Consider the following 461373-nt stretch of genomic DNA (forward strand, 5'->3'; position numbering starts at 1 on the left):
TCAAGATGAGATTTCCCACCGCAAGGGTAAGACCCCAGAAAGACTATCTGGTTGATAGGTCGAAGGTGTAAGTGCAGCAATGTATTTAGCTTATCGATACTAATAGGTCGAGGACTTGACCAATATTTATTTGATGTTCATTAATTAAAATATATATGCAGTTTTTAGAGTGTTAATTTAACTCATAATAGAATAAGTGTGCTGGTGTGGCTCAACGGTAGAGCAGCTGACTTGTAATCAGCAGGTTGTAGGTTCGATTCCTATCACCAGCTCCAGTAAAGACTATGTTTTTAACATAGTCTTTTTTATTATATAATATATTTATTATTTTATATAGTTTATAGAAATAGACAGGAAATTGATAAATTTAAGTAAAAAATAGCTATTAAGTAAGAAATAGCTATACAGATTAAAATAATTATTTTAATCTGTATGTGAATACCTTAACGCAAAAATTTGATTATTTGTGTAAGAATTGTTAAAAAGACATGTATATTTAATTTGAAACTAACTTGCCATGGATTACCATTCTAGCATCATCAAATTCATAAGTGCATGTAGAAAGTGTAACTATCTTATCTTTACTACTTACTTTCATATTTGATTTATGTAATGATTTGGAAGTAATAGCATCTATGTATTTTTGATAGTCTGATTCGCTATTAAAGCTTGTTTTTAGATAATCATAATCAGATTCTACAATATAGGCAGAAAATACTTCATATAATAATTCTTTTCCATCCATAGTGATTTTTATTTGATTGTTTTCTTTAAAGAAATCATCATCTTTAAACTTATTTAGATTATTAAACATTGTTTTGTTTTTCATATTATGTCCATATACTATAACATTTTGGTCATCCAGAGATTTATTTCTATAATCCATGAATAATGTACCTGAGATAGATTTTTTACCATAAAAGTCTTTGTCAAGATAATAAGAATTATCTTTAGATTGTACAACTGGATAATTTATATTTGTATTATCAACAGAAAGCCAAAACTTAAAATCTTTGTTTATTTTTAATAAGTCTTCTTTTTTATTTTCTTTTTTCTGAAGTTGAGCAGATACTTTAGTATCATGGCTGTACTTGCTAAGCTTTAAGCATATATTAAATCCACTATAGATTATTACTAATATTAATATAATATTAATTATTACTCTATATAATTTTTTCAAAATTTCACCTCAAATCATAAATAATAGTTTATATACCTATATTACACTATTTTTGAAGAAATTTAAATTTTTAGTATAATATTACTTTGACATACTTAAGTATTTATGATAATATAGCTAAGTAAAATGAATATTAAGTAAGCCAGATAATCGCATGTAATTTTACATGAGGAAAGTCGGAGCTCCATAGAGCAGGGTGCTAGGTAACACCTAGTGGGAGCAATCCTAAGGATAGTGCAACAGAAATAAACCGCCACTTAAGTGGTAAGGATGGAAAGGCGAGGTAAGAGCTCACCAGCAGCTAGGCGACTAGTTGGCTATGTAAACCCCACCTGGAGCAAGACCAAGATAGGAATAAAGAGTGCTGCTCGTACTCTCCGGTAGGTAGGTCGCTTGAGCTTATTGGTGACAATAAGCCTAGAAAGATGATTATCTAATACAGAACTCCGCTTATAGACTTGCTTAATTTTTTCGATAGGTGAAACATCAGTTTAAACTGATGTTTTTTTATTTGCAAATTTGTCTAATTTACTTTCAAAATTTTGTGGAATATTGTAATATAAGTTAGTACAGATATTAAAAATGGTATAATATAAGATGGATATAAAAAGAAAAAGTAAAATGATGTAAATAATATGATATGATATAAGATGTAGTAAATTTAGTAACTAATTATTAAAATATCATAATCAAATTAGTAATTTTACATAATGTAAATATCACAATAAAATAATTGATTTAAGGAGTGAAGGTTTTGAGTGAAAATAATATAATAAGAAATACTGTTTTAAATGTCACAGCAAGTTTTTTAAAACAAGAGTCTAAGATAAATGAAAAATTAGAAGGTGTTTTAGAAAAGAAATTTGAAAAAGTAGAATTCAATGAAGCAAAATATGCTGAGCTTTTAAAATTTAATATATTGTTTTATAAAACATTAGCAAGAAATACAGAACCGCTTATCGGGAAATGGATAGTAGATAAATACATACCTGAAATAGATGAATTAGAGAAAGAATTAGAATTAACTACAGCTAAATGTAGAAAGTATGTAAATAAGGCAATGAAGGATGGTTTAGACTGTCTAAAAGCCAACGATTTAAGTAGTTTTTTAGCTTATGATAAAATGGACCTATTAGAGAGACGAAGACGTTTAGAAAAGGATTATAAGGTTCTAAATCTATATAAAGACCTTCTTAATATAACACTTAGAAAGATAAGTTTAGAAAAGAAAGATTGTGCAAGTTTATTTCTTAAGAATCAAGCTGATGCTAAAAGAGAACTAAAAAGAGAAATAATATTCTGTGTAAATAAGATATTAGCTAGTAGCAAAGAGGTAGTACCTAAAAATATAGAAGAGAATTCTGAACAAAGCAGTGAAGATATAAAAGCAACAGAAATTGAAGATTTACAATTAGGTAAAGATAATTCAGAAAATGATGTTTTATTAAATTCAGTTAAAAAGTCAGAATTAGGAAAAGAACCGCAGATAAATGATGTAGAAGCAAAGTTTATGGATAAACTAAATAGTTTAAATGATGAAAGTATATCTCAAACTGTATATAATGAATATAAAAAATTATGTGGGTTAGAAGAACTTCCTTATGTTGAAGGCTATGGCTTTGGTGGAGAAGTTATTAAAGACTTTGTTTGTGCAACAGTTGCATTAGAATTTTTGAAGAGAAGAAATAGAGACCTTATAGAAGGTGCGATGAGATTAACTATAATTGGAGAATTTGGTGCTGAAAATTTTAAGGAATTCATAGATTATGTAATTAAAAATAAAACAGAAATTAGTGAAAATGTTTGGGAAGAAGCACACATTGTTCTAAAAGATAAATCTTCTGAATTAGAAAATCACGATATTGTATCAAAGAGAACTAGAAAAAATAAAGACATTGATATTGAAGAATATATTTATATGATAAAAAATGCAGATAAAGATGTTTGTTTTAGAAGTAGCATTTCTATAGAGGAAGATACTAAAGAAGAAGTAATTAATAAGAATGAAAATGTAGAGAATGCTATAGAAAATAAAGAAGATATTGAAAAAGATCATGATATAAATAAAGAAGAAATAATTGAACCAGAAAATAAGAAGAGTAGAAAAAAAGATAAATTATTTGGATTTATGAAAAAGGAAAGCAAAAAAGAGGATGTGCTAGAAGAAACTGAAAAGGAAGAGATTGGATTAGATAATACTTCTGATACAGTTCCAGGTGAAGCTGATGAATCTATTAAGGAAAATATAGAAAACTTAGAAGAAATAAACCAAAGTTTAGAAGAAGAACGCAACATAAAAATAGAAAAACCAATAAATAATGATGAGTTAGATAAAAAACTATCAGAAAGTAATGAGCCTAAATCTGAAAAAGAAAGTAAGGGATTAGGTGATGAAATGCCAAAAGAAGCAGAAGAAAAAAAGGTAGAAAGTGAAAAATCAGTAGTAATACCTATTAACAAGAAAGAAAAAAATAGCAAAAAGTCTAAACATTCTTCTAAGTCTAATTCTAAGGAAAAGAAAACAGAAATAAAAAATTATGAATCAAATGAAGAAGATTCTATAGATGATGAAGAGGTTGGTTCTAAAAAAAGCAGATTAAAAGAAACTATTATAGCTATAGTTATAGTGGCAATTGTTGGTGTAGGATACTTTATAACAGTAGGCAATAACAAGAAAAATGATAAAGACACGACACCTCCAAAAGCACCAACTCAGCAACAAGCCAACAATAAACAAACAGAAGAAGAAAAGAAAGCAAAAGCTGAAAAAGAAAAGAAAGAAGCAGAAGAAAAGGCAAAAGCAGAGGAAAAAGAAAAAGCTGAAAAGAAAGCAAAAGAGATGGAAGCATATAAAGACGGTAAAGGTGTATATTATACTGTCTATGCAGGTTCACTTAAAGTTGAAGCAACAGCAAAAGAAACAGCAAAAGAATATGAAGCTAAAGGTATTTCTTCAACAATAGTTCAAGAGAATGGATATTATAAAGTGAAGATAGGTGATTATTCTGAGTATGGAGAAGCACAAGAAAAATGTAATGAATTAGCTAAGAAATCTATTGATACATATATAGCGATGTATGATAAGTACTATGATTACAAATTAGAAGATTTGAAAGAATCAGCTCCTTCATTAAGTGCTGAAGAACTTAGACAAAAATATGAAGATTTAAGAAGTGAGTTAAAAAATAAATCTGGATATCGTGAATATGTTAAACATTTAGATAAACTTTATGAAGAAATAGTTGAAGGTGCTTAGGATATTTATTAAATAAGGACGAATTATGTCTCAAAATAAAAAGTATTAAAAGATATTATTTATTTTGAGACATTTTATTCACCTTTAGAAAATAATTATAATTTTGTTTAGGCGGTGAAGGTATGTTGAAATTAGGAGAAAAAATTATATATGAGCTTTCAGATGGATTTGAGCTTAGTGGTATCAGTAGATATTCAAAAGAATCTAAGAAACTTCATATAACAAATTTAGGTAATATTATAATCAGCAAAGCAGATGAAGTTAATGATGAATCAGGGGTAAAATATATATATAGTTTTTCAGATAATAAAAAAAAGTTAGAAGCAGTTTTAGAAGGTTCTCAAATAATCATTTATGGAGATAACTTGCCTTTTTATATAAAAAGTGAGAATTCAAGTAAGAATGTTACAGCAAGTTTAACTATGAAAATAACTTTAGATGAATATGATTTAATCTGTAAGAACCAAAGAGAATTTATATTTTATTTAAAAGACAACATGACTATCTTGAGTTTAGATGATAATAAATTTTATATGGGTGGAATTAATAAAGATAATGAAAAGTTTATATTTATCAGTGGAAAAAATAGATTTGAAATAAACTTTGATGATATAGAAAGATATATTTTAGAAGATAAGAGAGTTTCTCTAAAGGGTTATTTTCATATGGAAAGAGAAGGTCTTATAGTAAGGTCTATTTCTATATTTAATAATAATGTAGAAAATATAGTTCCAGCCGATTTAAGTGAGAGAGTTAAAGATAATAAGAAAATAGGAAATCTTCCTAAAGATTGTGAGATAGTATTCTGTAAAATATCAGGAAATATAGATGGATTTGATTATAAAAATACTAATATGCTTTTAGTAAAATATCAGGATCAACTTATTTTTATAAATAAGAAGTCTAAAAAAACTATTGTTAAGTCAACAAAAGATAATTGTTCAAAGTTAATTTTAGGAGAAGACATTATATTATATGATAATAAAAATGTATTTAACTTGCACATAAATGATAAAAATAAAGAAGCTATGCAAATAGAGGATTTAAAAGATATAGAAAATGAAATAGTAGGATATACATTAAAACATGCCCCATTTTTTATCCAAGAAGATTTTAATAGTTTAACAATAATGAAGTCTTTCCAAAAAGAAATTATATCTATAAAAAATAGTGATGTTAAAGATATTGTAATTAATAGAGATATTGAAAGTAAAAATTCTGATTTTGTAGAAACAGAAATAAAATTTAATAATCAAAAAATAATTTTAAATTTAAGTAGAAGTATGGTTCAAAAACTTATGCAAGATGTCTTTATATATGCAAAAAAACCACTACTTAAAGACGTTTCTGTTGAGATTTTATATAAAAATTGGTCTAAAGCTATGAATGATATGATAATATTTAATTTCTTTGGAAATATTTATTACATGAAATCTGAATTTGATAAAGTATTAGAAAGAGAACTGAATGATGAAATAAGAATAGAAGTCATAAATGCACTTTATAATCAGATACAAGAACAGAGAAATAATTTAGACTTGATATCAGCTTATACTCCAAGAATATTAGAAAATCAAGATATAGAGTTATTTGAAAAGTATAATGCAAAACTTGATGTACAAGTATTTAGACAGATTAAAAATTTATTCTTTGATTTATCATACAATATAAGTAGTTATTTAGATGGAGTTGAAAAAAGTTTAGATAATATTATATTTGTAATATCAGGTGAAGATAAGAAGCGATACAATTATAGGATGTTAAAGGAAAGTGAAAGTGCAAACTTGGATGTATTTTTAAAACAAGCTATATCAAGATTAAATCATTTAGTAGAAAATATGTATCCTTACTATGTGGATGAAACTAGTAGAGAGATGTTTAAGTTATTTGAAGTTTTATGGAAAAATTATAAAAATATTAATGATGATAGTATAAAAGAAGTATTATTCGAGAGAATAACAAATACATATGTATTTAGACAATTGACATTAAATAATAATACAAATGAAAGAAGAAAAGACATAATTGAAAAAATATATAATTCTGTTGATTATGGAGCCAATAAGCTAGATGAAAATATGTTTTTCACAGGAGGAATGAAGTATGTCAAGTAAATACAATGTATGGAATTTTAATTATGAGTTTTTAGGTCTGAATTCAAGTGATGAAAAAAATAATGAAGTTTATTATGAGATTGATTTAGATGAAGTCTTGAATGAAAACTATATAAGTGAAGATATAGATGGAGATTTAGATACTGATGGAAATAGCATCTTAGGAGAATTAATATCAGAAATGGATATAGATGAAGATGTAAGTGTTGACATGACATATCAAGAATTAGAAGTGGATTTAGAAGATTTAGATTCATATTTGGATGATGATATAGATAGTGATATAAAGGGTATTTTGGATGAAATTTAGTACCTATGTGAGTTTTAGGTAGAATATAGACAATATAATATATTAACTTATAAAAACTAAAGGTAGATGAAATTTCATCTACCTTTATGTTCTTGTAATGTTAAGAATTGGGATAATATAGAGTTTGAAGAAAAAGTATAAATATGGTATATTAATTTGGTACAAGAGAAAATTTACGAAGAAGGGTGAAAAAATGCAGATGACAGTAAAAAAAGCGATAATACCAGCAGCAGGGCTAGGAACTAGATTTTTACCAGCAACAAAATCACAGCCCAAAGAAATGCTTCCTATAGTAGATAAACCAACTTTACAGTATATAATAGAAGAAGCTATAGACTCAGGAATTGAAGAAATTCTTATAATAACAGGTAGAAATAAAAAATCTATAGAAGACCATTTCGATAAATCAGTTGAATTAGAGTTAGAATTAGAACAAAAAGGTAAGACAGAAATGCTAGAAATGGTAAGAGATATATCAAATATGGTAAATATTCACTATATAAGACAAAAGGAGCCAAAAGGTCTTGGACATGCAATTTACTGTGCAAAAAGTTTTATAGGAGATGAACCTTTTGCTGTATTATTAGGTGATGATATAGTAGACTCAGATGTGCCTTGTCTAAAGCAATTAATAGATACTTATAATGAATATAAAACAACTGTACTAGGTGTTCAAAAGATAGCTAAAGAAGATACAAACAAATATGGAATATTGGATATAAAACATATAGAAGATAGGGTTTATAAAGTTAAAGATATGGTTGAAAAGCCTGCAATTGAAGAAGCACCATCAGACATAGCCATACTTGGAAGATATATAATAACTCCTGCAATATTTGATATATTAGAGAAACAAACACCTGGAAAGGGTGGAGAAATACAGTTAACAGATGCACTTCAAACTCTTGGAAAACAAGAAGCTATCTATGCTTATAATTTTGAAGGAAGAAGGTATGATGTGGGAGATAAGATTGGTTTTTTAGAGGCGACAATAGATTTTGCTCTAAAAAGAGAAAATCTAAAAGATGATTTAATGGCTTATATGAGAAAAAAAGTAAGCGAAAAATAAATTTAGAAAAGAGGTAATTACTATGGCGGTTTTAGTAGCTGGAGGAGCAGGATATATAGGAAGCCATACAGCAATAGAACTTTTAGAATCAGGTTATGAAGTTGTTATAGTTGACAATTTAAGTAATAGTAACTCAATAGTAGTTGATAGAATTAGAGAATTATCTGGAAAACAAGTAAAATTTTATAATATTGATATAACTAATAAAAATGAAATGCACACTGTATTTAAAGAAAATAATATTGAATCTATTATACATTTTGCAGCTTTAAAAGCAGTTGGAGAATCAGTAGAAAAGCCAATTGAATATTATAGCAATAATCTAATAAGTACATTAAATTTATTTGAATTAATGAGAGAATATGGTGTTAAGAAATTTGTATTTAGTTCATCAGCTACTGTATATGGAGATCCACATACTTGTCCGATATTAGAAGATTTCCCGCTTTCTGTAACTAATCCATATGGAAGAACTAAGCTTATGATAGAGCAGATGTTAGTGGATATATCAAAAGCAGATGAGTCATTAGATATAGCACTTTTAAGATATTTTAATCCAGTAGGTGCTCATAAGAGTGGAAGAATTGGTGAAGAACCAAATGGAATTCCAAGTAACTTAATGCCTTATATAACAAAAATAGCAGTGGGTAAATTAAAAGAACTAAGTGTATATGGAAATGATTACCCAACTCATGATGGGACTGGAGTTAGAGATTATATACATGTATTAGATTTAGCTGCTGGTCATGTAAAGGCATTACAAAAATTAGAAGAAAATCCAGGACTTGTTGTTTACAATTTAGGAACTGGTAAAGGATATAGTGTTCTTGATTTAGTTAAAGCATTTTCTAAAGCCAGTGGAAAAGAGATACCATACAAAATTGTTGGAAGAAGAGCTGGAGATGTAGCAATGTGTTATGCAGATTCATCAAAAGCAGAGAAAGAACTTGGATGGAAAGCTAAATATAAACTTGAAGAAATGTGCCAAGATTCTTGGAGATGGCAAAGTATGAATCCAAATGGATACGAAGCATAAAATGTATATTAAAGGGGTAAATGTAACAAATTTGTAAATACAAGATATTGGTAATTTTATGTTATAATTAGAGGCGTGTAGTTATGTTTCTAAAAGAGGGGGAAGTTGTAGTGAAAAAAAGTCTAAAAAAGTATTTAGTACTAGCAATGACTTTAGTTTTAGTATTTGCATGTGGTGTACCAGAATCAAGTGCAGCCAGTAAACATGTAATTATAGTAAACTCAAGAAAAAACACTCTGGGATATTTTGTAAATAGCAAGCTTGTAAAAGAATTTAAAGTTGCAACAGGGAAAAAAGGTTCAGAGACACCAACAGGGAAAACAAAGGTAGTTAACAAGATAAAAAATAGACCATATTATAAAGGAAATATACCTGGAGGAAGCCCAAAAAATCCATTAGGAGATAGATGGATGGGATTAGCACTAAAAGGAACTTATGGAGATACATATGGGATACATGGAAATAATAATGAAAGTTCTATAGGAAAACACATTTCTGGTGGATGTATAAGAATGCACAATAAAGAGGTTAGATGGTTATTTGACCAAGTTCCAGTAGGTTCAGATGTAATTATAGATTATAGTAATGACAGTTATACTAAAATAGCAGCAAAATATAAGATAAATTTAAACCAAACAGGATGGAAAACAGAAAATGGTAAGAAGTATTATGTAAAATCTGATGGAACATACCAAAAAAATAGTTGGTTAAAAGTAAATGGAAAAATGTATTATTTTGATGCTTCAGGAGTAATGCAAACAGGATGGAAGACAATTAATAACAAAAAATATTACTTAGGAACTGATGGAGTAAGAGTATCTGGATGGAAGGTAATTGATGGAAAAACTTATTACTTTAATTCAGATGGAGTAATGCAAACAGGATGGCAAGAAAAAGATGGCAAGAAATACTATCTAGGAAATGATGGCTTATCAGTAGTAGGATGGCAAGAAATAGATGGTAATAAGTATTACTTTGATAAAACAGGAGTAATGCAAACAGGATGGCAGCAATTAGAAGGTAAATCTTACTATTTAGACAAAGAAGGTAAAATGCTAACAGGAACTCAAAAAATAGATGGAAAAGATTATACTTTCAATAAAGATGGAACAATAAACCCTACATGGAACACAGTTGTAGGAGCAAATAGATTTGATACAGCTAAAAAAATAAGTGAAGTTGGAAATTGGGGTGCTGACAGTTCAGATACTGTTGTATTAGTAAATGGAAATGCAATAGCAGATGGAATAACAGCAACGCCTTTGGCAAGTAGTTACAATGCAACAATATTACTTACTAATACAGATAAATTACCAAATGAAACTGTTGCAGAAATGAATTCATTAGCACCTAAAACAGTAATTTTAATAGGTGGAGAAAATGCAATAAGTTCTAAATTAGAGCAAGAAATAAAGAGTACTTTTAATGCAGAGACAAAGAGAATATCAGGTCAAGATAGATATCAAACTGCTGTAAGAATAGCTAATGAACTTGGAAACAGAGAAGAAATAAAGACAGCTTATATGGTTTCTGGAAATGGAGAGGCAGATGCTCTATCTGTAGCTTCTAAAGCTGGAGAAGAAAAACAACCTATAATACTAGTTAAGAAAGATGGGATTACAGAAGAATCTTATATTTGGCTAACAGAAAGAAAATTAGAAAATGCATATTTTATAGGTGGACCAAATGCAATTAATGATTCAACAATAGCTAAGACGAATGAAATAACTACTGAAGATGTTTCAGGAAATAGAATATATGGAAATGACAGATTAGATACTAATGCTAAAGTTATAGAAAAATTCTATGGTGATACTGATTTACAATCTGTGTTAGTTAGCAAATCAGATGCTTTAGTAGATGCTTTATCAGCTGGACCATTAGCTGCAAAATTACACTCACCAATAGTTTTAATGGATAATTCAGGATTATCAGCAGAACAAAATAGAGTATTTGCAAATAAAAAAGTTGAAACTCCTTATCAAATTGGAGGAGGAGTATCTTATATAGGTATGGATAAATTAATAGATATTCTTAGAAAATAATAAAACTATATAAATAATGTATAAAATGAAATTGAGATGTAAAATTCAACAGCCTAAAGCTTTGATTGTTTATATCTCAATTTTTTTATTACAAAATTAAGTTTAAGTTATCTAAAAATCTTGGAATATTTTCAAAACTCATATAAAATAAATATAGGTGATATCATCATATGTTAAGAGGGTGAGTGAAATTATAAAGAAGAAGTATATAATGTTTATTGATGAAAGTGGGAGAGCTGATATAAATCATGAGGACCCATTTACATTAACAGGAGTAATTTTTGAATATAAATATGCAGTGAGTCAAGGTGATTATGTCTGTTGTTTAAGGAAAGAGATGGATGCCTTTAAAGATTATTGCTTTGGAACTAGTAATATAGGAATACACTTGACTGATATATCCAGAAAGTCAAGAGCATTTGAAAGGTTTGATGATTCACAAATTAAGTTATTTTATGATGAATTACCTTTATTTCTATCTAAACTAGAGTGCACCATAATATCAGTAACAGTAGATAAGGCTAGATTAAAAAAATACTATGCACCTTCAAAGGAACCTTATGTTGTAGCTTTTATACATGTGCTTCAAAATTTCTATTCATTTGTAAATAATGAAAATGTAGAGTCTGCAAGAATCGTTATTGAATCAAGAGATGATGTTTCAAATTTAAAAGTACAAAAGGCATTTTTTGATGTTTTTAATAATGGAACAATATATTTAGATATAGATGAAGAGTTAAGAGACAAGGTAAAAGGTTTTATAATTGCCAAAAAGGAAGATGTAGATTACAAAGAAGGTTTAGAAATAGCTGATATTCTATGTAATCCTCTTAGTAGAGCTAGAAGAGGATTAATAGAAGCAAATCCAAAATGTGTGCAATATGGAGAAAAAAATAAAATATTTAAATCTGTAAGAAGTAAAATATACACTCCAACTAGTTTAAATGACATAAGAAATTGGGGTTTTAAAGAAGTTCCAATTGTAGAGCCTGTCGGACCATGGCTTGAAAAAATGAGATAGATAGATTGACAAATTTTTAGAAAATTGATATAATATAAATAACCTAGTTATTCAGGAATTGAAATACAGTTGCTGTTATATAACGCTTATTACTGAGACTCGGATGCCGACTGTCAGTTAAGAATCTATACTTTTAGAAGTATAGATTTTTTTATTTTGGAAGAAACCCTAAAAAAGAGACTATTTAAAAATAACCTCTTTTATTAATACTTATAATTGAGCATTTTTAATGACAAAGTTTTTGAAATTTTTAATTGCAGGAGGCAAATATCTATCCTTTATAACTGCTAAGTAAAAATTTCTTTCCCAACTTGGGTAAACAATTTGAATTACTTTTACTTTTGTAAACTTAAGCATAGGCATATTTGGTACTACAGCTATACCGAAATTTTTTGCAACTAATCCAGCAACTACCTGGTCTTCTTCTACCTCATGAACTATGTTAGGTTGTTGATTTATTTTTTTAAACATGTCATCAATTATATATCTAAGTCCACTTCTTTGATTAAATACTATTTGAGGATAAGGTATTGTCTCTTTTAAATCTATAGTATCTTTTGTAGCCAGTGGGTGGCTATATGGTACAATTAATACTAAATCTTGTTTGGATACAGGTATAAATTCAATTCCCTTCTCTTTTTCAAGTTTTGAGCAAAAAGCAATATCGTATTTTCTTTCCTTAAGACCTTGGATAATATCAGTAGTTACACCTGTATGAAATTTAAAGTCAATTGATTTATCAGGATTAGATTTTAAGAATCTATGAACCATATCAGGTATAAAGTCTGTACCAAGTGTTCTAAGGAAAGCTAAGTCAATTTGACCTTCACCAGTACCCGTTATCTTTAGTGACTTTACACTTGAGTCTAAGATTTCTAATGATTTTTCCACGTCTCTTAAAAATATTTTACCATATTTAGTTAAAACTATATTTCTACCTTCCTTTTCAAATAGAGACACTCCAAGTTCACTTTCTAACAAAGAAATAGCATGACTCAAACTTGGTTGTGTTATAGATAAATTTTCTGCTGCTTTTGTATAGTGCTCTAAATGTGCCAATGTAACAAAATAGCGTAAGTGATATAAGTTCAATTTTTGTTCATCCTTTCATGAGTATCGTATTTTTTATTTGTATGTATTTAAAGAAGTTGACCTTAAAGAAGTTTTTCACATTTTTATTATATATGATTACAGCGTAATAATAAAAGCTTTTAAAGAAATTTATCGTTTTTTGTCTTAAATTTTAGATAGATAGAGTTAAGGTATATATTAATAAATTATATTATCAATAAAATCTATAAACAAAATCTATGAATTGATAGGAAATTATCAATTTGTTATTAATAAAGTCTCATGATACAATGAATTTATAAAATCTAGATAAAGATAAATCAAAAAAATATTTTTATTTTTAAAGTAAAATAATGCTACTAGTAGAATAAATAAAAAAATAAAATCAAAAAAAAGATTAATTATAAAGAAATTAAAGGGGGCATATTTAAATTATGAATAATCAAAAAAATATTAACATTCCAATTACTATTAGTTCTTATACATTAGGCACAGAAGTTTCATTCCGTGATAGAGTGCGTATTGCAAAAGAAGCTGGATTTGATGGCATTGGATTACGTGCTGAAAATTATGTGGATGCAAAAAACGCTGGAGTTACAGACGAAGAAATGCTTTCAATTCTTGATGAATATAATATGAAAGTTACAGAAGTAGAATATATAACTCAATGGGGGACTAAAGAGGATAGAACAGAAGCTCAACAAGAAAAAGAACAAAATGTTTATCATATGGCTCGTTTATTTAATGTTAAACATATAAACTGTGGTCTATTAGAAATGGTACCAGAAGAACAAATTATAACTGCATTAGGAGAATTATGTGATAGAGCAGGAGAACTTATTATAGGACTTGAGTTTATGCCATACAGCGGTGTGCCAGATTTAGCTACTGCTTGGCGTGTTGTAAAAGGATGTAACCGTGAAAATGCAATGCTTATATTAGATACATGGCACTGGGCTAGAGCAAAACAAACAGTAGATGACCTTGCACCTGTTCCAGCAGAAAAGATAGTATCAATTCAAGTTTGTGATGTTTTAGAGACACCTTATGAAAAACTTAGAGATGAATCACTACATGACCGTGTAGCTCCAGGTGAAGGATATGGAAATACAGAAGAATTTGTAAAAATAATCAAAGAACATAATATATCACCAGAAGTTATAGGTGTTGAAGTAATATCTGATTCTTTAGTAGCTAAAGGATTATCAACTACAGCTGAGACTGTATTTAAGGCAACTAAAAAAGTATTAGATAAAGCATGGCCAGAAGTATCTCCAAAATAAAAATAGACTTATTCGATATTAAAGTATATAAAGCATAAAAATATAAGAAAAAAATATAAAACTTGAAAGGAAGGAAAACCTTATGAAGATTAGTTCTATGTTTACACCTATAAAAATTGGTTCAATGACAGTTCCAAACCGTTTTGTAGTTCCTCCTATGGGAAATAATTTCGCAAACACAGATGGTACTTTAAGTGAAACTTCTAAGGCTTATTATCTTGAACGTGCCTTAGGTGGTTTTGGATTAATAACTATAGAATCTAGTGTTGTGGATAAGAAAGCTAAAGGAGGACCTCGTAAACCTTGTTTGTATGATGATAGCACAATAGATAGTTTTAAAAATGTAATAGATGCCTGTCATAATGCAGGTTCAAAAGTATCTATACAATTACAACATGCTGGTTCTGAGGGAAATGAAAAAATTGCAGGGTATCCTTTAAAAGCTGCTTCTGCAATACCTGCGTCAAATGGACGTAATACACCATTAGCAATAACAACTGAAGAAATATATGAACTTATAGAATCTTATGGAGATGCTGCGTTACGTGCAAAAAAAGCTGGTGTAGATGCTGTTGAAGTTCACTGTGCTCATGGATATTTAGTTAGTAGCTTTATATCACCAAGGACAAATAAACGTGTAGATGAATTTGGTGGATGTTTTGAAAATAGAATGAGATTACCTCGCCTTATAATTGAAAATATACGTAAAAAGGTAGGTAATTCTATAGCAATACTATGTCGTATAAATAGTACAGATGATATTTTAGGTGGAATTGATGTACATGATAGTTCAGTAATCGCAGCTTATTTAGAAGATTGTGGAGTAGATGGACTTCATGTTTCACGTAGTATACATATACATGATGAATATATGTGGGCTCCTACAGTTCTTCATGCTGGATTTAGTGCAGATTTAGTTACAGAAATAAAGAAATCTGTTAGTATACCAGTAATAACTGTTGGTCGCTATACAGAGCCACAATTTGCTGAATTAATGGTTCGTCAAGGTAGATGTGATTTAGTAGCATTTGGTAGACAAAGTTTAGCTGACCCAAGTATGCCTAACAAAGCTAAAAATGGGAAGTTAGATGAAATGATACCATGTATTGCGTGTCTACAAGGTTGTGTGCCAAATATGTTCCAAGGTAAGCCTATAGCTTGTCTTGCAAATCCGATATTAGGTCATGAATCTGAACTTAAACCAGCTGAAACTACAAAAGAAGTTCTTGTTGTTGGTGGTGGTGTTGGAGGTATGCTTGCAGCATGGGTATGTGCTGAGAGAGGGCATAAGGTAACTCTAGTTGAAAAATCTGAAATGCTTGGTGGTCAAATGCGTTTAGCTGCATATCCTCCAGGTAAAGGAGATATTACTAATTTAGTTCGTAGTTATATTTCAAAGTGCAATCAATATGGTGTAAAAATATACACTAATACAGAAGTTACAGTAGAGTTTATAAAAGAAAAATCACCTGATGCAGTTATTGTAGCTACTGGTGCAACTCCACTTGTACTTCCTATACCAGGAATTAATGAATCAGGATTAATACATGCAGTGGATCTTCTTGATGGAAAAGAATCTTGTGGAAAGAAAGTTCTTGTTGTTGGTGGTGGAATGGTTGGTTGTGAAGTGGCAGCCTTCCTTGGTGAACAAGAACATGATGTTACTGTTATTGAATTAAGAGAACAAGTTGGTGCAGATGTAATTTCTGAACATCGTAAATTCCTTATGGATGATTTTGAAAGTTACAATATACATACTGTTACTGGTGCTAAAGTTGCTAAATTCTATAACGATGGAGTTGACTATTCACTTGCAGATGGAACAGAAGATAATTTAAAAGGCTTCGATTCAGTAGTACTTGCTATGGGTTCTCGTAATTATGACCCATTAAGCGAAGAAGTAAAGAAATTTGTGAATGAAACTTATGTTATTGGGGATGCAGTAAAGGCTCGTAGAGCATTGGATGCAACAAAAGAAGCTTTTGAAGTAGCATTAAATATATAGTTGAAATTAAATAGATGTTTCTTTGCAAATAATTAAATAGATTATTTGCAAAGAAATTGATGATATTGGGAGGATATAAAATTATGGAAATTTCAGGAAGAACAGGGTTATTCGCATTAATAGGTACACCAGTGGGGCATTCTAAATCACCACTAATGTATAATTATAGTTTTGAAAAATTAGATTTAGATTATAGATACTTAGCTTTTGATATTACTGTGGACAAGGTAAAAGATGCACTTTCAGCTATAAAAACGTTCAACATAAAAGGAGCAAATGTAACAATGCCATGTAAAACTGCTGTTACAGAATATATGGATGAACTTTCTCCAGCTGCTCGTATAATTGGAGCATGTAATACAATTGTAAATGAAAATGGAAAGTTAATTGGACATATAACAGATGGTGTTGGTTATGTTCGTAATTTAAAAGAAAATGGAGTTGAAGTAAAGGGTAAAAAACTTACGATTATGGGTGCTGGTGGTGCGGCAACTGCTATACAAGTACAATGTGCATTAGATGGAGCAAGAGAAATATCTATTTTCAATGCTAAGGATGATTTTTATAAAAGAGCGGAACAAACAATTGAAAATATAAAGAAAGAAGTACCAGAATGTATTGTTAATTTATATGATTTAGCAGATACAGAAAAACTTTATGAAGAAGTATCATCAAGTGATATTTTGACAAATGCAACGCTTATTGGGATGAAACCTCATGATAATGAAACTAATATAAAAGATGTTAGTGTATTAAGAAAAGAGTTAGTTGTAACAGATGTTGTTTATAATCCAAATAAAACAAAAATGATTGAGGATGCTGAAGCTAATGGTTGTAAAGCTATTGGTGGATTAGGAATGTTATTATATCAAGGAGCTGAGGCTTTTAATCTATACACTGGATTGGAAATGCCTGTAGAAGAAATTAAAGAATTATACTTTAAATAGACGAAAAAATAATACTTTAATAATATAGAATATATATGTATCTCAATGTTTTGATATTACTTTACAAAATATTTTGATATTACTTTATAAGTTGTCATAGTGGGTTTTGTATCGGTGGTATAGTTAAATGTAAAAGTTTAGCTATTCTTTAAACCCATTATGGGAATACGTTTATTGTATATAAAAATGTTAAGAAATTAACAAGAATGGGAGAATAACTATGAATAATAAAAAATACTATCCTACTGCCATAGCGTTGTATTTTTCATATTTTTTACTTGGTATTGGAATTTCAATTTTAGGACAATATAAACCAGAATTTGCATCTATGTGGGGAGCTAAGACACTATCAGATGGAACTCTTGATGTGAGTATTGTTTTAGCAGTTATTGCTGCATTAGGGTTAGGTAGACTTATATCATATCCATTTGCAGGCCCTATTTCAGATAAATATGGAAGAAAGGTAAGTGGACTTATAGGTAATTTTCTACATGCAATTTTCTTTATTGGAATTGTATTTTCACCAAATTTTTACATAGCGTATATATTTGCAGTAATTGGAGGTGCAGCAAACTCATTTTTAGATACTTGTGTAACACCTTCTTGTATGGAGATATTTGCTAGTCTAGGAACAATAGCAAATATGTTTACTAAATTCACAATAGCTTTAGCGCAATTTTTACTTCCTTTTATAATTGGATTTGTTGCAGCAAATTCAATATCATTTAAAGTTATTTTTATAGTAACAGCTGTTCTTATTATTGTAGATGCAATTTTAATAGCTATATTGCCATTTCCTCCAGCTAACAATGTTATTGATAATAATGGAAAGACTGTTAAGTCAGAGAAAATGAAGTTTACACCAACAAGTATAGCTCTTGTTTGTATTGGATTTACATGTACATCTACATTTGTACTATGGCTAAATTGTAATCAAGAATTAGGTAAATTATATGGTATGGCTGACCCTACAAAAATTCAATCTTTTTATTCAATGGGAGTAATCTGTGCAGTATTAATAACTTCTGTGCTTATAAAAAAATATGTTAAGCCAATAAGAATACTTGTTATCTATCCTGTAATAGCTTCAATTATGTTATTAATTGTGTATTTTGTTCAGTCTCCAACTATTTGTATGGTAGGAGGATTTGTAATAGGTTATTCAGCAGCAGGTGGTGTGCTTCAATTGACTACATCGACAGCAAATGAAATGTTTCCAACTAATAAAGGAAAAATAACATCTATAGTTATGATTGCATCTAGTATAGCTAACTATGTTATTTTAAATATAGCTGGATTTATTACAAAATCTGGTGGAGTAAATGGGCCAAAATATGTTGTACTATTCAATGTAGCTATAACATTTGTTGGAATTTTACTTGCATTGTTTGTAAACATGAGATATGAAAAAGAAAAAGTACATGATTGTAATATGTAACATTAGTATAATATAATTGTAAGTATTTTTAATTTTAACATGTCTGAAAGAAGAGGTGTGACAATGGAAAATATAGAAAAAATAAGAGAAAAAATAGACTTATATGATGATGAGCTGATTGATTTACTTGAGAAAAGAATGGAATGTATAAAAGGTATTATTGATATTAAAAAGGAAAAAGGTCTTCCCATTTTACAGCCAGACTATGAAAATAAAAAAGAAGTAGCATTAATTGAGAAGCTAAAAGGTCATAAGTTTGAAGATGAAATTATAGATATTTTCAGATATGTAGTAAAAAATAGTAAGAAAATACAGGCTAAAAATTTATTCTCTTACAATATAATGCTTGTTGGATTTATGGGGGTCGGAAAAAGCACTGTATCATCATACTTGAGTCATTTATTAGAAATGGAGCAAGTAGAAACAGATGCATATATAGTTGAGCATCAAGGGATGAGTATTTCTGAAATATTTGAAAAACGAGGAGAAGAATATTTTAGAAATCTTGAAAGCCAAGCATTAATAAATTTACAACAAAGAGAAGGACTAGTTGTTTCCTGTGGGGGAGGAATCGTACTTAGAGATAAAAATGTAGAATATATGAAAAAAAGTGGAAGAGTTGTTTTATTAACAGCAAGTCCAGAAACTATTCTTCAACGTGTTAAACATAGTGATGAAAGACCAATACTTAATAATAATATGAATGTTGAATTTATATCTGATTTGATGAAAAGACGAGAAGAGAAATATATGGCATCAGCAGATATTATTGTAAATACAGATAATAAAACAATAAAAGAAATTTGTGAAGAGCTGGTCGTAAAGTTAACGGAACTTGATAAATAAATTCTAATTTAACAAAACCATTGTTAAGCGATGAAACTTTAATATTTGTACAATTAGTATTACTGGAAATTTTAATTTCTAGTAATATTTTTTTATGTGTAAAAATGTAAATTCATTAAAATAAGTAGTATAATCAATATAAATTATAATAATGTAAAGGAGGATAATTTAGTGGGTAGTATTTTTAAGCAACTACAAAAGATTAAGGATTATGATGGATATAAAGAATCATTTGAAATGAATTATTTATGTATATACGAAAAGATACCTTTAAGAGAACAAGTAGAACTTGCAAATAATTTGGTAGAGAATATTTTAAATATTTATAGAAGTGAATCTAATAAAATTGACCTGTTAGAAGAGTATAGTCATAAGTCTCTAATTTGTTATTTTGAAATTTTTATGAAAAAGATAAACACTCTAATAAAAGAGCGAATAATTGATGAAAAGTGGTTATATCAGCTAACAGAGGATTTAATATATACAAGTGAAAAAGATGAGTATGTAAAACTTGGGCTTGTTTTAAGTGAAAATTATTTAGATGTAGATAATATAAGAGAAATAGTGGATACATTTTCTAAATCTGGAGAATACATATTTTACTTAAGTAATACTATTAGAAAACTTGAGTTTTACAATACATATTTGTTTAATCTATCTAGAATATCTACAGGCTCAATAAAAGTATTTGCCATTGTCAATATGGAAAATCTAGATTCTGAAATAACCTCTTATTTAATTGAAGAAGGATATAAAGATAAAAAATATGAAGGATTACTAATGAACTATATTATTTCTACAGTAGATTTAAGCGAATATCTTGAAAGACGAGATTTAGATAAAGATAAGGTAAACAACTTAGCATATCTTATATGCAATTATTTGTTAAGTGTAGAATTTAAATATATAGGGAATAAAGTGGAATTAGTGAATCAATTTCTTCCAATTGTAGCAAGCTATGGGACTAACTTTGATAGTCTGTATTCTATTTTTTTAATAGCAGTAGGTGTTTTAGAGGATGACAAAGTAAGTTGTGATAAAGTTGAATTTAAGAAAGAAATGAATAATGTTTTACTTAGTGAAAAGTGGAAAAGTATATTCTTTAAAGCATTAAATGAAGCTGATGGAAAGACAGAAGATATGATAAAAATGTCAGAAATCTATGATGTACGTTTATCTTTTGATGATTTATTACCATATTTAAATAAAGATATTCGAGATTTTGAGGTATATTGGCATATATCTAAAAAGGGAAGTGCAAGCTGTAAGTTGAAGTTATTAGATTTTTTTGAAAAAACATTTAAAACAGAAGAGTTAATTGGAAAAATGGAAGATATAGAAAAAAATAAATTAACACAAGAATATTATGATGATATGTTATTTTTCATTGTCCTTAAAGGTAGTAAATCACTGTACCCTAAAGGAAAAAATTTATCTTTAAAAGGACTTTTTGGAAACATAAATGAAGTACGTAAGGAATCTATAAATATTTTGAAGAGGTATAGAGAGAGACTTTCTCTTAAAGAAATGCAAATAGTTAAAGAAGCTTATGAAAAAGAAAAAAATATCAAATTAAAAGATGAGTTAAGACGATTGTTATATGAAAGTAATAATTTAAAAAAAGAATTTGTAAATACTAAAAAGCTGAAGGTAAATGAGCATGGTAAAGACATTTATTTGATTTCAGTAGCTGTTGCTGGCTCAAGGTTTAGAAATAGAGAATATTTAGAAAATGAATTGGAGAAGAGTAAGATATACTATCTAAAAAGAGAGAAAGATAATTTATATGATGAAAATGCTATTAAAATAGTTGGAGAAACTGGGTATGTAATAGGTTATGTTCCAAGAAAAGATAATTATATTTTGAGTAATTTATTAGATGGAGGAAAACTTTTGTATTGTAGAGTAACTGAATACAATTTAGATGAAGATTATATTTACATAAACGTATATTTAAGTTATAAAGACGTGATTGAAACTGTTGAAAATTCACTTAAAATGGTATTAGATAGAAGTAAGGTAAAAGTTATAAACTAAATAATATTATGAATTATATGAAATTTAAACTGTAATCAATCTTCACTTGATGATGGGTTATATAAAATTTTGAAAGTACAATGGATAGAATCTATGTCACAATGTACAATCTTAGATGAGGGCGAATTTAGTGGTTATGTAGGCTTTGACGAGTGTAATGGAAATAGATTTTGGACAAAAGAGGAAATAGAATCCTTGACATTTATACCAGAAATATATAAAAGCAGTTATGTATAATTTGAATTAATGGACTTATGTGATAAACAAGAATACATATGAGCTTTTATTTATAAATCAAAACATATTGAGTATAGCTCCAAACACAGAGATAAATCAATTGTGTTATAAGGTATTTTAGAATAGAGATAAACCATGTGAAGTTTGTCCAATGAATGAACAAAAAAGTGCGTGCCTAATGTGTTGTAATGATATAACTAAGTATAAAAAAATGAATCTAAATCTGCACCTAACTGTTAGTTATATATTTATAATATAATAGCTATTTTTATTTTAATAAAATATAGCATAAAAAAACCAATTGTTTTGTAAGTAAACTATACAAGCTTACTTGAATCTGTATCTCTACAAAACAATTGGTTTTATGCTATTTTATAATTTTAAATTTAGAAGGAATTTTAACTTCTGATTTTTCTTTTATTTTAGAAGCTTGTTTTTTAACTTTTTCCAATAACTCAGATTCGTTTACAACTAATACCTTTCTTTCTTTCATAAGCCACTTTCCATCACAAATTGTAGAATCTATATTTTCGCTAGTCATAGAATACACGATGTTTCCAATTGGATTATGCATTGGTAAGCAATGAATTGTATCTGGATTAAGAATAATCATATCTGCTTTTTTGCCAACTTCAAGACTGCCAATTTCTTTTTCAAGTAAAGCACATTTTGCTCCATTTATAGTAGCCATTTCTAATATTTGTTCAGCTGGAATAACTGTTGGATTTAAAGTTCTTCCTTTATGTATTAATGAAGTTAAATACATATCTCTCATTAAATCCATTCTATTATTTGAAGGAGCCCCATCAGTACCAATTGAGACTGGAATTCCTTTTTCTAGCATTTCAGGAATTGATGCAAAACCTAGTACTACTTTCATAGCTGCACCAGGGTTATGAGAAACTTTTACATCATGTAATCTGAATAAATCAATTTCTTTATGCGTAAGCCAAACTGTATGAGCAGCTAAAAGGTTTGGACCCAAAACACCTAACTTATCAAGATATTCAACTGTTCCAACTCCAGTATTTTGTTTTACAAATGAAATTTCATCAGCTATTTCAGCTACATGCATATGTATACCTGTGTTGTATTTGTCAGCTAATTGTTTAGTTCTAACAAGTAAATCCTCAGTTGTATTAAAAATAGTTCTTAAAGCAAACCATATTTTAATTCTTTCATTAGATGTATTATTAAACTTATGGTATAAATCTAATTGAGTGTTGATTTCTTCATCAGTAGTTTTTTGCCATGCTTCAGGAAGACCATCTCCTGTATCCATAACTGATTTAGCTAGACATGCTCTAATTCCAGTTTTATCAACAGCTTCAACCATAGCATCGACATATTGACCACCAGACTCTAAAAATGTAGTGACACCAGATTTTATTAGTTCTACACAACATGCAGTAGATGAGATTAAAGAATCTTCGTAATTAAAGCTACTTTCATATGGCCAGATTCTTTCTCTAAGCCATGTTAAAAGAACAACATCATCAGAAAGACCACGACCTAATTGTTGAGATAAGTGAACGTGTGTATTGACTAATCCTGGCATTAATATTTTTCCATTAGCATCGTATATTTCAGCATCTTTATCTACAATATTATTATCAAATTTCCCAACTTTTTTTATAATATTGTCTTCAATAAGTATACTTCCATTCTCATATACTTCTCTATCTGTATTCATAGTGATTAGATATGCATTTTTTATAAGTAATTGTGACATAAATATCATCCCTTTTCTATGTATTTTTCTATCTATATATTATGATAATAAATTTTATATATAAAGCTAATAGCAAAATCAATTTAGATATAAAATTGATTTTGCTATTTTTAAATTAAAAATAAATAAGCTTTTAATATATCAAAATTAAAATACTAACTTAGTACTAAGTTTACAACTGCAAGTATCCCTATAACCCAAAGTGTTATACTAATCTTATCAGTTTCTTTAGCTACAACATGCATTATTATATATGAAATAAATCCAAAACACAAACCAATACTTATACTATAAGTTAGAGGCATCAATAAAACTGTAACAAAAGCAGGGACTGCTATTTTACTATCAGCAAAATCGATTTGTTTTATACTTTCAAACATAAATACACCAACCATGACAAGTGCAGGTGCTGCAGCATAAGTAGGAACTATACCAAGTAATGGTGTAAATATAAGTGTAGCTAAGAATAATGCCGCTGTTACTACAGAAGCAAGTCCAGTTCTTGCACCTGCTGCTATACCAGAAGCAGATTCTCCAAATGTTGTAACTGTACTAGTTCCTAAAAACGAACCTATTAAAGTAGAAGAAACATCTGCATATAACATTTTTCCAAGGTCCTTTATTTCTCCATTTTCATCTTCAAGACCCATCTGTTTGCAACAAGTGATAAGAAATGCTAACGAATCAAACATGTCTATAAACATGAAAGAGAATATAGGTCCAATTAATGAGAATTTTAACGCTCCTATAATATCTAATTTAAAAGCAATTGGTGCTATACTTGGTGGTGTTGAGATTATTGCTGTTGGTAATTCTACAAATCCACATATAATAGATATTACTGTTGCGACTACTATACTTATTAATATTCCACCTTTAATTTTTTTGTATTCTAATATTGCCATTAAGATAAGTGCAAAAAGAGCTATTAAAACTGTTGGTGTAAAATCTGCAAGTGAAACTATTGTATCTGGGTTTGCAATTATAACCCCCATGTTTTTTAAACCAACAAAAGCAAGGAAAAGACCTATACCTGCTGAAGATGCTACTGCTAATTCTCGAGGAATTGCATCAGCAATTGTCTTTCGTAAACCTGTTACTGCGAGTGTGAAGAATACACATCCAGATAAGAATACAACTCCAAGACCTGTTTGCCATGGAATTCCTGCTCCTATAACCAATGAATATGTGAAGAATGCATTTAGACCCATACCAGGTGCTAGTGCAAATGGTGCATTTCCTAAAATTGCAAATATCAGTGTACCAATGGCTGTAGCTAATATAGTAACTGTTATAAGTGCTGCTTTATCCATGCCAGCTTCAGATAATATTGCTGGATTTACGAAAACTATGTATGCCATTGTTAAGAATGTAGTAACCCCACCTATTACTTCTGTCTTAAGGTTAGAGCCACGTTCGCTGAATTTAAACATCTTGTCTAAAAAGCTTAATGATGAATTATTTCCATCTGGTTGTACATTATTAGTGTTTGGTACCATTTTTACCTCCAAAAAACTTTAAAATATAAACAAAAAAATATATATTCATATAGATAGAATAGAATATATATTAAAGTTAACATTCTATTCATAGAAAACTCATTTAAGGTGAGTTTGTAGAGACTATTAGACCATATTACTAATATTATATGAACATTTTCTATTTGTTTTTCTGTTGTATTATATCGTAATATTGTATTATTTACAATAAATTTAAAGAAATTATTCGTTTTTTTTGTCGATTTTATAAAAAACCGAGGTCATTTTTTATAAAGAATAATTATTTCTAAAGATAAATGTTACAGAAGTATAATAAATGTTATACTTCTGTAACACTTATGCTATTAATGGAAATTCATTATAAATAAGTTTGTGATATAATTATAAATGTACTGAATACAAGAATATTTCGTAAAAACTTTTTAATATATTGAAAGTACATATAATAGCTTAATATAATAATAAAAACGAGTTTAAAAATAATATAATTTATAGTGGAGGAGAAAATGACTAAGATTATTAAAGTACAAAAGCCTAAATTTACAGGGGAATTAGAAAATGTTGAAAATATTGAAGTTATATTAGATGATATATTCAATGATGAAAAAATATTTAATAAAACTATAGAAAATGAGGTTATAAGTGATTTAGATATTACAGGAGCAAGTTTTGAATCTTGTATATTTAGAAATGTATCCTTTGAAAATTGTAATTTAAAAAAGATTGACTTACTTGATGTAGTATTTGAAAACTGTAATTTATCCAATACATCTTTCTATGGAGGAAGTATATACAGAGTTGAATTTAAAGACAGCAAATTAATAGGAGTTAGATTGGATGATTGTATACTTAAAAACGTATTGTTTAAGGATGTTTTAGGTAGATATTCTAACTTCTCGTTTTCTAAGTTCAAGATAGTTTCTATTTTAGATTCAAATTTTGAAAGTTCTGTGTTTCAGGAAGTAAAAAGTGAAAATTTAGTATTCGAGTATACAAATTTAAAAAAATCGAATTTTAATGGAACTAAACTTTCTGGAGTAGATTTTACCACTAATAATATTGAAGGTATTGAAGTAGGAATAAATGATATTAGGGGAGCTTGTTTTGATGTGTCGCAAGCAATTGATTTAACAAAACTGATGGGAATTATCATAAAATGAAAATTATATGCAAATATTAAATTGGGAAAACGTTAACAATATGAGAATTTTTACCAGATTGACATTTTTATGAAAATAAAGTAAGATTATCTTAATATTCAAAATATTTTCAAAGGGGGTAGTTTGGTGTGAGTAAGCAGATGAGAGATATTTTTATAGTTGGTTTTGCTTTGTTCTCTATGTTCTTTGGCGCAGGAAATCTTATGTTCCCTCCATTTTTAGGAATGGAATCCGGTAAAGACTGGTTAATTCCTCTTGTTGGCTTTGTTGTTGCAGATGCTGGTATAGCAATGCTTGTTATCATAGCAACAGCAAGATGTAAAGGAAGCATGGATGATGTACTTAGAAGAGCAGGTAAAGGATTAGCAAGAGTAATGAGTGTAGCTGCTCTAGCATGTTTAGCACTTCTTGTTATACCAAGAACTTGTGCAACAACATATGAAATGGGTATTATACCTATATTTGGAGACCATGGAACAGTAGCTAAAGCAGTATTTTCAGTAATATTCTTTGGTTTGACTTTAGCATTTACGATTAGGTCTTCTAAAGTTATAGACATAATAGGTAAATATTTAACTCCAGCGTTATTATTAGTATTATTTGTTCTAATTGTAAAAGGGATAATATCTCCAACAGGACCTATGAGTCCAGAACATATGATAGATAAAAATCTATTTGGTGAAGGTATATCACAAGGTTATCAAACAATGGATGCTCTAGGTGCAGCGTCTATGGCTACTATAATGTTAATGTCTATAGTGGCTAAAGGATATACATCAGATAAAGACCAAATAGGTATGACTATTAAAGCTGGTTTTGTAGCCTGTGTATTCCTTGCATTAGTATATGGTGGTCTTACTTATCTAGGAGCAACAGCTTCAACTTTATATGATACTAGCATACCTCAAGCATCTTTATTGGTTGAGATAACTAGTATACTATTATATGGTCAAGTAGGAAAGATAATTTTAGGTGTAATTGTAGCACTTGCCTGTTTAACTACTTCTACAGGTCTAACAGCATCAATTTCAACTTATTTTGAAGGAATAAGTAAAGCAACTTATAAACAACTAGTTATCGGTATATGTGTGGCTAGTATGCTTATATCTAATTTAGGTGTTGATGCTATAATAGCTATATCAGTTCCAATTCTACAAACTATATATCCTGTTTTATTGGCAATAGTTATCATGGAATTAGCTGGTAAGCATATAAAAAATGATAATGCATTTAAGGGTGCAGCATATGTTACATTACTAGTTAGTGTATTATCAGCTGTAAATGGAATGACAGGAGCTGTTCCATTTATACAAAGTTTACCACTTGCAGGTTTGGGCTTTAACTGGGTAATACCAGCTATATTGGGTGGAATAGTTGGTAACTTCATAAAAAGCAAAAAACAAATAGCATAATAATTTATAGTTAATTTAATTTTATAATATATAATTTTTTTAGTACTATGGGTAGATTTAATCAAAATCTAATCTACCTATAGTACTTTTTAGATTGGATTATAATAGTTAGCATATAATTTTTTTATAATATAATTTTTCTTTGAAGTATGATAAAATTAGTAATAGTGATAAGAAAGTACAAATTTAGGAGGTTTTAACTAATGCTTAAAAAAATAACAGCACTTATGCTATCTATATGTTTAATTATTGGGCTTACAGGTTGTAGTTTAGTTACAGGCAAAAATGATAAAGAGAAAATCATTGATGATTTCAAAGTTGCAGTAGTAACTCAACCATTATCTGAAAATAAAGTACAATACAGTATAGTAGAAGATTTAGCAAAAGAGTATAAGGAAGCTAATGAAACTGATAAAGAAAAAGATGGTGAAGCTAGAGTTGAGCGAACTATAAAACATGTTGTGTTGCCAGAAAACTTTACTTCTAATATAGATAAGTCTATAAATGAAATAGTAAAATTGACTGATGATAAAGAAATTCAGGCGATTGTAGTATCAACGGACCAAGCAGGTCTTTTACCAGCATTACAAAAGGTAAAAGAAAAGCGTCCAGAAATAATAACTATCTCAGCTCCTATGGGAGAGGACAAAAACCAATTGAGTCAATATGTAGATGTAAATCTAGGGGTTGACACAGAGGAAAGAGGAAAGTTATTAGTTGAACGTTCAAAGGAACTGGGAGCAAAAGCTTTTATTCATTATGCATCTAAGGATGATTTGAAAGATGCCAATATAGCCAAAAGACTGGAAAAAATTAAAGAGACTTGTAGAAGTTTAGGAATGCAATTTGTACAAGTTGATACACCAAATGTAAATACAGAAGAAGATAAGGGCAAAATAAAGCAATTTTTAAATGAAGATATAGACAAACAGGTTAAGAAGTATGGAAAAGATATAAATGTATTTGGTGTAAATGAGTATATGGATGAAGTTATATTAACTAAAGCTTTAGAGTTAAAATATATAGTTGCAGAGCAAAGTAATCCATCACCAACAGATACATATCCTAGCGTTATGGGATTTAAAATAGCTAAAAAAGATGCTCAAAATTATGACAAGATAAATGATATGATAAGTGAAAAGGCTAAAGCTGCTGGCATGTCAAATAGACTTGGTGGATATCCTATGCCAATGGACGCTTTTATACCATCATTAGCGACTTATCTTGCGACTGAAATGGTACTTCAAGATTTAACACAGGAAGATGTATGTGACCCAGACTATTTAGAGGCGTTTGCAGAATTAAAATTTGGGATTGGTTCAGAGTTTATACCTTTAACAGATACACTTTATAATTATCAATCAGTAATATTAAATCAATTAATATATTAATATTAAAAGCTATGAAACTAATAATAAAAATTATTACTTCATAGCTTTTTTGCTGAAGGTATCTTTTATTATTTTATAATAAGTTATAGTAAAATAAAATTTATGATTATAAATATAAATTTTGAGGTAGTAAATTTGAATTAATATAAAACTAAAATATATTATTTTCTATAATTTTTATACCTTTTTCGGTGATAGAGCTACCTTTTCTTCCTTTACCAGGAGTTAAATATTCATTAGATGTCAAATATTCTAGCATACTTCTTACTTCATATTCTGTGACATTATGCTCCATAAATTTCATGAGTTTTGTTCTTCCCATTGGCTTTATATATAACGATTTTAGGATAGAAACACATATATTTTTATCATATTGATTTAAATCATGAAATATAGAGGTATTTCCTAACATATGATGATTATTTAATTTTGAAGATATATTTTGTGGCAAGTCATTTATCGTAAGTTGATTAGAACCCATATAAGCCATATATTCAATACAATTTCTCAATTCTCTGATATTGCCCATCCAAGTATAAGAATTTAAAGCTTTTAATAGATTTTTATCGAGTTTAATATTTTTATATGGAAGTTCTTTTAAAAACGATTCTAAAAGAAATGGTATATCTTCTAATCTATTTCTAAGAGGAGGCAAATCTAATGTGAACATACTTATCCTGTAAAACAAATCCATTCTAAATTTATTTTCTAAAATTAATTTTTCTAGGTTTTTGTTTGTAGCAGCTAGTATTCTTACATCAATTGGAATAATATTTGTACCACCAATTTTTCTAATTTCCTTTTCTTGTAAAACTCTTAAGAGTTTTACTTGTAAATCATGTGGCATATCTCCTATCTCATCTAAAAATATGGTTCCAGTATGAGCTAATTCAAATAATCCTTTCTTTCCACCCTTTTTTGCTCCAGTAAAAGAACCATCTTCATATCCAAACAGTTCACTTTCAAGCAACTCACTTGGAAGTGAAGCACAATTTATTGCTACAAAAGGTTTATTTTTTCTAGGAGAATGGTTGTGTATTGATTGAGTAAAAGCTTCTTTACCAGTACCTGTTTCACCAGTTATTAGAATAGGGTTATCTGTAAGAGCCATTTTTTTTGCTTTTTTGATACAGTCTTTTATAACAGTGCTATTTCCAATTATATTATTGAACTTATACTTGGCTATATAACCTCTTTTAACAGAGTCACTTCTTATTTTTTGTTCTAGTATTTCTATCTTGCTTACATCTTTTAATGTAATTAAGCAACCTTCTATATTTTTATAAAGATAAAATGGTTTTTTTGATAGTATAAATTTTTTGTCTATTTCATCTATGTATATAATCATATTATCTATGTTTAGATTTTGAGTGATTTTATCCAAAAAACTCTTTGGTAAATATTCCATTAAAGAAGGTGATTTTATGAGCTTTTCATCTAATTCCAACATGCTTAGTAAAGATTTATTTACAAATGTAACCTTGTTGAATGTATTGAAAAATATTAACCCATCTCCAATTTCGTCAATAGTCATATAGAGTATAGTTTTTAATTTAGATATATTATCTAATGATGTATTTAAAAAATCATGACTAAGTATTTCCTTAGATAGCTTGTATAGTTTTTCTATAAACTTCTCGTTTTTTAGCTTTAATACTACTAGTAACGACATATATGTATCTAATGAAATTTTTCTCCAACCTAAGTCAACGATATTTTTTATGTATTTTGGTATAAATCTAGTCTGACCTGGTGTTATAGCTGTATCTAAATCATATATTTCTTCACAGTTTGGGTATGTTGGTACAAAATCGATATGATTTATTCCTATTTTATATAAATAAGTAGCCATTTCAAACGCTGAAGTTTTATTGGTAGTCATAAGTAATGATTTTGTACCTGGAGGTAGTTTCATCATTTTCTCATATCCAAGCTTTGAAAGTGCCTTTGTTCCATGGATAATTTCAATATCTTCCTTGAAATGCTTTATTAAAAAATTACTAGTTAAAGGTGATAGAGAAAGAACTACATCACCCTCTAAATTCTCTCTTATACCATCAAGTATGTTTTGAGTTTCTATACTTATTTCATCTCCAAAAAAGCTTATTAACTCTTCTTTGTAGTGGTCAGCATTTAATTTATCATATGTTATAAGGATTAATTTTTTTCTGTCCATTTTATTTCTCCTAACTAAGGTAATATTTAGTTTGCTTTTTTAAGAGCAGAACAAGTTATATTATACAACAAATAACATGATAAATTTATATATTTAGCTAAATAATAGGATTTTATAGGTTTTTATCCTATAAAATCCTATTTATAAAATTAGTTTGAAAAATTATATAGAAAAATATTTATAATATAAAGATTTTTCTACTGCATGACAATAAAAGATGTATAAATATAAGTTTAAAAAGTTAGCAATTGCAAGCAATTTATATGATGTAAAAAATTAACAATAAAAAAACAAATGAAAAAATATTATTATTAAAGTATTGGCATGGGTTTTGCTTAATGAAAAGGTGTACTAATAAAATTTATTTAAGCAGGAGGGAGAATTTATATGAGCAAGTTAGAATCAACAACAGAAAAAATAGAAGTTAAATGGTATGGGTATGTAGCATTAATATTAGGAGCATTATTCTTTTCAGGAATATTTAAAGATGCACCTGGAGCATTAAAAGTACTAGATTTTAATAATGTATTAGGAAACTTTGGTTCACTGGGGACAGTTAATGATGGTGTAGGTATATTAGCTGCAAACTTCAGAGGGGATGGAGGGACTGGTCCTCGTGATGGATGGCTATATGCATTAACTTTAATACCATCAGTTATGTTTGCACTTGGAATAGTCAGAGTTATAGACCACTTAGATGGTATGAAAGCAGCGCAAAAACTTCTTAGTCCACTATTAAAACCATTACTAGGATTACCTGGATTTGCAGGATTAACTTTAATAGCTAGTTTACAATCTACAGACGCTGCTGCATCTATGACTAAGGAACTTAAAGATGATGGGTATATAGATGAAAAGCAAAAAGCTGTTTTCTGTGCATTTCAGTTTTCTGGAGCATCTGCAATCACAAATTTCTTTGCTTCAGGAGCAGCATTGTTTCCATTTATAGGCGATGTTCCAATATTTATACCACTTGCCTTAATCTTAATTATGAAATTTGTTGGAGCAAACTTACTTAGATTATACTTAAATAAATTCGAAAAGGAGGAAGCTTAATATGAGTGATATAGCAAAAAAAGAGGTGAAAGTTAAAAAAGGAAATGTGATAGATGCATTTATTGGTGGAGCTAGAAACGGGTTTCAAATAAGCACAAATTCAATGGCTCCAAATGTTATATTTGGTTTTGCTATAATTTCTATATTCAATTTAACTGGTCTTTTGGATATAATAGGAACAATTTTCACACCTGTAATGAGCATATTTGGACTTCCAGGTGTTGCAGCAACTGCAATAATGACAATATTTATATCAATGGGAGGAGCTTCTGGGGTAATAGCTGGCTTGTTTACAGCAGGTCAAATAAATCAAGCACATGTTGCAATACTTTTACCAATGTTATTACTTTCAGGAGCTCAGATACAGTTTATGGGTAGGTTGTTAGGAACAGCCGAATTAAAAACTAAATACTATCCACATATGTTTATAATAGCAACTTTAAATGGATGTATTGCAATGATTATAATGAATTATTTTGTAGTATAGACAACATATGGAAAAGAGTAATATAAGGTAAAAATTAAAATTTATGGAGGTATTATATTATGGAAAATAATAAAAGTTATATTGACTATGTACATAAGGTGTATGATTATTTACATACAATTCCAGAAAAAGGATTTGAAGAATACAAGACATCTACATTTATTTTAGAAGAACTTAAAAAAATGGGATTTGAAAATATAGATGAAGGTGTTGCAGGAACTGGCATTATAGTAACAATAGACTCAAAAAAAGAAGGGCCCGTATTTGCGATAAGAGCAGATATAGATGCATTAGAATTTATAATAGATGGAGAAAAGAAAATGATACATGCTTGTGGTCATGATGGTCACACTTCCATGCTTCTAACAGCTGCAAGTTTAATAAAAGAGAGGGACTTAGTAAAAAAAGGAAAACTTAAAATAATTTTTCAACCAGGTGAAGAAAAACTTTATGGAGCATTACTGTTGGTAGAGTATGGAGAGAAGAAGAATTAAAAAAAGTCGTAGAAATATGCAAAAAATATGACTTGTGGATAATAGCAGATGAAATACACTCTGACTTAATTCGAAAAGGATTTAAACATATTCCTTTACAATCATTATGCCCAGAATATAAAGAGAAAATAGTCACATGTATAGCTCCAAGTAAGACATTCAATTTAGCTGGAATGCAATTATCCAATATAATAGTGAATAATAAAGAGTTAAAGAAGAAGTATCAAGATGAAGTTACAGCTGTTGGAGTTGGTACTTCACCAAATCCTTTTGCTATTGTAGCTACTATTGCAGCATATAATGAAAGTGAAGACTGGCTTGATGAATTAAATGAATATCTAGATAATAATATAAAATTTATTGATGAATACTTAAAAGAATACTTACCAAAAGTTAAACTTGTTTATCCAGAAGGGACATATCTAGCTTGGCTAGACTTTACTGCTTATGGATTAAATGAAGTAGAACTTGAAGATTTAATGTTTAAAAAAGCCAATGTATTATTTGATGAAGGTTATATATTTGGAAAAGAAGGTATTGGGTTTGAAAGAATAAATGTAGCATGCCCACAATCTCTATTAAAAGAATGTATGGATAGATTAAAAACTACATTTGAAAACTTATAAAACATGGGGAAAAATGTATAAAGTATATAAAAAATAAAAAATAATAAACTTGACAAAATTTAACTAATCACTTATCATACTATTATGAATAAATAGAAAACACAAAAGTTAACTTTTATTAAAGTAAAAATAAAACTTTAAAGACGTTGAAAGGAAGAGTAGGTATAGAATGTAATTAAAGCGAGTTGGTGATGGTGTGAGACCAATATGAAGTCTATAGTGAAGAACATCCTGGAGTTGCTAACTGAAATTTTAAAAGAGTAGGCTTAGTCGGAACCAAACCGTTATCATATTGGGATGTATCGAGTAATATCTGTACATTATGAGCTGGGTTTGAATCTATTTCAAACTAATCAGGGTGGTACCGCGGAAAAGCAACCTTTCGTCCCTTTTTATAGGGATGAGAGGTTTTTTTAATGGAAAAATATATAGAATATAGGGAGTGAATAGTATGAGTACAATAATACCAAAAGATTATAAAAGCAGTCTAAATGTAATTGATACACAAGTAGCCATAAAAAAATTAAAAGATTTCTTTGAAATGAGATTGAGTAATGAGTTAAATTTAATAAGAGTTTCTTCACCACTATTTGTATTGCCTGAAACAGGTGCAAATGATAATTTAAATGGAGAAAAAGCAGTAAGCTTTGATATACCATTTATGGATAAAAATGCAGAAATTGTTCAATCACTTGCAAAATGGAAGAGATTAGCTCTTAAAAAATATGGTTTTGCAGTTGGAAGTGGTTTATATACAGATATGAATGCAATAAGAAAAAATGAAGAATTGGACAATATACATTCTTTATATGTAGACCAATGGGACTGGGAATTAGTTATAGAAAAAAGTAGCAGAAATGAAAAAACTTTAGAAGACGTTGTAAAAAGATTATATGGAGTATTTAAAGATACTGAAATATTTGTGTGTAGTATGTATGAAGGTATAAAAGAAATTTTACCAGAAGAAATAACATTTATAACATCACAGGAATTAGAAGATATGTATCCAGAGTTATCGCCAAAAGATAGAGAAGATAAAATTGTAAAAGATAAAAAAGCTGTATTTATAACACAAATAGGAAAGACATTAGTATCAGGAGAAAAACATGATGGAAGAAGCCCTGATTATGATGATTGGGAATTAAATGGAGATATACTATTTTATAACCCTGTTCTAGATTCTGCATTAGAATTATCATCAATGGGAATTAGAGTTGATGAAGAATCACTAGATAGACAGTTAAAGCTTGCTGGATGTGAAGATAGAAAAGAATTTGATTATCATAAAATGCTTTTAAATGGTGAGCTTCCATATACAATTGGTGGAGGAATTGGTCAATCAAGAATCTGTATGTATTTCTTGCAAAAGGCACATATAGGGGAAGTACAAGTTGGAGTATGGCCACAAGATATGATTGAAAATTTTAGAAACTCAGGAATTGAATTGTTATAATTAAAAATAAATTAATATTATTGTGAAAATTATAAATAATTTAAAATACTTAAGTTATTATATAACTGTCCATATGTAATCAATACAATTTAAGTATAAACTAATTAATAAAATTTATATCTAAAATATTCATCAAATTAATTATATCGGTTATAATGTAGAGTAACCTATGATTATAAGAGGTGATAAATATGGAACTTTTAAAAAGATTTATTGATATAATTTTAGATACTTTAAAAAAAATTTTAGTAAGATTTAAAAATGCTAAGTTTGGATTACTTTTTATATTTGATTTACTTAAACTACCAGATTTTATGACAGATAAAAGAATAAATATAATTGATAAGGTCAAAGTAGTTTCTGTATTAGTTTTTACTGTATCCTACTTTGTATCTGGTATTGATATAATACCTGAAATGCTCGCTGGAGCATTTGGATTTATAGATGATGCTATAGTATTAATTTGGAGTATAGGTATTGTGAATGAAGAAATTAATAAGTACAGAATTATTGCAAAACAGGATAAACATTCAAATATAATTGAAAATGTAGAATTTTCTATAAAAGATGAAGAAGAATAACATTTTATAAGTGTTATGCTTAGATATTATACAATATTAAGTGCTGCTAGATAGTAGTAAAATACTGCTTTTTACTACTGTCTAGTAATAAATATTTGACTGACATCTAACTGACAAATAAAAAAATATATGATTAACTGACATCTTACTGACATAGAACTGACGATTATTTAAATAAGATTTTACTTAAATTATCAGAAGCTTCTTTGTCCATTTCTTCTAAAACATGAGAGTATTTATTCATAGTTATTTTTATATCTGTATGCCCCAATCTTTCTGATATAGTTTTTATATTAGTTCCCGATAATAGCATCAAAGTTGCATTTGTATGTCTAAGTTCATGCAATTTTATATATCTGAGATTATTAGAAAGTAACAATCTTTTAAAAGGCTTAAAAAACATTTGTTGAGTCCAAATTTTGTATTTTGAGTTTAGACATACTAGGTCTAATTCATTTTTCAATATTCCTTGCAATTTTAATTTGTTTTGTTTTAGCTTTTCTTCTTTTAATAAATTTATTAATTCATCAGGTGCTGATAATGCTCTTCTTGATTTAGCTGTTTTAGGCGATTTAAAAGTTACTTTACCATCAACATGTACCATTGTTTGTTTTACATGTATAATGCCTTTATTAAGTTCAACATCACACCATCTAACTCCTACAGCTTCTCCAAAGCGTAGACCAAGTCCTAGCATAAAATAGATAGGTATAGCTAGATTAGTATCAAGACACTTTTCTAACAGTATCTGAGCCTCCTCTTTGGTATAAAAATTAGTTGTAGATGCATTTTCTTTATTTGGAGTTATTACAAACTTAGAAACATCTTCTTGTATTTCTCTAAGTCGATAAGCTTCATGCAATAAAGCATTTAAAAAACTAATCGAATTTTTTGCGGAATTCAAAGAATATTTTTTATATATTTTATTGACATATGTTTGTAAAAGGTTTGGACTAATATCAATTAATTTTATATCTTCAAAAAAAGGTTGGATGTGATTTCTAATTATACTTTTTCTGTTTCTTAAAGTATATGGAGAAAAGTCATCCTTTTTTTCCTCTATGTATCTATAGCATCTGTCTACAAGCGTTACAGTGTTTGGAGCAACAAACTTATTATTGTTTATAGTAGATTTTATTTCAATTAAATGTTTTTCAGCATCCTTTTTCTTTTCATAACTTCCATAACTTTTTTGTTTCTTTTTCCCAGTTTCTTCTTCCACATACTCCACATATACATGAAATTTTTCTCCTCTTTTTCTTATAAAAGCTGATTTGATATTCATATGTACACTCCCTTTATAAGTTTTGAATAAAATTTATATAAAAGAGCAGTTAGACTGCTCTAATTATATCTAATGAATATTAAGATGATTTTTTAAAGCTTCTTGAAGTATCTGAGAAAAATTAACCTTATTTTTTTCAGCTTCTCTATTAAGCCATTGTGGGATAGTAAGAGTTTTTTTAACAGAGTAATTTTCTATAGCTTTTCTGTGAATAGGCATATATATCTCTATTAAAGTTGGTATTTGATTTTTCTCTAAAATTAAGTTATCTATAGTAGTTGCACTTGGAATTATGTCATTGTCTTCTTCCATGCCATACAGATGTAGCCCTAGAGCTTCTTTTGCCATTTTTAAGGCTTCTTCTGTTGTATCTGCACATGTAAGGCAACCTGGCAAATCAGGAAATTCTACAGAGATACCATCGCTATCATAGCTTAGTATAGCAGGATATAAATATATATCTTTTTTCATTTTATCAACTCCTTACAGTTATATTATAAAACGTGCTTATATACGTGTAAATAAGAAGAATAAACTAAAATAGAAATTTAAATGTAATATATAGGTAAAATATGTAAGAATTATATGTTATAATATTTTTAGCAAGGAAAATAAAATTGAAAAGCTAAGGGTGATTTTCTCATATAAACGCCAAATTCCAATATAGGAAGGAGGTGAATTTATGTGTTAATTAACTTTTTATTGAGTATAGTTGCTGGTATTGTATCAGCTTACATTTATGACAAAATAAAAAATCACCCAAACGCCAATAAGGGTGATTTAAAGAAATAACTTTTAAATTCTAATCAATTAGAGAAATTCACCTTTTACAAAGTAAATTTTATCTCCTTGCTATTATTATATCACAAATTGGTACAGATATTCAAAAATAATATTTTATTAAATTATAATTGTTTGAATATATTTAAGCTAATTTATTATTTAATTCTTGTATTTTTAACGTTTGTCTATATTCTTGTGCTTCTGCTAATTTCGTATATTCTACAGTCTTATCGAAATTTTTCTCAACTTCTGACCTTATTTCATCAAGAGTAACTTCGAAGAATTCTTTTCTATTATTTACCTTATTAACTCTTTTATTATCAAAAGCTTTATGTAAAGCTGACTCTAATTTAGGCGCATCTTCACTAAATATAGTCGCATGTATATCGTATTTGAAAGGAACTGATGCACTACTTAATTCATTTATTCTCTCAGTTGGGTCTAATCTTCTAGTTACTCCTATTTTATATATATTTTCTCCAAAACTACCAATATTGGAGATTATGTATACATGTCCTGCTCTTGTATTTTGTTCTCTATTTAATACATCATCTAAATTTTTTGATAGTAAAGCTAGTTTTTCTTCTATAGAATTGATTTTTTGTTCCCATTCTAATTTGTCGTTTTCATCTTCTGGTATAGTTGATTTTAGTCTAAGTAATTCATTCTTAAATTGTAATTCTTCTTTTTTTAGTTTTCTTTTTTGATTTTCTATTTCTTTTTGAACAAGAGCTTCTTCTTTCATTTGTTCTCTCAAAGCTCTTTGTTCTTCTTTTTCTTCTTCTTTCATTTGAAGGTATTCATAATATAAATAAAGCTCATCTATTTTCAAATTAAGATAGTTTTCTTTTATAGAAACTTTATTTGAAGTATTTAATTTATTTGTATCAGTAAATGCTTTTCGTATTCTTTTTTCTACAGCATCAATATTTTTAAAACTAACTTTTGACATAGCAATGTCACACTCACTATTGAAGAGCTTAAGAGCTGTTTTAATATTTTGATTAGTCATAGTTCTACCTTTTTGAACGCTTCCATCAACAGTCCAAGAATCAGAATATTTTACACCTGTTTTATTTCTTATTAATAGTTTTTGCATTTCTCTTATTTCTTTTAATTTTTCCATATACTCGTCAGAATTCTCAAAATCATATTTTGGATTATATAATCCGAATGATTGAAGTAGAACTTCATCTTCAGTCTGTATTAATTCCTCTGATAGCCTTTTTAGCGCTTCTTTTTTATTTTTTAAAGTTTCATTTATATCTCTAAGTTCTTCCCTCTCATCTTTTAATTCTTCTAAATGAGAGTTTAAAGTATTAATATTATCCTTAAGTATATTTTTATCCTTTATAAGATTATCAAGTCTTTCTTTTTCTATTTTTAATTCTTCAATAAGTTTAAATTTATCTTGGTTTTCTGAATCAAATTTATCGATTTCAGTTTTCTTTTTATCTAATAGATTGGATAATTCTTTTAAAGTTTTTTCATTTGATTCACATAAATCTTTAAAGTATTTTTCTTTCATTTTAATTTCATCATTTAATGAAATATATTTATTATTGATTTTTTCGACATCAGATAATAACATACTAATACTATCTTTATGTTTTTTCATTATCTTATTTCTTTTGAATAAGAATATTATTGCAACTATAAATGATATAGAGTATGTTGAAAATGTAGAAAGAATTAGTAGGGATATAGTCCATAAAGAGTAGTACCAAGGTATCCTGAAATTAAGATTTTTGATTTTTTCATCGTTGATGAGTAAATCACTTTTTAACTGTTCATTTTCATTGTTCATATTAAAACTCCTTTTTATTTTTTTGTTCTACTTTATGATAATAACAATTTAAGTATATAAAATTTTATGCATAATTTCCATATATTTGCAAAAAAACGTAAGAATAAAACAAAATGGTAATTATTTAAAAGAATTCAATTGGATTATAAGGATATGTTAACCGAAATTAAAAAATAATAGAGCATTCTTACACGTATGTTATCAGTATTTTGAGCATAAAGAAAAGCCATTTAAAATGAGTTTTAATCATTTTAAGTGGCTCTTTTTGCTATTTTAGATATTCTTTTGAACATTCAATCCAAGCATCAATACCATCAATTAAGTGAATTAATTCGCCATAAATATGTTCTGAACCAAATTCATTTTTCATGTACATTATCCATTTTTTTCTACCTTGCAATTTAACTTTACCAATGAAGTTGCCTGAAGCATCAAATGCGTTGAATACTCCATCTGACATTCTATCAAAGACAAAATTATTTTTTAATTCATTTTCATACATTTTAATTTTAAGTATATTAAAAAAGTAGATTTCATTTTCATTAATTTTGAAGTTGTAATTTTTATTATTAATTTCGAATGGTATTGATTTGTTATTTTTAACAATGTCTATATAATGTAAATTTTTATTACTACTACTATCAGTCTCACTATATATTATAGTAGAGTGATTGTATATTACATCATTTATACTATTTATGGCATTATTAATTTCTATATTATCAATTTTTTCTCCTACTAAACGCTTTACTAGTATAGAAGTTTTGGCATTATTTCCTAACATATCACAAAGTATATAGGATGATTTAATTATATTATCTAAGAGTATGTCTTTTAAGTTTATGTCTAATTCTTTTATGGTTTTGTAAGACCTAATTTGTGCAGGTGTAATTTTATGACTTTCCCAGTTTACATTAATTCCTCTTGGGATATTTTTAGAGGATTCATATTTACAAATTAAGTTATATGCGTCCTCATATTTATCAGTATAAATTAATTCTAAACACTGGTCTTCTAGGTCAATGTTTTTAGTAGCAGATTTATGTACATTTTTCAACAGCTCTTTTCCTTTATCTGTTAAAGCATAATATTTGTTGGAGCTACTAAAAAAAATAGATAAATCTTCACATGAGATTTCTTTTTCTATCCTTTCTATTAATTCAGCCTTTTTACCAGTTGATTTAATATTATTAGATTTTAATATTTCTTTCAATTCAGAAACTGTTAATTTAGTAAGGTCTTCAATGTAATTTGAAATCTTAAGATAATCCATATTGAAAAACTTAGAAATTAAATATGAATAGTTAATATTATATTCATATGTCCAATAAGCTGCTATATAAGGCTCACATATATTTTCTCCAATTATGTATTTTAAGAAAGATTTTTCTATTGATGTAAGTGGTTTAGTATCTGTTTCTAATATATTGCTTTGTGGGTTAAACTCACTAACACTATTAGTATGTATATCATATAAAGCATCCGATTTTTCTCTTGCTTGTTTTTCTAGTTCATATAAATCTGTTGTATCATTATAACCCACATTCAATACTTTATTAATTTCATTTGTTACTTCTACATTATGAGATGAAATAGAATTACATTCTTGTGAAGGTGTCATAGTGTTATTATAGGTTTGTTTTGATTTATTTGATTTTTCATTGCAATCAATATTATTTTTGTTTTTATTTTTTCTAAATAGATTTAAAATGCTCATAAAAAATTACTCCTTTCTGGATTTAATTAATTTCTAATATATTTTATCTTATGATAGTAATTTAAGTATATAAAATTTTCCATACAAAGAATATATATATTGGGAAAAATATAGAATTAAATATTTTTAAAAGAATACTATATTTACAAGTTATAAAAAGTAAAATAAGCATCGTGTTAATTATTATAAAAAATATTATAAAAATAGGTTTTCATAAAAAAATATAATAAAAAACTCGATTAATAATATATTCAATTGGAAAAAACTTACAACTGACTACAAAATTCGATTTTTTCATTACAATTCCGAGTTTTTTATTGCATTAACAAATCAAAAGTATTATTATGTAAGTAAGATAATTATCAAAGACAATTCTGAATAATCTAAAAATATTTCTAGAAATAAAAGGATATAATTACATAAGCTTTATTAAAAATTGTTGGGAGTTTTTAACTAAAAATAAGAACGTAAGTTCTTGCAAGAGGGGGATGGTATATGTGCAGTATTCAAAAAGATTAATATTAGAACTAGAGAATTTATTTAAAAACTTTAAAGAAGTTGAGGAAGAGGAATTTGAGAAGTATAAAAAGATGTTGAAAGAAGAGAAAGAAAAAAGAGAGGTATAGTTCCTCTCTTTCAAATATGTTATATTTATCAGCTTTAATTGCCATTATGTTTAATATTTTTTTCTGTTACAAATACTTTTGCGATTTTTAACATTTTATCTCTAGTCTCTTCATCTAAGCTAAGAACTATTTTTATTAGCTCTTTTATATCATCTGGACTATTTAAATTATCTATAAATTCATAGCTTTCATCAATATTTAGTTTTTCTGTATCTGATAAACCAAGAATATAATCAGTAGATACATCAAAGATTTTAGCAAAGATTATTAGCTCCTCATCTCTTATTGCTCTTTCCCCAGATTCTATTCTATTCATAACACTTGTATTTATATTTGCTTTTTCAGACAATTCTTTTTGTGACATATTCATATTTTCTCTAAGATATTTAATTCTTTGACTTACATTCATCTATAATCACCTCGAAAATTTTCTATTATGGAAATATAATAGCATATTTTTCTATAATAGAAATAAAAAATTTCTAAAATAAATATAAAAAAGTCTTGAATTTCTATTTTAGAAATGATATTATTGAAATATAGAAATTGCTAAAATAGAAATTGGGGTGAATGTATGAAGAAAATAAACCATGATTTTATAAAAAAAAGAAGAAATACATTAAATTTATCTTTACAAAATGTTGCAAAAGAATTAGGTTTTAAAAACGCATCAACTTATTTTAAATACGAGACAGGTCAATATTCAATTAGAGCTGATATGTTGCCTAAATTATCTAAGATACTTGATTGTGATATAGAAAATTTTTTTACAAATTAAATTTCTAAAATAGAAATTTAATGAAGGGAGTAGATAAATATGAATAACTTACAAGTAATAGAAAGAAACAACGAAAGAGTTCTAACTACACAGCAACTAGCAGATGTATATGAAACAGATGCAAGAAATATAAGTAACAATTTCAATAATAATAAAGAGAGATTTATTGAAGGTAAACATTATTTCTTATTGCAAGGTGATGACTTAAAAAATTTTAAAGGTATTCATACAGAATATGAAAACCTAAAGTTTACTTCTAAAATGTATCTTTGGACTGAAAGAGGGGCAAATAGACATTGCAAGATTCTTGACACAGACAAAGCTTGGGAGCAGTTTGATAATTTAGAAGAAACATATTTTAAGGTTAAGCAACACAAACCATCTTGTATAGAAGATGTATTAATAGAAAGTTTAAAAGAAATGAAAGATTTAAGATTACAAGTTAATCAAGCAAATAATATAGCATTAGAAGCAAAAACAGAAGTTAAAACAATAAAAGAAGTTGTTTCATTAAATGCTACAGACTGGAGAAAGGATACACAACAACTAATTGCAAGAATAGCAAAACAGCAAGGTGGTTTTGAACATATAAACATGCTTAGAAGAGAAAGTTACGAGTTACTAAACAATAGGTTTGGAGTTGACTTAAATCGAAGATTAATCAATAAAAGAAGAAAGATGGCAGAAGAAGGGGTATCTGAATCTAAAAGAGATAAGGTGAATAATTTAGATGTAATACAAGACGATAAAAAGCTTATAGAGGGTTATGTGACCATTGTAAAAGACATGGCTTTAAAATACGGAATATCAAGTGATTTAAGTAAGAATTAGTTTAAATTGAACTAGCACTTTGAAAATTAAATATAGAATAAAAATATCTCCCTTAAAAGTTTTTTAAAGAGAGATAAACACTTTATTTTGTAACTATTTGAATACATGATGGATGAATGCAATAGTTTTTATCTTTGTAATCTACAGAAACATAATTACTAGAGTACATCTCATCAAGGTTCCCATTAATATATTCTACTGCATTACAACCATTTATAGTGCCAATATCAGTTATATCAATCCAGTTATTAAATATCTTAACATAAACAAATTTCATGATAACACCAGCTTCCATTAGAATTTAAGTTAATTATAACATGGTGTATTGAGATAATGTGTTAAGAAATAGATACAGGATATTCAAAAAGGAGTGAACTATATGAGAGAAAAGATAGAAGAAATAGAGAAAAGAATAACCATGCTTGAAAACCAATTACAAGCACAGTTATTTAGCCAGTTAATAGCTCAATCAAATAGTGATTTTATAGATTGCATGTACCAATGTATGGTTTTGTATTTACATGAGATGAATAAAAAAGAAAAAAGAAAAATTAGTGAAATTACTAAAGAAAGAATTAGGAAATAAGGATAATATTTACAACTTAAAACCTATTCTTCTAGCAGGTTTTAAAGGGTCAGTTTTCCTTACTGAAGTTATCATAAAGTTTATTTGTGATGTGTGTTGAAGAATTTCAGAATAAACTCCATTTACTATACCATAGTAGTGAATTAGGCAAGGATTATGATAACCTATTTCTTCAACAATCATTAATACATCTTTTCCGAAATTAGTCAGTTTTAGAGCAATTTCATGTTCATCATCAAGTTCTTTTTCAAATTCTTCTATGGATTTAAGAATAATTTCATATTGAAATTCAGCATAGAAAAAATGCTCTGTATTAGAAGTATCAGAGACTGACTTTCTTATAGCTTCTTGCAATTCTTTAGATATTTTGTTTGGAAATTGCATAATACACCATCCTCTTAAAAATTTTAGAATATATTCCATATTTATATTATACCATGTAGAACTGAGGTGATTAAGTGTTAATAGGTGACAATATAAGTCAAATACTAAGAAAAAGAAATATAAAACCTTATAAATTAGCAAAAGAATTGGGGATAGATGTAAGTGGATTCTATAAGATTTTAAGAAATGAAAAGAAAAATCCAACCATAAACACTTTAATAAAAATAGCTGACTATTTAGACATTACATTAGATGAATTAGTTGGAAGATAGGAGTGATAAAAATGAAAAATAAAGAAAAAGCATTATTACTTAGAGCAGTTCTAATTTTAATTTTCTACTTTTTAGGAATTGAATTTAGCAAAGTTTTCTTTAAATAATAAATCTACATATACAGAAAGGGTGAGATAAAAATGAGCACAGCATTACAATTCATAGACACAAAAGATTTAGTGCAAGAATTAATGCAAAGAGATGATACAACAGACATCATAAAGATGTTTTTAGATAGAGAAGGAATTAAAAGAATGGATTTAGTTACAGTAAAGGAGTTCCGTGAGTACCTAAAAGTGTCTGATTCAACTGCAAGAAACATGATAAGAGAAGCAATGGCACAAAAACATTATACTGTAATTCCTTTGGGTAGTTCATATAGGATAGATTTGATTTCTTTTGAAGAATATGTAATGAAAAATGCAATGAAAGATAGAAATGTAATGAAAAAGAGAAAGGGGGTGATTTAAATGACTCTAAGATGGTTTCTAAGATTCTGTAAAAAACATAAAAAAGTACCTACACCAAAATTTTATATAGAGTGTATAAGTTATATGGAAGAATGCAAGCAAAGAGGTCTTGAACTTTAAGGGGGATTGAACATGGAAGTAACTAAAAGATTTTTAGAATATAAGATACAGGCTCTAAATGAGAGTATAGAATATAAAAAGTCAATTGGATATAAGTGTAGAGCAGATGAAAAAGAATTAGGAGCATATGAGGATATTTTGCTTATGCTAAATTCAGAAATTGAATCAATAGGAGGAGTGGAAAATGAAAAGTAGACAAGAATTAATCAAAGATATAGAAAAATACAGAAAAGCACAATACTTAATATATTTAGATATAGTACAAAGAGCATGGGCAAATAGAAGTCTTACAACAGATGAGCAAGACAGAATTAAGCATGAAGCATATGCAGAGTACAAAAGGATAGAAAGAGATACAGAAGAAGCAGAAGAACTGCTAATGAGAGAAGAATTTGAAACAGATAGACCATTAAGTGTTCAAATAATGTAGAAAAGAGCCACTGCAATGGCTCAATTCAAAGGTAAATCAAAAAAATTATAGCTATATTATAGCACAAGGGGGAAGAAATGAAAACTAGAAATGAGATAATTAAGGATTTAGAAAATAGATTATTTATATTAAAGTTTACTAGATTTGAAGGAATAGAAGCAGAGCAAGCTTTAGGAAGTATTGCAGGACTAGAATATTGTATAAAAAGGCATAAAGAAAATTGGACAATAGAGCAGTTTAAAAAAGATTTAGAAAAGCAAAAATCAGATGGTTTATATGGGGACTATATAGATGGATGGGAAGGTGTTTTAAAAAGAAATATAAAGGATATGGAGCGTGGTGGAATTGGAATCTAATAATATTTACATTAAATTGATGGATGTAAGAGTTAAGTTCAGTAAGTTAAATCTAAAGAAAAGTGGAGAGAATAAGTTCGTTAACTTCAAGTATTTTGAGTTAGCAGACTTCTTGCCACAAGCGACAGAGCTATTAGAAAAAGCCAAATTATGCCCTATAGTAGTTTTTACAAATGACTATGCAACATTAACACTAATTAATGGAGAAAACCCAACAGAACAGATTGTATTCACTTCTCCAATGAGAAATTTACAGTTGAAGGGTTCTAATGAGTTGCAAGCACTAGGAGGTATAGAAACCTATCAAACTAGATATTTGTATATTCAGTTACTCAACATAACTGAGAATGATAGTTTTGATGCAGTAAGTGGAAAAGAAACAGCTAAGAATAATTTAAATAATAATGTTCAACAAGATAAAAATACAAGTGAAAGAATAATAACTGATAAACAAATAACTAGATTGTATGCAATAGCTAATAGCGTTGGAGTTAATAAAGCATTATTAAAAGAACAGATTTTTAAACAATTAGGAAAAGACATAAAAGATTTAAATAAAAGTGAATATGATGCTGTTTGTACAGCTTATGAGAAACAAGCCTTTAAAGGTGCATAAATAGGAGGTGATAAGATGGCAAAGTATAGAATTTTACAAGCTAACTTTTGGGATGATGCTTTTGTACTAGATTTAACTCCTGAAGAAAAATATTTTTATAATTATTTGCTTACTAATGGTAGAGCAAGTCAATGTGGGTGTTATGAACTGCCTTACAAAATCATGGAAATGCAAACAGGATACAACAGAGAAACTGTAGAGAAGTTAATAAAAAGATTTATAGAGTATGGAAAAATAAAATATGATTCTGAAACTAAAGAAATATTAATCATAAACTGGAGTAAACATAATTTTTCTAAAAGTCCAAAAGTGCGTACTTGTATCTTAAAAGAGGTTGAAGCCATTAAAAATAAAGAGTTTAGGGAGTATATGTATAGAGTATGTATAGACTATGGATACCCTATCGATACAGTATCTATAGACTATGGGGAAAAAGAAAAACAAAAAGAAAAACAAAAAGAAAAAGAAAAACAACAACAAAAAGAAAAAGAAGAAAAATATTTGGTGGTTGTGGATAACATAAAAAGATATTTTGATTTAGAATCTAAAGACATTGAAAAAATTGTTGATGTATTCATACATACAAAGAGAGATATAAATTATCTAATAGAGAAGCTAGAGCTAGTTAAAAATACAGATAATGTAAAAAGTATCACAGGTTATCTTATAACAGCTTTAGAGAGGGATTTTGAGCTTATACCAAGTAAGCATAATAAGAATAAGTTTCATAACTTTAATCAGACTTTTGACAAATACACAGATAAAGAATTATGTGAGATGTCTAAGAGAGGTCAACTTGAAAAAAGTAAATTTGGATAAGTTAAATAATCTAGGGAGTAGTTATACAATATTACTTCCTAGAAGTTAAAAATATTGGAGGGATTAGAAATGATAAAATATTGTAAAGAAAAGTGGATAAAAAATAAAACAAGATTACGTGAAGCATTATTATCATCTGATTTAATTAATAATGATAGTTATTGTAGTTATGAAGATTTGGTTAAATTATCAGTAAAATATATTTTGAATGATAATATAGATGAGGATGATGAGTGGGATAGCGACAATATAAGTGAAATAAATGATGGACATTATCAAGGTACTTTATTATATTTAATACCTAAAAAAACATATCAACCTGATGAACGTGAATATCTTATGACATATGTTGGTTATGGAAGTTGTAGTGGATGTGATGTATTAGAATGTATTTTAGATAAATCAGAAGATAAAATAAAAGATTATATGCTTTTATGTAAAGATATAATATCTAATATTATAAAACCATACAATTTCGGATGGAGAGAAGATGATAAATATAATATTGTAAATAATTAGAATTAAATTTAAAGATGAAACTTGCAGGTCGAAAAAAGTTCAGATGCTGGAAGGGCTTTAAGACTTTTAATAGATAAAATGTATGAGTTAGATTCAAATAAGGGTGGAGGTATTAAAAATGATAATAATTAGAAGTCAAGATAGATTAGATTTAATGAGAGTTAATAGAATTGAAGTGAATAGAGAACAAGTATATGCAGTATTTGAAGATGGCGTTAAAAAAATAGGCGAATATGAAAGTAATGAAAGAGCCATGAAAATACTAGACAGAATTCAAAAGTTTGTTGCGGATGGAACTGAGTACGATTATATAACACTTAACAAAATAAGATACAACGCAAATAGAATATTTCAAATGCCAGTTGAATAAGGGGGAGAGGTTATGGCTAAGATTTGGGTGGATGCAGGAGAATATTTGAGTAAAGTAATAGATTTGGAAGACCTATTTGAGCTTAATCTAAGAAAAATAAGACAAGCAAATGAAAGTAAGAAAATAAAATTGAAAATTGATGAATCGAAATTCAAAAAAATAAGAAAAAAACCAACTAACGATACCAAAAGTAAACCTATAAAAGTTTTTAATATTGAAACTGGAGAAGTTAGGATATTCAAAAGTGCAAAGGATGCAAGTAAATACTTAAAGATTAGTGGAGATTATGCTAGTTGTTTAGCTAGAGAAAATAGAGTAACTAGAGAAGGTTGGAAAGCTGAATATATTCAAGAGGTGACAAATGGTGCTAGCAAATGTGGAGCAGGTAATTAAATTGGCTGAAAAGATAATAAAAAAGAGAAAGTGCTCAATCAATAAAGCGATTGATACAGCTATAAAAATATTAAGTAGATATGAGTATGAGGAGATGTTAGAAAAATGAATATCTTAGGTGGATTAATGTTATTAGGGATAGGCATTGTAGTAGGCAGGGTTTATGAGTATAGATTGAATCTAAAAGAGTGTGAAAATTATGATAATAAAAGAGGTGTATAAGAATGGATGATAGATTAGATATTTGTAAAAAAATGTTTCCTATCATTACTAAAAATACTAGATTACTTTGTCATTATTGTGATGGTAGAAATATTTGCAGTTATGATGAAGAAAAAGCTCGTAAATTATTGAGAGATAAAGAGGAGGTTAAGAATGACTAATTTTGAAATGATAAAAAGTTTGGATGAGGATGGAATGGCTGATTTTCTTGGGAGTACTGATTGTGTTTGTGAGTATTGTGCTTATGAAATTGAGACTTGTATCTATAGTTGTTTTGTTGAATGCAAAGAGTGGCTTGATATGGAGGTAGAAGAATAATGTGTGAAGAAGAATATGAACAATTAAAGTGCGAAAGAGAGGATATAATAAAAAAACTTGAGGAGTATAAACAATTAAAGCGTACAGAAGAAAATATAACGAAAAAAATTGAGAAATATGAAGAATTGAAACATAAAAAAGAGCATGCATATAAGCAAAGTCAATTTCTTTATGCAGGAACACATGGAGATGGAGTAATAAAAATAGTTTTTTCTAATTTTACAGAAGGATATACAAATTTTAGCATACATAGCATACATGAAGAAGCGACAGAAGAAGAGTTCGAATTAGCAAGAAGAGCATTGCATGAAGTTCTTTGCAAACTTACAAGTAAATACATGGAAGATATGCAAAATATCTAATTAAAACAGTTTAGAGAGTTGCAAAATTTATCTTAATATAAATTATTGTTTAAGTGTTTTGTAACTCTTAAAAGTGAAAATAGAGAGGGGAATAATATAATGGATTTAAATAAAATTATGAATGATGCACTAGCGGAATTAGAAGAAAGTGGATTTGTAGAGGAAACAGTTAAAAATCAATTAGAAGAAACAATAAAAAGAGTTGTGAATGAGGTTTTTGGAAATTGGGGTGATTTTAGTAAAAAGATTGAAAAACATCTAAGTGAAAATATAAATATAAATTTAGATAAATTAGATATACAAAAATATAATGTGCTTGTAGCAACTGCTATAAAAGAAAAGGTAGATACTACAATGAAAGAGCAAGGTATTGAACATTTAAAAAGAAATTTGGATAACATGCTTGTAGGTATTGAAAAAGAATACAAAATGAGTGAATTGTTAGAAGAATTGAAAGAAGATAAATACAATCTTGATGAATACTCAGGTGATGAAGATTGTATAACATTTATTCTTGAATCAAGTTCTAATTCAGAATGGGCAAGATGGATAGACTTTGATGAGTGTCCTAATATAAGCAGAAATAATTGTGAATATTCTATACTGTTAAGAAACAATGGAACGATTGCATCATTTAGATACCAAAACAGGGAAATATCATCAAAGGATATAATGAACGGATTTGGAAATTTTGGAGATTTGCTATTTAAGATATATGCACATAATTCAAAAATTATCTTAGATTGTGGGAATGATGTAGATGATTATGACTTAACAAATGGCGAGGATTATTAAGGTAAGGTGGGATAAATGTCAAAATATATATTGAGATGGCAAATGGGATTGTTGTTAGAAAACATTAAAATACATTACACATATGGTAGCAAAGAAATGTTAAGACAAAAAGCAGAAGTATTAGCTAAAGATGACAAGATATTATTCATAACAATAGATAAGATAGATGAAGTTATAAAAGATACTAGAAGTCAGAAAATGGCTGAATATTTTGAGAATGAAGGGGTGGAGTTGTGATAATATGTGCAATGGTTAAAACTAATAAAAAAGGTTCGTATACTCATGGTGAAATTAAAGTAGATGATGATGTTTTAAAAGGTATGAGTGATGAAGAAAAGACAGAATATATGAAAAAAATAGCTCAAGAATACATTTGTGAAAATCTCATAGATTGGTACTGGTTTGGAATTGGAGAAAATAATTAAAGGGGTGAAATTATGATAATACACAAATTTATAATACATGTTTTGGATAAGAATAGCGATACACCAATATTAAATGATTTTGAAGGTAGAGTTAGTCAAGATATTGAAGTTTTCTTTCAAAAGAAAATCAACAAAGTATTAAGAGATAATGACATCAGAAAAGCAGTATTTAATGACTATAGTAACAATCTAATTAAGAAATGTTGTGAACAGATAATATATGATGAAAACTTATTTTTAAGTAATTCTAAAGAAATAGCAGCTTATTTATTTGAGATTATGAAAGTGAATGCTACATTAGAATCTTGTGATTTAGCAATATGCTTATATACTGAAAAAGATGGAAAGAGAATTGCTATATTAAAACTTGATTATAACAAGTCGTATACTCATTCTATTGAGTTTGAAGATGATAAATTTAATATACAGATGTCTAAAAATGAAGTTAATATACAAGAGACTAAGACAGTCAAAATTGCTACTTTGATTGGTTTGAGTGGAATGAATGACGAATACCATTTAAGAGTCTTAGACAAGGATGCAGAGAAGGAAGAAACTAATTCTAAGTTTGTTACAGAGTTTTTAAATGCTACTAAAATTAAAGATGATAAGTATAAGACTAAAGTGTTTAAAGGCTTGGTAGATGCTTTTATAGCGAATTTATATAGTGATATGAAGCAGGGCGAAGATGTAAGAAGTATCTTGCTTTACATGCTAAGAGAAAAGCAAAAACTTGATATAAATGAGTTTGCTGACAAGGCAATAAAGGATGATTTAAAAGATAGGTTTAAGGACCATGTAGAAGAAAAGGGAATTGAAAATTTTAATATCGATAAAAAATGGGTTGAGAAAAATCTAAAAAATAGACATATAAAAACAGATACAGGGATTGAGATAAAAGGCAAAATGGATGATTTTGAGGATTTTATGAAATATGGCATTAGACATAATGGGAATGGAACTGTAGATATAATTATTAAAAATGTAAGTTTTTATAATGAAAAGTAGGTGAATAACTTTGAAATACATTGCTAGTTTTAGTGGAGGAAAAGATTCAGCTGCAATGCTACTTCTAATATTAGAAAACAAATTACCTCTTGATGAAATTGTATTTATAGATACAGGGCTAGAGTTTAAAGAAATTTATGACATAATAGATGATTTTGAGAAAAGAATAAAGTTTAAAATAACAAGAATTAAAGCAGAAAAAAACTTTGAAGAATACTTTTATACTGTTAATAAGCGAGGTAAGCGTAAAGGTCAAATATGGGGTTTCCCTTATCTTTTAGGGGCATGGTGTAATAGTAGACTAAAACTTGCTCCTGCTAATAAATATTTCAATTCGGTTGGAGAACATAAAAGGTATATCGGAATTGCGTATGACGAACCTAACCGATATAAAAGACTAGAAAAAAACTGTATAGCACCACTTTATAATGAGAAAATGACTGAAAAAGATTGCTTGAAATACCTGAAAGAAAAAGGGTTCTATTATGAGATTCATCACAGATTCAAACGAACAGGTTGTTACTTATGCCCTAAACAAAGTTTGGAGAGTCTTAGAACTTTAAGAAAATATTACCCTGATTTGTGGGGGGGTATGCTTAAGTTGGATAAAGATAGCCCAACAACTTTCAGAGCTGATGGAACAACAGTACATGACCTAGAAAGGCGATTTAGTAATGAAGATATAGAAAATGAAAGACAAATAAGTTTCTTTAATAAAGGAGTGATTTAGAAATGGATTTACCAGATAATGTTATCGAAATTGATATATTAAGAATTAATAGAAATAATGATAAGAAATGTAAGTGTAAGAATAGAGAATTTATAGTAGATACAGTCAATAAATCTGTTCATTGTTCAGAATGTGGATTTAGAGTAGAACCATATGATGCACTATATGAACTAGCAATGAACTTTGAAAGAGTGAATGGACAAGTAAACACATTATTAAAACAGAGAAAAGAAATAGCCAGTTATAAACCACACTTGATAGTATTTAAAAGACTTGAAAGTAGTTACAGGGGTAAAAAAATGTTACCAGTATGTCCGATTTGTGGAGAAGCATTTTATTTTGAAAATTTAACTTCATGGATTAATAAAGATTTCTATGAAAGAAGAAAAAATAAATAAAATAAATAGTCAAGGTAAGTTTGTGAATGAAGCTAAAAGTTTATAGACTTACTTTGACTTATAAAAGGAGTAATAATTATGAAAGAGTATGTTGTAGAAATACCAATAACAGGTAACTTAGGGATTCATATAAGTGCTGAAAATAAAGAAGAGGCTAGAAAGTTAGCTATTGATAAGTGTTCAATAGATTATATTAAAGAATGGTATACAGTTGATGAAGAAATACAAGTAAGAGAACTAAAATATAAACTTTGAGGGTGATTGTATGATACACGAATTGCAGATAGCTTCTAGTACTTTTAAAGATGTAATTAAGAATAAAAAACAAATTGAAGTAGAGTATACAGCAGATTTTAAAGCAGGAGATACAGTTAGATTACAAGCATTTAAAGATAAAAAATTTACAGGAATTGAAGTAAACAAAGAGGTTGAGTATTTTATTAAATTGGGAAATGGGTATGTGCAATTAGGAATAAAATAGAGGAGGAATTTATATGCAAAATAAAAAAGATGTGTGGCTATATAGTAAAGATAGAGGATATTTTGATAGTGATGAATACGAAAGCAAAGAAGCAGCAATTAAGGGTGCTGTAAAAGATGGGATTACTAAAATAGTTTATGTTGGCAAAAGAGAAGAAGCTTATATTCCTTGCGTAGATGCAGAAAACATACTAGATTATGTTCAAGATAGAATTGATGATGAGTTTGGAGAATTTGGAGAGAGCTGGTCAAGTTATATAAAAGATGAAGACGAAAAAACACTTGATGATAGATTAAATGAAGTATTTGAAAATTGGATAAATGAATTTGGATATAAGCCATATTGGTACATGGTTGTAGATGTAGAAGAAATAGAACTAAATGAGGTCGCAAATGAAGATTAATTTTACAATAGATGGAGAACCAATCGGAAAAGAAAGACCAAGAATGAATACTTATACTAAAAGGACCTATACACCTAATAAAACTAAACATTATGAGGAACTAATAAAATGGCTATATCAATCTAAAGTCAAACATTACTTTGAAGGTTATATAAAAATGACTTTAAGATGCTATTATTCTATAGCTAAAAGTAGTAGTAAAAAGGTTAAAGAGCAGAAAAGAAATAATGTGTTAAGACCTAGTAAAAAACCCGATATTGATAATGTTGTTAAGATTGTGGCTGATGCACTTAATGATATAGCTTATAAGGATGATACACAGATAGTTGAGGTAGTAGCTAGTAAGTATTATAGTGATAAGCCAAGGATTGAAGTTGTATTGGAAGATGTTATTTAACCAATGGAAAAATTCGTTTGTTAGATTAGGTCCTTAGTTTTTCATAAAAATGTGAAAAAGCTAAATAAAGAATATATCAAATGATAAAGGAGAGATAGACTATGAATGAAAACATAAATAAAGAAATAATAGTACTTGGAACTTTAGAAGTTGAGGGAATGAAATTTCATGATATTGAGGGTGGGTTTGGAAAAGGCAAGAAAGCAATGTTAGTAAAGGATATAGCTGAGATACATAATAGAGAACTTAAACATGTAAATGAACTAATTAATAGTAATATAAAGAGATTTAAAACAAATGTAGATATTATAGATTTAAAAGTGAGTCGTTCTGAACGACTAGGTGATTTAAAGGCTAATCCTTCAAAAGGATTAGGTTATGAAGATGTTGGATATAGTAAACAATCTTTTAATCAGTCAAGAAATATTTATTTGTTATCTGAAAGAGGTTATTCAAAACTACTTAAAATACTGGAAGACGATAAGGCTTGGGAGCAATATGAAAAAATAGTTGATGGATATTTCTCCATGAGAAAAGAATTAAATAATCCTCTTTTAAGTGCATCAAAGGAGTTGCAGGCTATATTTATGCTAGATAAGAAACAAGAAGTCTTAGAAACTAAAATAGAGAGTGTTAATGAGAAATTAGAGAACTTTATGGATGATGCTCCACTATTTAATGTTGAATGTGAGAGTATTGTTAAAGAAGTTAAGAGAATAGCAACAAAATCACTTGGAGGACATGGTAGTAGGGCTTATAAAAATAAATCTCTAAGAGGCAAAGTTTATAGTGATATATATCATCAAATTAAACGAGAATTTGGAGTAGAAAGTTACAAGGCTATAAAGCGTTGCCAGTTGGATAAGGTACTGGAAATAGTAGATAATTATAAGTTACCTACAGTTCTTGAAGAAGAAATAAGATTATTAAATAGTCAATTATCAATAGTAAGTTAAAGCAGGAGTAGACTTTTCCTCTTTAAAGGGGGAAATTTCAAATAGTTAATTAAAAAGAAAAAAGGAGTGCTTTCACACTCCACTTGTCAAAAATATAAAGCTTTTATCCAAGATTATTATAACATAAACAGGAGTGTGAAAGTATGGATAATAATATCAATAAAAAAGAACTATTTAAAAAAGTAGAAGGTAGATTACATCATTATAAATTTTTAAATGCAGAGATTAAAAATCTTGAATTGGATATAGAAAGTAGAGAAAATGAAATATTTGGGTGCAAAGCTATTGGTTATGGTGAGAAGGTAAGTCCGACATATGCTTTTAATTCAAATGTGGAAGATGAAGTTATTAAAAAAGAAAGAGATATTGCTAGATTAAAGAAATTAAAAAAAGATAAAGAAATAGAAAAGAAGAAGATAGAAAATGCACTTACATGTTTAGATATAAGAGAAGAACATTTTTTTAAACTGTTTTATGATAGCAGAATGAAAAATAGCATGGTTTATATATCTTTAGAAATGAACTCAGATAGGAAAACGTGTAGATGTGTAAGGGAAAGGTTAGTATATAAAGTTATGGATATGCTTTATCCAAGAATTAAGGAAAATGAGCTACCATTATTTAAAAATTAGAAAATTCCCCAGTTTCTCCCCAAAAGTTCCCACTTTATTCCCTACTTTCTCCCCATTTTGATTAAAAAAGCATGAGATAATAATATTGTGGGAATAAGGTTAAAAATAATATTTAGAGTTTTGTAAGAGAGTAAAAGTTAGTTTTATAGAGTTATTCAATATATATTACCTTGTTATTTTATATAGTTGATATAAATTACTTATATGGAATTAATACTTGATGAAAAAGTTGTAAAATACAAAAATAAGTGATACAATTGTATAAAATAAATAATAAAAAGGAATGATATATTTATATGGAAGAGAGAACTTTGATAGAACAATTAATACAAAAAGATGAAAGAATAAAAATATATAAAATTCTGCACATAGGAAAATCTGCGTTTCAAAGATTTATAGATGAATCAAGAGAATTTGCAAATTCAAAGTCTTTTGTGCCAATTAAGACTAGAGTTTTAAATTGTTTAATTAAAAGACAATTTGAATCAGATGTTTTAGCTGCAAATTTTCCGTTTGGTGTAGAATTTAAAAACATAAATAGAGGTAAAGAAACTGCATTATTTTTAAAAAAAGACAAAGTTAGAATGAATATGAGAAAAACAGATAGGAAAAGAATATTATGTAATGAGACAAAAATTTCAAAGTACATGTTAGCAGAATCAAGTGTAAATTCAAAATATGAAAAACAAATTAAGTTTCTGCTGGAAGATGAAAAGAATATACATATAGGCGAGGATAAACATACTTTTATAATACTAGGATATGGAATTAAAGATAATGAAGTGGTTCATTTAGATTTTATGATACCAGATGAAAATATGAAGTATGATACTAGTTATTACAATGGATTAGAAGAGTACAAAGAAGTGATAAATACTAGCGTTAATGACGAGAATATTGAAAAGTCTATTGTTGAACTTAAGGAGGAAATGAAAAAAATTGTTTTTTTAGATTAGAAAGGCGAGATATTAAAAATGAAAGTTATAAATTTTGATCCAATAAAAGAAAGAAAAATAGTTCCAAGTAAATTAAAACAAGCTAGAATTTCAAGGAATTTATCTTTAGCTCAACTTTCAAAATTAATTGGAGTGTCAAGTCAAACAATATCATTATATGAGAAAGGGAAAATTCAACCTAGTTCATCAGTTTTAATTAAAATTATAGATGAACTTGATTTTCCGATTAATTTCTTTTGCGAAAATGAAGAAATGGATCTAAGTGATGGAACAGTATACTTTAGAAGTAATAAAAATATACCTAAAAAATTAAAAGATGCATGTAAAGTAAGGATTGCATGGATAAATAGCGCATACAAGTTAATTAATTCATATTTTAATTTACCTAAAATTGATATACCTGATTTTGGAGATATATCATTTGATAGTATTGATGATCTTAAAATAGAGGATATAACAATTGAATTAAGAAAACATTGGAGATTAGGAGAAACTCCAATAGAAAATTTAATTGATTTGTTACAACAAAAAGGAATTGTCATAACTAAGTTAGAAATTGGAAATAAAAAAATAGATGCTTTTTCTAAATGGGAAGGTGAAATACCGTATGTTTTTTTAGGAAGTGATAAGGATTCTGCGGTTAGATCAAGATTTGATTTAGCTCATGAACTTGGACATTTGATTCTTCATAAAAATATAGATGAAGAAGATTTAGAAGAAAACATAAATTTGATTGAACATCAAGCTAATTGGTTTGCTGCATCTTTTTTATTACCATTAAGATCTTTGGATAAAGAAGTTTTATCATCTTCAATTGATAACTTTGTATTATTGAAGAAAAGATGGAAAGTTTCTATTTCGGCTATGATAAGAAGATGTAGAGATTGTAATATTCTAACTGAAAATCAAAGTAAGTATTTAAGTTCACAAATGATAAAAAATAGATATTATAAAAGAGAGCCACTAGATGATGTTATCGTGAGTGAAAAGCCATACTTATTTAAACAAGCCTTTGAAATTTTAGTTGAAAACGACATTTTTACAAAAGAATCTTTGTTAGAAGAAATAAAACTAAACAAACAAGAAGCAATATCTTTATATGGTCTAGATAAAGATTTCTTTAATAAAAAAACTGATTTTTTAAAACTAATAAAGTCTTAAAATTAAATATACCAAAATAATTACTAAGAACCCTAGAATAGGGTTCTTTTTTTGAAAAAGCGCAAAATCAATTTTGTTTTTATGATTATGAACAGACTAGGCAGGGCATGAGGATGCTGTTAGTTCAATTCTAACTATGTTCAATCTTTAGTTTTTCTATTTCAATTAATCTATGGATACACTAAAAATAGTATATGAATTGAGATTAAAATCTCATACAGTTTTGTATCTTAATTCAGAGGTCTAAAAATCGGGTGGGGCTTGGTAACCTCACTCACCATGCAGGTGCTGGTGTTTAATCTAGGTTCAATTCCTAGAACTTGCGACATAATAATATACATCCCCCACTAAAAAAGGCTTAGATTAACTTCTAGGTCTTTTTTAATACAAAAATTTAATGAATTTCAGATGTCGGTAACTCCGACATCTGAAAAGACTTAGATTAATTTCTAGGTTTTTTTATACAATTTTAATCCCTCATATTGAGGGGGCGAAAATAAGGGTGTTCAATTTGAGCACCCTTTATTAATAACTAATTTAGGAGGTAGTAGTATGTTGAAAATTTTACAAGAGAAAAATGTAAGGATGATATGGTCAAAAGATGGTAGTGAAGTTTGGTTTCACGCTGGAGATGTAGGAGAGGAATTAGGAGTAATTCAAATTAACTCTACTCTAAGAAACATAAATAGTAAATATAAAAAGAAGATTACTAATGAATTTTTAAAAGTGCATGATATGCACTATTCAAACTTTAAAGAGTTATATAGAACTGGTGAAATATTTATAAAACCTCATGCAGTGTACAACATAGCTTTTAGGAGTAATAAGCCAGAAGCAAAGTTATTTACAGAATGGGCTACAGAGGTTATAGACCAAATTAGAATACGTGGTTATTATATTGCTACAGAAAAAGACCAAGAATGGCTGGAGATAAGAACAGAAGGTAAAAAGATTAGAAAAGATTTTACAGATGAAATACAAGAGTTTGTTTATTATGCTACTGGTCAAGGAAGTAATAAACCTCAGATGTATTATAAACATTTTACTGAACTTGTAAGAAAAAAATTAGGTATACCAAAGGGTGTAAAAAGAGATGAGTTAAATCAAAGTGAACTGTTTGATATACAAGCACTTGAAAGAATTATATCTATGAAGTTACCTAAGTTAATAGATAAAGATATGAATTATAAAGAAGTATATAAAAAGATTAAGGAATTAATAGAAATGATTTAAATGACTATCTTGAGGGATGGTCTTTTTTAATTCCCAAAACGACAAACAAATGAGGTGGTGATGTGCAAGATGTCAAAGAAAATGTAAAACAAGATTACCTAAAAGGTATGAAACAAAAGGAAATATCAGCAAAGTATGACATTAGTTTAAACACCTTAAAGTCATGGATTAAGAGATACAATTGGGCTAGTGAGAAAAATAAGAGTGCACCTAAAAATAAAAGGGGTGCACCCATAGGTAATAAAAATGCCACTGGCCCACCTGGAAATAAAAACGCTGAAAAGTTTGGTTTCTTCTCAAAATACTTACCTGAAGAAACTCAAGACCTAATTAACGAGATAAAGAATAAAGATAAATTTGATATTCTTTGGGAACAGATAACAATTCAATATGCAGCAATAATAAGAGCACAAAAGATAATGTATGTTAAAGATAAAGAGGAAATGATTAAGGAAGTCAAAAAGTCTAAAGTTAAAACTAGTGATAGAAAAACAGAGAAGACATCTACTAATTCACAGGAAGAAGAGTATGAATGGGAATTTCAATTTGCATGGGATAGGCAAGCATCTTTTCTTAATGCACAGAGTAGGGCTATGAGTGAGTTAAGGAGTTTAATTAAGCAGTATGATGAAATGATTCATAAGGATTGGAATTTGGCTACAGAAGAGCAGAAAATTAGAGTTGAGAAGTTGAAATGTGAGGTTGATAACCTGAATAAAGATGATACAGATAAAGAGATAACTGTAAAAGTTATGAAAGCGAGTGGAGAAAATGGAAAGTAAATTTATATCAAATGACCACTTTTATGATTTTATATTCAATTGGGATTACAAATTTTATTTTCTTGTTGGAGGATATGGAAGTTCAAAGAGTTATCATGTAGCAACTAAATTAATTATTAAGCTTCTTGAAGAAAAAAGAAAAGCTTTAGTGGTAAGAGAAGTATATGACACAATGAGAGATAGTTGTTTTTCTCTATTAGAAGAAGTTGCAGAAAGTATGGGTTTAGGAGATATATTATCATTTAAAACAAGCCCTATGAGAGTTATATTTCCAAATGGGAGTAAGATAATTTTTAAAGGCATGGATAATCCAGCCAAATTAAAATCAATAAATGGTGTATCTATAATATGGTTGGAAGAATGTTCAGAAGTCAAATACACTGGTTTTAAAGAACTCTTAGGACGTTTGAGACATCCTAGTTTATCTAATCATATAATTTGTTCAACTAATCCAATTGGCGAAGATAACTGGACCTATAAACATTTCTTTAGAGATGAAGAAAAAGACAGGTTTGTATTAGATGATACTGTGTTATATAAAAATAGAATAGTAATAAAAAATAATACATATTATCATCATTCAGTTGCAGATGATAATTTTTTTCTGCCAAAAAGCTATATAGAGCAACTTGATGAAATGAAAGAATATGACTACGATTTATACAGAATAGCAAGAAAAGGAAGATTTGGTATAAATGGAACTAAGGTATTACCACAGTTTGAAGTTATGGAGCATCAAGAAGTTATAAATAAAATATCTAACATACCACAAAGGTATTATAAAGTTGGATTCGATTTTGGATTTGAAAAATCATACAATGCACTTTTAAGATTAGCTATAGACCATGAAAACAAATATTTGTATATTTATTGGGAGTACTATAAGAATCAAACTACAGATGATGTGACTGTTAAAGATATTAAAGAGTTTAAAGATACTCAAGAACTAATAAAAGCTGATGCTGCTGAACCTAAAACTATAAAATATTTTAGACAACAAGGTTTTAATATATTTGGTGCTAAGAAATATGCTGGAAGTAGACTACAAAATACTAAGAAGGTTAAGAGACTTAAAAAGATTTATTGTTCAAGTGAGTGTAAACATACAATAAAAGAGTTAAAGAACCTAACATACGCTACAGATAAAAATGGAAACTTAATATATGATGAATTTAATATAGACCCTCATACATTTAGTGCTATATGGTATGCACTTGATGGCTATGAAGTGTCAGATATTAAGGAGTTAAAATATAATAATGATATTTACAATAAAGGTTTAGGATTGAAGAAAAATAATATACCAAATCAGTATAACAAGAAGGGAGGGGCTGTATTTTAGTGAGTATAAAAAATATCTTGCTTAATTTGGATGAAAAAGAATTAAAAGATAGAAAACACGCAGAAAGAGATTTCTTGTTTTATTTAGGTGAATGTAGAAATAAAACAATGGGATTATTAGATGATGATTTTCTAGGTCAAAGTTGGATTACTTTTGATAATTTAGACTATACACCTTCTCAGATTATAGATAATAAGGTAAAACCACTTATAAATAAACAAGCTCGTTTTATGTTTGGAAAAGAACCAACTATAATACTTAAAGCATATGAAAAAGAACATAAAGAAGCATGTGAGGAATTAAGGCAATATATTGATTCAATATTAAATGCCAGCAAGTTTTGGAGCAACACACTAAAAGCTTTTAAGATAGCAACTATAACAAAAAGAGTTTTGTTAAGGTTAGAAGCTGAACCAAATCAACCTATAAGGCTATTTTATCATTCTATAGATGATTTTAAATATCAAGTTGATAGTAATGACATTACAAAATTAAAATCTGTTATATTTGTTAGATTTGATGCTTTAACTATAAAAGAAGTAACAGTGAACCAAATATGGTATAGATATACTTATTACATGAAAGAAAGTAGTGTTAATAACCAAGAAAGTTGTTTTTTAAGAGTAGAAAAATTTAAAGGTGATAATTTATCTAAGCCTATTGAAGTAAAAGAAAGTGATACCAAGCTTTCTAAAATACCATGTTGGATAATTGTTAATGAACAAAGTATTACAAATATCACAGGCATTAGTGATATTGAGGATTTAAAGCCATTACAAGATACTTATAATAAAAGATTATCAGATTTTAATGACTCTTTAAAATTTCTAATGTTTGGGCAAACTGTTGTAGTAGATGCGACAGAAGAAACAGTTAATGCTTGTAAGATTGCTCCAAATGCTTTAATGGCATTAAAAACACTTGAAGAAGGTTCAGAAAAAGGAAAACAGGCACAAGCATATAGAGTTGAGAGTAGTTTTTCAAATGCAGACCCAGTCGACTCCTTTTTTAAAAGACTTGAGGATAGTATGTACGAAAAACTTGCAATTCCTAGACCAGAGCAATTACAGAATATACCTAGTGCCAAAGCTTTGAAATATTTATATACGGAACTTATTGCAAGGTGTTCGGAAAAGTGGAATGATTGGGAACCTGCAATAAGAAGTATGTTAAGACTAATCGTTGAAGCATGTAGTAAATTTAATTGCTATGATGATTGGAATCATGATTGGGATGATTTAATGTTTTCTATTGTATTAAATAAAAATTATCCTATTCCAGAAGATGAAGAAGATTCGAAGAGATTAGCACTTGAAGAAGTGAACAATAATGTTAGAAGCCATAGAAATTATATAAAAGAATTTGGTGGTGATGAAGATTATGAGGAAGCATTTAATGAAGTATTGGAAGATAATGAAAAGATACAATCAGTAGAGCAAGACCAGTTCAGAAAAGATGCAGAAATAGAAATTGATGATATTGATGAAGAATTAAATAGTAAATCTAATAATAGTGATGAGTAATGAGGTGTTGTTATGAAGGACAATACTTATACAAAGAAAGTTCTTGAAGCTAGAAAAAAACTTTTATTATTAGATAAAAAAGTACAATTAGAGATATTAAATGTATATAAAGATGCCAGTAAAATCATTTTAAATGACATTGCTAAGAATAAAGAATTAAATCTAAGTACCAAATACCTAAAAAAGCTAAATAAATCAATCGAGAAGTACATTAACGAGTTAAATCAAAGATTAGTACCTATTACAGAAAAAAGTGTGATAGAAGCTTCTAATATAGCTAAAGAATTACAAATGTATTACTATCAATCAATAGTTCCAAATACAGCTATGAACCTTGCATGTGATGCTATGTGTATAAAGACAACTACTGGCGTGGTTGAAAAACTAGTTACAGGTAACTTTTATAAAGATAAAAGGTTATTAGATAGTAGAATTTGGGGCTATAGTAATAAAAATAGAAAAGACATTGATAGATTAATAAAAGTTAATGTTGCTAGAGGTGCTAATGCAAAGACCTTAGCAAAGAGTTTAGATAATTATGTTAATCCAGTTAGAAAAACAGAGGCTAAAACATTAGAAGTTGGAATGAATAAAAGTATATCTTATCAAGTTCAAAGACTTGCTAGAACCTCTATAACACATGCTTTTGTAGAAACGAGTGTTCAAAATGCAATAAATAATCCATTTTGCATTGGTCTACAATGGAACCTAAGCTCTCAACATTATATTAGACAAGTAAAGTGGAGGGGAGAGGATGAATGTGACGAGTATGCAGAGCAAAATAGATATGGATTAGGTGAGGGAGTTTTCCCACCCGAAAAGTATCCTATTCCACACCCTAATTGTTTATGTTATCCTACTCAAGTAGTAGTGCCAATAAATGAAGCTTCTAAAATGATGAACGATTGGGTAACTGGTGGAGACAATGATATTCTTGATAGTTGGTTTGATGGAATAACACATCAAAATAATAGTGCTCCAATCATTAAGAAACAAAGAAATAAAAAGAATTGATACAAAAATAAAGTAAGCACTTATTAATTAAATGTTAATGAGTGCTTTTATTATGTTTAATTATAAGGAGGGCATAAAGTATGGAATTAGAAGAAGAAAGAATAAAATCAGTAGTAAGAGAATCTAAAGAAATAAATTGTTTACAAGGAAAATTAAATAATGAAAAGAAAGAAAAAAATGTTTTAAGGAAAGAGTTAGAGTTATATAAATTGAAATCTCTTTGTAATCCAGTAGTAGATTTTTTAAGAGAAAATTATAATTCTCATTATACATTAATAATAAGTGAAAATATAATAAAACTTGTTTCAGATGAAATATCAATACCTAATATGTTTGATTTAAATCTTGTAACAAATGAAGTAGTAAAAAATTTACAAAAATCATTAAAGGAGGGAATTGAATGTTAGAGTATTTTAAAAAGTTACTTGGAGATGAAGAAGGACAAAAAGTTTATGAAAAATTATCTAAAGATAAAGAAAATAAGCTTCTTTTAGATAATATTAAAAACTCTAAGTATGTTGAAAAGACAGAGTTAGAAAATGCTAATAAAGAGATTAAAGAGTATAAAAAGCAAATAGGGGATAGAGATAAGCAATTAAATGACTTGCAAGGCAAAGTTAAAGACAACAAAGAGCTATCAGATGAAATTGAAAGTCTTAAAAATGCAAATAAAGAAATTAAAGAAAATGCAGAAAAAGAAATTGAGGTTTTAAAATTCAATACAGCTCTTGAAAGAGCTATTGAAAGTTATAATCCTAAAAATACAAAAGCTTTATCAGCATTAATAAATAAGGAAAATATCAACTTTGTAGATGGCAAAATCATTGGATTAGATGAACAAATAAAAGCTTATCAACAAAGTGATTCTTATTTATTTAATAATGAAAAAAATAAAGGAGATGATGAAAATGTAGGAACTGGAGGACTAGAAGGAGGAACAACATCATTACTTGATAATGACAGCGAAATAAGTAGTATAGGTGAGTTGCTAGCTAACTCTAAAGTAAAAAGCGAAAATATAGAAGCTCAAAAGAAATTTTTTGGAGAAGAATAGGAGGAAAATATATGAGTATAGAAAAATCTGAGATTTACATGGGGGAAAATAAAACCATATTAAAATTTGCAGGAAATTTATTTCAAAATGTAAATATTAAAGTGAAAAAAACTGATGTAGCTGTAGTAGATGGAAAAAGAATTTTAAAAGCAGGTACATTAATATCAAAAGATGGAAAATTAGTAGATGGTACAACTGTTACAAATGATAAAGCTTTTGGTCTAGTATATAGAAATATAGATTTTACTCATTCAAATGGTAATGAAAGTATTCCAGTACTAATATTTGGATTTGTTGATGAAAAGACCTTACCATCAGTTATACCAGAAGAAGCAAAACAAGCAATTAAAATGATTATGTTTTTATAAAATAAATATTAGGAGGAATTAAAATGGATTGGAAAGACTTTATAGACTCTAAGGAGATAGCTAAATATATAAAAAAGTTGCCACTAGAAATGTTAATAGGCGAATCTTTGTTTCCAAGAAAAAAGCAAATAGGTATGGACCTAAAATATATTAAGGGAGCGAAGAAAAAACCAGTAGTGTTAAAACAAAGTACCTTTGATGTTGCTGTAAAAATAAGAGCATTAAAAGCTCAAATAGAAGTTAAATCAAAGAGAATGCCATTTTTTAAAGAGAGTGTTCTTGTAAATGAAGAAGATAGACAACAGTTACTTTTAGCTTCTAAAGCTCAAAACAAAGAGCTATTATTAATGATAATTTCACAAATATATGATAATTATTTAGCCCTTGTAGATGGCGGCGATATGCAAATGGAAAGAATGAGAATGCAAGCTCTAGCTGATGGAGTAATAAATATAGTATCAGAAGATGGAGATTTAGTATTTGACTTTGAAGTTCCAAGTAATCATAAAGAAGTGTTAACTGGAAGTGCAACATGGGATAATCCAGATGCAGATATTATAGGAGATATTCAAAGATGGATGAGAATAATGAGAGATGAAGGGAAGCCGTTACCTAAGCGAATGGTAATGACAAGTAAAACCTTTGGGTATTTTGCTAAAAACAAAGCTATTAAATTGGATATAGACAAAGATGGTAGAGTTATCTTAACTGATGAAATGATTAAAAATTATCTTAAAAATAAAGTTGGTTTATCTGTTGCCATAGTAAGTGGAACATATAAATTAGAAGATGAAAGTGAGGAATCTTATTTCCCTGATAACAAAATAACTTTTATTCCAGACGGAGATTTAGGAAAAACTTATTATGGCACAACACCAGAAGAAGCTGACAAAGTATATGGTTCTAAATTAGATTGTTCTGTTGTTAGAACTGGTATTGCTATAACAACAATGAGATTAATTGACCCAGTAACAGTTCAAACTAAGGTATCACAATTAGGTATGCCAAGCTTTGAACGTGCTGATGAATGTTTCTTTGCTACAGTAGCATAATTAAGGGGTGATAATTATGGCTAAAAAGAAAGATAATTTGCAAGTAAAAGCTTTGGTTTACTTAAAATATGATAATGACTGTTATAAAATAGATGATGTGTTTGAGATTAGAAAAATTGACCAAGAACTCATGGAAGAAAAGGGCTATATAGAAGTAATAGGAGAAGCTGAGGAAAAGAATAATAATGAGATTCTCAACAAAGATGGTGAGTAGACATGGCTATTAACAATTTAGATAAATTAAAACTCAATTTACAAGAAGAAGAGTATCCATACTTTACAGATGAACAATTACAGTTACTTCTTGAATCTAATGATAATAATATCCTAAAAGCTTCATGGAGAGGTTGTTTACTCAAAGGTTCTACAGATGATTGTATTAAAATAGGTCCTATAGAAACTAAAAGTAGTAATAGTTCATACTGGTTGTCATTAGCAGATATATATAAAACTGATTATTTAGAAGAAAAATCAAAGAATGAAACAACTAACACAGGATATAAAACATCTATGACAAGAGTTGATGGACAATGAGAAAATTAAGAGCTGATAAGATAATAAAGACTATCAATAGAGGGATAGCTTTAAATCCTCAAACAATAACTATAGAACAAGAAATTAAAAAAATAGTGGATGGAGCTATTGAGATTACAGATGAAGTAAAAGAACTAACAGTAGTTATATATCCCGAGAAAACTAATGATACAGTAATAAATAGTGAAACTATTGGTACAGCATATAGAAATAAGAACTTTGGTATGGTTGCAGATAAAGAAGCTGATTTAAGATTGAATACTGAAAATGATATAACATTTAAATGTATTGAAGGTACTATGAAATTAAATTATGTAAATCCTATTGTAGTTGAAGAAAAGATTTGTGGATATGTATGTGGTCTTGAAAAGTTAGATTAGAGGTGGTTTAGTATGAGTGTGTTTACTAAGGCTATAAATGAAATTGATAGGAAAAAGGCTACAATGCCACTTTTGTGTATGAATATAGCTTTTATGCTAGAAGGAGAAGCCAAAAATAGTGCAAAATGGACTGACAGGACAGGAAATGCAAGACAAGGTATAACAGGAACTAGTCTAGGTGGAGGAAATCAATACATTGTCCGTCTAGGTCATGGTGTTGACTATGGAAATGTTTTAGAGGAAGGTTCAGCACCTCATGTTATAAAACCAAGAAGTGCAAAAGCTTTATTTTGGAATGGAGCTTCACATCCTGTAAAACAAGTACAACATCCTGGCACTAAAGGGACACATTCTTTAGAGTCTACAGTTAGCAAGAATATATCTAAAATAGGTAAATTAGTAGAAGGACATTGGAGTAAATAATATGAGAGCAGGAATAAGAAAAGCCTTAATTGATAACATACCAAGATTAAAAGATTGCTATGAACCAACTGTAGCAAACAAAAAGACTATAAAACCATATGCTGTAATTGTTCAAGGCGAAGATTCTGACAGCGAGGGCGAGGTTATAGGTTTTAGAAGAAACATAAATATTTGGTTATATGAGAAAAGAACCACATTTAATAAACTAGATGAACTTACAAAAGAAGTTATAGAAACTTTAGATTTTAAAACTATAACAGATGATACTACTAACGAGGTATTTACATGTATTTATGAGGGTGCAATTGGTCAAGATGTTATAGACGAAGAATGGGAAGCTATAATAAGGTGTCTGAGGTTTAGCATAATAGCTTTAGATGATAAAGAAGATATAACTAATGATAGATGGGTTGAAGCTCTATCTAAGTACACAAAAGATTTATTAGAAATCGAGAGTTACAAGGACAATTGGAAGAAAAATTTTATAGCACCATGTTGTTTGTGGCGAACTACAAATGTTGAAAACAAAAGGATTAACTATCATCTGATTGAGATTACTAAAACTATGAAATGTCACGTGGTAAGTAAAAATAAAGATGAAATAGTTAAGCTTCTTGAAGAATTAGAGACTAAGCTAATAATAGATAAGAGAGTAAGACTTAGAGAAGATAAAAACATGTATTTAACTATTGTTAGCGTAGTTGAGGATAGAGAATCAGACATGTTTACTACAGGACAATTAACAGTCATATTTAAAATGATAGGTAAGATAAAAAGAGAAGGACCTATTATGAATGAAATTTATAATAGTGGAAATTTAAGATAGGAGGTGCAAGGATTGGCTGAAACAAATAATAAAAAGATTAATGTAAGTAAGCAGGAAGAAAAATATTCAAAAGAAGATTTCTTAAAAAATAGTGAAGCACTTGGCTACAAGAAAGAAGTAGTTGCAGGTGCTTTATTTAATTGTAAGAAAGAAGAACTTACAAAAGTAGAGTTTGAGAAATTAATAAAAGATTTCTTAGAAAGAGAGGTGAAGTAAAAATGGCAACAGGAACATGGAATGAAAAAGAAAAAAAAGAAATACCTGGCTTTTATAATCGCTTTAAAACACAAGCAGAAAAGTCTACAAACACAGGTTTAAAGGGTAGATTAGCAATGCCAGTTAAAGCTAATTGGGGAGATGTAGGTAAGGTAATAACAATAAAAAATGATTTGAGACAACTTAAAACTTTACTTGGTGATGATATTAACTATTCAGCTTACAAGTTAGGAAAACTAGCTTTACTAGGGAATGTAAAAGAACTGTTACTATATAGGCTCGTAGATGGAAAACAAAAAAATGGTACATTAATACTTAAAGATACTACAGAGAATAGTGCAAAAGATGTAATTAAGCTAGAAACTAAGTATCCAACAGCTAGAAACTTTAATGTAACAATAAAATCTAATTTAGTTGATGCAGATAAAAAGGATTTTATTTTCTTTGAAGGAACTAAGCAATTATTTAGTTCAAGTGTCAAAGGTACTATAGATGAAATAGTGCTAGAAATAAACTCTAATTTAGATAATGAGTATGTAATTGCAACTAAAGTAGCTGATAGTGATACAACATTAGCAAACTTAGTGAATGTAGCACTTGAGGGTGGAAATGATGGTTGCACATCTATAACAAATGAGTCTTATTTAAAAGCATTGGAAGAATTTGAAAGATATAGCTTTGATGGCTTTACACTTGATGGTGTAGCTGAGGAAGCTTTGCAGGAAACTACAAAAGCTTGGGTAGCTAAAAATAAGGAGCTAGGAAAAGATATATTATTATTTCTAGGGGGAAAAACAGAGGATAATATAAAACAAATTAATGATAAATCAAAAAGTTTTAATGATGAAAATATAATTAACACTGGAAGCTCAGCTTATTATGAAAATGTAAAATATACACCTAGCGAAGTAGCTGTTTATATAGGAGCATTAGCAGTAAGCAAAGGCATAACAGGTAGTATATGTAATGCTAAGACTATATTTGAAGAAGTAGAACCAAGACTAAGCCAATCAGAAGTTAAAGAGTGTTTAAAGAGTGGTACTTTAGTTTTAGATTTTGATGATGGAGACGTAATAGTTGTTGATGATGTAAATACATTTAAAAAGTATGTAGATGATAAGAATGAAGCTATGGGATATATCTCTAATATTATGTTTATTAACACTATAAATAAAGATACTTCATTGAAAAGAAAAGAGTTTGTAGGTAAGATATTCAACGATTCAACAGGGCAGACAACTGTTATATGTGCATTAAAGAAATATTTTGAAGAATTAATGTCACAAGGTATTATATCAGAATTCAATGTTGATATAGATACAGAACTTCAAGCAACTGCCAAAGCAGATGAATTTTACTGGAAATGGGATGCGATTAAGGTTGATGTGATGAAAAAAATATATGGTACTGGTTATTTAGGATAAAGGAGGTTATAGATTATGTACAATGATGATTATATAGAAGAAGCCAGTTTTCTGAATGGTTCTGATGTAGTTATACTTATTGATGGTGTAGAAGAACTATACATGGAAGAAATAAAAGCTGATTTTGAGCAAGATGAGCAAAGTATCAAACTGTTAGGTTGTCAAAATGAAATATCAAGAGTTGGGACTACTAAGGGTTCATTCTCCTTAAATGGATATAAGACAGATTCAAGATTTGCAAAATTAGGATTTAGGTCTTTTGAAATAATATATAAATTATCTAATCCTGAGACATTAGGATATGAAAGTATTAGATTAAAGAACTGTAGATTGAAAAAATTACCTCTTATAAATTCTAAAGCTGGTGAGATTGTAAAAATAGAAGTAGAGGGAAGTTTTAGAGGATATGATTTGTTAAATGAACTTTAAAACAAAATAGTGTTGTACTTTAAAGCTATAAACAATTAACTTTGTTTGTAGCTTTTTAAAATTAAAAATATTGGAGGAATAGTATGTCAGAGATGTATAAAAGAGAGTTAGAAAATGAGGAAATAGAAAAAGAAGATTATGATTTAGATGAAGAAATAGAAGAAACGAATGAAGATAGGTTGAAGATGAAAGAGGATGAAATAATAGCAAAACTATTGGAGGATTCACCAGTACCCGAAAGAACTGTGTTTTTAGAAAGATTAGGAATACCAATCACATTGAAAGCATTAACAGAAAAAGAGATTAGTAAAATAAGAAAAGATTGCACTAAAATTGTAAAAGTCCAAGGGCGAAGAGAAGAAAAATTAAATGATGATGAGTTTAATCTAGCATTGATAGAAAAAGGGACTGTGAAACCTAACTTTTCTAATCAAAAATTACTTGATGCTATGAAAGTAACAAATGCTAGAGAATTTATAAAAAGAAAATTCCTAGCAGGAGAATTGAGTAAAATAAGTGACCAAATATTAGAATTATCCGGTTTTTATGATGAAATAAGTGACGATGATATAAAAAACTAATAAAAATGGGGGGACGACTGACTGTTTTAAATAACATCTTTGTTAAGCATCATGTTCCCCCAGATATTTATGTCAAGAAAAATTTAATGTCTCAACGCTTAATGAAAGTATTTACTCAAAATGAAATAGAGCAAGAAAATAAAGCTATGAAAAAATAAATATTTTTAGAAAGGTAGGTGAGGGAAATAGCTAAAAAGGAAATGTACCATATTGACGTTGTCATAAGTGCAAAAGGTGATGGAGAAACAAAATCCAAACTAAGTGCAATGGAAAAATACATGAAGCAAACTGAAAAAAGGATGCAAACACTTAATAGAATAAAGGTTAATCCTGCTATAAAAGCTACAGATAAAGCTTCAAGTGTTGTAAATAAAGTTAATAATAACATGAATAAAGCAAAAAAAACTGTTACAGCAAGGATAAAAGCTACAGATAATGCAAGTAATGTTGCTAATAGGGCTAGCAACAATGTTAATAAGGCTAGAAAGACAGTAACAGCAAGGATAAAAGCTACAGATAACGCGAGTTCTACTGTTAACAAAGTTAATAATAAGATAAAAGAAGTTGCTAAGCCTGTACCTCCTATAATAATCAGAGGTCAAGACGAATCTAGTTCTATAATAGATAAAGTGAAAGCTAAGATGCAGAACTTAAAAGCTGATACTATTATAAAAATAAAGTCTCAAGCTGATGAAGCTATAAATACTATTTCTCGAACTAAAAATAAATTACAGGAATTTGTGAGTAAGAGATATGAAGCAGCAGTCAAAATTCGAGATGAAGCTAGTTCAGCACTTGGAGGAATTACAGGAAAGATAAACTCTTTTGTGAGTGGAGCTATTAGTAAATTTGCTCAATTGGCTACTGCGGCAGGTGCTTTGATAGGTGGAATTGGTGTAGGTTCTGCTGTAAAAGGATTTGCAGACTTTGAGCAATCAATGAAAAATGCTCAGGCTGTTTCGAGTGCAACTTCATCTGAAATGGAAGAAATGACTGCAATGGCAAGGGAAATGGGTCGTACAACTAGCTTTACAGCTAAAGATTCAGCTGATGCAATGTATTATATGGGAATGGCTGGATGGAAAAGTAAAGAAATGATTGCTGGTTTACCAGGTATCTTGAATTTGGCAGCAACAGGTCAGACAGATTTAGCACTAACAGCAGATATTGTGACTGATGGTTTAACTGCTTTAGGGCTAACTGCAAAAGATACAGGAATGTTTGTTGATGTTATGGCAGCAACAGTTACAAACTCAAATACAGATATTGAGAGAATGGGTGAAACATTTAAATATATGGGTTCTGTTGGAGGAGCTTTAGGTGTCTCAATGAAGGATTTATCTCTTGCAACAGGTCTAATGGCTAGTGCAAGTGTCAAGGGAAGTATGGCAGGTACTGCTCTAAGGGGCGGATTAGTTAGATTAATAAAACCACCAGCCGAAGCCAAAAAAGCAATGAATAAATATGGAATAGAAATAAAGAAAACAAAAGATGGAAATTTAGATTTAGCTAGAACAATCGTTGGTCTTAGAGAAAAATTAGGTGGACTTGAAGGAGTACAAAAAGGAGCTGCTATACAATCTATCTTTGGAAGAACAGCAATGGCAGGTTGGGCAGCTGTTGTAAATGCTAGTGAAAGTGACTTTAATAAACTAACAACAGCTATAAATGAAAGTGAAGGAGAAGCTAAGAGGATAGCAGACATGAAACTTGATACATTGTCAGGTCAATTTACTATTTTAAAAAGTGCTATAGATGATGTAAGAATAAGCGTAGGGCAAAGACTAGGACCTATGACAAGAGGATTTGTAGAAAAACTTATAAAAGATATGCCGAAGATAGGTGATTCTATAGTTGGAGTGACAGAAAAATTTGTTAATAATTTTGATAAGATAAAGGCAGGATTCCAAGTTTTGTTACCTGGAATCGGAGCATTAATTGGTGCAATTACATTATTAAAAGTAGCATTTGCTTTTGGTAGTGCAATAAAGTCGCTAAGAATACTTAAGGCAGCTATAGGAGCTACAAGCATAAGTGCAATGTTATTACCAATTGCTATAGGAGCTATAGTTGTGTCTTTTGCAGGAATGTCTGTTGCTATCTCTAATAATAAAGTGGCAATAATGTCTTTGCAAGAGAGGTTTGGTGTCTTTGGTGATTTTGTAACAGGACTCATGGAAAGAGTTGGAGGAACAATAAAACTTATAGGAGGAAATCTTCTTATAATTATAGGTGCTATAGGTCAAGCTATAGGAATATTACTATCAAATAAAAGTTGGGGAGAGAAAGCTTCTTCATTAAAAAATCTCTTTGGCAAAACTATGTCAGAGATAAAAACAAATACAAAGGAAGCTTTGAGTGATATAGCAGGAGAAACTTCAAATGCAACAGCTATGTTGAAGACTGCTAGCCAAAAACAATTACAAGGAGTGACAAAAGCTTTTTCAACAGCTTTTGAACAATCTAAAAATATAACTGAGAGAAAGTCAGGAGAAATTGCAAAAGCATTAAGTAGTAGCTTAAATGGTATGGGTGAAGGTTCTCTTACTATGATGAGAGGTTTGGACGATAACATGGCTATAATTTTGTCGGGTGTAAGTGCTAATATGAGACCTGATGAAAAAGTTGACAAAATTACTAAAAACTTAGATGATGCCTTTAAGGCAGGAAAATTGAATGCAGAAGACTACAGAAATAGCATACAAGAAACAATGAATTTTATAAATAAATATGGAGCTGGTTCTTCTAACCGTATTAAACAAGGTATGAGCGACGCTTTCAATGCATTTAAAGAAGGAACTAATGTAGGTGGGTTGAAAGACGGAGTTACTGGAATGCTAAATTCGCTGAAATCAACAGGACCACAGGCTCTAGAAACATTGAAAAGTCTAGGTGGTAAAGCATCAGAGATTTTTAAGGGAGTGGATTTTAATTCTTCTATAGACACGCAAAAAACTAAAGTATTACAGAATCTAAATAGTCTAGGATTGGAAGGAACACAAGCTATAGACACATTAAGAACTATTTTCTCGCAAGCCTCTACTGTACTAGATACTACAAATCTAAAACAAGGTTTAAGCGACACATTTAATTCATTCAAAATTGGATTTAATCAAGAGGGAATAAATGGAGCAATAAGTAACATGCTTGGAACTGTAAACCAAATAGGACCACAAATGCAAGAAGCCCTAGTGAAAATGGATGGAAATATGGGGCAAGTATTTGCTAATGTAGACTTTAGCACTCCAATAGAAACACAAGCTAGTAAGGTTCTAGAAAATTTGAATAATCTAGGAATAGAAGGACCAAAGGCTCTAGAAACTGTAAGGAGTATCTTTACTCAAGCATCTTCACAAATACAAGGTTCAGCTTCTCAAACAGCACAGCAAGCAAACCAACAGGTTGTAGATGCTCTAACGCAAGGAAATCCAACTGTACAACAGGCAGGACAACAACTCGGAACAGATATAACAAATGGTGTTGTTAGTGGAGTTCAAGCAGGAGTGCCAGTAGTACAACAAAAAGGTAATGAATTAGGAGTAGCAACTCAACAAGGTGTTACAGATGCTTTAAATAATGCTACACCTCAAGTTAACAGTTCTAATCTTACAACTGGCATAGATACAGCATTTAACCAAGCTACTGCAACAGTCCAACAAGGAGCTACAAATATGTATAATGGGGCTAAGCAAAGCTTTAGCCAATTAGCTCAAGTTGGAAGAGAAGCAGGTTCGAGTTTATATAATGGTGCTACAACTTCTTTTAATATGTTAGCAACAAATGTTAGAGTAGCGTGTAGTAGTATGTACAATGGTGCTAGAATATCTTTTACAAGTTTAAGTAGTTCAGCTATAAGTGCTATTTCTGCTATGTGTAGTTCTGTAGTAAGTCAAGTTAGTGCTATGTCGAGTCAAGTTATTAGCTATTGGAATAGTGTAAGAGCAACAGTTTCAGCACCAATCTCTGCATCTTTTAATGTTAAGACTACTCAAACAACTGTCAAAAGAACAGTAAATGAAGGAGGCGGAATACTAAGTAATATATTTGGTCGATTTGCTGATGGTGGAGTCGCAACAAGAACTTCTATATGCGGAGAAGATGGAGCTGAAATGGTAATTCCTCTTTCTAACAATAGAAGAAATCGAGCGATAGGCTTGTATGAACAAACAGGTAAAATGTTAGGATTAGGCTCAACTCCATCACAAAAAATTGGAGGAAGTTATTCTAATATTGTAAATAATGTTAGACAATTTCCTTTTACAAATGATTTGGATACAGATAATAAAGAATATAGAGAAGCTCAACCACAGAATTTAATTTCAAATAATGGGAATACAATAAATTTAGGTGGAATATCTATCAATATTCAAGAGAGTAATAACAAGGAAGATATGATACAAGAAATATTATCTCAAGTAGAAAGTGAAATAAGAGAAGCGTTACAAGACATTGGATAATGTCGAATTGTTGTTAAAAAAAATCCTCCTTATAAATGATATAATATTGTTAAAATATGCAAATTTATGAGGGGGAAATTTTATGTGGCAGAAATTTAAAAAACTAAATATTGTTATGAGAATTATTATAGCTCTTATGGCTATATGTTTTTTTCCGATTACACTTGTGGTTTTTTCAATCGAATTTTTAGTGAAAGCTGTTGGAAATAAAAATAAGGGTAAAATTGTCTTGGGATGTTTTTTAGCTTTATTAACAATGAGTTGTGCTAGGTCAATTTATCTTACAAGAGGTTTAGATGATAAGGATTCTACACCAGTTAAACAAGTTTCATATACAGACAATAATAAGTCTAAAAATAAAATGAATGAAGAAAACGAAGAGAAAGCACAAGAGGAGGTCAAGAAAAAAGAAGAAGAAGATAAAAATAGCCAAGAAAATAATGCAGAAGATAATAATAATAAAAATGATGTAGGGACTAATATAAAAAACGAAATAAAGTCTATGGAAAAAGGTAGCGTATTGGATGTTCAATACACACAATTAGACGAAAACAATAAAATTGCAGTTATAAAAATGCAACTATTGGATAACTTTAGTCCTAAGGATATGTTAAAAAGTGGTTTTCTATCTGCAAAAAATATAATAAAAGCTACAGATGAAAAATATTCAAGTAGTATCACGCAATATCAGTTTTGGTTTGTAGCGAATTTAATTGATAGCTCGGGTAATAAAGACCAACAAAAAGTTTTGTCATTTGAGTATAGTAGAAGTACGCTACAGGGCATAAATTGGATTGCTACAACAACTGATGAATTTATGAACATGGCAGAAAATGTATGGTTACATCCAGCATTTAATAACTAATAATATAGACATTTTTAAGGAGTGCATATATGAAAAAACAAGAGGTATTATATATATTAGATGATAATATAAAAACTAGCTATATAAAAAAGTGTATAAAAGAAACTTTAGTTGAACCAACTCTTTTTAGCATTGATATAGAATGGTTGACATGCAAGACATATAACGAGGAATTGCATCAAGATTACTTAGTTATGCTCAATGAGAAAATATATAAATTGAAGAAGTTTGCTGATTTTGTAGAAGGCCTAGGAGAAGTAAGTATAAATAATCTATCTAGTGTATACGATTTGGGAGTGTATGATGACTATATAATTAGGTGCATAAGTGGTTGGGAATGGGAAACAAACAGTAAAGACGAAGAAATAGACAACATTTTCGTGCAACAACTTATTGATGAAGCTTTAGAAAAAGAATATGAATAAGAGAAAAGCATTTACTTATTAAGAGTAAGTGCTTTTTTATTGTAAAAAAGAGGTGATAACTTGGTAATAGACATATACCTAAAAAATGAAAAAGAAAAAATAGATTTTCATTTTCCAGTAAATCCACAAGATTCTTTATCTATAAAAAAAGAAAAAAGATTTGAAACTGTAGATATAGTAAATCTAGGTGAATTTGACATTAAAAAAGAAGGAGAGAAGATAAGAGAAATATCATTCAAGACATTCTTACCTAACTTATATGATGCTTCTTATTGCAGATATGGCGAGTTAAAAAATCCTACTGAAATAGTTGCAATGCTTGAAAAATGGGTAGACCAAGCCGAACCTCTAAGACTTATAATGACTGGTTTTGGTTACAATGGATTAGTTACAATATCTAGTTTTAGCAATACTCAAACAGCAGGAAGAGAAGAAGACAGAGACATTGAGATAACATTTAGAACTTACAGAGAACTAAAAATAGAGACATTAAAAAAAGAAACTAAAAGTAATACTAAAACAGATTTAAAAGATAATAGACCTAATACTCAATCATCAGCAAAAATATATACAGTTACATCTAAAGACACTTTATGGAGTATTGCAAAGAAATTTCTAGGTAAAGGTTCAAGGTGGCAAGAAATTTATAATATACCTGAAAATAAAAAAGTTATTGGTAAAAATCCAAATATTATTAAAAAAGGACAAAAGTTGGTGATACCTTCTAAATGAAAATAATACTAAATAATAAATATGACATTGCAAATTTTAATGAAGGAATAACTCTTTCAGAAGCTATAGATGGAGTTGCATATAAAATGGATGTATCCTTAATAGAAACTAAAACTTTGCAAGATATAGGGATTAAAAAAGGTGATAAAATAGTTCTAATTGACATTGCGTATGAGAGTAAAAAAGAAGAAACAATCTTCGATGGAGTCATATGGGAAACTAGAAGAAGTGAAAAAAGTAAGAAACTGACATTGTCTTGCAGAGAAAGAACAGTCTATATGGAAGAATCAGAAGAACAATATAGTTTTAAAGAAAATACAGCAACACAGAGAATCGAATATTACTGCAAACAATGGAATATACCTTACTACAATCTAGCTAATACAGGGAAGAAACTTGCTAAAGTAATACATAAGACTAATATACTAGATATGATTAAAAAAGATTTAAAGGAAACAGCTAGTAAGGGTGGAGATTTATTTAGAGTAAGAATGGATAATAAATTGAAATTATTTAAGCTTGGGACCAATGCAAATGTATATAAATTAGATAGTATATTAGAAGATGCAAACTTTATAAGTAGTTTTAATGATGCAGTAACTTCCGTAAAAGTGCTAGGTAAGAGTAAAGATGAAAATACAAAAGCACCTATCATTGGCACATATAAGAAGGACTCAGATAAGTATGGAACACTACAAAAGATTAAACAAGATGAAAAGATAACTAATGCAAAAGAAGCTAAGAAAGTAGCAGAAGCAATGTTTAATTCGGGCGAAGAAACAATAAGTGTAGATTGTGCAGTAGACATAAACAGAATAAGAGCAGGTGACAAGGTATCTCTAAAAGGAAGAGAATACTATGTTATAGATGTCACTCATACATTAGACTCTACACCAAAAATGAAGCTCAATATAGGAACTTTAGATTATATAAGGAGGAAATTTTATAACAATGACTGATGCTAGATTCAATGGAGTTGCTAGAATATTAAAAGAAAAAATGAATAAAAGTGTTAATGATGGAGTCTTTGGAATGGGTTGTTCACTTGCAGAAATAACAACAAATGGTCTTAAGGTGAATGGTTATAAAGATGAAATACAGGACTATTTAGTGTTAGAGAATTTAACATTAAAAGAAGATTATTTTACTCTTTCAGATGAAATGTTAGGTGCAGAATATAGACATAAACATAAAATAGAAACTCCAGAAGAATTAAAGCCACTAGATATAGGTGATAATGTATTAGTAGCTATTATGGGGGCTGAATTTGTAGTAATTGGGAGGGTTGTAAATGCCAAACCTATTTCCACAAAATGAAACTTTTGAAACTGTAGAATTAAAAAATAATAATGAAAATGAACTGGACCTAAAGGGTTCTTTTTTATTTGATTTTATAAAAGGTGAATTTGTCAAAAATGCAGATGGAACATTAAAAAGATGTAACAAGGTAGAGGCATATAAACAATGGTGTCAAAAAGCTATATTAACACCCAGATACAAACGGTCAGCTTATTCTAGTGTATATGGAAGTGAAATAAAAGATTTAATTGCTAGTAACTTATCCCAAAGTGCTAAAGAGCTTGAAATATCTAGGTTAATAAAAGAAACTATTTTAGTTCATCCATATACAAAAGAAGTGAGTAATTTTATATTCAATTGGCTTGAAAATAGTAGGCTTGTTAATTATGAATTTGATGTACTAACAATAGATGATGAAAATATAGTAATTGATGGCAATATAAAAAGGTAGGTGATTATATGGAAAGAGAACTACCTATACCAGTATTTTTAACAGAAGATGAGGAAGCAATACACGAAAGGATGTTAAGTAACTTTCAAGATGTTTCTATTTTGGAAGGCGATTTTGTTTATGATGCAACAAGACCTACAGCAGAAGAAGTTGCACAGTTAAAACAACTAGGGCTACAAAATAATTTAAAGATTGCATTTCCTCAAACTAGCTATGGAACTTATTTAGAGTGGCTTGGTGAATGTAAGGGAGTATTTAAAAATCAACCAACTAAATCGGTTGGCATTGTTACATTTACAGGTGTACAAGGAACTATCATTGCAAAAGGGACTGTAGTAACCACTATTGCAACTGATGAAAAACAAAGCATAGAGTTTGAGCTTCTTGAAACTAAAAGTATAGGAGAAAATGAAACAGTAGATATTAAAGCAGAATGTAGAGAAACTGGAACTATAGGAAATGTATCTCAAAATACTGTAACTGTTCTATTAGATTCGATTAATGGAATTAAATCTGTTAATAATAAAGAAGATTTCAAAGGTGGGACAGATATAGAAGACGAAGAACATTTTAGAGAAAGAGTTCTTGTAGCAGAGCAAGAAGACAAACTTAGTGGAGCTAATTCAGATTATATAAGATGGGCTAAAGAAGTAGATGGAGTTGGATATGCTTATGTAGTTCCCGAATGGAATGGAGCAGGGACAGTAAAAGTATTAATACTAGATAAAAATAGGAAAGCAGCAACACAAGAATTAATAGATAAGGTCCAAGAATATATATATCCATTAAATATATCAGAAGAAGAAAATAGAGACGGGAAAGCTCCTATTGGGGCTTTAGTAACAGTTGTAACACCCGAAATACTACTTATTAATGTAAAAGCTAGTTTTATATTTAGTAACAGTTTTAGTGAAGAAACAGTATTAAACAATCTAAAAACTAAGATAGACAAATATTTAGATAAGATTGATTTAGGTGGAACAGTCTCATACAATGCTATACAGGCTATAGTAGGTTCTATGATGTTGACAGACGAAGGCATACAGGACTTTTCTAATCTTACTATAAATGATGTAAAAGAAAATATAAAATTGCAGGACCAAGTGGTCGGAGTAGGGGAAATAGTTAACGAGGTGGTTGGATGATAGCTTCTAAAAAAGGTAGAGAAATGCTTCTTACATTGTCACCAATATATGAACAATCTATCATAATGCAAAGCTTATATGAAGCTATAGGAAGTGAATTTGATAATTTAGAGTTATTAAATAAAGAAATAGAATTACAATTATTTCCTCAGACTGCAACGTGGGGTTTAAGTTTTTGGGAAAATAGAGTAGGTTTATCTACTAACTTAGATGAACATATAGAAACTAGGAGAAGAAAAGTCATTGCTAAACTTCAAAGCAAATATATTATGACACCTAAAAGAATGTCTATGATACTTCAATCTTATACAGGTGCAAATATAAAAATAAATGAAAACATATCTCCATATACTTTTGGTGTTGAATTAACCAGTACTCAAGGTTTTCCTAGAGATTTAGAAGATTTATATAAGAGAGTAAATGTTATAAAACCTTCTCATCTATCTGTAAGTTATAAGTTAGTATCTTTATTAAAAAGTAAAACTTATTTTGCACAAACAACAATTATGAGTGAAGAAATAACAGTATATCCTTATTCAAGTAAAGAAGTAAAAGCTAATGTTAAAGCTAAGTTTGCATTAGCTCATAACATGAGTTCAGAAATATTAACAGTGTATCCAAAAGGAGGTGGTATAAATGGCTGATGAACAATTTTACACTATACTTACGAATATAGGTAAAGCTAAAATTGCTAATGCAGGAATGCTAGGTAAATCAGTAGTACTAGAGAAGATTCAAGCAGGTGATGGAGGAGGAAGCTATTACAATCCAACAGAAGACCAAACAGCATTAAAAAATAAAGTTTGGGAAGGTAATATAAATGCTTTTGACAAGGATGAAAATAATCCTAATTGGATTATTGCAACAGCATGTGTGCCTGGTTCAATAGGTGGATTTACAGTTAGAGAAATGGCTCTCATAGATAATGAAGGAGATATGATTGCAATTTGTAAAAGTCCTGAAACATACAAGCCAAAAGTTGGCAATGGAGCTATGAAAGATTTGTATTTGAAATTTATCATAGAGGTATCTAATGTAGAGAAAGTAACCTTAGTTGTTGACCCAACTGCGATATTTTTAACTAAAAAAGATGAAGAAAAGATATTAATAAATATCAATAAGTTAGATACTAAAATTGATACAACTAAAACAGAGTTAACGAGCAACATAGAAACTACTAAGACAGAGATTAACACTAAGATAGGTGATACAACACAACTTACTACAACAGATAAAACAAATATAGTTAGTGCATTAAATGAGGTAAAAACTAGTGTAGATAGTATAGAAACAACAGCAGAGAAAACAAGTTATAACAATGCAACAAGCAATCTTACTGCTACAAATGTTCAAAATGCGATTGATGAGGTTGTTGCAAAGATAGAAAGATTTAATGAGGTTAATATATCTATACAAAATGATATGTTACCTATTTAAGAAAGGAGAGTGATAAGGTGCAGACAGTATGGAATTTTAATTATACAGGTTCACCACAAAGTGTAATATTAAAACCTGGCAAATATAAAATGGAGTGTTATGGTGCTTCTGGCGGTATTAATAATTCTTCTTGGGATACTAATGCTAGAGGCGGATATTCTAAAGGCGAACTTACATTAAATAAACTAACTACATTGTATGTTTATGTTGGGGAAACTGGTTTTGCTTCTTCATCTACTAGTAATAACACTAAAAAAGGTTTTAATGGTGGAGGTAAAGGTTATTTAAATCAACAGGTTATGGGTACTTATTATTCTATGTACGGTGGTGGTGCCACTGATATAAGAACTGTTGGAGATGCTTGGGATAATTCTCAAAGCTTGCTTTCTCGTATAATTGTTGCTGGTGGAGGTGGTGGTGCATATTATCCTTATACTGGTGGTGCAGGAGGTGGATTAGAAGGAGGTAATGGATATAGCGCAAATTCTACACATCGCCCTGGTGGTACACAATACCAAGGTGGTATCGGTCGTGTAAGTACAGAAAATGGAAGTTTTGGAAAAGGTTGTTCCGTTATAACAGGAGATGGAAGCGGAGGTGGAGGTGGCTGGTTTGGTGGCTCTGCTATAATAGGAGTTGGTGGAGCAGGAGGTGGAAGTGGTTATGTGTTAACTAAAGATAGCTATAAACCATCTGGATATACGCCTACATCTAAATATTATCTTAGTGATGTTATTATGATTGTTGGTGGTAATACTACTAAAGCAGATGGTTATGCCAAGATAACATTATTACAGGCATTACCATTTTTAACTATATCCTCTTATAACTCCACACAAGCAACATTTAAAGCAGACCATACAGACCCTACATTATTAACTAAAATAGAGTGGTTTATTGATGATGCATTAAAAGAAACAATAACAACAGATTTAACATCAGAGAAAACAATTAACTATACATTAGAAGATAATGCACTGCACACACTTAAAATAGTTGTTACAGATAGTGCCAATGCTACAGCAGAAAAGGTATTGAGTATAAGTAAAGGAATTGCACCTCTTCCAAGTGGTTCTACAACTGAGGAGGTTACAAGCAAATGGATAGAAATTAAAGATACATTTAAAAGTGGTAAAACAAGTATTATAAATACTTTAGCATTAAAGAATATAGAAGCAAGTTTAAATAATACACTTGTGGAGTTATCAGAGAAAATAAAAACTTCTTTTGACAGTTCAGACGCTAGTGAGCAGGATTTAATAAATCAACTAACACAAGCAAATAACACTATAACTCAGTTAAATACTCAAATAAGTGGATTAAATTCTAAATATAAATTTGCCTATAGTACTGATATTACTAAAAGTTGGATGATTGATTGTGGGTTTAAACCAGATTTTGTCATTTATGAATGTTGGACTACACGAGGTCGACTTTTTGTTATATTAACTCCCTCAATATATGCTTGTTTTAACACTTCTAATAGTCGTTGGAGTATTATCTCCTCTGATTATGAAAACTCTTATGCTTATTCAAAAAATGATATTAATAGTTATTATGGTACTAAAATTAGGGACACTGGATTTAATTCTGCGGCTATGCCTGGAGATTCTTTAAATGATAAATATTATTTTTATTATGCTATTAAATGTTTGTAGGAGGTTTAATATATGAAAAATATAGGAAGAATAGTTTTTTATGATAATGATACAGGGGATATATTAATGTTTTATGGAGAAAAAACAGTAAGTAATAGTATAGATATCAATATTCCTAAAATAGATTCTATTGAGTTGCCATATGGAAGTATAGATTATACTAGAAATAGGCTAATAGGTATAAATGTAGAAACAAAAGAACCAATTTTGGAAGAAATAAAAGTAGAGTTAACAGAAGAAGAAAAGAGAATACAAGAGTTAGAAAATCAATTACTAATTGCAGAAAATGAAAAAGTAGGAGGAATTTTATAATGAATGTAAATAGTGTTGTAGTAAGAATACTAGCAGAGAGAATATTAAACAAAGGATTGAACCCTTTAAAAAATCGAGAGTTTGAGTTAGATGATGTAACTAACACAGAGTACAGAAAGGCTGTAGAAGATTATATAATTAAAGAAAGTGGAGTAGTAGAAGGAACAGAACTTACAAAATAGATAATGTTCTTTTTTTTATTCCCCAAAATATATAAATTAATTTACATTTTGCCTACACTTCATCTACACTTTGCAGACGTTTATGGTTTTAAAATTAGGTACAATAAAACCATAAATTAAGAAAGAGGTGTATTAAATGGCAACAGTTTATGAATTTAATTATACGGGAAGTGAACAAAGTATTACATTAAAGCCTGGTAAATATAAATTAGAATGTTGGGGTGCATGTGGTGGTCGTGGTGGTAATCCTCCATCTGACGCTATATTCGGTCATGGTGGTTATTCATGTGGTGAATTGATATTAAAAAAAGGTACTAAGTTTTATGTTTATGTTGGTCAAGTTGGCTTAGGTAGTAATTCCACTGTTAACTCTTTTAATGGTGGTGGTCGTGGTAATTCTATTGGTGGAGGTGGAGCTACTGATATAAGACTTGTTGGAGGTGATTGGGATAATCCACAAGGGCTATTATCACGTATAATTGTAGCAGGAGGAGGTGGAGGCGTTTATTTTGGTGCTTCTTCTACTGCTATCAAAGCTGGTGTTGGTGGTGGCTTTGAAGGAGTTACTGGTAAAGGTGTTAATAATACTCATACCCCAGGTGGTACTCAATTTCAAGGTGGAATAAGTTCTATTGAAGATGGAAATGGTGTTTTTGGTATTGGTGGTACACCTGCTGGTACTAAATATATTGCTTACTGTGGTGGTGGTGGCGGTTGGTATGGTGGTGGTTGTAGCTATAGTGTTACATGTGGTGGCGGAGGAGGAAGTAGTTATGCTTTAACCAAAGATAGTTACAAACCAAAAGGGTATATACCAACTTATGAATATTTTTTAGAAAATGTTGAAAGTGTTGCAGGAGCAAATACTGATGGCACTCATGGTTATGCACAAATAACATTACTTCAAGCATTACCACTTTTAACAGTATCATCTTATAACTATACACAAGCAACATTCAAAGCAGAGCACACAGACCCTGCACTACTAACTAAGATAGAAATATTTATAGATGATATATTAAAAGAAACAATCACAACCGATTTAACAACAGAAAAAACAATAAACTATGAACTTACAGACAATGCACTACACACACTTAAAATAGTTGTTACAGACAGTGCTAATGCTACAGTAGAAAAAGTATTAAGTATAAGCAAGAATATAATGCCATTAGGTGATGATGCCAGTCTACAAGACATAGCAACAAAAGTTAGCGAAATGAAAGATGGTTTAATCAATGGAAAAACTTCTATTATAAATGTATTAGGGTTGAAAAATATTGAATCAAGTTTAAATAATACATTAGTAGAGTTATCTGAGAAGATTAAATCGTCTTTTGATAGTGGAGACGCTAGCTTACAGGACTTAACAAATAAGTTAACACAAGCCAATAACACTATAACACAATTACAAGGTAAAATTGGCAAGTTTAAAAGTGGTACTACTACTGTTGAGACGTCTTCTGGTAATTTAGCATATGTTAGTTATTATGATAATGATACTAGTTCAATTAAAGTTACTGGGATTAGATTAACTAATATTGGATTTAAACCAAATGTTGTTTTTATTAAGGGGGCAGGAGGGGGTTATTATGACTTTTATACTATTGCTTTTGATTCTAATTTAACTAGTAAACCTAACTTTTGCTATTGTGCTTCTCTTGACCGCAGAAATAGTTCTTATGATAAGCATTATTATGTCAAGATTAATCAAAGTAGTGAAACTAATGATAATGCTGTAGGTATGTATAATGACAGAGTATTCTTACCATTTTTGTTTACTGGAAGTAATCCTGGAGCTACTTTTGATTGGTTTGCTATTAAATATATATAGATAATCTAAAATACAATAAAATAAATATGTAGAATTAATAAATTTATCATACAAGATACAAGAAGTTTTAATAACATATAAGGCTTAGATAACCTCTAAGTCTTATTTTAATACAAATAAGGAGGTTTTCATGAATGAAGAACTTTTCAACGCAGATTTAAAAAGACATGAAACAAGAATAAATAAACATGGAGAAGAAATAGACGAATTAAAGATAGCGAATATAGAATCTAAAGCAGAATTAAAAGCATTGTGCGAGAATCTAAACTCACTTACAAGCATGTTAAAGTGGTTAATTGGGACAATGATTACAACTCTAGTAGGGTTCTTTATATTTGCAATACAGAGAGGAATATTTTAAATTAGGAGGAAAATAAATGGATAATTTAATAAGTTTCATACCAGAGCAGTTACTAATTTTAGTTGCTGCTCTTTATGTTATAGGAGCAGGATGTAAGAAATATAAACAATTAGATAACAAGTATATTCCAGTAGTGTTATTAGCACTTGGGATAGGTTTCTCAATATGGATGTTAGGACTAAATCCTAGTGCAGTCTTACAAGGAGTAATTTGTTGGGGTATATCAATAGGTATAAATCAAACTTACAAACAGTTAAAGGATGGTGAGAAATAATGAAAATAGGTATAAATTGTGGACATACAAAAACAGGACCAGGAAGTGGAGCTATAGGTAAAATAAATGAGTCAACAGAAACTAGAAATGTAGGATATAAAGTAATAGATAAATTAAAAAAATTAGGTAATAATGTAGTCGATTGTACTATAGATAAAGCATCTACCCAATCAGAATGTTTGTCTAAAATAACAGCACAAGCAAATAGACAGGATTTGGATTGGTTCATATCAATACACTTTAACGCAGGTGGTGGTAAAGGGTGCGAAGTGTATACTTATAAAGGTAAACAGTATCAAGATGCTATAGATGTTTGTAAAAAAATTTCTGATTTAGGATTTACAAATAGAGGAGTAAAAGATGGAAGTGGGTTATATGTAGTAAATAAAACTAAAGCTAAAAGTATGTTAATAGAAGTATGCTTCGTAGATAGTGAAGATGCGAATAAATATTTGGAATTAGGAGCTGATAAGTTAGCTACCGCAATAGTAGAAGCTATAACTAAACATATAAGTTCAGCAGAAGAAAATAATTACAATAGATATAAACATACAATAGTGTACAGTGGTGATGATAAAGTATCAGCAGACCTTTTAGGATTATATTACAAGAGATTAAAAGAAAGTTATTTAGTTACAGATATAAAAGACTATAAGCCACACCAAACGCAAAATCTGTATGTAATTGGTGGAGTAACCTGTAATAAGATGAAAGAAATGAGTAAGACCACAGGAGAAAAGTTTACTCAGATATATGCTGATGATGTGTGGTCAACAATGGATAAGGCTAGAGAATTTGTAAAAGAAAAATTATAAGTTTTAAAGTTTTATTTAAACAAGTATATAGATAAGAAAAATTTATATCAAAGTTTTTCTTATCTATTTTTTCTTATAAATATATTTATTAAATTTATAAAAACATATATTTCTAGAAAAAATATGTTTTTTGACTATTTATGCGTTTTTGATGACTAGTTAGACAGCAAGTGTTGAATATTTTGAATATTTAATTTATTATTTTAATAAATAATTATATATAAGTACACATATAATTATTTATTAAAATAAAATTAAGAGGTGATTTTATGAATTTAGATTTTCACTATTATGGTACATATCTTGCAGCTAAAATAGCTGGTTATAATGATTCTGATGCAAATACAATAGCTTATGCTGCTCAATATGTGGATGAATCAACTAAGAGTATGATTCTTGAAGATGTAAATTTTACACTACCTACAGTACAGACAACTTTAGAATTTGAAAAATATTATGCAGATTTTACTTCATGGGGCTATAAATGGAATCTTGATAGTTTGAATGAAATAAGAAAAGTATGGATACCATTTCATTTTTTACCTGGAAATTTGAACAACCAATATGAATATAATGGAGTTAAAGAAAGTACAGGACTTACAACAAACTGGAAATTTAAAGATGGAGATGAGAGAAGATTTAGATTAATGTGTTTACCAAATAGTGAAACTGTTTCTTCTATTATAAATGACCTTATCTATTTTCATAGTACCGAAGAATATAAATTACAATTTATTGGAATGAGAATGCATGTACTTGCAGATACATGGGCACACATGTATTTTATTGGAAGACCTGAATGGTATATTAATGATGTTAAAGAATTTATAGCAGAAGAAAGTAAATACATAGAAGAAACTAAATGGACTAAAGCAGAAGAATATCGTAATGGTAGCTGGCATGCTATTAATGTTTCTGGTACTCCTGAGGTTGGTGGATATGAAGGAATTGCATATCTTGGACATGGAAGAATGGGTCATATACCAGACTATGGATATCTTAATTACAGATATGTTCCAAATTGGAGTTGTACTGATGATAAAGTGAAGATACAAAAAAATAATCAAGATAATTTCTTTAAAGCATTTTGTCAAATGGTATATGCACTAAAGTGTATTAAGAATGGTACTGATTTTAGCCTAAATCAATATGAGAGTTTAACAGAAAATCAGAAAATAGAAGTTACAAAAGTAATAACAACTAGAAAAGATGACCAGTCAGATGCATGGAAAAAAGCAATAAAAGCTTTAGGATATAGTTCTTTAGATAACTTTGATAAAAACAAATGGAAAAATGAATTTGAAAAATCTTCTAATAAGAAAAAAACTAACTATTATTATTTTAATATAGTAGCCAAGAAACATGTGGATTATGTAAGTAATTTCTTAGAAGAAAAGGTGTTAAAGTTAGAAGAAATGTGTAGTGAATATTGTGAATTCAAGACTTTTGATGACAACCAATTTGCTAAAAATAGAAATAAATTAACAAAGATTATACTTAGAGGAGCTTTTATAGTTGATGCTATACAGTTTGTGTATGATGGAAAATATAAAACTCAACTACATGGAGAACCTTTTGGAGGTAGCATAGTATCTATGGATTTAGATGCAGATGATTACATAATTAAAATAAGTGGTTCTATAGGATGGTTTACTGGTTTACCTATACCAGCTAGAACAATAGGTAAAATAACTTTTTTAACTAAAAAAGGAAAAACTATAACAGCAGGAGAAGAAAGAGCATTTAAGAAATATGGAAACTTTACTCTAGAACCAGAATCTGGTAAACAAATATTTGCCCTTCAGGGTTCATACTCAGTATATAAATTTAGTTCAGAGTATAGCAAAAGATATTTAGATTGTCTAGGGATTGCTTGTATGAAATAATTACATGAAAGAATGTTTAAAAGCCAAATTAGAAATTTTTATTTAATCGATAGATTAAAAGGTAGCAACTAGCGTTAGTTGCTACCTTTTAAAGCGTAGGTATATAAGAAACTAAGTATAGCCATTTTCCAAATATCAATGATAGTATAAAGCCCGAAAGAAATATACCTAATATATACCATAAAAAAGTATTTAGATTCTTTTTCATAAATAACCACCAACTTATATTATATTTAATCTTCTTAATTAAAGTATATCAATAATAAGTATAAAGAGTATATAAAATATTACAAATATTAACAGGATACATAAAACTAGAAATATCATTTTTTATAACATAAAAACAAGAGAACTATATTTTTATTATTACAATTCTCTTGCTTTAAGTTGTTAATCCTTTATATATTCAAAAATTTCTTCTATGCTTACATTAAATACATTAGCAATATCAAATGCTAGTTTCAATGAAGGATTATATTTTCCGTTTTCTAGGTTGCCAATAGTTTCTCTTCTTACACCTACCAATGATGCAAGTTCTTCTTGATTCATATTGTACCTTGCTCTATATTCTTTAGTCTTTGAACGAATTATCATTATTCTAATCCTTTTCCTTCTTTATGTTGTAGATATGCGAAAATTCCTATAAAACTAATCATTGCTATAGAAAAGCTAATTCCTAGTCCATTTTCTATATTAGAAGTTTTATCTGAAATAATAGATATAACCATAGATGCTGATAATGATGTAAGTGTTAAGAAAAATGCTGGTGTTGCTGCTTTTCTTAAATTTTCTTTAAATAATTCATCTGGCATTATATTAAAGTATCTAAAGAAAACAAAAAACGCACAGAAGCTAATTGTATGTATTTCACCATTATATAATATACCAATTAGCCCTAGAAAACCTAAGAAACCTAAAAATCCAAGCTTATTTAGTTCTTTAAAATTTTTCATTAATAATTCCTCCCATACTATGTAATGTGATGTATTTTTAACTTCTTGTTAAGAATATATAACATTTTATGGTTGTCATGCAATATAAAAAATAAATTTAATATAAAAAAATATTTTATAAATATTACTTATCTATATTATTAATAAAATAAGTAGTTTTTTATTATTTAAAAAGAAATACATAAAACTATAGTAGAAGTTGTAACAATAAAACGAACAAAAATTATCATACTAAAACATAAGACATGTTATAATTGTGTTAGATATATACATTAACATACACCAAAGCACTCCTATAAAAAGAGTGCTTATTTTTTTTGAAATACATTAAGGTATAAAACTGTCAAGAACATTACTCAATACACCTTAAAATTGATTTAAATAGTTCTTTTTAACAACCTAAATTATGTGATATAATAAAAAAATAGAAGTGTACTACGAATACACTTCTATAGTTGCAATTAAGCATTCTCATGGACGGGAGTGCTTTTTTTATTTTTCCAAATAATTTTGTTTTTTTCATCTGTAATTATTAAATCAATCTCATTTTCTTCTAATATTTCTTTTGCAGTACAAATAAGATTATCTAAATCAAAACTTCTTGTAACTTCTAGTTGCTTATTATTTATAATTCTCTTTAGTATGGAAATTTTAAAAGCACACATATTATAATCCTTTCTTTTAGCAACAGTTTATTTTAAATTGTAGATAAAACTAAAAAGGGTTATTCTAGAAAACAAATTCCATTTAATTATACCTACTTATCAATATCATCACTTGATGTAGGCAAGATTCTACCACATTTTCTCCGTACTTTAGTATAAAATCATTTAACTGTGTATCTATAAAATCACAATAATCATATGAATCACCTATATAAGCTGTTAATATGTGTGTACACATATCCATTTTTCCCATATACATTGTTCACCTCCCTAAAAACAAAAAGAATATATCTTTTTGGCAACTGGCTGACATAACTTATAATTAATTTTATAAGTTTTAGTCCCTATAGCTTTACGTCACTAAATTTCTCTAGTTTTGCTGATTTAGTTTTATTCTACAATTACAATGATACATTAGAATTAATTATTATTCAACGTACCTGTCAGAAAATTAAAAATTTTAATAGTTATCTTAATAATATGAAAATTATTTCGCCTTAAAGAATAAAACAAATGGGTTGAATATATGGTAAATTTTACCTGTAGTTTTTGTATAAAAAAGCTCCTATTATTAATTTAAGCTAGATTGAATTTGAGGAAGTGACATAAAAATGGAGCAACAAGAGGTAATAGACAAACTATGTAGAGGGGAATTGATATTGATGGAATATATGTGGAGGAAAAAGTCTATTCTATCTAAAAAAGAAATAATATTAGCAATGCAGGAGAGGTATAAATGGAGGAAAAGCACTACAGAAATTTTACTTAAAAGATTAGTAAAGATGAAAGTATTAAATAAGAAAAGGACAGGTTTTAAATCAAATTATAAGGTACTAGTAACTAAAAAAGAATATTTAAGTGCTAGAAAAGAAGAAAGAAATACAATTAGAGATAATAACTTTTTTATAAGAATATTTACAACGATACATAAAATAAATAATGTTATAGAAGAAAAATTAAAAAGATTTATAAAAAATATGCAAAATATAGTAAAAAGATAATTTTATGTTTATATAGAAAGAAGGAAAATATTATGTTGAATAAAAAATTACCAGATGCAGAATTGAAACTCATGAAATTTATTTGGAATTCTGGTTATAAAACTGTAATATCGAAAGATGTTGCAGATGAGATAGAAAAAATGTATGGCTGGAAACATACAACTACAATTACACTTTTAACTAGACTAACTAAAAAAGGTTTTTTAATATCTCAGCGAATTGGAAAACATGTACACTATACAGTATTAGTTAAAGAAAAAGAATATCTAAAATTGGAAGGTAAAAGAATTTTTGGAGGTTTACATAATAATCCTATCTCAGAACTAATTTCAAAGCTACATGATAAAGAGGAAATAACAGAAGAAAAAATACTAGAAATAGGAGAATGGATAAAAACTTGGCAGGATGAAGATTAATAGATACAAAAAGGTAGCATCTATATAAATAGTTGCTACCTTTTTTATTGCTGTGGATAGTTGTGTTGATAAGTTGTGGAAAACTTATATAAAAATTGTGGATAAAATATTTTACTGACATCTAACTGACAAAAGTTAAAAAAATAAATAGTCTGAACATTAAAAAATATTGAAAAATAGCCATATATAAAAAAATAAAATAAATAAAAGTAACACTTTATAAGTGTTATTCTTTTTATTATTAACAAAAAATGGTTAAAATGTTGACGGAGAGATAAAACTCTATTATCATAAGAAGTGGGGGGATTCAATGATTGACAAAGTATTCAATGTACAAGAATACTTAATCTAAAAAAATTTATGGAGGGAAAAATTATGAGTAAGAAAAAGATAGGTTTAGTGCCTAAACTAATCATCGGTATCATAGTCGGTATTTTAATCGGAAGTTATGCACCAGAAATAATAGTTCAAATATTAGTAACAGTTAGTACTTTATTCTCAGCATTCTTAAAGTTTGTCATACCATTTATAATTATAGGATTTGTAACAGCAGGGATAGCTGATTTAGCAACAGGAGCAGGAAAGTTATTAGGAATAACTACAGGAATAGCATATGGTTCTACTTTAATTGCAGGAGTATTGTCATTTGCAGTATCTATGTTAATATTTCCAAATTTTATTGATGCAAGTGTAGCAAGTCAAATTGGAGACCCAGAAGCAGGAATGTTAGCACCAATATTTACAATTCCACTAGAGCCTATGGTAGATGTAACAGCAGCAATAGTGTTTGCATTTGTAATGGGACTTGGAATATCAGCTTTAAGAAATCATGGAAAAGGAGAAGTTCTATTTAATTTCTTCCAAGAATTCCAAGAAATAGTAACGAAAACGTTGTCAACAGTAATTATACCCTTATTACCATTATATATAGCAGGAACTTTTGCAAATATAACTATAGCAGGACAAGTATGGACAATATTAGGAGTATTCTGGAAAGTTTATTTAGTTGTAATACCATTACACTTTGTATACATGGCATGTCAATTCACAGCAGCAGGAGCATTCTCAGGAAAGAATCCAATCAAAATGTTAAAAAATCAAATACCTGGATATTTAACAGCTATAGGTACTCAATCTTCAGCAGCAACTATACCAGTTAACGTTGGTTGTGCAGAAAACAATGGTGTAAGTAAACAAATAAGAGAATTCGTTGTACCTCTTTGTGCAACAATACATCTATCAGGTAGTATGATATCTATAACTGGATTTACAACAGCAGTTTTAATGATGAATGGTATGCCTCATGGAATCAATGTATTATTCCCTTACATTGCAATGTTGGGGATAGCAATGGTTGCAGCACCAGGAGCACCAGGAGGAGCTATAATGAGTGCACTTCCTTTCTTACCAATGGTTGGAATACCATCAGATGGTGGTCTTGCGAGCTTAATGATAGCTTTATACTTAACTCAAGATAGTTTTGGTACAGCATGTAATGTATCAGGAGATAATGCAATAGCAGTAGTTGTCGATAAAATAAATGATGGAATGAGTAAAAAAGGAAATAAAGAAAAGCAAAGTGCTTAATTTCTTAATAAATAAAAATGAGTTATCTCAAAAAGAGATAGCTCATTTTTTTATAATTATAAGTCTTTCGTAATTATATATTTTTGTATTCTTTATGCTAATCTGTATCTAGTATTTTTCTATTTAAAAACTGTTTTAAGAGATGATATTAATAATTTATTTTCATCAGGCTTTAATATACATACTCTAAAAAAGTATTCATCTAAACCTTCAAATGAATAACAATCTCTTATTATTATCTTTTGAGGAATTAGTTTCTCACGAAGAGCTTTAGCAGTAAATTCCTTTGTTTTAATTTTACATAATATAAAATTACCTTGAGTATCATATACATCTAGGCTGTCTATGCTTTTAAGCTCCCCAAGTAAGTAATTTCTTTCAGTATTCATTAAGGAAATAGTACTAGAGATAAAGTTTGAATCTCTAAACATTATTTCTCCCATCTTAGAGGCTATTATGTTGATATTCCATAAATCTAAGTTGTTATTTATTTTATTCTTAACAGCATTATCAGATATAAGTCCATATCCAAGTCTTATGCCTGGTGTTGAAAAAAATTTTGATGTTCCTCTTATAACAAATAAATTAGAATAATCATCGACTAATTGAGTAGAAGAGTATATATTTGTATCAGTAAACTCTACATAAGTTTCATCAATCATTAAAAATTTATTTGTGTTTTTTAATATTTCTTTTATTTCTATTTTGTTAAATGCAAATCCAGTTGGATTGTTAGGATTGCAGATTACAACTAAATCATAGTCTTTAGAATTAATAGTCTTTATAAGATTTTCTAATTTTATATGAAAATTATCTTCTTCATTAGCAAAATATTTATCTATAGAACAATTAATTTTAGATAGTTCTTTTTCATACTCTGAATAAGCAGGAGAAAGTAAAAGAGCTTGTTTAGGGTTAATTGTATGTATAAAAGATGAAATTAATTCTGTAGCTCCACTACCAAGTACTATATTATCTATAGAACACTTACAGTAGTTAGATATAGAAGTTTTTAAGTCTATGTAATCAGGGTCAGGATACATAGATACTATATCTATATTGTTTACAATGTATTGTTTGGCTAAAACTGATGTACCAAAAGGGTTTATATTAGAACTAAAATCCATAAATTCTTCTTTTGAAAAGCCATACTTACTAGATAAACTATATAAATTAGCTCCATGATTTGTGCTCATAAAAGTACCTCCAAAAATAAAATTATATAATTAATAAAAATAACTGATTAATATATTTACATATAGATTATAATACAAAGGAATATTTATTCCAAATTTTTAAGAGAAAAAGCAAAAAAGTATGGATAAGCTGTTAATTTAGGTTTAAAAATGATGAAAAAGATTTTAATTGATATTTCAGTATGCTATAATATATAGGTTAATAGATGGAAAGCGGGAGGATTCAAGATGTACAAAGTTACAGGAAAAATGTTGACAGAAGAACAGATAAAAGTAAAAGTTTATGAATTAGGTAAAAAAATAGAAGAAGATTTTAAAGGTGAAGATTTACTAGTAGTAGGTATACTTAAAGGAGCTAGTGTATTTGTTTCAGATTTAATAAGATGTATAGATTTAGATGTAAATATAGATTTTATGAGTGTTACAAGTTATGGAAATTCAACAGAATCTTCTGGTACAGTTAAAATATTAAAAGATTTAGATGTAGATATTGAAGGAAAGAATGTGTTAATTGTAGAGGATATAATAGATTCTGGTTTAACATTAAGTAATCTAGTTGCAGCTTTAAAAACTAGAAATCCAAAATCTCTAAAATTATGCACTCTACTTGATAAGCCTCAAAGAAGAAAAGCTAATATACCTGTAGACTATGTTGGATTTGTTATAGAAGATAAATTCATTGTTGGTTATGGAATAGATTATGCTGAAAAATACAGAAATTTACCTTATATAGGTATAGTTGAGGATGTAGAATAGACTTAAATGTGAATTAAAAGCACTAATCTCTGTAGGAGTTAGTGCTTTTTAATTAAGTATATAAAATTTTAGTAAAGGAGACATCAGTATGGATATTCAATTGAGTATATTATTATTTTTCCAGAGTTTAAGAAATCCAATTTTAAATTTTATATTTCTTGTATTTACAGTAAGTACAGAAGCACCATTATTGATATTAATTACAGCAGTTATATATTGGTGTATAAATAAAAAATGTGGACAAAAAATGTTGTTCGCGATAGTTGGAAATTTTATTGTGAACCTAGGTATTAAAGAATTTGTAAAAGCTCCTAGACCAATAGGTATAAAAGGTCTTGAATCACTGAGAGTTTCTACCGCTGGAGGATACTCTTTTCCAAGTGCACATACTCAAACTGCAACTACATTTTGGGTTAGTATTATGACTATATTTAAAAGAAACTATATACGTTTGTTGGGTGCAGTGATGGTTTTAGGAGTAGGATTATCTCGACTATATTTGGCTGTTCATTGGCCTATAGATGTAATTGCTGGTTGGATACTTGGCATATTTTTTACCATTGTATTTGTAAAAGTATTTGACTATATCGATGATAATAAAAAATATATTTTTCTTGTAGCATTACTCATCCCATTTATATTAATAGCAATATTTCTAAAAAGCCCTGAATATTTTGAAAAATTTGGTATTCTAGTAGGATTTATATTTGGGTATATAGTTGAAGATAAGTTTGTTAAATTTACTACAGAAAATAATAATAAAAAGATTAATTTTAGTAATAAAAATAAAAAGAGCAAAAACATAGTATTTTCGAGAATATGCAGGTTTTTGATTGGAATAGTCACAATAGGAATTTTATATGTTGCTATTAAAGTGTTGATTTCAATATTAATAACGGCTTTAAATATAAGTGACTCTAGTATGAGTATAATTTTCATGAATTTTATTAAGTATACATTGGTTGTTTTTTATGGAATAGCAGGAGCTCCTGCATTATTTAAAATTTTGAAATTAAATTAATTTAATTTGTACTATTGTATAGAGACTAATTTAATTTTAAGAAAATTTAAGGGTAGAAAAGAGTGATTATTTGAAGAAAATAGTAGTAATAGGCGGTGGACCAGCAGGGATGATAGCAGCCTCAACTGCATCTGAAAGAGGGTTTGATGTAACTTTAATTGAAAAAAATCATAAGTTAGGCAAGAAGCTTGCAATAACAGGAAAAGGTAGATGCAATATAACTAATGATTGTGATATAGAAGAATTAATAGAAAATGTTCCTACAAATGGTAAATTCTTATATAGTGCTTTTTACACTTTTACAAATGATGATGTAATAAGTATGTTTAATAATCTTGGAGTAAAAACTAAAACAGAAAGAGGAAAAAGAGTTTTTCCAGAAAGCGATAAAGCGTTTGATGTTGTAAAAGCTCTTGAAAAACAAGTAAGAAGCAAAAAAGTAAATATATTATTAAACTCTAAGGTAGAAAAAATAATATCTAAAAATAATAAAATTGAAAAAGTAGTTCTAAACAATAAAAAAGAAATCAAGTGTGATTCTGTCATAATAGCAACGGGTGGATTAAGTTATCCACTTACTGGTTCTACTGGTGATGGATATAAATTTGCTATTTCGCAGGGTCATACTATTGTAGATACAAAACCATCTTTGATTGGTATGGAAGTTCAAGAAGGTTTTGTAAAAGATTTAGAAAAATTATCATTAAGAAATGTTGAGATAAGTGTGTTTAATAGTAAAAAAAAGAAAGTGTATAATGATTTTGGAGAACTTGAATTTACTAAATTTGGTTTAGATGGACCTATAATAAAGTCTGCAAGCTGTAGGATGAAAGATACAACTAAAGAAAATTATACTATACTGTTGGATTTAAAACCTGCATTAGATGAAGAAAAATTAGATAAAAGAGTTCAAAAAGATTTTCAAAAATATACAAATAAAAAATTTGAAAAAGCATTGGATGACTTGCTTCCTAAAAAACTTATACCTATAATAATAAATTTAAGTGAGATTTCTCCAGATACAGTTGTTCATCAAGTTTCTAGAGAACAAAGAAAAAATTTAGTTCATTTACTAAAAAATTTGAAATTTACAGTAAAAAGATATAGACCTATTGACGAAGCCATAATAACTTCTGGTGGAGTAAAAGTGAATGAGATAAACTCAAGTACAATGGAATCAAAATTGATAGAAGGTTTATTTTTTGCTGGTGAAGTAATAGATATAGATGCGTACACAGGAGGATTTAATTTGCAAATAGCTTTTTCGACTGGATATTTGGCAGGTTTTAATTGCTAAAAATTACCTGAATTAAAAATGTTTAAAATCACATAATATTATCAGCAACACAAAATAAATTAAACAGAAGGAAGGTAATCAACATGGCAAGTAACAATAACAACAACAAAACAGTAGTACCAGGAGCAAAAGAAGCTTTAAACCAAATGAAATTAGAAATAGCTAATGAACTTGGTATGAGTAATTATCAACAAGTTGATAAAGGAAACCTTACTGCAAGAGAAAATGGTTATGTAGGTGGATACATGACTAAAAAATTAGTTGAAATGGCTGAACAACAAATGGCTGGAAAAAACAACAGATAGTTAATAAATAATTATTTATAACTATTAGGCTATTGTTATAGCTAGAGCTATCTCAAATATAGAAAGTAATTTCTAAATTGAGATAGCTTTTTTTTATTAAGTTTTATATGTCGATATTTTTATGTAATAAATTTTAGAAATCTGGATAAAATAGTACAAATGAATATATTACATAAGGAGTGATGTAAAATGAGTAGTGTAAACTTTGAAGATTTAAAAAATAAATTTATTAATAGTGATTTAGATGAAAAAATAAGAATATATACGACAACAGAAGGATTATCAGTAGAACAGTTTAAAGAACTATTAAAATATTATCCAATACAACACTTATCTAAATTAGAAAAAGCTCTTGGATAATATCATATAGAAATAAAAATTAAAAAGGCAATTTGTTTAATATAAAAAAATAGATTTTATATTAAATAAATTGCCTTTTTATAATAAATTTATTTTATTATGCTTTTGATATATAATTATATATTCTTTCATTTCCAAGTTCAATAGACCCAGTATTGATAAGTGTAATAATACCTTCTATATCCTTAGGAGTCAGGTACTTGTATGGAATTGATAGATTATAACCAGTATCATGTAATAAATTTTTCAATTGAATTATTTGAGTAATATTAAAACTTTTTATAGACTTAGTAGATTTTTTTCTTGAATTAGACAAATTTTCATTTTGTATTTTTATTAAAGTTTCAATATAGTCTATATAAGATAACTTAAATTCATATTCACTTATTATTTTTTCATCAAGTATACTATTTATAAAATCTTGAGATAATATATTATCTGCAAATTTATCTGCTGTTAATTTTCCAGATATAATACCTTTTTGGTATTTTCTAAGAATTTTTTTTGTATAGCAGTATATTTTATTTCTTGTTTCTAAATCGAGTTGTTCTATTTGCACAAAAACACTTCCTTTTAATTGTAAGAATATTTATTTTGAAAAATTTATACTTATTCTATAAAGTTTTAATAATTTATTTACAATAAATACTAAATTATAAAATATTTGTTATTTTTTATTATTACCAAGTATAAAAAATATTATAATTGTAAAACTTACAAATATATGTAAAATATTTAGGAGTGATGAAAATGTTAGATGGGATAATAAAACTTTTTTATTCTGAAATTGTAAAAACAAAGATTAATAACTTAGATTCAAGTGGATATTCATTAAGGGATGAATGTAAAGAAATCAGAAATATAACTTTAAAGATAGACAGTGTGTTTTTTAAACTTTTAAAGTTAGTTTTTGGTTCAATACTGCTTATTGTAGCATTTAATCTAAATTGGATATTAGGTATAGGAGTATTTTTAGTTGGAGTGGTATACATTCTTTATAAGAGAAATATGGAAGAACAAGTGAAGGAACATATAAACAATGTAAAAAATAATATCGACATCTCTAAGATAACTTTTATGGATGAAAAGGGAAGAACAGGTCTAAATGCATTGATTACATTACTTCTTATAGGAATATTGACAGGATTTAACTGGATATTAGTTCTTAGTTTTGTCGTTGTTTTTGTTTTTACTATAAAGAATGTATGTTAAAATACTAATAAATAGTTTAATATATAGGGGGAGAAATTGAGTATGACTAATGGCAATTATAAAATGAAGAATTTAGTGGAAATATCTGCTATGGTGACTGAATCTACAGATTTTTTTAATATAAAAGATAAAATAATAGAAAAAATGTTAGAGGTTGTTCACCCTACAAAGGCATGTGTAAATCTATTTTATAAAAATGATTCTAAATATGCCTATTTAGTATGTTCACAAACTTTAGAATATGTACCTCAAATTTTTCCAATCAATAGTCTTAAAGGTGCAAAAATTGATTTTGACACATATCCAGAATATATCCATGAAGCTGTAAATGAGAAAAAGATAATATATGTAAAAAATGTATTTGAAGATTCTAGAGCAGAAGGGGAACGAGATTTAGCAAAATCTGAAGGTTACATTGGTAGAATAGTTTTTCCTTTTATCATAAATAATGAAGTAGTTGGATTTATGACTTGCTTTTTGACAGAAGAAGATTTTCTAACAGAACAAGATATAGACTTTATATCTTCTGTTGCATCTCTCTTAAGTTTATCAATAGAAATAACTAATAAAAATAATAATGTACAAATTTTGGTTGATAAATTAAGAGGTTCAATAAGTGCTATAAATGAAGCTACTAAAAAATTATATCTCAATAAAAGTATAGATGGATTTTTAGAAAACTTAAGTAAACAGGCGTGTAATATCACTAATAGTAAAGAAGCTTTGATAATTATAACAGGTCATGATAATAAAGATAAGATATTTAGCTGTTATAATACAGAGCATAAGAAGAAAACAAATTTATATCCTATGTTAGACAAGTTTGTAAATAAAGAATCCTTAGGAGGATATTTAAATAATTTAAAACCATGTTCACAAAAAGGGATAAACTTGGAAAGTTATATATATTACAAACTCCAAGATAAAAATGAGACTATAGGATGCATTGTTTGTGCAAACAGCAAAAACTACACTAGTGATGATTTAAATATTCTTAGTATATTATCTAAACAGGTTTTGGTTGGTATGCAGTTATATGAGCACAATGAAAAAGAAGTAAAGCACAAGGTTCTTGAGAATGAGTTAAATGTATTAAATAAACAGCAACAACTTATTATGGACAAAGGTAAAATGGATTGTAATGATGAAAAAGAACTTTATTTTTATCATAAACCAGCAAGAGTAGTAGGTGGAGATTTTTACTATGCTACAAAGGTAGATTCTGAACACATAGTTTATATTGTTGCTGATGTAATGGGTCATGGAATGGTTTCGAATTATGTTGTTGCAATGATAAAAGGTGCTTTTAAAGTGTTATGTAATCAGTATAAGACACCACAAGAAATAATGACAAATTTAAATAGTATGTTATATGATGAATTTGACAAGATGGGAGTATTTACAACTTGTTTGATTGGACTTATAGATATTAAAGAAAATATGATTACAGTATCTAATGCAGGACACTATAGCCCTGTAGTTGTAAAAAAAGATGGAACAATAGAAACTAACTTAAATTGTAAAAAGGGAATACCTATTGGGGTAATGGAAGATGCAACATATGAAAACAATACTCTTTCAATGGAAGATTATGCAATGGTATGTATGTATACTGATGGAATTTTAGAAATAAAAAATAAATCAAAAGAAGAATATGGTATAGATAGATTAGAAAACTTTTTAAAAGAAAATTTTAGATTAAATCACCAGTTGATAGTAGAAAATTTAAAATTAGATTTAAGAAACTTTTCATCAAAAGATAATTATGATGATGATATTTTAATCGTTATGTTAAAGGATAGGTAGATTGATTATGGATTTAAATAATAAAATAGAACTTGAAAGTCCAGAAATTATAATAATAAATGGAAGTCCGAGAAATAATAGAAACTGTAGTTTTATAGCAAATGAAATAAAACTTAAATTAGAAGAGAGTGGACTTAGTAGTAAAATATTCAATATATATGATATGTATATTGAATATTGTACAGCATGTGGGTTTTGTAATAAGACAGGGTATTGCAAATTTAATGATGATATGAAACCTCTATATAAAATGTTTGATAAATCAAAAGGAACTATAGTAATAAGTCCTGTACATTTTGATTCAATATCAGCTAAAGTAAAAACTGTTGTTGATAGAACTCAAGCTATCTATGCGAGTAAGTATATATTAAATAAGCCTTCAATTGATAGGAATAAAAAGCGTATAGGTATGTACATTGCAGTAGGAGGTAGTAAACCTTATGATTCACAATTTAAAGGTGGGCAAATAGTTATGGACTTTTTCTTTAAGAGTATAAATACTAAACTTTTACACAATATATATTTAAACAATACAGATAATATACCCTACAGAGATAATCAAGAGTTTAAAGACACTCTGTCGAAGAGTCTAAAAGTTTATATTGATTCAATATAATTTGATTTTGTAAGTAATATTATGTATAATTGTATTGCAATAATTTAAAAATAATTAAAGGAGGGAATTTCAATGAAATTACCAATAGCATTATCTAATAAACATGTTCATTTGAGTCAAGCTGATATAGACGTATTATTTGGAGCAGGTCATGAATTAACTAAATTTAAACCATTATCTCAACCAGGACAATTTGCCTGTGAAGAAAAAGTTGATTTAGTCGGTCCAAAGGGGACTCTAAAAGGAGTTAGAGTTTTAGGACCAGCTAGACCTCAAACTCAAGTTGAGATTTCTTTAGCAGATGGATTCCCATTAGGAGTAAAAGCTCCAATAAAAGAATCTGGTGATATAGCTGGAACTCCTGGTGTTAAATTAGTAGGACCAGCTGGAGAAGTTGAAATGAAAGAAGGAGTTATAGTTGCTTCTAGACATATACATATGAGCAATGAAGATGCTGCTAAATTTGGTGTAACTGATAAACAAATAGTAAAAGTTAAAACATCTGGACCAAGAGCATTAGTATTTGAAAATGTATTAGTAAGAGCTAGTGATAGCTTTAATTTAGAAATGCATGTTGACATGGAAGAAGGAAATGCAGCAGGTGTTAAAAATGGAGATTTAGTAGAATTAATAGTTGATTAGTTTTATGTATGAAATTTATGCTAGTGAATATTTTATTTACTAGCATATTTTTTAATGTAATAAATTTCTATATTATAAATTTAATCTATCAGATTAATTTATAATATAAAGGGGTATTATGAAAATTATAATAAAAACTTACAAAAATATGATATAATATGGTAAAATTAGATATATAAAATTTATATATGATAAAGAAGGCTCTTTTACTCCTAATACCAATATATGCAAATAGATAAAAAAGTTTGAAAAATCTAACTTAATTTATTATATATTGTATACAAAATTATGAAAAAAACTTAACATATTTAATTTAAAAAAAAATCTACTTAAATATGTAATTAATTTACAATTTTCAAAGGAATTTTATCAAATCTGTAGTATTATATTAGAAGATAGAGTATTTGCGCGACTATGTGTGTTTATATTTTTGTTGTGTAAATTATATGTAAATATAAAAAAATAGACTTGTTATAAACAAGTACAATTGTAGCTATCAAGGAGGATACATATTATGGCTAAGTTTATGAAAACACTTGATGGGAATACAGCTGCAGCTCACGTTGCCTATGCATTTACAGATGTAGCAGCTATATACCCAATCACACCATCTTCAACTATGGCTGAAGTAGTTGATGAATGGGCGTCACAAGGAAGAAAAAATATATTTGGACAAAAAGTTAATGTTGTTGAAATGCAATCAGAAGCAGGAGCAGCAGGAGCATTCCACGGTTCTTTACAAGGTGGAGCTTTAACTTCTACTTTTACAGCATCTCAAGGTTTATTATTAATGATACCTAACATGTATAAAGTTGCAGGGGAGTTATTACCAGGAGTATTCCATGTAAGTGCTCGTGCTTTAGCATCTCAAGCTTTATCAATATTTGGGGATCATCAAGACGTTATGGCTGCTAGACAAACTGGATGTGTATTATTAGCTTCTGGTTCAGTTCAAGAAGTAGCTGATATAGCACCTGTTGCACATTTAGCTGCAATAGAAGGTAAATTACCATTTATACATTTCTTTGATGGATTCAGAACTTCACATGAAATCCAAAAAGTGGAATTATTAGAAAATGAAGATTATGCAAGTTTATTAAACTTTGAAGCAGTTCAAGCATTTAGAGATAATGCTTTATCTCCAAATCACCCAGTTACTCGTGGTACTGCTCAAAACCCAGATATATATTTCCAAACTAGAGAAGCTTCTAACAAATACTATCAAAATATAGTAGGTATAGTTGAAAAATACATGGAAAAAATGAGTGATTTAACAGGTAGAAAACATAGTTTATTTGATTACTATGGAGCAGAAGATGCTAAATCTATATTAATTGCTATGGGTTCTGTAACAGAAACAATAGAAGAAACTATAGATTACTTAAATGCTAAGGGAGAAAAATATGGTTTAGTTAAAGTTCATTTATATAGACCATTCTCAATGAAACATTTCTTAGATGCTGTGCCATCTACTGTTGAAAGAATATGTGTACTTGATAGAACTAAAGAGCCAGGTTCAACTGGTGAACCATTATACTTAGATGTACGTGATGTATTCTATGGAAAAGAAAATGCTCCTATGATAATAGGTGGAAGATACGGATTAGGTTCAAAAGACACTACTCCTTCAGATATAAAAACTGTTTTTGATAACTTAGTTTCAGAACAACCTAAGAATGGATTTACAGTAGGTATAGTTGATGATGTAACTAATACTTCTTTAGCTCCATCTGAATCAATTAAAATAGCTTCTAAAGGAACTATAAGATGTAAGTTCTGGGGATTAGGTTCTGACGGTACTGTTGGAGCTAACAAACAAGCTATAAAAATAATCGGTGACCACACTGAAAAATATGCTCAAGCTTACTTTGATTATGACTCTAAAAAATCTGGTGGTATAACTATGTCTCACTTAAGATTTGGTGATACTCCAATAAGAGCTACTTATTTAATAGATGAGGCTGACTATATTGCCTGTCATAAACAATCATATGTTTATCAATATGATTTATTAAAAGGTCTTAAAAAAGGTGGTACATTTGTACTTAACACTATATGGGACCAAGCAGGAATTGAAGAAAACTTACCAGCTCATATGAAACAATATATAGCTAAAAATGATATAAAATTCTATACAGTTAATGCTGTTAAACTAGGACAAGAAATAGGTCTTGGAAATAGAATAAACATGATAATGCAATCTGCATTCTTTAAATTAGCTGAAATAATACCAGAAGAAGATGCTGTTAAATACTTAAAAGATTCTATAGTTAAAGCTTATGGTAAAAAAGGTGAAAAGATAGTTAACATGAACTATGCTGCTGTTGATGCAGGAATAAATGCTTTAGTTAAAGTTGAAGTTCCAGCTTCTTGGGCAAATGCTGTTGATGCAGATAAAGAAGAAGTTAAAGAACCAGAATTTATAAGAAATATATTAAGACCAATGACTGCACAAGAAGGTAATAACTTACCAGTAAGTACATTCAATGGTATAGAAGATGGAACATTCCCTTGTGGTACTTCAGCTTATGAAAAACGTGGTATAGCTGTTGATGTTCCTGAGTGGGTAATGGATAACTGTATCCAATGTAACCAATGTTCTTTTATATGCCCTCATGCATGTATAAGACCAGTTTTAGTTACAGAAGAAGAATTAGCTAATGCTCCAAAAGGATTTGAAGCTAAAAAAGCATTAGGTAAAGGATTAGAAGGATTAAAATATAGAATCCAAGTTAGTCCACTAGATTGTACAGGATGTGGAAACTGTGCTGACATATGTCCAGCTAAAGAAAAAGCTTTAGTTATGAAACCAATAGATACTCAACTTGATACAGAGTTAGATAACTGGGCATTTGCAGTAAATCCTGAAGAGGTAGCTCCAAAAGTTGATGTTATGCCTGCAAACACTGTTAAAGGAAGTCAATTTAGACAACCATTAATGGAATTCTCAGGAGCATGTGCTGGATGTGGAGAAACTGCATACATCAAGTTAGTTACACAATTATATGGAGATAGAATGATGATATCTAATGCTACTGGATGTTCTTCTATATGGGGAGCTTCTGCACCTTCAACTCCTTATACTTGTAACCATGAAGGCAAAGGTCCATCTTGGGCAAACTCTTTATTTGAAGACAATGCTGAATACGGATTTGGTATGTACACAGCTGTTAAACAAATAAGAGGAAAAATAGTAGATGCTATGACAGAATTAGTTTCTATGGATATCTGTGAAGATGCTAAAGCAGTATTTACAGAATGGTTAGATTCTAGAAATGATGGAGAAGCATCTAAAGTAGCAAGTGCTAAAGTTGTTGAATTATTAGAAAAACCAGCTTGTGATTGCACAGATGAAAAAGCTAAAGAATTAGTAAAAGCTATAAGAGATAGAAAAGATTATCTAGTTAAGAGATCTCAATGGATACTAGGTGGAGACGGTTGGGCATATGACATCGGTTACGGTGGATTAGACCATGTTCTTGCATCTGGCGAAAATGTAAATGTACTTGTATTTGATACAGAAGTATATTCAAATACAGGAGGTCAAGCTTCTAAAGCTACTCCAGCTGCTGCTATGGCTAAATTTGCTGCAGCAGGTAAACAATCTAGAAAGAAAGACCTAGGTATGATGGCTATGACTTACGGAAACGTATATGTAGCTCAAGTTGCTATGGGTGCTGATAAAAACCAATTTATCAAAGCTGTTCTAGAAGCTGAAAAACATGATGGACCATCTTTAATAATAGCTTACGCTCCATGTATAAACCATGGATTAAAAGAAGGTATGGGAAGAACTGTAGCTAACGAAGCACAAGCTGTTGCTTGCGGATACTGGCATTTATACAGATTCAATCCAGAAGTAAAAGCTGAAGGTAAAAACCCATTCACTTTAGATTCTAAGGAACCAACTGCAAGCTTCAGAGATTTCATACTTGCACAAGTAAGATACTCTGCTATAGCTAAACAATTCCCAGAAGAAGCTGATGGATTATTTGCAAAAGCTGAAGCTGATGCTAAAGAAAGATACGAAGGATATAAAAAATTAGCTGAATAATAATTAAAATATTATAATGCTTATTTAAGATATGATTTGATAATAATTAGGGATACTATTAAAAAATAGTATCCCTTTTTTATTTATATCAAACTGTGAGAATTAAGATTTTGTTTCGGTATATTGTCTATGTTTTTTAGGAGTATTTTAGGAAGAAACATACCTGTTTTGTTGCGATAAATAATATAATTGTTTCCAAATTCATTTATCATGTCTTTTTCTTCTTTTTTTGTTAATCTATAATATACAATTACTAGTATAGGCCACATAATTTTTCAAAACTGATGTTATTATTTCAAAGTTATATAACATCAACAGTTGAATCTTCAATTGATGAATATCTTCATCAACAATTTAATGCTTCAATCCATGAAAAATCTCTTGCAGAAATACTTACTTCACTTTCTACTATTGTTGCAGAACTATTTCAACAAGGAGTGGAAGAAGGCATATTTAAATGTGAATATACTTTAGAAGTATCAGAGATAATTTTATCTATTTTTACTTTTTTACTTGACCCAGGTATTTTTTATTGGAATAAAGAGGAGAAAAAACGCAAATTAGAAGCATTAAGTTTGATTTTAGAAAGAAGTCTAATGGCACCAAAAGGAAGGTTTAATTTTTTTATAAGGGATTTTTAAATTATTTAATTATTAAATAATATTTATAATATAGGAATTTATATTTTATATTCAAATATAAGTATTCAGTTTTGTGATTTAGCTTTAAATCTATCATTTTAAAAGAATCTATATTTAGTATAAAAAATATATTAAAGATAAAACACTATATAATAGTATAGATACAAAAGAGTATCCCATTTATGATTTTTAAAAATCATCTTGAGATACTCTTTTTGTATATATAGAAAAAGAGTATTTTATCCTACAAAGATTTGTGTCCAGTAAATTGAACCACCACTTTTTTGTGCTACTCCAACACCTATTTTACTGTAATTTGGATTTAATATATTTTTTCTATGACCTTCAGAATTCATCCAAGCATTTACAACTTCTTTTGGTGTTTTTTGTCCCATTGCTATATTTTCACCAGCTGTTTTATAGCTTATCCCAAACTTTTTCAACATGTCAAATGGAGAACCATAAGTTGGAGAATTATGTGCAAAGTAGTTGTTGTCAATCATGTCTTGAGATTTTTTTGTAGCGACATTTGATACATCAGCATCAAGAGTAAGTGGATTTAATCCAGCTTTAGATCTCTCTACATTTACTAAATCAACAACTTCTTTTTGGTAAGCTGAAAAATTTCCAGTTGTAGAGCCTGAATTGTTATTATCTTCAGGTTTATTAGATTCTGAGTTATTATTATCTTCAGGCTTATTAGTAGAGTCTGAATTGTTGTTGTCCTCAGGTTTATTAGATTCTGAGTTATTATTGTCTTCAGGCTTATTAGTAGAGTCTGAATTGTTGTTGTCCTCAGGTTTATTGTCCTCTGGTTTATTACTATCTTCAGGCTTATTAGTAGAACCTGAATTGTCATTATCTTCAGGCTTATTAGAGTCTGAGTTATTATTATCCTCAGGTTTATTAGTAGAACCTGAATTATTGTTGCCATTAGGCTTGTTAGTAATATTACAATTCTTGTCATTGTGATTCTTATCTTTACAAGAATTATCTTTGTCAGGTTTAAGTTCTGGTTTTACAGAACAATTTGGTTTTGCTGAAAACTTAAATTTAGCATTAGTATATACTAAATTTTTATTACTTATATTCATATTATTTTCAAGTGACGAAGCACTTGCAGTAACAGCACTGGAAGCTGTTGCTAAGGTTAACACTCCTAAAGCTAGTATAGTTTTTAATTTTGTTGGTATATTTTTTCTCATTATAAACACCTCTCAATCTAAAAATTCTAAAAATGTTACTAAATTGTAACCTTTAGTGTAGGGGGTACCCGTGCATTTATACTAACATAGAATCAAGTGTTTTTTTACTGTAAAGATATGTAAATAAAATATAACTGGAATAAATAGGTATATTTTATGATGTTTGATAATTTTCATCATTAATCTGCATAGTATGGCATAACTGCTTTAGAAGAAATAGTGTTTTTATAATAATTCTATGATGTAAAATTCTGGTTGTGGTAAATTTTTTTTATAGTTAGTGATATTTATTTAATATATACTTTGAAAATCAGTAAAAAAAGTATCTTTAATTAGATTCTTGAAAATAGAAAAGCCATCTATAATAAATAGATGACTTTTTATATAATAAATTGTAGTTTGATTTAGTTTAATACATTAGTAATCCTAATGTAATTACAATGATTTCTGCTATTAATGAACCAACTGCAACCACAATAAAAGTTTCTTTAAAACCAGTTTTATGTGTTAATTTAGATAAACTCAAGAATGTAAGAAACACACCACTTTGAGGTACTATTGTTAATATATTTGAAGCAATTGTAGCAACACGATGGATTAACTCTGGGTTCATACCAGTACTTAGATAATAATCTGCAAAGTTCGGCATTACTATTCCCAAAGCCCCAGAAGAGGAGCCTGTTATTGCGGACATTGTTGAAGTTAAAACAGTAAGACTTATAAGTGGACTACCTGGTATTGACATGATAAGTTTACTGAATATATCAAAGCCTGGTGCAGCCATTATTACAGCTCCAAATGCAACAGCAGAAGATGTTGCAAAAATAGGTCCTATAGAACCACTAGCACCAATACTCAATGTTTGTATTTTTGATGATAAAAATTTACGGAATAGAAAAGCAGATAAAACAATTGCAACTATTAAAGCTATGTAAATTACATTTTTTTTCATAAACTCTGAACCAAAAGTACTTCCAGATATTGCTATGACTACAAGTGACAATAGAGGAAAAATACTTGCAAAAAATCCTGGTAACTCTCTATCTAAAGATTCTTCTTCTACATCTGAAGTGTAAGTTGCATAAGTTTCTCCTTTCCTAAGACTCTTGTTTAAAGTATATTTCATGTATACCAGACCAAATACAGCACAACCTATACTTCCTGCAATACTTGGTATAGCTGCTGCAGTAAGAGATGTGTTTAAGTACTGAATAGGAATAACATTTTGAATAGCTGGTGTACCAGGAATCATAGTCATAGTAATTGTTGCAATTCCAAGCCAAAGAGGTATCTGAATAAGATTCCAAGAAATATCAAGTTTTTTAAATAGAGTTCTTGCAAGTGGAATAACTGCAAACATAACTACAAATAAACTTATTCCACCATATGTTAATATAAAACTTACTATAAATATAGCAACTAAAACTCTATAAGGGTGATTAGAACCAAATTTATTTAGAATAAAATCAGCTATAGATACAGTAGCTCCACTTTCCTCCATAAACTTGGCAAGTATAGAACCTAACAAGAATATTGCAAAGTAACTCATTATATAGTTTCCAAGTGCTCCCATATAATTATTTTTGTCAGCACCCAGCATTGATGTCACGACATCCATTTTATTTAAGAGAACAACTATCAAAGTTGCTATTGGAGCAGCTATAGTTATATGAATTTCTTTAACTGAAAAATATATAATAGCTATAATACCAATAATTATACCAATTGGTGCGATAATACTCATAAATATCCCTCCTTAGTAGAAGGACCTGAAGAATAAATTCCTCAAGTCCTAAATATGTAATAACTACTGTGCAGTATATCCTCCATCTAGTAGGCAAGCTTGTCCTGTAATTCCTTTAGCCTTATCACTAGCTAAGAACATCGCATAATCAGCAATTTCTTGAACATCTAGTAGACGTTTTTGAGGTACAAGTGGATATAGAACTTCTTCTAATACATTTTCTAGTGGTACATTACGAGTTTTTGATAGGTCATTAAATTGACCTCTAACAAGTGGAGTATCTACATATCCAGGGCATATAGCATTAACTGTTATACCTGAGTCAGCAGCTTCAAGTGCAGCAACTTTTGTTAGACCTATAAGTCCATGTTTAGCTGAATTGTAAGCAGCTTTACCAGCAAATCCAATTACACCATTGATTGAAGCCATGTTTATTATACGACCAAATCCTTGTTTTTTCATTATAGGGAATACTTTTTTAGTAGCTATAAAAGGTGCTGTTAACATTATTTTTATCATAAATTCAAATTTATCAGTTGGGAAATCTTCTATCATAGCAACATGTTGAAGACCAGCATTATTTATTAGTATGTCTAATCTTCCATATTTTTCTATAGTTTTATCTATTGCATGGTTAATTTCTTCTTCTTTAGTTACATCACACTTTACATTTGCACAATCATAACCTTCTTTTTGTAATTCTGATGTAACTTTATCTAGTGCTTCTTGATTTATATCAGAGAATACTACCTTAGAACCATTCTTCAAGAATGATTCAGCTATTTGTTTACCTATTCCACTTGCAGCTCCTGTTACGAATACAACTTTGTCTTTAACCATTTTTATTTCCTCCAATTTAATTTTATTTTTATATTAATTTTTTGTATTAATATTTTACATCTTTTAAATTTATTTTCTGATGTAATTTTGATTAATTTTAAATAATCGATGCCTCTTTATTTAATGAATCTGACAATATTAAAGGTGCTTCAGTAGCAGAAAGAACTTCGTCTAATGTGAAGATAGGATTTATTTCTATAAGAAGGAGTCCATCTGTAGTTACTTCTATAACTCCCATCTCAGTTACAATTAAATCTACAGCATTGGTTGCAGTAAGTGGGAGAGTACAGTTATTTAATATTTTTGCTGAACCTTTTGAAGTGTGTTCCATTGCTACAATGACTTTTTTTGCTCCAGTTACTAAATCCATAGCTCCACCCATCCCAGGAACCATTTTACCTGGAATCATATAATTTGCTATGTTACCATATTTGTCAACTTGGAGTGCTCCAAGAACAGTTATATCTACATGACCTCCTCTAATTATTCCAAAAGAAGTGGCACTATCGAAAAAACAACCTCCAGGAAGGATAGTAACTGGCTGACCACCAGCATTTACAATAGTTTCATCACTTGAATTTCCACTTTCAGCTGGTCCTAGACCTAGAAATCCATTTTCAGATTGTAAAATAACGTTTACCTCATCTGGAATATAATTGGCTACTTTGGTTGGTAAGCCTATACCAAGGTTTACAACAGCTCCATCCTTTAATTCCTTAGAGACTCTGTTTGCAATATATTCTTGTATTTCTAATTTATCCATTATAAATTACCTCCTTCAACGATGTAATTCACAAAAATACCTGGTGTAGTAACTTCATTTGGGTCGATATCACCTATTTCAACAATTTCGCCTGCCTCGACTATTGTAATATTAGCAGCTGAAGCCATTAAATTATTAAAGTTATTCATAGAACCTTTGTAAACTAAGTTACCTGCTTTATCTACCTTTGAAGCAAATAAAAGAGCAACATCAGCATGAATTGGTTTTTCAAGAAGATATTCTTTACTATCGACAACAATCTTTTGCTTTCCTTCTTCTATAAGAGTACCAATGCCAGTTGGTGTTAGTATTCCACCTAAGCCATAACCAGCTGCACGAATTTGTTCAGCAAGAGTTCCTTGAGGAACTAATTCGACACATGTTTCATTATCATTCATCTGTCTTCCTGTTTCTTTGTTTAATCCTATGTGAGAGGCAATTATCTTTTTGAACTGCTTATTAACAACCATCTTTCCAACACCCTTGTCAATAAAACCAGTATCATTACAAACTAATGTTAAATCTTTTATACCTTTATCACATAAATAATCAATTAAATTTTCTGGGGAACCATTGGCCATGAATCCACCAACCATTACTGTATCTCCATCTTTGATGTGAGATAGAGCCTCATCAATGCTAACTATTTTATTCATATTTCCTCCTATCGTGAAACTATCATCGCTATTCCTTGACCACCACCAATACAAAGTGTTGCAAGGCCAGTTTCTACTTTACGTTTTTGCATTTCATAAATAAGGGTTACAAGTACTCTAGCTCCACTTGCTCCTATTGGATGTCCTAGTGCTATTGCACCACCATTTACATTTAGTTTAGACGAATCTATTTGAAGTTCATTTTTAACTGCAAGTGCTTGTGCTGCAAATGCTTCATTCGCCTCTATCAAGTCTATATCGTTAATATTAAGACCCACTTTTTCTAGTGCTTTTTTAGTTGCAGGAATTGGACCAGTTCCCATTATTTCAGGTTCTACACCAGATGATGCATATGATTTTATTGTAGCAAGCGGCTTAAGCCCAAGTTCATCTGCTTTTTGTTGACTCATTAGTATCATCATTGCTGCACCATCATTAATTCCTGATGCATTTCCAGCTGTTACAGTACCATCTTTTTTAAAGGCAGGTTTAAGCTTGGATAGTATTTCAGATGTCATGCTTAATTTAGGATATTCGTCTGTATCAATAGTTTTAATTTCTCTATGATTTATCGCAGCTTCTACTGGAACAATTTCGTCTTTAAAACGATTGTTTTTTATAGCTTCTTCAGCTTTATTTTGGCTTTCTAGTGCTATTTTATCTTGCATTTCCCTTGTAATTCCAAATTTATCAGCAACATTTTCGGCAGTAATTCCCATATGATATTGATTGAAAGCATCTATAAGACCATCTGTTAGCATACTATCTACCATAGTAACATTGCCCATTTTACTACCAAAACGAGCAGTAGGAATAATGTAAGGTGATTGACTCATATTTTCAGTACCACCTGCAATTACTACATCATTTTCACCAGCTATAATTGATTGAGCTGCTAGTTGAATGCTTTTAAGTCCTGAGCCACATAATTTATTTACTGTGTAACTTGGTACAGAACTTGGTATACCTGAGTTTATGGCAATTTGCCTAGCAACATTTTGTCCAAGACCTGCTTGTAGAACATTTCCAATTATCACTTCATCTATCTCAGATAAATCAAGTTTTATACGTGATATAGCTTCCTTAACAGCTACAACTCCAAGTTGAACAGCAGAAGTATTTTTAAATACGCCACCAAAGTTTCCTATAGGTGTTCTTACTGATGATACAATTACTACATCTTTCATATTTAATAGTTCCTCCTTGAATGATTATTTGAAATTTTCTGAATAAAAAACTTTGAAGAACACTATAATAAATTACTTATAATACAAACTTGTTTTTAAGTAGTTTAATTATTTTTATTCCTAATGCCTTAGGTTTTCCTCTTTCTAACTATAGATTACGGCTAAAAATGTGTTTTGTCTAAGTCTAATTTTTTATACAACATATAAGGAAAATTTATAGGATAAAAATTTAGAATATATATATAGGAATATTTTGTTAAAATATTAATGAAATTATTTCGCTTTTCTTATAAAATGTTCTTATAAGAAAAAATATTAATATCAACTATACTTGTAAGAAAGGTGGTTTGAAATGGATATAAAACAGTTAAAATATTTTGTTGAAATAGTGAAATCTGGTTTTAATTTATCAATTGCATCAAAAACTCTTCACATATCTCAGCCAGCCTTAAGTCAAATTATAAAAACCTTTGAAGAAAATGAAAATGTGTATTTATTTGAGAGATATAAAGGCAGGTTAAATGGCTTAACTCCAGCAGGAGAAAGATTTTATGTAAATGCAGAAAATATTATAAATGAATATAAAAATATGATGGAGGATTTGCGAGAAGATTCTGTTCAGTTTAAAGGGAAAGTTAGAATAGGAATACCACCACTTATACTTGGAATAGCTTTTTCTGATGTAGTTGCACAATTAGTTGCAAACAATCCAGACATAGAATTTGATATAGTAGAGAAGGGGGCATACGATTTAAGTAGAATGCTTATTTTGCAGGAATTAGATTATGCAGTTCTTTTACATCCACATAAAATTGATAGGGGTGTAGTAACAGAACATGTACTTCAAGAAGACGAACTTACAGCATTTTTAAATATAAATCATCATCTCGCAAAGAAAAATAAAATAGATTGGAATGATTTAAATGAAGAACTGCTTGCAATATTTAATCCTACATTTATGATACATCATAAATTAATGCAAAAATTTACTGATGAAAAAGTTAAACTTAAGAGGTATATTATGTCTGGTTCTTGGGATTTCTTGTTGTTGTCAACTACAAATTCTGACTTTATAACTATTTTACCATCACCAGTACACGATTTTTTTGAAAATAGTCAAATTATAGAAAAACCATTTAATGACCCTATCACATGGAAGGTTGTGTTATGTAGACCTAAAAAAGAGCGCTATAGTCATGTAGATGAACATGTATTTAAATTTATTATAGATTTCTTTAGTAAAAAGAATCTATGATTTGTTATTTTAATAACAAATCATAGATAAAATAATTAAGTTCAATTACAATAAACTATTAGTTTTTCAACTACATATTAATTAAGGGAAAATAAATTTTATATAATATATAAATAATTTAGAAGGTTATTAAAGTTACTTAATATATAACTTCATTAAATTCTATAATATATAAAATTTTTATTTTGAAATATATAAAAAGCAGTGAGTGTATTTATACACTCACTGTAAAATATTTTGTATTTTTATTTTAAAGTATTGATATTATCAAGTGTTATTAGAGAACTTTTTACTTATTATAGTTAAACTCATAACTGTTAAGAAGATAAGTAAGCCAGGAAATACAGCTAAATATAACTTATCAAAAATATGTCTTTGAGCATCTTGAAACATGTTACCCCATGATGCAAGAGGTAACTGTATACCAAGTCCTAAAAAACTAAGTGCAGATTCAGTTAAGATAGCATTTGCAATATTTAATGAACCAGCAACTGTGATAGTTTCTTTATAGAAGCCTTAGGAGCTAGATAAGTATTTAATACAATTAAAACTAAAAAACTTGGAATACTCATAAGCATGTCCACTAATCTCATCAATAACTGGTCTAGTTTCCCACCAATATAGCCACTAATAACACCTATAGTAGTACCAAATACTATAGAAATAAGCATTGATAAGATACCAACACTAAGTGAAATTCGTCCTCCATAAAGTGTTCTAGCAAAGTAATCTCTTCCTAGTTCATCTGTACCAAAAATATGTTTTAACCTAGGTTCTTGAAGTTTAGTAGTAGTATCATAGAGAGATATTCCATCTCCAACAAACCCACCATCTGGATGTAAGTTCCATACAAGATGTCCTTATTGTAAGGAAATATGTAAAATATAAGTACCAGCTTTAAAGGAAATCTCAAAAAATCATATGGTTGCATGTCACTTAGTATAGAGGTTTTCAAAACTAAATTTGGCGTATATAATAAGAATAATAGATTAAAGTAAATATTTTATAATTACATGTAAAGTGTAATACTATCAATATTAAGATAGTTAATATATAAGTCTAATCTATAAATTATATATTGAAAAGAGAGGTAGCTATGTCAATTTTAGTAACTTTATTAGGTTTGTTGGTCTGTACAATAATTTCAACTATACTTAGTAAAAAATGGAGCAATATTCCTCTTGCAATTTATCAAATTGTATTAGGTGTTTTATTGTCTATTTTACCATTTAAATTTTCCTTTTCGTTTAGTCCAGATATATTCGTAATATGTGTCATAGCTCCACTATTATTTAGTGAAGGTCAAAATGTATCAAGAAGAGAATTATTAGAACTTAGAAGACCAATTTTACTTCTTGCATTTGGACTGGTTTTAACAACAGTATTTGCAGGTGGGATTTTTATACATTTTCTTATTCCTGAAATGCCACTATCAGTTTCATTCGCTTTGGCAGCAGTAATATCTCCAACTGATTTAGTAGCAGTAAAATCAATTACACAAGGTTTAGATTTTCCTAAAAATATGATGAATATACTTGAAGGAGAATCGCTATTAAATGATGCTGCAGGAGTAGTGGCATTTAAAGTTGCAGTACTTGCTACCGTTACAGGCTTTTTTTCAATAAAAGAAGCAAGTATTCAATTTTTGATTACTGCATTTGGAGGAATAATAGTAGGAAGTATTTTAGGATATATAATTATAAAAATAAGACTTAATTTGCACAAGTGGAATTTAGAAGAAATACAAATGGTAATAGTCATACAGATAATGACTCCACTTTTTGTGTATTTTGTGTCAGAAGAGCTAGGGGTATCTGGAATTTTAGCAGTTGTAATGGCAGGTATAGCCCATGGAATCGAAAAAGAACATTTACAAAATACAACAACTAAATTGAGAATAATATCAGATAATACATGGTATGTTTTGGAGTATGTACTGAATGGGTTTGTCTTTACATTACTTGGTTTTTTGTTGCCAGGTATATATCAAGGAATTATCACTAACAACGAAGATATAGCATTAAATTTAACTTTTATTGCTATTTTAATTGTAGTTATATTATTTATTATAAGATTTATATGGGTGTATTTATGGCACAGTTCTTTTATAAAAATCAAGAAAAATCCTTTAAATAATTTCTTTACAGGTTTTTTAGGATTTAAGAATGAAGAATTTGAAAAAGATGATACTTCTAGATGGAAATATTCATTAATAGTTGCTACTTGTGGTGTTCATGGTACATTTACACTTGCAACTGCTCTATCTATACCATTTTACCTAGACAATAAAGATATGTTTCCAATGAGAGATATTGTTTTGTTTATATCATCAGAAGTCATACTTATAAGTTTATTACTCGCAACAGTTTTATTGCCAGTACTATTAAAAAAGAATGTACAAAAGTCAGAAGACTTATTGTCTGATAGAGAGGCATATAAATTAATTTTAAAAGAAGCTATTTTAAAACTTAGCAATGAAAAAGCGCAAGAGGTACAGCCAGTAATACATGATTTAAATGAGCAGCTAGTAGATTTAGAAAAGGGTATATTAAATATTCCAGATAACAAAATTATAAATATGATGATTGCAGAGGCAGATAATCAAGGCTTAATAGCTGTTCATAAATTATTGAATGATGGAAAAATTTCTGGTAGAGCATTTGAGTTATATAGATTTTATATTACAAAATCGAGAAAATCTGTCCAAAAATCAATATTTAAGATTGTAAAATTAAAAATAAGTATGTGGATTATAGATAGAAAGGTAAAAACAGAAGTAAAAGAAAAGATTACAAAAATAATATCTGAAAATAAGGAACTAATTAAAGAGTTTCACCATGCATATGCACTTTCTACAAAGACAGCTATATCATTTATAAATAAAAATATTAATGAAGATAATAGGCATGAATCATTAATAGTAATTAGATTTTATAATCGTTATCTAAATTGGCTAACTAGAAAAATTCATAATGATGAGAAATTTGAAGCAAAAGTAGTATACTATAGATTAATGGCAATACAAAGTGAAAGAGATAGTATTCAACAACTAGTTGAAAACAAACAAATATCAAGAGACGTAGCTAAAGAACTATTGGAAAATATTCTCTATGATGAAATGATGATGATAGAATGAAAAAAATAAACTGTATAGGATTTAAATTTTATTGGTACTAAAAAATAGGAAACAGTTTTCAATAATTGCTTGACATAGATATCCATTTATAATAGAATAAAGCTATAAATTGAATACAATATTTATGAGCGTTAACAAATTGGATTGTTACTGGGAAGCAGGCAATACCTAAGTTAGGATATACAGGTGAATTGTATCTTAATTTAGGTGTTTTTTTATGAATAAGGGAAATTGTATTTTGGGAGAGATATTGATTATGATTATTCAACAAATTTACAATAATAATGTTGTGTTAGTTTTAGATGAAAACCAAAAAAAAGAATTAATACTAACAGGATGTGGAATAGGATTTCAAAAAAAGAAAGGTCAAGAAGTAGATAAAAGTAAAATTGAAAGAACCTTTGTAACACAAGATGAAAGTTTTATAGATAAAATTGGAAAATTAGCAAGCCAGGTTGATGAGAAGTTTTTTGAAGTGAGTACAGAGGTAATTGCTCATGCAGAAGGCATTTTAAATACTGAACTTTATGAGTACATATATGTAGCACTTACTGACCATATTGCATTTGCAATTAAAAGATATCATGAAAATATAAATATAAAAAATGATTTACTACATGAAATAAAAAGAATTCACAAAAAAGAATACGAGATTGGAAAATGGGCTGTAGATTATATAAATAAAGAATTTAATGTAGAGTTTCCTTTAGATGAGGCAGGATTTATAGCTATGCACATAGTAAATTCAAATTATAAAGGCAGTTCAAAGGAATCCCTGTTAATTACTAAAATTGTAAAAGACATACTAAATATTATAAGATATTATTATAGAGTTGAGTTTAAAGAAGATGATATAAATTATGATAGACTTCTTACACACTTAAAATTTTTTGCAAATAGATTAGTAAAAAGAGAGGAACTCAATGATACTAATAATGATATTGTAGATATAATCAAGATAAAGTATGAAAAAGACTATAATTGTGCATATAAAATAAAGACACATGTAGAGAAAAACTATGAGTACTATGTAAGTCAAGATGAATTATTATATTTAACACTACATATTAAAAGAGTCATATCTGTGTTGAATTCATGATAAACATACTAAATAAATATAAATTCAATATCGGTGTTTAAGATATTATGTAAAATTTAATAGCAATATAATAATTTTAAAACATTAAGATTGTTACTGATAATGCAGGCAAGACTTAGGTTTATAAGAAAATTATAACAGTTTATTTTTAATTCTAAAATTAGGTTGATATAGGTTTATTTATATTAACATGAGGTTTATTTTTAGGATTAAAGTTACTAGTGTAATTTTTTATAAACTTAAGTCTTTTTTATTTAAAAAATATAAAATAATAAGGAGAGAGAAGTAAATGAAAAAAATATTTGGTGTTTTACAAAAAGTAGGAAAATCTTTAATGTTACCAGTTGCATTACTTCCAGCAGCAGGTATATTGCTTGGTGTAAGTAATGCTTTAGCAGGAGATGCGTTACTTGCTCATTTTCCAGCACTAGCAAATCCTACATTCCAACTCATAATAAGTATAATGGAAAGTTCAGGGCAAATCATATTCAATAACTTGCCACTTATATTTGCAGTTGGTGTAGCCGTGGGTCTAACCGAAGGCGAAGGTGTAGCAGCATTGGCAGCTATAGTAGGTTTTTTAATCCTTAATACGTCTATGGGTGTTATGGCAGGTGTCACGGAAGATATGATAGATAACTCTATGTATGCAAGTATTGTTGGAATACCAACAATTCAAACAGGTGTATTTGGTGGTATTATAATAGGCATAGTGGCTGCTTATCTTTATAAAAAATTTTATAAAATTGAACTACCTCAATATTTAGGTTTTTTTGCAGGTAAAAGATTTGTGCCTATTGTTACATCATTAACAGCAATAGTAATAGGAATTATATTATCATTTATTTGGCCACCAATACAAGAAGGATTACTTAGTTTTTCAAAAAATGTTATAGAAGCAAATCAAACATTAGCAGCATTTATGGAAGGGTCTTTAGAAAGGTTATTAATACCATTTGGTTTACATCATGTTTTCCATAATCCATTCTGGTATCAATTTGGAGAATATGTAAACAAAGCAGGTGAACTTGTAATGGGTGACCAAAAGATATTCTTTGCTCAACTTAAAGATGGAGTAAATTTCACAGCAGGTACTTTTATGACAGGTGCGTTTCCGTTTATGATGTTTGGTCTTCCAGCAGCAGCACTTGCTATGGTACATGAAGCAAAGCCAGAAAAGAGAAAATTTGTAGCAGGAATAATGGCATCAGCAGCACTTACATCTTTTTTAACAGGAATAACTGAACCAATAGAGTTTGCATTTTTATTTGTTGCACCAGCATTATTTGTAGTACATTGTTTATTTTCAGGTTTATCATATGCAGTAATGCAACTATTAGGAGTTAAAATCGGATTCACATTTTCAGGCGGATTAATAGATTTCTTACTATTTGGTGTACTTCCTAATAGAACTCCATGGTATCTAGCTATTTTAGTAGGTATTGGATTTGCAGTATTATATTATAGTGTGTTTAGATTTATGATAAGAAAGTTTAACCTAAAGACGCCAGGAAGAGAAGATGAATCAGAGTCTAATGTGGAGATTAGTGAGATTTCAAAAGATGAGTTAGCATCAGAAATACTAATAGCTTTAGGAAATAAAGAGAATTTAAAAAGTTTAGATGCTTGTATAACAAGACTTAGATTAGTTGTAAATGATATAGATAAAGTGGATAAAGAAAAGTTGAAATCACTTGGAGCAGCAGGTGTAATGGTTATTGGAAACAATGTCCAAGCTATATTTGGTCCAAAATCAGATGCAATAAAATCTAATATAAAAGATATAATAGAGGGAAAAGTAAAGATTGAAAATACTGATATTAAAAATATAGATAAAAAGAAAATGGAAAAAAATAATAACACAGAAAACACTAATATAGGTAATACTTTGGTGGAAGAAGAAATTTATTCATTGACAAATGGAGAAATCTTAGGTATAGAAGAAGTTCCAGACTCTGTATTTTCAAGTAAATTAATGGGCGATGGTTTTGCAATTAAATCTGATGATGGATTAATTTATTCACCAGTAGATGGAACTATTGGAGTTGTATTTCCAACTAAACATGCAATAATAATCAAATCTAAAAAAACTGGAGTAGAAATACTTATACATTTAGGTATAGAGACTGTAAACTTAGAAGGAAATGGGTTTGATGTATTTGTAAATGTAGGAGATGAAGTTAAATCGGGTGATAAACTGGTTAATATGGACTTAGAATATATTGAAAAAAATGGTTTATCAACAATAAGCCCAGTAGTATTTACTAATTTAGAACAAAATCAAAAACTAAACATTAAAAAGGGAAAAGTCACAGCAAAAGAAAGTAATCGTGTAAGTATATTAAAAGAGAGTATTGAAAAAATAGGATAGACACATCAGTATATATACTTAAAACTTGTATGAGTTTTAGTAATTATATAAGCATAATTTTAATTTATATATTTTAGTTTAATTAATAAAAATATATGATTTATATTTCAAACAATTAGAGGTACTAGTATATCTATTTTACTAATACCTCTAATTTTTCTTGAAATAAAATCTATAATAATTATTTATTCATCTAACAAATTACTATCTAAAGGGCTTTTATTGTTTAGATAGTTTTTAGGAGATACACCATAATACTTTTTAAATGCCCTTACAAAGCTAGAATAATCATTAAATCCACATTTACTACAAACTTCACTCATAAGATGTCCATTGGTTATTAATGATTTAGCTAAAATCAGTCTTTTTTGAATTATATAATTGTGTATGGATGTTCCAGTATGAGATTTAAATCTTCTCATGAGATAATATTTGCTTATAAAAAATTCAGATGCAATGCAGTCTATAGAAAGTTTATTCTCTATATTTAAGTTTATATAGTTTAATATTTTTTTTATAGTTTCATCGTAAAATACATCTTCTACAGATTCTATGTTCTCGTTTTTTAAGAAAATTCTATTTAAAAATATCATAAGCTGTATGAACAAGGTATTTCTCAGTATTTCATTTCCAAATTCATTACTAGATTCAGAAATATTTATTTGCTCAATAAAAAGTTTGAGTGATTCAATGTCATGTATCTTTAAACGCAATAGATTACATTTATTTTCTGTGGCTGTCTTAAAACATTTTTCTAAATCACTAGTATTATCACTGTTTTTTTTCATAAATTCTGGGCTAATCCATATTGCAATTCTTTCATAAAATACATTTGAATCTATAACTGGTTTGTGAATTTCATTACTACTAATAAAAAGTATGTCCCAAGGTTTTAGTTTATATGGAATTCCTTCAACAAAATAAGTTACATTTCCATCTATAAATATAATTATCTTATTAAAATCGTGATTATGGTATTCAAATTCTATGTCTTTTTTATCTCGGATACTAAATATTTTAAAATTATCATTTAAGTATCCAATTTTATTGTCTGTAATTTTCATAAAAGACCTCTCTTAGATTATATTATAGAGAATTATAGAGCATTTTTTACAATATTTCAAGCATTTTTAACCATTCACATAGTAAAAAATTCTTAATATAATATTACATGAAGTGTAATTTTAGCAAAAAGAGTTTAAAGGGAGGAAAGCATTTATGAAATTAAATGATATTATACAGGGGTTGGATATAATCAGTGTCAAAGGTGAATTAAATATAGATATTAATAGTGTACAATATGATTCAAGAAAGGTTACAGAAGGTACATTATTTGTATGTATAAAAGGATTTGTGTCAGATGGTCATAAATATGTAAAAGATGCTATAAACAAAGGAGCAAAAGCTTTTATTGTTGAAGAAGATGTAGACATAAAAGGGTATACGTTTATAAAAGTAAAAAATACAAGAGAAGATATGGCAAAGATAGCTGACAATTTTTATAATCATCCATCACAAAAATTTAATGTTATAGGAGTTACAGGTACTAACGGAAAAACTAGTATAACTACTATACTAAATGAAATATTAACTTTGAATAAAAATAAAGTTGGTCTTATTGGTACTATAAAAATATTTGATGGTGAAAAAGACATTATTTCTAATTCAACAACTCCAGAAAGTATAGATTTACAATATCATTTTAATAATATGTTAAATAATGGATGTGATTACTGTGCTATGGAAGTTTCATCACACTCATTAGCACTAAATAGAGTTGATGAAACAGACTTTAAACTAGGAATATTCACAAACTTAACACCAGACCATTTAGATTTTCACAAAGATTTAGAAGACTATAGAAAAGCTAAAGAAAAATTGTTTTTTAAGACTACTATGGCAAACATAATAAATATAGATGATGATGGTGGTAAAAAGATATACGAAAATATAAAAGATATAGATGTTCCTTGTTACACATATGGAGTTGAAACTAATGCTGATTTTATGGCTAGAGATATAAAATCAGATTCAGATGGTGTATCTTATAGATTAATAACTCCTTCTTATGAAGAAGTTATATTTATACCAGTTCCAGGAATGTTTACAGTATATAATACTTTAGCTGTTATAGCTGCTTGTTATGTACTTGGCATACCTAAACCAGTATATAAAGAAGGTCTTAGACTTTCTAATGGAGTATCAGGAAGATTTGAAACTGTACCAAACGATAAAGGTATAAGTGTAATTGTTGATTATGCTCATACTCCTGACGCACTTGAGAATGTATTAAAGACAACACAACAATTTGCAGAAGGAAAAATAATTTCTGTATTTGGATGTGGTGGAGATAGAGATACTGAAAAGAGACCTTTAATGGGTGCTATTGGACAAAAATATTCTGATATATGTATTGTAACTTCTGATAATCCAAGAACTGAAGAACCAGAAGCAATAATAAAGGATATACTTGAAGGAATAGATAAGGAAAAGAAAAATTATCATGTTGTTGCTGATAGAAAGCAAGCTATAGAAGAAGCTATAAGTATGGCAAAGAAAGATGATGTTGTAATTATAACAGGTAAAGGGCATGAAAATTACCAAATAATAGGTAAGGTTAAGCATCATTTTGATGATAAAGAGATTGCCAATGAATGTTTAAGTAAAATGTAAGGTGAAAATTTAATAAAATATATATTTTAAGAATATAATATCAAAATTATTTTGATATTATATTCTTTTTATGTAGTGTACATTAATACAAATTATGTTAGTAACCTTTAATATAGATAATATAATTTATTAAAATTGTATTATCTATATTAATTAATTTTTTATTGTAATAAAGTTGATAATTTTGTATAATTACAGTAAATATGGAAAAATAAGTATTGTCGCAAAATTGTTAGAATAATTGATATAAAATAATAATTGTATACATATAGATTCCAGAAAGGCAGGAAGCGTGATGTTGGGTGATGCAAAAAATAATAGGCAGGGTTTGTCCATAATTGCTATCATAAGTATCTTAGTAGTTACAATTTCCTGTTTGATTTATGGTTCAAAGTTGAATAATACACTAGGTGAGGAAACGAATCAATATCTTTCAGAAATAGCAAATCAAAGTGTCAATGTGTTAAAAAAACAAATTAATGGCGATATAAAATTGTTACAATCAATTTCAATATGTATTGAAGGAGAAAAATCTTTTGAATTGGACAATATTATTTCAATACTTAAAAGAGAATCTGTAAATAGTTCATTTAAAAGAATGGGTGTTATTCTACCAGATGGTATGGCATATACTACAGATGGTTATGTAGAAGATTTTTCTAAGAGAGATTATTTTTCCAAGTCAATGCAAGGAGAAGTAGTCATAACAGGTAAGTTAAAAGATGTAATAAAAGATCATAAAGACATTAATGTGTACTCTGTACCAATTTATAAGGGGAACAAGATTATTGGTGTTATATTTGCTACACATAGTACAAAGTTATATGAAAAGATACTCTCTGTACCAACTTTTAATGGAAAAGGATATTCTTATATAGCTAATAGTAATGGTGATATTGTTTTAAATCCAAGTAGCAAAAACGCAAACTCTAATATGGAAAATTTATTTTCATATATAAATAAAAGTAATGCCTTATCAAAATCTACTCTTAATGATATGAAGTTAAATATAAAAAATTCTAAATCAGGTTCATTAAGTTATAATATGTCTGGAAAAGGATATTATTTAAGTTATGCTCCAATAGGAATTAATGATTGGTATCTTTTTTCTGAAGTTCCTAGAACTGCTGTATCTGAAAAATCATATGCTATTATAAAACTTACACTATCAGCATGTATAGTTTTAATTGTGATATTTACATCATTAATAATTTATATCTTGATTATGCAAAAAAAGAGTAAGGAAAGGTTAGAAGAATTTGCGTTTAAAGACAGTATTACAGGAATTGGAAATTCAAATAAATTTAATCTGGAAGGTGGTAAATTTTTATCCACTCATGAGAAAAAAAATCTAGTTTTAATTTATTTTGATATAGATAAATTTAAGTTAGTAAATGATAGATTTGGATATGAAGAGGGAGATAGAGTATTAAGAAAAATTGCAGAGATGATTGAAAATATGTTTAAAGAAGAGTCTGTATTTTCAAGAATTTCAAATGATAATTTTGCTATAATATTTGAAAAAAAGAAGGATAAAGAATCAGTTATAGAAATATGTGAAATTATGCGTAAAAAATTATCTATGATAAAAACTAGCTTAGATGTAGAACTTAATCTGATACCATCTATAGGAGTGTATTTTATTGAAGATGGAGAAACAAATATATCTACTTGTCTTGATAAGGCTATGATTGCAAAGACTACAGTAAAAAGAAAATACTTAAAAGTGTATGAAATTTATGCTGAGAATTTAAAGGAAACTCTTATAGAAGAACGTGATATTGAGCAAGAGATGCACGATGCTTTAAAAAATGAACAATTTAAGGTATATTTGCAACCTAAAATTGAATTATCAACAGGTAAAATAGTAGGTTCTGAAGCTCTTGTACGTTGGCAACATCCAAAAAAGGGATTAATAAGTCCAGGCGTGTTTATTCCTATTTTTGAAAAGAATGGTTTTATAACAGAATTAGATATGTTTGTATTTATTCAAGTTTGTAAAAATTTTAAACGTTGGGAAAATGAAGGCTTACCTAGATTTCCTATATCAGTAAATTTATCAAGAGTACATCTTGAAAATCCAGACTTTATAGAAAAGTTTGAAAACATTGCAAAAGAATATGATATTGAACCAAATTTAATTGAAATTGAACTAACAGAGAGTGCAATATTTGATAATACAAAAATGTTATTTAAAATAATGCAGAATTTAAAATCTGTAGGATTTAAAATATCTATGGATGACTTTGGCTCAGGGTATTCTTCTTTAAATATGCTTAAAGATATGCCAATTGATGTATTGAAATTAGATAGACAGTTTTTTATAACAGTAGAAGATACAAAAAAGAGTCAAATTGTGGTTTCAAGCATTGTTCAGATGGCAAAGCAACTTGATATAAAAGTTGTTTCAGAGGGAGTTGAAACCTTAGAGCAAGCAGAGTTTTTAAGATTTATAGGATGTGATATGGCTCAAGGATTTTTATTTGCAAAACCAATGCCAATAGAAGAATACGAAAAGTTGATATTAAATAGGAATGATATTGAAGGTATGAGTACAAATTAAAAAACTTAGTACAAAATGAAATAAAGATTTGTAAGAAGAGTGAACTTTGTATAGTCAAAGTTCACTTTATTTATGTAAAAATACTTTGGTATAAAAATATGAATTAGGTTTAGAGTATTACTTTACATTATATGGAGCATATAATATTTTCTAAAAGAGATATAATTTTTCCATGACTAGAAGTTTTTAATTTGAGTGTAGCAGTTTGTGAATATAAGAATATCAGCAATTATGTAAGTACTTAAGGGAGGAAAATTTTTGAGTAATATAACAATTAGGGAAATGGTAAATGATGAAAGAAAGCTTGTTTTGGTGGAAAGCGTATTTGGGATTACAGTAAAGTACTGTCATTGTTGACAATCATAATTTCTGTGGGAATACTATATAGTTTTTAAAAACCACAAACCTTTAATTAAAAAAGAGAGCTTCTATTATGATTTTCAAAAATCATTTAGAAAAACTCTCTTTTTTATAAAATCTAAATAGCTATTATAATATAATAGAAGTTTCTATTATTCTAATTTTTTTATTGTAATACAATAGTTAAGATTGTAGATAAATAAGCATTTTAAACATTAAATCTAAATAATATTACGTCTCCATCTTTAACTATGTATTCTTTACCTTCTAATTTAACTAATCCTTTTTCTTTTGCAGCTGCCATAGTACCATGTTCAACTAAATCATTAAAAGCAATTGTTTCAGCCCTGATAAATCCTCTTTCTATGTCAGAATGTATCTTTCCTCCTGCTTGAGGTGCTTTACTTCCAATCTTTATAGTCCATGCTCTGACTTCTTTTGGACCAGCTGTTAAGAATGAAATTAGACCAAGTAAGGCATAAGATGATTTTATAAGTTTATCAAGCCCTGATTGTTCAAGCCCTAATGTTTCTAAAAATTCTTTCTTTTCTTCAGCAGAATCAAGTTCAGAAATTTCTGCTTCTATTTGTGCACATACAACAACAACTTCAGCATCTTCTGTTTCTGCAAATACTTTAACTTGTTGAACATACTTATTACTTTCTCCATCATCTGCCAAATCATCTTCTGATACATTTGCAGCGTATATTACAGGTTTAGATGTAAGTAAATCTAATGAATTTACAAAGCTTTGTTCATCTTCTGTAAATTGCATAGTTCTTACACACTTACTATTTTCTAAAGTAGCCATGATTGAATTTAACAAATCAAGCTCAGAAACTAAAGTTTTATCAGCTTTAGCGGCTTTTTGAGTTTTATGAATTCTTCTTTCAAGAATCTCTATATCAGAGAAAATTAATTCTAAATTTATAGTTTCTATATCGCGAAGTGGTTCAACAGAACCATCTACATGTATAACATTTTCATCTTCAAAACATCTGACAACATGTACGATTGCATCAACTTCTCTTATATGTGATAAAAATTTATTTCCTAAGCCTTCTCCTTTAGAAGCACCTCTAACTAAACCAGCTATGTCACAAAATTCTATAGCAGTAGGAACTATTTTTTCAGAGTTGTACAATTCTTTTAGTTTATCTAATCTTTCATCTGGAACAGATACAACTCCAACGTTTGGGTCTATTGTACAAAAAGGGTAATTTGCAGATTCTGCGCCTGCTTGAGTTATTGCGTTAAATAGTGTGCTTTTACCTACATTTGGTAAACCAACTATACCTAATTTCATATTAATCGTCCTCTCTCTTATTCTTTTTATATTCTTTATATAACTTTAAACAATCAATCTATGGGATTGTAAAATTGTTTTAATTATAGACATACATATTGATTATACATCATATATATGAAGCTTGTAAACTAGACTTTAAAGCAGACTGCTCTAAATAACTTTATATTTAAATTTAAATAAAAATATTACTTTTAGAAAATAATAAAAAGGATATAATTAAATAGAAGGTTTTTATATATAAGTATATACAATCAAAAAATGAATAAATTTCAATTTTAAAATTGATGTTTAAATAAAAAATAGGAGGTACATATGGTTAATACTAAGAAAATAATAAATTTAGGTAATAATATTAATTTGACTTTGATAAAAACAGAAAAGTTTAAATCAAATCTTATAAGTTTGTATGTTCAGAGATTGTTGGATAAAAAAGAAACTACAAAAAATGCTTTGATACCATCAATAATAGCAAGTGGAAGTGAAAAATATCCTAGTGCCAGAGCAATATCCAATAAACTAGATGATTTATACGGTTCGTCTATGGGAGCTGATGCTGTAAAGCGTGGAGAGCGTCAAGTACTAAGTTTTAAAATAATTAATATAAGTGAAAAGTATTTAGATGAAAATATATTTGAAGAAGTAGTAGAATTTTTTAATGAAGTAATAAATAATACACTTGTTGTAGATGGTGGATTTAAAGAAGACTATTTAAATATTGAAAAAGAAAATTTAAGAGATAAGATACAATCAATAATAAATGATAAAAAAGAATATGCACAAGATAAATGTATAGAAGCTATGTGTGGAAATGAAAGATACAGTATAAGTGAGTTTGGTTACGAAGATGAAATAGATAACATAACTTCAAAAGAGCTATATGAGCATTATAGAAATATACTTAAAACATCTCCAATAGACATAGTTGTAGAAGGTAATTTTGATGAAGATAAGGTTGTAGATATAATAAGTAATAATTTAAAATTCGAAAGAGAAGATATTATAGATATACCAAAAGAAGATTTCATAAAACATGTAGATGAAGTAAAAGTAGTAGACGAAAAAATGGAAATAACTCAAGGTAAATTAGTTATGGGGTATAGAGCAAATGTAGATTATGTAGATAATGATAAATATTATGCCCTTGTGGTCGGAAGTAATGTATTAGGTGGTGGTCCACACTCTAAACTATTTGTGAATGTAAGAGAAAAGGAAAGCTTATGCTATTATATTTTCTCTTCAATAGAGAAGTATAAAAGTATTATGCTTATATCATCTGGAATAGAAACTAAAGATTATGATAAAGCTGTAAAATTAATAAAAGAACAATTAGAAAGTTTAAAAGCAGGAGATATATCTGATGAAGAGTTAGAAAATAGTAAGCTTGCTTTAGTTAACTCTATGAAATCTATAACAGATAATATAGGTGGAATGTCTGATTTTGCTTTTTCTCAGTCTATGGCAAAGACAAATTCTGAAGTAGAAGACATAATATCTAGCATAGAGAAAGTTACTAAAAAAGATATAGTTGAGGCTGTAAAAGATATAGAACTTGATACTGTATACTTTTTAAGAAATTAATGGAGGAGATGTCTATGGAAAAAATAGTTAATGATATATTAAGAGAAGAAGTTTATTATGAAAAATTACAAAATGGCTTAGATGTATATTTTATGCCAAAGAGAGGCTTTACAAAAAAATATGCTATTTTAGCTACTAATTATGGTTCAAATGACTTAGAATTTATTCCAATAGGAGAAGATAAAAAGATTAGAGTAAATGAAGGAATTGCACATTTTTTAGAACATAAGATGTTTGAACAACCTGATGGAGGAGATGCTTTTGAAAAATTTTCTAAATTAGGTGTAAGTGCAAATGCATTTACTAACTTTACAATGACAGCATACTTATTTTCAGCTACGGAAAATTTTTATGAAAGTTTAGAGCACTTAATTGATTATGTTCAAACACCTTATTTTACAGATGAAAATGTTGAAAAGGAAAAAGGTATAATAGCACAAGAGATAAAAATGTACAATGATGATCCAGACTGGAATGTGTATTTTAATTGTCTAAAGGCTATGTATGTAAATTATCCTGCTAGAATTGATATAGCTGGTACAGTAGATAGTATATATAAGATAACTAAGGAAGAACTATATAAGTGTTACAATACTTTCTATAATCCAGGAAATATGGCTTTATTCGTTGTAGGTGATTTGGATGTAGAAAAGGTAATAGATGTAACTAAAAAAGCAAACAATTATGATGTGGATAAACTTTCTAAGAATATAGAAAGATTTTATCCTGAAGAACCAGCAAATGTAAAGGAAAAAGAAGTTATAGAAAAGTTTCCTATATCTATACCTATGTTTAACATAGGTTTTAAAGATAATAATGTAGGTGTAAAAGGAAAAGAACTTTTACGTAAAGAAATTGTAACTGATATACTTATAGGTATGTTATTTAAAAAGGGCAGTAAACTTTATGAAGATTTGTATATGCAAGGTCTAATAAATGAAAATTTTGGAGCTGGATTTTCATCTCAAGTAGACTATGCTTTTAGCGTAATTGCAGGAGATTCTAAGGAACCTAAAAAAGTAAAAGAGATAATTCTTGAATATATAGAAAGAGCTAAAAAAGAAGGATTATCTAAAGAGGAGTTTGAAAGAACTAAAAAGAAAAAAATTGGTTCATTTATTAAATGTTTTGATTCTATAAACTTTATAGGAAATAGTTTTATATCTTATATCTTTAAAGATATAAATATATTGGATTATTTAGATATTATTAAGGATGTTGCTTTTGAGGAAGTTGAAGAGAGATTAAAAGAACACTTTAAAGAAGAGTATTGCGTTATTTCTATTGTAGAACCTAAGTAGAACGTTTGAATATTACAAATAAGTAGCTAAAGGCCAAATAGTTAATTTTGATACTTGTTTTATTTAGGTAGTAAGTGATTTTGTTGAATATACTTATACAAATTAAGTTAGTAAAAATTAAATATTATTAATAAAAATTTGTAGAGAGATTGGTGTATAATATACACCAATTTCTTTGCTTGTAAATAATTTATGCATAATTTTGTTGAGACAGCATGTATAATATATTTTAAGTATTTGTAGAATCAACATCAATATGTTTTGTAGAATTAACATTAATATGTTATCATAATTTAGTATAATTACAATTAATTGTAAACATGGTGTATTGCTTTGGAAATATTTTAATTAAGATAAAGAGGTGGAGTTATGGATAGAGTCGCATTTACACTGTTTGGGATAGACATAATGTGGTATGGAATACTTATGGCTAGTGGCATGATTTTGGGAACTTTAATAGCAATAAAAGAGTCGAAAAGAGTTGGGCTTAAAGAAGATGATGTATTAAATATAGCTATCATAGCAATTCCTGTTGGATTAATATGTGCAAGAATATATTATGTTATATTTAATTGGAGTTATTATGCTCAAAATCTATTTCAAATACTTAATTTTAGAGGTGGCGGACTTGCTATACATGGAGGGTTAATAGGTGGAATCTTAGCTGGCTATATATACACTAAGTTTAAAAATATTAATTTCTTAAAAATGGCTGATACTGTCATACTTGGAATGCCTTTAGCACAAGCTATAGGAAGATGGGGGAACTTTATTAACGGAGAAGCTCATGGAGGTACAACTAATTTACCATGGGGAATAATGGTTGATGGAGTAAAGGTTCATCCAACTTTTCTATATGAGTCTATATGGGATTTTGGAATATTTATAGTTTTATTATTGTTTAGAAAAAATAAAAAATACGAAGGACAAGTTATAGTGACTTATATAACCCTTTATTCAATAGGAAGATTTTTTATAGAAGGACTAAGAACAGATAGTTTAATGTTAGGACCACTTAGAATGGCTCAAGTGATAAGTTTAGTTGGTGTTATTGGTGGTATAATAGCACATATTTATTTATCAAAGAGAAATAAAAGCAACAGTATTGAAGAATAATTTAAATAGTAAGTTTGAAGGAGGTAGTTATGGAATTTCATCATGTATCAGTTCTTTTAAATGAATGTATAGAAAATTTAAAGATAAAACCAGATGGAGTATATGTTGACTGTACTATGGGTGGTGCAGGACATTCCAAAGAAATAGTAAAAAAATTATCAGATAAAGGATTATTTATAGGGTTTGACCAAGATAAAAATGCTATAAATACAGCAAGAGAAAGATTAAGTGAATATGAAAGCAGAGTAAAATTTGTTCATAGCAATTTTGAAAATATAAAAGAAGAATTGGAAAAAATCGGAGTTTATAAGATAGATGGTGTATTAGCAGATTTAGGAGTTTCCTCTCATCAACTTGATGAAGCTGAGAGAGGATTTTCTTATATGCAAGATGCACCACTTGATATGAGGATGGATGTTAGGTGTGAATTTTCAGCATATGATGTTGTAAACACTTATGCAGAAGATGAGCTAGCTAAGATAATTAAAGATTATGGTGAAGATAACTGGGCTAAACGTATAGCTAAATTTATAGTTGAGGAAAGAGTGAACAAACCAATAGAAACTACAGGTGAATTGGTTGATATAATTAAAAAAGCTATTCCTAAAAAAGCTAGAATAGATGGGCCTCATCCAGCTAAAAGGACTTTTCAAGCTATACGAATAGAAGTAAATAATGAACTTGGAGTAATTACAAAAATGATAAATGATGCTTCTTCTATAATGAATGAAGATGGTAGAATTTGTATAATAACATTTCATTCGTTAGAAGATAGAATAGTAAAGAATGCATTTAAATATCTCGCATCAGATTGTATATGCCCACAGCATTTACCAATATGTCAATGTGATAAAGAATCTGAAGTAAAAATAATAACTAGAAAACCAATATTACCTAGTGCTGAAGAAATAGAAGTAAATCCACGTTCAAGAAGTGCTAAATTGAGAGTAGCGGAAAAAATATAATTTATATAGTTTGAGAGTAAGGACTAGCGATGTAATAAAATAATAAACTTCTTAATTATAGTTAAAACCTATTATAGTTTTTATTAGAATAGAAAACAACTATGATATAATCGACAATATAGAAAAATATTTTCTGTTATAATATAACTAAAGTAGATATTAGGAGTGGAGAAAAATAGAGAATAAGCATAAAAAATTATTAATAAAAATTTGTATTATATTGGGGGTATTTGGTATTTACTTTTTTATACCTCCTGTTAAAAAAATGGTAAATCAGATGATATTTTATCTGAGTATGTTAAATCTAGATGCAATTAAGGAGTACATATTATCATTTGGAGTTTGGGCACCGATAATATCATTTGCACTTATGATATTACAATCAATAGCTGCACCTCTTCCTGCATTTTTAATTACTTTTGCAAATGCAGCCTTATTTGGATGGGTAAATGGTGCTATACTGTCATGGATTAGTGCAATGGCAGGTGCTGCAATTTGTTTTGTAATTGGAAGATTTTTAGGTAGAGATGTAGTTGTAAAACTTACAAGCAAATTTGCACTAGAAAGTATAGATGGTTTTTTTGATAAGTATGGAAAACATACGATTTTAATTGCAAGATTGCTTCCTTTTATATCTTTTGACCTTGTGAGCTATGCAGCAGGTCTAACATCCATGAGTTTTATATCTTTCTTTATAGCTACTGGAGTAGGACAATTACCAGCAACCATTGTATATTCTTATGTTGGTGGTATGTTGACTGGTGGAGCTAAAGTCATGATGACAGGACTTTTAATATTATTTGCTTTAAGTGTATTGATTTATATGTTAAAGAAAATATATAGTGATAAAAATAAATAAAAATTAGTGTAAAATCTATAGGTTCGAATTCAAGAATTAGTGAATCTATAGATTTTTTGTTGTGTATAGAAAAAATTACAAATAGATTGTGTAACAGTGTATTAATTTAGCGATGAAATTTTAAAGGAAGAGATATGATTAATAACAAATATAGTATAGAGGAAAATCTAAAAATCTATATTATCGGGGTGATAATTTGAAAAAAAATTATAAAATACATAATCTAAATGAATATAAAAATAAAAAAAAGAATAATTATAAAAAGAGAATTAATAAAAAAATAGGGGCTAAATGTATTTTATTGATTACAACTTTCGTAGTAATAATATTGAATCTATGTGGTTATTCAAAAATTTCAGAAATGAAATATGATATTCATTATTTACAAAAAGATTTAAGAAAAAAAGAGATAGTACTAGAGGAACTAAAGGCAAAAGAAACTGAAAAAACATCAATAAAAGAAATTGAGTTAAAAGCAAAGGAATTGCTCAATATGGACTATCCAAAAGATGGACAAATAAAGTATATAAATGTGGATAACTAGGGGGAATAGGTTTGAGAAAAGTAAAAAGGATAAGCAAAAAAAGACTGGTACTTGTTCTTGTTTTAGCATGTGCACTGTTTTTTTGCCTTGTTATTAGGACTGGATACCTACAACTTATGAAAGGTAATTGGTTAAGTACAAAAGCATTAGAACAACAAACAAGAGATATACCTATAGAGCCTAAAAGAGGAACTATATATGATAGAAACATGAAAGAATTGGCAGTAAGTGTAACTAAATATACAGTTTGGTGCAAACCTGTAGAAGTTGAAGATAAAAAAGAAGCGGCTGAAAAAGTGGCTGAAATTTTGGACGAAGATTATAAAGATATTTATGCTTTAATAAGCAAAAAAAATATGGCTCTTGTAAAGGTCAAAAGATGGATAGATGATGATAAGGCAAGTAAAATAAGAGATGCTAAATTAGGTGGAATATGGGTAGCAGAAGACAATCAAAGATATTATCCTTATGGAAATTTTGCACCATATGTAATAGGTCATACTTCTTCAGATGCAACAGGGATATCTGGTATAGAAATGCAATATGATAAAAAATTAAAAGGAAAAGCTGGAAAATTAATAGTAAGTACTGATGCTTCAGGTAGAGAAATTCCACAAGGTATGGAAAAATATTATGAACCTGTTCAGGGGAATGGTCTTGTATTGTCTATAGATGAAGTAATCCAACATTATACTGAAAAAGCAGTACAAAAGGCTTATGAAATAAATAATGCAAAGAAAGTCACTGCAATAGCAATGAATCCTAAAACTGGCGATATACTTGCTCTAGCATCAAAACCAGATTATGACCCTAACGACTCAAGAACGCCAATATATCCATATTATCAAGAAGAACTTGAAAAATATAGCGATAAAGACAAAATAAAGGGTTATTATCAAATGTGGAGAAATCCAGCAGTAAGTGATACATATGAACCAGGTTCTACATTTAAACTTATTACATCTTCCAGTGCTCTTGAAGAAGGAGTAATAAAAGATGGTGAGAAATTCACATGTACAGGTAGTGTAACTGTAGGAGGAAGAAAGATTAAATGTTGGAGACACTATAGACCTCATGGAACACAAGAGTTTAAACAAGCAGTACAAAATTCTTGTAACCCTGTGTTTGTTGAATTAGGAAGTAGATTAGGTGTTGGTAAAATGTATGATTATATAGAATCTTTTGGTCTTATGAATAAGACAGGTATAGATTTACCAGGAGAAGCTAAAGGAATATTGTATAATGAAAAAAATGTAGGTCCAGTTGAGTTAGCTACAATATCATTTGGTCAATCAATATCAGTAACTCCAATACAACTTATAACAGCTATATCATCAATAGCAAATGGTGGAGATTTAATGCAACCAAGAGTAGTAAAATCTTATACTGATAACAAAGGTAATATAACTGAGACAGTAAAACCAAAAAAAGTAAGAAATGTTATATCTAAAGAAACATCTAAAAAAATGTTAGAGATTGCAGAGTCAGTTGTAACTGATGGTGGAGGGAAAATTGCATATATACCAGGATATAGACTAGGTGGGAAAACAGGTACAGCTCAAAAGGTTATAGATGGTAAATATGCTCAAGGAAAATATATATGTTCATTCGTGGGAATAGCACCTTGTGATGACCCACAAATTGTAGTTCTTGCTATTGTTGATGAGCCAACAGGAGTAAGTGCATTTGGTAGTACTACAGCAGGACCTATAGTAAAAGAAATAATGAATGATTCTCTAAAATATTTAGGGGTCAAACCAGTATATAAAGAAGAAGAAAAAGCTGAATATGAAAAGAAACAAGTCAAAGTACCAGATGTAAGAAATTTAAAAATTGGGGATGCAGTGAAAGCATTAGAAGATGCGAAGTTAAAACCAAATTTAGATACAGATATAGAAATTCCAAAGGATACAAAAGTAAAGGATGTTTTTCCAAAACCTGGAATAAAAGTTAATGAAGATTCAAGTATAACACTATATTTTGAAAACTAAAAAGTAACAGATAATTAACATATATCCATAAACATCTTCAAAAAAACAGAAATATAGTATATAATTATAAAGTTAAGAGTTATCGTAGGCAATGTATATGTAACGGTATACATTGCCTTTTGTTGCTAAGATAATATAGCTAATGTTTTATAAGGAGGAGTTTGAGAATGGAGTGCTTAACAATAAAGGAGTTAGTACTTGCAACTAATGGAAAGTTAATATATGGAGATTATAATGACTGTGTAAGTGATATAGTTATAGATAGCAGGGAAGCAAATGCACAAAATGCATTTGTAGCCATAGTTGGAGAAAATTTAGATGGGCATACCTTTATAAAGTCTGCATATGATAGTGGATGCAAAACTTTTATAAAAAATGAAAGTAATGGAATAAAATTAGAAAGTTCGGATATAAATTTAATAGAGGTAAAAGATACAACTTTGGCTCTAGGAAATATTTCCAGATATTATAAAGAAAAATTTGACATTCCATTTATAGGTGTTACAGGTAGTGTAGGAAAAACAACTACTAGAGATATGATATATGCAGCTATTTCTGCAAAATTAAACATCTTGAAAAATGAAAAGAACCTAAATAATCATTTTGGGGTTCCTTTGACTTTGTTTAATTTAAATAAAGAACATGAGTGTGCTGTAATAGAAATGGGAATGTCTGGATTTAATGAAATAAAGTATTTGGTGGACATAGTAAATCCTAAAATTGCAGTTATATCAAATATAGGATTGTCACACATAGAAAACCTAGGTTCACAGGAAGGGATTTTAAAGGCAAAGCTGGAGATTGCTTCAAATTTTGATGATACAAATACTTTGATTGTAAATGGCGATGATAAATTTTTATCTACATTAAAAGAAAAAGAGCATGTATATAAGTTAAAAACATTTGGATTTAAGAAAGATAATGACATTTATTGTGAAGATTATACTATGGAAGAAGATAGTTTGACATTTACGTGTGTCATAAATGGAAAAAAAGAGGAAATATTTATACCAACAATAGGAGAGCATAATATATATAATGCTATGTCGGCGATATTAGTTGGCATGAGTTTAAATATTTCTTTGGATTGTATAAAAACAGGTTTAAAAAACTTCAAAGGGACAAAAATGAGATTAGATATAATAAAAAATGAAAGATTAACAATAATTAATGACTCATATAATGCCAGTCCAGATTCTATGGAAGCAGCCTTGAAAATACTTGGTAGATATAAAGGTAGAAAAGTAGCAATACTTGGAGATATGCTTGAGATGGGTGAAATTTCAGAGTATGGTCATAGATTAGTTGGAAAATCATCTATGAATAATACTGATATCATAATAACTATAGGTGAAAACTCAGTGTTTATTGGAGACGAAGCAAAACGATTAGGATTCGATTCATCCAATATATATCACTTTAAAAATAGAGACGATGTATTTAATCGATTAGATGAATTAATAAAAACAGGAGACACTATTTTAGTGAAAGGCTCAAGAGGCATGAAATTAGAAAAAATAGTTGAATATCTAAATAAATAAGCTTAAACTAATGAGTTGATTGACAAGGGAGAGGAGTTTTATGATGTTAGGAATAACAGAGCTTACGTACACCGCATTGATTGCGTTTTTGATAGTAATTATAATAGGACCAATATTTATACCAATGCTTAGGAAATTTAAATTTGGTCAGACAGTTAGAGATGATGGACCTCAAACACATCTAGCTAAGAATGGAACACCTACTATGGGTGGAATTATAATGATTGTTGCAATTCTAATAACTGGACTTACAAGAGTAAAAGTTAGTCATGACATGGCAGTAGGTCTTATATGTATTGCTGGTTTTGGTTTTATTGGTTTTTTAGATGACTTTATAAAAATAAAGCTAAAAAGGTCACTTGGACTAAAAGCATATCAAAAAATAATCCTTCAAGTTGCATTATCTTTTTATGTTGCTTTTTATCAGTATACATCGTCATCAAGTGCTTCGCAACTTATGATACCATTTACAGATTTTGTAATAAATGTTGGAATACTATATATACCAATAATGATGTTTATAATAGTAGCAATAGTAAATGCTGTAAATTTAACTGATGGTCTAGATGGTCTAGCATCAGGAGTGACTTTAGTTGTTTCTGTATTTTTTATGTTGTTTGCAAGTTCAGTTGCAGGCAATACAGAAGTTGCAGTTTTAGCAGCAGCAACTGTTGGAGCATGTCTAGGCTTTTTAGGATTTAATTCATATCCAGCTAGAGTGTTTATGGGAGATACAGGTTCAATGGCATTAGGTGGTGCGGTTGTAGCATTTTCAGTTTTAACTAATTCAGTGCTTATAATACCTATAATTGGAGGCATTTATTTTGCAGAAGCTCTATCAGTTTTAATTCAAGTTGGATATTTTAAAGTAACTAGAAAGAGATTCTTTAAGATGGCTCCAATACACCATCATTTTGAACAATGTGGTTGGCCAGAAACAAGAGTTGTATTTGTTTTTTGGATTATTACAGTTGTTTTAGCTTGGATAAGTATAATAGCAGTATTTTAGGCCTAGGGGGAATAAAAAATGGACTTAAATGGAAAAAAAGTTTTATTAGTAGGGCTTGCAAAAACTGGTATATCTACAATTAAACATTTAGATAAATTAGGAGCAAGTATAATTGTAAATGATATTAAAGATGAAAATAAATTAAAAAACATACTTGATGAATTAAAATCTATAAATGACATAGAATACATATTAGGATGCCATCCAGAGGCTGTAGACGATGTAGATATGGTTGTAGTATCTCCAGGAGTACCATTAGACTTGCCATTTATTTTGAAGCTAAAAAATTCAGGCAAGTATATAATTGGTGAGGTAGAATTAGCTTTTAAATTGTCAAATAATCCAACTTTTATAGGGATTACAGGTACAAATGGTAAGACAACTACAACTAGCTTAGTAGGAGAAATTTTTTCAAGTGCCAAAAAAGATACATATGTAGTTGGTAATATAGGGAATCCTGTAATAGATACTATAGAAACTTCAAATGAAGAATCTATACTTGTAACTGAACTGAGTAGTTTCCAACTTGAAAGTGTGGATGAATTTAGACCTAAAGTAAGTGCAATATTAAATATTACAGAAGATCATTTAAATAGACATCATACTATGGAAAAGTACATAGAAGCTAAATCAAAAATATTTATGAATCAAAATGATGAAGATTTTTGTATATTAAATTATGATGATGAAATAGTGAGAGACCTAGCTGATAAATGTAATGCCAAAGTAATTTACTTTTCAAGAACTCATAGAGTAAATGGAGGAGTATATTTAGAAAATAATGACATAATAATAGATATAGAGGATAAGATTAAGTTTCTAAATAAAGATGATGTAAGTTTGCCTGGAGGCCATAATTTAGAAAATTGTATGGCAGCAATAGCAATAGCATATGTTTGTAAAGTAGATTTAGAAGTAATAAAAGATGTATTGATGACATTTAAAGGAGTTGAACACAGACAAGAGTTTGTAAGAAACTTAGATAATGTAATATATGTAAATGACTCAAAGGGAACTAATCCAGATTCTACTATAAAAGCTGTACAGTCTTATAATAGACCAATAGTGCTTATAGCAGGAGGAATGGATAAGGGAAGCAACTTTGATGAACTTCTTGAAATTGCAAAATCATATGTTAAATCATTAATCTTATTAGGAGAAACTGCACCAAAGATAGAAAATTGTGCTAAAAATAAAGGATTTAATGACATACATATAGTAAAAGATATGGAGGAAGCAGTTAAGACTTCTCATGAGATTTCAAAAAATGGAGATATAGTGCTTCTTTCACCAGCTTGTGCAAGTTGGGATATGTATGAAAGTTTTGAAGTAAGAGGAAAAGACTTCAAAGATAATGTAAACAATTTAAAATAATCTCTTACCTCTAAACTTACTTAGATGGAAGAATGGAGGTAGATTAGTTGGATGCCTAAAGAAAATTTGAAAAAACAAATTGACATAAGGATGAAGACTGAATTTGATGGAGTAGTATTTTATACTACTATGCTTTTAGTATTTGTAGGAATAGTTATGGTGTTTAGTGCAAGTTTTATACAATCTTCATTTAAACACAATGATGCATACTATTTTCTAAAGAAAAATGTAATATATGCTATACTAGGATTTATAGTTATGATTATTACATCTAGAATAGACTATAATTTTTGGAAGAAAAATGCTACAGCAATTGGAGCTATAGCAGTAGTATTATTATTGTTGGTTTTAACTCCTTTGGGAATAGAAGCAAACGGAGCAAAAAGATGGTTAGGGATAGGTGCTTTAACATTTCAGCCTGCAGAAATTGCAAAGTTTGCTACAATAATATTAACTGCAAAATTGATTGAGAAAAATTATGATAAAATAAAATCTTTGACAAAAGGTGTTGTACCACTTCTCGTAGTTCCAGGAATATTTTTTGCGTTGATAATACTTCAACCAAATTTGTCAACAGCAGGTACTGTAATTCTAGTTACATTTGTAATGATATTTGTTGCTGGAATGGATATGAAAATTGTATTTGCTATGATAGGAAGTGGGGCTGCTTTATTTGCTGCATTAGTAATTGCTGAACCGTATAGACTTAGTCGTGTTACATCTTTTTTAGACCCATTTCAAGACCCACTTGGTAAGGGGTATCAGGTAATACAAGGTTTATATGCATTAGGTTCAGGAGGACTGTTTGGTTTAGGCTTAGGAAAGAGTAAGCAAAAGTATTTTTATATACCAGAGCCACAAAATGACTTTATATTTGCTATAATAGGAGAAGAGTTAGGATTAATTGGTTGTATAATAGTTATAATGCTATTTGTAGCCTTAGTCTACAGATGTGTAAGAATAGCTTTGAAGACTTCTAATGTATTTGCTTGTATGGTTGTCATAGGTATAGGGGCACAAATTGGAATACAAGCAGCTTTAAATATAGCAGTTGCAACATCATCAATGCCAGCTACAGGTGTAGCACTACCATTTATAAGTTATGGAGGTACCTCACTCACCATCTTTATGGGGGCTGTAGGTATAGTGTTGAACATCTCAAAGCATGTCAAAATTAATTAACAGGAGATGATGATTTGATGAAAGTTTTATTATCAGGCGGTGGAACTGGAGGACACGTATATCCAGCTATAGCTATTGCTAACAAAATAAGAGATGAACATCCAGACGCCGAGATAATGTTTGTTGGGACGGAAAAAGGAATAGAATCAGAAATAGTTCCTAAGTATGGATTTGAATTGAAAACTGTAACAGTACAAGGATTTAAGAGAAAAATAGACTTCGATAATGTAAAAAGAGTTTTTAAGCTTTTTAAAGGATTGGAACAATCAAGAAAAATTGTTAAAAAATTTAAGCCAGATGTAGTCATAGGAACTGGTGGATATGTCAGTGGACCTGTTTTATTTAATGCGTCTATGGGAAAAATACCAGCTATAATACATGAGCAAAATTCTTTTCCTGGGGTAACTAATAAGATTTTATCTAAAACAGTTACAAAGGTACTTACAAGTTTTGAAGATTCACATAAAAGATTCCCTGAGGCAGCAGAAGAAAAATTAGTTTTTACAGGAAATCCAGTTAGAAAAGAAATTTTGTTATCAAGAAAAAATATCGCAAGAAAAAATTTAGGAATAAGTGAAGAGAAAAAAATGGTACTTTGCTACGGTGGTAGTGGAGGTTCAAGAAAAATAAATGATGCAATGAGACTTGTCATTAAAAATATGGTAAATGAAGATATAGCTTTTATATTTGCAACAGGAAAAAGCTATTATGAAGAATTTATGGAAAGTATCAGTAATATAAATCTTAAACCATACCAAAAAGTAGTACCTTATTTAGAAGATATGGCAAATGCACTTGCAGCAAGTGATTTAGTTATAGGTAGTGCAGGAGCAATTTCATTAGCTGAAATAACAGCTCTTGGCAAACCTTCTATAATAATACCTAAAGCATATACTGCTGAAAATCATCAAGAGTACAATGCTAAGAGTATAGAGAAGCAAGGGGCAGGGGTTGCAATCTTGGAAAAAAACTTAACTCCAGAAAGCCTGAATACAGCCGTATTTAAACTTTTAGGAGATAGAGAACTTCTAGTTGATATGGCAAATGCAAGTAAAACTATAGGTAGACCTGAGGCTATAGACCTTATATATGATGAGATAATAAAGGTATATAACTCAACACAAAAATCAACAGCTAAGAAACCAAAAAAAGAAAAAGCTATTGAGGAAGTAAAGAAAGAAGCAGCTCCAAGTATAGAAGGTCAGGCTAAAGTAATAGGAATAAAGAAACGATAAATAAATATTTACCCCTAATTTATAATATATTAGATTTTCTAAATTATTCTAAATTAGGGGTTTATTTATGTGTATATAAGTTTTAAGTTATAAAATACATATAGTATTTTATATTTATTTTGATGAAATATCAATTTAATCCTCTTTTTTAATGTTTTATTAGATTGTTTTGTAAGAAAATGAGAAAATTTGACTTTAAATATTATATTTTTTTTGTAGGGAATATAAACTCGAAAGGTGTATTTATTAACCAAAGGGGTTGATTGTATTTGAAGAGGAGAAAGAAGCTAAATACGAATAATGTTATGATAGTTTTAGTTTTTATACTTATGCTATCTTTTGGGATATGTATTATTGTAGGGAGTGATTTATTTGATGTAAATAGGATAGATGTGATTGGAAATAAAAGAGTCACCAAGTCAAATATAATGAAATCGTTAAATGTAAGTTCACATGAAAATATATTTGCATACAATTTTAAAGACATGAAAAGTAAGCTTATGAAAAATCCGTATATAGAAGATGTAGAAATAAAAAGGAAACTTCCAAATAAGATAATTATAAGCTTAAAAGAAAAAGAAATTTTTGCGGTATTAAAGGATGAAGATAACTATTGTTATATAGATAAAAAAGGGAACTTATTAGAGGAATTAAAAGGCACTAATGAAAGTAAAAATGATTTGATAGTGGAAGTAGATTATAGTATTAATGATACAAAATCAATAAAATTTAAAAATTATAAAACTAAAGAGAGTGTATTTAAGACTTTAAATTATTTAAAAGAAGAAGGTATTTATAGAAAAATAAATTATGTAAACTTTAAAAAAGAAGGGAATGTAGATATGCTTACGAGAAGCAATATAAAAATCTTACTTTCTAATGATGATAACTTAGATTATAATATATCTAGGGTAAATAAAATTTTGATTGACCTGCAAAATAAAAATACCAATGGTGGGACTATAAATCTAAATTATGGAAAGCTAGCTGTATATAGTCCAGAAGGATAGACAATTGTAAGGAAGTGATATTTTGAAAAAAAGGTTTATAAATAAGAGTATAATTATAGGAAGTATTGTATTGGGAGTTCTCGTTAGTTTACAACTAAAAATTATTAATATAGAAAATAGAGGAATGACGACTTTTAAGAGAGGCGAGCAACTTACAGAAGAACTTAAATCTCTAAAAAAAGAAAAAGAAAATCTTCAATCAGAAATTAATAGTGTAAAAAAAGATATAGAGACATATAGAGGTAAAAGTGAAAAAGGAGAGCAAGATATACTTAAATCAGAAATAGAAAAATATGAAACTTTAGCTGGATATACAGATGTAGAAGGAAAAGGTATTGAAGTTGAAATAAATTCTACAAAAACTTTAGGAAGCTTTGATAAAAATGATAGTATACTATATAATTATGATTTATTACTGTCAATGATAAATAAATTAAATTCAGCACAAGCAAGTGCCATATCTATAAATAATCAAAGAGTAGTTTCAAATACATATATGTATTTGAAAGAAGATAAACTTTATATGAATGACACTGTTATAAAGGAGCCAATTACAATAAAGGCAATTGGTGATTCTGATACATTAGCTTCTGCGCTCAATATAAAGTATGGTATTGTCTGGGAAATAGAAACGTATTATAATGCAAAGGTAAAAGTAATTAAAGAAGATAATGTAAAAATAAATGGACATGGTGATACAGATAAAGTAGAGAGGAAATAATAATATGAAAAAGAAAATGATTATATTAGGAGCATTCATATTAGGCATTTTCATATCAACTTATATAAAATCACTGAACCCAAATAAAGTGTATATAACATTGAGCCAGACTAAAAATATTGAAAGTGAGATAGAAAATACAAATAAGGAAATAAAAAATCTAAAAGAAGCTCTTAAAAGTAACAAAAAGACTTTAGATGAATATAAGCAAGCAGAAAATAATGGAAATGAATCTATTCAAACATTGATGAAAAAAGAACTTGAAGAAGTTAAAGAGTTAAGTGGTTATTCAGCTGTCACAGGTCCAGGAATAACTATTACTATGAAGGATAGTGAAAGAGAATTAAAAGATGGACAAAATCCAAACGACCTGATTATACATGATATTGACATTCTAAGAGTTTTAAATGATTTGAAAAAAGCAGGTGCAAAAGCAATATCTATAAATGGAGAAAGAGTATTGTCAACAAGTAAGATAAAATGTTCAGGAGCAACTATTACAGTGAATGATACTACATATGGACAACCATTTATAATAAAAGCTATAGGAGATATAGATTTATTGAGTGCAGCTATAAATTCTCCAGAATCATATGCTAAATCTCTAAAGGATATATATGGGATTAATATAAAAATAGAGGAAAATAATGGAAATAGAGTGAATTTATTTGCAAAATAAAACGAAAAATACAAAAAAATAAAGAAAAAATAAAAAAAATTAATAAAAAGGATTGTAATATAGTTGTGTTTCAAAGTAAAATAAAGAGGTGAGGATTTATGATATGGATTTTAGGAGGATTGGCATTTGGTGTGGTAGTAGGTTACTACATTCCATTTACATATTCTATGGATTATTCGATATATATGTCAGTAGCTATTCTTGCAATAATGGATTCTATATTTGGAGCTATAAAATCCAGTTTTGAAGATAACTATGATAATGTAATTTTTGTTACTGGTTTCATAGGTAATGCTATCTTGGCTATATTATTGACTTATATAGGAGAAAAGTTGGGAATTTCACTTTACTACGTGGCAGTATTAGTTTTTGGGATGAGACTATTTAATAATTTATCTATAATTAGACGTTATATCATTGCCAATATTATGAATAAAAAACATAAAAATTAAAGAACTTTTGAGATATACATAAAATATTTTATACTTAAAGAGTAATATTTGACAATATAAGTAAGAAAATTAAAAAGGAAAATTTACGTTTTTGTGGAATATGTTACTTAAAGGTTAACAAAATAAAAGAAGAAAATGATATAATTAATACATACGATAACTTTGAATCATGAGATAAGGGGGTTTATGATGCTAAACTTTGACGTAGAATTAGAAGAATGTGCACAAATTAAAGTAATAGGTGTAGGTGGCGGTGGAAACAATGCTGTCAATAGAATGGTAGAAGCTCAACTTAAAGGCGTTGAATTTATATCAGTAAATACAGATAAACAAGCTTTATATACATCAAAGGCTGAATATAAAGTTCAAATAGGAGAAAAATTAACTAGAGGACTTGGTGCAGGAGCTAATCCAGAAGTAGGAAAAAGAGCTGCAGAAGAAAGTAAAGATGAAATAGTAAAACTACTTCAAGGAGCTGATATGGTATTTGTTACAGCTGGAATGGGTGGTGGTACTGGTACAGGAGCTGCCCCAGTAGTTGCAGGCCTAGCTAAAGAAATGGGTATCCTTACAGTAGGTGTAGTTACAAAACCTTTTGCATTTGAAGGTAAGATAAGAATGAAAAATGCTGAAGGTGGAATAGCTGAGCTTAAGTCAAAGGTAGATACTCTTATAACAATACCAAATGATAGACTTTTACAAATAGTACAAAAGAATACTTCAATGCTGGATGCTTTTGCAGTTGCAGACGATGTGTTAAAACAAGGTATACAATCAATTTCTGACCTTATAGCAGTTGAAGGATTAATAAACTTAGACTTTGCAGATGTTACTACTATAATGAAAGATAAAGGTCTTGCTCATATGGGTATAGGTAGTGCTAGTGGAGAAACTAGAGCTATAGATGCTGCTAGACAAGCTATCCAATCACCACTTTTAGAAACATCAATACAAGGAGCAAAAGGAGTACTTCTTAATGTTACAGGTGGTCCTAACTTAGGATTATTTGAAGTTAATGAAGCATCTACTTTAGTTATGGAATCTTGTGACCCAGAAGCAAATGTTATATTTGGTGCTTCTATAAAAGAAGATTTAGGCGATGAAATAATGATTACAGTAATCGCAACAGGATTTGAAGGTTTACAAGGTGGGATTTTAGATTTGGATACTAAGCCTAAATCAAGTATAAGGTCTTCTCTGAATACAACTGTAAAACAAGTTGTAAAAGAAATAGAAGAAGAAGAAATTGTGGTTGAAGAAAAGATAGAAGCTCCTAAAAAGGCAAGTATAATAGAAGAAGATGATGATGAGAGCATGGAAATACCTACATTTTTAAGAAGAAGAAGATAATATGTAAACTTATAAAGAAGTCAATAGACTTCTTTTTATTTTTTGTACTTTAATCTCCTATTTTTTTTAACATATTTTAATATCAAAAAAAATAGGAGATTAAAGTTTTTTCTACTGAGTATAGAAAAAAATGATAGTTATATAAATGGTTATAGTTTTTTATAATTAGACAATGACATTTTTATTTGGTAATATTAAACCTGAATTGAATTGTAAAAATTTGAGGAAAAAGAGAAATTAAAGTCTGAAAGGGGATTAAGTATGATTAAGCTAAAAAAAATTCTTTCTTTAGCCATGGTTGCTATTTTGTCAACATCACTTCTTGCTGGATGTACAAAAAAAGAAGAATCTAAAGGCAAAGATGGCAAAGAAAAATTAGTTGTATGGTCTGCACCGTTAACAGATCATGATGCAGATGCATGGAAACCAATACTTGAGAAATTTGAAAAGGAAAATAACTGTGAAATTGAATTCCAAATAGTACCATGGGATAATTATGCAGAAAAATATGCTACTGCAATCAGTGCAGGTGAGGGGCCAGATATAGGGTATATGTATGCAGAAATGTTTCCTCAATTTATAGAAATGGGAGCAGTTGAAGATTTAACTCCTTATTTAGAAAAATCAGGAACTTCAGATAATTATTTATACTTAGATAATGCAAAAATGATGGGTGGAATTTACGGTTTACCTATAGAAGCTGCTAATCCAGGTGTATTATACTATAATAAAGATATACTAGAAAAATTGGGAGAAAAACCTCCTAAAACGTGGGAAGATTTTAAAAGAATATGTGAAAAAGCAACAAAAGATACTGATGGAGATGGAAAAATAGACCAATGGGGTCTTGCACAAGGTTGGGGTTCTAAAGTGTTTGGTAGTTTGAACTGGAACTGGTATCCATATCTATGGCAAGCTGGTGGAGATATATATAATGATGATTTAAAATCAGTTAAATTTAACAATAAAGAAGGATTAAAAGCTGCAAACTTTATAAATGATATGAAAAAATATATACCAGATAATGCTTTATCAAAAGACAGTAATGAGATGGTTGAAAGTGTATTTGGACCAGGAAAAGCTGCATTTACTATAATGCTGTCTTCTGCTGCTACAAGTACTTTTGATAAATCATTCCCAGACTTAAACTGGGGATATGTAACTTCATTAGAAGATAAAACAGTTGGTAGTTTTGCCTCAGTAGATGATTTAACTTTAATGTCAGCGTGTAAAAACAAAGAACTTGGATTTAAACTTCTTGAATATATGTTAAGCAAAGACTCAATGGAAGCTTTCCATAAAGAGATACCAAGAGCACCAGTTGCTAAAGGTGAAAAATATCAAGGAGATCCAAGATTTGAAGAAATGGTAACAAAAGATAAAAATATGTACAGACCATTAACAGTTGGACCTCATGGAGTAGAAATATATGAACACTTATGGAAACAACTTCAAATGATGATAGCTGGAGACAAAACTCCAGAACAAGCACTAAATGAATCTGCAAAATATGCAAATGAATTGTTAGCACAATAATTTAATTTTATATTTGATTTATAGACTATGCAATTTAATTTTATACAAGTAAACGATTTACTTGCTATATTATTAAGTCGCATAGTCTTTTTTTATGGAAATATTCCAAAGGTAGAGTTGAATAACTTCTACCTAGATATATTGAATTCTACAAAAAAGTCTATTTCTTTGATGCTAAAAAAATATCTTTTGACGACATAAAGTATAAGACATATATCATTGTTATTTTTAAATAGAATTTGTTTTGGATTCGACTGTCAAAAGTGACATAAAATTTTGTACATACTATCTTATAATATGTTTAAAGGTTTTAAGGGGGGATACATGGTGTATATTGAGTACTATGTTATAGAAAACCTAGTAATAAATTATATTATTATAAGTTGTACTTCTATTCTTACTAAAAAATATAATCCTAGAAAAAATAAGTTGCTGGGGGCTAGTTTAGGAGGAGCCTACTCTGTTGCTTATTTATACCCATCAATGGATATACTATTTACAGTGCCATTTAAAATAATAATCATGAGTATTATAACTTTAATTTCATTTAGGACTAAGAGCAAGAAAGATTATGCTCATGTAGCATTAGTTTTTTATTTAGTAAATATTTTTATTTCTGGAAGTACTTATTTTGTAATTTATTTTACAGGAATAAGCCATTTAAAAATATCTTTTTTAATTGCATGTACTTATGTAAGTTGTGAACTATTAAAGTACATTTACAAAGACTTGAAGATGCTTAAATACATCAAAGAGCTTACGAAGACCATAAATATAAACTTATTAGAAAAAAGCTTTTGCTGTAAGGCATTAGTTGATAGTGGAAATTTATTAAAAGACCCAATAAGTCAAAGTGATGTAATAATAGTCAAATCAAGTGTATTAGAAGGATTGATTCCAGAAAATCTATTAAATATTAACTATGAAGATATAGATATGAAAAAAGCTCAGGAAATTATATGTAGTTTAGATGACAGAACTTCAGGGAGAGTTAGAATAATACCTTATAAACATGCTGGAAGTAATAAGACAAGCATAATAATTGGTCTAAAAGCTGATTATGTAGAGGTAGATGAGCAAAAGATAGGAAATATAATACTTGGTATTTCAAATTTTAATGATAGAGAATATGGGGCAATAATGAATCCAAATATATTGCCTGGATTATAGCTAAAAATTTAAGGGGGACAAAGGATGTTACGATTAAAAGAAAGAATCATAAGCTTTATTACGATGTTAGGTATTAAATTAAAAATAATAAAGCCAAAAGGAATATACTATATGGGTGGAGCCAATATTCTTCCTCCACCACTAAAACCAGCAGAAGAAATGGAACTTTTGCAAAAGCTAGAAACTGATGAAACCGTAAAATCAATTTTAATAGAAAGAAATTTGAGATTAGTAGTCTACATATCAAGAAAATTTGAAAATACAGGGATAGATGTAGAGGATTTAATTTCTATAGGGACTATAGGTTTGATAAAGGCAGTCAATACTTTTAAATTAAATAAAAATATAAAATTAGCAACCTATGCTTCGAGATGTATAGAAAATGAAATACTAATGTATCTAAGAAAAAATAATAAAAAGAAAACGGAGGTATCATTTGATGAGCCTTTAAATATAGACTTAGATGGAAATGAACTTCTATTATCAGATGTTTTAGGTACAGAAAATGATGAAATATATAAAATAATCGAAGAAGAAATAGATAGAGATTTATTGGTTATGGCACTTGACAGATTAAGTGACAGAGAAAAGCAAATTATGGAATTAAGGTTTGGACTTATAGATAAAGGTATTGAAAAAACACAAAAGGAAGTTGCTGGAATGCTTGGAATATCTCAATCCTACATATCTAGACTTGAAAAGAAAATAATTTCAAGATTACAAAAAGAAATGAAAAAATTTGTATAATGCTAAATTAATTCTTCTTAAAAAGTATAAAAAAATTGGAAATGTAAATAATTTCAATAGATGAATACTTTTTGAGAGAGGACTGAAATGTATGCAAGTTAATAAGGTTGAAATATGTGGTGTTAATACATCTGAACTTCCAGTTCTTAAAAATAAGCAAATGAAGGAACTTTTATTACAAATAAAAAGTGGTGATGAAGAAGCCAGACAACAATTTGTAAGAGGAAATTTAAGGTTAGTCTTGAGTGTAATAAAAAAATTTAACAACAGAGGAGAAAATATAGACGATTTATTTCAAATAGGTTGTATTGGTCTTATAAAAGCTATAGATAATTTTGATTTAAGTCAAAATGTCAGATTTTCAACTTATGCTGTTCCTATGATTATAGGAGAAATTAGAAGATACTTAAGAGACAATAATCCAATCAGAGTTAGTAGATCATTAAAAGATATAGCATATAAGGCACTACAAGTTAGAGAAAGATTAATTAGAACAAATTCAAAAGAACCAACAGTATCAGAAATAGCAAAGGAATTAGAATTAGAAGTAGAGTCAGTTGTAATGGCACTTGATGCTATACAAGATCCAATATCTTTATTTGACCCAGTATATCAAGATAATGGAGATGCCATATTTGTAATGGATCAGGTTCAAGACAAAAAAGATACTGATGAAAACTGGTTGCAAGAAATATCACTTAAGGAAGCTATTAAAAAATTAAATAGTAGAGAAAAGTTGGTATTAGATTTAAGATTTTACAAAGGAAGAACTCAGATAGAAGTTGCTGATGAAATCGGTATATCTCAAGCACAAGTATCAAGAATTGAAAAAAATGCTTTAAAAAATATGAGAAAGTATGTATAAGTAATCCATGGAATGTAAACATAATTTTAAATTTAAATGACCTATATAGGTCATTTTTTTTTATCCAAATACATATTTATTTTTAAAGGAAGGGTGAGTATAATATGATTAGAGTTTCTGATATAATGGAAAAAGAAATTATAAATGTAAAAAATGGAAAAAGGATGGGTTTCATAATCGACATAGATATGGATATTCATGAGGGAAAAGTAGTCTCATTTACCATTTTTGGAGATGGAAGTAGAAGTTTTTTTTCAAGAGGAGGGGATGAAGAAGTTATATTTTGGAATGATATACTTAAAATAGGTTGTGATACAATAATAGTAAATATAGGTTCAGAATTAAGCTTAGATGAATTTGATATATAGCTAAACAAAGGAGGAATACAGATGCAATGTCCTTATTGCAATTATAAAGAATCAAAGGTAATAGATTCTAGACATACAGATTTAAAATCTATTAGAAGAAGACGTGAATGTGAATTATGTAAAAAGAGATTTACTACTTATGAAAAAATAGAAACTACTCCTTTAATGGTTATTAAAAAAGATAATAGTAGAGAGTATTTTGATAGAGAAAAAATAAAATATGGACTATTAAAGGCATGTGAAAAAAGACCTGTATCTGTTGAAGATATTGAGAATATAGTTGTACATATTGAAAATGAAATAAATAAATGCTTTATAGAAGAAATCGAAACCAAAAAAATTGGTGAAATGGTAATGGATAAATTGAAAGATTTAGATGAAGTTGCCTATGTAAGATTTGCTTCTGTGTATAGACAATTTAAAGATATAAATACTTTTGTAAATGAACTTAAAAGTATACTAATAGAAAAAGGAGACAAATGATGAAAGATTATATAAATCTAAAAAGTGTAGAAGATATTAAAGAGTATGTTAACTTAAGTAGCAATTGTAAAGAAATTGATGAAAAATTAAATTCTATAAATCTAGTTATAACTTGTAAAAATATAGATGCAAAAAGTAAAGAAGACATGTTAAGGGTTTGCAAGGAATGCGATTTAATGTTTGAAAATTTAACTAGTAATTCTCAAATACATTCAGACATAGTTAACATAGTTAGTAGAGAGAATATAGGACAAAGAATAGAAGGAGATGCACTTATAACAAACTTAGAGAAAGTACCACTTTTATTGTTTACAGCAGATTGCGTACCTATATCAATTATAGATGCTAAAAATAAAGCCATAGGACTGGCACATGCTGGCTGGAAAGGTACTTTTAGTAATATAGGTCACAAAACAATAAAATTGATGTCTGAGACTTATAAAACAGCTCCTGAAGATTTGATATGTATAATTGGACCATCAATTGGACCTTGTTGTTATGAAGTTTCTGAGGAGTTAGTAGAAAAATTTAACACAATTCTTACAAATAATGATGAAAAGTTCTATATAATAAAAGAGGGAAGTTACTATTTAGATTTATGGAAAATTAATGAGTATATGCTGAGATGTAGTGGAGTCAAAAAAGAAAATATAATAAATTTAAATCTATGCACTAGTTGTAGAGCAGATGAATTCCACTCTTATAGAAAACATAATAAGGCATCAGAGCGAATAGGAACGGTACTACAGATAAAATAGAGAGGAGCTTTTTAATGAATACTAAAGTGCTTGTTATAGACGATGAAATGCATATAGTTGAGCTATTAAAATTCAATTTGGAGGTGTCAAACTACGAAGTTAGTTATTCATATGATGGATTTGATGGATTTATAAAAGCTAAGGAAGTTAAACCAGATTTAATACTTTTAGATTGGATGCTACCAAATATAAGTGGAATAGAAGTATTGAGAAAAATAAGAAGTGATAAAGACTTGAAAAATATTCCTGTTATAATGCTTACTGCTAAAAATATGGAAAATGACAAGGTTGAAGGGCTTGAAGTAGGTGCTGATGATTATATAACCAAGCCATTTAGTATAAAAGAATTGTTAGCTAGGGTTAGCTCTGTTTTAAGAAGATATAACTTAACTAGTACAGGCGAAGAAAATAATATACTTACCACAGGTAATTTAAAACTAGATTTATCAAAACATGAAGTTACTAAAGGTTCTGAAAAGATAGAGTTAACACTTAAAGAGTTTGAACTGTTAAAATTATTAATTCAGAATAAAGGTAAAGTACTTTCAAGAAACTATCTTTTAGATAAAATATGGGGCTATGAATACTATGGAGAAACTAGAACAGTAGATGTCCATATAAGATATTTAAGAAAAAAAATAGAAGATGAAGATAAATCAGAAAAATATATAGAAACTATAAGAGGTGTAGGATACAAAATAGATTAGAAAAAGTTATATTTTAGGAGTGTTATCTTGTGGAAGAATTAAATAGCATATATTTTTTTATTGTGATGTTGTCTATAGCCATTGTAATATTGTCTGTAAGATATACAGTAACACTGAGAAAATATTTAAAAGAGTTTATATACGTTTCAAAAAAAGTAAGTAACAAGGAATTTCATGCTAGGTTGAATATATCAGCTAAAGGCGAATTAGGCGAATTAGCCAGAAATTTTAATCATATGATAAAAAATATGGATGATACATTGGAAGAAGTACAATATAAACATTTACAATTAAGGTCTATATTAAAGAGTATATCTCATGGAATTTTAGCTATAGATGTAAATGGAAACATATTATTGATAAATGATGAAGCTAAAGAAATGATAAAGAGTGAACCAAACAAACTAGTTGAAGGACATAATATCAATGCTGTAATAAAAGAAGAAGAAATATTAAAGCAGATACTTCAATTTATAGGTTCTAAAGAAAATGAAACTGCAAAGATTACTACTAAAGATGATATAGTATACAAAATAAAAGTGGATCCAGTTTATCTTCAAAATACCAATAATGTAATAATTGGCTCAATAGTAAACATAGAAGATATTACTAAAAAAGTGAAGCTTGAAAATATGAGAAGTGATTTTGTTGCTAATGTAAGTCATGAACTTAAAACACCACTTACATCTATAAGTGGATTTGTTGAAACGTTAAAATCCAATGAAAATATAGATGCAAACACTAGAAATAGGTTTTTGGAAATAATAGAAAGTGAATCAGACAGATTAAAAAGATTGATTGACGACATATTATTATTATCATTTGTAGAAAATAAAGACACTCTTCTAATGGAAGATGTTGTAATATACGATGTATTTAGAGAAGTATATGAAATAACTCAACGTTCAGCTAGTGAAAAAAACATAGAAGTTTTATATAAATGTGATGATAAATCAATAAACATACTTTCTAATAGAGATTATATCAAACAAGTATTTTTAAATTTAGTTGATAATGCTATAAAATATACTCAAGATAATGGTATTGTACAAGTGGTAGTTTTAAAAGATGAAGAAAAAATAATAATCAAAGTTATAGATAATGGTGTTGGAATACCAAAAGAAGATGTAGAACGTATCTTTGAACGCTTCTATAGAGTGGATAAAGCAAGAAGTAGAGATGTAGGAGGAACGGGTTTAGGATTGGCTATAACGAAGCATATAGTCAAATCATTAAATGGATGTATAAAAGTAAAAAGTGAACTTGGTATTGGTAGCGAATTTATTGTTACAATACTACAAAAAAATTTCCTTAAATAGAAGGAAATTTTTTTTGTTTTTTGCACAAACTATATAAGAGAAGGAGCTGAGAAAATGGAAGAAAGCTTATTAGGTGCCAATTTATTTAGACACTCTTTTATAGTAGCAGTAATTATAGGAATATTATGTAGAGGATTAGTTTTAAGAGTTACAGACAAGCAATACCCATCGAGACCACAAGATTATTTAGAGCAAATAATAATATCAGGGCTTTCAGCTTCATTGGGTGCAATAGCATTACCTGCACTTATAGATAAGGAGTTTGCAGCATTAACATTTTTTGCAGTAGCGATACAACAATTTCAAGGTCTTGCAGAGCAGGAAAGAATAACATTAAAAAATATCGACAATGAAGAATTAGTACCAAAGGGAGATGCTTATGTAGAAGAAATAGCATCTACGTATGAATCTAGAAGTTATATCAGTCTTTTTTCTGCATTAGTATCTTCTATAGTTTATATTACTGTTTCAAAAAGATATGACCTTAGCTTTATTTATTGTACAATACTAGCTGTTATAGCAGGAGCTTTGGTTGGTTTAATTTTTAGAAGATTTCTAAGACGAAATAGTATAGCAGATATAGCAGATATAGTTCCTGCTGAAGTAAGTTTTGAAGGGCCTATTTTAAAAGTAAATGGTGTAATAATAACCAATATAGGTTTAGAGAATACAAGAGAAAAATATAAAAATGAATGTTTAGCTATAGAAATTATACCAAGAGATTTGGGTGCATTTGGGATAGTAAATGATATAGGACAAAGACAAGCTATAATACATAATCTATTTATTCATATGGGTATAGATAAAGATGTAGATGAGGTTGATATTGTAGCTATATCTAAAACTAACTTAGAAAAAAGCACTGTGGTTATACCATATATACCAATAATCAAGGATATAGATGTAATGATAGATGTAGTAAAAAGTACTCCTATCATAGAGACATCAAAAGGAAAACAGAGTGATTTTTCTAGAAAGACTTTGTAGATTTATAAGTGAACATTTTATATTAGATATTTTAGGAGTGATTTAATGGATAGAGTATTTTTTGTTGCAGTTATTATTGGTATAACATCAAGAGTTATAATGTTGAATTTAGACCAGAAACAGTACCCTACACAACCAAATGTTTTACTATCTCAGCTCATATTAGCCTTTGTTGCTTCGGCATTAGGAGCATTACTAGTTCCAGCTCTTATAAATCGTTCTTATACATCGATAACATTTTTATCTTTGGCAGCAGAACAGTTTAGACAAGTAAGAGCAAATAGAAGGAATACATTACAAAACTTAGAAGAAGTTCAACTTGTAAAAAGAGGAGCTGCATTTATAGAAGAGATAGCTAGAACTTATGAAGTAAGAAATTATATGTGCATAGTTACATCTTTTTTAACAATAGGATTATATTATGTAATTATTGAAGAAACTAAAATAAGTGAAGGTATGAGTTTGATAATAAGTTCAATTTGTGGTTTATTATTAGCTTTCATACTTAAAAAACTTCTTACTAGAAAAAGTATTGGAGATATAGCTGATGTAATGCCTGCTGATATTAGCTTCGTAAATGAATCTATATTGAAGGTGGGAGATTTAAAAGGAATAACAAATATAGGTCTAAAAAGTGATAGAGAAGTATATATTAATAGAGGTGTAGGAATACAAATAATTCCTAAAAATAGAGATTATGCTAATGCAGGAATATTATTTGATTCGGGTCAAAGACAAGCTATAGTATACAATATATATTCAAGATTAGGTTTATATGGAGATTATGAAGAACCTGCATTTGTACCATTACCTAGACGAAATAAAGATGATGAAAGTATAATGATTGCTTATTTACCAATAGATAGGAATGTTGAAAAGGTAATGGAAGCTGTAAAATCATGTCCAATACTTTCAAGTTCTAAAGGTAAAAACTTATCACTGAAAAACTATAAAATAGGAAAGAAAGGAAGTGCATAAAATGGGAATGGATATAGGTCTAAATGAATATACCCTAGCAATAGTTACACTAGATAAAAATATGAGAAATGGTGGAGGTTGTCCAATATTTTATGCAAATGATGAAAAAGACTTGCAAAATAAGGCGATGCTCATGTCAAAGTGTGTAGGTGGAATGGTTCACGATATGACTAATGGAACATTAATAATAGTAAAGCATTAAAACGATAAGATACTTTTAAGAGCAAATAATGTTCAAATTTATAAAATATTTAAATTTGAATATTATTTGTTTTAATCTTTTTATAGCTATTTACTTATATTGACTATTAGAATTAAAATGTGTTATTATGACATGAAATGTTTAAAAATGCTATTGTAAAATATAATAAAGTAATAAACTGTATATGAAAATATATTATAATAAATATTGATGAATATAAAAGAGTGGTGAAAAAAATGGAAGTAAATGTAAAAAAAATAAATAATATTATAAGTAAAGTTTACAAAGATAGTATTGCAGAAGAAATAGGTATAGAAGTAGGAGATTTACTTATATCTGTAAATGAACAGCCAATACATGATATAATAGAGTATAGATTCTTACTAAGTGATGAGTATTTAGAGGTAGAGATACAAAAAAAAGATGGCGAAGTCTACATATATGAGATAGAAAAAGACTATGATGAAGATTTGGGTGTTGAATTTACAAATCCAATAATTGACCAAGCTAAAAGTTGTAGAAATAAATGTATGTTTTGTTTTATAGACCAATTGCCAGAAGGAATGAGAGAAACACTTTATTTTAAAGATGATGACTCAAGATTGTCTTTTTTACAAGGAAATTTTGTTACACTTACAAATATGAGCGAAGAAGATATAAATAATATAATTAAATACAGAATAAGTCCTATAAATATATCTGTGCACACAACTAATCCAGAATTAAGACAAAAAATGATAAGTAATAAATTTGCAGGAAAATTATATGGTATAATGAAGAGATTGGCAGATGCTCATATAGAGATGAACTGTCAAATTGTTTTATGTCCAGGTATAAATGATGGAAAGGAATTGGATAGAACAATAAAAGAATTAGCTCAACTTTATCCATATGTAAATAGTGTTGCTATAGTTCCAGTTGGAATTACAAAGCATAGAGAAAATTTAGTAGAATTAAATATATTTGATAATAAGGGTGCAAGTAAAACTATAGAGCAAATACATGAAATACAACAGATATATCTTGAGAAAATAGGAACTCGATTTGCATTTTTATCAGATGAATTTTATATATTATCTAGTAGAGAATTGCCTGGATATGAAGAGTATGAAGGATTTTTACAGTTTGAAGATGGTGTAGGTATGATACGTAAGTTAAAAACAGATATTGAAGAGTATCTAAACACATTGTCTGAGAATATTCTCAAAAGAGATAAAAAGGTATCAATAGCTACTGGACATTCTGCATATGAATTTATACAAAGTATGGCAGATGCTATGATGGACAAGTTTAAAAATCTTCAAATAGATGTTTATGAAATAAAAAACAAGTTTTTTGGAGAAACAATAACAGTATCAGGCCTTTTAACAGCTAAAGATTTAAAAGAGCAACTTGAGCATAAGGAATTGGGAGAAGCTCTTTATATAACAAGAAGTATGTTAAAAGCAGATGAAGAAATTTTCTTAGATAATATTGAACTAAATCAGTTAGAAGAACTTATGAAAATAAAAATTATCCCATGTTTAAATGAAGGAAAAGATTTTGTGGATAAAATTTTAAAATAGAAAACAAAAGATGGAAGGAGAAACAACATGAGTATAAGTAGGCCAGTTGTAGCTGTAGTTGGGAGACCAAATGTTGGTAAGTCTACAATATTTAATAAATTTGCAGGAAAAAGGATATCAATAGTTGAAGATACACCAGGAGTTACAAGAGATAGAATATTTGCAGAAGTAGAATGGTTAGATAAATATTTTACATTAGTAGATACAGGAGGTATTGAGCCTGATAGCGAAGATATAATATTATCTCAAATGAGAAATCAAGCTATGCTTGCAATGGATATGTCACATGTAATACTTTTTATAGTTGATGGCAAGGCTGGAATAACAGCTGCTGATAAAGAAATTGCTCAGATACTTAGAAAAACAAAAAAACCAGTAATTTTAGTGGTTAATAAAATTGATAGTCAAAGTCAGTTTGACAATATATACGATTTTTATGAATTAGGTTTTGGAACTCCTTTTGGAGTGTCAGGAGCCAATAGTATGGGATTTGGAGACTTATTAGATGAGATAGTTCAAAATTTTCCAGCAGGATTAGATACAGAGTATGAAGAAGATATAATAAGAGTAGCTATAACAGGTAAGCCAAATGCAGGAAAGAGTTCTATACTTAATAAGATATTAGGAGAAGAAAGAGTAATTGTAAGTCCAATTGCAGGAACTACTAGGGATGCAATAGATACTTATTTTGAAAAAAATGGACAGAAGTTTCTTCTTATAGATACAGCAGGGCTTAGAAGAAAGAGCAAAATATATGAGACAATAGAAAAATACAGCGTAATAAGAGCTATGAGTGCTGTAGATAGAGCAGATGTTGTGTTAATAGTTATAGACGCTTTGGAAGGCGTTACAGAACAGGATACAAAAGTTGCAGGTATAGCACATGATGAAGGCAAGGGATGTATATTTGTAGTCAATAAATGGGACTTAATAGAAAAAGATAATAAGACAATGAGTAATTACACAAAAGATATAAAAGAAAAATTCCCATTTATGATGTATGCTCCAATAGTATTTGTTTCTGCAAAGACTAATCAAAGAATGAATAAAATATTAGACACAGTTGAATATGTATCAAATGAGCATTCTAAGAGAATATCAACTTCAGCATTAAATGAAGTAATTGGAGAAGCTGTAATGTTAAATCAGCCACCATCTGATAAAGGTAGAAGATTAAAAATTTACTATGGAACTCAAACAGACATTAGACCTCCTAAAATTACTTTATTTATAAATGACAAGAACTTAACTCACTTCTCATATCAAAGATACCTTGAAAATAAGATAAGAGAAAACTTTGGATTTGAAGGAACTTCTATAAAGTTTGAGTATAGACAAAAAAATAAAAAGTAAATATCTAAAATATAACTAAAGGGGGTAAGTTCAGTGGAAATATTTAGTTATATAATTATTGCTGTAATTGCATACTTATTAGGCAATATATCAACTTCGTATATAGTTGCAAAGCGAATTGCTGGGGTTGATATAAGGACTCAAGGTTCGGGTAATGCAGGCTCGACAAATGTACTTAGAACACTTGGGAAAAGAGCAGGAGCAATGACTTTTTTAGGTGATGTTTTTAAAGGTGTAATTGCTGTTTTGATATCGGAAATTGCAGCAAAGTTGGTTGGTATAGATACTCTTTTAGCTGGATATCTAGCAGTTATATGTGTTGTAGCAGGTCATAATTGGCCAGCAGTTTTAGGATTTAGAGGGGGTAAAGGTGTTGCAACTTCACTAGGTGCAATGCTTGCTGTAAATCCAGCAATAACATTAATGTGTTTGGCAGTGTTTATATTGGTGGTAATTATAACAAAATATGTCTCATTAGGTTCTGTTGTTGGTATAGGTTGTTCACCAATATTTATGATTATAGCAAAAAATAAAGCAGGGTTAGTTGTAGCTTTGTTTTTAACCATATCAGTAATATATAATCACAGAGCAAATATAAAGCGATTATTAAATGGGACAGAAAGAAAAATTGGTCAAAAGAAAGAATAGTAAATATATTATACTCAGGTGGTGTTAAACATGGAGAAAGTATGTGTATTAGGTACTGGAAGTTGGGGAAGTGCATTAGCTTTAGGCCTTGCAAATAAAGGTAATGATGTTAGCATGTGGACTCGAAAAGAAGAACAAGCTAAAAAAATAAACAGGACTAAAGAAAATACAGACTATTTACCAGGAGTATTATTTCCACATAATATAACTATAAGTACTGATATAGAAAAAACTATAGAAAATTGCAAAGTAATAGTTTTAGCAGTTCCATCTCAAGCAGTAAGAAGTACTTGTGAAAAAATAAAACCCTTTGTAAAAGCTGGACAGATTATCGTTAATGTAGCAAAAGGTCTTGAAAAAGGCACTGGACTTAGATTGTCTCAGGTATGTGAAGAAGAATTGCCACAAAATCCATATGTAATACTATCTGGTCCATCTCATGCTGAAGAAGTAGCAAGAAATATACCTACTACAGTAGTAGTAGCCTCTAAAGAATTAAAAATAGCACAGAGTATACAGGATTTATTTATGAGCCCTAAACTTAGAGTTTATACAAATCCAGATATAGTTGGAGTTGAACTTGGAGGAGCATTAAAAAATATTATAGCTTTCGGTGCTGGTATATGTGATGGTTTAGGGTATGGTGACAATGCAAAAGCAGCTCTTATGACAAGAGGAATTAGTGAAATGAGTAGACTTGGTACTGCTATGGGAGCTAACATGTCTACATTTGCAGGCCTTTCAGGCATTGGAGATTTAATAGTTACTTGTACAAGCATGCATAGTAGAAATAGAAGAGCGGGTATACTTATAGGACAAGGTATGAGCTTAGAAGATACATTAAAAGAAGTAAAGATGGTTGTAGAAGGAATAACGGCTACTGAAGTAGCACATGATGTTGCTGAAAAGCTGAATATAGATATGCCAATAACTAATGCTATATATTCTGTGATAACTAAAGGTGCAAATCCTAAAGAAGTTGGAATAGAGCTAATGATGAGAAGCAAAAAGCACGAAATGGAAGAAGTAGTTTTAGGTGATGATATATAAACTTATTGCATAATAAAATAAAAAAATAATAGACGTGTTTTAGCCCTCTTTATATAAAGAGGGCTATTTTAATATTACTTAGCATGTTTTATTATGTATTCAATAGAAGAAATCATTTTCATAGTTAATTCATCATCATTAGAATTTTTTCCTGTGTTCTTTTTTGAGAATAATAGATTTTGATAAAAAGAAATAATTATATCATTGATTATGTCTAAATCTTTAGCTGGTATATATCCAGTATCTACAAGATTGTTCAACAGTATTTTATTTCTTTCTTTTATACTTTTTCCTGTAATCATTAAAGATATATCACTGTCATGAATACCTAAATCTTCTGGAAACATATCATAATATTGTTTTGTTATATAACTAAGCTCACCACTGGACAAGTTAAAAAATACCTGATAAAAAGCTTGGGCATTTTCAAAAGAATGTTTACAAAATAATTTCCACATAATTATATATTTCTTATATTCATCATTTACATTCTCTATACACCTCGAAATATTCAAGTTATAATCTTTAAAATATTTTATAGATGCAAATGATATTAGATGGTCTAAATTTTTAAAGTAGTTGTATAGGGTTGAACTGTTATAGCCAGCCATATCTGCAACCTTACGAAGTGTAATATTTTCTATTCCTTCATTTTCCATAATGTTTTGAGCAGCTTCTATGAAATACATCAATATCCTTTTCTTTTGTAACTCTTTATTTGTCATTTTATTCACCTACAAATAATCAATATAGTTTATATAATCGTGATTTTATCATTAAATTTACCATAAATCAAGAATAATATCCCAAAATATAATGTATACTTGTTATATTTTAGATAATTTAAAATCATAATAATATAAAAAATATTTTAAAATTAAATCATGATTGACAAAATAATCATGATTATGATAAAATAATCACAAATAAATTTAATTTACATACGAATACAACAATTAATAAAAATGTTAATAATTTTAAAATAATATGTTTATCTTTGTTGTGTTGAATAAATTATCTAAATATTGAGAAAGAGGTGCCCTATGTCAAATAATATGAGACTAGAAAGATTAAGAAAGTATATGAATGAAAAAAACATCGAAATTGCCCTAATATTTGAACCAGACAACCAATTTTATATTAGTGGATTTAAAGCAATAACTTACTCTAGACCAATTGTAACAGTAGTAACTCAAGATAAAATAGAATTAATAGTACCTGGATTAGAGGAGCTACATGCTAAAGAAGTTGCAAAAGTTGATAATGTATATGTATATTATGAAATACCAGAGATGAAAGAACATGGAATATCACATAAACATTACTTAGATATAATTTTAAATAGATATCCTAAAGGAATAACTGTTGGGATAGAAAAAGATATAGTATCTGCAAGCTTTTCAGAATATATAACTGAGAAATCATTTGCTATTAAAGATGTTGGAAGTAAAATATTTGAAATGAGATATGTAAAAGATGCAAGAGAGATAGAATTTTTAAAGATAGCTGGTTACTTATCTGATATAGGAATAAAAGGTTCTTTGGAAAATGTTAGAGTTGGGATGAGTGAATTGGAATTTGACGTTGCAGGGGATAATGCTTTACTAAAATATGTATCTGAAAATTATCCTGATACATATATCGGATTTGCAAACTGGACTTGTTCAGGCATCGATAGAACAGCACAACCACATTTAGACTCCAATACTAGGATACTTCAAAGAGGAGATATAGTAATACATAGTAGACAGGTTTGGTATGAAAACTATAGAGCAGAAAATGAAAGAACTTTTATTATAGGTAAGCCAACAGAAAGACAAAAGGAAGTATTTAAAATTGCAGTAGAAGCTCAACAAGCTGGATTAGATACAATAAAAGCTGGTATACCAGCAAGAATGGTGGATGAAGCAGCAAGAGCTGTTGTTGCAAAGCATGGTCTAGAGTTATATTCAAATCACAGAATTGGTCATGGTTTAGGTTTATCAGAACATGAGGAACCATATTTAAGATTTGACAATGAATTAATATTAGAAGAAGGAATGGTATTTTCTATGGAACCAGGAATATATATACCTGGAATTGGAGGATTTAGACATTCAGATACAGCAATAGTAGGTAAAAATAGTGCTACAATTATAACTAATTATCCAAGAAGTGTTGAAGAGCTTATACTTGATATTTAAATTAGTACATATGTATGAATTTAAGTAAATTTGAAATTGGAGGAATTACAGTGAAAAAGAAGATTGGATTTTGGGATTTAGTATTTATGAATATATCAGCATTATTTGGGATTAGATGGATAGCTAAATCTACTGCCTCTAGTTTTGGGTTGGGTCTTGGTTCGATACCAGTTTGGTTATTGTTTGCTTTTATATTCTTTGTTCCAGCATCACTTATATGTGCAGAGTTGGCTGCAACATATCCAAAAGATGGTGGACTTGGAGAATGGGTTAAACAGGCTTATGGAGAGAAGTGGGGATTTATGGTGTCATGGTTAAATTGGACATCAAAGATATTTTGGTATTCCTCATTCTTGACATTCTTAGCTATAAATATTGCTTATATGCTTGGAAATCCAGCTCTATCAAACAATAAGATGTTTATTTTAGTGCTTTCACTCATAATATTCTGGATGTTATCCTTAGTAAGTACTCGTGGAATGGCATTTGGAAAATTCTTTACAAATACAGGAGCATTAGGTTCTACAATTCCTGCTATATTACTTATAGTGATGGCATTTATGTCTGTAGTTATTCTCAAAAAAGCTCCATCAGCATCTGTATATACAATCCAAAATATAATACCAAAGATAGATGCTAATTCACTAGTTTCTATATCTGCTATAATATTTGCACTATCAGGAGCTGAAACAACTGCTAATTTCATAACCGAAATGGATAATGCTAAGAAAAACTTCCCTAAAGCTATATTGACAGTAGCTGTTTTAATAGGAGGAATCTATATCCTAGGTTCAGTAGCAATAACAATGATACTTCCTCCAGATGAAATTGCAGCATCGACAGGAATACTAGATGCGCTAGCTAAAGTTGCACAAGATTTAGGAATAGGAAGCTGGTTTATAAGAGTAGTAGCATTTGGGATAACTTTATCAGTACTTGGAGCACTAATACTTTATATAGCAGGTCCAGTAAAGATGCTTTTTGGAAATGTAAAAGAAGGTGTATTTCCTAAGCAATTAACTGTTACAAATAAACACAATATACCATCAAATGCTGTAGTAATTCAAGCTATAATAGTGAGTCTACTTCTTATAGGAACAAATTTACTGCCATCAGTAGATAATATATATAATGTCCTTGTAACTATGACAGCATTAACAGCCTTGTTTCCATATGTATTACTTTTTACGTCATATATAAGACTTAGAAAGACAAGACCAAACGAAGAAAGACCATACTCAATTGCAAAAAGTGATTCAGTTTGTATCAATATAGCCAGAATGGTACTTGTAGTGACTGTAGTAGGGATACTTTTCTCAACAGCACCAGTTATGGAGACTTTAAAGGATAATATAGTCTATGAGATTGAAATGATAGGTGGAGGTCTTTTTGTTATAATAACAGGTTTAATGATATGGAAGAACTATGAAAAGAAGGTATCTAATAATTCTGGAGATTCCTATAAATAAAAATATAATTATTTTAGTGAACTAAAAGCGTATCTCTTTAGTTCACTAAAAATTATGGATAAATTAACTTAACATATCAATAAATCTATAATATATTGAAATGTTAAAAAATCAATAATTAGTTGTCATAAAAATTTATGAGTATTTACATAAGGAGGAAATATGTCAGTTGAAGTGAATAAACCAAGCATTTGGAAAAATTTCAAAGTCTTGATAATACTCTTTGTAGCAGGAGCCTTTATATATGCTTTACCATATTTAAAGAATTATTACTATGACACTTTTGCACAAGCATTTAATCTTACAAATACACAAATGGGGAGTTTAGGAAGCATTTATGGTCTACTTGCAATGGTATCATACCTTTTTGGTGGTTTCTTAGCAGACCGTATTTCAGCCAGAAAACTACTTTCAGGTTCTTTAATTATTACAGGGGTATCTGGTCTTGTATTAACGCTTTATCCTCCATATATTGTTGTATTTTTAATCCATGCTTTATGGGGAATAACAACAATACTTACTTTTTGGCCAGCTCTTGTAAAAGCTGTCAGGATGTTAGCATCTGAAAATGAACAAGGAAAAGCTTTTGGATTTATGGAAAGTGGTCGTGGAATTACCAATGCAATTCATTTATCTATAGTCTTAATATTATTTGGATATATTTCATCAAAAGTAAGTGATAAATCTGGTCTTACAGCTATTATAGTACTGTATTCAGCTATAAATGTAATAGTTGGATTATTAGTATTTTTTAAGTTAAAAGATAATGAAAAAGAGGTATCAGCCAAATTTGATAAAGAAGCTTTTTTTACAGTAATAAAAATGCCTCATACATGGATAATAACAATAATAATGTTTTGCTCATATTCAGCTAATATGTCATTTTATTATTTTACGCCGTATTCAACTGAAGCATTTGGAGCTACTGTAGTATTTGCATCTGCAATATCAATATTAGCTCAGTACTGTAGACCAGTAGCATCAGCTGCTTCTGGATTGCTTGGAGATAAAGTTGGTTCATCAAAGATTATATCTTATGGATTTATACTTATGATTGCAGGACTTTTAGGTGTAATCTTTACACCAACGAAATCTTCTATGATTTATGTACTATTGATTGGATGTGTTGCAATATATGTATCTATGTATGCAATTCAAGGTTTACATTATTCATTACTTGAAGAAGGTAATTATTCACTATCAATATCAGGAACTGCTATAGGTATAGTTGCTACATTAGGATATCTTCCAGAAGTACTTTGTCCTCTAGCAGCAGGAAAGATATTAGATGCATTTCCAGGTGTAACTGGATATAAGTACTACTTCATTGTTCTTACTATAGTAGCCATAATTGGATTGGTGTTTACATTTATATGGATGAATATGACTAAAGAAAGACGTAAAGAGCTTATTGAAATGAATAGTAAGTCAAATGAAAATACTACTAAAGTTAGTTAATATAATACATTACTATTTAGGCTAGCATTATAATTTAATTTACATTGAAATTTGCAAATTTCTATATGTAAACTAAATTAATATTGCTGGTCTTTATTTTTCTATTTTAAGAATATTAACCTCGAAATCTAAATATAATTTAATAAGATTAGATGTATAGGAGGAATAATATGAATAATAACATATACGAAGATATATCCAAAAGGACTCAGGGGGATATATATATTGGAGTAGTGGGGCCTGTAAGAACAGGAAAATCAACTTTTATAAGAAAGTTTATGGAAAAGTTGGTTATCCCAAATATAGACAATGAGTTCAAAAAAGATAGAACAAGAGATGAGATACCTCAAAGTGGTTCAGGCAAAACTATAATGACAGTAGAGCCAAAATTTGTACCAGCAGATGGTGTAGAAATTAAAATAAAAGACACAGTATCTTTAAAAGTGAGAATGGTAGATTGTGTTGGATACATAGTTGAAGGAGCTTTAGGTCATGAGGAAGGTGGAAAGCAAAGATTAGTATCCACTCCTTGGTCACAAGAAGCTATGACATTTGAGAAAGCAGCAGAGATAGGGACTAAAAAAGTTATAAAAGACCATTCTACAATAGGAATAGTTGTCTTGACAGATGGCTCAGTTACTGGTATTGATAGAAAAAGCTATGTAGAGCCAGAAGAGAGAGTTATACAAGAATTAAAAAATCTTAAAAAACCATTTGCTGTAGTTTTAAATACGTTAAGTCCTAGAAGTGAAGAAACAAGTCTGCTTAGAAATGAATTAGAGGAAAAATATGAAGTTCCAGTCCTTCCAATGAATATAGTTGAAATGGAAGATGAGGATATAGAAGAAGTTATGGAAACTGTACTATATGATTTCCCACTTACAGAAATAAGAATAAACTTACCTAAATGGGTGGAAGGTCTTGAGAGAAATCACTGGATAAAAAGTAGTATAATAACAACATTAAAACAGAGCATTATAGATATAGGTAAAATAAGAGATATAGAAGGAATTATGCAAGGTTTCTCTGAGTTAGATTTTTTAGATGATACAGGTGTTGACCATGTAGAGTTAGGGGAAGGTGTCATAAACATTGACTTACAAACAAAGCAAGATTTATTCTATAATGTCCTTGAAGAAAAAAGTGGATTTAAAATTGAAGGGGATTATCAATTACTTAGCCTGATAACTAGACTATCTAAAGTTAAAAATGAGTATGATAAGATAGAAAGCGCTTTAATAGATGCTAAGATAAAAGGATATGGAGTAGTAGCCCCTTCTTTAGAAGAACTTAGCTTGGAAGAACCAGAAATAATGAAACAAGGAAAACAGTATGGTATTAAGTTAAAAGCTAATGCACCATCACTTCACATTATAAAAGCAGATATATCTACAGAAGTTTCTCCTATAGTTGGAAATCAAAATCAAGGTGAGGAGATGATAAAATATCTTATGGAGGTATTTGAAGAGCAACCAGCAGATTTATGGGAATCAAATATGTTTGGGAAGTCACTTCATGATTTAGTAAAAGAACAGCTTCAAAGTAAATTGTATACTATGCCAGAGGAAATAAGAGTCAAGATGCAAAAGACTCTACAAAAAATTGTAAATGAAGGAAGTTCTAATATCATAACTATTTTGTTATAAAAATATAGCTACTTGTTAAAGTAAAATATTTGTTTACTTTAACAAGTAGCTTTTTATTTATAAAAATCAATAAAAATTTTTATATAAATTGACAATAATTGATAATTGTGGAAAAATTATAATGAGTAAAGTATATTTTTAGACAAGGCTGTTTTAAGCTAAAAAAATTCTAGAGGTGTAGTATGAGAAAGTATGAGATATTTATTTTTGTAAATATAATATTTTTATGTTTTATAAGTTTTCCACATAAAGTCTTTGGACAAGAGGATAATTGCCTTGAAGATTTTAAAATATGGTATCAAGAAAATAAAAACAATACTGGAGAGATGGTCTACACTCTTTCTTGTGATATGGTGATAGATGAAGAATATAGGTTTTTCACTCCAGATGAAGCTAAACTCACAATAGATACTAATAAATATAAAATTTTAATAAAAGACCAAGGGAATTTTATAATTCAAGAAAATGAATTGAATATAGTAGGAGAGGGTGGAGAAGATGGAGTAATACATGTAGAAAAAGGAGGAAGATTAAATATAGGTATAGATAATATAATTGCTACCAACGGAACTGCTTTATATATTGAAGAAGGAGGTTATTTAAGATTTAGTTCATACTATGAAAGTATTGGAAATATAAGGGCAAATGGAAATAATGCTATAGGAATTTATTCTGAAAATGACATTAGAGTGCCATATAAGGATATAGAGGTAAGAGGGAAAAATGCTGTAGGAGTATATTGTAAAGGTGATATTGAGTTGGAAAGTACATCAGTAAGAGCTTATGATAATGACAACAAAACTAGATTATTAAGAAGTTCAGATAAAACTGTTAAATCAATTGTATCAAAAAGTAAAAATATTTATATAATTGATAGTTATAATGAGTTTATACCAGCCATATCTGAAGATTCTGGATATAATATTGTAAAATGTTGTCATAGGGGAATTAATGTATTTAGTGAAGAAATAAAAGTAAGTAAAGATGATAAAATAGAAAATATAAAATTTCCCAAAGATATGGTATTAGAAACATCTAGTAGTAATCAAATAGATATAGATGTAGAATGGGATTTTACTGATTATTATAAAAAGCTAAAAAAAGAAGAAAATTTTAGTATAACAGGAAAGTTTAAAACAGAAACATTAAATAAAGAAAAAATTATAATAAATGATGATGTTGTTCCTATTTTGAATATATCTGTTATAGAGAAAAAACCAATAGATAATTTGGAATTGGAATTTCAAAATACAAGAAATGGATATGTAGCTGCTTTGTATTATGACATGCCATATAGTGCAAGTAAAGTTTTTGTTGAATATTCAAGTGACGGAATAAATTGGATATCTGAAGAACAGGAGGATATTAGAGACCAAGCTATACTTTTCTTTGAAGATTTTAAGCTGCGTTGTTTTAGAGTAAGAGTGGAAGGAGGATTAAAAGAAGGGTATTCAAATATAGTTTTTAAACCAGGATTTATAACGGGAGGTGGCGATAGCCAAGAGACACCAGATGATGAACGGGAAAATGATGATATTGATGGAGACCGTGGTGGTGGCGGTAGAGATGAACCAGATAGAGAAGATTCTGAGATTATTGGAGATACAAATGACAATAATGAGAATGAAGCTATTGATAAGCAAAGACCTGAAGATTCTAATAAAGATACAGAATCTAATGATGAAGAAAAAGACAATAAACTTCAGCAAGATGAAAAAAATGATAAGTCAGATGAAAAAGATATTAAGACAGAGAATGAAACAAACAAAAACATTAATAATCAAGACAAAAACTTTAAGAGTAATGATTTAATCATGAAAAATAAAATTGAAAGTAGTTTAAAGGAAATATTAACAGAAAGTCATAATGAAAATTATAAATCTCCTCAAAATACATTTAATGACGATAATGCCTTAAATCGAGAAGATACTTCTGAAGTAGGTAAGTTTAATGATAAATTAGACTCTCCTTCTCAATCACAGAATAAAACTCAAAATTTTAATAGTGGAATCATCATTGGAATTGGAATTGTAGTTTTAAGCATGCTATGTTCAATAATAGCAGTAAATCCTGGTATCATAAAGTATATAAATAAATTTATAAAATTTAAATAGTAAAATAAGTAAAATTGTTTAAAATAACTCAATTTTATTTGATAAGAGAATTAGTAGGAGAAAAATATGAGCAAAACAAACAAAGCTTTTATTCTTATAAATTTGTTAATTATGATTTTTGCACTTTTCCCAAATAAGAGTTTTTCCCAAGAAAATAATTGTCTGAATGATTTTAAAAGTTGGATTTTGAAAAATGAATATAATAATAAAAAAATAGTTTACACTCTTTCTTGTGATATGGTAATAGATGGTTATTTTGAACTTAGTATTCCATATGGAACTAAGATTACAATAGATACCAATAAGTATAAAATACTCATAAAAGATAAAGGGAACTTTTTTATCAATGGGAATGAATTAAATATAATTGGAGAAGGTGAAACAGACGGTGTAATTCATGTAGAACGAGGAGGAAAGCTAAGGATAGGGATAGATAATATAACTGCTTTAAATGGAACTGCTTTGTATGCAGAAGAAGAAGCTGATTTAATTATAGATACATATTATGGTGAGGTTGGAAACATAAAAGCAAGTGGAGAAAACGCTATAGGAATTTATTCGGAAAATAATGTTAGAGTAGACTGTAAAACGATTGAAGTTGATGGAGAAAATGCTATAGGAATTTATTCTAAGGGAGAAGTCGAAATAGAGGATACTTCAGTAATTGTCAATGATGATAATAAACAGCAAAGTTTAGGGTTAAGAAGTAACAATAAAAAAGGACAGTCAATTGTATCAGAGATCAAGAATGTCTATATTATAGGAGAGCAAAATACAATAATGCCAGATATACCTCAAGATGATGATTATAATATTATAAGGTGTAATTGCAGAGGTATTGGAGTCTTTGAAGAGGAAATCATGATAACAAAAGAAGATAAAATAGAAGATTTAAAATTTCCTCAAACTGTAACTTTAAAAACTTCTAGTGGAAAGTTTAAAAGGTTAGATGTGGACTGGTATTTATCAAATTACTATACTGATTTAAATAAAAATGCAGAGTTCGTGATAAAAGGAAAATTTAAAGAAGAATATCTAAATGAAAATAATATAGTGCTAAATCATAATGTTGCGCCTATTTTATATGTTCATGTTACAAATAAAGGACCTATAAACGATTTAGAAGTATCTTTTATAAACTCAAAAAAGGGTTATTCAGCTATTTTAGATTACAGTATGCCATATAATGCCAAGAAGGTATTTGTAGAATATTCTGATGATGGTATAAATTGGGTAAGCAAAGAATTAAATTATATTAGTAACCAAACTATACTTGATTTTGAAGATTTTAAATTGAGATGTTTTAGAGTAAATGTAGAAGGTGGATTAAGGGACGGATATTCAAATATATTTTTAAAACCAGGATTTGTGATGGGTGGAGGCAATGGTCAGATGACACCAGAAGATGACCGAGACGTTATTATAGATGGAGGTGATCGTGGAGGTGGTGGTAGAGATGACCCAGATAGAGATGGCAGTAGTGAAAATGAGGGTAATAACAATAAAAATAAAGAAGAAGATAATAATGAAAATAAAGAAAATACTGACAATGGTAGTAATGAAAATAATGATTCTAATGGAGGAAAACCAAATGATTCAGAAGATAACATAGGACCAAGTGCTGGTGGTGTCGATAATAAAAATCATCAAAATAATAAAGAAAATACTGATATAAATGCTGATAAAGAAAATGATTATGAGTATAAAAATAAATTTAATAGTAAAAATTTAATGATAGAAGATGATAGCAATTATAATTTAAAACAGAAATCAGTATTTAGCAATAATAATCAATATTTCTCTTATGGAGAGGCTTTTGTAAACGGAAATAAAGAAATAAACAATGAAAAATCAGGAGTAAATAATTATGATGAAATAGCAAATGACAATGAGAATCTTAAATCTATATTTAAAAAATATAATTTAAATAGAGAGATTTTCTTTTTACTTTGTATATTAACTCCAACTATGATTGTTTCTATATTAGCTGTAAATCCAAGTGTAAGAAAAAATGTAATAGAATTCATACAAATAAAAAAATAATTTTTAAAAAGGTATTATTTAGTAAATTATAAAGCTACTAAGTAATGCCTTTCATTATTATGAAAACTATATATAACTATTAATAAAATGATATATAATATACAGTTTGGTTAAATAGTATAAAAATAATAGAATATTGAAAAAAAATTGACAAATGAATATATAGGTATTAAAATATATTAAATATATACATAAAAAGTGATTTACCAACAAATAAATGAAATATATGTTAGCAACTAGTTCAATTTGTAAAAATGTAAGATTTATAAAAAAATAAGGGAGGATATTATTATGAGAGCAATTTTAACAGTGATTGGAAAGGATAAACCAGGTATAGTAGCAGGAATTAGTGATGAGCTATACAAGCAAAATATTAATATAGTAGATATTTCACAAAAAATACTTCAAGAATATTTTACAATGATTATGGTAGTTGATTTAGAAAAAGCATTAAATTCTTTTGAGCAAACGGTTGAAGATTTAATTGAAAGAGGAAAGAAATTATCAGTAGATGTAAAAATTCAAAGAGAAGAAATCTTTAATTCAATGCATAATCTGTAGTAAATAGTAAGGGGAGGTGATAACAGTGAATGTAGGAAATATACTTGAAACAATCAAGATGATAGATGAAGAACAGTTAGATATAAGAACTATAACTATGGGGATTTCATTACTAGATTGTATAGACCCTGATGGAGATAAAGCGAGAGAAAAAATATATAATAAAATTATGAATTCTGCTAAAGACTTAGTAAAAGTTGGTAAGGATATAGAACGTGAATTTGGTATTCCAATTGTAAATAAAAGAGTATCAGTAACTCCAATATCCATTATTGCAGGTGCAACAGATGAAGAAGATTATGTGAAATTCGCACAGACATTAGATAAAGCAGCAGAGGATTTAGGAATAGACTTTATTGGTGGATTCTCAGCATTGGTTCAAAAGGGATATACAAAAGGTGATAAGATATTAATTAAATCAATTCCAAGAGCTTTGGCAAGTACTAATAAGGTATGTGCTTCAGTAAATGTAGGTTCTACACGATGTGGTATAAATATGGATGCAGTAAAAGAAATGGGAGAAATTATAAAAGAAACTGCAGAAATGACAAAAGATGCAAAAGGATTTGGTTGTGCAAAACTAGTAGTATTTTGTAATGCAGTAGAAGATAATCCATTTATGGCAGGAGCATTCCATGGTGTTGGTGAAGCAGATAGAATTATCAATGTTGGTGTAAGTGGTCCTGGTGTTGTTAAGAGAGCTTTAGAAAAGGTAAAAGGAGAGCCATTTGATGTTGTTGCAGAAACTGTTAAAAAGACAGCATTTAAAATTACAAGAGTTGGACAACTTGTAGCGAAAGAAGCTTCTAGTAGACTAGATGTTCCATTTGGAATAATAGACCTATCATTAGCCCCTACACCTGCAATTGGAGATTCAGTAGCAAATATATTAGAAGAGATGGGACTTGAAGTTGTTGGTACTCATGGTACTACAGCAGCACTAGCTCTTTTAAATGATGCAGTTAAAAAGGGTGGAGTTATGGCATGTTCACATGTTGGAGGACTCAGTGGAGCGTTTATACCAGTATCTGAAGATGCAGGTATGATTGATGCTGTTATTAAGGGTGCTTTAAGTATAGATAAACTTGAAGCTATGACTGCAATTTGTTCTGTAGGTCTTGATATGATAGCTGTGCCAGGAGATACTACAGCAGGTACACTTGGAGCTATGATAGCTGATGAAGCAGCAATAGGTATGATTAATAATAAGACTACAGCAGTTAGAATTATACCAGCACCAGGATGTGATGTAGGTGATATGGTCGAGTTTGGAGGTCTTTTAGGACGAGCACCAGTAATGCCTATAAATAAAAATTCATCTGAACTGTTTACTCAAAGAGGAGGAAGAATTCCAGCTCCTATACATTCATTTAAAAACTAAGTACATTACATATAATAATATTCAAATAAAGATTTATATGACAGAATTAAAGTTGTCTATGTGAGTCTATATATTGAAAGATTATAATTAAAATAATAAATTTTAAAATTTTTGTTGAGATTGTGATAACAACAAAGCGATACATAGACTTTTTAAAAGGTCATGTATCGCTTTTATTTTTTAATATTATCTAATTATTAAATAGAACTTTTTATGTACCTTAAAAGTTATGATATCTAATAGTAATAAATTATACTAACATTTATTTTTAATACATCAACTAAATAAAAAACTAAATAAAAAGTAAATTAAAAAAATAAAAAACTATCTAAATATTTAACACACATAATAATCATAAATAAATATAAAAATAAAACGCTTGCAATTAATAAAATTGCCTACAATATAAAACTTTATCATTTAAAATATTAACTTAAAATATTAATTTATAAATCTTATTATTTTTAAGCAATTTCTTTTTCTACATCAGTACCACGTATTTCACCAGCAGTAAGAACTTTAAAAGTACTGAATATTTTCGAGCCTAAAAATCCTGCAGCTACATTAAATAAGGCACATAAGCCAGCTGTTATGAGTACTTGATTAACTGGATTATAGGCAAACATTATAGCAAATCCAGCTACAGGTGTAGCTGTACCTGGAGTCATATTTACAAGACCCATCAAAGCTACAATGATACCAGAAAAAGCACCTCCAAAGAAATTAGTACAATATATAGGTATTGGATTTGCCGAAATTATGTCTGATTGAGTCAATGGTTCAATAGCAACAGATATAATATCTTTTTTAGATCCTAACTTCAATCTTGCAAATAATGTTGAGTTCATAAAAGCTGAACCAAAAGCACCTAATGCTCCTATTGCCATAGGAAGACCAGTAAGACCAATTATAGACGTAAGCGCCATTGAACTAAGTGGAGATGTACCAACTACTGTTATTAAGCCTCCTAATATAATTCCCATTACTATAGGACTAATATTAGTAGCCTCTATTAAAACTTGTCCGATTTGTAGTAGTGTACTATTAACTAATGGGTCTACATTTGATGCTATAAGACGAGATAGTGGTGCACATAGAAGGATTACAACTACTAAATCCACTCCAGGTGGTACCTTTTTCTCTATAAACTTAATTAAGAAAGAAACAAAGTATCCAGCAACGAATCCAGATAATATAGAAAAATCTAAACATGATAATCCTATTAAAACAGCATAAACTGGAGATACACCAAGAGCTAATGGCACAAGTATAGCAGCAGCAACTCCACCAAGGCTACCATTAGCGGCTCCAACACTTCTAAAAAATTCCATACCTAAAACGTCGCCAAGTAAAGAAAGATTGAATGCCTCGACTAAGAAAGTAGCACAAGCAGCACTTGCAAGAGCTCCCATAGCTTTCATACCATATGGAGCTTTGTAACTAAAAATTGTGAAACAACATAGAACCAATAAAAGTAAACCTGTTCCTAATAAAATTTCTGACATAAGAAAATCCTCCTTGTATTTTTTTTAGGACATAAACTTTTGCTTATGATAACGTTATCCTAATGTGTAAATAATTAACTAATTAATGACAACAGAACAAAAGTAATTTTAAATTTTAATTGGTTTTATATTGTATCTAAAAATAAAAATAACTATAAAGGTATATAAAGCAAGTTTAAAATCTAAGTTAAACTTATACTTTACAATATAATTATATATAAATAATACAATCTTGTATAGGAAGATTGATAAAAAATAAATTTAATATGAAAAAAAACAATTATTATCATATAAAAAAGGAATAAACCTTTTTTAGAAGAAGTATTTATAATGAAAGAAATTATATAGGGGGAGAGTCTTTGAAAAAGGTTAAATATACCAGATTAGTGATACTTGGTATTCTTATATATTTAGTATTTAATATTTTAGTAATGATTATTAGTAAGAATGTAGATACATTAGTATTAAAATCTGACGTAGTCGATGCAAAAATTAGTACGGAAGGTACTCTAGAAAAAGACTTTAATGACCAGAGTAGTTATTTATCAATATATGTTGATAAAGAAGATTATAAAAGATTTGAAAAAAATCAAGATGTCGTAATTGAATATGACAAACAAAAAATAGATGCAAAAGTTTACAAAATATATAAAAATAATAATAAAATAATGGTAAAATTAAAAATAAGTAACCAAATTATTGGAAATCAGGATACAAGTGTCGAAGAATTTGATATAATATATAATCAGATGGAATGTTTAAAAATACCTAAAACTTCTATAAAAACAAAAGACAATAAACGTGGTGTATATGTAATTGATGAACAATCACAAAGTGTAAAATTTGTCATACTAGAAGGGATAACTTATGAAAATGAATCTTCTGTATTTGTGGATTATTATAAAAATGACATAAATGGAGTTAAAAGTGTTAATCTATATGACAAAATAATTTTAAGACCTAACAAAATAAACACAAATATAAGGATAAAGTAGGTGATAATAATGGGTTCTGTTAAAGAGAATTTATCTGAAATAAGAAGTAAAATTGATGAAGCTGCAAAAAAAGTAAATAGAGATAGTAAAGAAATCACTCTTTTAGCAGTTACTAAAACTGTTGATGTAGATTTAGTTAATGAAGCAATGGAAGAAGGAATTACTTCTGTTGGTGAAAATAAACCTCAAGAATTAGCTAGAAAGTATGATATTATAGGTGACAAACTAAATTGGCACTTAATAGGAACTTTGCAAACAAATAAAGTTAAGTACATAATAGATAAAGTTTGTATGATACATTCTTTAGATAGAGTCGCATTATGCGAGGAAATTCAAAAACGGGCTGAGCAAATAAATAGAGAAATAGATTGCTTAGTACAAGTGAATATATCTAAAGAAGAATCTAAACATGGACTTGACAAAGGAGAAGTTATAGATTTTGTCAAAGAAGTGTCAGAAAAATATAAAAATATAAAAATAAAAGGTCTAATGACAATGGCACCTTTTGTAGCAGATGAAGATGAAATAAGAGGTGTATTCAAAGGTCTTAAAGATTTATCAACACAAATAAAAGAATTAAACATATCTAATGTAGGTATGGATGTTTTATCAATGGGAATGAGTCACGATTATGAAATTGCTATAGAGGAAGGGGCTACCATTGTTAGAGTTGGAACATCAATCTTTGGAGAAAGAAATTACAATAAAAAATAATTACTCAAATCTGAATAAATTCTAAGGAGGAAGTTAATAATGTCAAATGGAATAATATCTAAATTTAAGAACTGGATAGTTGATGAAGATGAAGATTATGTTGAAGATGAATATGAAGGTGGTATGGAAGATATAGTTCAAGAGGAAGAAATAAATGGAGGATTTAGTGCTGCAAAAGCAAATAAAATTGTAAATTTACATACAACTTCTCAAATGAAAGTTGTAATAGTTGAACCTAAAGTTTATGATGAAGCTGCAACTATAGCAGACCATCTAAAACAAAGAAGGGCAGTTATAGTGAATTTGGAAGGATTGACTAATTCTGAAGTTCGTAAATCTATATTTAATTTTATGAATGGAGCGGTTTATGTTTTAGATGGAAGTATACAAAAGGTTTCTAAGTCAATATTTATACTAGCTCCTAATAATGTAGATATAGATGCAAATATGAAAAAAGAATTAGAAAGCAAAGCATTCTTCCCTTGGCAAAATAAATAGTAAAAAGGCGGTTAATGTATGGGAACAATAAGAATTGCACTATATTATCTTTTAGACATAATAGCATGGATGATAGTTATAAAAAGCTTGATGACTTGGTTTCCAAATGGAAGACAAAGCAAAATTTTTGAGATTTTAGAAAATCTTACAGAGCCAATAGAAGGTCCAATCAGGTCTATAATGTACAAATACACAAATGGGCCGATAGATTTTTCTCCTTTAATTGCAATAGTATTATTGATGTTCCTAAGACAATTAGTATTGGTTATATTCTAAGGTGATAACATGGACAAATTGAAATTGACAAATCACATAAAGGATGTAGACTTGAAAAATAAAATGTTTAAAGTAATAGACAAGGCTAATAGTTGTATAAAAAACTATGATGTTAAGTCTACTGAGTTTCTTAATCCATATGAAGTGAGAAATGCTGTAGATATATTAAATTCTACTAATGAAATAAAATACAGTGTGGATGGAGGTTATGAACAAGCTGAAAGAAGCACTGTATTTATTTATCCATTTTACATGGAATATGAGGATATAGAAGATACTCTTAGATTTTTACAAATAGAAGGAAATTTTAAATTTAAAAGTATATCTCATAAAGATTATTTAGGAGCAATTTTGAATCTAGGTATAAAAAGAGACAAAATTGGAGATATAATTATACATGATAGTTTTTGTCAAGTAGTTGTAAGTAGTGATATTTGTGATTTTATAATCATAAATTTAGAGAAAGTTTCAAGAAATAGTGTAATTGTAAAGGAAATTTCCAGAGAAAATATTGTTAATAGTTCTTCAAAATATAAAGAAGTATCATTTACAGTATCTTCAGATAGGTTAGATTGTATCATAAGTAGTCTTTACAATATATCTAGGCAAGATAGTGCAAAATACATAAATGGAGAAAAAGTCCATGTCAATTATGAAAAGATAACTTCAACTTCTAAAATAATTAAAAATGATGATTTAATTTCTATTAGAGGTAAAGGAAGAGCTAAAGTAACACAAATAGGAGATATTACTAAAAAAGGAAGAATAAAAGTTCAAGCAAAATTAATTGTATAAGGACTAATTAAAATTATAGCTGGGAGGAAATGTAATGCTAACTCCAATTGAGATAGAAAATAAAGAGTTTAAAAAAGGTTTAAGAGGTTATAGAGATGAAGAAGTGGATGAGTTTTTAGATATTATCAAAGAAGATTATGAATCTCTATGTAGAGAGAATACAGCTCTTAAAGAAAAATTAGGATTATATCAAGATCAAGTAAATAAATATGAAAATATTGAAGAAACACTAAAAGCTACTTTAATAACTGCTCAAAGTGCAGCAGAAGACACTTGTAGTGCAGCAAATAAAAAGGCTAAGATAATCGTTGAAGAAGCAGATTTAAAGGCTAGACAAATTATAGAACAAGCTAATAATCGTGTTATAGAGATAAGAAAAGAGTACGATGCTTTAGTTAAAGAATTTAAGATATTTAGAAATAAATTCAAATCATTGTTAGAAGATGAAATAAGAAGTGTCGATGAGATTTTTTATGATGTAGATGAAAAATGTGTAAATGCATTTGAAGGTACATCAGTGTATAATTATAGTAATGATGAAGCTGCTACAACTTTAGAATAAACAATAATTTTACTGGATTTTAGGTAGAATTATTGTTTAAGTTTGAGAATACTATAACAAAAACAAAAAATAGGATAAATATGTAAGAAAAATATAAATTATTATATTTTTCAAAAATATATTGACTATTCAAATTATTTGTTATAGAATTTCATATAAACACAGATAAATTTTTAAAAGCGTTGATAGAGACAATTATCTTTAGATAATTTTACAGAGAATTGGGTATGCTGAGAACCAAGGAATTTATAAAGATGAGAATCACTCTTGAGCTGCAGGCTGAACGATTAAACTTTATTAAGCTGTGCCGGTTAGTGCCGTTATACTATTAGAGTGTTATATGTGACTATTGTTAAGTTCACATATAGAATTAGGGTGGTAACGCGATTGATAACTCGTCCCTTTGTTTAAAGGGGACGAGTTTTTTATTATTCAAATTTACGTAAAAGAATAAAAACTTTGGAATTATAATAACTGTAGGAAAGGGTGATTTACATGGCAAAATTTAAGCCATTGGTGGACAGTTCTGTGAAACAAGCAGAAGCACAAGTTTTTGACTATTGGAAAGACATAGATATACTTGAAAAAACTCTAGAAAAAGGTAAAGACGACCCAAGTTTTGTATTTTATGAAGGACCTCCAACAGCTAATGGAAATCCTGGAGTACATCACGTTTTATCTAGAACACTTAAAGATTCTGTTTGTAGATATAAAACAATGTCTGGTTATCAAGTAAAGAGAAAAGCTGGTTGGGATACACACGGATTGCCAGTTGAAATACAAGTAGAAAAAGAATTAGGTCTTACTAGCAAGCAACAAATAGAAGAATATGGAATAGCTGAATTTAACCAAAAATGTAGAGAGTCAGTTTTCTCATTTGAAAAACAATGGAGAATAATGACTGAGAGAATGGCTTATGAAGTTGACTTAGATAATCCATATATAACTTTAGATAATAACTATATAGAATCTGTATGGTGGATATTGAATAAGTTCAATAAAGAAGGATATATATATGAAGGGCATAAAATACTTCCTTATTGCCCAAGATGTGGAACTGGTCTTGCTAGTCATGAGGTTGCACAAGGATATAAAGAAGTAAAGACAAATACAGTTGTAGCTAAATTTAAGAAAAAAGATGCTGATGAATATTTCTTAGCATGGACAACTACTCCATGGACTTTACCATCAAATGTTTCATTAACAGTGAATGCTGATGTTGATTACTTAAAAGTTAAAAAAGGTGATGAGGTATATTATGTATCTAAACCTTTAGCTAATAAAGTACTAGGTGAAGACTATGAAGTTTTAGAAGAAATGAAAGGTAAAGATTTAGAAGGCTTAGAATATGAACAATTAATGCCTTTTGTAGAAGTTGATAAAAAAGCATTTTTCATTACAGTAGGAGATTATGTAACTACTGAAGATGGTACTGGAATAGTTCATACAGCACCAGCATTTGGTGAAGATGACTACAATACAGGTAAAAGATACGATTTACCAGTTGTACAGCCAGTAGATGAAACTGGTAAATTTACAACTACTCCTTGGGAAGGTAGATTTGTAATGGAAGATGGGCTAGATGTTGAAATAATAAAATGGCTAGCTTCTGAAAATAAACTATATAGTAAAGAAAAAGTAGTTCATAATTATCCACATTGTTGGAGATGCCAAACTCCACTTGTGTACTATGCAAAACCAAGCTGGTATATAGAAATGACTAAGCTTAAGGATAAATTAATAGAAAATAATAATGGTGTAAAATGGTTCCCAGGCTTTGTAGGTGAAAAGAGATTTGGAAACTGGTTAGAAAATCTAAATGACTGGGCAATATCAAGAACTAGATATTGGGGAACTCCACTTCCTATATGGAGATGTGAATGCGGTCATACAGATTCAGTTGGTTCAAGAGCAGAATTAGCTGAAAAAGCTATAGAAGATGTAAACCCAGAAACTGTAGAACTTCATAGACCATATGTAGATGATATACACTTGAAGTGTGAAAAATGTGGAAAACCAATGACAAGAGTAACAGAAGTTATAGACTGCTGGTTTGATAGTGGAGCTATGCCATTTGCACAACACCACTATCCATTTGAAAACAAAGAAAACTTTGATGAGCTATTCCCAGCTGATTATATATCAGAAGGTATAGACCAAACTAGAGGTTGGTTCTACTCATTACTTGCAGTATCAACATTTGTATTAGGAAAAGCACCGTATAAGAGTGTCTTAGTTCCAGACCTTGTACTTGATAAAGATGGAAAGAAAATGAGTAAATCAAGAGGAAATACAGTAAATCCTATGCAGTTGTTTGATCAATATGGAGCAGATGCGCTAAGATGGTATTTACTATATGTTTCTCCACCATGGACTCCAACTAAATTTGATATGGATGGATTAAAAGAAATCCAAAGTAAATTTATAGGTACTATGAAAAATGTATATAACTTCTTTACTTTATATGCAAATACAGATGATATAAATCCAACTGAATTCTTTGTAGAATACAAAGATAGACCAGAACTTGACAGATGGATACTATCTAAATTCAATAATTTAATGAAAGATGTAGAAGAAAATTTAGAGATATTTGAATTAAATAAAACTTTAAGAATGATACAAGATTTCATAAATGATGATTTATCTAACTGGTATATAAGACGTTCAAGAAGAAGATTCTGGGCAACTGAATTAACAGAAGATAAAAAAGCTGTATACAATACAACTTATGAATTATTACATGGACTTTGCAGAGCTATAGCACCATTTGCTCCATATATGTCAGAAGAAATGTATAGAAACCTAACTGGAGAAGTATCTGTTCATTTAGCTGAATATCCTAAGTTTAATGAGAGTTTAGTTGATACTAAATTAGAAGAAAAAATGGATTTAGCTAAGAATCTAGTTACTTTAGGTAGAGCTTCAAGAGAAGTTGAGAGAATAAAAGTTCGTCAACCATTACAAAAAGTATTAGTAGATGGTAAATTTGAAGACACAATAAGTGATGTAGTTGATTTAATAAAAGAAGAGCTTAATGTTAAAGAGGTAGTATTTGCTAAAGATTTAGATGAATATATGAACTTTAGCCTAAAACCAAACTTTAAAGAAGCTGGACCAATATTAGGCGCTAAGATGAACTTATTTGTAGGAGCATTAAACAAGTTAAATGCACATGAAACTGCTAATAAACTTGAAAATGGTGAAACTTTAACAGTTGATTTAAATGGAGAAGCATTTGAATTTAATAAAGACTTAGTATTAATAGGTATAACTGCTAAAGAAGGATTTAATGTATCTGTTGAAAATAATCTTTTTGTTATACTAGATACTAAATTAACTGATGAGTTAGTTGATGAAGGATATGCTAGAGAATTTATATCTAAAGTACAACAATTGAGAAAATCTAATAACTTTGAAGTACTAGACAACATAGTAATAGATTACTGTGGTGATGATGAGATTGCTAAAGCTGTTGAGCATTTTGATGAATACATCAAGTCTGAGACTTTAGCTTTAGAAATAAATAGAGTGGATGATAAATCTTTAGAAGAACAAAACTTAAATGACCATATGACAGGTATAAAAGTTACAAGAAAATAAAAAATAACAAGCTGTTAATTAAGAGCCCTATAGAAAATGATTTGTAAATTTCTATAGGGCTTTTTTTAAAAAGATAGCTTATTTCTTTATTTAATTAATTGTTTTTGTACTTCAATAATTAAATGTTTTAATATTCCAAAATTTACAACAAATAAATTTATATAAATCATATAAATTATTTATAGCATATGATAAAATGTTAATGAATAAACGTTTAAGTGAGGATGAATAATATTTTAGAGTGAACTACTTCTGGTAAATTTATTTTTAAATTTATTGTGTATTATGCAGGGTGGTTTATTTATTATGCAAAGGGGTGCGTTTTGATGTATGGTGAAAGCAAAAAACTAAGTATTGATAATAACATATTTTTGCAATATGGTCTTATTATATTGGGAATGATTTTATCAACCTTAGGAATAAATTTATATCTAGCACCAGCCAAGTTGTTAAGTGGAGGAGTAGCTGGAATTTGTGTTATATTATATAAGTTATTTGGTATAAATCAGGGATTATCTAGTTTTTTGATGAATATACCAATATTTATTATAGCTAAGAAGTATTTTGATAATAAATTTTTGTTAATAAGTTTTGTAAATATGTTACTATTTTCTGTTGCACTTGGTTTAACACAAGATATTGCTAAATATTTTCCAATAAATGATACTATGCTACAATCTATTTATGGTGGTGTTTTAACTGGTATAGGTATGGGATTGACCTTTAAAGCAAGAGCTACTGCTGGAGGGCTTGATATAATAGCAGCTATAATGAAAAGAAAGTACGATATACCAATGAAAAATACATTTTTATTTATTAATTTCTTTGTAGTATGTGCAGGTGCATTTTTATTTGGAGCAAAATTGGTAATGTACACTCTAATTACTATGTATATAATTTCTTTTACAATGGATATAGCAAAAGATTGCTTTGATAGAAAAAAATCTATACTTTTAATATCAAATAGATATGAAGAAATATCAAAAGTAATAATGAATAAGATGGGTAGAGGAGTAACTTTTTTAGAAGCAGAAGGAGCATATACGCAGAATAAGAAAAAAATGATTTACTGTATCATATCTGCAAATGAAGTAGGTAAATTTAAGGATTTAATTTATGATATGGATAGTGAAGCTTTTATTTCTGTAAACAATGTAGAAGAAGTAAAAGGTGGAGGTTTTAAGGATAAATTTTTATAAGATATAAGTGTTAAAAAATACCATATATCTTGTTATTGTACCTAGTTAGATGTATACTGTAACTAATGGGGCACATGAAGTGCTCAATAATATACTAGGAGGTATAATAATATGTTAAGAGAGAGATTTGTAGTAAGAAATCATCATAATCCACATGCTAATGGATGCTGTGGAACTGGAGGAGAAGGATGCTGTGGAGGAGATAACCATCAACATTCACACGAGCATTCTCACAGTCATGGACATGAACATGAGCATGTAAATGGTGTAGGTCATGACCATAATCATGATGATGGATTTTCAGGAACTCATGAGCATGGGCATGAACATACACATATACATGGGCATGAACATTTAGATGGGCATACACATCAACATAAATAGAAGTATTTTAAATTAATAAAATGATTTTTATTTTGTGATTCCATGAAGGTTTAAATAAAAATTATTCATAGCAAATAAAAAAGTGAGCTGTTAAATTAAAAAACTTTAATAGTTCACTTTTATTAATTATTAAAATATCAAGTTTAAATCCAATGGTTAACTAAAAAAGAAGCGATATTTTCATAAGGCATTTTTTCTGTTTTTAACAAGCTTTGGACAACTAAACCATCAACTATAGACATAAGTAAAAAAGAAAAGGATTCAGCATCCTGTTCATTCTCATCACCACTATATTTTTCAAGAGATTCAATAATTTCAGATTTAAGGGTAGTTCGCCATTCAATATATTTCAATCTCATTCTTTCTTTTAAATCATCATTTGAAGTAATAGCTTCACAAATAAGATACATATGTACTCTACCACGACTTTCTATAGTAGATATTTTTTCTAGTATTAAGTTGACCATTTCTATTTGAGAATTTTTGGATTTGACATTTTTTACACAGTTTAATATAGCACTAGTTATAACTTCTAAATGAGTATCAGCAATGTCATATATAATATCATTTTTAGATGAGTAGTGATAATATAGTGTACCCTTACTTATATTCACATCTTTTGCAATATCAGCAAGACTGGTATTTTGAACTCCATTTTTGGCTATTAAATTAGTAGCAGATAATAAAATAGCTTGTTTCATATTATTTGTTTTCATAAAACCTACCTTTCTATGTATATTTATAACAAATTAATAACATTATAAGCTTATAGAAAATTATTGTCAATAAAGCAAGAATCTATATCTATTGACTTTTTTTCATCCAAAATATAAAATAATAATTAAATCGGTCGTACGACCGACTGAATAAACAAAAACAATATCTTATAGTGAGGTTAATATGGATAAAATAAAATTGATAGTAGACAGTGCATGTGACTTACCTAATCATATAATAGAGAAATACAATATTGAAGTTATTGGTTTAAATGTATCTTTTGGAGAAGAGAACTATATATCTGGGAAGGAAATAGATAATGAAACTTTCTACAGAAAAATGGATGAAAGTAAATTATTGCCAAAAACATCATGTCCTTCACCAGATAAGTTTTTAGAAGCATATCAATGCGAAGAGGAAAGTATATTAGTAATTAGCATAAGTTCAGGATTATCTGGAACTTATAATAGTGCACTTTTGGCAAAAGACATGTTCGAAAAAGAAGGAAATAATAAAAAAATTGAAATTATAGATTCACTTAGTGGGTCAATTGGCATAGGACAATTAGTATTAAAAGCGGCAATATTAATAAAAGAAGGAAAAGAACTTGAAGAAATTGTTTCAATAATAGATAGATATAAAGACAATCCACCATTTTATGGAACTCTAGAGACATTAGAAAATGCTATAAAAGGAGGTAGAATAAATCCAATAGCAGGAAAAATTATAAATACATTAAATTTTAAGGCTATAATACAAGTTGCAGATGGGATTGTAACTCCAATAGATAAGGCAAGGGGTGAAGGGAATAGCTTGAAAAAACTGATTCAGTTAGTAGAATCAAAAATTATAGATAAAGAAGAGAAGGTTTTATTTATAGGACATGCTAACTGCCCTGAAAAAGCTCAAAAAGTAAGAGAAGCTATGGAAAAAGATGTTAAATATAAAGACGTTGTAATCTGTGAAGTTGGTTCAGTAATGGGAACATATACTTCAAAAGGTGCAATTTTGATAACTGCAATATAAACAATAAACTAAAAAGCTAAAGCTGTATAAAAATGAATAAAATCATTTTTATACAGCTTATTTTGATGTTATTAAGTTAATCTTATAATTAACCAACCACACATATTTCTTTGTCATATTTGTTTAGTATTTCGCAACCATCTTCAGTAACTAGTACTAAATCTTCTATTCTAACTCCAAACTCTCCTGGTAAATATATACCTGGTTCTATAGAGAATATCATTCCTGGTTGTACAGTATCTGTATTTATAGAAGATACATCTCCCTTATCATGAACTTCAAGTCCTATAGAGTGACCAGTTCTATGAGTGAAGTATTGTCCATATCCTTTTTCAGTTATGTAATCACGAGCAGCTGCATCTATATCACAGAATCTAACTCCTGGCTTTACAATAGCTTCAGCTCTCTTATTGGCTTCAAGAACTATTTCAAATATTTCTCTACCTTTTTCAGGTATTTCTTTATAGAATACAGTTCTTGTCATATCAGCACAATAATTATCTTTTATGCAACCTATATCTAATATTATTGCATCACCAGGTTTTACAAGAGCATTTCCTGGTTCTCCATGTGGATTAGCTCCATTAGGACCAAATCCTATTATAGGGTCAAATGAAAATCCATCAGCACCTAAGTCTTCATATATTTTAGATAATTTACCAACAAGTTGTTTTTCTGTAAGTTCACCAGAAACAGTAGCTTTAAGTTGTTCCATACCTTTGTCATTTAATCTTGAAGCTATTCTCATTAATTCTTTTTCTTCTTCATCTTTACACATTCTTAAAGTATCTATTATATAAGATGAGTTTACAAATTTACTTCCTCCACCTGATTCTATTAAGCTTAATAAGAATCTAGCTGGCCAGTTTTTGTCAACACCCATAGTAGCGTTTTTGTCTACATGTTCAGTTACTATTTCTATTGGATTTTGAGTATCATTAAACCAAACCATTTCAACACCTAAATCTTCTGCAACTGGGAATAATTCATTTATAAATAATTTATTATTACCATTTAAATTTAAGTATAAAGCTAACAGTCTTTCACCTGGGTGGATTAGTAATCCTGTTAAATAAAATATTGAAGTAGGATCACTTACCAACATTTGAGAAATATCATCTTTTTTCATTTGTTCAAGTACAGCATTTAATCTTTGAGTCTTCATAATAATTTCCTCCTAATCAAAATTCGATACAAATCAATTTTAGCACTATTAAACAAAAATTAGTATACTTTTCTTCTAGAAATATAAAAAAATTTTAACATATATTTTTTATATTAAATTTAATTCCCTATTTTACATTAAAAGAAAAGTAAAATAAGTTTATATTGTGAAAATTTTATAAAAATAATAACTTGAATAAGTAAAAATATATATTTGAGATAGTTATATAATTATGAAAATTAATAAAAAAATTTTTATATTAAAATAATATTGAAACAATTTTAATAATTTAGTATCATTAAAGAGAAAGTGATAGAACTTTCAAAATTTATCACTTTTAGTAAATTTTGATTTCAAAATATCTAAATTTGAGGTATAAATATTTTTATTTAAAGTATTTTATAGGTTAAATTGAAGTATTTTATAGGTTAAAGTTATTTTAACTGTTATGAAATCAATTTTTAATTAATAAAGAGAGGGGAAATTATAATAGGATGGAAAAGAAAAAAATAGGCCTATGGAGTTTGGTATTTATGAATGTATCAGCTTTATATGGTATAAGATGGATAGCTAAGTCGACAGCGTCAAGCTTCGGTTTAGGATTAGGTGCAATACCTATGTGGTTATTATTCTCATTTATATATTTCGTACCAGGAGCTTTAATTTGTGCTGAATTAGCTTCTACATATCAAAAAGGTGATGGAGGTTTATATGATTGGGTTAAGGAAGCCTTTGGAGAAAAATATGGCTTTTTAGTTTCTTGGTTAAACTGGACAGCTAAAATATTTTGGTATTCTTCATTCCTAACTTTTTTAGCAGTAAATGTTTCTTATACAATAGGAAATCCAGCACTTGCAGATAATAAGATATTTGTACTTATATTATCTTTAGTAATATTCTGGATATTATCTATTATAGCAACTAAAGGAATAAGCTTTACAAAAATATTTACTAATACAGGTGCATTAGGTTCAACAATACCAAGTGCTATACTTATAATATTTTCATTTTTAGCAGTATTAGTATTGAAAAAACATGATATGGCTTCAACATATACAATAGCTTCAATGACTCCAAAACTTAATATGGATGCATTTGTTGCTATATCAGCTATAATGTTTGGTTTAGCAGGAGCAGAAACTGCAGCTAACTTTATAACAGAGATAGATAAGCCTGAAAAGAACTTCCCTAAAGCTATATTAATATCAGCTGGAATAGTTGCTTCATTATATGTATTAGGTTCTATTGCAATAACAATGATAATACCACCAGACCAAATTACTGCTTCTAAAGGTGTGTTAGATGCGCTTGCAGCTGTTTGTGAATCTTTAGGAATAGGTTCTTGGTTAGTTCAATTGATAGCTTTTGGTATAGCTTTTTCAATATTAGGAGCAATAGTTCTTTATATAGCATCACCAATAAAAATGTTATTTGGTAGTGTTAAAAAAGGAGTATTTCCAGATAGTTTGGTAGAAGTAAATAAACACAAGATACCTTCGAAAGCAGTTATACTTCAAGCAATAATAGTTACTATAATATTATTAGTGACTACATTAATGCCTTCTGTTGATGCTATATACAATGTTCTTGTAACTATGACAGCATTAACTGCATTATTCCCATATGTATTGTTATATGCTTCTTATATTAAGCTAAGAAAAGAGAGACCAGATGAAATTAGACCATATACTATGGCAAAATCAACAGGTACTTGTATAGGTTTAGCGAAAATGGTTTTAACTGTAACTGTAGTTGGTATATTATTATCAGCAGCACCAGTTATGCCTACATTTGCTGAAAATATCATATATGAAATAGAAATGATTGGTGGAGGTCTTCTAGTTATCTTATCTGGTCTATGGTTATGGAATAGATATGAAAAGAGAACAGCTAAATAAAAATGTATTTTAAATATATATTTTGGATATTATTATATATATAGTTGACAATTTATATCATAAGGAATATTATAAAATAAAGAAATTAATAAATTAAATCCTGGGATAAGAAAGAGTAAATAAATAGACTTTTACACAGAGAATTAAGGGTGCTGAGAACTTAATAAAAAGTATTTATTGAATGGGTCTTTGAGGAGTAATGTGAAATGCAGTTTAAGACTGTAGATTATCTGATATCGTGTGTGCACGTTATAGCACATATTAAGATATATATATTCAGCTTTGAGTATATATAAATTTAGGTGGTACCACGGAAAATATATCCGTCCTATTGATTTAGGACGGATTTTTTAATATATAAAATTTAGGAGGAAAGATGAACGTAATAGGAATTATAGGTGCAATGGATGAAGAAGTAAGTATATTAGTGAATTTAATGGATATTAAAGAAATTGTAAAAAAAGCTAGCTTAGAATTTCATAAAGGAACTTTAGAAGGAAAAAATGTTGTTTTAGTAAAATGTGGTATAGGAAAAGTTAACTCTGCTCTTTGTGCACAAATATTAATAAGTGAATTTGAAGTTGATGCTATTGTCAATACAGGTGTTGCGGGGGCTTTAAATGAAAATCTTAATGTCAATGATATAGTAATTTCAACTGATGCGATACAATACGATATAGATACTACTGCATTTGGAGACCCTAAAGGTGTTATACCAAGAATGGAAACATCTGTATTTAAAGCAGATGAAAGACTCGTAGAAGCTGCTTATAAATCTTCTGTAGAAGAAACAAAAACTCATAAAGTATTAAAAGGAAGAGTAGTAACAGGAGATATATTTATAAACTCTAAAGAATTAAAAGAAGAATTAGTAAATGATTTTGGCGGGTATTGTGGAGAGATGGAAGGTGGAGCTATAGCTCATGTATGTTACTTAAATAATGTTCCATTTGTCATAATAAGAGCAATGTCTGATAAAGCAGATGGAAGTGCTGGCGTTGCATATGAAGTATTTGTACATGAGGCAGCCAACAATTCTAAAGATATCGTATTAAGCATGTTAAAATCAATATAAATATATAAGGAGGTACAAATCATATGAGTGAAAAAAAGGTTATATTTAGTGGTGCACAACCATCAGGTAAGATGACTCTAGGAAACTATTTAGGAGCTATAAAAAACTGGACTGAACTTCAAGAAAATTATAATTGTTATTATAGTATTGTTGATTTACATGCAATAACAGTACCTCAAGACCCTAAAGTTTTGAGAGCTAATACTATAGAATTACTTGCTCAATATCTAGCCTGTGGATTAGATCCAGAAAAAAATACTATATTTATACAATCACATGTTAAAGAGCATGTTGAACTTATGTGGATATTAAATACAATGACTTATATGGGTGAATTAAGTAGAATGACTCAATTTAAAGATAAATCACAAAAGAGTGAAGCAAATCTAAATGCAGGATTATTTACGTATCCAGTTCTTATGGCTGCTGATATACTATTATATCAAGCTGATTTGGTTCCAGTTGGAGATGACCAAAAACAACATTTAGAGCTATCTCGTGATTTAGCAAATAGATTTAATAATAGATTTTCACCTACATTTGTAGTCCCAGAAGGATACTATCCAAAAGGTGGAGCAAGAGTAATGAGTTTACAAGAACCAACTAAGAAAATGAGTAAATCTGATTCAAATGACAACGCATTTATATTATTGGCAGATGATTCAGATACTATAAAGAGAAAGATTAAGAGAAGTGTTACTGATTCTTTAGGTGTTGTAAAGTATACTGATGAACAACCTGGTATTAAAAACTTACTTGATATATATTCTAATTTAAGTAAAAAGAGTGTAGAAGAAATTGTAAACATGTATGAAGGTAAAGGTTATGGAGTATTTAAAGAAGATGTAGCTGAAGTAGTATCAGAAGCTTTAAGACCAATAAGAGAAAAATACGTTGACCTTCTTAATAATAAAGATTATTTAGAAAAAATCTATACTATGGGAGCTGAAAAGGCTGAAAAGCAAGCTAGAAAAACTCTTAGAAAAGTTTATAAAAAGGTTGGGTTTATAGAGAGAAGATATTAATTATATTATATATCTTCTTTAGTAAATAAATATTTAAAGTTATTAAAAAAGTATATGATAGGAAATAGAGAGGATATTATTAAGATAATATCCTCTTTAGTTTTGTAATAAAAAAAGATGAGCTTTTGCTCATCTCAAAGGGGTTAGATTATTCTTACTTTGGGGAAAGTAGAATAAAGGTAAAAGTTAACTGACGTTAACTTTGTTCTTTTTTGCATATCACTACTGAGCATAAAAAAATCAGAAAACCAGAGCCTTCTGAACTAACCTTGAACATACATCCATTATACTTTATACTCAATATGTAATTTATGAATTAATTTTAACTCTTATAAAGAAAATTGTCAATAATATATCAAAAAAACGTTTTAAAAAAATTTATATATATAATTAAATGAGTTTGATTTTATGTTTAACTGATATGATACAATAATTAAGGCAATTATTTTTTATGTATTTAATAAGCCATAAAAATAATACCAATAACATATGTAAAAATTATTTTAAATAGGAAAAATAAGAGGAAAAAACATGAAAACATCAATTTTAATAGCATTAATAGAAAAAACAAGCCTTATTGTAGTATTATTTCTTCTAATAACAAAGCTAAAAACATTTAAACAAATATTTCAAAAAGAAGAATATAGCTTAAATGATTTGATTTGTATATCTTTAGTTTTTACTTTTCTATCTATATTTGGTACTTACAATGGCATAAACTATATGGGGTCAATAGTAAATACTCGAATAATATCTATAGTATCAGGAGGCGTTTTATTTGGACCAATTGTAGGTATTACAGCAGGTTTGCTATCAGGTATACATAGGTATTTTATGGATATTGGAGGTATAACATCCATGCCATGCCTTTTATCAAGTATACTAGCAGGTGTGTTATCAGGATTTTTGTATAAGAAGATACCAAAGAAGCATAGAGTGATATATGGAATACTAGTAGGTATGATTTCTGAAAGTTTTACTATATTACTTATATATTTAATATCACAGCCTCATTCTCTGGCAATTCAAATAATTAATGGAATATACTTGCCTCTAATTGTCGGACAAATTGGTATAGGATTTGTTATATCTATAGTTGAGGGAATTGAAAAAGATAAAAAGGATATAGAAGCAAGAAATAAAGCAGAAATAAAAGCACTTCAAAGGCAAATTAATCCGCATTTTTTATTTAATTCTCTAAATACAATAGCATCCTTTATAAGATTTAATCCAGATAAAGCTAGAGAACTCATAATAAATTTATCAACTTACTTGAGATACAATCTTGAATATAGTGATAACTTGATAGACATAAATAAAGAGATTGAGCAAGTTAAATCTTTTGTAGAAATAGAAAAGGCTAGATTTGGAGATTTATTAACTATAATTTATGATATAGATGATGTAAATATAAAAATTCCAAGTTTAATTATACAACCAATAGTAGAGAATGCAATTATACATGGAGTTTTGGAAAGTGGAAGAGCTGGTGTGGTAAAAATATCTATAAAAAAATTACAACATTCATTAGAAAATACTATTAGAATATCGATTGAGGATAATGGTATAGGTATAAGTGAAGAAGTTATAAATAATGTATATCAAGATAATATGCCAGAAAATAAGATTGGACTTTATAATGTTCATTTAAGACTTAAGCTAATGTATGGAAGTGGTCTTAATATGAGAAGAACTGATAAAGGAACTTTAATTATGTTTTACGTAAAGGAGTAAGAATATGAAAGCAATAATAGTTGAGGATGAGTTTCCAGCAAGAAAAGAATTGAGATATTTTATTGAAAATAAAAGCGAGATTGAGGTAGTAAGTGAATTTACTAATGGCATAGAAGTACTAGATTTTATTCAAGAAAATAAAATAGATGTAATTTTTTTGGACATAAATATACCTCATCTTGATGGAATGTTACTTGCAAAAACATTAAATCAATTTAAAGCAAGACCTAAAATAGTATTTATAACAGCATATGAAAATTATGCAGTAGATGCTTTTTCATTAGGTGTATTTGACTATGTACTTAAGCCTTATTCTGAGGATAGGATTACATCAATGTTGGATAAGTTAGAGAAAAGTGAAACAAATAGTAGTGAAATATCTAGTGATAATAATTATATATCTAGTGATAAAAAATGTATAATAAATCAAAATATAGAGGAAATAACACATAAAATTAGCCTTTGGAAAGGTGATAAATTGGTTGTAATAGATATTGATGATATATATTACTGTGAGGCTAATGAAAGACAGACATTTATATATACTGAAAAGGAAACATTTATACTAAAAGAGGGTATATCAGAAGTAGAAAACATAATAAATGATAAAACTTTTTTTAGAACACACAGGTCTTACATAGTAAATTTAACTAAAGTAAAAGAAATTATCCCATGGTTTAATAACACATACATATTGAAGTTAAAAGATAGTGATTATGAAGTAACTGTAAGTAGAAGTAGAATAAAAGAATTTAGGCTATTAATGCACATATAAAGTCATTTCATGTATTTAAATATGCACTTAATGTGATTAACATTTATATTAGTACAAAAAAGTATTACTATTTGAACTGGAAATAGTTTTCTTAAACTTATAAAAATTTATAAAGCAATTATAAAAAAACTAAGGGGATGAATTTATGGTAAGTTTTTTAGGTTCAATGGTGGTACTTATAGTAGGTTATTTTATTTATGGTACTTTTGTAGAAAAGGTTTTTGGAATTAATGATAAAAATCAAACTCCAGCTATAGCTTGTAGAGATGGTGTAGATTATGTTCCAATGAAATGGAAAAGAATTTTCTTAATTCAATTCTTAAATATCGCAGGTTTAGGTCCTATATTTGGTGCTATACAAGGTGCATTATTTGGGCCATCAGCATTTTTATGGATAGTATTTGGGACAATTTTTGCAGGTGGTGTACATGACTTTGCTTCTGGATATTTATCTATGAAGAATAAAGGTACATCTGCATCAGAGTTAGTAGGTCTTTACTTAGGCAATAGTGCAAAAATAGCAATGAGAATATTTAGCGTTATTCTTTTGGTATTGGTTGGAGTTGTTTTTATAACAGGTCCAGCAGGATTACTAAAAACATTAACAGGAGTAAATACACAAATATGGGTTGGAGTAATAATTCTTTATTATATAATGGCTACTGTTTTGCCAATAGATAAGTTAATTGGAAAAATATATCCTTTATTTGGAGCAGCTTTATTAATTATGGCAGTAGGTGTAGCAGGAGGATTAATAATAAAGGGATATAACATACCAAATATAAATTTACAAAATATGAATCCAAATGGAACACCCCTATTCCCATATTTATTTATAACAATAGCATGTGGGGCAATATCAGGTTTTCATGCAACACAATCACCACTTATGGCAAGATGTGTTGAAAGAGAAAGTGAAGCAAGACCAGTATTTTATGGTTCAATGGTTGCAGAAGGAATAATAGCTTTAGTTTGGGCAGCAGCAGCTATGTCATACTTCCATGGTATACCTCAACTTAATGTAATATTTAATGATGGTGGAGCAGCTACTGTTGTTAATACAGTATCTGTTGGATTGATGGGGCCTATTGGAGGAGCTTTGGCTATACTTGGTGTTGTAGCATGTCCTATAACTTCAGGTGATACAGCATTTAGAAGTGCTAGATTAACAATAGCTGATGCAATGAACTACAATCAAGATGCAGTTAAAAATAGATTTTTAATAGCTTTACCACTATTTGCAGTAGGTGTTGCTCTTACATTTATAGATTTTAATATAATTTGGAGATACTTCTCTTGGGCAAATCAAACACTTGCTATGATAATGTTATGGACTGGTTCTGCATATTTGGTTAAAGCAAATAAAAACCACTACATAACTACATTGCCAGCGCTTTTTATGACTGTAGTAACATTTAGTTATATAATGCAGGCAAAAGAAGGTTTTAGACTACCAGTAAATATATCTAATGGAATAGGTGTTGCTGTTGCAATAATTCTTGGTATTTTATTCTTTAAAAAAGCTAAAGATATAAAAGAACAAAATACTCATAAATTAGCAAGTTAATATAATTATTATAAAAAATAAAAATATAACATTTAAATGTGTTTTAAAAATTTGTAGGTGAATTTAAAATTTGCCTACAATTTTTTTTGAAAAAATCAAATCTTACTTTTTATTGTATTTTTAATTTAGTTTTCCACATACTATTTTTATGATATAAATATTAAAATTAGAGGTGTTAAAAATGGATACTAAAAAATACAAAGATAAATTATTGAAAGAAAGAGCAAATTTGACTAATTTAGTGGGAGATATGAAAGACAATACTTTATTTGGAGATACAAATAAACATACCAGTGAAAAGTATTCATCAGGAGAGTTATCTAGTTATGATAATCATATAGGAGATATGGGAACAGATTTATATATGCAAAATATGCAAAATAGTTTAATAAATCATGAAGAAGGTAGATTGTATCAAATAGATATGGCATTATCTAAAATAGAAAATGGGACATACGGACTTTGTGATTTATGTCATAATAAAATAGATTTAGAAAGATTGGATATACTACCTGATACAAATTTATGCAATGAGTGTGCAAAAAAAGAAGAGGATTTATTAGGACACGCAAGTGAAACTCCTGAAGTGGAGGATTCTAATTTTTATTCAACAGACCTAACAAATTTAACTGATTTAAACAAAAACGGAACATTAAGAGATTAAAAAATTGACATCATATATTGTTAGAACGAATTAAGAAAAGAGGTAATGACATGAAAAAAGTAATGTGGGGTATATGTATATGTGTATTATCAATAGTAGGCGTATATACATATAGTCATAATACACATAATCAAAATAGCGTAAAAGAAGCTTATAGTCTAAATGACAATATAAAGAACGATTATGAAGATGTAATAATCAAGCAAGGAAATGAGGACGAAAAAATTTTAGCATTGACTTTTGATGATGGGCCAGATGAAGACTTTACACCACAAGTACTTGATATACTAAAGAAAAATAATGTAAAAGCAACTTTTTTTGTGGTTGGAGAAAAAGTTGCATATAACAAGGAATTACTAAAAAGACAGTATGAGGAAGGGCATGAGATAGGTAATCATACATTTACACATATAAATGTTGAAAAAAATAGTTATAATAAAGTAGAAAAAGAAATAACAGATACACAAAATGCTGTAAAGAGTGTAATTGGAGTAGAGCCCAAAATATTTAGACCTCCATATAGAGCTATGAGCAAAAGTGTATGTGATATTATAGTTTCTAAAGGTATGAATATAATTCTTTGGTCAAACTTGGACCCTAGAGATTGGTCAAATCCTGGCGTTGATAGTATTATTAATACTATTCTTACAAAAGTACAAAATGGAAATATAATACTTCTACATGATTATAATAATAAAAGAAACAATAAATCACAGACTATACAGGCTTTGGAAGTAGTAATTCCCAAGTTAAAAGAAAAAGGGTATAAATTTGTAACAGTATCTGAACTTATACAACATTTAGATAAAAATCAACAAGTACAAAAATAAAAGATATTTGTTTAAAGACTAATGATGCTTGTAAATCTAAAATACAAGCATCATTAATCTTTAAGCTATAAAATACACAAAAAGTATTGAATAATAGAGTATTTTGAAATTTTTTATACATAATAATGTAATTTTAAATTTGTAGCAATTTATAATATAGAAGGGTTAATATTATTTTTGATTAGTTTTACTAAAAAATTCAATTTTAACAGAGTTGCTCTTTATAGTATTTTTTTTGTATAATGGTAATAGTGAATTTCAATCAAAATTGATTTTTAAATAATTTATAGGGGGAAAAATCATTGTTATATGTGTTAATAATAATTCTGCTTATAGGATTAGACCAATTGTCTAAACTATGGGTGTTAAATAATTTGGTGAATGTGTCTACAATACCAATAATAAAGAATGTATTTCATCTAACTTATGTTGAAAATAGAGGTGCAGCATTTGGACTATTACAAAATAATCAATGGATATTTATAATAGTTGCACTAATTGCAACAGTATTTGGGTTATATTATCTCAATACAAGAAAAGTACATACATCTGGAAAGTTGGGAATCATATTAATAATATCTGGTGCATTAGGAAATCTAATTGATAGAGTTAGATTAGGGTTTGTAGTAGATTATTTTGACTTTAGGATTATATGGGAGTATGTATTTAATGTAGCTGATGTATTTGTAGTTGTAGGAACTGTATTTTTATGTATATATGTTTTATTTTTTGAAAGTAAAAGTAGGTGATTTGATGGAGAATGTAAGAGAGTTTTTAGTGCTTGAAGAGGAAGAAGAGGTTAGACTTGATGTTTATCTAGCAGAACAATTAGGAGATATGTCAAGAAGCTACATACAAAAAATTATAAAAGATGGTAAAGTAAAAGTTAATAATAAAGTAGAAAAAGCAAAATATTTAGTTAAAGAAGAAGATAAGATTATTATAGAAATACCAGAACCTAAAGTTCTAGAGGTTGTAGCTCAAAATATACCAATAGATATTGTATTTGAAGATGATGATATTTTAATAATTAACAAGTCTCAGGATATGGTTGTTCACCCTGCTCCTGGAAATTATGAAAATACATTGGTAAATGGAATTTTGTATCATTGTAAAGATAAGTTATCATCAATAAATGGTGTTATTAGACCTGGTATAGTTCATAGAATAGACAAAGATACTTCTGGTCTTCTTATGGTAGCTAAAAATAATTATGCACATAATTTTTTAGCAGAACAATTAAAAGAGCATTCTATAACTAGGGAGTATGAATTTATATGTTATGGTGTAGTTAAAGAAGATAAAATAACTGTAGACAAACCAATAGGAAGAAATCCTAAGGATAGATTAAAAATGGCTGTAGTAAAAGATGGAAGAAATGCAGTAACTCATTTTGAAGTGGTAGAAAGATTTGATAAATTTACTCATATGAGAGCTAGACTTGAAACTGGTAGAACTCATCAAATAAGAGTTCATGCCTCATCTATAAATCATCCGCTTTTAGGTGATAGTGTATATGGACCTAAAGAAAATAAGTTTAAACTAAAGGGACAAACTTTACATGCTAAGAAATTGGGATTTATACATCCTACCACTAAGGAATATATTGAATTTGATTCAGAATTACCAGAATACTTTAAGGAAGTTCTTAGAAAAATTAAATAAAAGTTTGTATGATATTATAAATCATCTAATTAGATTTATACAAGTGATAAAATTAGTGAAGTTTAGCTAAAATATTTTATATTAAAGTATTTTGATTAAAAAAGCTTGAAAAATTTGAAATATAAATATATAATTTGAGTTAATGGAGTATAAAAATTATCTTTAAACGATACAGAGATATCGTAAGACAATTGCTGAATTAGACTATATATTTTTTTATATAAAAGCTTCTTGTCTTGTGATGAGAAGTTTTTTGTTGTTTAAATTGAAAATTTTAATAAAGTGGTTCTATAAAAATTTAAGAGAGAGGAGTAGATTTGTCAAAATAAAAGAGAATATATTTTTTTGACAATAGTTATGATATGGTAGAAAAAGCTCAATTAATGGATGAAAAGGCTATAGCAAGAGCAATTACTAGGATAAGTCATGAGATAATTGAAAGAAATAAAGGTGTAGAAAACCTAGTCTTAGTTGGAATAAAGACTAGAGGTGTACCAATCGCAAATAGAATATCTAAAAAAATAGAACAAATAGAAGGAACAAAAGTAGATACTGGTGATATTGATATAACACTTTATAGAGATGACTTAGAAAAAATTAATGTTGAACCAGTAGTCAAAGGAACATATCTAGATTTTAATGTAGATGATAAAACAGTAGTTTTAGTTGATGATGTGTTATATACAGGAAGAACTGTAAGAGCAGCACTTGATGCTATTGTTGATATAGGAAGACCTAAATCAATACAATTAGCAGTATTAGTGGACAGAGGACATAGAGAATTGCCTATAAGAGCAGATTATGTAGGAAAAAATGTCCCTACTTCAAGACATGAAATTATATCTGTTAGTTTATTAGAAATTGATGGAGAAGATTCAGTTACAATCAAAGAATAGTGGTTTTTTAATATTATATAAAAGCTCAGCATTGTATAGTCATGGAGGAGGATAAAGCTTACATATATTGCACAAAATAAATAATACAAGTTTATTAATGTGTATATTAATGTAGTCTCTATTCTCCTTTATTTTGGTTTTCAATGTCGTAAAATGTAAAAAAATGATAGTTTGTACAGTAAGTATATAGAGATTAAAAAATAGAATCTAGGGAATTATAATTAATTAAAAGATATTAATTGAACAAAGGATTTATTCATATATAATAATTTTTGGAGGTTTTTATGAAAAAAACGATAATGTCTTTACAACATTTATTGGCCATGTTTGGAGCGACAGTATTAGTTCCCATTTTAACAGGCTTTAATCCATCAGTTGCAATTTTTTGCGCTGGTGTTGGTACATTGATATTTCATTTTTGTACAGAAGGAAAAGTACCTGCATTTTTAGGTTCAAGTTTTGCTTTTATTCCTGTTATACTAGCAGCTAAAGAAGCTTATGGAGGAGATTTGGCATATGCTCAGGGTGGTATAATAGTAGCAGGATTAATTTATATTATAATGTCAATTATAGTAAAATTAGTTGGGGTGGATAAAATTAAGTTATATTTTCCAGCACAAGTTACAGGAGCTATGATAGCAGTTATAGGTTTGAATTTATTACCAACAGCTTTTAATATGGCTTCAGCTAATTTTATAATAGCTTTTTTGACTTTAGCAATAGCAATTTTGACTAATAAGTTTGGTAGAGGATTTATAAAACAATTAGGTATATTAATAGCTGTTTTTTCTGGATATATAATATGTTTGGTACTAGGATTAGTAGACATAACTACAATTACAGAAGCAAGTTTACTTGCTATACCTGACTTTACAATTCCTAAATTTAGCTTAGGAGCAATTGTGATTATATCTCCAGTTGTTTTAGCTGTATTTATGGAGCATATAGGAGATATGACTACTAATGGTGCTGTTGTAGGAAAAAACTTTATAGAGAATCCAGGATTAAACAGAACATTACTTGGTGATGGATTTGCAACTATAGTAGCAGGATGCTTAGGTGGACCAGCTAACACTACTTATGGGGAAAACACAGCAGTACTGGCGATAACTAAAAACTATGACCCTTCAATACTTAGACGTACAGCAGTATTTGCTATATTGCTTGCATGTGTAGGAAAGTTTGGAGGATTTCTTCAAAGTATACCAGGTTCAGTTATGGGTGGAATCAGTATAATGTTATTTTCAATGATAACTTATGTTGGATTAAAAACTATAAAAGATAGTTCTTGTGTAGAAAGTAAAGTAAATATATTGATAATAGCAGTTATATTATTGATAGGTCTTGGAACAACTTACTTATCTAATAAAGGGATTTCTATAGGAATTCCTATAACAAGTACTGTAAAGATAACTGGTCTTAGTTTGGCTGCGATTGTAGGTATTGTACTAAATAGAATATTGAATAATCAAGATTTTAAAGTTGAAAAATAATAATTAATTAAGTATATATTATTTTAAATTATCAATTTTTTATAGACATTGGCAATCAATGTTGATATAATGATTAAAAATAAATAAAAGAAAGGGTAAGGTAACTGGGAAGATGAGAATATAATCTATTTTTTATAATTTAAAGTATTGTAAATTTTGAAAAGCCTATATTGGTGGCTTTATTTATAATGCTTAAATTAAGGAGAGTAGATTATAGTCTATACGTTTAGTTATTGTGCCTATTTATGTAAATCTCTCCTTATATTTAAGTATACCAGGGAGGGATTTTTTTATGATGTTAATAAAAGTAGAAAATTTAAAAAAATATTATGCTGATAAATTAATTTTGGATATAGATAAACTTGAAATATTAGAGAATGAGAGAATAGGTTTAGTGGGTTCAAATGGTCAGGGAAAAACAACTTTATTAAAAGCAATATTGGGTGAAATAGAAATTGATGAAGGTTGTGTTTATCTTACAGATAGCTATTCATATATAAGTCAGAGTGAAAATAATATTGAAAAATGTAATGATAGTAAAGAAAAAAGTCTATTAAATGCGCCAGATAAATTTGAAGATTATTTATCTGGAGGAGAAAAAGTTAAGCTAAAGATAGCAGATGCACTGAATAATAAGAAAAATATAATAATAGCAGATGAACCAACTTCAAATTTAGATAAAAAGAGTATAGATATTTTGGAAAATATGTTTAAGAGACATAAAGGAGCATTATTATTAATATCTCATGACAGACGTTTTTTAGATGAATTATGTACAACTATATTGGAATTGGAAGGTGGCAAATTAAAAGTTTATAAAGGTAATTACACTGATTATTTAGAACAAAAGGATGCGGATACAAAAAGATCTGACTTTGAATATCATGAATATATAAATGAAAAAAAAAGATTGGAGAAAGCTCTTTTAGGCAAAAAAGCTTTAAGTGATGGTATAAGGAAGACTCCAAAACGAATGGGGAATTCAGAAGCTAGACTCCATAAAATGGGTGGTCAAACAAATAAGAAAAAAATAGATTCAAGTGTAAAAGCATTAAAAAGTAGAATTGAGAAATTGGAAGTAAAGGATAAGCCTAAAGTTTGTACAAATATGAATATTAAAATACAGGATGGTATGGAAATAATCAGCAAAAACTTAGTGGAATTAAAGGATTTAAGTTTAAATGTGGGAAAAAAGCTTTTACTAGATAATATTTCTTTCAAGGTAAAAAGAGGTAAGAAAATAGCTTTATTAGGCGATAATGGATGTGGAAAAAGTACTCTGATAAAAGAAATACTTAGTAATAAAAATGATTGTATAAGGATAAATAACAAAGTAAAGATAGGTTATTTTGACCAAAATCAAGATTTGTTAGATGAGGAAAAGAGTATTTTGTACAATATCAAAGCAAATAGTTCATTTGCTGAGTCTTTTATAAGAATAAATTTAAATTTATTTGGATTTAAAGGTGATACTGTTTATAAAAAAGTTAAAGTTCTTAGTGGGGGTGAAAAAGTAAAGATAGCTTTATGCAAAATAATACTAGAAGATAATAATTTTTTAGTTCTTGATGAGCCAACTAATTACTTGGATATAAAATCTATGGAAGCATTGGAAAAAGCATTGATAAATACTGATAAAACTATGCTTATAGTATCTCATGATAGAGTATTTATATCTCATATTTGTGACTATTTTTTAGAAATAAAAGATAAGAATATAAAGGAGTTTGATTGTAACTATAGTGATTATATCATTAGTAGAAATAAAAAAACTTCTAGTAGAGAAAGTAAAGTTAAACAAGAAAATCTTTTAGTATTAGAAAATAGACTTACAAACATTATATCTATGCTGTCAATAGAAAAAGATAATGCAAAAAAAGAGTGTTATGAATTAGAATATAATGAGCTATTAGAAAAAATTAGACGTATAAAAAATAATGTTCAAAATTAAACTAATCGTTGTTTTTTTATAAAAATAGAAATTAATCAATTTAAATATAAGTATTGATTATTAAAAAACTAAAAATAAACAAATTTAAAAGTGGCATTCTTGTACAATAAGAATGCCACTACTTTTAGTTAATATGATAAATATATTATTATTTACCAGTCAGAAATTTTTATATCTATGAGATATATTTTATTCGGATTTAATTTTAAGCTTAGCTACCATTTCTTCTTCAGGAGTAACATAAATAGTACTATTAGTTTCATAGATAACCATGCCAGGTTTAGAACCACTAGGTTTCTTTACATTTTTTTTCTTTGTGTAGTCCACAGGTACTTGAGAAGAAATCTTTGATTTGCTAAAGAATGCAGCTAACATAGCTCCTTCAAATATAGTATTATCAGTAATTTCTTTACCAGCACATTTTATTATTACATGAGAACCTGGAATATTTTTTGTATGCATCCATAAGTCATCATTATCAGCAAGTCTTAATGTAAGATAATCATTTTGTTTGTTATTTTTTCCAACCAAGATTTTAAATCCATCAGAAGAAATAAATTCATGAGGTTTTGTAGAAGGAATAGTGTCTTTTTTACTACTTTTCTTTTGGGCTTTGATATATCCAACTTTACCAAGTTCTTCTTTTATATCTTGTAATTCAGCCAAATTTTCACAGTTTTCAATACTCAAAATTATGTTTTCTAAGTAATCTATTTCTTCTTTGTTTAATGAAATTTGGTGAGATATTTCAACTTTGGCATGTTTCATTTTAGTATACTTTTTAAAATATTTTTGAGCGTTTTCAGATGGAGTCAAATTTTTATTTAATTCTATTGTTACATTTTTACACTCTTCATCATAGAAGTTGGCAACATCAACACTTTCCATCCCTTTTTCTACCATATATATATAAGATGTAATTAGTTCACCCTTTACTTTATAAATATCTGCATTTTCAGACTCTAATAATTCTTCTTCTTGTTTTCTAAGTTTGTTATAAAGTCTATCCAGTTTAACAGATATGCTTTTCTTTAAGTCAGATGAACGTTGATTGATTCTATCTTTAATATCTTTAGTTCTGTAGAAATCCTCTAGTATATTAGAGATGCTTTCTTTATTGATATATGATAAATCATTAAACAATGTAAGATTGACACAACTGAAATCAACGACTTTATCTAATTTTTTATCTATAACAATACAAGGTGAAAACTTATTAGAATTTATATCATTAAATAAACTACAAAATTCTTTGTATAAAGAATCAAACTGTTGACTAGATATATCTTTGCTAATAGCGTTTTGATTTACATCTGCTCTATAACAAATTTCTTTGGCGATAGTAGGGCTTATACCTAAAAATTTAGAATATATAGACTTAAAAATAGGTCCATCAAATTCATTTAGATTGTTAATAAACGAATCTTTAGATATATTATCAAGAGGGTTAAGTTTATCTTGCTTTGGTGGCAATGAGTAACTATGTCCAGGTAAAACCTGACGAACTCTACTTATACTAAAAGGCACTCTTTTTATAGAATCTATAATTTTATCATCTTCATTATGAGTTACTATTATATTACTATGTCTTCCCATAATTTCAATTATAATATTTTTGATTGTCTTTTCTTTTAATTCATCTAAAGATTCAACACTGATTTTTATTATTCTTTCAAAACCAATTTGAGAAATTTCTATAATATTTCCACCTTGTATATATTTTCGAAGCAACATACAAAACATAGGCGCCTTTAGCGGATTTTCTTTTTTATAATTGCTTGTTAAATAAACCCTAGGATTTGAAGCACTTGCACTTAAAACCAATCTAAAATTTTCTTTGTTGTTTCTTATATTAAAAATTACTTCATCATCTTCAGGTTGATGAATCTTATCTATTTTTCCACCTGTAAGCTTTGATGATAATTCATCTACTATTGAATGTATAACTAATCCATCTAATGCCATGTATAGCACCCCTTTCTTTGACCAAAATAAGTCAGTAAATTAATTATACACATAATATATGCTCTATGACTAGGGGGAATTTAAACAACATGGATTAATGTGTAAATTTTATAATTATTTATACTTACAGGATATACTCACAAGAGAATAGGAAGTATATTTTTAAATTAATAATTTAAATTTGCTTAAATATAAAACAAATGTAGTATAATTAGTGTGTAAAGAATAACTTATAAAAGTATATAAACTTTACAAAGCTAAATAAATATTAAAGCTGTATAGTATATGAATATGAAAGAAGGTTGAAAAAATGAAATTTATTGATTTAAGAAGTGATACTGTTACTATGCCTACTGATGAAATGAGAGAAGTCATGGCAAAGGCTCCTGTTGGAGATTCAATCTTTAGAGATGACCCTACTGTAAATAAACTTGAAGAATTAGCAGCAGCTAAAGTTGGAAAAGAAGATGCTATTTTCCTTCCAAGTGGAACTTTTGGAAATCAGTTAGCTTTGTTTACTCACTGCCTAAGAGGTCAAGAAATCATTATTGGTAAAGGGTATCATATTGTGACTCATGAAGTTGGAGCACCTGCTGTAATAGCTGGAGTTCAACTTAGAACTATAGATGAAGATGAAAGTGGAGCTCTTAATCCTGAGCTTGTTGAGAAGGCAATTAGGAGAGATGATATACATGAACCACAAACAGGTCTTATATGTGTAGAAAATGCATATTCAGGTGGAACTGTTGTAAGCCTTGACAATTTAAAAGAAATTAAAAAAATAGCTGAAAAACACAATTTACCAGTGCATTTAGATGGAGCGAGATTATTCAATGCAGCATTAACTTTAGGTGTAGAAGCTAAAGAAATTGTACAATGTTGTGACAGTGTTATGTTCTGTGTATCAAAAGGTTTAGCTGCACCAATGGGTTCTATTCTTGCTGGAAGTAAAGAATTTATAGCAAAAGCTAGAAGAAAGCAAAAAGTTATGGGTGGAGGCATGAGACAAGTTGGTATAGTTGCAGCAGCTGGTATAATTGCCATTGAAAAAATGACACTGAGATTAAATGAGGACCATGATAATGCAAAATATTTAGCTTGTGAGTTGGATAAAATTGAAGGAATTGAAGTAAATAACACTAGTCCAGACCTGAGTATGGTATTCTTTAAAATGAGTGAAGATGTAATAAAAGAAGATGTTTTAATAAAAGAGTTTTTTGAAAGAAATATAAAAATCAATAAAATGGAAAATGGGGAGTATAGATTTGTAACTCATGTAGATATTACTAGAGAAGATTTAGATTATGTTTTAAAAACACTTAAAGAATTAATAGGTGTATGCTAATTAGGTATGTTCAAAAAACTAAATAGAAGATGCTAAATATTTTATTTAAAAAATTCATATACAGTTTAAATAAACTATACATAAAATTCATATAGAAATATTATTATATAAACATAGAAAGAACTAGCTTAAAAACATAATATAATTACCCTAATTGTAATGGCAACTCTCCCTCACATCCTCAAATTATAGTTGTCATTACAAAACTTTTCCCATAAATTATAAGTTTATGGGAATTTTTTTATGTTATAATAGTTTAAGTGTTAATTTACAAAGGAGCGATACTTATGAAATTTTGGAAACTACATGGAATAGGCAATGATTTTATTGCAATAGATGGAAGATTTGACCAAATAGATTCATCAAATTATACTGTTTTAGCAAAAAAAGTATGCCATAGAAGATTTTCTGTAGGTGCGGATGGGTTACTAGTTGTAAAAAATTCAGAAATTGCAGATGTAGAAATGGTGTATTATAATTCTGATGGTTCAAGAGCAGCTATGTGTGGAAATGGACTTAGATGTTTTTGTAAGTTTGTTTATGATAATGGCATAGTTAAAAAAGAAAACTTTACAGTAGATACACTAGATGGTGTAAAAAATATAAAAATAAACACTATAAATGGAGAAATAAATACTATAAAAGTTAATATGGGAAAAGGAAGTTTTTTAGCTAAAGATGTTCCTGTGTTAACTGATGAAGAACGTTTTGTACAAGAAAATATAAAAGTTTTAGATAAAGAGTTTAAGATTACATCTATGTTGATGGGGGTTCCTCACACTGTGGTTATAGTGGATGAATTAAATGTAGATGAAGTTTGTAAATATGGAAAAGAGATTGAAAATAATAAAATATTTCCGAAAAAAACGAATGTAAATTTTGTAAAAGTAGAAGATAAGTATAATATACATGTCTATACTTGGGAAAGAGGTTGTGGATATACTTTAGGATGTGGAACAGGTATGACTGCATCAGCAATAGTATGTAATTTACTTGATATGGTAGAAAATAGTGTAAATGTGACTTCTCAAGGTGGAACAGTACGAATAGATATAGGAGAGTTTTCTTATATGACAGGTCCAGCAGTAAAAATATGTGAAGGTGTTTTGGAGGTTTAGGTAATGGCTATAAGTATGACTGGTTTTGGAAGAGGAGAATACAAAGACGACAACTATTATTTTTTAGTAGAATGTAAAACAATAAATCATAAATATTCAGATATAAATATACGTCTTCCAAGAAAAATTTCATTTTTAGAGGATAAAGTTAGAAATTTAGTAAAAAACTATGTAAAAAGAGGAAGAGTTGATTTATACATAAAATTTGACTTATTAGGCAAAGAAGATGTAAACTTAAATTTTGATGAAGGATTAGCATCTCAATATATAGATATCTTAAAGGAAATAAAAGACAAATTTGATATTATAGATGATATTAGTGTTATGAATGTTGCAAGATTTCCTGATATTATAAAAATAGAAGAAAAAGATGAAGATGAAGATTTACTATGGTCGATGTTAAATCAAGCTGTAGAAGATGCAATGATAAAACTAAGAGAAATGAGAAGTGAAGAAGGTAAAAAACTAGCTGAAGATATTACCATGAGATGTGACTTATTAAAAAATCATATAGAAGAAATTGAAAAATATTCAAGTAGTGTTGTAGAAGACTATAGAGAAAAACTAAATTCAAGAATAAGTGAAATGCTAGAAGACCCAAGTATAATAGATGAAAATAGGTTAGCACAAGAAGTTGCAATATATGCAGATAAAAGTAGCATAACAGAAGAGATAGTTAGGTTTAAAAGTCATATTGGTCAGCTTAAAAAAACTATATTTAAAGACGATTCTATAGGTAGAAAAATTGATTTCTTAATACAGGAGATGAACAGAGAAACTAATACAATAGGTTCAAAATCATCTGATATAAATATAACTAATTTAGTAGTAGAAGTGAAAAGTGAGTTAGAAAAAATAAGAGAACAAATACAAAACATAGAGTAAGAATACAATATTAGAAGGGGAATATTTAAATGTTTACAAAAAAAGGATTATTGCTAGTTGTATCAGGTCCATCAGGTGCAGGAAAAGGTACTATTTGCAAAGAATTACTTAGAGAGAATGATACAATAAAACTTTCTGTATCAGCTACTACAAGAAAACCAAGAGCAGGAGAAGTTGATGGAGTAAATTATTTCTTCATAAGTAAAGAAAAGTTTGAAGATATGATAGGAAAAGGTGAGTTTTTGGAGTATGCTCAAATTTATGATAATTTTTATGGAACTCCAAAAGCAGCAATAATGGAATGTTTAGAAAAAGGACAGGATGTGCTACTAGAAATTGAAATGCAAGGAGCAAAACAAATAAAAGAGGTTTGTCCAGAAGGAGTATTTATATTTGTATTACCTCCATCACTTGAAGAGTTAAAAAATAGAATTGTTGGAAGAGGTACAGAGACAGAAGAAGAAATAGAAAAGAGATTTAGTTGTGCATATGAAGAAATAAAAATGATTAAGGATTATGATTATTTTATATTTAATGAAGATGTGAAAACATCTGCTAAAGAAATAGAAGGTATAATATCATCTGAAAAGAATAAAGTTAGCAGATATAAAAATATTATAATAGAGAAATTTAAGGAGGAATTATAATTATGTTAAAACCATCTATCAATGAGGTACTAGAAAAAATAGACAACAGATATTACTTAGTAGGGACTGTTTCAAAGAGAGCAAGAAAGTTAATTGATGGAGACGAACCATATGTTCCAAACAAAGCTAAGGAAAAACCTGTATGTGTAGCTACTAAGGAAGTTGCAAGTGGAAAAATAACATATAGATTATTGACAGAAGAAGAAATAGAGATAGAAGAAGCTAGACACTACGCTGAGCAACATCAACAAATTTCAGAAGAGGAGTAAGGTCATGCTAAAAAATAAGACTGTTGTAATTGGCATAAGCGGCGGAATAGCTGCATACAAGGCTTGTGATGTTGTAAGTAAATTAAAAAAATTAAATGCAAATATCCATGTTATAATGACAAAATCAGCAACAGAATTTGTTAGACCACTTACACTTCAATCACTAAGTCAAAATTATGTAGTAGAAGATATGTTTGAAGAACCAAAATCTTGGGAAGTTGAACATATATCATTAGCAAAAAAGGCAGATTTGTTTCTAATAGTACCAGCAAGTGCAAATGTTATAGGAAAAATTGCAAATGGTATAGCTGATGATATGCTAACAACTACTGTTATGGCAACAAAAGCACAAGTTTTAATAGCACCAGCTATGAATACTAATATGTATGAAAATCCAATTGTCCAAAAAAATATAAAAACTTTAGAGGAATTTGGATATAAATTTATAGAACCAGAAAGTGGAAGACTTGCATGTGGAGATATTGGAGCAGGAAAACTAGCTAAATCAGATTTAATAGTAGAGGCAGTTTTAGCCAATCTTACGAAAGAGCAAGATTTGAAAGGTCAAAGTATAATAGTTACAGCTGGACCAACTGTAGAAAGTATAGACCCAGTAAGATATTTAACTAATAGGTCTTCTGGTAAAATGGGATATTCTATAGCTAAAGAGGCTATATCTAGAGGTGCTGATGTAACATTAATATCAGGTCCTACAAATCTCTCTATTCCACAAAACCTTAAAAAATTTGTACAAATAGAATCAGCACAAGATTTGTATGAGGCAGTAGTATCAAATTTAAAAGAAAATAAAATAGTAATTCAAAGTGCAGCAGTTGCAGATTATAAGCCAAAAACTTATTCTGACAAAAAAATTAAAAAGAATAATGATGATTTATCAATAGAATTAAGTAGGAATTATGACATTGCTTATGAAATAGGAAAAATAAAGGAAGATAGGATATTAGTTGGATTTGCTGCTGAAACTAATGACTTAATAGAACATGCCAAAGGAAAAATTGAAAAGAAAAATTTAGATTTTATTGTGGCAAATGATTTAACTAAAGAGGGAGCTGGTTTTAGAACTGATACTAATATTGTAAAAATAATAGATACAGAAGGAAATATTACTGAGTACCCTAAAATGAAAAAGGAAGAAGTAGCTAATGTTATATTAAATAAGATTAAAGTGTTACTTGAGAAATAAGAACTTTTTTAAATATGATATTTGTGTATTTTATCACAGCTAAAGTGGCTGAAAGCTGCAATTTACTTTTAGCGAGTAAAAACTCGCAAATGTCAGTTAAATTGTGGTTTTCAGCATTTATTTTGCTGTAAAGTATAAAATATGATTAATAGTTAATTATTAAGATATATCTAATATTAGTAATAACTTGAAACTTTTTAGATATGCTGAGATTTTTTTGATATATTATGAAATGTGTTAAAATATGAGCAGTAGATTAATTTTAAGTAGGAGTTTTACAATGAAAAAATATGCAAAGGTAATAGTTAGAAGCAATACTATATACACAGACAATTTATTTACATATCAAATTCCTGTATTTTTAGAGGAAGTTATAAGTGTTGGGCATAGAATATTAGTGCCATTTGGAAGAGGTAATAAACCAACAGAAGCCTTTGTATTTCAACTTACAAATAATTTAGATGAAAAAATAAAGACTAAAGAAATCATAGATATATTAGATGAAAATCCAATATTTAGAGAAGAAGATTTAGAGTTGGTTTACTGGATGAAAAATAGATATTTGTGTACTTATATAGAGTGTATAAATTTGATATATCCAAAAGGATATAAACTAAATAATTACAAAGTAGTTTTACTAGGTGAAAAGCTAAATGGATTAAGTGAGACTGAATTATATGAAAAGATATCAAAGCTGAGTGATAAAAATAGAGAGATAGTAGAAAAAGTAGTTGGTAGTAAAGGAAAAATTAAGGTTGATAAGTTAAAATATATAGCGAATCTAAATAATTATCTATATACAATGAATAAAAATGGAATTATAAAATTATGTTGGGAATACAAAAATCATAAAAATGAGAAGAAAGTATGCTATGTATCTTTGAGTTTAGAAAATGATAAAATTGATGATTATATAGAACAAAATAAAATAAGCATAGGAAGCAAGCAAAAAGAGATATTAAATTTTCTTAAAAATAATGAAAATGTAGAGATAAATGATTTATTGGATTTATTAAATGCTTCAAAGCAGAGTATAAACTCTTTGAGTAAGAAAGAGTTAATAACTTTAGAATTTAAAGATTATTATAGAGAGCCAAAAAGTATTTACAAATCTATATCAAAAAGTATAAAATTAAACAATGAGCAACAACAAGCGGTTGATGAGATAAATTCAAGTATGTTTATAGATGATAAAAAGCCATATTTAATTCATGGTATAACTGGAAGTGGAAAGACTGAAGTTTATATGGAAATAATAGAATTTGCATTAAGCCAAGGTTTAGATAGTATATTTTTGGTTCCTGAGATAGCATTAACTCCCCAAACGATAGATAGATTAAAGAGTAGGTTTGGCGATTTAGTTGGAGTGTTTCACAGTAAACTATCTGAAGGAGAAAAACACGACGTTTATAAAGCTGTTAAAGCTGGCAAGATAAGAGTTTTAATTGGTGCTAGGTCAGCACTATTTGCTCCTTTTAATTCTTTAGGATTGATAATAATTGATGAATTTCATGAGTCATCATATAAGTCTGAAAAAAATCCTAAGTTTAATGCTATAGAAGTAGCTAGATTTATGACATTAAAAAATAATCTAACTCTTATTTTAGGTTCAGCGACACCTTCAATTGAAGAGTATTATAGAGCAAAAACTGGTGAATATAAACTTATAAATATAAAAAATAGAGCAAACAATAAACCACTTCCAAATATTGAAGTTGTAGATATGAAAGATGAATTAGATATAGGTAATAGAAGTATATTTAGTTTAAAACTTCAAAGAGAAATAAGTTGTGCGATTGAAGAAAATAGTCAGGTAATACTATTTTTAAATAGAAGAGGTTATGCAAATTTTGTATCATGTAGAAAGTGTGGCTATGTGTTTCAATGTGAAAATTGCGATATATCTTTGACATATCATAAAAAAAGTAATATTGGAAGATGCCATTATTGTGGATATGAAAGAGAAATTCCAAAAGAATGCCCAGAATGTGGAAGTAATTATGTTAAGCCATTTGGAGTAGGAACTCAAAAAATTGAGGAAGAGTTAAAATGTATTTTTCCAAATATAAAAACTTTGAGAATGGATAAAGATACAACATCAAAAAAGGGTTCATTAGAGGAAATACTAAATAAGTTCAAAGATAAAGAAGCAGATGTATTGATAGGAACTCAGATGTTAAGTAAAGGATTGGATTTTGATAATGTAACTTTAGTAGGTATTTTGTCAGCAGACATGATACTAAATTTTCCTGATTTTAAAAGTTTTGAAACAACCTTTCAGTTGATAACTCAAGTTTCTGGAAGGGCAGGAAGAGCAGACAAAGAAGGTAAAGTAGTACTTCAAACATATGATACTGAGCATTATGCTATTAAGCATGCCATAGAGTATAATTATGAAGGTTTTTATGAAGATGAGATAAAGATAAGAAAGGCATTTGGATATTCTCCTTTTAATAACATGTTAAGCGTAGTTGTTAGTGGTGAAGATGAAAGATTAGTTATAAAAAATATAAAAAATATGCATGCATCTTTGATTTATTTATTAGAAAAAAGGGGTATAAACGACTTAGGGTTTATATTAGGACCCAATCCATGCTCAATATCAAAAATAAATCAAAATTATAGATGGCAAATACTCTTTAAAGATGAAAATATTGAAATTAATCTCTTAAAGGGTATAATAAAATATATATGTATAACAAAACGAGATTTGATATTTAATAAGAATATTAATGTATCTATAGATATTAATCCAAATAGTGTATTATAAATTTAGGAGGAAGTGTAATGGCTTTAAGACAAATAGTTCAAATAGGAGAACCAGTACTAAGAAAGAAATCAAAAAAAGTTGAAAAAATTGATGCAAAAATAATACAATTGTTAGACGATATGGCAGAAACTATGTATGATGCAGATGGTGTTGGACTAGCTGCACCTCAAGTTGGAATTTTAAAAAGAGTTGTAGTAATTGATATTGGAGAAGAACTTATAGAACTTATAAACCCAGAAATAATAGAAACATCTGGAGAACAAATAGATGATGAAGGTTGTTTAAGTGTTGTTGGAGAATCTGGAGAGGTTAAAAGACCAAACTATGTAAAAGTTAGAGCTTTAAATAGAAATGGAGAAACAATAGAGCTAGAAGGGGAAGAACTTTTAGCTAGAGCGTTTTGTCATGAAATAGACCATCTAGAGGGAATATTGTTTGTTGATAAAATAGAAAAATAGTAGGGGTTGATTTGATGAAAATAGTATTTATGGGAACTCCTGATATAGCAGTTCCTTGTTTACAAAAAATAATAGATGAAAAGTATGAAATACTAGGAGTTGTAACTCAGCCAGATAAACCAAAAGGAAGAGGTAAAAAACTTGGCATGAGTCCAGTAAAAGAACTTGCAATTGAAAATAATATACCTGTATATCAACCAATTAAAGCTAGAGACAAAGATTTTATAGATACAATGAAATCTTTAAAGCCAGATGTAATGGTAGTTGTAGCTTTTGGGCAAATACTTCCAAAAGAAATATTAGAAATTCCTAAGTTTGGATGTATAAATGTCCATGTTTCTTTACTTCCAAAATATAGAGGTGCGGCGCCTATAAATTGGGTAATAATCAATGGCGAAGAAAAAACTGGTGTTACAACTATGTATATGGATGAAGGGTTAGACACTGGAGATATGATATTAAAGACAGAAGTAAATCTTGATGAAAATATAACAGCAGGAGAACTTCATGATAAAATGATGAATATAGGAGCAGAAACTTTAAAAGAAACATTAAAGTTGATAGAAGCAGGAACTGCTCCAAGAGAAGTACAAAATCATGAGGAATTTTCTTATGCACCAATAATGAATAAATCACTAGGTAATATAGACTTTTCAAAAAATGCTAAGGAAATACACAATCTAGTTAGAGGTGTAAATCCATGGCCAAGTGCTTATACTACTTATAATGGTGTAACGATGAAAATCTGGAAAACTAAAGTATTAGAGGAAGAAAGTAACAAAGAAGCAGGTACAATAATTGAGGTAAATAAAGATGGCATAAAAGTAAGTACTAAAGATAAGGTACTTTTAATTGAAGAAATTCAGATGCCAAATAAAAAGAGAATGCTAGTTGGAGAATATATAAAAGGAAATACTATAGAAATTGGTGTAGTATTGAGTTAGGTGAAAAGTATGACAGATATAAAAAAGTATTTAACAAGTGTTGGTATCTTAGTCTTAATATTAGGGATTTTAATGGGGGTTGCAAACTTTTTTATAATTAGTTTGACTCAAATATTTTCCTTAGGAATAAATGCTGTAGTAATATCACTAATACTTATAATACTATGCTCAACAATAGTTACGTATAGAGTAATTAAAGGAAAAAATGTTAACTCAAATATAATGAAAATAAATTTTAAAATTGTTAGTGTATTATTTCCCATTATATCTTTTATTGCATCATCATTTGGTATGTCAAAAAGTGAAATTAGAAGAATATATATAAAATTAAATAATGAATATATATACAGTAATAAATATAATTTTAATCCAGAGGATATAATAATTTTAATACCTCATTGTATTCAAGAGAATAGTTGCAAACTAAAAGTTACTAATGATATAGATAATTGTAAAAAATGTGGAAAATGCAATATAGGAGAATTAGCTGAGCTAAATAAAAGTGTTAAAGTAAAAGTATTTGTAGCTACAGGAGGGACTCTAGCTAGAAAAATTATAATTGACAATAAACCTAAAGCTGTTATAGCTGTTGCATGTGAGAGAGATTTAACATCTGGAATACAAGATATAAAAAAAATTCCTGTTTTAGGAGTATTTAATAAAAGACCTAATGGACCTTGTATAAATACTAATGTAGACATAGTAGATATTGAAAAAGCTATAAGCTTTTTAACAGGAAAAGAGATATTAGCTTGTAATTAAACTGTTTTTAAGTTATGTGAATATTAAAGAGGATGTATAATAAAAATATATTTTAGGAGAGTGTTATTTATGTACCCTGTATATGGCGGCTTTTGGGGATTTGACCCAACGATGATTATATTAATTCCAGCTATATTATTCACTGCATATGCTCAATTTAAAGTGAGCTCAACAACAAATAAGTATTTAAGAGTAAATACACGTAGAGGATATACTGGAGAACAGACAGCAAGAAGAGTACTTGATTCAAATGGTTTGTATGATGTAAGGATAGAAATGGTTAGAGGTCATTTAAGTGACCACTATGACCCAAGAAGAAAAACTGTAAGATTATCAGAAGATGTATATTATGGAACATCAATAACTTCTGTTGCAGTAGCTGCACATGAATGTGGTCATGCAATGCAACATGCTAAAGGTTATGCACCTCTTCAAATAAGAAGTAGTTTGGTGCCAGTAGTAAACTTTGCTTCAAGTATTTCTTGGTTTTTAATATTTCTAGGATTTATTATGGCTGGGCCATTTCTAAAAATTGGGATACTATTGTTTTCAGCTTCAGTACTATTCCAAATAATAACATTGCCTGTAGAATTTAATGCTTCTAGTAGAGCAATTGTTCAACTTGGAAATCTAGGTATTATAGATGAGGGTGAGGTAAGACAAAGTAGAAAAGTGCTTTCAGCAGCAGCTTTAACATATGTTGCAGCAGCACTAGTTTCAATACTTCAATTACTTAGATTGTTACTAATAGCTCAAAGAAGAGATGACTAAAAATAAAGTGGGTTGTTTAGAAACAACCCTTTTTTATGTTTAATAAAAGGGAGAAATTTATATGGATGCAAGAGAAATTGGATTTAAAGTATTATGTGATATAGAGAAAAATAATAACTATTCAAATATTGCAATAAATAAGCATTTTAAAAACTTAGAAATAAGTGATATGGATAGAGGACTTGCAACAGAGTTAATCTATGGAGTAGTAGAAAATAAATATTACTTAGATTATATAATTAATAAACTTTCAAAAATAAAAGTAAAAAAAATGTCAACTTATGTTAAAATCTTTTTAAGAATGGGAACATATCAAATTTTATTTTTAAATAGTATATCAGATTATGCAGCAGTTAATGAAACTGTTAAGTTATCTAAAAAATATGATAAAAAATCTTCTGGTTTTATAAATGCTATTCTTAGAAATGAAATAAGAAATAAAGATACTATAATGGACATAACTGAGGAAGATAGTGTAAAATACTTATCTATAAAGTATTCTTATAACTCTTGGATTATAAAAAATTGGATAGAAAATTTTGGACAAGAATTTACTGAAGATTTATTAGAAGCAAACAATGAAAAACCTAGTATTTATATAAGAACAAATACACTTAAAATTAGCAGAGAAGAGCTTATTGAAAAATTAAATGAAAAGGGTATTATGTGTTTGAAAGTCCCTATGGTGGAAGAAGCTATAAAAGTCGAAAAATTAAAAAATATAGAAAATAATGAGTTATTTAAGGCTGGTTTATTTACAATTCAAGATATAAGTTCTATGATAGTAGGGAAAGTAATTAATCCAAAGGAAGATTCATTGATTTTGGATGTATGTAGTGCTCCTGGTGGAAAATCTACTCACTTAGCCACTTTAATGAATAATACAGGTCAAGTAATAGCTAGAGATATTTTTGAGCATAAACTAAAGCTTATAAAAGCTACTGTAAATAGACTTGGTCTAAAAAATGTATGTGTAGAAGGATTTGATGCTTCTGAAATTGATGAAAATAGCATAAATAAATTTGATTATGTTTTAGCAGATGTTCCTTGTTCTGGTCTTGGTATAATAAGACGTAAACCAGAAATTAAATATAAGCAAGAAGAAGAGTTGGAAGATATTACTTCTATACAAAAGAAAATATTAGAAAATGCATCAAAGTATGTTAAAATTGGAGGAACTTTAGTCTATAGTACATGTACAGTTCAAGATATGGAAAACATAAATATAATTACTTCTTTTATTGAAGAATATAATAATTTTGAATTGACTCCAATTGACACAGTAAACGTAGATTTAGACAATCAAGATAAAGGATATTTAAAAATATATCCTAATATTCATGGTATAGATGGGTTTTTTATAGCAAAATTAAAGAGAATAAGGTAGTGAATAGAATGGAAGAGAAAAAAATAGTATTAAAAAACTTTACTGAAGATGAACTCAAGGAATTTATGAAAACTATAGATGAAAAACCTTTTAGAGGGAGCCAAATATTTTCTTGGATATACAAAGGTGCAAAAACTTTTGATGACATGAATAATATACCAAAAAGTTTGAGAAATAAATTAGAAGAAGTTTCATGTATAGGTCATATAGATATAGAATTAAAGTTAGAATCTAAGGTAGATGGCACAAAAAAATATTTGTTTTTATTAGATGATGGAAATATAATAGAAACTGTGATGATGGATTATGACAGTAGGGTCACTGTTTGTGTTTCTAATCAAGTAGGTTGTAGAATGGGATGTAACTTCTGTGCATCTACAATGGATGGATTGATTAGAAACTTAGAACCATGGGAGATTTTAGACCAAGTTATTAAAATTCAAGAAGATACTGGAAAAAGAGTATCAAATCTTGTCTTAATGGGAAGTGGTGAGCCACTTGACAATTTTGAAAATACAAAACAATTTTTAAAAATAATTAATGAAAAAAATGGTCTTAATATAGGGTATAGACATATAACTCTTTCAACTTGTGGGATAGTGCCTAAAATGTACGAGTTGGCTGATTTGAAAATAGCTATAAATTTGGCTTTATCACTTCATTCACCATATGATGAAGAAAGAAGAAAGATTATGCCTGTAGCAAATGCATATTCTATTAAAGAAATACTAGATGCCTGTAGATATTATATAAAAAAGACAAATAGAAGGGTTACATTTGAATACTCTCTTATAAAGGGTGTAAATGACTCAGAAAATGAAGCAAAGGCATTAGCAAAGCTTTTAAAAGGTATGCTATGCCATGTAAATTTAATACCAATAAATAAGGTTGAAGAAAGAGAATATGAAAAGCCAGACAAGGCATTTATTTATAAGTTTAGAGATAGTTTAGAGAAAAATAATATACCTGCTACAGTTAGAATGTCTATGGGTTCTGATATTAGTGGAGCTTGTGGCCAATTGAGAAGAAAATACAAGTAATATGTAAGGAGGAAGTCGTATGGTTTATAGTTGTGCCTCCCATATAGGAAAAGTAAGAAAAAACAATGAAGACTATTGTGAGGGAGAAGTTATAGATACAGAACATGGTCCAATAGGAATATTTGCCATAGCTGATGGAATGGGTGGACATAAAAAGGGGGAAGTCGCCAGTAAGTTAGCAGTAGAAAATATAATTGATTTTCTAAAAGAAAACTTATTACAGCATGATAATGTAAAAATAGACTATATAGATGATATACTAAAACAGGCTTATAATAATGTAAACTCAATTGTGCACAAGAAATCTATGGAAGATATAGCATTTGAAGGAATGGGAACTACATTAGTTACAGCTATAGTGTATAATAATGTCTTATATGTGGCAAATGTTGGAGATAGCAGATGTTATTTGTTAACAGATGAAAAATTTGATAAAATAACTATAGACCATTCTGTGGTTGAAGAACTTATGATGGCTCATGTTATTACAGAAGAAGAAGCGAGAAGACATCCACAGAGAAATAGAATAACTAGAGCAATTGGAACAGATGATATGGTTGTTGTAGATATTTTTAAGAAGGAAATCAAAAAAAGTGATATAATACTTCTTGCAACAGATGGATTAACTGGGTTTATTTATGACGAAGATATAAGAAGTTTAATATTAGATTATGAATATGAGAGAATTAGTGATATAAGTGATGAATTGATAAGCATGGCCAATGATGTTTCTGGTAAAGATAATGTTTCGGTGATAGTAATAAAAGTATAATTAGGACGGTGATATTGTGGGAGATACAATTTTAGGAAATCGATATGAAATCATCAGGAAGATTGGTGATGGAGGAATGGCCTTTGTATATGAGGCTAAAGACAGATTATTAAACAGGACTGTTGCACTTAAAGTACTCAGACCTGAATTTGTAGATGACGATGAATTTTTAACAAAATTTAAAAGAGAAGCAGAAGCAGTAGCAAGCCTTTCACATCCAAATATAGTAAATGTATATGATGTTGGGGAAGATGGAAAAGTTCACTACATTGTAATGGAATTTGTAGATGGAAAAAATTTGAAGGAAATTATACAGGATGAAGGGATATTAGACGAATATACCGCACTGGATATAACAAAACAAATAGCTATGGCACTTAGTGCTGCACATAAAAAGGGGATTATACATAGAGATATAAAACCTCATAATATTCTCATATCCAATGAAGGAAGAGTAGTAAAAGTAGCTGATTTTGGTATAGCCAAAGCTGTCTCAAATTCAACTATGACTAATATTGGTAGTATAATAGGCTCAGTACACTATTTTTCACCAGAGCAAGCTAAAGGAAAGTTTGTAACTAATAATGCAGATTTGTATTCTTTAGGTATAGTTTTATATGAAATGCTGATAGGAAAAGTACCATTTAGAGGAGATAGCCCAATTTCTATAGCACTTCAACATATCAATGATGATATAGATTTTACATCAGAAGAGAAAGTTAGGATTCCTCAAAGTGTAAGAACTACAATAAAAAAGCTTACAGAAAAATCTAGTGCAGATAGATACCAAACTGCTGAAGAGTTAATAGAAGATATAGATTATATAGAAAAAAATATTGACTTAGATTTTATAAAGGAATACGATGATTTTGCAACGAAGAAAATTGATGAAAAAGAGATTAATAAAGCTGTAAATCCAGTACTTGCAAAGCCAGTTCCGGAAAAAGTAGTTAAACCTATAGAAGTTGCTGATTTAGATGAAGATGAAGATTATTATGATGATTTTTATGAAGAAGAAGATGAAGACGATGAAGATGAGGAAGAGATAATGAGAGCTAAAAAGAATCAAAAACCTAAGAATACTCAAAGTAAGAGGGCTAAGAAAAAGAAGAAAAAACAAGAAAGTCCTAAAGCTAGAAAAAGACTAAAAGTAGTCGCGGCAGTTTTGATAGTAATCTTATGTGCACAAGTATTCTTAGCATATAAATTTTTATTTGCTGGAGGATTTGGTAGTAAAGATTTAACTGTTCCTAATCTTGTGAATATGACATTAGAGGAAGCACAGAGTGCAGTTGAAAAAGAAGGATTGTCCTTAAGTGTAAAAAGTGAAGAGTATAGCAGTGAGGTAGATAAAAATTGTATAATATCGCAGACACCTGAAGGTGGAAGTACAAATATTAAAAAAGGTGACACCATAAATGTCGTTGTAAGTAAAGGTGCAAACGAAGCTTCAGTTCCCAATGTAGTAGGTATTACTTTAACTAATGCAAAAAAAATTATAGAGGAAAATAAATTGAAAGTTGGAACTGTCAAGTATGAGTATAGTTCAGTATATAAAGAAGGTACAGTTTTAAGTCAGAGCCCTAGTTCTGGTTCATCAAGTGTTCAAGAAGGTGATGAAATAGACCTATATGTTAGCAAAGGCTCAGAGAAATCAAATACGCCAACACCAACAACACCAAATAAGACTCCAACAACACCAGATGAGAATGATACAACAACACCTGGTTCAAACTCAGGAAATAGTGGAGGAAGCTCAGGAGGTTCAAACTCAGGAAATAGTGGAGGAAGTTCAGGAGGTTCAAACTCAGGAACTAACGGAGGAAATTCAGGAAATAGTGGAGGAAACTCTGGAAATAGTGGAGATAATTCAGGAAATAGTGGAGGAAACTCTGGAAATAATGGAGATAATTCAGGAGACTCAAACTCAGGAAATAGTGGAGATAACTCAGGAGGTTCAAACTCAGGAAATAGTGGAGAAACTCCAGCAGGAACTGGTGGAAATATTGGTAAATCAGAATAAATAGTAGCTAAAAATAAAAAGCTGTCCTTTTATAGAAATTATTTTCTTTAAAGGGGCAGTTTGTTTTGTATAAAATATTAGATTAATTATAAGGGAGATAAATATTTATGAATAAAAACAATAAAACAGTTTTGGTAACAGGAGGCTCTAGAGGAATTGGAAGAGCAATATCTAAAATATTTGCAAAAAATGGGTATAATGTATTAATAAACTTTAATAAATCAGAAAATGAGGCTAAAGAATTATACACTGTATTAAACGAAAAGGGTTTTTCTGTAAAATTATTTAAAGCTAATATTTCAAATAGAGAAGAAGTCGAAAATATGATAGATTATTGTATAAAGGAGTTTGGAGGATTAGATGTACTTATAAATAATGCTGGTATAAGCCAAGATAAGTTATTTACAGATATAACTGATGAAGATTGGGATAATATGATGAATATTAACTTGAAAGGAAGTTTTTATTGTTCACAAATTGCTTTAAAATACATGATATCAGAAAAAAAAGGAAACATAATTAATATATCTTCAATTTGGGGTATATCAGGTGCTTCTTGTGAAGTACATTATTCTGTATCAAAAGCAGGTATAATAGGAATGACAAAGGCATTAGCTAAAGAAGTTGCTCCATCAAATATTCGAGTAAATAGCATAGCACCAGGAGTTATTAATACAGATATGTTATCTGAATATAATGAAGATGAGATAGATGTTCTTGTAGAAGAAACTCCTTTAATGAGATTAGGAACACCAGAAGATATAGCAAATTGTGCTATTTTTTTAGCATCTGATAAATCAAGTTTTATTACTGGTCAGGTAATTAGCCCAAACGGAGGATTTGTTATTTAAAAAAAATGTGGTATTATATAAAAATAGGAAAGAATAACACTATATACTACTCATAAACAGTATAGGTTTATATAATTTTATAAAGGGAGGTATTTGATGCTAGAAGGAAAAATTATAAAAGGGATTAGTGGATTTTATTATGTAGATACAGAAAAAGGTCTTTATGAATGTAAGGCTAGAGGTATATTTAGAAAGCAAAAAGTAACACCTTTAGTTGGTGACAGAGTTAAAATAAGTGTTGTTGATGAAGATGAAAAAAAGGGAATTGTGGAAGAAATAGATAGTAGAGACACAGAACTTATAAGACCACCTATAGCAAATGTAGATAAGGCACTAATAGTATTTGCAATAAAAAATCCTAAACCAAACTTATCTCTTTTAGATAGATTTATAGTTTTGGCAGAAAAAGAAAATTTAGAAACTGTAATAATCCTTACAAAAGCAGATTTAGATGATGATAACATATTAGAGCATGTTAAAAAGATATACGAGCTTAGTGGATATAAGGTTATTCCTGTAAGTAATGTCACTAAGTTAAATATAGATAAAGTAAAAGATGAATTAAAAGAAAATGTAGTAGTATTTGCAGGACCGTCTGGAGTTGGAAAATCGAGTTTATTAAATGAAATAGATGAAAATTTTCAACTGCAAACAGGTGTAGTAAGTGATAAAATAAAAAGAGGAAAACATACCACTCGTCATGCTGAACTTTTAAAGTTGGAGTTTGGTGGAATGGTTGCAGATACACCAGGTTTTAGTTCACTTGCACTTGAAGACATAGAAGAAGTTGAACTTAAAGATTATTTTATAGAATTTGATAAATTTAATGATTGTAAGTTTGGTTCAAAATGTATTCATGAAAATGAACCTAATTGTGCTATAAAAGAAGCTGTTGCAAATGGAGAAATATCTAAAGAAAGATATGATAGTTATATACAGCTACTAAATGAAATAAGACAAAATAACAGTAGGAGGTATTAGAAACATGATTAAATTAGCACCATCAATATTATCAGCAGATTTTGCAAAATTATTAGAGGATGTAAGAAAAGTGGAAAGTGCAGGATGTGAATATCTTCATATCGATGTAATGGATGGACATTTTGTACCAAATATCACACTAGGACCACTTGTAGTTAAAAGTTTAAAAAAAGAGAATATAAATATGGTATTTGATGCTCATCTAATGATAGAGAATCCAGACCAATATATTGAAGAGTTCGTAAAAGCAGGATGTGATATAATAACTGTTCATCAGGAAGCTTGTACACATCTACATAGAACTATACAAAATATAAAATCACATGGAATAAAGGCAGGTGTAGTGCTTAATCCAGCAACACCAATAGATACTATTAAACATGTACTATCTGATTTAGATATGGTGCTTTTAATGTCTGTTAATCCTGGATTTGGAGGACAATCATTCATACCTTGTGTGTTAGATAAAATTAAAGAATTAAAAACACTTATAGATAGTAAAGGATTAAATATTGATATAGAAGTTGATGGTGGTATAAGTCCTAAAAATGTGGCTGAAGTTGTGCAAGCAGGAGCTAACGTAATAGTAGCAGGCTCTGCAATATTTGGAAGTGATGACATTCAAGAAACAGTTAATTTATTTAGAAAGAATGCTTCTCTTGAAGAATTAGTTTAGACTTAGGTATGAAAATCTGTATTGTTTTAAATGGTGAAATTGAAGATTATAAAATTACAAGAGATATTATACTTAAAGAATGTTATGACTGCATAATATGTGCAGATGGAGGAGCAAATCACACCTACAAAATGGATATAATACCAGATTATATTTTGGGAGATTTAGATTCAGTAGAAGAAGACAAGATAAATTTCTATAGAAATCAAGGTGTTAAATTTGAAAAATTTCCATCTAAAAAGGATGAAACTGATACAGAACTATGTCTTTTTTTAGCTAAAACTCTTAAAGCTAACCATATTGATTTTTTTTGTGCTTTAGGTGGGAGAATTGACCATACCCTTGCAAATATAAAGCTATTATATTATTTAAAAGAAGATGGCATATATTCTAGGATACTCTCAGATAAAGAAGAGATGTATATAGTTGAAAATGAAGAATTTACCTTGTTTGGAAACAAAGGAGATACTATTTCTGTAATAGCTGTAAAAGGAGATGCTAAAAGAGTAACACTTACTGGCTTGGAATATCCTTTGGATGATTATTATATGAAGTATTCAGTACCTATTGGAATATCCAATGTTATGTTAGGGAATTCTTGTAAAATTAAAGTAGAGCAGGGATGTGTACTTGTAATTAGAAATTTATAAAAATGGACTTTAATAATTGATTTTATATTACAGAGCAGATACAATCAAGTAAAATATATTTATAATTGTATCTGCTTTTTAATATATAATTATAAATAAATAATAATTTTTGACGCAAGGGGGATTTTTTGTGATAGACAGTATTATTTTTGATTTAGATGGAACTCTATGGGATTCAACTGAAGGAGTATGTAAGGTATGGCAAGAGGTCTTAGATAAACGTGAGGATATAGGTTTAAATGTTACAGTAGAATTATTTAGAAGTGTTATGGGTCTTTCATTTGATGAAATAGCAAAGCGTTTCTTTCCAGATTTAGATGAAGAAGAAAGAATGAATATATTAGATGAATGTTCTGCAAGAGAATGTGATTACTTATCTGAATATGGAGGCAAATTATTTGAAGACATAGAAAATACTCTTGAAGAATTATCTAAAAAATATAAATTATTTATAGTAAGTAATTGTCAAAAAGGATATATAGAATCTTTTTTAAAAGCACATAAGCTAGAAAATTACTTTATAGATTTTGAGTGTCCTGGAAATACTGGATTGCATAAAGGTGAAAATAATAAACTCATAATTGATAGAAATAAACTAACTAATCCAATCTATATTGGAGATACTCAAGGGGATGCAAATAGTGCTAAATTTGCTGGGATTCCTTTTGTATATGCAAAATATGGTTTTGGAAATGTGGATGAGTATGATTATTCTATAGAGTCATTTAAAGATTTGTTAGAACATGATATATTAAAATAAGGGAAGTTTAAAGTTTGTTTTTAAATTAAAAAAATAATCTACAGGGGGACTTAAAAATGGAATTACAAGATACTATTTACAAAAGACAAAGTGTAAGAAAATTTAAAGAACAAGATGTTTTAGATGAAGATATTTTGAAAATGGTAAAAGCAGCAGGGGCAGCTCCATCAGGTAAAAACATTCAAAACTGGCATTTTGTAGTTATAAAGCGTCGTGATTTAATGGAAAAGATAGCAGATGTGATAACTAAAAAACAACAAGAAATACTTGTAGAGATGGACAAAGTATCAGTAGAAAAAGCTAATAGATTTAGAAAATTTGTGCCAAACTTTACTTTATTTTATTTAAAAGCTCCAGTTTTGGTATTAGTTTTTACAAAGGTATACAACCCATCAGGCTATTATGAGTTAGAACTTATAAATGCACCTAAAGAGACTATAGATAAGTTATTTATAAGAAATCCAGGCATGCAAAGTTTAGGAGCAGCAATTGAAAACTTTACATTATCAGCAATTGAACTTGGATATGGTTCTTGTTGGTTGACAAGTCAAAACTATGCAGCAGATGAGATAGAATCTGTTTTAGAGGCAGAAACAGGGTTTGAAAAAGGCGAATACTTTTTAGGTGCAATGTTAGCACTTGGAGTACCAGAAGACAACTTAAGAAGTCCATCTAAAAAACCAGTGGAAGACATATGTACATTTATAAAATAAAAACAAGAATTTTTATAAAAAGTAAATAAACTAAAAATAAATATGCAAAAACTAAAAAGTAGATTTTATTGATATTAAATTTATGTTTCAGGTTGTTGATTTAATTAATACAATAATACCTACTTTTTTTGTGTATATTAAAACAAGTAAATTTAAATCTTTAGAAAATCTTTAGAAAAGTATATATAATATCTTAAGTTTTTAGCTTTAATATTAGATATATAAATAAAGTAAAACAGTATTGAAGTTAAATTAAAGGGAGGGTTCTAAAATGGACATCAAAGATAAATAATTAGAATAGACCACTATAAATTTATAAAAAAATGGAAAAACTTCTATCATATTGTATAATCATATATGTAAAGGTAGTTTATAAATTAATTGATATAAAGGAGATTAAAATGAATTCATATAATATTTTGGTGGTAGAAGATGAAAAGGAAATAGCAGATGCTATAGAAATATACCTTTTAAATCAAGGGTATAATGTTTTTAAAGGTTACAATGGATTGGAAGGTCTTAAAATTATAGAAAGCCAAGAAATACACTTAGCTATAGTTGATATAATGATGCCTCAAATGGATGGAATAACGCTTACAATGAAACTTAGAGAAAATCATAATTTTCCAGTGATAATGTTATCTGCAAAATCAGAAGAAGTTGATAAAATAATGGGGCTTAACATCGGAGCGGATGATTATGTAACAAAACCTTTTAAGCCATTAGAGTTATTGGCTAGAGTTAATTCGCAACTTAGAAGATATACTAAGTATCTAAATATGATAAAAAATAAAGAAGAAAGTTCAGAAAATAATGAAGGTATATTTGTAATAGGTGGATTAGAATTAAATGAAAATACAAAAGAAGTCAGTATTGATGGAAATTATATAAAAACAACTCCTATAGAATTTAAGATATTAAGTTTACTTATGAGAAATGCAGGAAGGGTTTTTTCTGCAGACGAAATATATGAAAGAGTTTGGAATGAAAATGCTGTAAACACAGATACAGTTATGGTACATGTTAGAAATATAAGGGAGAAGATAGAAATTGACCCAAAAAATCCAAAATATTTAAAGGTGGTGTGGGGTGTTGGATATAAAATCGAAAAAATTTAAGGAAAAATATATAATCAGTGTGATAGTCTTTATACTTATGTTATCAGCATCATTAGGTATGATTAGCCAATATTCGACTATACAGTCAGCTGCTAAAGGTGGAGCTAAAAATCCATTTGAGCAAGAAGGATTTGTAGATAGCATATATAAAGGAAGTTATGTTTTAGACCACAATATGAAAGAAGAACAAGAAGGTAAGATGATACAACCTTCGAAGCTTTTTTTAAGTGAAGAAACTATAAATTATATAAAAAATACTAGTAAAGAGAAAAGCGCATATGAAGGTTCAGAAACCTATTACACTGATGAGAGTATTAATGCAGATTTTAATGAAAAATTTGATGAATGGGAATCTTTTATTAATAATTCAAGTAAAAACTTAAAATACTATTTAGTTGATAAAGAAAATAACTTTGAGCTTTTTAACGAGAATAAAGAGTTAAAAGCACTGGATACAACAAAAAATGACACTTCAAAAGAGGAATCTGATAAAAAGCAGCCTCAAGAGACAACTATGAATGATGAGGAAAGACAAGAAAAGATTAAAAATATAAAAGCAAATTATAGGTTTTACCTTGTGATGAATTTTGATAAAGATGGAAAAGTAAATATTGTAGACTCTTATGGAGTAGACCAAAAGATTATCAGCCAAATGTTATTATCTAAATCTAGAGAAGATTTGATGGAGACAGATTTAGATGGAAATTCAATCTCATATAAATTATCTCTAATAAAAAATAAAACATTGGTATATGCGGTACCTAAAGTAATAAGCCAAGATAATTCATATAGCTCATATAATAATTATGGGATGATTTATAGTAGTGATGATATAAGTAGATATATAAATAATGTAGAGAATAATTCTTATTATGAAATTTCTGCAATGATTATAAAAATCATAATATCTATAGTTGTAATTGTAGCTGTAGTATTTCCATATAGAAAATCTAAAGAGTTATTAGGGTTTGAGATAATCACAAGAATACCGTTAGAGTTACTTTTTATTGCTATTGTTATTATACAGAGTATTGTAGCTTTATATCCTACTGATATAATAAGTAACACATTGAATGGAAATTATGTCGAGTATCTAATAAAAAATGATATAAGTGGTAAAATGGCAAATATATTAGTAAGCTCAATGAATTTAATTTATTGGTTTGTAATCTTCTCAATAATATTTGTATTTATAGCACTTTTAAAACATATTCTAAACGTTGGAATAAAAGAGTACTTTGTAAAAAATACTTTGACAGGGATGTTTTTAAAATGGTTTAAAAAATCAAGTAAAGTAGTTATTAATCAAGTTAGAATGACAAATTTAAAAGAAAAGCCAAATAAAACTATAGCTATAATTTTAGCAGTAAACTTATTAATTATAGTTATAATGTGTAGTATGTGGTTCTTTGGAATAATACTTGCATTAATTTACTCAATAGTTTTATTTAAGGTATTGTCAGATTACTCTAAGAAAACAATACGTGAATACAATCAACTTTTAGATGTTACAAAGAAAATTTCAGATGGAAATTTAGAAGCAAATATGGAAGATGATTTAGGGTTCTTTAATCCTATTAAAGATGAGCTTGGAAATATTCAATCTGGATTTAAAAAAGCTGTAGATGAAGAAGTTAAAAGTCAAAAAATGAAAACAGAGCTTATATCAAATGTGTCACATGACTTAAAAACACCTTTGACATCTATAATCACTTATATAGATTTACTAAAGGATGAAAATATAACAGATGAAAATCGTAAAATGTATATTGATACATTGGATAGAAAGTCACAAAGACTACAACACTTAATAGAAGATTTATTTGAAGTGAGCAAAGTAAATAGTGGAGATGTACACTTAAACATAGTAAATGTAGATATTATATCTCTAATGAAACAGACATTACTAGAATTAGATGATAAGATAGCAGAGTCATCACTGAAAATAAAAAATAATTTTTCTAGCGAAAAAATAATATTACCATTAGATAGTCAACGTACATTTAGAGTATTTGAGAATCTTATAATAAATATAAGTAAATATGCAATGCCAAATTCAAGAGTATATATTGATATTTTAGAAACAGATAGACAAGTAAATATCATGCTTAGAAACATGTCAGCAACTGAAATTGATTTTAGTGTAGATGATATTATGGAGAGATTTGTAAGAGGAGATAAGTCACGTAATACAGAAGGCTCTGGACTTGGTCTAGCAATAGCAAAAAGTTTTGTAGAGCTACAAGGTGGTAAAATGAAGATAGATATAGATGGAGATTTATTTAAAGTTACAATTACTTTTAATAAAAATTAAGTTAGATTTTTATCACAGATTATAACTATATAATTTGAAAAATAAAATTTTTTAAGAGTGCTATTTTAAAGTAGCACTCTTTTTATTACTTTACATTGATTGTTATCTTGTATAGAATACTATGGAATCTCTTAGAAACTTTGCTAGTCCAGGCTGTTCTTTATCATAATATGATGTAAAACGTTCATCATCTACATACATCTGTGCTAAAGCAGCATGAGCTTCCTTAGAATAGGTATTCCAAGTGTAACTCAACCATTTATGATGCAATCTCGCAACTTCTTGAGAAAGTTCATTAGATGCATCACCAGTTTTAAAAGCTTTTTTGAGTTTACTAATTATCTCAGTACTTAAATCTTGCCAATTTTCATAATCTTTTTTAGACATATTTTTAAACTTTCTATTTGATTGATTGATTACATCTTCACCATATTTTTCCCTAATTTCAGTTCCATAATTTTTTTCATTTTCATCAATCATCTTTTCTTTAAAACCTTCAAATTTTTCTAAATCTGTCATAATATATTTTCCCTCCTTCAATGCTATAGTTTTAGTTACATTTTCTATCAGTAAGTCAATTTGTTTTCTTTTAGCTAGTAATTTGCTATGATGTTGTTTTAATGCACTTAGACTGTCAAAAGTTGGTGAATTTATAATGTTTTTTATATTTTCTAAGCTAATGCCTAACTCTCTATAAAAAAGTATTTGTTGTAGCTTATTAACTTCATTTTGACCATATATACGATAACCTGAGGAATTTATTTTAAGTGGCTTAAGAAGCTCGATTTCATCATAGTATCTAAGGGTTCTAGTACTTATACCAGCTATTTTACTTAATTTCTGAACTGTATATTCCATAAGTAATACCTCCTATAAATTAAATATACACTTTTACGCAACGTCAATGTCAATATATTAAAATATAAAAATTCATATCTTTTAATAAAAATATAAAAAAATATCTTTATTGGATATTTTAATCATAAGTGTCAATAATCACTAGTGAAAATTAAAAAATAAAATTTATAGATTATTTTTATCAAAAGATAGAGAATCTATAACCTGGGAGGAATTGTATGAATTTAAAAAGAAGCAAAGAAAAACGTGAAGAATATAGAAGGCTGTATTCAGATAAAGAAAGTTTTTTAAGTTTGATTCAAAATTTTACAAGCGTCTCAATAGCAAAGGAATTAACTCTTAAAAGTATAGAGTTAGAAACATCTTTTATATGTGAATATAAAGGAAAGGAAGTAGATATAATTTATAAAGTTTTTTCTAAAAATCGTAAAATTTCACACTATATAGTGTTGGAGTTTCAAACAGAAATGGATACTGAGATTGTACCAAGATTAAAATCATACAGAGAGCAAATTTGGAAAAGCTTTATAATGAAAAAGAGTCTTGAAGAAATAGAAAGCAAAGATTTTAAACTCCCAAAAGTTATACCAGTAGTTCTATATAGTGGACCTGAAAGGTTAAGTAAAAAAAGAGGTATTTTAGATATTATAGAATCTGCATCAGAAGATAGTAATAATTCCAGTATAAAAAATTAAAATTACATAATGTATTTATAGGTCTAAAATAGGAACTTATCGCATAAACTTAAATATGAAAATATTTGTAGATACAAGTTCTATGTGGAGGTGTTCCATGAGAAATAACAAGTCTAAGGTATTGCTAGGAATACTGTGTCTAGCAACAGGAATGGCAGTAATTTTATCTATGTTGCTTCCTGGCTGGATTTGGTCAGCACTTACCGCATTAATACTTATTGGATGTGGAGCATTATTATTTTTTTGTTAAAATAATTTTAACTATAAAGTGTGGGGTGAGTATTGATGAAAGTAGTAACAATAAAGTTACCAAAATGGATTTCAAACATAGTTTTAAAATTTATGAGAAAGAGTAAAAATGATTAAATTTAAAAAGCCTACTTTCGGAAGTAGGCTTTTAAACGTGGCTATTAAGCTCTTTCAATCTTACCAGAACGTAAACATCTAGTACAAACTTTTACTCTCTTAGGAGCTCCATCTATAATCGCTCTTACGCTTCTTAAATTAGCTGACCATGTTCTTTTATTATGTTTATTTGAGTGTGATACTTGGTTTCCAGAAACCTTACCTTTACCACATACGCTACATACTTTTGCCATCTACGCACACCTCCTTAAAATGATAACTATTTAAAGACTAAAAACATATTTATATTATCATAAATAACAAAAATTTGCAATAGAAATATATATTTGCCTTACATATATTGAAGAATTTCTCATTATCATATAAAATTATATATATAATTTTATATAAAGTAAATATATTTGAAAAATAATTATTATTTTTCTTTAAATATATAGACAGTACAAGAAATTTTATCCAAAAACTTTTCTAGGTTTAAATTATACCATATTTATAGTATGATATGATTATAATTTTATATAATAAATAAGTAAAAATAGTAAAAAATAAATTAAGAAACATTTTTAATAAAAAAAACTTAAGGGGGTCAACCATGAGTGCAAAGGTAATGAATCAATATGGAAGTATAGAAATAGATAATCAAGTAATAGCTCAAGTCACATATAGAGCTGCAATGGAAAGTTATGGTCTAGTAGGTTTAGCATCTAAATCTAAAGGAATAGTAGAATTATTAAAAGGTGAAAATGCTACTAAAGGTGTTAGAGTAGAAGAAGTAGAAGAAGATGCCATAGCAATAGAACTTTATGTTATAATACAATATGGTACAAATATATCTACAGTTGCAAATAACATAATAGATAGAGTTAAATATGTAGTTGAAAAGATGACTGGCGTAAGAGTCACTAAAATTGATATTAATGTACAAGGAATAAGAGTGAAGTAATTTTATAGGAGGAAAGAAATGATTCAGTATATAGATGGTAAAAGGTTAAGAGAGATGTTCATTTCAGGTGCAAACAATCTCCAAAACAATAAAGATTTAGTTGACAAATTAAATGTATTCCCTGTACCAGATGGAGATACAGGGACTAATATGTCCTTAACTATATCTTATGCCTTAAAAGAGTTAGCGAAAGTAGACAATGATAATATATCAGACATCGGAAAAGCATTATCTAAAGGTTCTTTAATGGGTGCAAGAGGAAACTCAGGAGTTATACTTTCACAAATAATTAGAGGTATAGCTAAGTCTATAGAGGGAAAAAGTAAATTATCAACAGATGATTTAGCAAAAGCTTTTAAAAATGGTTCTGATACAGCTTATAAAGCTGTAATAAAACCAATTGAAGGAACTATACTTACTGTAGTTAGAGAGAGCGGAGAGTTTGCAGTAAAAGCTGCTAAAAAAGAAAAAGATGTAGTAAAGTTTTTAAGTATGCTTGTAAAGGAATCAAATGCTTCACTAGAAAGAACTCCAGACCTTCTAAAAAATCTGAAGGATGCTGGTGTAGTTGATTCTGGAGGAAAAGGGCTTGTACTTATATATGAAGGTATGTTAGCTTCCATAAAAGGTAACAATATAGAAATAAAAAATACTAGCCTAGACACTAATATTGCAACAAATATAGACTTCCCAAAGAATAGTACTAGCACAGATGATATAAAATACTGTTATTGTACAGAATTTATACTAGAAAGTTCTAAAGTAGAAGATACGAAAATAAGAGATATAATGATGGCTTATGGCGATAGTTTAGCAGTAGTTGGAGATGATGGGGTCATAAAGGTACATGTACACACTAATGACCCAGGAAACGTGCTTCAAGAAGCTCTAAAGTATGGTCAATTATTAACTATAAAAATAGAAAATATGAAGTTACAACATGAAAATACAATATTGGAAGTAGAAGAAAAAAAAGAAAATGAGAGTGAGCCTTTAGAGGAAGAAAGAGAATTTGGATTCATAGCTACTTCTATGGGTGAAGGATTAGCAAATATATTTAAAGACTTTGGTGTTGACCATATAATAGAAGGTGGTCAAACTATGAATCCAAGTACTGAAGATTTTATGAATGCCATAAAGGATATAAATGCTAAAAATATATTTATTTTCCCAAATAACAGCAATATAATAATGGCTGCTAACCAAGCTAAAGAATTGAGTGATAAAAATATAATAGTTATACCTACAAAAAACACACCTCAAGGATTTGCTGCATTAGTAACATTTAATGGAGAATTAAGTGAAGATGAAAATGAAGAAGCTATGATGAATGCTTTAAATTCAGTTAAATCAGGTCAAGTAACTTTTGCTGTTAGGGATACAGTAATGAATGAAATTGATGTTAAAGAAGGTAATATAATTGGAATTGCAGAAGGTAAATTATTATCAGCAGGGGATTATGTAGATGAAGTAACATCAAATCTTATTGAAAAATTGGTTGATGAGGATACTGCTATAATAACTTTATTCTTTGGTGAAGATGTTACAGAATCTCAGGCAAATGAACTTCGTACTTCTTTAGAAGAAAAATTTGAAGATGTAGATGTGGAATTATATTATGGAGGACAACCTCTTTATTATTACTTAATTTCAGTTGAATAATGATTATAAGAACCTGTATGACCATGTAGCTTTTATAAAGTTGGTTGTACAGGATTTTTGTGTAGTAGGTGATATATTTGTTGGATTTATATAAAGATGTTCAATATGTTAAAGGGATAGGACCTAAAAAGGCATGTAAGCTAAATAAGCTGGGTATATTCACATTAAAAGATTTATTGTATTATTTTCCAAGGCAATTTGAAGATAGAAACAATCTTAAGAAAATAGCGCAGTTGGAGAATGATGAAAAAGCTACAATAAAAGCAGTAATATCAAATATAAATACATTTAGTCCAAAAGAAGGAATGACTTTAACAAAGATTGATGTAAAAGATGAAACTGGTTCGGCTAAACTAGTGTTTTTTAATAAAACTTATATAAAAAATACATTTAGACCTGGAGATTCAATATTGGTTTTTGGAAAAGTTAAGAAAAGATTTAATAACTTAGAACTTACATCGTGTGAATTAGAGTACCTTACTAATTCACCTAAAAATACATGTAGATTTATGCCAGTGTATCAACTTACATATGGTGTTACAAATAAAGAGATTATGAGCATAATTAAGACTGTACTTGAAGATAAGGAATTAATTATACAAGAATATATGCCACAAAGAATTATAGAAAAATATAGATTATGTAATATAGATTTTGCAGTTAGAAATATTCATTCACCAAGCAATAAGGAATCGTTAAAAATAGCTTTATATAGAATTGTATTTGAAGAATTACTTATATTACAGTTGGGACTGTTTGTATTTAAAAGTGGAAGAAATAAAGAAAACGGAATAAAATTTACAACAAGTGAAAGTTTAAAGAATATAATAAGTTCTTTACCATTTAAATTGACTAAAGCTCAGAATAGAGCATTAGATGAAATTATAAATGATATGAATTCTGATAAAATAATGAATAGATTAGTTCAAGGTGATGTAGGTAGTGGTAAAACAGTAGTTGCTCTCTTAGCACTTGCAAATTGTGTCTTAAATGGTTATCAAGGAGCTTTGATGGCACCTACAGAGATATTAGCAGGACAGCATTATATTTCACTTACTGAAACCTTAAAAGATTTTGGTATAAATGTAGGTCTATTAATAGGTAGTCTTACAAAAAAACAAAAAGATATGGTATTAGAACAAATTAAAAACAATGAAATTGATATATTGATAGGAACACATGCATTAATTGAAGATAAAGTTGAATTTAATAATATTGGTCTAGTTATAACAGATGAGCAGCATAGATTTGGAGTTATGCAAAGAAGTAGACTTTCATTAAAAGGAATAAATCCAGATATACTGGTAATGACAGCAACACCAATACCAAGAACATTAGCACTTATACTTTATGGAGATTTAGATATTTCTATTATAGATGAACTCCCACCAGGTAGACAGCCAATAGAAACACTTGCTATTGAAAAGAGCAAGAGAGATAGAGCTTACAATAACCTAGTAAGAAGAGAAGTTGAATCGGGAAGGCAAGTATATATTGTATGTCCACTAGTTGAAGAAAGTGAATCAATAGAAGCTAAGTCAGCTGTTGAATTAGTAGAGGAATTAAGAGCTGAATACTTCTCAGATTTAAGACTTGGACTTCTTCATGGGAAAATGAAATCAAGTGAAAAAGATGAAGTAATGAGTAACTTTAAGAATAAAGAAATAGATATTTTGGTTTCAACAACAGTTATAGAAGTTGGTGTCAATGTGCCAAATGCAACTCTAATGATAATAGAGAATGCTGAAAGGTTTGGACTTGCACAATTACATCAGCTTAGAGGTAGAGTTGGGAGAGGAAGCCATAAGTCATATTGTGTGCTAATTTACGACTCTAAAACAGATGTATGCAGGCAGAGAATGTCTATAATGGAAGAAACAAATGATGGGTTTAGAATTTCAGAAAAGGATTTAGAAATAAGAGGACCTGGAGAGTTTTTTGGGACCAGACAACATGGACTTCCAGAATTAAAAGTAGCAAATTTGTTTAAGCATATAAAAATATTAAAATTAGCACAGCAGGAAGCTCGATATATATTAGGTGAAGATAATAATCTACAATTGAAAGAGAATATTCCACTTAAAAAGGAAATTATAGATAAATTTAAAGATACATTGGAAGAAATTTCATTAAATTGATTTTAATTTATGTTAAAATATTATTGATGTAAGAATGTGCTGAAGGGAGATTGTCATATTGAGAGTAATTTCAGGAAAAGCAAGAGGATTAAAATTAAATACTCCAAAAAATGAAGATGTAAGGCCAACAACGGATAGAGTAAAAGAGTCTTTATTTAATATAATAAATTCATATATAATGGAAAGTGAAGTTCTAGATTTATTTGCTGGAACTGGTTCTTTAGGGATAGAGTGTTTGTCAAGAGGTGCCAAAGAATGTACTTTTGTAGATATTAGTAAAGAAAGTATAGAAATTGTTAAATCTAATATAAAAAAAGCAAGGGTTGAAAATGAGAGTTTTATTTTAAACCTTGATTTTAAAACTGCTATAGATAAGCTTAAGTTACAAAATAGTAAATTTGACATAATTTTTATGGACCCTCCGTATTATAAAAATATGTTTATAGAAGCTATTGAAAAAATTGATAATTCCAATTTATTGAATGAAGATGGAATAATAGTTGTAGAACATGATACTAATGATTTATTTCCAGATAAAATATGTAAGTTAGAAAAAACTAAAGATAAAAAATATGGAAATACTACATTAACTTTTTATAAGATGGAGGCATAAAATGGAAAATAAACCTAGAAAAGCTATATTTGCAGGAAGCTTTGACCCAATCACTAATGGACATTTAGATATTATTTGCAGGGCTTCGAAGTTATTTGACGAATTACAAATAGGAGTCCTAAATAATCCTAATAAAAAAGGTCTATTTAGCTTTGATGAAAGAGTAGAACTTATAAAAAAAAGTACAAGCCATCTAGAGAATATAAAAGTTGTAACTTTTGATGGGCTATTAATAAGTTACTGTCAAGAAAATGGAATTGGAGCATTAGTTAGAGGTGTAAGAAGTGGTGCAGATGTTGATTATGAGCTTCAAATGGCTCATATGAATAGAGAGCTTAATCCAGATATAGAGACTATAATTTTACCAAGTTGTACAAAATATTCATTTATAAGTTCATCTTTAATAAAAGAGGTTTTGCTCTTTGATGCTGATATAAAAAATTTGGTTCCAAAAATTGTTTTGGAAGAATTAAAGAAAAAAACTACTGGGGGTAATTGATATATGAAGATAGATTTAGAAATGATTGAACTATTTGATCAGTTAGAGGAGATATTTAGAAGTGCTTCTACAATTCCGTTTTCTCATAAATGCACTGTAGATAAGGATGAAGTTTTAGCAATAGTTAATGATATAAGAACTTTAATACCAGAGGAAGTAACACAGGCAGTCTGGATAAATAAAGAAAGAAATAAAATAATAAGCCAAGCTAAACAAGATGCTACAAACATAGTTGAACAAGCACAAAAAGAAGCTGAAAGAATACAGCAAGAATATCAAGAAAATATAGAAGAATTAAAGAAAAATTCTGAAGATGTAGTAAAAGCCTATGTAGAGTCAAGTGAACCTGTTGTTCAAGCAGACCAAAGAGCTAAGGATATAGTTGATAGGGCTGAAAGAATAGCCAATGAGATAAGAATTGGTTCAATTGAATATGCAGAAGATGTGCTTTCTAGTGTTGAGTATAATTTAAAAGAAATATTAGAAGAAATAAAAAGAGATAAAGCTGAACTTAGACCTAAAAAATAAACTTTTTTAAGTAGATGAAAACAGACCATATAATTATATGGTCTATTTTTTGTGTTGTAATTTAATAAAAGAGACTTTAAAATTAAAAATTTTACTAAAAGATTCTAGTTTATTTTAACTATATTTATTGCTATAAAAAATAAAATTAAAAATGGCACTATAGAAAAAAACTATAATAAAAAAAAATATATAGAAAAAACTGATTAGACAAGAAATACATGCTTTGATAATATTTTAAATGGAGTAAAATTATGTAGAATTACAATGAAAAAAGAAAAACCAAACAAGATGGAGGGAATTAAGGTGAGTATGTTGAAAAAATTGTGTTCACTAGCTATGGTGGCAATTATGACTACAACACTTATAACAGGGTGTTCAAGTGGTAGTGGAAAAGATGCAAAAAAGGATGGGGAAAAAGAAAAGCTAGTTCTTTGGATGCCACCAGTAGAAGATAATATGAAGGAAGTTTGGGACCCTATTTTAGATAAATTTGAGGAAAAAAATAACTGTGAAGTAGATTTACAGATAATTCCTTGGGAAAATTATTCAGAAAAATTTGCAACAGCCATAAGTGCTGATGAAGGCCCTGATGTTGGATATATGTATGCAGAAATGTATCCTCAGTTTATACAAAGTGGAGCAGTAGAAGATTTAACTGACTATGCAACTAAAGAGGATAAAGAACAATCTATTTACATAAAAACATCTGAAATGATGGGTGGAATGTATGGAATGCCATTCCAAGCAGCAAATCCAGGTGTATTATACTACAACAAAGATATTCTAGATAAAATAGGAGAAAAACCTCCTAAAACATGGGAAGATTTTAAAAGAATCTGCCAAAAAGCAACAAAGGATACTGATGGCGATGGAAAAATAGACCAATGGGGATTAGCTCAAGGATGGGGAGCTAAAACTTTTGGTAACATGAACTGGAACTGGTATCCATATTTATGGCAAGCTGGTGGAGATATATTTAATGATGATTTAAAATCAGTTAAATTTAATGATAAGAGTGGTTTAGAAGCAGCTAATTTCTTAAAAGAATTACAAGCATATGTACCTGAAGATTCTTTATCTAAAGATAGCAATGAAATGATAGAAAGTGTATTTGGACCAGGGAAAGCAGCCTTTACTATAATGTTGTCTTCTGCTGCAACAAGTGTATTTGATAAGTCATTCCCAGATTTAAATTGGGGATTTGTAACTGGTTTAGAAGACAAGAAAGCTGCAACTTTTGGAGCAGTAGACCATTTATCTTTAATGTCATCAGCAAAAGATAAAAAACTTGCATATAAATTAATACAACATATGTTAAGTGTTGAATCAATGACAGAATTCCATAAAGCGATACCAAGAGCACCAATAACAAAAGGGGAACCATATCAAGGTGATGAAAGATTTAAAGCAATGGTTGAAAATGATAAGGATGTATATAGACCATTGGTAGTAGGACCACATGGTGTTGAAATATATGAATATTTATGGAAAGAACTTCAAACTATGATTTCAGGAGATAAAACTCCAAAACAAGCGTTAGATGATGCTGCAAAATATTCAAATGATTTATTAGCACAATAAAAGTTTAAGGCTGTAAGATGTTATAAAATACTTTACAGATTAAAATTAGCATTGTATTTATAAGTACAATGCTAATATTTATATTGGAGAGGATAAAAATGAGTAACTTAGTTAGAGAGTTTGAAGAAAATTCAACAAGAAAAAAATTAAAATTAAATATTAAACCATATATATACATATTACCATTGGGCATAATTTTAGTGGCATTTTATGTATTACCAATAATAATGTCAATATACTTTAGTTTTACAAAGTACAATATTATTAGTCCAGCAACATTTATAGGCTTAGAAAATTATAAAAAATTATTTACAGATGAGACATTAAAAGTATCTATTATAAATACGATTAAATTTGCTATTATAGTAGTACCTTGCCAGACTATTTTATCGTTGATTTTGGCAGTTTGGATTACAGGAAAAGGAAATAGTAAAATAGCTTCATTTGCTAAAGGAGCTATATTTATACCTGTATTATCGTCTATGGTTTTGATTGGTATGGTATGGAGAGCTTTATTAAATGGAGAAGGTTCAATTATATATCAATTGTTAGGTGCTTTTGGAATAGAATCATCTAAACTTTTGGGAGATAGTAAAACAGCACTTCCTACGCTTATGTTTATATCTATGTGGAAAAATATAGGATATTTTATGGTAATTTATATTTCAGCTATAATGAATTTACCAAAACATTGTTATGAGGTAGCAAAGGTTGATGGAGCTACAAAACTTCAAGAATTTATGAAAATAACAGTTCCACTACTAAAGCCAACTACAATAATGGTTGTGTTTTTAGGAACAATATGGTCGTTACAAGTATTTGACTTGGTTTATACTGTGACAGGTGGAGGTCCAGGGATATCTACTATGAGTATAGTTATGCATGCATTTAACTTAAACTTTAAAAACTTCAATTCTGGATATGCAATGACTGTAGCAAATGTATTATTTTTGTTGATAGCAGTAGTTTCAATTTTACAAAATAAACTTGTAAAACGAGACAGTTCAGATTTTTAGAAAGGTAGGTATAATATGAAAACAACAAAGAGATTATTGAGTGATGGGTTGCTATTATTTATAGCATGTGCAAGCTTAGTACCATTTATATACATGTTGATAATATCATTAAAGGTAACATATAATTCATACAATTTGGATATATCTTTTTCAACAGTAACACTTCAAAACTATATAGATATATTTACTAAAAAAGGATTTACGCAATATTTTTTAAACACAGCCATAGTATCTTTTTCAGGAGTACTGTTAAACTTAGTATTTAGTACATTAGCAGGGTATTCTTTTGCGAAGATGGATTTTAAAGGTAGTGATAAGTTATTTTTATTTATGATAATGACTTTAATTATACCATCTCAGGTTACAATGATACCACTTTATATAATAATGAAACATTTAGGATGGATAAATAGTTATTTGGCTCTTATTATGCCAATACCAACTGCATTTGGTGTATTTATAATGAGACAAGCTATTTTAGGAGTACCAAAAGAACTCTTAGAATCAGCAAAAATAGATGGTTGTTCAGACCTTAGAATTTTAGTACAAATAGTGTTACCTCTAATCAAACCAGCATTAATTACACTAGCTATATTTACTTTCATGGGAGCATGGAATGAGTTTATGTGGCCTCTTATAGCAACAACTAAAGATGCAATGAGGACATTAACAGTAGGGTTATCCACTCTTAAGACATTTCAGATAACAAATTATGGACAAATGATGGCAGGAGCAACAATAACATTTTTACCTCCATTTATTTTCTATTTAATTTTACAAAGTAAATTTGTTGAGGGTGTATCTTTATCTGGTATAAAAGGTTAAATAGTCTAATTTAAAAATACAAAATAAAACTATAGATGCGGAGGAAATTAAACCATGGAAATTTCATATGTATTGAAAGATTGCACATTTAAACACAATAAATACTCAGTTATAGAAGCTGAAACTTGGGAACATAAGGATTTAAATATTGTAGTAGCTAAAGGTGAAAAATTTGCATTTCAAATTATGCTGAAAGCTACAGAAGAATTTAATTGCACAATTGATGGTAGTAGTGCTATATCATGGAAAGGCTTGGGAAATAGAGTGAGATTAGGTCTAAATGTGCCTGATGGATTAGAAAATAATTTTAGTATAAATATATTAGGGTACGTTCAAGATGATACAAAAGCATTTGTAAATGATGCTATTTTGAGAGATAAAGATGTACTAGTGGAACAATATTTGCCTCAAACGTTTTGGATTGAAGGGCAAGTACCTGAGGATTTTTTAGGAAATAAGTTTAATATAAGTATTGATATATTCAAAAGTTTTGGTTATGAAGATGAAGAAAAAGTTTTTACAGTTGATGTGCCTATAGAAGTAAAAAATGTTGTGTTAAAGCCTTTGGACGAAAGTAAATTCTTTTTAGATTTATGGCAACATCCAAGTTGTCTAGCTAGAATGTATAAAGTTGAATTGTGGTCTGATATACATTTTGAGATAATAGATAATTATCTCAAAGAACTAGCATCTTTAGGAGAAAAAGTTGCAACAGTTATAGTTTCAGATTATCCATGGGCAGGTCAAAGTTGTTATAAAGTCTATAAAAATCCATCAAACTTATATGAATACAACATGGTAGGTGTCTCAAAAGATTTAGATGGAAATATCAAGTGTAATTTTGAAAGCATGGACAAGTATATAAGTATAGCTAGTAAGTACAAAATGGCTCAGGAGATAGATTTATTTGGTCTGTTAGGTAATTGGTGTGCTGGAGAGTTTGGAAACCCTATAGAGGGCTATAAAGACCCTATAAGAGTAAGATACTTTGATGAAAAAGACAAAGTGTTTAAATTCATAAATAATACAGATGATTTAAAAGAGTATATAGGATTAGTATTAAATCATTTAATAGAATGTGGTCTATGGGATAGCATCAGAATTATAGCCGATGAACCAAATAATCCAGAGGTTGTAAAAGAGTGTATCAAATTTATAAACTCTACTGTAAGTACTCATCAAGTTAAATATAAATCAGCAACTCATGACCAAAACTTTTTAGATAGAGCTAAAGATGAAGTTGATGACATGTCAATAAATTTAAAACTTACTATTCAAAATTATAAAGATATAGAAAATCTAAAGAAAAAAATGCATGATAAAGGTGGAATATTGACTTGGTTTGTTTGCTGTTTCCCAGAAAAACCAAATAGTTTTATAAGTTCTCCTTTTGTAGAAAATAGAATAATAGGGTGGTACACTTATTATTTTGGTCTTGATGGATTTTTAAGATGGGATTATAATTTATGGACAGAAGACCCTTGGAAAGACGCAAGTTACAAATTCCCTATTTGGAAAGCTGGAGATATGTTCTTTGTTTATCCTGGAAAAGATTTAAAGCCTGTTAGAAGTGTTAGAATGGAAAACTTAAGATTTGGCATACAAGATTTTGAGTTATTTACTATGTTAGAAAAAGAAAAGGGAAGAGAATATATAGAAGTTGAGCTTATGCAAACTCTATTAAATAAAAAAGAAAATGCTGAAATTAAAGGTTTCGGAAATATAGAGCTTGGATATTCACTAGATAATTTTGGATATGATAAGGTCAAAAAACAAGTTTTAGATTTGTTAGATAAGTTATAAAAAATATAAGGCATTATATCGAGAAATAATCAAAGTTATTTTAAGATATACTGCCTTATATTTTTTTAAAAGTATATTTAGAATAAAATTTATAAAGAAGCATAATTAGAGATAACATGATATAATTTAATTTGTTATAATAGGGTACTAATGATATTAAAGCTTCTATAGATAGACTAAAACTAGTAAAGTAATATTATACAAAAAATAAGTTAGGGGGAGAGGAACATAAAAAGAATAGGTATTAGTATAGCAGCCTTTTTGAGTATAGCTTTTATTGGATTTTATTTTATAATAAGAGGAGATAATGATAAAGTTACAATGCAACGAGGAATAAACATAGGTAATGCGTTAGAATCACCAAAAATTTTTCCTTGGGATGTTAAAATGTCAGATAAGTATTTTGATGATATAAAAATGGCAGGTTTTGATACAGTCCGTATACCAGTAAGATTTTCTGATTACACCTCAGATTCTAATGATTATAAAATTGATGAAGAATTCTTCAAAAAGATTGATGGGCATATAAAGTATGCTTTGGATAAAGAGTTAGTAGTTGTGTTAGATTTACATCACTTTGAAGACATTATGAAAGAACCACAAATTAATAAAGAGAAGTTTTTAAAAATATGGCAACAAATAGCTAATAGATATCAAAAATATGATAAAAAATTGGTTTTTGAATTATTAAATGAGCCTAAAGAAAGCCTATCTCCACAGTTACTAAATGAATACTTTAAAGAAGCTATAAATATAATTAGAAAAACTAATCCTAAAAGGACAATTATAGTGGGTCCATACAATTACTACCAAATTGATTATTTAAAGGATTTAAATATTCCTAAAAATTCTAATATAGTAGTTTCATTTCACTATTATGAACCAAATGATTTTGCATTCCAAGGAAATATCTATCATAAAGGGTTTGAGAACTTAAGCAATATTACTTGGGAAGGAACAAATGAACAACTTGAGTATCTAAAGAAAAGATTTGATACAGTAGAGAAATGGGCTAATAAAAATAATGTAAAAGTTTTATTGGGAGAGTTTGGAATAACAAAAGAGGCACCAGAAGCTTCAAGAGTAGCTTGGATAAAAGCAGTAAGAGAAGAGGCTGAAAAACGAAATTTTTCATGGGCTTACTGGGAACTTGCCTCTGGATTTGGAATATATAATCAAGTTGAAGGTACTTGGGATGAAGATATATTGAATGCACTAGTAGGAAAGAGGTGATTTGATGAAGAAAAATTCAAAAAAGGTACTTATAACCTTAACTATTATTACTAATATTATATATATATTGTGGAGAATTTTTTATACAATACCTAAAGAAGAAGGGATGTTTGCATTAATTTGTGCGATAATACTACTTTCAGTGGAGTTAATAGGGATGATGGAAATGTTTGTACATTACTATGGAATGTCTAATATTGAGTATCCTGAAAAGCCAATTATAAGTGAAGAACTTTATCCACCTGTGGATGTATTTATTGCAACATATAATGAGTCTGTTGACTTGGTAAGAAAAACAATAAATGGATGTCTTCATATGCAATATCCTGATAAGAAAAAGGTACATATATATATATGTGATGATGGTAATCGTGAAGAAATGCGTCTTCTGTCAGAAAAAATGGGTGTCAATTATATAACTCGAACAGAAAGAGAAGGAGCTAAAGCTGGAAACCTAAATAATGCAATGCAGCATACAAACTCTCCTTTGATTGCTACATTTGATGCAGATATGATACCAATGCATGATTTTTTAATTGATACAGTACCATACTTTTTAAAAAATGAACAGGCTAAAAAAGATGGAGAAAAAGAACAATACGAAAAGATTGGTTTTGTGCAAACACCACAAAGTTTCTATAATCCAGATTTATTTCAATTTAATTTACACTCTGAAGGTAGAATTCCAAATGAACAAGATTATTTTTATAGAGATATTCAATTAGCTAGAAATAAAACCAATTCTGTAATTTATGGTGGTAGTAATACAGTTATTTCAAGAGAAGCTTTAGATGAAGTTGGAGGATTTTATACTTTTTCTATCACAGAAGATTTTGCAACAGGGATTTTAATTCAAAGTAAAGGATATAGATGCTATGCTATTCCAGAAGTACATGCATCAGGATTATCTCCAATAGATTTAAAAAGCCTTATTAAACAACGTGAAAGATGGGCACGTGGATGCATACAGACAGGTAGACGATTGAATATTTTGTTTAGAAAAGGTTTAGGATTTTGGCAGAAAATAAGTTATATTTCTTCAATTACTTATTGGTATGCAAGTATAAAACGCTTTACTTATATAATGGCTCCCATTTTATTTTCAGTCTTTAATGTAATTGTTGTAAAATGCACATTACTTCAAGTATTGATATTTTGGTTACCTATGTATATTTTAAGTAGTTTATCCCTTAAAATATTTTCTCAAAATATAAGAAACACAAGATGGACTAATATATATGAAACTATAATGTTTCAGTCTTTAATGCCAGCAGTAATACTTGAAACATTTGCAATATCTAAGAATAAATTTTCAGTGACCAATAAGAGTAAAGCAGAAGAAAAAAGAATATATAAGGTTTTGCAAGGAGCACCATATTTTATATACATAGTGCTATCTATAATAGGAATCTTAAAGATGTTTATATCAATATTTAAAATGAATTCAATGACATACTCAGTCGTACTGTTTTGGTTAATTGGAAATCTTTTTAATCTTATTATGGCAATGCTGTTTATATCAGGAAGACAACAATTAAGAAAATCTGAGCGTTATGTTGCTGAAATTGATTTTAAACTAAAGCAAAATTCGTACATTCTTTCTTCAAAAACAATTGATATATCAGAAAATGGATTTGCGTTTTTATTGGAAAATCCAGAGTATATTTCTCCAGAAGAATTTGAGGTAGAGTTTAAAGAAAAATCAGGAAATGAAATATATATAGCTAGTATGAAGGCAAAGATAGTTAATGTTGTGGAAATAAACTCAAAGTGGAAGTATGCATGTTACATTACACACATTGAAGATAATCAATTTGATAATTGGATGTGTATTGTTCATGATAGGGTGCCGACTTTGCCAATGACAATATCTAATCAATTAGGTTTTTTTGATGACTTGCAAATTAATGTAAAAAAACGTATTGAAAAATCTAAAACTTTATCGAGAAGAAGTCCAAGAATTAATACAGATTTCCAAAGTGATATAGAAAATATAGGTAAGGTAAAACTGGTAAATTTTAATTATCAGTATGTATTACTAGGTTTTGAAAATAAAGATATTTATCCTCAAAAAATAGAAATAGAACTTAATGAAAATATTATACTTGAGTGTGATTTATGTGAAGGTAAAGCCGATATGAGGGGTGTTTTATACAAAGTAAATAATATTGATAGTATAATGCAAAATTTATTTTTAAGAGAGGAAATGATGGAGTGGATATTACAACATAAAACAATTATAATTTCAAAACCTAATGAAAAGAAAGACGAATGCACAGATGAGTTTGAGCCAATGAAATATATTTAGGAGAGATAAAATGAAAATTTTAAAAGTATTTTTGTGTTATTTAAAATATTTTATTTTAGTGTTTATTTTTTTTATAAACAGTACTTTTACAAGTTCAGGAATAAGTAATAAAAATTTAGATTTATCTTTTAAAAAGGTGGAAAGTAATTTAAGTGCTAACATTATACATGAAAATACAAGTATAAAAATAGAGACAGATAGTTCTAAAAATAATAAAGAACGTTATCTATATATTTATAAAAATATAAAAGATGACTGGAATGTATTCCATAATTTTTATATTGAGATTCAAAATAAGAATAAAAGTCCTCAGCGAATTAATTTAAACATACAAAGTAAGGATACGCTTGACTTTAAGTTAAAAGAAGGTAGCGAAATATTTATTGAAAATCAAAATATAATATATTCAGATAAAATAAAAGATGGATGCATAGATATACCAGGTGAGTTTGAGGGAAAAATTTATGTGAATTTTAGCAGTTTTATAAATGATAAAAATAATGTTATGTTAGATTCAGATGTTCTATCAGATATTAACGGGTGGGGAATCACATTTATTCCATCTAGTGAAGAACATAATGTTATTACTATAAGAAAAGTATCTTTACTTTTAGAGGAGCAACTTGAATCCTTGCATAATATTAAAATAATTGGTGATGAAGAAGTACAAATACCTGTATTGGGTCAAAGTATAAGTCAATATAAAGTGTCAGGACTGGAACAGAGTTCAAAAATTAAGTACTCATTTGTAGAAAAACAAAACAATGTAAATATATCTCAGGAAGGTAAATTAACATTAAATAATGAAGTACAACCTGGAGAAATTATTTTAAAAGTTAATGTTGATGACAAGTTTAAAGTTGGAAAGAAGATAGTATTGACTCAGTCTTGGAGTATTAATCAAAAAGATAAAGATGGTGTTCCGTATACCTTAGTATCACCTAAACAATCACCAACCGTACAAAATATGAAAACAGTAAATGCTATGAATAATAGTGTAAATTTTATTCGCATTTTATTTATATCCTTATTAGCAATATGCTTAGGGATATACTTATATTGGAAAAAACACTTAAAAACTGAGTAAAGAGAGGAGGTATAGCATGTTATTTTCAAGTTTGATTTTTTTATTTTATTTTTTACCAATAACTTTGGTATTATATTATTTATTTAGATTTAATCGGACAATCCAAAATATGATATTACTTATTGTTAGTTTATTTTTTTATGCCTGGGGAGAGCCGAAATTTGTTGTTATTATGATAGCTTCTATAATAATGAATTATATATTTGGTTTGATAGTAGACAGATATAGAAAAAGTAAAGTAAAAGTAAAGATTATTTTGATTTTGATGTGTATATATAATATAGGTGTTCTATTTATATTTAAATATCTAGCTTTTGCACTAAGAAATATTAGTTCGCTTATTAATACAGAACTTGCGATTCCAAGCATTGTTTTACCTATAGGTATTTCATTTTTTACCTTTCAAGGAATGTCTTATGTTATAGATGTTTATCGTGGACATGGAGAAGTTCAAAAGAATCCTTTTTATGTAGGATTATATATAGCTTTTTTCCCACAATTAATAGCAGGGCCTATAGTTAGATATGAAAGTGTTGCAGAACAAATTCATAACAGAAAAGAAACATGGAATAAATTTTCTATTGGAACATGTAGGTTTATAACTGGTTTAGGTAAAAAAATATTAATTTCTAATAATATGGCAATAGTAGCAGATTATATTTACACTATGAATAGTCAAGGTTCAATAGCTACATCGTTGGCTTGGCTTGGTTCAATAGCTTATACTTTACAAATATTTTTTGACTTTTCTGCGTATTCAGATATGGCCATAGGTTTAGGTCTTATGTTTGGTTTTAAATTTGAAGAAAACTTTAATTATCCATATATTTCAAAATCAATTTCCGAGTTTTGGAGAAGATGGCATATTTCTTTAGGAATGTGGTTTAAGAGTTATATATACTTTCCACTTGGTGGTTCTAGAGTTTTAAATAAAGACATTATGATTAGAAATATGTTTATAGTATGGTTATTTACTGGAATATGGCATGGTGCAGAATGGACATTTGTGATTTGGGGGATTTTGAATTTTGTTTTTTTAATTATAGAGAGATTTATAATGTTTGAAAAGATTGAAAATCATAATCTCATAAAACATATTTATACTTTACTAGTAGTAAACTTTGGATGGGTACTGTTTAGAGCTCCAAATTTAAATGAAGCATATAACTATTTTAAAGCTATGTTTGGTGCAAGTGGAGTTATGTGGAGTGACTATACATATATGTTCTTGAAAGAATATTTGATTTTCTTTATATTTGCATTTATTTTTAGTGTACCTATTGCAAAAAAAGTTAATAAATTTGTTGTTGAACAAGCTAAATACAGTACATTATTTAATTTATTTTATCCAATTTGTTCTATTTTATTGTTCTTTATTTCTGTGACATATTTAGTAACTGGAAGTTATAATCCATTTATTTACTTTAATTTTTAGCTGAGGAGGAAAAGTATGAATAGATTTTTTAAAGTAAGGCTAATAACTACAATTATATTCTTAGTTGTTTTATTCACCTTCTCTATCTCTAATATCTGTTATTCTGGAAAAGATATGATACAAGAAATAAAAAAATCAATTAATGATAAGAATAGTTTAAAGGATACTATATCGTCTATTGATAATACAGTAAATGACAAAGTGATATATAAAAATACTTTTATTGAAACTTATGGATATTTGCAAAAACTAATGGGTAAAAATGAATTTTCAAAGTTTAGTGTTGTGAAAGATACTTCTGGCAAAATGCATTACACATATTTTGCTAAATCTCCAAATCAAGTTGATTTATTGTCAGACAGAGTAAGTAAGTTCTCTAAGGAAATGGATAAACAAAATACTAAATTAGTTTATTTAATGACTCCAGATAAATATATAAAAGGAGTAACAAAGTTTCCTAAAGGCATACCTTATTCCTATAGTAGTGAGACAGCAGATAATTTTTTAAATGAACTAAAAAATGATAATGTTGACTATATAGATTTTAGAAAAAATATTTTAAAAAGTGGTATTTCAAAAGATGAGTTATTCTTTAAAACAGACCACCATTGGAAAGTAGAGACTTCTTTTTGGGCATTTGGAGAATTGATTGAACAGCTTAATAAAAAATATAACATGAAATTAGATGAAAATTATTATTATAGAGATAAAGAAAACTATAATTCGATTGTATATCCTAGGTCATTTCTTGGTTCTATGGGAAGGAAGACGGGAATTTTATATGGTGGAATAGATGATTTTACACTAATTTATCCTAAATTTAAGACGAATTATACATACTATACAGATTCTAAATCTCAAAATTTTGAATTAAAAGGAAGGTTTGAAGAGAGTTTGATATTATCATACCCTTTTAATGCTGACCTTAATTTAATGGATGGACAATCAGATAAATATTTTACATACTTATTGGGGAATCGTCCACTAGTTAAAATTAAAAATATAGAAAATCCAGAAGGATTAAAAGTGTTATTTGTTAAGGACTCATTAATTGTACCAACAGCAGCATTCTTTTCTTCTGTTTGTTCAAGTATGGATATGATAGACCCTAGATACTATGATGGAGATATATTAGAATATGCAAAGTCTCAAGATTATGACTTTGTTTTTATATCTGTATATCCTCAAAACCTTACAAAAGAATTTTTTCCATTTTGTAAATAAAATAAAAAATAAATGGCTAACTTTGTACTATGTTAGCCATTTATTTTTATAATATTTTTTAAGAAATGTTTTTCTTATTGAATACTTCTTTATCGACTTTTCCAAGTGACTTACCTACAGTAATTGAAGATACCATAGCACCATTGACATTTATCATTGTACGTCCCATATCTAGTATAGGGTCTATTGCAAGTATTCCACCAACTAGTGGGAAATAAGAGCCAAGACCTACTCCAGAAATAACAACTGAAACAGCTATTGTAGCAGTTCCTGGAAGACCTGCTATTCCAAGTGAACTAATTGTTATAACAATTAACAGCATAACATAAAAACTGATATCCATATTTACTCCAGCCATATTAGCAAGAGTAACAGCCATTAAAGCAGGATATATGCCAGCACAACCATTCATACCCATGTTTGCACCTAAACTTGCTGTAAAGCTTGATACACCCTCATCAACTCCGTGATTTTGTACTAAACTTTCTATTGTAACAGGTAATGTTCCCAAACTAGAACGTGAAGTAAATGCTAGAAGTAGAGCTTCAGTTGAATTTTTTATATAAGTAATAGGATTTAGACCATTTAAAGTTATAAAAATTAAATGTATAACAAATAATATTGCAACTGATATATAAAGAGCTAATATAAAATATAAAACAGAAATTATTGAACTAATACCTTGTGAAGTTATTGTATTAGCAAGTAGTGCAACTACAGCATAAGGCATAAATTTGATAACAGTCATAGATACACTAACAATTATTTTGTAAGATGCTTCTATAAAATCTATAAATGGATTTATAGTTTCAAAATGTTTTTTACTTAATCTCTTTACTGAGGTACCTATAAATGTAGCAAATATTATTGTAGCTACAATATTTCCATTTGCCATAGCCATTACAGGATTTGATGGTAATAATCCTCTTAAAGTATCTACAAGAGAGTTTATTTCCTTAAGCTCTTGATTTCCACCTAAACTGGATAAATCAGCTCCTACTCCTAATCTCATCGTGTTTGCAACAACAATTCCAACAATTGCTGCTATAGCCGTAGTAATAAGGAGCATTCCTAAAGATTTAAATGTCAAAGTTCCAAGGTTATTATCTTTCATGTTAATAATTACTTTTATAATTGATAAGAAAACTAAAGGTATTACTAACATTTTTAATAAGTCCATAAATCCAGAACCAAATAAACTATACCATTTGCTTACTTCTTGTAACCAAGTAATTTGAGTTGTATCAGTAGGAAAACCAGCAAAAGCTTGAATAATAATTCCCAATATAAGACCAATTATTGTAGCATATATTGTTCTCAATGAAAATTTGATTTTTTTCTTTTCAAATTGTCTAACAATAAAAAATATACCTATAAGTAATAATATGAAAAAAATCGTTTTAAAATCTGTAATCATAAGAAATTGTGATAAGAATGAGTTTTCCAATATTTTTTCTCCTTTGTCTAAAAATAAATTTTTCTAAGCTTAAATGATATCAATATATTAAAAAAATGTCAATATTATATCACAATTTACCGAGATAGAATAAAATAATTTAATTTATCAAAATATGATTAAATAGATGAAAAGGGGGTATAATATATGTTTAAAGACTTTGAATTAGATTAATGGATGTAAGAACAACTTTTATAAAATTTGATTTCAAATAAAAAGATGTTAAAAAAATAACTAAAGTTATCATGAAAATATATACATAGAATAGATATTAAATGAAAAGTTTAAACTAAGTAGAGAAATTAATTAGACGTCTAAGGAGAGATAAAATGAGAGTAATAATAATTGGTGGTGTTGCAGCTGGTATGAGTGCTGCAGCGAAATTAAAAAGAATTAAACCTGAATACGAGGTTGTAGTTTATGAAAAAACTGAAATAGTGTCTTTTGGAGCTTGTGGGTTGCCATATTTTGTAGGTGGTTTTTTTGATGATGCTAATGATTTATTGGCAAGAACACCTGAAAAACTTAGAGAATCGGGCATTGATTTAAATATATTTAGAGAGGTTGTTGCAGTTGATACTAAGTCTAAGAAAATAAAAATAAAAAATGTAAAAACAGATGAGATATACGAAGATTACTATGATAAATTGATGATAGCAACTGGGGCAAGAAGCATTCTGCCTCCTATAAAAAATATAGATTTAAAAAATGTTTCTACACTAAAAAGCCTATATGATGGAGAATATCTAAAAAAATTATTAAGTGGAAAAGAAATAAAAAAAGTAACAATAATAGGTGCTGGATTTATAGGATTAGAAGCAGTTGAAGCATGCAAAAAATTAGGTAAAGATGTACATGTAGTTCAATTGGAAGAGAGAATATTACCACAAGTATTTGATAAGGAAATTACAGATGTCTTAGAGGATGAAATAAGAAATCACGATGTAAAATTGCATTTGGATGAGATAGTTGTAGAATTGTCTGGAAAAGATAAAGTGGAAAAAGTAATAACAAATAAAGGCACAATAGATACAGATGTTGTGATAATTGCTACTGGTGTAAAACCTAACACGGAATTTTTACAAAATACAAATATAAAAACATTAAAAAATGGAGCTATAGTAGTTGATGAATATGGCAGGACTTCTGTTGAAGATATATATTCTGCTGGTGATTGTGCAACTATAAAGAATATAGTGAGTAATGAAAATGCATATATACCTTTAGCAACTGGAGCAAATAAATTAGGTAGGATAGTAGGAGAAAACTTAGCAGGTAAAGAAGTTTCTTATCAAGGTTCTCTATCCTCAAGTTGTATAAAGGTTATGGATATGGAGGTTGCCTCAACTGGAATTACAGAGAAACAAGCTAGTGATTTGGGATTAAACTTCAAATCCAAATTTATTTCTGATTATAATCAAACTCACTATTATCCTGGAAGAAATAAAATATATGTAAAACTTATTTACGATGCAGAGACAAAAGTTATTTTAGGTGGACAAGTAGCTGGTTTTAAAGATGCTGTTCAAAGAACTAATGTGTTGGCAGCTGCTATCTTTGGAAAAATGACCACAAGTCAACTTGGGATGTTAGATTTATGTTATGCTCCACCATTTGCAAGAACCTGGGATGTATTAAATGTAGCTGGAAATGTATCTAAATAATTTTATCTAAATAACTATTAATAATTAAGTAACTATTAATAAATTAAATAACAGTAATAAATATTAAAGGAATGAGTTTACCCTAAAATAATTTTATCTAAGGTAAGTTCATTCCTAAATTTTTATTAAGTATAATTTTTACTAAAGCTGTAAAATTAATTATTCATCAAAATTTAAGTGTAAGCTAAGTCTATCTTCACCAATAATCGTATTTTCAAAAACATTAGTAGCATTTTCTAAGTACATGTTAGGCATATCTAATGATGGGCTAAAGTGTGTCAATAAAAGTTGCTTAACATTTCCTAGTTTTGCAAGGTTTGCAGCTTCTCTAAAAGTCATATGCTTATTTTTGACAGCTTTTGAAATATCTAAATCATCACCATACATAGCTTCACATATAAATAAATCGCTATCTTTTATAAAGTTAGGTATTGAGTCTATAGGTCTTGTATCTGTTGTAAGACTTACTTTAACTCCTTTTCTTGGTTCTCCTAAAACCATGTCTGGAGTGTATTTTTTTGAATTTAAAACTACACTTTGACCATCCTGAAGATTTTTCCATATTGTTTTAGGAACTTTATTTTGAGTTGCTTTATTTATATCAAATTTAGGATTTCGTTTAAAATTAAAACTGTATCCTATACACTCTATAGAGTGTTCTAAATGGATTGTTGAAATCTCTATGTTTTTCAAATACTCATTATCTAAAGAAAAACTACCTTGAGGATTTTCTATAATTTTTAAAGTATAGGGTATGTATTCTACTAAATTTCTCATAGAACGAATACAATCAATTATTCCAATAGGACCAACTATAGTTAAATCACTTGTACGACCGCTATTTCCAATCGTTGATAGAAGCCCTAAAAGTCCAAATATATGGTCACCATGTAAATGTGTTATACAAATCAAGTCTATATCTTTAAAGCCACATTTTTTCAACTTCATAGATACTTGAGTGCCTTCACCACAATCAATTAGTATTTTTCTGCCTTTATAATTCATGAATACAGAAGACAAAAATCTATGTGGCATGGGTACATTTCCACCACATCCAAGTAAAGTTAAATCTATCATTTTTTCCCCTTTCTAAAATTAACACAAATCTGTTGTTTGTTTTTATTATGATATCCTATTATAATTATTTTAACATTAAATACAACAATAAATGTGCATTTGAGTCAAGAAATATTAGTAAATAGAAATTTTGTATAATAGTATACAAGAACTCTATAAGTGTAACTTTGCATTTATTTTTGAAAAATTTATAGGAGGTAAATCTAATGAAACTGTCAAAGAAAATTACTATTTTATCATTGATGATGTTGACTTTAGTTGGATGCAGTAATGGGGAAAGTAAAAAAACAGTTGAAGGTTCTAACCATATTCAAAATTCTAAAAAAGAAGAGCAATCTATCGTAGTACATAAAGATGAAAATATATTAAAAGATAGGTATGAGCCACCAAAAGGATTTAAAAGGGTTGATGTAGAAAAAGGTAGCTTCGAAAGTTTTTTGAGGAATACTAAGTTGAAAAATTATGGTGAGAAAGTTAAGTATTACGATGGTAGAACTAAGGAATCAAAAGGTATCTATGATAGTGTATTCGATGTCAATATTGGTGATAGAGATTTGCATCAATGTGCAGATGCAATTATGCTTATGAGAGCAGAATACCTGTATCAGAATAAGAGATATGATGAAATAAGCTTTGACTTTGTGGATGGTTTTAAGGCTAAGTATTCAAAATGGGCAGAAGGATATAGGATTTCAGTAAAAGATAGTGGTTCAAGTTGGTATAAAGCAAGTGAATATTCAACATCATATGATAGTTTTAGAAAATTTATGGATATAGTATTTGCTTATTCAGGCACTTTATCACTTGAAAAAGAATTAAAACCTGTGCAACTTGATGATATGAAAATAGGGGATGTTTTTATAGTTGGAGGCAGTCCAGGACATGCAAGTATAATTATGGATATGGCAGAAAATGAAAAAACCGGAGAAAAGGTCTTTATGATAGCTCAAAGTTATATGCCTGCTCAACAAACTCAGCTTCTTATTAATCGTAAACAACCAAATTTAAGTCCTTGGTATAACTTGAATTTTGAGGGGGATTTAACAGTTCCTCAATGGACTTTTAAAAGAGACCAGCTAAAAAGGTTCTAAAAAATACATATAAAATAAATGAAAATATAAGTGTGAAAAAATGTAACTAGATTAAAACTTGTTGGATATGGACAAAATTAAATTGATAGATAAATATTAAAATCGAAATGATTAACTTCATATATTCTAATATTTATCTAAAAAGCTTTATCTTAAAATAAGAGTCTTATTTTAAAGCTGAAACTAATTTTAGGAGGATAACTTATATTGAAAATTAGAAGATATTTAATTTTAGTAATTATAATTCTAATTACAACAGGCCAGAGTTTTATTTCTTATGGACTAGAGAGTTTTGAAGAAAGTTATAAAAGTGTAGAACAATTAAATAACTTTAAGCACAAAATAGAAAACTCATCTAAAGAAATAACCATTTTTCACACTAATGACATACATGGAAGATATGCTGAAGGTGATGAATATATACAAATAGGTAATCTAGCTACATTAAAAAAGGAAACTCCAAATTCAATTTTAGTAGATGCAGGAGATTGCTTACATGGGTTACCAATAGTAAATATGAATAAAGGTGAAGATGCAATTAAATTAATTAAAAGTGTTGGATATGACTATATTACTCCAGGAAATCATGACTTCAATTATGGAAAGGATAGATTATTAGAGCTATCTAAAATTGCTAATTCAGGAGATAAAACTTTAAAATTTTTAGCATCAAATATATTTGAAGATGATAAGAACATATTTGACAGTAATGATATAAAAGAAATAGATGGTATAAAAATAGGATTTTTTGGGCTTACAACCCAAGAAACAAAAAGTAAGACAGGCTCTAAAAATGTAGAAGGATTAGAGTTTAGAAATCCTATAGAAAGTGCAAAAGAGCAAGTAAATGAATTAAAAAGAAAAGGTGCTGATGTAATAGTTGCAATATCACATATTGGAACTAATAGTTTAAGTAAGCCAAATAGTATAGATATAGCAAATAAAGTTAATGGTATTGATTTAATTATTGATGGTCATAGCCATACTAAGTTTGAAAATGGTAAACAGGTTGGTGATACACTGATTGTAAGCACAGGGCAATATCTAGAACATATTGGTGAAGTAAAGTTAACATTGGATACTAATGATACAGAACATATAAAAATAGAAAATAAATCAGCAAGATTAATTGAAAAAGAAGAAGCATTAGAGTATAAGCTTGATTCTAACATAAGTGAAAAGATTGGTGAAATAAAGAAACAGCAGGAACAAGTTTTAGATAAAGTGATAGGAGTAACAAAAAATACTCTAGATGGCTCATATGAAAATGTAAGGACAAAAGAAACGAATCTAGGAAATTTAATAGGTGATATCTTATTAGATAAAACTAAAGCAGATATTTCGCTATTTAATGGGGGGAATATAAGAGATACAATTGAAAAAGGGGATATAACAATAGGAAGTATTGCAGATGTATTCCCTTTTAGCAATACTATAGTTACTAAAAAACTTACAGGAGAACAAATTAAAAGTGTTTTAGAACATGGAGTAAAACTGTATCCAGAAAAAAATTCAGCCTTTTTACAAGTGGGTGGAATCTCATACTATTTTGACCCAAAGCAGAAAGAAGGAGAAAAAATAACTGGTATTATGAAAGATGGAAAATCACTTGACATGAATAAAGAGTATACAGTTGCAACCAATGATTATATAGCACTAGGTGGAGATGAATTTCCTTGCTTATCAAAAGAACCAATCTTAGAAGATTTTGGAAGTTTAGAAAGCGCAGTAATTGAGTATATAGAGTATAAAAAAGAAATCTGCAAGAGTGTAGATGGAAGAATTAGCATTAAAACTAAGGAAGAATTGATAATTAAAAGTAATGAGAGTAACTTAGTATTAAATGGTGATGAAGATAATTTAAATGATAGTGAAGACAGTGCAAATAATGAGGATACTAAAAACTCAAATGAGAATAAACGTAAAAATTTAGATAAAATGAAAGCTAGAGAAAGTTCTAATATAAAAGCATCTAAAGCAGAAATTAAAGAAAAATCTCCTAAAACAGGCGATTTAGGTATCAAAGATAGTATGTTTATATTTGTAGCTTCGAGTGTTTTAATTTACTTATTCAATAATAATCAGATAAATTTAAAAAATAAAAAAGTAAAATAAAATTAGTAATAAAATCAATAATAAAATAGAATTAATAATTATTTATTGATAAATAGGTATTGATTATTATATAAAATACAAACCTAAGCAAAGGTAATTGGATGTTTAAATACTGGATTACCTTTGTTTTTTTATTTATGTATAGTAATATCGAATCAATAATTGTACCCTTGATTAAAAACAAATATATTATTAACTTATCATTGGTATGTTTATTTTATTATCTAAGTGTGTAAAATCTTCTTGATGATTAAAAAATATTTATAAATTGTCAAATAAAATGGCTTAGTTAGTATGATATAATTTAGCTAGTATACATAATAATGGAGGAGAAAAACATGAATAATATATTACTTTTAGAAGATGATAAATCTTTAAATAGAGGGATTAGCTTTAAATTAAAAAAAGAGGGATACAATGTTTTTAATACATTTAGTATAGAAGAGGCAAGAGGTATTTTTTTTAAAGAGGATATAAATTTAATTATTTCTGATATAGGTTTACCAGATGGAAGTGGGTTTGATTTTTGTGAGGAGATTAGAAAGAAAAGTGATGTTTATATAATAATGCTTACAGCACTTGATGAAGAAGTGGATATTGTTACAGGTTATGATTTAGGTGCAGATGATTATATTACAAAGCCATTTAGTTTGATGGTATTAATCTCAAAAGTAAATGCATTTATGAAAAGGGTAAACACAGTAAAAAATTACACTTTACTGGTTTGTGATGATTTGTTTTTTTATTATATAGAAAATAAACTGATTATAAAAAATGATGACAAGGAAGAAGAAATAATTTTAAGTAAAACAGAGACTAAACTATTAAGATATTTGATGGAAAATTCAATGCAAGCTTTGACCAAAGAACAACTATTAGAATCTTTATGGGATAGTAGTGGTAATTTTGTAGATGATAATACAGTTGCAGTAAATATAAGAAGACTTAGACAAAAAGTAGAAAAGAATCCTTCTGAACCTAAGTATATAAAAACAGTAAGAGGAGTTGGATATATATGGGGTGAAAGGAGTATAAAAAAATGTTAAAAGATATAAATACCAAAGAAAATTTTAGTATTAAAGAGGACTATATAATGAAAAAGGCTGTTATATATTCTATTTTATCCATGCTTGTGGTAACACTTGCATTTATATTTTTTGAATATAATAGACTATATGTTTTATATGAACATCAAATAAAAAATACTCAAAGTATGGCAGGTATGTTGATTGAAAAATATCCAGATGATGAGGTAGATATAGTAAAGTCTATTTATAATTTTGACTATAGTAATGCAGAGGTTGGAGAAAAAGCACTTGAAAAATTTGGATATGGGCTAGAAAACAAAATGTCAAATGATAAAAACTTTGGCATATATTTAAAATCTTTTTTTAAAGAATCAATTTTTGTTTTTTTAATAATGTTTATAGCCGTTACAGGAATAATATATTATTTTATAAGATACATAAACAAAAGATTAAGCAAGATTTATTTTATAGTGGAGCAAATGGCACAAGAAAATTATTTAAAAGAAGGTAGCAAGTTAGATAATTCTGGCTATTTGGTAGAATATAATGAGTATTTTAAAGAGGGTACATTTAGTAAGATTAACAATTGCCTGTATGAGTTAAATAGAAGTTTAAAGATAAAATTTATTAAATTAGAAAAAGAAAAGGAAAGTGTAAAATCATTAGTAACAGACATTTCTCATCAATTAAAAACTCCCTTAGCATCATTAAAATTATATAATACATTACTTATAGAAGAAGACTTAGACGAAGATGAAGCACATGAGTTTTTATTAACTAATAAAAATTCTATAAATAAATTGGAAAATTTAATAAATTCTTTAGTTAACATATCAAGACTAGAGATTAGTATGATAAGCATAAAAAAAGAAGATAATGACATAAAAAGTACTATTTTAAATGCTATAGAAAGTATAACTCCTAAAGCGAGAATTAAAAATATAACATTAAAAATAAATGAATTTAATAGTAGAATTATACCTCACGATAAAAAATGGACTGAGGAAAGTATTTTTAATGTATTAGACAATGCTGTTAAGTATACAGAAAGAAATGGAGAAGTAAATATATCCATAGAAGAGACTGTAAACTATTTTAAAATCATAATAGAGGATAATGGTAGAGGAATTGCAAAAAATGAATTTAATAACATATTTAAACGTTTTTATAGAGGAACAGATGAAGAAATTGAATCTATAGAAGGTAGTGGTGTAGGATTGTATTTAAGTAGAAAAATTTTGGAAGAACAAGGTGGTAATATCATGGTATCTTCTAATCTAGGAAAAGGAAGTAAGTTTTCTTTGTTTCTTACAACTATGTAATGTTTACTGAAAGGAGAATGTAATCCTCTACATATATTATATAAGTATAAACAGCTCCACAAAGTAGAAGTAGATGATTAAGGAGCAACATAACTTAGAGTGAGGGGATAATTTTATGAAAATACTATATACTGAAGGTTTATCAAAACATTATGGAGAAGGAGAAAGTTTAGTAAAAGCTTTAGATGATGTAAATTTAGAAATAAATGAAGGTGAATTTGTAGCTATAATAGGTAAATCTGGTTCTGGAAAAAGTACATTGTTACATATGATAGGTGGTCTCGATATACCTACATCTGGCAAGGTATACATTGATAATAAAAACATATTTACATTGAAAGAAGAAGAACTTGCCGTATTTAGAAGAAGAAAAATAGGCTTTATATTTCAAAGCTACAATCTAATTCCATCTCTTAATGTATGGGAAAATGTAGTATTACCAATCGGTCTAGATGGTAGAACTGTGGATGAACAATTTATAAAAGACCTTTTAAAATCTTTGGGGCTTGAAAATAAACACGATGTTTTACCAAATACATTATCAGGAGGTCAACAACAAAGAGTAGCAATAGCAAGAGCTTTGGCAACAAGACCAGCCATAATACTTGCTGATGAGCCAACTGGAAACTTGGATTCCAAAACATCAGATGAAGTTATGAGTATACTAAAGTCTATGTCTAAAAAATATAGTCAAACTTTGGTTATGATAACTCATGATGATAGTATAGCTCAAATGGCTGATAGAGTTATATTTATAGAGGATGGTAAGGTGTCAAAGGTTGGTGACAAAAATGATTAATACTACTAAAATAGCAAAAAGTAATGTAAAACAAAATAAATCAAAAAGTATATTAATAATAATAACTATAATACTTTCAACATTGATGCTTTCATCTATAGGTATTTATATTGTCGATACAAGAGAATATCAAAAGGAAAATACAATAAAGTATTCAGGCAATTATCAAGGAGTATTAGCAAATGTAAATGAAAAACAAGCTGAAATATTAAGTAATCATGCAGATATTGAACTAGCTGGAAAAATGAATGGAGTGGGTGTTGAGAAGCTAGAAGATGATACAACCATTTCATTATCATATATGAATGAAGAGGGTTTAAAATTAAATAATTTTGAATTTATAAAAGGAAAATTACCAACAAAAGAAAATGAAATAGTACTAGATAGTGGAGCTTTAAAAGCATTAGGTCATGGTCAAAAATTAGGTGAAAAAATAAAAGTACCTTATGATGATTATAAAAGCGACAAAAGAATAGAAAAAGAATTTATAATAACTGGAATCTTAGAAACTAGTGAAATATATGAAGCAGGAAAGAATTATTCTGCTATTATATCAGAAACATATATGAAAAATACTAGAGATATGTCACAAGAAGATTTCAATATATATGTTAAATTAAAAGATAAGAGTGATTTATCTATAGAACAGGCAAAAGAAAAATTAAATAAGATTGCAAATGATATAGGATTAGATACTAATAATATACTTGTAAATGAAAATTATATAAATGCTTTAAAACCAGATAGTGAAACAATGATAGGAGGAGTTCTTATAGGCTTAGTAATTGTATTGTCTAGTATATTGGTAATATACAATATATTCTACATCTCAATAGTTACTAAAGTACAAGAATTTGGAAAACTTAGAGCAATTGGTGCAACTAAAAAACAAGTAAAAGCAATAGTGTTTAAGGAAGGCTTTATATTAGCAGGAATAGCAATACCAGTAGGAACAATTTTAGGTTATGCACTTGCAAATATTATAATAAAATCATTTATGGATGTAGATGTAAAATCATCACAATTACCAGTGCTATTATTGGTTGTGGTAATAAGTTTTATATCTGTTGTTTTATCACTTTTGAAACCAATGAAAGTAGCTTCAAAGGTATCTATAGTTGATGCAGTAAGATATACTGGAAATGAAATAAGTGGTAAAAATGATAGAAAAGGACATAAAAATATAAATTTAAAGAACTTATCAAAAGCAAATTTAGAAAGAAATAAAAAGCGTACTTATATGACACTGATATCTCTTATGTTAAGTGGAACTATATTTATAACAGTATCTACTGCTTTAGAAAGTTTTAATGCTGAGAAGATGGCTAGAGAGCATTTTCCTTATGATATAGAAGTTAGATTTACTGGATATGAAATGGATAGCGACAAGAATCCTGAAAGTAATTTGAATATTCTACAAATGAATAATCCATTAGGTAAAGACTTTTTAAACCAAGTAAAGAGTATAGAAGGAGTCAAAAAAACTGAATTAGGAAATTCTGTAAAAATTGGGATGGAGGATTATAATGTTGAGTTTAAACATGACCTTTTACAGAGCATAAATGAAAATGATGTGAAGGATTTAAATAAAAACCTAATAGATGGAAAAATAAATTTTGAAGGGTTACAAACAGGAAACGAAATAGTTATTACTCACCTTGATACAGCAAAAGAAATGGGTGTAAAGGCTGGAGATAAAATAAAATTAACTCTATATGATGGAGATAAAGAGATAAAAAAAGAATTTAAAGTTCAAGCAATAGCTATGGGAACTCCAAGTTTTGGTATAGGAAAAGATTTTATAGATAGAGCTTTGAAATATGATACAACAAGTACTATTGGAATATATACTGAAGAAGGAAAATATCAAGAAGTTAAAGATGCTATAAAGAAAATTGATAAATCTAATGGATATTTAGAAGCGGATTTTTTAGATAGTAGAATAGAATCAAATAAGATGATGATTTCATTTATAAAAATAATGGGCTATACTTTAACTGGTATAATAGGTGTTATTGGATTTATGAATCTTGTAAATACAATGATAACTAGTATAGTTACTAGAAAAAAAGAACTTGGTATGCTTCAAGCAATTGGACTTACTAATAGACAATTAGTAAAAATGCTTAATTCAGAAGCTATATATTATACGTCTAGAATGATGATAGGAAGTATTGTCTTTGGAGGTATATTAGGATACATTGCAGTTGTATTTTTAAGAAAAACTGGATTATCTTATGCAACATATGCATTACCAATAGTACCAATTTTATTTATGGTTGTATTTATCCTTATAGCTCAATTTATAACAACTTATTTAATAGGAAGAAGCTTTAACAAAGAATCTCTTATTGATAGAGTAAGATATAGTGAATAAAAATATATAAAAAGCTATATTTAATTTTTAAACAGGATTATAGAAGATATAAAAATAGAGTTAAATAGGTTAATAATATACAAATACAGGGCAAGTGGCTTAAATGTTCATATGTCCTGTATTTTGTTGTTTTTACTGTTATAAAATTCTTATTAATATAACTTATCAATTTAAGTTGTAAGTGATAGTATGTTTAATGTTCAGAAGATTGTTATCAGAAAAAAATGTATTGGTACAATTCTAAAAAAATATAAAATTGTACCATGAAAAATGAAAATTTTGTATAATAATCGTATAGAAAATAAAAAGGAGCTGATATATATGAATAATAAAATTAATTATGCACCAGGACCAACAGAAACTAGAGAAAATGTAAGGTTAATAAGAGCAGAGAAAACAACTAACCCAGATATAGATGTTGATTTTGTTGAGTTTTATAAGAAGACATGTGAAAAGTTTGGAAATATAGTTGGTACAAAGAATGATATTTACATATTAAGTGGTGAAGGAATATTGGGACTTGAAGCAGCTTGTGCTTCACTGACAGAGAAGGGTGATAGAGTTCTTGTAATTGACAATGGTATATATGGAGAAGGATTTAAAGACTTTGTAAAAATGTATGGTGGAGAGTATGTGCTTTTTTCAAGTCAATATACAAAAAGTATAGATGTTGATGAGTTAAGAAAGTTTTTAGAAAAGGATAATAACTTTAAATATGCAACAGTGGTTCATTGTGATACTCCAACAGGTGTATTAAATGATGTAAGTGAGATATGTCCGCTATTGAAGGAATATGGAATCTTAACTGTAGTGGATTCTGTGGCAGGTATGGTGGGTGAAAGGTTAAATGTAGATGAATCTAAAATAGATGTAATATTAGGCGCTTCTCAAAAAGCTATTTCTGCACCTGCGGGTCTTACTATAGTCGGTATAAGTCAAGATGCAAAAAATTGTATAAAAAATAGAAAAACAGACATAGTAGGTTTTTATTGTAATTTAAGTATATGGGAAGGATATTACGAAAAAAAATATTTCCCTTATACAATGCCAATAAGTGACATAATGGGTCTTGATAGAGCCTTAGACAATATACTAGAAGAGGGTGTGGAAAAGGTATTAAGTAGACATGAGAAAATAGCTTCTAGTGTAAGACAAGCTGTTGAAGAATATGGTTTAGAATTGTTTTTAGAAGAAGGATATTCTAATACAGTGACAGCAATAAAAATACCTGAAAGTATAGGAGCATTAAAACTTACTGATTATATGCTTAAAAATTACAATACACTTGTTGCAACATCATTAAATCAATATATGGATGCTATTTTGAGAATAGGTCATATGGGGGAAAATGCTAGTCTTGATAAAATAGTTCACATATTAAATGTATTGGATAAAAGTTTAAAAGTATTAGAATTTAATACAAATGGAAGTTTAGTAGATTTATTTAATAAATATTATTTTTAGTCACAATATAAAAGGAGGATGTGGCATGGAAGCTACAGCTAAACAGAAATTTACAACAAAAGATTTGGTAGAAACGTCACTATTAATAGCGTTAGTATTTGTTGCAACCAAGTTTATAAATATAAGATTGCCAATATCTATAAATGGAGGTCTTGTACATTTAGGAACAGCAATGTTATTTATATCAGCAATAGTATTTGGAAGTAAAAAAGGTGCGTTATCAGGTGCTATTGGGATGGCTCTTTTTGATTTGATATCTGGGTGGACTCTATGGGCTCCATTTACATTTATAGTTAGAGGTATTATGGGGTATTTACTTGGAAAGATTGTATGGGCAAATGGCAAGAATGGAGAAAATTTTTTGATTAATGTAATAGGAGTAGTAGTTTCATCAATTTGGATGTTGTTTGGATATTATGTAACAGAGGTTATACTTTATGGTAATTTTATAACTCCACTTACTTCAATACCAGGCAATTTAATGCAGGTGTTAATAGGTCTTATAATAGCACTTCCTATTTCTAAAGCATTAAAAAAATGTATAAGATAGATATGGAATAGATTAAGTTTTTGATAGGATAAATTATATTGTATAATATAAAGATAAAGTATATAATGATAAAAAATTTAGGATAGAGGTTAATTACAATGTTATCAGTTACAAGGTATGCAGTTAGAAATGTTCGTTTAAAACCCTGGGTAAAGTTTATTTGGTATCTTGAAACAAAATCAAATATATTGCTAAATAATAAGTTATTACCTACAGATAGTATAGATATTATCATTAATCTTTCTGATGTTATGGAATATAAGATTGAAAATCAAAATTATAATGCAAGTAATATACATTTTAATGGAATAAGAGATAAGCATGGATTTGTTATTCAACGTGGAAATATACGTGTGATGGGTATTTCTTTTTATCCATTTGGGCTCTATCCATTTTTAAAGATACCAATTTCAGAGTTTAAGGGTCAACTTGTTGACTTAAAACAAGTATCAGAAGGTTTTGTTGGGAAATTGGAAAGTACATTAAATCAAATATTATCAATAGAAGATATAGTTTTACATTTAGAAAAAATACTAGTATCTATATTAGATGAAAATTTGGTTATAAATAAGATGATAAATCTCCTAGATTTATTTATATACAATAATCAATATAGCACTATAAAATTGTTTTGTGATGAGATGAACATAAATATTAAAACTTTAGAAAGAGCTTGTTTAAAATATACTGGGTATACTCCTAAAATACTAAGGAAAATATATAGATTTAAAATGGTAAGTAATCAGCTTATTTATAGCTCTAAAAATAATAACTTTCTTGACTTAATTTATGAAAATGAATATTATGACCAAGCTCATTTTATTAAAGAATTTAAACAGTTTTCAGGAGTATCGCCAATTAAATTTATTAAAGAGAATAAAACTATTAAAGAAAACACAACGTACAACTATTTATAATTATATTGTCGATTTTTTACAATACCTTTAATTTACTTCTTGTTATGATGTAAGAAAGATAAATAGGAGGGTTTGTGTATGAAAATTATTACAGAAATAGTAGAATTTAATGTGGAAGAGCATTTATCAAAAGATGCATTTGTAGAGATTGTAAATGATTTAGAAATAAATTTTCACTCTGTTCAATCGGGCTTTATTGATACTGAGCTTTTATATGATGAAAAAAATCAAAAATGGATTATGATACAACACTGGGATTCTATAGAGAATCTTAAAAGTGCTTCTAGTAAAATGTTTAAAAATACATCTACTGAAAAATTTAGAAATGCTCTAAAGGCACAGACTGTTAAGATGAATATAATTCCACAAATTAAAAGTTGGAAGTTATAATGTCAGATATAAAAAATAATTAATTAGCAAGAAAATAAATCAGCCAAATAACATTTTGTATTAAAATCAAAATTGTTATTTGGCTTTTAGTAGTTATTTATATCTAGATAATATTATTTAAAAGTACTATTGCTGTGAGAGATGCAATAGGTATTTTAGAAGATGGAGGAGTAGAATTAAAATAGATATCGTAGTCTATTAAGTTTTCTAGTCTTGTTTTTCCTCCAAACTCTATCATATCAGTACTTAATACTGTCTTGTATTTTTTGTCTTGGAATTTTGATATGTCTACTGATTGCATCAGATTAGGATGGAAATTAAATATAAATAAATATTTACCCTTACTGTATACTAAAAGTTTTTTATCATTATCTATATGTATAAGTTCATAACTATTCTGTGCAAAAATATCACTGTATTTTGTAAGTTCAAGCATAGATTTATCAAAGTTCAATAGTTGTTTATATTTTAAGTTATCATTTTCTGAAAGACTCCATTGTCTTCTAGCATATTTATAACTCCAATTGTTTCCTTCACGTGGAAAGTCAATCCACTCAGGGTGTCCAAATTCATTTCCCATAAAATTTAGGTATCCTTCACCAGCTAGAGAAAATGTTGCTAATTTAATTAATTTGTTTAGAGACATGGCTCTATCAATAATATGATTATTTGAGTTTATTTCCATATTCCAATACATTTCTTTATCTGCTAACCAAAATATAATTGTCTTATCACCAACTAATGCTTGGTCATGAGATTCACAATATCCAATGTTTTTTTCACCAGGACGTCTAGTAGTAAGCTCGTACCACATTTTGCCTAAATCCCAATTTTCATCAGAAGATTTTGAGATAGTTTTTATCCAAAAATCAGGTACTCCCATTGCTAATCTATAGTCAAAGCCAATTCCACCATCTCTTATAGGTATACACATTCCAGGCATTCCACTCATATCTTCTGCAATGCTTATTGAATTAGGTTTGATTTCTTTTATTAATTCATTTGCAAATTGAAGATATGTTATAGCTTCCATATCCGTGTTTGCACTGAAATACTTTTTATAACTATCAAATGAAACTCCAAGACCGTGGTTATGATATAGCATTGAGGTTACGCCATCAAATCTAAAACCATCAAAATGATACTCATTTAGCCAAAATTTTATATTTGAAAGTAAAAAATGAATTACCTCAGGCTTACCATAGTTAAAGAGTTTTGTTCCCCAAGCAGGGTGATTACCTTTTGAACCTGAATGAAAAAATTGATGTTCACTTCCATCAAATTCATTTATTCCCTCTAAAGTATTTTTTACAGCATGAGAGTGAACTAAGTCTAATAAAACAGCAATTCCCATTGAATGAGCTGTATTTATAAGGTTTTTTAAGTCTTCAGGAGTACCAAATCTAGATGAAATTGCATAAAAGTTTGAAACTTGGTATCCAAAAGAAGCATAATATGGATGTTCCATGATAGCCATAAGTTGAATAGTATTGTATCCAGCTTTCTTTATCCTAGGAAGTATATTTTCAGTAAATTCATTATAAGTTCCAATAGATTCTTTTTCAGTAGCCATACCTATATGACATTCGTAGATTAAAGGGAAAGTTATGTTTTTTAAATCAAATTCATTATCAGTCCAATTAAATGGAGTTTTTGGTTGCCATATCTGCCCATTAAAGCTACCAGAATCCTTTTGGATTACCCTCTTTATGTATAATGGTATGCGGTCAAATGTTTCCCCATTTGTAGTGACTTGTACCTTTACCTCAGATTTATGAGGTAAGCTGTTTTTATCAGGTATAAAAATTTCCCAATTACCAGAATCTATTTTTTTTAGAGGATGGGATTTTCTATTCCAATTATTAAAGTCACCAATTAATGATAAACTATCTGCATTTGGAGCCCACTCTCTATAAAACCATCCATCATTTGTTTGATGGAATCCATAATAAAGATGACCATTTGCAAAAGAATTAAAATCTTCACAGCTAGTTAATATTTTTGCTTTTACATCTTCATAGTGTTTCATCCTTTTTTTTATGTCAGACTCAAATGGTTGTAGATAAACATCAACGTCTAAAATTTTAAATCTTTCTTGACTTTTCATTTGATTTTCCCTCCATAATAAGTATTATATTTTAATAAAATAATACTTATCTCATACTATCTTCTCTATATAATTGATATATATTATATAATCCTAATAAAAAGCTTAAACCACCAATAATTAGTTTCATAATTTACCTCCTTAGTATATTTAAAAATATACTTATATATCAGATTCATCAAAATTTAAAAGTTTATTTAAAACTCTTTTAATAATATCATAATCAAAGCCTTTATAGGAAAGATGTTGAGAAATTTTTTGATATATTTTCTTTTTATCTTCTTTTTTTACCCTTTCATATCTTTTTTTTGCTAGATACATGGCATTTTCAAATTCAGTATCTTTGTCTAATTCTGATACTGCTTCATCAATTGCACTTCTTTCAATACCTTTATTATATAAATTTTGTTTAATTCTGTTTTTGCCACATTTGTTTAAATTAACATTGGTATTAACTATTTTCTGAGCCAATATATTGTCATTTACCAGATTATAATTTTTAAGAAAATCTATAACTCTATCAATTGTATCCTCTTCAAAATCTGCTGATAGTTTTTCTTTCATTTTTTTTTCAGACTGGTCAGCACGAGACAAAATATTTAATGCTTTATTTTTAGCTTTTATATACATCTCATCATCTAAAATGGATTTTAATTCCTCTTCATTTACTTCATTTCCTTTTTTTAAATTAAATGTATAAACAAGTTCTTTAAATATAGCAATAAAAAATTTATCATCTACATAAATATTTACTCTATCATCATTTCTTTTTTGTTGTTCTATTTTTGTAATTATACTCATAATTGCTCCTTTTTTATATGTAATTATATTAACAAAAGTAACTAATAAAATTTAATAAAAAACTTATAATTATACGTTATATTTAATCTAAATTAAGACAAAATAATAAAAAGTTATTTTTATTAAAAAGTTAAGTGAAACTATGTTAAATAATTATTTTTTAAAGTGTTTTTTACCATATAAATATGATTATATACCAAAAAAAATAATTTATAAGCTTTAAGAAATAAAAAATAATGGTACAATAGTATTATAACATTAAAAGGAGACAAAATATGAGAAGTAAAAATCTAGTTCAGAAGGCAGAATTGAAAAATACTGAAAAACTAGAGAAATTTAATCGCCATAAAGGCAAAATCAAAATAGGTATATTAGGAGGTACTTTTGACCCTATACACTATGCTCATTTAGCAACAGCAGAGTTTATTAGAGATAAGTATGAGATTGACAAAATTATCTTTATACCATCAGGAAATCCACCACATAAACTAGGTATCACTACAAATAAGTATGATAGATACAATATGACACTTCTAGCAACTGAAAGCAATGAAGATTTTTTAGTTTCAAAAGTAGAAATCGAAAGAAATAAAAGGACTTATACAATCGATACATTAAAATATTTAAAGAAAAAATACAAAAATGCTGATATTTACTTTATAACAGGGGCAGATGCTATTTGTAGTGTTGAAGAGTGGAAAGATGTAAAGAAAAACTTTGAGTTAGCTACTTTTATAGCTGCAACTAGACCAGGTATTAGCTTATTAAGGTCACAAGAAACTATAGAGAAACTGACTAAAAAATATAATGCTGACATTATAACAGTTTACGTTCCATCATTGGATATATCATCCACATATATAAGGGAACAGCTAAATGAAGGAAAGTCTATACGTTACTTAGTACCCGAAAATGTAGAAAATTATTTGTATGAAAATAAACTATATCAATATGGAGATGATTAAATGAACTTAGAGAATATTAACCAGAGATTAAATCAAATGCTACCAGTAGGAAGGCTTAGCCATTCAAAAAATGTTGCAGAATGTGCTGTAAAATTGTGTGAAATTTATGGATGTGACAAAGAAAAAGCCTATATAGCGGGGATGATTCATGATTGTGCGAAATACTTAAGTGATAAAGAAGTAGAGGATTATGTTAATAAGTATGAAATATACTTAGACCCAATAGAAGATGGAAACCGCTCTCTATCACATAGTGTGATAGGGTCATACATATGTGAATATGAGTTTGGTATAGAAGATGAAGATATTATAAATGCAATTAAATACCATACAACAGGAAGAGAAGATATGTCTCTTTTAGAAAAAATAATTTACATAGCAGATTTAATTGAAGAAGGAAGAAAATTTCCAGTTGTAGATACATTGAGAGAATTAGCCTATGAAGGTAAGCTTGACGAAGCACTTTTAACTTCATTTAATAATACTTTAATGTTTGTTATTAATAAAAAAGAAGAAATACATCCAAGAACTGTTATGGCAAGAAACTACCTAATTAAAGAAAAGTTATTATAAAAATCTTATATAAAGGCAAACATATTAATAAAATTAAAGTTGACTATGTTACAAAATCGTATTAATATGTTAGAATAACTAAGTGTATTTAAATTAGGAAAGTGAGGAAATTTTATATGACAGTGGAACAAATGACAAAAATAGCATATGATGCCATAGAAGATAAGCTGGGTCAAGATACAGTTATAATAAATATAGGAAAAGTTTCTAGTTTATGTGATTATTTTGTTATTACTACAGCATCTTCTCAAAGACAAGTAAAAGCTATAGCTGATAATGTTGAAGATGAATTAGCAAAACTAGGATTAGAACCAAGAGGAAAAGAAGGACAAGGAACTCAAACTTGGGTACTTCTTGACTATGGAGATATAATGGTTCACGTATTTAATGAGGAAAATAGAGGATTTTATAATTTAGAAAAATTATGGAAAGATGCACCTTATATAGATATTGACACATTAGCATAAACATGATAATATATGTTATTATAGTTAGAAAATTTCAAAAATTGTATTGAATTGAATAGACTAGAGCAGTAAAAGATTATATTTTTTCAGAGAGTTAGTGGAAGGTGAGAACTAATATTATATAACTTTGAACTTACTAGATTAAAACCTATTCTCCATGGCTGGATTAAAAGCTATCTAAGAGAGTCTATAAAAGTAGGCTAATTAGGGTGGTACCGCGAAGATTTATCCTCGTCCCTAAACGCAAGTTTAGTGACGAGGATTTTTTATTTTCAAAGAATTATTTGGAAATTATAAGTAAATAATATTAAACAAAGTAGTTGAACACAACTAAAAACAGGAGGCAAAATATGAGCGTATATAATTTTAAACAAGTAGAATCGAAATGGCAAAAAATTTGGAAAGATAATGACCAATACAAAATGGATACAGCACAAACTGAAAAACCTAATTATTACACATTAGAAATGTTCCCTTATCCATCTGGAAAGATACACATGGGACATGTCAGAAATTATTCTATAGGCGATGTTGTCGCAAGATTCAAAAAAATGGAAGGTTATAATGTACTTCATCCGATGGGATGGGATTCTTTTGGTTTACCAGCTGAAAATGCAGCTATAAAACATGGAATACATCCACATAAATGGACAATGGAAAATATAGAAGAAATGAAAGAACAATTAAATTTATTAGGGCTTAGCTATGATTGGGATAAAGAAGTAGCAACTTCAACTCCAGAATACTATAGATTTACTCAAGAAATATTTTTGAAATTTTTAGAACATGGACTTGCATATAAGAAAAAATCTTATGTTAACTGGTGTCCTTCTTGTGAGACTGTTCTTGCAAATGAACAAGTTGTTCAAGGAGCATGTGAAAGATGTAAATCAACAGTATTAAAGAAAGACTTGGAACAATGGTATTTTAAAACTACTGAATTTGCAGAAGAATTACTTAATGATTTAGACACATTAGATGGATGGCCAGAAAAAGTTAAAATAATGCAAAGAAACTGGATAGGAAAAAGTACAGGAGCAGATTTAGTATTTGATATAGATGGAACTGACAAATCTATGACAGTATTTACAACTAGACCAGATACAACTTATGGAGTTACTTATATGGTACTTGCTCCAGAACATGAACTAGTTAAAGAATTGGTTGCTGGTACTGAGTATGAAGCAGATGTTGAAGCTTTTGTTCAAAAAATGCACACTATGACAGAAATAGAGAGAACAGCAGCTGATGTAGAAAAAGAAGGTATGTTTATAGGTAGATATGTTATAAATCCTTTAAATGGAAAAAAAGTTCCTCTATGGATAGCAAACTATGTATTAGTTGAATATGGAACAGGTGCTATAATGGCAGTTCCTGCACATGATGAAAGAGACAGAGATTTTGCTGAAAAATATAATCTAGATATAATAGATGTAATAACAGAAGATAATAAAATGATAAATTCAGAAGAATTTGATGGATTAGATGCTTCAGAAGGATTTGAAGGAATAATAAATAAATTAGAAAAAGAAGGTAGAGGAAAGAGAACAATTAATTATAGATTAAGAGACTGGTTAGTTTCAAGACAAAGATATTGGGGTTGTCCTATACCTGTAGTTTATTGTGATGAGTGTGGAATAGTTCCAGTTAAGAAAGAAGATTTACCAGTTCTTTTACCAACAGATGTTGAATTTACTGGAAAAGGTGAGTCTCCACTTACTACTTCAAAACAGTTTATGTCAGCAACTTGTCCTCACTGTGGAAAACCAGCGAGAAGAGAAGTTGACACTATGGATACATTTGTTGATTCTTCTTGGTATTTCTTAAGATATGTAGACAATAAAAATGAAGATGAACCATTTAGTAAAGATTTAGTTAACAGATGGCATCCAGTAGACCAATATATAGGTGGAGTAGAGCATGCTATAATGCATTTACTTTATGCTAGATGGTTTGTAAAAGCATTTAAGAGTATGGGCATGGTAGACTTTTATGAACCATTTAAAAACTTACTTACTCAAGGTATGGTTCTTATGGATGGTTCTAAAATGAGTAAGTCTAAAGGAAATACAGTATCTCCTATGGATATAATTGATGAATATGGAGCAGATACTGCAAGACTTTTCGTATTATTTGCAGCACCACCAGAAAGAGATTTAGACTGGTCAGAACAAGGTGTTGATGGATGCTTTAGATTCTTAAATAGAGTATATAGATTAGTTGATGAGTTAGCAGATGTCTTCAAAAAAGATGTTGAGTTTGGCGAGTTAAGTTCTCAAGATAAAGATATGAGATATACTATACATTCTACACTTAAAAAAGTTACTGTAGATTTAAGTGAGAAATTTGGATTTAACACTGCTATATCAGCTCTTATGGAATTAATAAATGATATGTACAAATATAAGGAGCTAGATAATATCAATGAAGCAGTTATAAAAGAAGGTGTACAAACAATCGTAACTATAATTTCACCATTTGCACCTCATTTAGGTGAAGAATTATGGACTATGATAGGTCAAGAAGGAAGTGTATTTGATATAGACTGGCCTAAATATGATGAAAAAGCTTTAGTAAAAGATGAAATAGAAGTTGTTGTACAAGTTAATGGAAAGGTTAGAGGAAAGTTAACTGTTAGTTCAAATATATCTAAAGAAGATATGGAAAAAGTGGCTTTAGAAGATGAAAAAATTAAAGCTCTAGTTGAAGATAAAACTATAGTTAAAGTTGTTGCAGTTCCTAAGAAATTAGTTAATATAGTTGTGAAATAAAAAAGTTGTGGAATAAATAAAAAAAGAGAACTATAAAATAAAATCCCCTTATTGCAATATAAGTAAAAGATTGCAGTAGGGGGACGTTTTATTTTAAACTCTATGATATAATTTATTTTAAATTCTAAACTCTATAATATAATTAACAATAGATTCCTTTTTCAAAGAAGTCTTTGATTTCATCAATATTATTAGTCTTTCCAAGAGCTAAAATAAGTTTTATTCTAGCTTTTTGACCTGGAAGGTCTCCACCAAATATACATCCTATATTTTTTAAGTCTCTACCAGAACCAAAGTAACCATAACTATCAAATACTCTACCTGAATGGCATCTAGAAACTATAACAACAGGAAGTCCTTTTTCCCTTGCATATTCAACGCCAGAAAGCATTAGAGGAGGAATATTGCCTCTACCCATAGCTTCAATAACTATACCTTTATATCCACTATCAACAGCAAATCTTATAAAATCTGCATCTTCTCCAACATATGCTTTAAATAGTGCAACTTTAGATTCTACTTTATCAGTATCTATAATGGTTCTATTTACAATATCTCTCGTAAGAACAAGTTCGTTACAGTCGATTATTCCCAATGGACCACTAGTTAAAGATTTAAATGTATTTAAAGAAAGTGTATTTGTTTTAGTAGCTTCAGAAGCCAATAGCACTTCGTTGTTTAAAACTACAAGAACTCCTTTACCCATAGCATCTTTAGATACGGCAGTACAAACTGATGCAGATAAATTGCTTGAACCATCATAGCCAAGTTCAGAGCTACTTCTCATAGCACCTGTAACTATTACAGGCTTAATATTATCAATTGTAAGGTCTAGAAAATAAGCAGTTTCTTCTAAACTATCAGTACCATGTGTTATTACAACTCCTGTGATATCTTTTCTTGCTAATAAATCATTTACATAATTTTTTAATTCCATCATTCTACAAGGTGTTATGTGAGGTCCTGGAATTTCATCAAAATTAAAAACTTCAACATCTGCAACTTTATCAATATTAGTGACCATAGATAATATTTGTTCCCCAGATAAAGTTGGTATAGCAGCACCTACTTTATCATCTACTGTCATAGATATAGTTCCACCAGTAAAGACTATGGCAACTTTTTTCTTAATACTCATAATATTCTCTGCCTTTCACAAATAAAATTTATAATTCCGATAGGATTATATCAAAAAAAATTATTTAGGTCTATATAAATCCTTTTATTCACATAATTTAGACATTTCAGTGTAATAGGATTATTTTTTTGTTTTTTCCCATTCAGCAATATAACTATTCAATATTTCTCTTATGGCTTTCCCTATTTTAGTGTAGGCTTCATCATATAGATTTGCTAAAGATATTCTAATTGACCATTCAGGTCCATAGAATCCATTTCCACTAAGTAAGACTACTGAATAATCATTAGCCAATCTATAAAGTATATCTACTGGAGAGGCATTCTTACTTATAAATTTGAATAAATCTTCTCCATAGTTTATTTTAGCCCATTCTTCAATATCAAATTGAGTATAATATGCAGCATTATTTTTACTTTTATTAACTGGAAGCTCTAAAGCTTCAAACAATAGTTTTTGACGTCTATGACATATACTCATATTAAGTTTTTTGTAAGCATCAACTTTATCAATTAATGCAAAGGCAGAGAAAAATGACATTTGAACTTGTTGTGGAGTTGAAAGACCAGCAGTATGATTAAGAGCAACAAGTCTACTATCAGCAACAACTCTTTCCATAAATGAAAGACTAGAAGGATTAAGACTCATATCACTGTAACGCTTATCTACTGATTTCTTCAATTCTCCAGTTAAATCATTTATTTTTTTATCAAAAACATTCTTTTTATGAAGAGCGAATGTACCAAGTCTCCATCCTGTAACTCCAAAATATTTTGAATAAGAATAAACTCCAACAGTGTTATAAGGAAGTTTTGACATTAATGATGAGAAATCTTCTACAAAAGTCCCATATACATCATCTGATATTATCATTAAATCCTTATTATAATTTTCAATTACATCTATTAGATTATTACAAGATGTCTCATCCATAGCTATAGATGCAGGGTTGTTAGGATTAACAACAAATAAAGCCTTAATAGAATTGTCACGAAGCTTTTCTAATTCTTTTTTAGTATACTGCCATGTATGAGCACCTTTTTCATCAACTGCATTTGCGTTTATGTTTACAACTTTAAAATCATAGCGAGGAAGATTAGGTATCTCAAGATAAGGTGTAAATATAGGAGTCATTAAAGCTACTGTATCACCTTTTTTTAAAAGTTCATTTGCCATTAATGAATCAAATATATAACACATAGCAGCTGTAGCACCTTCAACAGCGAATATTTCTACATCACCATATTTACCTGATATATCATATTTCATTTCTTGAACTAAATAATCATGCACTATTTTTTCCATATGAGGCAACATTCTATCTGGAAGTGGATAATTATCACCAATAATCCCATCAGCTAGTTCATGAACAAATTCATCGCCATCAAATCCAAGTTCATTTATACCAAAATTTATAATATCTCTAGCTAAGTATGCTCCAGGCATATCTATATTTTCATTTATATATTTAAAGAATCTTTCTTTAATGCCCTTTTTTTGAGGCATACCAGCTAAATGTCCTAAATCCCAATTAGAACGTGTTTCAGTAATCGCAAAATGACCAAAAGTGAAAAAAGCTTCTCTAGCAGTTGAACAAGTCCAATTTGGATTTCCACGACCTGCATCAAGCAGTTCTCTATGATTTTCATTTGCAGTATGTTTCGCAATATCTATTAATTTGTCCTTAAATTCAAAAGGACTTATTTTTCCATATATGTTTTTGATTTCTTTATAAGTATTATTTTTCATGTTTAATTCCTCCTTATGTAATAAGTTTCACATTTTTATAATAAAATAAACAAGTTCCTAAAATGATTATACTTTAATTATAATAGGTTTATAGAAAAAGTAAAGTATAAAATTAAAATAATAACTCTATTTAGCTTTATAAAATGTATGTTAAAAGATAAAATACCTTTTAATAAAAAATGATTACTATATAAAATAAAACTCTAATTTAACTTGTATTTTATTTTTTTGTTATATTTGTTGTAAAAGGTACAGTTTTATTATTATGAAAATGTATAAAATAAAACTTTTTTTATTTAATGTTGTTTATAAAAATATTTTAGGTTAGATGTGGTAATATTAATGTTATTAAAGAGAATAAAAAAACAATTTTTAATTAAGTAAAATAATATAAATATAAATTTTAATAAAAATAATAAAGAATAAACTGTTATTTTGATAAAAATGTAAAAATTATTTTAATATTATCATTTAGCGTAATCTAACTTAATTGAATAGATATGTTTATTGTATTCAATTGTTGTATTTTTAGTTTTTTTGTGATTAATTAAAAAATTATAAAAATCGTTTACATGTTGATTTTTAAAAAAAAAAGATATAGAATTATATAGAAAGTAATAAATAAAAATTGGATTTACGGGAGTGGAATAAAATGATAAATGTTACCTTAACAGATGTGAAAGAAGCTAGGGAGACCATTAAAGACATAGTTAAAAAAACTGATTTACTTGAAAGCGTTAAACTTAGCGAAAAAACAGGAGCGAATGTTTTCTATAAATGTGAAAACCTTCAAAAAACAGGGTCTTTTAAATTAAGAGGAGCTTGTAATAAAATAGCAAGTTTAACCGATGAAGAAAAAGCAAGTGGAGTAATAGCTTCAAGTGCAGGAAATCATGCACAAGGTGTCGCATTAGGCGCAAAAATGACTGGTATAAAATCTACAATAGTAATGCCAGCAACGGCACCATTGGCAAAAGTTAGTGCAACTAAAGGTTATGGAGCAGAAGTAGTTTTAAATGGTGCAGTTTATGATGATGCATATGCAAAAGCTGTTGAAATACAAAAAGAAACAGGAGCAACTTTCTTACATCCATTCAATGATAAATATGTTATAGCAGGGCAAGGAACTATATCTCTTGAAATTTTCGAACAATTAAATAATAAGATTGATACTATACTATGCCCAGTTGGTGGTGGAGGAATAATATCTGGTGTTGCTGTTGCAGCAAAGGCATTAAATCCTAATGTAAAAATAGTTGGTGTTCAAACTGCAAATATACCTTCAATGAAAGAGTCAATTAAAAACGGAAAAGTAACAACAGCATTTAATGATAGTACAATAGCTGATGGTATAGCTGTTAAAACTCCTGGAGACTTAACTTTTGAAATAATAAATGAATTAGTTGATGAAATAGTAGTAGTTGAAGAAATAGAAATAGCTGAATCAATATTATTTATGATGGAAAGTCAAAAGATAGTTTCAGAAGGTGCAGGGGCTGTGTGTACAGCTGCAATATTAAGTGGTAAATATGCACCAGCAAAAGATGAAAACGTAGTGTGTATAATATCTGGTGGTAATATAGATATAAATACATTATATAGAATAATAGGTGTTGCTCTAGCTAAAGAAGGAAGAAGATATTCATTTAGTACAATTATGGAAGATAAGCCAGGAAACTTTGCTGAATTAACTAGAATAATAAGTGAGAATGGTGGAAATATTTTAAGTGCTAATCAAGGTAAATTATCAGCAGGTGAAGCTCTAGGAAAACAAAGTGCGGAATTTATATTAGAAACAATAGATTATGACCATATAGCAAAAATAAAGAACGCAATAGAAGAAAAAGGTTTTAAAATTATAGAATTATAATAAAAGTGTATATAATATACAAGAAAAATAGTATAATAGTGTATGAAGATACATTTTATGTATAGTAGATTAACCAATTAGGAGGATTTTAATATGAAACATGAAGTATTACATACTAATGATGCACCAGCAGCGTTAGGACCATATTCTCAAGCTATAAAAGCTGGAAACTTATTATTTGTATCTGGACAAGTTCCACTTGTGCCAGAAACTATGGAAGTAGTTGAAGGAGATGTACAAGCTCAAACTGCTCAATCTCTAAAAAATCTTAAAGCAATATTAGCTGAAAGTGGAGCTGATTTTTCAAATGTAGTTAAAACTACAGTATTTATAAAAGATATGAATGAATTTGGGGCTATAAACGAAGTTTATGCTGAGTATTTTGGAGAAAATAAACCAGCAAGAGCTTGTGTAGAAGTTGCTAGATTACCAAAAGACGTTAAAGTTGAAATAGAAGTAATAGCTGTATTATAAGATTACAATATTTTTCAAACTGAAAAAAAGAGATGTTTTAAGATTTTAATCTTAAAACATCTCTTTTTTTATTTTAACTTCTAACAGTTTGTCGCTCTTTTATAAAACATATTGATACAATTAATCCAATAAATGCAAGTGTAGCTGCTATTGAAAATGCTACATCTATTCCATGGATATTAGACAGGATAGCTGAACTCATGTGAGCTTTTTTAGTAGCAGTTGTCATTATAGTAATAAGTACAGCAGAGCCTATAGCACCAGATATTTGACGAAGTGTACTATTAATTGCTGTAGCATGAGATATAAGTTCTCTATCTAGTGTTTTAATTCCCCATGTAGTTAATGGCATTAGAACCATTGAAATACCAATCATACGAATACAATACATTAATGATATATGAATTAAAGATGTATCTTTGCCTAAAAACGCAAAAGATAAAGTTCCTAAAAATAAGCATCCAGTTCCTAATATTGATAGAGCGTGAGGACCATATTTATCTAGGTGACGTCCTGCAACTGGATTTAATGCAACCATTAGTATAGCACCAGGCATCATTAAAGAACCTGAAGCAAGTGCAGAGAATCCCCTTACAGATTGAATATATAGAGGTATCATTAATGTAGCAGACATCATTGAAGCATATACAATCATAATTAATAATGTAGAAATAAGAAATGGTTTATTTTTAAAAACTCTTAGTTCTAAGAATGGTTCTTTAGATTTTAATTGACGCCATGTAAACAAAATTAATGATACAATTCCTAATATTATTGGTAGATATGTTGCACTATTAGTCCAGCCATAATTACCTTGATTAGTAAACCCAATCAATAAACCACCAAAACCTAAAGAAGATAGTATTATTGAAGGTATATCCAGTTTTAGTTTCTGAGCTTCTCCAACATTTTTTAATAATATAAATGAAAGTATAACATCTAATATAGCTATAGGTGAAAGAAGCAAAAATAAACTATGCCAACCAAATGAATCTACTAGCCATCCAGATAAAGTTGGTCCTATTGCTGGAGCAAATCCCACTGTAATACCAACTAGACTCATAGCTGTACCACGTTTTTCTATAGGACATAAATATAATATAATAACTTGTAAAAGTGGCATTAAAGAGCCAGAACCTACTGCTTGTAACACACGAGCAATCAACATAGTTGAAAAATCACGAGAGAAAAGTGCAATAACACATCCTAAAGAAAAGATAGTCATTGATGTAATAAATAATTTTCGAGTACTAAATCTATTTATCAAGTAAGCTGTTGTAGGAATAATGATACCTGCAATAAGTAGATAAATCGTAGTTAACCACTGACCAACATCAGCAGTAATTTTAAAATCTGACATTATATTGGGAAGTGCAGTTGCCAGTAATGTTTGACTAAGAGAGCTTATAAAAGCACCAGTCATTACGATTGCTATTATCAAATTTCCTTTTTTATTGTTTTTGCTATTACTTTGTATTTCCATAGTTTATAACGTCTCCTTTTTTAATTGATTTTTAATACTATTCAATAAAAGTACTTTTGGTCTCAAAATGTCTTCTTTTTCTAGATATGTAATCATTGCATCCATAATTAAAGAATCATATAGTTGATTTTTTCCTTCTTCATATAATTTTTTTGATGCTTCTAGTAACTTAGGGTTTTCAACAAGAGAAGTGTTTGTTTTGATTAGCTCTTCTATATCCTCTATTGTTTTAAAAAATAATGATTTACTATAAAGAGAAGAATAAGCTTCATCTTCTTGTTCATATAAAAACATTGATTTTTCAATTAAAGGATTTAGGTTATCCGCATTTTCTACAACTAAATCAAGCATTTGTATAGTAAATTCAGCAATAAAGTATACATTTATTTCTCTTTTTTGTATATGAATAATATATGTAAACTGGTGAATTAGAGCATCTAGTAAGAAAACTAAATCAAATAGAATGTTTTCTATTTTGTCGCCATAATTATCAAATAAACTCAGCTTATATTCATTTAATAAATTAGCTCGAGATTTTTTTTGTAACTTACTTGTCGTTTTACGTTGCACTTCAGAAAAATTTTCCCTAACATAAGTATTTATAGTAGTTCTAGAAAAAATATTTCCCCATACAGCTATTATTTTTCTTTTTAATTTTTCAGATGGATGAATATCATTGTTTTCATTAATAGAATGTATAATTTCTAAAAATTTTTCGTCATAATAATTAATTATTTCACAGATAAAACTTTCTTTAGTTTCAAAATGTTTGTAAAAAGTAGCTTTAGACATTTTACATTCTTTTACAATATCTAGTATTGAAGTATTTTGAAAACCTTTTTGGTCAAAGATTCTTTGAGCAATAGTTATAATAAGTTTTTGTTTGTCAGTCAATTGGCTATCTCCTTTCATGTAAAAACGATAAGTACTAAGTAGTACTTTAAAGTTTCCATAAATACATTATACATCATTTGGAAAAAAAATCAATATCTGGACCTGTGATATAAAAAAATTGAAAAAATATTGTTAGTTTTAGTAACATAAAGAAGAATTTAAGAGTTTCTTAAGAATTGTTTAAAGAATTTGCAATAAATTAATGATATGATTATACTATGAAGTAAAATGTCTTTAAATTTTTTAGATATTAAATCTAAATTATGGGGGTGCAGTATATGAAAAAGAAAAGAGGCTTGATTATAGTTTTTGCATTTTTTCTAGTTTTCGCAAAAATGTTTATTAATATATCTAGTGGAGAAAATAAAATCATGGCATATGAAATAAGTAAGTATAGAAAAGGTGTGAACGTTTTATCAATAAATAATATTGTAGTAGCAAACAAAAAGTATAGCTTACCTGAAGACTATTCTCCACAAGAAAGTAATGAAGCAAAAGATGCTTTTTATAAAATGAATAAAGAGGCTCAAAAAGCAGGATTAAATCTAAAAGCCTTCAGTACATATAGAAGTTATAAATATCAAGAAAATTTATTCAACACATATGCAGAGAAACATGGTGAGAAGGAAGCAAACAGATTTTCAGCTAAGCCAGGAGAAAGTGAACATCAAACTGGACTTGCATTTGATATTGGAGGAGACGACCAATCTTGTTGGGCAAATAAAAAATTTAATAATACAAAAGAAGCTAAGTGGCTGTACGAAAATGCATATAAGTATGGATTTATACTTAGATATCCAGAGGGAAAAGAAAGCATAACAGGATACATGTATGAATCATGGCACTATAGATATGTTGGAACTGAACACAGTAAAAACTTTGCAATGAACAATCTAACACTAGAAGAATATTTACATATAGATTAAGCCATAATTTGTTAAATTTAGGTTAAAATAAAAAATAATCTAGACTATTAATTATGTAAGGTGTTATAATGTAAATACAATTAAAGATAACTACTCGAAGGGGAGTAGCTTACACGAAAGTGGTAATTAATCGTCAGGACAGTAGAGATACTCGGTTAATTAACAAGGAATTCCTTGATAGCAAGACCTTCAAAATAAGCATTAAGTATGTTTGTTTTGGGGTCTTTTTTTATTCAAGGAATTTTTTATTTAAAAAATTTAAAATTTCAAGTATACATAAGAGTCCCCAAACATAAAATAAATTTATTAAAGAGGAGGGCAACAAATGTCTTACAAAAGTACTTATCAAGAAATAATTAAAAATTTAGACTCAAGCTTAAATGGTTTGAGCAAGGAAAGAGCAGAAGAGCTATTAGAAAAAAATGGAACTAATGAATTAAAGGAAGCAGATAAGGTTCCTACGTATAAGCTTTTCTTAGAAAGTTTTAAAGACCCACTGGTAATAATTCTATTGATAGCTGCTTTAGTACAAATATTTTTAGGTGAAACTGTAGAGTCAATAATAATTTTTGCAGTTATTATTATCAACTCTGTTTTAGGAGTTGTACAAACAAAAAAAGCAGAAAGTTCATTAGAAAGTTTGAAAAATTTATCTGCACCAAATGCAAAGGTAATAAGAGATAATAAGAAAATGACAATTCCAGCAAAAAATTTAGTAGTTGGAGATATTGTATTTTTAGAAGCTGGTGATTACATACCAGCAGATGGAAGACTTATAGAAGCACAATCATTAAAGGTTGTAGAAGGGATGTTAACTGGTGAATCAGAACCAGTTCTAAAACATACAGAAAAAATAAGCGAAGATGTAAGTTTAGGTGACCAAAAAAACATGGTATTTAGTGGTGCTGTAGTCGTTTATGGTAGAGGTTCATTTGTAGTAACTGGAACAGGTATGAATACTGAAATGGGTAAAATAGCTGGTCTTTTAGAAACTGCGGAAAATAAGTTGACACCATTACAACAAAAAATAGAAGCTTTTAGTAAAAAGCTTGGTGTAGGTATTGTAGTACTTGCACTCTTAATATTTATAATTCAGGTAGCAAGAAATTATATGATGGCTGGAAATGGAGAAATGACACAAATTATTCTCGATTCATTCATGTTTTCTGTAGCAGTAGCAGTAGCAGCAATACCAGAAGCTTTATCATCAATAGTTACTATAGTGCTGGCTGTTGGAACAAACAGTATGGCAAAGAAACAAGCTATAATAAGAAAATTACCAGCTGTCGAGACTTTAGGTTCAACAAGTGTCATATGTACTGATAAAACAGGTACTCTTACACAAAATAAAATGACAGTTGTGGACTGTTATATGTATGGAACTAACAATGATGAGCTTAATAAAGAAAATATAAATTATTCTTATCATGCTAAATTGTTGACTATGGTTTCTACATTATGTAATGATTCTCATATAACTAGTGATGGAAAAGAAGTAGGTGACCCAACAGAAGTTGCACTAATAAATTATTCAAGCAAAAATGATTTAGATTATGATAGATTAAGAAGTAAATATATTAGAATAAATGAAATACCATTTGATTCAGATAGAAAGCTTATGTCTACAGTAAATAGTATATATGGAGATTATATAATGTTTACAAAAGGTGCTCCAGATATTGTATTTAGCAGATGTAAATATGCTTTAAAAAATGGCTCAAAAGTAGACATAACAGATGAGATAATAGAAGAATACAAGAATAAAAATGAAGAGTTTTCAAATAGAGCACTTAGAGTATTAGCATTTGCAATAAAAGATGTTCCAGAAGAAGGTTTTACACCTTCAATTGATGACGAACATGATATGATATTGGTTGGGATAATGGCAATGATAGACCCACCAAGAGAAGAAGTAATGGACGCAGTAAAAGAAGCAAAGAGCGCTGGCATAAAAACAGTTATGATAACTGGAGATCACAAAACAACCGCAGCAGCAATTGCAAAAGAAATAGGTATAATGGAAGATGGAGATTTAGCACTTACTGGAAAAGAGTTGGATGCATTAAGTGAAGAAGAATTAAATAAAAAATTAGAAGATATAAGTGTATATGCCAGAGTTTCACCAGAAAACAAAATTCGTATAGTAAAAGCATGGCAACATAAGAATAACATAACTGCTATGACTGGTGATGGTGTCAATGATGCACCAGCTTTAAAACAAGCAGATATAGGTATAGGTATGGGAAGTGGTACTGATGTAGCAAAAGATGCTTCTGCTATGGTCTTAGTTGATGATAACTTTGCAAGTATAGTAAATGCTGTTGAAGTTGGTAGAACAGTATATAGCAATATAATAAAAGCAATAACTTATTTATTTGCAGGAAACTTGGGTGCTATAGTGGCTATCTTGTTTGCAGTATTTGCAGGATGGTCGAACCCATTTACAGCTTTACAACTTTTATTTATAAACCTAGTAAACGACTCTTTGCCAGCAATAGCATTAGGATTTGAAAAATCAGAAAAAAATATAATGAATAAACCTCCTAGACATCCAGATGAAAGTATATTAGCAGGAGGAACATTAAAAGCAGTGGCTATAAGAGGTTGTATAATTGGTATAGTTACAATAATTGCACAATATATAGGATTACAAGTGTCACCAGAACTTGGTGTAGCGATGGCGTTTTCAACTTTAATATTAGCGAGAATAATGCAAACATTGCCTGCACGTTCTAATAATCAGACAATAGTAAAACTAGGCTTTTTTAGTAATAAATATGTTATAGGAGCAGTTTTAATATGTTTTGGACTTTACTCTTTAACATTAATGCCAGTTTTGAGAGGGATATTCTCTATACCAACAGTATTTGGTTTATATGAATTAGGAATTTGTTTAGGTTTAGCATTACTTTCATCAATATTGATGGAACTTAATAAATTAATGAATAGAAATATTGTAGAATAATTAAAAATACTAAACTAAAGGGACATATTGATTTTATCAATATGTCCCTTATATAGTTAGATTTATTCTAGATTATCGATTATTTGGAATGCTTTTATAACCTCAGGAAGTTCTTTTTCTTCAGGCATTCTAAATCTTATAAAGTTTTTATCAAGTCCAGTAAAATCGCTACCAGATATAACTCTTATTTTTAATTTTGCAAATTCTTGTTGTAAATTTATATCTTTATTTTTATGTTCAACTGTCATTATAGATACAGTATCACTAGTCTCAGCTATGTTAAGGTTTTTCCATGGAATCAATAGTTGATTTTTTATAGCTTTTGTTTTTTCTTTTAATTCTTCTATAAATTGAACATCATCTAATAAATTAGCTGCAATACTACGAGAGATTTCAGATACTTCGTAAGGAGTAGAAATCTTTTTAATAGGATTAACAAGTTGTTCAGGAAGAACTGCATATCCTGCTCTTAGTCCAGCCAAACCAAAACCTTTTGAGAATGTTTTTAGAACAATTACATTGCCATAATCATTTAAAAGTTTTACAGCTGAATTTTCTTTTGGCATATATTCACCATAAGCCTCATCTATCATAACAGCTATATCATATTTTGCTGCCTCTTTTACTATATTTTCAATTGATGATAGAGGTATAATTTGTCCAGTAGGATTATTTGGGTTATCTATGTAAATTAATTTATATTCTGAATTTATTTTTTCAATAAATTCCTTTTCATTAAACTTGAAATTATTTTCTTTCTTTAAAAGAACATAGTCATAAGTAGCACCATGCATTTTTATATCTGTTTCATATTCTGAAAATTGAGGTGAATATCCTAAAACCTTATCTCCTTTTTCAATAAATAATCTATTTAAAAGATAAATAACATGTATAGAACCATCAGCTAGACAAATTCTATCAGTAGTTAGTGCTGTAAAGTCTTTCCAATAATCAACTATATTGTTTTTTAGACTAATTGAATGAGGGTATCCTCTTATCATATCAAATTCTAAAGCATTAAAAGCTTCTACAGCTTTATTTGAGAAAGATACTGTATTTATACCTTCGCCACAATCTATCTCAAATACATCTTCGCAATGACCAGATTCTATGGCATAACTTTTTTTCAACTGCATTTCAATAGCTTTGTTAATTTTTAATTTCATAGCTTATCACTCCTTATTTAGTCAATAATAAATGTTAAAAAAGTTGCTAGATTTAAAATATTGTGAAAATACATAATAGTAAAAAACAAATATAAATATTATAATTGCTCACTTTATTTAATATGATTATATATCATATATTGTAAAATTTCTAGCATTATAAGACTATAAATTGAAAATATTCAGAAAAATACTACAAGAAACGATTTATTTTGCCTTGATATGGAAGTATAGGAATGTTATTAATTTTATAAATTGGAATAGTTTAAGTGTAAAGTTATGATATAATTTAATAAGGGTAATTCTTTAAATTAGATTAAGGAAATATAAGTATACAATAAAATGTTATGGAGTTGGATGATGGGATATAAATTGATTGTAACAGATATGGATGGAACTTTATTAGGAAATAACCATAAAGTTACTGATGAAAATAAAATTGCACTGCAAAAAGTTATTAAAAGTGGTATTAATGTAACTTTAGCAACAGGAAGAACTTTCGATTCAGCTAAATGCAATGTAGATTTTCTTAAAGAAGATATGCCAATAATAGCTTGTAATGGCTCATTGATAAGGGAACAAAATGGAAATATAATATATTCAAATAAAATTGATACAAAAACATGTCTAGATATTTTAGATGTGTTAGACAAATATAATATTTACTATCAATGTAATAGTATAGATTCCATGCTTTCAAAAAAAATAGAAGGGCGTGAAGATAGAATAAGTGTGTTTTTGGGCTCTGAAACAGAAGTAATTATAAGGGATGATTTAAGAGAAGAGATTTCTAAAAATGACATATTAAAGTTTGTAATAATAGAAGAAAAAAATCCAGCTATTTTAGACGAAATAAGAAAAGAATTAAAAAAAGTTCAAGGCATAAAAATAACTTCTTCTTGGCCAAATAATATTGAAGTTATGAATACTGGTGTTGATAAAGGCAATGCGGTTAAAATTTTAGCTGAAAAAATGAATATAGATAGAGAAGATATAATTGCATTTGGAGATAATTACAATGATATAGAAATGATACAATTTGCTGGTCTTGGTGTAGCTATGGGAAATGCAGAAGAATTGATTAAACAAGAGGCTGATTATGTGACAGATAGCAATCAAGAGAGTGGAGTTGCAAAAGCAATTTATAAGTTTTTTGAGTTAAAAGAGTCACTTAGTTCTTAAAAAAGGCATTTAAAGGAAAAAATAGGTTGACTATTTTATAGATAGTAATTATAATACAAATAGGTAAAATATAAAAATTTAGATTCAGTGAAGAAGAGAGTAGATATAAAGCAGGTCTCAGCGAGTTAGGGATGGTGTAAGCCTAATGATAATACTTTATATTGAATAGAGCTTTGGAGAATATTACTTGAAATTCAGTATGGTAATAGGTAATCTCGCCTTAAGAGAATAGAGTGGGTAAACATAGTTTATCAACTAGAGTGGTAACACGGAATATTTCGTCTCTTGGTCTTTTTGACCAAGAGATTTTTTATTTTTAGCTAAAGTAAAAATATTATAATTAAAATATAAAAAATTAAAATATGAGGTGAAAAATATGAAATTATGGGGTGGACGTTTTAGAAAAGCTGAAAATCAACTTATGGAAGAATTTAATAAATCTTTTGGGTATGACTGTATACTATACAAAAAAGATATCGAAGGAAGTATAGCACATGTCTATATGCAAGTAAAATGTGGGCTTTTAACAGATGAAGAGGGAAAAGCTATAACAGAAGGTCTAAATGGAATACTTGAAGATATTGAAAATGGAAAATTGGCATTAGATGGAGATTATGAAGATATACATAGTTTTACTGAGATAAACTTGATTCAAAGAATAGGTGATGTTGGGAAGAAACTTCATACAGCTCGTAGTAGAAATGACCAAGTTGCAGTTGATATGAGATTATATGCCAAAGAAAAGGCAAGTGATTTAGTGGGGTTAATATCTGGATTTAAAGAAACTATAAAAGATGTTGCTGATAAAAATTCAGTAATGATGCCAGGATATACTCATCTTCAAAGAGCGCAAGTGGTAACTTTTAAACATCATTTGATGGCATATTATAGTATGTTTGATAGAGATGAGAAAAGAATAAAAAATGCTATAGAAATATTAGATGAATCACCTTTAGGTTGTGGAGCTTTGGCAGGAACTACACATGATATAGATAGAAATATAACTTGTGAGCAATTAGGATTTAAAAAAGTTGTAGATAATTTTATGGATGGTGTAAGTGATAGAGACTATTTATTAGAACTAATGAGTGATTTTTCAATTATAATGATGCATTTAAGTAGACTTAGTGAAGAATTGATACTTTGGAGTTCTCAAGAATTTGGGTTTGTTGAAATAGATGATTTATATACTACTGGAAGTAGTATAATGCCTCAAAAGAAAAATCCTGATGGTGCAGAACTTATAAGAGGTAAGACTGGTAGAGTATATGGAAATTTATTTGGTCTTTTTACAGTGATGAAAGGTATACCACTAGCTTACAATAAAGATATGCAAGAAGATAAGGAAGGCTTCTTTGATAGTGTACACACTCTTGAAATGTGTATACAAATAATGGAGAGAATGATAGCTACATTAAAGGTAAATGAAGATAAAATGAAACAAGCAGTTAAAAATGGGTTTTTAAATGCTACAGAAGTTGCTGACTATCTAGTTAAAAATAATGTTGCCTTTAGAGATGCACATGGAATTGTTGGAAGTATTGTAATATATTGTGAAGATAATAAAAAAGCAATAGAAGATTTGACACTAGAAGAATTACATAAGTTTTCAGATGAATTTAAGGAAGATATTTATGACTTTATTAACTATGAAAGTATATTAAACAAAGGAATAAAAAAGAATTTAAAATAATATAGGATATTAAGTTTTAAAAGCTGTGAATTTTAATGAGTGGTATCATTAAAACTCACAGCTTTTTATTATACAAAACATTATTTATAATGCAATATCAATAACTTTTAGAGCCAATAAATTTAAATTTATTAACACTAAAAAGTTACTAAAAATAAAACCTTCTATTATTAAAATGATAATTAATATCAATAAGTATTGACAAAATTATTTTTAGATATTATTATATATAGTATAAATAATAATGAAAATCAATATCAAATAAGGCGGGAGGCAGTCTAATGAACTTATTAGTGATTGGTGGCCATGAAAGAATGGAAAAAGATTATATGGTTATGGCCAAGAAAAAAGGTTATAAAACAAAAGTATATACTACTATGTCATCTAAATTAAATAACTCTATAGGAAAACCTGATGCTGTTGTTATACTTACATCAACAGTTTCACATAAGATGTCTAGAACAGTTGAGTCTCAGGCTAAAAAACAGGATATACTAATTGTAAGACATAAAAATAGTAGTAAGGTAGCATTTAATGAATGTCTAGATATGGTTGATGAATGTCTAGGAAACTGTTCAAAATGTAAACTTAACGATAAGCAAAAACAGAAAAATACATAAATATATAATTTAATAAGTTTGAGAATACATATTCAATATGTGTTGAGTGTGTGAAATAAAGTGTGCATTCTTCCAAAAAGTTGTGGTAGTAAAAATATCACAATATACAAGGAAGGAGCACATTTTTATTTTTTAACAAAAATAAAATGTTAAAGAGATTATTGAAAAATATTATTTTAATTATTTTTAAGTTAAGTGCATTTTTAGTAAAATAAGAAAACATAAATAAAAACATATTAACTTAATTTTTGTAGAATTAATTGTCAATTTTTTATTTAAATGGTAGAATATTCATGGATGGTATCTTGTTATAAGAACTATACTTTAAATGTTTTTAATTATTTTGTCTTATATAACTCATATCTTCATGAATGAGATTGGAAATTAAGATGTTGTATCACAAGTTGGAGGTGATACTATTAAAATAGGATTTATTGGTTCTGGAAAAGTTGGGACATCTTTAGCAAATTATTTTTTGTCAAAAGATTATTGTGTAACGGGCTTTTATGGAAGAAATCAATTATCTTTATTAGAATCAACAGATTTAACAAAAACAAAGATTTATAGTAACTTGAAAGACATTATTTATGAAAATGATATATTATTTATTACAACATCAGATGATTCTATTGAAATCATAGACAAAAAACTTTCCAAATTTAATTTAAAACATAAATACATTTGCCACACAAGTGGCTCTTTAAAATCTAGTATATTGTTCTGTTCAAAAAAAGCAGGTGCATTAATTTATTCTGTCCATCCTATATTTGCATTTTCCAATAAAAATACTGATATTAAAAAAATGAAAGACATTTGTTTTTCCATAGAAGGTGATAATGAAAAAGATGATTTATTTATTCAAAATTTTATAAATAGCCTAGGAAATCGGTTTTTCATAAGAGATAAAAATACTTCATCCACTTATCATGTGGCCAATGTTTTAGTTTCAAATTTAGTGTTATCTTTACTATATGTAGGAGTAAGTTACTTTATTAAATTGGGTCTATCTGAAGAAGAAGCTTTAAAAGCTATAAATCCTTTGGTCAAAATAAATATAGAAAATATACTTGATAAGGGATTTACTAAATCCCTTACTGGACCTGTTGTTCGTGGTGATATAACACCAATAAAAAAACATTTATCAGCATTAGATAAAAAAGATGAAGATATTTACAAAATACTCTCCTTAAATCTACTAAAAATAATAGCCTTGGAAAATGAAGATTCATTAAAATGTACAAAAAATATTTCTATAGAAAATGCAGTCGAAGATTTAATGAGTAAATCTGAAAAATATAAAGAGATTTACAAAATTTTAGGAGGAAAAAACAATGAAAAATACTATACTGACTTTTAAAAATGCTAAAAGTGATGGAAGGAAGCTATCTATGCTTACTGCTTATGATTACTCAATAGCAAAAATAATGGATGAATGTAATATAAATGGTATTTTAATAGGAGATTCATTAGGAATGGTCGTAAAAGGTGAAGAAAACACTCTATCTGTTACTATAGATGAAATTATATATCATACAAAAGCTGTAAAAAATGGTGCCAAAAATGCCTTAATTGTAAGTGATATGCCATTTCTATCTTACCATGTTTCTACAGAAGAGGCTGTTAAAAATGCTGGCAGACTTGTAAAAGAAGGTGGGGCACATGCTGTAAAATTAGAAGGTGGCTCAAACGTTATAGAACAAATAAAAAACATTGTAAATGCTCAAATACCTGTAATGGGCCATTTAGGACTAACACCTCAATCTGTAAATTCATTTGGTGGATTTAAGGTTCAAGGAAATACTAGTGAAACAGCAAAACAACTTATTGAAGATGCTAAATTAATAGAAAAAGCAGGAGCATTTTCTATTGTCCTTGAAGGAGTTCCTGCTAAAATAGCTGAGAAGGTGACTAATTCTATTTCAATTCCCACAATAGGGATAGGAGCAGGAATTAATTGTGATGGTCAAATTTTAGTTTATCAAGATATGTTGGGGATGTTTGGAGATTTTGTACCTAAATTTGTAAAGCAATACGCAAATATAGGAGATATAATGAAAGATTCAATTAAAAATTACATACTAGAAGTTGAAACTGGCGTATTTCCACAAGAAAAACATAGCTTTTCAATAAATGAATCTGAATTAGAAAAATTATACTAAGATTAAGGATGGTACAAAATGCTTGTAAAAGAAATACAATCACTAAGAAATATAATTAAAGATTGGAAAAAAACTGGCTATTCTATAGGACTTGTTCCTACTATGGGATTTTTACATGAAGGACATCAAAGCCTTATTAAAAAAGCTGTAAAAGAAAATGATAAGGTAGTAGTAAGTGTATTTGTAAATCCAACTCAGTTTGGACCAAATGAAGATTTTAACAGTTATCCGAGAGATATAGAAAAAGATTTTAAATGCTGTATAGATAGTGGTGCATCAGTAGTCTTTAACCCATCATCAGAAGAAATGTATTTGAAAGGCAATTGTACTACCATAGATGTGTCTGGACTTACAGATTTTCTTTGTGGTTCTAAAAGACCTGTTCATTTTGGTGGTGTATGCCTAGTTGTTTCAAAACTTCTGAATATAGTAACTCCTGATAAAGCTTATTTTGGAGAGAAAGATGCTCAACAATTAGCAGTAATTAAAAGGATGGTCAAAGATTTGAATATAGACACAAAAATAATAGGATGCCCTATAATTCGTGAAAAAGATGGTTTAGCAAAAAGCTCAAGAAATACATATCTTTCAAAAGAAGAAAGAAAAACTGCTTTAGTTTTAAATGAAAGCCTAAGCTTGGCAAAAGAAGAACTGGCAAAAGGAAATCTAGATGTAAAAAAAATAAAAGAATTAATAACATCTAAAATAAATTCTGAAGATTCAACAAAAATAGATTATGTTGAAATTGTAGATAGTGAGACATTACAACCTGTTGAACATATAGAAAATTCTGTACTTGTAGCAAGTGCTGTTTTCATAGGAAAAACTAGATTAATTGATAACTTTACATTTCAATTTGATATATAGGTTGTTGTTTTATACAGTATAGATAATTAAAAAAATGATATTTTATAAAAAGAAAAATTTAAAAATTAGATTTGCTTAAGATTATGATTAATTGTAATTATATGGGAGGTCTCAAAATAAAAATTTGGGTATCTCCTTTTTTGTATAAAAAAGAAAAGGGATTCCTAAGAACTCCTTTTCTATGTGATAATTGTTCTTTAAAAAAACATTATAATTATAGCAGATAAGGGTGTTATAAATAAGTGGTATTGCTATTTTCTCATATTTCTTTTTCCTCTAGACTTTCTTTTATTATTCTTTTTAATATTTGAAGCTATTATAAATATAACTAGAAGTACTAAAATAGCCATAATAATTTTAATAGAAAGCATCAAAGTTTTATTTTCAGTTATAAATGGAAGACTACTATCAAGGTTATTTTTTGCAACTAAATCTATACTCTTTTCTAGCTTACCACTATTATATATATTTAAAGTACCAACCTTAGTACCTTTTTTTACAGGTAAATCAATTTTATCTAGTTCAGTTTTAGTATTGTAGTCACCTTGAGACTCATTTTGTCCTAAAGTTATCTTATAACTATATTTTGGTTCATAAATTAATTCATGTTGTTTTGTAAATAATACTTTTTTAGTATCAGTATATTTTTCTTTATCAACAATAGTAGCGCATTTAAAGTTATCAAATCCATAATCAATTAAGATGCGTGAATCTAAATATAAATCGTAATTAGTTGAATTAAATACAGCAGCAATGACTCTTCTTCCATCTTTTACTGCACTAGATAAAAGACATTTACCAGCAGCATCAGTATATCCTGTTTTTATACCATCAACTATATCGTATTTTATATCTATAGATTGACCTTTATATGTAATCTTATCATGTGATGTTAAAAATTTATTAGTATTTACAAAATATCTTTCATAAGGGTATGCTTTTGTAGCATCAAACTTAAGTGACTTAGTTTTTACAATCTGTCTAAAAACATCATTATTCATAGCTTCTCTGGCCATAAGAGCCATATCATGAGCTGTAGTGTAATGATTTGGGTCTGGTAATCCATGAGGATTGTTAAAATGAGTGCCAGTAGCTCCAATATCTTTTGCCTCAGAATTCATAAGGTCAACAAATTTTTGTACATCTCCTTCACCAACATATCTAGCTAATACAAAGGCAGCATCATTAGAAGAATGAATCAAAAGAGCGTTTAATAATTGTCTTACAGTGAAAGCTTCGCCTTCTTTCAAGTACATACTAGAACCCTCTATCTGAGGTAGGTTTTTAATTTCTATTACTTGATTTAAATTCTTAACCTTTTTCAGAACTAAACAAGCTGTCCATGCCTTAGTTGTTGAAGCTGGATAAAGCTTAGAATCTCCAGATTTATTATACAATATTTTTCCAGTTTCATAGTCCATTAAAACGGCATGTTTGGCAACTATAGCTGGTTCATCATCTGCAAAAGATATATTAGAACTTCCTAAAAATGAAGCAAATATCAAGAAACAGATTAATAAAAGTGATAAATTTCTTTTCATTGTGAGCCTCCAAAATTTAAATTCATCTTTTAGTATAGCATATTTTTGTCAATAATTAAAATGAAGGAGTGATTAATATATGAAAAAAAAGGTAAAAATTATTTTGTTTTCTATGGTATGTTTTTTAACATTGTCAGCAATAATCATTAATCGGTTAGATGTCTTCAAAGAAGATATTTATGTTGTAAGTAAAAATAATTCACATAATAAAAAAACAGATAAGGTAGACAAAATAGTTAAAAATGAAGTAAATAAGCATAATAAATATGAGGGGAAAATAGATAAAAATATTCAAATTAATAAAATAACTATATACATAAGTGGAGCAGTGAATAGACCAGGGATTGTAACTATAGAATCAGATAAGAGACTTTATGATGCTGTAGAATTATTAGGTGGAACAACAAAAGAAGCTGATTTAAATGGAATTAATTTATCACTAAAGTTAGAAGATGAACAACATTACATAATACCTAAAATAGGAGAAACAATATCTGTTACAAGCAACAGCGATTCTAATAAGCCAAGTCTAGAAAACGAACCTAAAAATGAATCTGAAAGTAAAAATAATAAAAATCTATCTGATAAATCAAAAATAAATATAAACACAGCAAAATTAGAAGAACTGGATGCTTTACCTGGAGTTGGAGAAGCTACAGCTAATAAAATTTTACAACATAGAGAAGAAAATGGACAATTTGATTCAATTGAAGATATAAAAAATGTGAATGGGATAGGAGATAAAAAATACGAAAATCTAAAAGATTTAATTTGTATAGACTAAAAATATAATACAAAACTCACTTATAGATATGGTATTATAAATATGTATGTATATGTGTGTATATGCGGAAATTTAGTAAAGGAGGTACTTTTATGAAGAAGGAACAAAAAAAACTTACAGAGATGACAACAGCAGGTGGATGAGCAGCTAAAATAGGGCCAGAGGTTCTGGCATCAGTTTTATCTCAACTGCCTAAAAATGATAATATAGAAAATTTATTAGTAGGATTAGATACAGCAGATGATGCTGCTGTGTATAAGTTAAATGATGATATGGCACTTATTCAAACACTGGATTTCTTTACACCAATGGTAGATGACCCATTTGTATTTGGTCAAATTGCTGCATCAAATTCACTATCAGATGTATATGCTATGGGAGGAAAGCCTTTAGTTGCAATGAATATTGTTTGTTTTCCATCATGTCATGATATGGATGTACTTGCAGAAATATTAAAAGGTGGATTTGATAAAGTAAAAGAAAGTGGTGCACTATTAGTCGGAGGGCATACTGTAGATGACCAAGAACCTAAATATGGTCTTTCAGTTTCTGGAATTGTAAATCCAAATAAAGTTTTATCAAATGCTACTGCAAAGCCTGGCGACAAGTTAGTTATAACAAAGCCAATTGGTGTGGGTGTATTAAATACAGCCATGAAAGAAGGTATGGTAGAACAACATGTATGTGACAAAGTAGTAGAAATAATGATACATTTAAATAAATATGCAGCAATGAGTTTTGATAAAATTGATGTAAATTCAGTTACAGATATCACTGGATTTGGTTTACTTGGGCATGCTTTAGAAATGGCTAAAGCTTCTGAAGTGAGTATTGAAATTGATTCAAAGCATGTTCCAATTATCGAGGGTGCTGTAGAAATGGCAGAAATGGGAATCATACCTGCTGGGATGTATAAAAACATGCATTATGTATCAAAAGATGTAGAAATTGTAGGAGATGTAGAAGTTGCAGTTCAAGATATTTTATATGACCCACAAACTTCTGGAGGGTTATTGATTTCTGTAAAAGAAGAATTAGCAGAAGAACTTGTAAGAGATATGAAGTTAAATGGAGCAATAGAAGCAAAAATCATAGGTTCTGTAGTGAAAAAAGGGGAAAAATATATTAAAGTTTTATAAAATATTATATGTAGAGAAAGAGTGATTATTTTGAGCAAAAGAGAATTATTTGCAATGTTACCTTCAGTTGATGAAGTATTAAGTGATAATAGAATAGTAGAAATAATAGAGGAATATCCTAGAAGTTTAGTTTTAGAATCTGTAAGAGAAGTGATAGATTTTAAGAGACAATTTATTTTAAGATTAAAAGAGGATGCATCTAATTCTGTAACAATAGAATTTGATGAGATAATAGAATCTTCAATAGAGAGAGTTAAATTAAATTACTCATTATCATTAAAAAAAGTTATAAATGCAACTGGTACAGTTATTCATACAAATTTGGGGAGGTCTTTACTTAGTGAAGATATAAAAGATGAATTATGGTGTGCTGCTTCAAGATATTCAAACTTGGAATATGATTTGGATAATGGAGAAAGAGGCTCAAGATATTCTCATTTAACTAATACAATAAAAAGACTTACTGGTGCAGAAGATGTACTAGTTGTAAATAATAATGCAGCAGCAGTGCTTCTTGTACTTAGTACAATGGCAAAAGGAGGAGAAGCAATTGTATCACGTGGAGAGTTAGTGGAAGTAGGAGGTTCTTTCCGAATTCCAAGTATAATGGCTCTTAGTGGTGCAGAATTAGTGGAAATAGGCTCAACTAATAAGACACACTTAAAAGATTATAAAGAAGCTATTACAGAAGAAACTAATGTATTGATGAAAGTTCATACAAGTAACTATAGAATTATGGGATTTACAGAGAGTGTATCTATCGAAGAACTAGTTAATTTGGGTAAAAAATATAAGTTACCTGTAATAGAAGACCTAGGAAGTGGAGTATTTATAGATTTATCAAAATATGGATTATCTTATGAACCAACTGTATTAGATTCTATAAGACAAGGTGCAGATGTAGTTACTTTTAGTGGAGATAAAATGCTTGGTGGGCCACAAGCAGGTATTATAGTTGGGAAAAAAGAGTATATAGAAAAAATGAAGAAAAATCAACTTACTAGAGCTCTTAGAGTCGATAAGCTTACAATATGTGCACTTGAAGCAACTTTAAGGATGTACCTAGACGAAACAAAGGCTGTGGAAAACATACCTACTTTAAAAATGTTGACATATAACATTGAAGAATTAGAAGCAAAGGCAAATAAATTATTTGAAAAAATAACTGCCTTAAATCTAAATGCTAAGATAAACATAGAAGATGGATTCTCTCAGGTAGGAGGAGGGTCTATGCCTCTTGAAACAATAGCCACAAAGGTAATAACAATAACTCCTGAGCATATGAATGTATCATCTTTAGAAAAAAAATTAAGACTCAGTGAAGCTCATATAATAGCTAGAGTATATGATAATAAATATGTTTTAGATGTAAGAACTATATTTGATGATGAATTTGATGTAGTAGTTGAGGAATTAAGAAAAGCCTTTAATTAACTAAATTTGATATAGTAATACTATTAATTTTAATTGAAAATTAAAAGCATTGAAGCTTTGATAGGGGGCAAAAAATGAAAAACGTAGTAATTGGAACAGCAGGTCATATAGACCATGGAAAAACAACTCTTATAAAAGCATTGACTGGAAGAGAAACTGATACCTTGGATGAAGAAAAAAAGAGAGGTATATCAATAAATTTAGGGTTTACTTATTTTGATTTACCAAACAATAGAAGGGCTGGTATCGTAGATGTACCAGGACATGAAAAATTTATAAAAAACATGCTAGCTGGAGCATCAGGACTTGATATAGTTTTACTTGTTGTAGCAGCAGATGAGGGTGTTATGCCACAGACAGTTGAGCATTTAGACATCTTAAGTTTTTTAAATATAAAAAATGGAATAGTAGTTTTGACTAAATCTGATACTGTAGACGAAGAATTTAGAGAACTAGTAAAAGAGGATGTTTGTGAAAAAATAAAAGGTACTTTTCTTGAAAGTGCAGAAATAATTGAAGTTGATTCTGTATCTAAAAAAGGAATAAATACTCTTATTGAAAAAATAGATAAGATGAGTGAGGCAATAGAAGATAAAAACGAAAATTCTCCAGCAAGACTTAATATAGATAGAGTATTTTCTATAAAGGGATTTGGTACTGTAATAACAGGTACATTAATAGAAGGAAAGATAAGTATAGAGGATGACTTGGTTATATATCCACAAGTATTAAAAACAAAGATAAGAAGTATACAAGTTCATGGGGAAAGTAAAGATACAGCTTATGCAGGACAAAGAACAGCAATCAACATATCAAATGTAAAGGTAGATGATATAAAAAGAGGAGATGTTTTGGCTGCTCCAAATTCATTAGAAGAATCAATGATGTTAGATGTGAAATTATCATTGGTAAATCATCTAGAAAAAGGGATAAAGCATTGGGATAGATTGAGATTGTATCATGGGACTAGAGAAATACTTTGTAGAGCAGTTCCACTAGATAAAGATTTAATTGAAAACGGAGAGAATGGATATGTTCAATTAAGACTTGAAGAAAGTATAGTATCTAAGAAGGGTGATACTTTTGTTGTCAGACGTTATTCTCCAATGGAAACTATAGGTGGAGGTGTGATAATTGACCCATCTCCTAAAAAGCATAAGAGATTTGATGAAAAAGTTATAGAGGGATTAAAAATAAAAGAAAAAGGTGAACTTAAAGATATAATAGAAGAATACTTAAAGAGAAATCTAAAAAATTATCCAAATCTAAAAGAAATAATGAGTTATAGTGGTGCTCATGAAGAGCATGTAAAAAAAGCTATTGAGATACTTATATCAGAAAATAAAGTATTGCTTATTGGAAACATGTACATGCATATAAATCAATACAATAAACTAAAGGAAAGTACAATAAATCTTTTAAGTGAGTACCATAAGAAGTATAGATTGAGAAAAGGTATGTTAAAAGAAGAAGTAAGGTCTAAGGTAGAAAGTAATTTTAAGACTAGAGAAATGGATATCTTATTAGAAAAATTATCTACAGAAAATATTATAAAAATAGAAAATAATATAATATCATTATTTGATTTTGAAGTTATCTTAAATGACAAACAAAGAGAAATAGCAAAAAAAATAGAAAAAAAGCTAAAATCATGTGGAGTTTCTTCAATATTGACAATAGATGAAGTTTCTGAAGGAAATCATAACTATGCTGAAGTATTAGAGTCAATGATAGGTAACAAGGTAGAAAAATTGGATGATTTGTATATAATGGATAAAGATATTTATGAAGATGCAAAGAATACTTTAATAAATTATATAAAAGAAAATAAGGAAATAACATTAGGAGAATACAGAGATTTGATAGATTCTAGTAGAAAAAACTGTATGATTATATTAGAAAACTTTGATAGAAACAAAATAACTAAAAGAGTAGAAAACAAAAGAATTTTGTTTTAGCGGAAAATGTCTGTTTTTGCTTTGAGGTATAAAGAAGGAATTATAATGTCGAGTATCGTATAAATTAATTAGTATAAAATATTAATTAAGAGGAAGTGTAAAGTATTGAAGAATATAATACCTGCTGTGAAACCAGATATAAAAGAAAGAGAAGACATGAGCCTTTTATTTATAATAATGGGCTCAGTGCTTTTGTTATTTATTATAAAAGATACAAATAAATATGAAATTTTACTGCATGCTGTATATGCTACATTCTTAATAGCTACAGGAATGATTATATTTAATACTACAAAATTTAAAGTAGATTCATTTTCTACATTTTTAGGATTAGTATTTGCAGCAACTGGAGTATTGGAGTGTATATATTTATTTAATTGTTTAGGTACTAGAGCAGAAGCTGTAATTGGAATTAACATTACAATATCAGCAATGACAGATTTATTTCCTATATTAGGTGTGTATTTAAGTTTTAAATTTGTTAAGGATAATAAACAAATTCATTCGAGCATAATTTTATTTGTAGTAACTGTAGTTTTAACAATATCATCTTTATTCATAATATCTGAAATTTGTAACTCTTTAGATAGAGGGACATTACACTATACTTTAGGGGTTGTTACATCTATATTTATGATAATTGTCTCTATTATGAGTGGAATTGAACTAAACTCAAGTTCAAACGCAAATAAATGGGAATATAGTGAGAAAAAGTTTTTTAATAGAATAATAATAATAACAATCTTATCAAGAGCTCCAAATTTACTACATATAGTAATTGGTAATATACATATAGAAGGTATGTTATCACAAATAACAATAAATGTAGCATTATATTATTTATATAATTATATAGTATCTAAGAATATTAAGAAAACAGCATTGGAATTACATGATACAAATGAAGAATTAACAATAAAAACAGAAAGTTTGAAAGAAAAAAATAAAAAATTAATATATGAAACAGAAAAAATAGAAGAACTTAAAGAAATACTTATAAAAAGAGAATTACGACTACAATCTACTTTAGATGTTGCTGTAAATAGTATAGTTGTGTTTAGTAAGGATGGAGAAATTACATATGCAAATAAAAGTTTTAGAAATATTTTTGGAGATTATAAAGAACAAGATAAATTAAGTTATAAAGTTAAAAATTTTAGTGATTTAATAGAAAGCATTAATTATGTATTTATCAATAAAAAAAATATAGAAAAATTTATTGATACAAGTGACAATAAGGTTTACCAAGCTATATTTGCTCCTTTAATTATAGCTACACAAATAGAAGGAGTCTTATGTGTATTAAAGGACAAAACTAAGAAAAAGGAATACGAACGAAAAGTTATTGAAGCAAATAAGAGAAGTGAAGACTTTTTGGAAAGTGTTGGAGATGGTATAGTAGTACTTGAAGGTAGTAATAAAATATATGTAAATAATGCATGTAGACAAATATTTAAAGAGACATTAGAAAACATCGATTTTTCCTCAATATGTAAAAGTGAAGAAAATATAGAAAAAAGGTATGTAATAGAGGGTGAAGTAAAATATGTAGAGATGAGTTTTTCTCATTATAATAATGAAGGAACTTATAAAACTATTATTGTAATACGTGATACAACTTCTCGAAAGATATCTCAAATAAAACTTGAAGAAAGTCAATCCTCTTATTCAAGATTTATAGATATACTACCTGATGGTATATGCTTGTTAAGAGAAGACTTAAGTGTAAATTATGCAAATAAATCATTTTTGGATATGCTATCTTTTACAAGTATAGATGATGTAAAAGATTCTAATATTAAGATATTAATGAATGCAAATACTGAAGAAAAAATGAAATTTACTGAAAATATGACTAAAGTTTTAAATGAAAATAAGAGTATACTTTTACTAGAATATGAATTAATAAATAATTATGATGATATAGTAGAAGTAGAATTAAGCGCCTTGCCTTTTTCGATATATAACACTAGATATATAATGCTTATTATAAAAGATTTAGCACATAAAAAATACTCTGAACAAGCTGAAAAAGAATTACTTGAAAGATTTAAAACAGATAAAATAAAAACTGAGTTTTTTGCAAATATGTCTCATGAGTTAAAAACACCATTAAATGTTATATCAAGTTCAAATCAATTGGTAGATTCTTTCTATAGAAGTGAAAAAATAAAAGACTATAATAATAATATTAAATCTCATGTTGATTTAGTTAGACAAAGTTCCTATAGACTTCAAAGATTGATAAATAATATTATAGATTTGACAAAGATGGAGTCAGGATTTTACACACTTAAACTTGCAAAATACAATATTGTATCTGTAATAGAAGATTTGTTTATGAATATAGAAGAGTATGCAAGCAGAAAAGATATAAGAATTCTATTTGATACAGAGCTTGAAGAAATCAATGTCTATGTAGACAAGGCTGAAATTGAGAGAATTATACTAAATCTATTATCAAACTGTATTAAATTTACTGATAATGGAGGATGGATATATGTAAACATCTACTATAAAATTGATAAAGTAATAATAAGTGTTAAAGACACTGGTGTTGGTATACCTCAAGATAAATTGGAGTTGATTTTTGAAGAGTTTTCACAAGTTGACAAGACTTTATCTAGAAATACTGAAGGAAGTGGAATAGGACTTGCTATAGTTAAGAACTTAGTAAGTCTTCATGGTGGAGATATAGAAGTAATAAGTGAAGTTAATAAGGGTACAGAATTTTTAATCTCACTGCCAATGAAAAGCTTTAGTAATGAGTATTATACAGAAGATAAGAGAATATACAATCTTCAAGAAAAAATAAAAATAGAATTTTCTGATATATATTATTAGAAAGTTATTAAATTGTAAAAGTGAAATAAAATATTCTATATTTAATAGAGTACATTATAAAAAGCTAGGCTATCATAAAAATAAGTTTTTATGATAGTCTAGCTTTTTTTGATGTTAATTGTATTTTGTATCTATATGTGAGAACATATGATTTCTAGATTACCTTCAAATCCAAAACTTCCAAAATTATTTGGTAATATAAAATGCATACCTTTCTTTAAATCATACTCTATAGAACTGTGTATCAATTTACCAACTCCATCTAGGATACTGTACAAAGAAAAAGGTGTATTGTGAGTAAAATCACATTTTCCAAAAATATCTAATTTATAGACACTAAAAAATTCATTTGATACAAATGTTGTACATTTAAAGTTTGGTGTTGATACAATTTTATAATCAGTATCAAAATCTGTATGAGGAACATTTGTAACTTCTATTGATTTTTGAACATGAAGTTCACGTTTATTTCCTAAGTTATCAGTTCTATCATAATCATAAACTCTATAAGTAGTATCTGAGTTTTGTTGAGTTTCTAAAATTAATGTTCCCTTACATATAGCATGTATAGTTCCGCTTGGAACATAGAAAAAGTCACCTTTTTTTATATTAACTTTTCTAAGCAGTTTGTCCCATTCGTTATTATTTATCATTTCTATAAATTCTTCACGAGATTTTGCATTGTGACCTATTATAATTTCTGCATCATCAGAACAGTCTATTACATACCAGCATTCTGTTTTACCCAATTCTCCATTTTCGTTTTTTTGAGCATATTCATCATTTGGATGAACTTGAACCGATAAATTGTCATTGGCATCGAGTATTTTTGTAAGCAAAGGGAATTTATCTCCAGGTGTATTACCAAACAATTCTCTATTTTTCTCCCATAATTCAGATAGCTTTTTATTTTTATATTCTCCATTTTCTATCAGACAATCTCCATTTTTATGAGAACTTATAGCCCAACATTCACCTGTTGTAGGTGATTTTATCTCATAGTTAAATTTATCTTTAAGTGCAGTACCACCCCATATTCTATCCATAAAAATAGGTTTTAAAAATAATGGTTCCATAATCTTGTTCCTCCTATGATATTAAATTTATCCTACAAATAATTATATATAAATAGATTATAAAATCAATAGCAAAAAAGTTTTGTCCCTTGAAATGACATAAAGTATAAGGATTTATGAAACAAGATAAACTATGATATATAATATAAAGGTTTAAATTGGAGTGATAATCATGGAGAGATTTAAAGAAGAAAATCAAAAATATAAAAAAGAATTCTTGAAATTGTTGGAGGAATGGGTAAGTATACCTTCCTTTTATGATAAAAATACTGTATCTAAAGATATGCCTTTTGGAAAAGGTGTATATGATGCATTAAAGTGGTTTGAAAATTTAGGTAGAGAAAATAATTTTACTGTTAAAAATATAGATAATCATGCTGTTTATATTGAATATGGAGATGGTAAAGATTATATAGACATATTTGGGCATTGTGATGTTGTAAATCCAGGAGAAGGATGGGATAGTGAGCCATTTAAGCTAGATATTATGGGTGACAAATTAGTTGCTAGAGGTGTTTCCGATAATAAGGGCCCTATGATAGCAAATTTTTTGGCATTAAAAATGATAAAAAGTCTAAATATAGATTTAAAGAGAAAAGTTAGATTAATTGCTGGAGGAAATGAAGAAAGTGGATTTAAGTGCATAAAGCACTATTATAGCAAAGAGCCACATGGTGTATATGGATTTACTCCAGATGCTAAATTTCCTGTATTAAATGGAGAAAAGGGTGGAGCGATAATAAAGCTAATGCTGGATATAGATGATAAATATCTAGATATAAGTGGTGGAATAGAGTTTAATACAATTCCAGACAAAGTGTATATCAAAAATATTGAAAATTTAAGTAATGATTATATAAATTCTGATTTTAATAATGTTTCAATAAGTTTTAATGATGGTAAGTATATTGTGAATGGGAAAGGTGGACACTCATCTAAACCTGAAAAAGCAATAAATCCCATATTAGATACAATTAAAATTTTAGCAGAAAATCTTGATGAAGATTGGGCAAAAGATTTGTACAGGCTAATAAATAAAGATAATATAGATGGAAAACTGTTTGGCTTAAATGTTGAAGGAAAATGTGGAATTCTTTCAATGGTTCCAACAATAATAAATATAAAAGAAGGAAAGCTTGAAGTAATTTTAAGTGTTAGGTATCCTGAAGTATTGACAGTTGAAGAAATAATAGAAAAATTTGATTTGTATATAAAAATAAATAATATTAATAAATTTAAGTTTATTGGGGAAAATTTAAAGCAAGCAAATTATATAGATGAGAATTCGAAACTTGTAAGACGTTTACATGAGATATATGTAAAGTATTCTGGAGACTCAAAAAGTGTTGTTAGAGTAACCAGTGCAGGAAGCTATGCAGCTGAAATGAAGAATTCAGTAATATTTGGGTGTGAATTTCCTGATGGTAGTTTTGGAAATGTTCATAGTGCAAATGAATTTGCCAGTTTAGATAGGTTTATAACTGCGATAGGTATCTATGCGGAGGCAATAGTTACATTATGCAATAATATATAAATACAAAATGTCCCTTATATAGACATATTATATATACAACTAAAATTTTATTTGATATATAATTGAAATCAAAGAGAAGGTGATACAATGATAACTAAGAAACATGCAGTAATAGTAAAAAGTTTAAGCAATAAAGATGGATATATGACATCAAATGAACTAGCTATTAAATTAGATGTATCTACTAAAACTATTAAAAGATATATAGCAGATTTAAATGGTATTTTGAGTAAGTATGATTTAGAAATAGATTCTTCAAGAGGTATAGGATATAAGCTAAGTGGCTCTAAAACCAACATATCAAAAGCTGTAAAAGAAGCAAATAAATATATAAATGGTTTCTTGGATGATTCTGAAGAAGCAAGGATGTCAAATATAATATGTATGCTGATTAACAGAAATTATATGAGTATAGAAGTAATGGCAGAAGAATTAAATCTAAGTATAGCAGCCATAAATAAATTATCTAGTAAGCTTAAAAGAAAACTTGAAAAGTATGACTTAGTTATAAAATCTAAACCTTATTATGGAAGCTATATATATGGTGAAGAAATTAATATAAGACAGTTGATTACTGATTATGCAATAAAGTTGGATGAGAAGAGTAAAATCAAAGTATTTTTGGATGATATCAGTGAAAACGATATAAATTGCATAGAAAGTATTTTAGAAAAGCATTTAAGAGAAAAAGAAACAATAATTTCAGATAAAGACTTTAATCTTTTACTTTCAAAAATAATAGTTTCTGTGTTTAGAAGTAAGAGAGGTCATAGCAAAAATATAAATTTAATAGATACAGGATATAGATTTCATAATTACAGTTTTATAGAAAAGCTTATGAAAGAAATATCTGATAAAGTTGGATTTAAACTTATTGAAGATGAAGTAATTTATATTTCCAATTATTCTGGTGTAATAGCATATAGAGGTGCACAAGGAATAAAAAATGCAAGTGAAATTGAAGAAAGAATAAGTAGCGTTATAAGTAGTGCTCTTCAAGATATACTGCTTATTTCAGGAAGTGACTATACAAAAGATGAAGAGTTTATGATAGCGATATCTGACCATATAAAGAGGTTTTTAAATAGAGCAAAAGCTAATATAAAATCTAATAATCCTCTGCTTCATCAAATAAAAGAGAAATTTCCAATAGCTTTTAACTTAGCTGTGTTTTTATCAAATAAGCTAGAAACTGAATTTAATTTAAAATTAGATGAAGATGAACTTGGATATATAGCTATTCACTTTGCTGCTTCAAATGAAAGAATGAAAAAAAATACAAGTAAGAAAATTTGTATAGTTTGTCATTATGGTATAGGCACAGGTCAGCTTCTTTCTGAAAAATTAAAGCAGAATATAAGTGACTTAAATGTTGTAGGTGTTTATCCATTTAGATATCTTGATATGGCAATAGGTCAAGATGTTGATTTGGTAGTATCAACAGTTGAATTAAAAGGATATGAAAAGCCAGTCTTATATATAGAAAATATATTTGATGATAGCCTAATTGAAAACGTAAACAAAGCCTTTTATGAAAAGGAAGAAAGAAGAAAAATAATAAGTAATATGTTTGATGAAAGAGCTTTTTTCAGTATAAAAGCAAATACAAAAGAAGAAGTTATACTTTCGCTTTCAAACAAGTTAAAAGAAAGAGACTTTATAGAAGAAAGCTCAATAAAAAGTATAATAGATAGAGAAAATATTTCATCAACTGAAATAGGAAATCTAGTAGCTATACCTCACACAATAGTGAAGGGAGATAAAAAATCTATAATCGGAGTTGGAATACTTGAAAATCCAATAATTTGGGATAAGCAAGAAGTTCAACTAGTATTTATGGTATTTTTTAATACTAAAGAAAAACATAATTTTTCAATATTTAAATACCTTTACAACTTTATAAAAGATGAAGGTGGAGTAAGAGGAATTATTAAAATATGTGACTTTAATAAATTAATGGCACTGATAGGTAATTAAGGAGGAAATTAACAATGGGAACAAACATATTTAACAAAGAATATGTATTTTTAAATACTGAGGCTAAGTCTAAGGTTGAGGTTTTAAAATTTATAGCTAAGAAAGCTAAAGACTTAAATTTAACAGAAGATGAAAATCTAGTATACGAAGGCTTAGCAGCTAGAGAAGAGCAATTTACTACAAATTTGGGAGAATCTATAGCAATACCTCATACTAAAAATGATGCAATTGAAAATCCAGCAGTAGTGGTACTAAAGTTTAATGATAATGTTGTTTGGAATGAAGGTGAGGACAATGTCAAATTGGCAATAAGTTTGCTTATGCCAGGAAAAAGTAAAGAAAACATACACCTTAAATTATTATCGTCTCTTTCAAGAAAATTAATAAATAAAGATTTTAAAGATTCTCTTTTAAAGAGTGATAATGTGGAAGAAATCGCTAATTTAATAAATGAAGCTTTAGGTTTATAGATAAATACTAAAGTTAAAATAAAAATAATTAATTAAAGTAAATAGGAGGAATTTAAAATGAATAAAAAATTAGTAGCATTATGTGCTTGTCCAATGGGACTAGCTCACACTTTTATGGCAGCAGAAGCAATAGAGCAAGCTGCAAAGGCATTAGGTTATGAAGCAAAAGTTGAAACTCAAGGTGCAGATGGTGTGCAAAATGAATTAACAAGAGAAGACATATTAGGAGCAACTATGATAATACATGCAGTAGCAATAACACCAGAAGGTATGGAAAGATTTGATGGTTGTGAAGTTTATGAGGTTGAATTACAAGAGGCTATAAAGAATGCAGAAGGTGTTATAAAGGAAATAGAAGAGGATTTAGGAATATAATAAATTTACTGTGGAGGAAATAGAATGGCAATCAAGAAAAAAGTTATAAACAGTTCAGGTGCTTCTACAACAGGAGGCAATAACGCAGGAAAAACTACTCCATCTAATCCAACTCAATCAAAGGGAAATGGAAAATGGAAAGAAATTAGTAAACATATAATGACAGGTATATCATATATGATACCAGTCTTAGTAATGGGTGGACTTATAGGAGCTTTATCTCAATTAATACCATATGCAATATTAGGGTTTGACCCATCTGTAGGTATAGTTGATGCTATGAACTCAGGTGAATTTACAGGATTTAAACTTAGCCTTTTAAACATGGCACAATTAATGTCAAACTTCGGATTTACTCTGTTTGGATTTGCAATACCACTATTTGCAGCATTCTGTGCAAATTCTATAGGTGGAAAAACAGCCCTAATCGCAGGATTTATAGGTGGATATATAGCTAATAAACCTGTAGGTGTACCACAATTCGTAGATGGACAATGGACAGAAGTTGTACCAGTTGCATCAGGATTCTTAGGTGCCATATTAATCGCATTTATAATAGGATATTTTGTAAAATGGTTAAATAAATCTATAAAAGTTTCTCATAACTGGTTAGCTTTTAAAACAACATTTTTAATACCACTAATAGCATCATTAACTTGTATGGTATTGATGATATTTATAATAACTCCATTTGGTGGATTAATTAATGAAAGTATGAAAAACTTCTTAACAGCAGCAGGAGCAGCGGGAGAATATGTATATGCAACAGCTTTAGCAGCAGCTACAGCATTTGACTTAGGTGGGCCAATAAATAAAGCAGCAGGATTCGTTGCACTTGGTTTGACTACAGAAAATGTACTACCAATAACAGCAAGAACAATAGCTATAGTTGTTCCTCCAATTGGATTAGGACTTACAACTTTATTAGATAAAAGATTAGTGGGAAGAAGAGTATATGATAGACAATTCTATCAAGCAGGAAAAACTTCTATATTCCTATCATTTATGGGTATATCAGAGGGAGCAATACCATTTGCACTTGAGAGACCAGGTTTTGTTATACCTTTAAATATCGTAGGAAGTATAATAGGAGCTATTACAGGTATAGTTTTAGGGGCAATTCAGTGGTTCCCAGAGTCAGCTATATGGGCATGGCCTCTAGTAGATAACTTATTTGGATATGTAATAGGTATAGCAGTTGGTGCTATATTCATAGCTGTAGGAAATGTATTTTACAGAAATAAATTAATAAAGGATGGTAAACTTGTTGTAGATTATATTGATTAATTTATAAATTTTACTATCTATAATAACCTTGGCTGGTAATATTGATTGAAACAATATTACCAGCCTTACCTATATGACTAATTAAGGATGGTGAAGATAAAATTATGAATAAAATAGAAAAAATAAGAAAGTATCTTAAAGAGTATAATGTAGATGGAATTCTTATTAATAGTTCTACCAATAAGTTTTATATTAGAAATCTATTTAGTTCATCAGGCTATGTTTTTATAACGAAAGATAAACAATATATAATAGTAGATTTTAGATACTTTGAAGAAATTAAAAGAAAATCAGATTTATTTGATGTTATATTAATGGATAAAAATAGAACGTATTTTGACATAATTAATGATATTTGCAGAAATCAAAATATAAAAGAAATTGGCTTTGAAGGAAGTGAAGTATCTTTTGACTCATATAAAAGTATGAATAACAAATTAAATGTAACTTTAAAATCAATTGATTTATCTACTTTAAGAAAAGAGAAAGATGAAGATGAAATAAAATATATAAAAAAAGCTTGTGAAATAGTAGATGCTACGTTTTATCATATAATTGACTTTATAAAAGTTGGTATGACTGAAAGACAAGTAGAAAATGAAATTGTAAGATTCATAAAAGAATTAGGCGGACAAAAAGAATCATTCGACACTATAGTTGCATCTGGTTTGAGAGGAGCCTTACCTCATGGAAAAGCTAGTGAAAAAATTATAGAATATGGAGATTTTGTTACATTCGATTTTGGAGCAAAGTATAATAATTATTGTTCAGACATTACTAGAACTATTTGTATGGGAACTACAAATAAAGAACTAGAAAAAATATATAATATAGTAAAGAAAGCTAATGAAGAGTGTATAAAGGTTTTAAAGCCAGGCATGACTGCTGGTGAAATAGATAAGGTTGCAAGAGATATAATTAGTTCATATGGATATGGTGATAATTTTGGACACAATCTGGGTCATGGTGTAGGTATTATGGTTCATGAGTATCCAGCATTAACTTCAGAATCAAATGAAGTATTAAAAGAAGGCATGGTTGTAACTATAGAGCCTGGTATATATGTGCCAGAACTTGGAGGAGTAAGAATTGAAGATGATGTACTTATAACTCAAGATGGGTGTATGAGATTGACTATATCTACCAAAGATTTAATAGTTGTAAATTAAAAATAAATTGTAGCTAAGTATTTTTATAATAATAAGAAAAGACGAGGTAAATTTAAATGTATAATTTTGATGATAGACCAGATAGAGTAAGTGAAAAGTGTAGAAAGTGGGATTTAAATATTATAAGAGATAAATTTGGATATATTAAAGAAGATTTTGTACCAATGTGGATTGCTGATATGGATTTTAAAATACCAACAGAAATAGAAAGTAAATTTATTGAAGCTGTAAAAAGAGGTGTATTTGGATATACATACTGTTATGATGAATTTTATGATTCAGTTATTGGGTGGCAAAATGATATGCATAAAGTAAATGTAGAAAGAGAATGGATTACATTGACTTATGGAACTGTGTCAACACTTCACTATGTAGTACAAGCTTTTTGTAAAAAAGGAGATAGTATAATATTAAATACACCAGTTTATGACCCATTTGAATCATCAGCTAAAAAGCAGGGTGTAAATGTAGTTTGTAATACATTAGATGTGATAAATGATAGATATTATATAAATTTTGATAGATTAGAATCTCAAATTAAAGAAAATAAACCTAAGTTAATGATGTTTTGTACACCACATAATCCATCAGGAAGAATTTGGTCAATTGAAGAAATGACGAAAGTAGCAACTATATGTAAAGAAAACAATGTTATTTTAGTTGCAGATGAAGTACATGCAGAGCATATTCATTATGGCGAATTTAATTCTATTCTTAAGCTTGAAAGAGAACTTTTAGAAAATATTATCCTATTGACATCACCAAATAAAGGGTTTAATCTTGGAGGATTAAAAACCTCTTATTCAATAGTTATAAATAAGGATATAAGAGATACTTTTAGAAAGAAACTAAAACAAAATTCTATAACTTCTCCAAATGTATTTGGAATAATAGGATTAATAACAGCTTATGATGAATGTAGAGAGTGGTTAAGGAACGTAAATGAGTATATAAAATCAAATTATGAACTTTTAGAGAATTGGGTAAATAAATATGAGAAGATTAAACTAATGAAGATGGAATCGTCTTATTTGGCTTGGATGGACATAAGCAATCTAGGACTAAGTGCAAGTGAATTTACAGATAGGTTAGCTGTCAATACAGGAGTGCTAATAGAAGATGGAAGTCACTTTGTAAAAGATGGAGAAAAGTATGTTAGGATAAATTTAGGAACTCAAAAAGAAAATGTAATTGAGGCATTAAATAGAATGGATTTGTTTGTAAAGTCGTTATAAAAAGTTAGTTGAGTTATTATTAAAAATAAAAAATGTAGGTTGTTTCAAAGATGTACTAAAAAAGATTAAAAAATAAGGTTTATAGACATCAAGATGTAATTCAATTATAAAATTAAATATGTTTAATGATAGGCATTTCTAATGAAATGTCTATTTTTATATATATTTTGTAAAGTTTCCTTTACAAAAATAAAAGCAAGTGGTATATTATAAATGTAAAGGAAACTTTACAAAAAGGAGGCAATCTTTTTGAAAAATCGTGTAGAGGATTTAAGAAAGAAAAAAGGTCTTAATCAAGAAGATTTTGCAAAAATTCTTAAGGTTTCAAGGCAGACGATTAGTTCTATTGAAAATGGAAAATATAATCCATCTTTAGAACTTGCATTTCAAATATCTGATTTTTTTGAAATGTCGATTGAAGAAATATTTTTATGGAAGGAGAAATAGTTCATGGAAAAGAAAAATTTAAGAATAGGAATTGTATTTGTAGTTTTAGGTGTTATTTTCTTGTTTCTTTGTTTAATGAATGGTGATAAGTTAGGTTCTTTGTTTGCTGGACTAGCAGGAGGCTTTGGATTTGGTGGAATTTCTGCCATTTATCGTTACTTTTACTGGAATAAGCATAAAGAAGAATACAAAGAAAAGCTCGAAATAGAAAACATTAATCTTCATGATGAAAGAAATGTTATGTATAGAGATAAAGCAGGAAGATATGCTTACATTGTATGTATGATAATAATTCCTATATCTGCTTTTGTTTTCTCTGTACTAAATGCATTAGATATATACAACTCATTGGTAATAATCATATATTTATTTGTTTTGTGGATTGTTTTATATGTTGTAGGAGTTATTTATTATCGAAAGTTAAAGCGTAATGGGTAGTGTTTTATACAAATCAAGCTATAAATATGGTATATACATAAGTACAATTTGTTTTAGACTACTTAGTATATACCATATTTTATATAAAACTTAAATTTACATTAGTTATATTAGAGTTATTTAAATTTGTATGTATAAATTTGTATGCATAATAGATATAGTTATTATTTAAACTCATTATTTATTGAACTTTTTAATAGAAAAAGCTTTGTCTGTAAGTTTAAAATTATTTTGTATGCCATTAGTTAAATATACTTTTTTATCTTTGGTTATAAATATAGCATCTACATTATCAATACTATTAATTAAATCCATACCTTTTTCAAGTCCAAGTCCAAATGTAGAAGTGGATAAAGCATCACAATTAATAGATTTATCAGAGATTATTGTAACACTGCTTAAGTTGTTTTCAAAAGGGTATCCTGTAAATGGATTTAACATATGGTGATATATTTTACCATCTTTTTCTATAAATCTCTCATAAATTCCAGATGTAACAACAGATTTATTTGTAGTTTCTATATTCCCTATAGATTCTCCATTTTTGCTAGTTGGGTCTTGAATACCAATTTTAAAAGGTTTGTTATTTTTGCTATCTTCTAAAGTAAATATATTACCTCCCAAGTTTACTAAAGCTTTTTTTATACCTTCTGATTTCAAATAGCCTACGATTTTATCAGCAGCATATCCTTTAGCTATTGCCCCTAAATCAATTTTCATATCTTCTTTAGCTAACTTTATAGATTTATTTTTTTCATCTAATATAATATTTTTGTAATCAATGAGCGGCAGAAGTTCGTTTATCTCAGAGTCATTTGGGACTTTAGCCTTGTCTGTTCCAATTGCCCATAGATTGGATAGTGGACCAACTGTTATATCAAAGTATCCATTTGACAACTTAGAGTATTCTATAGCCTCTTGTACAACAAAAAATGTATCATCAGAAACTTTGACAAAATCTTTACCAGCATTATCATTTATTTTAGAAACATCGCTTCCTGGTATATGGGTACTCATCTTGTTATCAATATATCTTAAAATTGAATCACATTCATTTAAAATTTTATCACTTTTTGATTCTTTTATATTAAATATAGTAACTTCATTTACTGTACCAAGGTAATAGCTTGTCTTACTATATTTAGTATTTTGACTTGAACTCCTAAAAAATGAAAATAAAATTAATGCTAAAATCAATATCACAAAAATAAATGTGATTTTTTTCTTATTCATGGTATATTCCTCCTATGAAATTGTGTTATTATCTTATTATAGCATAATTTCATAGGAGGACAAAAAATGAAGAAAAAAGACATTCTTCTTATTTTAGGTGTTTTGATTGTTATCACAGCATGTTATGGAATAATAAATGTTATAAATTCTAAAAATGCTGGAAGTATTGAAATTTATGTAGATAATAAATTGTATAAGACTGTTTCAATAAATGCCAAAGAAGAATTTAAAATAGAAAATAGAGGAGGGTACAATATAGTTAAAATTCATGACAAAGGTGTGGAGATAATAGATGCTTCATGTCCTGATAAGGTGTGTGTACATACAGGTTTTATAAACAAACCAAGTCAAAGTATAGTTTGTATACCTAACAGAGTGAGCATAAAAATAAATACTAATGAAAAGAATGACAATCAAGAGGACATAATTTCTAAATAAAACAATAAATAAAAATAGCTGAAAGGAATTGGTGATAACTATGGTTAATTTAGGAAACGATTGGAATGAATTATTAAAGGAAGAATTTGAAAAAGAATATTATTTAAATTTAAGAAAATTCCTTATAGATGAATATAAGACACGTCAAATTTTTCCTAATATGCATAACATATATGAAGCTTTAAAACACACTTCATATAAAGATACAAAAGTTTTAATACTAGGACAAGACCCCTATCATGGAGATAATCAAGCTCATGGTTTAGCTTTTTCAGTTCAACCACAAGTAAAAACTCCACCATCTCTATTAAATATGTACAAAGAGTTGAAAGAAGATTTAGGATGCTTTATACCTAATAATGGATACTTAATGCCTTGGGCAGACCAAGGTGTGTTACTTTTAAATACAGCACTTACTGTTAGAGCACATGAAGCCAATTCTCATAAAAATAAAGGGTGGGAAATTTTCACAGATAGAGTGATTTCTATTTTAAGTGACCGTGAAGACCCAGTAATTTTTGTACTGTGGGGAAGTAATGCGCGTAAAAAAGTAGAATTGATTGATACAAGTAAGCATTATATTTTGGAAGCACCTCATCCAAGTCCATTATCAGCAAGTAAAGGTTTTTTTGGATGTAAGCACTTCTCTAAGATAAATGAAATTCTCGAAAAGCTAGGAAAAGAACCTATCAATTGGCAGATAGAAAATATATAAAGATAAAAGGTAACAAAATGATAACAAAACAACAATAAACAATGACATTGTTGTAACTAATAGAAATATGCTTCAATAGTTGAAAATACTATGTATGCATATTTCTATTTTTTTGTCAAGTTGACAACTCTTGAAAAAATAGTTACAATTTAGTTACACAAAAAACAAAAAAGAAATTTACGAAGCAGAAGATTACGAAGCAAAATATATAGTGTAAAAAATTTGAGGGAGGAAATTTTATATGAATTTAAAGAAATTGAGTAATGTTAAAGTCTCGGCAATGGCGGTTGTTTTATCAGTTGGAATTTTATCTGGATACTCTGCACTTAATAAACAAGTAACATTAGTAGTAAAAGGAGAAGAAAGAACTGTATCTACATTTAGTTCTAATGTAGGAGACCTTTTGGAAGCCCAAAACATTAGCTATGATGGAAATGATATAGTTAGTTTGGATGTAAATTCAAAGTTATCTAATGGAGATAAAATAGAAGTAATTGATGTTAAGGAAAAAACAGTTGTAGAGACTAAAGACATTCCGTTTGAAGTTACAGTTGTTGAAGATAACTCTTTGTCAAAAGGAGATTCTAAAGTTAAAGAAGAAGGAAAATCTGGTAAAAGTGAATTAGTATATAAAGAAACTTATCACAATGGCAAGAAAGTAGAAAAGGAATTTGTGAAAAAAGTTGTTACATCTGAGCCAGTTAATAAAGTTGTAAATAAAGGAACAAAAGTAGAAATGCAAGTAGCTTCATCAAGGGGAGAAAGTTCAAGAAGGATGGCTTCATCTTCTTCAAGTAGTAGCAGTAGTAACAATGGTAGAAGTATGAGAGTTGTAGCAACTGCATATTCTGGTCATAGTATAACTGCAACAGGAACAAAGCCTAAGTGGGGAACAATAGCTGTAGACCCTAAGGTTATACCATATGGAACGAAAGTATATATACCTCAATTTGATATGGTATTTACTGCTGAAGACTGTGGTGGTGCGATAAAAGGAAATAAAATTGATATATTTATGAATGACTCAAAGACAGTTTATAATTGGGGAAGAAAAACTATAGATATACGTATATTAAAATAATTAAATAATTTATATTTATACTGGAAATTGTATTTTGATTAAATAGAGGAAAAATTCTTTATAGATAATTAAAATATGGTTTCCAGTTTTTAAGTTTATAAATATAGTTATAAATATAATAAGAAGATATATAAATATTAATTGCTATAGATAAAAACTATTTAAAATATGATTTGCTATCAAATTAATCTATAAAAATTGTTGCAAAGAGTCAAAATATATGATATTATAGATTTCGTTGAGAAACGTTTCGTTATGGGAGTGGATGGGTGCCGGTGTGCCCTCTAGTCTTCAAAACTAGTATGAGGGGTTAAGAGCCTCTTAGGTGGGTTCGATTCCCACGCATTCCCGCCAGTATAAAAGGTATCTTTTAATATTAAAAGATACCTTTTTAAATTTAAAAATTATTTTGAGATAATTTAGTTTTAGTAATATATAATATCTAGTATTATATAATGTAAATTTTCTAATACTAATATTAGGTATATAAAAGTCTAGGAGAGTGGAAAAATGGAAAATAACTTTACAACGAGAACTAGTTTTCTAGTTGGAGATGATGGTATAGAAAAACTTAAAAATTCAAATGTAATAGTATTTGGAGTTGGAGGAGTAGGTAGTTTTACTGTTGAAGCTTTAGCAAGAGCTGGAGTGGGTAATCTCACTATTGTTGATTTTGATGATGTAGATATAACAAATATAAATAGACAAATACCAGCATTACATTCAACTGTGGGAAAATATAAAGTCGATGTTATGGAAGAAAGAATTTTAGATATAAATCCTAATATTAATATAAAAAAAATAAGAAATCTTTATAATAAAGATACTAGTAGTGAAATACTAACAGAAAGATATGATTATGTTGTGGATGCAATAGATATGGTAAGCTCGAAGATACATTTAATTGAAACATGTGAAAAAAGAGGTTTAAAAATAATAAGTTCTATGGGTATGGGAAATAAATTGGACCCAACTAAAATAGTTGTTACTGATATACACAAAACAAGTACTTGTCCTTTAGCTAAAGTCATGAGAAAAGAGCTTAGAGATAGAGGAATTAAAAAATTAAAGGTGGTATATTCAACTGAACAACCAATAGAACTTAAAAAGAAAGTCATGAATGGTAAAAAGGTAACACCAGGTAGTGTATCATTTGTGCCATCTGTTGGAGGTCTAGTAATTGCATCTGTAATAGTTAATGAATTATTAGGGTAATAATACTAAATATTTTATCTATAAATTTTATGGACATATTTTAAAGGCTAAAAGCATCAATATAAAACCATTTTATGTTGATACTTTTAGCCTAGTTCTGTTATGTAGTTACAGTTTTATTTCTTATGTTAAGTGTCTATTTTATATTTGTGTTTTGTAAATATCATTTTACCATCACTATAAAAAACAATATCACCTATTTTATCTGTCCTATAAATTGATATATTGTTTTGTTTTAAATTATTGATAACTTCCTTATGAGGATGTCCATATTGATTTTTATATCCACACGATATTGCGGCTATATCTGGATGAATTTTTTCAATAAATTCTAAAGTAGTTGATGAATTGCTTCCATGATGACCGATTTTTATAAAATTGATGTTATCTAATTTAAAATAATGTAAAATTTCTTTTTCAATTGCTTCTTCAGCATCGCCCATAAATAAAAATGAGGTGTCATTAAAATTTAATTTAAAAACTATTGAGTTTAAATTAGGTTCTTCCTGTATATATGAAGGACTTAATACATATATATTTATATTGTTATCGATATTTAAAACATCATCTCTGTATAGATACTGTATAGATAGGTTTTTATCATTACAAGAACTTATTAGATTTTGATAAGCTTCACTTTCTGTTGATTGTTCAGGCATATAGATGGAGTTTACATTAAATTTTTTTATGACATTATCAAGACTTCCTATATGGTCTGAATCTGGATGCGTAGCTATTATTATATCAATGGTTTTTATTCTTTTTTGTTTCAAGTAACTAGTAACTATATTTCCACTATCTTCATCACCTCCATCAATTAATATATTTTTCTTTGTAGGTGTTTGAACTAAAAGACTATCACCTTGTCCAACATCTATCATATGTATAGATAGTAGAGATTTTTTGTCACAAGCACTTAAAAGTGATATTATAATAAGTATTAATAAAAAAATTTTATTTCTCAATAAAAAATCACTCCAGTCATTACATGTTTATATAATTTTATGATGGGTAATATAAGATATATGGGAACTATCCTATTTTATATTTTAGACAATATAAGTGAAATTAATACCATAACTAAATTGGAGTTTTTATAGATACAAAATAAAATTTTAAAAAATTAAGCAATAAAAAGGTAGGAGGATTTTATGTTTTTCAAAGATATTGAACTAAATTCAAAAAAGGAGCTAGACCCTTATTTTGATTTAGTAGATTATGAAGCTTGTGAGTACTGTTTTAGTACTTTATATATGTGGCAACATGTTTATAAGACAGGATACTATATAGGTGAAGATTTTGCTGTTTTAGTTGGTGAATATGAAGGAGATAGTTTCTCAATATTACCACTTGCTAAAAAAGACAAACTTCCAGAAGTTGTAGATTTTGTACTTGAGTATTTTTCACATAACAACAAAAAAATATACTTAAGAGGTATTACTACTGAAGTGGTAGAATTTTTAAAAGAAAAATACCCAAATAGATTTGAGTATATAGAAGAAAGAGATTTATTTGATTATATCTATGATGCAGAAAGTTTAAGAACGCTAGCAGGTAAAAAGAATCAAAAGAAGAGAAATCATATAAATTATTTCTTAAAAGAATATGCAGGTAGATATGAAGCAAGATTATTAGATAAAGAAAACTTCAATGAATGTTTAGTATTAATGAAAGAATGGGAAAGTAACAAAGAAGAAAATAACGAATTTGATGAAAGTATGGATGATGAATTAGTTGGTATCAAAAAGATATTTAACAATTATGATATTTTAAAAGATAAAGTAAAAGTATTTGGTGTATATGTGGATGGAAAATTAGAAGCATTTAGTATCGGAGAGCTTTTAAATAAAAACATGGCATTAATTCATATAGAAAAAGCCAATCCAGATATAAGAGGTTTATATCCATTTATAAACCAACAATTTTTAGTAAGTGAATTTAAAGATGTTGAGTTTGTAAATAGAGAAGAAGACTTAGGTATTGAAGGTCTGAGAAAAGCTAAACTTTCTTACCACCCTTGTAGATTTGTTGAAAAGTACAGTGTTAGGGAGGCTTAATAAACTATATGGAGATTAGGTATGCTAAAGAAGAAGAAATAGAAAGTATAAAAGAAATATGGAGTTATTGCTTTAATGATAGTGAAAGTTTTATGAAATACTATTTTAATGATAAATATAAATATGAAAATACTGTAATAGCTTTAGATGAAGGAAAAATTGTTTCCTCTCTTCAGCTAAACCAGTATAAATTAAGTTTAAATAGTAAGGTATACAATACATCGTATGTAGTAGGGGTTTCCACACTTCCTGAGGGGAGAGGAACTGGCTATATGAGTAAAGTTATTAAATTTACTTTAAATGAGTTGTATAAGAAAGGACAACTAGTATCTATATTAATGCCAATTGATTATAGACTTTATAGAAGGTTTGGATATGAGCATTGTTATGACCAAATTGAATATACTATCAAAACAGATGATTTAAAAACTTTCAAGGCAAATGGAAAAATGATAAAAGCTAATTTATCACAAATTGATGATTTAATTAAAATAGATAAAGTATTTTTAAATGAGGTTAATGGTAATGTGTTAAAAGATGAACATTATTATGAAAACTTATTTAAAGAAATCCAAAGTGAAGATGGACATTTATATATCCATGAAGATAGTGAAAAAGATGGATATGTAATTTATTTTCTTCAAGGAGATAAAATGTTTGTCAGAGAGCTATTTTATAAAAACATAGATGCTCTTAAATCAATGCTTAAATTTATATATAATCACAATACTCAATGTAAGATAGTTACTATAGCTACTCCTATGATAGATAAGATAAGGTTTATATTAGACAATCCTAAAGACTGTGAGATAAAAATAAAACCTTTTATGATGGGAAGAGTTATAAATGTAAAGCAATTTATTGAAGATATAGATATTGATAAGGATATTAATGGCTCTATAAAATTATATATAGAAGATAAATATATAGAAGAGAATAATGGACTATTCAAAATATCTATACAAAATAAAAAAGTAATGTTAGAAAAATTAAATAAAGAATGTACAGATGAGCTTCAAGAGTGTTTTGATATTAAATTAGATATAAATGCTTTAACACAATTGGCATTTTCTTATATAGACATTGAAGAAGCACTTTTATTAAATAATATAAAGGGTATTTCAAAAAAAACAATAGAAATACTTAATTGCATTTTTTCTAAAAAAGATAATTATATAAATGAATATATATAGAAGTGAAAATACGTCAAAAGATTTTAATAAATCTTTTGACGTATTCTTTTGTTTATAGAATAATTTCTTTTGTTTAAAAAATATTTATTTGAAAATAATCTAAATAATATGTTTTCTAGAGGAGTGATTATGATTCAAATAAGAAGACCTTTACTAATTATATTAATATTTGTGATAGCTGTATCTTTTATTATCACAAATAAGAAGAAAGAGGATGAAAAATTTAATGATAAGATAATAACTATACAAGGAACAGTTAAAGGAAGACTTGAAAAGCCTAGATATAATCAGTATAAAGTAGGAGCTTTCTTAATAAATGATTACACAAGAACTAAAAATTTGAAAATTGGTCAGAAAGTTAATATTACAGGCAAATTTAAAAGTTTAGCTAAAATGAAATATGAAGATTTTGATTATGGAAGGTATATAAAAAGCACTGGATATAAAGGTATAATATATATAAATAGCTATAAAATTATTGGTAAGAATAAAATATATGACTTAATAGGTAAAGTAAAGTTTTACATAAATAAAACGTATAGATATTTATATAAGAAAAATTCGGATTTTATAAATTCTATATTGTTAGCAGAAGTTGAAAATCTGACAGATGAGCAAAAAGAAATGTTCACCAGAACAGGAACTAGCCATGTAATATCTATATCTGGTCTTCATACAGGCATACTATGTGTTGTAATTGCTTTTTTATTAAGAGGTATAAATAAATTGTATAAATTATTAATATTGTCGATTTTTATATCTTTATATTGTATAATGGTAGGTGCGTCTCCATCTATAATTAGGTCTATAACATTTGTTATGGTTTTCTATTTATCAGTCTTTATTAATAGAAAAAAGGATGGAATATCAACACTGTCTCTAATAGGGATAGTTTTAATTATAAATAACCCCTATGTTATATATAATGTAAGTTTTCAATTATCTTTTTTAGCTACATTCTCTATACTAATATTTTACAATAAAATAAATAGTATTATAAAATTAAGTATGGTATCATTGACAATATCGTCAAATATATTAACCTTGCCTATAATATATTATACATTTAAAGGTATACCATTGGTTTCAATCATAGGAAATTTAATCATAGTACCATTTATAGGTATAATAATGTATTTGAGTATTGCAAGTTTAATAATATTTAAAATAAGTGTAGTAATAGCTAAAATAATAGCTTTATTTAACAGTACATTGATAGAAATCATATTTTTTTTACTAGAGAAACTCAGCAATTTAAATTTTACATATATTGATATAGATAACCCTAAACTTTATATTGTAGTGATTTATTACATAGGAGTATTTTTTTACATATTTTACATAGAAGGAAAAGAGATAAAGGAGCAAGAAAATGGATTACAAGGATATTATAAGGAATATAAAAGATAAAAAACTTGAGAAAATGTATCTTTTTTATGGCAGAGAGTATTATTTAATAGAAAATGCAATAAAAGTCTTTAAAGAGAATTTAAACGAAGGAATGCTCGATTTTAACTTAGATATAATAGATGGAAAGGAAATAGTCTTAAATCAGCTTATAAGCTCTATAGAGACACTTCCTTTTATGGATGATAGAAAAATAGTAATAGTAAAAGACTTTGAGTTACTAAAAGGAAAGAAAAAGAATTTTACAGATAGTGACGAAAAATACTTGATAGAGCATTTAGATAATACTCCAGACACTACTACCATAGTTTTTGTTGTATACGGAGATATTGACAAAAGAAAATCTTTAGTTAAAAAGATAAGTAATAATGGAATTGTTTTTAACTGTGACAAGCTTTCTGATATGGACTTATTTAAGTGGATAAAAAAATCTTTTGCTCTAAATGAAGTTATAATAGAAAACTCTCAGATAATGTATTTTATTGAACAAGAAGGATATAGAGATAAAAGTAGTGAAAAGACTTTATCAGACTTAGAAAACGAGATAAATAAAATTAGCTCATTTGTTGGAAAGGGAAATAGTGTAACTAATGATATAATAGATAAATTATCTCCTAAAAAGGTTGAAAATGATATATTTAAGTTAATTGATTATATTGGAGAGCAAAGTGCTTCTAATGCAATGAAAATATTGAATGATATGATACAGGAGGGCGAATCTGTTTTAGGTATATTTTCTATGATAGCTAGACAGTTTAAAATAGTTATGCAAGTAAGACAATTACAATTAGAGGGATACTCAGCAAAACTTATAGCAGATAAATTAAAAATTCATCAATTTGTAATAGGAAAAGCATTAAAGCAGGCTAAGAACTTTTCTGATGATATAATCATAGAAATTTTAAACTATATATTAGAAAGTGATTATAAAATAAAAACAGGTCTTATAAGGGATACCTTAGCAGTAGAAATGTTGGTTAGTAGATACTGTAAAAGACAAGCAGTGTAAAAAAATTATACATTAATAAAAAATAAATAGCAAGATATGTTATAGTTCAAAGTACAAGTAGGCTAGATTGAGTCTAAGAGTATATAATCTACTATAATATGTCTAACTATTTATTTTTTATTGTATAAATTTCCAAAATAAAAAACCCCTACATAGGGGTTATTATATATAAGAAATATAAACTGGTAATTAAGCGTTCATACCGTTTAACTTTTGAGCTAATTTAGCTACTTTTCTAGCTGCAGCATTCTTATGTATAGTTCCTTTAGAAGCTACTTGGTATATTCTTTTTTGAGCGTATTGGAACTTAACAACAGCATCCTCTCTGTTTCCAGCTGCAACAGCATCTTCGAATCTTCTTATTGCAGTTTTTATTTGAGATTTTCTAACTCTATTTAAAGCAGTTTTCTTTTCGATAACACTTATTCTTTTCTTAGCTGATTTTATATTTGCCACCGTGTTCACCTCCCTGTATTTTTTTCTCATATTCATCGTCAACATATTAGATTTTAACAGAAATAAATCTAAAAATCAAGGATTATTATTTATATATTTTAATAATGTTTTTTGTTTTGATTTTTTAGACTATAAATTATGTATAAATAATTTGAAATATTTTGTTTTTATGTTGATATATTTTGTTCTTTAAATATTTTAATAGATACAATTTAATATTTTATTTTTGTAACATATATCTTGAAATAATACAAATTATTAACATACATTTTGATAGTATTTCCAATAATTATAAGATAATACAAGAAATTACTCATTTTTATGGACTTAGTAATAAATTTTATAAAAATATGAATTTATATGGTTAATATGAAAGTTTTCTATTAATTAAAGGTAATTTTTTTATTGTCGCAGATAAGCAGAACTATACTATCGCTATTTTTATTACTGTTGACTGTTTAATAGTTTTATATCATACTCTTGTATAGTATAAAAAATTAGACTATAATAATTTTATGGATTAAAGAAAGGATTGATAAAGTGGATACAACAAAACTAATTTTAAATCCAGCTAGACTCCGAATTTTACAGTATATCAGAATTCATGGTAGTGTTCGTACATCTGATATTGTGAAGTATCTAAGTGATATTCCTCGTGCAACAGTTTACCACCATGTTAAAATTTTGGAAGATAACAATATGATTGAAGTAGTTAAAGAAAATCGTGTACGTGGTACAATTGAAAAAATTTATTCATTAAAGGAATATGCTTTGGATATGGAAGTAGATGCATCTGTTTCACTCTCTACAGCATTTCATATGGGTTTGATGCAAGAAATGAATGAATATTTTAGTTTGAAAAATCAAGACAATAAGAAAGACAATGTATTTTTCACTTCAGCATTGTTATATATAACTGATAGAGAATATGAAAATCTTCTTCAAAGTATAGTTGATTTATTGAAGCCATACATAGACCAAGAACCCAAATCAGATTTAAAACTCCGAAAACTCTCAATTATATCTTCTCCACCTGCAAAAAATGATGAGAAGAAGAAATAACAAACATTTTGTTTTTATAAGGAGGTATTATATATGAACTTTCATGAATTTGGGAATAAAAACAATCCACATATCATGCTGATTCATGGAGGTGGGAATGCATGGTGGAATTATTTACGACAAGCACGAGTATTGTCTGAATACTATCATGTAATACTTCCTACACTGGATGGTCATGGAGAAGAATACAAGACTGCATATATTTCTACAGAGGATACAGCAGATAAATTGATGAAATATATAGATGAAGAGTGTGGTGGTCATCTTTTTTCTCTGTGTGGAGTATCTCTTGGTGGACAGATTGTTATAGAGATTTTATCTCGAAAACCCGATATTACTGAAAAGGCAATTATTGATGGCAGTATTTGCTATCCTAGACCCAATATGGCACGAGCTTGTATGATGTCGATTCGATTTTTTAGAGGGCTTTTATTTAGTGAAAAAGCTTGTAGATTTCAAATTGCTATGATGTCAAAATTATTTCCAAAAAACATGCAATATCCAGATGAAATTAAGAACTATTATATGAAAGATATGCCACATGTCAGAAAAGAAACACTCTATGCTATGTATCGTACTTATATGATGAAGTACACACTTAAGGAGAGTTTAAGAGAAACTACAGCACAAGTGATGTATTGGTATGGTGAAAAGGAAATGAAATGTGTAAAAAACTCTGCAAAGATGTTTCAGTCTTATGTACCTTCTTGTAAAATTTATGAAGCTAAGGGATATAATCATGGTTATCTAGCTATTTATTTGCCAAATGAGTGGTTGGAGATTACTGAACCATTTTTTCAACAGAATGAAATGATATAGAAATTATAAAGTTATTTTGATAAAAAGAAATGTATAATGAATGAAAATTTGACAGGAATTTGATAATATGAAATTGATAAATAGATTAAAAGGTAGCGCCTATATAAATAGTTGCTACCTTTTTATATTTGTAAATAGATGATAGTTAAGGAAGTTTACTGACTATTTACTGACCAAACTCAATTTTCTTACATTGAAAGCCTTAATTTTACTTGTTTTAAATAAATTTATAGTTTTTTGTTATAAAATACTAAATTTTGTTAACAATTATAATTAGCATTTAATTTATACTGGAGGTTTATATGATTAATGTAAGAACAGATTTGGCTTTAGAAGCTAGTGAAATGTGTGAAAAATCTCAAGAAGGAAGTAGTATTCCTGGGGTGGAAATAGAAACTAAAGAATTAGAAAATTGTGTTGTAACAAAAGTTGAAGTAATAGATGAACAAGGTTCAGAGATAATGAACAAAGATATAGGAAAGTATATAACCCTAGAAAGTAATCTTATGAAGTTTGATGATGATGAGTCAAGAGAAGAGATGATAAATTATCTAAAAGATGAATTAGTAGATGTATTTGGACAAGACAAAAATAAAAAGACACTAGTAATTGGTCTTGGAAATAGAAATATTACTTCTGATGCATTGGGTCCCAAAAGTGTATCTAAAACACTAGTAACTAGACATCTCTTTAAAAATTACAACAAGGATTATGATGATGATTTTACTGAGGTATCAGCTCTAAGTCCAGGGGTTATGGGTGTTACTGGGATAGAAACTAGTGAAGTAGTGAAGTCACTAGTTGAGAAAGTTAAGCCAGATAGAGTAGTAGCAATAGATGCACTAGCATCAAGAAAAATGGAAAGAGTAAACTCTACTATACAAATATCAACAGCAGGAATATCACCTGGTGGAGGTGTTGGTAATACAAGAAAATCTCTCACTAAAGAAACCTTAGGAGTGGATGTTATTGCAATAGGAGTTCCAACTGTGGTTGACGCAGCAACTCTTACTATAGATGTTTTGGATATGGCAATAGATAATTTAATATCTCAATCAGAAGAAACAGAAAGTTTTTATAATATGTTGAAAAAACTTAAAGAGGAAGAAAAATATCATCTAATAAAAGATTCGTTAGATCCATATGATAAGAACTTAATCGTAACACCAAAAGATATAGATGATACAATTGAAAATCTATCTATAATAATAAGTGAAGGTCTGAATAGGTCTTTACATCCAGGTAGATTGTAAAATAAGGAGGAGCAAATATGTTTAAAAAATGCATTAAAGTAGTAACCTTGACTTTTATATTAGCATGCATTTTACCAGGAAAATCATTGGCTTTAAATCAAGATGACTTTTTAAAGTTTTTAGTAAATTCATCTTATCCAGAAGCTAAAGTCGAAGGAAATAATACAGAAAATAAAAAGAGTGATAAAAATAAAGAAGCAAGTAAAGAAAGTAAAGATGAAAATAAAAAATCTGAGGATGTAAGTAAATCCGACAATAAGAAAGAAAGCGAAAAAGAATATATAAAACTTTATGTTGGTAAAGAAAATGTTCCAGATATTGAGTCAAAAAACTCAGATACAACTGAAACTAGTACTGCATCTAGTGCAGAGTATAAAGATGACTTAAGAGTGACTAAAGAAAATCCAAGAATTTTGATATATCATACTCATGGGTGTGAAACTTATTCAAACTCACCTGATGGAAATTATCATTCAAGAGATAAGAAAAATTCAGTAATGGAAGTAGGAAATGCATTAACTAGTGCTTTAGACAGTAAGGGATGGGGTGTAGTCCATACTACTAAATACCATGACTATCCATCTTATAATAACTCTTATGCAAGTAGTTTAAAAACAATAAAAAGTATACTCCCTAAATATAATACAGTGGACATAGCAATAGATTTACATAGGGATGCTAGGGATTTAACTAATCCAGCCACTAAAGAAAAAGACCATTTGAAATATACAACTATGATAAATGGAGAGAGAGTATCTAAATTCTTCTTTGTTGTAGGAGGAAAAAATGAAAATAAAGCACAACTTAGAGCTTTAGCAGATGATATAACTGCTTTTGCTGAAAAGAAATATCCAGGCTTGGTGTCTCCAATAGTAGAAAAAGACTATGCTAGATTTAATCAATTTGCAGTTAAAAATCACATGTTAATAGAAATTGGAAATAATGCAACGAGTATAGAAGAATCTAAGGCTACTACAAAGTATCTTGCTGAAATTTTAGATGAATATTTTAAACAAAAAAATTAGATTGTTTAGTGTAATTAGGAGCATGTTGAATGAGCCGATTAGAAAGAAATATAGAAGGTAAAAGTAAACAAAGAAAATATAAGTATATTATGAGAATTATATTTTTAGTTATTATGATTATAGGTACATCCATTTGTGTATTTATAGTTGATAGTAATGCTAAAAGTATGTTGGGAATAAAACAACATAATTATTTCTCAAGTATTAAATTTGATATTACAAAGTTTGATATACCAGATTTTGATATACACAAAATCGTTGAAAAATTTAATAAGTAGGAAATAAGTGAATAAGGTTTATTGATTAAAATAAGCCTTATTTTAGTTATGTATCTTTAATTGTATAAAATAAAAACACATTAACTATATTTTATAGGATTTACTTTAAGTTTATGATATTATATAATATTTAGTGTTAGACTTGATAATCCACATATAATGTGGATAATTTTGTTTAATGCCAATTAGTTTATATTCAAAAATTTAAAATTTGATATATAAAAAGTTTTTATATAATATAAAATGATAACTATAAGAATAATCAAGAGGAGGGAATTTAAGGTGGACAATAAACAAAGTAGAACTAGAAATTTTAGTATAATTGCACATATAGACCATGGAAAGTCTACCTTAGCTGATAGATTAATACAACAAACGGGGCTTGTCAGTGAAAGAGACATGAAGAGTCAATTACTTGATAACATGGATCTTGAAAGAGAAAGAGGAATCACTATAAAGCTTCAAAATATAAGATTAATGTATAAGGCGAAGGATGGAAATGAATATTATTTAAATCTTATAGATACACCAGGACATGTAGACTTCAATTACGAGGTATCAAGAAGTTTAGTAGCATGTGAGGGAGCATTATTGGTAGTCGATGCAGCACAAGGTGTTGAGGCACAGACTTTAGCTAATGTGTATCTTGCAATAGACCAAGATTTAGAAATATTACCAATAATAAATAAAATAGATTTACCAAGTGCAAGACCAGATGAAGTAAAACATGAAATTGAAGATATAATAGGGCTTGATGCAAGTGAAGCACCTCTTATTTCAGCTAAAACAGGTTTAAATATAGAAGATGTTTTAGAAGATATTGTAAAAAATGTCCCTGCACCTAAAGGAGATAATGAAGCACCATTAAAGGCGTTAATATTTGACTCTTATTACGATGCTTATAAAGGTGTTGTAGCCTATGTTAGAGTGTTTGAAGGAACTGTTAAAAAAGGTATGACAATAAAAATGATGAATACTAAGAAAAAGTTTGAAGTAACTGAAGTTGGTGTTATGGCTCCAGGGCAAACTGAACTTAGTGAATTATCAGCAGGTGATGTTGGTTATATTGCTGCTAGTATAAAAGACATAAGAAGCTGTCGTGTAGGGGATACAATAACAGATTCAAATAATCCTACAGAAGAACCTTTACCAGGATATAAAAAAGCTACTCCAATGGTATATTGTGGTATATATCCAGGAGAAGGTGAAAAATATGAAAATGTAAGAGATGCTCTTGAAAAATTACAAGTAAATGATGCTGCCCTTGAATATGAGGCTGAAACTTCAGCAGCACTAGGGTTTGGGTTTAGATGTGGATTTTTAGGTCTTTTACATATGGAAATAATGCAAGAAAGACTTGAGAGAGAATTTAATCTTGATATAATAACTACAGCACCATCTGTTATATACAGAGTTACAAAAACTGACGGAGAAGTTGTAATGATACAAAATCCTGCAAATTTGCCAGAAGTAGCTGAGATAAGAATGATAGAAGAACCTATAGTAAAAGGAGATATAATAGTTCCTAAAGATTATGTAGGTGTTGTTATGGAACTTTGCCAGGAAAGACGTGGAAATATGTTAAACATGGAATATATAGATGAGAGAAGAGTAATGCTTCATTACGACCTTCCTCTTAATGAAGTTGTTTATGATTTCTTTGATGCCTTAAAATCAAGAACTAGAGGATATGGTTCTCTTGATTATGAGATTAAGGGATATGTTGCATCTACTCTTGTAAAACTTGATGTTTTAATTAATAAAGAGCAAGTTGATGCACTTAGTTTTATTGTACATGAAACTCGTGCTTTCCCTAGAGGAAAGGCAATGTGTGAGAAATTAAAAGGAGAAATTCCAAGACATCAATTTGCTATACCTATACAAGCTGCTGTTGGTAATAAGGTTATTGCAAGAGAGACAATAAGTGCTTTAAGAAAAGATGTACTTGCTAAATGTTATGGTGGAGATATATCTCGTAAGAAGAAACTTCTTGAAAAACAAAAAGAAGGTAAGAAGCGTATGAGACAAATTGGCTCTGTTGAAGTTCCTCAAAAAGCATTTATGTCTGTACTTAAGTTGGATGAATAATTTATTAAATTTTTATAAATTTAGATAAATATACTTAAAAGCTAGAGTGATTTTAGAATTATTTCTAAATTAATCTAGTTTTTTTGTGGTATATTTTAATTAAACACATAGAGAATATAAGTAAGAGTATATTAAAGAAAAAATAAAAAAGGTGATATTTATGACTAATATAGAAATTCCTAAAAAAGTGGATTATATAATTAAAGAATTAGAAAAGAATGGTTATGAGGCATATGTAGTTGGAGGATGTGTGAGGGATTGTTTATTAGAAAAAATTCCAAATGACTGGGATATAACAACTAGTGCAAGACCTGAAAAAGTGGTAGAGATATTTGAAAGGACTATTCCAACTGGTATACAACATGGTACTGTAACAGTCATGATTGAACATGAGCTATTTGAAGTGACAACATATAGAATAGATGGAAGTTATAGTGATGGTAGACATCCAGATTCAATAGAATTTACAAATGATATAGTTAAGGATTTGTCAAGAAGAGATTTTACTGTTAATGCAATTGCATACAATTCAAAGACTGGATTAGTTGACCCATTTAATGGTTGTGAGGATATACAAAATAAGTGTATTCGTTGCGTTGGAAATCCAGTAGATAGATTTGAAGAAGATGCACTTAGAATGCTTAGAGCGATTAGATTTTCTGCACAGCTTAATTTTAAAATAGCTGAAGATACTAAACAAAGTATCTACAGAAACGCAGATTTAATAAAATGTGTGTCTATGGAAAGAATTCAAGTAGAATTCAATAAAATGCTAATATCTGATTCATCTAAGTTAAATTTATTAATTTCAACAGGATTATTAAAATTTATAATTCCTGAAATATGTGACTTAGAAGATGTTATTCAAAATAATCCATATCATATTTATAATGTTGGAAAACATACATTGATAGCTACTGAAGTAATTGAAGATGAATTATATCTAAAGCTTACAATGTTATTTCATGATTTGGGTAAAAAAATTACTAAAACGACAGATAAAAATGGAATTGACCATTTTTATAGTCACAGTAGGGAGTCTGTCAAAATAGCAAAGCAAATTTTGAAGAGACTTAAGTATGATAATTATACTATTAATAAAGTTTTAATATTAATACAATATCATGATTATAGAATAGAACCAAAAAGAAAAACTATTAAAAAGTTATTAAATAAACTTGGAGACGTTGAACTATTTGAAGATTTAATAAAGGTTAATTGGGCTGACACACTTGCTAAAAACCCAAAATATGCAAAACAGAAAATATTAAACCTTATTGAGAGTGAAAAGGAATTTAAACATATAATAAGTCAAAATGAATGCTTTCATATTAAAGACTTAGCTATTAATGGAAACGATTTAATGTCTATAGGTGTTAAACCAGGTAAAGATATAGGGTATCTATTAAATAAGATGCTTGAAATTGTTATTAATAATCCAGAACTAAATGAAAAAGAAATTTTAAAAGGAAAAGTATTAGATATATACACATTTTAAGTTAAAAGATTAAACTTTAATTTAATTAATTTAAGATAGTAAATATAATTTACATTAAAAAAATAGACAGTCTTTAAAGGTTGAAATTATGAAGGTTGGTATTCTATAATTTTAAATGTATAGCAAATTAATATAAAGTTAGTAAGTTAATATAAAAAAAAACTTTGGGAATACTAAAACCATAAATTTATAAAATTAATATTTTATGCACTTATAAAACAGTAAGGAGGGACATCATGCGTACTCAACTACAAAAGACTATTGGTCTTTCAGCAGCTCTTTCTACTGTTGTAGGTATGGTTATAGGTTCAGGAGTTTTTTTTAAGCCACAGGCAATATATACCACAACTAATGGAGCTCCAGGACTAGGTATTATAGCATGGCTTTTAGGTGGATTTATAACAATAACAGCTGGACTTACAGCTACAGAAATATCAGCTGCTATCCCAAAAACTGGTGGTATGATGATTTATATTGAAGAAATATATGGAGAAAAATTAGGATTTTTAACTGGATGGATGCAAACTGTATTATTTTTTCCAGGTACGTCAGCAGCATTAGGGGTAATATTTGCTCAACAAGCATCTGAACTTTTAAATATGAGTCCAAACAATATGTCAGTTGTGCTTCCAATAGCAATTGGAGTAATACTGTTTTTATCATTACTTAATATAATAGGTTCATCATTGGGAGGAAAAGTTCAGACAGTAGCTACTATTGGAAAAATGATACCATTAGCTCTAATAATAATATTTGGATTTATTAAAGGCCAAAGTAGTGAGATATTAAATCCATTTGTAGGTGATGGAGTTAATGTATCAAGCGCACTTGGACAAGTATTAATAGCAACGTTGTTTGCATATGATGGATGGATAAATGTCGGTGCTATCTCAGGAGAGATGAAATCTCCAGAAAAAGATTTACCAAGAGCAATAGTTGGTGGGCTATCATTAGTTATGGCAATATATATTATAATAAATGTAGCATATCTTTGGGTTGTGCCAGCAAGTGAATTAGCAACTGTTACTTCACCAGCAACATTAGTTGCAAAAAAATTATTTGGAAATTTAGGTGGAAAAGTAATAACTGTGGGTATATTAATATCAGTGTTTGGTACATTAAATGGATATTTATTAACAGGGTCAAGAATACCATATACATTAGCTGAAAAAGGAACTTTGCCTGCTTCTAAGGTTTTATTAAAAGTAAATTCTGGTGGGTCTCCTGTAAATTCAATACTGCTCATAACTGTATTAGCATGTATATATGCTTTATCTGGTCAATTTAATCTTTTGACAGATTTAACTATATTTTCAATATGGGTATTTTACGTATTGACTTTTGTTGGAGTTATAAGGCTTAGAAGAGAACAACCAAATTTACACAGACCGTATAAAGTTCCTTTATATCCAATAATACCAATTATAGCTATATTAGGTGGATTATTTGTAATAATAAATCAAATACTGACTTCAACAGCAGTATCTTTAGGTGGTATATTTATAACCCTACTTGGATTACCAGTTTATTATTATATGAAGAAAAAATAGTCATTTATTTTAAGTTGAAAAATTTGGATAAAAGTAAAAATCTACTTTTATCCAAATTTTTTATGATATTACATAGTGAAGATGCTTTATATGTTATTTGATGAGTTATTTTGTTTGATTTATAATTTAATAACTGATGCTTTAAGATAATTTTAAGAAATGAGGAATATAAAATGTTAGGACTTTATATACATATCCCATTTTGTGTGAAAAAATGTAAGTATTGTGATTTTAATTCTTATAAAATGGACCTAGATTCAAAAAAAAGATATATAGAAGATTTGAAAATAGAAATGGAGTTATACAGTAATAAATTAAATAGAGATGATAAATACAAAAATAAAGAAGATTTCAATTTAGACAAAAACGATATAATAACAAGTATATTTATAGGTGGAGGAACACCTAGTATTTTAACATCTGAAGAAATAAGAGAAGTAGTTGTAAGTGTAAAAGAAAAATTCAATATAGACAAAAACGCAGAAATAACCATAGAATGCAATCCTGGCACACTGACACTAGAAAAATTAGAAACTATGAAAGAAGTTGGTATCAATAGACTTAGCATAGGGTTACAAGCTGTCCAAGAAAAGCATTTGAACTTTATAGGAAGAATACATAGTTATAAAGAATTTGAGAAAAACTATATGGACGCACTGAGTGTAGGATTTAAAAATATTAATATAGACTTAATGTATAGTCTTCCCAATCAAACACTATGTGATTGGAAGGAAACTCTTGAAAAAGTTACAGATTTAAATCCAACACATATATCAGCATATTCTCTTATATTAGAAGAAGGTACTGAACTGTATAATATGTATGAAAATAATCAATTTGACCTTATAGATGAAAATATAGATATAGAAATGTATGAGTATACAATAAACTATTTAAAATCAAAAGGATACAATCAATATGAAATATCAAATTACTCACAAGAAGGCTATAATTGTAAACATAATATTTTATATTGGGAATGTGAACACTATATAGGTCTTGGAGCAGGAGCTTCTGGTTATATTGATAATAATAGATATAATAATTTAGAATCTTTAGAGGATTATCATTTAAGTCTGATTAAAGGAGAGAAGCCAATACAAGATAGTGAAAATCTTTCTATAAAAGATATGATAGAAGAAAAGATATTTATGGGTCTTAGAATGAATAAGGGAATAAAATTTAAAGATTTTGAAAAAAATTTTGGAATAGATTTTAGAAAAAAATACAGTAAGCAGATAGAAATGTTACTAGCTAGAGACCTTATAAACCAAAGCTTTGAGGGCATACAATTAACTCAAAAGGGAAGAGAAATATCTAATAGTATATTTATAGAATTTATGGAATGATTTTTAGGGTGTTGACAAAATAAATTTATAATGGTATATAATATATATAATCTTTTTAGCACTCGAACTTAGTGAGTGCTAACAGCTAGGAGGTATAATAATATGGAATTAAATGAAAGAAAATTAAATATCCTCAAAGCTATAGTTAAAGATTATATAGAAACAGCTGAAGCTATAGGTTCTAGAACAATATCTAAAAGGCATGATTTAGGTGTTAGTGCTGCCACCATAAGAAATGAAATGGCTGACCTTGAAGAATTAGGATATTTAATTCAGCCACATACTTCTGCGGGTAGAGTTCCATCTGAAAAAGGCTATAAGTTATATGTAAACTCTCTTATGAGTAAAAGTGAATTAGATGATAATGATAAGATTCTTATTGAACAATGTATGAATCATAACATAAATCATATAAAAGAATTAATTCATGAAACGTCTAAGCTATTATCTCAATTAACTAACTACACAACTGTAGCAGTTACTAAGAGTTTAATAAATCAAAGCGTCATAAAGCATATACAGTTAGTTGCTATGCATGACAATAATATTTTACTTATAGTTGTAACAGATAAAGGGGACTTAAAAAAAGCTAACCTTACAACTAATGTATATTTAGATCAATCTAAGTTAAATTTGATTTCTGATAATCTTACAAAGAAGCTCTTAGGAAAAAGTATAACAGATTTAGATGATAATCTGATTGCTTTTATTAAATATGAAATAAGTGAGTATTCAGGGTTTATAGATGAACTTTTAAATGCCCTAAACTCAAATATGGAAGAAGAAGATTTTTCTCTATCATTAAATGGAGCCACTAATATATTTAGTTATCCAGAATTCAATGATGTGTTAAAAGCAAAGTCATTTTTAAATATGTTAGAAAGAAAGGAAACAATAGCTGACATAATTAAATCAAAGGGAATACAAAAAGAAAATCTAAATATAATAATTGGTAGTGATAATGATTGTAAATTGGCACAGGATTGTAGTATAGTTACAGCAACTTATAATGTAGACAGAGACTTAGTTGGGCGAATAAGCTTCATAGGACCTACAAGAATGGATTACGCTAGAATTTACTCTATAATAAATTATATGAGTTTATTAATTAATAGAAAGTAAAGAAATTTTAAATTGAGGGGTGTAAAGTCTTGGATAAAAAAAATGAGCAACAAGAAGTAAAAGAAGAAAATGATACTTCTATTAACCAAGAATCTGAAACTCAAGTAGAGTTAGAAGATGAAGTTGTTAATGAAGAATGTGAAGAGTCAAGCGAAAAAACTGATGAAGAAAAAGCTGATGATGAAAATGTAACAGATATAAATTCTAAATTAGCAGAAAAAAAATTAAAAGATGAAGTAGATGAATTAAATGACAAATATCAAAGACTTCAAGCCGAATATGCAAACTATAGAAGAAGAACTCAACAAGAAAAAGAAACAATTGGTGTGTTTGCAAATGAGAAAATAATAACTGAGTTAATACCAGTTATAGATAGTATGGAAAGAGCCTTAGATGCATGTGAAGATAAGGAAGATACTATGTATAAGGGTATAAGCCTTGTACATAAACAATTAATAGATACTCTAGTAAAATTTGGAGTAGAAGAAATAGAAGCAGAATCTAAGGAATTTGACCCAAACTTACATCTAGCAGTTATGCAAGAGAGTGTAGATGGAGTAGAAGCAAATCAAATAGTGATGGTACTTCAAAAAGGATATAAGCTAGGAACTAAAGTTATAAGACCTTCAATGGTTAAAGTTTCTTGCTAAGTATATAAATTAAGGTTAAAATATTTAGCCTAATATAAAATACACAAATAAGTAAAATTTAATTATACAATTACTCAAGGAGGATTTTTAGTCATGGGAAAAATAATAGGAATAGATTTAGGAACAACAAATTCATGTGTTGCAGTATTAGAAGGTGGAGAAGCACAAATAATAGCAAATAATGAAGGTATGAGAACTACTCCATCAGTAGTGGCATTTACAAAAGATGGTGAAAGAATAGTTGGAGAACCTGCAAAAAGACAAGCAGTTACAAATGCAGATAAAACAATAACTTCAATAAAAACTCACATGGGAACTGATTACAAAGTGAATATAGATGGAAAATCATATACTCCACAAGAAATATCAGCAATAATATTACAAAAATTAAAATCAGATGCAGAAAGTTACTTAGGACAAACAGTAACAGAAGCAGTTATAACAGTTCCAGCGTACTTTACAGATGCTCAAAGACAAGCTACTAAAGATGCTGGTAGAATAGCAGGGTTAGATGTTAAGAGAATAATAAACGAGCCAACAGCAGCAGCTCTTGCTTATGGTATGGATAAATTAGACCAAGAAAAGAAAATATTAGTATTTGACTTAGGTGGAGGAACTTTTGACGTATCTATACTTGAAATAGGTGATGGTACTTTTGAAGTTTTAGCTACAGCTGGTAACAATAGATTAGGTGGAGATGACTTCGACCAAATAGTAATAGACTATTTAGCAGATGAATTCAAAAAAGCTGAAGGTGTAGATTTAAGAAATGATAAAATGGCTCTTCAAAGATTGAAAGAAGCAGCAGAAAAGGCTAAGAAAGAATTATCATCAACAATGAATTCAAACATAAACTTACCTTTCATAACTGCTACAGCAGAAGGTCCAAAGCATTTAAATATAGATTTATCAAGAGCTAAATTTGAAGAACTAACTAGAGGTTTAGTTGAAAAAACTATGGAACCAACTAAGAGAGCTTTACAAGATGCAGGACTTTCTACAAGTGAAATAGATGATGTATTACTAGTTGGTGGTTCTACAAGAATACCAGCAGTTCAAGATGCTGTTAAGAAATTTATAGGAAAAGATCCTCATAAAGGTATAAACCCAGATGAATGTGTTGCAGCAGGAGCTTCTATACAAGCAGGAGTTTTAGCAGGAGATGTTAAAGACTTATTATTACTAGACGTTACTCCATTATCTCTTGGTATAGAAACTATGGGTAATGTAATGACTAAGATAATAGAAAGAAACACTACAATACCAACTAAGAAATCTCAAGTATTCTCAACTGCTGCTGATAACCAAACAGCTGTTGATATACATGTACTTCAAGGTGAAAGAAGTATGGCTTATGACAATACAACTTTAGGAAGATTCCAATTAACTGATATACCACCAGCACAAAGGGGAATACCTCAAATAGAAGTTACATTTGATATAGATGCAAATGGTATAGTTAATGTTTCAGCTAAAGATTTAGGTACAGGAAAAGAACAAAAAATAACTATAACATCAAATACTAATTTATCAGAAGCAGATATAGAACAAAAAATAAAAGAAGCTGAGATGAATGCTGAAGCTGACAAACAGAAAAAAGAGAAAATAGAAGCATTTAACCAAGCTGAATCTACTATATATCAAACTGAAAAAACTTTAAATGAGCTTGGAGATAAAATAAGTGCAAGTGATAAAGAAGATATAGAAAAAGCAATAGCAGACTTAAAAGTTGTAAAAGATAATCAAGATGCTACAGCAGAAGAACTTAAGAAAGCTACAGAAGAAGTAATGACTAAGTTCCAAAAAGTATCTCAAGAAATGTACCAAAAGGCAGCTCAAGAACAACAAGCAGCACAAGGTGCAGAGCAAGCTCAAGATAATGGACCTAAAGATGACAATGTAGTAGATGCTGACTTTAAAGAAGTAGATGAAGATAAATAAGCTATATAATATAACATCAAATGATAATTGAAGAATAGATTATTTATGAAAATCATATAGATATTAAAGATATATGGACAATATACATCATAAAGAATATAATATATCATAGATTATATAACTTAAAGTAGAATATAAGAATTAATGATAGCTTGTAGTTTATTATTCTACAAGCTATCGTTTTGTAAAATGAAGGTGGTGTCAATTTTTGAGTACAAAAAGGGATTATTATGAAGTCTTAGGTATCAGTAAAGGTGCAGAAGCTCAAGAGATAAAAAAAGCTTACAGAAAGTTAGCAATGAAGTACCATCCAGATAGAAACCCTGGTGATGAAGAGGCTGAAGAAAAGTTTAAAGAAATAAATGAAGCTTATGAAGTACTTTCAGATGATACAAAGAGAAAGACTTATGACCAATTTGGACATGATGGGCTAAATGGTCAAGGAGGCTTTGGAGGCCAAGGAGGATTTAATGGCCAAGGCTTTGGTGGATTTGAAGATATGTTTGGAGATATATTTGGTGACATGTTTGGAGGGGGCTTCGGAGGTGGAAGACAAAGAAGAAGAGGTCCACAACGTGGTGCAGATATAAGACAAAATGTTACTATATCTTTTGAAGAAGCTGCATTTGGTAAAAAAATGTCTATAAAGCTAAATAGAAGTGAAGAATGTGATGAGTGTGATGGAACTGGAGCAAAACCAGGAACATCAAAGAAAACTTGTTCAACTTGTAATGGAACTGGCCAAGTTAGAACTGTTCAAAGAACTCCATTTGGAAATATAGCAAGCTCAAGACCTTGTAGTACTTGTAATGGAACTGGAGAAGTAATTGAATCTCCTTGTAGCAAATGTCATGGAACTGGAAACACAAGAAAAGTTAAGACTATAGAAGTAGATATACCTGCAGGTATAGATGATGGTCAAATGATAAAACTTGCTGGTCAAGGTGAAGTGGGAGAAAAAGGTGCTCCAAGAGGAGACTTATACATTGTAGTTAATGTAAAATCTCATCCATTGTTTACTAGAGATGGAAATGATATTTACTTTGAGATGCCAATTACATTTGTTCAAGCAACTTTAGGTGATGAAATAGAAGTACCTACTTTGGATGGAAAAGTTAAGTATAGTGTGCCAGAAGGAACACAAACTGGAACTGTATTTAGACTTAAAGAAAAAGGGATTCCTAGAATTAGAGGTAATTCAAGAGGAGACCAATATGTCAAAGTTGTAGTCGAGATTCCTAAAAAATTAAATGATAAGCAAAAAGATCTGTTAAGAGAATTTGCGAAGGAGTGCGGGTCGAACGTCCACGAAAAGAAAAAAACATTCGGACAGAAAATAGAAGATATGTTTAAGAAAAAGTAGTTAAAATAGCCAATATAATGTAATCATATTCTTTAGAATCTAAATTATTTAGTTATAAGATTTTGAATTAATATAATATGATTTTTATATTGGCTATTTTTAATTTTGAGTATGTAAAATATGTATAAATAATTTCTTTATAATACTCACCATTATAATGTAGTTGATGACAAAAATACTTATGTTTTTTAACGTGAGCTTTGTGGCAGGTATTAACTATATAACTTTTTTTTATAAAATAATTGTTTTGACCAAATGTACATTTTAGACGACCAGTTACGCATAAATTGTTGAATATTCTTTTAAATATCTATATACTTTATAGTATAATTTATCAGAAAATTTAGAAAAAAGGATATAAAAAGAAAATCTAATGAAATTATAGGCGGTGTTAATCATATGGAAAGTAATAATAAAGGTGTGTTTAACAATGGAACAATTTCTATAGGTGAAGTATCTATGCCTAAAGGTGGTGGCGCAATAAAAGGTATGGGTGAGACTTTTAGTTCAAATCCATTTACAGGAGTTGGAAATTTTTCTATACCAATAAAAACTTCAAAAGGTCGAGGTTTTGAACCAGATATTTCTTTAAATTATAACTCTGGTGCTGGGAATGGTCCATTTGGATTAGGATTTTCTATTTCATTGCCTTATATATCTAGAAATACGGAGAAGGGTGTGCCTACATATGAGGATATTTTGGATAAGTTTATATTATCTAATTCATCAGAACTTGTAAAAACATGTGATAATAGAAAACAAATGAAGAAATCAAAAAATTTAAATTCCTCATGGGAAGTGACTTCATATTTACCTAGAGTAGAAGGAGACTTTTCAAGAATAGAATATTGGAAGAGTAAAGAGAGTTCTTATTGGAAAATTACTACAAAAGATAACATTACATCAATCTATGGCAAGTCTTTAAATTCAAAAGTTGCAAATCCAAACAATGACAGTCAAATATTTATGTGGCTTATTGAAGAAAGTTTTGATTCAAAAGGAAATAAAATTGAGTATATTTATAAACAAGAAAATAATGAAAATATAATAGATAAATCTAATTATGTAGATAGAAGATTTGATTCATATAAATATATACATAAAATAAGATATGGGAACTATTTTGATAAACAAAAAAAAGAAAAATGGGCCTTTGAAGTGGTCTTTGATTATGGTGAATATGAATTAGAAGATACTTTATTAAAAACGAGTCAGTCGAATCCATATGTATATACAAATATGTGGAAAGTGAGAAAAGATTCTTTTTCGTCATATAGAAGTGGATTTGAAATAAGAATTTGTAGGCTTTGTAGAAATATATTAATGTTTCATAAATTTGAAAATGAACTTGGAGAGATACCATGCCTTGTAAATGTAACTAACTTAAAATATGAAGAAACACTGCAAATGTCTATGCTATCAGAAGTTCAACTGAAAGGATACAGAAGGAATAAAGATAATAGTTATTTTTTAAAATCTATGCCTCCAATAAAGTTAGGATATTCTAGTTTTAATCCAAATAATAAAAAATTCAATTTATTAAAAACAAAAGATGATTCTAATTTACAAGGATATTTACAAAAAACTAAGTTTAATTTTATAGATATTTATGGTGATGGTTTACCAGGAATTTTAATGAGCAATGAAGAGTCTACATTTTTTTGGAGAGCAGAAGGAGATGGAAAATATGGATTTTTAGAAAAACCAATTAAGTTTCCTATTGAAAAAGATTTAACTTCCTCTAATTATTTTTTAATGAGTCTTGAAGGTAATGGCAAATTGAACTTTATTGTTTCAAAAACAGAAAGAGCAGGATTTTATGAGTGTGAAAGTAATGGAGATTGGAAACAATATATGGATTTTGAATATTTTCCTATGGAATTTACAAGAAGCAGTAGAAAAGAAATGGTTGATATAAATGGAAGAGGACTAATAGATATTGCTATATTTGGAGATGATTACCTAAATGTGTATTCATCTATTAAAAAAAGTGGTTTTAGTAGAGCAAATAGAATTGATTTTGGAAATAGAATAAGTTCAGGAGAATTTCCATATAAGAATAGTGAAAACATAAATGAATTTATTGGATTTGGTAATGTACTTGGAGACGGTCTTTATCATAGAATTAGAGTCCGAAATGGATGTTTTGAATGTTGGCCAAATTGTGGTCATGGTAATTTTGGAGAAAAAATATTGTTGAGAAATGCACCAAAGTTTGATGAAGATTTGGATATATCAAGAATTCATTTTGCAGATATTGATGGTTCGGGAACTATGGATATATGTTATGTATATTTAGATAGAGTAGATATATATCTAAATTTAAGTGGCAATAGATTTAGTGATGCAATATCAATACCATTACCAGAGAATTACTCAAAGTTTGACCAAATAAACTTTGAAGATGTAAATGGAAATGGAGCTTCTTGTATGATATTTACAAAGGTAGGAGAAATAATAAAGCACTATGTTTATGATTTTACAAATAACTCAAAGCCATATTTATTAACTAATATAGATAATTCTTTAGGTATGTTGACAAATATAACTTATTCTAGTTCTGTAAAGTTTTATCTTGAAGATAGGGCTTTAGGTAAAGAATGGCAGACAAAGTTACCATTTCCACTACATGTAGTGGAAAAGATAGAGTTTATTGATGAGATTTCAGAATCTAAATTTACAGAATATTACAAATATCATTCTGGTTATTATGATTATGTGGAACGAAAGTTTAGAGGATTTGGGTTTGTTGAAAATTGGAACTCAGAAAAGATTAATTCAAGTCTAGAAAATCCACTCATAGTACCTACTACTTATATAAAAAAATGGTATCATACAGGGTGTTGTGATCAATTAGAAAATATATCTAAACTTAATGAAGAAGACTTTTTTTCTGAAGATTTGGATGCCTATGTACTACCAGATATTATATTAGATAGTTCTATTAACAAAAAAGATTCAGAAGAACTGAGAGAGGCATATATCTCTTTAGCTGGAAAAATTTTGCGTGAAGAAACTTATGGATTAGATAGTGATATAGAAATTTCAGATATACCATATACTGTGTCTGAAACTAACTTTAAGATAGTAAAGCTTCAAGATAAAATAGAAAATAATTTTGGTGTGTTTTATTCTCATCCAACTGAGTGTATAACATACAATTATGAAAGATTAGTAAAAGACCCACGTATAGCACACAAATTTATATTAGATGTAGATAAGTTTGGTAATATAGAAAAATCTTGTGAAGTATATTACCCAAGAAGGTTTAAAATAATAAACCAAAATAGTGTTTATAGTAAACAATACAACCTTAATATAACAGCAGAATGTACAAAATTTATAAATGAAACTGAAGATTTTAATTTAATTGGAATTGCATATGAACATAGTTTATTTGAGATAGGAGAAGTATCATTAAATGGAAAAATCTATTTTTCATATGATGAAATCAAAACAATAACAAATGAATCTTTTTGTAATGTAGTAAATTACAATGAAAGTTTCAAAAAAGGAAAAGTACAAGCTAGATGTATTTCTTGTGATAGAAAATATTTTTGGAATGAGCATCAGGATAATTTACTGGATTTAGGAAAGATAACTGATAAAGCGTTACTTCATCATCAGGAATTTGCTGTTATGCCAGAAACTTTAGTAAATGATATATTTGCGGATAGGATAAATGATAATATATTAGTTCAAGATTGTGGTTATATCAAAAAAGAAAATTATTGGTGGAATAGAGGGCTTGTTCAAAGTTATTTTACTAGAGAAGAAAATGGATTTTTTATGCCTATATCAAATGAAAATTTATTTATAGAAAAAGATTCAAAATTATATTGTAAAAAATATATTGAGTATGATGAATATAGATTATTTCCAATTAAAATAGGAGAATATTTGTCTGAGCAAATATCAAATGAATCAGAGTTTATAATTGACTATATAACTACTTTACCAAAACAATTGAAAGATATAAATGGTAATATATATCAAGTTATTTTTGATCCATTAGCAATGGTAATTGCAAAATCTAACTATGGTATTGTTGATGAAAGTTTTCAGGGAAACGGAGATTTAGATATATATAAATATTTAGAGAATGCTACGTTTAAAGAGGTTATAAAAAATAATCAAAAATATTTACAAATGGCATCTGAATTTTTCTTTTATGATTTGTGGGAATGGAGTGATAATAAAAAACCAGCTTGCTTTATTCAACTTGTAAGAGAGAATTATTTAAGTGAGATTCAAACTAAGGAAGAAGATAAGGTTCAAATTAATATAGGTTTTTCAGATGGTTTTGGTAGAAATATAGAACAAAAAACTAAAGTTGATTCAGGAAAAGCAATCTTATATAACAAAGGAAATCTTATATATAACAAGTTAGGAGAAGTATCAACTGGGTATGTGGATGAACGTTGGCAAGTGTCCGGAAGAGTAGTGTACAACAATAAGGGAAAACCTATAAAGCAGTTTAAGCCATATTTTTCATCAACTTCTGAATATGAACAACAAAAATATCTAGATAATATATTAACTGCATCAGAAGTTATTTATTATGATTCAATTCTTAGGGTTGTGAAGATTGAAAAAGCTAAAGGTATACCATCAAAATGTTCTATAGTAAAGAATGTATTTACTAAAGTTAAGTATTCTCCATGGGAGGAAATTCACTATGATGAAAATGACACATTAGTAGATTCAGATTATTTCAATGAATATATAAATAATTATCCTGAAAATCCTACTGTAGAACAAGAATATGAGAAAAAAGCACTTTTAAAAGCTAGTAAATTTTATAATACCCCTGAAAAAAAAGTATTTGATAATATGGGAAATCAATATCTATTTATAAGGGATAACCTAGGTGAAGTTTATAAGGATTCATTTAAAGAGATAGCTTGTAAAAGAGGTATAAGTGTAGATGATATATGGAATGAGCTTTTGGGTAAGGAATATATAAAACCAAGCAAGATTCAAGAAAACAAAATTTTAAGTGGATGGGTATCTGAAAAATTTCAACCATATAGTAGTAATTTTAAATTAGAGATAGATGAGAAATATGAAAGTTGCAGTAATGAGTTAATAGATTTTATGAAAAAGAGTTGTCTAACAACGTTTAATGATATAGATGTAACTGGTAAGATTAAGCGTAGTGTAGATGCAAGATTGTATTATTCAAACATTAGTGAAAAAACAGATTTTTGTAATTTTAAGTATTTTTATGATATGAAAGGTAATGAAATTTATGTAGAAAGTGCAGATGCAGGTATAAAGTTAAACCTATTAAATATGTATAATAAGCCTACACATTTATGGGACTTAAGAGGTTTTCATAAAAAAATATATTATGATAATCTACAAAGAATTAAAGAAATTTATGTTGATGGAAGATGTGAAAGTGGTCTAAACATAAATCAAACTGTAGAAAAGTATGTTTATGGAGAATTTTATAATCAAGATATTAAAAAGGTGAAAAGTAGGAACCTAATAGGCAAAATTTATAAACATTATGATAGTGCAGGTATAGCTATCTCAGATATTTATGATTTGAATGGTAAGGCTATTAGTGTTAGTAGACAGTTTGCTTCCGATTATAAGAATGAAATTAATTGGGATAAAATAAGTAGTGTTCAGCTTGAAGAAGATGTATTTCATACTAAATATAAGTATGATGCACTTGAAAGATTAAAAATAGAAATTACACCAGATTTAAGTATATATAAAGCCAAGTATAATCAATTAGGTCTATTAAATGGTGTAGATGTATTTTTATCTGAAGAAAACAAAGAATACAATTTTATAAAAGATATAGAGTACAATGCAAATAAGCAAAGAACTAAGATTTATATGAATAATAGTTTAATTACTCAGTATACTTACGATGATATAGATTATAGGTTGAGAGGAATTAAGTCTATAAGGACAATAAATAAAAATGAGGCAGATAAAGGTAATGAGATGAGCACATTTCAAGAGTTAAAATATATATTTGACCCATGTGGAAATGTTATGACTATAATGGATAGTTCTTTGGAAGCAATATTAAAAAGCAAAAAACAAATAAGTCCTGTAATGGAGTACACATACGATGCTATGTATCAATTAATTAATGCAACTGGGAGGAAACATTCAGGTGTTATTGCAGATAAATCAGGTTGTGGCTTTGGAAATTCAAAATACATTAAACTAGGAACATTACATATAAATGATAGTGAAAAAATTGAAAATTATAGAGAGATGTACGGATATGATGATTCAGAAAATTTAGTATCTATAAAGCATATATCAGATAGTTTAACATGGATTAAATTTATTGATATTGATAAAAAATCAAATCATTCTCGTGGCATCAAGTATGGAAATAAAGATGAATTATATTATGAAACTAATTTTGATGAAAATGGTAATATGAGAAACTTAGAAACTATTTCTCAAATTTGCTGGAATTACAAAAATAATATATCTCATGTAGATACTTTAACTAGAGAAGATGAAATATGTGATAGTGATTATTATATATATGATGCAAATGGTCAACGTGTAAGAAAAGTTAGCGAAAGAAAGATAAATACAAATATTTTTGAGATAGAAGAAAAATTTTATATTGGTAATTTTGAAATTAAAAAGATAAAGAGGATAAATAATAAAAATGAAACTATAATTTTAAGTAGAAAATCTATAAAGGTAATGGATGATAAGAAATGTATATCAATGATCTATTTCTGGAATATTGATGAAAGACAACGAGAGACTAAAAATACTAATAAGTACTTTTTTAAATATCAGTTAGATAATAGTAATGGCTCATATTGTGTAGAGATAAATGAAAATGCAGAACTAATAACTTATGAGGAATACTATCCATATGGTGGAACAGCTCTGATTTTAGGAGAAGATGATAGAGAAGTTAATCTAAAGGAATACAGGTATTCAGCAAAAGAGAGAGATTTATCGACAGGACTATATTATTATGGGGAAAGGTATTATGCGTCTCATATTGGGAGATGGGTTTCAGCTGACCCTGCTGGTAAAGTGAATGGTTTAAATTTATACACATTTACTATAAATAATCCTATTAGATATAGTGATGATTTTGGAATGGATATAGGTGATAATTTTACCTTTGAAAGAGATGATTTACTTTACGGATTGCATGAATCAAGGTCTAAAGATATTTATATGAATGAAGTTAGAGCAGCTAATGGACGTAGCCGTTTAGGTGTAGGCCCCATAGTAGTGGACAATATGAATAACTTGTTTTTGGGAGTGCAAAGAGGTGAGACTTATGGTCAAGGTAAAGTAGCAATTAATGGGATGACTATAAGAACTCCTATTGTATCTAGATTTATGGCTTTTCTAGAGCATAATTTTTTAGGAAGTAAATTACCTAGAGATAGTAGCCCTTCTTCAATAAAAAGAAGAATCATATCTGGGTGTAAAGCAGGAATGTTGTTTACTGTTGCATCAGGAAAAACTATAAGGTTTGTGTTAGATGGATTGAATATAAGAAGTATATGCTACAATACTCATGAAAAAAGAAGCTATACAGAAAGAGAGCTTAGATTTATATATAAACGACGTAATGATGCAAATTTTATGCAAAACATAAAATTTTATAAAGAAGGTAGAGAAGTTGAAGCTCCATGGATAAGTAATAGTAAGTGGTGGAACACTTGGTATGAAAGTAAAACTGTTAAAGGGTATGGAAAGATTTTAAGTACACTTGAAAAAGTAGGATATGTTGCCTCTGTAATATTAGCTCCATTATTTCTTAACTTTGTTGCTAGTAAGGTTGGTTATAAGTTAAAAAAAGTTTTAAGTGTATAATATAAATTTAGAAAGGAGAATACTATGGATAAGGACAAGCTGACACAAAAAGAGCAACTCAATGTTTTTTATGGTAATAATCCAGATTTTGAATTATCGGATATTGAGTTACATAAAAAAGAAACTTTAGATAAATTAAATTTAGATGGAGTTAATAAAGAAGTGGTTTTAAAAAACCTTATGATACAAAAAAGATTACATCAATTGCATGCGTCAGAAGGTATACATTCAAAGTTGATTGAAAATGATTTAATATCAGCTCAACAAATTGCAAGTATGGAAGAAGAGTATTTTGTTAATACATATTCAACTAAACTAGAAATAAGCAAAGAAACTGCTAGGAAAATTTATAAAAATGCAATATCAATACAGAATAAAGTAATGAATCTCTTAGTAAATATAAAAACAACAGTTGCATCTCCATATTTTAGAAATCTCAAAGTAAATACAATAGGTGATGATACAATTAGATATTTTGAAAAATTACCTAGTTACCAAGAGATGTTCGGAAATTTAGATTTTTGTGATTGTGAAGATTGTAAATCAATATTTGGACCTGCTGCGTATTTCGTAGATTTAATGAGAATAATAGATAAATATATAACTAAACCAAATGAGCATACTATTGATAAAGACCTGAGTTTAAATTATAGAAGGCCTGATTTACAAGAGATACCTCTTACATGTGAAAATGCAAATAATCTTGTTCCATATCTAAAAATAGTAAATGAACGTTTGTATGATTGTATTAAAACTTTATTTAATACAAAAGACACAAGTATATTTGAGGTTCTTGCTACAAAAACTGTGTATCCATTTAATCTCCCATTTAATTTAAACTTGGAGCAGATAAGAGTATATCTAAATCAAGAAAATTTAAATTTGAGTGACATATATGAAACTTGGGATATAGAACAAAACGAAGTTGAGAGAGAAAGGTTAGGTATTTCATTAAAACAGTATAATATTTTAACACAGAGTTTTAAAGATGATAATCAATTAGCAAACTATTATGGTATGAGTGATAGAGCTAAATTAGCAGAATTAAATAATACACAAACATTACTAAAAGTAACACAATTAAAATATAATCAACTTGAAGAATTACTAATGCAAAATGTTTCACAGAACGAAAAAGATAATAATATAGCACATAATTTTTATATAAATCAAGGTCTTTTAGACAAAAAATATTTGTATATTGATGACAATAAGGAAAATAAAAATAATAATCTATCAAATTCAATTAAAAACATCAATAATGATGTTCTCGATAGATTAAATAGATTTATAAGACTAAGTAAAGTAACTTCTTTAAATTTTATGGATTTAGACTGGATGATAAACTCAATTCATTATTATGATAAAAATATAGAAATATCAAAAAAAACTATTACAGATATATCCCGTTTATTAAAATTATCGAGCGATATGGAACTTGATGTAATAGATTTATGTGCACTTATTGCTCCAATAAAAACATATGGAGAAGGCAATGACTTATTAAAGTCAAAAGTACCTTTTGATGTCATATATAATAATTGTAAAACTAAAAAAACTGAGTCTACATATCATCCTAAAAACAATAAACTAAACCCTCTATATATAGACAATTTAAAACTTTGGAATCCTGCTAAAATTGATGAAAATAATATTAAAATTTCAAGATGGCTTTCCAGTAGCTTAATTATGTCAATTGAAGATTTAAATTTTTTAGCTATCACAATTTTTAAAGAAAATGCAAACATAGATTTAAATGCAGATATAGAATTAACTGTAGATAATTTATCAGCTTTATATAGACACTCATTACTTGCAAGAAAATTTAAAATGAAAATTGAAACCTATATAATATTGCTTAAGCTATGCCACTTAGATACTAAAAAGGTTTTTTCTATTGATGATATTTATTGCATTAAAAATGTTGTAAGTTTTATAGAAAATTCTAAAATCAACGTATACAACTTTAACTATTTTATAAATGGAGAAGAAAGTCAGTATGTAAAGCAAATATTCAAAGAAGATAGTATTGATAATTGGTTAAAGTCATTATGTATGAGCATAAAAAAAGATTCAAGTTTAGATATAGAAAATGAAATTATAGAAATGATGTCTGATTATCTAGGTACAGAAAAAGAGTTATTAAAATATTTAGTGATTGTGTTTAAAAAGTCAATTGTTTTACATGAGGGTATAAAATATTGGACAGAAGCATTTATAAACTATTCTAACCCTGAGAAATATAAGTTTTATGTTATAGAGGTATTAAGATGTTGTTCAAGATGGATTAACTTAGTAACTAAAATAGCACCAGATTATAAGCTTGTTGAAAGTATTATTAAGTATCCGAACTATTATGGTTTCCAAAATGATTTTAAGTTGTATTCTATAGATAATATTATGAATTTTTATTTGATTAATGAGTATTTATATACTTTTGATGATGTAGATTATGACATGCTTAATTTTATTGAATCAAGCGCAAAAAAAGAAACAAATAGTACAAAATATCTGTCAATAGCAACTAATTGGAATAAATCTCAAATAGATGAGTTAATATCGAAGCAATTTTCAAAAGAACAAAATTTAGTGATTTTGATAAAAAAACTAAAAAGCTGTTTTGACATAGTTAATAAATTAAAGTCTGATAATGCATTTATAGACAATATTCTTACATTATCAGGTTTGGATGAAGAAAAAAATTGGACTAAATATGTTGACATTTCGAATATGGCAGTACAAAAAGTAAAAGGGACATACAGTATAGAAGAATGGAAATCGATAAATACAAAATTACAAGCAATTATAGAAGGTTCTAAACGAGATATTTTGCTTAGTATCACTTTGTATACTCTCAATAAAAAGTTTGTAGATATTAAAACATCAAATGATGTCTATAAGTATTTATTAATTGATGTAGAAATGGATGATTCTACGCAGATTTCTTATATAGTAGAAGCATTAAATGCTACTCAACTTTATCTTCAAAGATGTAGATTAAAAATGGAAAAAGGAGTAGAGTCACTAAATATACCTGAATCTTGGTGGTCCTGGATTATGAATTATAGAATGTGGGAAGCGAATAGAAAAATTTTTGTGTATCCAGAAAATTATTTATTACCATCAATAAGACATACAAAGTCAGAAATATTTAATAAGTTAGAAAGTGCATTATCTCAATCTGAAATAACAGATGCATATATAGAGACAATTTATAATGATTATATAGAAGAATTTTCAAATATATCAAAATTGACTATAGCAAGTTCATATCGTTGTACATATAAAGATTCAATGCGTGGAGATGTTTGTACCTTATTTTTATTTGGACGAACAAGTCAACAACCATATATATATTATTATTGTTATCAAGAAGAGGGGATGCCTTGGACTGAATGGAAAAAAATAGATTTAGCTATAAATTCACACTATATAACTCCAGTATTTGCATTTAACAAACTATTCATATTCTGGGTGGAATTAAAAGAAAATCAAAGTACATCCATAGATGTGGTGGGCTCAGTAAGTAAATCTAATAATAGCAAAACATTTAAAATGGATATGTACTATTCGTTTTTAAATATTCAACAGAAGTGGGTAAATCCTCAAAATATATTATCAGAAGATTTGGTATATTATACTGATTACTCTGACAAGGATTCAATAAAAAATCAACTGCCTTTTAAAAATATTTTTGAAATGGATAGTATTTCTTGGCTTAAAGTAAATGCATTTTCCGTTAATGCATCTAATTTTAAAGCGTTTGATAAAAAATCAAAGGATTTTGAGCGTATAAATATACTTTATGGACCATTTGCAAATCAATCTGGAAAGGTAATTGAAATAAAGCAAATCAATGATGATGGTACAAATAAGTATTGTTTTGAATCCAAGTTAAGTGAAATAGGGGAAAGTTTTAATAGATTGGTTTTAGCAAATAATACGGGTTACTTACCTATTCAACATCAATATTCATTTAATATGAATATGAACAATGAACCACTATTATTAAAAAATGAATTTTTATTGGTTGATAGATACTCACAAAATAAATATCAAATACCTTATAAACCTATTATAGATAAATTTAATAATAAGCTTGGGATTGTTTATTCTCAAAGTGTAATTTATGATAATTATCTATCCGATATGAAAGACTTATCGCATCAAATAGAGGAAAGCTTTGTTGAGTCAGATTCTTTTACATCAGATACAATTGAATTTAGTTTATCAAGTAAGATTTTTAATGATTTAAAAACAAGTAAGATAATTGATGATAATGGTAAGATATTAAAATCAAATCTCAGTACATTAGATTTGGAAATAGTGCTTATAAATAGGATTGTATCAAAAGAAATTAGTCCTAATCAACTTTTAGATATACAAAAAGTATTGTTTAGCCATGTTGGTGGTTTAAATATATTTAATAATATAAATCAAAAGGATATTTCTGTTATGCCTATATATAACCAAGTTGGTTCTTTTGTGTTTGACAATGTAGATGAAACATTTATGATTTCTCCAGAGGATAAAATTTCAGTTCCAAGGTTTAGCATGTTATCAGATGGGCTAATAATTACAAGACCACCAGCAAGTGTAAGTTCTTTTTTATCACTTGGTCTTAACTATGATAAATCAATAAAATGTATAAAACTTTTGAAAAATTATGGGTTATTGGATGAAAATAATATAGTTAAAGTTTCGAATATAGATTACAACATAATAGAAATAATATTGAGTAATGCTCAGTTGGATGACACAACAAAAAAATCTATCTATAGGATGTTGATGAATTTTCCAATAGTAAATAAATATAGTTTTGTAAATAAGGATATTAGTAAGAGTGTATCAGAAACTATTTACAATACTTTTGAGTATTATAAAATTATAGATTCACATGGTAGAGCAGATGGAAATAATTTAACATATCCAGATGTTAAGTTGATTCTAAAAAATCAAATAGAGAAAGGTATTATTAAGGTAAATCAGATTTATGATATTTATGAAAAACTAGTTCATTCACCTGTACCAGTAACACTTAAATATGAAAATTTATATGAAGATAAGAATATGTCAGACCTATCTAAATATAAATTTAATATAACTAGACTGTCAACAGGTGCAACAAAAATATTACAAAAACGTATATTTATAGGTGGAATTGATATGCTTCTTAGTACTAATTCTCAAAATATACCAGTTGTTCCTGTTTTACCTTTTGATAGATTTGAACCAAACAAAGATTATATAAACTATCCAAGTGCAATTGATGGTGTACAGGTAGATTTTGATGGGCTTTATGGTGAATACTATTGGGAACTTTTTTATCATGCACCGATGTTATTAGCTCATAATCTGAGAAATAATCAAAATTATGCTCAAGCGCAAAGATGGTATCAATATGTATTTAATCCAACAAATCCAGAAACAAAAATAGTTAAAGATACTTTTTCAAAAGAAACTGAGCATATAATAACTGATAAAATGTCTGAAGATGTACTGTCAGTTTTAAATACTAAAAAAATAGGTAATCCAGCATATCCTATTATTGATGCTAATGGAAGAGTAAACCCAGAATTTAAATTAAATACAGAACTTAGTTTTTTAACAGAATGCAGTTTAAATAATGAAATGATAATCATGGTAAGAAATATATTGATGAATAAGCTTTTAGCTACACCATCAAGTTGTTATTGGAATTTCCAACTATTTCGTACTCATGTTTTAGATGAATTTATAGATACTTTAGATGACAGTAATCCTGCAATGAAAGTTTATAATAATGACCCATTTAACCCACATGCTATTGCTAGACTAAGAATGGGAGCATATGAAAAGTACACTGTGATTCAATATATAGAAAATATAATAGAGTGGGCTGATAAACAATTTATGCAAGATACATGGGAATCTATAACTTCTGCAACGATGCTTTATATATTAGCATCAAGCTTATTGGGAGAAAGACCAGTTAATTTAGGTAGACATGACAAAAAAAATGTAGAAACATTTAAGTCTATACAGACAAAATATAAAGATTGTCCAGGTGGTATACCTCAATTTCTGATAGACCTTGAAAATCATATATCTAATATAAATTCAGATATACAAGTTGATTTAGGGTTTAATAATATAGATGTTTATTTTGGAATACCAGAAAATGAGGAACTTATAAAACTTTGGGATATAGTGGATGATAGATTAAATAAGATTAGACATTCAATGAATATTAAAGGTGAAAAGAGATTATTGGAGTTATATCAACCACCAATTTCACCAGAATTACTTTCTAGGGTTGCAAGTTCAATCAATAATGTAAATTCATTAGCAGAATCACTAGATATAGAACTTTCTAATTATCGTTTTTCATTTCTAATTGAAAAAGCAAAGGAATTTGCAGGGCATATATGTCAACTTGGAACAAGTTTATTAAATACAATTGAAAAAAACGATGCAGAAAGTATGGCAGTGCTTCATTCAATACAAGAAAACAATATTTTAAATATGGTTACAGTAACAAAAGAGAAGCAAATAGAAGAGATAAATGAAACTATTAAGTCAATGGATCAATCCCTTAAGAGTGCAGAACATAAGAAAACATATTATGAGAATTCAATAAAAGATGGTCTTTCAGAAGAAGAACAAACAAATTTAGATGCAATGGGAGTAGCTTTATTTTTCCAAGTTTATGCAAATATATTTAAAACATCTTCAAGCATTGGATATGCAGTTCCACAAGTAGGTTCTCCTTTTGCCATGACGTATGGAGGACAGCAGTTAGGAGCTGTATTAGAAGGAATGGCAGGTGCAGCAGAAATAGGGGCATCTATCTCAAATTATGAAGCACAACGCTCTTTAACAATGGCTGGATATAATAGAAGAGAAGAAGATTGGACACTTAACAAAGAATTAGCTAATTATGAAATTGAGAATATTAAGAAACAGATTGAGACTCTTAAAATAAAAGTCCAAAGCGCAAAACAAGAGCTTGAAATACATAAGAAAACAATTTTACAGGGTAATGAAGTTTATAATATTCTAAAAAATAAATTTAATAATGTAGATTTATATTCTTGGATGGTAGGTAGAATAAGTTTAATATATTGGCAAATGTACCAAATAGGATTAAATATGGCTCATGTAGCTGAGAAAGCTTATCAACTTGAATTTGGTTGCGATGATAAATTTATAAATTTTAACAATTGGGATAGTATGAGAAAGGGACTCTTGGCAGGTGAAGGACTTCAATTAGCATTAAGTCAGATGGAGGCATCCTATTATAATAAAAATAAGAGGGGTCTAGAAGTAGAAAAAACTATATCTTTGGCAATGATTAGTCCTGAAGCATTATTAAATCTCAAATCATTTGGAAAATGTAGTTTTGAATTGACTGAAAAAATGTTTGATTATGATTTCCCTGGACATTATTTACGAAAAATTAAGAGTATATCTATATCTGTGCCAGCAGTGGTTGGTCCATTTCAAAATATTAAAGCTACATTAGTTCAGAAAAACAATAGTGTTGTTACAAAACCTTTATTGGAAGTTGTAACTTACCTGTTGGGTAATAAAATTGGAAATAAACCAAAAGAAGGTATTAGAGAAAATTGGTTGCCTAATCAAAAAATTGCCATATCAAAAGGTATTGATGATAGTGGAATGTTCTTGCTTAATTTTAATGATGAGAGATACTTACCATTTGAAGGTACAGGAGTTGTTTCTAGCTGGGAACTTGAGATGTTAAAAGAAACGAATAGGTTTAATTTTGATAGTATATCAGATGTAATAATCAATGTAAAATATACAGCTCTTGAGGATTCAAATTTAAAAGAAAAGGTTATAGAATTGTTATCTAAAAGTTATCCATATGTAGGCGGACTTTATTTTCCTTTACAACAGATATTTTCTACAGAATGGAATATGTTTATAAATGAATGTGATAATCAAGAGCTACAGAGTTTTAATTTTGACATTTCATTATCCCAACTTAGTTTCTTTAGAGAAGTTAATGTTAAAGCTATATATATGAAGTTAGATATATTAAAAGATATTGTTTTACCAATAAAATCAGACTTCATAACAATTGAAAATTTAGGTATGAAAGAGACTGTAATCAATTTAAATAAAGATATTGGAATGGTAAATAATATCAATTTAAATATGAATGATATTAAAGGCAAATGGAGTATAAAGATAGATTTAGAAAAAATGAAAAAAGATAAGGATTTAAAGAAGCTTCTTAAAGAAAATAATCATATTGATGGTAAGAAATTATATGGAATAGAAATGGTTTTGGACTATGAAAGTAAAATTTTTTAAGTTGATTAAATTGGTAAATCTAGTCAGTATTATGTTTTTTAAATCATATTAGAAAGAAGGCAAATACAAATGGATATTATTAAAAATATACAAAGCTATTGTGTAGAATTTAGAAATTTATTTGGGTTAAAAGATAATATATCAAGTCAGGTTTTATTAAGTATTGCAAAAGATAGTACATATGCACATAATCTGCATACATGTAGAAATGTTCAAAGTTTTCTTGAACATCTTATAAAGAATCCAGCTTTAGATTATACAGATGAAGAAGTTGAAAAAGAATTTTTAGATAGCACATTATTTTCTAAACTTGATAACATAATTAAAGAATCTAAAATAAGTTTTGTATATGAAGATAATAAAAAAGATTATGAAGATAAGTATGGTTCTTATATAGAGGAAGAAAAGAAAAAAAATCCTGAAGCTAAATCATGTAAACCATGTGCTGAAATTAAAGCAAATGATTTTAGAGAAGTGTACTTAGATTCAAATGGAACAACTTATATTCGTGATGAGATAGTTAAATTACTTAAAGATTATTATGATGGGGTTTATGGCTATGCTAATCCAAGTAGTTCAACAGTACAAGGACATTATACTTTCGATATTATAAATAGTTCCAGAAAGACAATAGCAGACTGTTTAATGGTTGATACAGAGGAAATATATCTTACAGGCTCAGGTTCTGAATCAAATAATTTGGCTATAAAAGGGATAGCGTTTAAGTATTTGGATAAAAAAGGTCATATTATAACCACTAAGATTGAGCATCCATCAGTACTTAGAACTATGGAATATCTTGAAACACTTGGATTTTTGGTAACCTATATAGATGTAGATAAATTGGGAAGGATATCACCAGAAGATATAAAAAATTCTATAAAGGAAAATACAATACTTGTATCAGTAATGGCTGCAAATAATGAAATAGGTACAATAAATCCTATTAAGGAGATAGGAGATATATGTAGAGGTTATAATATACCTTTCATGGTGGATGCAATACAAGCTTTTGGTAAAATACCTTTAAAACCTAAGGAGTGGGGAATTTCACTTCTTACATTTTCAGGACATAAAATATATGCTCCAAAAGGCATTGGTGGAATATATGTAGAAAATGGATTAAGCTTAGTTCCAATAATACATGGTGGAGGACAAGAATATGGACTTAGAGCTGGTACAGAAAATGTAGGTCATATAATGGCTTTAGGAATGGCAACTAAACTTGCTTACAATGAAATGAATGATGAATCAAATAGACTTTTAGAATTACGAAAGTTTTTCTTAGAAGAGATTGAAAAAATTGAACCAGATTATATTGTGAATGGGTCTCTTGAAAATCGACTTCCAAATAATTTAAATATAGGCTTTCCGCTTCTTGATAGTCATGCGATTATAAGAAGTTTAAATAATATAGGTATAAGTGTTTCTCCTGGGTCTGCATGCAGTTCAAAAAGGATAAAAACTTCTCATGTACTTGAAGCAATAGGAGCAAACACAAAACACTATGCTTCAATACGTTTTAGTTTTGGTCTTAATACAAGTAAAGAAGACTTAGAGTATCTATTTAAATATCTTAAACAAATTATTTATATATTAAAATCGAACAACGAAGAAGTGGCAAGAGAAATATTATTAGAAAATTAAAATAATGAGGAGTGTTTTACTATGGGCTATGATTATAATGAATGTAAAAGACGTTTGGAGCAAAAAAAGTTAAAGGCTTGTTTAGAAATGCATTGTATGGATTTTTCTACTTCAAAGGCATATCATGATTCATGTGGAGACCAAGGAATATATCAAGCAGTACATGTGGTAATGTGTAGGAATAGTAAGACAGGAGAAACACTTCCATCTTCTACAGAACATTTAATTGATGACTGTATAGCTAAACGTATGGAGAATAAAGACTGGAATTTAGAAGATTGTTGTTGCTGCTGTTCATGCTTTGCAGATGGTACTTTCATTGCAATACCAGATGGAGAAGTAGAAGTACAAAATATTAAAAATGGTGATGAGGTATTGGGAGGTTCTATAAAAAAGGCTGGAGAAAAAATAAATCTTGCATGGGAGCCTGTAAAAGTACAATTTAGTACAGGGACAGAAAGTGGAGAACAACCATCAATGGTATACATTGTATATCGTTCTTTAGATGAAGAAAGTTCAGATGAGTTAGAAAAGAAAATAAAAAATGGTAAGAGCGAATTAATCGTAACTGCAGACCACGTATTTTTACTTGCTAATGGAAAATTTACTGTGGCAGGTAAATTGAAACCTGGAGACATGTTAATTGACAAAGATGGAAATGAAGTACCTGTTTTAACTGCAAGTTTAGGTCATTATACTGGTGGAGTTCATCATATAACAACTGATATTAATTTTGAGGGAAGTGCTGACAAACATTTAGTTATTGCAGGTGGAGTAGTTTGTGGGGATTATACACTTCAACTTCACTTTGAAGATTTAGAGGATAATCTAAAAGTGGAAAACTACAATGAATTACCTATTATAGGAAGTGAAGAACATATGAAAGCATGTAAACATCTTGTGAAAGAAAGAGGTGTGTTACTTTTCCATAAAGAGGACAACACAGAGGTGGCCATTAATAAAAAATTCTCACCATATAAATTTGGATATAAAGGAACTATAACATCTGCACATACCCTATTTACAAGAGAACAAGCAAATGATATATTCCAAAATGGCACACAATTTCCAATACATATGACATTGGGCTTAAATGCAATCCAATATTTAATAAAACTATTTAAAGGATTTTATCCAGATATAAATATACATTTAGAATGGGATAGAATAGAACCAAATGTATATGCATTTGAAGAATATGGAGTAAAGACTGTCCTAGTATCTGGTGGATTAGTTAGAATGGAAAACTTAGATGTTGAGGGTCTTGCTATGGCAATTGGTCATGGGATAGGTCGTTTCTATGGAGGAGTACCACAAAATAGTGACAAAATATCAGGGACAGGACCATCAGATTATTATTCGTTTGGTGTTGTAAGTAGAAAAATATGGTTTGGTGACCAATGGATGACTTTAACTCTTAGAGGATATGAGCAATTGGGAGATTTATGTAGATTAATATCAGATGAAAATGCTACAGGAAATGAATATAATGTTTGTGAAGAACCATCTATAAAATGTAGATTGAGCGCAATGGCTTCTGGTATACAAGGAGGAAGTTTACCAGTTTGTGCAGGTGGTGTAGAAAAGCCAAAATTAAAACTTGAAGCAGTTGATAATAATAATGATGGAATTTCTCTTACTTTTAATATGACACTTGATAAGGTATTAGCAGAAGATGAATTGAACTACTTGATAGATCCAGTAGTTCAAGTAGAAGATATTATAGTAGATTCTAAAAGAGATTTTATAGTGAATATAAAGGCTAAATTTGAATCTGGAAAAGAGTATACTATAAGTGTTAAAAATCTAAAATCTATATATAAGACTGACTTAGATTCAAAATATTCTTCTATTGTTTATATATGTAAAGAGTAAATTGTATAAATATTAATTACATTAACATGCTATAAGATAGACAAAAAATAAAAACTGAATATAAATAATTTTCTGAAAAAAATGCTTGTCCCTACATATCTAATATGCTATAATATAATCAAATAAGAGAAAGGGGTGATTCCAGTGGGAACGGATGTGGCACAGCCAAATGATGAAGAAAACTCAATTATAATCTATGAAATAAAGTTAGATGTTTTTAGTGCTATATTAAGTACTGGAAAAACTCAAAAGCTGGGATAATTATTGGAATTGCCTAGACTTAAAATTTTGGTAGTAAAATAGTCATATTGTATAGCCAAAGCATCTAAGTTTTAAAGTTATTTGTAAGAATTAAAACTTTTACAAATTGCATATTTGCTTATAATTTAGTTAGAAAAATTTACGTGAAAAAGTGCTTTCGATATGTGCATATGTAAAGAAATATGTATGTATGGTTAGGTAATAGGCTAGATATGTATGTAAAGAAATATGTATTTAGTCAAATATATGTATATGTAAAGAAATATATATATTATGTGTATAAGATTTTTAGTATAGATTGGTGAATAATAAAAGCAACTTATTATGTTATGGAAAACTAATTTATGTTTGTAAAAAATATATTTAAGATTTGGTTGATATATAGTTGCAAAAATATTGTTTAGTACGAAAAAATAAGTCGAGATAAAAGTTTAAAATAATTGATTTAAATATAGTTTGTTTTGACATCTAATAAATTGAAATAATTTATAAAAATAGACATCTTCTCATAGTGAAAATATACTATGGGAAGGTGTTTTTGTTTTGTATTAAAGATATTATTAAAGATTTGCATGGTTTTACATTTTAATATAATATAGACCTGATAATATATATATATTAATAAAATTTAAAAGAGAAAGGTGAGAAAGATGTATTATATAGGTGTAGACATTGGAGGAACAGGCATACAAGCAGGTGTGGTTGATAATCAAGGAAAGATACTTTTTAGAACAGAATGTAAAACTGTGGTTGAAAAGGGATTTGAAGGAATACTAGATGATATAAAAATAATGATTGATAAATTGTTAGAAGAAAACAATCTAAAGATGAAAGAGATAAAGTCTATTGGATTTGGAGTACCTGGGTTTATAAATAAAAAAGGTTTAGTAACTTGTGTAAACTTAAAATGGGATGGAGAAAGTTTTGAGAATGAACTAAAAAGAAGGTTTCCAAATGTTGAAATTCATGGAGAAAATGATGCAACAGTAGCAGCACTTGGAGAATCAAAGTTTGGAAGTATGAAAGGTGCAGATGTTGGAGTTTTATATACTTTAGGAACTGGAGTAGGTGGAGGAATAGTAATTAATCAAAAAGTTTTTTCTGGAGCCCATGGATTAGGCTCAGAAATAGGGCATCAAGTAATAGGAGAAAACTATTTTGATTGCAATTGTGGAAATAATGGTTGTGTGGAAACTTTTTGTTCAGCAACTGCCATTATAAAATATTCTCAAAAACTTATACAAGAAGGTAGAAAAAGTATGATTTTAGATTTAGCAGAAGGAGATTTGAAAAAAATAAATGCAAAGATGGTGTTTGATGCACATAGAGAAAACGACACAGTTGCAATTGAAGTAATAACTAGATTTAAAACTTATTTAGCAAAAACATTTGCAAATACAATAAATACATTAGACCCAGAAGTGATATCAATTGGTGGAGGAGTTTCTAAAGCAAGTGATATAATACTTGATGGGATTGAAGAATTGGTAAGAAAGTTTGTTTTATACAAAAAAGAAGATATAGCAAAAATTGTATGTGCAACCCTAGGTTCAGATGCAGGAATTATAGGAGCAGCTTTTTTATAAGATAAATGAATCAAAAATATTGGGGGCATGATATATGAGTAAGATAAATGCTAAAAGAACTCTTTTTTTAGTGGCTATAGGCTCAGGAACTATGCTGAATCCTCTTAATTCATCTATGATTTCACTTGCATTACATAGTATACAAAACGATTTTAATATTAGTTTTACAACTGTGTCTTGGATGGTTTCAGCCTTTTATTTAGCTAGTGCTATTGCACAGCCAGTTTCAGGAAAGATTGGAGATTTAATAGGTAGAAAAGTTTTATTTTTAAGTGGTTTAATACTCGTAAGTTTTTCAGCATTTATGGTACCATTTACTCAATCATTCTTTATATTGATTTTTATAAGAGTAATTCAAGCTATTGGAACAAGTACATTGTATCCATCTGGAGTTGCTCTTATACAAAATAATATAAAGGAAAGACAATCTTCTGCCTTAGCAGTTCTAACCATTTTTGCTTCAACTACAGCAGGGTTAGGACCAACTTTAGGCGGAGTATTGCTTGATTTAGGTGGATGGCATGCTATATTTCTTGTAAATATACCAATTGTTATGGTTGCCATTTGTCTAGGATATTTTTTATTTCCAAAAGAAATAAAAAAGAAAAAAAGTATAAAAGAGACTTTTAAGAATGTTTTATCAAGATTAGATGTTGTTGGTATAGTTTTATTTTCAATTGCAATGATTTTTATATTACTATTCTTATTATCAGTTAAGGAGTCTTTTAATTTAGAGCAATTTGTATTAGGATTAATTTTGATGTGCATTTTTATTTGGCATGAACTGAGAACGAGATTACCCTTTATAGATATTAAACTTTTTATGAGTAATCCTAAGTTATCAAAGGTATATTTACAGTTTATTATATTAAACTTCTTCAATTATATCTTATTTTTTGGTCTTCCAAGTTATTTTCAAGATGCACTACATTACAGTGCTAGGTCAACTGGTCTATTTATGTTGTTTATGTCTGGTATAGGAATTTTCATATCTCCATTGACTGGAAAATGGATAGACAAATCTGGAACTAGAGTACCTCTTATAGTGTCATCAATTTTTATGTTGATTAGTGCAATACTTCTTTCATTAATCTTTATTCAAATACCAGTAATAGGTAAGGGGATAATTTTATCATTAGCAGGTGTTAGTTATGGAGTTGGTAATGTAGCATTACAATCTTCAATGTTTAAAGAAAGTCCTCCTGAGAGCATAGGTACAGCCTCTGGTCTATTTCAAACTAGTCGTTATTTAGGTTCAATTTTTGCTACTGTACTACTTGGGATGGTGTTTGAAGCAACTATAACATCAAGTCAATTTAAAATTTTAGGATATGTTATGGTGATTTTAGGCACAATAAGTTTTTTGCTAAACTTTGTTTTTACAAAACAATTAAAGCAAGCGAAATAATGTATTAAAGAAATAATAGATTCAATAAGATTAAAGATATTATTTATAAAAAAGGATATCTTATCAAATATTTACAAGTTTAAAGGAGAGAATATTTGATAAATAACATTTGATAAAGTATATAGTATTTTAACTTAAAATCAAGCAAAAATGTGAGTTAGCATTTCTGCTTGATTTAGCAATTAATTTTTTTTATATAGAAAATAAGATTTTACACTTAGATAAAAAATCATTGCATTTTCAAAGTTTTTTAAATCAAGGTTGAGTATTTCATTAATTTTTTCCAACCTATATACCAGTGTATTTCTATGTAAAAACATATCACTAGATGTTTTAGAGATGTTTAAGTCATTATTTATAAATTTTATTCCTGTAGATAGAAGTTCTTCATCAATAGATTTTATCTTATTGAAGTCTATCAGTCTATTAAGTACATCGTCTTTGTTAATTAAGTCTAAAGTTTTATACCTAATAAGGTCAAATAAATTTAAAAATTTATCCTTAGCATTATCTTTTACAATATAAGATAGTAAATTAGAGCATAACTGCAATCTAAAATTAAAATCAGATTTGTTATCTAACTCACCAAGATAGAAAATATAAGTACTTTGATAAGTTTCAGTTTCAATTATATTTTGTGTAGTTACATTAATGTCTAAGTTATACTTAGAGTTTACTACAAAAAAACTACTATGTTGAATTGTATTTATATCATCATATAAGTTATAAAAAATACCTTTTAGATATTCAAAATCTATATGTGGCTGATAAATTAAATAAAAGTGACCATTTAGATTATCTAAGTTATTTTCATCTAAAAAATCAATAACATAAACAGTATCATTAAAAGTAACTAAATGACTATTGGCATCTAAACTTTGATTTTTATAAGGGTAAATATTTATTTTTTTATTGAGTTGTTTTTCAAAAAAACTTTTCAAGTCTTCCATAAAGTCTCCTTAGAAATAAGATTATACTATTATCTTATAGCTAAGTCAGTTTCTTTGTCAAATAAGTGTACTCTATTATTATCAACTGAAAGAGTTAAATTATCACCAACATCAACTCTATTTTTGCTGTCAAATCGAATTGTTATTGTATTTACATCTAATTTTAAATGAGCATAGGTCTCTGCTCCCATAAGTTCTTTTATTTCAACTGTTGATTTAAAGCAAGTATCTTGATTAGATTTAACAAAAGTATCTTCTATATGTATATCTTCTGGTCTAATACCCATAATAACTTCTTTTTTAATATAGTTGTCTTTTATTAAATCATAGTGTTTTTCTCTATTTAATTTTATCTTAATGTATTCGTTTTTAGCATATATTTCTTCATTCTCTTCTATTAATGTAACATTAATAAAGTTCATCTGTGGAGCTCCAATAAATCCTGCAACAAACACATTAGCTGGATAGTCGTATACATCTTGTGGAGTTGCAATCTGTTGTACCACTCCGTCTTTCATTACTACTATTCTGTCAGCCATAGTCATAGCTTCAACTTGGTCATGTGTTACATAGATGAATGTAGTTCCAAGCTGTTGATGTAACTTAGTTATTTCTGTTCTCATGGCAGTTCTAAGTTTTGCGTCCAAGTTAGATAAAGGTTCATCCATTAAGAATACCTTAGGATTTCTAACTATTGCACGTCCTAGAGCAACTCTTTGTCTTTGTCCACCAGACAATGTTTTAGGTTTTTTATCTAAAAGAGGGACTAAATCCAATATTTTAGCGGCTTCTTTAACTTTTTTATCTATTTCATCTTTTGGCATTTTTCTAAGTTTAAGTGCAAATGCCATGTTTTCATAAACAGATAAGTGAGGATATAAAGCATAATTTTGAAAAACCATTGCTATGTCTCTATCTTTTGGTTCTATATCATTGACAAGTTTATCTCCTATATATAATTCTCCAGAAGATATTTCTTCAAGACCAGCAATCATTCTAAGCGTTGTCGATTTACCACAACCAGATGGTCCCACTAAAACTATAAATTCCTTATCTTTAATATCTATATTTATATTTTTTACTGCATTAAATCCATTAGAATAAAGTTTTGATATATCTTTTAATATTACTTCTGACATTGTAATTCTCCTTAATAATTTAAAATTTAATTATATAATATCAGATGATTTTATTGTAGGAAACATATAAAATAACCAAAAATTTTTGTTTAAAATGTATATCTTGCTAATTTGTATATAATAAATATAATGTGAACTATTTAAAATGTATTAAGGGAAAAGCATAATCAAATAAAGTGCTAAAAATAAGTTAGACAATTTATTATAAATTAAGTAAATTAACTATAATGTAGATATAAACTAATAAAAAATTTATAAAACAAAAAAGTATGATATTTGTGATATAATAAAAGTTATGGAAAAATAGGAAAATTAATATAGAAAAGAGAGGTAAACTTATGAATAATTGGATAGAAGTAACTATAAAAACAACAACAGAGGCAGTTGAGCCAATAACAAATATACTATATGAACAAGGTGCTGGAGGGGCTGTAATAGAAGACCCAAAAGATTTCTTATTTCAAAAGAAAAATGAATTAGATTGGGATTATGTAGAAGAAGAAGTATTTAAAAAGAATGAAGAAGATGGTGTACTGATAAAGACTTATGTGTCAGAAGAAAAAAATGTGATGGAATTTGTCGAAATAATAAAGCAAAAAGTTTTAGGACTAAGAGATTTTGGTATAGATATAGGTGAAGGAAGTGTGTCATTAGACCAAGTAAATGAAGCTGATTGGGCAAATGCATGGAAAGCATACTATAAACCAACAAAAGTAGGTCAAAAGGTAGTAGTAAAACCTACATGGGAAGATTACGATATGCAAGAAGGGGATTTGATAATAGAGCTTGACCCTGGTATGGCTTTTGGTACAGGAACACATGAGACTACTAGTATGTGTATTAGAGAATTAGAGAAATATGTAAATAAAGATTCTAAAGTATTTGATATTGGTTGTGGTAGCGGAATTCTTGCAATAGCAGCAGCTAAATTAGGGGCAAAAGAGGTTGTAGCTGTAGATTTAGACGAAGTTGCAGTGAAAGTTGCAAAAGAAAATGTGCTTGAAAATAAAGTTGAAGAGAATGTATCTGTAATGCATGGGAATTTAACAGATGTAATAAAAGATAAAGCTGATGTTGTAGTTGCAAATATAATCGCTGATATAATAAAAATACTTGCAAAAGATGTACAAAATTTTATGAAAGAAGATGCTATATTTATATCTTCAGGTATAATTTTGGACAAAGTAGAGGAAGTTAAAGAAAGCTTAATCGAAAATGGATTTGAAATAGTTGAGGTTCAAAAACTAGGTGAATGGTCAGCGATAGTTTCTAAACTTAAAAAGTAAAAGGCTGGGTGGAATATAATGGATAGATTCTTTGTTGAAAAAAATAATATAAATTTACAAGACAAAGCCTGCATTATAGAAGGTGAAGATGTAAAACATATTTCAAAAGTTTTAAGGTGTAAACTAGGAGAAAAACTTGAGATATGTGATAAAGATAATAATGAGTATATTTGCGAGATAACAAATATAGAAAAAAATATGGTTAATTTAAAAATTTTAGAAGAAGTTGATATAAATAGAGAATCTAAACTTAAGGTAAAATTATATCAAGGTCTTCCAAAAGCTCCAAAGATGGAGATGATACTTCAAAAACTAACTGAAGTTGGTGTAGATGAAATAATATTAGTTCAAACTAAGAGAAGTGTTGCTAAAGTTGATGATAAAAAAGAAGATAAAAAATTTGAACGTTGGAAAAGAATAATTTATGAAGCCGCAAAGCAAAGTAAAAGAGGTAAAATTCCAAATTTAAGAGGTGTTTTAAGTTTTAAAGAAGCTTTAGAAGATATGAAAAAAAATGATGTAAATATTTGTCCTTATGAGAACGAAAGAACTGTCTCAATAAAACAGGCACTTAAAAATTGTGATTCTAATATAGATAGAGTTGGAATTTTTGTAGGTCCAGAGGGTGGTTTTGCTGAGGAAGAAATAGAGCAAGTTCAAAAAGATAATTGCAGTACTGTATCATTAGGACCTAGAATATTGAGAACTGAGACAGCTTCTGTTGTAGCATCAACAATAGCTTTGTATGAGCTGAGTGATTTAGGAGGAGAATAATAAATTGAAAAAAGTAGCTTTTTATACACTTGGGTGTAAAGTCAATCAATACGAAACTGAAGCTATGCTAGAACTATTTGAAAAAGATGGATATGAACAAGTTAATAGTGAAGAATATGCAGACGTTTATGTTATAAATACATGTACCGTAACTCATATGAGTGATAGAAAATCTCGTCAATATATAAGACGAGTTAAAAAGAAAAATCCAGATGCAATAATAGCCGTTGTGGGATGTTATTCACAAGTATCGCCAGAAGAAATTTTGGATATAGAAGAAGTAAACCTAGTCATGGGTACAAATGATAGAAGGAAGATTGTTGAAGAGATTAGAAGGATAGATGCAAGTAAAAAAGTTAGCACAGTTGATGATATAATGAAGGTAAAAGCATTTGAAGAAATAGAAATTAGTCAAACTAATGGAAAGACTAGAGCATTTATGAAAATTCAAGATGGATGCGACAGATTTTGTACCTACTGTATCATTCCTTATGCCCGAGGACGTGTTAGAAGTAGGGATATTGATAGTATAGTTGATGAAGTGAAAAAATTGGCTAAAAATGGCTATAAAGAGGTGGTATTAACAGGAATACATGTAGCCTCTTATGGAAAAGATTTAAAAGATAAGGATATTAAACTTCTTGATGTAATAAAACAAATAAATGAAATAGATGCAATAGAAAGAATTAGACTTAGCTCTGTTGAACCGATTTTGTTTACTGATGAATTTGTGAATGAAGTTTTAAAGATGGAGAAGGTTTGTCCTCATTATCATCTATCTCTTCAAAGTGGATGTGATGAAACTCTAAAAAGAATGAATAGAAGATATACAACTGAAGAGTATAAGACTATTGTGGATAGATTAAGAGATAAAATACCAAATGTAGCAATAACTACAGATGTAATAGTAGGTTTTCCAGGAGAAACTAATGAGGAATTTAAACAAACATACAATTTCTTAAAAGATATAGAGCTTTCACAAATGCATATTTTTAAATATTCGCCAAGAAAAGGAACTCCAGCTGCAACTATGGAAAATCAAATTGACCCTCAAATGAAACACTTTAGAAGTGAACAACTTTTAAATTTAAGTAAAGAAAACTTTAGTAAATTTGCAACTAAATTTATTGGTAGTGAATTAGAAGTCTTATTTGAACAAAATATAGAGGGCAATAAGTTTGAAGGACTGACTTCAAATTATATAAGAGTTGTTGTTGAAAGTGACAAAAACATACAAGGTCAGATATTAAAAGTAAAAATAAATGATGTAAAAAATGAATATGTAGAAGGAATTTTGCTATAACATGTAGAAATTATAATATTTATAAGATAGGAGGTGGAAGGAAATGGATTGTATATTTTGTAAAATAGCGAACGGAGAAATACCTTCAACTAAAGTTTATGAAGATGAAAGAGTATTGGCATTTAATGATTTGAACCCAGTTGCTCCATATCATATATTAGTTGTACCTAAAAAACATTATGATAGTGTAATTGATATTCCTGATATAGAAATGGATATTGTGTCACATATTCATGTTGTTATTAATAAAATAGCTAAAGAGAAAGGTTTTGACCAAACTGGATTCAGAATCATAAATAATTGTGGAAGCGATGGAGGGCAAGAAGTTAAGCATTTGCACTATCATATTTTAGCAGGTAAAAAGCTTCCTAATTACGAAGCAGAACAAAACTAAACTAAATTATTGAAAAATTGAGTTCCTTCTTGATAAAAATACTTGATAAAAGTAAAAATTTAGTTTATAATAAACAAAGTGTTAGGTTGTAATGCATATTATGCAAAAAGAACATAGTTACAGTCCCAGCATAATTGCGCTATTGGAGGGAGGGAAAAAGAAATGTCAGAAGTAAGAGTTAGAGAAAATGAAACATTAGACAGCGCTTTAAGAAGATTTAAGCGTCAATGTGCAATGTCTGGCATCATGTCAGAAGTAAGAAAAAGAGAGCACTATGATAAGCCAAGCGTTAAGCGTAAGAAAAAAGCTGAAGCAGCAAGAAGAAAAAACGCTAAAAAATAGTAGTAAATAAGAATAAAGAGGTGAAGGGGATGTCCCTTAAGCAAAAGTTACAAGAGGATTTGAAATCTTCGATGAAAAACAAAGATACAGTGAGAAAATCTGTAGTAACTTTAATAAGAGCTTCCATAAAGCAGTATGAAGTTGATAATAGAACTGAACTTGATGAAGATGGAATTATCGATGTAATAGCAAAACAATTAAAGCAACGTAGAGATGCATTAGTTGAATTTGAAAAAGCTGGAAGAGAAGACTTAGTAAAAGAAACAGAAGCTGAAATTGAAGTTTTAAAAGAGTACCTACCTCAACAATTAAGCGAAGAAGAGTTAGAAGAAATTGTAAAATGTACTATATCTGAAGTAGGGGCAACATCTATGAAGGATATGGGAAAAATAATGTCAGTTATTCAACCAAAAGTTAAGGGTAGAGCTGACGGAAAACTTATAAATAAGTTGGTAAAACAAAACTTACAATAGATTGATATAGCCTAGAGAGAAATCTCTAGGCTTTTTATAATTTTTGAGAATAACAAGTCATATCTGAGCATATCTATAATCAAAGAAAATTTTGAAAGAAGGGGAAAAATTTGATTATATCGGTAAAGGAAATTAGAAATTTTTTGATAAACATATCAATACCATTAATAATAGGTTATTTAAGTAGTATTTTGACCATGTTGATTAGTGGAACAGATATTTCAACGTACTATTTACAACTTACAAAACCAAGCTTTGCACCACCAGCTTTTATCTTCCCTATTGTTTGGACTATATTGTACATATTGATGGGTATATCTTCATACCTAATATTAAAAAAAGGTTACAACTTGCCTAAAGTAAGAGATGCAGTGTTTTATTATGGATTACAACTTGCATTAAATTTTGTCTGGAGTATACTATTTTTTGGATTTGGACTTAGATTTACAGCTTTAATAGACATAATAATAATGATTATGGTTTCTATAATAGTTATTTTAAAATTTTCTAAAATAGATAAGAGAGCTGGATATATAAATTTGGTTTATTTGATATGGCTGGTTTATGCTGGATTTTTGAATTATTTTATATGGTTTATTAATAAATAGAATGTAAAGGTTTTGTAAATTACCCCGTACTTTTAATAATATCATATCAAATAAAAAATGAATAGACTATTAAAAATAATCATTTTCATATACAATTATATTAATTTAAATATAATAAATGTATCAAAAATATATTTAAAGATTAACATATTAAAGTATTAGAATTGGAAAGGCTCGAAGGGAGAGGTTTTTATGCAAATAATAGTATCTGGAAGACAAATGAAATTAACTGACGGAATAAAAGGATACGTAGATGGAAAATTAAGTAGGTTAGAAAAATACCTTGATCCTGAATCAGAAGTGAAAGTAACAGTAAGTGCGAAAAAGGATAGACAGAAAGTGGAGGTTACAATAATTCCTATTAATGGTCAAATAATAAGGGCAGAAGACGTAGAAGAAGATTTATATGCAGCAATTGACATTGTTTGTGACAAATTAAGTAGACAAGTTGTAAAGTATAAGACTAAGGTTAAAGACAAAGTTCAAAATAATAAGAGCATAAGATTTGAAAATATTGACTTTATAGATAATAGTAGCGAATTTAATGATTATGACTATGATGATGAGGAAGATGAAAATATAGTTATAGAGAGAAGAAAGAAATTTAATGTAAAACCTATGAGTTCAGAAGAGGCAATTCTTCAAATGGAGTTGGTAGGACACAACTTCTATATGTTTAGAAATCAAGATAACTTTGAAATAAATATAGTATATAAGCGTAAAGCAGGTGGATATGGTTTAATAGAGCAAGACTAATAAAAAAATTGTATACTTTTTATATTTTATATACAAAAAAGTAAAAAGGTAATCATGTTGATTTTTATCAATATGATTACCTTTTTCTTGTTTAAATAATATATTAAATATTAGGTATTTACTGTCTAAAAAAATTTAAAACTACTCCATGATAGTATCAATAAAGTGCATAAATACCTATTTTAAGCATAAAATTAATTAAGGGGGTAATGCTTATGTTAGAAATATCCACTGATTTACAAGTAAATCAACCAGTTGTTACTGTTACAAGTAATACTTTTATGAGTATAGAAAATTATCTATCAATACTAGAATATGAAGTTGATTTAATAAAAATAAAGACTAAGGTAAAAACAATTAAAATATCTGGGGATAAACTTTCGCTTAAGTATATTACTGACAGTGAGATAGGTATAAAGGGAATTATATACAATGTGGAGTATGTTGATTAGGAGGAGATACACTTGATAAGTTTTATAAGGGGATACTATGTTATAGTTGTGGAAGGAGTAGGGCTTGAACAATTTTTAAATCATCTTATAAGAAATGGAATAAATGTTTACAATGTAACTAGAATAAAAAATACTAAAATCGAGTTTAATATAAATAGACAAGATATAAAAGAATTTAAGAATATTTATAGAGGAAGTAAGTTTGATATTAAGGTAAAACAAAAAACAGGAGTTCCTTTTATTATTAAAAGAATTTATAAGCACAAAGGTATGTGGATTTGTGCTATTGTTTCTTTACTTTTATTGATGTCAACATCACAATTTGTAACAGATGTATATATACAATCTCCAGAAGGTATAAAAAAAGAAACTCTTAGAAGTGAACTTTATAAAGTTGGAGTAAGACCAGGAGTATACAAAAAGAGTATTGACAGAAAAGAAGTTAGGGACCATATGATGTCAAAATTTAATGATGTCGCATATTTATCTATTAATGTAAAAGGAACTAATATATTTGTTACTGTTACAAAAAAGGCTGAATCCTTAAAATCTACAGACCAATCAAATTATTGTAATGTAATTGCTTTAAAAAATGGTATAATAGAAAAGGTAATCCCTAGAAGTGGTAAGTCTGTTGTTAAATCTGGAGATATAGTCCAAAAGGGCGCTGTTTTACTAAATGGTGCTAATACAAAATCAATACCCGAAGTATGGGCAAGTACTTTTTATGAATCTACTAAAAAGGCAAGCTATGTAGATACTGTAAATAAAAAAACTGGAGAAAAGAAAAAGGTACACACAATAAGTTTTTATGATAAAGAATTTACAATTAGAAAAAATATAAAATATAAGAATTATGTTGTTGAAAATAAAGAAAAAAGACTTTCAATGGGAGATTATACTTTCCCTATAAAAATAAAGACGAGTACTTTTTATGAAACCAAAAAAGTTGAAGTGAAAAAGAACAAAGAAGAGTTGAAAAAAGAATTATCTGAAAAAGCTTTAAAAGAATTAGAATACATAATACCAGCTTCGGCTAGAATAATAGATGTAAAACATAGCTATAAGGTTAATAAAAATATGTTAGAATATTTAATAACAGTTCAAACTAGTGAAAATATAGCTAAAATTTATCCTCTTAGTAAAGCAGAGGCAGAAAGATTTATAAAGGAAGATAGTAAACCAAAAGAGGGAGAAGAGGAAGTTCCTTCTAATCCACAAAAAAGACCAATAAATGATATAAGAAATGAGTTTAATGAGGATAATAAAGATAATAACGACCAAAATAATTCTGATGGAAATAATAGTAATCAAAATAGTAACAATAGTCAAAATAATAATAGTAATAACAATTAATAAAATTTAACCTAAAACTTGAGGAGGATTAATTCAATTGATAATACAAAAAAAATTTACAATAGCAGATGGCAATTTTGAAAGAGAGTTATTTGGCAACTTTGATGAAAATGTAAAATTGATAGAGAAAACTTTAAATATAGATGTAATACTTAGAGAAGGCAATATAATTTTAATAGGAGAAGAAAAAAATGTAGATTCTGCATTAAAACTTATGAATGAATTGCATCAAACTGTATCAAATGGTAAGCATTTAGATAAACAAAGCATTTCTTATTCATTATCTCTTTTACTTGAAGGTAGTGAGCAAAAGATAAAAGAACTTGAAGGTACAATTGTTATAACTCAAAGAGGTAAAGCTGTTCAACCTAAAACTTTAGGGCAAAAAGAGTATATAAAGCTTATAGAAAATAATGATATAACTTTTGGTGTTGGTCCTGCTGGAACAGGAAAGACTTATCTTGCTGTGGCTATGGCAGTGAAAGCTTTTAAAAGAGATGAAGTTAGTAGAATTATACTTACAAGACCAGCAGTGGAAGCTGGAGAAAGTTTAGGATTTTTACCAGGAGATTTAAAAGATAAAGTAGACCCATATTTAAGACCATTATATGATGCATTATTTGAAATGTTGGGTGCTGATAAGTTTAATAAGTATTTAGAAAGAGGTACTATAGAAGTTGCACCACTTGCATTTATGAGAGGTAGAACTCTTGATAATTCTTTTATAATATTAGATGAAGCTCAAAATACAACTTCTGAGCAAATGAAAATGTTTTTAACTAGATTAGGATTTGGTTCTAAGGCTGTAGTTACAGGTGATATAACACAAACAGATTTGCCACAAAATAAAAAAAGTGGTCTTATACAAGCTACAGAGATTCTTAAGGGCGTTCAAGGGATAGGCTCTATAATGTTAACAGACAGAGACGTTGTAAGACATGAGTTAGTACAGAGAATAATAAGAGCTTATGAGAAGCATGATAAAAAAGAAGAATTTAAAAAAGAAGAGCGCAAAAAAATGAAAATACAGGAAAAGACTTTCAAAAGAAAGTAAAAGTGTAGTAATATAGATGTATAGCATTATTAATGAATAAAAAGTAGGTGTAATTAATGGATTTGATATTAGATGATAGACAAGATAAATTAGAAGTAAATGAAGAACTAATAGAAAAAATAAAAGATATAATTTTAGAGTGTTTGGATTATGAAGGATATGATGATAATTATGAAGTGAGTCTTTCTTTTGTAGATAATAAAGAGATTCATGAATTAAATAGAGAATATAGAGGAGTTGATAGACCAACTGATGTTTTATCATTTCCTCTTTTAAGTGATGATTTTGAAGATGTTGAATTGGAAGAAGAATCTTTAGGAGATATAGTAGTATCTCTTGAAAGAGCTTTAGAGCAAAGCATAGAATATAATCATAGCTTTGAAAGAGAAGTATGTTTTTTAATATGTCATAGTATGTTTCATCTTTTAGGGTATGACCATGATACAGATGAAAATACAAAAGAAATGAGAGAAAAAGAAGAATACATATTAAATAAGTTAAACATAACAAGGGAGTAATTCTTATGAAAACAGGAAAAACTCGTCAAGGTATAATTAAAGCTTTTAATGCAGCTATAGAAGGAATATTATATACATTTAAATTTGAAAGGAATATGAAAATACATTACTTAGGCTCAGTTGCTGTGCTTATAATAAGTTTATTTTTTAACTTTTCAAAATTGGAAATGATAATGTTACTGATGTCTATATGTTTAGTTGTAGTTGCTGAGATGTTTAATACAGCTATAGAAAAAGCAGTAGACCTGGTAACTGATGAATATCATGTACTTGCAAAAATAGCAAAAGATGTTGCAGCAGGTGGTGTACTAGTAGCAGCATTAAACTCAGTAGTAGTTGGATATATTTTATTTTATGATAAATTGACAGATATATCTGGAATGTTAATTTACAAGATAAGAGAATCAGAATTACATATAACCTTGATATGCATATTATTGGTTCTTATAGCTGTAGTAGTAGTAAAAGCATTGACTTCAACAGGGACACCTTTAAAAGGAGGTATGCCAAGTGGTCATGCTGCTTTAGCATTTGCTATAGCAACTGCAATTACACTTATGACAGAAAGAGTAGTTGCATCTACTCTTGCATATATAATGGCTGTATTGGTTGCTCAAAGTAGGATTGAGGGAAAAATACATACATTCTGGGAAACCATAGCAGGAGCTTTGTTAGGCGTGTTAATAGCAGTATTAGTATTTCAGCTTGGAATGTTTTATAATTAAAATGAATGTACATAAAATATTTAACAATGAAACAAATCTGTTACAATTAAATTTTTATGATATAATGTAGAGTATTAAATAAAAATAAATTCTAATAAGTGTATACAGGAGGAGATGTTGTGGACAACATAGAATTGTTAAAGTTGGCAGAAGATGCTAGACAACATTCTTATGCTCCTTACTCAAGTTTTAGAGTGGGTGCAGCTCTTTTGACTAAGAGTGGAAAAGTTTATACTGGATGTAATATAGAATGTGCATCATTAGGTGGAACAAATTGCGCAGAAAGAACAGCTATTTTTAAAGCTATATCAGAAGGTGATAAGGATATATATAAAATAGCAATAGCAAGTGATAACTCAGAAAATAATGAACAAACATATCCTTGTGGAATATGTAGACAAGTAATTATAGAGTTTGGTTCTGATATAAAAATAATAACAGGATATACTAAAGGAGAGGTGTTTGAGCATGATATAAAAGATTTGCTACCAAACTATTTCTCTGGAAATGATTTAAAATAAATTAAAAAACTAAAATAAATTTAAAGCAATTAAATACAAGAAGATAAAAGTTAGGAGACAGTTAATGTTCAAATCAGGATTTGTCAGTATAGTAGGTAGACCAAATGTAGGGAAATCTACTTTAATGAATAATGTAGTAGGGGAAAAGATAGCTATAATGAGTGATAAACCTCAGACTACAAGAAATACAATACAAGCAGTCTATACAGATGAAGAAACTCAAATAGTATTTTTAGATACACCAGGTATTCACAAACCTAAAAATAAATTAGGTGAATTCATGGTAAAGGCAGCAACAGAAGCTTTTAAAAATGTAGATTTAATATTATTTGTAGTTGATGATTCTAAAAAAATAGGTCCTGGAGACAGAAAAATAATAGAGGATTTAAAATCTGTTAAGACACCAATAATTCTAGTTGTAAATAAAATAGACCAACTAGGTCAAAAAGATGAATTATTTGATATAATAAAAATGTATGATAGAGAAGGTATTTTCAAAGAGATAGTACCAATATCAGCGTTAAAAGGAAAAAATACAGATACTCTAATAAAAGTTATACAAAATTACTTAGAAGAAGGACCAAAGTATTTTCCAGATTATATGATTACAGATCAACCAGAGAGAGTATTAATAGCAGAACTTATAAGAGAAAAAGTTCTTCATTATCTTAATGATGAAATACCTCATGGTGTAGCTGTTGAAATTGAAAAAATGAAAGCAAGAAATGATAAAGAAATAGTAGATGTATCTGCTGTAATATATTGTGAAAGAGATTCACATAAGGGAATAATAATAGGAAAGAATGGTAGGAAACTAAAAGGAATAGGTAAATCAGCAAGACAAGATATAGAATTACTTTTAGGTTCACAAATAAATCTCCAGTTATGGGTTAAGGTTAAAGAAAATTGGAGAAATTTACAAAATTATATAAATAATTTTGGATATAATGATAAATAAAGGTGGGTTATATGGATAGGAAACTGGATGCTTCCCAAGATTTATTATATGAAGTAAAATCATTAATTGATAATAATAAAGTATTGGAGTTAAGAGAATTAATAGAGGAATATCATATAATTGATATATTCGATATAATGGAAAATTTAGAGGAAGACATGAAAATTCAACTGTTTGAAGTACTTCCTCTAGATATGGCATCTTCTATATTAGAAGAAGGTAGTGTAGAGTTTTTTATTAGTATTTTATCTAAGTTAGATGTAGAACATGCAAAAAACATACTTGAACTTATGTCTCTTGGAGACATGGCAGATAAACTTAGTGAACTTGAAGAAGAAGAAAGAGAACATATAATAAATCTTTTAAATCAAGAAAACGCTGACTATGTAAAAGAATTATTATTCTATGATGAAGACTCTGCAGGTGGAACAATGACCACTGGATATATTTCTATAAATAAAGATATGACAGCTCTTGAGGCAATAGAACATATGAGAGAAGAAGCTGATGAAGCTGAGACTATTTATTATATATATGTAGTTGATGATGAAGAAAAGCTAGTTGGAGTATTATCTTTAAGAGAGCTAATAATAGCGAGAGATGCAAATATAGTAGAAGATTTAATGAGTGAAAATATAATTTCTGTTTATGTAGATGAAGATAGAGAAGAAGCGGTTAGGTTAGTATCGAAATACAATTTAATAGCAATTCCAGTAGTAGATAGACAAGAAAAGTTAAAAGGGATAATAACAGTAGATGATATAATAGATGTTATGGAAGAAGAAGCAACTGAAGATATGTATAAATTTGCAGGAAGTTCAGAGCATGAAAGAGAAGTTGCTGAAAAGGAAAATCCTACATTGAAAGAGCAGACAATATCAGCTCTTAGAGGTAGACTGCCATGGTTAATTATTACATTAATTGGAGGTCTATTGGCTTCTCTAATACTTTCTAATTTAGATTATATAATGAACCCTATATATGCTCCACTGGTATTTTTTATACCTGTAGTAATAGGTATGGGTGGTAATATTGGAACACAATCATCTTCTGTTACAGTAATAACACTGTCTAATAAAGATTTGAATTTTAGCAATGTAGTAAGAGAAGGTATTGTAGGAATTATTACAGGTCTTTTATGTGGTATAATAACAGGTATTGTAATTTACTTTGTTATGAAAAAATTAGACATTGTATTAATTGTTTCAATATCATTATTTATAAATATGGTTTTGGGTGCAACAATAGGTGCATTTATGCCTGTTTTATTAAAAAAGATGGATGCAGATCCATCTACAGTTTCATCACCAATTATATCTACAGCTCTTGATATAACTGGTATAGCAGTTTATTTTATAATAACGACAGCGTTATTGTCAAAAATTGTTTAATAACTTTATGTATGATTTATCCTCTTCTTACTAAAAATATAAGTATAAATGTAAGAAGGGGGTTTTTTAAAAATGAACAATATCAGTTGGGAAGTTTTTAAAAAAACAGGCAGTATAGATGCATATCTATACTTCTGTGATTGCAAAAACCTAAGTGAAGAAGTCGAAGAAGTAAGGGAGAAAAAAGAAGACGATGATAATCCTGAACACCCAGGGGATAGTACTTAAAGCTATAAGGTACAAGGAAAGTGATATAATACTTACTCTGTTTACGAGAAAGCTTGGAAAAGTATCTGCAATAGCAAAAGGAGCTAAAAAAAATAAGAGCTCTTTACTTTCATCATCACAGTTATTTTCTTATAGCAATTTTACTTTAAAAAAACAAGGAAATATGTACAAGGTTACTCAAAGTGAAATCATAAAGAGTTTTTATAATATATCCTACGATATAGAGGCATTTTCTTATGCTACATATATTACAAAATTAGTTGAAAATTCTATACTTGAAAATCAGACTAATAATAGGTTATTTATATTACTTGCACAGACGCTGTATTTATATACACAAGAAAATACAGATAATAGATTTGTAACAGTTGCATTTGAGTTAAAGTTCTTGGACTATATAGGATTTAAACCAATAGTAAATAAATGTATTAATTGCGGAAGTAAAATTTTGCAAAATTCTATGTTTAATGTTTATGAAGGTGGTATACTATGTAGTAAGTGTAATACACTTTTTGATAATAATATAAAACTGGATTTAACAACTGTTAGTCTCATGGAATATGTATTAAGGAATGATATTTTAACATGTAGCAAAGCTAAAGTATCAAAATATATAACACATGAACTCGAAAATATACTAGAAAAATATTTGAAAGTTTATGTTGATAATATTAATCTAAAATCATTACACGTATTGCAAAGTGTAAAAAACAATAAGGGAGTGGATAATAATGAGTAGTAATATAACTATTGAAATGGTTGATTCAGTCTTTGAAAGAGTTCCAGGAGCAACTTATGCAGAAGCAAAAGAAGCATTAGTGGAATGTAATGGAGATGTAATTGAGGCAGTAATATATTTAGAAAATAAAAAGAATACTTGTAATTGTAAAGCTAAATCTGCTAAAGAAACTATGGAAGAAGTATTTGGTAAAGATGGAGAAAATATAAAATATCAATTAAAAGAACTTCTTAAAAAAAGTAGTGTTGTAAGAGTAATAGTTGAAAAAGATGGAAAAACTATGATGAATATTCCTTTAACAGTAGGAGTTGTTGGATTAGCTTTTGTACCATTAGCTACTCTAGTTGGTTTATCAGCTGCTGTTATAAGTAAATATCGTATAAAAGTTCAAAATGAAGAAGATGGTGAAGTTGTAGACTTAGGTGAATTAAATGAAGAAAAACTTCATGTTTTGAAGAATATGATAACTAATGCAGCCAAAGATGTAAAAGATGTAGTAGTTGATAAAAAAGAAGATGATAAAGATGTAACTGCTGATCTAATGAAAGAAGAATCTGAAAAGAATAATGAAAACGAAGACGAAAACGAAAATAAATAGATATAAAGTGACTTTTAAAAAATGAAAAGAAGATAATTATAAGAATTATCACTAACATTGACAAATTTTATAGAATTTGATATTCTAAAAGTTGTAGAAGAACTATTAAAATAGCCTTTCGTGTAGACGAGAGGCTTTATTGTTATAGGAGGGATTTTTATGAATTTTCAAGAAATGATACTGGCATTGCAAAAATACTGGTCAAAGCAAGGTTGTATCATGATGCAACCTTACGATGTTGAAAAAGGTGCTGGAACTATGAATCCTAATACTTTTTTAAGATCATTAGGACCTGAGCCTTGGCAAGTATGCTATGTAGAGCCTTCAAGAAGACCAGCAGATGGAAGATATGGTGAAAACCCAAACAGATTATATCAACATCATCAATTCCAAGTTATACTAAAGCCATCTCCAGATAATATACAAGAATTGTATTTAGAGAGCTTAAAAGAAATTGGAATTGACCCAAGTGAACATGACATAAGATTTGTTGAAGACAACTGGGAAGCTGCCACAGTTGGTGCTTGGGGACTTGGATGGGAAGTTTGGTTAGATGGTATGGAAATAACTCAATTTACATACTTCCAACAAGTAGGTAATATTGAATGTGAGCTTGAGACAGGAGAAATTACATATGGGTTAGAAAGATTAGCTATGTACATTCAAGAAGTTGATAGTGTTTATGATTTAAAATGGAATGATAAAATAACTTATGGCGAAGTGTTTAATAAAGCTGAGTATGAAAATTCAGTGTATGCGTTTGAATTATGTGATGCAGATATGTTGTTTAATCTGTTTGATATATATGAAAAAGAAGCATTAAGACTTATGGAAAGTGGTCTTGTAATACCTTCATATGATTATGTATTAAAATGTTCTCATGCATTTAATACATTGGATGCAAGAGGAGCAATAGGTGTTAGTCAAAGAGCTTCATTTATAGGTAGAGTTAGAAATATGGCAAAAACTGTTGCAGAAACTTTTGTAAAACAAAGAGAAGAAATGGGATTCCCTCTTTTAAAGGACGGTGACAAATAATGAAAAATTATCTTTTATTTGAAATCGGTGTTGAAGAAATGCCATCAAGATTTATGGGTAGTACACTAGAACAATTAAAAAACAATCTTAATAAATTATTTGAGGAAAATAGAATATCTTTTAATAAAATAGATGCCTATGGAACACCAAGAAGATTGACTTTAGTAGTTGAAGGTTTAAGTGATAAGCAAAGTGATTTAGAAGAAGAAATAAAAGGTCCAGCTAAGAAGATTGCTGTTGATGAAGACAATAATTTCACAAAACCAGCTTTAGGATTTATAAAAAGTAAAGGATTAAGCGAATCTGATATATATTTTAAACAAGTTGGAAAAGATGAATATATTTTTGCTACTATAAAGCAAGCTGGGAAAGACACTTCAGAAGTGTTAAAAGAGATATTACCAGAAACTATAAAATCTGTAGTATTTCCAAAAGCTATGCGTTGGGGAGGAAAAAACCTAAAATTTGCAAGACCTATAAGATGGATAGTTACATTGTTAAATGATAAGGTATTAGAATTTGATTTAGAAGGAATAATATCTTCTAATGTAACAAAAGGGCATAGATTCTTAGGAGAAAGTACAATAGAAGTTAATTCTATAGAAGAATATTTTGAAAAATTAGAGAAAAATTATATAGTTTTAGACCAAAATAAGAGAAAAGAAATTATAAGAAAACAATGTATAGAAGTAGCCAATTCTTTAGGTGGCGAAGTTGAGTTTGATGAAGATTTACTTGAAGAAGTAACTTACTTAGTTGAATATCCAACTGCTTTTTATGGCGAATTTGATACAGATTATATAAAACTACCAAAAGAAGTTGTCATAACTCCTATGAAACAACATCAAAGATATTTCCCAGTTCTTAAAGAAGGAAAACTGTTACCTAACTTTATAGCTGTTAGAAATGGAGATTCTTACAGAATAGATAATGTTAAAGCTGGAAATGAAAAAGTTTTAGAAGCAAGACTTGCTGATGCTTTATTTTTCTATAGAGAAGATACTAAGAGAAACTTAGAAAGCTACATAGAAAAATTAAAAACTGTTGTTTTCCAAGTAAAATTGGGTACTATTTATGACAAAACTTTAAGACTTGAAAAACTAAGTGCTGATATACTTGATAGTTTAGGATTAGCAGATGAAAAGGCAGACACTATGAGAGCTGCTAAATTATCTAAAGCAGATTTAGTTACTGGAATGGTAGGAGAATTTGATGAATTACAAGGTTTTATGGGAAAAGAATATGCGAAGGTTGGAGGAGAAAATGATGTTGTAAGTGAAGCTATTTTTGAACATTATTTACCAAGATTTGCAGGAGATATTCTTCCTAAAACTAATGCAGGGGTAGCTTTATCAATAGCTGATAAATTAGATTCAATAGCAGGATTTTTTGCTATAGGAATACAACCAACAGGTTCTCAAGACCCATATGCTTTAAGAAGACAAGCTTTAGGTATACTTAGTATACTTATGGATAGAAAAGTAGCTGTAGACTTAAAAGTACTTATTGAACATGCTTTAGATAATTATTCTAACTTAGATTTTAATAAAGAAGATGTTGTTGAACAAATAATGAACTTCTTTAATGAAAGAGTAAAAAATCTATTTAAAGATTTAGGTATAAGATATGATGTTGTTGATGCTGTTTTAAGTTCTGATATAAATGATATTTCTGATATGCATATGAGAGCTTTAGAGCTTAATAATTGGCTAGAAAAAGATGAATTAGTGGAAATGCTTACTGCATTTAATAGAGTTTCTACTTTGGCTCAGAAAGCAGAATGTGATAAGGTTGATGAAAGTCTATTAAAAGAAGATGCTGAAATTAAGCTTTATAATGAATTTAAGCAAGTAAAAGTAAGAGTAAAAGAATTATTAAAAGATAAGAAATACGGTACTGCTTTAGATGAGTTTGCATCTTTAAGACCTGTAGTTGATAACCTATTTGATTCAGTTATGGTTATGGATAATGATGAAGCAATTAAAAATAACAGACTTGGTCTACTTAAACAAATATATGATACTATGTTAGAAATTTGTGATTTATCTAAAATAGTTTATAAATAGTATAAAAACATAAACGATTGTAAAAAATGAGATAGTTATAAGCTATCTCATTTTTTATAATCATTTATGTTAAGTCATATTTTATACTTATCAATTATTTTATTTAATAAATCATCATTTGAATCTATCCATTCATAAAAATTTTCTGATGAAACCTCAGCTATTTCATAAAGCATTTTAGGAATGTCACTAGCCTTAAAATCTCCTAGAGATTTTCCTAGTCTAGTCTTACCTATTTCAAAACTACCTCCAACAAATAATTCAAATGCATCAGTAGATACTCCATTGACATTTTTCTTTTTACCACATAATCCTATGCTACCAATTTGGTGAACACCACATGAATTTAGACATCCTGAAATATACAGTTTAGGAGCTTTACTTAAAACTTCTTCATTGTTTTGTAATCTAAAATAATCTATTATCTCATGTAATATTTTTTGGCTATTTTGTATACCCATCTGACAAATAGGAACACCTATGCAGGAGATACTCTGTTCTAATTGAGAGTTACAACTAATAGTCTTGCTTATTTCTAATATCCTTTTTGCCTCATTTCCATCTAAATTTAGAATGTACAAGCCTTCTGTCATACCTAATCTAATCATAGGATTTTTAATATTATCTAACTCTTGAAGTAAAAATTTTAAATCTTTAGTAGATAATAGACCTCCAATTGGATGTATATATACAGTATATAAGCCAGATTGTTTTTGATGGATTAATCTAGAGTCATGTAAATCTATCTTAATTCCAGGTTTAGAATAGTCAATTTGTTCAACATTAAGTTCAAGATTACCTTTTTCTTTTTCTAATTTATAGTATTCTTTAAATTTTTCTAAAAACATATTTTCTCCAAGCGTTTCAACCATATATCTAACCCTAGCTTTGTTTTTATTTTCATAATTACCATAAGCCATAAAGAATTTAATCATTCCTTCTACACAATATAATGCATCTTTAGGTTTTATAACTTCATCAAGTTCTAAAGCAACTTTAGGTTGTTTACCTAAACCTCCACCTAAGAAAACTCTAAAATATGGTTTGCCATTTTTTAGAGTAGCTACAAATCCTAAGTCTTGTATACTACAATGGGCAGAATCTGTGTAACAACTAGAATAGGAAACTTTTAGTTTCCTAGGTAAGTGATATGTAGTAGCATTTTTGATAAAATATTTATCAGTAGCAACTGCATAAGGGGTAACATCAAAAGCTTCGTCAGGGTCAACTCCTGATAATGGAGATAAGCCTACATTTCTAGGATAGTTACCACCACCGCCTCTAGTGAAGATATCATTTTTTATTCCCTCTTCCATAATATCAACTATAGAGTCTATAGACAAGTCATGTAATTGTATAGCTTGTCTAGTTGTTAAGTGTATCTTATCTAGCTTATGTTTGGTAGCCATTTGGTAAATTTTTTTAAGTTGAGATTTCGACAATACCCCAGCAGATACTCGAAGTCTTATCATAAATGATTTTTTGTCTCTTTGAGCATAAACTCCATATCCACCAGAAAATCCTTTGTATTGCATTTTATTTATTTCTCCATTTAATAATTTTAAAGAATATTCTTTAAAATTATCTAGTTCATTTAACAATGTCTCTTTTAAATTATCCATTATTTCACCTCATTATTAGACTTGTATAAAAATAAATATGCTGTATAATTATATATATATTATTATCTAGAGTTGGTAAAAATATAACAGTAGAGTACTATTAAAAGTCAAAATAAGGAACATATACTTAGTATGACTCTTTATTTTGTTAAATAAGTATAATATTTTTGTTTTATAAAATATAATTAAGATAAATAGATAATTTTGTAATTTTAATATATAATATTTAGTATAGTGTTGAATAAACGCTTAATATTCGCAGGAGGAGTACTTGTATATGGGAGAAATAATAAATGCATTAGATAGAGCCCTAGACATAATTTTGCTATTATATCATGAAAAGAGAGAAATGGGAATAACTGAAATAAGTAAGATTATGGGAGTATATAAGAGTACTATACATAGAACTTTAGTAACTCTTGAAAACAAAGGTTTTGTTATACAAAACACTGAGAATGGTAAGTATTGGTTGGGAATAAATTTATATGCAATAGGTATGGTTGTGGGAGAACAGATGTCATTGACTGAAATAGTAAAACCATATACGAAAAAATTAAATCAAGAATTTAACGAAGTGGTGAATGTGTCTATACTAGAAGAAAGAGCTCAAGATTCTCCAAGAAGTATCATAATACATAAAGAATATGGTTCAAATCAATTACTCTCAGTAAATCCGTCAGTTGGTTCTAGTAGCGAATGTTATTGTTCAGCGGTTGGGAAATGTCTTATGGCATTTAATGATTCTATAGATTTTGAAAAATACAGAAAAACTCCAATACACAAATATACAGAACATACAATTGATAATTGGGATGATATGATGATTTTTTTGGCAAAAATAAAAGAGCAAGGATATGCTCTAGATGACCAAGAACTAGAACATGGTTTAACTTGTATTGGAGCACCTATTTTGGATAAAAACAATAAAGCTATAGCAGCAATAAGTCTATCAGGTCCTACTATAAGGATGCGAGAAGGAGACTTTGAATATAAAATTAAAAGGGTTATAGAAACTGCAAAGAGCATATCTGAACTTTTTAGATAATTTTAAGAAATAAATTTGAATAATAAAAAGAGACTAAATTTAAATTGTTATTTGTAAATACCAGTTTAGATATGGTCTCTTTTTTATTGAATATAAAAATTAAATATTTTTAAAATTGAAAAAATTATTGAAATATATAAGCGAATGTGATATCTTTTAATTAAGCAATACAAAACAGAACAGTGTTCTAAAGAATAGAACAATAATAAAATATATATATAATAAACCCACATGAATATTATATATTTAAAATTAGGTAAAAAAATTACTACATAAGAGGGGAGATTTGAAAAATGGAAAAAGTCAAGTTGAGTGTTGAAAGATGTAAGGGGTGTTATCTTTGTATTGAAGCTTGCAAAAAAGAAGCAATAAGTCTTTCTGATTACACAAATAAAAAAGGCTTTGTAACAGTCAAAGTCGATGAAGAAAAGTGTGTTCAATGTGGCGCTTGTTATACAATGTGTCCTGATTTAGTATTTGAGATATTATAAATAACTTTTTATTGGAAGGGAGAAAACGTATGCAAAGTTTATTAATTAAGGGAAATGAAGCCTTAGCAGAAGGAGCTATACGTGGTGGATGTAGATTTTATGCAGGTTATCCAATAACACCACAATCAGAAATATTAGAAATGATGGCTTGGAGACAAAAAGAGGTTGGAGGAGTATTTATTCAAGGTGAATCTGAAATAGCCAGCGTAAATATGGTTATGGGGGCAAGTGCACTTGGAGCAAGAGCTATGACATCTTCATCTGGACCTGGATTTTCATTAAAACAAGAAGGAATTGCATATTGGGTATCAGCTGGTTTACCAGCAGTTGTAGCATGTGTACAGAGATATGGTATAGGAGATGGATTTATAGGAGCTGGTCAAGATAATTACTGGCAAGCTGTAAAAGGTGGAGGAAATGGAGATTATCATTTAATTGTATTAGCACCTAATAGTGTTCAAGAAAATATGGATATGGCATATGAGTCTTTTGAATTAGCTGAAAAATATATGCATCCAGTACTTATACTTTCTGATGCTACAATAGGTCAAATGGTAGAACCTTGTATAGCACCACCAATGAAAGAATATGATAAGGATAAAGCTCCATGGGCAGCAAAAGGAACTCCTGTTGGAGAAAAAAATAAAGTAATAACTGATATAACATATTTTGAGGACCAAGATACATGGCAAAAAGGTTATATAGAAAAAATGAGAAAAGTTCAAGAAAATGAACAAAGATGGGAAGAAATAGAGATAGAAGATGCAGATGTGGTATTTGTTGCATATGGAATTTCTTCAAGAATAGCAGAAGGCGCAGTTAGAGATGCAAGAGCAAGAGGTATAAAACTTGGATTAATAAGACCAAAAACATTGTGGCCTTACCCAAGAAAAGCTTTTAAAAAATTAAAAGATTCATTAAAAGGGCTTGTAACAGTTGAAATGAATATGATGGCACAAATGAAGGAAGATGTAATTATAGCATGTAATAATAGATTCCCAGTATATTCAGTAGCAACAGCTCAATATATGGCAGAAGTAAATCAATTAATAGATTTTGCTCAAGAGATTATAGATGGAAAAGCTAAGCAAGAGGAGGTATTTTAATTATGGCTAAAAAAGCACCAGCAATAATGATGTGTGAAAATATGTTCTGTGGAGGCTGTGGACACTCTATAGTCGATAGAATTATTGGAGAAGTATTAACAGAAATGAATATATGTCAAGATACGATTATATGCTCAGATATAGGATGTAATCATATGTTTCAATTTAGTATGAATGTAGATGTTGTTGTTCCTCCTCATGGTAAAATGGGTGCAGCTATGGCAGCTATGAAAAGAGTTAGACCAGATAAATATATATTTACAATAGCTGGAGATGGTGGAGCTTATGCAATAGGGCTTGGAGAAACTATGTCAGCTGCTACTAGAAATGATAATGTAATATTTTTAGTTATGAATAATAATATGTTTGCAATGACAGGTGGGCAAATGGCTCCAACTACTGTACAAGGTCAACATACAGCTTCTACTCCAGCAGGTAGAACATATGAAGACCATGGCTCAACATTTGATGTTGTAAAAGTTATGGGAAATTTAGATATAGCATATTTGGCAAGAGGAACAATAACTAACCCTAAAGAAATAAATACAACAAAAAGATATATCAAAAAAGCACTTGAAAAACAAAAAGATAAAAAGGGCTTTTGCTTAATAGAAATACTTGTACCATGTCCAACAAACTGGGGATTAAAGCCAGTAGATGCTATGAAGAGAATAGAAAACGAACTTGTTCCAAAGTATCCACTTGGAGAATTTATTGATTAGGGAGGAAATAATATGTTAAATGAAATTATATGTGCTGGTTTTGGAGGACAGGGAGTTCTTACAGCAGGAAAAATTATAATGTATGTTGCATATAAGGCAGAAAAGAAGATTACATGGTTCCCATCTTATGGAAATGAGATGAGAGGAGGAAGTGCAAATTGTAATGTTGTTGTAAGTGATGAAAAAATTGCAAATCCTTGTGTAAAAAATCCAGATATCTTATTGGGAATGAATAGTGTATCAGTAGATAAGTATGAGAGTTTAATGAAAGCAAATGGTTATATGTTTGTCAATGAATCACTAGTAAATAAGGATAGAAAATATAGAGAAGATATTAATGTTATAAAAGTACCTGTTACTGAAATAGCTCAAAATTTAGGTAATGAAAAATCTGCTAATATTTGTATGTTAGGTGCTATGGTGAAGAAATTAGATTTATTCACAAAAGAAGAATTTGAAAGTGGTATGTGTGAATACTTTGAAAATCAAGGTAAAGGAAAGTTTAATGCCAAAAATGTAGAAGCATTTGAAGCTGGATATGACTATGAGTGAATATTTTAAATATTTAAAATTATTATTGAAATACTCATTTTTATGTGTTAGTATTTAATTAATAAAATATAGAACGTCGTTCTGAGTGATAGGACGACAAAAATTTTAAAAAATTAACAGAACGACGTTCTACAGTATGAAACCGAGGAGGCGTTGAAGTGAAAATTTTAGTAATTAATCCTGGTGGTACATCTACAAAGATTTCTGTATTTCAAGATAAAGATGAAGTTTTGAAAAAAAATATAACTCATACAAGAGAAGATTTAAAAAAATTTTCCAAGGTATTTGATGAATATGATTATAGAAAGCAATTAATAGTGGATGTTTTAAGTAGTGAAAATCATGATATAAATTCTTTTGATGCAGTAGTGGGTCGTGGTGGACTTATGAAGGCTATAAAAGGTGGTACCTATATTGTAAGTAAAGAAATGATTGAGGACATGAGAAATGAAATAAATGGAGAACATGCATCAAACTTAGGTGCCTTGTTAGCTAAGACTATAGCAGATGAAATAGGAGTTCAATCATTTGTAGTAGACCCAGTTTCTGTAGATGAATTTGATGATGTATCAAGGATTACAGGTATATCAGATATAGAAAAAGCTAGCTGGCTGCATGCACTAAATCATAAGGCTGTATCAAGAAAAATAGCACAAAAACTAGGTGGAAAATATGAAGATTATAACTTTATTGTAGCTCATCTAGGTTCTGGAATATCAATTGTAGCACATAAAAAAGGAAAAATGATAGATGGAAGTGGTGGAAGGTCTGATGGTCCATTTTCGCCAGAAAGAAGTGGAGGATTACTTGCATACCCTCTTATAGAATTATGCTACTCAGGAAAATATACTCACGATGAAATGGTTGCAAAAGTAAGCTCAATTGGGGGTATGTACGATTATTTAGGAACAAAAGATATGATAGAAATTGAAAATAGAATTAAAGATGGTGATGAAAAAGCTAAACTTATAATGGATGCATTCATCTATCAAACAGCTAAAGAAATTTCTATGTATGGAGCATCACTTTCTGGAGATATAGATAGAATTATTTTAACAGGGGGAATATCGCATTCGGAAATGGTGATTAAAGGAATAATGGAAAAAGTTTCATATTTAGCACCAGTAGAGATAGTGGCAGGTGAGATGGAAATGGAAGCACTTGCTCTTGGAGCTCTTAGAGTACTTAATGGAGAAGAAATGGCAAAAACTTATTAATATTTAGGAGAAAAAATATGTTAAAAGATTTTAATAATTTATTAGAAGAAGCTAAAAAGCTTGAACCTGTTATTGTAAGTGTTGCTGTTGCAGAAGATGAAGAAGTGTTAAAAGCTGTAAAATCAGCAACAGATTTAAATCTTATAAAACCAATTCTCGTAGGCAATAAAGATAAAATAGAAAATATATCAAAAGAGATTGGACTAAAGGGATATGAAATAATAGGGTGTCAAAATCCTGATGAATCAGTTAAAAAAGCTGTAGAAGTAGTTAAAAATAAGGATGCTAAAGTTCTTATGAAGGGGTTAGTAAATACAAGTGTTTATATGAGAGCTATATTAAATAAAGAGTTTGGTCTTAGAACAGGAAGACTTTTAAGTTTACTTGCAGTATATGAATTGCCTCAATACCACAAACTTCTTTATTGTACAGATAGTGGTATAAATGTATCTCCAAATTTAAATCAAAAAAAAGATATATTGATAAATTCACTTCTTACTATGAAGAGTATAGGTATGGAAAATCCTAAAACTGCGATACTTACTGCAAATGAAATGGTAGACCCCAAAATACAATCTACAGTAGATGCTAATTCACTTGTAGAGATGGTAAAATTAGGAGAAATACCAAATTGTATAGTAGAAGGTCCAATAGCCTTTGATGTTGCATTTGATGCATATGCAGCAAAGCATAAAGGTATCGAAAGTAATATTGCTGGCGATGTTGACTTACTTGTATTTCCAAATATAGAGGCAGGAAACATATTAGGAAAGTCATGGCTTAGATTCAATAAAGCTAAGTGGGCAGGGATTGTTTTGGGGGCAACAAATCCAATAATTTTAGGTTCACGCTCTGATACAGCCGAAATTAAAATAAATTCAATAGCACTAGCCTGCTTAGCATCACAATAAGAAATTATTTAAAAGGGGATGAATTATTATGAAATATGCAAAAAGAATGGATATGGTAAAGGCTTCAGCTATAAGAGACTCTCAAAAGAAGATAGCTCAAAAAGTGGCAAGTGGTGGAACTGTTATATCTTTTGCAGCAGGACTTCCTGACCCAAACTTATTTCCAATAAAAGAAATAAGTGAAGTAACTAAGCAAGTACTTGATGAAAGAGGAAAATTTGCTTTAGCTTATGGACCTACTAAAGGTGAAGATGAGTTGTTAGAAATAATAGCTAAGAGAATGAAAGAAGAAGAAAATATTGAAACAAAACCAGAAAATATTATAATAACTACTGGTTCACAACAAGGTATAGCTCTTAGTGCTATGATTTTATTAGAAAAAGGAGATATAGTAGTTACAGAAAATCCAAGTTACTTAGGTGCAATAAATGCATTTAGACCTTATGAATGTGATTTTTTAGGAGTAGATACAGATGAAGAAGGAATGGTAACAGAAGATTTAGATAAATTATTATCTGAAAATTCAAATATAAAGGTGATATATGTAATACCAACATTCCAAAATCCTACAGGAAAAACATGGTCTTTACAAAGAAGAAAAGATTTTATGGAAGTTGTAAACAAGTATGATGTCATAGTAATAGAAGATAATCCTTATGGAGAAATAAGATTTACACAAGAACCACTACCTACACTTAAATCACTTGATACTAAAGATAAAGTACTATATCTAGGGTCATTTTCAAAAGTGTTATGTCCAGGATTTAGAGTTGCTTGGATGTGTGGGAATATAGATATTATAGATAAAGCAGAACTTTTAAAGCAAGGTATCGATTTACAATCAAATCAATTTTCTCAAGTACAGGTAATAGAATACTTAAAGAAGTATAATTTAAATGAACATGTAGAAAAAATAAGAGCTGAGTATAAAAAAAGATGTTTCTTGATGTTAGAAACTATGAAAAAATATTTTCCAGAAGAAGCAAAATATACAGAACCAGATGGAGGTATGTTTATATGGGTTGAACTTCCTGAAAGTATAAATGTAGATAATTTACTAGATAAAGCTATTGATGCTGGAGTTGCCTATGTTTCTGGAGAATCATTCTTTGCAAATAATGGTCCAAAAAATACTATGAGACTTAATTATACAACAATGTCAGAAGAGCAAATAGTTGAAGGGATTAAAATACTTGCAGAAGTTATAAAAAAAGAACTCAATTATGCTTGTGAATAAATATTAAAAGTGAGGGCTTAATTATGGGAGAAAAAGGGAACGGGATAAAGTTTGGAAAGTTAATGATTCAACTTGTTATCATAGCTATATGTTGGGAATTAGTTTATATTATACCATTTATCCAATACACATTGTATGATCCAATTTTAAAAGCATTACAGTGTTCAAATACTCAACTAGGTTTTCTACTTACAATTTATGGATTAGGTAATATATTTGGAGCTCCTATAGGAGGATGGTTAGCAGATAGATTTGATTATAGAAAGATAATTTTAGGCTCTGTATTTCTTAATGGAATAGTATCATTTTTATTTGCATTTAACATGAACTATACATTTGCTGTCATAACTTGGGTAGGTTGTGCAATTACATCATTAGTTATGAACTACCCTTCTATGGTAAAGATACTTAGAGTTATAGGAAAAGAAAATCAAGGTAAAGTTTATGGATTTAATGAAGCTATGGTTGGAGTTTCTGGAGTAGTAATGGGAGCTATATTCTTATATATTTATACATTATTTTCAACTCCTGTTTTAGGTATGAGATGGGTAATGATATCTTTAGGAATATTATCTATAGTAATGTGTCCAGTATTATGGTTTGTAATTAAAGATGTAGATATTAGTGAAGAAAAAGAAGAAGGTAAAAGTGAAAAAATGGCTGCTAGTGACTTTATGGTAGTTTTAAAATCACCAAATACTTGGTTAGTAGGTATAAGTATATTCTGTGTATATTCATTTACAGTTACAATGTCTTACTTTACACCTTATATAACATCAGTACTTGGAGGTTCAGTTGCACTATCTGGAGCATTGGCTATAATAAGACAACATGGATTAAAATTATTTGGTGCTCCATTTGGAGGGTACTGTGCAGACAAAGTAAAATCACCTACTAAAGTGCTTTTACCAATATATGTACTTGGTATAGTAGTAATAGTTTTATTCTTAGTATTGCCTTCATCAACGCCAATGACTTTATTTATAGCATTAACATTTGTAGTAGGTATATTAGGTTATATGGGAAAAGGTATATACTATGCAGTTCAAGAGGAAGTAAATGTGCCAGTTAAATATTCAGCTACTACTATAGGTATAGCAGCAGCTTTAGGCTTTTCACCAGATGTATTCCAATTTGCATTAATAGGGCATTGGATAGATACTTATGGTAATAAAGGGTACACATATACATTTATATTCCAAATAGCTATTTTAGTAATAGGAATATTATCTTGTTTATATATATTAAAAGTTAAAAAGAAAAGATTAGAGAAGTTAAAAGCTTAAAAGTTTCATTTAATAAGAGAGTATTTTTTTCAGTATAATCTACTGACATAAATACTGTATAAAAAGTAATACTAAATTAAAACTTATAGTTATATTTGATGAATAAAGTGTGAAAAAATTAAAATGTTATCAAGTGTTTTTAGTACAGTTTTAGCATAAAGTTACCCCTAAAAGTATAAGATTGAGTAGCAATTATCACCTATTTGTATATTTACATAAGTTTGTTTAATATAAATTTTACATGGATTTTAGTAATAGATGATATTTGCACTCAATTTTATATCTAATGATAAATAAGAAAATTATGAAATCTAACTATATATTATCTAGCTACATATTAATAGTGTACTATTTATGTAGTAGTATTGGGCTTTTCCTTATATGTATTTCAATTTATATTGTTTGATTGTCTGTCAAACACATATCGTTAAAAAATTTATACACTTATGTTCATGTATCAATTGATATTCTTAATTTTGGTAATAATTGTTGGAGTTTACATATTAAAAGATAGAAATAAGGTAAATAAAATAAAAAATGAGTCTATAAGATATGTTGAGTTAAATAAAGTTTATACAAAATATTAGTACATAGCTGTTTAAATTATTGTCTATAAATTAAAATGAATGGTGGTGAGTTGAGTGACCGATTTAGTTAACACCATTAATGGAATTGTTTGGTCACCTGTATTAGTTGCAATGTGCTTATGCATAGGATTGTATTTTTCATTGAAATTAAAATTTTTCCAAATAAAAGACATAAAAGAAATGTTTACCCTTTTACTTGAAGGAGATAGTTCTCAGGTTGGTATATCATCATTTCAAGGATTTGCTACATCAATGGCTGGAAGAATTGGAACTGGTAATATAGCTGGTGTGGCTGTAGCAATAGCAATGGGAGGGCCAGGAGCATTAGTATGGATGTGTATAATGGCTACCTTAGGCTCGGCGACTGCATTTGTAGAATCTACTCTAGCTCAAATATACAAAGATGAACATGATGGTCAGTACAGAGGTGGTCCTCCGTATTACTTTGAAAAAGGTCTTGGATGGAAAAGATGTTCAATTTTATTTTCAGTAGTTGCAATCATAAGTTATACATTTTTCATGCCTGGGACGCAATCAAATACTCTATACTTAGCAATGAATCAAGCATTTGGATTTTCAAGAATGACAATTGCAGTTACATCTTCTATTGCATTAGGAATAATAATTTTTGGAGGAATTAAAAGAATTGGTTTATTTGCTGAAAAGGTAGTACCTATAATGGGTGGAGCATATCTTATCATGACAATAGTGATAATCATAGTAAATATAAATTTAGTTCCAGGAGCTATTATAACTATGTTTAAATCTGCATTCGGATTTGGTTCAATGTTTGGAGGAATGTTAGGTGCAGCAATATCTTGGGGAGTTAAAAGAGGTATATATTCAAATGAAGCAGGTGAAGGTTCTGGAACTTATGGTGCAGCAGCAGCAGAAGTAAGTCATCCAGCTAAACAAGGATTAGTTCAAGCTTTCTCTGTTTATGTGGATACATTATTAATATGTATGGCTACAGGTATTATGATTATAATAACAGGAAAATACAATGTTACAGGAGTTTTAACTGTATTACCAGGTGTAGAGCCAGGTCCACAATATGTGCAGAGTGCAATAAATACATTACATCCTCAACTAGGTGATATTTTTATAGCAATAGTTTTATTATTATTTACCTTCACAACATTATTAGCATTCTCATATATGATGGAGACCAATGTATCTTATTTGGTAACTAGAATTAAAGCACAAAAACATGAAAAGCATATAATAAATGTCTGTAGATTTATGCTTATAATATGTGCAGCAATGTGTTGTTTTATAGAACCACTTACAAGTTGGGCATTAGGTGATATATGTATAGGCGTTTTAACATATATAAACTTAATTGCTATCTTTACACTTCAAAGGCCAGCTATAAAAGCATATTATGATTACCTAAGACAGAAAAAATTAGGAATAAAAAGAGCTGATAGAAATTTTAATCCTGTTGAATTGGATATAAAAAATGCTGAATTTTGGGAAAATAGATGCTTAAAAGAGAACGAGCAGAAGTTAAATTGAATTAATGATTTTTATAGTATTTTATATAGACGTTTTAATTGGACTTTCAAAATAGATATTAAAGTTATGTAAACTCAATATAATAAATTATAAATTTTTAATGCATATGTTTATATTTTTACTTATTAGTTATTTGGTTTATACATGTAGAAATACATATTTATATTCAAAACTGTTATTTTAAAGGTTAGTATATATAGTAAGATTATTTATTTTAATAGATAAAATAATGGATAGAAAAATTTTTACTGTTGAATAAGTCACTAGGTTTTACTATAAGTGTAGAAATAGTTTTAATGTAATAAATATAAGTTTGTTTTATCTTATATGAATAAATATATAAATTAATTTTAATGGGAGGTAAGATTGATATGAAGGAAAAAATAATACAAGTGGCGGATTTAAAGAAAGAAAAAATTTTGGAGCTATGTCAATCTTTGTATGATGAACCAGAAATTGCCCTACAAGAGTATAAATCTGCTAAAAAAATATCAAAATTTCTAAGAGAAGAAGGTTTTGAGGTTGAGGAAAATTTGGCAGGTATGGCAACAGCTTTTAAAGCAACAAAGAAAAATGGCGATGGTCCAAGAATAGCATTTATAGCAGAATACGATGCTCTTCCAGGTAATGGTCATGCATGTGGCCATCATTTGATAGCTTCCATGGGAGTTGGAGCTGGAATAACTCTTGCAAGTATACTAGATACTTACAAAGGAGAGGTAAGTATAATTGGGACACCAGCTGAAGAAACTGGGGATGGAAAACCTTACTTGATAGAACATGGTGTATTTGATGGTTATGATGCTGCAATGATGATACACCCAAACTCAAAGACTTGTGTAACTCCAGAAATTATAGCAATAGGAGGATTAGATTTTATATTTACTGGGAAAGCATCCCACGCAGGAGCTAAGCCATATAATGGAATAAATGCTTTGGATGCAGTAGTGTTATTATATAATAATGTAAATGCATTGAGACAACAATTGGTAGATGGAACTAGAATACATGGTATCATACTAGAAGCAGGAACTGCTGCAAATGTAATACCTGACATGGGGAAAGTAAGACTAGAAATACGAGCAAAAGAGCAAGACTACTTTGACGAGGTGGTTGAAAAAGTAAAAAATTGTGCTAGAGGAGCTGCAATAGCTACTGGCTGTGAACTTGAATTTTACCATTTTGAGCCAACTTGCCAAGGCTTAAATGCAAACAAGGTTTTAACAGGTATCTTTACAAACATTATGGAGGAATTTGGTATATATGATGACGATGAGCAGGTATTATTAGGTTCGACAGATATGGGAAATCTTAGTCAAATTATGCCATGTATACATCCTTTGATAAAATTCTCTGAAAATGGTGAAGAACTACATACAAAAGAATTTTTAGAAGCAGCTATAAAGCCATATGCAAAAGATAGAGTAATTGATGGAATAAAAGTATTAGCTTTGACAGGATTACGTTTATTTGAAGAACCAGAATTACTAAAAAAAATGAAAGAAGAGTAAATTCTAACAAAGGGGATTAGGCTATGACTAATAAGAGTAAAATCAAAAAGAAAAAATTAGCATTCCCGGATGCATATGTTTTGATGATAGGTTTAATTATATTTGCAGCCATAATGACCTACATTGTTCCTTCTGGAACATATAATAGAGTTGAAGATTTAAATACTGGAAATATGATTGTGCAAGCTGGAAGTTTTACATATGGAGAACAACATCCTGTCAGTATAATGGATGTATTCAGAGCTATACCAAGCGGGCTTGGAAAAAATTCTGTAACAGTTTTTTTTGTACTTATTATTGGAGGTGCATTTGGTATAGTAAATTCTACTGGCTCACTAGATGCCCTAATTGGTAGAGTTATCTCCAAAAGTAAAGGAAGTAAAAAAGGTGAGATTATAATTACATGTCTAGTATTGACTTTTGGACTAGCTGGTGGAGTTGTAGGAATGTATGAAGAATGTATTGCATTCTTACCTATATTGATGACCTTATGTATTGCTTTGGGATATGATGCATTAGTTGCTTCAGGAATTTTATTGTTAGGGCTTGCATCAGGTTATGGTTCAGCTACTATTAATCCTTTTACAGTAGGATTAGCACAAGGTATTTCAGGTTTACCACTTTTTTCAGGTATGTGGTTTAGATGGATATTTTGGATTTGTACAATGATTTTACTTTCTACATATATAATTTTTTATTGTAAAAAGATAAAAAAAGACCCAAGTAAAAGTTTGGTGTCAGACATTGATTATAGTCACTGGCAAATTGATGAGTCTTCTGTCGGGGATAAGTTATCTTCTGGAAATATTAGAGTATTAGTTACATTCTTTGGAGGAATACTGGTTCTGATGATATTGATTGTAAAATTTTCTTTAGGAATGTCGGATTTATCAGCTTATTTCTTTGCTCTAGGAATTTTATGTGGAATAGTCTATGGTATGAATCCAAATAAAATTGCCTCTGGATTTGTAAAAGGGATGCAAGAGATGGTCTATCCAGCTATTTTGATAGGATTTGCATCTAGTATAGTAGTTATATTAGAACAAGGAGTAATTTTAGATTCAATAGTTCATGGATTGTCATTAGTGTTAAATTATGTTCCTAGGATTTTTAGTGGAGGAGCAATGATGATTATGCAATCTGTAATCAATTTCTTTATACCTTCAGGTACAGGTCAAGCTATGGTAACTATGCCACTTATGGCTCCACTTGCAGATGTTATTGGGATACCTAGACAAGTTGCAGTTTTAGCTTACCAAATGGGTGATGGATTTGCAAATGGAATAGTACCAACGCTAGGCGTTCTTATGGCTGGAATATCTATTGCTCATATCCCTTATACAAGATGGTTTAAATTTGCATCAAAGATAATACTTATGGAATTAGCTTTAGGATTTATATTTTTGATGATTGCAGTACAGATTAATTTAGGTCCTTTTTAAAGTGTTAAAAAATACATTTATATAATTTTAAAATAAAATATATTGGGATTGAACATATTAAATTATAAAATTTATAATATAATAAATTACATTTAAGTATAGTCTCTAAAATAAAAGGTGAACTTTATATAGTTCACCTTTTTGATTTACTTTTTTAATTTATAAAAAAAGTTTTTAAAAAGACTTGACCTGAAGTTAACTTAAGGTTGTATATTAAAAAAAGATAATTATAAGGAGTGTGATGCTTATGACAATTAAAGAAGCCTCAAAACGTACTGGAATATAAGTCGATAATTTGCGTTATTATGAAAGGATTGGTTTGATTCCACCTATTCCTAAAAATAAATCTGGAATTCGTGATTATGATGAACGCGCTATTCATTGGATTGAGTTTGTGATGAAGTTTAAAAAAGCAGGTGCTTCTTTAGAAGCTATTATTGAATATGTACGACTTGCATGCTCTGATGATGATACAAAGGAAGTACGTAGAGAAATATTGGTGGAAGTAAAGGAAGATTTGACTACACAGATTAGTAAACTTCAAGAATGTTTAGATGTTGTTGAGTATAAAATTGAAAATTACTATAACCTGTGTGACCCTGTAACACAAAAAATGGTTAAGGAGTGGAAAGAAAAGCATGAATATAAAAAATAATGCTTGACCTTAAGTTGAGTTAAGGGAATACAATATAAAAAATAAAATAAAAGAGGTAATTATATATGAAAAAAGATTTAGGTTCTGTAATAGGATTATATCCTACACCATTAGTAGTAGTTGGAGTAGTAATTAATGAAAGACCTAACTGGATGTTAGTAGGACATTTAGGTATTATTGGACATGACCATATTATGGTAAGTTTAGCAAAATTACATTATACGAATAAAGGAATTAAAGAAAGCAAAGTGCTTTCTGTAAATATTGTAGATGAGTATATGTTGTCAAAAGCAGATTATGTTGGTTGTGTAAGTGGAAGTAAAATTGATAAATCAAAAGTATTTGAATACGAAATAGGTGACGAAGGTGCACCACTAATAAAAGAATCAAAACTAAACATGGAATGTTATGTGGATGATATTTATGAAACAAATGGATTTGAAAATTTTATCTTAAAAATAAGTCATACATATGCAGCTGAAGAAATTTTAAATGAAGAAAGCAAAATCGATTATGATAAATTAAAACCAATTTTATTTGAAATGCCTGGATATACATATTTAAAAACAGGAAATACATTTGCTAAATGTATGACACTTAGAAAGAATGAAGGGGAATGATTATAATGCGCTAGTAAAACAAGCCCAACAAGAAATACAAAAAGGTATTATGCCTAGTATTAAAAAAACATCATATGATTTAAATGATATAGAAACTTAAATAATCCTATATAAATCTGGTACTTATTAGACCTTTTAGATTTGTTAACTTATCATAGCAAAAAATATCATGAAAGGTTATAGCTCTGATGATAAAATTAAATACAAGATATATGTAGGAGGAAACAATATGGAGACCTTAAAAGTAAGAACTTTCGAATTATGTGGTACAAATTATGAAATAGGGTATGAGTTAGGAAAATCAATTGTAAATATACCAGAGTTGATAGGTGAACAAATTAATAAATCTAATGTTTTAACTAAAGAAGAAGAAAATCATATGGTGGAGTTATTTGATAAATATTGTCCAGGGCTTAATGAAGAATTACAAGGTTTTGCTGATGCTATTAATGTAAATCAGAATCAAATTTTATACTATACTATGACATATCTTAGACCAGGTTGTAGTCAAGTTGCATTAGCACCAGAATTAACTGAAAATGGTCATGTACTATTTGCACGTAATTTTGACTTTTCACACAAGATGGAGGATTTTGTATTATGCAGAACTAAGGTAGCTGGTAAATACGCACATATTGGGACTACAGTAATGCAGTTTGGTAGAACTGAGGGAATGAATGAATGTGGTTTAGGTGTGAGTCAGTCATCTTGTGGTTTACCTGTAGGTAATTCAGAGGGACTGAGAAAGCCAGCTGTTGTAGGTTTACAATTTTGGGCTGTTATTAGATATTTGTTGGAAAACTGTAAGGATGTAGAGGAAGCATTGGTATATATAGAAGACATGCCAATAGCATATAATATTAATTTATTGATTGCAGATAAGTCTGGAAATATTGCACTTGTAGAAACTTTAGATGGAAGAAAAGACATAAATAGAATAAATAAGGCAGAAAGTGAAAGGGAGTCATTTTTGCATTCTACAAATCATGTCCATATTGAGGAACTTCATAAACTAGAACCACAATCAATGAGCAATTCTATTCATAGATATAAATTAATTAAAGAGTATATAGAAAGTTCTAAAAAGATTGGAGAGAAAGATTTAATTAATTTATTGACTTCAAAATATCCACAAGGTCTATCTTGTAATTATTATAATGATTTTTTTGGAACTTTAAAAAGTATAGTTATGGACCTAACTATGGGAAAATTTAATATTTTATGGGGTGGATTGGAAGACAATGGTTGGAATAGTTACTATTTAAATGATAACTTTAAGTATACAACACAACTTGTAAATATAAATATAGAGAAATCACCATCAGATTTTTTTAAATTAATTGAATAAGAAATACTCTGATTATCCTATGTAGTTATATATACAAAATAAAATGAAAGTGCTACATAATGTTGCATTGTTTATGATATTTTAGTATAGTAAACAAAATAGTGTTACTTAAAATATTATAATACTTGAGAATATTAAAGAGAATAGGGGTATAACCTTGGATTACTTAAAGTATTTTGAAAAATCTATAATATATATTGAAAATAACTTAAAAGAAGATATAAGTGTAAATGATGTAGCAAAAGAATCTGGATATTCTTATTATCATTTAACACGTTTATTTAAATCTATGTTTGGTGAGAGTGTAGGAAGTTATATAAAAAAAAGAAGATTAGTTAATAGTTCTAAAGAACTTTTATACAGTGATAAAAAGGTACTAGATATAGCAATTGATAGTGGTTTTGAATCTTCAGAAGCATTTAGTAGAGCATTTAAATCTATATACAAGGTCAGTCCCATAGAATATAGAAAAAATAGAATAGATGTATTTGTTGGAAAGAAGAAAAAACTAGAATTAGATTTTATGAAACATTTAGTTGAAAATGTAACAATCAAACCAGTTATAAAAGAGATAGATTCAATAAAAGTAATTGGTATAAAAGAAAAAGTAACACTAGAAGATGAGTCATTACCTAGTTTGTGGGAAAAATTTAGAGAAGTATACAATATGGTGCCAAACACTTTGCCATCAAACAGAGCATTTGGAATTTGTGAAGCAACTCCACAAATACATCTACTTAGTGAAACTATGGAATTTAACGAAATAATAGGGCTTGAAGTTAGTAGCTATGAAAATATACCAAGTTTATTTGTTTCAAAAAATATTGATGGAGGAAAATACGCTGTATTCACTCATACTGGTAGCTTGGACAAGCTAGATAAAACTTATGAATATATATGGGGAACTTGGTTCTTAAGCACAAAGGAAAAAATTGATATAAGAGATGATTTCGAGATATATGATGAAAGATTTTTAGGACCTGATAATGTAGATTCACAGATTGATATTTGTATACCTATAAAATAACTGTAGATAAAACTAAAAATAAGTTGAAATAGAAAATAGATGCTCAGAAAAGAGCATCTATTTTTTTATTTATAGTAGCTATCGACAATTTCGATAATAAAATAAATAAAAACAAGTTCTTAAATTTCTAAGAAAAATTTAAAATATAGTCACAATAAAATTTGTATATTTCTGAAAATTCTAATTAGTACAACTTTTTCCTTTGCAAAGTTGAAAAAAGATGTATTAATTTATCAAAAATATTATATTAAAATGATATTAATCAAAGAAAAACATTTATAATAATAGTATATCTTACAGAAAAAGGATGCAATTTGTAGAATTAAAGCTAGTCAATAAAATTAAAAATTTAAAGAAATTATAGGGAGGTTATAATCTTATGGAAAACGTTATTACAGGTCTAAGTAAAGGTGCAGAGTGGTTTATTGGTTTATTTCAAAAGGGAGGAGAACAATTTGTAGGTCTTATATCAGGGACTCTTCCAACATTAATCGTTTTAATGGTAGCTATTAACTCATTGATTAAAATAGTTGGTGAAGAAAGAGTAAATAAATGGGCTTCTAAACTTGGAAGAAATGCTTTTACAAGATATACTTTGCTTCCATTAGTGTCAGTATTTTTCTTAGGAAATCCTATGTGTTATACATTTGGTAGATTTCTAAAAGAGGAACATAAAGCAGGATTTTATGATGCAGCTGTTTCATTTGTACATCCAATTACAGGACTTTTCCCACATGCAAATGCAGGAGAACTTTTTGTATGGCTAGGTATTTCAGCAGGTTTAACTACATTAGGTAAGGAAACAACTACATTAGCATTATGGTATTTTATAGTTGGTCTAATTGTGATTTTTATAAGAGGTGTAGTAACAGAAAAAATGTACGCATTTTTAACAAGAAAAAATAAAGCAACAAATAAGGCTTAGGAGGGGTTTAAAATGGATGCAAATAGAGTATTAAAGATAGAAAAGGGAACTTCTGGTTGGGGAGGACCTTTATACATAAAAAAAGAAGCAACTAGAAATAAAATATTGTCAATGACTGCTGGTGGTATTCATGAAGTGACATTAAAAATAAAAGAATTATTGGATTGTGAGGTTATAGATGGATTTAAAACTGGGATTCCTGATGAAGAGGTGGCAGTAGTTATTATTGATTGTGGTGGAACAGCAAGGTGTGGGGTTTATCCAAAGAAGAAAATACCTACAATTAATGTAAATCCAGTGGGAAAAACAGGGCCTTTAGCAAAATTTATAACTGAAGAATACTATGTATCAGATGTTAATATTAATTGCATAAGTATTTTAGATGGTGAAGAAACACAAAAAAAATCTCAAGAAAATAAAAATGAAAGTCAAAGTTCTATTAGAAAGCCTGATAATTATAATGAAGTAAAATCAAAAGCTCAAGAAGAATATGCGAAGAAAAACATAATACTTTCTATTGGGCAAGGAGCAGGACAAGTAGTATCAAAGTTTTATGATGCGGGTAGAGATACTATCCAAATGATAATGAATAATGTAATACCATTTATGGCATTTGTAAGTATGCTTATGGGAATTATTTTGGCATCTGGGTTAGGTGATTGGATTGCAAAGGTAATATCACCACTTGCAGGAAACATTGGTGGTTTGTTAGTTATATCAATAATTTGTACACTTCCATTTTTATCACCTATATTAGGTCCTGGAGCAGTTATAGCACAGGTAGTAGGTACTCTTGTAGGAACACAAATTGGTCTTGGTGCAATACCAGCATATTTAGCACTTCCTGCTTTATTTGCAATAAATGGGCAAGCTGGCTGTGACTTTGTCCCAGTAGGATTAAGTTTAGGAGAAGCAGAACCAGAAACCGTGGAATATGGAGTACCAGCATTATTTTACTCTCGTTTAATAACTGGGCCAATATCTGTAATTATTGCGTATGGCGTTGCAATATTTGCATTAAGATAGTATTTTATGTTGTTATGAGATTTAAACTTAATTAATAAAATTGTAAATGTAAACTTAAGCTAGTCAAAATTTTAGTTAATGAAAGACTAGCTTTTGTAGTATTAATTAGGAGTGATTATTGATTTGGATTAATACTAAATTTTCCTCTAGCAAAGTGAAATTTTATGTATTAATTTGGTTTCAAGTTTGTACTAGAATGAAATCAAGGAGGAGATGCAAAATGAATGTAACTGAGAAAATTCCTTCTATTGACCGTAAAATATTCAAGATATTGATTATGTGTAGTAAAAAAGAGTTTGTAAGTATTGATTCAATAGCAGACGAATTGAATGTTACAACCAGAAGTGTCAGAACATATATAAAGCAATTGAATAAAGATTTAGGAAGTAACATAGCAATAATAAAATATATAAAAGGTCAAGGCTATAAACTAGAGATAAAAGATAAGCAAATACTCAATAAGATTATTGATGTGAATAAAAAAAGTGTATTTTCATTAAATTCAAAGGAAGAGAGGGCAGAGTTTATACTAAATTATTTGATAGAACTAGATGGATTTATTACACTGGATAGTCTAGCAGATGAGATGTGTATAGGAAGAACTACACTAGTAAATGACTTTCAATATGTAGAAAAGGTATTAAATTCTTATAATTTGAATTTAGTAAAAAAGCAAAATACAGGAATGAAATTACATGGTAGTGAACTTGATATTAGGTTACTTATATTAAATCAGTTGTATAAAGATTCAAGAAAAGATTTAAATAATTCTAAGTACTTTAAATGTATCAAAAAAGAAGAAATTGTAAGTTTAGAAGAAGAATTATTGACTTTATTTAAAAATAATAATTTTTATGTTACAGATGAAATGCTCAGAGAAGTTTTTAATTACATAGTAGTTTTGATGTATAGAGTAAAAGAACAGAAGATAGTAAAAGAGTACGATGTAAAATTTGATTTACTTAAGTCATATGATGAGTATTTTATTGCTGGGGAAATAAAGAATATTTTATCAGAAAAATTTGAATATATTTTAAATGATGAAGAAATTATTTATTTAACTATACCATTAGTAAGTGGAAATGCACCAGCATCAGAATGTGCTTTAAATAGTAGTAGAATAAATAAAAACATTGATGATTTAATGGAAAGCATATTCAATCAGATATATGTTGATATGGGTATTTTTATAAATGAGGATGAGTTAAGGGTAGGACTTGGATATCATCTTAGTTTTACACTGAACAGGCTATTATTTAATATAAAATTAAAAAATGTATTGTTAGAAGAAATCAAACAAAACTATATACTTCCATTTAAGCTGGCACAAATAGCAGGAAAAGTAATAGAGAAAAAATATAATCTAGAAGTTTCTGAGGATGAAATTGGTTATATAGCAATTCATTTTAGTGGATACTTAGAAAGAAATAGTAGTAGATTTTATTCAATTAAGAAAATAGCAATTATATGTGGGACAGGTCTTGGAACAGCAAAACTATTAAAAATAAGAGTTGAAAAATTGATAGGAAATAATCCTAAAATTGATACTCTTTCAAGTTTTAATTTGAGAAACATTAATTTAGATGAATACGATATAGTTTTTACAACTATTGATTTAGATACATCAAATATAAATACAATAGTATTAAAAATCAATACAATATTTGATGAAAATAAATTGAGGGAACAATTAAAGACCGTATTATGCTTAAGAGAAGGCAACATAGATACTACTGATTCTCCAAATTTACTAATAAATAATTTGTTAAATGAAAATAAATTTATGATATTAAATGAAAAAACGATACTTGATTCATTAGAAAAAATGATGGACAATCTTATGGATTTGGGATGTATTGATGATAATTTTAGAAAAAATATAATCAAAAGAGAAGAAAAATCTCCTACAGTTTTTGATAAAGGTTTATTATTTCCTCATGCTGTAAATGAAAAGTCAGATAAATTTTTAATGGCAGTTGGGGTTTTAGAAGAGCCAATATTTTATGCAAATAGAAGTATAAAAATAATACTTATGACAATGTTTCCATGTGAGGATAAGGTGGATTCAGATTTATTGGTAAAGATTTATGAAGAAGTTTTAAAGATAGGACAAAATGTAAAATTAACAAATAAGATAAGTAAATGTAGAAGCTTTGTAGAATTTAAAAAAGTATTGATTGAGAATGTTATATAGGTTTTGTATAGGACTAAAAAAACAAATTAATTTATGAAAGGTGTGTAAATATGAAACTACTTATAATTTTATTTGTTGTTTATGTTTTAAATACTTTGTTTGTAATGAATCAGAATAAACTATATTTCAAAGCCTTAAATAAAGCTAAAAAAATGGGCGATATAGTGTCTACAGGAAAAAAGAAAAGTTATTTTTCTAAAGGAAGTATAGCTATTATATCTTCAGATTCAGAGGGATTTATAAAGTGTGGAGAAATTTTAAAAGGTCGCACAGTGATGGCTAAGTTTAAAGAGATTGAAGATATAAAAGGATTGGACATATATAGTGCAGAGCAAAAATTTAAAGATGAAGAAAGTATTGTACAAGCTATAAAATTTATAAAAGAAAAAATAAATGTTTCTTTTAATTAATCTAATATAAATTATCAGGAGGGATATCATGAAGTATGAAGTTAAGATAAGTGGGATAGGCAGTTTAGTTGAAGAATTAATAAATGAAAGCAACTGTCTTATTATATACGATGAAACTATTAATGATGAAGATTTGAAAGATATATCTGTAATTCATTCAATATCAACATTAAAAAGTAATGTTGAAATAGGGGATACACTTACAATAGGAAATCGAGATTATTGTATAGTTTCAGTTGGTGATATTGCTCAAAATACTCTTAGAGAAATTGGTCACTGTACAATTAAATTTGATGGAGAAGATAAAGTAAATTTACCTGGAGAAATACATGTAGAAATTGGAAAACCAGATATAAAGATTGGAGATTTAATAACTATTTATTAATTTGAAAAATAAAATTATTATAACAGGAGGAATTGATATGTTAGATTTAAACAGAAAACTTGCAAAGCTAGAAGAAGAAGGTAAAAAAATAAAAGTAGCTCTTATAGGTGCTGGTCATATGGGTAATGGAATGGTAAGTCAAATGGCAAATATGAAAGGAATGGAAGCATCTATTGTTGTAGATATAAATCTAGAATTAGCTCGTAAAGCATTTACTGATGCAGGTATAGAAGAAGAAATCATAGATAATGTAACAAATGAAACAGATGCAGAATTAAAATTACAAGAAGGAAAAGTATTAACATGTAATGACTTTCTTGTGGCTTGCAAAACAAAGTCAATAGATGTAGTTATAGATGCAACAGGAGGTATTGCAATTGGTGCAGAAATAGCACTAAATGCTATTTTAAATAAAAAACATATAGTAATGTTAAACGCTGAAACTGATTGTGTTGTTGGTCCAATACTTAAAAAATTAGCAGATGACGCAGGAGTAATATTTACAGGTTCTGCAGGAGATGAACCAGGGGCAGTAATGGGTCTATTTGATTTTGCAGATGCAATGGGGTTTGAAGTTAGAGTAGTAGGTAAAGGTAAAAACAATAAACTAGATTTAGACTGTAATCCTGATACTGTAAAAAAAGAAGCAGAAAGAAAAGGAGCTTCACCTCATATGATAGCTTCTTTTAAAGAAGGTACTAAAACAATGGTAGAAATGGCTTTAATGTGTAATGCAACTGGATTTGTACCTGATGTAAGAGGTGGGCATGGTATTGAAGCTACAGTTAATGAAGTACCTAAGAAATATGCATTAAAAAGCGAGGGTGGAGTATTAGATAATTATGGTGTAGTTGATTTTGTAAATGGTATAGCACCTGGTGTTTTCGTTGTAGTTGCTCATAAATTAAAAGCAGTTAATGATGAATTAAAATACTTAAGTATGGGTGATGGACCTAATTACATATTATATAGACCATATCATTTATGCAGTTTAGAAACTCCTTTATCAGCAGCAATGGCAGTTTTAGAGCATAAGGCTACAATAGTGCCTAAAGCTGGATTAGTTGCAGAAGTTATGACTATAGCTAAGAAAGACTTGAAAAAAGGTGAGTATATGGATGGATATGGTGCATATACATGCTATGGCACTATAGAAAAATATGATGTTGCAAAAGAAATGAATGCTGTACCTATTGGTTTAATCAGTAAAAAGACTAAAGTTATCAAAGATATTAAAAAGGGTGAAGTTATAACATATGATATGGTAGAGATAGAAAAAGATACTACTTTATATCATTTAAGACAATTACAAGAAAAAATATTTGGATAAAATTTATTGTATAATAATATAATATAGATGTTATTTAAAAGAGGGTTGATGGTTATTTTAAAATCAGCCCTTTTAAATTTTTTTATATTTTTTGAGAGAGTGTTTTGATAAATCTTATTTTATAGTTTGTTTACAGTTAAAAATCTTACTAGTAGGTTTAATTTAAATTAATTCTGCAATTTTATATTCATATTTAAGATAATATAATTAAAAATTTTAATATAAAATGAATTAAAATAGCCAATTATGTATTATAATATTAACTGTAATACTAATATAGTTCTATTAATTAAAGAAATATCCCCCATTAATATACAATAAATATCTTTAAGCAAAAGAACTTGGTAAAAAATATATCGTATTCAATAAAAAATCTGTTTACAGAATGGTATATATAGTTATATAATATACTATATAAGATACGAAAAGATAAAAAGTATAGCACAATGAAAGAAGGTGATTATTATTCAGCTTAATGAAAGACAACTAAAAATAATAGATATAGTTAAGGAAAATGAACCAATAACGAGTGAAAGTATTGCCTCCAGCTTGAATGTGACTCGTGCTACACTTAGATCTGATTTAGCTATATTAACAATGACAGGAATACTAGACGCAAGACCAAAAGTTGGATATTTTTATTCAGGAGTTAGTGAAATTAATTTAATTGGTAAAAGTATAAAAGAAAAAACAGTAGAAGATATAATGAGCATGCCTGTACTAGCTAAGAAAGACGAAAGTATATATGATGTAATAGTCACTATGTTTTTATCTGATGTAGGGAGTATAGTTATTATAGATGAAAATGAAGAATTATGCGGAGTTGTTTCTAGAAAGGACTTATTAAAAGCAACTATAGGAGGTTCTGATATAAATAAGATGCCAATAGGTATGATAATGACAAGAACTCCAAATGTAGTTACTTTGACTAAGGGAGCAAGTGTTTTATTGGCTTCAAAAAAAATAATAGAACATGAAGTAGATTCGATTCCAATTGTTGAATATAAAGAAGAAGACAAAAACCATATGAGAGTTGTTGGGAGAATATCAAAAACTAACATAACTAAGCTATTTTTAGAAATAGTTGACAATTAAGGAGGTATGCTGGTGAAAAACCTAATTATATATGCAGTATCAGACTCAGTAGGGGAGACTGCACAACAAGTTGCAAAAGCATGTATGTCACAATTTTATGTAAATGAAACTTATGAAATAAAAAGATTTCCATATATGATTAATAAGGGAGTATTACTTGAAACACTAGAAAATGCAAAAGCTGAAAACGCTTTGATTGTATATACATTAGTTGATGAAGAGCTATGCAGTATTGTTGAAAGATATTGCGAAAGAGAAGGTCTTAGTTGTATAGATTTGATGACAGATATATTAAGGGAAATAAGTAAAAGAACTGGAAGAAAACCAAAAAGAGAAGCTGGTATAATCAGAAAATTAGATGAATCTTACTTTAAGAGAGTTGAGGCTATAGAATTTGCAGTAAAATATGATGATGGAAAGGACCCTAGAGGAGTTCTTCAAGCAGACATAATTTTAGTGGGAATATCAAGAACATCTAAAACTCCTTTAAGTATGTATTTAGCTAATAAAAATATAAAAGTAGCTAATGTACCATTAGTTCCAGAAATACCAATTCCTAAAGAAGTATTTGAAATAGAAACTAAGAAGATAATAGGTCTTACTAATTCACCTGAAAAGTTGAATGAAATAAGAACTCAAAGATTAAAAGCTTTAGGGCTATCTAGTAAAGCTAATTATGCTAACTTAGAAAGAATACTTCAAGAATTAGACTATTCAGAAGAAATAATGAAGAAAATTGGATGCCCAGTAATAAATGTTTCAAATAAAGCAATTGAAGAAACTGCAGGTATAATTTTAGACATAATGAAGGAAAATGGTCTAAAAATATATAAAGAAATAGAAATTTAATAAAATGTTTAATAATAAAAATGATATAAATTAAAATAAAAAAGATTAATGGGGGATTTAACAATGGAAACTAAGTATGTTTATAGTTTTGGTGAAGGAAGCAAAGACATGAAATCTTTACTAGGAGGTAAAGGTGCCAATTTAGCAGAAATGACTAAGATAGGCTTACCTGTCCCTCCTGGATTCACTATAACAACAGAGGCATGTAATGACTACTATGTTAATAATGAAAGTATAAGAGCAGAAATAATAAAAGAAATAGAAGCACATCTAGCTACTTTAGAAAAAGATTTAAACAAAACATTAGGATGCAATAAAAATCCACTACTAGTATCAGTTCGTTCTGGTGCAGTATTCTCTATGCCAGGAATGATGGATACAATACTTAACTTAGGTCTTAATGACAATAGTGTTATTGGTCTAGCAGAAGCTACACAAAATGAAAGATTTGCATATGATAGTTACAGAAGATTCATACAAATGTTTTCTGATGTTGCTATGGAAGTGCCAAAATACAAATTTGAAAATGTACTAGATAGAGTAAAAGAAGCAAAAGGATACACAGTTGATACAGAACTTACAACTGATGACTTAAAAGAAATAGTAAAAGAATTTAAAGCAATATACAAAAAAGAAATAAAAAGTGATTTTCCACAAGACCCAAAAGAGCAATTAATGCTTGCTATAGAGGCAGTGTTTAGATCATGGAATAACCCTCGTGCAATCGTATACCGTAGATTAAATGATATAGCTCATAATTTAGGAACAGCAGTAAATATTCAATCAATGGTATTTGGTAATATGGGAGAAACTAGTGGTACAGGTGTTGCATTTACTAGAAATCCAGCTACAGGAGAAAATAAATTATTTGGTGAATTCTTAATGAATGCTCAAGGTGAAGATGTTGTTGCAGGTATAAGAACTCCTCAAAATATATCAACTCTTGCTGAAGTAATGCCAGCTGTATTTGATGAATTCGTAAAAATTACTCATATACTTGAAGGTCACTATAAAGATATGCAAGATATAGAGTTTACTATAGAAAATGAAAGATTATATATATTACAAACTAGAAATGGTAAAAGAACAGCAGCAGCAGCAATAAATGTAGTAGTTGATTTAGTTGAAGCTGGAATAATAGATGAAAAAGAAGCTATAATGAGAATTGAGCCTAATCAATTAGACCAGTTATTACATCCAAAATTTGAAGATAAAGCTTTAAAAGAAGCTAAAGTTATAGCAAAAGGTTTACCAGCATCACCAGGTGCAGCAAGTGGTAGAGTTTACTTCAATGCTGATGATGTAGTAAAAGCAAATGAAAAGGGAGAAAAAGTAGTTTTAGTTAGACTAGAAACATCTCCAGAAGATATAGAAGGTATGGTTAAGGCTGAAGGAATTCTTACAGCTAGAGGTGGAATGACATCACATGCAGCAGTTGTTGCTAGAGGTATGGGTAAATGTTGTGTTGCTGGATGTGGAGAAATAAAAGTTGATGAGTTTAATAAAGAAGTAAGAGCTCTTGATGATATAGTTATAAAAGAAGGAGAGTACATTTCTATAGATGGTTCTACAGGAAATGTTTACTTAGGAGATGTTAAGAAAACAGAAGTTTCTTTAACTGGAAACTTTGAAAAATTAATGCAATGGGTAGATAAGCATAAATTTATGATGGTTAGAACTAACGCAGATAATCCTAGAGATGCTCGTGCAGCTATAGAATTTGGTGCTGAAGGTATAGGTCTATGTAGAACTGAGCATATGTTCTTTGATGAAGACAGATTACCAGCAGTTAGAGAAATGATATTGTCTAATACAGTAGAGCAAAGAGAAAAAGCTCTTGAAAAAATATTACCAATGCAAAGAGAAGATTTTGTAGAGTTATTCAAAGTTATGGATGGAAAGCCAGTTAATATAAGATTACTAGATCCACCACTACATGAATTCTTACCTCATGATGATGAAACTATAGAAGAACTTTCAAAAACTATGGGAATAAAAGTAAGTGATATTAAGAAGAGAATAGTTGATTTAGATGAATTTAACCCAATGCTTGGGCACAGAGGATGTAGACTTGCAATAACTTATCCTGAAATATGTGTAATGCAATCTAAGGCAATAATACAAGGTGCTATAGAAGCAATAAGAGCAGGTGTTAAAGTTTCTCCAGAAATAATGGTTCCATTAATTGGAGAAGTAAATGAGTTAAAGATAATAAGAAAAATGATAGTAGAAACTGTTGATGCTATAATCAAAGAAGAAGGAGTAGAAGTTCCTTATACTGTAGGTACTATGATAGAAATACCTAGAGCTTGTTTAACAGCTGATGAAATAGCACAAGAAGCAGACTTCTTCAGTTTTGGTACTAATGACTTAACTCAAATGGCATTTGGATATTCAAGAGATGATGCTGGTAAATTCTTAGGTCAATATGTAGATGAAGAAATATTAGAAAAAGACCCATTCCAAGTACTAGACCAAAATGGTGTTGGTAAGTTAGTTAAGATGGGAGTTAAATTAGGTAGAGAAGTTAAACCAGAATTAAAACTAGGAATATGTGGAGAACATGGTGGAGAACCATCTTCAGTAGAGTTCTGTTATAATGTAGGACTTAACTATGTATCTTGTTCACCATTTAGAGTGCCAATTGCTAGACTTGCAGCAGCTCAAGCATCTATAAAAAACCCTAGATAATAATATATTATAAATATATATAATTAAACTAAAATATTATATCTCCTATATATCAATGTATCAAATAGAGTATTTGTAAATTGAGTATAGGGGATTTTTATTTTATATTATTATAAAAAAACTAATTTATATTATAGTAGGTGAAACGTATTTAATTATGTTGCATACATTATTGTAAGAGAGAAATTTCAACCAATAATTAAATTGAGTTTACTGGAGGGGATAAAGTTGACAAAGTGTCCTAAATGTGGAAAAGAAGTATCATCACGTCCAGGTAGTATATGCCCACGATGTGGATTTAAAGTAGTAGAAGAGAGTCTTAAAATGAGATGCCCAGAACCTAGCTGTAGAGCATTAGTATCTAGGAAGTTGGACTATTGTCCTAAATGTGGATGTAAGCTGAAAGGATATAATATTTCAGAATTTGTTAATATGGTCAGATGTAAAATAGATGAAACATTTGATAAGAAGTAATTAAATTAAGCTTTAGACTTTATTTTGTAGTGAAGAATATATGTGTTCTTAGAATCAATAATATTTTAGTAAATAGAAAAAGAGTTGAACTAATAATAAGCCAACTCTTTTTCTATTTTATTGAGCAAATTTATTTTAGTAAATAAATGCTTTTATACAACAGTATTATTTTTTGCCTCCATCGCTAAGTATCCATGGCTTTTCTATACCATTTTTTAATGAATTATAGTTTACAATAAGTGTATCATAGCTATTTTTAGCATCTTCATTGCTTACTACTTGTTTTTTATAGTCAGTTAGAGTAATCAATCCTAAGTCATATCTTAGCTTAGTATTTTTTAATTGTTTTTCCGATAATTCAAGCTGTTTTTTAGTTGTTCCAATTGTATCTTCTAAAGCAAGTAATTGTGCATAGCTATCAATCAAGCCTTTTTTTAGAGCTTTTTTACTATCCTCTAGTGTAACTAAGCCATTTTCAGTATTATATTTTTGTTGAAGATAATTTGCATATGTAGTAAGTCCAGATGCATAAGTCTGTCTTTCAAGATTGTATGCTTCAACTGCTTTTTCATATTGCTCATAATCTTTATCATATTTCTTCTTAAGAACTTCATATTCAGCATCAGTTAAACTACCTTGTTCTGGTTTTGTAGGAGCAACTGGTCTTGTAAGATTAGGTCTATCTGGTAAATCTGCCTTATTTTCATCGTCATCATTAAAACTTTCTTCTGTACGTTCTAAAATCAATTGGTCATACTTTAAGTATTCATTAACCTTACCTTCCATGTATGAATCAACTGAACCACCTACTCTAAAAGACTCAAAACGGTATTCTTTATCTAATTGATAGTTGTCTAAATTTATATTAGTCAACAACTTAAAATAATCTTGATTATTTTTTAGTTCTTGAAGTTTAGATTTTTGAGTATTTTGTAGCGTCTGAAGTTCAAGCTCAGCTGACTCAGTTTCCAATGATGTCACTAGACCTAAATCCTTTTTTAGCTTCATATCTTTAATTTCTTTAGTTTTTATCTCAAGATTATTTTTTATTTTATCTAACTCATTTTCTCTTGATACTAAATCATTGTACTTATTAGTAATATCATTTGCTATTTGGTCTTCCATAAAATATTTTGCCTGTTCGCTTTGATTTTTAAGAAGTCCAATTTGGTCATATGGAAATGAGTTGTCACTTCCAGTAAAACTATCAAATTCATCCTGTACTTCTAGTTTTTCTTTTAACATTTTTATTTCTTCTGATTTCATTTTTAATTTTTCACTATTTTTAATTGCTGCACTGACAGCATCTCTAGCAGTTAAAAGTTCTTTTTCAGCCGTTCTTTTAGTCGAGTCACTTAAGGTAGCATTATCAACTTTATTTATAGAAGAAGTATTATCATTTGCATAGGCTGGCATTAAATTAGCTGTTATTATACCAACACCACATCCAATTGCAATTATTTTACTAACTTTTTTCTTCAATACAATCGCCCTCCATTTATATTTAAATTTTAGCTTTTAATTTTGGTTTCTTAAATATTTTTCCTTTTATATCTCCTATTTTATCTGTTATTTTACCAAATATTTTAGGCATCCTATCTGAAAACTTATTTTCCCACTTATCAAATATTAAATATATAGTAGGGATAAGTACTAGTGTTATTAGTGTAGATACAGTAAGCCCACCCATTATAACTACGGCTAGTGGTTGCATTGTTTCTCCACCTTCACCAAGAGATAATGCTGTTGGTAACATACCTAGAATTGTTGTTGCAGTTGTCATTAAAACGGGTCTTAGTCTCGCAGCACAACCAATTGAAACCAATCCAATTAAATCATTACTACTATTTGCTTTTCTAAGTTGTTCTATGTAGTCAATAAGAACTATACCATTGTTAACAACGATACCGATAAGTAAGATTATACCTAACATACCTACAGTACTTAAACTTTGACCAGTTACCAAAAGAGAAAGTACAACTCCAACAAATGCAAATGGCACACAGAACATTATTATAAATGGTTTACTAAATGATTCAAATTGAGCTACCATTACCATATAAACAAGTGCTATGGCTATAACCATTGAGAATCCAAGACTGGCCATAGATTCATTCATCATTTCTGTTTCTCCACCAACACCAATAGAGTAGTCTTTAGGGATTAGCATCTTATTAGTTTTTTCTAATGCTAATTTTGTAGCTGTACCAGCATCTAAATTATCAAGTGTTGCAGTTATATTTACAGAAAAATCACCATCAGTTCTTGATATGGACTGTAAACCATCTACCATTTTTATATCCGAGAAAGCTCCAAGAGGTACTTCATTTCCAGTTGTAGAATTTACTTTTAACTGTTTTATATCTTCTAGATTATCGATACTATCTGCTTTAAACTTTAGATTTACATCGACTTTGTAGTCATCAATAGTAGCAGTAGTAACTGAATCACCATTTATTGCAGTACGCAATAATCCTGCAATTTCTGCTGTATTTACACCGTATTCTTGAGCTCTATGTTTGTCTATTGTAAATTGAGCTTCTTGTGTTGTATCTGTAAGGGAAGTCTCTACATTTCTAAATCCTTTTATAGAACTGAATTCTTTTTCAACTTCTTTTCCTAATATCTTTAATACATCCAAATCAGGGCCCTTCATCTCTAATGTGAAGTCTGCTCCTGAAGTTCCACCCATAACACTACTATTTTGACTTACATTTATTTTACAATCTGGAACAGTAGCAACTCTATCAATTATTTCTTTTTCTATTTCATCGGTAGTTCTTTTTCTATTTTTTTGAGATTCCAATTCAATTGCTATACTTGCACTATTATTATTTGAGTCTGATGTCAAACTTGTTATCAATGTCTTGATTTCTGGAATATCTGAAACTTTTTTCTCTGTCATAGAAACATAATAATCATTAGCTTCTAAGCTAAGACCCTTTGGAAGTTCTATAGAAATAGCCAATTCTCCTTTATCTGCTGCAGGCATAAAGTCCATACCTATAAAGCTCATTCCGAATAGAGAAGCTACAAATATAAGTAAACTTGATATTACTACTAATTTCTGATGTCTTAAGCATACACTTAGTAATCTTTTATATCCTTCACTTACCTTATCAAATATAGGGCTATCTTTTTCCTTCATTTTTTCACTACTTTTACCTCTACTTAGTTTTGCAAATACACTAGGAACAAGAGTAATTGCACCTATAAAAGAGAAGGCTAGAGAAGCTATAAGTGTTTTACCTAAAGCCCCAAATGTTATTTTGGCTATACCTTCTGTAAACATAATAGGTAAGAATATAGCTATAGTAGTCAATGTTGATGCTAGTATTGCATTGGTGACAGTTCTTGTACCTTCAATAGCACAATCATCAATGCTCAAACGACCACTTTTCCTGTATTTAAATATGTTTTCAATTACAACTGTAGCATTATCAACGACCATACCAACTGAAATTACCAATGAACTTGCAGTGATAAGGTTTAAACTTTCGCCTGTAAAATAGAGAACAGCTATTGCTCCTATTATAGAAATTGGTATTGCCACTGCAACAACTAATGAAGCTCTTACACTTTTTAAGAAAGCAAATATTACTACAAATGCAATAACTGCACTTATAAGTAAATTGCTCATTACGCTGTTTATTGATTCGCTTATGTAAGCACTTGTATCATTGGCAATTTTAATTTTAAATTGTGGATTTTCTTTATTCAATTCATCTACATATTTATATGCATCTTGCATAACTTTTACAGTATTTGCATCTTGTTGCTTAGAAATATCTATTACTAAACTGCTTTTTCCATTGTATCTATAAATACTATCTTTGTCTGCAAATCCATAATCTACACTACAAAGAGTATCTAAGTTAACAGTGTTTCCTCCTTTTACAGGAATTTGAATCTGTTTTATATCATCCAAAGATTCTAATTTATCAATTGATCTTAAGACTATCTTATCTTCACCTTGAGTAATTGAACCATAAGGGAATGTTTTATTACTAGATGATAAAATACCTTTTATAGTTGATAAACTAACTCCATAATTTGAAAGAACTGATGGGTCAGCTATTACATTAACTTGAGCTTTTTCTCCACCTTTAATGTCTGCTGATGTAGTACCATCTATAGATTCTATTTTAGGCTGAATTACATCTTCAGCGTATTTTCTTAGTGCTTGTGCATTATTATTTCCACCAGATATAACAAGCTGACCTATAGCTTGTGCATTCATATCTAATTTTAGTACTGTTGGCTTAGCTGCATCATCTGGTAAACTAGTTTGTAATGCATCTACTTTAGATCTAACATCGTTCATTATTTCATCTAGGTTGGTTCCAAATTCAAATTGAGCTACGACCATAGAAACACTTTCTTGTGAACTTGATATAGTTGAGCTTACATTTGAAACAGATGATAAACTTTCATCAACTTTTTGGCTAACTTGTTCGTCAACGTCTTGAGGACCTGCACCTGTCCAAGTAGTCATAACCATTACAACAGGTATTTCTATATCAGGCATTAGATTTATTGACATTTTTTTATATCCAATACCACCAAAAACTATTAATACTAAGAAGACCATTATGATTGTGAGAGGACGCTTAACGGAAGTATGTGTTAAATTCATAATACTATTTCTCCTTTTCTACAGGAAATATCTTAGTTCCATCAGAAATAAGACTTATCCCCCCAATAACCACTGTATCTTTTTCACTTACACCACTTTTGATTGCTATTTTATCCTCTGTTACAATTCCAGTTTGAACTAATGTTTTCTTTGCTATGTTATCTTTAGTTGCTATGTATACATATTTTTTTCCATTTTCTTCAAATATTGCTTTTTTAGGTACTGTAACAGCTCCATTTTCTTTTTCAACGCTTAAGTTTACTTGTGCAGACATTCCTGCTTTAAATTTGTTGTTAGTATTAGTAACAAGTATTTTAACAGGATATAAAGATGTCTGAGGGTCAACTACTGAAGGAACATAATCTATCTTTCCTAAAACTCTTTGGTCTTCAATAACAACATCTACATTACCATCCTTTTTAAATTTAGCTATATCTGCTTCTGCTACATTTAAGCCTACTTCTAATATATTAGGATTAGAAATCACAAAAGCTGGTTGTGATTGTGTTATCATCTCTTTTGAGTCAAAGTTTTTGGCTGTGATTGTTCCATCCACTGGAGCTTTTAATGTCAGCTTATCTAAGTTACTCATTGCTAAGTTATATGATACTTGAGCTTGGTCAAGTTGTTTTTTAGCAAGTGATTTAGCTTGAGGTATACTTTTTGAAGTTGCTGTATTGTATGCTCTTTGTGCAGAATCTAGTTGTTGTTTTGATTGTTCTAAAGCAACTTCTATTTTTTTAAATTGGTCTAAACTAATTACTTCCTGCTCATAAAGAACCTTGTTATTGTCATAATTTCTTTGGGATTCATCATATTGAAGTTTTGCGCTATCAAGAGCTGTTTTTGCTTGATTCACTTGAGCTTCTAATGCACCCCCAGTAGCACTTGCATAACTTGCTTTTGCTAAATCTAGTGATGCTTTAGACTGTTTTACACTGTTTTCTAAATCTTCACTAGTTATACTCAATAAATCATCATCTTTTCTTACATTTTGGCCAAGTTTCACATAAACTTCTTGAACTGTGCCAGCAGTTTGAGCAGTAACTGATGTCTCATCTTTAACTTTTGTAGTTCCTGAGAAAGCATTTGTATTTTCTATTTCTCCACCTACTGCCTTTTGAACAGAGACTGCTATAGGTTTTTCTGGTTCAGGTTCATCTGTTTTTCCACATCCAACTAAGAACAGTGAACTACACATTAAAAAAACTACTAAATATCTTTTCATATCTCCTCCTATTATATTTTACACTAGCTTGTTGTAGAATTTAAAGTGTCTTATAATTTAAGTTTAGTTTTAGGCTAATTAAAAAACTTCCCTTTTTTGGCATTTTATAATTCTCTAATTTGATTATAAATTTATAATTATTATGAGTCAATAACTTTTTCTTGTTTTAAATTTATTAATAGTTTATAATTTATACTATAATAAGTAATGAATATTTTATTACAGTATTTATTGAAGGGATGTTACAAATATGGATAACGATAATATACTTAAAATAGCAGACTCTTTTTTAGACTTTTTATTTGTACTTCAAAATAATATATTCAAAGAAAACGATTTGTTAAAAAAATTTCAAAACAACTCAGATATGATGAAAGAGTATTTTGGAGAGTGTCCAATGGCTCCATCACATGCAAAGGTAATTCTTTATCTTATGACATCAAATTCATCATCAATTTCTCAAATAGCTTCTAATTTAGGAATACTAAAATCAAATATGACACCAATTATTGATAGATTGGTAGAGCATAATTTAGTAAATAAATTTCCTGACCCAAAAGACAGAAGAGTTCTTAGAGTTGAATTGACAGATAAAGCATTTGAATTATTTGATATTGTACAATCTATTCTTAAAGAGTCTATAGTAAAGAAACTATCAAATCTTTCTGATGAGGAACTAACTTTATTAGATGAACATACACTTAAACTATCAGAAATAGTAAAAAAATTAGTTTAAATGTACATATGAGAAGTTATTATATAAAGTTAAATTTTTACACAAAGCAGAAATAGCAGTAGTATAATATATTTAATATTATACTACTGCTATTTCTGCTTTTATGAATATTATTTAATTCTCAAATTCTATTTTCCAGTTGAAGTAGCCAGTATCTGGATTTTTATTATATTTTAATGTAGCATCAAACTTGTTTCCATTTTTAGAAGTTAAAGATTTTACTTTTGTCTCACCTTTTTTTAAAATATTTTTTACCATAGTTTTATTAACTTTCTTTTTGTAGAGGCTTAAGTATTTGTCATTTTTCCAAATAACGAACTTACACTCTTTATGATTTTTACAAGCAAATCCTTTATCAAACTCAAGAACATCACCTTGACAAATAGGACATTTACCAAGAGACGTATTTTCATTATTGGTTTTATTTTCTTTTTTAATATCTGTATCTTTTGATACAGCAATTTCCTTTTCAGAATCAGTTAAACTTTTTTTGGAACTATTTTTTGAATCCTTTGCTTTTACCTTAGTAAATTTTTTAGTTTTTGAATCAAAAGTATAAGCCTCTGTATTTATATTTTTTGAAGCATCCTGTTTTATAATATTAACATTTTGATATATAAAACTAATAATATGAGTAAGATATTCTTTTCTAGTGTATTTACCTTTTTGAATATCACTTAAACTTTTTTCAAGTTTACCAGTGTAATCTACATCAAATAAGTCCTTAACAGGAAAAATTTCAACTAAATTTTTTCCAAGGTCTGTTATAAAGTAAGATTTGCCTTTTTTCTTTACATAGCCCACTTGACTTATTTTTTTTAGTACATCAGCACGTGTGGCTGATGTTCCTATTGAATACCCTGAAAGTACAGTTGTGTCTTCTTCAGGTACATTTTTACCACAATTTTTCATAGCTTTTAAAAGTGTATCTTCAGTATATGATTTAGGTGGTGTTGTTTGTTTGGTTAATGGCTTTATCTCTAAGACATCAACAATATCATCCTTGTTTACAAATGGAAGTAAATCGTTTTTTTCTTCCTTATTATACACCTCAAGGTATCCCTTTGATTTAAGTACTTTTCCTTTTGTTAAAAAAGTGCAATCATCTACTTTAGTCTTAATTTCTGTATTCTCATATTCAGCAGGAGGCATAAAATTTGCTACAAATCTATCTTTTATAGCATCATAAACCAATTGTTCATCTTTAGATAAATTTTTTGGTATTATGTAAGTAGGAATTATAGCACTATGTGAATCTACTTTGGATGAATCAAAGACCCTTTTTGTTTTGGAGAATTTAATTTTATTTTCATATTCAAGACCGACTTTTAATTTTTCTAAAGTTTGAGAAGCCTTTGAAGTTAAACTTTCTTCTAAAAAAATAGAATCGGTTCTTGGATAAGTTATATACCCACCTTTACCATTACCCTCATAAAGAGATTGACATACATTTAAAACTTTATCAGAGGTAAAATTAGAGTACTTAGAAGTTATATATCCTTGAAGTGATGTTAAACTAAAAAGTTTTGGTGCATACTCTTTTGACATAGTAACTTTTTTATCTAGTATTTTACCAGTTTGAGATGTAATTGAAGCTATGATTTTATTTGCATCTTCAAGTGTGTCAAATTTACTTTCTTTACCTTTAATATATTTACCTTTATATTCACCATTTTCAGCTTTAAAATGACCTTCTACTTCATAATAAGTTTTGGGAACAAAATTCAGTATTTCCATATCCCTATCATAGACTAATTTGACTGTTGGAAGAATTACTCTACCTATATTTAATAATTTTCCATTTCCATATTTTAATGTAGCAACGGAAGTGAAGTTTATTCCAATTAACCAATCAGTAATAAGTCTTGTATATCCAGCAGCTTGAAGATTTCTCATTTCATCTTCATCTTTTAAGTTTTTTATACCTCTCGTAATGTCTTCTGGAGTCCATTCATTTACCAAAATTCTTTTTACTGGTTTCTTATTTTTTGCAAGTAAAAATATTAAAAATGCTATAAGTTCTCCCTCTCTGTCATTATCAGTGGCATTTATTACATATTCCACATCTTTTCTGTTTAAAAGTTTTTTTACAGTATTGAATTGTTTGGTTTTAGAACTATCAATTTTGAATTTAAACTTATTTTCAGGCACAAATGGAAAGTTATTCATTTTCCAAGAGCCAGAATACTTATCTTTATCATAATCTTTCATATCATATAATGATACTAAGTGTCCAACTGCATAAGTAATTATATAGTCATTTCCTTCAAAGTAACCATCTTGTCTAGTCTTTGCACCTAAAAACGATGCTATAGTTTTTGCAACAGATGGTTTCTCAGCAAGTACAAGTTTCATAAAAAATCCTCCTTTAAAACACTAATAATTATATTACCACAAAAAAATAAAAAACTTCAAGAGGCTGAAATTTAAGTTATAATATTTATAGGAAATTGAAAGGAGATATAAAATGTACAATTTAAAAGTAAAAAAATTAAATGACGACGCTATAATACCTAATTTTGCTCACAAAGGTGATGCTGGTATGGATTTGTATTCTATAGAGGAGGTTGTAATACCTTCTGGAGAGACTAAACTTATTAAAACTGGAATATGTATAGAACTTCCTGTTATGACAGAAGCGCAAGTAAGACCTAGAAGTGGACTTGCTTTAAAACATTCAATTACTGTGTTAAATACACCAGGAACTATTGATGAGGGATATAGAGGAGAGCTTAAAATCATATTAATAAATCATGGAAAAAATGATTTTAAAGTTGAAAAACATATGAAGATTGCTCAAATGGTAGTAAAACCTATATATGAGATTAATATAGAAGAAGTTAAAGAATTAAGTGATTCCGAAAGAGGAAAAGGTGGATTTGGTTCAACAGGGTTATAAAAGTTACAAAAAAGTTAAAAAATATAAAATTGTTTAATAAGATATAGTTTGGCTATATAACTGAGTTTTAACCTCTCTATGATTAAAAAATATTTATGGTAATTTATGGTATAGAATTATTACTATAGACAAATAGTTACAAATTTGTAATAATATTAATATAAAAGAAATAATTGATATTTAAAAATAGTGTCAATTATTTCTTTTATGTTAGAAATAAAAAATAAATCTACTAGAAAAGAGGAGATGAGTGGAAAGTTATGAATTTTAATCAAAAGAGAGTAGCAGCCAGTATAATGGCCACAGCGATAATAATGCCTACAATGGGGAATTTAGCATATGCTAATGAGTCTGAAATAGAAAGTTCAACTGTAGAAAGTAGAACAATAACAGGGAATGCAGTAAATTTTAGAAAAGGACCAGGTACAAATAATGCATCTATAGGAAAGTTCTACAAAGGTGATAAAGTTGAGTACATAGGAAAAGATGGTTCTTGGGTAAAAGTTAAATATAATGGGAATACAGGTTATGTGCATGAAAAATATTTATCAATAAATAGCCTAGGAAATAGTAATGAAAGTAATGATGCTTCAGTAAAATCAACAAAAGTTGTTACAGCAAAGGGATTAAATTTTAGAACAGGTCCAAGTACAGGAAGTTCTAAAATATCTACTTTGGGATATGGTACTGAAGTTGGATACATATCTGAGTCAAATGGATGGTCAAAAATAAGTTCTAATGGTAGAGTCGGTTACGTTTCAAGTAAATACTTAGGAACTAACTTAAGTGATTCTGCAAATGGAAATGATGGAAGCAGTTCAAGTGATATTGTAAAGGATACAAAAGTTGTAACAGCAAAATCATTAAACCTTAGAACAGGACCAGGAACAGGACACTCTAAAGTGGCTACGTTAAGTTATGGTACTGAAGTTGGAAGTATCTCAGAAGATGGTGGATGGACAAAAGTAAATCATGATGACCAAACAGGATATGTATCAAGTCAATATCTTGCAGAGAAAGGTTCTGTTGATACTTCAACTCCATCCGATTCAACTAATTCTCCAAGTCAGGGAGCTGATAGTGTAATAGGCTTTGCAAAGACACTACTTGGAAAACCATATGTATGGGGAGCAGAAGGTCCAAATAGTTTTGACTGTTCTGGATTCACACAATACGTTATGAAAAAATCTGCTGGAGTTAGTATACCAAGAGTATCTAGAGACCAAAGTAAGTATGGAGCATATGTAAATAGAGGAGACCTTAGAAGCGGAGATTTAATATTCTTTGATACACAAGGTTCAAATAATGGCTCTGTAAGTCATGTTGGAATATATATGGGAAATGGAGAGATGATACACGCATCTTCAGGTTCATCAAAAAAGGTAACAATATCTAATATAAATAGTAGTTACTATTCAAGTAGATATGTAAATGCAAGAAGAGTTTTATAATCATTTAAATTTAATGATAAAACTTTATAAATAGATATTTCTTTATTGCTTATAAAATAAAAGCAGGTATGGTGTCAATAGTATTGTAGATTACTATCTATTATTACTGTTGATTCAGTACCTGCTTTTTGTTGTTTATTTATTCTATCTGTGTATAGAAAATGGACAATTCTTTATAGTTTTTTATATTTTTAAGCTAATTTAAGCGAAAAAGTAAGTTAGTAAATTAGTAAATAATTGTAGTTTTATATATAAAGAAGAATTTTAGAATATTTTTTGACATTCCTCTAATTCATAAGCATCCATTAAAGCTTCACCAAATCTTTGATAGTGAATTATTTCTCTTTGACCTAAGAATTTTAGTACGTTTATAACATCAACATCATCTGTTAAGTTTATAAGTTGATAATATGTTGCAAGTGCTTTTTGTTCAGCAGCCATATCTTCATGTAAATCAGTTACAGGATTTGACATAACTGCGATAGGTCTTACATCAAATGGAACCCCATTTGAATCTGTTGGATAAATTCCATATCCATTTTGTGCATAGTTTGAGCCAAGACCAGCAGCTTTTAATTCTTCTGGGCTTACATCAGAAGTTAACTGATAAACCATAGTACATATAAGCTCAACATGAGCTAGTTCTTCTGTACCAATATCTGTTAAAAGTGCACGCATATTACCAGTAGGCATTGTATATCTTTGACTTAAATATCTTAAAGATGCAGCAAGCTCTCCATTTGGTCCGCCAAATTGAGTTATAAGAAACTTAGCCATTCTTGGGTCACAAGTTTTTATATTAACTGGGTGTTGTAAAGTTTTTTGATATATCCACATGAATTTTCAATCCTCCAATACTTGATGTCTAATAATTAAATTCTCTGTCCCAAGGCCAAGGTTGCTCAGCCCATTGCCAAGGGCATCTACTTGGAGCATACCCAAAGTTAGTTAAAGGACCATATTTATTTTCGTAAGCATATCTAGCCTGTGCAAATTGGTTACATAATGAATTGTAAGTGTTGATAGCATTTTTATCATCAGGATGAGTGTCTAAATATAAGTTCATATCAACACATGCAAAAGATGTTTCCTGAATTTTTCTCATAAGTTCAGCTCTAGATGAATCTTTCATTATCTTCTACCTCCTCTTAATTTTTTTGGCTTAGCATATAATTCTTTGTTGTACATTTCAGATTCTAATAAATTTAGTTCTGGAAATATAGTTCCAAATTTTAATGCATCAGAAAGGCAGTACATTTCTGTGAAAATTTGATTATTAATATATGGTCTAGCCAAAGATGAACCACAATTTTTTTTAATATCTCTAGTTTTATTTTCCAAGATGAAAACCTCCTTGTTGTAAATAGATAGGTAAGTCTATCTAGTGTATAATATTCATACATTTAAAAATCGTTACTCATAATAAAATATTAAATGAGAAAAATAAAAAAGATAATAAAAGAAAGGCTTTATTTATGTTATTATAAGTTTATGTGTTATTGTAAACTATAAAGTATTTATTAAAATTAAAGTAAAACTATAGTATTTTATAGAAGTATGTAGACTTTTTTGTAAAATATTATTAACATAAATATACGAGGTGATTAAATGAGTGAGCTATCAGGAAAAGGCTGTGAAATTATAGTTCCTTTTGAGGAAAGACTTTCACTAAGGGATATAGAAAAAAGTATTATAAAAAAATATAGAAAACATTTATGGTCTAAGTTTATAAAGGCAATAAGAGATTATAAACTAGTTGAAGAAGGGGATAAAATAGCTGTAGCAATATCTGGAGGAAAAGATAGTATTCTTATGGCTAAAATGTTTCAAGAATTAAAGAGACATGGACAAGTTAATTTTGATGTTGAATTTATTGCTATGGACCCTGGATATCATGCAAATATAAGGCAATTACTTATAGATAATTGTGAGTATTTAAATATTCCAATACATTTATTTGATTCAAGAATATTTGAAATAGCTGATGAAATTGCAAAAGATTATCCATGTTATATGTGTGCAAGAATGAGAAGAGGAGCATTATATTCAAAAGCAGAAGAATTGGGGTGTAATAAACTTGCATTAGGTCATCATTATGATGATGTAATAGAAACAACTATGCTTAATTTGTTGTGTGCAGGAAATTTTAAAACTATGCTTCCTAAGCTTAATTCTACTAATTTTGAAGGAATAAAAATTATAAGACCACTTTACTATATAAGAGAAGAACACATTATAAGATTTATCCAAAATAGTGGTATATGGCCTTTAAATTGTGCGTGCATGGTTGCTGCTAAAAAAACTGGAAATAAAAGATATGAAATAAAAGATTTAATAAAAAGTTTAGAGCCAAATTTTAAAAATGTAGAAAAATCCATATTTAAAGCAGCAGAAAACGTAAATCTTGATTCGGTACTAGGGTGGCAAAAAGATGGGGAGAAACATTCTTTCTTAGAAAATTATGAATAAAAGTAATTAAAAGAATCACTATAAACAATTGGAAAGGGTGTTTATATTGAAGAGAGTATATATAGATTTTGAGATGAATATGCCAAATTCTAAATCAAAGAGAGATATATTAAATTCAGATATAATTGCAATTGGAGCAGTTATGTATGATGAAAAGACAAAAAATATTGATAAGTTTAAATCTTTAATAAAGCCAGTAAGTAATGCCCAGTTGTATCCTCATATACAAGAGTTGACTCATATATCTTCAGAAGAATTAAAGTATGCACCAAGCTATGAAGAGGTCATGAGAAAGTTTAAAAAGTGGTTAGGCATATTTTCTGAGGTTGAAGGAATATATACTTTTGGTAATTTAGATTTAACATGTTTCAATAACACTGATATGAGAAGTTCTAAAAAAAACAATCATCCAAGGTTCGTAAACAACATTAGAGAGTTATTTGTGGATATAAAAGAGAAATATATAGAGTGTGGTATAAAATGTATGAACTATATATCACTAAAAAATTTACTTGAATTTGCTAACTTAGAGTTTAGTGGAGATGCACATGACCCATTAAATGATGCATATAATTTATTTATTTTGGATGAGGCAATTACAAATAATGTAGATATACAAAATCTTTTAATAATGCTAGATATAATAAGACCTCCATTTAATAACATAAATCCAGATTTAAATGATTGTTTTGATAAATTTAAAGAATCACTTTATAAAAAAGAAGGAAATTATGATATTGTAGATTTTTCTATTGAGATAATAAAAACTGTGAGAATGTACTTATTGACAATTATAAATATAAACATACAAAACATAGAAGTTATAAAAGATATAGATAAAAAATTGGATACTATAGATAAATTAAAGAATATAGAAGATGGATATTTTTATTTATTAGAAGATGTGTATTTTGATATAAAAGATTTATTAGAAGATTTAATGCTTTATAGAGTACATGAAGATGAATACAAAAACGAAATAGAAAATATAATAAAGATGTTTGATGAAGATTTAGATAGTGAGAAAATATATATTGATAAGAATAATAACTTAAATGTTATTAATAAAGTATAAAAAGTTACAATTAATAGAACAAAATTTGGTGATTATGATAGTTTTTGAACAAAACTAGATTTAAATGGAACTAAACTACTATAAAAATATATAAAATAGTAATAAGTGTAGAAAGTATATATGCTTTCTACATTTTTAATATTATAGTATTCTAAATTTAATAAATGTATTATATATTTTATAATTAATATATTTTATTGACATTTTATGATTAAAAAATATAAAAACTACTTCTTGCGAAAGTAATTGATTTGTTGTATTATAATTTACATGAATATGGAAAATAATCTTGAAAGCTGTATTATAAAAGTGCATATATTTAAATTTTTAACAAATGACTTATTTATTAAAAGATGAAGGGTAGGATGATGTTATGGGATTTAAAGAAGTAAAAATTGAAGAACTACAGTTTAATCCATTCACTAAAATTGGTAAAGAGTGGTTACTTATAACAGCAGGAAACTCAGATAAATTTAACACAATGACTGCAAGCTGGGGTGGTGTTGGAGTGTATTGGAGTAAAAATGTTGTAACAACTTACATAAGACCACAGAGATATACAAAAGAGTTTGTAGATAATAATGACACATTTACAATTGCATTTTTTGATGAAAAATACAGAGAAGCTTTAAATATTTGTGGTACTATTTCTGGTAGAGATACAAATAAAGTAGAAAAAGCAGGACTTACACCATATTTTATAGATGATACAGTAGCCTTTGAAGAAGCTAATATGATTATGGTTTGTAAAAAATTATATCATGATACAATGCCACCAGAAAACTTTGATGCTAAAGAAAATGATGAAAAGTGGTATCCAAAGAAAGATTATCATACTATGTATATATCAGAAGTTGTAAAAGTTCTTATAAAAGAATAGATAAAATAAATTAAAAAATATTTTTAATAGTAAATAGGTATTTTCTTTTAATTACTATTAAATAGATATTTTTTTATTAAAAGATGAACTCTGTTTTCTAGGGTTCATCTTTTTTATTTCTTTGTATAGAAATATTTATATGAAGTATTCAAGGATATTTCATACGTATCTATTAATTATCTGTGTTTATTGTACTTAGTTTATTTTAAGAGAGATTCTTTTAAAATGAGATTTACTTAATATATAGTCTTAAAAGTATAAATGCCAACTAATAAAAATATATATTATATTAGGTATTTTAAATAAATTTTTATAGTAAAAGGGTGATTTTTATGGAAAATATAACTAGTTATTTTAGAACAATAGTATGTGTGTTTATATGTTTATCATCTGCATTTATATTTATTCAATTAGCTAGAGTTTTTATTAATAAGAAAAAAACTAGTATAAAAAATAAGTCAAAAAAAGGTTTTCGTTATGATAGAGATTTAATTGAGACAAGGAGAGAAAAAACATATACACAAGATAGAAATAGCGATAAAAATAAGAATATTGATAAGAAATTAAAGGGAGAAAAAGTATTCAAATATGATAATGGAGACTTATATAAAGGTGAGTTTATTGATGGGAAGAAAAATGGATTTGGAACATATATTTTTTCAAGTAAGGAAAGGTATGAAGGGTTATGGAAAGATGATAAGATGCATGGAATAGGTAAATATACTTATAAAGATGGTTCAATATATACAGGGGAATTTAAAGATGGTTTTAAAAATGGTCTAGGAAAATTAACTTATCCAAATAATGATATATATAAAGGTTATTTCTTAGATAATAAGAAAAATGGCAAAGGTGTATTATATAAAAGTGATGGAAATAAGCAGGCAGGAATATGGGAAAATGATGAACAATGTAAAAGTTTAGATTTTAAAGAATTAAGCAATAAAAAATTAAATAATAATGTTTATCAAAATAGATTAAATGATAATAAGATAAAAATTTAATTATTATAGTAAAATAATCTTTATTTATAATGGAATATCTGCTGTATATTTAGTAAAATTTGTAAAAATTTCATATATCATATAAAATTAAGTATTGATTAGTATATTGCATAAATATAGAATATAAATATATCCATTTGATAATAAGGAGAAGAGATATGAGAGAATATGTAGTTGTAGATTTAGAAACTACAGGATTAGATCCATATAAAGGTTGTGAAATAATAGAGATAGGTGTAACAGAAATAAAAAATGACGAAATTGTAAAAAACTATTCAAGGTTAATAAAACCTAAGGGTATAATTTCTTCATTTATAACGGAATTGACACACATAAGTAATGAAATGGTAGAAAAAGAGGAGTCTTTAGAGTTGGTTTTACCTAGATTTAGAAAATACATAGGTGATAGAACTATAATTGCACATAATGCAAAATTTGATTTAAAGTTTTTAAATTACTATCTTAGAAAGTTGGATTTAGAGCCAATAAATAATTATATATGTACACTAGAATTATTAAAAAAATGTAAAAGTTATAAAGGAAAAAATAAGAAGCTTGAAACAGCTTGTGCTTATTATAATATAGAGAATATAAATGCTCATAGAGCTGATAGTGACACTTTAGCAACTGCAAAGCTATTTTTAAAAATAAAAGATGAATATTAATCGCAAATATAGAGAAAATTAGTGAAAATATCCTTTATAAAATTGACCCTTAAACTTACAATTTTGTTCTTTGATTTATTTTGTGGAACAATGTATAATGTACCTTATATAAAGAAGGGAGACTAAAATGGGTTATTACAATGATGATGATAATAATAAAATAAGACGTAAAAAAGTTAGTAATAATAAAGATAGTAATAAAAAATCTAAACATTCTTATACTTCAACAAGTAAAAAAAATAAAAATTCTCAGACAGCCTCTAGTAAAAGAATGAGTGAAAAGGTAGATTCACAAAATATTATAAAAAGAGATAGTTTTACAAGAGATAATGTAAGACCTTTAAATACAGATTATAGTCAGAGAGATAGACGAAGAGTTGAGTACAAGCAAAGAGATAGAAAATTAAAAAGCAAAAAAAGAAGAAAGCAAAAGAGAATTAAAATAGCTAGAGCATTATTATCTGTTATGTTAGTGGCACTTATTATATTTTCAGTGGCAGGTGCAATTTTTACAGTTTCAGCTATAAAAGGTTCACCTGAAGTCACTAAAAAATTAATTAAGTCTAAATATATAAGTAGTGAGGTTGTCAGTATAAAACAAATGCCAAAGGACTTAAAACAGGCTATAGTTTCAATAGAAGATGAGAGATTTTATAGGCATAAAGGAGTAGATGTTATTTCCTTAGCTAGGTCAGTACTTAATAATGTGTTTACAGACACAACACAAGGTGGAAGTACTATAGACATGCAAGTTTCAAAAAATCTGCTTACAAGTGATGATAAAACTATGAAGAGAAAAATAAGGGATATGTATAATGCAAAGCAGATGAATAAGATTATGAGTAAAGATGAAATCCTTGAAGCGTATCTAAATAATATGTACCTAGGAAAAAATGCATATGGAGCTGCAAAAGGAGCTGAAGTGTATTTTGGTAAAAAAGTTGGAGAGTTAAACCTAGCTGAGTGTGCTATGCTTGCGGGTATGACCAATAATCCTGCGAGGTATATTGACCATGGAGAGGCTAAGAAGAGACAGTTGACTGTGTTGTATAAAATGCATGAACTTGGTTATATAACTGATAAAGAATACAGAATAGCAAAAGCTGATGACACTCCATTTAAGTCAGAAATTGATTAAAAATATAAAGAATGTAGCGTTTTCAAGGTCTTGAATAACTAAAAATGTAACAAAATAGGTGATTTGCCACCCATTTGCCACCATAATTACAATCTGGTGGCAAATTACTTTATAATTCCTTCAAAAATATTCACTGTTTCAGTCTTCATTTTATCAGTTACATGAGAATAAGTGTCCATAGTAGTGGCAATTTTATTATGACCTAGTCTTTTTTGTATATCTTTTATATTTGCTCCTGCTTCAAGAAGCATAGTGGCATGGGTATGTCTTAAGCTATGAAAATTAAAATCTATTCCTAATTCTCTATTTATAGTTCGTGACATGTTTTTTAAGTTATGTAATGTTATTTGAGAACCATTTTTTTTGGTACAAACCCAATCTGAATCAAAGTACCTAGGAATTTTGACATAAAGCATAGGATTTTCCTTTATAAATCTGTATGGATGGACAGCCATCTTAAAAGAATTATTTAAAACACCCTTGATTACTCTTATAGTGCCACTAGAATAATTTTCTTTAGATTTATCGTTCAAAAATTTTTGAATAATCATGGGTGTTATAAGTTTTAATCGGTACTTTCCTAAATTTGGTTTTATATGATTTTCTATTGCACGTTTATAATTATTTTGAGTCTGAAATTTACAATTAAGCATTACATATTCTTTGTACCAAAAATCTAAAAAATCGGATACGCTAATATTATTCTCGTCAAAAACATTTCCACAATCTTCATATTCATTTAAAGCTATTCTAAGAGCTGGCTGAGCCTCTTTTTTAGTATCTCCACCTACACGCTCTATTTTCTTTCTTTTTCCTTCTACAATGGCTAATTTAAAGTAACAGTACCATTTCTTACCACGTTTTCTTACGCCACCTTTCATAAAGTTTTTCCTCTCAAAATTAAATAATATGGTTAAAGTAAAATACTTCAATTATATTATAATAATTATATATATTATAAAGAATAAGATTATAAGAAAATAATTTATTCTAATGTTATTTAATGTCGTTAATTGAGTAGAAATAGTTTGTACTTTCGACAACATATAATATATGTTTGTTATACAATTTGATTGAGAGACATGAAAAAAGGGGGAGATATTTTGAAATCAAAGAAATTATTATCATTAGGGTTAGCTATGTCAATGTTTGTTGCTGGTTGTCCTGTATCTGCAAATGCACTTGATAAAATTGATAAAATTCAAGGAGCAGATAAATATGAAACTGCTGGGATTATTGCAGATAAACAAAGTTATACTACTGCAATACTTGTAAATGCAGATAGTACTATGGCTGATGGTCTAAGTGCAAGTGGACTTGCAGGAGCTACAAATGCGCCAATTCTTTTAACTAAAAAGAATAACATACCAAATGCAACTCTTAAGAGAGTAGAGAAAGCTAACAAGGTGTATATAATTGGTGGAGAAAGTTCTATTGATAAGGCAACAGAAACCTTTCTAAAAGATAAAGGAATAGAGACTAAAAGACTTCAAGGAAGCAATAGGATTAAGACAAGTTACAATGTAGCAAAAGAAATAAATTCTATTGATAAAGTAAGTGAGGTAATATTAACTAATGCTTTCAAAGGTGAACCAGATGCTATGAGTATTGCTTCTGTGGCTGTTAGAGATAAAGCACCCATAGTATTGACTGATGGGAAAAGTGTACCATTTAATACTACTGGAATAGAAAGTTATGCGATAGGTGGTACTTCATCAATGAGTGATAACTTAGTAAATGATACTAATTCAACTAGATTGGGTGGAGTAGATAGATATGATACTAATAAGAAGATAGTAAATAAGTTCTATAATGGGACAAAAGAATTTTACATAGCAAGTGGAACCGATTTAGTGTATGCGCTTGTTGGTTCTACAATAGCTCAAAATACTCCAATAGCGTTAGTTGATATTGGAAGTAATAAAGATATGCTTAAAAACGCTACAAAAGTAACAGGGATAGGAAATCTAAGTGATAAAATTATGTTAGAGTGTGAAAATACAATTAATAACATTAGCCTTCCAGCCTCAAATAAGAATATAATATGTGGATTAAAGATTGATTTTGATTCGAATCATATAATTTGGAAAGATAAAGGAAGCTATCTTGAATGTTACGATGAAAACCTTGAATATTATACTGAAGAATATAAAGACCCAACTGTTCCTATAAATGTAGAAAATACAAGTACACAAAATTTAGATATAACAAAATTAAAGGTTTATGGAGAAGCTAATTCAACATTATATATGGAGCAATATGCTAAAATAAAAATGGATTTTAATAGTTTTAGTGTATTAAAACCAGGAGAAAAATGTACTATTTATTTAGATATAATTTCATTAGACCCATCAAGAAGTATGTCATTGACATTTTCTTATGTAGGTGATAAAGAAAACTATAAATATGAACAAGGATTGGCAAGTAGAATATTATTTTATAACCAAGATGGAGAAGATTATTTTGAATATAAATAACTATTTGGTATACAAATTAATAGATGTTGAGGATGTCAATATTATTTGTGCCATCATAGAAGAGGACTTTTTATAATGGCGTAGATGGAATAAATTAACTTGTTACAATTTAATTCAAGAATTCAAACAAAAAGATTGTTCGCACAAGTTCTTTTTGTTTGAATATATTTAATCTAATTTATTATGTAATTCTTGTATTTAATAGAACTTCTTTTATGGTACAATAAATATATAGAGATTTTGCAGTGTTCGTTTTTTTTGATGGTTTGTCCGCAGTCGTTGAATTTACTGTACTGTATAGGTTTTTTGTGAAGTGTCAAAAAACACTATTACTCGCTCACTGCAATTTTAAAAGGATTATGTGACTTAAAGTTTTGAAAGTGCTCAATCTATTTTGGGGTTTTATATTAACTATGTGGTATGTAAATTTGTATTTATTGTTATAAAAATACGACAATCATCCTGCGTTTTATATTAACTAAGTAGATAGCATAGTAGTTTAAACTACTATGTTTCCTACAATTAAAATTTAAAAATAAATTATTAATAATGTTAAAAAATTTGTTTTCTATGAGTAATTTAATCAGCGAACTAAAATTCTGATTATAGAAACTATGATATAATAAATATATAAATGTGCAGTGACTGATATTTTGAAAATAAATACTGTAAGGATTGTAAATACTAAGTTATAAGTAATATTTTTTGAATTTATTTTGAGCTTTTACATTAACTAAGTGAAATGTAAATAAGATAATAATAGCAGTGGTTTTCAATGCTGATAAATTATCTTGATAGAGGTTATTTTAAACAAATATATATTATAAGTATTCTTGTAATAATATTTTCAATAATATGTGCATTCAAAGTAACTTTTCTATTCTTATTTCTTGCAGGTTTTTATATTGAACAAACATATAAGTTTTTAATAAAGTATAAAAATAAACTTTATATTTCAATTACAGATGATGATATTTTGATTGATGATAAATATATTTTTAGAGGTAAAAATACTAAAAATCATATCAAATTTAAAGATATAGTAAGTGTAAATAAACAAGATAATATTATCGAAATTTTTACGAATGAAAACTCTTATTGTGTATATTTGAAAGCTTTAAGCATTGAGAGCGAAAAATATCTAATAAATATATTAAAGTCATTTTGTTGATTTAATGTATTCTAAAAAAATAATATTAATATGCTTCATATTAACTAAGTGGATAGAAGAGTAGTTGAACTGAACCCTACTTAGTAGACAGTTTTTAATAAGATAGTTATTTTTAAGCAGCACGCTTATATTCTATAGGTGTGTTGCTATTTAATTTAGATTGTAATCTATCATAGTTATACCAACGTATATAGCTATGAACAGCAGTTTCTAGATCATCTCTTGAAGTATACGAATTTAAGTAGATCTCTTCACTTTTAAGATGACCAAAGAAATTTTCCATATAGGCATTATCATAACAATTTCCTCTTCTAGACATACTTTGAGTAATATTATTTATTTTCAAGATATTTTTATAATCCCAGCAAGTGTAGTGAAACCCTTAATCACTATGAATTAATAGTGACTTCTTATCTGAATCAGAAAGGTTATTTATAGCCTTAGTAACTGTATCTAGTATAAATTTAACATCTAAAGTAGAACTCATTTCATATGAAATGAGTTCATTATTGTATAAATCTTTTATAGCAGATAAATAAATTCTCTGAAGAGATTTTCCATAGTACAAATATGTTATATTTGTGACCCATTTTGTATTAGGTTTATCACACTTAAATTCTCTATTTAATATATTAGGCTCTACTTTATCAAATATTATATTTTTTGGCTAAAGTATTTAAATCTTTTTCTACGAATTAAAGATTTTATATCTAAAGACTTCATCAATCTAATAATTTTTTATGATTTACTTTTATTTTATAATTCTTAAAAAGCGTAGCTTTAATACGCCTATATCCATATACTTTTTTAGATTTATTATATATGTCAATAATCTTTTTTTTAAATCATAATCCCTATTGGGAGATTTTTGCTTCAACATCCATTTATAATATCCACTTCTAGAGACGTCTATAATTGAACATAAAAAACTTACCGTATAATTACTTCTCATGCTATGTATAATACGATATTTATCTACTGTGTGTATAACAATCTTTCTAAATTTAACAACTTTTTTAAATATTCATTTTCTGCTTTAAGTTTAAGTATTTCATCATCTTTTGAAAGCTCTTTAGTTCTACGTCTTCCTTTTGAAGATCCTTTACAAGATCCTCGCTGTTCTTCAAGAGTGTCTATTCCAAGTTCTCTATATTTCTTACACCATTTAATTATCATTTGCTCATGAATTTTAAATTCTTCAGCTAATCTTCTATATGACACGCCATCTTCTATGTGTCTTTTAATTGCTAATAATTTATATTCAACACTATATGTTTTTCTTACATTACATTTTTTAATCAAAAAAATCACCCCATTTAGTAGAATTTTACAGTATCTTGTTTACTGTGTCTACTAAATAGGGTGCTGTTCAAGATAGCTGCTACCTTCTTTTTAGTGATTTTTAGAATTTTTTTAGTTTTTCTGGTGTTTTTGGTTGATATACATGCCACAGAGAAGTTGTGTTTGCAGATAAAAATGCTACAAACATAGCTAATACACCACATACTTTCATAAAATGATATAGAATTTTTTTCATGTTAACATCTCCTTATATTATTTTTTTATTTATAATGATTTGAATAATTAGCAATAAATTTATCCAAAATAAAGCTAAAAAAGTGTATACAACATAATTGTAAATAGATAAGTATCTGCATCCTAGAAGAATAGTCAAGAATAAAGTTATAGATATAATTCTTGACATTAACTTATTTTTTTTATATTTTATTTCATTCAGTGGATTGTTAGCATGGCATACTGGAGCAAAAATAAAAATGCCTATAAAGTTAAAACTAGACAATATCACTAAAAATAATGGAATAGGATTAGAATTGTTTAAAATTATTCCCAAAACCATAGAGATAAAAAAAATACTATTGAAAATTAGGATACAGTTTTTATTGCTATTTGCATGATAGCCACCTGAAAATTGTCTTATTATGCAAAAAGATATTAAGAATACTATAGAATAAATCAATTTACCTAATACCAAACCTATCATTAATGAAGCTAAAGTATTTATTATAGAAGATAGTAAAATCTCTAACCCATATGAACAGATTTCTAAATCGTCTTTTTCTATTACTTGATTTAAAACAAACAAAAAAGCTATTTTATCAGCACAAGATTTTATCATTTAACTTTCTCCTTAAATAATTTTATTAATGAATTATGGATATCAACTATTCTCATATGCAATATTTGAATCTTTTTGTGATTTTCCAATTGGTATCATCATATTTAAATAAAATAAATTTTCAGAGAAATTTATAGAAATTGCACCACCATATTTTTCTAAAGAATTTTTTATACTTTTTATTCCTAATCCATGAAATTCTTTATCTTCTTTTGTAGTTAAAAAAGTATTCTTTTTCAATAAAATATCATTTGATTTTGTATTAGTAATTTTTATTACAAAGAATCTATTTACTATCATTCCCTGCAATTTGATTTTTTTATCACCATTTTTAATCTTTTCACAAGCTTCGATTGCGTTATCTAATGCATTTGCAAATATAGAACATATATCTTCTTCTTTAATAAAATTACAATCACTAAAGTTTATATTAATTCTAAAATCAATTCCTTTTTCTATACAAAGTTCTTTTTTTTCTGATAATATAATGTTTAAAGTAATATTTCCTGTATCAAATACGGTACTATATTCATCAAGCTTTTTTTCTATGTTATTTATGTAATTACTAGTATCAATATTCTTTTTATTCATTTCCTTAATACAAATAAGATGATTTTTCATATCATGGTTTAGTTCTTTTGTTTTAATGTAATATTTTTTTATATTACTATAATATTTATTTTCAGCATTTATTTTTTCCTGTAGTTTAGTTAATTCAATATATTTTTTATTACTTTTTAATATTTTAACTAGGCTAGAAATCAATGCTATATTAGAAAATGTTAATAATAGTACCATAATTAAGATATCTAATCTGGTAGTAGAAGAAATATCTAGAAGTTTTAAGATATATTTATAAAATATAAAAAATGATATCATATTTGCTACTATTGGTATGCACATATAAATTTCTCTTTTAGTCACTTGCAAATCGTTAGATATGAATTTATAAATGTACAATAGAGCAATAAGAACTATATTTCCTAAAACTATAGTTTCATATCTATAAAAATTATCATTTAATAAAATATTCATAGAACTCAAATTATTTATTGAAACTATCACTATCATACTTAATGCATTTATGCACACCAATATTGCCCAGTAAGAAAACAAAACTATTAAACATTTGGATATATTAACCTCATAATTTAATTTATAAAAAATAAACATTACAAAAATGCATATTAATATTCTATTATCAGCACCAACATTAGTATAGAAAGTAGAAATAATAATAAAGGTTGAAATTAAAAAATATAAATTTATTAAACTAGTTTTTACTTTACTTGTGTAATCAAACACTTTTTTGCACACCCAAATTTCTATAACAGAAGAAATAATTGTTATAAACATATCTAACATAATAAAACTCTCCATAACTTAAGTAATTTTGAATAAATTTAATTTAACAATACGAAAATGATTTGAAATTTTATAATAATTATATCATAAAATAAATTATCATTGGATAAAGTCGCTAAATATTATATATATTTGTGATTATTAATCTAAATGAGTAAAACTATAATACATATTGTAATAATAAAACGAACAAAAATTATCATACTAAAACATAAGACAAGTTATAATTGTATTAGATATATACATTAACATACACTAAAAGTGCTATTTTTATAGGAGTGCTTTTAGTGTATATTTTTTTACTTTGTCGAATGATTTTTGTCGTATGAATATATTCTGAATAAGACTTTATGATAAAATAAGTTTAGAGAAGTGTTTTTATATTAAAAATTATTGTAGTTTCTTTTTTTGTTTTTGATGTTATTTTACATCTTCATTATATCGAATTTTATAAAAAATAAATATATTTGAATTAAATTTGTATCATTTATTGTAAGACTATTTAAAAGTAGATAAAACTAAAAAGGATTTTCTAGAAAATAAAATCTATCTAATTGTACTTATTTATTAAGAACATCACTTGGTATAAATATGATTCTACTACATTTTCTCCGTATTCTAGCATAAAATCATCTAACTGTGTATCTATAAAATTACAATAATCATGTGAACTACTAATATAAGCAGCTAATACATGTGTACACGTATCTATTTTCTCCATAAACATTTTACATCCCCCTAAAAAACTTTCATAAAAACAAAAAGAAAATATCTTTTTGGCAACTGGCTGACATAACTCATAAGATACTTTATAAGTCTTAGTCCCTATAGCTTTGCGTCACTAAATTTCTCTAGTTTTGCCGATTTAGTTTTATTCTACACCTATATAATACTAGAATATAATCCATTATTCAATGTTATTATGAGAAAATAAAAAATATTTTAAATTGTGAAATAAATTTTGCTCAAAAAAATAAAATGAATGGATAAATTATATGGAAATACTTCTATATGGTTGTGTGTTAAAAAGTGCCTATTATTAATTTAGGCTAGAAAAAGCTTTAGGAAATGATAGGATATGAAAAAAGAAGAATTTTAAAAAGCTTATATGGTAAAAAATGGATGAAAAGGTTTGCTTTAATTCTCTTGCATATAAGACTCTATTGAGATAGAATTTATTTATGCATAAATTGACTTACACTATAGTGTGGTAATAAAACAAAGAAAGTATTTTAGCTTTGAAACAAAAGCTTTTTAAAAAATATACATAAAAATTTAATATCAAAAGTGATTTAAAGATTAGTCTAGTTTATTTCCCCAAAAAGTATTATAATGTTCTTTATGTGTAAAAAAGAATATTCATAATTAGATACTACTCAAGATAAAAAATATTAATATATTGTCGTTATTAATAATATAATAAAAAATTTACTGAATTATATTATTAAATCTAACTTATAATATTTTAAAAAAGATTAGAAAATTAACATAAAATGTAAAAATTCACAATTTTTTCATAAAGTATTTGACTAAAAAATTCTCTTGTTGTAGAATTATGTTAGAAAGAGTTTTGGGGGAGGTGTAAATCATGATAAAAAAAATACCACAAGCAGAACTGAAAGTAATGAAATTTATTTGGAGAGTAGATGCTACAGTGACATCAAAAGATGTTATTGAAGCAATGGAGCAAGAATATGGATGGAAACAAACTACAACACTGACACTTTTATCAAGACTAGTAAAAAAAGAATTCTTATATGCTCAAAAAATAGATAGATATACACATTACACAATAGTGGTTAAGCAACAGGAATACTTAAACTTTGAGACAAAGGATTTCCTAAGTAATATACATAATGATTCTTTGGTAAGTTTAATTTCAGCTTTACATGAGGATGAAGCTATAGATAAAAATAAGCTGGATTTTCTAGAAAATTACTTTGATAATTTAAAGGATGAATAGTTATATGATACAAGTTTTTGAAAATCTTATACAGACAACTATTGTATGTAGTCTTGGTATTTGTCTATTATTATTTTTGAAAAGATATTTATTTAAGAATTTTAGTAAAAAGTTCAATTATTATATTTGGTTAGTAATAGTCTTTAGAATGTTGCTTTTTTTGTTTAACTATACAATAATACATGATTCAAAGACATATAGAGGAAATTCATTTCATAATAATATTTCTAATATTTATAATCCAATAAATGACAATATTATGCTGTATTTAGCTTGTTTATGGATATTTGTAACTATAGTTATTGTAGTTTACACTTTTATAAAGTATACAAAATTTAAAAATTTTGTTGTTGATGTGTCTTATGATATAGAAGATGATGATGTTAACTGCATGTATAAAGATTTATTGAAAGAGTTAAATATAAAAAAGAAAGTTGAATTAAGAGGCTCTGATGAACTGATAAGTCCAGCAGGTATGGGATTGTTTAAATCGTACATATTCTTACCAGATTATCCTTATAGTAAGGATGAGTTAAATTGGATTTTAAGACATGAATTGATGCACTTTAAAAACAAAGATATTTTAATAAAGTTTTTAGTACTGTCTGTGAAAATAATATATTGGTTTAATCCACTTGTTTATATAATGAGTAATAGAGTAAATATCGATTGTGAATTATGTTGTGATGAAAGTGTTTTGTCTGATTCTTCTTTAAAAGAGAAGAAAGAATATGCATTAGCACTTATAAAGTCAATCAAGCTAAGTAAAAATTATCAGAATGGGATTTTAACTACAGAATTTAATAAGACGAATCTTGAGAGAAGGTTAGATAGTATAATTGATAGAAAAACTAAAAAAGGTATTTTTTTAATAGTGATCTTATGTTTGCTTTCTGCTTCTACCTTTTTAAAATTTGAGTCAATTGATTTTATTAATTCAAATGTGTTTTCAAATTTGCCAGATAAAGCAAGTAGAGGATTTACAAGAGGAATAGGATATGATTATGAGTAATAAAAATCTTTAAAATAAGATTTTTATAAATATTTAATAAAAATATATCAATTAAGGAGGTTTTATGTTAAAAAGATTAAAAAAAACTTTAGTTATTACAAGTATATTAGTACTTGCTTTTAGCAGTATTTCGTTTGCTAGCCCTGTTGATGAAAATAATGTAAATTATGAAGAGTTAGGTGAACCTGTAGCGAGTGCTACAATTAGAGGTTATGATTTTACATATGAAAATGCACCTCAAAAAGTAAAAGAAGAATATGAAGAAACATGTAGAGAATTAAATATTACTCCTAAGGCTGATGATGACATATTTATTCCTGAGCAACTTGCGAGTACTTATCTTATTACAAGAAGTACGTATGGATATGTTTATGGAGAGTATGTGCTTGATTACTATGTGTCTAGTTTTAGAGTAACTGGAAAAAAATCATATACTGTTTCAACTGAAAAAACAGTTGGTTATGGACACACAACAAGTGGTAATCCAGTACATCTAACACAACTTTTAGTAGGTATTAGAAATCACCCTGTAAAAACAGATAGTGCATTTGGAAATGATACATATAATGCTGTTAAAACTTGTCAAAGAGAATTTGGAATATCTGCTGATGGCATAGTTGGAAAATCAACTTGGAGTGCATTTGGAGTACGTCTATAGTAAATATTAAATTTTATTAAAATTTCCTAATTAATATAGAATTAAATTATATTAATTAGGAAGTTTCTTATTAAATGAAAAATAAACTCTATAGAAGTATATGAATACATAAGATAAATATAAAAAATTTTACTATATTTTCTAGCATTGTAGATACTAACAAAATTATTACCACTAATAGCTAGTTGGAATTTTATTTATTGAAATATCACTTCCATATAACCATACCATCAATATCCTTAACCTCTTGACAACCAGTCAAAATCATAGTCTCACATAACTCATTCCTAACCTTATCTATAAAAAACTCAACACCATCAAGACCTCCACCAAAAGAAGCAGTAACAAAAGGTCTTCCCATCAAAACAGCATCAGCACCCAAACCTAACATCTTAACCACATCAACACCAGTTCTAACACCACCATCAGCAAGTATAGTTATCTTTCCTTTTACAGCCTTAGCTATATCTGGAAGCACCTCACAAGTACCAGGAGTATAATCAAGAACTCGTCCACCATGATTTGAAACAACAATAGCACTAGCTCCAGATTCTACAGCCATCAAAGCATCCTCCACAGTCATAATCCCTTTTATTATAAAAGGCAATCTAGTCGCTTCAACCAACTCTCTAATCTCTTCAACTGTCTTAGGTGAAAAAGGATTTTCTTGAAGTTGATTATTAATTAATCCACAAGCATCAAGGTCTACACCAACTGCAAAAGCATCAGCCTCTTCAGATAATCTAATTTTTTCTATTATCTTTGAATTTTTCCAAGGCTTTATAAATACAATTCCATTTCCAGCATTATCTTTTAAAACGTCTAAATTATCCAATAAAAAAGTATCTACATTGGTATCACCAACCATGGCATAGATTCCAGAGTTAGAGCAACCTCTAACAACAGGTTCTATGTATTCTTTTTCAGAAATCTTACCACCCATATTTAACATAGTCCCTGATACAGGTGCAGCAAATATAGGAGCACTCATTTTTTTACCAAATAACTCGATAGTAGTATCTGGATTTGAAACATTATGTATTACTCTCATATTTATTTTTACTTTTTCCAAGCTTCTTCTGTTTTCTATAAAAGAAGAGCCACTTCCTTTTCCTCCCATGCCAGGAACATTTCCAGAACAAGCTAATCCATTACAAATCTTACAGACTTTACACTTTCCATTAAAGTTATCTCTAGCAGATTCTAATAATTCATTATAGTTCATATCAAATTCTCCTTTTCATTATATTAAAATTGAGTATTACTATATTGAAAATATCTTAATTGTAAATGAAGAGATGATATTGTGATTAGTTAAACTGAGTAATACATATTAGATATTTTTATTATTGTAGGTAAGTAAATTATAGCATATTAGATAAATAAACTTAAATTGTTTTTGTTGATATAGTATATATATAGGATATTTATTAAAATTCAAAAAGGCCATATATAGATTTTTTTAATCTATATATGGCCTTTAAATTTATGTCAATTTCTTTTTTATCAATGAATAAATAATATAGAATACAATATACAAAAAATTGCTCAAAATGTTAGGCTAATCCCCATTTACAAAGCAACATCATTATGCTATGTAAATTTGAATCAACAATGTTTTCACCATACTTCACCATAAAGTCATCTAATTGTGTGTCTATAAATGAATAATATCCACTTATGCTATCAATATATGCAGTCATTAAGTGTATACATTCATCACTTTTATCTTTATACATCTGTATCTCCCCCTATACAATATATAAAATTTGATACTAAATCGTATCTTATAAAATAGTTAAGTGTGTTACATCTATATCCAATCTCTGTATTCATATACTTATATTAATAGGTAAAGTGAATTTTGACAATAGGTTTTGAAAAACTGGATGTTCAAAACGTAAAGTTGGGTTTTAAGATAATTAAGTAAATTATATGTATACAATATATGTATATAACTTACTTAATAAGAAATATTATAAAATTATATAACAATTACTTTTATTAAGAATGTTTAAGTGGTAGAATAACTTGGGAGATTAATAATTATTAGGAGGATATAATATGAGTTTGTACAAGTTTATATATGAAGACAAGGAATATTTATTAAAAGAAGATAATTGCAGTGCTTTAATAAATGATGAAGAAAGTCCAATTCAAGAAATAAGCATTCCAAAAATAATTGAGATACTTAATGAATCAGAAGATGTTGATTTTGATATAGAATACTATCAAGAAGCATGCCCATTATGCTTGGAGGGTGTAAAAGAAAAGAAAAAATTCTTTCCGTTTTTAGAATATCATTTTTATATTTTTAGTAAGGATGGAAAATATGTAATAAGTAATATATCTAGTGATTATAAAGGGATGTCTTTTAATAAATTATCAAGAGCAAATAAAGTTGATAATAGTTACATTGTAAGTGTGATAATTTGCGAAAATTGTCAAGATTATATAATTCAAATAGAAAATTGTATAGTTTAGTGTAATTTATGTCTTAATTTAGGAGAAATTTCTAAATTAAGACACCGACTTTTTTTAAAAATAGTATGGAAAATTACTAAATTTGTGAGATAATGAAAGTCGGAGGTGGGTTACAATATATAATAAATATTTGGAAGATATAGATAGTATAATTTTAGATTCAATGTTTAAGCTGACCTTGAATGAAAAACTATTAAATAATGATAACTTTTTTGAAAAAAGAATTGATGAAATTAACAATTCAATTAATTCCTACAAAACTGAACAAAGTAGTTTAATGTTATTAAAATTAAATTTTTTGCTAGCTTTACTGTATGGTATTCAAGGATTTAGTGAAAAAATGAAAAAGTATATTTTGATTTCCTGTAAATATATTGAACAATACTTACCTAAAGATTATGTGTTTTTAGCACGATTTTATTCACAAATAGCCATTTTAAGTTTAAAGAATGAAGATGTAAATAGAGCAGATCTATATATAGATAAATTTAATCTTATTTGTAAGGGGAGCAATTTTTTAGTGGAAGAAATTATCTTTGAATCTCAATTGATTTATATTAAAGCAAGTAAATGTATTGATTCTTCTATAATAATTAAGGAAATAGAAGACTTATATATAAAAGTAAAAGAAACTAATGATTTTAATTGTAAAAAAATATATTTTTTTATAATTGGTAAGATATATTTTTTGTTTTTAGATGATGCATTAATTGCTAAAATGAATTTCTTAAAAGCAAGAAAATATGCAGAGTTATCAAAAGATATAGAAGTATGCTCACTATGCGATATAAAGCTAGGGGAATGTGAATGTTCCTTTGAAAATTATGAAGGAGCAAGAGGATACTTTAATGAAGTAATAAAGAATAAGAAATATACAAACGTAAATATGATTCAAAAGTATAGAGCATCAAATAACATAACTAAATTATTAATAAAAACTAAAGACTATTCAGGTGCTATAAATAATTTAGCAAAATCTGAGGTATATTTGGAAAAATTTAAGAATCAAGATTTAAAAGAAGTAGAAAAATTAGACTTATGTATAAATCTAGCTATGTACTATGCAGAAAGTAATGAAAAATCATTTGAGAAATCAACTTGTTATTTAAATCGGGCTAAAAGTTTGTTAAATAACATAAATAATGTAGAAGAGTATATAATATATGATTTAGAAGTGATTTATCATCAGATTAATATATATTATATATTTGAAGATTATGAAAAGTCCTTGATTACAAGCAAAAAACTTCTTGAAAAGGCTAAAGAAACTAAAAATTATAATTATGTGAAAGAAGCATATAAAACTATACACATGTGTTTTGAGAAGATACAAGATTATGAAATGAGTATGAGATACTTTAAAATGTACTATGAGTTAAAACAGATGTATATGAAAGCTAGGAATAGAAATTATATAGACTCCTTAAATTATAGACATGAGCATATCGAAAAAGAAATAAATAATATGAAAAAAATAAAACTCGATTTAGATAAGAAAAAATACATCGACCCTTTGACAAATGCTTATAATAGAGCATATTTAAATAATTTCTTAGAAAAACAAGAGATTAGTGAGTACAGTTCTGCATTTATGATAGATGTAGATTATTTTAAGGAATACAATGACACTCATGGTCATTATAATGGAGATATTGCTCTTAAAAATATAACTATGATAATAAAAAAATATTTAAAAGAGGACATGTCTGTTATAAGGTATGGAGGAGAAGAATTTTTAATATTGTCTATATGCAAAGATTATAGAAAAAGCAAAGTATTTGGAAAAAAGTTATGTAAGGTTGTAAAAAAATTCTTAAATGATGATTTGACGATTAGTATTGGTATTGATACTTGTAAAAATAGTAGTATAGATATAAGTGAAATAATTGAAAATGCGGATAAAGCCTTATACAAAGCAAAACAAACTGGAAGAAATAGATGTTTGCATTATTATGATTTTAAGAATTTTTAACTCTTGAAATAGGATTGGTGATTTACTTGAAAGGGAGTTTAATAGAAGATTTAAAGAGAAATATAAAAAAGATAGAATATGATATGTTGACTAAGTTCTATCTGAATTTGACCGATTTAAACTACATCTTGGATTATCACAAAGAGCTTTTAAATACAAAAATAGATGCTAAAGATAGAGTCTATATTTTATATTTAATTAGTCTAATAAACTATGTAAAAAAAGATAGAGAAGCATCGTATAATTATTTGATGGTTTCACTAAAAGATATTAAACAATTATCACTAAAAGATGATGCAGATATAATATCTAAGATTTATATTTATCTTACTCTATCTGCTATTTCTATAAAAAAATACGATAAAGCAAATCATTTTTATTTTTTAGCCAAAAAAATTATAAAACAACAACGTTTGAATGAATTATTGGTTTTGTTTAATATGAGTTTATGTGTAGAAATAAGTGCACTATATAAAACTAAATCTGAAGTAGTACTCTTAGTAGAGGAAGTATCTTTTTTTAAAAAATTAAAAAATAAAGTTCTTGTAAGTAGAGCAAATTATATATTTGGTAGGGTATATCTATACTTATTTAACAACTTTATAAAAAGTATGGAGTATTTGATTGAATGTCTAAGATTAGCCCAGGAAAATAATCTATATTCTATAGAAGCTTTTTGCAAATGTATAATAAGCCTCTGTTATTTAGAAAGTGGGAATAACAGAGAAGCCATAAAGTATATAAAAAATGCACTAGATGTTGCACATAATAATAATTCAGTATGTTTAACTGAAAGAGTAGCAATAAAAATAGACCTTATATGGGCATATTTAAAAGAAGATATGAATAAAGAAGCAGAAGTTGTTTTAGAAAAAACTATAGAACTGATGGATGTTGTTGAAGGCGTATATAAAGATTATTTGTACTCATTCATATTTTTATATTCAGCCGAAATAGAGTTAAAGAAAGATACTTGTAATTTTGAAAGAGTAAATGCATATTTGATTTTATCAAAAAACATATATAAAAGTTTTGGAGATGTTTTTATATATAATTCTAAATTAGATTATATTTATAAGTTATATGGAGATTTATATATAAAATTTAACAATGTAGATGAAGGAATAAGATATTATTTGAAAGGTTTAAACTTAGTTAAAAAAAGTTCATTAAATCCTAAAAAACTGTCGATATTTTATGGCCTAATAGCAAAAGGATATGAATTGAAAAAAGAGTTCAAACTAGCAATTGAATATTATAAAAGTATGGATTGGTATTCAGATAAGTGGGAAAAAAACAATTCTTATAAAACATCACAAGGTATTCATAAACAATATGAATTAAGACAAAAACAAGAAAGTTTAAGATTACTTGTAGATAATAATAAGAAATTGGAAAATGATATTCTAACTGATGGACTAACTCGACTATATAATAGAAGATACTTAGAACAACAATTGAATTTATTCAATGAAGATAGAGATAAAAATATGATGGCAATATTGATTGATATAGATTATTTTAAAAGCTATAATGATAACTATGGTCATCCAGCAGGAGATAAAGTTATAATTAAAGTAACTGACATTATAAAAAATGTATTTATAGATATTACTGAACACATAATTAGATATGGAGGAGAGGAAATCTTAATACTAGTAGATTCTATAAAATCAATAAATGTTGAAGAGATTGATAAGATAGAAATATATATTAAAAGAATTTTTAAACTTCTTGAATTTGAAGGAATTGAACATATATACTCTAAAGTAGAAAACTATGTGACTATAAGTGCTGGAGTAAGTATAAAAAGATGTCGTAGTAGAAAAGATGTCGAGATATTAATTGAAGATGCAGACAAAAACCTATATAAATCAAAAAAAGCAGGTAGAAATCAGTATATACTATAATTTAAAATTGAGGTGATTTTATTGCAAAAGAAGATAGGAATTATAGCCTCTGATATTGAATTAAAAGAAAGAATAGAAGAATTATATAGAGAAGATGTAGAAAATGGAACTATAATAATCGACATACTTAATCTTGATTTAATGGAAAATCAAGGACGTATACTTGTTGAGAAAGGTGCTCAAGCTATAATCGGTAGAGGAGGAGGTTATAGTTTAGTAATAGACACAGTAAGTGTACCTGTAATACCCATGAATATGAAATCAACCGACCTTCTAAGAGCAATAGAAATGGCAAAGCGATATTCTAAAAAAGTAGTATTAATACTTGGAGATAATGAAGTTTCTTTTGATTATGTTGGTTGGAGAAATGTCATAAGTACTGAAATAACTGAAGAATGGTTTGAATCTAAATACGAAATAAGAAGTAAGGTTGTAAAGTATATAGACCAAAAAGATGAAGTTGTAATAGTTGGTGGAGGTCTAGCGTGTTCTTTTGCGAGACAATATGGTATTGATAGTGTATTTGCAACTGCCAGTGACGAATCTATAAGAGAAGCTGTTGAGTATTGTAAGAAATTATTAGATACATTAGGCGAGGAAAAATTTAATAATGAAGTATTAAGAAATATATTAGATGGTATAAAAGATGGAGTAATTGCTATAGATAGTAATGGAAGTATAATTTTGTACAATGAAAGTGCAAAAAACATGCTTAAAGTAGAAAGAAAATGCGCGCTTAATAAATATATTCTAGATATATTTCCAAAAATGGGATGGCTATTAGATTGTCTACATGAGAAAGATGATGTAGAAGATAGGAAGATAAGAAATATAAACAACTTGATTGTTAATACTAGAACAACATTAATAAAAGTAGATGATAGCACTTATGGAGTTTTAGGAATAATACAAGATATAACTAAGCTACAAAATTTAGAAAGAAAAATAAGGTTTGATTTAAATCAAAAAGGTCTATATGCTAGATATACTTTTGATGATTTTTTATTTAAAGATAAATTAACAAAGGAATTTATTGAAGAAGCTAAAAAAATTGGGAAAAGTGATTACACAACACTACTTTATGGAGAAAGTGGGTCTGGTAAAGAAATTATAGCCCATAGTATACATAATATAAGCAAAAGAAAAGACAGGCCTTTTGTGGCTATAAACTGTGCTACTATAGCAGAAAATTTACTTGAAAGTGAGCTTTTTGGATATGAAGAAGGTGCATTTACAGGTGCTAGGAAAGGTGGAAAAAGAGGGTTATTTGAACTTGCTCATGGAGGAACTCTTTTTCTTGATGAAATAAACAGTGTCTCATTTAATATTCAGACAAAACTATTAAGAGTAATAGAGGAGCGACAAATAATGAGAATTGGCTCTGACTACATAATACCTTTGGATATTAGAATCATAGCAGCTACCAATGAATCTTTAACAGAAAAAATAGTTATGGGTACATTTAGAGCTGACTTATTTTATAGATTAAGTAGTTTAGAGATAAATATCCCTCCTTTAAGAGATAGAAGAGAAGATATAATACCATTGTTTAATAATTTTGTAAATGAAGTTTTAAAGGATGATGGTTTACATGGAATAAACAGTATAGATGAAAATTTTGCTCTAACTAAGGATGAGATAAATGCGCTATATAATTATAGTTGGCCTGGAAATGTTAGAGAGCTAAAAACAATAGCTCAAAAGTATGTTGTGACAGGGAAAATTAAATTAAGAAAAGAGCAAAACTTTAAGGCTAAAGAAGTAGTACCTAGTTCTAGTGTAGAAGAATTTAATGTTGAAACAACAGCAAGTATGGAAACTACAGATAAAGTCATAGATATAAGTAAGATAAATGATGGTAAGGTAAGTATAGATATAAAAGAAGTAAATAAGTATGTTGAAGAAAAAATAATAAGCATGCTTTTTGCTCAGGGGCTTTCCAAAAATGAAGTTGCACAAGTTCTTGGAATAAGTAGAACATCTCTATGGAAAAAGTATAATAAAAATATTTGACATAATTACATATAAATTATTTTGAAGTGATGTTAATTTTTCAAAACGAATGTTAAGAAAAATTAACATTATTTTTTTGTAGAATTTTATTTTTTCAGACAAGCACATAGATTTGTAAGAAAAATAACTTAAACACTTAATTTTAGTAGTGAAAAAAATCAGAATTCTAAACAAAAGTAGTTTTACATAAAGTTAAATTTGTTGGCATGCTAATTGCTTAATATAAATGTGAGAGTAAATACAATTTTAGGGGTGATGGTATGAGTCAAAGTATGGTTGGTAAGCATGCAATGTGGCCAAAAGAAAATGATGTTATATTTAGCTTATCTGGAAGAGCTCAAGCAGCAGAAAAAGCTTTAGGTATGGATAATGTAATAAATGCAACAATAGGCGCTCTAATGGATGACTCAGGAAAATTAATAACAATGAAAACTGTATATGATGAATATAAAGCATTAGATAACTGTGATATAGGTGCATATGCAGCCCTTGAAGGTCAGCCAGACTACTTAGAAGCAGTTAAAAAAGTATTTTTTAGAGATTACTTACCAGAAGGACATATAAGAGTATTAGCTTCACCAGGAGGAAGTGGTGCAATAAAACTAGCTGTATGGAATTATACAAATGAAGGTGACGAAGTTTTAACATCTGATTGGTTTTGGAGTCCATATGTTAGTATAGCTGAAGAAGCTAATAGAAAAGTAGTAAACTACCAATTGTTTGATGAAAATAGAAAATTTAATTTTGATTCATTCAAAGAAAATTTTGTGAATATAGCAGAAAAACAAGGAAGAGTTTTTACAATTATAAATACACCAGCTCACAATCCAACAGGATATAGTGTTGCAGATGATGAGTGGGATAAAATATTAGACTTATCAAAAGAAGTTGCACAAGATAAAGACAAAAAGATAATATTTTTCGTAGATTCAGCATATATTGACTTTGCAGGTGATGATGATGTATGTAGAAAATTCTTTAAGAAATTTTCCAACTTGCCTGAAAACGTTCTTATATTAGTTGGTTTTAGTATGTCAAAAGGATTTACAGCTTATGGAATGAGAATGGGAGCTATAATTTGTATATCTTCAAGTGAAGATGTAGCAGAAGAGTTCCATTATTCATGTGTTCATTCATGTAGAGCAAACTGGTCAAATTGCAATAGAAGTGCTATGGCAGTTCTATCTAATATTGTAAATGACCCTAAAAAATTCAAAGAATATGAGGAGGAAAAAGAAGTATACAAAAAAATGCTGACTAGAAGAGCAGATGTATTTGTAAAAGAAGCTGAAAGAGTAGGATTAGAAATTCTTCCATATATAGCAGGTTTCTTTGTAAGTATACCATGTGATAATCCAAGAGAAGTATGTGAAGAATTAACTAAACACAATGTATTTGCAATTCCATTGAAGATGGGATTAAGATTTGCAGTTTGTGCAGTTTCAGAAGAAAAATGTAAGAAAGCACCAAGTATTATAAAAGAAGCACTTGAAAGTTTAGAAGTAAAAATAAATAATTAATTTCATTGAACAAATTGGGTGGACTATGAATTTAATAATTGTAGATGGAGGGAATTTTATATGAAACAATTGATGACAGGTAATGAGGCAATTGCACGTGGAGCCTATGAGGCTGGTGTTAAATATGCATCTGCATATCCAGGTACTCCAAGTACAGAAATACTAGAAAATTTAGCAACATATAAAGATGCAATAGTTGCAGAATGGGCTCCAAACGAAAAGGTAGCACTTGAGGCTGCTATAGGGGGTTCAATTGCAGGAGCAAGAACTATGGCTTCTATGAAACATGTTGGTGTAAATGTTGCAGCGGATCCAATATTTACTTATGCATATACAGGCGTAAATGGTGGTATGGTACTTATTACTGCAGATGAACCGGGAATGCATTCATCTCAAAATGAACAAGACAATAGAATGTATGCAAAGTTTGCAAAGATACCTTTATTTGAACCATCAACTAGCCAAGAAGCTAAAGATATGATAAAAGAAGCTTTTGAAGTAAGTGAAAAATATGATACACCAGTTTTATATAGAGTTACAACAAGACTCTGTCACTCAAAAGGTTTAGTAGAGTGTTATGATAGAGAAGAAGTTGAAATTAAAGAGTATGTGAAAAATGCTAAAAAAATGGTTACTGTTCCAGCAAATGCTCAAATAAGAAGAGGCGTTGTTGAAGAGAGAATGGAAACTCTTAAAAAATTCTCAAATGAAACTGACTTAAACTACTATGAAATAAATGATACAAAAATAGGTGTTATAGCTTCAGGTATGTGTTGTAATTTTGCTAAAGAAGTATTTGAAAAAAATGCATCATATATGAAGTTAGGATTTACAAATCCATTACCTTATGAAAAAATAAAAGAATTTGCAGACAAAGTAGATAAAATATATGTAATAGAAGAAAATGACCCATTTATAGAAGAACAAATAAAAGCGTATGGAATAGATTGTATTGGAAAAGATGTAATACCTCCATATGGAGAAATGACACCAGATGTTTTAAGAAAAGCTATATTTGGAAAAACAAATGACACTATAGAATATAAAACTGAATTAGTAACACCAAGACCACCAAGTTTCTGTGCAGGATGTCCACATAGAGGATTCTTCTATGAACTTGGAAAGAGAAAAAATTTAATAGTTGGTGGAGATATAGGATGTTATACTCTTGGATTTGCTCCTCCATATAATGGAATAGATTATGTTGTTTGTATGGGTTCTGCCTTTGGAACTGCGCATGGTGCTCAAAAAGTTCTTAACATGAAAGAAGGAAATGAAAAGAGATTAGTAGGTGTACTTGGAGATTCAACTTTCTTCCATACAGGAATAAATGGTCTTTTAGATGTAGTTTACAATAGAGGTAATTCTATATCAGTAATATTAGACAATAGAATAACTGGAATGACAGGACATCAAGAAAATCCAGGTTCAGGATATACTTTACAAGGTGATAAAACTAAAGATGTTGACATAGAAGGATTAGTCAAAGCTTGTGGAATAGAACATGTAAGAGTTATAGACCCTAATAATCTAAAAGAAGTAAATGAAGCATTAGATTGGGCTTTGGCTATAGAAGATGAACCATCTGTAATAATCACAAGATGGCCATGTGTACTTAAAAAATTCTCTAAAGAAGATATGGAAGAGTTTAATAATCCATTTAAAACTAAGTGTAAGGTTGACCATGATAAGTGTATAGGATGTAAATTATGCTTAAAAACTGGATGTCCAGCACTATCATTTGATAAAGAAAATAAATTATCAAATATAGATAGAAATCAGTGTGTAGGATGTGGAGTATGTTCACAAGTTTGTCCAAAACAAGCAATAGTTAAGGAGGAAAAATAATATGACTAAGAGTATACTTTTGGTAGGTGTAGGAGGTCAAGGAACTATACTTGCTAGTAAATTATTAACTATGGGATTGATGGAAGCTGGATATGATGTAAAAATGAGTGAGATACATGGTATGAGCCAAAGAGGAGGTTCAGTTTCTTCACAAGTTAGATATGGAGATTGTGTTCATTCTCCAGTTATAGAAATTGGAGGAGCAGACATTTTAGTATCTTTTGAAAAGATGGAGGCTTTAAGATGGTTTAATTATCTAAAGCCAGAAGGAAAAGCTTTAGTAAATAATCATAGAATAGACTCTATGACTGTTTTAATCGGAGGAGCTGAATATCAAGAAAATGATATAGATGCAGAATTAAATAGATTAAATGCAAAAGTGATAAATGCAGCAGATAAAGCTGAAGAATTAGGAAATGCAAAGATAATGAATGTTATTTTATTAGGATGTCTAGTTAAATCTATGGAACTAGAGTCTATTGACTGGGAAAAAATTATAAGTGAAAATGTTAAACCAAAATTTGTCGAGTTAAATATAAAAGCTTTCCATGAAGGTATGGAAATGGTTGGCAAATAGTTTATAATATATATAAGATAAACTATAGAAATTAATGCGAAAGGAAGAAAAGTATGACTTATAGAATATTAGCCATAAATCCAGGTTCTACTTCTACAAAAATAGGAGTATATGATGGAGAAGAACAAATTCTTGTGAAGACGATAGACCACCCAGCAGAGGAGATTGCAAAATATAATACAATTCAAGACCAATTTGAAATGCGTAAAGAGGCAGTTTTAAGTATTCTTGAAGAAAATAATATAGATTTAAAATCTCTTAGTGCAATAGTTGGAAGAGGTGGAGTTTTACCACCAGTAAAATCAGGGGCATATTTAGTAAATGAAGAAATGATTGATGTACTTAAACATAGACCAGTACTTGAGCATGCTTCAAATTTAGGAGCAGTTGTTGCACATGCAATATCAGAACCACTTGGAATAAATTCATATATCTATGATTCTGTTGCAGTAGACGAACTTATAGATATAGCAAGAGTATCTGGGCTTTGTGGAATGGATAGATCAAGTGCAGGGCATGCACTAAATACTAGAGCAATGGCTTTAAAATATGCTAAAGATAGAGGTAAAGATTACAAGAGTTTAAACTTAATAGTAGCTCATATTGGTGGAGGAGTAAGTATTTATCTTCATGAAAAAGGAAGAATGGTTGATATGTTATCTGATGATGAAGGGCCATTTTCACCAGAAAGATCAGGAAGAGTTCCTGCTACAAAATTAGTAGCTGCTTGTTATTCAGGTCAATGCTCAGAAAGAGAAATGACTAAAAAGATAAGAGGTAAAGGTGGTATAGTTTCATATTTAAATACTGTAGATGCTAGAGAAGTTGAAAAGATGATAGCAGAAGGAAACGAAGAAGCCAAAATTATTTATGAGGCAATGGCATATCAATTGGCAAAAGGAATTGGAGAATTAGCAACTGTAGTAGATGGAAAAGTTGATGCTATAATTATAACAGGTGGAATTGCATATTCTGAAATGTTTACTTCAATGGTTAAAAAGAGAGTTGAATTTATAGCGCCAGTAGAAATTATGGCAGGAGAAAATGAGTTAGAATCACTTGCTTTTGGAACTCTTAGAGTGCTAAATGGAGAAGAAGAAGCTAGAATTTATAGTGAAAATTAATTAAATTAACTAAAAATGTTTAAATATTAGAAAAGTGGTATATCTATTTTTACACTAAAGCTTAGAATATAGGTGAAGACGTGTAAAATATGGATTGCCACTTTTTTTATGATTGAAATTCTATATTAAAATGATGAAAAAATTTGTAAAACTTTGTACTTATATATATATTTTATTGGTATTTATTGTTATTATTATTATGAGGAGTGATTTTTAATGGGAAAAATTAATTTAAAAAGTATGATAAGGTTGTTTTCAGGTTTTTTTATATTTGCAATTTCTTCTGTGCTTATGGTTAATGCACATGTTGGTCTTATGCCTTGGGATGTGCTTCATCAAGGTTTATCTATAAAATTAGGTATAACTATAGGTCAGGCGTCCATATTGGTAGGTGTTATAATCGTTATATTGGATGCAGTTTTTGGTGAAAATATAGGATGGGGTACATTGCTAAATATGACATTTATAGGAATTTTCATTGATTTAGTAATATTTTCAGGTGTGATACCTCATGCAAGTAATACTTATATAGGAGTATTCATGGTTGTTATAGGAATCATCTTAGCTGCTATAGCTAGTTTTTTGTATTTAGGAGTTTGCCTTGGAAGTGGGCCAAGAGATGGTCTTATGATTGCTCTTCAGAAAAAAACTAATAGGTCTGTACGTCTTGTTAGAACAGTTCTTGAAATATTAGCACTCGTTGCTGGTTGGTTATTAGGTGGTTCTGTAGGAATTGGTACACTTGTAAGTGCTTTAGGTTTAGGGTATGTATTACAAATAGTGTTTAGAATGTTTAAATTTGATACAAAATCTCTTAAACATAGATTCATTATAGATGATATAAAAGAGTGGAAAGAAAAGAAAAATGATGAACATAAATGTAAATCAAGCATTGTAATAAAAAATGAACAAAATTAATTATACTAAAATGTATCTATATTTTAGTTAACTTTATAAGGAAAGTAAGGAGATTTGAAAGTGGAATTATGGGATTTGTATAATGCTGATGGAATTAAAACAGGAAATGTTATAGAGCGAGATAATTCTATTGAAGAAGGATATTATCATTTAGCAGTTGAAGTGTGGATTGTAAATAGTAATTTTCAGGTTTTAATTCAGAAAAGGTCTGAAAATAAAAAGACACTGCCAAATATATGGGGGATGACAACTGGATGTATTGTTTCTGGAGAAGAAAGTTTAGATGGTGCAATTCGTGAGGCTAAGGAAGAAATAGGAATTGATATATCCAAAGATGAGATAAAGATTTTTAGAAGTATGATTCATGGAGATACTTTATGGGATGTATATTTAGTTAAAAAAGAGTATGATGTATCAAATGCAATTTTACAAAAAGAAGAAGTAAGTGATATAAAATGGGTAAGTACAGGTGAAATAAGACAATTATTAAAAAAGGGCTTATTTTTTGAATATCCAGAGATATATGATTTACTATCTGATATAGATAATAATGATTTAAATATATAATGTAGGCAGAATTAGATATAAGTATGTATTATCTAAAATTATCTTCTCTAAAATTTAATGTTGTATTAGGAAGAATTAATGCATTATTTTTAATGTTCTCCTAATTAGATTTTAGAATTAGAGTAATAAGTTTGATTGTTAAGTAGTAAAAATCTGGGGAGGATTACGCTGTGGAGAATAATAAAGAATTGACACCCGATAGTTCAAAATATAAGATTGTTTCTATATCTGTGGTAGTGATTATTTTAATTACATTTTGGTATATGTTAAATATGGTGCTTTTAACATTTATAATGACTTTTGTTTTTTATAATTTATTAGTTTCCATAAGAAAAAGAATTAGGAAATTATTTTCTTTCTATGTTCCTGATTCATTAATAATTATAGTATTATATTCGTTATTTGCTATATTATTAGTACTAATTAGTTATGCAGTTGTGCCAATAATTATAGTTCAACTTACAGAGTTAAGCAGGATTTTAAGTAATTTTGATGTAAATCAATTTGCTCAATCTTTAGGGCCAAAGATTTATCCTATTGTTTCAAAGTTGGATTTTAATAAATATATTTCACAGGCAGGATTGTTAATAGCATCAGCAGCAACTAAAGTTGGAAGTTTTGGGATAAATATATTACTAGCTTTTTTACTTAGTTTACTGCTTTTACTTGAAAAAAATGATATTAAAAAATTTGGAAATAAACTTGCAGAAAGTAAAATTTCTTTCATCTATAATTCTCTTGTATTTTTTGGAAAAAGTTTTGTGAAAAATTTTGGTGATGTAATGAAAGTACAAGTAATGATTGCATTTATAAATTCTATTGTTTCTATGATTTTTTTAGGATTTATGGGCTTTCCTCAAATATGGGCTTTAGGGCTTATGATTTTTGTTTTGGGTCTTATTCCAGTAGCTGGAGTTATAGTGTCTTTAATTCCATTAACAGTAATAGCCCTTAATATAGGAGGAATAGCAAAAGTATTTGGCGTTTTGGCCATGATTTGTATAGTGCATGCAGTGGAAACATATATATTAAATCCTAAGTTGATGTCAAATAGAACAAAACTTCCAGTTTGTTTTGTTTTCATTATTTTACTTGTAGGAGAGCATTATTTAGGTGTATGGGGATTATTAATTGGAGTTCCAATATTTATGTTTCTTATGGATATATTTGGTGTAAAATTTAGTTCAAGATGATAACTTATAATTACATTTACTTCCTAATACATAATGCTTTAATTGTAAAAAAGAACCTATAATAGATATCTTTTAAAAGGTATCTGTTTTATAGGTTCCATTTTATTTTTTATAAATACTAAATAGTTAAGTATCAATGAAATTATTTCATTTCAAAAGTTTCACAGCTTGCATTTCCTGAGTTTATATGAACTTTTTCAGCCTTGCAAAGTTCATTTTTGTTGTATTTACATTTTACAGCTTCACAATGAATATTATCTGTATCAACTTGGTTAGTGTCATTAGAACGACTAGTTATACCAGATGTATATTTGTCTTCAAAAGAAGCACAGTAAGTATTTCCTGTAGTAGTTGCTTGCATTCCATCTACTTTTATGCTACCAGCATAACAATATCCACTAGTATTATAAGCACAGTTAGTAGCATCACAATTTAAATTATTATTTTTCATAAATAACCTCCTAAGTTTTTTATTTAAACTTATTATGTGAAGTTATTTGAATTTTATACACTTATTTACAATTACATTTCTTACATTTAACAATTATATCTTCAGAAGTTTCTCTTCCTAAATTTTTATTAATATGATACACATCAATATTTTCAGTTGAACCACATATAGAACATTTAAAGTTGTTCTCTAGTAAAGTTCTTTCTCTAAACAACTTCCAGTACATAGAATTAATATAATCATTATAGTTTACCTTAAGGCATGTCTCAAGAAAGTTTATGTATAGATTGTCTAAATCTCCTGTATTTAAGTCTGTATATTCTGGCTCAAAATATTCACAACATCCTCTAAAATCAGGTTTGGTATCTGAAATAACACATTTAATATCATATCTGTAATCTAGGCTAGGCCCCTTCAATGAAAGGTGTGTACAAAAAGAACAAGATGTTTCTGGTAAATTTTTTTCTAGTTCATGTAATTTATTATTCATAAGTATTCCTCCAAAAAATTATTTTGAGTATATAAACAATGTAGATTATTTTAAATCTTTTATTTATTTATATTAAATATATAGGATAAATATTCCAATAAAAGGTGGATGTTTATTTATTAATGTATTTAATAAGAAAGAGGCTAATCTCTATTTTGAGACAGCCTCTTTTTATTGAGTTATTTAAAATTAAAAGTTTTAATAAAAATCTAATAATATTTATATTTAGCTAGCTAGATTTGTATCCGTTTTGCTTTTTAGTTTTCTGCCATAGTATACAGTTAAAACAGCATACAAAACAGTAAAAATGGTAGCTAAAATATATGATATATTTATACTTAAGTTAAATCCAATTTGAGCATTGAATATATAACTAGAAATTACAAAAGAATAAAACATACCTGGGATTAAGCTTATGATATAATTTTTTTCTTTTATTATAAGATAAACTGTAATCATAGCAAAGGCGAATATAGCAATAGTTTGGTTACTCCAAGAGAAATATCTCCATAATATATTAAATCCAGAAGTGCTAAGTTTTGCAAATATAAGGATGGCTATAACAGGAATAAATATACAGATTGATAATATAACACGATGTTTCTTTTCTTTTTGGTCATAATGGAAATAATCTGCAAGCATTAATCTTAAAGATCTTAAAGCTGTATCTCCAGAAGTTATTGGTAAAACAATAACACCTATTATAGCTATAATACCACC

The 461373-nt window shown here is 28.3% G+C and carries 424 protein-coding genes, 2 tRNA genes, 1 rRNA gene, 1 other RNA gene, 1 pseudogene, 3 riboswitches and 4 other annotated features (1 of these 436 only partly in view); of the genes and pseudogenes, 357 read left to right on the forward strand and 72 right to left on the reverse strand.

Annotation, left to right across the window (positions count from 1 at the left end; translation table 11 throughout):
• Positions 1–123, forward strand: a 23S ribosomal RNA gene (locus tag IC213_RS00005); the annotation flags it as partial.
• Positions 124–200: 77 nt separating this feature from the next.
• Positions 201–275 (forward strand) — tRNA-Thr (locus IC213_RS00010).
• Positions 276–496: 221 nt separating this feature from the next.
• Here the strand turns inward: IC213_RS00010 and srtB are convergent.
• The gene (gene srtB, locus IC213_RS00015) at positions 497–1180 is read right to left on the reverse strand and encodes a class B sortase (protein ID WP_227432746.1); all 684 of its coding nucleotides are present in this window, start codon (positions 1178–1180) and stop codon (positions 497–499) included.
• Between the two features lie 134 nt (positions 1181–1314).
• Here srtB and rnpB point away from each other — a divergent pair.
• The 8 genes from rnpB to IC213_RS00055 all read left to right on the forward strand — a co-directional run bounded on the left by rnpB (position 1315) and on the right by IC213_RS00055 (position 12031).
• An RNA gene (gene rnpB / locus IC213_RS00020) (RNase P RNA component class A) lies at positions 1315–1649 on the forward strand.
• A gap of 276 nt (positions 1650–1925) precedes the next feature.
• Positions 1926–4436, forward strand: a complete 2511-nt coding sequence (locus tag IC213_RS00025; protein WP_227862558.1) for an SPOR domain-containing protein — start codon at positions 1926–1928, stop codon at positions 4434–4436.
• A 122-nt stretch (positions 4437–4558) separates the two neighbouring features.
• A complete protein-coding gene (locus tag IC213_RS00030) occupies positions 4559–6550 on the forward strand; it encodes a hypothetical protein (RefSeq protein ID WP_227432351.1) in 1992 nt (663 codons plus the stop codon).
• Positions 6540–6860: a hypothetical protein gene (locus tag IC213_RS00035; RefSeq protein WP_227432352.1), complete on the forward strand. Its 321-nt coding sequence runs from the start codon at positions 6540–6542 to the stop codon at positions 6858–6860. The genes IC213_RS00030 and IC213_RS00035 overlap by 11 nt, the downstream gene beginning before the upstream one ends.
• Before the next feature lie 193 nt (positions 6861–7053).
• Complete coding sequence (gene galU, locus IC213_RS00040; RefSeq protein WP_285894577.1) at positions 7054–7929, forward strand: UTP--glucose-1-phosphate uridylyltransferase GalU; 876 nt, start codon at positions 7054–7056, stop codon at positions 7927–7929.
• 22 nt (positions 7930–7951) lie between these two features.
• The gene (gene galE, locus IC213_RS00045) at positions 7952–8965 is read left to right on the forward strand and encodes a UDP-glucose 4-epimerase GalE (RefSeq protein ID WP_227862559.1); all 1014 of its coding nucleotides are present in this window, start codon (positions 7952–7954) and stop codon (positions 8963–8965) included.
• Between the two features lie 110 nt (positions 8966–9075).
• On the forward strand, positions 9076–11010 hold the full coding sequence (locus IC213_RS00050; protein WP_227862560.1) for a cell wall-binding repeat-containing protein: 1935 nt from the start codon (positions 9076–9078) through the stop codon (positions 11008–11010).
• A 211-nt stretch (positions 11011–11221) separates the two neighbouring features.
• Positions 11222–12031: a DUF3800 domain-containing protein gene (locus tag IC213_RS00055; protein ID WP_255613040.1), complete on the forward strand. Its 810-nt coding sequence runs from the start codon at positions 11222–11224 to the stop codon at positions 12029–12031.
• 210 nt (positions 12032–12241) lie between these two features.
• Here IC213_RS00055 and IC213_RS00060 read toward each other — a convergent pair whose 3' ends face one another.
• Entirely contained in the window at positions 12242–13123 is an 882-nt protein-coding gene (locus IC213_RS00060; RefSeq protein ID WP_227432356.1) for a LysR family transcriptional regulator, read from the reverse strand.
• 413 nt (positions 13124–13536) lie between these two features.
• Between IC213_RS00060 and IC213_RS00065 the strand changes: the two genes are divergently transcribed.
• The 7 genes from IC213_RS00065 (at position 13537) to IC213_RS00095 (ending at position 21895) form a co-directional block, all read left to right on the forward strand.
• The gene (locus IC213_RS00065; RefSeq protein WP_227432357.1) at positions 13537–14385 is read left to right on the forward strand and encodes a sugar phosphate isomerase/epimerase family protein; all 849 of its coding nucleotides are present in this window, start codon (positions 13537–13539) and stop codon (positions 14383–14385) included.
• Between the two features lie 82 nt (positions 14386–14467).
• Positions 14468–16390, forward strand: coding sequence for an FAD-dependent oxidoreductase (locus IC213_RS00070; RefSeq protein WP_227862561.1), 1923 nt, complete (start codon positions 14468–14470; stop codon positions 16388–16390).
• A gap of 83 nt (positions 16391–16473) precedes the next feature.
• Positions 16474–17337 (forward strand): shikimate dehydrogenase, encoded by an 864-nt coding sequence (gene aroE, locus IC213_RS00075; RefSeq protein ID WP_227432359.1) that lies wholly within the window; start codon positions 16474–16476, stop codon positions 17335–17337.
• A 220-nt stretch (positions 17338–17557) separates the two neighbouring features.
• On the forward strand, positions 17558–18775 hold the full coding sequence (locus IC213_RS00080) for an MFS transporter (RefSeq protein WP_227432360.1): 1218 nt from the start codon (positions 17558–17560) through the stop codon (positions 18773–18775).
• A 63-nt stretch (positions 18776–18838) separates the two neighbouring features.
• Positions 18839–19621: a shikimate kinase gene (locus tag IC213_RS00085; protein WP_227824250.1), complete on the forward strand. Its 783-nt coding sequence runs from the start codon at positions 18839–18841 to the stop codon at positions 19619–19621.
• A 171-nt stretch (positions 19622–19792) separates the two neighbouring features.
• Entirely contained in the window at positions 19793–21658 is a 1866-nt protein-coding gene (locus IC213_RS21215) for an HIRAN domain-containing protein (protein WP_227862562.1), read from the forward strand.
• Between the two features lie 69 nt (positions 21659–21727).
• Positions 21728–21895, forward strand: a complete 168-nt coding sequence (locus IC213_RS00095) for a hypothetical protein (protein ID WP_227862563.1) — start codon at positions 21728–21730, stop codon at positions 21893–21895.
• Between the two features lie 367 nt (positions 21896–22262).
• On the opposite strand, the gene IC213_RS00100 is transcribed toward IC213_RS00095, so the two are convergent.
• Both IC213_RS00100 and IC213_RS00105 read right to left on the reverse strand, forming a co-directional pair.
• The gene (locus IC213_RS00100; RefSeq protein WP_227862564.1) at positions 22263–23627 is read right to left on the reverse strand and encodes an amidohydrolase; all 1365 of its coding nucleotides are present in this window, start codon (positions 23625–23627) and stop codon (positions 22263–22265) included.
• 155 nt (positions 23628–23782) lie between these two features.
• Positions 23783–25126: an NCS2 family permease gene (locus tag IC213_RS00105; RefSeq protein WP_227432365.1), complete on the reverse strand. Its 1344-nt coding sequence runs from the start codon at positions 25124–25126 to the stop codon at positions 23783–23785.
• Positions 25127–25197: 71 nt separating this feature from the next.
• A riboswitch (purine riboswitch) is annotated at positions 25198–25299 on the reverse strand.
• 333 nt (positions 25300–25632) lie between these two features.
• Between IC213_RS00105 and IC213_RS00110 the strand changes: the two genes are divergently transcribed.
• From IC213_RS00110 to IC213_RS00120, 3 genes are all read left to right on the forward strand, one after another.
• Complete coding sequence (locus tag IC213_RS00110) at positions 25633–26286, forward strand: pentapeptide repeat-containing protein (protein WP_227824247.1); 654 nt, start codon at positions 25633–25635, stop codon at positions 26284–26286.
• 140 nt (positions 26287–26426) lie between these two features.
• Positions 26427–27698, forward strand: a complete 1272-nt coding sequence (gene brnQ / locus IC213_RS00115) for a branched-chain amino acid transport system II carrier protein (RefSeq protein ID WP_227862850.1) — start codon at positions 26427–26429, stop codon at positions 27696–27698.
• A 203-nt stretch (positions 27699–27901) separates the two neighbouring features.
• Positions 27902–29089 (forward strand): DUF3798 domain-containing protein, encoded by a 1188-nt coding sequence (locus tag IC213_RS00120; RefSeq protein ID WP_227862565.1) that lies wholly within the window; start codon positions 27902–27904, stop codon positions 29087–29089.
• 151 nt (positions 29090–29240) lie between these two features.
• On the opposite strand, the gene IC213_RS00125 is transcribed toward IC213_RS00120, so the two are convergent.
• Positions 29241–31265 carry a sigma 54-interacting transcriptional regulator gene (locus IC213_RS00125; RefSeq protein ID WP_227862566.1) on the reverse strand — a complete coding sequence of 675 codons (2025 nt, stop codon included), beginning with the start codon at positions 31263–31265 and terminating at the stop codon, positions 29241–29243.
• Between the two features lie 387 nt (positions 31266–31652).
• On the opposite strand from IC213_RS00125, the gene IC213_RS00130 reads away from it, so the two are divergent.
• The 6 genes from IC213_RS00130 to IC213_RS00155 all read left to right on the forward strand — a co-directional run bounded on the left by IC213_RS00130 (position 31653) and on the right by IC213_RS00155 (position 35962).
• Complete coding sequence (locus IC213_RS00130; RefSeq protein WP_227482733.1) at positions 31653–32321, forward strand: nucleoside recognition domain-containing protein; 669 nt, start codon at positions 31653–31655, stop codon at positions 32319–32321.
• Position 32322: 1 nt separating this feature from the next.
• The gene (locus IC213_RS00135) at positions 32323–32808 is read left to right on the forward strand and encodes a YjiG family protein (RefSeq protein ID WP_227862567.1); all 486 of its coding nucleotides are present in this window, start codon (positions 32323–32325) and stop codon (positions 32806–32808) included.
• A 59-nt stretch (positions 32809–32867) separates the two neighbouring features.
• Positions 32868–33302 carry a M20/M25/M40 family metallo-hydrolase gene (locus IC213_RS00140; RefSeq protein WP_227862568.1) on the forward strand — a complete coding sequence of 145 codons (435 nt, stop codon included), beginning with the start codon at positions 32868–32870 and terminating at the stop codon, positions 33300–33302.
• Positions 33303–33334: 32 nt separating this feature from the next.
• Positions 33335–33928, forward strand: a complete 594-nt coding sequence (locus tag IC213_RS00145) for an aminotransferase class I/II-fold pyridoxal phosphate-dependent enzyme (protein WP_227862569.1) — start codon at positions 33335–33337, stop codon at positions 33926–33928.
• A gap of 137 nt (positions 33929–34065) precedes the next feature.
• Positions 34066–34321: a binding site (T-box leader), on the forward strand.
• Between the two features lie 58 nt (positions 34322–34379).
• Complete coding sequence (asnA, locus tag IC213_RS00150; protein WP_227862570.1) at positions 34380–35381, forward strand: aspartate--ammonia ligase; 1002 nt, start codon at positions 34380–34382, stop codon at positions 35379–35381.
• 191 nt (positions 35382–35572) lie between these two features.
• Positions 35573–35962: a YkvA family protein gene (locus IC213_RS00155; RefSeq protein ID WP_227835287.1), complete on the forward strand. Its 390-nt coding sequence runs from the start codon at positions 35573–35575 to the stop codon at positions 35960–35962.
• Positions 35963–36128: 166 nt separating this feature from the next.
• Here the strand turns inward: IC213_RS00155 and IC213_RS00160 are convergent, their stop codons facing one another.
• The 4 genes from IC213_RS00160 to IC213_RS00175 form a co-directional block, all read right to left on the reverse strand.
• Positions 36129–37247 carry a site-specific integrase gene (locus tag IC213_RS00160; protein WP_227831658.1) on the reverse strand — a complete coding sequence of 373 codons (1119 nt, stop codon included), beginning with the start codon at positions 37245–37247 and terminating at the stop codon, positions 36129–36131.
• A gap of 69 nt (positions 37248–37316) precedes the next feature.
• Complete coding sequence (locus tag IC213_RS00165; RefSeq protein ID WP_227831657.1) at positions 37317–37718, reverse strand: type II toxin-antitoxin system HicB family antitoxin; 402 nt, start codon at positions 37716–37718, stop codon at positions 37317–37319.
• 454 nt (positions 37719–38172) lie between these two features.
• Positions 38173–39837: a DUF4041 domain-containing protein gene (locus IC213_RS00170; RefSeq protein WP_227831656.1), complete on the reverse strand. Its 1665-nt coding sequence runs from the start codon at positions 39835–39837 to the stop codon at positions 38173–38175.
• Positions 39838–40105: 268 nt separating this feature from the next.
• Positions 40106–41554 (reverse strand): SAP domain-containing protein, encoded by a 1449-nt coding sequence (locus IC213_RS00175; protein WP_227831655.1) that lies wholly within the window; start codon positions 41552–41554, stop codon positions 40106–40108.
• Positions 41555–42051: 497 nt separating this feature from the next.
• Here IC213_RS00175 and IC213_RS20865 point away from each other — a divergent pair, with 497 nt between their 5' ends.
• Positions 42052–42180, forward strand: coding sequence for a hypothetical protein (locus tag IC213_RS20865; protein WP_255618924.1), 129 nt, complete (start codon positions 42052–42054; stop codon positions 42178–42180).
• Positions 42181–42214: 34 nt separating this feature from the next.
• On the opposite strand, the gene IC213_RS00180 is transcribed toward IC213_RS20865, so the two are convergent.
• Positions 42215–42589 carry a helix-turn-helix domain-containing protein gene (locus IC213_RS00180; RefSeq protein WP_227862571.1) on the reverse strand — a complete coding sequence of 125 codons (375 nt, stop codon included), beginning with the start codon at positions 42587–42589 and terminating at the stop codon, positions 42215–42217.
• Between the two features lie 165 nt (positions 42590–42754).
• Here IC213_RS00180 and IC213_RS00185 point away from each other — a divergent pair, with 165 nt between their 5' ends.
• Complete coding sequence (locus IC213_RS00185; RefSeq protein WP_021423652.1) at positions 42755–42958, forward strand: helix-turn-helix domain-containing protein; 204 nt, start codon at positions 42755–42757, stop codon at positions 42956–42958.
• A 39-nt stretch (positions 42959–42997) separates the two neighbouring features.
• On the forward strand, positions 42998–43789 hold the full coding sequence (locus tag IC213_RS00190; RefSeq protein ID WP_227862572.1) for an ORF6N domain-containing protein: 792 nt from the start codon (positions 42998–43000) through the stop codon (positions 43787–43789).
• 82 nt (positions 43790–43871) lie between these two features.
• Here IC213_RS00190 and IC213_RS00195 read toward each other — a convergent pair whose 3' ends face one another.
• A complete protein-coding gene (locus IC213_RS00195; protein WP_227853341.1) occupies positions 43872–44066 on the reverse strand; it encodes a hypothetical protein in 195 nt (64 codons plus the stop codon).
• A gap of 102 nt (positions 44067–44168) precedes the next feature.
• Here IC213_RS00195 and IC213_RS00200 point away from each other — a divergent pair, with 102 nt between their 5' ends.
• Positions 44169–44375, forward strand: a complete 207-nt coding sequence (locus tag IC213_RS00200) for a hypothetical protein (protein ID WP_227862573.1) — start codon at positions 44169–44171, stop codon at positions 44373–44375.
• A gap of 9 nt (positions 44376–44384) precedes the next feature.
• On the opposite strand, the gene IC213_RS00205 is transcribed toward IC213_RS00200, so the two are convergent.
• Positions 44385–44759, reverse strand: coding sequence for a DUF6173 family protein (locus IC213_RS00205; RefSeq protein ID WP_227862574.1), 375 nt, complete (start codon positions 44757–44759; stop codon positions 44385–44387).
• A gap of 74 nt (positions 44760–44833) precedes the next feature.
• On the opposite strand from IC213_RS00205, the gene IC213_RS00210 reads away from it, so the two are divergent.
• From IC213_RS00210 to IC213_RS00520, 63 genes are all read left to right on the forward strand, one after another.
• Positions 44834–45031, forward strand: a complete 198-nt coding sequence (locus IC213_RS00210; protein WP_227862575.1) for a helix-turn-helix domain-containing protein — start codon at positions 44834–44836, stop codon at positions 45029–45031.
• A 140-nt stretch (positions 45032–45171) separates the two neighbouring features.
• Positions 45172–45501 (forward strand): helix-turn-helix domain-containing protein, encoded by a 330-nt coding sequence (locus IC213_RS00215; protein WP_227836282.1) that lies wholly within the window; start codon positions 45172–45174, stop codon positions 45499–45501.
• Positions 45502–45633: 132 nt separating this feature from the next.
• Positions 45634–45816 (forward strand): hypothetical protein, encoded by a 183-nt coding sequence (locus IC213_RS00220; RefSeq protein ID WP_227862576.1) that lies wholly within the window; start codon positions 45634–45636, stop codon positions 45814–45816.
• Entirely contained in the window at positions 45806–46051 is a 246-nt protein-coding gene (locus IC213_RS00225) for a hypothetical protein (protein ID WP_227836280.1), read from the forward strand. The genes IC213_RS00220 and IC213_RS00225 overlap by 11 nt, the downstream gene beginning before the upstream one ends.
• A gap of 77 nt (positions 46052–46128) precedes the next feature.
• On the forward strand, positions 46129–46407 hold the full coding sequence (locus tag IC213_RS00230; RefSeq protein WP_227862577.1) for a hypothetical protein: 279 nt from the start codon (positions 46129–46131) through the stop codon (positions 46405–46407).
• Positions 46408–46426: 19 nt separating this feature from the next.
• Positions 46427–47023, forward strand: coding sequence for an ERF family protein (locus tag IC213_RS00235; protein ID WP_227862578.1), 597 nt, complete (start codon positions 46427–46429; stop codon positions 47021–47023).
• 15 nt (positions 47024–47038) lie between these two features.
• Positions 47039–47842 carry a hypothetical protein gene (locus IC213_RS00240; protein WP_227862579.1) on the forward strand — a complete coding sequence of 268 codons (804 nt, stop codon included), beginning with the start codon at positions 47039–47041 and terminating at the stop codon, positions 47840–47842.
• Between the two features lie 69 nt (positions 47843–47911).
• Positions 47912–48361, forward strand: a complete 450-nt coding sequence (locus IC213_RS00245) for a hypothetical protein (protein ID WP_227483516.1) — start codon at positions 47912–47914, stop codon at positions 48359–48361.
• 118 nt (positions 48362–48479) lie between these two features.
• Positions 48480–48731: a hypothetical protein gene (locus IC213_RS00250; RefSeq protein ID WP_227862580.1), complete on the forward strand. Its 252-nt coding sequence runs from the start codon at positions 48480–48482 to the stop codon at positions 48729–48731.
• A 12-nt stretch (positions 48732–48743) separates the two neighbouring features.
• The gene (locus IC213_RS00255; protein WP_227862581.1) at positions 48744–49124 is read left to right on the forward strand and encodes an NUMOD1 domain-containing DNA-binding protein; all 381 of its coding nucleotides are present in this window, start codon (positions 48744–48746) and stop codon (positions 49122–49124) included.
• Positions 49125–49348: 224 nt separating this feature from the next.
• Entirely contained in the window at positions 49349–49507 is a 159-nt protein-coding gene (locus tag IC213_RS00260) for a hypothetical protein (protein ID WP_227862582.1), read from the forward strand.
• Positions 49500–49664 (forward strand): hypothetical protein, encoded by a 165-nt coding sequence (locus tag IC213_RS00265; RefSeq protein ID WP_227862583.1) that lies wholly within the window; start codon positions 49500–49502, stop codon positions 49662–49664. Before IC213_RS00260 ends, IC213_RS00265 begins: the two co-directional genes overlap by 8 nt.
• The gene (locus IC213_RS00270; RefSeq protein WP_227862584.1) at positions 49664–50026 is read left to right on the forward strand and encodes a hypothetical protein; all 363 of its coding nucleotides are present in this window, start codon (positions 49664–49666) and stop codon (positions 50024–50026) included. Before IC213_RS00265 ends, IC213_RS00270 begins: the two co-directional genes overlap by 1 nt.
• Before the next feature lie 99 nt (positions 50027–50125).
• Positions 50126–50821, forward strand: a complete 696-nt coding sequence (locus tag IC213_RS00275; protein WP_227862585.1) for a hypothetical protein — start codon at positions 50126–50128, stop codon at positions 50819–50821.
• Between the two features lie 15 nt (positions 50822–50836).
• Positions 50837–51058: a hypothetical protein gene (locus tag IC213_RS00280; RefSeq protein ID WP_227862586.1), complete on the forward strand. Its 222-nt coding sequence runs from the start codon at positions 50837–50839 to the stop codon at positions 51056–51058.
• Positions 51055–51246: a hypothetical protein gene (locus tag IC213_RS00285; RefSeq protein ID WP_227482699.1), complete on the forward strand. Its 192-nt coding sequence runs from the start codon at positions 51055–51057 to the stop codon at positions 51244–51246. The genes IC213_RS00280 and IC213_RS00285 overlap by 4 nt, the downstream gene beginning before the upstream one ends.
• Positions 51247–51258: 12 nt before the next feature.
• Positions 51259–52254, forward strand: coding sequence for a nucleoid-associated protein (locus IC213_RS00290; protein WP_227862587.1), 996 nt, complete (start codon positions 51259–51261; stop codon positions 52252–52254).
• Positions 52255–52264: 10 nt separating this feature from the next.
• Complete coding sequence (locus IC213_RS00295; protein WP_227862588.1) at positions 52265–52984, forward strand: phosphoadenosine phosphosulfate reductase family protein; 720 nt, start codon at positions 52265–52267, stop codon at positions 52982–52984.
• 2 nt (positions 52985–52986) lie between these two features.
• Positions 52987–53382, forward strand: a complete 396-nt coding sequence (locus IC213_RS00300) for a hypothetical protein (RefSeq protein ID WP_070441455.1) — start codon at positions 52987–52989, stop codon at positions 53380–53382.
• Positions 53383–53460: 78 nt separating this feature from the next.
• Positions 53461–53637: a hypothetical protein gene (locus IC213_RS00305; protein ID WP_219674177.1), complete on the forward strand. Its 177-nt coding sequence runs from the start codon at positions 53461–53463 to the stop codon at positions 53635–53637.
• A 10-nt stretch (positions 53638–53647) separates the two neighbouring features.
• On the forward strand, positions 53648–53863 hold the full coding sequence (locus tag IC213_RS00310; RefSeq protein WP_227862589.1) for a DUF3850 domain-containing protein: 216 nt from the start codon (positions 53648–53650) through the stop codon (positions 53861–53863).
• A gap of 13 nt (positions 53864–53876) precedes the next feature.
• Positions 53877–54266, forward strand: coding sequence for a hypothetical protein (locus tag IC213_RS00315; RefSeq protein WP_227862590.1), 390 nt, complete (start codon positions 53877–53879; stop codon positions 54264–54266).
• A complete protein-coding gene (locus IC213_RS00320; RefSeq protein ID WP_227862591.1) occupies positions 54256–54663 on the forward strand; it encodes a RusA family crossover junction endodeoxyribonuclease in 408 nt (135 codons plus the stop codon). Before IC213_RS00315 ends, IC213_RS00320 begins: the two co-directional genes overlap by 11 nt.
• A 101-nt stretch (positions 54664–54764) precedes the next feature.
• The gene (locus tag IC213_RS00325) at positions 54765–55619 is read left to right on the forward strand and encodes an ORF6C domain-containing protein (protein WP_227862592.1); all 855 of its coding nucleotides are present in this window, start codon (positions 54765–54767) and stop codon (positions 55617–55619) included.
• A gap of 143 nt (positions 55620–55762) precedes the next feature.
• The gene (locus IC213_RS00330; protein WP_227862593.1) at positions 55763–56251 is read left to right on the forward strand and encodes a hypothetical protein; all 489 of its coding nucleotides are present in this window, start codon (positions 55763–55765) and stop codon (positions 56249–56251) included.
• A gap of 296 nt (positions 56252–56547) precedes the next feature.
• Positions 56548–57207, forward strand: coding sequence for a hypothetical protein (locus IC213_RS00335; RefSeq protein WP_227862594.1), 660 nt, complete (start codon positions 56548–56550; stop codon positions 57205–57207).
• A gap of 18 nt (positions 57208–57225) precedes the next feature.
• Positions 57226–58368 (forward strand): XRE family transcriptional regulator, encoded by a 1143-nt coding sequence (locus IC213_RS00340; protein ID WP_227862595.1) that lies wholly within the window; start codon positions 57226–57228, stop codon positions 58366–58368.
• 552 nt (positions 58369–58920) lie between these two features.
• Complete coding sequence (locus IC213_RS00345) at positions 58921–59601, forward strand: BRO family protein (RefSeq protein ID WP_227862596.1); 681 nt, start codon at positions 58921–58923, stop codon at positions 59599–59601.
• A gap of 62 nt (positions 59602–59663) precedes the next feature.
• Positions 59664–60383: a phage terminase small subunit gene (gene terS / locus IC213_RS00350; protein ID WP_227862597.1), complete on the forward strand. Its 720-nt coding sequence runs from the start codon at positions 59664–59666 to the stop codon at positions 60381–60383.
• The gene (locus IC213_RS00355; RefSeq protein WP_227862598.1) at positions 60373–61725 is read left to right on the forward strand and encodes a PBSX family phage terminase large subunit; all 1353 of its coding nucleotides are present in this window, start codon (positions 60373–60375) and stop codon (positions 61723–61725) included. Before terS ends, IC213_RS00355 begins: the two co-directional genes overlap by 11 nt.
• Positions 61725–63248, forward strand: coding sequence for a phage portal protein (locus IC213_RS00360; protein WP_227862599.1), 1524 nt, complete (start codon positions 61725–61727; stop codon positions 63246–63248). Before IC213_RS00355 ends, IC213_RS00360 begins: the two co-directional genes overlap by 1 nt.
• Positions 63249–63260: 12 nt before the next feature.
• Positions 63261–64262 carry a hypothetical protein gene (locus IC213_RS00365; RefSeq protein WP_227862600.1) on the forward strand — a complete coding sequence of 334 codons (1002 nt, stop codon included), beginning with the start codon at positions 63261–63263 and terminating at the stop codon, positions 64260–64262.
• An 80-nt stretch (positions 64263–64342) separates the two neighbouring features.
• Positions 64343–64669, forward strand: coding sequence for a hypothetical protein (locus tag IC213_RS00370; RefSeq protein ID WP_227862601.1), 327 nt, complete (start codon positions 64343–64345; stop codon positions 64667–64669).
• The gene (locus IC213_RS00375; RefSeq protein WP_227856100.1) at positions 64663–65316 is read left to right on the forward strand and encodes a phage scaffolding protein; all 654 of its coding nucleotides are present in this window, start codon (positions 64663–64665) and stop codon (positions 65314–65316) included. Before IC213_RS00370 ends, IC213_RS00375 begins: the two co-directional genes overlap by 7 nt.
• A gap of 11 nt (positions 65317–65327) precedes the next feature.
• Complete coding sequence (locus IC213_RS00380) at positions 65328–65684, forward strand: hypothetical protein (protein WP_227856099.1); 357 nt, start codon at positions 65328–65330, stop codon at positions 65682–65684.
• 23 nt (positions 65685–65707) lie between these two features.
• Entirely contained in the window at positions 65708–66736 is a 1029-nt protein-coding gene (locus IC213_RS00385) for a major capsid protein (RefSeq protein WP_095915392.1), read from the forward strand.
• Between the two features lie 16 nt (positions 66737–66752).
• A complete protein-coding gene (locus IC213_RS00390) occupies positions 66753–66950 on the forward strand; it encodes a hypothetical protein (RefSeq protein WP_227856097.1) in 198 nt (65 codons plus the stop codon).
• Between the two features lie 2 nt (positions 66951–66952).
• Positions 66953–67270: a hypothetical protein gene (locus IC213_RS00395; RefSeq protein ID WP_227856096.1), complete on the forward strand. Its 318-nt coding sequence runs from the start codon at positions 66953–66955 to the stop codon at positions 67268–67270.
• Positions 67267–67650 carry a hypothetical protein gene (locus IC213_RS00400; RefSeq protein ID WP_227856095.1) on the forward strand — a complete coding sequence of 128 codons (384 nt, stop codon included), beginning with the start codon at positions 67267–67269 and terminating at the stop codon, positions 67648–67650. The genes IC213_RS00395 and IC213_RS00400 overlap by 4 nt, the downstream gene beginning before the upstream one ends.
• Positions 67651–67662: 12 nt before the next feature.
• Entirely contained in the window at positions 67663–68073 is a 411-nt protein-coding gene (locus IC213_RS00405) for a hypothetical protein (RefSeq protein ID WP_227856094.1), read from the forward strand.
• Position 68074: 1 nt separating this feature from the next.
• The gene (locus tag IC213_RS00410; RefSeq protein WP_227856093.1) at positions 68075–68899 is read left to right on the forward strand and encodes a hypothetical protein; all 825 of its coding nucleotides are present in this window, start codon (positions 68075–68077) and stop codon (positions 68897–68899) included.
• A gap of 3 nt (positions 68900–68902) precedes the next feature.
• Complete coding sequence (locus IC213_RS00415) at positions 68903–69115, forward strand: hypothetical protein (RefSeq protein ID WP_227862602.1); 213 nt, start codon at positions 68903–68905, stop codon at positions 69113–69115.
• 2 nt (positions 69116–69117) lie between these two features.
• Positions 69118–70539: a phage tail sheath subtilisin-like domain-containing protein gene (locus tag IC213_RS00420; RefSeq protein ID WP_227862603.1), complete on the forward strand. Its 1422-nt coding sequence runs from the start codon at positions 69118–69120 to the stop codon at positions 70537–70539.
• A gap of 15 nt (positions 70540–70554) precedes the next feature.
• Positions 70555–70968, forward strand: a complete 414-nt coding sequence (locus IC213_RS00425; RefSeq protein WP_227483866.1) for a phage tail tube protein — start codon at positions 70555–70557, stop codon at positions 70966–70968.
• 83 nt (positions 70969–71051) lie between these two features.
• Positions 71052–71549, forward strand: coding sequence for a phage tail assembly chaperone (locus tag IC213_RS00430; RefSeq protein ID WP_227483867.1), 498 nt, complete (start codon positions 71052–71054; stop codon positions 71547–71549).
• A gap of 200 nt (positions 71550–71749) precedes the next feature.
• Positions 71750–76006, forward strand: a complete 4257-nt coding sequence (locus tag IC213_RS00435; RefSeq protein WP_227862604.1) for a phage tail tape measure protein — start codon at positions 71750–71752, stop codon at positions 76004–76006.
• An 82-nt stretch (positions 76007–76088) separates the two neighbouring features.
• The gene (locus IC213_RS00440) at positions 76089–76871 is read left to right on the forward strand and encodes a hypothetical protein (RefSeq protein ID WP_227862605.1); all 783 of its coding nucleotides are present in this window, start codon (positions 76089–76091) and stop codon (positions 76869–76871) included.
• Positions 76872–76900: 29 nt separating this feature from the next.
• Entirely contained in the window at positions 76901–77296 is a 396-nt protein-coding gene (locus IC213_RS00445; RefSeq protein WP_227483870.1) for a hypothetical protein, read from the forward strand.
• A gap of 60 nt (positions 77297–77356) precedes the next feature.
• Positions 77357–78028: a LysM peptidoglycan-binding domain-containing protein gene (locus IC213_RS00450; protein ID WP_227483871.1), complete on the forward strand. Its 672-nt coding sequence runs from the start codon at positions 77357–77359 to the stop codon at positions 78026–78028.
• Positions 78025–78987 carry an XkdQ gene (locus IC213_RS00455; RefSeq protein ID WP_227862606.1) on the forward strand — a complete coding sequence of 321 codons (963 nt, stop codon included), beginning with the start codon at positions 78025–78027 and terminating at the stop codon, positions 78985–78987. The genes IC213_RS00450 and IC213_RS00455 overlap by 4 nt, the downstream gene beginning before the upstream one ends.
• Positions 78980–79345 carry a hypothetical protein gene (locus tag IC213_RS00460; RefSeq protein WP_227862607.1) on the forward strand — a complete coding sequence of 122 codons (366 nt, stop codon included), beginning with the start codon at positions 78980–78982 and terminating at the stop codon, positions 79343–79345. Before IC213_RS00455 ends, IC213_RS00460 begins: the two co-directional genes overlap by 8 nt.
• Positions 79320–79778, forward strand: a complete 459-nt coding sequence (locus tag IC213_RS00465; RefSeq protein ID WP_021425965.1) for a DUF2634 domain-containing protein — start codon at positions 79320–79322, stop codon at positions 79776–79778. Before IC213_RS00460 ends, IC213_RS00465 begins: the two co-directional genes overlap by 26 nt.
• Positions 79779–79786: 8 nt before the next feature.
• Entirely contained in the window at positions 79787–80923 is a 1137-nt protein-coding gene (locus tag IC213_RS00470; RefSeq protein WP_227862608.1) for a baseplate J/gp47 family protein, read from the forward strand.
• Positions 80920–81567, forward strand: a complete 648-nt coding sequence (locus IC213_RS00475; RefSeq protein ID WP_227834508.1) for a YmfQ family protein — start codon at positions 80920–80922, stop codon at positions 81565–81567. Before IC213_RS00470 ends, IC213_RS00475 begins: the two co-directional genes overlap by 4 nt.
• Entirely contained in the window at positions 81560–82360 is an 801-nt protein-coding gene (locus IC213_RS00480) for a phage tail protein (protein ID WP_227862609.1), read from the forward strand. Before IC213_RS00475 ends, IC213_RS00480 begins: the two co-directional genes overlap by 8 nt.
• Positions 82361–82377: 17 nt before the next feature.
• Entirely contained in the window at positions 82378–84018 is a 1641-nt protein-coding gene (locus IC213_RS00485) for a glycine rich domain-containing protein (RefSeq protein ID WP_227862610.1), read from the forward strand.
• 12 nt (positions 84019–84030) lie between these two features.
• The gene (locus tag IC213_RS00490) at positions 84031–84330 is read left to right on the forward strand and encodes a hypothetical protein (protein WP_227862611.1); all 300 of its coding nucleotides are present in this window, start codon (positions 84031–84033) and stop codon (positions 84328–84330) included.
• Positions 84330–84512 (forward strand): hypothetical protein, encoded by a 183-nt coding sequence (locus IC213_RS00495; protein WP_227862612.1) that lies wholly within the window; start codon positions 84330–84332, stop codon positions 84510–84512. Before IC213_RS00490 ends, IC213_RS00495 begins: the two co-directional genes overlap by 1 nt.
• Positions 84513–84648: 136 nt before the next feature.
• Positions 84649–86346: a glycine rich domain-containing protein gene (locus tag IC213_RS00500; protein WP_227862613.1), complete on the forward strand. Its 1698-nt coding sequence runs from the start codon at positions 84649–84651 to the stop codon at positions 86344–86346.
• 130 nt (positions 86347–86476) lie between these two features.
• Positions 86477–86707: a hemolysin XhlA family protein gene (locus IC213_RS00505; protein ID WP_021385516.1), complete on the forward strand. Its 231-nt coding sequence runs from the start codon at positions 86477–86479 to the stop codon at positions 86705–86707.
• A 16-nt stretch (positions 86708–86723) separates the two neighbouring features.
• Complete coding sequence (locus IC213_RS00510; protein ID WP_167653770.1) at positions 86724–86981, forward strand: phage holin family protein; 258 nt, start codon at positions 86724–86726, stop codon at positions 86979–86981.
• Positions 86981–87796, forward strand: a complete 816-nt coding sequence (locus IC213_RS00515; RefSeq protein ID WP_227862614.1) for an N-acetylmuramoyl-L-alanine amidase — start codon at positions 86981–86983, stop codon at positions 87794–87796. The genes IC213_RS00510 and IC213_RS00515 overlap by 1 nt, the downstream gene beginning before the upstream one ends.
• 269 nt (positions 87797–88065) lie before the next feature.
• Positions 88066–89682 carry a DUF6765 family protein gene (locus tag IC213_RS00520; RefSeq protein WP_227483883.1) on the forward strand — a complete coding sequence of 539 codons (1617 nt, stop codon included), beginning with the start codon at positions 88066–88068 and terminating at the stop codon, positions 89680–89682.
• A gap of 390 nt (positions 89683–90072) precedes the next feature.
• Here the strand turns inward: IC213_RS00520 and IC213_RS00525 are convergent, their stop codons facing one another.
• From IC213_RS00525 to IC213_RS00540, 4 genes are all read right to left on the reverse strand, one after another.
• Entirely contained in the window at positions 90073–90276 is a 204-nt protein-coding gene (locus IC213_RS00525; RefSeq protein WP_021384460.1) for a helix-turn-helix transcriptional regulator, read from the reverse strand.
• A complete protein-coding gene (locus tag IC213_RS00530) occupies positions 90276–90635 on the reverse strand; it encodes a DUF3796 domain-containing protein (RefSeq protein ID WP_227483884.1) in 360 nt (119 codons plus the stop codon). The genes IC213_RS00525 and IC213_RS00530 overlap by 1 nt, the downstream gene beginning before the upstream one ends.
• A gap of 461 nt (positions 90636–91096) precedes the next feature.
• Complete coding sequence (locus IC213_RS00535) at positions 91097–91300, reverse strand: hypothetical protein (RefSeq protein ID WP_227483802.1); 204 nt, start codon at positions 91298–91300, stop codon at positions 91097–91099.
• Between the two features lie 82 nt (positions 91301–91382).
• Positions 91383–91559, reverse strand: coding sequence for a hypothetical protein (locus IC213_RS00540; protein WP_227483801.1), 177 nt, complete (start codon positions 91557–91559; stop codon positions 91383–91385).
• 35 nt (positions 91560–91594) lie between these two features.
• A riboswitch (cyclic di-GMP riboswitch) is annotated at positions 91595–91691 on the reverse strand.
• A 220-nt stretch (positions 91692–91911) separates the two neighbouring features.
• On the opposite strand from IC213_RS00540, the gene IC213_RS00545 reads away from it, so the two are divergent.
• The 3 genes from IC213_RS00545 (at position 91912) to IC213_RS00555 (ending at position 94304) form a co-directional block, all read left to right on the forward strand.
• The gene (locus tag IC213_RS00545; protein WP_227862615.1) at positions 91912–92301 is read left to right on the forward strand and encodes a BlaI/MecI/CopY family transcriptional regulator; all 390 of its coding nucleotides are present in this window, start codon (positions 91912–91914) and stop codon (positions 92299–92301) included.
• Between the two features lie 32 nt (positions 92302–92333).
• The gene (locus IC213_RS00550; protein WP_227862616.1) at positions 92334–92717 is read left to right on the forward strand and encodes a BlaI/MecI/CopY family transcriptional regulator; all 384 of its coding nucleotides are present in this window, start codon (positions 92334–92336) and stop codon (positions 92715–92717) included.
• A gap of 375 nt (positions 92718–93092) precedes the next feature.
• Positions 93093–94304 carry a dicarboxylate/amino acid:cation symporter gene (locus tag IC213_RS00555; protein WP_227483798.1) on the forward strand — a complete coding sequence of 404 codons (1212 nt, stop codon included), beginning with the start codon at positions 93093–93095 and terminating at the stop codon, positions 94302–94304.
• Between the two features lie 119 nt (positions 94305–94423).
• Here the strand turns inward: IC213_RS00555 and IC213_RS00560 are convergent, their stop codons facing one another.
• The gene (locus IC213_RS00560) at positions 94424–95500 is read right to left on the reverse strand and encodes a pyridoxal phosphate-dependent aminotransferase (RefSeq protein ID WP_227862617.1); all 1077 of its coding nucleotides are present in this window, start codon (positions 95498–95500) and stop codon (positions 94424–94426) included.
• 228 nt (positions 95501–95728) lie between these two features.
• Between IC213_RS00560 and hpt the strand changes: the two genes are divergently transcribed.
• The 5 genes from hpt to IC213_RS00585 all read left to right on the forward strand — a co-directional run bounded on the left by hpt (position 95729) and on the right by IC213_RS00585 (position 99239).
• Complete coding sequence (gene hpt / locus IC213_RS00565; RefSeq protein ID WP_227862618.1) at positions 95729–96256, forward strand: hypoxanthine phosphoribosyltransferase; 528 nt, start codon at positions 95729–95731, stop codon at positions 96254–96256.
• Positions 96257–96344: 88 nt separating this feature from the next.
• The gene (locus tag IC213_RS00570; RefSeq protein ID WP_227862619.1) at positions 96345–97277 is read left to right on the forward strand and encodes a phosphatase PAP2 family protein; all 933 of its coding nucleotides are present in this window, start codon (positions 96345–96347) and stop codon (positions 97275–97277) included.
• A gap of 70 nt (positions 97278–97347) precedes the next feature.
• A complete protein-coding gene (locus tag IC213_RS00575) occupies positions 97348–98574 on the forward strand; it encodes an NAD(P)/FAD-dependent oxidoreductase (protein ID WP_227862620.1) in 1227 nt (408 codons plus the stop codon).
• Positions 98575–98657: 83 nt separating this feature from the next.
• Positions 98658–98879, forward strand: coding sequence for an alpha/beta-type small acid-soluble spore protein (locus IC213_RS00580; RefSeq protein WP_227432380.1), 222 nt, complete (start codon positions 98658–98660; stop codon positions 98877–98879).
• 189 nt (positions 98880–99068) lie between these two features.
• Positions 99069–99239: a hypothetical protein gene (locus tag IC213_RS00585; protein ID WP_003416012.1), complete on the forward strand. Its 171-nt coding sequence runs from the start codon at positions 99069–99071 to the stop codon at positions 99237–99239.
• A gap of 97 nt (positions 99240–99336) precedes the next feature.
• Here IC213_RS00585 and IC213_RS00590 read toward each other — a convergent pair whose 3' ends face one another.
• On the reverse strand, positions 99337–99798 hold the full coding sequence (locus IC213_RS00590) for a hypothetical protein (RefSeq protein WP_227432381.1): 462 nt from the start codon (positions 99796–99798) through the stop codon (positions 99337–99339).
• A 191-nt stretch (positions 99799–99989) separates the two neighbouring features.
• Here IC213_RS00590 and IC213_RS00595 point away from each other — a divergent pair, with 191 nt between their 5' ends.
• The 6 genes from IC213_RS00595 (at position 99990) to IC213_RS00620 (ending at position 108210) form a co-directional block, all read left to right on the forward strand.
• Positions 99990–100451 carry a hypothetical protein gene (locus IC213_RS00595; RefSeq protein ID WP_227862621.1) on the forward strand — a complete coding sequence of 154 codons (462 nt, stop codon included), beginning with the start codon at positions 99990–99992 and terminating at the stop codon, positions 100449–100451.
• A gap of 42 nt (positions 100452–100493) precedes the next feature.
• Positions 100494–102257, forward strand: coding sequence for a GAF domain-containing SpoIIE family protein phosphatase (locus tag IC213_RS00600; RefSeq protein ID WP_227432383.1), 1764 nt, complete (start codon positions 100494–100496; stop codon positions 102255–102257).
• A gap of 7 nt (positions 102258–102264) precedes the next feature.
• Positions 102265–102873: a flavodoxin family protein gene (locus IC213_RS00605; RefSeq protein WP_227835290.1), complete on the forward strand. Its 609-nt coding sequence runs from the start codon at positions 102265–102267 to the stop codon at positions 102871–102873.
• 72 nt (positions 102874–102945) lie between these two features.
• Complete coding sequence (pduL, locus tag IC213_RS00610; RefSeq protein WP_227432385.1) at positions 102946–103515, forward strand: phosphate propanoyltransferase; 570 nt, start codon at positions 102946–102948, stop codon at positions 103513–103515.
• 514 nt (positions 103516–104029) lie between these two features.
• A complete protein-coding gene (gene nifJ, locus IC213_RS00615) occupies positions 104030–107569 on the forward strand; it encodes a pyruvate:ferredoxin (flavodoxin) oxidoreductase (protein WP_227432386.1) in 3540 nt (1179 codons plus the stop codon).
• Positions 107570–107853: 284 nt separating this feature from the next.
• The gene (locus IC213_RS00620) at positions 107854–108210 is read left to right on the forward strand and encodes a hypothetical protein (protein WP_227862622.1); all 357 of its coding nucleotides are present in this window, start codon (positions 107854–107856) and stop codon (positions 108208–108210) included.
• A gap of 239 nt (positions 108211–108449) precedes the next feature.
• Here the strand turns inward: IC213_RS00620 and IC213_RS00625 are convergent, their stop codons facing one another.
• From IC213_RS00625 to IC213_RS00650, 6 genes are all read right to left on the reverse strand, one after another.
• The gene (locus IC213_RS00625) at positions 108450–109415 is read right to left on the reverse strand and encodes a CAP domain-containing protein (RefSeq protein WP_227835808.1); all 966 of its coding nucleotides are present in this window, start codon (positions 109413–109415) and stop codon (positions 108450–108452) included.
• A gap of 409 nt (positions 109416–109824) precedes the next feature.
• A complete protein-coding gene (locus tag IC213_RS00630) occupies positions 109825–111159 on the reverse strand; it encodes a GntP family permease (RefSeq protein WP_227432389.1) in 1335 nt (444 codons plus the stop codon).
• A gap of 63 nt (positions 111160–111222) precedes the next feature.
• Complete coding sequence (locus tag IC213_RS00635; protein ID WP_227483788.1) at positions 111223–111999, reverse strand: 3-hydroxybutyrate dehydrogenase; 777 nt, start codon at positions 111997–111999, stop codon at positions 111223–111225.
• Between the two features lie 97 nt (positions 112000–112096).
• Positions 112097–112762 (reverse strand): 3-oxoacid CoA-transferase subunit B, encoded by a 666-nt coding sequence (locus IC213_RS00640; RefSeq protein ID WP_227824225.1) that lies wholly within the window; start codon positions 112760–112762, stop codon positions 112097–112099.
• Entirely contained in the window at positions 112762–113418 is a 657-nt protein-coding gene (locus tag IC213_RS00645) for a CoA transferase subunit A (protein ID WP_227824224.1), read from the reverse strand. The genes IC213_RS00640 and IC213_RS00645 overlap by 1 nt, the downstream gene beginning before the upstream one ends.
• An 8-nt stretch (positions 113419–113426) precedes the next feature.
• Positions 113427–114605 (reverse strand): acetyl-CoA C-acetyltransferase, encoded by a 1179-nt coding sequence (locus IC213_RS00650; protein WP_227824223.1) that lies wholly within the window; start codon positions 114603–114605, stop codon positions 113427–113429.
• 352 nt (positions 114606–114957) lie between these two features.
• Between IC213_RS00650 and IC213_RS00655 the strand changes: the two genes are divergently transcribed.
• Positions 114958–115860: a LysR family transcriptional regulator gene (locus IC213_RS00655; RefSeq protein WP_227824222.1), complete on the forward strand. Its 903-nt coding sequence runs from the start codon at positions 114958–114960 to the stop codon at positions 115858–115860.
• Positions 115861–116336: 476 nt separating this feature from the next.
• On the opposite strand, the gene IC213_RS00660 is transcribed toward IC213_RS00655, so the two are convergent.
• Positions 116337–116531, reverse strand: coding sequence for an ABC transporter permease subunit (locus IC213_RS00660; RefSeq protein WP_227824221.1), 195 nt, complete (start codon positions 116529–116531; stop codon positions 116337–116339).
• Between the two features lie 133 nt (positions 116532–116664).
• Between IC213_RS00660 and IC213_RS21220 the strand changes: the two are divergent.
• The 4 genes and pseudogenes from IC213_RS21220 to ptsG all read left to right on the forward strand — a co-directional run.
• Positions 116665–116748, forward strand: a pseudogene (locus IC213_RS21220) (hypothetical protein); the annotation flags it as partial.
• Positions 116749–116956: 208 nt separating this feature from the next.
• Positions 116957–118996, forward strand: a complete 2040-nt coding sequence (locus IC213_RS00665) for a cation:proton antiporter (RefSeq protein ID WP_227862623.1) — start codon at positions 116957–116959, stop codon at positions 118994–118996.
• Positions 118997–119252: 256 nt separating this feature from the next.
• Positions 119253–120095, forward strand: a complete 843-nt coding sequence (gene licT, locus IC213_RS00670) for a BglG family transcription antiterminator LicT (protein WP_227483783.1) — start codon at positions 119253–119255, stop codon at positions 120093–120095.
• Between the two features lie 289 nt (positions 120096–120384).
• On the forward strand, positions 120385–122466 hold the full coding sequence (gene ptsG / locus IC213_RS00675; protein WP_227835292.1) for a glucose-specific PTS transporter subunit IIBC: 2082 nt from the start codon (positions 120385–120387) through the stop codon (positions 122464–122466).
• Positions 122467–122651: 185 nt separating this feature from the next.
• On the opposite strand, the gene IC213_RS00680 is transcribed toward ptsG, so the two are convergent.
• The gene (locus IC213_RS00680) at positions 122652–123530 is read right to left on the reverse strand and encodes an AraC family transcriptional regulator (RefSeq protein WP_227482910.1); all 879 of its coding nucleotides are present in this window, start codon (positions 123528–123530) and stop codon (positions 122652–122654) included.
• 154 nt (positions 123531–123684) lie between these two features.
• On the opposite strand from IC213_RS00680, the gene IC213_RS00685 reads away from it, so the two are divergent.
• Positions 123685–125139, forward strand: a complete 1455-nt coding sequence (locus tag IC213_RS00685; RefSeq protein WP_227862624.1) for a UDP-N-acetylmuramoyl-L-alanyl-D-glutamate--2,6-diaminopimelate ligase — start codon at positions 123685–123687, stop codon at positions 125137–125139.
• Positions 125140–125434: 295 nt separating this feature from the next.
• Positions 125435–127702: an EAL domain-containing protein gene (locus IC213_RS00690; RefSeq protein ID WP_227862625.1), complete on the forward strand. Its 2268-nt coding sequence runs from the start codon at positions 125435–125437 to the stop codon at positions 127700–127702.
• A 568-nt stretch (positions 127703–128270) separates the two neighbouring features.
• Here the strand turns inward: IC213_RS00690 and ychF are convergent.
• Entirely contained in the window at positions 128271–129368 is a 1098-nt protein-coding gene (gene ychF, locus IC213_RS00695) for a redox-regulated ATPase YchF (protein ID WP_227432402.1), read from the reverse strand.
• A gap of 315 nt (positions 129369–129683) precedes the next feature.
• Here ychF and yfmF point away from each other — a divergent pair, with 315 nt between their 5' ends.
• The 33 genes from yfmF to IC213_RS00860 all read left to right on the forward strand — a co-directional run bounded on the left by yfmF (position 129684) and on the right by IC213_RS00860 (position 163014).
• Positions 129684–130949, forward strand: coding sequence for an EF-P 5-aminopentanol modification-associated protein YfmF (gene yfmF, locus IC213_RS00700; RefSeq protein WP_227845589.1), 1266 nt, complete (start codon positions 129684–129686; stop codon positions 130947–130949).
• Positions 130950–130963: 14 nt separating this feature from the next.
• Positions 130964–132250 (forward strand): EF-P 5-aminopentanol modification-associated protein YfmH, encoded by a 1287-nt coding sequence (gene yfmH, locus IC213_RS00705; RefSeq protein WP_227482905.1) that lies wholly within the window; start codon positions 130964–130966, stop codon positions 132248–132250.
• A 369-nt stretch (positions 132251–132619) separates the two neighbouring features.
• The gene (lgt, locus tag IC213_RS00710) at positions 132620–133366 is read left to right on the forward strand and encodes a prolipoprotein diacylglyceryl transferase (RefSeq protein ID WP_227432405.1); all 747 of its coding nucleotides are present in this window, start codon (positions 132620–132622) and stop codon (positions 133364–133366) included.
• Positions 133367–133395: 29 nt separating this feature from the next.
• Entirely contained in the window at positions 133396–134331 is a 936-nt protein-coding gene (gene rsmH, locus IC213_RS00715) for a 16S rRNA (cytosine(1402)-N(4))-methyltransferase RsmH (protein WP_227432406.1), read from the forward strand.
• 295 nt (positions 134332–134626) lie between these two features.
• On the forward strand, positions 134627–135190 hold the full coding sequence (locus tag IC213_RS00720; RefSeq protein WP_413926658.1) for a TVP38/TMEM64 family protein: 564 nt from the start codon (positions 134627–134629) through the stop codon (positions 135188–135190).
• 196 nt (positions 135191–135386) lie between these two features.
• On the forward strand, positions 135387–135734 hold the full coding sequence (locus IC213_RS00725) for a hypothetical protein (RefSeq protein ID WP_227432407.1): 348 nt from the start codon (positions 135387–135389) through the stop codon (positions 135732–135734).
• A gap of 11 nt (positions 135735–135745) precedes the next feature.
• Positions 135746–137725 carry a stage V sporulation protein D gene (locus tag IC213_RS00730; RefSeq protein ID WP_227432408.1) on the forward strand — a complete coding sequence of 660 codons (1980 nt, stop codon included), beginning with the start codon at positions 135746–135748 and terminating at the stop codon, positions 137723–137725.
• A gap of 167 nt (positions 137726–137892) precedes the next feature.
• Entirely contained in the window at positions 137893–139266 is a 1374-nt protein-coding gene (locus tag IC213_RS00735; RefSeq protein ID WP_227432409.1) for a UDP-N-acetylmuramoyl-tripeptide--D-alanyl-D-alanine ligase, read from the forward strand.
• 40 nt (positions 139267–139306) lie between these two features.
• Positions 139307–140275, forward strand: coding sequence for a phospho-N-acetylmuramoyl-pentapeptide-transferase (gene mraY, locus IC213_RS00740; RefSeq protein ID WP_227432410.1), 969 nt, complete (start codon positions 139307–139309; stop codon positions 140273–140275).
• A gap of 18 nt (positions 140276–140293) precedes the next feature.
• Positions 140294–141649, forward strand: a complete 1356-nt coding sequence (gene murD, locus IC213_RS00745) for a UDP-N-acetylmuramoyl-L-alanine--D-glutamate ligase (RefSeq protein WP_227845591.1) — start codon at positions 140294–140296, stop codon at positions 141647–141649.
• 51 nt (positions 141650–141700) lie between these two features.
• Positions 141701–142831, forward strand: coding sequence for a stage V sporulation protein E (gene spoVE, locus IC213_RS00750; protein ID WP_227432412.1), 1131 nt, complete (start codon positions 141701–141703; stop codon positions 142829–142831).
• 17 nt (positions 142832–142848) lie between these two features.
• The gene (murG, locus tag IC213_RS00755; RefSeq protein WP_227830792.1) at positions 142849–144066 is read left to right on the forward strand and encodes an undecaprenyldiphospho-muramoylpentapeptide beta-N-acetylglucosaminyltransferase; all 1218 of its coding nucleotides are present in this window, start codon (positions 142849–142851) and stop codon (positions 144064–144066) included.
• 269 nt (positions 144067–144335) lie between these two features.
• The gene (locus IC213_RS00760) at positions 144336–145076 is read left to right on the forward strand and encodes a cell division protein FtsQ/DivIB (RefSeq protein WP_227432414.1); all 741 of its coding nucleotides are present in this window, start codon (positions 144336–144338) and stop codon (positions 145074–145076) included.
• Between the two features lie 22 nt (positions 145077–145098).
• On the forward strand, positions 145099–145797 hold the full coding sequence (locus tag IC213_RS00765; RefSeq protein ID WP_227432415.1) for a DUF881 domain-containing protein: 699 nt from the start codon (positions 145099–145101) through the stop codon (positions 145795–145797).
• 4 nt (positions 145798–145801) lie between these two features.
• Positions 145802–146476 (forward strand): DUF881 domain-containing protein, encoded by a 675-nt coding sequence (locus tag IC213_RS00770; protein WP_227432416.1) that lies wholly within the window; start codon positions 145802–145804, stop codon positions 146474–146476.
• A gap of 98 nt (positions 146477–146574) precedes the next feature.
• Positions 146575–146928 carry a small basic family protein gene (locus IC213_RS00775; RefSeq protein ID WP_227432417.1) on the forward strand — a complete coding sequence of 118 codons (354 nt, stop codon included), beginning with the start codon at positions 146575–146577 and terminating at the stop codon, positions 146926–146928.
• A gap of 189 nt (positions 146929–147117) precedes the next feature.
• On the forward strand, positions 147118–148278 hold the full coding sequence (gene ftsZ / locus IC213_RS00780; RefSeq protein WP_227432418.1) for a cell division protein FtsZ: 1161 nt from the start codon (positions 147118–147120) through the stop codon (positions 148276–148278).
• 261 nt (positions 148279–148539) lie between these two features.
• Positions 148540–149814, forward strand: coding sequence for an ABC transporter substrate-binding protein (locus tag IC213_RS00785; protein ID WP_227432419.1), 1275 nt, complete (start codon positions 148540–148542; stop codon positions 149812–149814).
• Positions 149815–150138: 324 nt separating this feature from the next.
• The gene (locus IC213_RS00790; protein ID WP_227862626.1) at positions 150139–150984 is read left to right on the forward strand and encodes a sigma-E processing peptidase SpoIIGA; all 846 of its coding nucleotides are present in this window, start codon (positions 150139–150141) and stop codon (positions 150982–150984) included.
• A gap of 24 nt (positions 150985–151008) precedes the next feature.
• Positions 151009–151731 carry an RNA polymerase sporulation sigma factor SigE gene (sigE, locus tag IC213_RS00795; RefSeq protein ID WP_227432421.1) on the forward strand — a complete coding sequence of 241 codons (723 nt, stop codon included), beginning with the start codon at positions 151009–151011 and terminating at the stop codon, positions 151729–151731.
• A gap of 91 nt (positions 151732–151822) precedes the next feature.
• A complete protein-coding gene (sigG, locus tag IC213_RS00800; protein WP_169468424.1) occupies positions 151823–152596 on the forward strand; it encodes an RNA polymerase sporulation sigma factor SigG in 774 nt (257 codons plus the stop codon).
• 104 nt (positions 152597–152700) lie between these two features.
• Positions 152701–152964 carry a YlmC/YmxH family sporulation protein gene (locus IC213_RS00805; RefSeq protein WP_227432422.1) on the forward strand — a complete coding sequence of 88 codons (264 nt, stop codon included), beginning with the start codon at positions 152701–152703 and terminating at the stop codon, positions 152962–152964.
• Between the two features lie 21 nt (positions 152965–152985).
• Entirely contained in the window at positions 152986–153447 is a 462-nt protein-coding gene (gene nrdR, locus IC213_RS00810; protein WP_227824212.1) for a transcriptional regulator NrdR, read from the forward strand.
• On the forward strand, positions 153444–154205 hold the full coding sequence (pgeF, locus tag IC213_RS00815; RefSeq protein ID WP_413926908.1) for a peptidoglycan editing factor PgeF: 762 nt from the start codon (positions 153444–153446) through the stop codon (positions 154203–154205). Before nrdR ends, pgeF begins: the two co-directional genes overlap by 4 nt.
• Positions 154206–154219: 14 nt before the next feature.
• Positions 154220–154912, forward strand: a complete 693-nt coding sequence (locus IC213_RS00820; protein WP_227432425.1) for a winged helix-turn-helix domain-containing protein — start codon at positions 154220–154222, stop codon at positions 154910–154912.
• Positions 154913–154941: 29 nt separating this feature from the next.
• Positions 154942–156231 (forward strand): HAMP domain-containing sensor histidine kinase, encoded by a 1290-nt coding sequence (locus tag IC213_RS00825; RefSeq protein ID WP_227432426.1) that lies wholly within the window; start codon positions 154942–154944, stop codon positions 156229–156231.
• A 54-nt stretch (positions 156232–156285) separates the two neighbouring features.
• Positions 156286–157218: a YIEGIA family protein gene (locus IC213_RS00830; protein ID WP_227432427.1), complete on the forward strand. Its 933-nt coding sequence runs from the start codon at positions 156286–156288 to the stop codon at positions 157216–157218.
• Between the two features lie 45 nt (positions 157219–157263).
• On the forward strand, positions 157264–158196 hold the full coding sequence (locus IC213_RS00835; protein ID WP_227432428.1) for a YIEGIA family protein: 933 nt from the start codon (positions 157264–157266) through the stop codon (positions 158194–158196).
• Between the two features lies 1 nt (position 158197).
• Complete coding sequence (locus tag IC213_RS00840) at positions 158198–158398, forward strand: capping complex subunit for YIEGIA (protein WP_227432429.1); 201 nt, start codon at positions 158198–158200, stop codon at positions 158396–158398.
• Positions 158399–158634: 236 nt separating this feature from the next.
• Positions 158635–159963 (forward strand): DUF512 domain-containing protein, encoded by a 1329-nt coding sequence (locus IC213_RS00845; protein ID WP_227482895.1) that lies wholly within the window; start codon positions 158635–158637, stop codon positions 159961–159963.
• A 27-nt stretch (positions 159964–159990) separates the two neighbouring features.
• Positions 159991–161316, forward strand: a complete 1326-nt coding sequence (gene der, locus IC213_RS00850) for a ribosome biogenesis GTPase Der (RefSeq protein ID WP_255612844.1) — start codon at positions 159991–159993, stop codon at positions 161314–161316.
• Between the two features lie 33 nt (positions 161317–161349).
• The gene (gene plsY / locus IC213_RS00855) at positions 161350–161964 is read left to right on the forward strand and encodes a glycerol-3-phosphate 1-O-acyltransferase PlsY (RefSeq protein WP_227432431.1); all 615 of its coding nucleotides are present in this window, start codon (positions 161350–161352) and stop codon (positions 161962–161964) included.
• A gap of 30 nt (positions 161965–161994) precedes the next feature.
• Positions 161995–163014, forward strand: a complete 1020-nt coding sequence (locus tag IC213_RS00860; protein ID WP_227432432.1) for an NAD(P)H-dependent glycerol-3-phosphate dehydrogenase — start codon at positions 161995–161997, stop codon at positions 163012–163014.
• 74 nt (positions 163015–163088) lie between these two features.
• Here the strand turns inward: IC213_RS00860 and IC213_RS00865 are convergent, their stop codons facing one another.
• Positions 163089–163739, reverse strand: a complete 651-nt coding sequence (locus IC213_RS00865; protein WP_227862627.1) for a TetR/AcrR family transcriptional regulator — start codon at positions 163737–163739, stop codon at positions 163089–163091.
• A gap of 318 nt (positions 163740–164057) precedes the next feature.
• Here IC213_RS00865 and IC213_RS00870 point away from each other — a divergent pair, with 318 nt between their 5' ends.
• The 8 genes from IC213_RS00870 (at position 164058) to IC213_RS00905 (ending at position 175869) form a co-directional block, all read left to right on the forward strand.
• Positions 164058–165197: a M24 family metallopeptidase gene (locus IC213_RS00870; protein WP_227432434.1), complete on the forward strand. Its 1140-nt coding sequence runs from the start codon at positions 164058–164060 to the stop codon at positions 165195–165197.
• Positions 165198–165211: 14 nt separating this feature from the next.
• The gene (locus IC213_RS00875; RefSeq protein WP_255612845.1) at positions 165212–166666 is read left to right on the forward strand and encodes an amino acid permease; all 1455 of its coding nucleotides are present in this window, start codon (positions 165212–165214) and stop codon (positions 166664–166666) included.
• A 162-nt stretch (positions 166667–166828) separates the two neighbouring features.
• Positions 166829–168124, forward strand: coding sequence for an MFS transporter (locus tag IC213_RS00880; RefSeq protein ID WP_227432436.1), 1296 nt, complete (start codon positions 166829–166831; stop codon positions 168122–168124).
• A 170-nt stretch (positions 168125–168294) separates the two neighbouring features.
• Positions 168295–169770 (forward strand): stage IV sporulation protein A, encoded by a 1476-nt coding sequence (gene spoIVA / locus IC213_RS00885; RefSeq protein ID WP_227432437.1) that lies wholly within the window; start codon positions 168295–168297, stop codon positions 169768–169770.
• A gap of 182 nt (positions 169771–169952) precedes the next feature.
• A complete protein-coding gene (locus tag IC213_RS00890) occupies positions 169953–171884 on the forward strand; it encodes a hypothetical protein (RefSeq protein ID WP_227862628.1) in 1932 nt (643 codons plus the stop codon).
• Between the two features lie 66 nt (positions 171885–171950).
• On the forward strand, positions 171951–173927 hold the full coding sequence (locus IC213_RS00895) for a hypothetical protein (RefSeq protein WP_227862629.1): 1977 nt from the start codon (positions 171951–171953) through the stop codon (positions 173925–173927).
• Positions 173928–174218: 291 nt separating this feature from the next.
• A complete protein-coding gene (locus tag IC213_RS00900) occupies positions 174219–174488 on the forward strand; it encodes an ACT domain-containing protein (protein WP_227432440.1) in 270 nt (89 codons plus the stop codon).
• A 25-nt stretch (positions 174489–174513) separates the two neighbouring features.
• On the forward strand, positions 174514–175869 hold the full coding sequence (locus IC213_RS00905; protein ID WP_227432441.1) for a PFL family protein: 1356 nt from the start codon (positions 174514–174516) through the stop codon (positions 175867–175869).
• A gap of 464 nt (positions 175870–176333) precedes the next feature.
• Here the strand turns inward: IC213_RS00905 and IC213_RS00910 are convergent, their stop codons facing one another.
• Complete coding sequence (locus IC213_RS00910; protein WP_227432442.1) at positions 176334–177374, reverse strand: PTS sugar transporter subunit IIC; 1041 nt, start codon at positions 177372–177374, stop codon at positions 176334–176336.
• 359 nt (positions 177375–177733) lie between these two features.
• Between IC213_RS00910 and IC213_RS00915 the strand changes: the two genes are divergently transcribed.
• From IC213_RS00915 to IC213_RS00955, 9 genes are all read left to right on the forward strand, one after another.
• On the forward strand, positions 177734–178369 hold the full coding sequence (locus tag IC213_RS00915; protein WP_227862630.1) for an HlyD family efflux transporter periplasmic adaptor subunit: 636 nt from the start codon (positions 177734–177736) through the stop codon (positions 178367–178369).
• A 9-nt stretch (positions 178370–178378) separates the two neighbouring features.
• Positions 178379–179083, forward strand: a complete 705-nt coding sequence (locus IC213_RS00920; RefSeq protein ID WP_227432444.1) for a YggS family pyridoxal phosphate-dependent enzyme — start codon at positions 178379–178381, stop codon at positions 179081–179083.
• 39 nt (positions 179084–179122) lie between these two features.
• Entirely contained in the window at positions 179123–179581 is a 459-nt protein-coding gene (locus tag IC213_RS00925) for a cell division protein SepF (RefSeq protein WP_227432445.1), read from the forward strand.
• Positions 179582–179599: 18 nt separating this feature from the next.
• Positions 179600–179857 carry a YggT family protein gene (locus tag IC213_RS00930; RefSeq protein WP_054274603.1) on the forward strand — a complete coding sequence of 86 codons (258 nt, stop codon included), beginning with the start codon at positions 179600–179602 and terminating at the stop codon, positions 179855–179857.
• A gap of 9 nt (positions 179858–179866) precedes the next feature.
• Positions 179867–180652 (forward strand): RNA-binding protein, encoded by a 786-nt coding sequence (locus tag IC213_RS00935; protein ID WP_227482889.1) that lies wholly within the window; start codon positions 179867–179869, stop codon positions 180650–180652.
• Positions 180653–180686: 34 nt separating this feature from the next.
• Positions 180687–181214, forward strand: a complete 528-nt coding sequence (locus IC213_RS00940; RefSeq protein ID WP_227432447.1) for a DivIVA domain-containing protein — start codon at positions 180687–180689, stop codon at positions 181212–181214.
• Positions 181215–181387: 173 nt separating this feature from the next.
• Positions 181388–181620: a binding site (T-box leader), on the forward strand.
• Between the two features lie 89 nt (positions 181621–181709).
• Entirely contained in the window at positions 181710–184817 is a 3108-nt protein-coding gene (gene ileS / locus IC213_RS00945) for an isoleucine--tRNA ligase (RefSeq protein WP_227432448.1), read from the forward strand.
• 326 nt (positions 184818–185143) lie between these two features.
• A complete protein-coding gene (locus tag IC213_RS00950) occupies positions 185144–186016 on the forward strand; it encodes a YitT family protein (RefSeq protein ID WP_227432449.1) in 873 nt (290 codons plus the stop codon).
• Positions 186017–186127: 111 nt separating this feature from the next.
• Positions 186128–186400, forward strand: a complete 273-nt coding sequence (locus IC213_RS00955) for a hypothetical protein (protein ID WP_227432450.1) — start codon at positions 186128–186130, stop codon at positions 186398–186400.
• A 143-nt stretch (positions 186401–186543) separates the two neighbouring features.
• Here the strand turns inward: IC213_RS00955 and IC213_RS00960 are convergent, their stop codons facing one another.
• Entirely contained in the window at positions 186544–187116 is a 573-nt protein-coding gene (locus IC213_RS00960) for a TetR/AcrR family transcriptional regulator (protein ID WP_227482887.1), read from the reverse strand.
• A 184-nt stretch (positions 187117–187300) separates the two neighbouring features.
• Between IC213_RS00960 and IC213_RS00965 the strand changes: the two genes are divergently transcribed.
• Positions 187301–188143: a DegV family protein gene (locus IC213_RS00965; RefSeq protein ID WP_227482886.1), complete on the forward strand. Its 843-nt coding sequence runs from the start codon at positions 187301–187303 to the stop codon at positions 188141–188143.
• Positions 188144–188231: 88 nt separating this feature from the next.
• On the opposite strand, the gene IC213_RS00970 is transcribed toward IC213_RS00965, so the two are convergent.
• Positions 188232–189308 carry a M24 family metallopeptidase gene (locus tag IC213_RS00970; protein WP_227432453.1) on the reverse strand — a complete coding sequence of 359 codons (1077 nt, stop codon included), beginning with the start codon at positions 189306–189308 and terminating at the stop codon, positions 188232–188234.
• Between the two features lie 494 nt (positions 189309–189802).
• Here IC213_RS00970 and IC213_RS00975 point away from each other — a divergent pair, with 494 nt between their 5' ends.
• The 13 genes from IC213_RS00975 (at position 189803) to cplR (ending at position 204881) form a co-directional block, all read left to right on the forward strand.
• A complete protein-coding gene (locus IC213_RS00975) occupies positions 189803–191206 on the forward strand; it encodes an APC family permease (RefSeq protein WP_227432454.1) in 1404 nt (467 codons plus the stop codon).
• A gap of 93 nt (positions 191207–191299) precedes the next feature.
• Positions 191300–191540 (forward strand) — a binding site (T-box leader).
• Positions 191541–191582: 42 nt separating this feature from the next.
• A complete protein-coding gene (locus IC213_RS00980) occupies positions 191583–192281 on the forward strand; it encodes a 5'-methylthioadenosine/adenosylhomocysteine nucleosidase (protein ID WP_227432455.1) in 699 nt (232 codons plus the stop codon).
• 23 nt (positions 192282–192304) lie between these two features.
• Positions 192305–193306 carry a tryptophan--tRNA ligase gene (gene trpS / locus IC213_RS00985; protein ID WP_227482885.1) on the forward strand — a complete coding sequence of 334 codons (1002 nt, stop codon included), beginning with the start codon at positions 192305–192307 and terminating at the stop codon, positions 193304–193306.
• A gap of 531 nt (positions 193307–193837) precedes the next feature.
• Positions 193838–195040 (forward strand): LytS/YhcK type 5TM receptor domain-containing protein, encoded by a 1203-nt coding sequence (locus IC213_RS00990; RefSeq protein WP_227862631.1) that lies wholly within the window; start codon positions 193838–193840, stop codon positions 195038–195040.
• Positions 195041–195044: 4 nt separating this feature from the next.
• Positions 195045–195815 (forward strand): LytR/AlgR family response regulator transcription factor, encoded by a 771-nt coding sequence (locus IC213_RS00995; RefSeq protein ID WP_227432458.1) that lies wholly within the window; start codon positions 195045–195047, stop codon positions 195813–195815.
• Between the two features lie 145 nt (positions 195816–195960).
• The gene (locus IC213_RS01000) at positions 195961–197382 is read left to right on the forward strand and encodes a carbon starvation protein A (RefSeq protein ID WP_227432459.1); all 1422 of its coding nucleotides are present in this window, start codon (positions 195961–195963) and stop codon (positions 197380–197382) included.
• Between the two features lie 181 nt (positions 197383–197563).
• On the forward strand, positions 197564–198046 hold the full coding sequence (locus IC213_RS01005; protein WP_227432460.1) for a TraR/DksA C4-type zinc finger protein: 483 nt from the start codon (positions 197564–197566) through the stop codon (positions 198044–198046).
• A gap of 50 nt (positions 198047–198096) precedes the next feature.
• Positions 198097–198876 (forward strand): polysaccharide deacetylase family protein, encoded by a 780-nt coding sequence (locus IC213_RS01010; protein ID WP_227432461.1) that lies wholly within the window; start codon positions 198097–198099, stop codon positions 198874–198876.
• A gap of 302 nt (positions 198877–199178) precedes the next feature.
• Positions 199179–199625: a signal peptidase II gene (lspA, locus tag IC213_RS01015; protein WP_227432462.1), complete on the forward strand. Its 447-nt coding sequence runs from the start codon at positions 199179–199181 to the stop codon at positions 199623–199625.
• Positions 199594–200541, forward strand: coding sequence for an RluA family pseudouridine synthase (locus tag IC213_RS01020; RefSeq protein ID WP_227862632.1), 948 nt, complete (start codon positions 199594–199596; stop codon positions 200539–200541). The genes lspA and IC213_RS01020 overlap by 32 nt, the downstream gene beginning before the upstream one ends.
• Before the next feature lie 362 nt (positions 200542–200903).
• The gene (gene pyrR, locus IC213_RS01025; protein ID WP_227862633.1) at positions 200904–201437 is read left to right on the forward strand and encodes a bifunctional pyr operon transcriptional regulator/uracil phosphoribosyltransferase PyrR; all 534 of its coding nucleotides are present in this window, start codon (positions 200904–200906) and stop codon (positions 201435–201437) included.
• A 284-nt stretch (positions 201438–201721) separates the two neighbouring features.
• Entirely contained in the window at positions 201722–202930 is a 1209-nt protein-coding gene (locus IC213_RS01030; protein ID WP_227432465.1) for a uracil-xanthine permease family protein, read from the forward strand.
• A gap of 292 nt (positions 202931–203222) precedes the next feature.
• Positions 203223–204881 (forward strand): ABC-F type ribosomal protection protein CplR, encoded by a 1659-nt coding sequence (gene cplR, locus IC213_RS01035; protein WP_227824208.1) that lies wholly within the window; start codon positions 203223–203225, stop codon positions 204879–204881.
• Between the two features lie 189 nt (positions 204882–205070).
• Here cplR and IC213_RS01040 read toward each other — a convergent pair whose 3' ends face one another.
• On the reverse strand, positions 205071–206846 hold the full coding sequence (locus IC213_RS01040; protein WP_227432466.1) for an NFACT family protein: 1776 nt from the start codon (positions 206844–206846) through the stop codon (positions 205071–205073).
• Between the two features lie 310 nt (positions 206847–207156).
• Here IC213_RS01040 and ltaE point away from each other — a divergent pair, with 310 nt between their 5' ends.
• From ltaE to IC213_RS01155, 23 genes are all read left to right on the forward strand, one after another.
• The gene (gene ltaE, locus IC213_RS01045; protein WP_227862634.1) at positions 207157–208191 is read left to right on the forward strand and encodes a low-specificity L-threonine aldolase; all 1035 of its coding nucleotides are present in this window, start codon (positions 207157–207159) and stop codon (positions 208189–208191) included.
• A 287-nt stretch (positions 208192–208478) separates the two neighbouring features.
• Positions 208479–209309 (forward strand): diaminopimelate epimerase, encoded by an 831-nt coding sequence (dapF, locus tag IC213_RS01050; RefSeq protein WP_227482881.1) that lies wholly within the window; start codon positions 208479–208481, stop codon positions 209307–209309.
• Between the two features lie 3 nt (positions 209310–209312).
• Positions 209313–210194, forward strand: coding sequence for a YicC/YloC family endoribonuclease (locus IC213_RS01055; RefSeq protein WP_227482880.1), 882 nt, complete (start codon positions 209313–209315; stop codon positions 210192–210194).
• A 29-nt stretch (positions 210195–210223) separates the two neighbouring features.
• Positions 210224–210841 (forward strand): guanylate kinase, encoded by a 618-nt coding sequence (gmk, locus tag IC213_RS01060; RefSeq protein ID WP_227432470.1) that lies wholly within the window; start codon positions 210224–210226, stop codon positions 210839–210841.
• A gap of 2 nt (positions 210842–210843) precedes the next feature.
• Positions 210844–211110, forward strand: coding sequence for a DNA-directed RNA polymerase subunit omega (gene rpoZ, locus IC213_RS01065; RefSeq protein ID WP_227432471.1), 267 nt, complete (start codon positions 210844–210846; stop codon positions 211108–211110).
• 4 nt (positions 211111–211114) lie between these two features.
• A complete protein-coding gene (gene coaBC / locus IC213_RS01070; RefSeq protein ID WP_227862635.1) occupies positions 211115–212314 on the forward strand; it encodes a bifunctional phosphopantothenoylcysteine decarboxylase/phosphopantothenate--cysteine ligase CoaBC in 1200 nt (399 codons plus the stop codon).
• A 280-nt stretch (positions 212315–212594) separates the two neighbouring features.
• Positions 212595–215084, forward strand: a complete 2490-nt coding sequence (priA, locus tag IC213_RS01075; RefSeq protein ID WP_227482878.1) for a primosomal protein N' — start codon at positions 212595–212597, stop codon at positions 215082–215084.
• A gap of 17 nt (positions 215085–215101) precedes the next feature.
• The gene (gene def / locus IC213_RS01080) at positions 215102–215542 is read left to right on the forward strand and encodes a peptide deformylase (RefSeq protein ID WP_227432474.1); all 441 of its coding nucleotides are present in this window, start codon (positions 215102–215104) and stop codon (positions 215540–215542) included.
• A 14-nt stretch (positions 215543–215556) separates the two neighbouring features.
• Positions 215557–216486 carry a methionyl-tRNA formyltransferase gene (fmt, locus tag IC213_RS01085; protein WP_227432475.1) on the forward strand — a complete coding sequence of 310 codons (930 nt, stop codon included), beginning with the start codon at positions 215557–215559 and terminating at the stop codon, positions 216484–216486.
• Positions 216487–216495: 9 nt separating this feature from the next.
• A complete protein-coding gene (locus IC213_RS01090; protein WP_227432476.1) occupies positions 216496–217248 on the forward strand; it encodes a DUF116 domain-containing protein in 753 nt (250 codons plus the stop codon).
• A 69-nt stretch (positions 217249–217317) separates the two neighbouring features.
• Entirely contained in the window at positions 217318–218019 is a 702-nt protein-coding gene (locus tag IC213_RS01095; RefSeq protein WP_227432477.1) for a zinc metallopeptidase, read from the forward strand.
• 61 nt (positions 218020–218080) lie between these two features.
• Positions 218081–219406, forward strand: a complete 1326-nt coding sequence (gene rsmB / locus IC213_RS01100) for a 16S rRNA (cytosine(967)-C(5))-methyltransferase RsmB (RefSeq protein WP_227862636.1) — start codon at positions 218081–218083, stop codon at positions 219404–219406.
• Positions 219407–219414: 8 nt separating this feature from the next.
• Positions 219415–220446 carry a 23S rRNA (adenine(2503)-C(2))-methyltransferase RlmN gene (rlmN, locus tag IC213_RS01105; RefSeq protein WP_227432479.1) on the forward strand — a complete coding sequence of 344 codons (1032 nt, stop codon included), beginning with the start codon at positions 219415–219417 and terminating at the stop codon, positions 220444–220446.
• A 19-nt stretch (positions 220447–220465) separates the two neighbouring features.
• Positions 220466–221218, forward strand: a complete 753-nt coding sequence (locus IC213_RS01110) for a Stp1/IreP family PP2C-type Ser/Thr phosphatase (RefSeq protein WP_227432480.1) — start codon at positions 220466–220468, stop codon at positions 221216–221218.
• A 16-nt stretch (positions 221219–221234) separates the two neighbouring features.
• Positions 221235–223241: a Stk1 family PASTA domain-containing Ser/Thr kinase gene (gene pknB / locus IC213_RS01115; RefSeq protein WP_227835307.1), complete on the forward strand. Its 2007-nt coding sequence runs from the start codon at positions 221235–221237 to the stop codon at positions 223239–223241.
• Positions 223242–223348: 107 nt separating this feature from the next.
• Positions 223349–224092, forward strand: a complete 744-nt coding sequence (ymfI, locus tag IC213_RS01120) for an elongation factor P 5-aminopentanone reductase (RefSeq protein ID WP_227862637.1) — start codon at positions 223349–223351, stop codon at positions 224090–224092.
• Between the two features lie 96 nt (positions 224093–224188).
• Entirely contained in the window at positions 224189–225073 is an 885-nt protein-coding gene (gene rsgA, locus IC213_RS01125) for a ribosome small subunit-dependent GTPase A (RefSeq protein ID WP_227432483.1), read from the forward strand.
• A 4-nt stretch (positions 225074–225077) separates the two neighbouring features.
• The gene (gene rpe / locus IC213_RS01130) at positions 225078–225749 is read left to right on the forward strand and encodes a ribulose-phosphate 3-epimerase (protein WP_227432484.1); all 672 of its coding nucleotides are present in this window, start codon (positions 225078–225080) and stop codon (positions 225747–225749) included.
• An 8-nt stretch (positions 225750–225757) separates the two neighbouring features.
• Positions 225758–226399 carry a thiamine diphosphokinase gene (locus IC213_RS01135; protein WP_227862638.1) on the forward strand — a complete coding sequence of 214 codons (642 nt, stop codon included), beginning with the start codon at positions 225758–225760 and terminating at the stop codon, positions 226397–226399.
• 130 nt (positions 226400–226529) lie between these two features.
• Positions 226530–227159 (forward strand): HAD family hydrolase, encoded by a 630-nt coding sequence (locus IC213_RS01140; protein ID WP_227824203.1) that lies wholly within the window; start codon positions 226530–226532, stop codon positions 227157–227159.
• 56 nt (positions 227160–227215) lie between these two features.
• On the forward strand, positions 227216–227872 hold the full coding sequence (locus IC213_RS01145) for a nitroreductase family protein (protein ID WP_227432487.1): 657 nt from the start codon (positions 227216–227218) through the stop codon (positions 227870–227872).
• A 401-nt stretch (positions 227873–228273) separates the two neighbouring features.
• Positions 228274–228990, forward strand: coding sequence for a response regulator transcription factor (locus tag IC213_RS01150; protein ID WP_227432488.1), 717 nt, complete (start codon positions 228274–228276; stop codon positions 228988–228990).
• The gene (locus IC213_RS01155; RefSeq protein WP_227862639.1) at positions 228962–231304 is read left to right on the forward strand and encodes a sensor histidine kinase; all 2343 of its coding nucleotides are present in this window, start codon (positions 228962–228964) and stop codon (positions 231302–231304) included. The genes IC213_RS01150 and IC213_RS01155 overlap by 29 nt, the downstream gene beginning before the upstream one ends.
• A 102-nt stretch (positions 231305–231406) precedes the next feature.
• Here the strand turns inward: IC213_RS01155 and IC213_RS01160 are convergent, their stop codons facing one another.
• Positions 231407–232162: a MerR family transcriptional regulator gene (locus IC213_RS01160; protein ID WP_227862640.1), complete on the reverse strand. Its 756-nt coding sequence runs from the start codon at positions 232160–232162 to the stop codon at positions 231407–231409.
• A gap of 218 nt (positions 232163–232380) precedes the next feature.
• Here IC213_RS01160 and IC213_RS01165 point away from each other — a divergent pair, with 218 nt between their 5' ends.
• Positions 232381–232857 carry an Rpn family recombination-promoting nuclease/putative transposase gene (locus IC213_RS01165; protein ID WP_227432490.1) on the forward strand — a complete coding sequence of 159 codons (477 nt, stop codon included), beginning with the start codon at positions 232381–232383 and terminating at the stop codon, positions 232855–232857.
• A 97-nt stretch (positions 232858–232954) separates the two neighbouring features.
• The gene (locus IC213_RS01170) at positions 232955–233107 is read left to right on the forward strand and encodes a hypothetical protein (protein ID WP_009893656.1); all 153 of its coding nucleotides are present in this window, start codon (positions 232955–232957) and stop codon (positions 233105–233107) included.
• 160 nt (positions 233108–233267) lie between these two features.
• Here the strand turns inward: IC213_RS01170 and rpmB are convergent, their stop codons facing one another.
• Positions 233268–233456, reverse strand: coding sequence for a 50S ribosomal protein L28 (rpmB, locus tag IC213_RS01175; RefSeq protein WP_003416297.1), 189 nt, complete (start codon positions 233454–233456; stop codon positions 233268–233270).
• 359 nt (positions 233457–233815) lie between these two features.
• Between rpmB and IC213_RS01180 the strand changes: the two genes are divergently transcribed.
• From IC213_RS01180 to IC213_RS01250, 15 genes are all read left to right on the forward strand, one after another.
• Positions 233816–234166 carry an Asp23/Gls24 family envelope stress response protein gene (locus IC213_RS01180; RefSeq protein WP_227432491.1) on the forward strand — a complete coding sequence of 117 codons (351 nt, stop codon included), beginning with the start codon at positions 233816–233818 and terminating at the stop codon, positions 234164–234166.
• Between the two features lie 18 nt (positions 234167–234184).
• A complete protein-coding gene (locus IC213_RS01185; protein ID WP_227862641.1) occupies positions 234185–235828 on the forward strand; it encodes a DAK2 domain-containing protein in 1644 nt (547 codons plus the stop codon).
• Positions 235829–235908: 80 nt separating this feature from the next.
• The gene (gene recG / locus IC213_RS01190) at positions 235909–237966 is read left to right on the forward strand and encodes an ATP-dependent DNA helicase RecG (protein WP_227432493.1); all 2058 of its coding nucleotides are present in this window, start codon (positions 235909–235911) and stop codon (positions 237964–237966) included.
• A gap of 58 nt (positions 237967–238024) precedes the next feature.
• Positions 238025–238579 (forward strand): 16S rRNA (guanine(966)-N(2))-methyltransferase RsmD, encoded by a 555-nt coding sequence (gene rsmD, locus IC213_RS01195; RefSeq protein ID WP_227432494.1) that lies wholly within the window; start codon positions 238025–238027, stop codon positions 238577–238579.
• Between the two features lies 1 nt (position 238580).
• The gene (gene coaD / locus IC213_RS01200) at positions 238581–239078 is read left to right on the forward strand and encodes a pantetheine-phosphate adenylyltransferase (protein WP_227432495.1); all 498 of its coding nucleotides are present in this window, start codon (positions 238581–238583) and stop codon (positions 239076–239078) included.
• A gap of 3 nt (positions 239079–239081) precedes the next feature.
• Entirely contained in the window at positions 239082–239606 is a 525-nt protein-coding gene (locus IC213_RS01205; protein WP_227432496.1) for a hypothetical protein, read from the forward strand.
• A gap of 264 nt (positions 239607–239870) precedes the next feature.
• Positions 239871–241187 (forward strand): ABC transporter substrate-binding protein, encoded by a 1317-nt coding sequence (locus IC213_RS01210; protein ID WP_227845603.1) that lies wholly within the window; start codon positions 239871–239873, stop codon positions 241185–241187.
• A gap of 98 nt (positions 241188–241285) precedes the next feature.
• Complete coding sequence (locus tag IC213_RS01215) at positions 241286–242203, forward strand: carbohydrate ABC transporter permease (protein ID WP_227862642.1); 918 nt, start codon at positions 241286–241288, stop codon at positions 242201–242203.
• 15 nt (positions 242204–242218) lie between these two features.
• Positions 242219–243028: a carbohydrate ABC transporter permease gene (locus tag IC213_RS01220; RefSeq protein ID WP_227432498.1), complete on the forward strand. Its 810-nt coding sequence runs from the start codon at positions 242219–242221 to the stop codon at positions 243026–243028.
• Positions 243029–243082: 54 nt separating this feature from the next.
• A complete protein-coding gene (locus tag IC213_RS01225; protein ID WP_227482874.1) occupies positions 243083–244831 on the forward strand; it encodes a DUF4091 domain-containing protein in 1749 nt (582 codons plus the stop codon).
• A gap of 261 nt (positions 244832–245092) precedes the next feature.
• The gene (locus tag IC213_RS01230) at positions 245093–246064 is read left to right on the forward strand and encodes a glycoside hydrolase family 5 protein (RefSeq protein ID WP_227862643.1); all 972 of its coding nucleotides are present in this window, start codon (positions 245093–245095) and stop codon (positions 246062–246064) included.
• Between the two features lie 4 nt (positions 246065–246068).
• Positions 246069–248372, forward strand: coding sequence for a glycosyltransferase (locus tag IC213_RS01235; RefSeq protein ID WP_227482872.1), 2304 nt, complete (start codon positions 246069–246071; stop codon positions 248370–248372).
• A 10-nt stretch (positions 248373–248382) separates the two neighbouring features.
• Positions 248383–249459: a hypothetical protein gene (locus IC213_RS01240; RefSeq protein WP_227824197.1), complete on the forward strand. Its 1077-nt coding sequence runs from the start codon at positions 248383–248385 to the stop codon at positions 249457–249459.
• Between the two features lie 16 nt (positions 249460–249475).
• Positions 249476–250894 (forward strand): MBOAT family O-acyltransferase, encoded by a 1419-nt coding sequence (locus IC213_RS01245; RefSeq protein ID WP_227432503.1) that lies wholly within the window; start codon positions 249476–249478, stop codon positions 250892–250894.
• Between the two features lie 15 nt (positions 250895–250909).
• On the forward strand, positions 250910–252118 hold the full coding sequence (locus IC213_RS01250) for an alginate O-acetyltransferase AlgX-related protein (RefSeq protein WP_227862644.1): 1209 nt from the start codon (positions 250910–250912) through the stop codon (positions 252116–252118).
• Positions 252119–252176: 58 nt separating this feature from the next.
• Here IC213_RS01250 and IC213_RS01255 read toward each other — a convergent pair whose 3' ends face one another.
• Entirely contained in the window at positions 252177–253565 is a 1389-nt protein-coding gene (locus IC213_RS01255; RefSeq protein ID WP_227432505.1) for a cation:dicarboxylate symporter family transporter, read from the reverse strand.
• 338 nt (positions 253566–253903) lie between these two features.
• On the opposite strand from IC213_RS01255, the gene IC213_RS01260 reads away from it, so the two are divergent.
• Complete coding sequence (locus IC213_RS01260; protein WP_227862645.1) at positions 253904–255238, forward strand: CoA-disulfide reductase; 1335 nt, start codon at positions 253904–253906, stop codon at positions 255236–255238.
• Positions 255239–255397: 159 nt separating this feature from the next.
• Here IC213_RS01260 and IC213_RS01265 read toward each other — a convergent pair whose 3' ends face one another.
• Entirely contained in the window at positions 255398–256315 is a 918-nt protein-coding gene (locus tag IC213_RS01265; RefSeq protein ID WP_227432507.1) for a ribonuclease Z, read from the reverse strand.
• A gap of 206 nt (positions 256316–256521) precedes the next feature.
• On the opposite strand from IC213_RS01265, the gene IC213_RS01270 reads away from it, so the two are divergent.
• The 10 genes from IC213_RS01270 to IC213_RS01315 all read left to right on the forward strand — a co-directional run bounded on the left by IC213_RS01270 (position 256522) and on the right by IC213_RS01315 (position 268368).
• Entirely contained in the window at positions 256522–257406 is an 885-nt protein-coding gene (locus tag IC213_RS01270; protein WP_227432508.1) for a DUF4846 domain-containing protein, read from the forward strand.
• Between the two features lie 207 nt (positions 257407–257613).
• Entirely contained in the window at positions 257614–259521 is a 1908-nt protein-coding gene (locus IC213_RS01275) for a bifunctional metallophosphatase/5'-nucleotidase (RefSeq protein ID WP_227862646.1), read from the forward strand.
• A 338-nt stretch (positions 259522–259859) separates the two neighbouring features.
• Positions 259860–260567 (forward strand): response regulator transcription factor, encoded by a 708-nt coding sequence (locus IC213_RS01280; RefSeq protein ID WP_227432510.1) that lies wholly within the window; start codon positions 259860–259862, stop codon positions 260565–260567.
• A complete protein-coding gene (locus IC213_RS01285; RefSeq protein ID WP_227432511.1) occupies positions 260561–261871 on the forward strand; it encodes a sensor histidine kinase in 1311 nt (436 codons plus the stop codon). Before IC213_RS01280 ends, IC213_RS01285 begins: the two co-directional genes overlap by 7 nt.
• 115 nt (positions 261872–261986) lie before the next feature.
• Positions 261987–262670 (forward strand): ABC transporter ATP-binding protein, encoded by a 684-nt coding sequence (locus IC213_RS01290; protein WP_227862647.1) that lies wholly within the window; start codon positions 261987–261989, stop codon positions 262668–262670.
• Positions 262663–265047 (forward strand): FtsX-like permease family protein, encoded by a 2385-nt coding sequence (locus IC213_RS01295; RefSeq protein ID WP_227862648.1) that lies wholly within the window; start codon positions 262663–262665, stop codon positions 265045–265047. Before IC213_RS01290 ends, IC213_RS01295 begins: the two co-directional genes overlap by 8 nt.
• A 321-nt stretch (positions 265048–265368) precedes the next feature.
• Positions 265369–266511, forward strand: coding sequence for a pyridoxal-phosphate-dependent aminotransferase family protein (locus tag IC213_RS01300; protein ID WP_227862649.1), 1143 nt, complete (start codon positions 265369–265371; stop codon positions 266509–266511).
• Positions 266512–266536: 25 nt separating this feature from the next.
• Positions 266537–267061 carry an ECF transporter S component gene (locus IC213_RS01305; protein ID WP_227862650.1) on the forward strand — a complete coding sequence of 175 codons (525 nt, stop codon included), beginning with the start codon at positions 266537–266539 and terminating at the stop codon, positions 267059–267061.
• A gap of 98 nt (positions 267062–267159) precedes the next feature.
• Entirely contained in the window at positions 267160–267978 is an 819-nt protein-coding gene (locus IC213_RS01310) for a helix-turn-helix domain-containing protein (protein WP_227862651.1), read from the forward strand.
• A 78-nt stretch (positions 267979–268056) separates the two neighbouring features.
• On the forward strand, positions 268057–268368 hold the full coding sequence (locus IC213_RS01315; protein ID WP_227862652.1) for an antibiotic biosynthesis monooxygenase: 312 nt from the start codon (positions 268057–268059) through the stop codon (positions 268366–268368).
• A 103-nt stretch (positions 268369–268471) separates the two neighbouring features.
• Here IC213_RS01315 and IC213_RS01320 read toward each other — a convergent pair whose 3' ends face one another.
• Together IC213_RS01320 and recX are read right to left on the reverse strand one after the other, a co-directional pair.
• Complete coding sequence (locus tag IC213_RS01320; protein ID WP_227862653.1) at positions 268472–270475, reverse strand: alpha-amylase family glycosyl hydrolase; 2004 nt, start codon at positions 270473–270475, stop codon at positions 268472–268474.
• 162 nt (positions 270476–270637) lie between these two features.
• Positions 270638–271276: a recombination regulator RecX gene (gene recX / locus IC213_RS01325; protein ID WP_227432519.1), complete on the reverse strand. Its 639-nt coding sequence runs from the start codon at positions 271274–271276 to the stop codon at positions 270638–270640.
• A gap of 275 nt (positions 271277–271551) precedes the next feature.
• Here recX and nadD point away from each other — a divergent pair, with 275 nt between their 5' ends.
• From nadD to leuS, 4 genes are all read left to right on the forward strand, one after another.
• Positions 271552–272241 (forward strand): nicotinate-nucleotide adenylyltransferase, encoded by a 690-nt coding sequence (gene nadD / locus IC213_RS01330; RefSeq protein ID WP_227432520.1) that lies wholly within the window; start codon positions 271552–271554, stop codon positions 272239–272241.
• On the forward strand, positions 272242–272814 hold the full coding sequence (yqeK, locus tag IC213_RS01335; protein WP_227432521.1) for a bis(5'-nucleosyl)-tetraphosphatase (symmetrical) YqeK: 573 nt from the start codon (positions 272242–272244) through the stop codon (positions 272812–272814).
• A 116-nt stretch (positions 272815–272930) separates the two neighbouring features.
• Positions 272931–273281 (forward strand): ribosome silencing factor, encoded by a 351-nt coding sequence (gene rsfS / locus IC213_RS01340; RefSeq protein WP_227432522.1) that lies wholly within the window; start codon positions 272931–272933, stop codon positions 273279–273281.
• Positions 273282–273631: 350 nt separating this feature from the next.
• Positions 273632–276052, forward strand: a complete 2421-nt coding sequence (gene leuS, locus IC213_RS01345) for a leucine--tRNA ligase (RefSeq protein WP_227862654.1) — start codon at positions 273632–273634, stop codon at positions 276050–276052.
• Between the two features lie 142 nt (positions 276053–276194).
• On the opposite strand, the gene IC213_RS01350 is transcribed toward leuS, so the two are convergent.
• Together IC213_RS01350 and aspD are read right to left on the reverse strand one after the other, a co-directional pair.
• Positions 276195–277190 (reverse strand): asparaginase, encoded by a 996-nt coding sequence (locus IC213_RS01350; protein WP_227432524.1) that lies wholly within the window; start codon positions 277188–277190, stop codon positions 276195–276197.
• A gap of 120 nt (positions 277191–277310) precedes the next feature.
• Entirely contained in the window at positions 277311–278939 is a 1629-nt protein-coding gene (gene aspD / locus IC213_RS01355) for an aspartate 4-decarboxylase (protein ID WP_227432525.1), read from the reverse strand.
• A 652-nt stretch (positions 278940–279591) separates the two neighbouring features.
• On the opposite strand from aspD, the gene ilvA reads away from it, so the two are divergent.
• Both ilvA and IC213_RS01365 read left to right on the forward strand, forming a co-directional pair.
• Complete coding sequence (ilvA, locus tag IC213_RS01360) at positions 279592–280809, forward strand: threonine ammonia-lyase (RefSeq protein WP_227862655.1); 1218 nt, start codon at positions 279592–279594, stop codon at positions 280807–280809.
• Positions 280810–280902: 93 nt separating this feature from the next.
• Positions 280903–281283, forward strand: coding sequence for a RidA family protein (locus IC213_RS01365; RefSeq protein ID WP_227432527.1), 381 nt, complete (start codon positions 280903–280905; stop codon positions 281281–281283).
• Positions 281284–281356: 73 nt separating this feature from the next.
• On the opposite strand, the gene IC213_RS01370 is transcribed toward IC213_RS01365, so the two are convergent.
• Positions 281357–282766 (reverse strand): MDR family MFS transporter, encoded by a 1410-nt coding sequence (locus IC213_RS01370; RefSeq protein ID WP_227432528.1) that lies wholly within the window; start codon positions 282764–282766, stop codon positions 281357–281359.
• A 3-nt stretch (positions 282767–282769) separates the two neighbouring features.
• Entirely contained in the window at positions 282770–283660 is an 891-nt protein-coding gene (locus tag IC213_RS01375) for a TetR/AcrR family transcriptional regulator (RefSeq protein ID WP_227862656.1), read from the reverse strand.
• A 278-nt stretch (positions 283661–283938) separates the two neighbouring features.
• On the opposite strand from IC213_RS01375, the gene IC213_RS01380 reads away from it, so the two are divergent.
• Positions 283939–284586 carry a D-alanyl-D-alanine carboxypeptidase family protein gene (locus tag IC213_RS01380; RefSeq protein WP_227432530.1) on the forward strand — a complete coding sequence of 216 codons (648 nt, stop codon included), beginning with the start codon at positions 283939–283941 and terminating at the stop codon, positions 284584–284586.
• Between the two features lie 325 nt (positions 284587–284911).
• Complete coding sequence (locus IC213_RS01385) at positions 284912–287551, forward strand: cation-translocating P-type ATPase (RefSeq protein WP_227432531.1); 2640 nt, start codon at positions 284912–284914, stop codon at positions 287549–287551.
• Positions 287552–287613: 62 nt separating this feature from the next.
• Here the strand turns inward: IC213_RS01385 and IC213_RS01390 are convergent, their stop codons facing one another.
• On the reverse strand, positions 287614–288717 hold the full coding sequence (locus IC213_RS01390; protein WP_227862657.1) for a pyridoxal phosphate-dependent aminotransferase: 1104 nt from the start codon (positions 288715–288717) through the stop codon (positions 287614–287616).
• A 360-nt stretch (positions 288718–289077) separates the two neighbouring features.
• Here IC213_RS01390 and IC213_RS01395 point away from each other — a divergent pair, with 360 nt between their 5' ends.
• From IC213_RS01395 to panC, 6 genes are all read left to right on the forward strand, one after another.
• Positions 289078–289899, forward strand: coding sequence for a Cof-type HAD-IIB family hydrolase (locus IC213_RS01395; protein WP_227432533.1), 822 nt, complete (start codon positions 289078–289080; stop codon positions 289897–289899).
• A 78-nt stretch (positions 289900–289977) separates the two neighbouring features.
• Positions 289978–290188, forward strand: a binding site (T-box leader).
• Positions 290189–290275: 87 nt separating this feature from the next.
• Positions 290276–291592 carry an argininosuccinate lyase gene (gene argH, locus IC213_RS01400; RefSeq protein ID WP_227432534.1) on the forward strand — a complete coding sequence of 439 codons (1317 nt, stop codon included), beginning with the start codon at positions 290276–290278 and terminating at the stop codon, positions 291590–291592.
• Positions 291593–291873: 281 nt separating this feature from the next.
• On the forward strand, positions 291874–292212 hold the full coding sequence (locus IC213_RS01405) for a DUF2325 domain-containing protein (protein ID WP_021385441.1): 339 nt from the start codon (positions 291874–291876) through the stop codon (positions 292210–292212).
• Between the two features lie 418 nt (positions 292213–292630).
• Complete coding sequence (locus IC213_RS01410) at positions 292631–293569, forward strand: DUF2520 domain-containing protein (protein WP_227824268.1); 939 nt, start codon at positions 292631–292633, stop codon at positions 293567–293569.
• Positions 293544–294371 carry a 3-methyl-2-oxobutanoate hydroxymethyltransferase gene (gene panB / locus IC213_RS01415; RefSeq protein ID WP_227432535.1) on the forward strand — a complete coding sequence of 276 codons (828 nt, stop codon included), beginning with the start codon at positions 293544–293546 and terminating at the stop codon, positions 294369–294371. Before IC213_RS01410 ends, panB begins: the two co-directional genes overlap by 26 nt.
• Positions 294372–294389: 18 nt before the next feature.
• Positions 294390–295238 carry a pantoate--beta-alanine ligase gene (gene panC / locus IC213_RS01420; protein ID WP_227862658.1) on the forward strand — a complete coding sequence of 283 codons (849 nt, stop codon included), beginning with the start codon at positions 294390–294392 and terminating at the stop codon, positions 295236–295238.
• A 251-nt stretch (positions 295239–295489) separates the two neighbouring features.
• On the opposite strand, the gene IC213_RS01425 is transcribed toward panC, so the two are convergent.
• Positions 295490–296779: a D-alanyl-D-alanine carboxypeptidase family protein gene (locus IC213_RS01425; protein ID WP_227432537.1), complete on the reverse strand. Its 1290-nt coding sequence runs from the start codon at positions 296777–296779 to the stop codon at positions 295490–295492.
• A gap of 79 nt (positions 296780–296858) precedes the next feature.
• Between IC213_RS01425 and IC213_RS01430 the strand changes: the two genes are divergently transcribed.
• The 5 genes from IC213_RS01430 to IC213_RS01450 all read left to right on the forward strand — a co-directional run bounded on the left by IC213_RS01430 (position 296859) and on the right by IC213_RS01450 (position 304938).
• The gene (locus tag IC213_RS01430; RefSeq protein ID WP_227432538.1) at positions 296859–297563 is read left to right on the forward strand and encodes a DUF655 domain-containing protein; all 705 of its coding nucleotides are present in this window, start codon (positions 296859–296861) and stop codon (positions 297561–297563) included.
• Positions 297564–297655: 92 nt separating this feature from the next.
• The gene (gene selD, locus IC213_RS01435; protein ID WP_227432539.1) at positions 297656–298702 is read left to right on the forward strand and encodes a selenide, water dikinase SelD; all 1047 of its coding nucleotides are present in this window, start codon (positions 297656–297658) and stop codon (positions 298700–298702) included.
• A 54-nt stretch (positions 298703–298756) separates the two neighbouring features.
• Positions 298757–300136, forward strand: coding sequence for an L-seryl-tRNA(Sec) selenium transferase (selA, locus tag IC213_RS01440; RefSeq protein ID WP_227862852.1), 1380 nt, complete (start codon positions 298757–298759; stop codon positions 300134–300136).
• A 74-nt stretch (positions 300137–300210) separates the two neighbouring features.
• Positions 300211–302094: a selenocysteine-specific translation elongation factor gene (gene selB, locus IC213_RS01445; protein ID WP_227432540.1), complete on the forward strand. Its 1884-nt coding sequence runs from the start codon at positions 300211–300213 to the stop codon at positions 302092–302094.
• A gap of 105 nt (positions 302095–302199) precedes the next feature.
• Positions 302200–304938, forward strand: coding sequence for a PAS domain-containing sensor histidine kinase (locus IC213_RS01450; RefSeq protein ID WP_227432541.1), 2739 nt, complete (start codon positions 302200–302202; stop codon positions 304936–304938).
• A gap of 131 nt (positions 304939–305069) precedes the next feature.
• Here IC213_RS01450 and manA read toward each other — a convergent pair whose 3' ends face one another.
• Complete coding sequence (gene manA, locus IC213_RS01455) at positions 305070–306014, reverse strand: mannose-6-phosphate isomerase, class I (protein WP_227862659.1); 945 nt, start codon at positions 306012–306014, stop codon at positions 305070–305072.
• 172 nt (positions 306015–306186) lie between these two features.
• On the opposite strand from manA, the gene IC213_RS01460 reads away from it, so the two are divergent.
• From IC213_RS01460 to IC213_RS01500, 9 genes are all read left to right on the forward strand, one after another.
• On the forward strand, positions 306187–307548 hold the full coding sequence (locus IC213_RS01460) for a Sapep family Mn(2+)-dependent dipeptidase (protein WP_227432543.1): 1362 nt from the start codon (positions 306187–306189) through the stop codon (positions 307546–307548).
• Between the two features lie 87 nt (positions 307549–307635).
• Positions 307636–309525, forward strand: coding sequence for a BglG family transcription antiterminator (locus IC213_RS01465; protein WP_227432544.1), 1890 nt, complete (start codon positions 307636–307638; stop codon positions 309523–309525).
• Positions 309526–309539: 14 nt separating this feature from the next.
• Positions 309540–309995 carry a PTS sugar transporter subunit IIA gene (locus tag IC213_RS01470; protein ID WP_227862660.1) on the forward strand — a complete coding sequence of 152 codons (456 nt, stop codon included), beginning with the start codon at positions 309540–309542 and terminating at the stop codon, positions 309993–309995.
• Between the two features lie 57 nt (positions 309996–310052).
• Entirely contained in the window at positions 310053–310370 is a 318-nt protein-coding gene (locus IC213_RS01475) for a PTS fructose transporter subunit IIB (protein WP_227432546.1), read from the forward strand.
• 24 nt (positions 310371–310394) lie between these two features.
• Positions 310395–311657, forward strand: coding sequence for a PTS fructose transporter subunit IIC (locus IC213_RS01480; RefSeq protein WP_227862661.1), 1263 nt, complete (start codon positions 310395–310397; stop codon positions 311655–311657).
• Positions 311658–311761: 104 nt separating this feature from the next.
• Positions 311762–312826 carry an aminopeptidase P family protein gene (locus IC213_RS01485; RefSeq protein WP_227862662.1) on the forward strand — a complete coding sequence of 355 codons (1065 nt, stop codon included), beginning with the start codon at positions 311762–311764 and terminating at the stop codon, positions 312824–312826.
• 56 nt (positions 312827–312882) lie between these two features.
• On the forward strand, positions 312883–314061 hold the full coding sequence (locus tag IC213_RS01490; protein WP_227855364.1) for a PatB family C-S lyase: 1179 nt from the start codon (positions 312883–312885) through the stop codon (positions 314059–314061).
• A gap of 249 nt (positions 314062–314310) precedes the next feature.
• Complete coding sequence (locus tag IC213_RS01495) at positions 314311–314508, forward strand: helix-turn-helix transcriptional regulator (protein ID WP_227432550.1); 198 nt, start codon at positions 314311–314313, stop codon at positions 314506–314508.
• Between the two features lie 3 nt (positions 314509–314511).
• Positions 314512–314946 carry a tellurium resistance protein TerC gene (locus IC213_RS01500; protein ID WP_227432551.1) on the forward strand — a complete coding sequence of 145 codons (435 nt, stop codon included), beginning with the start codon at positions 314512–314514 and terminating at the stop codon, positions 314944–314946.
• 177 nt (positions 314947–315123) lie between these two features.
• Here IC213_RS01500 and IC213_RS01505 read toward each other — a convergent pair whose 3' ends face one another.
• A complete protein-coding gene (locus IC213_RS01505) occupies positions 315124–316179 on the reverse strand; it encodes an FAD:protein FMN transferase (protein WP_227432552.1) in 1056 nt (351 codons plus the stop codon).
• A gap of 66 nt (positions 316180–316245) precedes the next feature.
• Here IC213_RS01505 and IC213_RS01510 point away from each other — a divergent pair, with 66 nt between their 5' ends.
• From IC213_RS01510 to IC213_RS01530, 5 genes are all read left to right on the forward strand, one after another.
• The gene (locus tag IC213_RS01510) at positions 316246–316617 is read left to right on the forward strand and encodes a NusG domain II-containing protein (protein ID WP_227432553.1); all 372 of its coding nucleotides are present in this window, start codon (positions 316246–316248) and stop codon (positions 316615–316617) included.
• 40 nt (positions 316618–316657) lie between these two features.
• Positions 316658–317332 carry a uracil-DNA glycosylase gene (locus IC213_RS01515; RefSeq protein ID WP_227432554.1) on the forward strand — a complete coding sequence of 225 codons (675 nt, stop codon included), beginning with the start codon at positions 316658–316660 and terminating at the stop codon, positions 317330–317332.
• A gap of 241 nt (positions 317333–317573) precedes the next feature.
• Positions 317574–318413 carry a G5 domain-containing protein gene (locus IC213_RS01520; protein ID WP_227432555.1) on the forward strand — a complete coding sequence of 280 codons (840 nt, stop codon included), beginning with the start codon at positions 317574–317576 and terminating at the stop codon, positions 318411–318413.
• A 257-nt stretch (positions 318414–318670) separates the two neighbouring features.
• Positions 318671–318767: transfer RNA gene (locus IC213_RS01525), tRNA-Sec, on the forward strand.
• 156 nt (positions 318768–318923) lie between these two features.
• Positions 318924–319628 carry a ThiF family adenylyltransferase gene (locus IC213_RS01530; RefSeq protein ID WP_227432556.1) on the forward strand — a complete coding sequence of 235 codons (705 nt, stop codon included), beginning with the start codon at positions 318924–318926 and terminating at the stop codon, positions 319626–319628.
• 128 nt (positions 319629–319756) lie between these two features.
• On the opposite strand, the gene IC213_RS01535 is transcribed toward IC213_RS01530, so the two are convergent.
• Positions 319757–320593, reverse strand: a complete 837-nt coding sequence (locus tag IC213_RS01535) for a ComEC/Rec2 family competence protein (protein ID WP_227432557.1) — start codon at positions 320591–320593, stop codon at positions 319757–319759.
• Between the two features lie 186 nt (positions 320594–320779).
• Here IC213_RS01535 and IC213_RS01540 point away from each other — a divergent pair, with 186 nt between their 5' ends.
• The 4 genes from IC213_RS01540 (at position 320780) to holA (ending at position 325294) form a co-directional block, all read left to right on the forward strand.
• Positions 320780–321685 (forward strand): DUF2156 domain-containing protein, encoded by a 906-nt coding sequence (locus tag IC213_RS01540; RefSeq protein ID WP_227432558.1) that lies wholly within the window; start codon positions 320780–320782, stop codon positions 321683–321685.
• Between the two features lie 8 nt (positions 321686–321693).
• A complete protein-coding gene (eis, locus tag IC213_RS01545) occupies positions 321694–322878 on the forward strand; it encodes an enhanced intracellular survival protein Eis (RefSeq protein ID WP_227482854.1) in 1185 nt (394 codons plus the stop codon).
• A 129-nt stretch (positions 322879–323007) separates the two neighbouring features.
• On the forward strand, positions 323008–324288 hold the full coding sequence (locus IC213_RS01550; protein WP_227432560.1) for a ComEC/Rec2 family competence protein: 1281 nt from the start codon (positions 323008–323010) through the stop codon (positions 324286–324288).
• Positions 324251–325294, forward strand: a complete 1044-nt coding sequence (gene holA, locus IC213_RS01555; RefSeq protein ID WP_227432561.1) for a DNA polymerase III subunit delta — start codon at positions 324251–324253, stop codon at positions 325292–325294. The genes IC213_RS01550 and holA overlap by 38 nt, the downstream gene beginning before the upstream one ends.
• A gap of 189 nt (positions 325295–325483) precedes the next feature.
• Here holA and rpsT read toward each other — a convergent pair whose 3' ends face one another.
• Positions 325484–325750 carry a 30S ribosomal protein S20 gene (gene rpsT / locus IC213_RS01560; RefSeq protein ID WP_227432754.1) on the reverse strand — a complete coding sequence of 89 codons (267 nt, stop codon included), beginning with the start codon at positions 325748–325750 and terminating at the stop codon, positions 325484–325486.
• Positions 325751–326290: 540 nt separating this feature from the next.
• Here rpsT and IC213_RS01565 point away from each other — a divergent pair.
• The 19 genes from IC213_RS01565 (at position 326291) to IC213_RS01655 (ending at position 364677) form a co-directional block, all read left to right on the forward strand.
• A complete protein-coding gene (locus tag IC213_RS01565; protein ID WP_227432562.1) occupies positions 326291–326812 on the forward strand; it encodes a helix-turn-helix domain-containing protein in 522 nt (173 codons plus the stop codon).
• A gap of 33 nt (positions 326813–326845) precedes the next feature.
• Positions 326846–327631 (forward strand): alpha/beta fold hydrolase, encoded by a 786-nt coding sequence (locus IC213_RS01570; protein ID WP_227432563.1) that lies wholly within the window; start codon positions 326846–326848, stop codon positions 327629–327631.
• Between the two features lie 302 nt (positions 327632–327933).
• The gene (gpr, locus tag IC213_RS01575; protein ID WP_227432564.1) at positions 327934–328884 is read left to right on the forward strand and encodes a GPR endopeptidase; all 951 of its coding nucleotides are present in this window, start codon (positions 327934–327936) and stop codon (positions 328882–328884) included.
• A gap of 17 nt (positions 328885–328901) precedes the next feature.
• Positions 328902–329909, forward strand: coding sequence for a stage II sporulation protein P (gene spoIIP / locus IC213_RS01580; RefSeq protein WP_227432565.1), 1008 nt, complete (start codon positions 328902–328904; stop codon positions 329907–329909).
• A gap of 29 nt (positions 329910–329938) precedes the next feature.
• Positions 329939–330187, forward strand: a complete 249-nt coding sequence (locus IC213_RS01585) for a hypothetical protein (protein WP_227432566.1) — start codon at positions 329939–329941, stop codon at positions 330185–330187.
• Between the two features lie 282 nt (positions 330188–330469).
• Positions 330470–332275, forward strand: coding sequence for a translation elongation factor 4 (gene lepA, locus IC213_RS01590; RefSeq protein WP_227482848.1), 1806 nt, complete (start codon positions 330470–330472; stop codon positions 332273–332275).
• A 160-nt stretch (positions 332276–332435) separates the two neighbouring features.
• Positions 332436–333773, forward strand: coding sequence for a CCA tRNA nucleotidyltransferase (locus tag IC213_RS01595; protein WP_227862663.1), 1338 nt, complete (start codon positions 332436–332438; stop codon positions 333771–333773).
• 236 nt (positions 333774–334009) lie between these two features.
• Positions 334010–335323 (forward strand): APC family permease, encoded by a 1314-nt coding sequence (locus IC213_RS01600; RefSeq protein ID WP_227482847.1) that lies wholly within the window; start codon positions 334010–334012, stop codon positions 335321–335323.
• Positions 335324–335496: 173 nt separating this feature from the next.
• Positions 335497–336672, forward strand: a complete 1176-nt coding sequence (gene hemW, locus IC213_RS01605) for a radical SAM family heme chaperone HemW (RefSeq protein WP_227482846.1) — start codon at positions 335497–335499, stop codon at positions 336670–336672.
• A 102-nt stretch (positions 336673–336774) separates the two neighbouring features.
• Complete coding sequence (hrcA, locus tag IC213_RS01610) at positions 336775–337794, forward strand: heat-inducible transcriptional repressor HrcA (protein ID WP_227432571.1); 1020 nt, start codon at positions 336775–336777, stop codon at positions 337792–337794.
• A 29-nt stretch (positions 337795–337823) separates the two neighbouring features.
• Positions 337824–338444, forward strand: coding sequence for a nucleotide exchange factor GrpE (gene grpE, locus IC213_RS01615; protein WP_227432572.1), 621 nt, complete (start codon positions 337824–337826; stop codon positions 338442–338444).
• Positions 338445–338537: 93 nt separating this feature from the next.
• Positions 338538–340385, forward strand: coding sequence for a molecular chaperone DnaK (dnaK, locus tag IC213_RS01620; RefSeq protein ID WP_227432573.1), 1848 nt, complete (start codon positions 338538–338540; stop codon positions 340383–340385).
• A gap of 208 nt (positions 340386–340593) precedes the next feature.
• Positions 340594–341748: a molecular chaperone DnaJ gene (gene dnaJ, locus IC213_RS01625; protein ID WP_227432574.1), complete on the forward strand. Its 1155-nt coding sequence runs from the start codon at positions 340594–340596 to the stop codon at positions 341746–341748.
• A 399-nt stretch (positions 341749–342147) separates the two neighbouring features.
• A complete protein-coding gene (locus tag IC213_RS01630; RefSeq protein WP_227862664.1) occupies positions 342148–349581 on the forward strand; it encodes a SpvB/TcaC N-terminal domain-containing protein in 7434 nt (2477 codons plus the stop codon).
• Positions 349582–349605: 24 nt separating this feature from the next.
• Positions 349606–357900 carry a neuraminidase-like domain-containing protein gene (locus IC213_RS01635; protein ID WP_227862665.1) on the forward strand — a complete coding sequence of 2765 codons (8295 nt, stop codon included), beginning with the start codon at positions 349606–349608 and terminating at the stop codon, positions 357898–357900.
• Positions 357901–357969: 69 nt separating this feature from the next.
• Positions 357970–359547: a cysteine desulfurase family protein gene (locus IC213_RS01640; protein WP_227862666.1), complete on the forward strand. Its 1578-nt coding sequence runs from the start codon at positions 357970–357972 to the stop codon at positions 359545–359547.
• A gap of 21 nt (positions 359548–359568) precedes the next feature.
• Positions 359569–361422 (forward strand): hypothetical protein, encoded by a 1854-nt coding sequence (locus IC213_RS01645; protein WP_227862667.1) that lies wholly within the window; start codon positions 359569–359571, stop codon positions 361420–361422.
• 911 nt (positions 361423–362333) lie between these two features.
• Positions 362334–363269, forward strand: coding sequence for an ROK family protein (locus IC213_RS01650; protein WP_227835334.1), 936 nt, complete (start codon positions 362334–362336; stop codon positions 363267–363269).
• Positions 363270–363303: 34 nt separating this feature from the next.
• Complete coding sequence (locus IC213_RS01655) at positions 363304–364677, forward strand: MFS transporter (RefSeq protein ID WP_227482842.1); 1374 nt, start codon at positions 363304–363306, stop codon at positions 364675–364677.
• A 182-nt stretch (positions 364678–364859) separates the two neighbouring features.
• Here the strand turns inward: IC213_RS01655 and IC213_RS01660 are convergent, their stop codons facing one another.
• Positions 364860–365627, reverse strand: coding sequence for a PucR family transcriptional regulator (locus tag IC213_RS01660; protein ID WP_227482841.1), 768 nt, complete (start codon positions 365625–365627; stop codon positions 364860–364862).
• Between the two features lie 29 nt (positions 365628–365656).
• Positions 365657–366766, reverse strand: coding sequence for an ABC transporter ATP-binding protein (locus IC213_RS01665; RefSeq protein ID WP_227824176.1), 1110 nt, complete (start codon positions 366764–366766; stop codon positions 365657–365659).
• Positions 366767–367104: 338 nt separating this feature from the next.
• Between IC213_RS01665 and prmA the strand changes: the two genes are divergently transcribed.
• The 21 genes from prmA (at position 367105) to glyS (ending at position 384346) form a co-directional block, all read left to right on the forward strand.
• Positions 367105–368052: a 50S ribosomal protein L11 methyltransferase gene (gene prmA, locus IC213_RS01670; protein WP_227432583.1), complete on the forward strand. Its 948-nt coding sequence runs from the start codon at positions 367105–367107 to the stop codon at positions 368050–368052.
• 18 nt (positions 368053–368070) lie between these two features.
• Positions 368071–368826 carry a 16S rRNA (uracil(1498)-N(3))-methyltransferase gene (locus IC213_RS01675; RefSeq protein ID WP_227862668.1) on the forward strand — a complete coding sequence of 252 codons (756 nt, stop codon included), beginning with the start codon at positions 368071–368073 and terminating at the stop codon, positions 368824–368826.
• A 4-nt stretch (positions 368827–368830) separates the two neighbouring features.
• Positions 368831–370129, forward strand: coding sequence for a tRNA (N(6)-L-threonylcarbamoyladenosine(37)-C(2))-methylthiotransferase MtaB (gene mtaB, locus IC213_RS01680; protein WP_227824174.1), 1299 nt, complete (start codon positions 368831–368833; stop codon positions 370127–370129).
• 43 nt (positions 370130–370172) lie between these two features.
• Positions 370173–370523 (forward strand): histidine triad nucleotide-binding protein, encoded by a 351-nt coding sequence (locus tag IC213_RS01685; protein ID WP_227432586.1) that lies wholly within the window; start codon positions 370173–370175, stop codon positions 370521–370523.
• Positions 370524–370685: 162 nt separating this feature from the next.
• The gene (gene rpsU, locus IC213_RS01690; RefSeq protein WP_003416618.1) at positions 370686–370865 is read left to right on the forward strand and encodes a 30S ribosomal protein S21; all 180 of its coding nucleotides are present in this window, start codon (positions 370686–370688) and stop codon (positions 370863–370865) included.
• 29 nt (positions 370866–370894) lie between these two features.
• Entirely contained in the window at positions 370895–371338 is a 444-nt protein-coding gene (locus IC213_RS01695; RefSeq protein ID WP_227432587.1) for a GatB/YqeY domain-containing protein, read from the forward strand.
• 110 nt (positions 371339–371448) lie between these two features.
• A complete protein-coding gene (locus IC213_RS01700; protein WP_227432588.1) occupies positions 371449–371946 on the forward strand; it encodes a TspO/MBR family protein in 498 nt (165 codons plus the stop codon).
• 192 nt (positions 371947–372138) lie between these two features.
• Positions 372139–372702: a ribosome hibernation-promoting factor, HPF/YfiA family gene (hpf, locus tag IC213_RS01705; RefSeq protein WP_227432589.1), complete on the forward strand. Its 564-nt coding sequence runs from the start codon at positions 372139–372141 to the stop codon at positions 372700–372702.
• A 215-nt stretch (positions 372703–372917) separates the two neighbouring features.
• On the forward strand, positions 372918–373154 hold the full coding sequence (locus IC213_RS01710) for a YabP/YqfC family sporulation protein (protein WP_227432590.1): 237 nt from the start codon (positions 372918–372920) through the stop codon (positions 373152–373154).
• 12 nt (positions 373155–373166) lie between these two features.
• Complete coding sequence (yqfD, locus tag IC213_RS01715; RefSeq protein ID WP_227432591.1) at positions 373167–374510, forward strand: sporulation protein YqfD; 1344 nt, start codon at positions 373167–373169, stop codon at positions 374508–374510.
• A gap of 37 nt (positions 374511–374547) precedes the next feature.
• Positions 374548–375564 (forward strand): PhoH family protein, encoded by a 1017-nt coding sequence (locus tag IC213_RS01720; protein ID WP_227482837.1) that lies wholly within the window; start codon positions 374548–374550, stop codon positions 375562–375564.
• A gap of 56 nt (positions 375565–375620) precedes the next feature.
• Positions 375621–376082 carry an rRNA maturation RNase YbeY gene (gene ybeY / locus IC213_RS01725; RefSeq protein WP_227432593.1) on the forward strand — a complete coding sequence of 154 codons (462 nt, stop codon included), beginning with the start codon at positions 375621–375623 and terminating at the stop codon, positions 376080–376082.
• 5 nt (positions 376083–376087) lie between these two features.
• Complete coding sequence (locus tag IC213_RS01730; RefSeq protein WP_227432594.1) at positions 376088–376807, forward strand: diacylglycerol kinase; 720 nt, start codon at positions 376088–376090, stop codon at positions 376805–376807.
• Between the two features lie 119 nt (positions 376808–376926).
• Complete coding sequence (locus IC213_RS01735) at positions 376927–377328, forward strand: cytidine deaminase (RefSeq protein ID WP_227432595.1); 402 nt, start codon at positions 376927–376929, stop codon at positions 377326–377328.
• A gap of 64 nt (positions 377329–377392) precedes the next feature.
• A complete protein-coding gene (gene era / locus IC213_RS01740; RefSeq protein ID WP_227432596.1) occupies positions 377393–378286 on the forward strand; it encodes a GTPase Era in 894 nt (297 codons plus the stop codon).
• A gap of 11 nt (positions 378287–378297) precedes the next feature.
• Positions 378298–379677 carry a magnesium transporter gene (gene mgtE / locus IC213_RS01745; protein WP_227862669.1) on the forward strand — a complete coding sequence of 460 codons (1380 nt, stop codon included), beginning with the start codon at positions 378298–378300 and terminating at the stop codon, positions 379675–379677.
• 72 nt (positions 379678–379749) lie between these two features.
• A complete protein-coding gene (locus IC213_RS01750; RefSeq protein WP_227432598.1) occupies positions 379750–379905 on the forward strand; it encodes a YqzL family protein in 156 nt (51 codons plus the stop codon).
• Positions 379871–380644 (forward strand): DNA repair protein RecO, encoded by a 774-nt coding sequence (gene recO / locus IC213_RS01755; RefSeq protein ID WP_227862670.1) that lies wholly within the window; start codon positions 379871–379873, stop codon positions 380642–380644. The genes IC213_RS01750 and recO overlap by 35 nt, the downstream gene beginning before the upstream one ends.
• Positions 380637–381242 (forward strand): DUF4342 domain-containing protein, encoded by a 606-nt coding sequence (locus IC213_RS01760; RefSeq protein ID WP_227862671.1) that lies wholly within the window; start codon positions 380637–380639, stop codon positions 381240–381242. Before recO ends, IC213_RS01760 begins: the two co-directional genes overlap by 8 nt.
• A gap of 159 nt (positions 381243–381401) precedes the next feature.
• The gene (gene glyQ, locus IC213_RS01765; protein WP_227432601.1) at positions 381402–382280 is read left to right on the forward strand and encodes a glycine--tRNA ligase subunit alpha; all 879 of its coding nucleotides are present in this window, start codon (positions 381402–381404) and stop codon (positions 382278–382280) included.
• The gene (gene glyS, locus IC213_RS01770) at positions 382280–384346 is read left to right on the forward strand and encodes a glycine--tRNA ligase subunit beta (RefSeq protein ID WP_227824173.1); all 2067 of its coding nucleotides are present in this window, start codon (positions 382280–382282) and stop codon (positions 384344–384346) included. Before glyQ ends, glyS begins: the two co-directional genes overlap by 1 nt.
• A 74-nt stretch (positions 384347–384420) precedes the next feature.
• On the opposite strand, the gene IC213_RS01775 is transcribed toward glyS, so the two are convergent.
• Positions 384421–385968 carry a nitrite/sulfite reductase gene (locus tag IC213_RS01775; protein ID WP_227432603.1) on the reverse strand — a complete coding sequence of 516 codons (1548 nt, stop codon included), beginning with the start codon at positions 385966–385968 and terminating at the stop codon, positions 384421–384423.
• A 277-nt stretch (positions 385969–386245) separates the two neighbouring features.
• Here IC213_RS01775 and IC213_RS01780 point away from each other — a divergent pair, with 277 nt between their 5' ends.
• From IC213_RS01780 to IC213_RS01905, 26 genes are all read left to right on the forward strand, one after another.
• Complete coding sequence (locus tag IC213_RS01780) at positions 386246–387013, forward strand: IclR family transcriptional regulator (protein ID WP_227432604.1); 768 nt, start codon at positions 386246–386248, stop codon at positions 387011–387013.
• 293 nt (positions 387014–387306) lie between these two features.
• A complete protein-coding gene (locus IC213_RS01785) occupies positions 387307–387504 on the forward strand; it encodes a 4Fe-4S dicluster domain-containing protein (protein WP_227432605.1) in 198 nt (65 codons plus the stop codon).
• A 29-nt stretch (positions 387505–387533) separates the two neighbouring features.
• Positions 387534–388610 (forward strand): 3-methyl-2-oxobutanoate dehydrogenase subunit VorB, encoded by a 1077-nt coding sequence (gene vorB, locus IC213_RS01790; protein WP_227432606.1) that lies wholly within the window; start codon positions 387534–387536, stop codon positions 388608–388610.
• A gap of 2 nt (positions 388611–388612) precedes the next feature.
• Positions 388613–389332, forward strand: coding sequence for a thiamine pyrophosphate-dependent enzyme (locus IC213_RS01795; protein ID WP_227432607.1), 720 nt, complete (start codon positions 388613–388615; stop codon positions 389330–389332).
• Positions 389333–389344: 12 nt separating this feature from the next.
• Positions 389345–389884, forward strand: coding sequence for a 2-oxoacid:acceptor oxidoreductase family protein (locus IC213_RS01800; protein ID WP_227830748.1), 540 nt, complete (start codon positions 389345–389347; stop codon positions 389882–389884).
• 158 nt (positions 389885–390042) lie between these two features.
• Complete coding sequence (gene buk / locus IC213_RS01805) at positions 390043–391101, forward strand: butyrate kinase (protein ID WP_227482834.1); 1059 nt, start codon at positions 390043–390045, stop codon at positions 391099–391101.
• Between the two features lie 17 nt (positions 391102–391118).
• Positions 391119–392012, forward strand: a complete 894-nt coding sequence (locus IC213_RS01810) for a bifunctional enoyl-CoA hydratase/phosphate acetyltransferase (protein WP_227830746.1) — start codon at positions 391119–391121, stop codon at positions 392010–392012.
• A 28-nt stretch (positions 392013–392040) separates the two neighbouring features.
• A complete protein-coding gene (locus IC213_RS01815; protein ID WP_227432611.1) occupies positions 392041–393249 on the forward strand; it encodes a PLP-dependent aminotransferase family protein in 1209 nt (402 codons plus the stop codon).
• A 23-nt stretch (positions 393250–393272) separates the two neighbouring features.
• Entirely contained in the window at positions 393273–394535 is a 1263-nt protein-coding gene (locus IC213_RS01820) for an MFS transporter (protein ID WP_227432612.1), read from the forward strand.
• A gap of 641 nt (positions 394536–395176) precedes the next feature.
• Positions 395177–396640, forward strand: a complete 1464-nt coding sequence (locus tag IC213_RS01825; protein ID WP_227432613.1) for an alanine/glycine:cation symporter family protein — start codon at positions 395177–395179, stop codon at positions 396638–396640.
• Positions 396641–397011: 371 nt separating this feature from the next.
• A complete protein-coding gene (locus IC213_RS01830; protein ID WP_227824172.1) occupies positions 397012–398151 on the forward strand; it encodes a M20 family metallopeptidase in 1140 nt (379 codons plus the stop codon).
• Between the two features lie 23 nt (positions 398152–398174).
• A complete protein-coding gene (locus IC213_RS01835; RefSeq protein ID WP_227432615.1) occupies positions 398175–399593 on the forward strand; it encodes a YfcC family protein in 1419 nt (472 codons plus the stop codon).
• Between the two features lie 295 nt (positions 399594–399888).
• Complete coding sequence (locus IC213_RS01840; RefSeq protein WP_227862672.1) at positions 399889–400248, forward strand: MerR family transcriptional regulator; 360 nt, start codon at positions 399889–399891, stop codon at positions 400246–400248.
• A 65-nt stretch (positions 400249–400313) separates the two neighbouring features.
• Positions 400314–400868 carry a flavin reductase family protein gene (locus IC213_RS01845; protein ID WP_227862673.1) on the forward strand — a complete coding sequence of 185 codons (555 nt, stop codon included), beginning with the start codon at positions 400314–400316 and terminating at the stop codon, positions 400866–400868.
• Between the two features lie 229 nt (positions 400869–401097).
• Complete coding sequence (locus IC213_RS01850; protein ID WP_227835774.1) at positions 401098–402216, forward strand: C45 family peptidase; 1119 nt, start codon at positions 401098–401100, stop codon at positions 402214–402216.
• A gap of 157 nt (positions 402217–402373) precedes the next feature.
• Complete coding sequence (locus IC213_RS01855) at positions 402374–403243, forward strand: AraC family transcriptional regulator (RefSeq protein WP_227835773.1); 870 nt, start codon at positions 402374–402376, stop codon at positions 403241–403243.
• A gap of 379 nt (positions 403244–403622) precedes the next feature.
• On the forward strand, positions 403623–404168 hold the full coding sequence (locus tag IC213_RS01860) for a PTS glucitol/sorbitol transporter subunit IIC (protein WP_227432620.1): 546 nt from the start codon (positions 403623–403625) through the stop codon (positions 404166–404168).
• Between the two features lie 12 nt (positions 404169–404180).
• The gene (locus IC213_RS01865; RefSeq protein ID WP_227482828.1) at positions 404181–405194 is read left to right on the forward strand and encodes a PTS glucitol/sorbitol transporter subunit IIB; all 1014 of its coding nucleotides are present in this window, start codon (positions 404181–404183) and stop codon (positions 405192–405194) included.
• Between the two features lie 220 nt (positions 405195–405414).
• Positions 405415–407388 carry a BglG family transcription antiterminator gene (locus tag IC213_RS01870; RefSeq protein WP_227862674.1) on the forward strand — a complete coding sequence of 658 codons (1974 nt, stop codon included), beginning with the start codon at positions 405415–405417 and terminating at the stop codon, positions 407386–407388.
• 50 nt (positions 407389–407438) lie between these two features.
• Positions 407439–407798, forward strand: a complete 360-nt coding sequence (locus tag IC213_RS01875) for a transcriptional regulator GutM (protein ID WP_227432623.1) — start codon at positions 407439–407441, stop codon at positions 407796–407798.
• A 28-nt stretch (positions 407799–407826) separates the two neighbouring features.
• Positions 407827–408183 carry a PTS glucitol/sorbitol transporter subunit IIA gene (locus IC213_RS01880; protein ID WP_227432624.1) on the forward strand — a complete coding sequence of 119 codons (357 nt, stop codon included), beginning with the start codon at positions 407827–407829 and terminating at the stop codon, positions 408181–408183.
• A gap of 37 nt (positions 408184–408220) precedes the next feature.
• Positions 408221–409513, forward strand: a complete 1293-nt coding sequence (locus tag IC213_RS01885; protein ID WP_227862675.1) for an NAD(P)-dependent oxidoreductase — start codon at positions 408221–408223, stop codon at positions 409511–409513.
• A gap of 456 nt (positions 409514–409969) precedes the next feature.
• Positions 409970–410608, forward strand: coding sequence for a helix-turn-helix transcriptional regulator (locus IC213_RS01890; RefSeq protein WP_227432626.1), 639 nt, complete (start codon positions 409970–409972; stop codon positions 410606–410608).
• Positions 410609–410614: 6 nt separating this feature from the next.
• Positions 410615–411457: a pyruvate, water dikinase regulatory protein gene (locus IC213_RS01895; protein WP_227432627.1), complete on the forward strand. Its 843-nt coding sequence runs from the start codon at positions 410615–410617 to the stop codon at positions 411455–411457.
• 63 nt (positions 411458–411520) lie between these two features.
• Positions 411521–414148: a pyruvate, phosphate dikinase gene (gene ppdK / locus IC213_RS01900; RefSeq protein ID WP_227862676.1), complete on the forward strand. Its 2628-nt coding sequence runs from the start codon at positions 411521–411523 to the stop codon at positions 414146–414148.
• Positions 414149–414376: 228 nt separating this feature from the next.
• Positions 414377–414622 carry a hypothetical protein gene (locus IC213_RS01905; RefSeq protein WP_227432629.1) on the forward strand — a complete coding sequence of 82 codons (246 nt, stop codon included), beginning with the start codon at positions 414377–414379 and terminating at the stop codon, positions 414620–414622.
• Between the two features lie 165 nt (positions 414623–414787).
• Here IC213_RS01905 and IC213_RS01910 read toward each other — a convergent pair whose 3' ends face one another.
• From IC213_RS01910 to IC213_RS01920, 3 genes are read right to left on the reverse strand one after another with little or no spacing between them, the layout of a single operon-like run.
• Complete coding sequence (locus tag IC213_RS01910; protein ID WP_227432630.1) at positions 414788–416104, reverse strand: TolC family protein; 1317 nt, start codon at positions 416102–416104, stop codon at positions 414788–414790.
• A gap of 22 nt (positions 416105–416126) precedes the next feature.
• Positions 416127–419258: an efflux RND transporter permease subunit gene (locus IC213_RS01915; RefSeq protein WP_227432631.1), complete on the reverse strand. Its 3132-nt coding sequence runs from the start codon at positions 419256–419258 to the stop codon at positions 416127–416129.
• Positions 419259–419262: 4 nt separating this feature from the next.
• A complete protein-coding gene (locus IC213_RS01920) occupies positions 419263–420486 on the reverse strand; it encodes an efflux RND transporter periplasmic adaptor subunit (RefSeq protein WP_227862677.1) in 1224 nt (407 codons plus the stop codon).
• 250 nt (positions 420487–420736) lie between these two features.
• Here IC213_RS01920 and IC213_RS01925 point away from each other — a divergent pair, with 250 nt between their 5' ends.
• Positions 420737–421222: a MarR family winged helix-turn-helix transcriptional regulator gene (locus IC213_RS01925; RefSeq protein WP_227432633.1), complete on the forward strand. Its 486-nt coding sequence runs from the start codon at positions 420737–420739 to the stop codon at positions 421220–421222.
• A gap of 114 nt (positions 421223–421336) precedes the next feature.
• Here the strand turns inward: IC213_RS01925 and IC213_RS01930 are convergent, their stop codons facing one another.
• A complete protein-coding gene (locus IC213_RS01930; protein ID WP_227432634.1) occupies positions 421337–423577 on the reverse strand; it encodes a type IA DNA topoisomerase in 2241 nt (746 codons plus the stop codon).
• Between the two features lie 112 nt (positions 423578–423689).
• Here IC213_RS01930 and dut point away from each other — a divergent pair, with 112 nt between their 5' ends.
• On the forward strand, positions 423690–424121 hold the full coding sequence (gene dut / locus IC213_RS01935) for a dUTP diphosphatase (RefSeq protein WP_227432635.1): 432 nt from the start codon (positions 423690–423692) through the stop codon (positions 424119–424121).
• Positions 424122–424381: 260 nt separating this feature from the next.
• On the forward strand, positions 424382–425572 hold the full coding sequence (locus tag IC213_RS01940; RefSeq protein ID WP_227482824.1) for a C40 family peptidase: 1191 nt from the start codon (positions 424382–424384) through the stop codon (positions 425570–425572).
• A gap of 264 nt (positions 425573–425836) precedes the next feature.
• On the opposite strand, the gene IC213_RS01945 is transcribed toward IC213_RS01940, so the two are convergent.
• From IC213_RS01945 to IC213_RS01955, 3 genes are read right to left on the reverse strand one after another with little or no spacing between them, the layout of a single operon-like run.
• Positions 425837–426409 (reverse strand): manganese catalase family protein, encoded by a 573-nt coding sequence (locus IC213_RS01945; protein WP_227432637.1) that lies wholly within the window; start codon positions 426407–426409, stop codon positions 425837–425839.
• 28 nt (positions 426410–426437) lie between these two features.
• A complete protein-coding gene (locus IC213_RS01950) occupies positions 426438–426704 on the reverse strand; it encodes a spore coat protein CotJB (RefSeq protein ID WP_021385274.1) in 267 nt (88 codons plus the stop codon).
• The gene (locus IC213_RS01955) at positions 426704–426913 is read right to left on the reverse strand and encodes a spore coat associated protein CotJA (protein ID WP_227432638.1); all 210 of its coding nucleotides are present in this window, start codon (positions 426911–426913) and stop codon (positions 426704–426706) included. The genes IC213_RS01950 and IC213_RS01955 overlap by 1 nt, the downstream gene beginning before the upstream one ends.
• 267 nt (positions 426914–427180) lie before the next feature.
• On the opposite strand from IC213_RS01955, the gene IC213_RS01960 reads away from it, so the two are divergent.
• The 6 genes from IC213_RS01960 to IC213_RS01985 all read left to right on the forward strand — a co-directional run bounded on the left by IC213_RS01960 (position 427181) and on the right by IC213_RS01985 (position 432803).
• Positions 427181–428041: a tRNA 2-thiocytidine biosynthesis TtcA family protein gene (locus IC213_RS01960; RefSeq protein WP_227432639.1), complete on the forward strand. Its 861-nt coding sequence runs from the start codon at positions 427181–427183 to the stop codon at positions 428039–428041.
• A 37-nt stretch (positions 428042–428078) separates the two neighbouring features.
• The gene (locus IC213_RS01965) at positions 428079–429116 is read left to right on the forward strand and encodes a 3'-5' exonuclease (protein ID WP_227851521.1); all 1038 of its coding nucleotides are present in this window, start codon (positions 428079–428081) and stop codon (positions 429114–429116) included.
• Positions 429117–429489: 373 nt separating this feature from the next.
• Positions 429490–429996, forward strand: coding sequence for a flavin reductase (locus IC213_RS01970; RefSeq protein WP_227824161.1), 507 nt, complete (start codon positions 429490–429492; stop codon positions 429994–429996).
• 332 nt (positions 429997–430328) lie between these two features.
• A complete protein-coding gene (locus tag IC213_RS01975; protein ID WP_227835345.1) occupies positions 430329–431000 on the forward strand; it encodes an MORN repeat-containing protein in 672 nt (223 codons plus the stop codon).
• Positions 431001–431158: 158 nt separating this feature from the next.
• A complete protein-coding gene (locus IC213_RS01980) occupies positions 431159–431665 on the forward strand; it encodes a PolC-type DNA polymerase III (RefSeq protein ID WP_227432643.1) in 507 nt (168 codons plus the stop codon).
• 127 nt (positions 431666–431792) lie between these two features.
• Complete coding sequence (locus tag IC213_RS01985; RefSeq protein WP_227862678.1) at positions 431793–432803, forward strand: biosynthetic peptidoglycan transglycosylase; 1011 nt, start codon at positions 431793–431795, stop codon at positions 432801–432803.
• Positions 432804–432907: 104 nt separating this feature from the next.
• Here the strand turns inward: IC213_RS01985 and IC213_RS01990 are convergent, their stop codons facing one another.
• Complete coding sequence (locus IC213_RS01990) at positions 432908–433684, reverse strand: site-specific integrase (RefSeq protein WP_227862679.1); 777 nt, start codon at positions 433682–433684, stop codon at positions 432908–432910.
• Positions 433685–433906: 222 nt separating this feature from the next.
• Here IC213_RS01990 and IC213_RS01995 point away from each other — a divergent pair, with 222 nt between their 5' ends.
• A complete protein-coding gene (locus IC213_RS01995; RefSeq protein ID WP_227851523.1) occupies positions 433907–435280 on the forward strand; it encodes a cell wall-binding repeat-containing protein in 1374 nt (457 codons plus the stop codon).
• A gap of 775 nt (positions 435281–436055) precedes the next feature.
• Positions 436056–436451: a hypothetical protein gene (locus IC213_RS02000; RefSeq protein WP_227851524.1), complete on the forward strand. Its 396-nt coding sequence runs from the start codon at positions 436056–436058 to the stop codon at positions 436449–436451.
• Between the two features lie 112 nt (positions 436452–436563).
• Here the strand turns inward: IC213_RS02000 and IC213_RS02005 are convergent, their stop codons facing one another.
• From IC213_RS02005 to IC213_RS02040, 8 genes are all read right to left on the reverse strand, one after another.
• On the reverse strand, positions 436564–436797 hold the full coding sequence (locus tag IC213_RS02005) for an IS3 family transposase (protein ID WP_255613168.1): 234 nt from the start codon (positions 436795–436797) through the stop codon (positions 436564–436566).
• A gap of 36 nt (positions 436798–436833) precedes the next feature.
• Complete coding sequence (locus IC213_RS02010; RefSeq protein WP_227860521.1) at positions 436834–437019, reverse strand: hypothetical protein; 186 nt, start codon at positions 437017–437019, stop codon at positions 436834–436836.
• A 154-nt stretch (positions 437020–437173) separates the two neighbouring features.
• Positions 437174–437284, reverse strand: coding sequence for an IS3 family transposase (locus tag IC213_RS21225; protein ID WP_227835493.1), 111 nt, complete (start codon positions 437282–437284; stop codon positions 437174–437176).
• Between the two features lie 142 nt (positions 437285–437426).
• Positions 437427–437753 (reverse strand): helix-turn-helix domain-containing protein, encoded by a 327-nt coding sequence (locus IC213_RS02020; RefSeq protein WP_227862680.1) that lies wholly within the window; start codon positions 437751–437753, stop codon positions 437427–437429.
• Positions 437754–437853: 100 nt separating this feature from the next.
• Complete coding sequence (locus IC213_RS02025; protein ID WP_227835347.1) at positions 437854–437988, reverse strand: cyclic lactone autoinducer peptide; 135 nt, start codon at positions 437986–437988, stop codon at positions 437854–437856.
• 12 nt (positions 437989–438000) lie between these two features.
• Entirely contained in the window at positions 438001–438588 is a 588-nt protein-coding gene (locus IC213_RS02030; RefSeq protein WP_227835348.1) for an accessory gene regulator ArgB-like protein, read from the reverse strand.
• Between the two features lie 42 nt (positions 438589–438630).
• A complete protein-coding gene (locus tag IC213_RS02035) occupies positions 438631–439953 on the reverse strand; it encodes a sensor histidine kinase (protein WP_227824153.1) in 1323 nt (440 codons plus the stop codon).
• Positions 439954–440503: 550 nt separating this feature from the next.
• Positions 440504–440680 carry a hypothetical protein gene (locus tag IC213_RS02040; protein WP_227824151.1) on the reverse strand — a complete coding sequence of 59 codons (177 nt, stop codon included), beginning with the start codon at positions 440678–440680 and terminating at the stop codon, positions 440504–440506.
• Positions 440681–440728: 48 nt separating this feature from the next.
• Positions 440729–440825: riboswitch (cyclic di-GMP riboswitch) on the reverse strand.
• Positions 440826–441541: 716 nt separating this feature from the next.
• Here IC213_RS02040 and IC213_RS02045 point away from each other — a divergent pair.
• From IC213_RS02045 to IC213_RS02055, 3 genes are all read left to right on the forward strand, one after another.
• Positions 441542–441916, forward strand: a complete 375-nt coding sequence (locus tag IC213_RS02045) for a BlaI/MecI/CopY family transcriptional regulator (protein ID WP_255612849.1) — start codon at positions 441542–441544, stop codon at positions 441914–441916.
• Complete coding sequence (locus IC213_RS02050; RefSeq protein ID WP_227862681.1) at positions 441909–442928, forward strand: M56 family metallopeptidase; 1020 nt, start codon at positions 441909–441911, stop codon at positions 442926–442928. Before IC213_RS02045 ends, IC213_RS02050 begins: the two co-directional genes overlap by 8 nt.
• Positions 442929–442992: 64 nt before the next feature.
• Positions 442993–443586, forward strand: coding sequence for a peptidoglycan-binding domain-containing protein (locus tag IC213_RS02055; protein WP_227860519.1), 594 nt, complete (start codon positions 442993–442995; stop codon positions 443584–443586).
• Between the two features lie 208 nt (positions 443587–443794).
• Here IC213_RS02055 and IC213_RS02060 read toward each other — a convergent pair whose 3' ends face one another.
• Together IC213_RS02060 and IC213_RS02065 are read right to left on the reverse strand one after the other, a co-directional pair.
• Positions 443795–444811 carry an alpha-hydroxy-acid oxidizing protein gene (locus IC213_RS02060; RefSeq protein ID WP_227862682.1) on the reverse strand — a complete coding sequence of 339 codons (1017 nt, stop codon included), beginning with the start codon at positions 444809–444811 and terminating at the stop codon, positions 443795–443797.
• A gap of 331 nt (positions 444812–445142) precedes the next feature.
• Entirely contained in the window at positions 445143–445325 is a 183-nt protein-coding gene (locus IC213_RS02065; protein ID WP_227432649.1) for a hypothetical protein, read from the reverse strand.
• A 325-nt stretch (positions 445326–445650) separates the two neighbouring features.
• Here IC213_RS02065 and IC213_RS02070 point away from each other — a divergent pair, with 325 nt between their 5' ends.
• The 11 genes from IC213_RS02070 (at position 445651) to IC213_RS02120 (ending at position 459712) form a co-directional block, all read left to right on the forward strand.
• A complete protein-coding gene (locus IC213_RS02070; protein ID WP_227432650.1) occupies positions 445651–446070 on the forward strand; it encodes a DUF3785 domain-containing protein in 420 nt (139 codons plus the stop codon).
• Positions 446071–446200: 130 nt separating this feature from the next.
• Positions 446201–448042, forward strand: a complete 1842-nt coding sequence (locus tag IC213_RS02075) for a GGDEF domain-containing protein (protein WP_227862683.1) — start codon at positions 446201–446203, stop codon at positions 448040–448042.
• Positions 448043–448125: 83 nt separating this feature from the next.
• Positions 448126–449952, forward strand: coding sequence for a diguanylate cyclase (locus tag IC213_RS02080; RefSeq protein WP_413927293.1), 1827 nt, complete (start codon positions 448126–448128; stop codon positions 449950–449952).
• A 12-nt stretch (positions 449953–449964) separates the two neighbouring features.
• Complete coding sequence (locus IC213_RS02085; protein ID WP_227432653.1) at positions 449965–451965, forward strand: sigma 54-interacting transcriptional regulator; 2001 nt, start codon at positions 449965–449967, stop codon at positions 451963–451965.
• Positions 451966–452225: 260 nt separating this feature from the next.
• The gene (locus tag IC213_RS02090; protein ID WP_227482820.1) at positions 452226–453485 is read left to right on the forward strand and encodes a pyridoxal phosphate-dependent aminotransferase; all 1260 of its coding nucleotides are present in this window, start codon (positions 452226–452228) and stop codon (positions 453483–453485) included.
• Between the two features lie 60 nt (positions 453486–453545).
• Entirely contained in the window at positions 453546–455333 is a 1788-nt protein-coding gene (iorA, locus tag IC213_RS02095) for an indolepyruvate ferredoxin oxidoreductase subunit alpha (protein ID WP_227862685.1), read from the forward strand.
• A 1-nt stretch (position 455334) separates the two neighbouring features.
• Positions 455335–455910, forward strand: coding sequence for an indolepyruvate oxidoreductase subunit beta (locus IC213_RS02100; protein ID WP_227432656.1), 576 nt, complete (start codon positions 455335–455337; stop codon positions 455908–455910).
• A gap of 53 nt (positions 455911–455963) precedes the next feature.
• A complete protein-coding gene (gene buk, locus IC213_RS02105) occupies positions 455964–457034 on the forward strand; it encodes a butyrate kinase (RefSeq protein ID WP_227835766.1) in 1071 nt (356 codons plus the stop codon).
• 216 nt (positions 457035–457250) lie between these two features.
• Positions 457251–457952 (forward strand): YczE/YyaS/YitT family protein, encoded by a 702-nt coding sequence (locus tag IC213_RS02110; RefSeq protein ID WP_227432658.1) that lies wholly within the window; start codon positions 457251–457253, stop codon positions 457950–457952.
• A gap of 60 nt (positions 457953–458012) precedes the next feature.
• Positions 458013–458519 carry an NUDIX hydrolase gene (locus IC213_RS02115; protein WP_227432659.1) on the forward strand — a complete coding sequence of 169 codons (507 nt, stop codon included), beginning with the start codon at positions 458013–458015 and terminating at the stop codon, positions 458517–458519.
• Positions 458520–458689: 170 nt separating this feature from the next.
• Entirely contained in the window at positions 458690–459712 is a 1023-nt protein-coding gene (locus IC213_RS02120) for an AI-2E family transporter (RefSeq protein ID WP_227432660.1), read from the forward strand.
• Positions 459713–459854: 142 nt separating this feature from the next.
• On the opposite strand, the gene IC213_RS02125 is transcribed toward IC213_RS02120, so the two are convergent.
• The 3 genes from IC213_RS02125 to IC213_RS02135 all read right to left on the reverse strand — a co-directional run.
• Entirely contained in the window at positions 459855–460163 is a 309-nt protein-coding gene (locus tag IC213_RS02125; protein WP_021385244.1) for a DUF1540 domain-containing protein, read from the reverse strand.
• A gap of 61 nt (positions 460164–460224) precedes the next feature.
• Positions 460225–460653: a hypothetical protein gene (locus IC213_RS02130; RefSeq protein ID WP_227432661.1), complete on the reverse strand. Its 429-nt coding sequence runs from the start codon at positions 460651–460653 to the stop codon at positions 460225–460227.
• A 225-nt stretch (positions 460654–460878) separates the two neighbouring features.
• Positions 460879–461373, reverse strand: the 3' portion of a protein-coding gene (locus IC213_RS02135) for a carbon starvation CstA family protein (RefSeq protein ID WP_227862686.1). The gene runs 963 nt beyond the window's last position; 495 of the gene's 1458 nt are visible here — the last part of the coding sequence; its start codon lies off the right edge, out of view — the gene reads right to left on this strand; the stop codon is at positions 460879–460881.

Source organism: Clostridioides sp. ES-S-0049-02, assembly GCF_020658465.1.
In the GTDB taxonomy this organism is placed as follows: domain Bacteria; phylum Bacillota; class Clostridia; order Peptostreptococcales; family Peptostreptococcaceae; genus Clostridioides.

Bases quoted from the DNA above. Each gene is read 5' to 3' on its own strand.
- IC213_RS01365 (WP_227432527.1), top strand. From the start codon at position 280,903: ATGAAACATGAAGTATTACATACTAATGATGCACCAGCAGCGTTAGGA.
- IC213_RS01305 (WP_227862650.1), top strand. From the start codon at position 266,537: ATGGAAGCTACAGCTAAACAGAAATTTACAACAAAAGATTTGGTAGAA.
- ltaE (WP_227862634.1), top strand. From the start codon at position 207,157: ATGAAATTTATTGATTTAAGAAGTGATACTGTTACTATGCCTACTGAT.
- IC213_RS00110 (WP_227824247.1), top strand. From the start codon at position 25,633: ATGACTAAGATTATTAAAGTACAAAAGCCTAAATTTACAGGGGAATTA.
- IC213_RS01830 (WP_227824172.1), top strand. From the start codon at position 397,012: ATGAAGGAAAAAATAATACAAGTGGCGGATTTAAAGAAAGAAAAAATT.
- IC213_RS00170 (WP_227831656.1), bottom strand. From the start codon at position 39,837: ATGAACAATGAAAATGAACAGTTAAAAAGTGATTTACTCATCAACGAT.
- gmk (WP_227432470.1), top strand. From the start codon at position 210,224: ATGTTTACAAAAAAAGGATTATTGCTAGTTGTATCAGGTCCATCAGGT.
- IC213_RS00580 (WP_227432380.1), top strand. From the start codon at position 98,658: ATGGCAAGTAACAATAACAACAACAAAACAGTAGTACCAGGAGCAAAA.
- IC213_RS02080 (WP_413927293.1), top strand. From the start codon at position 448,126: ATGTTGACTAAGTTCTATCTGAATTTGACCGATTTAAACTACATCTTG.
- IC213_RS01185 (WP_227862641.1), top strand. From the start codon at position 234,185: ATGATTCAGTATATAGATGGTAAAAGGTTAAGAGAGATGTTCATTTCA.
- IC213_RS02100 (WP_227432656.1), top strand. From the start codon at position 455,335: ATGACTAAGAGTATACTTTTGGTAGGTGTAGGAGGTCAAGGAACTATA.
- IC213_RS01630 (WP_227862664.1), top strand. From the start codon at position 342,148: ATGGAAAGTAATAATAAAGGTGTGTTTAACAATGGAACAATTTCTATA.
- IC213_RS00470 (WP_227862608.1), top strand. From the start codon at position 79,787: ATGGAAAGAGAACTACCTATACCAGTATTTTTAACAGAAGATGAGGAA.
- IC213_RS00495 (WP_227862612.1), top strand. From the start codon at position 84,330: ATGAATGTAAATAGTGTTGTAGTAAGAATACTAGCAGAGAGAATATTA.
- pduL (WP_227432385.1), top strand. From the start codon at position 102,946: ATGAAATTACCAATAGCATTATCTAATAAACATGTTCATTTGAGTCAA.
- sigG (WP_169468424.1), top strand. From the start codon at position 151,823: ATGCAAGTTAATAAGGTTGAAATATGTGGTGTTAATACATCTGAACTT.
- IC213_RS01000 (WP_227432459.1), top strand. From the start codon at position 195,961: ATGGTAAGTTTTTTAGGTTCAATGGTGGTACTTATAGTAGGTTATTTT.
- ptsG (WP_227835292.1), top strand. From the start codon at position 120,385: ATGAAAAAAATATTTGGTGTTTTACAAAAAGTAGGAAAATCTTTAATG.
- IC213_RS01800 (WP_227830748.1), top strand. From the start codon at position 389,345: ATGTTAAATGAAATTATATGTGCTGGTTTTGGAGGACAGGGAGTTCTT.
- IC213_RS01110 (WP_227432480.1), top strand. From the start codon at position 220,466: ATGGTTTATAGTTGTGCCTCCCATATAGGAAAAGTAAGAAAAAACAAT.
- IC213_RS00445 (WP_227483870.1), top strand. From the start codon at position 76,901: ATGAAAAAACAAGAGGTATTATATATATTAGATGATAATATAAAAACT.
- IC213_RS01540 (WP_227432558.1), top strand. From the start codon at position 320,780: ATGTTTTTCAAAGATATTGAACTAAATTCAAAAAAGGAGCTAGACCCT.
- IC213_RS00785 (WP_227432419.1), top strand. From the start codon at position 148,540: ATGATTAAGCTAAAAAAAATTCTTTCTTTAGCCATGGTTGCTATTTTG.
- selB (WP_227432540.1), top strand. From the start codon at position 300,211: ATGAAAAACGTAGTAATTGGAACAGCAGGTCATATAGACCATGGAAAA.
- IC213_RS00395 (WP_227856096.1), top strand. From the start codon at position 66,953: ATGGCTATTAACAATTTAGATAAATTAAAACTCAATTTACAAGAAGAA.
- IC213_RS01950 (WP_021385274.1), bottom strand. From the start codon at position 426,704: ATGAAAGATTCATCTAGAGCTGAACTTATGAGAAAAATTCAGGAAACA.
- hpt (WP_227862618.1), top strand. From the start codon at position 95,729: ATGTACAAAGTTACAGGAAAAATGTTGACAGAAGAACAGATAAAAGTA.
- IC213_RS00625 (WP_227835808.1), bottom strand. From the start codon at position 109,415: ATGAGAAAAAATATACCAACAAAATTAAAAACTATACTAGCTTTAGGA.
- coaBC (WP_227862635.1), top strand. From the start codon at position 211,115: ATGCTAAAAAATAAGACTGTTGTAATTGGCATAAGCGGCGGAATAGCT.
- IC213_RS00215 (WP_227836282.1), top strand. From the start codon at position 45,172: ATGAGCACAGCATTACAATTCATAGACACAAAAGATTTAGTGCAAGAA.
- IC213_RS01160 (WP_227862640.1), bottom strand. From the start codon at position 232,162: ATGGAATATACAGTTCAGAAATTAAGTAAAATAGCTGGTATAAGTACT.
- IC213_RS00965 (WP_227482886.1), top strand. From the start codon at position 187,301: ATGGATAAAATAAAATTGATAGTAGACAGTGCATGTGACTTACCTAAT.
- IC213_RS00205 (WP_227862574.1), bottom strand. From the start codon at position 44,759: ATGCAATTTCCAAACAAAATATCTAAAGAATTGCAAGAAGCTATAAGA.
- IC213_RS00660 (WP_227824221.1), bottom strand. From the start codon at position 116,531: ATGCTTATTTCTATAGTATTTGGTACTACTATAGGTGTTATTAGTGGC.
- glyQ (WP_227432601.1), top strand. From the start codon at position 381,402: ATGAATTTTCAAGAAATGATACTGGCATTGCAAAAATACTGGTCAAAG.
- IC213_RS00375 (WP_227856100.1), top strand. From the start codon at position 64,663: ATGTTAGAGTATTTTAAAAAGTTACTTGGAGATGAAGAAGGACAAAAA.
- IC213_RS01875 (WP_227432623.1), top strand. From the start codon at position 407,439: ATGAAACTACTTATAATTTTATTTGTTGTTTATGTTTTAAATACTTTG.
- IC213_RS01640 (WP_227862666.1), top strand. From the start codon at position 357,970: ATGGATATTATTAAAAATATACAAAGCTATTGTGTAGAATTTAGAAAT.
- IC213_RS00465 (WP_021425965.1), top strand. From the start codon at position 79,320: ATGCCAAACCTATTTCCACAAAATGAAACTTTTGAAACTGTAGAATTA.
- IC213_RS00690 (WP_227862625.1), top strand. From the start codon at position 125,435: ATGTTGGGTGATGCAAAAAATAATAGGCAGGGTTTGTCCATAATTGCT.
- IC213_RS00955 (WP_227432450.1), top strand. From the start codon at position 186,128: ATGTTAAGAGAGAGATTTGTAGTAAGAAATCATCATAATCCACATGCT.
- ileS (WP_227432448.1), top strand. From the start codon at position 181,710: ATGGCAAAATTTAAGCCATTGGTGGACAGTTCTGTGAAACAAGCAGAA.
- IC213_RS00655 (WP_227824222.1), top strand. From the start codon at position 114,958: ATGGATATAAAACAGTTAAAATATTTTGTTGAAATAGTGAAATCTGGT.
- IC213_RS01205 (WP_227432496.1), top strand. From the start codon at position 239,082: ATGAAGATAGATTTAGAAATGATTGAACTATTTGATCAGTTAGAGGAG.
- IC213_RS00480 (WP_227862609.1), top strand. From the start codon at position 81,560: ATGGCTGATGAACAATTTTACACTATACTTACGAATATAGGTAAAGCT.
- IC213_RS00100 (WP_227862564.1), bottom strand. From the start codon at position 23,627: ATGTCACAATTACTTATAAAAAATGCATATCTAATCACTATGAATACA.
- IC213_RS00585 (WP_003416012.1), top strand. From the start codon at position 99,069: ATGAGTAGTGTAAACTTTGAAGATTTAAAAAATAAATTTATTAATAGT.
- asnA (WP_227862570.1), top strand. From the start codon at position 34,380: ATGAGTACAATAATACCAAAAGATTATAAAAGCAGTCTAAATGTAATT.
- IC213_RS01235 (WP_227482872.1), top strand. From the start codon at position 246,069: ATGAAGAAAAATTCAAAAAAGGTACTTATAACCTTAACTATTATTACT.
- recX (WP_227432519.1), bottom strand. From the start codon at position 271,276: ATGAGTATAATTACAAAAATAGAACAACAAAAAAGAAATGATGATAGA.
- IC213_RS01370 (WP_227432528.1), bottom strand. From the start codon at position 282,766: ATGGAAATACAAAGTAATAGCAAAAACAATAAAAAAGGAAATTTGATA.
- IC213_RS00035 (WP_227432352.1), top strand. From the start codon at position 6,540: ATGTCAAGTAAATACAATGTATGGAATTTTAATTATGAGTTTTTAGGT.
- IC213_RS00085 (WP_227824250.1), top strand. From the start codon at position 18,839: ATGGAAAATATAGAAAAAATAAGAGAAAAAATAGACTTATATGATGAT.
- dut (WP_227432635.1), top strand. From the start codon at position 423,690: ATGTACAATTTAAAAGTAAAAAAATTAAATGACGACGCTATAATACCT.
- IC213_RS00475 (WP_227834508.1), top strand. From the start codon at position 80,920: ATGATAGCTTCTAAAAAAGGTAGAGAAATGCTTCTTACATTGTCACCA.
- recO (WP_227862670.1), top strand. From the start codon at position 379,871: ATGATAATCCTGAACACCCAGGGGATAGTACTTAAAGCTATAAGGTAC.
- IC213_RS00490 (WP_227862611.1), top strand. From the start codon at position 84,031: ATGAAAAATATAGGAAGAATAGTTTTTTATGATAATGATACAGGGGAT.
- IC213_RS00845 (WP_227482895.1), top strand. From the start codon at position 158,635: ATGGAAGTAAATGTAAAAAAAATAAATAATATTATAAGTAAAGTTTAC.
- hrcA (WP_227432571.1), top strand. From the start codon at position 336,775: ATGGAATTAAATGAAAGAAAATTAAATATCCTCAAAGCTATAGTTAAA.
- IC213_RS00640 (WP_227824225.1), bottom strand. From the start codon at position 112,762: ATGGATAAATTAGAAATACAAGAATATATTGCAAACAGAGTCTCTAAG.
- IC213_RS01975 (WP_227835345.1), top strand. From the start codon at position 430,329: ATGGAAAATATAACTAGTTATTTTAGAACAATAGTATGTGTGTTTATA.
- IC213_RS00390 (WP_227856097.1), top strand. From the start codon at position 66,753: ATGGCTAAAAAGAAAGATAATTTGCAAGTAAAAGCTTTGGTTTACTTA.
- IC213_RS00065 (WP_227432357.1), top strand. From the start codon at position 13,537: ATGAATAATCAAAAAAATATTAACATTCCAATTACTATTAGTTCTTAT.
- IC213_RS01470 (WP_227862660.1), top strand. From the start codon at position 309,540: ATGGGAACAAACATATTTAACAAAGAATATGTATTTTTAAATACTGAG.
- IC213_RS01795 (WP_227432607.1), top strand. From the start codon at position 388,613: ATGGCTAAAAAAGCACCAGCAATAATGATGTGTGAAAATATGTTCTGT.
- IC213_RS00220 (WP_227862576.1), top strand. From the start codon at position 45,634: ATGGAAGTAACTAAAAGATTTTTAGAATATAAGATACAGGCTCTAAAT.
- IC213_RS00430 (WP_227483867.1), top strand. From the start codon at position 71,052: ATGTCAGAGATGTATAAAAGAGAGTTAGAAAATGAGGAAATAGAAAAA.
- aspD (WP_227432525.1), bottom strand. From the start codon at position 278,939: ATGAAAAATAATACTTATAAAGAAATCAAAAACATATATGGAAAAATA.
- IC213_RS01145 (WP_227432487.1), top strand. From the start codon at position 227,216: ATGGAATTACAAGATACTATTTACAAAAGACAAAGTGTAAGAAAATTT.
- IC213_RS00455 (WP_227862606.1), top strand. From the start codon at position 78,025: ATGAAAATAATACTAAATAATAAATATGACATTGCAAATTTTAATGAA.
- IC213_RS01695 (WP_227432587.1), top strand. From the start codon at position 370,895: ATGTCCCTTAAGCAAAAGTTACAAGAGGATTTGAAATCTTCGATGAAA.
- IC213_RS01650 (WP_227835334.1), top strand. From the start codon at position 362,334: ATGTATTATATAGGTGTAGACATTGGAGGAACAGGCATACAAGCAGGT.
- IC213_RS01170 (WP_009893656.1), top strand. From the start codon at position 232,955: ATGAGAAATAACAAGTCTAAGGTATTGCTAGGAATACTGTGTCTAGCA.
- IC213_RS01430 (WP_227432538.1), top strand. From the start codon at position 296,859: ATGAAAAAAAAGGTAAAAATTATTTTGTTTTCTATGGTATGTTTTTTA.
- prmA (WP_227432583.1), top strand. From the start codon at position 367,105: ATGAATAATTGGATAGAAGTAACTATAAAAACAACAACAGAGGCAGTT.
- IC213_RS00180 (WP_227862571.1), bottom strand. From the start codon at position 42,589: ATGAATGTAAGTCAAAGAATTAAATATCTTAGAGAAAATATGAATATG.
- IC213_RS00160 (WP_227831658.1), bottom strand. From the start codon at position 37,247: ATGAATATCAAATCAGCTTTTATAAGAAAAAGAGGAGAAAAATTTCAT.
- IC213_RS00130 (WP_227482733.1), top strand. From the start codon at position 31,653: ATGAGCAAGTTAGAATCAACAACAGAAAAAATAGAAGTTAAATGGTAT.
- IC213_RS01215 (WP_227862642.1), top strand. From the start codon at position 241,286: ATGAGTAACTTAGTTAGAGAGTTTGAAGAAAATTCAACAAGAAAAAAA.
- IC213_RS00265 (WP_227862583.1), top strand. From the start codon at position 49,500: ATGACTAATTTTGAAATGATAAAAAGTTTGGATGAGGATGGAATGGCT.
- IC213_RS01895 (WP_227432627.1), top strand. From the start codon at position 410,615: ATGCTGGTGAAAAACCTAATTATATATGCAGTATCAGACTCAGTAGGG.
- IC213_RS01655 (WP_227482842.1), top strand. From the start codon at position 363,304: ATGAGTAAGATAAATGCTAAAAGAACTCTTTTTTTAGTGGCTATAGGC.
- IC213_RS01320 (WP_227862653.1), bottom strand. From the start codon at position 270,475: ATGAAAAGTCAAGAAAGATTTAAAATTTTAGACGTTGATGTTTATCTA.
- IC213_RS00525 (WP_021384460.1), bottom strand. From the start codon at position 90,276: ATGATAATTCGTTCAAAGACTAAAGAATATAGAGCAAGGTACAATATG.
- aroE (WP_227432359.1), top strand. From the start codon at position 16,474: ATGGAAATTTCAGGAAGAACAGGGTTATTCGCATTAATAGGTACACCA.
- IC213_RS00630 (WP_227432389.1), bottom strand. From the start codon at position 111,159: ATGAGTATTATCGCACCAATTGGTATAATTATTGGTATTATAGCTATT.
- IC213_RS00080 (WP_227432360.1), top strand. From the start codon at position 17,558: ATGAATAATAAAAAATACTATCCTACTGCCATAGCGTTGTATTTTTCA.
- IC213_RS00365 (WP_227862600.1), top strand. From the start codon at position 63,261: ATGAAGGACAATACTTATACAAAGAAAGTTCTTGAAGCTAGAAAAAAA.
- IC213_RS00980 (WP_227432455.1), top strand. From the start codon at position 191,583: ATGAACGTAATAGGAATTATAGGTGCAATGGATGAAGAAGTAAGTATA.
- leuS (WP_227862654.1), top strand. From the start codon at position 273,632: ATGAGCGTATATAATTTTAAACAAGTAGAATCGAAATGGCAAAAAATT.
- IC213_RS02060 (WP_227862682.1), bottom strand. From the start codon at position 444,811: ATGAACTATAATGAATTATTAGAATCTGCTAGAGATAACTTTAATGGA.
- IC213_RS00735 (WP_227432409.1), top strand. From the start codon at position 137,893: ATGGAGTGCTTAACAATAAAGGAGTTAGTACTTGCAACTAATGGAAAG.
- IC213_RS01985 (WP_227862678.1), top strand. From the start codon at position 431,793: ATGGGTTATTACAATGATGATGATAATAATAAAATAAGACGTAAAAAA.
- IC213_RS01485 (WP_227862662.1), top strand. From the start codon at position 311,762: ATGAATAAAATAGAAAAAATAAGAAAGTATCTTAAAGAGTATAATGTA.
- hemW (WP_227482846.1), top strand. From the start codon at position 335,497: ATGTTAGGACTTTATATACATATCCCATTTTGTGTGAAAAAATGTAAG.
- IC213_RS01600 (WP_227482847.1), top strand. From the start codon at position 334,010: ATGCGTACTCAACTACAAAAGACTATTGGTCTTTCAGCAGCTCTTTCT.
- IC213_RS00820 (WP_227432425.1), top strand. From the start codon at position 154,220: ATGAATACTAAAGTGCTTGTTATAGACGATGAAATGCATATAGTTGAG.
- IC213_RS00770 (WP_227432416.1), top strand. From the start codon at position 145,802: ATGAAAAAGAAAATGATTATATTAGGAGCATTCATATTAGGCATTTTC.
- IC213_RS00685 (WP_227862624.1), top strand. From the start codon at position 123,685: ATGAAATTAAATGATATTATACAGGGGTTGGATATAATCAGTGTCAAA.
- IC213_RS00325 (WP_227862592.1), top strand. From the start codon at position 54,765: ATGAATGAAAACATAAATAAAGAAATAATAGTACTTGGAACTTTAGAA.
- IC213_RS01350 (WP_227432524.1), bottom strand. From the start codon at position 277,190: ATGAGTATTAAGAAAAAAGTTGCCATAGTCTTTACTGGTGGAACTATA.
- IC213_RS00570 (WP_227862619.1), top strand. From the start codon at position 96,345: ATGGATATTCAATTGAGTATATTATTATTTTTCCAGAGTTTAAGAAAT.
- IC213_RS01645 (WP_227862667.1), top strand. From the start codon at position 359,569: ATGGGCTATGATTATAATGAATGTAAAAGACGTTTGGAGCAAAAAAAG.
- IC213_RS00305 (WP_219674177.1), top strand. From the start codon at position 53,461: ATGAAAGAGTATGTTGTAGAAATACCAATAACAGGTAACTTAGGGATT.
- nrdR (WP_227824212.1), top strand. From the start codon at position 152,986: ATGCAATGTCCTTATTGCAATTATAAAGAATCAAAGGTAATAGATTCT.
- IC213_RS00270 (WP_227862584.1), top strand. From the start codon at position 49,664: ATGTGTGAAGAAGAATATGAACAATTAAAGTGCGAAAGAGAGGATATA.
- IC213_RS00910 (WP_227432442.1), bottom strand. From the start codon at position 177,374: ATGTCAGAAATTTTATTAGGAACAGGTTTACTTTTATTGGTTCTATGT.
- IC213_RS00550 (WP_227862616.1), top strand. From the start codon at position 92,334: ATGTTGAATAAAAAATTACCAGATGCAGAATTGAAACTCATGAAATTT.
- IC213_RS00940 (WP_227432447.1), top strand. From the start codon at position 180,687: ATGCTAACTCCAATTGAGATAGAAAATAAAGAGTTTAAAAAAGGTTTA.
- dnaK (WP_227432573.1), top strand. From the start codon at position 338,538: ATGGGAAAAATAATAGGAATAGATTTAGGAACAACAAATTCATGTGTT.
- IC213_RS02045 (WP_255612849.1), top strand. From the start codon at position 441,542: ATGATAAAAAAAATACCACAAGCAGAACTGAAAGTAATGAAATTTATT.
- der (WP_255612844.1), top strand. From the start codon at position 159,991: ATGAGTATAAGTAGGCCAGTTGTAGCTGTAGTTGGGAGACCAAATGTT.
- IC213_RS00605 (WP_227835290.1), top strand. From the start codon at position 102,265: ATGGATTTAAATAATAAAATAGAACTTGAAAGTCCAGAAATTATAATA.
- IC213_RS01005 (WP_227432460.1), top strand. From the start codon at position 197,564: ATGGATACTAAAAAATACAAAGATAAATTATTGAAAGAAAGAGCAAAT.
- IC213_RS00505 (WP_021385516.1), top strand. From the start codon at position 86,477: ATGAATGAAGAACTTTTCAACGCAGATTTAAAAAGACATGAAACAAGA.
- IC213_RS00405 (WP_227856094.1), top strand. From the start codon at position 67,663: ATGAGTGTGTTTACTAAGGCTATAAATGAAATTGATAGGAAAAAGGCT.
- IC213_RS00830 (WP_227432427.1), top strand. From the start codon at position 156,286: ATGGAAGAAAGCTTATTAGGTGCCAATTTATTTAGACACTCTTTTATA.
- IC213_RS00935 (WP_227482889.1), top strand. From the start codon at position 179,867: ATGGACAAATTGAAATTGACAAATCACATAAAGGATGTAGACTTGAAA.
- IC213_RS01835 (WP_227432615.1), top strand. From the start codon at position 398,175: ATGACTAATAAGAGTAAAATCAAAAAGAAAAAATTAGCATTCCCGGAT.
- IC213_RS00775 (WP_227432417.1), top strand. From the start codon at position 146,575: ATGATATGGATTTTAGGAGGATTGGCATTTGGTGTGGTAGTAGGTTAC.
- IC213_RS00510 (WP_167653770.1), top strand. From the start codon at position 86,724: ATGGATAATTTAATAAGTTTCATACCAGAGCAGTTACTAATTTTAGTT.
- IC213_RS00790 (WP_227862626.1), top strand. From the start codon at position 150,139: ATGGTGTATATTGAGTACTATGTTATAGAAAACCTAGTAATAAATTAT.
- IC213_RS01240 (WP_227824197.1), top strand. From the start codon at position 248,383: ATGAAAATTTTAAAAGTATTTTTGTGTTATTTAAAATATTTTATTTTA.
- holA (WP_227432561.1), top strand. From the start codon at position 324,251: ATGGATTACAAGGATATTATAAGGAATATAAAAGATAAAAAACTTGAG.
- panC (WP_227862658.1), top strand. From the start codon at position 294,390: ATGCTTGTAAAAGAAATACAATCACTAAGAAATATAATTAAAGATTGG.
- pgeF (WP_413926908.1), top strand. From the start codon at position 153,444: ATGATGAAAGATTATATAAATCTAAAAAGTGTAGAAGATATTAAAGAG.
- IC213_RS00230 (WP_227862577.1), top strand. From the start codon at position 46,129: ATGAAAACTAGAAATGAGATAATTAAGGATTTAGAAAATAGATTATTT.
- rsfS (WP_227432522.1), top strand. From the start codon at position 272,931: ATGACAGTGGAACAAATGACAAAAATAGCATATGATGCCATAGAAGAT.
- IC213_RS00920 (WP_227432444.1), top strand. From the start codon at position 178,379: ATGGGTTCTGTTAAAGAGAATTTATCTGAAATAAGAAGTAAAATTGAT.
- IC213_RS00890 (WP_227862628.1), top strand. From the start codon at position 169,953: ATGAGAAAGTATGAGATATTTATTTTTGTAAATATAATATTTTTATGT.
- IC213_RS00245 (WP_227483516.1), top strand. From the start codon at position 47,912: ATGATAAAATATTGTAAAGAAAAGTGGATAAAAAATAAAACAAGATTA.
- IC213_RS01290 (WP_227862647.1), top strand. From the start codon at position 261,987: ATGAAAATACTATATACTGAAGGTTTATCAAAACATTATGGAGAAGGA.
- IC213_RS00355 (WP_227862598.1), top strand. From the start codon at position 60,373: ATGGAAAGTAAATTTATATCAAATGACCACTTTTATGATTTTATATTC.
- selA (WP_227862852.1), top strand. From the start codon at position 298,757: ATGTTACCTTCAGTTGATGAAGTATTAAGTGATAATAGAATAGTAGAA.
- IC213_RS02030 (WP_227835348.1), bottom strand. From the start codon at position 438,588: ATGATAAAATCTTGTGCTGATAAAATAGCTTTTTTGTTTGTTTTAAAT.
- murD (WP_227845591.1), top strand. From the start codon at position 140,294: ATGGACTTAAATGGAAAAAAAGTTTTATTAGTAGGGCTTGCAAAAACT.
- ppdK (WP_227862676.1), top strand. From the start codon at position 411,521: ATGGAAACTAAGTATGTTTATAGTTTTGGTGAAGGAAGCAAAGACATG.
- IC213_RS01885 (WP_227862675.1), top strand. From the start codon at position 408,221: ATGTTAGATTTAAACAGAAAACTTGCAAAGCTAGAAGAAGAAGGTAAA.
- IC213_RS00185 (WP_021423652.1), top strand. From the start codon at position 42,755: ATGAAGAAAATAAACCATGATTTTATAAAAAAAAGAAGAAATACATTA.
- IC213_RS00315 (WP_227862590.1), top strand. From the start codon at position 53,877: ATGCAAAATAAAAAAGATGTGTGGCTATATAGTAAAGATAGAGGATAT.
- nifJ (WP_227432386.1), top strand. From the start codon at position 104,030: ATGGCTAAGTTTATGAAAACACTTGATGGGAATACAGCTGCAGCTCAC.
- spoIVA (WP_227432437.1), top strand. From the start codon at position 168,295: ATGAATAATAACATATACGAAGATATATCCAAAAGGACTCAGGGGGAT.
- IC213_RS00875 (WP_255612845.1), top strand. From the start codon at position 165,212: ATGAATTTAAGTAAATTTGAAATTGGAGGAATTACAGTGAAAAAGAAG.
- IC213_RS01990 (WP_227862679.1), bottom strand. From the start codon at position 433,684: ATGAAAGGTGGCGTAAGAAAACGTGGTAAGAAATGGTACTGTTACTTT.
- rlmN (WP_227432479.1), top strand. From the start codon at position 219,415: ATGGAAGAGAAAAAAATAGTATTAAAAAACTTTACTGAAGATGAACTC.
- eis (WP_227482854.1), top strand. From the start codon at position 321,694: ATGGAGATTAGGTATGCTAAAGAAGAAGAAATAGAAAGTATAAAAGAA.
- IC213_RS01585 (WP_227432566.1), top strand. From the start codon at position 329,939: ATGAGCCGATTAGAAAGAAATATAGAAGGTAAAAGTAAACAAAGAAAA.
- mgtE (WP_227862669.1), top strand. From the start codon at position 378,298: ATGGATAGGAAACTGGATGCTTCCCAAGATTTATTATATGAAGTAAAA.
- IC213_RS02050 (WP_227862681.1), top strand. From the start codon at position 441,909: ATGAATAGTTATATGATACAAGTTTTTGAAAATCTTATACAGACAACT.
- iorA (WP_227862685.1), top strand. From the start codon at position 453,546: ATGAAACAATTGATGACAGGTAATGAGGCAATTGCACGTGGAGCCTAT.
- IC213_RS02035 (WP_227824153.1), bottom strand. From the start codon at position 439,953: ATGTTAGATATGTTTATAACAATTATTTCTTCTGTTATAGAAATTTGG.
- IC213_RS00340 (WP_227862595.1), top strand. From the start codon at position 57,226: ATGAAAGTTATAAATTTTGATCCAATAAAAGAAAGAAAAATAGTTCCA.
- IC213_RS00275 (WP_227862585.1), top strand. From the start codon at position 50,126: ATGGATTTAAATAAAATTATGAATGATGCACTAGCGGAATTAGAAGAA.
- IC213_RS01675 (WP_227862668.1), top strand. From the start codon at position 368,071: ATGGATAGATTCTTTGTTGAAAAAAATAATATAAATTTACAAGACAAA.
- glyS (WP_227824173.1), top strand. From the start codon at position 382,280: ATGAAAAATTATCTTTTATTTGAAATCGGTGTTGAAGAAATGCCATCA.
- ilvA (WP_227862655.1), top strand. From the start codon at position 279,592: ATGATAAATGTTACCTTAACAGATGTGAAAGAAGCTAGGGAGACCATT.
- yfmH (WP_227482905.1), top strand. From the start codon at position 130,964: ATGGAAAAAATAGTTAATGATATATTAAGAGAAGAAGTTTATTATGAA.
- IC213_RS01980 (WP_227432643.1), top strand. From the start codon at position 431,159: ATGAGAGAATATGTAGTTGTAGATTTAGAAACTACAGGATTAGATCCA.
- IC213_RS00300 (WP_070441455.1), top strand. From the start codon at position 52,987: ATGGATTTACCAGATAATGTTATCGAAATTGATATATTAAGAATTAAT.
- fmt (WP_227432475.1), top strand. From the start codon at position 215,557: ATGAAAATAGTATTTATGGGAACTCCTGATATAGCAGTTCCTTGTTTA.
- IC213_RS02125 (WP_021385244.1), bottom strand. From the start codon at position 460,163: ATGAAAAATAATAATTTAAATTGTGATGCTACTAACTGTGCTTATAAT.
- IC213_RS01780 (WP_227432604.1), top strand. From the start codon at position 386,246: ATGGGAGAAATAATAAATGCATTAGATAGAGCCCTAGACATAATTTTG.
- IC213_RS02025 (WP_227835347.1), bottom strand. From the start codon at position 437,988: ATGAAAAAAATTCTATATCATTTTATGAAAGTATGTGGTGTATTAGCT.
- IC213_RS01930 (WP_227432634.1), bottom strand. From the start codon at position 423,577: ATGAAACTTGTACTTGCTGAGAAACCATCTGTTGCAAAAACTATAGCA.
- IC213_RS01815 (WP_227432611.1), top strand. From the start codon at position 392,041: ATGAAATATGCAAAAAGAATGGATATGGTAAAGGCTTCAGCTATAAGA.
- IC213_RS00260 (WP_227862582.1), top strand. From the start codon at position 49,349: ATGGATGATAGATTAGATATTTGTAAAAAAATGTTTCCTATCATTACT.
- IC213_RS01920 (WP_227862677.1), bottom strand. From the start codon at position 420,486: ATGAAAAGATATTTAGTAGTTTTTTTAATGTGTAGTTCACTGTTCTTA.
- spoVE (WP_227432412.1), top strand. From the start codon at position 141,701: ATGCCTAAAGAAAATTTGAAAAAACAAATTGACATAAGGATGAAGACT.
- mraY (WP_227432410.1), top strand. From the start codon at position 139,307: ATGATGTTAGGAATAACAGAGCTTACGTACACCGCATTGATTGCGTTT.
- IC213_RS00665 (WP_227862623.1), top strand. From the start codon at position 116,957: ATGTCAATTTTAGTAACTTTATTAGGTTTGTTGGTCTGTACAATAATT.
- IC213_RS00070 (WP_227862561.1), top strand. From the start codon at position 14,468: ATGAAGATTAGTTCTATGTTTACACCTATAAAAATTGGTTCAATGACA.
- IC213_RS00200 (WP_227862573.1), top strand. From the start codon at position 44,169: ATGAGAGAAAAGATAGAAGAAATAGAGAAAAGAATAACCATGCTTGAA.
- IC213_RS00225 (WP_227836280.1), top strand. From the start codon at position 45,806: ATGAAAAGTAGACAAGAATTAATCAAAGATATAGAAAAATACAGAAAA.
- vorB (WP_227432606.1), top strand. From the start codon at position 387,534: ATGCAAAGTTTATTAATTAAGGGAAATGAAGCCTTAGCAGAAGGAGCT.
- IC213_RS00930 (WP_054274603.1), top strand. From the start codon at position 179,600: ATGGGAACAATAAGAATTGCACTATATTATCTTTTAGACATAATAGCA.
- IC213_RS00650 (WP_227824223.1), bottom strand. From the start codon at position 114,605: ATGAAAGATGTAGTAATTGTATCATCAGTAAGAACACCTATAGGAAAC.
- rpsU (WP_003416618.1), top strand. From the start codon at position 370,686: ATGTCAGAAGTAAGAGTTAGAGAAAATGAAACATTAGACAGCGCTTTA.
- IC213_RS01030 (WP_227432465.1), top strand. From the start codon at position 201,722: ATGAAAAAAACGATAATGTCTTTACAACATTTATTGGCCATGTTTGGA.
- ftsZ (WP_227432418.1), top strand. From the start codon at position 147,118: ATGCTAAACTTTGACGTAGAATTAGAAGAATGTGCACAAATTAAAGTA.
- coaD (WP_227432495.1), top strand. From the start codon at position 238,581: ATGGAAAATAAACCTAGAAAAGCTATATTTGCAGGAAGCTTTGACCCA.
- IC213_RS00805 (WP_227432422.1), top strand. From the start codon at position 152,701: ATGATTAGAGTTTCTGATATAATGGAAAAAGAAATTATAAATGTAAAA.
- hpf (WP_227432589.1), top strand. From the start codon at position 372,139: ATGCAAATAATAGTATCTGGAAGACAAATGAAATTAACTGACGGAATA.
- ymfI (WP_227862637.1), top strand. From the start codon at position 223,349: ATGAATAAAAACAATAAAACAGTTTTGGTAACAGGAGGCTCTAGAGGA.
- IC213_RS00595 (WP_227862621.1), top strand. From the start codon at position 99,990: ATGTTAGATGGGATAATAAAACTTTTTTATTCTGAAATTGTAAAAACA.
- trpS (WP_227482885.1), top strand. From the start codon at position 192,305: ATGAGTGAAAAAAAGGTTATATTTAGTGGTGCACAACCATCAGGTAAG.
- IC213_RS00250 (WP_227862580.1), top strand. From the start codon at position 48,480: ATGATAATAATTAGAAGTCAAGATAGATTAGATTTAATGAGAGTTAAT.
- rpmB (WP_003416297.1), bottom strand. From the start codon at position 233,456: ATGGCAAAAGTATGTAGCGTATGTGGTAAAGGTAAGGTTTCTGGAAAC.
- IC213_RS00545 (WP_227862615.1), top strand. From the start codon at position 91,912: ATGGAGCAACAAGAGGTAATAGACAAACTATGTAGAGGGGAATTGATA.
- IC213_RS00255 (WP_227862581.1), top strand. From the start codon at position 48,744: ATGGCTAAGATTTGGGTGGATGCAGGAGAATATTTGAGTAAAGTAATA.
- IC213_RS00950 (WP_227432449.1), top strand. From the start codon at position 185,144: ATGTATGGTGAAAGCAAAAAACTAAGTATTGATAATAACATATTTTTG.
- IC213_RS00055 (WP_255613040.1), top strand. From the start codon at position 11,222: ATGTTTATTGATGAAAGTGGGAGAGCTGATATAAATCATGAGGACCCA.
- IC213_RS00435 (WP_227862604.1), top strand. From the start codon at position 71,750: ATGTACCATATTGACGTTGTCATAAGTGCAAAAGGTGATGGAGAAACA.
- IC213_RS01730 (WP_227432594.1), top strand. From the start codon at position 376,088: ATGAAAACAGGAAAAACTCGTCAAGGTATAATTAAAGCTTTTAATGCA.
- yqeK (WP_227432521.1), top strand. From the start codon at position 272,242: ATGAACTTAGAGAATATTAACCAGAGATTAAATCAAATGCTACCAGTA.
- IC213_RS00030 (WP_227432351.1), top strand. From the start codon at position 4,559: ATGTTGAAATTAGGAGAAAAAATTATATATGAGCTTTCAGATGGATTT.
- IC213_RS01285 (WP_227432511.1), top strand. From the start codon at position 260,561: ATGTTAAAAGATATAAATACCAAAGAAAATTTTAGTATTAAAGAGGAC.
- IC213_RS00995 (WP_227432458.1), top strand. From the start codon at position 195,045: ATGAAAGCAATAATAGTTGAGGATGAGTTTCCAGCAAGAAAAGAATTG.
- IC213_RS00620 (WP_227862622.1), top strand. From the start codon at position 107,854: ATGTTATTATTTCAAAGTTATATAACATCAACAGTTGAATCTTCAATT.
- pyrR (WP_227862633.1), top strand. From the start codon at position 200,904: ATGGTAGAAAAAGCTCAATTAATGGATGAAAAGGCTATAGCAAGAGCA.
- IC213_RS01260 (WP_227862645.1), top strand. From the start codon at position 253,904: ATGAGAGTAATAATAATTGGTGGTGTTGCAGCTGGTATGAGTGCTGCA.
- IC213_RS01245 (WP_227432503.1), top strand. From the start codon at position 249,476: ATGTTATTTTCAAGTTTGATTTTTTTATTTTATTTTTTACCAATAACT.
- ychF (WP_227432402.1), bottom strand. From the start codon at position 129,368: ATGAAATTAGGTATAGTTGGTTTACCAAATGTAGGTAAAAGCACACTA.
- IC213_RS00195 (WP_227853341.1), bottom strand. From the start codon at position 44,066: ATGAAATTTGTTTATGTTAAGATATTTAATAACTGGATTGATATAACT.
- IC213_RS00895 (WP_227862629.1), top strand. From the start codon at position 171,951: ATGAGCAAAACAAACAAAGCTTTTATTCTTATAAATTTGTTAATTATG.
- ybeY (WP_227432593.1), top strand. From the start codon at position 375,621: ATGGATTTGATATTAGATGATAGACAAGATAAATTAGAAGTAAATGAA.
- IC213_RS01010 (WP_227432461.1), top strand. From the start codon at position 198,097: ATGAAAAAAGTAATGTGGGGTATATGTATATGTGTATTATCAATAGTA.
- IC213_RS01530 (WP_227432556.1), top strand. From the start codon at position 318,924: ATGGAAAATAACTTTACAACGAGAACTAGTTTTCTAGTTGGAGATGAT.
- IC213_RS00500 (WP_227862613.1), top strand. From the start codon at position 84,649: ATGGCAACAGTTTATGAATTTAATTATACGGGAAGTGAACAAAGTATT.
- brnQ (WP_227862850.1), top strand. From the start codon at position 26,427: ATGAGAGATATTTTTATAGTTGGTTTTGCTTTGTTCTCTATGTTCTTT.
- IC213_RS01040 (WP_227432466.1), bottom strand. From the start codon at position 206,846: ATGGCATTAGATGGATTAGTTATACATTCAATAGTAGATGAATTATCA.
- spoIIP (WP_227432565.1), top strand. From the start codon at position 328,902: ATGTTTAAAAAATGCATTAAAGTAGTAACCTTGACTTTTATATTAGCA.
- IC213_RS01515 (WP_227432554.1), top strand. From the start codon at position 316,658: ATGGTTAATTTAGGAAACGATTGGAATGAATTATTAAAGGAAGAATTT.
- IC213_RS01390 (WP_227862657.1), bottom strand. From the start codon at position 288,717: ATGAAATTAAAAATTAACAAAGCTATTGAAATGCAGTTGAAAAAAAGT.
- IC213_RS01295 (WP_227862648.1), top strand. From the start codon at position 262,663: ATGATTAATACTACTAAAATAGCAAAAAGTAATGTAAAACAAAATAAA.
- IC213_RS01860 (WP_227432620.1), top strand. From the start codon at position 403,623: ATGGAAAACGTTATTACAGGTCTAAGTAAAGGTGCAGAGTGGTTTATT.
- IC213_RS00320 (WP_227862591.1), top strand. From the start codon at position 54,256: ATGAAGATTAATTTTACAATAGATGGAGAACCAATCGGAAAAGAAAGA.
- IC213_RS01265 (WP_227432507.1), bottom strand. From the start codon at position 256,315: ATGATAGATTTAACTTTACTTGGATGTGGTGGAAATGTACCCATGCCA.
- IC213_RS00190 (WP_227862572.1), top strand. From the start codon at position 42,998: ATGAATAACTTACAAGTAATAGAAAGAAACAACGAAAGAGTTCTAACT.
- IC213_RS00680 (WP_227482910.1), bottom strand. From the start codon at position 123,530: ATGAAAATTACAGACAATAAAATTGGATACTTAAATGATAATTTTAAA.
- IC213_RS00880 (WP_227432436.1), top strand. From the start codon at position 166,829: ATGTCAGTTGAAGTGAATAAACCAAGCATTTGGAAAAATTTCAAAGTC.
- galU (WP_285894577.1), top strand. From the start codon at position 7,054: ATGCAGATGACAGTAAAAAAAGCGATAATACCAGCAGCAGGGCTAGGA.
- IC213_RS00560 (WP_227862617.1), bottom strand. From the start codon at position 95,500: ATGAGCACAAATCATGGAGCTAATTTATATAGTTTATCTAGTAAGTAT.
- IC213_RS01315 (WP_227862652.1), top strand. From the start codon at position 268,057: ATGAAAATTATTACAGAAATAGTAGAATTTAATGTGGAAGAGCATTTA.
- IC213_RS00380 (WP_227856099.1), top strand. From the start codon at position 65,328: ATGAGTATAGAAAAATCTGAGATTTACATGGGGGAAAATAAAACCATA.
- IC213_RS01940 (WP_227482824.1), top strand. From the start codon at position 424,382: ATGAATTTTAATCAAAAGAGAGTAGCAGCCAGTATAATGGCCACAGCG.
- IC213_RS01150 (WP_227432488.1), top strand. From the start codon at position 228,274: ATGAATTCATATAATATTTTGGTGGTAGAAGATGAAAAGGAAATAGCA.
- IC213_RS00345 (WP_227862596.1), top strand. From the start codon at position 58,921: ATGTTGAAAATTTTACAAGAGAAAAATGTAAGGATGATATGGTCAAAA.
- IC213_RS00555 (WP_227483798.1), top strand. From the start codon at position 93,093: ATGAGTAAGAAAAAGATAGGTTTAGTGCCTAAACTAATCATCGGTATC.
- IC213_RS01165 (WP_227432490.1), top strand. From the start codon at position 232,381: ATGAATTTAAAAAGAAGCAAAGAAAAACGTGAAGAATATAGAAGGCTG.
- IC213_RS01475 (WP_227432546.1), top strand. From the start codon at position 310,053: ATGAATAAAAAATTAGTAGCATTATGTGCTTGTCCAATGGGACTAGCT.
- IC213_RS01280 (WP_227432510.1), top strand. From the start codon at position 259,860: ATGAATAATATATTACTTTTAGAAGATGATAAATCTTTAAATAGAGGG.
- IC213_RS01220 (WP_227432498.1), top strand. From the start codon at position 242,219: ATGAAAACAACAAAGAGATTATTGAGTGATGGGTTGCTATTATTTATA.
- IC213_RS01385 (WP_227432531.1), top strand. From the start codon at position 284,912: ATGTCTTACAAAAGTACTTATCAAGAAATAATTAAAAATTTAGACTCA.
- IC213_RS00235 (WP_227862578.1), top strand. From the start codon at position 46,427: ATGGATGTAAGAGTTAAGTTCAGTAAGTTAAATCTAAAGAAAAGTGGA.
- IC213_RS00425 (WP_227483866.1), top strand. From the start codon at position 70,555: ATGTACAATGATGATTATATAGAAGAAGCCAGTTTTCTGAATGGTTCT.
- IC213_RS01865 (WP_227482828.1), top strand. From the start codon at position 404,181: ATGGATGCAAATAGAGTATTAAAGATAGAAAAGGGAACTTCTGGTTGG.
- IC213_RS00835 (WP_227432428.1), top strand. From the start codon at position 157,264: ATGGATAGAGTATTTTTTGTTGCAGTTATTATTGGTATAACATCAAGA.
- IC213_RS00370 (WP_227862601.1), top strand. From the start codon at position 64,343: ATGGAATTAGAAGAAGAAAGAATAAAATCAGTAGTAAGAGAATCTAAA.
- IC213_RS00135 (WP_227862567.1), top strand. From the start codon at position 32,323: ATGAGTGATATAGCAAAAAAAGAGGTGAAAGTTAAAAAAGGAAATGTG.
- IC213_RS02110 (WP_227432658.1), top strand. From the start codon at position 457,251: ATGGGAAAAATTAATTTAAAAAGTATGATAAGGTTGTTTTCAGGTTTT.
- panB (WP_227432535.1), top strand. From the start codon at position 293,544: ATGAAAAATACTATACTGACTTTTAAAAATGCTAAAAGTGATGGAAGG.
- IC213_RS01880 (WP_227432624.1), top strand. From the start codon at position 407,827: ATGAAGTATGAAGTTAAGATAAGTGGGATAGGCAGTTTAGTTGAAGAA.
- rsgA (WP_227432483.1), top strand. From the start codon at position 224,189: ATGCTAGAAGGAAAAATTATAAAAGGGATTAGTGGATTTTATTATGTA.
- IC213_RS00335 (WP_227862594.1), top strand. From the start codon at position 56,548: ATGGAAGAGAGAACTTTGATAGAACAATTAATACAAAAAGATGAAAGA.
- IC213_RS00535 (WP_227483802.1), bottom strand. From the start codon at position 91,300: ATGTGTGCTTTTAAAATTTCCATACTAAAGAGAATTATAAATAATAAG.
- IC213_RS01270 (WP_227432508.1), top strand. From the start codon at position 256,522: ATGAAACTGTCAAAGAAAATTACTATTTTATCATTGATGATGTTGACT.
- IC213_RS01520 (WP_227432555.1), top strand. From the start codon at position 317,574: ATGAATTTAAAGAAATTGAGTAATGTTAAAGTCTCGGCAATGGCGGTT.
- buk (WP_227835766.1), top strand. From the start codon at position 455,964: ATGACTTATAGAATATTAGCCATAAATCCAGGTTCTACTTCTACAAAA.
- IC213_RS01210 (WP_227845603.1), top strand. From the start codon at position 239,871: ATGAAAAAAGAAAAACCAAACAAGATGGAGGGAATTAAGGTGAGTATG.
- IC213_RS00645 (WP_227824224.1), bottom strand. From the start codon at position 113,418: ATGAATAAAATAGTTAGCATTGATGAGGCTCTATCTCACATCAAAGAT.
- IC213_RS00140 (WP_227862568.1), top strand. From the start codon at position 32,868: ATGGAAAATAATAAAAGTTATATTGACTATGTACATAAGGTGTATGAT.
- IC213_RS01760 (WP_227862671.1), top strand. From the start codon at position 380,637: ATGAGTAGTAATATAACTATTGAAATGGTTGATTCAGTCTTTGAAAGA.
- IC213_RS01500 (WP_227432551.1), top strand. From the start codon at position 314,512: ATGGAAAAGAAAAATTTAAGAATAGGAATTGTATTTGTAGTTTTAGGT.
- IC213_RS01635 (WP_227862665.1), top strand. From the start codon at position 349,606: ATGGATAAGGACAAGCTGACACAAAAAGAGCAACTCAATGTTTTTTAT.
- era (WP_227432596.1), top strand. From the start codon at position 377,393: ATGTTCAAATCAGGATTTGTCAGTATAGTAGGTAGACCAAATGTAGGG.
- IC213_RS01850 (WP_227835774.1), top strand. From the start codon at position 401,098: ATGGAGACCTTAAAAGTAAGAACTTTCGAATTATGTGGTACAAATTAT.
- IC213_RS01180 (WP_227432491.1), top strand. From the start codon at position 233,816: ATGAGTGCAAAGGTAATGAATCAATATGGAAGTATAGAAATAGATAAT.
- IC213_RS01845 (WP_227862673.1), top strand. From the start codon at position 400,314: ATGAAAAAAGATTTAGGTTCTGTAATAGGATTATATCCTACACCATTA.
- IC213_RS00840 (WP_227432429.1), top strand. From the start codon at position 158,198: ATGGGAATGGATATAGGTCTAAATGAATATACCCTAGCAATAGTTACA.
- IC213_RS01310 (WP_227862651.1), top strand. From the start codon at position 267,160: ATGTTATCAGTTACAAGGTATGCAGTTAGAAATGTTCGTTTAAAACCC.
- IC213_RS00860 (WP_227432432.1), top strand. From the start codon at position 161,995: ATGGAGAAAGTATGTGTATTAGGTACTGGAAGTTGGGGAAGTGCATTA.
- IC213_RS01300 (WP_227862649.1), top strand. From the start codon at position 265,369: ATGAATAATAAAATTAATTATGCACCAGGACCAACAGAAACTAGAGAA.
- rsmH (WP_227432406.1), top strand. From the start codon at position 133,396: ATGGAATTTCATCATGTATCAGTTCTTTTAAATGAATGTATAGAAAAT.
- IC213_RS00970 (WP_227432453.1), bottom strand. From the start codon at position 189,308: ATGAAGACTCAAAGATTAAATGCTGTACTTGAACAAATGAAAAAAGAT.
- IC213_RS00240 (WP_227862579.1), top strand. From the start codon at position 47,039: ATGGCAAAGTATAGAATTTTACAAGCTAACTTTTGGGATGATGCTTTT.
- IC213_RS01915 (WP_227432631.1), bottom strand. From the start codon at position 419,258: ATGAATTTAACACATACTTCCGTTAAGCGTCCTCTCACAATCATAATG.
- IC213_RS01820 (WP_227432612.1), top strand. From the start codon at position 393,273: ATGGGAGAAAAAGGGAACGGGATAAAGTTTGGAAAGTTAATGATTCAA.
- IC213_RS00440 (WP_227862605.1), top strand. From the start codon at position 76,089: ATGTGGCAGAAATTTAAAAAACTAAATATTGTTATGAGAATTATTATA.
- IC213_RS01480 (WP_227862661.1), top strand. From the start codon at position 310,395: ATGGCAATCAAGAAAAAAGTTATAAACAGTTCAGGTGCTTCTACAACA.
- IC213_RS01465 (WP_227432544.1), top strand. From the start codon at position 307,636: ATGATAACTAAGAAACATGCAGTAATAGTAAAAAGTTTAAGCAATAAA.
- yfmF (WP_227845589.1), top strand. From the start codon at position 129,684: ATGGTTAATACTAAGAAAATAATAAATTTAGGTAATAATATTAATTTG.
- IC213_RS00960 (WP_227482887.1), bottom strand. From the start codon at position 187,116: ATGAAAACAAATAATATGAAACAAGCTATTTTATTATCTGCTACTAAT.
- IC213_RS00975 (WP_227432454.1), top strand. From the start codon at position 189,803: ATGGAAAAGAAAAAAATAGGCCTATGGAGTTTGGTATTTATGAATGTA.
- galE (WP_227862559.1), top strand. From the start codon at position 7,952: ATGGCGGTTTTAGTAGCTGGAGGAGCAGGATATATAGGAAGCCATACA.
- IC213_RS01570 (WP_227432563.1), top strand. From the start codon at position 326,846: ATGAACTTTCATGAATTTGGGAATAAAAACAATCCACATATCATGCTG.
- IC213_RS01510 (WP_227432553.1), top strand. From the start codon at position 316,246: ATGAAGAAAAAAGACATTCTTCTTATTTTAGGTGTTTTGATTGTTATC.
- IC213_RS00410 (WP_227856093.1), top strand. From the start codon at position 68,075: ATGAGAGCAGGAATAAGAAAAGCCTTAATTGATAACATACCAAGATTA.
- IC213_RS00990 (WP_227862631.1), top strand. From the start codon at position 193,838: ATGAAAACATCAATTTTAATAGCATTAATAGAAAAAACAAGCCTTATT.
- IC213_RS01750 (WP_227432598.1), top strand. From the start codon at position 379,750: ATGAACAATATCAGTTGGGAAGTTTTTAAAAAAACAGGCAGTATAGAT.
- argH (WP_227432534.1), top strand. From the start codon at position 290,276: ATGAAATTATGGGGTGGACGTTTTAGAAAAGCTGAAAATCAACTTATG.
- IC213_RS02000 (WP_227851524.1), top strand. From the start codon at position 436,056: ATGCTGATAAATTATCTTGATAGAGGTTATTTTAAACAAATATATATT.
- IC213_RS00120 (WP_227862565.1), top strand. From the start codon at position 27,902: ATGCTTAAAAAAATAACAGCACTTATGCTATCTATATGTTTAATTATT.
- def (WP_227432474.1), top strand. From the start codon at position 215,102: ATGGCTTTAAGACAAATAGTTCAAATAGGAGAACCAGTACTAAGAAAG.
- IC213_RS00165 (WP_227831657.1), bottom strand. From the start codon at position 37,718: ATGAAAAAAGATATATATTTATATCCTGCTATACTAAGCTATGATAGC.
- IC213_RS00720 (WP_413926658.1), top strand. From the start codon at position 134,627: ATGTTAAATCTAGATGCAATTAAGGAGTACATATTATCATTTGGAGTT.
- IC213_RS00635 (WP_227483788.1), bottom strand. From the start codon at position 111,999: ATGGTTAAAGACAAAGTTGTATTCGTAACAGGAGCTGCAAGTGGAATA.
- IC213_RS00420 (WP_227862603.1), top strand. From the start codon at position 69,118: ATGGCAACAGGAACATGGAATGAAAAAGAAAAAAAAGAAATACCTGGC.
- IC213_RS01660 (WP_227482841.1), bottom strand. From the start codon at position 365,627: ATGGAAGACTTGAAAAGTTTTTTTGAAAAACAACTCAATAAAAAAATA.
- IC213_RS00515 (WP_227862614.1), top strand. From the start codon at position 86,981: ATGAAAATAGGTATAAATTGTGGACATACAAAAACAGGACCAGGAAGT.
- IC213_RS00460 (WP_227862607.1), top strand. From the start codon at position 78,980: ATGACTGATGCTAGATTCAATGGAGTTGCTAGAATATTAAAAGAAAAA.
- IC213_RS02090 (WP_227482820.1), top strand. From the start codon at position 452,226: ATGAGTCAAAGTATGGTTGGTAAGCATGCAATGTGGCCAAAAGAAAAT.
- licT (WP_227483783.1), top strand. From the start codon at position 119,253: ATGATTATTCAACAAATTTACAATAATAATGTTGTGTTAGTTTTAGAT.
- IC213_RS01945 (WP_227432637.1), bottom strand. From the start codon at position 426,409: ATGTGGATATATCAAAAAACTTTACAACACCCAGTTAATATAAAAACT.
- IC213_RS00530 (WP_227483884.1), bottom strand. From the start codon at position 90,635: ATGAAAAATTTTAAAGAACTAAATAAGCTTGGATTTTTAGGTTTCTTA.
- nadD (WP_227432520.1), top strand. From the start codon at position 271,552: ATGAGAAGTAAAAATCTAGTTCAGAAGGCAGAATTGAAAAATACTGAA.
- IC213_RS00925 (WP_227432445.1), top strand. From the start codon at position 179,123: ATGTCAAATGGAATAATATCTAAATTTAAGAACTGGATAGTTGATGAA.
- IC213_RS00520 (WP_227483883.1), top strand. From the start codon at position 88,066: ATGAATTTAGATTTTCACTATTATGGTACATATCTTGCAGCTAAAATA.
- IC213_RS00900 (WP_227432440.1), top strand. From the start codon at position 174,219: ATGAGAGCAATTTTAACAGTGATTGGAAAGGATAAACCAGGTATAGTA.
- IC213_RS01960 (WP_227432639.1), top strand. From the start codon at position 427,181: ATGAGTGAGCTATCAGGAAAAGGCTGTGAAATTATAGTTCCTTTTGAG.
- IC213_RS00310 (WP_227862589.1), top strand. From the start codon at position 53,648: ATGATACACGAATTGCAGATAGCTTCTAGTACTTTTAAAGATGTAATT.
- lgt (WP_227432405.1), top strand. From the start codon at position 132,620: ATGGATAGAGTCGCATTTACACTGTTTGGGATAGACATAATGTGGTAT.
- IC213_RS01970 (WP_227824161.1), top strand. From the start codon at position 429,490: ATGGGATTTAAAGAAGTAAAAATTGAAGAACTACAGTTTAATCCATTC.
- manA (WP_227862659.1), bottom strand. From the start codon at position 306,014: ATGGAACCATTATTTTTAAAACCTATTTTTATGGATAGAATATGGGGT.
- IC213_RS00290 (WP_227862587.1), top strand. From the start codon at position 51,259: ATGATAATACACAAATTTATAATACATGTTTTGGATAAGAATAGCGAT.
- rsmB (WP_227862636.1), top strand. From the start codon at position 218,081: ATGGATGCAAGAGAAATTGGATTTAAAGTATTATGTGATATAGAGAAA.
- IC213_RS01020 (WP_227862632.1), top strand. From the start codon at position 199,594: ATGTTTTATTTTTTGAAAGTAAAAGTAGGTGATTTGATGGAGAATGTA.
- murG (WP_227830792.1), top strand. From the start codon at position 142,849: ATGAAAGTTTTATTATCAGGCGGTGGAACTGGAGGACACGTATATCCA.
- rpe (WP_227432484.1), top strand. From the start codon at position 225,078: ATGATTAAATTAGCACCATCAATATTATCAGCAGATTTTGCAAAATTA.
- IC213_RS00870 (WP_227432434.1), top strand. From the start codon at position 164,058: ATGTCAAATAATATGAGACTAGAAAGATTAAGAAAGTATATGAATGAA.
- IC213_RS01810 (WP_227830746.1), top strand. From the start codon at position 391,119: ATGTTAAAAGATTTTAATAATTTATTAGAAGAAGCTAAAAAGCTTGAA.
- IC213_RS01395 (WP_227432533.1), top strand. From the start codon at position 289,078: ATGGGATATAAATTGATTGTAACAGATATGGATGGAACTTTATTAGGA.
- IC213_RS02055 (WP_227860519.1), top strand. From the start codon at position 442,993: ATGTTAAAAAGATTAAAAAAAACTTTAGTTATTACAAGTATATTAGTA.
- IC213_RS00540 (WP_227483801.1), bottom strand. From the start codon at position 91,559: ATGTATATGGGAAAAATGGATATGTGTACACACATATTAACAGCTTAT.
- IC213_RS01505 (WP_227432552.1), bottom strand. From the start codon at position 316,179: ATGAATAAGAAAAAAATCACATTTATTTTTGTGATATTGATTTTAGCA.
- sigE (WP_227432421.1), top strand. From the start codon at position 151,009: ATGTTACGATTAAAAGAAAGAATCATAAGCTTTATTACGATGTTAGGT.
- IC213_RS00330 (WP_227862593.1), top strand. From the start codon at position 55,763: ATGGATAATAATATCAATAAAAAAGAACTATTTAAAAAAGTAGAAGGT.
- IC213_RS01090 (WP_227432476.1), top strand. From the start codon at position 216,496: ATGACAGATATAAAAAAGTATTTAACAAGTGTTGGTATCTTAGTCTTA.
- IC213_RS01870 (WP_227862674.1), top strand. From the start codon at position 405,415: ATGAATGTAACTGAGAAAATTCCTTCTATTGACCGTAAAATATTCAAG.
- IC213_RS01225 (WP_227482874.1), top strand. From the start codon at position 243,083: ATGGAAATTTCATATGTATTGAAAGATTGCACATTTAAACACAATAAA.
- dapF (WP_227482881.1), top strand. From the start codon at position 208,479: ATGAAATTTTGGAAACTACATGGAATAGGCAATGATTTTATTGCAATA.
- priA (WP_227482878.1), top strand. From the start codon at position 212,595: ATGAAAAAATATGCAAAGGTAATAGTTAGAAGCAATACTATATACACA.
- IC213_RS01380 (WP_227432530.1), top strand. From the start codon at position 283,939: ATGAAAAAGAAAAGAGGCTTGATTATAGTTTTTGCATTTTTTCTAGTT.
- rpoZ (WP_227432471.1), top strand. From the start codon at position 210,844: ATGTTAAAACCATCTATCAATGAGGTACTAGAAAAAATAGACAACAGA.
- IC213_RS00400 (WP_227856095.1), top strand. From the start codon at position 67,267: ATGAGAAAATTAAGAGCTGATAAGATAATAAAGACTATCAATAGAGGG.
- IC213_RS01135 (WP_227862638.1), top strand. From the start codon at position 225,758: ATGAAAATCTGTATTGTTTTAAATGGTGAAATTGAAGATTATAAAATT.
- gpr (WP_227432564.1), top strand. From the start codon at position 327,934: ATGATTAATGTAAGAACAGATTTGGCTTTAGAAGCTAGTGAAATGTGT.
- IC213_RS01250 (WP_227862644.1), top strand. From the start codon at position 250,910: ATGAATAGATTTTTTAAAGTAAGGCTAATAACTACAATTATATTCTTA.
- IC213_RS00280 (WP_227862586.1), top strand. From the start codon at position 50,837: ATGTCAAAATATATATTGAGATGGCAAATGGGATTGTTGTTAGAAAAC.
- IC213_RS01405 (WP_021385441.1), top strand. From the start codon at position 291,874: ATGAACTTATTAGTGATTGGTGGCCATGAAAGAATGGAAAAAGATTAT.
- IC213_RS01925 (WP_227432633.1), top strand. From the start codon at position 420,737: ATGGATAACGATAATATACTTAAAATAGCAGACTCTTTTTTAGACTTT.
- IC213_RS01550 (WP_227432560.1), top strand. From the start codon at position 323,008: ATGATTCAAATAAGAAGACCTTTACTAATTATATTAATATTTGTGATA.
- IC213_RS01095 (WP_227432477.1), top strand. From the start codon at position 217,318: ATGTACCCTGTATATGGCGGCTTTTGGGGATTTGACCCAACGATGATT.
- IC213_RS00175 (WP_227831655.1), bottom strand. From the start codon at position 41,554: ATGAGCATTTTAAATCTATTTAGAAAAAATAAAAACAAAAATAATATT.
- IC213_RS02065 (WP_227432649.1), bottom strand. From the start codon at position 445,325: ATGTATAAAGATAAAAGTGATGAATGTATACACTTAATGACTGCATAT.
- IC213_RS00385 (WP_095915392.1), top strand. From the start codon at position 65,708: ATGGATTGGAAAGACTTTATAGACTCTAAGGAGATAGCTAAATATATA.
- IC213_RS01460 (WP_227432543.1), top strand. From the start codon at position 306,187: ATGGAGAGATTTAAAGAAGAAAATCAAAAATATAAAAAAGAATTCTTG.
- IC213_RS02040 (WP_227824151.1), bottom strand. From the start codon at position 440,680: ATGTTTATGGAGAAAATAGATACGTGTACACATGTATTAGCTGCTTAT.
- IC213_RS01785 (WP_227432605.1), top strand. From the start codon at position 387,307: ATGGAAAAAGTCAAGTTGAGTGTTGAAAGATGTAAGGGGTGTTATCTT.
- IC213_RS02130 (WP_227432661.1), bottom strand. From the start codon at position 460,653: ATGAATAATAAATTACATGAACTAGAAAAAAATTTACCAGAAACATCT.
- IC213_RS01710 (WP_227432590.1), top strand. From the start codon at position 372,918: ATGTTAGAAATATCCACTGATTTACAAGTAAATCAACCAGTTGTTACT.
- IC213_RS02070 (WP_227432650.1), top strand. From the start codon at position 445,651: ATGAGTTTGTACAAGTTTATATATGAAGACAAGGAATATTTATTAAAA.
- IC213_RS00105 (WP_227432365.1), bottom strand. From the start codon at position 25,126: ATGGTACCAAACACTAATAATGTACAACCAGATGGAAATAATTCATCA.
- IC213_RS00155 (WP_227835287.1), top strand. From the start codon at position 35,573: ATGGAACTTTTAAAAAGATTTATTGATATAATTTTAGATACTTTAAAA.
- cplR (WP_227824208.1), top strand. From the start codon at position 203,223: ATGATGTTAATAAAAGTAGAAAATTTAAAAAAATATTATGCTGATAAA.
- IC213_RS01595 (WP_227862663.1), top strand. From the start codon at position 332,436: ATGACTAATATAGAAATTCCTAAAAAAGTGGATTATATAATTAAAGAA.
- IC213_RS01685 (WP_227432586.1), top strand. From the start codon at position 370,173: ATGGATTGTATATTTTGTAAAATAGCGAACGGAGAAATACCTTCAACT.
- IC213_RS01665 (WP_227824176.1), bottom strand. From the start codon at position 366,766: ATGTCAGAAGTAATATTAAAAGATATATCAAAACTTTATTCTAATGGA.
- IC213_RS01055 (WP_227482880.1), top strand. From the start codon at position 209,313: ATGGCTATAAGTATGACTGGTTTTGGAAGAGGAGAATACAAAGACGAC.
- IC213_RS00125 (WP_227862566.1), bottom strand. From the start codon at position 31,265: ATGGACAGAAAAAAATTAATCCTTATAACATATGATAAATTAAATGCT.
- IC213_RS01425 (WP_227432537.1), bottom strand. From the start codon at position 296,779: ATGAAAAGAAATTTATCACTTTTATTAATCTGTTTCTTGATATTTGCT.
- IC213_RS00600 (WP_227432383.1), top strand. From the start codon at position 100,494: ATGACTAATGGCAATTATAAAATGAAGAATTTAGTGGAAATATCTGCT.
- IC213_RS00865 (WP_227862627.1), bottom strand. From the start codon at position 163,739: ATGACAAATAAAGAGTTACAAAAGAAAAGGATATTGATGTATTTCATA.
- IC213_RS01775 (WP_227432603.1), bottom strand. From the start codon at position 385,968: ATGGATAATTTAAAAGAGACATTGTTAAATGAACTAGATAATTTTAAA.
- IC213_RS01490 (WP_227855364.1), top strand. From the start codon at position 312,883: ATGTATAATTTTGATGATAGACCAGATAGAGTAAGTGAAAAGTGTAGA.